At 60.3% G+C, this 461,373-nt stretch carries 407 protein-coding genes, 25 pseudogenes and 1 riboswitch (2 of these 433 running past the window's edge); of the genes and pseudogenes, 162 read left to right on the top strand and 270 right to left on the bottom strand.

The features are described from left to right. Window positions 1-680, bottom strand: the 5' portion of a protein-coding gene (locus B0G76_RS24750; RefSeq protein ID WP_120294855.1) for an AraC family transcriptional regulator. The gene continues 73 nt to the left of window position 1, outside the view; 680 of the gene's 753 nt are visible here — the first part of the coding sequence; it begins with the start codon at window positions 678-680; its stop codon lies off the left edge, out of view. 148 nt (window positions 681-828) lie between these two features. Here B0G76_RS24750 and B0G76_RS24745 point away from each other — a divergent pair, with 148 nt between their 5' ends. Next, a complete protein-coding gene (locus tag B0G76_RS24745; RefSeq protein WP_120294854.1) occupies window positions 829-1,743 on the top strand; it encodes a glutaminase in 915 nt (304 codons plus the stop codon). A gap of 162 nt (window positions 1,744-1,905) precedes the next feature. Here the strand turns inward: B0G76_RS24745 and B0G76_RS24740 are convergent, their stop codons facing one another. After that, window positions 1,906-2,676 carry an alpha/beta hydrolase gene (locus B0G76_RS24740; protein WP_120296771.1) on the bottom strand — a complete coding sequence of 257 codons (771 nt, stop codon included), beginning with the start codon at window positions 2,674-2,676 and terminating at the stop codon, window positions 1,906-1,908. A gap of 88 nt (window positions 2,677-2,764) precedes the next feature. On the opposite strand from B0G76_RS24740, the gene B0G76_RS24735 reads away from it, so the two are divergent. Then, window positions 2,765-3,226 (top strand): helix-turn-helix domain-containing protein, encoded by a 462-nt coding sequence (locus tag B0G76_RS24735; RefSeq protein ID WP_259460486.1) that lies wholly within the window; start codon window positions 2,765-2,767, stop codon window positions 3,224-3,226. Then, the gene (locus B0G76_RS43340; RefSeq protein WP_220700746.1) at window positions 3,223-3,738 is read left to right on the top strand and encodes a transposase; all 516 of its coding nucleotides are present in this window, start codon (window positions 3,223-3,225) and stop codon (window positions 3,736-3,738) included. Before B0G76_RS24735 ends, B0G76_RS43340 begins: the two co-directional genes overlap by 4 nt. Here the strand turns inward: B0G76_RS43340 and ltrA are convergent. Further along, window positions 3,723-5,042: a group II intron reverse transcriptase/maturase gene (gene ltrA, locus B0G76_RS24725; protein ID WP_220700747.1), complete on the bottom strand. Its 1,320-nt coding sequence runs from the start codon at window positions 5,040-5,042 to the stop codon at window positions 3,723-3,725. The two genes, B0G76_RS43340 and ltrA, sit on opposite strands and share 16 nt — an antisense overlap. A gap of 542 nt (window positions 5,043-5,584) precedes the next feature. Between ltrA and B0G76_RS24720 the strand changes: the two genes are divergently transcribed. Both B0G76_RS24720 and B0G76_RS24715 read left to right on the top strand, forming a co-directional pair. Then, the gene (locus B0G76_RS24720) at window positions 5,585-5,785 is read left to right on the top strand and encodes a hypothetical protein (RefSeq protein ID WP_120292536.1); all 201 of its coding nucleotides are present in this window, start codon (window positions 5,585-5,587) and stop codon (window positions 5,783-5,785) included. A 156-nt stretch (window positions 5,786-5,941) separates the two neighbouring features. Further along, window positions 5,942-6,544 carry a TetR/AcrR family transcriptional regulator gene (locus B0G76_RS24715; RefSeq protein WP_120296769.1) on the top strand — a complete coding sequence of 201 codons (603 nt, stop codon included), beginning with the start codon at window positions 5,942-5,944 and terminating at the stop codon, window positions 6,542-6,544. On the opposite strand, the gene B0G76_RS24710 is transcribed toward B0G76_RS24715, so the two are convergent. Next, complete coding sequence (locus B0G76_RS24710; protein ID WP_310793963.1) at window positions 6,489-6,863, bottom strand: Sir2 family NAD-dependent protein deacetylase; 375 nt, start codon at window positions 6,861-6,863, stop codon at window positions 6,489-6,491. The two genes, B0G76_RS24715 and B0G76_RS24710, sit on opposite strands and share 56 nt — an antisense overlap. A gap of 839 nt (window positions 6,864-7,702) precedes the next feature. On the opposite strand from B0G76_RS24710, the gene B0G76_RS44910 reads away from it, so the two are divergent. The 3 genes and pseudogenes from B0G76_RS44910 to B0G76_RS24695 all read left to right on the top strand — a co-directional run. Next, a complete protein-coding gene (locus B0G76_RS44910; protein WP_409076727.1) occupies window positions 7,703-8,725 on the top strand; it encodes a PadR family transcriptional regulator in 1,023 nt (340 codons plus the stop codon). An 82-nt stretch (window positions 8,726-8,807) separates the two neighbouring features. Then, window positions 8,808-9,635, top strand: coding sequence for a siderophore-interacting protein (locus B0G76_RS24700; RefSeq protein WP_120294853.1), 828 nt, complete (start codon window positions 8,808-8,810; stop codon window positions 9,633-9,635). A 196-nt stretch (window positions 9,636-9,831) separates the two neighbouring features. Further along, window positions 9,832-9,966, top strand: a pseudogene (locus B0G76_RS24695) (MFS transporter); the annotation flags it as partial. 557 nt (window positions 9,967-10,523) lie between these two features. On the opposite strand, the gene B0G76_RS24690 reads toward B0G76_RS24695, so the two are convergent. The 8 genes and pseudogenes from B0G76_RS24690 to B0G76_RS24660 form a co-directional block, all read right to left on the bottom strand. Next, complete coding sequence (locus B0G76_RS24690; protein WP_120294852.1) at window positions 10,524-11,804, bottom strand: TniQ family protein; 1,281 nt, start codon at window positions 11,802-11,804, stop codon at window positions 10,524-10,526. 434 nt (window positions 11,805-12,238) lie between these two features. Continuing rightward, window positions 12,239-12,952 (bottom strand): hypothetical protein, encoded by a 714-nt coding sequence (locus B0G76_RS44050; protein WP_259460711.1) that lies wholly within the window; start codon window positions 12,950-12,952, stop codon window positions 12,239-12,241. A gap of 174 nt (window positions 12,953-13,126) precedes the next feature. Beyond that, window positions 13,127-13,585, bottom strand: a pseudogene (locus B0G76_RS44905) (TniQ family protein); the annotation flags it as partial. Continuing rightward, the gene (locus B0G76_RS24680) at window positions 13,560-14,666 is read right to left on the bottom strand and encodes a hypothetical protein (protein WP_120294850.1); all 1,107 of its coding nucleotides are present in this window, start codon (window positions 14,664-14,666) and stop codon (window positions 13,560-13,562) included. The pseudogene B0G76_RS44905 and the gene B0G76_RS24680, both read right to left, overlap by 26 nt. A 26-nt stretch (window positions 14,667-14,692) precedes the next feature. Then, window positions 14,693-17,437, bottom strand: coding sequence for a Mu transposase C-terminal domain-containing protein (locus B0G76_RS24675; RefSeq protein ID WP_120294849.1), 2,745 nt, complete (start codon window positions 17,435-17,437; stop codon window positions 14,693-14,695). Window positions 17,438-19,069: 1,632 nt separating this feature from the next. Then, the gene (locus tag B0G76_RS24670; RefSeq protein ID WP_120294848.1) at window positions 19,070-20,038 is read right to left on the bottom strand and encodes an acyltransferase; all 969 of its coding nucleotides are present in this window, start codon (window positions 20,036-20,038) and stop codon (window positions 19,070-19,072) included. Beyond that, window positions 20,035-20,817, bottom strand: a complete 783-nt coding sequence (bla, locus tag B0G76_RS24665) for a class A beta-lactamase (protein ID WP_259460710.1) — start codon at window positions 20,815-20,817, stop codon at window positions 20,035-20,037. The genes B0G76_RS24670 and bla overlap by 4 nt, the downstream gene beginning before the upstream one ends. Before the next feature lie 138 nt (window positions 20,818-20,955). Next, window positions 20,956-21,510: a hypothetical protein gene (locus B0G76_RS24660; RefSeq protein WP_183082137.1), complete on the bottom strand. Its 555-nt coding sequence runs from the start codon at window positions 21,508-21,510 to the stop codon at window positions 20,956-20,958. Between B0G76_RS24660 and B0G76_RS43335 the strand changes: the two genes are divergently transcribed. From B0G76_RS43335 to B0G76_RS44045, 3 genes are all read left to right on the top strand, one after another. After that, window positions 21,400-21,747 carry a DUF6119 family protein gene (locus tag B0G76_RS43335; RefSeq protein ID WP_220700774.1) on the top strand — a complete coding sequence of 116 codons (348 nt, stop codon included), beginning with the start codon at window positions 21,400-21,402 and terminating at the stop codon, window positions 21,745-21,747. The two genes, B0G76_RS24660 and B0G76_RS43335, sit on opposite strands and share 111 nt — an antisense overlap. A 134-nt stretch (window positions 21,748-21,881) precedes the next feature. Then, window positions 21,882-23,120 carry an IS4 family transposase gene (locus tag B0G76_RS24650; protein WP_310793959.1) on the top strand — a complete coding sequence of 413 codons (1,239 nt, stop codon included), beginning with the start codon at window positions 21,882-21,884 and terminating at the stop codon, window positions 23,118-23,120. 521 nt (window positions 23,121-23,641) lie between these two features. Continuing rightward, on the top strand, window positions 23,642-24,088 hold the full coding sequence (locus tag B0G76_RS44045; RefSeq protein WP_259460709.1) for a hypothetical protein: 447 nt from the start codon (window positions 23,642-23,644) through the stop codon (window positions 24,086-24,088). Between the two features lie 290 nt (window positions 24,089-24,378). Here B0G76_RS44045 and B0G76_RS24640 read toward each other — a convergent pair whose 3' ends face one another. Then, window positions 24,379-25,575, bottom strand: a complete 1,197-nt coding sequence (locus B0G76_RS24640; RefSeq protein WP_120290812.1) for an IS4 family transposase — start codon at window positions 25,573-25,575, stop codon at window positions 24,379-24,381. A gap of 380 nt (window positions 25,576-25,955) precedes the next feature. Beyond that, window positions 25,956-27,110 carry a site-specific integrase gene (locus tag B0G76_RS24635; RefSeq protein WP_120294845.1) on the bottom strand — a complete coding sequence of 385 codons (1,155 nt, stop codon included), beginning with the start codon at window positions 27,108-27,110 and terminating at the stop codon, window positions 25,956-25,958. Between the two features lie 179 nt (window positions 27,111-27,289). Here B0G76_RS24635 and B0G76_RS24630 point away from each other — a divergent pair, with 179 nt between their 5' ends. After that, window positions 27,290-28,243 carry a DNA-binding protein gene (locus B0G76_RS24630; RefSeq protein WP_120294844.1) on the top strand — a complete coding sequence of 318 codons (954 nt, stop codon included), beginning with the start codon at window positions 27,290-27,292 and terminating at the stop codon, window positions 28,241-28,243. Window positions 28,244-28,949: 706 nt separating this feature from the next. Here B0G76_RS24630 and B0G76_RS24625 read toward each other — a convergent pair. The 10 genes from B0G76_RS24625 to B0G76_RS24575 form a co-directional block, all read right to left on the bottom strand. Further along, the gene (locus B0G76_RS24625; protein ID WP_120294843.1) at window positions 28,950-30,089 is read right to left on the bottom strand and encodes a porin; all 1,140 of its coding nucleotides are present in this window, start codon (window positions 30,087-30,089) and stop codon (window positions 28,950-28,952) included. Between the two features lie 378 nt (window positions 30,090-30,467). Beyond that, the gene (gene fdhA / locus B0G76_RS24615; protein WP_120294841.1) at window positions 30,468-31,673 is read right to left on the bottom strand and encodes a formaldehyde dehydrogenase, glutathione-independent; all 1,206 of its coding nucleotides are present in this window, start codon (window positions 31,671-31,673) and stop codon (window positions 30,468-30,470) included. Window positions 31,674-32,187: 514 nt separating this feature from the next. After that, window positions 32,188-32,820 (bottom strand): glutathione S-transferase family protein, encoded by a 633-nt coding sequence (locus tag B0G76_RS24610; RefSeq protein ID WP_120294840.1) that lies wholly within the window; start codon window positions 32,818-32,820, stop codon window positions 32,188-32,190. 176 nt (window positions 32,821-32,996) lie between these two features. Further along, window positions 32,997-33,314 (bottom strand): 2Fe-2S iron-sulfur cluster-binding protein, encoded by a 318-nt coding sequence (locus B0G76_RS24605; protein ID WP_120294839.1) that lies wholly within the window; start codon window positions 33,312-33,314, stop codon window positions 32,997-32,999. A 187-nt stretch (window positions 33,315-33,501) separates the two neighbouring features. Continuing rightward, on the bottom strand, window positions 33,502-34,566 hold the full coding sequence (locus tag B0G76_RS24600) for an aromatic ring-hydroxylating dioxygenase subunit alpha (RefSeq protein ID WP_120294838.1): 1,065 nt from the start codon (window positions 34,564-34,566) through the stop codon (window positions 33,502-33,504). 242 nt (window positions 34,567-34,808) lie between these two features. Then, complete coding sequence (locus tag B0G76_RS24595) at window positions 34,809-36,035, bottom strand: NAD(P)/FAD-dependent oxidoreductase (protein ID WP_120296764.1); 1,227 nt, start codon at window positions 36,033-36,035, stop codon at window positions 34,809-34,811. A 132-nt stretch (window positions 36,036-36,167) separates the two neighbouring features. Next, on the bottom strand, window positions 36,168-37,223 hold the full coding sequence (locus B0G76_RS24590) for an aromatic ring-hydroxylating dioxygenase subunit alpha (RefSeq protein WP_183082135.1): 1,056 nt from the start codon (window positions 37,221-37,223) through the stop codon (window positions 36,168-36,170). Window positions 37,224-37,348: 125 nt separating this feature from the next. Beyond that, window positions 37,349-37,861, bottom strand: coding sequence for a MarR family winged helix-turn-helix transcriptional regulator (locus B0G76_RS24585; RefSeq protein WP_183082134.1), 513 nt, complete (start codon window positions 37,859-37,861; stop codon window positions 37,349-37,351). Window positions 37,862-38,076: 215 nt separating this feature from the next. Further along, the gene (locus tag B0G76_RS24580) at window positions 38,077-39,306 is read right to left on the bottom strand and encodes a flavin-dependent oxidoreductase (protein WP_120296762.1); all 1,230 of its coding nucleotides are present in this window, start codon (window positions 39,304-39,306) and stop codon (window positions 38,077-38,079) included. A 38-nt stretch (window positions 39,307-39,344) separates the two neighbouring features. Then, entirely contained in the window at window positions 39,345-40,394 is a 1,050-nt protein-coding gene (locus B0G76_RS24575; RefSeq protein ID WP_120294835.1) for a cupin domain-containing protein, read from the bottom strand. Window positions 40,395-40,824: 430 nt separating this feature from the next. On the opposite strand from B0G76_RS24575, the gene B0G76_RS24570 reads away from it, so the two are divergent. Continuing rightward, entirely contained in the window at window positions 40,825-41,733 is a 909-nt protein-coding gene (locus B0G76_RS24570; protein ID WP_120294834.1) for a fumarylacetoacetate hydrolase family protein, read from the top strand. Between the two features lie 538 nt (window positions 41,734-42,271). On the opposite strand, the gene B0G76_RS24565 is transcribed toward B0G76_RS24570, so the two are convergent. Next, window positions 42,272-42,904, bottom strand: a complete 633-nt coding sequence (locus B0G76_RS24565) for a Crp/Fnr family transcriptional regulator (protein WP_120294833.1) — start codon at window positions 42,902-42,904, stop codon at window positions 42,272-42,274. Window positions 42,905-43,144: 240 nt separating this feature from the next. On the opposite strand from B0G76_RS24565, the gene B0G76_RS24560 reads away from it, so the two are divergent. The 10 genes and pseudogenes from B0G76_RS24560 (at window position 43,145) to B0G76_RS24510 (ending at window position 53,669) form a co-directional block, all read left to right on the top strand. Beyond that, window positions 43,145-44,869 (top strand): amidohydrolase family protein, encoded by a 1,725-nt coding sequence (locus B0G76_RS24560; RefSeq protein WP_259460708.1) that lies wholly within the window; start codon window positions 43,145-43,147, stop codon window positions 44,867-44,869. Between the two features lie 73 nt (window positions 44,870-44,942). After that, a pseudogene (locus tag B0G76_RS24550) lies at window positions 44,943-46,288 on the top strand (MFS transporter). 21 nt (window positions 46,289-46,309) lie between these two features. Continuing rightward, complete coding sequence (locus B0G76_RS24545; RefSeq protein ID WP_120294829.1) at window positions 46,310-47,119, top strand: SDR family NAD(P)-dependent oxidoreductase; 810 nt, start codon at window positions 46,310-46,312, stop codon at window positions 47,117-47,119. Window positions 47,120-47,193: 74 nt separating this feature from the next. Beyond that, a complete protein-coding gene (locus B0G76_RS24540) occupies window positions 47,194-47,886 on the top strand; it encodes an SDR family NAD(P)-dependent oxidoreductase (RefSeq protein WP_120294828.1) in 693 nt (230 codons plus the stop codon). Window positions 47,887-47,937: 51 nt separating this feature from the next. Further along, entirely contained in the window at window positions 47,938-48,960 is a 1,023-nt protein-coding gene (locus B0G76_RS24535) for an amidohydrolase family protein (RefSeq protein WP_120294827.1), read from the top strand. Continuing rightward, window positions 48,957-49,229 carry a NifU family protein gene (locus tag B0G76_RS24530; protein WP_120294826.1) on the top strand — a complete coding sequence of 91 codons (273 nt, stop codon included), beginning with the start codon at window positions 48,957-48,959 and terminating at the stop codon, window positions 49,227-49,229. Before B0G76_RS24535 ends, B0G76_RS24530 begins: the two co-directional genes overlap by 4 nt. Before the next feature lie 127 nt (window positions 49,230-49,356). Further along, complete coding sequence (locus tag B0G76_RS24525) at window positions 49,357-50,646, top strand: MFS transporter (RefSeq protein ID WP_120294825.1); 1,290 nt, start codon at window positions 49,357-49,359, stop codon at window positions 50,644-50,646. A gap of 196 nt (window positions 50,647-50,842) precedes the next feature. Continuing rightward, window positions 50,843-51,970: a porin gene (locus tag B0G76_RS24520; protein WP_120294824.1), complete on the top strand. Its 1,128-nt coding sequence runs from the start codon at window positions 50,843-50,845 to the stop codon at window positions 51,968-51,970. A 74-nt stretch (window positions 51,971-52,044) separates the two neighbouring features. Further along, window positions 52,045-52,677 carry a GTP cyclohydrolase I FolE gene (gene folE / locus B0G76_RS24515; protein WP_120294823.1) on the top strand — a complete coding sequence of 211 codons (633 nt, stop codon included), beginning with the start codon at window positions 52,045-52,047 and terminating at the stop codon, window positions 52,675-52,677. Window positions 52,678-52,760: 83 nt separating this feature from the next. Further along, window positions 52,761-53,669, top strand: a complete 909-nt coding sequence (locus B0G76_RS24510; protein WP_120294822.1) for a LysR family transcriptional regulator — start codon at window positions 52,761-52,763, stop codon at window positions 53,667-53,669. A gap of 42 nt (window positions 53,670-53,711) precedes the next feature. On the opposite strand, the pseudogene B0G76_RS24500 reads toward B0G76_RS24510, so the two are convergent. From B0G76_RS24500 to B0G76_RS24435, 14 genes and pseudogenes are all read right to left on the bottom strand, one after another. Beyond that, window positions 53,712-55,194 (bottom strand): annotated as a pseudogene (locus tag B0G76_RS24500) (NAD-dependent succinate-semialdehyde dehydrogenase). A gap of 39 nt (window positions 55,195-55,233) precedes the next feature. Then, complete coding sequence (locus B0G76_RS24495) at window positions 55,234-55,977, bottom strand: SDR family oxidoreductase (protein ID WP_120294820.1); 744 nt, start codon at window positions 55,975-55,977, stop codon at window positions 55,234-55,236. 68 nt (window positions 55,978-56,045) lie between these two features. Further along, on the bottom strand, window positions 56,046-56,861 hold the full coding sequence (locus B0G76_RS24490; protein ID WP_120294819.1) for an aldolase/citrate lyase family protein: 816 nt from the start codon (window positions 56,859-56,861) through the stop codon (window positions 56,046-56,048). A 10-nt stretch (window positions 56,862-56,871) separates the two neighbouring features. Further along, window positions 56,872-57,676, bottom strand: a pseudogene (hpaH, locus tag B0G76_RS24485) (2-oxo-hept-4-ene-1,7-dioate hydratase). 64 nt (window positions 57,677-57,740) lie between these two features. Continuing rightward, on the bottom strand, window positions 57,741-58,844 hold the full coding sequence (locus tag B0G76_RS24480) for a hypothetical protein (protein ID WP_259460707.1): 1,104 nt from the start codon (window positions 58,842-58,844) through the stop codon (window positions 57,741-57,743). A 46-nt stretch (window positions 58,845-58,890) separates the two neighbouring features. Next, entirely contained in the window at window positions 58,891-59,895 is a 1,005-nt protein-coding gene (locus B0G76_RS24475; protein WP_120294817.1) for an ornithine cyclodeaminase family protein, read from the bottom strand. Between the two features lie 79 nt (window positions 59,896-59,974). Then, on the bottom strand, window positions 59,975-60,397 hold the full coding sequence (locus B0G76_RS44900) for a nuclear transport factor 2 family protein (protein WP_120294816.1): 423 nt from the start codon (window positions 60,395-60,397) through the stop codon (window positions 59,975-59,977). After that, window positions 60,394-61,221 (bottom strand): fumarylacetoacetate hydrolase family protein, encoded by an 828-nt coding sequence (locus B0G76_RS24465; protein WP_120294815.1) that lies wholly within the window; start codon window positions 61,219-61,221, stop codon window positions 60,394-60,396. The genes B0G76_RS44900 and B0G76_RS24465 overlap by 4 nt, the downstream gene beginning before the upstream one ends. A 1,378-nt stretch (window positions 61,222-62,599) precedes the next feature. Continuing rightward, complete coding sequence (locus B0G76_RS24460) at window positions 62,600-63,613, bottom strand: IS110 family transposase (RefSeq protein WP_120294814.1); 1,014 nt, start codon at window positions 63,611-63,613, stop codon at window positions 62,600-62,602. Between the two features lie 420 nt (window positions 63,614-64,033). Beyond that, window positions 64,034-65,218, bottom strand: a complete 1,185-nt coding sequence (locus B0G76_RS24455; RefSeq protein ID WP_120294813.1) for an OmpP1/FadL family transporter — start codon at window positions 65,216-65,218, stop codon at window positions 64,034-64,036. Window positions 65,219-65,562: 344 nt separating this feature from the next. Beyond that, a complete protein-coding gene (mdeB, locus tag B0G76_RS24450) occupies window positions 65,563-68,223 on the bottom strand; it encodes an alpha-ketoglutarate dehydrogenase (RefSeq protein WP_120294812.1) in 2,661 nt (886 codons plus the stop codon). A 99-nt stretch (window positions 68,224-68,322) separates the two neighbouring features. Further along, on the bottom strand, window positions 68,323-69,249 hold the full coding sequence (locus B0G76_RS24445; protein ID WP_120294811.1) for a fumarylacetoacetate hydrolase family protein: 927 nt from the start codon (window positions 69,247-69,249) through the stop codon (window positions 68,323-68,325). Further along, window positions 69,246-69,782 carry a VOC family protein gene (locus B0G76_RS24440; protein ID WP_259460706.1) on the bottom strand — a complete coding sequence of 179 codons (537 nt, stop codon included), beginning with the start codon at window positions 69,780-69,782 and terminating at the stop codon, window positions 69,246-69,248. The genes B0G76_RS24445 and B0G76_RS24440 overlap by 4 nt, the downstream gene beginning before the upstream one ends. Further along, entirely contained in the window at window positions 69,779-70,843 is a 1,065-nt protein-coding gene (locus B0G76_RS24435) for a CDP-6-deoxy-delta-3,4-glucoseen reductase (RefSeq protein WP_120294810.1), read from the bottom strand. Before B0G76_RS24435 ends, B0G76_RS24440 begins: the two co-directional genes overlap by 4 nt. Before the next feature lie 109 nt (window positions 70,844-70,952). Here B0G76_RS24435 and B0G76_RS24430 point away from each other — a divergent pair, with 109 nt between their 5' ends. Beyond that, window positions 70,953-72,026 carry a LysR family transcriptional regulator gene (locus B0G76_RS24430; protein WP_147394078.1) on the top strand — a complete coding sequence of 358 codons (1,074 nt, stop codon included), beginning with the start codon at window positions 70,953-70,955 and terminating at the stop codon, window positions 72,024-72,026. Between the two features lie 189 nt (window positions 72,027-72,215). Here the strand turns inward: B0G76_RS24430 and dmpG are convergent, their stop codons facing one another. Genes dmpG through B0G76_RS24390 form a run of 8 tightly spaced genes read right to left on the bottom strand, consistent with a single transcriptional unit; the run spans window position 72,216 to window position 79,008 of the window. Next, window positions 72,216-73,247, bottom strand: a complete 1,032-nt coding sequence (dmpG, locus tag B0G76_RS24425) for a 4-hydroxy-2-oxovalerate aldolase (protein ID WP_120294808.1) — start codon at window positions 73,245-73,247, stop codon at window positions 72,216-72,218. Beyond that, window positions 73,244-74,185 (bottom strand): acetaldehyde dehydrogenase (acetylating), encoded by a 942-nt coding sequence (locus B0G76_RS24420; RefSeq protein WP_120294807.1) that lies wholly within the window; start codon window positions 74,183-74,185, stop codon window positions 73,244-73,246. Before B0G76_RS24420 ends, dmpG begins: the two co-directional genes overlap by 4 nt. Further along, entirely contained in the window at window positions 74,178-74,384 is a 207-nt protein-coding gene (locus tag B0G76_RS24415; RefSeq protein WP_120294806.1) for a 2-hydroxymuconate tautomerase, read from the bottom strand. Before B0G76_RS24415 ends, B0G76_RS24420 begins: the two co-directional genes overlap by 8 nt. An 8-nt stretch (window positions 74,385-74,392) precedes the next feature. Beyond that, window positions 74,393-75,166 (bottom strand): 2-keto-4-pentenoate hydratase, encoded by a 774-nt coding sequence (locus tag B0G76_RS24410; RefSeq protein ID WP_120294805.1) that lies wholly within the window; start codon window positions 75,164-75,166, stop codon window positions 74,393-74,395. Further along, on the bottom strand, window positions 75,163-75,957 hold the full coding sequence (locus B0G76_RS24405; RefSeq protein ID WP_120294804.1) for a 2-keto-4-pentenoate hydratase: 795 nt from the start codon (window positions 75,955-75,957) through the stop codon (window positions 75,163-75,165). The genes B0G76_RS24410 and B0G76_RS24405 overlap by 4 nt, the downstream gene beginning before the upstream one ends. Then, window positions 75,954-77,423, bottom strand: a complete 1,470-nt coding sequence (locus tag B0G76_RS24400) for a 2-hydroxymuconic semialdehyde dehydrogenase (RefSeq protein WP_120294803.1) — start codon at window positions 77,421-77,423, stop codon at window positions 75,954-75,956. The genes B0G76_RS24405 and B0G76_RS24400 overlap by 4 nt, the downstream gene beginning before the upstream one ends. A gap of 5 nt (window positions 77,424-77,428) precedes the next feature. Beyond that, complete coding sequence (locus B0G76_RS24395) at window positions 77,429-78,124, bottom strand: class II aldolase/adducin family protein (RefSeq protein ID WP_220700773.1); 696 nt, start codon at window positions 78,122-78,124, stop codon at window positions 77,429-77,431. Further along, complete coding sequence (locus tag B0G76_RS24390; RefSeq protein WP_120294801.1) at window positions 78,118-79,008, bottom strand: VOC family protein; 891 nt, start codon at window positions 79,006-79,008, stop codon at window positions 78,118-78,120. Before B0G76_RS24390 ends, B0G76_RS24395 begins: the two co-directional genes overlap by 7 nt. A gap of 83 nt (window positions 79,009-79,091) precedes the next feature. Here B0G76_RS24390 and B0G76_RS24385 point away from each other — a divergent pair, with 83 nt between their 5' ends. Further along, window positions 79,092-80,042, top strand: a complete 951-nt coding sequence (locus tag B0G76_RS24385) for a LysR family transcriptional regulator (protein ID WP_120294800.1) — start codon at window positions 79,092-79,094, stop codon at window positions 80,040-80,042. A gap of 253 nt (window positions 80,043-80,295) precedes the next feature. On the opposite strand, the gene B0G76_RS24380 is transcribed toward B0G76_RS24385, so the two are convergent. The 11 genes from B0G76_RS24380 to B0G76_RS24330 form a co-directional block, all read right to left on the bottom strand. After that, entirely contained in the window at window positions 80,296-81,000 is a 705-nt protein-coding gene (locus B0G76_RS24380; RefSeq protein WP_120294799.1) for an SDR family NAD(P)-dependent oxidoreductase, read from the bottom strand. 141 nt (window positions 81,001-81,141) lie between these two features. Then, on the bottom strand, window positions 81,142-81,576 hold the full coding sequence (locus B0G76_RS24375) for a LysR family transcriptional regulator (RefSeq protein WP_120294798.1): 435 nt from the start codon (window positions 81,574-81,576) through the stop codon (window positions 81,142-81,144). A 72-nt stretch (window positions 81,577-81,648) separates the two neighbouring features. Then, the gene (locus tag B0G76_RS24370) at window positions 81,649-82,527 is read right to left on the bottom strand and encodes an SDR family oxidoreductase (protein ID WP_183082133.1); all 879 of its coding nucleotides are present in this window, start codon (window positions 82,525-82,527) and stop codon (window positions 81,649-81,651) included. A gap of 100 nt (window positions 82,528-82,627) precedes the next feature. Continuing rightward, window positions 82,628-83,704 (bottom strand): alkene reductase, encoded by a 1,077-nt coding sequence (locus B0G76_RS24365; protein ID WP_120296756.1) that lies wholly within the window; start codon window positions 83,702-83,704, stop codon window positions 82,628-82,630. A 75-nt stretch (window positions 83,705-83,779) separates the two neighbouring features. After that, the gene (locus B0G76_RS24360; RefSeq protein WP_259460705.1) at window positions 83,780-84,442 is read right to left on the bottom strand and encodes a TetR/AcrR family transcriptional regulator; all 663 of its coding nucleotides are present in this window, start codon (window positions 84,440-84,442) and stop codon (window positions 83,780-83,782) included. 430 nt (window positions 84,443-84,872) lie between these two features. Beyond that, window positions 84,873-85,637, bottom strand: a complete 765-nt coding sequence (locus B0G76_RS24355) for an SDR family NAD(P)-dependent oxidoreductase (RefSeq protein ID WP_120294796.1) — start codon at window positions 85,635-85,637, stop codon at window positions 84,873-84,875. Between the two features lie 48 nt (window positions 85,638-85,685). Further along, window positions 85,686-86,405 carry a GntR family transcriptional regulator gene (locus tag B0G76_RS24350; protein ID WP_120294795.1) on the bottom strand — a complete coding sequence of 240 codons (720 nt, stop codon included), beginning with the start codon at window positions 86,403-86,405 and terminating at the stop codon, window positions 85,686-85,688. A 43-nt stretch (window positions 86,406-86,448) separates the two neighbouring features. Beyond that, entirely contained in the window at window positions 86,449-87,453 is a 1,005-nt protein-coding gene (locus B0G76_RS24345) for a zinc-binding dehydrogenase (protein ID WP_120294794.1), read from the bottom strand. Between the two features lie 22 nt (window positions 87,454-87,475). After that, entirely contained in the window at window positions 87,476-88,411 is a 936-nt protein-coding gene (locus tag B0G76_RS24340) for a fumarylacetoacetate hydrolase family protein (protein WP_120294793.1), read from the bottom strand. Window positions 88,412-88,433: 22 nt separating this feature from the next. After that, window positions 88,434-88,895, bottom strand: coding sequence for an SRPBCC family protein (locus B0G76_RS24335; protein ID WP_120294792.1), 462 nt, complete (start codon window positions 88,893-88,895; stop codon window positions 88,434-88,436). A 30-nt stretch (window positions 88,896-88,925) separates the two neighbouring features. After that, complete coding sequence (locus tag B0G76_RS24330) at window positions 88,926-89,180, bottom strand: tautomerase family protein (RefSeq protein ID WP_120294791.1); 255 nt, start codon at window positions 89,178-89,180, stop codon at window positions 88,926-88,928. A gap of 256 nt (window positions 89,181-89,436) precedes the next feature. On the opposite strand from B0G76_RS24330, the gene B0G76_RS24325 reads away from it, so the two are divergent. The 7 genes and pseudogenes from B0G76_RS24325 to B0G76_RS44895 form a co-directional block, all read left to right on the top strand. After that, window positions 89,437-90,840: an MFS transporter gene (locus tag B0G76_RS24325; RefSeq protein ID WP_120294790.1), complete on the top strand. Its 1,404-nt coding sequence runs from the start codon at window positions 89,437-89,439 to the stop codon at window positions 90,838-90,840. Window positions 90,841-90,890: 50 nt separating this feature from the next. Further along, window positions 90,891-91,709: an SDR family NAD(P)-dependent oxidoreductase gene (locus B0G76_RS24320; RefSeq protein ID WP_120294789.1), complete on the top strand. Its 819-nt coding sequence runs from the start codon at window positions 90,891-90,893 to the stop codon at window positions 91,707-91,709. 20 nt (window positions 91,710-91,729) lie between these two features. Then, complete coding sequence (locus B0G76_RS24315; RefSeq protein ID WP_120294788.1) at window positions 91,730-92,674, top strand: VOC family protein; 945 nt, start codon at window positions 91,730-91,732, stop codon at window positions 92,672-92,674. Window positions 92,675-92,884: 210 nt separating this feature from the next. Beyond that, a complete protein-coding gene (locus B0G76_RS24310) occupies window positions 92,885-93,898 on the top strand; it encodes a porin (protein WP_120294787.1) in 1,014 nt (337 codons plus the stop codon). 110 nt (window positions 93,899-94,008) lie between these two features. After that, entirely contained in the window at window positions 94,009-95,076 is a 1,068-nt protein-coding gene (locus tag B0G76_RS24305) for an amidohydrolase family protein (protein ID WP_120294786.1), read from the top strand. 46 nt (window positions 95,077-95,122) lie between these two features. Next, window positions 95,123-95,596 carry an MFS transporter gene (locus B0G76_RS24300; protein WP_183082132.1) on the top strand — a complete coding sequence of 158 codons (474 nt, stop codon included), beginning with the start codon at window positions 95,123-95,125 and terminating at the stop codon, window positions 95,594-95,596. A gap of 162 nt (window positions 95,597-95,758) precedes the next feature. After that, window positions 95,759-95,848, top strand: a pseudogene (locus B0G76_RS44895) (hypothetical protein); the annotation flags it as partial. Between the two features lie 33 nt (window positions 95,849-95,881). On the opposite strand, the pseudogene B0G76_RS44035 reads toward B0G76_RS44895, so the two are convergent. The 3 genes and pseudogenes from B0G76_RS44035 to B0G76_RS24275 form a co-directional block, all read right to left on the bottom strand. Then, window positions 95,882-95,983: pseudogene (locus B0G76_RS44035) on the bottom strand (aldehyde dehydrogenase family protein); the annotation flags it as partial. A 54-nt stretch (window positions 95,984-96,037) separates the two neighbouring features. Next, the gene (locus B0G76_RS24285) at window positions 96,038-96,934 is read right to left on the bottom strand and encodes a LysR substrate-binding domain-containing protein (RefSeq protein ID WP_120294784.1); all 897 of its coding nucleotides are present in this window, start codon (window positions 96,932-96,934) and stop codon (window positions 96,038-96,040) included. A gap of 324 nt (window positions 96,935-97,258) precedes the next feature. Further along, window positions 97,259-98,512, bottom strand: a complete 1,254-nt coding sequence (locus tag B0G76_RS24275) for a citrate synthase (protein ID WP_183082131.1) — start codon at window positions 98,510-98,512, stop codon at window positions 97,259-97,261. A 217-nt stretch (window positions 98,513-98,729) separates the two neighbouring features. Between B0G76_RS24275 and B0G76_RS24270 the strand changes: the two genes are divergently transcribed. The 12 genes from B0G76_RS24270 (at window position 98,730) to B0G76_RS24220 (ending at window position 110,612) form a co-directional block, all read left to right on the top strand. After that, window positions 98,730-99,848 carry a cupin domain-containing protein gene (locus B0G76_RS24270; RefSeq protein WP_120294783.1) on the top strand — a complete coding sequence of 373 codons (1,119 nt, stop codon included), beginning with the start codon at window positions 98,730-98,732 and terminating at the stop codon, window positions 99,846-99,848. A gap of 11 nt (window positions 99,849-99,859) precedes the next feature. Beyond that, the gene (gene dapA, locus B0G76_RS24265; RefSeq protein WP_120294782.1) at window positions 99,860-100,753 is read left to right on the top strand and encodes a 4-hydroxy-tetrahydrodipicolinate synthase; all 894 of its coding nucleotides are present in this window, start codon (window positions 99,860-99,862) and stop codon (window positions 100,751-100,753) included. An 18-nt stretch (window positions 100,754-100,771) separates the two neighbouring features. Continuing rightward, window positions 100,772-102,250 carry an NAD-dependent succinate-semialdehyde dehydrogenase gene (locus B0G76_RS24260; protein WP_120294781.1) on the top strand — a complete coding sequence of 493 codons (1,479 nt, stop codon included), beginning with the start codon at window positions 100,772-100,774 and terminating at the stop codon, window positions 102,248-102,250. Window positions 102,251-102,276: 26 nt separating this feature from the next. Beyond that, window positions 102,277-102,612 (top strand): hypothetical protein, encoded by a 336-nt coding sequence (locus B0G76_RS44030; protein WP_259460704.1) that lies wholly within the window; start codon window positions 102,277-102,279, stop codon window positions 102,610-102,612. Next, the gene (locus B0G76_RS44025) at window positions 102,609-102,824 is read left to right on the top strand and encodes a hypothetical protein (RefSeq protein WP_259460703.1); all 216 of its coding nucleotides are present in this window, start codon (window positions 102,609-102,611) and stop codon (window positions 102,822-102,824) included. Before B0G76_RS44030 ends, B0G76_RS44025 begins: the two co-directional genes overlap by 4 nt. A gap of 7 nt (window positions 102,825-102,831) precedes the next feature. Then, entirely contained in the window at window positions 102,832-103,335 is a 504-nt protein-coding gene (locus tag B0G76_RS44020) for a hypothetical protein (RefSeq protein WP_259460702.1), read from the top strand. A gap of 10 nt (window positions 103,336-103,345) precedes the next feature. Then, entirely contained in the window at window positions 103,346-103,813 is a 468-nt protein-coding gene (locus B0G76_RS44015) for a hypothetical protein (RefSeq protein ID WP_259460701.1), read from the top strand. Between the two features lie 125 nt (window positions 103,814-103,938). After that, window positions 103,939-105,360 carry an MFS transporter gene (locus B0G76_RS24245; protein WP_259460700.1) on the top strand — a complete coding sequence of 474 codons (1,422 nt, stop codon included), beginning with the start codon at window positions 103,939-103,941 and terminating at the stop codon, window positions 105,358-105,360. Between the two features lie 817 nt (window positions 105,361-106,177). Continuing rightward, window positions 106,178-107,038, top strand: coding sequence for a carboxylating nicotinate-nucleotide diphosphorylase (nadC, locus tag B0G76_RS24235; protein ID WP_120296747.1), 861 nt, complete (start codon window positions 106,178-106,180; stop codon window positions 107,036-107,038). A 316-nt stretch (window positions 107,039-107,354) separates the two neighbouring features. Continuing rightward, window positions 107,355-108,233 (top strand): site-specific integrase, encoded by an 879-nt coding sequence (locus B0G76_RS24230; RefSeq protein ID WP_120294780.1) that lies wholly within the window; start codon window positions 107,355-107,357, stop codon window positions 108,231-108,233. Between the two features lie 8 nt (window positions 108,234-108,241). Continuing rightward, window positions 108,242-109,393 carry an IS91 family transposase gene (locus tag B0G76_RS24225; protein ID WP_120294779.1) on the top strand — a complete coding sequence of 384 codons (1,152 nt, stop codon included), beginning with the start codon at window positions 108,242-108,244 and terminating at the stop codon, window positions 109,391-109,393. A 452-nt stretch (window positions 109,394-109,845) separates the two neighbouring features. After that, window positions 109,846-110,612, top strand: a protein-coding gene (locus B0G76_RS24220) for an IS5 family transposase (protein ID WP_120294731.1) whose coding sequence is annotated in 2 segments (ribosomal slippage) — window positions 109,846-110,176 and window positions 110,176-110,612 — 768 coding nt in all. Because the reading frame shifts where the segments join, the coding sequence is not laid out codon by codon here. Window positions 110,613-111,036: 424 nt separating this feature from the next. On the opposite strand, the gene B0G76_RS24215 is transcribed toward B0G76_RS24220, so the two are convergent. The 8 genes from B0G76_RS24215 to B0G76_RS24180 form a co-directional block, all read right to left on the bottom strand. After that, window positions 111,037-112,371 (bottom strand): MFS transporter, encoded by a 1,335-nt coding sequence (locus B0G76_RS24215; RefSeq protein ID WP_120294778.1) that lies wholly within the window; start codon window positions 112,369-112,371, stop codon window positions 111,037-111,039. 139 nt (window positions 112,372-112,510) lie between these two features. Beyond that, window positions 112,511-113,689 (bottom strand): porin, encoded by a 1,179-nt coding sequence (locus B0G76_RS24210; RefSeq protein ID WP_120294777.1) that lies wholly within the window; start codon window positions 113,687-113,689, stop codon window positions 112,511-112,513. 184 nt (window positions 113,690-113,873) lie between these two features. After that, window positions 113,874-115,058, bottom strand: a complete 1,185-nt coding sequence (locus B0G76_RS24205) for an OmpP1/FadL family transporter (RefSeq protein ID WP_120294776.1) — start codon at window positions 115,056-115,058, stop codon at window positions 113,874-113,876. 239 nt (window positions 115,059-115,297) lie between these two features. After that, window positions 115,298-116,074: an SDR family NAD(P)-dependent oxidoreductase gene (locus tag B0G76_RS24200; protein WP_120296745.1), complete on the bottom strand. Its 777-nt coding sequence runs from the start codon at window positions 116,072-116,074 to the stop codon at window positions 115,298-115,300. Window positions 116,075-116,118: 44 nt separating this feature from the next. Beyond that, window positions 116,119-116,886, bottom strand: coding sequence for an SDR family NAD(P)-dependent oxidoreductase (locus B0G76_RS24195; protein WP_120294775.1), 768 nt, complete (start codon window positions 116,884-116,886; stop codon window positions 116,119-116,121). A 20-nt stretch (window positions 116,887-116,906) separates the two neighbouring features. Further along, a complete protein-coding gene (locus B0G76_RS24190) occupies window positions 116,907-117,284 on the bottom strand; it encodes a nuclear transport factor 2 family protein (protein WP_120294774.1) in 378 nt (125 codons plus the stop codon). 81 nt (window positions 117,285-117,365) lie between these two features. Continuing rightward, entirely contained in the window at window positions 117,366-118,316 is a 951-nt protein-coding gene (locus tag B0G76_RS24185; protein ID WP_120294773.1) for a 3-keto-5-aminohexanoate cleavage protein, read from the bottom strand. Window positions 118,317-118,451: 135 nt separating this feature from the next. Continuing rightward, complete coding sequence (locus B0G76_RS24180) at window positions 118,452-119,495, bottom strand: homogentisate 1,2-dioxygenase (protein ID WP_120294772.1); 1,044 nt, start codon at window positions 119,493-119,495, stop codon at window positions 118,452-118,454. A 918-nt stretch (window positions 119,496-120,413) separates the two neighbouring features. Here B0G76_RS24180 and B0G76_RS24175 point away from each other — a divergent pair. Next, window positions 120,414-121,292, top strand: a complete 879-nt coding sequence (locus tag B0G76_RS24175; protein ID WP_120294771.1) for an IclR family transcriptional regulator — start codon at window positions 120,414-120,416, stop codon at window positions 121,290-121,292. 461 nt (window positions 121,293-121,753) lie between these two features. Here B0G76_RS24175 and B0G76_RS24170 read toward each other — a convergent pair whose 3' ends face one another. The 5 genes from B0G76_RS24170 to B0G76_RS24150 all read right to left on the bottom strand — a co-directional run bounded on the left by B0G76_RS24170 (window position 121,754) and on the right by B0G76_RS24150 (window position 128,595). Continuing rightward, entirely contained in the window at window positions 121,754-123,334 is a 1,581-nt protein-coding gene (locus tag B0G76_RS24170) for a methyl-accepting chemotaxis protein (protein WP_120294770.1), read from the bottom strand. A gap of 352 nt (window positions 123,335-123,686) precedes the next feature. Further along, on the bottom strand, window positions 123,687-124,823 hold the full coding sequence (locus B0G76_RS24165; protein ID WP_120294769.1) for a porin: 1,137 nt from the start codon (window positions 124,821-124,823) through the stop codon (window positions 123,687-123,689). A 334-nt stretch (window positions 124,824-125,157) separates the two neighbouring features. Then, window positions 125,158-126,021 (bottom strand): fumarylacetoacetate hydrolase family protein, encoded by an 864-nt coding sequence (locus B0G76_RS24160; RefSeq protein WP_120294768.1) that lies wholly within the window; start codon window positions 126,019-126,021, stop codon window positions 125,158-125,160. After that, the gene (locus tag B0G76_RS24155) at window positions 126,018-126,980 is read right to left on the bottom strand and encodes a VOC family protein (RefSeq protein ID WP_120294767.1); all 963 of its coding nucleotides are present in this window, start codon (window positions 126,978-126,980) and stop codon (window positions 126,018-126,020) included. The genes B0G76_RS24160 and B0G76_RS24155 overlap by 4 nt, the downstream gene beginning before the upstream one ends. A gap of 22 nt (window positions 126,981-127,002) precedes the next feature. Next, on the bottom strand, window positions 127,003-128,595 hold the full coding sequence (locus B0G76_RS24150) for an FAD-dependent monooxygenase (RefSeq protein ID WP_259460699.1): 1,593 nt from the start codon (window positions 128,593-128,595) through the stop codon (window positions 127,003-127,005). Window positions 128,596-128,765: 170 nt separating this feature from the next. Here B0G76_RS24150 and B0G76_RS44005 point away from each other — a divergent pair. Further along, window positions 128,766-129,305: pseudogene (locus B0G76_RS44005) on the top strand (DDE-type integrase/transposase/recombinase); the annotation flags it as partial. A gap of 39 nt (window positions 129,306-129,344) precedes the next feature. On the opposite strand, the gene B0G76_RS24135 reads toward B0G76_RS44005, so the two are convergent. From B0G76_RS24135 to B0G76_RS24105, 7 genes are all read right to left on the bottom strand, one after another. Beyond that, window positions 129,345-131,759: a glycoside hydrolase family 3 N-terminal domain-containing protein gene (locus B0G76_RS24135; RefSeq protein ID WP_120294763.1), complete on the bottom strand. Its 2,415-nt coding sequence runs from the start codon at window positions 131,757-131,759 to the stop codon at window positions 129,345-129,347. A 195-nt stretch (window positions 131,760-131,954) separates the two neighbouring features. Then, on the bottom strand, window positions 131,955-132,839 hold the full coding sequence (locus B0G76_RS24130; RefSeq protein WP_120294762.1) for an SMP-30/gluconolactonase/LRE family protein: 885 nt from the start codon (window positions 132,837-132,839) through the stop codon (window positions 131,955-131,957). Next, the gene (locus B0G76_RS24125; protein ID WP_120294761.1) at window positions 132,836-133,603 is read right to left on the bottom strand and encodes an SDR family NAD(P)-dependent oxidoreductase; all 768 of its coding nucleotides are present in this window, start codon (window positions 133,601-133,603) and stop codon (window positions 132,836-132,838) included. The genes B0G76_RS24130 and B0G76_RS24125 overlap by 4 nt, the downstream gene beginning before the upstream one ends. Before the next feature lie 59 nt (window positions 133,604-133,662). Further along, window positions 133,663-134,832, bottom strand: a complete 1,170-nt coding sequence (locus B0G76_RS24120) for an ABC transporter ATP-binding protein (RefSeq protein ID WP_120294760.1) — start codon at window positions 134,830-134,832, stop codon at window positions 133,663-133,665. 128 nt (window positions 134,833-134,960) lie between these two features. Then, window positions 134,961-135,806 carry a carbohydrate ABC transporter permease gene (locus B0G76_RS24115; RefSeq protein ID WP_120294759.1) on the bottom strand — a complete coding sequence of 282 codons (846 nt, stop codon included), beginning with the start codon at window positions 135,804-135,806 and terminating at the stop codon, window positions 134,961-134,963. A 1-nt stretch (window position 135,807) separates the two neighbouring features. Further along, the gene (locus B0G76_RS24110) at window positions 135,808-136,725 is read right to left on the bottom strand and encodes a carbohydrate ABC transporter permease (RefSeq protein ID WP_120294758.1); all 918 of its coding nucleotides are present in this window, start codon (window positions 136,723-136,725) and stop codon (window positions 135,808-135,810) included. A 43-nt stretch (window positions 136,726-136,768) separates the two neighbouring features. Beyond that, window positions 136,769-138,073: an extracellular solute-binding protein gene (locus tag B0G76_RS24105; RefSeq protein WP_120294757.1), complete on the bottom strand. Its 1,305-nt coding sequence runs from the start codon at window positions 138,071-138,073 to the stop codon at window positions 136,769-136,771. Window positions 138,074-138,400: 327 nt separating this feature from the next. Here B0G76_RS24105 and B0G76_RS24100 point away from each other — a divergent pair, with 327 nt between their 5' ends. Beyond that, window positions 138,401-139,519, top strand: coding sequence for a LacI family DNA-binding transcriptional regulator (locus B0G76_RS24100; protein ID WP_120294756.1), 1,119 nt, complete (start codon window positions 138,401-138,403; stop codon window positions 139,517-139,519). A gap of 335 nt (window positions 139,520-139,854) precedes the next feature. On the opposite strand, the gene B0G76_RS24095 is transcribed toward B0G76_RS24100, so the two are convergent. From B0G76_RS24095 to B0G76_RS24000, 20 genes are all read right to left on the bottom strand, one after another. Next, window positions 139,855-141,033: a fumarylacetoacetate hydrolase family protein gene (locus tag B0G76_RS24095; protein WP_120294755.1), complete on the bottom strand. Its 1,179-nt coding sequence runs from the start codon at window positions 141,031-141,033 to the stop codon at window positions 139,855-139,857. A 70-nt stretch (window positions 141,034-141,103) separates the two neighbouring features. Beyond that, a complete protein-coding gene (locus B0G76_RS24090; RefSeq protein ID WP_120294754.1) occupies window positions 141,104-142,888 on the bottom strand; it encodes an IlvD/Edd family dehydratase in 1,785 nt (594 codons plus the stop codon). A 126-nt stretch (window positions 142,889-143,014) separates the two neighbouring features. Then, window positions 143,015-143,431, bottom strand: coding sequence for a type II toxin-antitoxin system VapC family toxin (locus B0G76_RS24085; protein WP_120294753.1), 417 nt, complete (start codon window positions 143,429-143,431; stop codon window positions 143,015-143,017). Window positions 143,432-144,594: 1,163 nt separating this feature from the next. After that, the gene (locus tag B0G76_RS24080) at window positions 144,595-145,590 is read right to left on the bottom strand and encodes an amidohydrolase family protein (RefSeq protein WP_183082129.1); all 996 of its coding nucleotides are present in this window, start codon (window positions 145,588-145,590) and stop codon (window positions 144,595-144,597) included. 26 nt (window positions 145,591-145,616) lie between these two features. Next, window positions 145,617-146,009, bottom strand: a complete 393-nt coding sequence (locus tag B0G76_RS24075; RefSeq protein ID WP_120296743.1) for a YciI family protein — start codon at window positions 146,007-146,009, stop codon at window positions 145,617-145,619. Window positions 146,010-146,040: 31 nt separating this feature from the next. Next, the gene (locus B0G76_RS24070; RefSeq protein WP_120294751.1) at window positions 146,041-147,285 is read right to left on the bottom strand and encodes a VOC family protein; all 1,245 of its coding nucleotides are present in this window, start codon (window positions 147,283-147,285) and stop codon (window positions 146,041-146,043) included. A gap of 44 nt (window positions 147,286-147,329) precedes the next feature. Continuing rightward, the gene (locus tag B0G76_RS24065) at window positions 147,330-148,088 is read right to left on the bottom strand and encodes an SDR family NAD(P)-dependent oxidoreductase (RefSeq protein WP_120294750.1); all 759 of its coding nucleotides are present in this window, start codon (window positions 148,086-148,088) and stop codon (window positions 147,330-147,332) included. Window positions 148,089-148,190: 102 nt separating this feature from the next. Beyond that, a complete protein-coding gene (locus tag B0G76_RS24060) occupies window positions 148,191-149,735 on the bottom strand; it encodes a bifunctional 3-(3-hydroxy-phenyl)propionate/3-hydroxycinnamic acid hydroxylase (protein ID WP_183082128.1) in 1,545 nt (514 codons plus the stop codon). A gap of 111 nt (window positions 149,736-149,846) precedes the next feature. After that, on the bottom strand, window positions 149,847-150,761 hold the full coding sequence (locus B0G76_RS24055; RefSeq protein ID WP_120294748.1) for a fumarylacetoacetate hydrolase family protein: 915 nt from the start codon (window positions 150,759-150,761) through the stop codon (window positions 149,847-149,849). Between the two features lie 163 nt (window positions 150,762-150,924). After that, window positions 150,925-152,199: an MFS transporter gene (locus tag B0G76_RS24050; RefSeq protein WP_147394077.1), complete on the bottom strand. Its 1,275-nt coding sequence runs from the start codon at window positions 152,197-152,199 to the stop codon at window positions 150,925-150,927. A 555-nt stretch (window positions 152,200-152,754) separates the two neighbouring features. Then, the gene (locus tag B0G76_RS24045; RefSeq protein ID WP_120294746.1) at window positions 152,755-153,654 is read right to left on the bottom strand and encodes a LysR family transcriptional regulator; all 900 of its coding nucleotides are present in this window, start codon (window positions 153,652-153,654) and stop codon (window positions 152,755-152,757) included. A gap of 419 nt (window positions 153,655-154,073) precedes the next feature. After that, window positions 154,074-156,248 carry a hypothetical protein gene (locus B0G76_RS24040; protein ID WP_183082127.1) on the bottom strand — a complete coding sequence of 725 codons (2,175 nt, stop codon included), beginning with the start codon at window positions 156,246-156,248 and terminating at the stop codon, window positions 154,074-154,076. Window positions 156,249-156,518: 270 nt separating this feature from the next. Further along, window positions 156,519-157,082 (bottom strand): hypothetical protein, encoded by a 564-nt coding sequence (locus tag B0G76_RS24035; RefSeq protein ID WP_120294745.1) that lies wholly within the window; start codon window positions 157,080-157,082, stop codon window positions 156,519-156,521. Continuing rightward, window positions 157,079-158,020, bottom strand: a complete 942-nt coding sequence (locus tag B0G76_RS24030; protein ID WP_120294744.1) for a VOC family protein — start codon at window positions 158,018-158,020, stop codon at window positions 157,079-157,081. Before B0G76_RS24030 ends, B0G76_RS24035 begins: the two co-directional genes overlap by 4 nt. 60 nt (window positions 158,021-158,080) lie before the next feature. After that, a complete protein-coding gene (locus B0G76_RS24025; protein ID WP_120294743.1) occupies window positions 158,081-158,923 on the bottom strand; it encodes a fumarylacetoacetate hydrolase family protein in 843 nt (280 codons plus the stop codon). Window positions 158,924-158,963: 40 nt separating this feature from the next. Then, complete coding sequence (locus B0G76_RS24020) at window positions 158,964-159,938, bottom strand: alpha/beta hydrolase (RefSeq protein WP_259460698.1); 975 nt, start codon at window positions 159,936-159,938, stop codon at window positions 158,964-158,966. Window positions 159,939-159,949: 11 nt separating this feature from the next. Then, complete coding sequence (locus B0G76_RS24015; protein ID WP_120294741.1) at window positions 159,950-161,287, bottom strand: amidohydrolase family protein; 1,338 nt, start codon at window positions 161,285-161,287, stop codon at window positions 159,950-159,952. Between the two features lie 4 nt (window positions 161,288-161,291). Next, window positions 161,292-162,791 carry an FAD-dependent monooxygenase gene (locus B0G76_RS24010; protein WP_120294740.1) on the bottom strand — a complete coding sequence of 500 codons (1,500 nt, stop codon included), beginning with the start codon at window positions 162,789-162,791 and terminating at the stop codon, window positions 161,292-161,294. Between the two features lie 114 nt (window positions 162,792-162,905). Further along, window positions 162,906-163,976: a porin gene (locus B0G76_RS24005; RefSeq protein WP_259460697.1), complete on the bottom strand. Its 1,071-nt coding sequence runs from the start codon at window positions 163,974-163,976 to the stop codon at window positions 162,906-162,908. A gap of 134 nt (window positions 163,977-164,110) precedes the next feature. Then, the gene (locus tag B0G76_RS24000; protein ID WP_259460696.1) at window positions 164,111-165,457 is read right to left on the bottom strand and encodes an MFS transporter; all 1,347 of its coding nucleotides are present in this window, start codon (window positions 165,455-165,457) and stop codon (window positions 164,111-164,113) included. Between the two features lie 130 nt (window positions 165,458-165,587). Here B0G76_RS24000 and B0G76_RS23995 point away from each other — a divergent pair, with 130 nt between their 5' ends. After that, complete coding sequence (locus tag B0G76_RS23995) at window positions 165,588-166,499, top strand: LysR family transcriptional regulator (RefSeq protein WP_120294737.1); 912 nt, start codon at window positions 165,588-165,590, stop codon at window positions 166,497-166,499. Between the two features lie 452 nt (window positions 166,500-166,951). Here B0G76_RS23995 and B0G76_RS44000 read toward each other — a convergent pair whose 3' ends face one another. Beyond that, window positions 166,952-167,488, bottom strand: coding sequence for a transposase (locus tag B0G76_RS44000; protein ID WP_259460866.1), 537 nt, complete (start codon window positions 167,486-167,488; stop codon window positions 166,952-166,954). 168 nt (window positions 167,489-167,656) lie between these two features. Then, window positions 167,657-167,801: pseudogene (locus B0G76_RS44890) on the bottom strand (porin); the annotation flags it as partial. Window positions 167,802-168,193: 392 nt separating this feature from the next. Between B0G76_RS44890 and B0G76_RS23980 the strand changes: the two are divergent. Then, window positions 168,194-169,405, top strand: a complete 1,212-nt coding sequence (locus B0G76_RS23980) for a citrate/2-methylcitrate synthase (protein ID WP_120296740.1) — start codon at window positions 168,194-168,196, stop codon at window positions 169,403-169,405. Window positions 169,406-169,458: 53 nt separating this feature from the next. Here the strand turns inward: B0G76_RS23980 and B0G76_RS23975 are convergent, their stop codons facing one another. The 8 genes and pseudogenes from B0G76_RS23975 to B0G76_RS23940 all read right to left on the bottom strand — a co-directional run. Then, on the bottom strand, window positions 169,459-170,361 hold the full coding sequence (locus tag B0G76_RS23975) for an alpha/beta hydrolase (RefSeq protein ID WP_120294736.1): 903 nt from the start codon (window positions 170,359-170,361) through the stop codon (window positions 169,459-169,461). Window positions 170,362-170,454: 93 nt separating this feature from the next. Then, window positions 170,455-171,192: an SDR family NAD(P)-dependent oxidoreductase gene (locus B0G76_RS23970; RefSeq protein ID WP_259460865.1), complete on the bottom strand. Its 738-nt coding sequence runs from the start codon at window positions 171,190-171,192 to the stop codon at window positions 170,455-170,457. 123 nt (window positions 171,193-171,315) lie between these two features. Then, window positions 171,316-172,452, bottom strand: coding sequence for a Rieske 2Fe-2S domain-containing protein (locus B0G76_RS23965; protein WP_183082125.1), 1,137 nt, complete (start codon window positions 172,450-172,452; stop codon window positions 171,316-171,318). Next, window positions 172,439-174,217: a thiamine pyrophosphate-binding protein gene (locus B0G76_RS23960; protein ID WP_259460695.1), complete on the bottom strand. Its 1,779-nt coding sequence runs from the start codon at window positions 174,215-174,217 to the stop codon at window positions 172,439-172,441. Before B0G76_RS23960 ends, B0G76_RS23965 begins: the two co-directional genes overlap by 14 nt. An 18-nt stretch (window positions 174,218-174,235) precedes the next feature. Beyond that, window positions 174,236-175,726 carry an aldehyde dehydrogenase family protein gene (locus tag B0G76_RS23955; RefSeq protein WP_120294733.1) on the bottom strand — a complete coding sequence of 497 codons (1,491 nt, stop codon included), beginning with the start codon at window positions 175,724-175,726 and terminating at the stop codon, window positions 174,236-174,238. Window positions 175,727-176,342: 616 nt separating this feature from the next. Further along, complete coding sequence (locus tag B0G76_RS44600) at window positions 176,343-176,660, bottom strand: PDDEXK nuclease domain-containing protein (RefSeq protein WP_120294732.1); 318 nt, start codon at window positions 176,658-176,660, stop codon at window positions 176,343-176,345. Window positions 176,661-176,670: 10 nt separating this feature from the next. Continuing rightward, a pseudogene (locus B0G76_RS23945) lies at window positions 176,671-177,437 on the bottom strand (IS5 family transposase). A gap of 57 nt (window positions 177,438-177,494) precedes the next feature. Continuing rightward, window positions 177,495-177,998: pseudogene (locus tag B0G76_RS23940) on the bottom strand (PDDEXK nuclease domain-containing protein); the annotation flags it as partial. A 310-nt stretch (window positions 177,999-178,308) separates the two neighbouring features. Here B0G76_RS23940 and B0G76_RS43985 point away from each other — a divergent pair. Both B0G76_RS43985 and B0G76_RS23930 read left to right on the top strand, forming a co-directional pair. Further along, on the top strand, window positions 178,309-179,688 hold the full coding sequence (locus tag B0G76_RS43985) for a hypothetical protein (protein ID WP_259460694.1): 1,380 nt from the start codon (window positions 178,309-178,311) through the stop codon (window positions 179,686-179,688). A 34-nt stretch (window positions 179,689-179,722) separates the two neighbouring features. Further along, entirely contained in the window at window positions 179,723-180,928 is a 1,206-nt protein-coding gene (locus tag B0G76_RS23930) for a hypothetical protein (RefSeq protein WP_120294730.1), read from the top strand. Between the two features lie 51 nt (window positions 180,929-180,979). Here B0G76_RS23930 and B0G76_RS23925 read toward each other — a convergent pair whose 3' ends face one another. From B0G76_RS23925 to B0G76_RS23880, 10 genes are all read right to left on the bottom strand, one after another. Then, window positions 180,980-181,264, bottom strand: coding sequence for an HU family DNA-binding protein (locus B0G76_RS23925; RefSeq protein WP_120294729.1), 285 nt, complete (start codon window positions 181,262-181,264; stop codon window positions 180,980-180,982). Between the two features lie 291 nt (window positions 181,265-181,555). Further along, a complete protein-coding gene (locus B0G76_RS23920; RefSeq protein WP_259460693.1) occupies window positions 181,556-181,792 on the bottom strand; it encodes a type II toxin-antitoxin system CcdA family antitoxin in 237 nt (78 codons plus the stop codon). 622 nt (window positions 181,793-182,414) lie between these two features. Further along, entirely contained in the window at window positions 182,415-182,558 is a 144-nt protein-coding gene (locus B0G76_RS43980; RefSeq protein WP_259460864.1) for a DUF2442 domain-containing protein, read from the bottom strand. A gap of 12 nt (window positions 182,559-182,570) precedes the next feature. Then, window positions 182,571-182,882: a hypothetical protein gene (locus tag B0G76_RS43975; RefSeq protein ID WP_259460692.1), complete on the bottom strand. Its 312-nt coding sequence runs from the start codon at window positions 182,880-182,882 to the stop codon at window positions 182,571-182,573. Between the two features lie 52 nt (window positions 182,883-182,934). Continuing rightward, on the bottom strand, window positions 182,935-183,459 hold the full coding sequence (locus tag B0G76_RS23905) for a hypothetical protein (protein WP_147394076.1): 525 nt from the start codon (window positions 183,457-183,459) through the stop codon (window positions 182,935-182,937). Between the two features lie 258 nt (window positions 183,460-183,717). Further along, complete coding sequence (locus tag B0G76_RS23900; RefSeq protein ID WP_120294725.1) at window positions 183,718-184,161, bottom strand: hypothetical protein; 444 nt, start codon at window positions 184,159-184,161, stop codon at window positions 183,718-183,720. Between the two features lie 26 nt (window positions 184,162-184,187). Next, the gene (locus B0G76_RS23895) at window positions 184,188-184,607 is read right to left on the bottom strand and encodes a hypothetical protein (protein ID WP_120294724.1); all 420 of its coding nucleotides are present in this window, start codon (window positions 184,605-184,607) and stop codon (window positions 184,188-184,190) included. A 267-nt stretch (window positions 184,608-184,874) separates the two neighbouring features. Further along, entirely contained in the window at window positions 184,875-185,537 is a 663-nt protein-coding gene (locus B0G76_RS23890; protein WP_120294723.1) for a type IV toxin-antitoxin system AbiEi family antitoxin domain-containing protein, read from the bottom strand. 250 nt (window positions 185,538-185,787) lie between these two features. After that, the gene (locus B0G76_RS23885; RefSeq protein ID WP_120294722.1) at window positions 185,788-185,979 is read right to left on the bottom strand and encodes a hypothetical protein; all 192 of its coding nucleotides are present in this window, start codon (window positions 185,977-185,979) and stop codon (window positions 185,788-185,790) included. A 501-nt stretch (window positions 185,980-186,480) separates the two neighbouring features. Then, window positions 186,481-186,948: a hypothetical protein gene (locus B0G76_RS23880; RefSeq protein ID WP_120294721.1), complete on the bottom strand. Its 468-nt coding sequence runs from the start codon at window positions 186,946-186,948 to the stop codon at window positions 186,481-186,483. Window positions 186,949-187,099: 151 nt separating this feature from the next. On the opposite strand from B0G76_RS23880, the gene B0G76_RS23875 reads away from it, so the two are divergent. After that, the gene (locus B0G76_RS23875; protein WP_183082124.1) at window positions 187,100-187,477 is read left to right on the top strand and encodes a helix-turn-helix domain-containing protein; all 378 of its coding nucleotides are present in this window, start codon (window positions 187,100-187,102) and stop codon (window positions 187,475-187,477) included. A gap of 946 nt (window positions 187,478-188,423) precedes the next feature. Then, window positions 188,424-189,551 (top strand): annotated as a pseudogene (locus B0G76_RS23870) (MFS transporter); the annotation flags it as partial. A 303-nt stretch (window positions 189,552-189,854) separates the two neighbouring features. Here B0G76_RS23870 and B0G76_RS23865 read toward each other — a convergent pair. From B0G76_RS23865 to B0G76_RS23840, 6 genes are all read right to left on the bottom strand, one after another. Beyond that, window positions 189,855-190,994 carry an enoyl-CoA hydratase/isomerase family protein gene (locus tag B0G76_RS23865; RefSeq protein WP_120294718.1) on the bottom strand — a complete coding sequence of 380 codons (1,140 nt, stop codon included), beginning with the start codon at window positions 190,992-190,994 and terminating at the stop codon, window positions 189,855-189,857. Continuing rightward, window positions 190,991-191,791, bottom strand: coding sequence for an enoyl-CoA hydratase (locus tag B0G76_RS23860; RefSeq protein ID WP_120294717.1), 801 nt, complete (start codon window positions 191,789-191,791; stop codon window positions 190,991-190,993). The genes B0G76_RS23865 and B0G76_RS23860 overlap by 4 nt, the downstream gene beginning before the upstream one ends. Beyond that, a complete protein-coding gene (gene mmsB / locus B0G76_RS23855) occupies window positions 191,791-192,684 on the bottom strand; it encodes a 3-hydroxyisobutyrate dehydrogenase (RefSeq protein ID WP_120294716.1) in 894 nt (297 codons plus the stop codon). Before mmsB ends, B0G76_RS23860 begins: the two co-directional genes overlap by 1 nt. Window positions 192,685-192,711: 27 nt before the next feature. Continuing rightward, window positions 192,712-194,229, bottom strand: a complete 1,518-nt coding sequence (locus tag B0G76_RS23850; protein ID WP_120294715.1) for a CoA-acylating methylmalonate-semialdehyde dehydrogenase — start codon at window positions 194,227-194,229, stop codon at window positions 192,712-192,714. 59 nt (window positions 194,230-194,288) lie between these two features. After that, window positions 194,289-195,980 (bottom strand): AMP-binding protein, encoded by a 1,692-nt coding sequence (locus tag B0G76_RS23845; protein ID WP_120294714.1) that lies wholly within the window; start codon window positions 195,978-195,980, stop codon window positions 194,289-194,291. Between the two features lie 96 nt (window positions 195,981-196,076). Beyond that, window positions 196,077-197,210, bottom strand: a complete 1,134-nt coding sequence (locus B0G76_RS23840; RefSeq protein ID WP_120294713.1) for an acyl-CoA dehydrogenase — start codon at window positions 197,208-197,210, stop codon at window positions 196,077-196,079. 230 nt (window positions 197,211-197,440) lie between these two features. On the opposite strand from B0G76_RS23840, the gene B0G76_RS23835 reads away from it, so the two are divergent. Continuing rightward, on the top strand, window positions 197,441-198,496 hold the full coding sequence (locus tag B0G76_RS23835) for an AraC family transcriptional regulator (RefSeq protein WP_120296734.1): 1,056 nt from the start codon (window positions 197,441-197,443) through the stop codon (window positions 198,494-198,496). Between the two features lie 187 nt (window positions 198,497-198,683). On the opposite strand, the pseudogene B0G76_RS23830 reads toward B0G76_RS23835, so the two are convergent. Beyond that, window positions 198,684-199,881 (bottom strand): annotated as a pseudogene (locus B0G76_RS23830) (IS4 family transposase). A 158-nt stretch (window positions 199,882-200,039) separates the two neighbouring features. Between B0G76_RS23830 and B0G76_RS23825 the strand changes: the two are divergent. From B0G76_RS23825 to B0G76_RS23805, 5 genes are all read left to right on the top strand, one after another. Further along, complete coding sequence (locus tag B0G76_RS23825; RefSeq protein ID WP_120294712.1) at window positions 200,040-201,686, top strand: nodulation protein NfeD; 1,647 nt, start codon at window positions 200,040-200,042, stop codon at window positions 201,684-201,686. After that, window positions 201,683-202,456, top strand: a complete 774-nt coding sequence (locus tag B0G76_RS23820) for a slipin family protein (RefSeq protein WP_120294711.1) — start codon at window positions 201,683-201,685, stop codon at window positions 202,454-202,456. The genes B0G76_RS23825 and B0G76_RS23820 overlap by 4 nt, the downstream gene beginning before the upstream one ends. 142 nt (window positions 202,457-202,598) lie before the next feature. Beyond that, complete coding sequence (locus B0G76_RS23815) at window positions 202,599-202,856, top strand: DUF4148 domain-containing protein (RefSeq protein ID WP_120294710.1); 258 nt, start codon at window positions 202,599-202,601, stop codon at window positions 202,854-202,856. Window positions 202,857-203,262: 406 nt separating this feature from the next. After that, entirely contained in the window at window positions 203,263-204,564 is a 1,302-nt protein-coding gene (locus B0G76_RS23810; RefSeq protein WP_120294709.1) for an NCS2 family permease, read from the top strand. Window positions 204,565-204,712: 148 nt separating this feature from the next. Further along, a complete protein-coding gene (locus B0G76_RS23805; RefSeq protein WP_120294708.1) occupies window positions 204,713-205,243 on the top strand; it encodes a cytochrome b in 531 nt (176 codons plus the stop codon). A gap of 84 nt (window positions 205,244-205,327) precedes the next feature. On the opposite strand, the gene B0G76_RS23800 is transcribed toward B0G76_RS23805, so the two are convergent. Beyond that, window positions 205,328-205,618 carry a DUF1488 domain-containing protein gene (locus tag B0G76_RS23800; RefSeq protein WP_120294707.1) on the bottom strand — a complete coding sequence of 97 codons (291 nt, stop codon included), beginning with the start codon at window positions 205,616-205,618 and terminating at the stop codon, window positions 205,328-205,330. 417 nt (window positions 205,619-206,035) lie between these two features. Here B0G76_RS23800 and B0G76_RS23795 point away from each other — a divergent pair, with 417 nt between their 5' ends. Together B0G76_RS23795 and B0G76_RS23790 are read left to right on the top strand one after the other, a co-directional pair. Continuing rightward, window positions 206,036-208,036 (top strand): sigma-54-dependent Fis family transcriptional regulator, encoded by a 2,001-nt coding sequence (locus tag B0G76_RS23795; RefSeq protein WP_120294706.1) that lies wholly within the window; start codon window positions 206,036-206,038, stop codon window positions 208,034-208,036. 93 nt (window positions 208,037-208,129) lie between these two features. After that, entirely contained in the window at window positions 208,130-208,450 is a 321-nt protein-coding gene (locus B0G76_RS23790) for a 2Fe-2S iron-sulfur cluster-binding protein (RefSeq protein ID WP_120294705.1), read from the top strand. Window positions 208,451-208,473: 23 nt separating this feature from the next. Here B0G76_RS23790 and B0G76_RS23785 read toward each other — a convergent pair whose 3' ends face one another. The 5 genes from B0G76_RS23785 to B0G76_RS23765 all read right to left on the bottom strand — a co-directional run bounded on the left by B0G76_RS23785 (window position 208,474) and on the right by B0G76_RS23765 (window position 212,545). Then, complete coding sequence (locus B0G76_RS23785) at window positions 208,474-208,668, bottom strand: YqaE/Pmp3 family membrane protein (RefSeq protein ID WP_042325076.1); 195 nt, start codon at window positions 208,666-208,668, stop codon at window positions 208,474-208,476. 80 nt (window positions 208,669-208,748) lie between these two features. Beyond that, window positions 208,749-208,943 carry a DUF1653 domain-containing protein gene (locus tag B0G76_RS23780; protein ID WP_120294704.1) on the bottom strand — a complete coding sequence of 65 codons (195 nt, stop codon included), beginning with the start codon at window positions 208,941-208,943 and terminating at the stop codon, window positions 208,749-208,751. A 204-nt stretch (window positions 208,944-209,147) separates the two neighbouring features. Beyond that, on the bottom strand, window positions 209,148-210,494 hold the full coding sequence (locus B0G76_RS23775; RefSeq protein WP_120296732.1) for a glutamine synthetase family protein: 1,347 nt from the start codon (window positions 210,492-210,494) through the stop codon (window positions 209,148-209,150). A gap of 188 nt (window positions 210,495-210,682) precedes the next feature. Beyond that, the gene (locus B0G76_RS23770; protein WP_120294703.1) at window positions 210,683-211,240 is read right to left on the bottom strand and encodes a helix-turn-helix domain-containing protein; all 558 of its coding nucleotides are present in this window, start codon (window positions 211,238-211,240) and stop codon (window positions 210,683-210,685) included. 15 nt (window positions 211,241-211,255) lie between these two features. After that, the gene (locus B0G76_RS23765; RefSeq protein WP_120294702.1) at window positions 211,256-212,545 is read right to left on the bottom strand and encodes an FAD-binding oxidoreductase; all 1,290 of its coding nucleotides are present in this window, start codon (window positions 212,543-212,545) and stop codon (window positions 211,256-211,258) included. A gap of 241 nt (window positions 212,546-212,786) precedes the next feature. Between B0G76_RS23765 and B0G76_RS23760 the strand changes: the two genes are divergently transcribed. The 3 genes from B0G76_RS23760 to B0G76_RS23750 all read left to right on the top strand — a co-directional run bounded on the left by B0G76_RS23760 (window position 212,787) and on the right by B0G76_RS23750 (window position 214,865). Then, window positions 212,787-213,224, top strand: a complete 438-nt coding sequence (locus tag B0G76_RS23760; RefSeq protein WP_120294701.1) for a YciI family protein — start codon at window positions 212,787-212,789, stop codon at window positions 213,222-213,224. A 195-nt stretch (window positions 213,225-213,419) separates the two neighbouring features. Next, window positions 213,420-213,824 (top strand): OsmC family protein, encoded by a 405-nt coding sequence (locus B0G76_RS23755; protein ID WP_120296731.1) that lies wholly within the window; start codon window positions 213,420-213,422, stop codon window positions 213,822-213,824. 246 nt (window positions 213,825-214,070) lie between these two features. Then, window positions 214,071-214,865: an SDR family oxidoreductase gene (locus B0G76_RS23750; RefSeq protein WP_120294700.1), complete on the top strand. Its 795-nt coding sequence runs from the start codon at window positions 214,071-214,073 to the stop codon at window positions 214,863-214,865. 100 nt (window positions 214,866-214,965) lie between these two features. On the opposite strand, the gene B0G76_RS23745 is transcribed toward B0G76_RS23750, so the two are convergent. Further along, on the bottom strand, window positions 214,966-215,610 hold the full coding sequence (locus tag B0G76_RS23745) for a transcriptional regulator (RefSeq protein ID WP_120294699.1): 645 nt from the start codon (window positions 215,608-215,610) through the stop codon (window positions 214,966-214,968). A 359-nt stretch (window positions 215,611-215,969) separates the two neighbouring features. Here B0G76_RS23745 and B0G76_RS23740 point away from each other — a divergent pair, with 359 nt between their 5' ends. The 3 genes from B0G76_RS23740 (at window position 215,970) to infA (ending at window position 217,429) form a co-directional block, all read left to right on the top strand. After that, window positions 215,970-216,188 carry a hypothetical protein gene (locus B0G76_RS23740; RefSeq protein WP_120296729.1) on the top strand — a complete coding sequence of 73 codons (219 nt, stop codon included), beginning with the start codon at window positions 215,970-215,972 and terminating at the stop codon, window positions 216,186-216,188. Window positions 216,189-216,738: 550 nt separating this feature from the next. After that, window positions 216,739-217,020 (top strand): hypothetical protein, encoded by a 282-nt coding sequence (locus B0G76_RS23735; RefSeq protein WP_120294698.1) that lies wholly within the window; start codon window positions 216,739-216,741, stop codon window positions 217,018-217,020. A gap of 130 nt (window positions 217,021-217,150) precedes the next feature. Further along, complete coding sequence (infA, locus tag B0G76_RS23730; protein ID WP_120294697.1) at window positions 217,151-217,429, top strand: translation initiation factor IF-1; 279 nt, start codon at window positions 217,151-217,153, stop codon at window positions 217,427-217,429. A 174-nt stretch (window positions 217,430-217,603) separates the two neighbouring features. On the opposite strand, the gene B0G76_RS23725 is transcribed toward infA, so the two are convergent. Beyond that, window positions 217,604-218,347, bottom strand: a complete 744-nt coding sequence (locus B0G76_RS23725; protein ID WP_259460863.1) for a GntR family transcriptional regulator — start codon at window positions 218,345-218,347, stop codon at window positions 217,604-217,606. 285 nt (window positions 218,348-218,632) lie between these two features. Here B0G76_RS23725 and B0G76_RS23720 point away from each other — a divergent pair, with 285 nt between their 5' ends. From B0G76_RS23720 to B0G76_RS23710, 3 genes are all read left to right on the top strand, one after another. Continuing rightward, window positions 218,633-219,871, top strand: coding sequence for a cyanate transporter (locus tag B0G76_RS23720; protein WP_120294696.1), 1,239 nt, complete (start codon window positions 218,633-218,635; stop codon window positions 219,869-219,871). Window positions 219,872-220,065: 194 nt separating this feature from the next. Further along, entirely contained in the window at window positions 220,066-220,641 is a 576-nt protein-coding gene (locus B0G76_RS23715; protein WP_120294695.1) for an ANTAR domain-containing response regulator, read from the top strand. A gap of 10 nt (window positions 220,642-220,651) precedes the next feature. Beyond that, window positions 220,652-221,803, top strand: a complete 1,152-nt coding sequence (locus B0G76_RS23710; RefSeq protein WP_120294694.1) for a CmpA/NrtA family ABC transporter substrate-binding protein — start codon at window positions 220,652-220,654, stop codon at window positions 221,801-221,803. Window positions 221,804-221,847: 44 nt separating this feature from the next. Here B0G76_RS23710 and B0G76_RS23705 read toward each other — a convergent pair whose 3' ends face one another. Then, on the bottom strand, window positions 221,848-223,266 hold the full coding sequence (locus tag B0G76_RS23705; protein ID WP_120294693.1) for a sensor histidine kinase: 1,419 nt from the start codon (window positions 223,264-223,266) through the stop codon (window positions 221,848-221,850). Continuing rightward, window positions 223,263-223,958, bottom strand: a complete 696-nt coding sequence (locus B0G76_RS23700) for a response regulator (protein WP_120294692.1) — start codon at window positions 223,956-223,958, stop codon at window positions 223,263-223,265. The genes B0G76_RS23705 and B0G76_RS23700 overlap by 4 nt, the downstream gene beginning before the upstream one ends. Window positions 223,959-224,073: 115 nt before the next feature. Between B0G76_RS23700 and B0G76_RS23695 the strand changes: the two genes are divergently transcribed. From B0G76_RS23695 to B0G76_RS42980, 5 genes and pseudogenes are all read left to right on the top strand, one after another. After that, window positions 224,074-225,162: an ABC transporter substrate-binding protein gene (locus tag B0G76_RS23695; protein WP_120294691.1), complete on the top strand. Its 1,089-nt coding sequence runs from the start codon at window positions 224,074-224,076 to the stop codon at window positions 225,160-225,162. Between the two features lie 99 nt (window positions 225,163-225,261). Next, the gene (locus B0G76_RS23690) at window positions 225,262-227,031 is read left to right on the top strand and encodes an iron ABC transporter permease (RefSeq protein ID WP_120294690.1); all 1,770 of its coding nucleotides are present in this window, start codon (window positions 225,262-225,264) and stop codon (window positions 227,029-227,031) included. Next, a pseudogene (locus B0G76_RS23685) lies at window positions 227,024-228,092 on the top strand (ABC transporter ATP-binding protein). The gene B0G76_RS23690 and the pseudogene B0G76_RS23685 overlap by 8 nt, the downstream one beginning before the upstream one ends. Before the next feature lie 87 nt (window positions 228,093-228,179). Next, window positions 228,180-229,256: a porin gene (locus B0G76_RS23680; RefSeq protein ID WP_120296725.1), complete on the top strand. Its 1,077-nt coding sequence runs from the start codon at window positions 228,180-228,182 to the stop codon at window positions 229,254-229,256. A gap of 200 nt (window positions 229,257-229,456) precedes the next feature. Continuing rightward, on the top strand, window positions 229,457-229,600 hold the full coding sequence (locus tag B0G76_RS42980) for a hypothetical protein (protein WP_183082123.1): 144 nt from the start codon (window positions 229,457-229,459) through the stop codon (window positions 229,598-229,600). 38 nt (window positions 229,601-229,638) lie between these two features. Here B0G76_RS42980 and B0G76_RS23675 read toward each other — a convergent pair whose 3' ends face one another. Then, window positions 229,639-230,091, bottom strand: coding sequence for a DUF1269 domain-containing protein (locus B0G76_RS23675; RefSeq protein ID WP_120294689.1), 453 nt, complete (start codon window positions 230,089-230,091; stop codon window positions 229,639-229,641). A gap of 639 nt (window positions 230,092-230,730) precedes the next feature. On the opposite strand from B0G76_RS23675, the gene B0G76_RS23670 reads away from it, so the two are divergent. Then, window positions 230,731-231,786 carry a Dyp-type peroxidase gene (locus tag B0G76_RS23670; protein ID WP_120294688.1) on the top strand — a complete coding sequence of 352 codons (1,056 nt, stop codon included), beginning with the start codon at window positions 230,731-230,733 and terminating at the stop codon, window positions 231,784-231,786. After that, on the top strand, window positions 231,779-232,582 hold the full coding sequence (locus B0G76_RS23665) for a family 1 encapsulin nanocompartment shell protein (protein ID WP_120294687.1): 804 nt from the start codon (window positions 231,779-231,781) through the stop codon (window positions 232,580-232,582). The genes B0G76_RS23670 and B0G76_RS23665 overlap by 8 nt, the downstream gene beginning before the upstream one ends. Window positions 232,583-232,607: 25 nt before the next feature. Here B0G76_RS23665 and B0G76_RS23660 read toward each other — a convergent pair whose 3' ends face one another. Next, complete coding sequence (locus tag B0G76_RS23660; protein WP_120296723.1) at window positions 232,608-233,597, bottom strand: LysR family transcriptional regulator; 990 nt, start codon at window positions 233,595-233,597, stop codon at window positions 232,608-232,610. 285 nt (window positions 233,598-233,882) lie between these two features. Between B0G76_RS23660 and B0G76_RS23655 the strand changes: the two genes are divergently transcribed. Further along, the gene (locus tag B0G76_RS23655; protein WP_120294686.1) at window positions 233,883-235,310 is read left to right on the top strand and encodes a PLP-dependent aminotransferase family protein; all 1,428 of its coding nucleotides are present in this window, start codon (window positions 233,883-233,885) and stop codon (window positions 235,308-235,310) included. Between the two features lie 78 nt (window positions 235,311-235,388). On the opposite strand, the gene B0G76_RS23650 is transcribed toward B0G76_RS23655, so the two are convergent. The 4 genes from B0G76_RS23650 to B0G76_RS23635 form a co-directional block, all read right to left on the bottom strand. Continuing rightward, window positions 235,389-235,646: a MoaD/ThiS family protein gene (locus B0G76_RS23650; RefSeq protein ID WP_120294685.1), complete on the bottom strand. Its 258-nt coding sequence runs from the start codon at window positions 235,644-235,646 to the stop codon at window positions 235,389-235,391. A 42-nt stretch (window positions 235,647-235,688) separates the two neighbouring features. After that, on the bottom strand, window positions 235,689-236,240 hold the full coding sequence (locus B0G76_RS23645) for a molybdenum cofactor biosynthesis protein MoaE (protein WP_120294684.1): 552 nt from the start codon (window positions 236,238-236,240) through the stop codon (window positions 235,689-235,691). A 45-nt stretch (window positions 236,241-236,285) separates the two neighbouring features. Continuing rightward, window positions 236,286-237,389 carry a GTP 3',8-cyclase MoaA gene (moaA, locus tag B0G76_RS23640; RefSeq protein WP_120294683.1) on the bottom strand — a complete coding sequence of 368 codons (1,104 nt, stop codon included), beginning with the start codon at window positions 237,387-237,389 and terminating at the stop codon, window positions 236,286-236,288. 249 nt (window positions 237,390-237,638) lie between these two features. Next, window positions 237,639-238,550: a bestrophin family protein gene (locus B0G76_RS23635; protein WP_120294682.1), complete on the bottom strand. Its 912-nt coding sequence runs from the start codon at window positions 238,548-238,550 to the stop codon at window positions 237,639-237,641. 113 nt (window positions 238,551-238,663) lie between these two features. Between B0G76_RS23635 and B0G76_RS23630 the strand changes: the two genes are divergently transcribed. Beyond that, the gene (locus B0G76_RS23630; RefSeq protein WP_120294681.1) at window positions 238,664-239,797 is read left to right on the top strand and encodes an RNA-guided endonuclease TnpB family protein; all 1,134 of its coding nucleotides are present in this window, start codon (window positions 238,664-238,666) and stop codon (window positions 239,795-239,797) included. A gap of 100 nt (window positions 239,798-239,897) precedes the next feature. Here B0G76_RS23630 and cydB read toward each other — a convergent pair whose 3' ends face one another. The 5 genes from cydB to B0G76_RS23605 all read right to left on the bottom strand — a co-directional run bounded on the left by cydB (window position 239,898) and on the right by B0G76_RS23605 (window position 248,639). Next, window positions 239,898-240,905 carry a cytochrome d ubiquinol oxidase subunit II gene (gene cydB, locus B0G76_RS23625; RefSeq protein ID WP_120294680.1) on the bottom strand — a complete coding sequence of 336 codons (1,008 nt, stop codon included), beginning with the start codon at window positions 240,903-240,905 and terminating at the stop codon, window positions 239,898-239,900. Between the two features lie 4 nt (window positions 240,906-240,909). Beyond that, complete coding sequence (locus B0G76_RS23620) at window positions 240,910-242,298, bottom strand: cytochrome ubiquinol oxidase subunit I (protein WP_120294679.1); 1,389 nt, start codon at window positions 242,296-242,298, stop codon at window positions 240,910-240,912. 262 nt (window positions 242,299-242,560) lie between these two features. Continuing rightward, window positions 242,561-244,843 (bottom strand): FdhF/YdeP family oxidoreductase, encoded by a 2,283-nt coding sequence (locus tag B0G76_RS23615; RefSeq protein ID WP_120294678.1) that lies wholly within the window; start codon window positions 244,841-244,843, stop codon window positions 242,561-242,563. A 201-nt stretch (window positions 244,844-245,044) separates the two neighbouring features. Beyond that, window positions 245,045-247,840 carry an ATP-dependent Clp protease ATP-binding subunit gene (locus B0G76_RS23610; RefSeq protein WP_120294677.1) on the bottom strand — a complete coding sequence of 932 codons (2,796 nt, stop codon included), beginning with the start codon at window positions 247,838-247,840 and terminating at the stop codon, window positions 245,045-245,047. Window positions 247,841-248,258: 418 nt separating this feature from the next. Then, window positions 248,259-248,639 carry a TraR/DksA C4-type zinc finger protein gene (locus B0G76_RS23605; protein WP_120296721.1) on the bottom strand — a complete coding sequence of 127 codons (381 nt, stop codon included), beginning with the start codon at window positions 248,637-248,639 and terminating at the stop codon, window positions 248,259-248,261. A gap of 257 nt (window positions 248,640-248,896) precedes the next feature. On the opposite strand from B0G76_RS23605, the pseudogene B0G76_RS23600 reads away from it, so the two are divergent. Next, window positions 248,897-249,097, top strand: a pseudogene (locus B0G76_RS23600) (molybdopterin-binding protein); the annotation flags it as partial. Between the two features lie 70 nt (window positions 249,098-249,167). Here the strand turns inward: B0G76_RS23600 and B0G76_RS23595 are convergent. The 4 genes from B0G76_RS23595 to B0G76_RS23580 all read right to left on the bottom strand — a co-directional run bounded on the left by B0G76_RS23595 (window position 249,168) and on the right by B0G76_RS23580 (window position 250,762). Then, window positions 249,168-249,365, bottom strand: coding sequence for a hypothetical protein (locus tag B0G76_RS23595; RefSeq protein ID WP_120294675.1), 198 nt, complete (start codon window positions 249,363-249,365; stop codon window positions 249,168-249,170). Between the two features lie 29 nt (window positions 249,366-249,394). Beyond that, window positions 249,395-249,646 carry a hypothetical protein gene (locus B0G76_RS23590; protein WP_120294674.1) on the bottom strand — a complete coding sequence of 84 codons (252 nt, stop codon included), beginning with the start codon at window positions 249,644-249,646 and terminating at the stop codon, window positions 249,395-249,397. Between the two features lie 106 nt (window positions 249,647-249,752). Beyond that, complete coding sequence (locus B0G76_RS23585) at window positions 249,753-250,304, bottom strand: IS630 family transposase (RefSeq protein ID WP_120289909.1); 552 nt, start codon at window positions 250,302-250,304, stop codon at window positions 249,753-249,755. Further along, the gene (locus tag B0G76_RS23580) at window positions 250,301-250,762 is read right to left on the bottom strand and encodes a helix-turn-helix domain-containing protein (protein WP_259460486.1); all 462 of its coding nucleotides are present in this window, start codon (window positions 250,760-250,762) and stop codon (window positions 250,301-250,303) included. The genes B0G76_RS23585 and B0G76_RS23580 overlap by 4 nt, the downstream gene beginning before the upstream one ends. Before the next feature lie 217 nt (window positions 250,763-250,979). Here B0G76_RS23580 and B0G76_RS23575 point away from each other — a divergent pair, with 217 nt between their 5' ends. Then, window positions 250,980-251,294 (top strand): DUF6566 family protein, encoded by a 315-nt coding sequence (locus tag B0G76_RS23575; RefSeq protein WP_120294673.1) that lies wholly within the window; start codon window positions 250,980-250,982, stop codon window positions 251,292-251,294. A 119-nt stretch (window positions 251,295-251,413) separates the two neighbouring features. On the opposite strand, the gene B0G76_RS23570 is transcribed toward B0G76_RS23575, so the two are convergent. From B0G76_RS23570 to rhaM, 7 genes are all read right to left on the bottom strand, one after another. Beyond that, window positions 251,414-251,773 (bottom strand): host attachment protein, encoded by a 360-nt coding sequence (locus B0G76_RS23570; protein WP_259460689.1) that lies wholly within the window; start codon window positions 251,771-251,773, stop codon window positions 251,414-251,416. A gap of 256 nt (window positions 251,774-252,029) precedes the next feature. Further along, entirely contained in the window at window positions 252,030-253,037 is a 1,008-nt protein-coding gene (rhaS, locus tag B0G76_RS23565) for a rhamnose ABC transporter substrate-binding protein (protein WP_120294672.1), read from the bottom strand. Window positions 253,038-253,135: 98 nt separating this feature from the next. After that, window positions 253,136-254,161: an ABC transporter permease gene (locus tag B0G76_RS23560; RefSeq protein ID WP_120294671.1), complete on the bottom strand. Its 1,026-nt coding sequence runs from the start codon at window positions 254,159-254,161 to the stop codon at window positions 253,136-253,138. Then, window positions 254,154-255,212, bottom strand: coding sequence for an ABC transporter permease (locus B0G76_RS23555; protein WP_120294670.1), 1,059 nt, complete (start codon window positions 255,210-255,212; stop codon window positions 254,154-254,156). Before B0G76_RS23555 ends, B0G76_RS23560 begins: the two co-directional genes overlap by 8 nt. Then, complete coding sequence (locus B0G76_RS23550) at window positions 255,209-256,765, bottom strand: sugar ABC transporter ATP-binding protein (RefSeq protein WP_120294669.1); 1,557 nt, start codon at window positions 256,763-256,765, stop codon at window positions 255,209-255,211. Before B0G76_RS23550 ends, B0G76_RS23555 begins: the two co-directional genes overlap by 4 nt. 49 nt (window positions 256,766-256,814) lie before the next feature. Beyond that, the gene (locus tag B0G76_RS23545; protein WP_120294668.1) at window positions 256,815-257,708 is read right to left on the bottom strand and encodes an amidohydrolase; all 894 of its coding nucleotides are present in this window, start codon (window positions 257,706-257,708) and stop codon (window positions 256,815-256,817) included. 47 nt (window positions 257,709-257,755) lie between these two features. Continuing rightward, on the bottom strand, window positions 257,756-258,079 hold the full coding sequence (gene rhaM, locus B0G76_RS23540) for an L-rhamnose mutarotase (protein ID WP_120294667.1): 324 nt from the start codon (window positions 258,077-258,079) through the stop codon (window positions 257,756-257,758). 139 nt (window positions 258,080-258,218) lie between these two features. On the opposite strand from rhaM, the gene B0G76_RS23535 reads away from it, so the two are divergent. Next, window positions 258,219-259,217: a LysR family transcriptional regulator gene (locus B0G76_RS23535; RefSeq protein WP_120294666.1), complete on the top strand. Its 999-nt coding sequence runs from the start codon at window positions 258,219-258,221 to the stop codon at window positions 259,215-259,217. 15 nt (window positions 259,218-259,232) lie between these two features. On the opposite strand, the gene B0G76_RS23530 is transcribed toward B0G76_RS23535, so the two are convergent. The 9 genes from B0G76_RS23530 to B0G76_RS23490 all read right to left on the bottom strand — a co-directional run bounded on the left by B0G76_RS23530 (window position 259,233) and on the right by B0G76_RS23490 (window position 269,187). After that, window positions 259,233-260,015: an SDR family NAD(P)-dependent oxidoreductase gene (locus B0G76_RS23530; protein ID WP_120294665.1), complete on the bottom strand. Its 783-nt coding sequence runs from the start codon at window positions 260,013-260,015 to the stop codon at window positions 259,233-259,235. Window positions 260,016-260,047: 32 nt separating this feature from the next. Then, complete coding sequence (gene rhmD, locus B0G76_RS23525; protein WP_120296717.1) at window positions 260,048-261,226, bottom strand: L-rhamnonate dehydratase; 1,179 nt, start codon at window positions 261,224-261,226, stop codon at window positions 260,048-260,050. 130 nt (window positions 261,227-261,356) lie between these two features. Continuing rightward, entirely contained in the window at window positions 261,357-262,109 is a 753-nt protein-coding gene (locus tag B0G76_RS23520; protein WP_120294664.1) for an SDR family NAD(P)-dependent oxidoreductase, read from the bottom strand. A gap of 188 nt (window positions 262,110-262,297) precedes the next feature. Further along, window positions 262,298-263,575: a patatin-like phospholipase family protein gene (locus tag B0G76_RS23515; protein ID WP_120294663.1), complete on the bottom strand. Its 1,278-nt coding sequence runs from the start codon at window positions 263,573-263,575 to the stop codon at window positions 262,298-262,300. Window positions 263,576-263,585: 10 nt separating this feature from the next. Further along, the gene (locus tag B0G76_RS23510) at window positions 263,586-264,368 is read right to left on the bottom strand and encodes a 3-hydroxybutyrate dehydrogenase (RefSeq protein ID WP_120294662.1); all 783 of its coding nucleotides are present in this window, start codon (window positions 264,366-264,368) and stop codon (window positions 263,586-263,588) included. Window positions 264,369-264,386: 18 nt separating this feature from the next. Beyond that, complete coding sequence (locus B0G76_RS23505) at window positions 264,387-265,166, bottom strand: acetoacetate decarboxylase (protein ID WP_120294661.1); 780 nt, start codon at window positions 265,164-265,166, stop codon at window positions 264,387-264,389. Window positions 265,167-265,428: 262 nt separating this feature from the next. After that, on the bottom strand, window positions 265,429-266,124 hold the full coding sequence (gene phoU, locus B0G76_RS23500; protein ID WP_120294660.1) for a phosphate signaling complex protein PhoU: 696 nt from the start codon (window positions 266,122-266,124) through the stop codon (window positions 265,429-265,431). Window positions 266,125-266,634: 510 nt separating this feature from the next. Next, window positions 266,635-267,546 (bottom strand): CHAD domain-containing protein, encoded by a 912-nt coding sequence (locus B0G76_RS23495; RefSeq protein ID WP_120294659.1) that lies wholly within the window; start codon window positions 267,544-267,546, stop codon window positions 266,635-266,637. A gap of 318 nt (window positions 267,547-267,864) precedes the next feature. Beyond that, window positions 267,865-269,187: a TIGR00366 family protein gene (locus B0G76_RS23490; RefSeq protein ID WP_120294658.1), complete on the bottom strand. Its 1,323-nt coding sequence runs from the start codon at window positions 269,185-269,187 to the stop codon at window positions 267,865-267,867. 297 nt (window positions 269,188-269,484) lie between these two features. Here B0G76_RS23490 and B0G76_RS23485 point away from each other — a divergent pair, with 297 nt between their 5' ends. Beyond that, the gene (locus tag B0G76_RS23485) at window positions 269,485-270,039 is read left to right on the top strand and encodes a fasciclin domain-containing protein (protein ID WP_120294657.1); all 555 of its coding nucleotides are present in this window, start codon (window positions 269,485-269,487) and stop codon (window positions 270,037-270,039) included. Window positions 270,040-270,273: 234 nt separating this feature from the next. Continuing rightward, window positions 270,274-270,561: a hypothetical protein gene (locus tag B0G76_RS23480; RefSeq protein WP_259460688.1), complete on the top strand. Its 288-nt coding sequence runs from the start codon at window positions 270,274-270,276 to the stop codon at window positions 270,559-270,561. Window positions 270,562-270,964: 403 nt separating this feature from the next. Here B0G76_RS23480 and B0G76_RS23475 read toward each other — a convergent pair whose 3' ends face one another. From B0G76_RS23475 to B0G76_RS23460, 4 genes and pseudogenes are all read right to left on the bottom strand, one after another. Then, entirely contained in the window at window positions 270,965-274,201 is a 3,237-nt protein-coding gene (locus tag B0G76_RS23475) for an EAL domain-containing protein (RefSeq protein WP_120294656.1), read from the bottom strand. A 93-nt stretch (window positions 274,202-274,294) separates the two neighbouring features. Further along, window positions 274,295-274,579, bottom strand: coding sequence for a hypothetical protein (locus B0G76_RS23470; protein WP_120294655.1), 285 nt, complete (start codon window positions 274,577-274,579; stop codon window positions 274,295-274,297). Between the two features lie 140 nt (window positions 274,580-274,719). Continuing rightward, window positions 274,720-275,968 (bottom strand): annotated as a pseudogene (locus B0G76_RS23465) (MFS transporter). A 318-nt stretch (window positions 275,969-276,286) separates the two neighbouring features. After that, a complete protein-coding gene (locus tag B0G76_RS23460; protein WP_120296716.1) occupies window positions 276,287-276,586 on the bottom strand; it encodes a hypothetical protein in 300 nt (99 codons plus the stop codon). A 775-nt stretch (window positions 276,587-277,361) separates the two neighbouring features. Between B0G76_RS23460 and B0G76_RS23455 the strand changes: the two genes are divergently transcribed. Beyond that, on the top strand, window positions 277,362-277,688 hold the full coding sequence (locus B0G76_RS23455; protein ID WP_120294654.1) for an H-NS family nucleoid-associated regulatory protein: 327 nt from the start codon (window positions 277,362-277,364) through the stop codon (window positions 277,686-277,688). On the opposite strand, the gene B0G76_RS23450 is transcribed toward B0G76_RS23455, so the two are convergent. The 3 genes from B0G76_RS23450 to B0G76_RS23440 all read right to left on the bottom strand — a co-directional run bounded on the left by B0G76_RS23450 (window position 277,685) and on the right by B0G76_RS23440 (window position 279,500). Continuing rightward, window positions 277,685-278,167 carry an arsenate reductase ArsC gene (locus B0G76_RS23450; RefSeq protein ID WP_120296714.1) on the bottom strand — a complete coding sequence of 161 codons (483 nt, stop codon included), beginning with the start codon at window positions 278,165-278,167 and terminating at the stop codon, window positions 277,685-277,687. The two genes, B0G76_RS23455 and B0G76_RS23450, sit on opposite strands and share 4 nt — an antisense overlap. Window positions 278,168-278,439: 272 nt before the next feature. Then, window positions 278,440-278,640 (bottom strand): hypothetical protein, encoded by a 201-nt coding sequence (locus tag B0G76_RS23445; RefSeq protein ID WP_120294653.1) that lies wholly within the window; start codon window positions 278,638-278,640, stop codon window positions 278,440-278,442. A gap of 152 nt (window positions 278,641-278,792) precedes the next feature. Then, a complete protein-coding gene (locus B0G76_RS23440) occupies window positions 278,793-279,500 on the bottom strand; it encodes a J domain-containing protein (protein ID WP_120296712.1) in 708 nt (235 codons plus the stop codon). Window positions 279,501-279,983: 483 nt separating this feature from the next. Here B0G76_RS23440 and B0G76_RS23435 point away from each other — a divergent pair, with 483 nt between their 5' ends. The 6 genes and pseudogenes from B0G76_RS23435 to B0G76_RS23410 all read left to right on the top strand — a co-directional run. Beyond that, window positions 279,984-280,643 carry an NADPH-dependent FMN reductase gene (locus B0G76_RS23435; RefSeq protein ID WP_120294652.1) on the top strand — a complete coding sequence of 220 codons (660 nt, stop codon included), beginning with the start codon at window positions 279,984-279,986 and terminating at the stop codon, window positions 280,641-280,643. A gap of 386 nt (window positions 280,644-281,029) precedes the next feature. Beyond that, window positions 281,030-281,245 carry an HlyU family transcriptional regulator gene (locus B0G76_RS23430; RefSeq protein ID WP_120294651.1) on the top strand — a complete coding sequence of 72 codons (216 nt, stop codon included), beginning with the start codon at window positions 281,030-281,032 and terminating at the stop codon, window positions 281,243-281,245. A 106-nt stretch (window positions 281,246-281,351) separates the two neighbouring features. After that, entirely contained in the window at window positions 281,352-282,548 is a 1,197-nt protein-coding gene (locus B0G76_RS23425) for an IS4 family transposase (protein WP_120289567.1), read from the top strand. 252 nt (window positions 282,549-282,800) lie between these two features. Beyond that, complete coding sequence (iaaH, locus tag B0G76_RS23420) at window positions 282,801-284,255, top strand: indoleacetamide hydrolase (RefSeq protein WP_120294650.1); 1,455 nt, start codon at window positions 282,801-282,803, stop codon at window positions 284,253-284,255. A 74-nt stretch (window positions 284,256-284,329) separates the two neighbouring features. Next, the gene (locus B0G76_RS23415; RefSeq protein ID WP_183082122.1) at window positions 284,330-285,106 is read left to right on the top strand and encodes a CDP-diacylglycerol diphosphatase; all 777 of its coding nucleotides are present in this window, start codon (window positions 284,330-284,332) and stop codon (window positions 285,104-285,106) included. Window positions 285,107-285,219: 113 nt separating this feature from the next. Then, window positions 285,220-286,178, top strand: a pseudogene (locus B0G76_RS23410) (fatty acid desaturase); the annotation flags it as partial. A 45-nt stretch (window positions 286,179-286,223) separates the two neighbouring features. Here the strand turns inward: B0G76_RS23410 and B0G76_RS23405 are convergent. Together B0G76_RS23405 and bamE are read right to left on the bottom strand one after the other, a co-directional pair. Beyond that, window positions 286,224-287,447: a sensor histidine kinase gene (locus B0G76_RS23405; protein ID WP_120294648.1), complete on the bottom strand. Its 1,224-nt coding sequence runs from the start codon at window positions 287,445-287,447 to the stop codon at window positions 286,224-286,226. Window positions 287,448-287,924: 477 nt separating this feature from the next. After that, the gene (gene bamE, locus B0G76_RS23395) at window positions 287,925-288,299 is read right to left on the bottom strand and encodes an outer membrane protein assembly factor BamE (RefSeq protein WP_183082121.1); all 375 of its coding nucleotides are present in this window, start codon (window positions 288,297-288,299) and stop codon (window positions 287,925-287,927) included. 372 nt (window positions 288,300-288,671) lie between these two features. Here bamE and B0G76_RS23390 point away from each other — a divergent pair, with 372 nt between their 5' ends. The 3 genes from B0G76_RS23390 to B0G76_RS23380 all read left to right on the top strand — a co-directional run bounded on the left by B0G76_RS23390 (window position 288,672) and on the right by B0G76_RS23380 (window position 290,693). Further along, on the top strand, window positions 288,672-289,262 hold the full coding sequence (locus tag B0G76_RS23390; protein ID WP_120294645.1) for a TetR/AcrR family transcriptional regulator: 591 nt from the start codon (window positions 288,672-288,674) through the stop codon (window positions 289,260-289,262). A 341-nt stretch (window positions 289,263-289,603) separates the two neighbouring features. Beyond that, complete coding sequence (locus B0G76_RS23385) at window positions 289,604-289,882, top strand: DUF1488 family protein (RefSeq protein WP_120296710.1); 279 nt, start codon at window positions 289,604-289,606, stop codon at window positions 289,880-289,882. A 19-nt stretch (window positions 289,883-289,901) separates the two neighbouring features. Then, window positions 289,902-290,693, top strand: coding sequence for a phosphate/phosphite/phosphonate ABC transporter substrate-binding protein (locus B0G76_RS23380; protein WP_120294644.1), 792 nt, complete (start codon window positions 289,902-289,904; stop codon window positions 290,691-290,693). 32 nt (window positions 290,694-290,725) lie between these two features. Here the strand turns inward: B0G76_RS23380 and B0G76_RS23375 are convergent, their stop codons facing one another. From B0G76_RS23375 to B0G76_RS23360, 4 genes are all read right to left on the bottom strand, one after another. Next, window positions 290,726-292,753 carry an acetyl/propionyl/methylcrotonyl-CoA carboxylase subunit alpha gene (locus tag B0G76_RS23375; protein WP_120294643.1) on the bottom strand — a complete coding sequence of 676 codons (2,028 nt, stop codon included), beginning with the start codon at window positions 292,751-292,753 and terminating at the stop codon, window positions 290,726-290,728. Between the two features lie 97 nt (window positions 292,754-292,850). Then, window positions 292,851-293,636 (bottom strand): enoyl-CoA hydratase/isomerase family protein, encoded by a 786-nt coding sequence (locus B0G76_RS23370; RefSeq protein WP_120294642.1) that lies wholly within the window; start codon window positions 293,634-293,636, stop codon window positions 292,851-292,853. Between the two features lie 31 nt (window positions 293,637-293,667). Then, the gene (locus tag B0G76_RS23365) at window positions 293,668-295,275 is read right to left on the bottom strand and encodes a carboxyl transferase domain-containing protein (protein ID WP_120294641.1); all 1,608 of its coding nucleotides are present in this window, start codon (window positions 295,273-295,275) and stop codon (window positions 293,668-293,670) included. Window positions 295,276-295,286: 11 nt separating this feature from the next. Continuing rightward, window positions 295,287-296,468 (bottom strand): isovaleryl-CoA dehydrogenase, encoded by a 1,182-nt coding sequence (locus B0G76_RS23360; RefSeq protein ID WP_120294640.1) that lies wholly within the window; start codon window positions 296,466-296,468, stop codon window positions 295,287-295,289. Between the two features lie 277 nt (window positions 296,469-296,745). On the opposite strand from B0G76_RS23360, the gene B0G76_RS23355 reads away from it, so the two are divergent. The 3 genes from B0G76_RS23355 (at window position 296,746) to B0G76_RS23345 (ending at window position 300,431) form a co-directional block, all read left to right on the top strand. Next, a complete protein-coding gene (locus tag B0G76_RS23355; protein ID WP_120296708.1) occupies window positions 296,746-297,486 on the top strand; it encodes a TetR/AcrR family transcriptional regulator in 741 nt (246 codons plus the stop codon). Between the two features lie 892 nt (window positions 297,487-298,378). Next, window positions 298,379-299,185: a DUF72 domain-containing protein gene (locus B0G76_RS23350; RefSeq protein ID WP_120294639.1), complete on the top strand. Its 807-nt coding sequence runs from the start codon at window positions 298,379-298,381 to the stop codon at window positions 299,183-299,185. 127 nt (window positions 299,186-299,312) lie between these two features. Further along, window positions 299,313-300,431 carry a 3-deoxy-7-phosphoheptulonate synthase gene (locus B0G76_RS23345; RefSeq protein ID WP_120294638.1) on the top strand — a complete coding sequence of 373 codons (1,119 nt, stop codon included), beginning with the start codon at window positions 299,313-299,315 and terminating at the stop codon, window positions 300,429-300,431. A gap of 287 nt (window positions 300,432-300,718) precedes the next feature. Here B0G76_RS23345 and B0G76_RS23340 read toward each other — a convergent pair whose 3' ends face one another. After that, complete coding sequence (locus B0G76_RS23340) at window positions 300,719-300,997, bottom strand: HU family DNA-binding protein (RefSeq protein ID WP_006049832.1); 279 nt, start codon at window positions 300,995-300,997, stop codon at window positions 300,719-300,721. Window positions 300,998-301,244: 247 nt separating this feature from the next. On the opposite strand from B0G76_RS23340, the gene B0G76_RS42520 reads away from it, so the two are divergent. After that, complete coding sequence (locus B0G76_RS42520) at window positions 301,245-301,430, top strand: hypothetical protein (protein WP_147394075.1); 186 nt, start codon at window positions 301,245-301,247, stop codon at window positions 301,428-301,430. A 251-nt stretch (window positions 301,431-301,681) separates the two neighbouring features. Further along, window positions 301,682-302,332, top strand: a pseudogene (locus B0G76_RS23335) (GGDEF-domain containing protein); the annotation flags it as partial. An 8-nt stretch (window positions 302,333-302,340) separates the two neighbouring features. Here B0G76_RS23335 and B0G76_RS23330 read toward each other — a convergent pair. Both B0G76_RS23330 and B0G76_RS23325 read right to left on the bottom strand, forming a co-directional pair. Beyond that, window positions 302,341-303,153 carry an IS5 family transposase gene (locus tag B0G76_RS23330; RefSeq protein ID WP_120294637.1) on the bottom strand — a complete coding sequence of 271 codons (813 nt, stop codon included), beginning with the start codon at window positions 303,151-303,153 and terminating at the stop codon, window positions 302,341-302,343. Window positions 303,154-303,196: 43 nt separating this feature from the next. Further along, window positions 303,197-303,925: a DUF899 family protein gene (locus B0G76_RS23325; protein WP_120294636.1), complete on the bottom strand. Its 729-nt coding sequence runs from the start codon at window positions 303,923-303,925 to the stop codon at window positions 303,197-303,199. 319 nt (window positions 303,926-304,244) lie between these two features. Between B0G76_RS23325 and B0G76_RS23320 the strand changes: the two genes are divergently transcribed. Then, on the top strand, window positions 304,245-305,192 hold the full coding sequence (locus B0G76_RS23320) for a LysR substrate-binding domain-containing protein (RefSeq protein WP_120294635.1): 948 nt from the start codon (window positions 304,245-304,247) through the stop codon (window positions 305,190-305,192). Between the two features lie 109 nt (window positions 305,193-305,301). Further along, the gene (locus B0G76_RS23315; protein WP_120296706.1) at window positions 305,302-306,552 is read left to right on the top strand and encodes an MFS transporter; all 1,251 of its coding nucleotides are present in this window, start codon (window positions 305,302-305,304) and stop codon (window positions 306,550-306,552) included. Between the two features lies 1 nt (window position 306,553). On the opposite strand, the gene B0G76_RS23310 is transcribed toward B0G76_RS23315, so the two are convergent. Then, window positions 306,554-307,159, bottom strand: coding sequence for a peroxidase-related enzyme (locus B0G76_RS23310; RefSeq protein ID WP_120294634.1), 606 nt, complete (start codon window positions 307,157-307,159; stop codon window positions 306,554-306,556). 154 nt (window positions 307,160-307,313) lie between these two features. Here B0G76_RS23310 and B0G76_RS23305 point away from each other — a divergent pair, with 154 nt between their 5' ends. From B0G76_RS23305 to B0G76_RS23295, 3 genes are all read left to right on the top strand, one after another. Next, window positions 307,314-308,240, top strand: coding sequence for a LysR family transcriptional regulator (locus B0G76_RS23305; RefSeq protein WP_120294633.1), 927 nt, complete (start codon window positions 307,314-307,316; stop codon window positions 308,238-308,240). Between the two features lie 106 nt (window positions 308,241-308,346). After that, the gene (locus B0G76_RS23300) at window positions 308,347-308,880 is read left to right on the top strand and encodes a MarR family winged helix-turn-helix transcriptional regulator (protein ID WP_120294632.1); all 534 of its coding nucleotides are present in this window, start codon (window positions 308,347-308,349) and stop codon (window positions 308,878-308,880) included. After that, the gene (locus tag B0G76_RS23295; protein ID WP_120294631.1) at window positions 308,877-310,085 is read left to right on the top strand and encodes an MFS transporter; all 1,209 of its coding nucleotides are present in this window, start codon (window positions 308,877-308,879) and stop codon (window positions 310,083-310,085) included. Before B0G76_RS23300 ends, B0G76_RS23295 begins: the two co-directional genes overlap by 4 nt. Before the next feature lie 60 nt (window positions 310,086-310,145). Here B0G76_RS23295 and speB read toward each other — a convergent pair whose 3' ends face one another. From speB to B0G76_RS23280, 3 genes are all read right to left on the bottom strand, one after another. Continuing rightward, on the bottom strand, window positions 310,146-311,108 hold the full coding sequence (gene speB, locus B0G76_RS23290; RefSeq protein WP_120294630.1) for an agmatinase: 963 nt from the start codon (window positions 311,106-311,108) through the stop codon (window positions 310,146-310,148). Between the two features lie 136 nt (window positions 311,109-311,244). Continuing rightward, window positions 311,245-312,738, bottom strand: coding sequence for an aldehyde dehydrogenase (locus B0G76_RS23285; RefSeq protein WP_120294629.1), 1,494 nt, complete (start codon window positions 312,736-312,738; stop codon window positions 311,245-311,247). Between the two features lie 89 nt (window positions 312,739-312,827). Next, window positions 312,828-313,379, bottom strand: a complete 552-nt coding sequence (locus B0G76_RS23280; protein WP_120294628.1) for a cupin domain-containing protein — start codon at window positions 313,377-313,379, stop codon at window positions 312,828-312,830. Window positions 313,380-313,814: 435 nt separating this feature from the next. On the opposite strand from B0G76_RS23280, the gene B0G76_RS23275 reads away from it, so the two are divergent. From B0G76_RS23275 to B0G76_RS23225, 11 genes are all read left to right on the top strand, one after another. Next, on the top strand, window positions 313,815-314,018 hold the full coding sequence (locus tag B0G76_RS23275) for a hypothetical protein (protein ID WP_035516723.1): 204 nt from the start codon (window positions 313,815-313,817) through the stop codon (window positions 314,016-314,018). Window positions 314,019-314,322: 304 nt separating this feature from the next. After that, window positions 314,323-315,117, top strand: coding sequence for a gamma-glutamyl-gamma-aminobutyrate hydrolase family protein (locus tag B0G76_RS23270; RefSeq protein WP_120294627.1), 795 nt, complete (start codon window positions 314,323-314,325; stop codon window positions 315,115-315,117). 32 nt (window positions 315,118-315,149) lie between these two features. Next, complete coding sequence (locus B0G76_RS23265) at window positions 315,150-316,484, top strand: glutamine synthetase family protein (RefSeq protein WP_120294626.1); 1,335 nt, start codon at window positions 315,150-315,152, stop codon at window positions 316,482-316,484. A gap of 61 nt (window positions 316,485-316,545) precedes the next feature. Continuing rightward, entirely contained in the window at window positions 316,546-317,991 is a 1,446-nt protein-coding gene (locus B0G76_RS23260; RefSeq protein ID WP_120294625.1) for an aspartate aminotransferase family protein, read from the top strand. A 73-nt stretch (window positions 317,992-318,064) separates the two neighbouring features. Continuing rightward, a complete protein-coding gene (locus B0G76_RS23255) occupies window positions 318,065-319,186 on the top strand; it encodes a polyamine ABC transporter substrate-binding protein (RefSeq protein ID WP_120294624.1) in 1,122 nt (373 codons plus the stop codon). A 210-nt stretch (window positions 319,187-319,396) separates the two neighbouring features. Beyond that, entirely contained in the window at window positions 319,397-320,560 is a 1,164-nt protein-coding gene (locus tag B0G76_RS23250) for an ABC transporter ATP-binding protein (RefSeq protein ID WP_409076726.1), read from the top strand. Next, window positions 320,557-321,531 carry an ABC transporter permease subunit gene (locus tag B0G76_RS23245; RefSeq protein ID WP_120294622.1) on the top strand — a complete coding sequence of 325 codons (975 nt, stop codon included), beginning with the start codon at window positions 320,557-320,559 and terminating at the stop codon, window positions 321,529-321,531. Before B0G76_RS23250 ends, B0G76_RS23245 begins: the two co-directional genes overlap by 4 nt. Next, window positions 321,528-322,439 carry an ABC transporter permease subunit gene (locus tag B0G76_RS23240; RefSeq protein WP_120294621.1) on the top strand — a complete coding sequence of 304 codons (912 nt, stop codon included), beginning with the start codon at window positions 321,528-321,530 and terminating at the stop codon, window positions 322,437-322,439. The genes B0G76_RS23245 and B0G76_RS23240 overlap by 4 nt, the downstream gene beginning before the upstream one ends. Window positions 322,440-322,477: 38 nt before the next feature. Continuing rightward, entirely contained in the window at window positions 322,478-324,061 is a 1,584-nt protein-coding gene (locus B0G76_RS23235; RefSeq protein WP_120294620.1) for a DUF3138 family protein, read from the top strand. A 73-nt stretch (window positions 324,062-324,134) separates the two neighbouring features. Then, window positions 324,135-325,427 carry an FAD-binding oxidoreductase gene (locus tag B0G76_RS23230; RefSeq protein ID WP_120294619.1) on the top strand — a complete coding sequence of 431 codons (1,293 nt, stop codon included), beginning with the start codon at window positions 324,135-324,137 and terminating at the stop codon, window positions 325,425-325,427. Next, window positions 325,427-326,749, top strand: a complete 1,323-nt coding sequence (locus B0G76_RS23225) for an FAD-binding oxidoreductase (protein ID WP_120294618.1) — start codon at window positions 325,427-325,429, stop codon at window positions 326,747-326,749. Before B0G76_RS23230 ends, B0G76_RS23225 begins: the two co-directional genes overlap by 1 nt. A 637-nt stretch (window positions 326,750-327,386) precedes the next feature. On the opposite strand, the pseudogene B0G76_RS23215 reads toward B0G76_RS23225, so the two are convergent. The 5 genes and pseudogenes from B0G76_RS23215 to B0G76_RS23195 all read right to left on the bottom strand — a co-directional run. Next, window positions 327,387-327,947, bottom strand: a pseudogene (locus B0G76_RS23215) (IS630 family transposase); the annotation flags it as partial. Window positions 327,948-327,994: 47 nt separating this feature from the next. Further along, window positions 327,995-328,972 (bottom strand): transposase, encoded by a 978-nt coding sequence (locus B0G76_RS23210; RefSeq protein WP_183082120.1) that lies wholly within the window; start codon window positions 328,970-328,972, stop codon window positions 327,995-327,997. Continuing rightward, window positions 328,947-329,309: a transposase gene (locus B0G76_RS23205; protein WP_183082119.1), complete on the bottom strand. Its 363-nt coding sequence runs from the start codon at window positions 329,307-329,309 to the stop codon at window positions 328,947-328,949. Before B0G76_RS23205 ends, B0G76_RS23210 begins: the two co-directional genes overlap by 26 nt. Window positions 329,310-329,542: 233 nt before the next feature. Further along, window positions 329,543-330,016, bottom strand: a complete 474-nt coding sequence (locus B0G76_RS23200; protein WP_120294614.1) for a helix-turn-helix domain-containing protein — start codon at window positions 330,014-330,016, stop codon at window positions 329,543-329,545. 14 nt (window positions 330,017-330,030) lie between these two features. Further along, the gene (locus B0G76_RS23195) at window positions 330,031-330,465 is read right to left on the bottom strand and encodes a hypothetical protein (RefSeq protein WP_147394074.1); all 435 of its coding nucleotides are present in this window, start codon (window positions 330,463-330,465) and stop codon (window positions 330,031-330,033) included. A 288-nt stretch (window positions 330,466-330,753) separates the two neighbouring features. Here B0G76_RS23195 and B0G76_RS23190 point away from each other — a divergent pair, with 288 nt between their 5' ends. Beyond that, window positions 330,754-331,764 (top strand): DUF2891 domain-containing protein, encoded by a 1,011-nt coding sequence (locus B0G76_RS23190; protein ID WP_120294612.1) that lies wholly within the window; start codon window positions 330,754-330,756, stop codon window positions 331,762-331,764. 108 nt (window positions 331,765-331,872) lie between these two features. Here B0G76_RS23190 and B0G76_RS23185 read toward each other — a convergent pair whose 3' ends face one another. Continuing rightward, the gene (locus B0G76_RS23185; protein ID WP_120294611.1) at window positions 331,873-332,298 is read right to left on the bottom strand and encodes a PRC-barrel domain-containing protein; all 426 of its coding nucleotides are present in this window, start codon (window positions 332,296-332,298) and stop codon (window positions 331,873-331,875) included. 171 nt (window positions 332,299-332,469) lie between these two features. Between B0G76_RS23185 and B0G76_RS23180 the strand changes: the two genes are divergently transcribed. The 5 genes from B0G76_RS23180 (at window position 332,470) to B0G76_RS23160 (ending at window position 339,802) form a co-directional block, all read left to right on the top strand. Then, on the top strand, window positions 332,470-334,854 hold the full coding sequence (locus B0G76_RS23180; RefSeq protein WP_120294610.1) for a DNA polymerase II: 2,385 nt from the start codon (window positions 332,470-332,472) through the stop codon (window positions 334,852-334,854). Window positions 334,855-335,100: 246 nt separating this feature from the next. After that, a complete protein-coding gene (locus B0G76_RS23175; RefSeq protein WP_259460686.1) occupies window positions 335,101-336,711 on the top strand; it encodes an MFS transporter in 1,611 nt (536 codons plus the stop codon). 64 nt (window positions 336,712-336,775) lie between these two features. Continuing rightward, window positions 336,776-337,891, top strand: a complete 1,116-nt coding sequence (locus B0G76_RS23170) for an HlyD family secretion protein (RefSeq protein ID WP_120294609.1) — start codon at window positions 336,776-336,778, stop codon at window positions 337,889-337,891. Next, a complete protein-coding gene (locus B0G76_RS23165) occupies window positions 337,876-339,414 on the top strand; it encodes an efflux transporter outer membrane subunit (RefSeq protein WP_120294608.1) in 1,539 nt (512 codons plus the stop codon). Before B0G76_RS23170 ends, B0G76_RS23165 begins: the two co-directional genes overlap by 16 nt. A gap of 184 nt (window positions 339,415-339,598) precedes the next feature. Next, window positions 339,599-339,802, top strand: a complete 204-nt coding sequence (locus B0G76_RS23160) for a hypothetical protein (protein ID WP_120294607.1) — start codon at window positions 339,599-339,601, stop codon at window positions 339,800-339,802. A gap of 22 nt (window positions 339,803-339,824) precedes the next feature. On the opposite strand, the gene B0G76_RS23155 is transcribed toward B0G76_RS23160, so the two are convergent. After that, the gene (locus B0G76_RS23155; protein WP_120294606.1) at window positions 339,825-340,613 is read right to left on the bottom strand and encodes an alpha/beta fold hydrolase; all 789 of its coding nucleotides are present in this window, start codon (window positions 340,611-340,613) and stop codon (window positions 339,825-339,827) included. 315 nt (window positions 340,614-340,928) lie between these two features. Between B0G76_RS23155 and B0G76_RS23150 the strand changes: the two genes are divergently transcribed. Then, a complete protein-coding gene (locus tag B0G76_RS23150; protein WP_183082117.1) occupies window positions 340,929-341,795 on the top strand; it encodes an AraC family transcriptional regulator in 867 nt (288 codons plus the stop codon). 64 nt (window positions 341,796-341,859) lie between these two features. On the opposite strand, the gene B0G76_RS23145 is transcribed toward B0G76_RS23150, so the two are convergent. The 11 genes from B0G76_RS23145 to B0G76_RS23095 all read right to left on the bottom strand — a co-directional run bounded on the left by B0G76_RS23145 (window position 341,860) and on the right by B0G76_RS23095 (window position 354,221). Continuing rightward, window positions 341,860-342,819 carry a fumarylacetoacetate hydrolase family protein gene (locus B0G76_RS23145; protein ID WP_120294604.1) on the bottom strand — a complete coding sequence of 320 codons (960 nt, stop codon included), beginning with the start codon at window positions 342,817-342,819 and terminating at the stop codon, window positions 341,860-341,862. Between the two features lie 49 nt (window positions 342,820-342,868). Next, complete coding sequence (locus tag B0G76_RS23140; protein ID WP_147394073.1) at window positions 342,869-344,158, bottom strand: MFS transporter; 1,290 nt, start codon at window positions 344,156-344,158, stop codon at window positions 342,869-342,871. Between the two features lie 101 nt (window positions 344,159-344,259). Beyond that, entirely contained in the window at window positions 344,260-345,462 is a 1,203-nt protein-coding gene (locus tag B0G76_RS23135; RefSeq protein ID WP_120294602.1) for an acetamidase/formamidase family protein, read from the bottom strand. A gap of 39 nt (window positions 345,463-345,501) precedes the next feature. Then, window positions 345,502-346,026, bottom strand: a complete 525-nt coding sequence (locus B0G76_RS23130) for a heme-binding protein (protein WP_259460685.1) — start codon at window positions 346,024-346,026, stop codon at window positions 345,502-345,504. Between the two features lie 212 nt (window positions 346,027-346,238). Continuing rightward, on the bottom strand, window positions 346,239-346,571 hold the full coding sequence (locus B0G76_RS23125; RefSeq protein ID WP_120294601.1) for a hypothetical protein: 333 nt from the start codon (window positions 346,569-346,571) through the stop codon (window positions 346,239-346,241). Between the two features lie 178 nt (window positions 346,572-346,749). Then, the gene (locus B0G76_RS23120; RefSeq protein ID WP_120294600.1) at window positions 346,750-347,880 is read right to left on the bottom strand and encodes a YncE family protein; all 1,131 of its coding nucleotides are present in this window, start codon (window positions 347,878-347,880) and stop codon (window positions 346,750-346,752) included. A 108-nt stretch (window positions 347,881-347,988) separates the two neighbouring features. Beyond that, window positions 347,989-349,107 carry a porin gene (locus B0G76_RS23115; protein ID WP_120294599.1) on the bottom strand — a complete coding sequence of 373 codons (1,119 nt, stop codon included), beginning with the start codon at window positions 349,105-349,107 and terminating at the stop codon, window positions 347,989-347,991. Window positions 349,108-349,636: 529 nt separating this feature from the next. Next, complete coding sequence (locus B0G76_RS23110; protein ID WP_120294598.1) at window positions 349,637-350,644, bottom strand: ABC transporter permease; 1,008 nt, start codon at window positions 350,642-350,644, stop codon at window positions 349,637-349,639. Then, window positions 350,641-351,564, bottom strand: coding sequence for an ABC transporter permease (locus B0G76_RS23105; protein WP_259460684.1), 924 nt, complete (start codon window positions 351,562-351,564; stop codon window positions 350,641-350,643). The genes B0G76_RS23110 and B0G76_RS23105 overlap by 4 nt, the downstream gene beginning before the upstream one ends. A 51-nt stretch (window positions 351,565-351,615) precedes the next feature. Then, window positions 351,616-353,127, bottom strand: coding sequence for a sugar ABC transporter ATP-binding protein (locus tag B0G76_RS23100; RefSeq protein WP_120294596.1), 1,512 nt, complete (start codon window positions 353,125-353,127; stop codon window positions 351,616-351,618). Window positions 353,128-353,222: 95 nt separating this feature from the next. Next, window positions 353,223-354,221, bottom strand: a complete 999-nt coding sequence (locus B0G76_RS23095) for a sugar ABC transporter substrate-binding protein (protein ID WP_259460683.1) — start codon at window positions 354,219-354,221, stop codon at window positions 353,223-353,225. A 327-nt stretch (window positions 354,222-354,548) separates the two neighbouring features. On the opposite strand from B0G76_RS23095, the gene B0G76_RS23090 reads away from it, so the two are divergent. Then, entirely contained in the window at window positions 354,549-355,637 is a 1,089-nt protein-coding gene (locus B0G76_RS23090; RefSeq protein ID WP_120294595.1) for a LacI family DNA-binding transcriptional regulator, read from the top strand. An 18-nt stretch (window positions 355,638-355,655) separates the two neighbouring features. On the opposite strand, the gene B0G76_RS23085 is transcribed toward B0G76_RS23090, so the two are convergent. From B0G76_RS23085 to B0G76_RS23050, 8 genes and pseudogenes are all read right to left on the bottom strand, one after another. Continuing rightward, on the bottom strand, window positions 355,656-356,423 hold the full coding sequence (locus B0G76_RS23085; protein WP_120294594.1) for an AraC family transcriptional regulator: 768 nt from the start codon (window positions 356,421-356,423) through the stop codon (window positions 355,656-355,658). A 60-nt stretch (window positions 356,424-356,483) separates the two neighbouring features. After that, entirely contained in the window at window positions 356,484-356,834 is a 351-nt protein-coding gene (locus B0G76_RS23080; protein WP_120294593.1) for a cupin domain-containing protein, read from the bottom strand. Beyond that, window positions 356,831-357,808 (bottom strand): zinc-binding alcohol dehydrogenase family protein, encoded by a 978-nt coding sequence (locus B0G76_RS23075; protein ID WP_120294592.1) that lies wholly within the window; start codon window positions 357,806-357,808, stop codon window positions 356,831-356,833. Before B0G76_RS23075 ends, B0G76_RS23080 begins: the two co-directional genes overlap by 4 nt. Window positions 357,809-357,957: 149 nt before the next feature. Beyond that, the gene (locus B0G76_RS23070) at window positions 357,958-358,359 is read right to left on the bottom strand and encodes a gamma carbonic anhydrase family protein (RefSeq protein WP_220700772.1); all 402 of its coding nucleotides are present in this window, start codon (window positions 358,357-358,359) and stop codon (window positions 357,958-357,960) included. Then, a complete protein-coding gene (locus B0G76_RS23065; RefSeq protein WP_120294591.1) occupies window positions 358,356-359,237 on the bottom strand; it encodes a 3-keto-5-aminohexanoate cleavage protein in 882 nt (293 codons plus the stop codon). The genes B0G76_RS23070 and B0G76_RS23065 overlap by 4 nt, the downstream gene beginning before the upstream one ends. Before the next feature lie 17 nt (window positions 359,238-359,254). Beyond that, window positions 359,255-360,005: pseudogene (locus B0G76_RS23060) on the bottom strand (SDR family NAD(P)-dependent oxidoreductase). Window positions 360,006-360,019: 14 nt separating this feature from the next. Continuing rightward, complete coding sequence (locus tag B0G76_RS23055) at window positions 360,020-360,862, bottom strand: dioxygenase (protein ID WP_120296700.1); 843 nt, start codon at window positions 360,860-360,862, stop codon at window positions 360,020-360,022. Between the two features lie 235 nt (window positions 360,863-361,097). After that, window positions 361,098-361,364, bottom strand: a complete 267-nt coding sequence (locus tag B0G76_RS23050) for a Rieske (2Fe-2S) protein (RefSeq protein WP_120294590.1) — start codon at window positions 361,362-361,364, stop codon at window positions 361,098-361,100. 249 nt (window positions 361,365-361,613) lie between these two features. Between B0G76_RS23050 and B0G76_RS23045 the strand changes: the two genes are divergently transcribed. From B0G76_RS23045 to B0G76_RS23030, 4 genes are all read left to right on the top strand, one after another. Continuing rightward, window positions 361,614-362,345 (top strand): gluconate 2-dehydrogenase subunit 3 family protein, encoded by a 732-nt coding sequence (locus B0G76_RS23045; RefSeq protein WP_120294589.1) that lies wholly within the window; start codon window positions 361,614-361,616, stop codon window positions 362,343-362,345. Then, a complete protein-coding gene (locus B0G76_RS23040) occupies window positions 362,345-364,123 on the top strand; it encodes a GMC family oxidoreductase (RefSeq protein WP_120294588.1) in 1,779 nt (592 codons plus the stop codon). Before B0G76_RS23045 ends, B0G76_RS23040 begins: the two co-directional genes overlap by 1 nt. Then, window positions 364,120-365,514, top strand: coding sequence for a cytochrome c (locus B0G76_RS23035; RefSeq protein WP_120294587.1), 1,395 nt, complete (start codon window positions 364,120-364,122; stop codon window positions 365,512-365,514). The genes B0G76_RS23040 and B0G76_RS23035 overlap by 4 nt, the downstream gene beginning before the upstream one ends. Window positions 365,515-365,693: 179 nt before the next feature. Further along, window positions 365,694-366,887, top strand: coding sequence for a porin (locus B0G76_RS23030; RefSeq protein WP_120294586.1), 1,194 nt, complete (start codon window positions 365,694-365,696; stop codon window positions 366,885-366,887). A 16-nt stretch (window positions 366,888-366,903) separates the two neighbouring features. Here B0G76_RS23030 and B0G76_RS23025 read toward each other — a convergent pair whose 3' ends face one another. The 7 genes and pseudogenes from B0G76_RS23025 to B0G76_RS22995 all read right to left on the bottom strand — a co-directional run bounded on the left by B0G76_RS23025 (window position 366,904) and on the right by B0G76_RS22995 (window position 373,240). Next, window positions 366,904-367,761 (bottom strand): helix-turn-helix domain-containing protein, encoded by an 858-nt coding sequence (locus B0G76_RS23025; protein ID WP_120294585.1) that lies wholly within the window; start codon window positions 367,759-367,761, stop codon window positions 366,904-366,906. A gap of 142 nt (window positions 367,762-367,903) precedes the next feature. Next, a complete protein-coding gene (locus B0G76_RS23020) occupies window positions 367,904-368,452 on the bottom strand; it encodes a carboxymuconolactone decarboxylase family protein (protein WP_120294584.1) in 549 nt (182 codons plus the stop codon). A gap of 196 nt (window positions 368,453-368,648) precedes the next feature. Continuing rightward, window positions 368,649-369,869 (bottom strand): annotated as a pseudogene (locus B0G76_RS23015) (porin). A gap of 80 nt (window positions 369,870-369,949) precedes the next feature. Then, window positions 369,950-370,492, bottom strand: a complete 543-nt coding sequence (locus tag B0G76_RS23010; RefSeq protein ID WP_120294583.1) for a hypothetical protein — start codon at window positions 370,490-370,492, stop codon at window positions 369,950-369,952. A gap of 85 nt (window positions 370,493-370,577) precedes the next feature. Continuing rightward, window positions 370,578-371,928: pseudogene (locus B0G76_RS23005) on the bottom strand (MFS transporter). Window positions 371,929-372,128: 200 nt separating this feature from the next. Further along, on the bottom strand, window positions 372,129-372,398 hold the full coding sequence (locus B0G76_RS23000) for a protocatechuate 3,4-dioxygenase (protein WP_259460682.1): 270 nt from the start codon (window positions 372,396-372,398) through the stop codon (window positions 372,129-372,131). Beyond that, window positions 372,395-373,240 carry a gallate dioxygenase gene (locus B0G76_RS22995; protein WP_120296698.1) on the bottom strand — a complete coding sequence of 282 codons (846 nt, stop codon included), beginning with the start codon at window positions 373,238-373,240 and terminating at the stop codon, window positions 372,395-372,397. The genes B0G76_RS23000 and B0G76_RS22995 overlap by 4 nt, the downstream gene beginning before the upstream one ends. A gap of 467 nt (window positions 373,241-373,707) precedes the next feature. On the opposite strand from B0G76_RS22995, the gene B0G76_RS22990 reads away from it, so the two are divergent. Together B0G76_RS22990 and B0G76_RS22985 are read left to right on the top strand one after the other, a co-directional pair. After that, on the top strand, window positions 373,708-374,955 hold the full coding sequence (locus B0G76_RS22990) for a LysR family transcriptional regulator (protein ID WP_120294582.1): 1,248 nt from the start codon (window positions 373,708-373,710) through the stop codon (window positions 374,953-374,955). Window positions 374,956-375,135: 180 nt separating this feature from the next. Then, window positions 375,136-375,441: a hypothetical protein gene (locus B0G76_RS22985; protein ID WP_120296696.1), complete on the top strand. Its 306-nt coding sequence runs from the start codon at window positions 375,136-375,138 to the stop codon at window positions 375,439-375,441. Window positions 375,442-375,723: 282 nt separating this feature from the next. Here the strand turns inward: B0G76_RS22985 and B0G76_RS22980 are convergent, their stop codons facing one another. The 10 genes from B0G76_RS22980 to B0G76_RS22935 form a co-directional block, all read right to left on the bottom strand. Further along, window positions 375,724-377,370: a methyl-accepting chemotaxis protein gene (locus tag B0G76_RS22980; RefSeq protein WP_120294581.1), complete on the bottom strand. Its 1,647-nt coding sequence runs from the start codon at window positions 377,368-377,370 to the stop codon at window positions 375,724-375,726. Between the two features lie 109 nt (window positions 377,371-377,479). Beyond that, on the bottom strand, window positions 377,480-378,607 hold the full coding sequence (locus B0G76_RS22975) for a porin (protein ID WP_120294580.1): 1,128 nt from the start codon (window positions 378,605-378,607) through the stop codon (window positions 377,480-377,482). Between the two features lie 318 nt (window positions 378,608-378,925). Next, on the bottom strand, window positions 378,926-379,939 hold the full coding sequence (locus B0G76_RS22970; RefSeq protein ID WP_120294579.1) for an ABC transporter substrate-binding protein: 1,014 nt from the start codon (window positions 379,937-379,939) through the stop codon (window positions 378,926-378,928). Window positions 379,940-380,356: 417 nt separating this feature from the next. Beyond that, a complete protein-coding gene (locus B0G76_RS42975) occupies window positions 380,357-380,515 on the bottom strand; it encodes a hypothetical protein (protein ID WP_183082116.1) in 159 nt (52 codons plus the stop codon). A gap of 28 nt (window positions 380,516-380,543) precedes the next feature. After that, a complete protein-coding gene (gene phbB / locus B0G76_RS22960) occupies window positions 380,544-381,287 on the bottom strand; it encodes an acetoacetyl-CoA reductase (RefSeq protein ID WP_120294577.1) in 744 nt (247 codons plus the stop codon). A 154-nt stretch (window positions 381,288-381,441) separates the two neighbouring features. Continuing rightward, window positions 381,442-382,011 (bottom strand): TIGR01841 family phasin, encoded by a 570-nt coding sequence (phaP, locus tag B0G76_RS22955; RefSeq protein ID WP_120296695.1) that lies wholly within the window; start codon window positions 382,009-382,011, stop codon window positions 381,442-381,444. Between the two features lie 199 nt (window positions 382,012-382,210). Next, a complete protein-coding gene (locus B0G76_RS22950) occupies window positions 382,211-382,408 on the bottom strand; it encodes a hypothetical protein (protein WP_120294576.1) in 198 nt (65 codons plus the stop codon). A gap of 527 nt (window positions 382,409-382,935) precedes the next feature. After that, on the bottom strand, window positions 382,936-384,060 hold the full coding sequence (locus tag B0G76_RS22945; protein ID WP_120294575.1) for a 4-oxalomesaconate tautomerase: 1,125 nt from the start codon (window positions 384,058-384,060) through the stop codon (window positions 382,936-382,938). 15 nt (window positions 384,061-384,075) lie between these two features. Continuing rightward, entirely contained in the window at window positions 384,076-384,771 is a 696-nt protein-coding gene (locus B0G76_RS22940; protein ID WP_120294574.1) for a 4-carboxy-4-hydroxy-2-oxoadipate aldolase/oxaloacetate decarboxylase, read from the bottom strand. Continuing rightward, window positions 384,768-385,511: a PIG-L deacetylase family protein gene (locus tag B0G76_RS22935; protein WP_120294573.1), complete on the bottom strand. Its 744-nt coding sequence runs from the start codon at window positions 385,509-385,511 to the stop codon at window positions 384,768-384,770. The genes B0G76_RS22940 and B0G76_RS22935 overlap by 4 nt, the downstream gene beginning before the upstream one ends. Window positions 385,512-385,708: 197 nt before the next feature. On the opposite strand from B0G76_RS22935, the gene B0G76_RS22930 reads away from it, so the two are divergent. Beyond that, window positions 385,709-386,305, top strand: coding sequence for a molybdopterin-dependent oxidoreductase (locus B0G76_RS22930; RefSeq protein ID WP_120294572.1), 597 nt, complete (start codon window positions 385,709-385,711; stop codon window positions 386,303-386,305). A 41-nt stretch (window positions 386,306-386,346) separates the two neighbouring features. Here the strand turns inward: B0G76_RS22930 and B0G76_RS22925 are convergent, their stop codons facing one another. The 3 genes from B0G76_RS22925 to B0G76_RS22915 all read right to left on the bottom strand — a co-directional run bounded on the left by B0G76_RS22925 (window position 386,347) and on the right by B0G76_RS22915 (window position 389,991). Beyond that, the gene (locus B0G76_RS22925) at window positions 386,347-387,453 is read right to left on the bottom strand and encodes a porin (protein WP_120294571.1); all 1,107 of its coding nucleotides are present in this window, start codon (window positions 387,451-387,453) and stop codon (window positions 386,347-386,349) included. A 64-nt stretch (window positions 387,454-387,517) separates the two neighbouring features. Beyond that, on the bottom strand, window positions 387,518-388,846 hold the full coding sequence (locus tag B0G76_RS22920; RefSeq protein WP_120294570.1) for a uracil-xanthine permease family protein: 1,329 nt from the start codon (window positions 388,844-388,846) through the stop codon (window positions 387,518-387,520). 29 nt (window positions 388,847-388,875) lie between these two features. Beyond that, window positions 388,876-389,991 (bottom strand): aryl-sulfate sulfotransferase, encoded by a 1,116-nt coding sequence (locus B0G76_RS22915; RefSeq protein WP_120294569.1) that lies wholly within the window; start codon window positions 389,989-389,991, stop codon window positions 388,876-388,878. A 104-nt stretch (window positions 389,992-390,095) separates the two neighbouring features. On the opposite strand from B0G76_RS22915, the gene B0G76_RS22910 reads away from it, so the two are divergent. Continuing rightward, window positions 390,096-391,052 carry a LysR family transcriptional regulator gene (locus B0G76_RS22910; RefSeq protein ID WP_120294568.1) on the top strand — a complete coding sequence of 319 codons (957 nt, stop codon included), beginning with the start codon at window positions 390,096-390,098 and terminating at the stop codon, window positions 391,050-391,052. Between the two features lie 13 nt (window positions 391,053-391,065). Here B0G76_RS22910 and B0G76_RS22905 read toward each other — a convergent pair whose 3' ends face one another. After that, entirely contained in the window at window positions 391,066-393,255 is a 2,190-nt protein-coding gene (locus B0G76_RS22905; protein WP_120294567.1) for a tetratricopeptide repeat protein, read from the bottom strand. Between the two features lie 180 nt (window positions 393,256-393,435). On the opposite strand from B0G76_RS22905, the gene B0G76_RS22900 reads away from it, so the two are divergent. The 6 genes and pseudogenes from B0G76_RS22900 (at window position 393,436) to B0G76_RS22875 (ending at window position 400,541) form a co-directional block, all read left to right on the top strand. Beyond that, the gene (locus B0G76_RS22900) at window positions 393,436-393,837 is read left to right on the top strand and encodes a DUF2946 domain-containing protein (protein ID WP_120294566.1); all 402 of its coding nucleotides are present in this window, start codon (window positions 393,436-393,438) and stop codon (window positions 393,835-393,837) included. Window positions 393,838-393,920: 83 nt separating this feature from the next. After that, window positions 393,921-396,298: pseudogene (locus B0G76_RS22895) on the top strand (TonB-dependent receptor). 96 nt (window positions 396,299-396,394) lie between these two features. Beyond that, window positions 396,395-397,936, top strand: coding sequence for a PepSY domain-containing protein (locus tag B0G76_RS22890; protein WP_120294565.1), 1,542 nt, complete (start codon window positions 396,395-396,397; stop codon window positions 397,934-397,936). 75 nt (window positions 397,937-398,011) lie between these two features. Next, on the top strand, window positions 398,012-398,461 hold the full coding sequence (locus tag B0G76_RS22885) for a copper chaperone PCu(A)C (protein ID WP_120294564.1): 450 nt from the start codon (window positions 398,012-398,014) through the stop codon (window positions 398,459-398,461). Window positions 398,462-398,472: 11 nt separating this feature from the next. Further along, entirely contained in the window at window positions 398,473-399,366 is an 894-nt protein-coding gene (locus B0G76_RS22880; RefSeq protein WP_259460681.1) for a DeoR/GlpR family DNA-binding transcription regulator, read from the top strand. Next, a complete protein-coding gene (locus tag B0G76_RS22875; protein WP_120294563.1) occupies window positions 399,363-400,541 on the top strand; it encodes an MFS transporter in 1,179 nt (392 codons plus the stop codon). Before B0G76_RS22880 ends, B0G76_RS22875 begins: the two co-directional genes overlap by 4 nt. Before the next feature lie 126 nt (window positions 400,542-400,667). On the opposite strand, the pseudogene B0G76_RS43965 reads toward B0G76_RS22875, so the two are convergent. The 11 genes and pseudogenes from B0G76_RS43965 to B0G76_RS22820 all read right to left on the bottom strand — a co-directional run. Next, a pseudogene (locus B0G76_RS43965) lies at window positions 400,668-401,054 on the bottom strand (sterol desaturase family protein); the annotation flags it as partial. Between the two features lie 24 nt (window positions 401,055-401,078). After that, entirely contained in the window at window positions 401,079-401,357 is a 279-nt protein-coding gene (locus B0G76_RS43960; protein WP_259460680.1) for a hypothetical protein, read from the bottom strand. Between the two features lie 279 nt (window positions 401,358-401,636). Beyond that, window positions 401,637-402,335 carry an OmpA family protein gene (locus tag B0G76_RS22860; RefSeq protein WP_120294561.1) on the bottom strand — a complete coding sequence of 233 codons (699 nt, stop codon included), beginning with the start codon at window positions 402,333-402,335 and terminating at the stop codon, window positions 401,637-401,639. Between the two features lie 108 nt (window positions 402,336-402,443). Next, window positions 402,444-403,217 carry a flagellar motor protein gene (locus tag B0G76_RS22855; protein ID WP_120294560.1) on the bottom strand — a complete coding sequence of 258 codons (774 nt, stop codon included), beginning with the start codon at window positions 403,215-403,217 and terminating at the stop codon, window positions 402,444-402,446. Between the two features lie 71 nt (window positions 403,218-403,288). After that, the gene (locus tag B0G76_RS22850) at window positions 403,289-404,533 is read right to left on the bottom strand and encodes a Crp/Fnr family transcriptional regulator (RefSeq protein WP_120294559.1); all 1,245 of its coding nucleotides are present in this window, start codon (window positions 404,531-404,533) and stop codon (window positions 403,289-403,291) included. A gap of 212 nt (window positions 404,534-404,745) precedes the next feature. Continuing rightward, on the bottom strand, window positions 404,746-404,949 hold the full coding sequence (locus B0G76_RS22845; RefSeq protein ID WP_120294558.1) for a hypothetical protein: 204 nt from the start codon (window positions 404,947-404,949) through the stop codon (window positions 404,746-404,748). Between the two features lie 253 nt (window positions 404,950-405,202). After that, window positions 405,203-406,243 carry a nucleoside hydrolase gene (locus B0G76_RS22840; protein WP_259460679.1) on the bottom strand — a complete coding sequence of 347 codons (1,041 nt, stop codon included), beginning with the start codon at window positions 406,241-406,243 and terminating at the stop codon, window positions 405,203-405,205. Window positions 406,244-406,439: 196 nt separating this feature from the next. Then, on the bottom strand, window positions 406,440-407,372 hold the full coding sequence (rbsK, locus tag B0G76_RS22835) for a ribokinase (RefSeq protein ID WP_409076725.1): 933 nt from the start codon (window positions 407,370-407,372) through the stop codon (window positions 406,440-406,442). Between the two features lie 46 nt (window positions 407,373-407,418). Continuing rightward, window positions 407,419-408,420 carry an ABC transporter permease gene (locus B0G76_RS22830; protein ID WP_120294556.1) on the bottom strand — a complete coding sequence of 334 codons (1,002 nt, stop codon included), beginning with the start codon at window positions 408,418-408,420 and terminating at the stop codon, window positions 407,419-407,421. 18 nt (window positions 408,421-408,438) lie between these two features. After that, window positions 408,439-410,049 carry a sugar ABC transporter ATP-binding protein gene (locus B0G76_RS22825; RefSeq protein WP_120294555.1) on the bottom strand — a complete coding sequence of 537 codons (1,611 nt, stop codon included), beginning with the start codon at window positions 410,047-410,049 and terminating at the stop codon, window positions 408,439-408,441. A gap of 82 nt (window positions 410,050-410,131) precedes the next feature. Then, complete coding sequence (locus B0G76_RS22820) at window positions 410,132-411,097, bottom strand: sugar ABC transporter substrate-binding protein (protein WP_120294554.1); 966 nt, start codon at window positions 411,095-411,097, stop codon at window positions 410,132-410,134. 209 nt (window positions 411,098-411,306) lie between these two features. On the opposite strand from B0G76_RS22820, the gene B0G76_RS22815 reads away from it, so the two are divergent. After that, a complete protein-coding gene (locus B0G76_RS22815) occupies window positions 411,307-412,179 on the top strand; it encodes a LysR family transcriptional regulator (RefSeq protein WP_120294553.1) in 873 nt (290 codons plus the stop codon). A 37-nt stretch (window positions 412,180-412,216) separates the two neighbouring features. Here B0G76_RS22815 and B0G76_RS22810 read toward each other — a convergent pair whose 3' ends face one another. Together B0G76_RS22810 and B0G76_RS22805 are read right to left on the bottom strand one after the other, a co-directional pair. Further along, window positions 412,217-412,588, bottom strand: coding sequence for a type II toxin-antitoxin system VapC family toxin (locus B0G76_RS22810; protein ID WP_120294552.1), 372 nt, complete (start codon window positions 412,586-412,588; stop codon window positions 412,217-412,219). Continuing rightward, complete coding sequence (locus B0G76_RS22805) at window positions 412,585-412,782, bottom strand: type II toxin-antitoxin system VapB family antitoxin (RefSeq protein WP_120294551.1); 198 nt, start codon at window positions 412,780-412,782, stop codon at window positions 412,585-412,587. The genes B0G76_RS22810 and B0G76_RS22805 overlap by 4 nt, the downstream gene beginning before the upstream one ends. 215 nt (window positions 412,783-412,997) lie before the next feature. Here B0G76_RS22805 and B0G76_RS22800 point away from each other — a divergent pair, with 215 nt between their 5' ends. The 4 genes from B0G76_RS22800 to B0G76_RS43955 all read left to right on the top strand — a co-directional run bounded on the left by B0G76_RS22800 (window position 412,998) and on the right by B0G76_RS43955 (window position 417,146). Beyond that, window positions 412,998-415,343 carry a TonB-dependent receptor gene (locus B0G76_RS22800; protein WP_120294550.1) on the top strand — a complete coding sequence of 782 codons (2,346 nt, stop codon included), beginning with the start codon at window positions 412,998-413,000 and terminating at the stop codon, window positions 415,341-415,343. Window positions 415,344-415,370: 27 nt separating this feature from the next. Next, window positions 415,371-416,030, top strand: a complete 660-nt coding sequence (locus B0G76_RS22795; protein ID WP_120294549.1) for a MotA/TolQ/ExbB proton channel family protein — start codon at window positions 415,371-415,373, stop codon at window positions 416,028-416,030. Next, complete coding sequence (locus tag B0G76_RS22790) at window positions 416,027-416,425, top strand: biopolymer transporter ExbD (RefSeq protein ID WP_120294548.1); 399 nt, start codon at window positions 416,027-416,029, stop codon at window positions 416,423-416,425. Before B0G76_RS22795 ends, B0G76_RS22790 begins: the two co-directional genes overlap by 4 nt. Before the next feature lie 307 nt (window positions 416,426-416,732). Continuing rightward, a complete protein-coding gene (locus B0G76_RS43955) occupies window positions 416,733-417,146 on the top strand; it encodes an energy transducer TonB (RefSeq protein ID WP_259460678.1) in 414 nt (137 codons plus the stop codon). A 75-nt stretch (window positions 417,147-417,221) separates the two neighbouring features. On the opposite strand, the gene B0G76_RS22780 is transcribed toward B0G76_RS43955, so the two are convergent. From B0G76_RS22780 to B0G76_RS22760, 5 genes are all read right to left on the bottom strand, one after another. Next, the gene (locus B0G76_RS22780; RefSeq protein ID WP_120294546.1) at window positions 417,222-418,073 is read right to left on the bottom strand and encodes a carbohydrate ABC transporter permease; all 852 of its coding nucleotides are present in this window, start codon (window positions 418,071-418,073) and stop codon (window positions 417,222-417,224) included. A 10-nt stretch (window positions 418,074-418,083) separates the two neighbouring features. Beyond that, window positions 418,084-419,082, bottom strand: coding sequence for a carbohydrate ABC transporter permease (locus tag B0G76_RS22775; RefSeq protein ID WP_120294545.1), 999 nt, complete (start codon window positions 419,080-419,082; stop codon window positions 418,084-418,086). Between the two features lie 105 nt (window positions 419,083-419,187). Next, window positions 419,188-420,447 (bottom strand): ABC transporter substrate-binding protein, encoded by a 1,260-nt coding sequence (locus B0G76_RS22770; RefSeq protein WP_120294544.1) that lies wholly within the window; start codon window positions 420,445-420,447, stop codon window positions 419,188-419,190. A 74-nt stretch (window positions 420,448-420,521) separates the two neighbouring features. Beyond that, the gene (locus B0G76_RS22765; protein ID WP_120294543.1) at window positions 420,522-422,525 is read right to left on the bottom strand and encodes a beta-galactosidase; all 2,004 of its coding nucleotides are present in this window, start codon (window positions 422,523-422,525) and stop codon (window positions 420,522-420,524) included. An 11-nt stretch (window positions 422,526-422,536) separates the two neighbouring features. After that, entirely contained in the window at window positions 422,537-423,694 is a 1,158-nt protein-coding gene (locus B0G76_RS22760; protein WP_120294542.1) for an ABC transporter ATP-binding protein, read from the bottom strand. A gap of 192 nt (window positions 423,695-423,886) precedes the next feature. On the opposite strand from B0G76_RS22760, the gene B0G76_RS22755 reads away from it, so the two are divergent. The 6 genes from B0G76_RS22755 to B0G76_RS22725 all read left to right on the top strand — a co-directional run bounded on the left by B0G76_RS22755 (window position 423,887) and on the right by B0G76_RS22725 (window position 430,606). Next, window positions 423,887-424,921 (top strand): LacI family DNA-binding transcriptional regulator, encoded by a 1,035-nt coding sequence (locus B0G76_RS22755; protein WP_120294541.1) that lies wholly within the window; start codon window positions 423,887-423,889, stop codon window positions 424,919-424,921. A 277-nt stretch (window positions 424,922-425,198) separates the two neighbouring features. Further along, complete coding sequence (locus tag B0G76_RS22745; protein WP_120294539.1) at window positions 425,199-425,969, top strand: flagellar brake protein; 771 nt, start codon at window positions 425,199-425,201, stop codon at window positions 425,967-425,969. A 481-nt stretch (window positions 425,970-426,450) separates the two neighbouring features. After that, the gene (locus B0G76_RS22740; protein WP_120294538.1) at window positions 426,451-427,455 is read left to right on the top strand and encodes a sugar ABC transporter substrate-binding protein; all 1,005 of its coding nucleotides are present in this window, start codon (window positions 426,451-426,453) and stop codon (window positions 427,453-427,455) included. 90 nt (window positions 427,456-427,545) lie between these two features. Beyond that, window positions 427,546-428,532, top strand: a complete 987-nt coding sequence (locus B0G76_RS22735) for an ABC transporter permease (RefSeq protein WP_120294537.1) — start codon at window positions 427,546-427,548, stop codon at window positions 428,530-428,532. Window positions 428,533-428,551: 19 nt separating this feature from the next. After that, window positions 428,552-429,349 carry an ATP-binding cassette domain-containing protein gene (locus tag B0G76_RS22730; protein WP_120294536.1) on the top strand — a complete coding sequence of 266 codons (798 nt, stop codon included), beginning with the start codon at window positions 428,552-428,554 and terminating at the stop codon, window positions 429,347-429,349. A 30-nt stretch (window positions 429,350-429,379) separates the two neighbouring features. Beyond that, window positions 429,380-430,606 (top strand): ROK family transcriptional regulator, encoded by a 1,227-nt coding sequence (locus B0G76_RS22725; RefSeq protein ID WP_120294535.1) that lies wholly within the window; start codon window positions 429,380-429,382, stop codon window positions 430,604-430,606. 133 nt (window positions 430,607-430,739) lie between these two features. Here the strand turns inward: B0G76_RS22725 and B0G76_RS22720 are convergent, their stop codons facing one another. Both B0G76_RS22720 and B0G76_RS22715 read right to left on the bottom strand, forming a co-directional pair. After that, window positions 430,740-433,820 carry a transglycosylase domain-containing protein gene (locus B0G76_RS22720; protein ID WP_120294534.1) on the bottom strand — a complete coding sequence of 1,027 codons (3,081 nt, stop codon included), beginning with the start codon at window positions 433,818-433,820 and terminating at the stop codon, window positions 430,740-430,742. Window positions 433,821-434,015: 195 nt separating this feature from the next. Further along, window positions 434,016-434,999: a LysR family transcriptional regulator gene (locus B0G76_RS22715; protein ID WP_120294533.1), complete on the bottom strand. Its 984-nt coding sequence runs from the start codon at window positions 434,997-434,999 to the stop codon at window positions 434,016-434,018. 199 nt (window positions 435,000-435,198) lie between these two features. Here B0G76_RS22715 and B0G76_RS22710 point away from each other — a divergent pair, with 199 nt between their 5' ends. The 6 genes from B0G76_RS22710 to B0G76_RS22685 all read left to right on the top strand — a co-directional run bounded on the left by B0G76_RS22710 (window position 435,199) and on the right by B0G76_RS22685 (window position 440,940). Then, window positions 435,199-436,134, top strand: a complete 936-nt coding sequence (locus B0G76_RS22710; RefSeq protein WP_120294532.1) for a dihydrodipicolinate synthase family protein — start codon at window positions 435,199-435,201, stop codon at window positions 436,132-436,134. Between the two features lie 32 nt (window positions 436,135-436,166). Next, on the top strand, window positions 436,167-436,736 hold the full coding sequence (locus B0G76_RS22705) for an RNA polymerase sigma factor (protein ID WP_120294531.1): 570 nt from the start codon (window positions 436,167-436,169) through the stop codon (window positions 436,734-436,736). Next, the gene (locus tag B0G76_RS22700) at window positions 436,736-437,530 is read left to right on the top strand and encodes an anti-sigma factor domain-containing protein (RefSeq protein WP_120294530.1); all 795 of its coding nucleotides are present in this window, start codon (window positions 436,736-436,738) and stop codon (window positions 437,528-437,530) included. Before B0G76_RS22705 ends, B0G76_RS22700 begins: the two co-directional genes overlap by 1 nt. Before the next feature lie 21 nt (window positions 437,531-437,551). Then, entirely contained in the window at window positions 437,552-438,910 is a 1,359-nt protein-coding gene (locus B0G76_RS22695) for an FAD-binding oxidoreductase (protein WP_120294529.1), read from the top strand. A gap of 106 nt (window positions 438,911-439,016) precedes the next feature. Then, entirely contained in the window at window positions 439,017-439,712 is a 696-nt protein-coding gene (locus tag B0G76_RS22690; protein ID WP_120294528.1) for a TetR family transcriptional regulator, read from the top strand. Between the two features lie 127 nt (window positions 439,713-439,839). Beyond that, window positions 439,840-440,940, top strand: a complete 1,101-nt coding sequence (locus B0G76_RS22685; protein WP_120294527.1) for an IS5 family transposase — start codon at window positions 439,840-439,842, stop codon at window positions 440,938-440,940. 206 nt (window positions 440,941-441,146) lie between these two features. Here B0G76_RS22685 and B0G76_RS22680 read toward each other — a convergent pair whose 3' ends face one another. The 3 genes from B0G76_RS22680 to aroQ form a co-directional block, all read right to left on the bottom strand. Beyond that, a complete protein-coding gene (locus B0G76_RS22680; protein ID WP_120294526.1) occupies window positions 441,147-442,535 on the bottom strand; it encodes an MFS transporter in 1,389 nt (462 codons plus the stop codon). Window positions 442,536-442,607: 72 nt separating this feature from the next. Beyond that, the gene (locus tag B0G76_RS22675) at window positions 442,608-443,510 is read right to left on the bottom strand and encodes a shikimate dehydrogenase (RefSeq protein ID WP_120294525.1); all 903 of its coding nucleotides are present in this window, start codon (window positions 443,508-443,510) and stop codon (window positions 442,608-442,610) included. After that, entirely contained in the window at window positions 443,507-443,962 is a 456-nt protein-coding gene (gene aroQ, locus B0G76_RS22670) for a type II 3-dehydroquinate dehydratase (RefSeq protein WP_120294524.1), read from the bottom strand. The genes B0G76_RS22675 and aroQ overlap by 4 nt, the downstream gene beginning before the upstream one ends. 320 nt (window positions 443,963-444,282) lie before the next feature. Between aroQ and B0G76_RS22665 the strand changes: the two genes are divergently transcribed. The 3 genes from B0G76_RS22665 (at window position 444,283) to B0G76_RS22655 (ending at window position 447,129) form a co-directional block, all read left to right on the top strand. Next, window positions 444,283-446,166 (top strand): bifunctional sugar phosphate isomerase/epimerase/4-hydroxyphenylpyruvate dioxygenase family protein, encoded by a 1,884-nt coding sequence (locus B0G76_RS22665; protein WP_120294523.1) that lies wholly within the window; start codon window positions 444,283-444,285, stop codon window positions 446,164-446,166. Window positions 446,167-446,379: 213 nt separating this feature from the next. Beyond that, window positions 446,380-446,712: a hypothetical protein gene (locus B0G76_RS22660; RefSeq protein ID WP_120294522.1), complete on the top strand. Its 333-nt coding sequence runs from the start codon at window positions 446,380-446,382 to the stop codon at window positions 446,710-446,712. Between the two features lie 156 nt (window positions 446,713-446,868). Beyond that, window positions 446,869-447,129 (top strand): hypothetical protein, encoded by a 261-nt coding sequence (locus B0G76_RS22655; protein ID WP_120294521.1) that lies wholly within the window; start codon window positions 446,869-446,871, stop codon window positions 447,127-447,129. A 19-nt stretch (window positions 447,130-447,148) separates the two neighbouring features. Here B0G76_RS22655 and B0G76_RS22650 read toward each other — a convergent pair whose 3' ends face one another. From B0G76_RS22650 to B0G76_RS22625, 6 genes are all read right to left on the bottom strand, one after another. Further along, a complete protein-coding gene (locus B0G76_RS22650; protein ID WP_120294520.1) occupies window positions 447,149-447,478 on the bottom strand; it encodes a hypothetical protein in 330 nt (109 codons plus the stop codon). A 12-nt stretch (window positions 447,479-447,490) separates the two neighbouring features. Further along, the gene (locus tag B0G76_RS22645) at window positions 447,491-448,258 is read right to left on the bottom strand and encodes an AraC family transcriptional regulator (protein WP_120294519.1); all 768 of its coding nucleotides are present in this window, start codon (window positions 448,256-448,258) and stop codon (window positions 447,491-447,493) included. A gap of 220 nt (window positions 448,259-448,478) precedes the next feature. Then, window positions 448,479-449,837 (bottom strand): FAD-dependent oxidoreductase, encoded by a 1,359-nt coding sequence (locus B0G76_RS22640; protein WP_120294518.1) that lies wholly within the window; start codon window positions 449,835-449,837, stop codon window positions 448,479-448,481. After that, entirely contained in the window at window positions 449,834-450,142 is a 309-nt protein-coding gene (locus B0G76_RS22635) for a (2Fe-2S)-binding protein (protein WP_120294517.1), read from the bottom strand. Before B0G76_RS22635 ends, B0G76_RS22640 begins: the two co-directional genes overlap by 4 nt. After that, on the bottom strand, window positions 450,135-451,262 hold the full coding sequence (locus B0G76_RS22630) for an FAD-binding oxidoreductase (RefSeq protein ID WP_120294516.1): 1,128 nt from the start codon (window positions 451,260-451,262) through the stop codon (window positions 450,135-450,137). Before B0G76_RS22630 ends, B0G76_RS22635 begins: the two co-directional genes overlap by 8 nt. Beyond that, window positions 451,259-452,215: a 4-hydroxyproline epimerase gene (locus B0G76_RS22625; RefSeq protein ID WP_120296691.1), complete on the bottom strand. Its 957-nt coding sequence runs from the start codon at window positions 452,213-452,215 to the stop codon at window positions 451,259-451,261. Before B0G76_RS22625 ends, B0G76_RS22630 begins: the two co-directional genes overlap by 4 nt. A 347-nt stretch (window positions 452,216-452,562) precedes the next feature. Between B0G76_RS22625 and B0G76_RS22620 the strand changes: the two genes are divergently transcribed. Beyond that, on the top strand, window positions 452,563-453,468 hold the full coding sequence (locus B0G76_RS22620; RefSeq protein WP_120294515.1) for a dihydrodipicolinate synthase family protein: 906 nt from the start codon (window positions 452,563-452,565) through the stop codon (window positions 453,466-453,468). A gap of 12 nt (window positions 453,469-453,480) precedes the next feature. Here the strand turns inward: B0G76_RS22620 and B0G76_RS22615 are convergent. Further along, window positions 453,481-453,792, bottom strand: a pseudogene (locus B0G76_RS22615) (helix-turn-helix domain-containing protein); the annotation flags it as partial. Between the two features lie 315 nt (window positions 453,793-454,107). On the opposite strand from B0G76_RS22615, the gene B0G76_RS22610 reads away from it, so the two are divergent. Continuing rightward, the gene (locus B0G76_RS22610) at window positions 454,108-454,437 is read left to right on the top strand and encodes a hypothetical protein (RefSeq protein ID WP_120294514.1); all 330 of its coding nucleotides are present in this window, start codon (window positions 454,108-454,110) and stop codon (window positions 454,435-454,437) included. A 522-nt stretch (window positions 454,438-454,959) separates the two neighbouring features. Here the strand turns inward: B0G76_RS22610 and B0G76_RS22605 are convergent. Further along, the gene (locus B0G76_RS22605) at window positions 454,960-455,511 is read right to left on the bottom strand and encodes a helix-turn-helix transcriptional regulator (RefSeq protein ID WP_220700771.1); all 552 of its coding nucleotides are present in this window, start codon (window positions 455,509-455,511) and stop codon (window positions 454,960-454,962) included. On the opposite strand from B0G76_RS22605, the gene B0G76_RS22600 reads away from it, so the two are divergent. Continuing rightward, complete coding sequence (locus tag B0G76_RS22600) at window positions 455,510-456,634, top strand: MFS transporter (RefSeq protein WP_220700770.1); 1,125 nt, start codon at window positions 455,510-455,512, stop codon at window positions 456,632-456,634. The genes B0G76_RS22605 and B0G76_RS22600 overlap by 2 nt on opposite strands. A 185-nt stretch (window positions 456,635-456,819) precedes the next feature. On the opposite strand, the gene B0G76_RS22595 is transcribed toward B0G76_RS22600, so the two are convergent. After that, window positions 456,820-457,773: a LysR family transcriptional regulator gene (locus tag B0G76_RS22595; RefSeq protein ID WP_120294511.1), complete on the bottom strand. Its 954-nt coding sequence runs from the start codon at window positions 457,771-457,773 to the stop codon at window positions 456,820-456,822. Between the two features lie 103 nt (window positions 457,774-457,876). Between B0G76_RS22595 and B0G76_RS22590 the strand changes: the two genes are divergently transcribed. Continuing rightward, window positions 457,877-458,251, top strand: coding sequence for a nuclear transport factor 2 family protein (locus B0G76_RS22590; protein WP_120294510.1), 375 nt, complete (start codon window positions 457,877-457,879; stop codon window positions 458,249-458,251). A gap of 291 nt (window positions 458,252-458,542) precedes the next feature. Here the strand turns inward: B0G76_RS22590 and B0G76_RS22585 are convergent, their stop codons facing one another. Then, window positions 458,543-459,394, bottom strand: coding sequence for a tetrahydrofolate dehydrogenase/cyclohydrolase catalytic domain-containing protein (locus tag B0G76_RS22585; protein ID WP_120294509.1), 852 nt, complete (start codon window positions 459,392-459,394; stop codon window positions 458,543-458,545). Between the two features lie 155 nt (window positions 459,395-459,549). Continuing rightward, window positions 459,550-459,633: riboswitch (ZMP/ZTP riboswitch) on the bottom strand. Between the two features lie 365 nt (window positions 459,634-459,998). After that, window positions 459,999-460,952, bottom strand: a complete 954-nt coding sequence (locus B0G76_RS22580) for a LysR substrate-binding domain-containing protein (protein ID WP_120294508.1) — start codon at window positions 460,950-460,952, stop codon at window positions 459,999-460,001. A 165-nt stretch (window positions 460,953-461,117) separates the two neighbouring features. Here B0G76_RS22580 and B0G76_RS22575 point away from each other — a divergent pair, with 165 nt between their 5' ends. Further along, window positions 461,118-461,373, top strand: partial view of a M20 aminoacylase family protein gene (locus B0G76_RS22575; protein ID WP_120294507.1) — the 5' portion only. It continues 914 nt past the right edge of the window; the window shows 256 of its 1,170 coding nt (coding positions 1-256); its start codon is at window positions 461,118-461,120; its stop codon lies beyond the right edge, outside the window.

The raw sequence follows: 461,373 nt of genomic DNA, 5'->3' as shown, positions 1-461,373 counted from the left end.
TAGCCGACTTCGAGCGCCACGTGCGTGACGCTCGCCCCGGCGCCGAGGCGCTCCAGTGCAACCAGCAGCCGCAGCTGCTGCCGCCACTGGCCGAAGGTCTGCCCGGTCTCCTTGACGAAAAGGCGCGCCGCCGTGCGCGCGGTCACGCCCGCGGCCTGAGCCAGATCGTCGAGCACAGCCGGTTCCGCCGGATTGGCGTTCAACGCGTCAGCGATCCGCTGAATTCGCGGATCGCGCGGCCAGTGCAGCGCGAGAGGCACGGTGGGTAATCCAGACAGGCGGTCCAGCAAGACTTGCAGAAGGCGCTCAGCGGGCGGGTCGAACGGTTTGTCGAGCGGCAGTTCGGCTGCGGCACTCAGCAACGCTTCCGCCAGACGGTCGAGCGCCAGCGCGACGCTTTGCGAAGGCAGCGGCGCAGTATCTGCATCGGCATACAGCGAATGGAATCGCACCGGCTCGGCGGCCGACAGGTAATGCTGCACGTTCGCCATCAGCCAGAGCGCGTGACCCGGCGGCACGACCCATCGCCCGGTTTCGGTGCGCACGGTCAACACGCCGGCGCTCACGTGGATCAAGCGCGCGCGGCGATAGGCGCGCCACGGCTCGTCCAATGCGTCGTAACGCTCGTCGACCGCGAATACCGGACGCGCGACATTGTCCGGATCGAAGGCTTGCGTCATGAATGTCCGTTTTGCCCGGTTGTTGTAAGAAACATCGCAAGATTAGCATAGCCTTGGCGAGACGCTGTTCGAGCCGGGCAGGTCTTGTTGTACGAACAATTTGCGCCAGGTTGCCAGTAGAATCGCGGCTTCAAACGGTCCGAGCCCAATGAACTACGCATCCATCCTCGAACAGATTCATCGCGATCTTCAGCCTTATCTGGGCACCGGCAAGGTCGCCGATTACATTCCTGAACTCGCGAATGTGCCCGCCGACAGTTTCGGCATGGCGATCGTCACGGCCTCCGGCGAAGTGTTCCGCACCGGCGCCGCCGACACGCGCTTTTCCATCCAGAGTATTTCCAAGCTGTTCGCCTGCACCATGGCGTTCCGGCTACTCGGCGACGAACTCTGGCAGCGCGTGGGACGCGAGCCGTCCGGCAACGCCTTCAATTCGCTGGTCCAGCTCGAAGCCGAACAGGGCAAGCCGCGCAATCCGTTCATCAACGCGGGCGCGCTCGTCGTCACCGACGTGTTGTGCCGCCGTTTCGTGCAGGCCGAAACAGCGCTGGTCGAGTTCATGCGGCGGCTCACAGGCGAAATCAGCATCGACTACGATTCGCGCGTTGCGCAGTCGGAGTTGCAGCACGCTCACCGCAACCGTGCGATGGCGCATTTCATGGCGAGCTTCGGCAACATGGAGATGCCGCCGGAAGTGGTGGTCGACGCGTATTGCCGGCAGTGCGCGATTTCAATGAGCTGCGTCGAGCTGGCGAAGGCGGCGCTGTTTCTGACCAATCATGGGGTGGTGCCCGCCACCGGCGAGCGGATTCTCGACACGAGCTCCGCCAAGCGGCTTTCCGCGCTGATGCTGACCTGCGGCACCTATGACGCGGCGGGCGATTTCGTCTACCGGGTCGGCCTGCCGGCGAAGAGCGGCGTGGGTGGCGGCATTGTCGCGGTGCTGCCGGGCGAGATGGCGGTGTGCGTGTGGTCGCCGGGGCTCGATAGCAATGGCAATTCGCTGGCGGGGGTGAAGGCATTGGAATGGCTGACCACACTTACCGGGCAGTCGATTTTTTAATACCGCCGATGCGGGTAACTGACTGGTCCGACTGGATATCGACGGAAGTCAGTGGGTGTCGTGCCCCGCAGGCGCATGGTTTGCGATGACAACGTTCACCGTGAGACCGCCGCGAACGCCGCCTGACAATCACCACGATCTCAGACGGCGTATCGCGTTCAATCATTCCTTGCTGGACTTTGCTGCGGCTTGCTCGATCAGCTTCGCCACTTCGGCCGGATGCGAAATATAGGCCACGTGACTCGAGTTGATCTCGACGGTCGTGCTCCCGGCGCGCTTCGTCATGAAGCGTTCGAGATCGGGATTGATTGCGCGGTCTGCCGTCGCCACGACTGCCCAACTCGGCTTCGTTTTCCATGCCGGGTTTGTGATCGGCACGCCAAACGACTGGGCAGCCGGCATCACCTGCGAGATCGCCATGAACTTTGCTTCGGCGGCGGGTACGTCGGCGGCAAAATCCGTATGGAACTGGGCCTGGTCGAGATACAGGTAGCCGTCTGCGGTTGCCTTGATCGCCTTGGTCGCGGGCGGCATTTTTTTTGTCAGATCCATCGGGCTTTCGCCGGCATCGGGCTGAAACGCAGCCACATAAACCAGGCCAGCCACCTTCGCGTCGTTGCCGGCCTCGGTCACCACCGCGCCACCGTAGCTGTGGCCGACGAGGATGCTCGGACCGTCCTGCGCATCGACCACTCGCGTGGTCGCCTTCACGTCATCTTCGAACGAAGTTTCCGGCTCTTGCACGACGGAGACCTTGTAGCCGTCGCGCGTCAGGATTTTCGACACCGCCTGCCAGCCCGAGCCGTCGGCGAAAAAGCCATGCACCAGGACGATGTTTTTGACGGGTGCAGCAACCGCTGCGTGTGATCCCAAGGCCGCGGCGGAGAGAGCGAGTGCGGCGGCGACACGGCTTACGTATGAGGAAGTCTTCATTTTCATGCTCCAAAAAGTCAGGTAAGTGTTGCTGGTAAACGCGTTTGAATTTTGTTAACTTCGGCGAACCCATTGCGCCGGAGTCCAGATGAAGTGTGTTGTAGAGCTGAGCGAAGCCGAGGAAAAGACCTTGCAACAGATGTCGTTGAACCACCAGCATCGCGACATGCGCATCCGGGCCGCGGGCGTGATGATGCTCGGCCGCAAGATCAAACTGACTGAAGTGGCTGCGCAGCTCAGCGTGAGCGGGCAGTCGGTCTACAACTGGGCGCGCGCGTGGCGGGAATCCGGCATATGTGGGCTGCTGGTCGGTCATAAAGGCGGACGTCCCCGTTCGTTGTCTGAAGCCATGATCGCCACCGCCATCGAGGCGGCCAGCGCCGAATTGATGACGCTCAGACAGATTGCGCAGCGCGTTGAAGAAGCTCATGGTGTGCCGTTTCCCTGCCGCCTGGATACCTTGTCGACTGCGCTCAAACGAGCGGGGTTTTCCTACAAGCGTGGTCGCTATTCGCTCAAAAAAAGCGTAACCCCGAGGAGTTCGCCGTGAAGGCCTCCACCCTCGCGAAGCTACAGCAGGCCGCACTCGACGGTGCGTGCCAGCTGTTCTACTTCGATCAATCGGGGTTCAGTGCTTCGCCCCCGGTGCAGCGCGGCTGGTCGCCCATCGGCGAACCGCATCGTGTGTTCCCGCAACCGCACTGCAAACGCTCCGTCCTTGGTGCACTGGATTTCGGCGCCAACCTGCTGACGTATCACACCAGCAAGACCACGATCAAACGCCCCGATGTCGTGCAATTCCTTGAGCAGATCGCGCGGAAAAGCACGCCCGGTCTGACGACCGTAGTGGTGCTCGACAACGCCTCGATCCATCACAACATCGATCAGGAAACAATCGACCGATGGTTTCTCGAACATCGCATGGTGCTGTTCTATCTGCCGCCCTACAGCCTCCGAGTAGACGGGGACGTTACCGCCCCCATCCCTCACAGATCCGGACGAGCCCAATTAAGGCATCCGGTTCTTCATTGCACAGATTCGCTCACTTATTTATGGGTATAGCAGTGCACAATTCGAGCGGGTGGCAAGGGAAACCTCGTGAGTATCTCTTTGAATGCGGCCCATGGAATGGTGCTTTTGGACGATCTGCTCGATAGCCACTTGCGCCAACAGTGGGCGGCGAAATATCTTAGCCTCCCGATGCGCTTGGCGTTACCGCTGATGCCAAAGTAGGCGTAATGCCCCTTGAGCATCCTGCCGAGCTTCTGATGCTGATCCCTGATCGGCCAGTGCCGCATGGCGCGACACTGCTGGTTGATCTCCTTCAGGGCGCGAGCCAAGCGATCCTTGGCCGTCAGTTGCCCTGGCATCGGCCCTCCCTTCCTCGATTTCACCCAGACATGCGTGAACCCGAGGAAGTTAAAACTCGTCGCTAGCGCCTTATCGTCCTCTTCCTTCGCAGACTTCGGCCTGTAGCGGAAATCGACCATGGCGGTCTTGTCCGGGTGAAGCTCCAGCCCGTATTTCCCAAGCCGCTTACCCAGCACCTCCAGCACTCGCTGCGCGTCATCCTTATATGCAAATAGCATGACAAAGTCATCCGCGAAACGCACCAGCGTGCTCGGCCCTCTCAAGCGTGGCTGCACCTCATTGCTGAACCATTCGTCGAGCACATAGTGCAGGAATACATTGGATAACAATGGGGAAGCAACACCGCCTTGAGGCGCGCCCGTTTCGGAAAAGGACAACTGTCCACCTTCCATTACACCCGCCTTCAACCACTTATCGATCAGCCTTCTGACTATCCCGTCAGTGACCCGTCGGGCTAAAAACTCCCTCAGTTTTGCGTGCGAGATGCTGTCGAAGAATTTCCGAACATCCACATCTAACACCCATCGCCCACCATTCTTGGTGATCCCGCTTCTGATCGCTTGCAGCGCGTCGTGCGCGCTGCGTCCACGGCGGTAGCCGAAGGAACTGTCGCTAAAGTCGATCTCATAGACCGGCTCCATCAGCAGAACGATGGCACGCTGTGCCACCTTGTCCTCAAAAGAAGGAATTCCAAGACCGCGTTGACCGCTGCCATCTGCCTTGTCGATGTAATGACGGCGAACCGGCGGCGCACGGTAGCTGCCCGATTTGAGCCGGTCGATCAGGCTGGTCAGATTCTGCTCCAGATTGGCAGCGTAATCTTCTCCGGTCTGACCGTCGACTCCCACCGCGCCATCCTTGCGCGTGCAGTCGTATGCATACCTGACCCATTCATAGTCGATGTGATGGGCCAAGGTGGTCAATGTCATCGCCGGGTTGTTTCTCGCCAGCTCGGCTATTCGTTCCTGTTTCGTTGACACGCTTTCAGGCTTCAATGTTCCTCCGTGTTTCTCATGAACGATTCTGTACAACGACGCCTCCCTTTCCTCGACCGGGTCCGCCCGAGCGGCGTTCCCCGGCGTCATCAGTACTATGAAGGCGCTAAGACTTCCTGTGCCGAATACGAGGTCGCTTATGGATTCGCTTGCTCGCTCCAATCCTTCCTCTCCTCGTTTTGCTCCTTGCGGCGGAGAGCCCCGCAAGGTGTGGCCCGGTTTATATCGCCCCGTGCCTCAGGGCCCTACAAGATCGGTCGAACACAGGACCTCCCAGGTTCCTGGGGAATCCATCCTCGCACCTTTGCCCTGCTCTCGGACCCCGGTCGGTCTGGCGAGCCTCACCATTACGGCTCGCACAGTGCTGTCCCCAGTGTTCGGAAAGTGAAGACACCAACAGTTGATTATCTCGAGGCTCAATCACATGGCTTCGGTACCTGCTGCCTACGCTTCAAGTAGTGCGTCACCGCACTCGCATGCAAGGCTCGCTTCCGGCTGGTGGCTAGCCTTTACCGGGAGGGAGTCGAACCCTCTGGATTCCAATGACTGGTTTCCGCAATACACACTTCCTCCAATCCCAGGCTTCGCCTGGCGCTACCGAACTGAATCTCATCGAAATCCTCTGGAAGCACGCCAAGTATCACTGGCGCGGCTTCGTCACCTGGACCAAGGAAACCATCGATGCCGAGGTCAAAAAACTGCTCGACGGATTCGGCTCAGATTTTCAAATCAGATTTTCGTGAACACTTAACTAGAGAAGTCGACACAGAGTAATTCCCTCGTCGATGCAGCCATCCTACTAGTAGGATGGCTAAAACGCAAGAAAATCTTCAAGGCTGGAATTCGGTAGCCGCTCCGCGTAGACTGCCGAGTATTCAACCGACTAGATGGTAGGCAAAATGACAGCAACTGGGGACGTTACCGCGAACAGGATCATTGAAGCGGGACGGCAACTTCTCATACGTCGCGGCTATAGCGGGTTTAGCTATGCCGACGTCGCCGACGCAATCAATATTCGTAAGGCGAGCATTCATCACCACTTTCCCTCGAAAACAGATCTCGTGATCGCGGTGTTGAAAGAGTGGCGGGCAGTGTTTGACGACGACATGGCGGCACTTCAGGCCAGCGGTGCCGACCCTCTTGCGCAGTTGCGTGCCTACATCGGCCATTGGGAACGCTGCATTGCGGACGATAGTGCTCCGTTCTGCGTTGCCGGCATGCTCGGTGTTGAACTCCCGTCGCTGCCCGAGGAAGTGGCGAACGAGGTGAAACCGTTTTTCGATAACCTCACTGCGTGGCTTGAGCAGGTGCTCGAGTCAGGCGTGAAAAACGACCTTATCAAACTGGGTTCGTCGGTTCAAACCGAGGCGGCCACGCTCGTGTCAGTAGTCTACGGTGCAATGCTCGCGGCGCGGGCTTATGGCAACGTCGCGCTATTTAAGGACGTCACCGAAGCCGCAGTCGAAAGACTCGTGAATGCGGACAGGTTGGCAGGGTATTGAGCAAGCGGCAATCCGCTTCGTCTATGACAGGTTCAAAAGTATCCGAAGACCATATCGCGTCAGTACACACTTCCGAGCACTGCAGCATGTGGATAGAGCCATGGCATTCCGCGACGACATCGTCGCGGAACCCTGCTTTTTGAAACTGACCATCAACATTGCTCGTGAAAACGGCTGCGCCACGCGGCATGTTTTCCGCCCAGCGAAGAAGTACCTGAAAGTCGTTGTGGGGTACGGTGCGCCGATAGAGTTGAAGCCGGTGACCATAGAAGCCCCACGATAGAGTCGGGGATTTGACGAGTGTGCGTGGATTCGCCATATCCTGGAAGGTCAGTTGATGCATTCGCAACGCCGGATAAGACCGCTAAAACCCTTCTGCTCCTCGAAAGTCCGGCAGACCCGAGTCCACTCCCATACCCGCACCCGCAGTGATGAGCAAACCGTCCGCCTCGCGGATCCACGAAACCGCACGCTTCAATTTCTCGACTTCGTCCATGAATCAGCTCTTCTACGATTGAACCATTGCTTCGCGGTGGTCGGAATTTACCCATGCATGTGCGCTCCGGGGGCAACAATGATCCGGTGCGGTTATCGCTTGAGCAAGCGTATCAAATTTGCCGCCCGCCCGTAAAAGGCTAGATTGTGTTGGAAAAGTCTTGTTTTGGCTCGAAGCGCTGGAGTTAGCAGCACGTTTTCGAGTTGTGGCGATCAGCGAAGCGGCAAACTTGAACGAGGCAAACATCCTTAGCCCACAGGAGTCATCCTTCCGCCCTGAAATCTCCGACTAACTGACGGCGCTTTAATGCGCGATCTATTGCAAAGCGCCGGAGTACCCGTTCGCACACTTCTGACTGAGTTCCCACCCGATTGGAACAATCCGCGGCACGAGAACACGTTCGCACTTTGCGATCATGGTACAGCCTTGTGCACTGGCAACTCGCGTCTTCGCAGGACGCAATGCAGGCCAATCCCCCCCTTAAAAATTGTGCGTCGCACAACGAAAATTCGTGTTGCCGCAGACTTTGTTGTCTCTGAACGCCCCTTTTCCGCTTCCCGCAGACTTTGATGTCTGCCCATAGATACAAAAATAAGTTTGACAAACTATCTTTAGATATATATCTTACAACACATCTTAAGATATAAATGGGAGTACCCAAGATGCGTCATCACCATCGTTTTTCCCGTTCGCGTGGCGCGGACGAAGGTTTTTTCGCAGGGCAAGATCGCCCGTCGTTGCATGCGCTTTGGCATGTGTTCGCCCGTCATTACGAGCTCCGCGGCGAGCGCGGCGGTGAAGGTTTTGAACGCCGTCATGGTGGACGCGGCGATTGGCACGAGTTTCATGACAACGAGCGTGGCCGTGACGGGCGACACGAGTTCCGAGGCCACGAGCGCGGCAACGATGGCGGCCGGCACGAATTCCAAGACGACGAACGCGGGCATGGCGGTCGCGACGACCGCGACGGCTTCGGTCACGGCCACCTCTTCGGCCATCACGGCCACGACCGCTTCTCGCTTCACGCACTGTGGCACGCCATCGGCCGCCATGATGACCATCGCGGCGGTGGCCGTAGCGGGCGCTTCGGCGGTGGCGGCCCGAGCGGCTTCGGTGGCGACGGCGACGGTTTTCCGCGCGGCCGCAAATTCAGCTCCGACGATCTGCAATTGCTGCTGCTCTCGATGATCGACACACAGCCGAGCCACGGTTACGAGCTGATCAAAGCGCTCGAGACGCGTTCGAACGGTTTCTACAGCCCGAGTCCGGGGATGATCTATCCGGCGCTCACGTATCTGGAAGAACTCGGCTACGTGACCGTGCAACTCGAAGGCAATCGCAAGCGTTACGAACTGTCGGAAACGGGTCGCGAGTACCTGGCCGCAAACCGCGACCGCGTCGAATTGATGCTCGCAAAAATGGCGCATATCGCCCGCAAGATGGATTCCGTGCGCCGCGCGTTTGCGGGTGAAGAGCCGGCCGACATCAGCGAAGGCGGCTGGCTGCCCGAGCTGAACGAAGCACGCCGCGCGCTGAAGCATGCGCTCCTGCGCCGTGACAACGCGCCGGCGGCCGAACAACGCCGCATCGCCGCGATCCTGATGCGCGCGGCGAACGAAATCGAAGGCAAAGGCAATCCCGGCAGCGATCAAGGCGGTGATCGAGGCAGCAAGCCGGCCGCTTGAGATCGCGCTATCCGACACTCGCATGCGAAGGTGGCCGTGAGCCCCTTCGCGTGCCCATCAAACCAACAGGAGTGGCGCCCTTATGCTGACAAATGACAACCGGGCCGATCTGACGGTCTATCGCGTACGGCATCCGCTGAAGTTCCGTCTGTTGCAGGTCAAAGCGGTGCGCTCGCTAACCCCGCATCTGATTCGCGTCACTTTCACGGGCGGGGATCTGCACGACTTCGTCTCCGCTTCGTTCGACGATCACATCAAGGTGTTCTTCCCCGAACCCGGCGCCGACAAACCCGTGCTGCCGGAAGCCGGCCCCGACGGTCCCGTGTTTCCCGCCGGCCAGCCGCGGCCGATTGCCCGCGATTTCACGCCACGCCGCTTCGACGCTGAAGCGCGTGAACTGGACATCGAGTTCGCCATGCACGAGGCCGGCCCGGCTGCAATGTGGGCTGCACAAGCCAAGGTGGGCCAGTATCTCGGCATTGGCGGCCCGCGCGGCTCGCTGGTGATACCGACTGGCTTCGACTGGCATCTGCTGATCGGCGACGACACCGCGCTGCCGGCCATTGCTCGCCGCCTCGAAGAGTTGCCTGCGGGCACACGCGTCGCGGCGGTGATCGAGGTGGCCAATCCGTCGGCACAGATCGAATTCGCGACGCAGGCCGAACTGCATGTCGTCTGGCGCCATCGCAACGAATCGGACTATCGCGGCGAGGCCTTGCTGCAAGCGGTACGCGAAATCTACTTGCCCGAAGACGGTGAAGGCTACGTATGGGCCGCCGGCGAATCCGCGACGATGCGTGCGGTGCGCTACCACCTGTGCACGGAACGTGGCGTCGATAAGTCGCGCATTCGCGCGGCCAGCTACTGGAAACAGGGTGCCGAAGCGGTACACGAATCGCTCGACGATTGAGCGTCTGCAGCGTATGCGCAAGGAACTGCGTGCGTCGGGCGAGCGGCGTGAGCCGTGTGAGCTACAGGGGCTGCATGAGCCGCGCGAAATGCTGAGGCCATGCGGGAATGCGTGAACCGCGTTGGCCAGATGAGCCCTGCCAGATGCGTGAGCCACTACAAGCGCCGTGCTTCAAACAACAACAAGGAATTAACCGATGTATTCAATTAGCACAAAGCACGAGCGTCGTTTGCTATGGCTGCTTGCGCTGACGCAGTTCACCATCATCATGGACTTCATGGTGATGATGCCGCTCGGCCCGCAGATCATGCACGCATTCAGCATTACACCTGGTACGGGAACCATAAAACTTTAACTTTGAAGTTAACTGCTTCCTTTTTGCGGTCAAAACACGTAGCCGGGCCCGAGTTGCACCAGTGAGGTGCGTCAAGCATTACCAAAATTTTTCATTAAACTTTCACTAATGCGGAGCTTTGTCGCTTCGTGTGAAGGCAATGCGTTTAAGTTTTTCCTGAGGGGAGCCGCCTCGTTGTACTCTAACGACGAGATCACACACGATGGCCGCGCTCAATGGACCCACCCGCATCTGTCTGGGTCCGTCATCGAGAACAACCTTCGGGCCACATCATCTGATCGCTGGCCTAAGGAGCCAGATGCAGCGCGATCAGGAGCGAACCGCTTGGGGCCGGCAGTTTCGGACCTGCGGCGAGACAGCGAACGCGGTTATCAAGCGGGATATCAAAGGCATCAGCCACCCGGATCTGTCGACGAAGTGGCAGCCACGCAGCGCACGTTTCAACGCGCTTATCGTTTCTCGCCGCTCTCCCCATCCACCTGATTCAACTCTGTCCTTCTGTCGTCGGCGTCTATCCGTCCTCGGGCTTGCCCCTATTCATCAATGGCTTGCGGCAACATTGCGACTTGCCGCACGGCGTCCTTGATTATTGAACGCTTCCAATCAGTCGAAAATCGCCCAACGCCTCCACATTCCACGTCGACTTGCCTTCGGCCGGGAGTGATACCACGTGCCGCACATGCCGTGATGAATGCGATAACCTTGGCCTGGTATCTTGCTTTCTCCGCCCGAGCCTCCCCACGCACGAATTCTGCATGCATCTGCGCAAGACGTGATGCCAACTCGCGCTCGCGTCTCCACACCGTTATCGCTGTTATATTCAGGCTTGCCGCTACAGCACCGACCGACTGCCTTCCACCATCTGCGAGTGCGTTGTTGAGGCGTATCACAAGATCGGCTCGCAACTGTGACCGACGCGACACTGATCGCTGAATCTCAAAACTCGGCTTTCGCCTCGCACCGCCCTCCAGATCAAACTTGTTAGTGACGAAGATCTGCTCCATGGTCGCGCCTGTCGCATAACTTGCGCGAACGAACAGATGCAATGGGGCGGGAAACGTACCGGCGGAAAAATGCACGACCTGTGAAGGCAAGATTCCCAATGCGCGCCCCATCTGCGCAGACGATCCATAAAAGAAGACATCACGTAGCGCGCGCACTGCCACTTCCGAGGGGATTAGATCGATGTCGTCTCTGACGTTGGACAGCGACAGCGCCTCTTCAACGGTGCGCGAAACGAAGATGTCCAGCGCACCGATAGACGTTGACTCGTCCTGAATCAGTCTCCCCAGCCACTTCCCGCATCCGCGACAGCAACCTACTCGTGTAAAGGCGCCGAATGATGGTTGCCGACCCCGCCCACAATGCGGACATTGAACCTCGAGATGTACGCAGTGATGGGGGCAAACGACTACATCCGCGACACGCCACACAAGGGGTTCATAGACTGTCTTTCCGTGACGTAAGAAATCGTCTAGACAGATAGGGCACCATGCACGGTGTGTTCTGACCAGGGCTCGCGGTGCGAGCGTCTGACGCCACGGCAACAGCGTCGCACGCCGCAAATCTGAGCGATTCAAGAGCGAGTTCATCGCTTTCGCCCAGGCCGCTGCGGCCTGTAGCATCCCGTCCACGGTTCCGTTCACCGGGATACCCTGCCCATCAGGCATCGGGCGTCCCTCGTAGATGCGCGGCGCAATAAGTTCGCGATAAAAATCGCGAAATGGAACCGACAGACGCTCCGCGCACCTCAGGGCCAGGCTACTGAGCTGCTCTCCTCGCCCCCCAGCCCCAGTTGCAAGTTCGATGTCCATGCCGCCCTCTTAATACACTGATGTTGCCCGCCGTGATATTAATCATGGTAGGCATCGGGAAACGATGTCCGGATGTTTCGCCCAGAAACGAATAGTTCTACGACTTGTAGCCCTGGAAGACAAGCCCCTTCAATCCTCGTTGAACACTGTTGTGGTCAGCCTCTGCGAAGGCACTCGGTGTCACCTCGCTATCAAGCAGACGTGGAAGATCTGCAATCCTTACAAGCGCCCATGTAGGATTAATATCAAGATCTCTGGTTTCCTTGTAGCATAAATAAATCATGAGCGTAGACATGGAACAATTCAGGGTCACTGCCAACCACCTGGATGCCGTCGAAATGGAAGCGTTGCGCGCATAAAAGACCAAAATCTCATGGGCTCAAAACGCAGACCTTCCTATTTAATGCGTGCTCATGCAGTCAGCGGACACTTGATTACGAACCATCCCGGATAAAATTCGGATTTCGAGAGCCTTGGCGTGTCAGATGGGTCTTCCCTTCAGCCCGTTTCCACTCTTCATCGAGCAAGTCTTTGACGCATTCTCGATCGAGGTGTCTGGTGTCGACCCCAGACATTTTGGCTATTTTCTCGAACGACGGATACACCCCGTCTGCGATTAGCGTCCTGAACGCATCACGCATTTTCATTAACATATCCTGTTTGTGGGCTGCTGCTTTTTCTAGTCTGAAAATTTTTCCTCTCTGGGCGATTCGGGCGACGGAATCCGGAAAATGCCTATGTGCTGAAGTTTCGTCTATCTTAACCAGCTTGCAGGCTTTTTCCACGTTGGTGCATGCGGGGTCCATAGCAAGCTTTTCAAACTTGCGCCCAATTGACTTCCAGTTTCGTCGTGGATTTCGCGGCGACACATCTATTCTCGCACTGGAGTCACTGCTACTCCTCCAAGACTCAACCTGACCAAGAATCACTCGATGAAGCGGTTGACGCGAGACAGCAGCCACCGTTGCCAGAACAGAGAGTTGAGGCAACGACGGTACGCGCCTGTAGGCCAAGACTGTTATAGGCGAAATGTCAAACTTCGAGATCAACAGGTCACGCACCGCACTTACCGTCACCAACTTCCGCAAGGTTGAGTGCCCGTCATGCCCGTCGCTCTCGAACTCGGCAGTCAGTGCCAGCAAATTCATGATCGCCCGTGACACCTTGACCTCGCACGGGTCAGCACTCGGGAGGCTACGGGCGGCTTCCCTAGTTCCGAGCCACGCGCCGCACCGGTTACAACACCCCACTCGAGCAAAAGACCCAAGTACCCGTTGTCGCAGCGCTCTGCACATGTAGCAAACTTCAACCAGGTCGACCCGGTGTACCGGACACACCTTGACGGCGTATAGACGCCATAAGAGAGGCTCGTACACACATGGCCCAGACAGCATTGAAAAGAGACACATGGGACACCAGGCCCGGTATCGACGCAGCAGGCGCCTCTCAGACAAAAGCCCAGCAAACGGAAGAAGCGTGCACGCCTCAATGCGACCTGAGGCGGCCAGACTTCTCAGCGGATCGAGATACAGTTTTGCGATGGCGCCTGATCCATCGATTCCGGGAAAACCACTCTGATGCAAGCGTTGTGCGGTGACTCTAGGCGCCGAGTTGGGTGGTACTGGCCGCCCGTCAAACCCCCATCTCATCAGTTCTGAGAAACCGACCGACACGCGCTCAGCCGCACGCTTCCAGAGCGACGACGATGCCTCAACGAGACCGGTGCCAACGCTTAACGGTTCGACCAGGTCCAACTTACTCGTAGGGATGGTTGGGTGCATTGGTATTTTTTGTCGCTCCAACCCGGCTATCCCTTTTGCCTTTTCGAGATCCCGGTACCTTTTTGGTGATGGCCGCCTCCGCCGCAGCAACAATGGGCCTGCCGGTCATATGTCGCTCCGCCGCGAGATCGGCTTCCGCGGCTTGCGAGAAGGAGTCGAGATGTTGCTTATACAGTGGCCAATCCAGCTCGCCATTTCCTCCGTGCTGGCTTAGCGCATCAGTCGTGAGTCGAACTGCCAAGCCACATCGACCGTCCACCCCTCGACGAATTTCCGCTGAGTGTGCCGAGAGACTTCTCGGTTTGCAGTACCTGGGACCAAGCCGCTTTTCCATTTCTTCGATGAAGACCTTGAAGCTTGCTTCGTCATTCTGACTATCCCCGTAGGGATCTTGCATCAAAACCTTGGTGCGCACTTTCAACTGCGTGTCATGCTCGACGATATGCCGGATGGCGGACGTTCCACCAATCACGAGTGGCTGCCTTGTCTGAGCGACAATGTACTTCAGCGCGTGAATGGCGCGATCAACTTGAAGCTGCGACAGCGTCACGGGGATCGTATTGCCCTCGTCGACGATGGTGACAAGCTGCTCCAGCTGAACGTTCTTGATGAAACTTTTCCACAGCGCCTCCTCCGCTGCTGCGCTTGAAGGGTTGGCAGGGACGCGCCGCGGTGCGCCCTCGGTAATATCGCCATACACGATCTTCTTCGATGGCAGGATCTCATTGCTTGACGCATACGCTTCGGTGATTGCTGCAGTCCAGTTGAACCGGCCTCGCGCGTCGGGAGGAGGCACTGAAAATCTGAAACACCCTCTTCGCTTTCCCGCCTGCTGCGCCAGTGCATCGGTCATCCCAGCTATCGATTCAAACAAGGTTGTTTTTCCGACGCGGGCTGGGCCGATGACGACAATCAGCAGATCGCGTGATCGTCCCGAGATAGCGTTCATGATAATTTGCTGGCTCAACACAAATCGGGTGTGCAGACAGACCCACGCGTTAAGGTCGTCGATTGCTTCGATTACATGCGCAGGCGTAAGGTTTAACTGCTGCACCATCGCTCCATAATCGATTTTTGCCATGAGATTCCTCCTTGTGGCGGTTAACGCTAGAAAGATAGCCTGGACGGACGTACTTTGATTTCCCAGTCCTCATCGTTTTTTCCCCCGTCAAGCACATCAGTATGAGAGTCGCCAGTGGCGGCATTGACAACTTCGGCGTCGACCGCTTCGCCCTCTGCCTGCGAGGCTGCCCCTCCAGCTATAGCAGCTTCGGTGCTCACAACCCGTTCGGCGGTGCACGGCGGTTTTGCGCACTCCTGGGCGACTGTGTCGGCGGTTACGCCTGCCATCGCATCCGCTCCGACAGTGGGCGGCGCATTGAAGTAACTGCTAGAACCTGGCTCAGTCTTAAGGAGAGACGGTGCGCGGTTCATCAGGCTGTCCATCTGCCGGGCAAGGTAATCGCAGCGCGCAGGATCGCGCTCCAGTTCCAGAAGTTTTTCTGCGAGCGCTCTCGCGATGAAGGCTGGGTCCCGGACGCCTCGCAGTCTCCCGAGCTTGAGTTCAGCGAGCACACCAAGCAGCTCACGCCGCGAATAAAGGGCAAAAAAATCGGTAAAGATACTTTTCGCATCTATCCAACCGATCTCCTTGCTTACATAAATGTAGACAAGACCGGGATGGATGAGATCGGGTGAAACATGCACGGTCTGGCCTCGGAATCGCTTCAGGTCTTCCGAGAAATAAGCCAGGTTATTCACCACCACATAACCTTCGTCCCGAACGGTCCGCCGTCCCTCATTCGAGGCACGTGGCATGCAAAGGCGTCGGAATGCCAATGTAAGTTCAATGGATTTTCGGTGTTCGGTACCAACTTCCGTTGCGATGCGTGCTTCGTAGTCTCTGATGGATTCGTCTCCTGTTTTCGCAGATCCCACTTCCATCTCCACCTCATCGAATACACCTTTGAGGTAAGCATTCAGTTGCGTGAGAGTCATCAGTTCCGGATTGCGCGCAATAAAGGTCCTGGAATAGTCATACAGGCTCTTCACCGCAACTGTGTTGCCCGCCAACATCTGCAATACCTGAACCGTGATCTTATGGTTGGCAGCCTCGACCGGGGCACCATATCTGGGATGATAAGCAGGGCGCCATAAAAGATGTGACTCGGCCTCCTGCAGGATTCGGTGCATAACGATGGAATCAAACTCGGGCGCATTGTCGACCACGATGAATCGCGGCAAGCACCCGTGCCTGTCGATACATTCGAACAAAACCGTTGCGACCGCTGCAGCACTCGGCGCTCCAAACGAAATGGTCCACGCTAGCTTCCTGCCAGTCGCTGCGTCGATCATCACCGAGAGCCACACCTGACACTTGAAACGCCGACCATTGGCCGAATTCTCGATTTTTATTCCCAGAGGCGTGTGGTCAATGTGCGCGAGAAAGAGCGGCACCCCGGCCTGATAAAGGCGATTTGCCGCACCGGGCCGAGTGAATCCCGCAACGGCATAACGCGCTGCACTACCGTCCCGAAATTGGACGAAGATGCTCCGGTCGTATTCCTTGTCTCGCGTTTTTGCAGTCCTCTCTGAAAAGAAAGGGAGACCAAGACGGAGCGCCAACGTGCTGAACATTCCGTGCGTGGCGCGAATACTCCATCGTTTCTTTAGGCGGTATTTCAGGAATACGTGATCCCAAAGCCGCTCGCTCTGTGGAAACCTCTTGATCCTACTACCGCGCTCGTGCCATAGGGGAATCAGTCCATATATTGCATTGCCGTACAGCACCCTGCCCGATTCCGCCTTTGACCGCCAGAGCGCTTTCGTTGAGGAGGGAATAGGTTTGCCCTCCCTCGCCGGGCCGCTTCCTGGCCACCAGTATGAGATCGGCTCAGAAAGGGTGGTCATCTTGTGCCGGGCATGGTCGTACGCTTCGGGCGACACCAATTGAATGAAATCTGGCTCGTGGTTGGATGTCGTGTCGGCTGATCGCTCTTTGCCCGCCGTATCGAGCGATAGAAAGCCGTCGCTCGCCGCCTTGGCCGCCTTGACGACGTCATACGCGGTGGCGTCCCTGTACACTGCAGACGAGCGCATGTCAGTCACGTCCTGCGACTGCAGCGGGAAGAACACGCGACGGGTAACGATCAGATAGTTTAGGTCGTCCGGGTAGATCAGTTGCCGCTCGATCAGTTCGCGCCGAGTGACGTATCCCCTGTCCTTTACCATCGCCACGACCACCGCACACGCTGCGGCATCCCGAATCTTGTAGTCAGGCTGACGGTAGGGGCTGAGCAACCCCATGTTCAACAAATACCATGGACCAAAATGTTTCTCCGTCACTATCTCGTAACGCAGGCCGTATTGCGACAAGCGGTCGATCACGGCAGGACATGTCCAATGTCCCTCATCCACCTCCTCATAAAGCGTATTGCCGCTCATTGCGCTTTTTTTCATCATCGAGGTCGAGAAGACATCGATGAATCCGCACCATTGGTCTGTTATCTTCAATAAAAATGGCCTGATGACGTCGACCTGTATGCGGGTACCGTGGCTGACCCCGTAACGAATACCACCAAATTCCGTTGGCCAACTATAGTATTCGAGACATGCCGCCTGCGGATCGTCTAGCTCGTGTAACAACGCTGACTGCAGTGTGACATCGTTGAGCCGGACCGCAAAACCCATCAGGGGACTGATGTGTTCGCCCCGCATGCGCCCGGCGCGCACTCGTGGCTTTGGCTCCAGGGGCTCCCCCTCCCGGATCGAGTGCACGAGATCAATTCCCCGCTTAGTCACGCATTGGCGCTTGAGCAACGCGTCGAGCATGTCAGCGCTGATTCGTTCCACGATGCGACACTCCGACGACTTCCGTTAGACTTGAATGGTTAAAACAGTGGCGCTTGATCATCACAAGATCGTCCAGAAGCACGTAAGGGCGGCTCGCAAGTTCGCAGCCCTCGCGTACGCCGCGACATTCGGCCTGACTCCACACCGCGGCAAGCCGTGGAGCGACTGCAACGCACATGCTCACTGGTAATTCAAGAACACAAAATCGCGCGCACTGCGAAGAGAATCTCGATCGACGAGGCGGCAACCACCTTTTTCTGATAGCACCGCGGTGTTTTCCATGCCGTCCATCCTTGGGATAATGCCTCGTGACTTACCGCGCACGGCGCATGACGTCGTGTCACCGACTGTCTGTTCGTGAGCGATGCGCTGGCCACACGAAGACGGAGGCACGCTCTATCCGGTAGGGATGATTACAGCATCGCTGAGCGCACCGATCAGGGTGTACTAGCTGCACATTAGCCGCTGACGGAGAACAGTCAAGCCACGCCAATTATCTGTGCAGCCCAAAACATGCCTCATGCGGTTCCTTGCCCACGCCCTTTCGATAACAAGGATCGATAAAAATATTTGATACGAAATTCGCCGCATTATATTTATTAGGTGTTCAAACTAATTTCCACCACTATGGAGGGCCCTGCTCAGTCTTTTTGTCAAATACGACCAACCGCATTTTCGATACCGCGTGTATGAATGATGGCGATCGCGCGTCGTGTAGGAAAATTTCTTTTAGGGACAGAGAGTGAAAAAAATTTTTAAAATGATTACTGAGTTGACTTGGCAGAGTACTATCATGGGGTCGGAGTGCACAACGCTCTGGCTTGGCGGGACGTAACCGCCGCTTGTTTGCACGCTATGACCTTACCCCGGCACTATCCTCTTCAATTGCCACTCGCATGGTGCAAACCTCGATGGAGAGCGAAGCCTAGTGCACCGTCACCGGGAAGCCGAAATTGTAATCGTCATCCAGCCGTTCGAGCGTCGGCTCAAGGACCGCGCCCTCCCCTGAGGTGAGATCAGGATGCCAAACGTCCATCGCTAAGGAGACGATGGAAGCTGCAGCCGTCGGCCTGCAGGCTGGCGAGCGTGACGGAGCCCTCTAGGCTCAAGCCTCACTCCTATTTCGATCTGGCGGCCATCCCGCCCTCCTACGAATAGCCGACGCTTTCCCTAGTCCGCAATCAGCGCAATGGGAAGTATGTCGAGGCGTTCCAAGAGTGCGGCGGAGACAATATATGTGCTCTCGATGAGTTTCCACACCAACCACACACTTTGAATGCGGTTGCACGCTGAGCACACACTTTTACGCAGGCTTGAATTTCGCACACGCCCAGCACGCACTTTGTCTCCGGAGCTACGCCCGTATGGGGATGCCGGGCCCGTAGTGCTTCCAAGCTTAACCGTGAATCCGGGTGTCGCAATGGACCAGATGTCGAATGCGTAGCGCCCTCGGAAACGCTGCCGTACACGAATTGACGCCCACCGGGTAGCGCATTTCCCGCCATGCTTCCAACGGGATGCGAGTTCCTGCCCAGCGCTACGATCGTGATTCGGTCTGTGCGATGAACCGTCGCGCCAAGCCGATCGACCTGCCTGCCCGAGCTCGACCTGTTTGCTCCATCGTGTAATTTGCTAGCCCCTCCGGAGGATGTGGTTGACGGAAACCATGTAACCTTCGGAAGATAGGCGTGCGAACGCCTCAAGAACCGCGGACCCATGCGTGCGTGGGTTCGCGGTTCCGTCCGTGCGACGTGCGGCCAGCATAAAAGCCGCAGTGCCGAAGGCAATTGCAGTAACGCCGAACACGTTGCTTGCTCCGATCGGCCAGGATAGGTAAACGAACGTCATGCCCGCCGCCGCCAGCCACGTCAACATGGTCTGCGCACGACCACGCCACACGACTCGCCTCGTGAGCTGCGCCGTATAGCAGCCGATGGCGATTGCGTCGAAGCAGGCGAAATACGCGTATAGGTACCCTCCATCGTCGCCTTGGTGAAAGTAACGATAGACAGGCCCGAGGACGATGCACGCGAGCCAGACAGCAACGAGCCGCACTTCCCGGCGAAACGCGAGGCAAAGCAGTGGAAATGAGAGGTAAAACATCTCCTCCACGGAAAGCGACCACAGCACGCCGAGCGCATAGTTTGTCCATCCGTGAGAACCGACGAGCACGTTCATCCAGAACGTCAACGAGGCCAGATTGACAAGCCAGAACGAAACCGGTGTGCCGGTCGGCGAATGATTCTGGAAAATGGCGATGCCGGCTCCTGCCAGCGCATTGACGACGGCCAACAACAGCAACAGGCACGGAACAATGCGCGCGATACGCAAGCCGTAAAACGCCCTGACATCGACCAGGCCGAGTTCAGACCAGCGACGCATTGCGTTCGCTGTGATCAGATAACCCGAGATCACGAAAAACATCGCGACTCCGTAGTTGCCGTTTCGCGCAACGGCCCGAACCGCCTCCCATCCGAATACGCGTGACAGAAAAGTGTCGTCGAGCCGATAGGCGATATTGAAGTGGTGAAACAGCACGAGCAGGATCGAGATGCCCCGGAGGTAATCGATCTTCCCGTTTCGCGTACCAGTGCAGTTCATGCTGCGTTAGTGGCCCACTGCAAGAGCGCCGCGCCCGCTTCGCGCAAAACGGCCTCGCGCGCGTCCATGCTGACGCCCGGCGCATCGTAGTAGACCGCGACGAGCAACGGCGCTTGCCCCGGCGGGCGCACGAGCGCATAGTCGTTGGTCTCCCTCTCGACGCTGGTTCCGGGCCGGTCGGCGGCTTGCCAACCGGCAGGCAACACGGCGCGAATCCGGTTGAGACCCGGCCTACAGTCGGTCATGCCACGTTCGAGTTGCACGCGCGAACTGGCACTCAACACATCACCGAGAAGAAGACGCTGCGCCGTGGTGGCGATAGCCCTCGGCGTAGTCGTGTCGAGCTCGCCGTCATAACGGTTCGAGTCGGGTTCGTCGCGGTCCGAGCGCGTAACGGTATCGCCAAGTCCGCGAGCGAAGCGGGTCAACGCCGCAGAGCCGCCGGCGCTGCGCATCAGCAGGATCGCGGCCGTGTTGTCGCTCTCCACCAGAACCGCCCTGCAGAGCGCGTCGATCGACATCGCACCGCGCGCGACGTTGGCCTTGGTCACAGGCGACGTGAAAATGAGGTCCTTTTCCGTGTAGTGGACGAGGCGATCGAGCTGCTCTGAGCCGCTATCGACTCGCGCCAGTATCTGCGCCGCGAGCATTCCCTTGAACGTGCTGCACATCAGGAAGCGTTCGTCGGCGCGATGGCTAAGCGTGCGTCCCGAGCCGGTATCGATGGCGAACACGCCGAGGCGGCCGCCATTCCTGTGCTCAATATCGGCGAGCGGCAATTCGGCTGCATGCAGCGCGGGAAAGACGCATGCCAGCGAGCAGCGGCAAACCAATCAACAGCTTTCGGCGCGTGATCGAGTGCCTCACGATGAAGTCCAGTTAGTCAGTGTGGAGAAAAACAATGAGCGCGGCGGACGTCACGCCAGCTCGCGGGCAAGCAGGAGACGACGGATGTTGATTGCGTCGCGCGCGGGGAACGCGGCTGGCCCGGCGTCCAGGAACACCATCGTCACGCTGTCCCGAGCCGGGCGCAGCCGCATGGTCAGGCAACGTCCGGCAGCGTCGGTGAAACCGGTTTTTGACAAGGCGATGTCCCAGCCCTTTTGCCCGACGAGCGGATTCGTGTTCTGGTATTCGACGAGCTTGCCGTCGATCGGCACAACGCTGCGAGGGTCGGTCGTGGCGCGCGCGATGGCCGGATAGCGAGCCGCCGCGCTCACCATGACCGAAACGTCCATTGTTGTCGACCGATTGAGCCGCGAAAGACCGGTTGGCTCGTCGATCGTCGTGTGCCTGAGGCGCAGTGCGACGATCTTGGCGTGCATCACGGCCTGGAACGCCGCGAAGCCGCCGGGGTACTGATGCGCCAGCGCATACGCGGCGCTGTCATTCGATGGCATCAGCGCGAGTTGCAACACCGCGTGGAGCGGCAGGCGCGTGCCGACCGGCAATCCTGTGAGGCTGGGTCGCAATGCTTCGTCGTCGCTGCCGTCTATGCCATCGCCACAGGCAAAGACATCCCTGTCGAGCTGCCGTTCTTTTCAAAGATCACCTTGAAAAATGCCTTGCTCTCCCTGCAGACGCTCGGGTTCAGGGTTGCCATCGCCCGAATCGAAGTTGACCCTGTCTTGCTCAACACGAAGAAATTCAAGACGGTTCGACCTCGACGCAGGCGTGGGTCGCCAGCGTCAGCCATGGCTCTGGTTTGATTGCGCGCCGCTCGCTAGCGTGGTCCCCTGCGACCCAATGCTCTCAACTTAAGCCTCGAAGGGCTTGTAAACGAGGCATGGCTCCGGTAAACTCGATCGCATAACTCACTGATAAATCAACGATATGAACTCAAATACCAGCGTCCTCAAGGCTTCTGGCTGAGTTCTCCGAATTCCTGTTCGATCCGGCGCTCGCCGATCGCGTGCGTCGTTCTCCCACCGCCTTTACCCGCAATCGCACACTGACCTTGCCGCGCATGGCCGCGCTGATGATGTCGGGCATGTGCGCCAGTGTGCAGGCCGAACTTGACGCGCTATTCGGCGCACTGGGAAGCCGCGGCGGGCGCACCCGCGCTGTCAGCGCACAGGCCTTCAGCAAGGCGCGACGGGGCGTGTCTGCCGAACTGTTCGAGCTGGCCCGCGCCCGCCTGATCTCGCTGGCCCAACCCCATATCGATTCGATGCGCTGGCACGGCCTGAGGCTGGTCGCCGCTGATGGCAGCCGCCTGCGTGTGGGCACGCGTCGCGGCCATGAACTGCGCGCCGATCACTACGCGTTTGCGCTATTCCTGCCGGGTTCCGAACTGACCCTGCACGCTGCACTTCATCCCGCCGACGGCGGCGAGCGGCAGATGCTGTTCGAAGCCCTCGATGTGCTGCAACCGCATACCGACCTGCTGCTGCTCGATCGCGGCTATATCGGCAACGCGATGGTGGCCGCGCTCGCACAGCGCGAAATCCCGTTCTGCATGCGCGTCGATGCGCGTAACTGGAAATGCGTCAGCGCCTTTGCCCGCAGCGGTAAAGCCGAGCGTGTGGTGACACTGGACGCGCCCGGCGAACTGGATGCCCGCGACTATGAACTGGCGCGTACGCCCACCACTGTTCGCCTGATCCGCGACGTCACGCCGGGCGGTCGCGTGCGGGTGCTGATGACCTCGCTGCTCGATGGCGGGCGTTATCCGGCGGCATCGTTCGGCGCGCTCTATCACCAGCGCTGGCGGGTCGAGGAAGCGTTCAAACGACTCAAGCACCGGCTGCGGCTGGAAGCCGTCACAGGCCTCGATTACCTGGCGTTACAGCAGGACTTCGGCGCAAAAATCCTCGCCGACAACCTGTTCACCCTGCTCAGCGATCTCGATGCGCCGCACGACGACAGACATGCCAGCCGTCCTAACCGGGTGTATGCACTGGGCGCACTCAAGCCCATCCTCGGCGCGTGTCTTCTGCGCATCCAGCGCTGCCTGGACGGCCTCGCCGGTGTGCTGGAAATGATCCGCCAGACCCGATGCCGGATACAGCCCTCACGCTCCTATCCAAGACCACCCCGAAAAGCCAAGCCCCACTTCCATCTCGCGTACAAACTTGCTTGATGCAGCGGAGCTTAAGTTGAGAGCATTGCCCTGCGACCCGCCACTCGGCGCGGGTCGACTAGCTGACGCATACATGTCCATGACCAGCCGGGTTCATTGGCCGGCGTCGTACGCCCATGCACTCGCGGCCCTGCCGCGGGAAGCGCTCGACCCGCTTGCGGCCTGGCGGCAATGGCCAAGGTCTCCCTGAGCGAGCCCAGCGCCGACGATCCTAATGCTGAGCTCGATCCAACCGTCGCAAAGTCCCGGCGCGAATCAACTCATGCTCCTCGTCGACCACAGCAGCGGTCGGCGTTATCCCTCCTTGCTCACAGTCTGAAACAAAGCGAGCGATCCCAGAATCGTCATTTGCACATAGACCTTGTATAGCCCTTTCCCTTTGCGGTGTCGCCATTTGACTCTCGTTCGCTCTCTTGTTGCCGTTCGCGAGATTATCCACTGACGCCTTATTTATCCCTTTAATTGCGTTTACAGCGAACGACAGATTGTCTTGATACAAGCGCATGATTCCGAGGCACGCTATGGCCCAAACCGTCGACGCCCCTACGGGTTCGCTCTCCCAACCAATTTCCCAAGTTAATTCTCAAATTGTCATGGCAGATTTATATTGTGACTATTTACTCAAATCGCATACTTTGACCAAGATTTACCAATTGATCAAACTAAATACGGAAGGCGCGATTGCTTTTGAACGCCGCGAATGGGAGTATAGCCGCTCGACAATAGAGTCGAAAATCAAAGAGACCATTGTTATGCCGAATGTATATGTGGAACCACTGCCCAAAGGCCGAGAAGGGCCGATCCAAGGATATGCTCTCGAATATGAGGGTGACCGTCCCGTGACCAGCACCACCTACAAGACGCAACAGGAAGCGATCGACGCGGCGAAGCGGCTCGGCCACAAGCCCCTCGTCGCTCATGTGCGCACGACAAACAAGGGCAAACCCGACCAATGGCGGCACGCCTAATCTGCGTCAAGCCCACTCCCAATGCCAGCCAGAGCGGCGCTTTTTCAGTGCTCTGGCTTCCCATGCAACTGCGGCGCCGGACAACCGAACCTCTCCGCAATGGCCTGGCGACTTCTATTGAGCGGAGGCACCATTCGCGCCACCGCTCTCGCCTCAATGCATTCCTGGGTTTGGCGACGCATGAAGTCTGCGTCGCGTTCGACCGTTATCCTTTCTGATAATAGCCGGTGATTGCACTGGGGTTGCCTGGTCCAATGCGGGGCAATGCTCTCAACTTAAGCTCCGCTGCATCAAGCAAGTTTGTACGCGAGATGGAAGTGGGGCTTGGCTTTTCGGGGTGGTCTTGGATAGGAGCGTGAGGGCTGTATCCGGCATCGGGTCTGGCGGATCATTTCCAGCACACCGGCGAGGCCGTCCAGGCAGCGCTGGATGCGCAGAAGACACGCGCCGAGGATGGGCTTGAGTGCGCCCAGTGCATACACCCGGTTAGGACGGCTGGCATGTCTGTCGTCGTGCGGCGCATCGAGATCGCTGAGCAGGGTGAACAGGTTGTCGGCGAGGATTTTTGCGCCGAAGTCCTGCTGTAACGCCAGGTAATCGAGGCCTGTGACGGCTTCCAGCCGCAGCCGGTGCTTGAGTCGTTTGAACGCTTCCTCGACCCGCCAGCGCTGGTGATAGAGCGCGCCGAACGATGCCGCCGGATAACGCCCGCCATCGAGCAGCGAGGTCATCAGCACCCGCACGCGACCGCCCGGCGTGACGTCGCGGATCAGGCGAACAGTGGTGGGCGTACGCGCCAGTTCATAGTCGCGGGCATCCAGTTCGCCGGGCGCGTCCAGTGTCACCACACGCTCGGCTTTACCGCTGCGGGCAAAGGCGCTGACGCATTTCCAGTTACGCGCATCGACGCGCATGCAGAACGGGATTTCGCGCTGTGCGAGCGCGGCCACCATCGCGTTGCCGATATAGCCGCGATCGAGCAGCAGCAGGTCGGTATGCGGTTGCAGCACATCGAGGGCTTCGAACAGCATCTGCCGCTCGCCGCCGTCGGCGGGATGAAGTGCAGCGTGCAGGGTCAGTTCGGAACCCGGCAGGAATAGCGCAAACGCGTAGTGATCGGCGCGCAGTTCATGGCCGCGACGCGTGCCCACACGCAGGCGGCTGCCATCAGCGGCGACCAGCCTCAGGCCGTGCCAGCGCATCGAATCGATATGGGGTTGGGCCAGCGAGATCAGGCGGGCGCGGGCCAGCTCGAACAGTTCGGCAGACACGCCCCGTCGCGCCTTGCTGAAGGCCTGTGCGCTGACAGCGCGGGTGCGCCCGCCGCGGCTTCCCAGTGCGCCGAATAGCGCGTCAAGTTCGGCCTGCACACTGGCGCACATGCCCGACATCATCAGCGCGGCCATGCGCGGCAAGGTCAGTGTGCGATTGCGGGTAAAGGCGGTGGGAGAACGACGCACGCGATCGGCGAGCGCCGGATCGAACAGGAATTCGGAGAACTCAGCCAGAAGCCTTGAGGACGCTGGTATTTGAGTTCATATCGTTGATTTATCAGTGAGTTATGCGATCGAGTTTACCGGAGCCATGCCTCGTTTACAAGCCCTTCGAGGCTTAAGTTGAGAGCATTGCATTGCGGGGGGCGTTAGGCGGGGACAAGTATTCGCGCTGGTCGCACACCTTGAATGCAGCCGACGCTGCAGCATCTCATTGAATATGCGATTTATATGAGACTGCGGAACATCGTCGACTTTCGCCCCGGACTTGTCGAAACAGAGATTGGCGCTCTCGTCCGCCATGTTGCCCCCGATTTCTTATGGTTTTAAATAGCGAAGCGATTCGCTCACATTATGTTTATGTGTTGCAGGGATCAGTTCTGCTCGGGTTCGCGCACGGTATCGGTGTGCCGCCGGTCATCTTCGGCGTGCAGATAGATGCCGGTTGTCTGGATCGACGCATGACGCATGTTCTTCTGGATGAAGCGCAGGTCCGTGCCTGCATCGGCCTGATGCGAAGCTGCACTGTGACGAAGCCAGTGCGTCGATGCACGTCGCAGCGTTTCAGCGCCGGCTACGTCGTCCGTTTCGAGCATATCGGCCGCGCGTCGAAACACTTCCTTGATGATCAGGTAGACCGCCGCCGGCGTCAGATGTCTGCACGGGTCACCCGCGACACTCATCACCGCGGCCGCCGTCTCATTCCCCGACGGCATCGGTGCCAATCCATGAAAAACCCGGTACCGCGCGAGGTCCGCCATCAGCGCGGCGCTCACCGGCACCTCCCCTTCGGTGCCGCCCTTCCCGACCACGTGCAGCCACCATTTGCTCCGGCGCTGATAGAAGTCTGCGGCTTTCGCATTTGCCGCTTCCGAGACCCGCAGCCCCGTGTGGTACAGCAGGCGGATGAGCCATCGGCTGCGCTCATAGTGCTGGTGATCGCGGGTCGTGATCCGCGGCCATTGCTCGACGCTGGCGAGCACGTGGTCCCACAGCGCGTGATCCAGATACCTCTCGACCCGCCGCGTGCGCCTCGCCGCTGCACCCGTCCGGCGGCGCAACGCGAGCGGATTGCCGGCCAGATAGCCGGCACTGACCAGATAAGACAGCAGACCCGACACGATCCCAAGCGCCTGATGCTGGCTGCGCTCGGACAAGGGCCCGTCGAACAGTCGTCGCGTGCCCCCGCGCCGCGGCCGGGTCGGATCGGCCCAGCTGCCGGTCGGCGCCGCGAGAAACTGCTCATAGAGCAGAAAGTCCTCGCGCGTCAGGCTCGAGAGTGGCTTGCCCAGCGCCTGGGTGGCCCACAGCAGCAGGCGCACCGCTTCCTTGCGATAGCTGCGCAATGTGTGCGGCGAACCCGCATATTCCGCGAGCCACAGGCGCACGGCCTCGACGTCGCTGTCAGCGGCGATCTGCCGATGCCCGCCGCGTGCGCGGTTGATACCGTCGCGCCCATCGAGGGCCGCCGGCAGCGCAATCGGCAGGACTGGCTCTCGCGACTCCGGGGTGGTGGCTGGCAGATTCATGGTGAGACGCGTTTTCGAATGGAGTTTTCGCAGCGTACACGATCAGCACTTGCGATTATGGGCGTTATCAGAAATTTTCGCGCATTATCGTTACAGTTATAATGTTATACGGCGATATACGATTATAATTTTCTCGCGAAACTCCCTCCTCCACGACTTTTCACGGTGAAACTCCGCCTATGAGCCGTATCAGTGATACCCGCATCCGCACCCGCGAAGCCGCCGCGCGACTCGTCACCTCCGGCCGGCTCGCGCATGAACTCACCGTCGACCTGATCTACGCGGAAATCCGCCAGGGCAGCCGCACCACCATCAATGACGAACTGAAACTGTGGAAGGACGAGCAGGCGCGCAACGACGCGCTCGCGGCAGTGCTGCCGCCGGCGGTCGCCAAGGCGATGCTGTCGGTGTGGGCGCTTGCGGTCGGGCACGGCGAACAGGTCTTTGCGCAACGTGGCGACGAACTTGAAGCGGAAGCAGCGGCAGCCATCACACGCGCCGGGGCACTCGAGACCGCCCATGCAGAACTTCAGGCCGAAGTTCGCACCGTTCGCGCCCAGCTTGACGACCAGCAGGCACGACTTGCTACGGCTCTGACAGAGCAGGCGCAGGCCCATGCCGGGCGTGATGCTGCTCTCGTGCAGGCCGAAGCTGCCGTGGCCGAACGGGACGCCATCCGCGCGCGATCGGAGCAGGCGCTGCGGGACCTGCAATCGGCGCATGCCCTCGAACTCGAAGCTTTGCGGACCACCCAGGCCGGGCATGAAGCGGCCTTGCGGGTGGAGGTCGACCAGGCGACGGCCCGGCTCGAGGGCGTCCAGAAACGCGTCATGCTGCAGACCGAGGTGGCACGTGACGCGCAGCGCCGGGCCGAGGCTGCGCTCTCCGAGATCCGGAAGCGCAATGAGCAGCTTGTCGGCGACGTCGAGCGGATATCGGCGGACGCCGCCGAACAAAGGCGCCTTGCCGAGCGGTATGAGAAGCTGCACGATCGCGTCACGCAGGAAGCCCGCGACCTGCGGTGCGAGCGTGATGGTCTGGCTCAGCAGGTTGCGTTGTTACAAGGGCAATTGACGGCCTGTGAAAAATCCCCGTCGGCCCGTCGAACCAAAGTTTCGCGTCCGCAAACCTGATCACGCGCGGGTCCGCGCCGCGCCACATGCCGCCACACCGCCCTGCCCGCTGAGAACATTAAAATATCCCGGCAAAGCAGTCATCAGGTCCTGTGCTTGTTTCCTGTTGCACCGAAGCAAATGTGATAGGGCGGCTGCGACCAAAGAAGGCGCCAAACGATATCCGATGCTGGCCGGCATGTGATGAAGGACGGCTGCGTGAGGCAAGCCTAGAACTCGCATGGAGATCACTTGCGGCCATCAAGGACATGAAGGTTGGCCAGATCTCCCTGCTCGACTCTCTGCATCCCCGCTGCCCACTCGTTTCTTAAAAAAACTGGACGGTCTGAATGCAATTTACCCGCTGTCATATGTGCGAAGCCGAGGGCACAACGACGGAGCATGTGCCTCCGCGTGCGCTATTTCCGGAGGCGAAAGATGTGCAGGGGGAAAACTATAGGATAGCCAACCCATATGCCCACTGCTGTCGTGATCGTGACGAGCGGCGCGATACGCACGTCGACCCGTAAAGGGGTGAGACAGGCGACATTGATTCCTGTCACGCTCCGCCAGGCATCAGACGTACGAACCTCGAAGGTCACGCGCAAAACATAAGTGTCCCAGGAACCCGTACATGTCCACCGGAAACGGCTGCTTCGACGACAAGTATCGGATGACGTGCAAGGTGGCGGTCATGCAACTGCGGCACTTCGCACGTCGAATTCCGTTAAAACATGTTGCGAATTCCAACCATGATACCGGTTTGATTCGCCCCGACTGGAGGCGTGGCGAGCCCTCCGGCACCAAGCGAGTATCGCGCGACGCGGCTGTTCGCCAAAAAGCCCAATTGGCCGTATACGGCTGTCGTCTTTGAAAGGAAGTACATTCCCCGAACTGAGGCTGTTGTAGCACGAGTATCGTGCTCCGCATTAACGATACGATAGACTCCACCGTCTATGAGGAACGCGGGGGTGATGCGATACGAGACCTCGAGATAAAACAGGTTGGAACGCAAGGTCGGCATGTCAAGACCGTCTGTACTGACACGGCGATTCACGTAGCCTGCCGCCAGGCGCACAACATCGAACACTTTTGCATACCCATTCGCGATCAACCTCGCGTCCCGGTCACCGCTGGTGGCGTTCTGGATCGCTGGTACCCCGTCAAGAAAACTTGCAGTAGCGCCTGGTCCGCCATGCTGCTCTTCATACGCCATGCCTACGCCAAAATTTGGTGCATCGTATTTCAGCATCACAGACCAGTCCTTGCATGCCCGATAGTCCCCCGGCAGGCTGCCTGCACAGATGCCCTGCCCGGGGCTATTACCTGTGCCAGTTGAGTCACGGCCAAATGAGTATGAACCGAACGCAGTCAGGCCAGCAAACGTGCCCCGATACACAACCGAGTTATCCGCCCGCGCATTTGACGTGTACGCATCTAACGTCCCTATCCCGTTGTACAGAGACGGCCCGATGAGTGAGTTCTCTAGCAGCACAAGATATGTCGCCGTGTATTGCCGACCAAAGGAAAGCATTCCGACCGGTCCACCGACTCCGACCCAGGCCTGTCGCCCGAACAGCCGACCGCCTTGGCCGAGATCTCCTCCCCGGAGATTAAAGCCGTTCTCCAGTTGAAACTGAGCGCGGTAGCCTCCACCAAGATCCTCGGTCCCCTTGAACCCAATACGAGAAGGCAGTGAACCCGTAATCGCAGGCATCCGCACCAGGCTATCACCCGCCGCATTTGCGTGCGTAACAAATTCGACTCCCGTATCGACGATACCGTATAACGTGACGCTATTCTGTGCGCGCGCGGTAGCGCAGGCGATACCTGCCGCACACAGCACGACAACTGATATCAATTTCATCGACGTCTCCTTTAATATATAAGTATTATTTTTAATAGATCAAATAAACTGAACTCCTATCCTCCTGCATGAGACCGAGAATCTGAGCGCCGTGATTCTCAGACTGCCTGGGAACACCCGCCACCATCAGAACAGCTGCGGCGCAACTATTGCCCAAAGGAAGAAGTGCCCCGAGAAAAGTGCCCCACCAGATATCCGGAAAGGTCATTTCCATTGGGTCGCATAGGGTCGTTGCCGTAGAGCGAATCCGCCGCAGCAATGTGCATGGAATCGCGTTTGACAGTTCGTCTCCAGTCCAGCTTTCTCCAGAAGCCGGTATCAATCAGACCCCACGACCACTGTGGGCTGGCAATTTATGAATTGATCACGGCAGGGCGATCAATGGCCTACGCCACGTAAAAGACCGTGCGGGTCGATGACGAATTTCTTCGGAACACCAGAATCGAATTCCGCGTATCCCCGAGGTGCGTCATCGAGTGAGATGACTTCAACGCCCACAACATCGGCAATCTTGATGCGGTCCCAGAGAATCGCCTGCATCAGTGCACGGTTGTACCTCATCACCGGCGTCTGACCGGTAAAAAAACTGTGCGACTTTGCCCAACCGAGGCCGAACCGGATGCTGAGCGATCCATGCCTGGCTGCCGGGTCTGCCGCCCCTGGATCTTCTGTGACATACAAACCCGGAATACCGATTCTGCCAGCAGGGCGCGTAATTTCCATCAACGAATTTAATACGGTTGCCGGTGCTTCGTGTTGAGCTCCCTGGTGACCGTGGCCACGAGCTTCGAAGCCTACGGCGTCAATTGCGCAATCTACCTCTGGTCTACCGAGAATCAATGCAACCTGATCAGCCAGACTGTCGTCAGTCGAGAGGTCGACAGTATGAAAGCCGTGTTTTCGAGCATGTGCAAGGCGTACAGGATTCACGTCGCCCACAATCACCACAGCGGCACCAAGGAGTAGTGCCGAGCTGGCAGCCGCGAGCCCCACCGGGCCTGCGCCAGCAACATAGACGGTGCAACCAGGACCGACGCCAGCCGTGAGCGCACCGTGATAACCTGTTGGCAAAATATCGGAGAGGCAGGTCAGATCGCGGATTTTCTCCATCGCCTGCGCCTTGTCCGGAAAACGCAGCAGGTTAAAGTCCGCATACGGGACCATCACGTATTCAGCCTGCCCCCCAACCCATCCGCCCATATCTACATATCCGTAGGCCCCGCCTGCACGCGACGGATTGGCGGTAAGGCACACCCCGGTGTCCTGCTCCTTGCAGGCTCTGCATCGGCCGCATGCAACGTTGAAGGGTACCGAAACGAGGTCCCCTCTCTTTATCGTTTCGACGTCCCGCCCTAACTCAATTACCTCCCCGGTAATTTCATGGCCAAGAATGAGTCCCTCCGGTGCCGTAGTGCGTCCACGTACCATGTGCTGGTCCGAACCGCAAATATTGGTTGAGACGACCCTGAGAATTACGCCGTGGTCGATACGTCTGCCACGGGGATCCTCGAGCTTCGGATACGAAATCGACTGGACCTCAACGAGTCCCTGCCGAACATAAGCAACCCCTCGATTCGATGACACGATCGTTCCCTCCTGTTAGAGACTGCAACGCGACATACGGGCATAGATCCTTCATGCTGTCTTGACAGCGGCAAAGCTACTGCGCTCAAAACCGGTGCTTGGTGTGCGGTTCCGGTTTGCATCAGAAAGGGGCGTACATAAATGGGCGCCGCGTTAAACAGCCAACCATCGGCTCACGCCCAGATCTTTTCGAGCAATCGTTATCTTTGATACTGCCCATAAGGTTATCGGACGACCCTTCCACTTCATCTTCGCTTCCTCTACTGACATTCATGTATGAATTTTGCATACCTAATTATAGCAATTTATCTATTTTCAATATCGCAAAGAAAAATACGCTTTCCAAAACGATTTAGCGCAAACAGAACCTTACGCCGCGATACTGCGGCGCCCTCTTGCTGCTCGACGGTGATCGACTACTTTTTTTGCTCTCCGAAAATCGGCGTTGTTTTCAATCTCCCGCAAACTGGCGAGATGAGGTTTCGGCGCCTTCCCACCGATGTCGGAGGATCGATTACGTACCCGTGGCAAATGCACCTACTCCACGTTTACATCCAGGCCTTGCATCCATGACATTTCCCCAGTGTTGGAGGTTGTCTAATTCAGGGTATCTATTCAATAGTGCACGGGCGCTATTGAAAATCGGATAAAGCGCCAGATCTGCGATCGATAGCTCACCGCACAAGAACCCAGATACTGCCAATTGTCGGTCTATGTCCCTGAAGACCCTCAGGACGCGCTGCTCATAGAAGCCTGTTATCGACGGAGCCTTCTCCGGGATCAGATGCGTAACCGCGTAAAGCGTCGAGTGCGCCATTGCAACATCGGTCCCGACGAAGAAAAGCCATTCAAGCACTATGTCTCGCGCCTCCTTCTCCGCAGGGATAAACGCACCACACTTGTCGGCAAGATACGCACCGATGGACCAACTCTGCCACAGCACTCGCGGCGTCTTGGCCGCCCCAAGATCGACAAGCACGGGCACACGAGCTCGCGGATTCAGAGCCAAAAGTTCTGGCGTCGATGCGCCTCCCTCCAACAAGTTGATAACTCTTAACTCGTACGGAACCGCCATCTCTTCCATAAACACCACCGCCCGATGTCCGTTTGGCGAGTCCGCAGCGTAGAGAATCATTTTTCTGTCCATACGTAGTCCTACGTAAACAATAGCATTTCGAAATACAGTGGACGTTCAGCGCCATCGACCACTGATGACGAAGATCGATCCCGACAGAACCGCACAACATCAGTTTCGACCACGTGCGTCGGATTGCCCACATTCACCTGTCGCAGGGATCGACAAGCCTTCGCTCGAAACTTAACTCAATCGTCCGCCACAATCTTGACTGTCAGACCATTCAGCTCACTGCTGAACGGGATCTGGCAGGCCAAGCGGGAAGTGCTCTCGCGGCGATTGGAACCGTCGAGTAAATCGTCCTCAATGTCACCCAGCGGCGGAAGTACTTCGAGGTATTCGCGATCTATGTAGACATGGCATGTGCCGCATGAGCAGCAGCCACCGCACAACGCCAGTAACTCGTCGATCCCATTGTTACGGATAATCTCCATTACCGACAGGCCTTCCTCTGCCTCAATAGTGCGCCTTATACCTTCCCTGTTAATGACCGATAGCTTCGGCATGAAACGATACCCGTTGTGTGACGAGCCGTGCGATGAGCACGGCTACGCTTATCTTCAAAAAAATCGGCAAAGGAAAGCCTGTTTAACGGGCAGCCTTGGACGACCGGTCACCCATACAGCGCTGCGCAGGTTGCTTCGCACTGCCAACATCTACGCCAGGCGGAATGTTCAGAACAAGATTCATACCTTACGCGTTCACCGGCGGTTTGTTTTCCTCAGCGATCGCCCGGTCGATCAGCATGCGAGACCGTACCCCACCCGCGTCAATATTCAGCTTTAACAGCTTGCGATCGGGATAACGGACAACATTTCTCTGCTGCTGCTCAAGCACTTCGACGTCTTCGCCGAAGATCGTCGCCTGTCGATCCCGTATGGAAGTTGTGAGCTCATCATCGTCCAGGCAGAATGACCGCGCGAACCCCCAGAAATACCAATTGCTGGTCTCGGTCTCTGGCGTGATGAAGTCAACGACAATACTCGAAACCTTCACCGAAGAGTCCGCGTTGTAACCACCATGCCCAGCCAGTGCCATCCCGACCTCCAGAATCACATGGCTGGGTAGGGAAAAGTGGCAAATCTGCCATCTGTCGACCAACTGATCGTCCGGCAGGCCATGTTGACGCATAAGCGACTGCCACAGAGGCGGAGCCGGTACGTTTCCCATGAGGCGAGTGGTGACGACCTCATCGCCTACCATTTCGGTCTTGCATGGCGTCTCGTCGATCTCCTTCTGCCCGATGCTCGTGCGGTGCACATAGGTCTCGTGAGTGAGATCCATGAGATTGTCGACCAGGAGACGATAGTCGCATTGCACATGAAAGAGCCCTCCGGCATAACGCCACTCCGGGCTGTCGGCCCATTCCAACCGGGGCAGCAGTTCGGGCGACGCCTGTGAAGCGTCACCCGGCCAAAGCCAGATAAATCCGTGGCGCTCAATCACGGGGAAAGATCGAACCTGCGGAAAGCCGCCAACCCGCTGCCCCGGCATGCACGCGACTTTGCCTGTGCAGCCAACCGCAAGCCCATGATAGCCGCAGACAAGCGTATCGCCGCGCACGAATCCCAACGAAAGTGCTGCACCGCGATGCGGACAGAAATCGTCGAGGGCCGCTACCTCTCCCGCGTCGTTGCGAAACAGCACGATCTGTTGACCGCAGATCTGTCGACCTAGTGGCTTGCCGCTGACCTCATCCGCAGTCGCGGCAACGTACCATGTGTTCGTTGGCCAAAGAGATGTTGCAGGTAGGTTCATGATTGATCGTCTCCGATTGAGAGTACGTGCCCATAGCGGACGCCGTACGAGAAAACTAAACGTTTTTTCTGTCAAGGCGGCTCAACTGCACATGAATACACTAATTCAATCGTTCCATATGCCAACCAGCCAAGACATACGCGACTTACAGGGCACTCCAATGAACATCGACAGGGCTCCGGAATGTGCCTCATCGATTGCTCATTTCCGGCCATGGCACATTTATCCGAGCGGCTCGCCGTTCACACTGTACTGGTAAGAGGTATCGTGACATCAGCCAGTTGCAACGGATCGATCTTCGCCCGCCCGGCCACTAGCGCCTTGCCCCGCACATAATCCTTGGCAGCATTCACGCAATCGAGCGCGATTACGCTGCCCTCCTTAAGATAAATAATTGAAAAGCTGCGGCTAAGGATGTCGCCACGTACGACTGTTGCGTCGTGCCCAATTGACAGACCGACAGTCTGCAATTTCAAATCGTATTGACTGGACCAGAACCATGGCACCGAATCATACGGTCGCGGATCGCCCGTGATGGCGTACGCCACAACGGTGGCAAGATCGTTCGCGTTCTGCACGGATTCCAGTCTGATCGGTGATCCGTGCGCATACTTATTTATATGAAGGGCACAGTCTCCGACTACATAGATATCTGGCAATGACGTGCGTCCATGTTCATCGATCGGCACACCGTTGGCGGAGCCTAGACCCGCCTCTCGCAACGGCTCAACTGACGGCGTAATCCCAATTCCCACGATCACCATGTCGGCTGGGACCACTTCTCCGCCAGCCAGCCTCACGCCATTGGCCCGGCCCTCTTGCCCCTCTATGCATTCGACGACGGTATTCAGCCGTATATCGACACCATGGGCGCGATGCTGGGCTTCATAAAATCGGGACAACTGCTCGCCTGCCACCCGCGCGAGCACACGTTCCATTGCTTCGAGGACCGTGACGCGCTTGCCCATTCGAGTGAGCACAGCAGCCGCCTCCAGTCCGATGTATCCGCCGCCGATAACCGTAACGCTTCGCGCCACCGTCAACTCTGAGATCATTCGGTCTACATCAGCGCGAGTACGCACAGAATGAACGCCGGAAAGATGATGGCCAGAACAGCCTAGCCGCCGCGCGCGCCCTCCCGCTGCCCATATAAGGCGGCCATATCCGACCGTCTCACCGTCTTCTGTTACGACCCAGTGCGCCTCCGGATTAACCGATACCACCCTTCTGGATGCCAGCATCGTTACGCCCTTCTCCTCCCAGAACGGGGCTGGCCGAATAAGCAGGCGGTCAAACTGCTTCTCGCTGGCAAGATATTCCTTGGATAGCGGAGGGCGTTCATAGGGGAGTTCCGCCTCCTCCCCGATTATGGCAATGGTTCCCTCAAACTTCCGCTGCCTGAGCGAGATTGCAGCCTGCGCACCACTATGTCCGGCGCCGACAATCAGTACGTCGTATCGGTTAATCACAATGATCCTTCCATCCTGCATTGCACGTGAACAACTACCGAGAGACTGCAGCCCGGCACGGGCCAATCACATCCTGTCGCGCAGCGCCTCGGTGTCTGCCCGGGGCCGCCCCGAAGGGCAAGCCAACGGATGTTACGCACCGGTTGCAAGTACCGACCGCTCCATCCTTACCCCGCTTTCGTTTTTTAGCATCGTGTCCAGCCTCCGTCGTACACGGACCGCAGCGTGGTCAATCTTCAGTGACAGAGGTCGCAACTCGAACAATTCGCGATTGTCCATTCGGTCCTGAATAGCTGCAATCATCGATCCATCCTCGCTCGCGAAGATATGGTCACGAATGCGCCCATACTCTTTGTTGAATGCATCATCCTCCATGCGGAAGTTGCGCATGGTGGAATAGAAGTAATGACTCGTACTTCGGGTTTCGGGCGTCATGATGTGGGCGCCGACCGTCTTGGAAAAGTCCCTTTCAGCAGAACCGACCTGACCAAAGGCGCTCGTCAACTTCATTGTGCCCGGTGGATGCCACGTCACTTCGGTAAAGCGGTCAAGCATGGCGTCAGCAGGAAAAGAGCCCAGGCGGATGTGAAACGGCGAGGCTGGAACACCGCTATTGCTCCATCGCACAGTGAGGCCATCTTTGTCCTCGTGCACCTCCTGTCGCGTACCGACGATGGATCCCCCTCCGAGCGTGTTCGCATGGAGAAAATCTACGTGGCTCAGATCAAGAATGTTGTCTACACAGAGTCGATAATCCCCTTTACATTGAAGATAACCAAAGCTGATGGCCGTCGGAATTTCTATATCCTGGAAAGAAAAATCCGGAACGCTATCGATATCCGCCAAAGTCGGATCACTCAGCCAGACCCACATAGCCCGGTAACGCTCGACGACCGGGAACGACTGTACCTTCATAGCGCGAGTTATCGGCCCATGCGGATTGCGCACACATGCCCCGGAACCATCGAAAGTTAGTCCGTGATAGCCACATTCAATCACGCCGTCCTGTAGCTTTCCACAACTCAACGGAGCGAAGCGGTGCGGACACATGTCTAATACCGCGTGGACTGCCTCTCCGCTCCGAAAGAACAGGATTGGCAGATCACAGATTCGACGAACCAACTTCGCACCGTCTTCGAGTTCATTCGACCACGCAGCCATATACCAGCAATTTTCCACGAACCTCATCTCTGCCTCCATTTTGTTTTTTAGCCAACCCCATCTGTACGCAGTTCCCTCCCGGCGCGACGCGACGTCTCCCGCCTCTCGTTCTTCAGAGACGGCGCAGCGGCTAAGGGCTGTCCGTTTCCGGTCTATTCACTCTCACGACCGTCCAGCGGAGTCACGTTTTCGTCAACCAGGTTGGCCTCGACCTTTCTGAGTAATGTCAGCAGAAAGTAGATCTCCGCTTTCGACAAACCGCGCGTCGCCCTTTGAACGACTGCTCGCGCTTCTGGAAGCAGCACCTGCTTGAGTTGCTGGCCGCGTGCCGTCAGCTTGAGACGGTTTTTCCTGAGATCGTGCGATGCACGTTCTCTCAAGAGAAGACCATCCCTGACCATTCGATCGATGGTGCTCGTGACGGTCGCCTCCTCAATCGCCATGAGCCGACTGAGATCCCTCTGGGTAAGCGTCTCGTCCGCCCAAAGGAACAACAGAAAGGGCCATTGACCGATCGGTACATTGTGCCGGCGAAGCTTGTCGGCGAGCGCGCGGTCGAAGAGACGCGCCGTCACCACCGCCACGTGGGCAACGCTTTCTCCAATGACGAACGTCGCCGGTTCGACGCCCTCCGCATGAGAAACTTTGGGCGAGGTGAGAACCACGTTCACTTCCTCCCCGATGGCGCAAGACGTCGACCGGCCCACCGAATCAGATTGAGCCGAATCGCGTGGCATATCCTTCGTTGATACTCTCTTCATTTCCGCCTTTACTAAATGACTCAATTAGCACGAGAACAACCAGATTAACTCTCCCGACATGCAAACACCAAGCAAGTGGCGTCACCAAGATGGCCGGAACGATCAGGGCCGACCCTAGCTCACTGCGGGAGCCGCTCCCGCTCGAAGCCTGCCACTCGCTTATAACGGCTTTGCCATTCGTCAAGTTCACCGCGCGATATGACATCGCTGATCTGCTCAAACGGCTGGCCACCTGTCCGCTCCTCAACGATGCGGAGAATTTCGTCAGGAGAGCGATTCCTGTTCGTCAGAACGATGTCGGCGGTCGCCGGCAATCTGGTCGCTTCGTATTCTTTTAACGCTATCAACGGCTCTTTCGTGGCAAGAAGTTCTGCGAGCAGCCGGGCATCAAGGATGGCCTGTGCAGCGCCGTTCGAACCACGTGGCAACATCGGATGTGCGGCGTCTCCGAGCAACGTAACTCGGCCCCGCGTCCAGAACGGCAGGGGATTTCGGTCCACCATTGGGTACTGCAAAACTTCATCAGTCGCACGGAGCATTGAGGCGATGTCAAGCCATTCGAAGCGCCAATCGACAAACGGCTCAATGCATGCTTCGATGCTGACCTGCCGGTTCCAGTCACGCACACCGTCGTTAGGCTTCTTGACCTCGATTACCCAATTGATTAATTGTTTTCCTTCCGCATCTATGGAATTCCGAATCGGGTAAACAACAAGCTTTCCAGTGTCATATGTCCCGACGTAGGCCATGGTGGCCCCATCCAGAAACGGCTTCCACCGTGTGACACCGCGAAAGCAGGTTGTGCCGTGATCAATCGGAGCGGAATCGTCGGGATGGAATTGCTTGCGGACAACAGAATGGATGCCGTCACAGGCGATGACAACCGAGCCCTCTTCCGACGGTAGAGCTGCGCCCGATGGGTCAGCAAAATTCACCCTGACACGTTCAGGGTCCTGCTCGACCGAACGACATACCCGTCCGAGGCGCACTGCTTCGTCCCCGAGTCTTTCCCGCGCCGCGGACAGCAGGACTTCGTGCAAGTCGGCCCGGTGAATCGAGATCTGTGGGACGTCATAGCCCGCAAAGCGTCCTCGGGGCTCGCCGTCAACGAACTGACCATGGTGCGTATAGAAGTGGACTTCACTCGTCTCAACGCCCCTTTCAAGCAGACGGTCGAGCAGTTCCAACTCACTAAATGCTGTTGTCGCGTGGGGCAACAGATTGAGGCCGGCCCCTAATGGCCTGATTGCCGGCGCCGCCTCAAAAACTTCGCACGAGATTTTCGCCTTGTGCAGGAAGAGCGCCAGCGTAAGCCCTCCGATTCCTGCCCCAACGATCACTACCTTCATTCGATTGCTCCTTTTTATTGACTTCTTGCCAGGGTCGGTCACCCGTCAACTGCGTCCGTGGCTGTTTCCTCACGTAAAAGCTCAAGTCGTCGATAGAGCTCGCGGTCGGTCATCGTGAAGATGTGCGCCCGGTCCGTTTCCGCCCGGTGACTCGCCCACGTCCAGTGGGGAATCGTGAAGATGTCATTCTTCTTCCATGAGAACGTCGAGTCCCCAATTTGTGAAGCCCCCTCGCCGTCAAGCACGACACAGATCGCATTGTTGGTGCTCCGCCGCCGCAGTGTCTGCCTCCCGGCGGATAGCCGGAGCATAAAGCAGTCAATTGTCGGCATAACCGCCTGCCCCGTCTGCGGATGCACGTACCGCATAAGGACATGTCCGTCCGCCGAAGGCTCTAGCCGATCCAGCATCGCCGCAGTCGCCTTCCACGGGTAATGGATCCGCGGCGAATGAGGAACAACGGGCATCGTCTGGTCCGAACCGACAAGGCCGTGATCGACCCATCGCCAGCGCTCCGCGAGACGAGAAGCAAATCCGAGAAAGTCCTGCGGCGCGTGAGGCTCCAGGAAGCCTGCATCGAGGGCGTAGCGCACAAACGGCACGTCGAGGCCATCAAACCAGATAACCCGCTTCGACGTCGTATTGTCGTGAGCGTGCCACGTCCAGTTCGGCGTCAGTATCAGGTCTCCATGACTCATTTCAAACTGCTCGCCATCGACGGACGTATAACCCCCATCCGCATCAAGGATCATGCGGATCGCCGACATCGTATGCCGATGCTCATCGGCCTTCTCACCCGGATTGAGGATCTGGATCGCACCGATCAAATTACGCGTCGTCTGAATTTGCGGCGCAAAAGCCGGATTCGCGAGAACAAGAACTCGCCTTTCAGCGTCCTCCATACTGACATCCTCAGCTGCCCTCGCAATCGCCTCCTGAAGTTCACTCCATCTCCAGGTCACTGCCTGCTCCGCGCTGTCGGGCTGACGCGAACCTAGCTCGCGGTAATGCACCCACAACGGCTTGACTCTCGCCTGCGACATCGCCCGTTCGAGACCGTACGACGTATTTTCATTCACCGAGACCATGCGCACTTCCTCCTTGCATATAAACTTAGCAAGTTAAGTTAATTACGGTAAATTAGGGTGAACCCCACCTCCGAATATCTCGCCACATCTTTAGGCAGAAAATTCGGGTTTACACCGTAGAAACACGGTATTTTTGGAAATAATCAGGAAACACACCTTTACTCGACCGGAGCACGACGGGGTGTCATTGACATCCATCTTGAGCTATATTACCTTAGCAACCTAAGTTATAGCTTGGGCGAGCAAGGGTTCTTTCGGTAGCGTGAGCTCCGTCCAGCACAAAGCGAAATCGCTCTTTCGGCCTTGGCCTCGTCTCCGTCCAGTCGTATGCCCGCTTGCTTCGCTCGGGTCTTGCTTGATAGATACGAGATAACCTTTCGCCTTCGGGCCGCGATCAGGGAAGTAAGAGTTTTTTGAAAGAGGTGTGCACATGCGTCTATGTCGTTTTGGAAACAACCGTGTTGGGCTGATTCGGGGCGACCACGTATTCGACGTCACCAAAGTGCTTGAGCGGTTACCGAGCCATCGCTATCCACTTCCGACTCATGACCCGTTCATCGAACAACTCGCCGAATTGTGGCCTCATATGGAGCGGGAAGCGCGAAATCTTGATGGCATTCCTCTCGCCGAGATACGGACAGCGAGTCCGGTTGCGAACCCGTCAAAGATAGTCGCGGCTCCGGTCAACTACAGGGCACACGTCAAAGAGGCCCTCGAAGATCCCGGCATTCATCACAATAATCAGATTGGTGCCATCGAAGAAGTGGGGCTATTCCTCAAGGCGACCAGTTCGTTGATTGGCGCGTCGGACGCAATCAGAATCCGGCATCCGCAGCGGCGGACTGATCATGAGATTGAATTGGGGGTTGTGATAGGCACAATTGCCGACCGAGTCTCGCGAGAGCACGCCATCGGGCATGTCGCCGGATATTGCATTGGACTGGATATCACCGTTCGTGGGCCAGAAGAACGAAGTCTGCGAAAGTCCATCGACACGTATACGGTGCTCGGTCCGTGCCTGGTAACTGCGGACGAGCTGACCGACCCGTCCGCGTTGGAATTGGAGCTTTATGTGAATGGTCAGCTTCGACAGAAAGCGAACACAAGCGATCTCATTCTCGATGTGCCGGCGCTCATTGCGTTCGCATCAAGCTTCTACACCCTACTACCGGGAGACGTCCTGCTCACCGGAACTCCTGCCGGAGTCGGCCCAATCAAGGCCGGTGATGTTCTCCGGTCAGTCATACCGGGAATTGGCGAGATGGTCACGCGAGTCGAAGGGGCTGGGCCGGACCATGGTTCGAAACAACTTTCTGAGACTGTGGGCACGACCCGCTAGAAGAGCACTACGTGGGTTCAACCTGAGAATCACCGATTTCCGTGTCGTCGCGAAGCGCACCGTTAGCGGCAAGTTTTTTGCTTTTACCGTTGCATGTCCACGCTATAACGCATGACATCCATGAGTGGTGGACTTGATCAGCATTGCCTTTATGCGATTTCAGCGAGACGCATCGGACCGTGGCGCGTCTGACGCTATTGCCGTTGACGGTGTATGCGCGAGTTGTAGAGACCACGTGATATGTCGGATGACACTGCCCTCGCCTTCTGCCCCCGTAACCTTCGAAGATCACGACGAGCCCATGACCCGCGCCTCCCCCCTTGATGGGCGCCCTTTGGCGATTTCGAGTCTTCGTGACAGGCGTCGATGAGCTGTTCGCGGCAAACGGGCGCAAAAGGGGCCGCGATTGACAGTTTGCGCAGCGCCCGGCCGCATCCTTCACGATGTCCACGCGTTCGCCGCGTCCTTTTCCACCTGCCGTCATTAGGCACGCGTTATGAACGCGCTGTGCGAAGATAAGTGGACGTCATCACCTGCGCTACGCCCCTTTGGCTACGAATTCTATCTGACCTCGATTGAGACGGACCACTCCTGCCTCCTGCAGACGGCTAAGCGCATTGGTGACGGAGACTCGGGTGCGCCCTGTCGCGTCGGCCAGATCCTGGTGAGTCATCCTCACGACATGGGCACCGGTTTCATCGCTTGCGTTTGACAGCGCTTCGAGCAGGTCAGCGAGCTGACAAACCGTGTCTTTGAACGTCGCATATTCGAGTTGCTCAATCGCGATCGTAAACTTCCGGTGCGCGATCTGGAGAGCGCTCATCATGAGCCGCGGATTGTTTGTGAGCGCCTCCCGGAAATTCCGGTGAGGGACCTTCACGACTTCGCACTGCCCGGTAGCGAATACGCCCAACCCCGCACAAATCTCGTCGCGGTTACCAAAAACCATTGAGTCGCCAAACACACAGCCCGAGGAGGCGTAATAGAGAAGCCTCTCGCTACCCTTGGTGCTCAATAGCGACACCCGCACTGTACCGGACCGTACGATCAATACATACTCTTGCGTCGCTGACGGATCGCAAAGGAGCTTTCCCTCCTCGTAGGCATGGCCACGGTAGTCGTGAAAATGCTCGACGAGTTCTTTGCGGTCGACGCGAAGGAACGGCTTCATGTTATGTCTCCCAGCTCCGTCAGGAAAGTAGCCTGGCAGCCCACCTGCCAACTGTCACTAATTTTCTGGTGGATCGCCCAATCCTAGCGCCAATCAGCCAGAAGAGAAACCAACGTTTACACGGGGGCAAACTCCGACGCATCTGTCAAGTCGTTTACCGACGCGCCTCGACCTCGTTCAGTAATCTGTACTCCATCAGAGGTCCAGCTCATTGGAGAGAACATGAAGAGCGCTTTCGATTTGGTCATTCGCGGCGGCACCGTCGTCGATGGCAGTGGTGAAGAACTGTTTGAAGCCGACGTTGCCATTTCTGACGGCCGGATCGTCGAGGTTGGGAAGGTTACCGGGCGAGGCCGCGACGAGTTTGACGCCAGAAACAAGCTGGTGACCCCGGGTTTCGTCGACATCCATACACATTACGACGGGCAGATAACATGGACCGATTCCTTGACCCCATCGTCTCTCCACGGCACGACTACCGTCGTCATGGGTAACTGCGGCGTCGGCTTCGCACCGTGCCGCCCGGACCATCATGACTTGCTCATCGAGGTCATGGAAGGGGTCGAAGACATCCCGGGTATCGTCATGGCTGAGGGTGTACCCTGGAAATGGGAACGCTTCCCGGAATACCTGAATTTCCTCGCGGGAAAGAAGTCGGACGTCGATTTCGCGACGCAAGTGCCCCACGGTCCGGTTCGCGTTTATGTGATGGGTAGCCGCGGCGCAGCCCGTGAACCTGCAACACTCCAAGACATGCAGGCGATGACCAAGATCGTGAAGGAAGCGGTAGAAGCCGGCGCGCTCGGATTTTCAACCGCCCGAACGATGATTCACCGCCTGCGTGACGGCAGGCTCGCGCCGACGATCACGGCCGGCGAGGAAGAATTGCACGCGATCGCCATGGGCCTGAAAGAAATTGGTAAAGGCCATTTGCAGATGGTCGACGACTTTGCTGATACGACCGCCGACGCGTCGACCGAGTTCGAAATGTGGCGTCGTATCGTGACTGCCTCGGGACGCCCCTTGTCCTTCAATCTCGTGCAATCGCATTCGGCGCCGGATCGCTGGAAGCACATCCTGTCGAAAGTCCGCGGAGCTAACGAGGCGGGTCTTTCGATCAAGGCCCAGGTGTCGTGCCGTCCGATCGGCATCTTCCTCGGACTTGACATGTCCTCGCATCCGTTCATGAATTCGCCGAGCTACCAGGCTATTGCGCATTTGCCGCTGGCTGCACGCGTCGCTGAAATGCGCCGCCCGGAGGTGCGAGCGAGGCTTCTCTCGGAGAAGCCGGAAGGGATGAGCGCCGAATGGCAAGGTTTGTTCTGCAATGCCGCCGAAATGGTCGAATTCGCCGCCCCACTCGACTATTTCCCGGCCGCCCAGGAGAAGCTAACGGTCCGTGCAGCCGCGATGGGCATCACGTCTCTCGAGCTTGCCTACGACATCCTGCTCAAAAACGACGGTCAGGGCATGCTGCATCATGCTGTCGTCAACTACGCAACGAACGACAACACCGTCGCCCGAGCGATGATGGCGCACCCGGATACTCTGATCGGCTTGGGCGACGGCGGCGCGCACCTCGGTATGATCTGCGACGCGAGCATCCCGACGCACCTGCTCGAATACTGGACACGCGATCTGCCGGCGGACCAACGGATCGAACTGCCGTGGGCTATCTCTGCGCTCACGCGAAGAAACGCAGAGTTTATTGGCTTGCGCGATCGTGGGCTCGTTGCCGCAGGCATGAAGGCAGATCTTAACGTCCTCGACTACGACGCCTTGCATTTGTACCCGCCTCAAATCGTTGCCGATCTGCCGGCCGGCGGAAAGCGCCTGACCCAGAGCGCGGATGGATATTCCGCGACGATCCTCAGCGGTGTCACCACTCAGGTGAACGGCGTGTCGACGGGCGCTCTCCCCGGTGGTCTAATCCGCGGAGAACGGCTGGACCCTCGCACGCGCTGAGTCGTCGCACCGAGCATGGAAAAGTCGGAACTCGCGTCGCCACAAGGCGGCGCGACTTAAAATTAAAGGAGACATGATGCAAGCGCCCGGTACGCTCAGCGAGTTCGCATCCAACTCGCTCGATCCCGTCATCTACGCAAAGATATTGCGACGGCTATTGCCCCTGATGATGGTGATGTTCTTTGTCAATACGCTCGATCGCGTCAACGTTGCGTTCGCAGCCCTGCAAATGAACATGGACCTCGGATTTAGTCCCCTTGTCTATGGTTGGGGCGCCGGCATCTTCTTTCTCGGGTACTTCCTTTTTGAGGTCCCAAGTAACTTGATCATGACCAAAGTGGGGCCGCGACTCTGGATCGCGAGGATCATGATCACCTGGGGGATTCTCTCCTGTGCGACCGCGTTCGTAAAAAGCGCTCATAGCTTCTACATCCTTCGCTTTTTGCTGGGCATCGCGGAAGCAGGTTTCACCCCGGGATGACCTTCTACCTCAGCCTCTGGTTACCCAAGCGGTACGTTGCTCGAACCTGCGGAATCTTCTTTATTGCCGTCCCTCTCACGACCGTGATCGGTGCCCCACTGTCCACCTCCATTCTCCAGCTTGGCGGAGCAGCCGGACTGCGCGGATGGCAATGGCTGTTCCTGATTGAAGGGGTACCAGCGATTTTACTCGCCGTCGCTGCACTATTTTATCTTACGGACCGGCCGAAAGACGCGGCGTGGCTATCCGAGGCGCAACGAAACTCGCTAACGCGCATCCTCGGCGGTGAGCACGCCTCGATCGAGCGTCATACCAACCGCCACACGATCGGGCAGGCGCTGTGCAACCCGCGTGTCCTGCAACTCTGCGTAGTTTACTTCTGCATCGTGGTCGGCTTGTACGGCGTCGGATTCTGGATTCCGCAGATCGTGCGACAGACCGGTCTTACGACGATGCAGACTGGTTACGTCGCAGCCATACCTTATGTTTTCGCTTCGCTGGGCTGCAGCTTGTGGGGACGTCATTCCGATCTGAAAGGCGAGCGCCGTTGGCACCTGATCGGCGCGGCCACACTTGCTGCGGTCGGATTGGCGGCGAGCGGGACGGTCGGTCAACCCGTCGTGGCAATAGCAGCGCTCTGCGTCGCAGCCGCCGGCATTTATGCTGTGCTCCCGGTCTTCTGGTCTTTCCCGCTTTCCATCCTCACCGGCAGCGGGGCGGCTGCGGGCATTGCGCTTATTAACTCAGTGGGGAACCTTGGTGGCTTCGTGGGCCCCTATGCCGTAGGGTGGCTCAAACAGGCAACAGGTGGCTTCGAGGTGCCGCTGTTGTTCCTATCCGGCAGCATGCTGATTGGAGCGCTCATCGTTTTCGCCTGTGTTCGTGACCCGCTGCGCCACAAGGACTCGGATGCACAAAGGAACGTCGCGACCAATTAAAGATACCAGTGAGGCATACAGATGGATTCGAATCTGAAAGGGAAGGTGGCAATCGTAACTGGCGCGGGTTCAATTGGACCGGGCTGGGGAAACGGGCGCGCCGTGGCGGTTGCCATGGCTCGCGCGGGTGCTCTGGTATTGGCGTGTGATCGAAGCAGCGAGGCCGTTACCGAGACAGTGGATTTCATCCGCACGGAGGGCGGTACCGCAGAGCTATTCGTCGGCGACGTTTCGAGCAATCAGGACATGCTGGCGATGACCGAACTATGCGTAGCCCGCTTTGGCGGGATTGATATTCTTCACAACAACGTTGGAATACACGCTGTCGGCGGCCCCGTCGAAACTAGCGAAGAAGAATGGGACCGCATCATGGCAGTTAACGTGAAAAGCATGTTCCTGACATGCAAGCACGTACTTCCGGTACTCGAGTCCCGCAGCGGTGGGAGCATCATCAACGTCGGATCAGTAACCGCTCAGCGGTACATGGGCATTCCGACCATTGCCTACACCACCAGCAAGGGTGCGATCGTGTCCTTTACCAAAGCGGTTGCTGCGCAATATGGCGATCGAAACATCCGGGCGAACGTGATTGTCCCAGGCATCATCGACACCCCCGTAATGCGCAGTGGAGACATGGCATTTGCTGGCTCCCTCGGTTCCGGAGACCGCGCCCGAGCCGAAGAGAATCGCAGACAAGGGGTACCGCTCCGCCGCTTCGGGCAAGCATGGGACGTAGCCAGTGCGGCAGTTTTTCTGGCATCCGACGCCGCGGCCTATATCACGGGAACGGAGCTCGCCGTCGACGGTGGACTCTCATGTCGCGCATTTTGATTCGTCACTCGCCGACCATATCCGTCGTGTGCTTGTTCGTGCGTTAGATGCATTGATTCAACATTTTTTGAGCCATGTCAAATTCAACCTTATTGAACGGTCTGCGTGTTGCGGTAACGGGAGCCGGTGGCACCGTTGGACAGGCAGTTGCTCGCGAAGCGCTACAGATGGGTGCCTCCGTCGCACTGATCGACATGAAGGTGCCGGAAGCACTGCGAGACCTCTCGGGCGCGAAGTATTACACCGCAGACCTTACGGACGAACGGGAGATAAGGCAATGCTTCGAGGAAGTCGGCCAGATCGACGCTTTGTTGAACATCGCCGGCGGCTTTGCGATGGGGCGCCCCGTCCACGAGACTAGCGACGCGGACTGGGACCAGATGTTCGACATCAACGTCAAAACGCTGCTTCACTGCGTCCGACAAGCTGTGCCGGGGATGATCTCAAGAGGAAACGGCCGGATCGTCAATATCGCGGCCGTGAGCGCGCGGCGCGGGCAACCTCTTATGGCGCCCTACTCGGCGTCGAAGTCTACAATCATTCGCCTCACTGAGAGCATGGCAATGGAACTTCGCGAGAAGGGAATTAACGTCAACTGTGTGCTACCGAGCATCGTCGACACGCCCGCGAATCGACATGCGATGCCGGATGTCGACCACAGCAAATGGGTTTCACCGGTAGATTTGGCTCATGTCGTGTGCTTCCTTGCGTCCGATCATGCAAGGGCAATCCACGGTGCGAGTTTGCCAGTAACGCATCTGTCTTGATGAACCACGTCTAACTTGCCCTCCACTCACTAAGGAAAGAGGTCGACCACTATGATCAACGACATGTTTGTTTTCGACTGCGTCATCCACCTTTATGACCTGACGCATCAAAATACCCGGACCGATCGCCCTGACGCAAAAGTATCGCGCGCGCAAATGCTCTCGAGCGGCATGGCGCTTACCCCGCCGCAGCGCGCCGGATTTGAGTTCGAAAAACGCTGGGGCGTTGAGGACATGCACGACCTGGTCTTCGTTCAGTCGCCTACCGATATGGCGATGGCTCAGGCGGTGCCGATCTTCGACTGGTACAAGGATGGATTCGCACCCGTTGAGGCCCAGTACGCGATGGCAAAGGCGTATCCCGATCGCGTTCTGTTTTGCGGTGGCGTTGACCCGAAGTATAAGGGCTTGAACTACGCGTTTGAGCAGCTGGAATACCAGGTCAAGGAGCTGGGTGCTCGTTCTATCAAGTTCTACAACGGGCACATCAAAGGTGCCTGGCGATGCGATGACGAGGACGTAGCTTATCCGCTCTTCGAGCGGTGTCAGAAGCTCGGCATCGACGTTATTCAATTTCACAAGGGTGTTCCGTTTGGCCTGCAGAATGTCGAGCAACTGTCGCCGACCGATCTCCAGGGGCCGGCGAGAGACTTTCCCGAGATGGAGTTCATCATTCATCATTTGGCGGTTCCCTACTTCGACGAGGCCGTTTCGATCGCAAGCCGTTTCCCGAATGTCCACCTCGCTCTATCGGGTACGCTGTCCGCGGCGCTATTCGCTCCGCGTATTGTTCAGAAGCAAATTGGCGAGCTGTTGCAGGTCGTCGGGTCCGACAAACTCCTCTGGGGGTCAGAAGCGGCTCTTATCGGCACACCCGCGCCTTATTTGAAGGCGTTTATGGACCTGGAGATCCCTGAGGATCTTCGCAGTGGATATGGATATCCCCAAATCACGATGCAAGACAAAGAGAAGATTTTGGGACTTAATTTTGCGAAGCTGATGCGCATCGATCTTGAGGAGAAGCGACGCACGCTGGGCCTCCATTCATCGACCATCCGGGGAGAAGCAGCATGAACATTCACGCTATCCGCTCTGAGATTGAGCATCTCGATATGTTGCTGCACGGCCACGCAGGCGGCCTTGAGCTTGTCGACGCAGACGACAGTGGGACAGTTGTCGTCAGGTTCACCGGCATGTGTACTGGCTGCCTTCTGCGACCGATGACCTCAGCCGCAACAGTACAGCCCGCCCTCCTCCGGCTGGAAGGCGTAACAGAAGTGAAAATCGAGGGAAGCCGGATATCCGATGAGGCTGCAAGGCGCATCGCACGTGCGCTGTCCTGAGCATCCTACGGTCTCCTTGATTCGTTCGGTGCATGTCGTATCTGCAGAAGTTTCACTGTAAATCGATGCCGACATTGGATAGATTGAATTAAATGATCAACCGTTCGAGTCAAGGATACTTTAAAAAATGGAGAATCAGTATTTCCCGGAGCTGGAGGTCCCTGCTTTGGCTGAGAGCGCCGTGCGAGGCGCCTCCTACTGGCGCAGCCTTATCATTCTTGCCGCCGCAACATTAGGGTTGGCCGGTGGCTACACAGCGCTTTTTGCCGGCACTTCTGGCGTTTTTCTTTTGCCCATCGCGTCATCGCTCGGCTCGGGTCGTGCAATCGCGTCGAGCTGTGTCGCGCTCTCCTCGCTAGGCATAGCGATGAGTTCGCCGTTTGCAGGGCATCTGATTCATCGTTATGGCTTTAACAAGGTCATCGGCGGCTCGATCGTTCTGTTCGTACTCTCCCTGCTTTCCCTTGCAGTTGGGCCACTAATTGCTGGAGCCGTGGGTTTGAAGGTCTTTGCTCTCGGTCTCCTCGGTGTTGCGACTACCCCGGTGGGCTACTTGCCCATTCTCGCGCGTTCGTTTGAACGAAGGCTTGGCCTCGCCTTCGGTATTGCGTCATTTGGCGCCGGAGTTGGCGCGGCCGGGGCTCCGCTGTTGGCACGCTGGGCAATCGGCCAGTACGGCTGGCAACACGCCTACGCGATACTGGCTATCGTCGCGGCAATCCTCGGTGGCATATCGATCTTGTTCCTGTCCCAAGTGGACGTTTCTGTTCATTCGGCTTCCGCTGCACAAGGCCCGACTATCGCTGGCGTGTCTCCCGACGGCTTTGGCATGACGCTCGCCGAAGCCTTCCGGACGCCTCAGTTCTGGATTATCAGTATCAGCATTGCCGCGGTCGCTGCCGTCGGCCTCGGGAGCATGGTGCATATTCCCGCGCTGCTGGTAGACAGGGGCGCTACTGCGAGCAAGGCCGCCGCCGGCAGCGCCTTCGCAGCAACAGGTCTCACGATCGGCCGGTTCATGGCTGGGCTGCTGCTCGACCTGACACCTGCCCGGATACTTTCCACCTGCGTGTTTTTCCTTGGCGCAGTGGGAGCCGCGATTCTCGCAGCTTCTACGCAATCTACATCGTTTCCGACACTTGCGATTGCGGCCGGTCTAACCGGGATGCTGGTCGGTGCCGAGGGTGACCTCATGCCCTATCTCGTCAAACGATATTTTGGGCTGAAGTCATTCGGCATTGTTTATGGCTTCATGATTTCGCTCTTTTGTATCGGCACGCTTGCCGGCCCTATTCTCTTCGGTGTCGGATATGACAAATTTCATGGATACACTGTGGTCATGATCTCTGCGTCTGTCCTGAGCGTAACGAGCGGGCTCGCAATTTTCCTGATTGGCCCGTACCGCTATAAATCCTAGGCACGCACTCCAGTCAGCTCAACCGCGCCCGATTTAAAGGACACCAACTAGACCGTCGCAAGCATCTGGAATCTGACGTTAGAGCAACCAGCGTCGTTTTTTCGATGATATTTGAATATTAAAGATACCTAAATAATAAGAAGCCATAGGCCATATCACAGGTGTTCGGAGATCACAACAATACAAGGAGACGTCTATGAAAAAGCAACGAATCTATCTCGCAGCCCTCTTTCTGTTCTCGGGAGCTGCGAGCGCACAAAGCAGCGTCACGCTGTACGGAAGCGTCGACGCCGGTATAAACTACATCAGCAATATCAAGGGTCACTCAAGCTGGACAATGACCAGCGGCGTGTCGCAAGGTAATCGATGGGGATTCCGCGGAGTTGAAGACTTGGGCGGTGGCCTGAAAACGATCTTTGTACTGGAAAACGGCTTCTCCCTGACGAACGGGTCTCTATCGCAAGGTGGCCGTCTATTCGGACGCCAAGCTTGGGTGGCGCTAAGCAGCGATAAGGCGGGCACGCTCTCGCTGGGTCGACAGTATGATATGGTCGTCGATTTCGTGCAGCCGTTGACAGGCTTGATTTACACGGGCTACACGCACCCGTTTGATAACGACAATCTGCAGAACGCTTTCCGAATCAACAACTCCATCAAGTACACAAGCATCAGCTACGGCGGCTTCAAGTTCGGCGGCTTGTACGGATTCAGCAACACGGCGGGAGGATTCAGCGATAACCGCGCATGGAGCTTAGGCGGATCCTATCAGAACGGCCCGATATCCCTCGGTGTCGGGTACCTCCACCTGAATAATCCGAACGACAACACGAGTGGTGCCGTCTCGGGCGACTACATCAATGTCACGACGACGGGGGCTTTGGGCGCCGAGGGACTCAAAACGGCCGTCGCGCGTGAGGATGTCGTGGCAGCCGCCGCTGCTTATAAGTTTGACGCTCTCCGTGCAGCTTTGGTCTACAGCCATTCAAAGTTTCAGTCGGCGACCGACCGACTCTCCTTCGACAACTACGAAGCCAACCTGGTCTACCGGGCAACGCCAGCACTCTGGGTGGTCGGCGAATATAGTTACACGGACGGCAAACTCGCGTCGACTGGCGCCGCGCCGAAGTACCATCAAATTCAACTGAATGTGGACTACTTAATGTCCAAGCGCACTGACGTATACCTGACCACAGTCTATCAAAGAGCCGTCGGAGATGCGTCCGCCGCCGCAATTGCCCCGGATACTTTTGGCGCTGCTCCCCCCGATGCATCGAGCAGCAAGAACCAGTTGCTCGTTCGCGTCGGCCTTCGCAACAAGTTCTGACGCCCGCAATTTAAACAACGGTCTGACGGTCCCTCGATAGGGTACCGTTGGGCGCTAGTCGACTGGAAAACATCATGAACATCAGATGTCTAGATCCCGCCGCAATGGATTTTTCGAAACCCTCCCAACGGGACGCCGAGGAGGCCGTGCGGACGCTAATCCGCTGGGCAGGCGATGATCCATCCAGAGAGGGGCTGCTGGATACACCTGCGAGGGTGATCCGTGCCTATCGCGAGTTCTTTTCCGGTTACGAATCCGACCCGGTGCAGATTCTTGCCACGACGTTCTCAGAGGTGGATGGTTACGACGAAATGGTCGTGTTGAAGGACATCCGATTCGAAAGCTATTGCGAGCATCATATGGTGCCGATCATCGGGCGCGCCCATGTTGCCTACCTTCCCTCGCGACGGGTCGTCGGGATCTCCAAGCTCGCCCGTCTTGTAGACGCGTATGCAAAGCGACTTCAGATCCAGGAAAAGCTGACGGTCCAGATCGCGGATGCGCTCGAAAGCGTCCTGCAACCGCTCGGGGTCGCCGTGGTGCTCGAAGCTGCCCATCAATGCATGAGCACACGAGGCGTACATAAGCCCGGCGCCGCCCTAGTCACAAGTCGCATGCGAGGGGTTTTTCGTGATGACCCGTCGACGCGGAGAGAGTTTCTTTCGATCATTGGCCACAGTGCGGTCGCTGCGCTGCCGAATGCGTAAGCCTTCCGCTAGATCTGGTATCGTCGCATCCTGTCGGCGCCAGCAAGCTACCCGCCGCCAAAATTCCCCTCCCCGGAAGCGACATGGACCTGAACCGCCTGGATCTCAATCTGCTGAAGATTTTCGATGCAGTCTATCGACTCCGGAATCTTGCTGAAGTGTCGAAAGAAGTCCACCTAAGCCAGCCGGCGGTTAGTCATGCGTTGGCACGCCTCAGGGAGGCGCTCGGCGACCGCCTTTTCATTCGTACACCTGGTGGGCTTGAGCCGACAGCGCGGTGCGACCGCCTGGCTCAACCGGTCCGGACAGCGCTTGAGACGATCAGCGATTCGCTCATCGATTCCAGCGACTTCAAGCCCGAAAATTGCACAAGGGAATTCAGGCTGCTTCTTTCCGATGTCGGGGAGATATTGTTCGTCCCTTCCTTATTGAGCTACCTCCACACTACCGCTCCTCAAGTCAAGCTCGGGATCTTTCAGGCACCGCGTGCCAGTTACGATCGGATGCTGCTCGATCGCGAAGTCGATCTCGTGGTTGGACATCTGAACATGTCCAGACAATCCATCCGAGAGGAGCCGGTTTTTCGTGATCATTGCGTGGTCATGCGACGGAAAATTGCCAGCACGGTACAACCCCCAGGTCTCACGCTGGAAGAATTTGAGGAGAGCTCACACGTCGCAATCAATCCGCTCGACGACCCAGTCGAAAACGCGTTCGAGGATCTGAAGATCAGGCGTAACATCGTGCTACGGATGCCAAATTATTTTGCGCTTCCCAAGGTACTTGGTTTGTCTGATGTGCTCGTCACGGTCCCGTCACGGATCGCTCGGAACTTCCAGACGGACACGCCAATCGATGTATTTGACGTTCCCTTCCCTTCGCCGTTTTTTGACGTAAAAATGTACTGGCACACACGGCATGATTCAGATCCCGCCCACGTTTGGCTCCGCGAGACGTTTCTGATGCTGTTCCCCCACGAAAACACGAGATAGAAACATCGCCGGCCGTGGAAAACGACGGCCGGCTACCCAGACTCAGAACGTCCCGGAGAGGACGCCCGCCTTGATTTCAAGGTAATCCTCAATTCCGTTACTTCGACCCCTCTCGTCCGAGTCCCGATTGCTTTACACCACCAAAAGGCACAACCTCAGACGAGATGGCGCCCGTATTGATGCCAACCATACCGGTCTCAAGCGCCTCAAACACCCGGATGATGTGGTCAATTCCCGTTGCAAAGAAATAGCTCGCAAGGCCGAACTCCGTGCCGTTCGCCAGGGCGATTGCTTCTTCCGTCCTGAATTGGACGATCGGTGCGATGGGCCCGAAAGCCTCTTCCAGGAAGAGCCGCATGTCAGGCGTCACGTTACGAACGACCGTGGGACTGAAGAAATTTCCGTCGCGCTGGCTCCGCGTTCCCCCAACCGTGATCTTTCCTCCGAGCGCCACGGCGTCATGTAGCAAATCTTCGAGGTGCGTGATCGCCGCGTTATTAATCAGCGGGCCCTGATCGACGTCCGGCTCGGTGCCTATCCCCACGCGCAGTTTTGAGACCGCTTGCTCGAACTGACAGCAGAACGATTCGTACACCGCTTCCTGAACGAGAATGCGGTTGGTGCAGACGCACGTCTGCCCCGAATTGCGGAACTTCGAGAAGATGGCGGCGGCAACTGCTTTCGGGACGTCCGTATCGTCAAAGACGATGAATGGCGCGTTGCCGCCCAACTCCATCGAGAACTTCTTGATCGTCCCGGCCGAGCTGGCGATGAGCTCCCGTCCCACCTCCTTGGAACCGGTAAAGGTGAGCTTGCGTACCTGCGGGTTCGGCACAACTCATTACCGATGATGCTCGCGCTACCCTTCACAACATTTAGCACACCGGGCGGAATCCCCGGCTCCTCGGCAAGTGCAGCAAGCGCAAGCACCATGAACGGGGTTGCGCTAGCGGGTTTGAGCACGACGGTGCATCCTGCAGTGAGTGCAGGGCCCACCTTTCGCGTAATCATCGCGGCCGGAAAGTTCCACGGCGTGATCGCTGCGCACACTCCGACCGGTTGCTTTACGACAAGAATCCGGTTCCCATTTGTGGGAGCAGGAAGTACGTCTCCATTTATCCGCTTTGCCTCTTCCGCAAACCATTCAATAAACGAAGCGGCGTACCGAATTTCACCGCGGGCTTCAGTCAGGGCCTTCCCCTGCTCGGTCGTCAGGATCAGGGCGAGATCTTCCAGGTTGGCGAGAATTGCCCCATGCCAAGCGCGTAAAAAGCCGCGCGCGATCACGCGCTGATACCTGTCGCCAGGTCGAGAAAGCATCGGCCGCGTTGGCTACTACGCGCCGTACGGCCTGAGAGTCAAGTTGAGGCACCCGGTCGGCAACGTTGCCAGTGGCGGGATTGCGCACGACAATCGCGGCCTCGCCGGCTACGGTGACCCACGTTCCATTGACATAGTTGCTCTCGCGGAGCAATTCGGGCCGGGTCAGAGCTTCCGAAAGCGGACTTTGTACAGTAATTTCCATCCAGACGATTCCCTCGGTCAATCGCAGGTTTTATGGGTGCTACAGACCGCCACGAACGTCCATCAAACATCCGGTGACATACGACGCTGCCGGCGAGGCGAGCCAAACCACGGACTCAGCCACTTCGTCTGCGGTGCCCATGCGTCCCATCGGAATCGTGCTCGCGAAGCGCTCCAGAGCTTCCGGTGTGCGTTGCTGGTGCAATTCGGTGTCAATGATGCCGGGCCGAACCGCGTTGACGCGCACTCCCTCGCGAGCCACCTCCTTGGATAGTCCGATGGTCATCGTATCTAGTGCCCCCTTCGAAGAGGCATAATGAATCCATGTGTTCGGGGAGCCGAGGACCGAAGCGCCTGAGGAAATATTGATGATCACACCGCCCTTCCCTCCGCGAGCGGTAGACATGCGCTTCACCGCTTCCCGCGCAGCCACGAATGCGCCGACGACATTCACCCGGAACACCTCCGACAGATTCCCGGCCTTCAGGTCGGCTAGACGCGAAACACCGCCCGTTACGCCGGCATTGTTAACGAGAACGGCCATCTGCCCGAGCTCGTCGATCTGCTCGAGGGCGCGCAAAAGCGAGGCCTCGTCGCCGACGTCGGCTTGAAGGGCCCAGGCCTGTCCGCCGTGAGCGTGAATCTCGTGCACGAGCCGATGGGCCGCGTCGGCGTTTTCCCTGTACATGATGACGACCGGATACGTCTTTGCGGCGAGCCGGGCGACAGCTGCGCCGATTCCGCGACTGCCCCCCGTTACCACAAAAAGATTTTCGTGTCTCATTCTTATCTCCGTTTGGAATAGATAGTGTCAAGCGTGGCTCGCCAGTCCGTCAGGTAGAGCCCTTTGCCTCAATACGCGCTACCGCTTGAGACGGGTATCTCCCCGCCCTTCGCGCCCGGCGTCTTGTAGCTGCCGGCCAAAGCCGTGGCCGCTCGTATGAGAAGCGTTGTATCGACTCCGCCCGCGACGAACTGGGCGCCAGCATCGAGATAGGTCTGCCCGGCCTGGCGATCGGAGACGAGGACACCTGCGGCTTTGCCAGCATCGCGGACCAACTTGATTCCATCGATGATGCGATGATGTACAGCCTCGTGATTGGCCTGGCCACGATGACCCATCGACGCGGATAGATCTGCCGGTCCAAAGAAAACGCCGTCTACGCCCTCGACTGCTGCAATATCCTCGAGGTAGCGCATTGCTTCCAGCGTCTCTGCCTGCACGAGGAGGCACATTTCGTCATTTGCACCGTCGACGTAGTTCTGGACCTGATTCCAGCGCGAAGCGCGTGCCAAAGCGGCGCCCATCCCGCGAATCCCCTCGGGTGGATAGCGCATCGCCCTCACCATCATTCGCGCCTGCTCTACCGTATCGATCATCGGGATCAAGAGCGTCTGGGCGCCCACATCAAGGTATTGCTTGACGAGGGCGACACCAGCTTGCACTGGCCGCACGATCGCTTGTGGGCGGTACGGCGCCACTGCGCGCAACTGGTCCAACGTAGTACGCACATCATTTGGGGCGTGCTCGCAGTCAAACAGTAGCCAGTCGAACCCGCAACCCGCAAGCAACTCGGTCGTGTTCGCGTCGACTAGACCCACCCATAATCCGATTTGCGTTTGACCCGCGCGCAGGGCGTCACGAAAGGTGTTCCCCGCATTCTTCATGTGACTCTCCTCACGCGAAGCGGAACGAAATCGAACCGAGCGGCCACGTAATCGAGGTGGAGCGCGTCGCCTGCTCCTGCGTGAGCCGGCCTTGTGAACGAGCCGGCAAGCACGATATCACCCGCGTTGATCTGCTCGTCGTAGCGAGCGATCTTGTTGGCGAGCCACGCGACACCGTTGCCCGGATGATTCAGGACGCCAGCTGCCAGGCCTGTCTCCTCAATCACCCCGTTCCGATGCAGGATCGCACCGATCCAACGCAGATCTACATCCATTGGCTTGACGGGCCGACCACCAAGTACGACACCGGCGTTCGCAGCGAAATCGCTGATCGTGTCGCCCACCTTTCGCATCAGCCGCGTCTCGCTGTCATACTGCTCAATTCGGGCATCGATGATCTCGACCGCGGGTACGACGTACGCCGTGGATGAAAGCACATCGAACAGGGTAATGCCCGGGCCTTTCAGGGGACGTTCAAGAACGAACGCGAGCTCAACTTCAACACGCGGAGCAATGAAACGATCAAATGGAATATCTCCGCCCGCTTCGAAGAACATGTCGTCCATTAAGGGGGCGAAGTCTGGCTCGGTAATCTGGCTAGCCTGCTGCATTGCCCGGGACGTGAGGCCGATCTTTCGCCCCTTTATGCTACGTCCATCCGCGATCTCGAGTGCCACCCATTCACGCTGGATCGCGTACCCATCGTCGATGGTAAATTCGGGATACTGTTTCGTGAAATGCGGCACTTGCACCCGTCGCTTTCTCGCATCGTAAAGCTGCCGGGCTAGCATCTTGATAGTGTCTTGCGGAAGCATGAACTCATCCTTGTTGGGGGCCTCGTCGTTGTCCTGCGCACGTGAGATGACCCCATTCCACGGTTTAACCTGCAATCCGCGGCCCGACGTAACCCTTCTGCCCCGTTTCTGAGCCGAGATTGAGAATCGGTCCGTCCATGCGCTCCTGCCAGATCAGGGATTCCATGCCAATATGCAGCGGATGGTCCTGAATGGTCAGAATGAAGGTTGGCTCCTCGTCGTAATAGTGTGCGTGTTCCGACCAGGACGGACCCGAGAGAAGCAGATCACCAGCCTTCCACGGAATCTCGACGCCGTCCACGATGCTCTTCCCGTGTCCGGTGAAGTGGTAATTGATTGCAACCGAGCTGTGTTTGTGGCCGCGGCCGATCTTTCGCGCAGGTTTGCCGGCGGGATGCGAAAACATGGTCGCAAAAAACGAGTGTGTCGTGCCGTTGCGTCGCTCCGTCGCGGGGTTATACAAGAGGATGATGTTGCGCTTGCCGTCGCCCTCCTGCCGCGTAAGCATTTCGACCACGTTTTCCCACGGCCAAACGAGCGGACGGTTCTCCACAACCTCAATGTCCGTCAAATATTCATAGCCGCGCAGGCGGGCGCCATCCTCGGAAATGACCACATCCGGAGCATTTTTCCGGTTATACCCGTCGTCCAGGCCTCGCGAAGAGGCCTGAATATCGCGTTCGGCAACGTCCTGTTCGTAGTTGATCCAGTGGACAGCGAGCTTCCTCAGGAGAGGGGCGTTCGAATAGGTGATTCGCACCCAGAGTTCATTCCCCGTATTCCGATGATAGTACGCCTGCATCGACGGAATCGAGAGGACACCCCATTTGCTCAGTTCCTTTTCCTGCTGACCGACACTAACAACGCCCGAACCGCGGATGCAGAATTCGACCTGGTTTGAATTGCGCATCAACGCGCGCGTCACTTCGCCCGGCTTCATGACACTGATCGTGACATCGACCCCCGGCGCGAAGCCCATGGAGCCGTCTGTGCAGGATGGATGCACGATCAGGGTGGCGCGCCGGCCGTCCTCCGGGAGCGGCATGGATGCCAGCCGTTCGATCTCCCGGTCAATGACTTCTCGGGGTACGAGTACAGGTGACCACGGCTTGATCGGTGTCGGCGCGGCGGCATTGCCGTCAAGCATGGTAAAGGTATTCTCGCTCATGTCTTGCTCCTGTTATGTGACTTGACTCACGGACAGCGGTGCGCCGTCACGCTTTTGACCAACGAATCGGTGCCGGCGCCGTAAGCGGCAGGCGGAGTTCTGAGCCGTGTCCTGTAGATGCACGTTCGTATGCCAAATTGGCAATCGCGAGATCGGAAATCCCCATGCCCATCGCTTTAAACAGCGTGATGTCGCCTTGCGAGGATCGCTGCAGACCTCGCTTGATTACTTCCGGCAGCGATTGAACGGTGCCACTCCAGCGGTCCTCCTCGCTCCCAAAGTGGTCCATGAACTCCCGTGACGCCTTCCGCGTGTTTGCCAGATCGTCAACGACGATGGAACCGGCGCGATCGAACACGTCGGGGAAAAACTCCGCGTTGACTGGCAAGATGGCACCAACTGCATTCAGGTGCGTATTCGGTGAGAGGAGGCGTGCCGAGAAGAACGGCTGGGTTGCGCGCGTAACGAGCGTCACAATCTCCGCCCGGTCGACCGCCTCCTCAAGCGTCGCGGCTTCAACTACCTCAGCTGTACCAATGCAGGCAGCGACCTTTTCGGCAAAAACATGCCGCCGCTCCTCAGTCCGACTCCAAACACGTATTCGCTTAAGCGGCCGGACAGCGTTTACAGCAAAGATCTGGGCGAGCGCCTGCTTTCCTGATCCGATAATGGCCATATCGCTCGCATGTTTACTCGCGACCCAACGCGTGCCAACCGCGGTCATCGCGGACGTGCGGATTTGACCAAGAGTGTTCGCTTCCATCATCGCCAGCAGGTGGCCATTCTCGGTGCTGAACAGCGAGAACACCGCTTTCCCCCCGTTCTTTGTGTGGGCCCAGCTCTTGAATCCACAGACCCCGACACGTAGCGACGCTGATCCCAGTGAATGCATCGCGCCGCCATTGCCAATGTCACCCAGAGCTTTGGGCACATTTGACGCCACACCGTTGGCGATCTCGCCCAAGCTGCTCTCAAGAGCATCGATAGCGTCATCGAGCGGAACAAGTCGCGAGACATCAGCTTCTGTCAACCACAATGCATCTGCATTCATTTTGTACTCCTGATATGCATGGTTTTACCAATTTCAGATAGTTTTCTCAGGCGCGAGATTTCTTGGGGCTCCGTGACGCCTATGCGAAAGGCAGATGGCGAGAACTAGACTTACGCTCAATTAGCCAACGGCTTCCATCGAATACCAGTGAATCAGTGCATCGGCGAACCGCTGATGGGACGATTGGCGCGCTCCGGACAGACATGTCCTTTTTCGCCTCATAGACGGTCAGATAAAAGTGTACGGTGGCTCTGTTCGATTGGGTAAGCTCGACAAGCGGGTTGCATACGGCGTGAAACGTCCGACGATCAGCCGGTCGGTTTGCGAGCGCATTAGCAATCGCAGCGCGCCCCTCGAGCATTTCTCCGTTGCGGTCCCACACGCCATGTGCAGGGAAGAGTTCGACAATCTGGTCATGTGTACGATCGTCAAGGCAATGAAAGAACTCGTACACAGTTTTGATACAATGAATTTGCGCAATTACGGTGTCGCTCTCAGTCATTTCCCCCTCCTGTTTTCATTAATAACGTAATTTATGAGCGTTCCGATCGAATCGATTTCGACCTCGAACGTGTCACCTTCTTTAAGGTAGCGCGGCGGGGTGCGCGTCATGCCGATGCCATCAGGTGTCCCCGTCGCAATGACATCGCCCGGATACAACGTTGTGAACGAGCTAATGTACTCGATGAGATGAGACACTGAAAAGATCAAATCATCAGTTCCTGTGCGCTGAACCTCGTCTCCGTTCAGCCTTCCGATCAGCGTCAGTCTGCTTGGGTCGGGAATCTCGTCCGCAGTTACGATCCACGGGCCAATCGCGCCTGACCGGTCGAAATTCTTTCCAGGTGTCGCCTGCGTGTTGTGCTTCTGGAAGTCCCGGGCGGAGTTCTCAGCCATGCAGGTATAGCCTGCTACGTAGTCAAGCGCCTCACTGTTGGCAACGTATCTGGCTTCCTTGCCGATTACGACGGCCAATTCCGCTTCGTAATCGAAGCTATCGGTGACCCGTGGCCGGATGACATTCTCGGCGTTACCGACAAACGAATCGGGGAACCGCAAGAAGATCGACGGATGCGTGGGTAGGTCGCGCTTCATCTCTTGCAGATGTCCGCGATAGTTCAATCCAGCGCAAATGATCTTGGCGTCGCGGCGCACGGGGGCCACCAGCTTGACCGTAGAAAGCGCGACAGCATCGTCCACCCGCAGGTTGCGCGCGTTCTCAATGGCGACGTGGAAACTGTCGTCGCCGGGAATCGGCACAACCAGATCCGCGTCGACCACGCCCCATCGTTCGTGGCCAGAATGTTCGAAACGGACAATTTTCATGTTTGTCTTCCGTGTTGAAAAGATTGCACAGAAACCCTCCCGGTGCCGCGGCAGCTTCCGAGTAATAGGCGCTTATCCGCGGTTCGGGTGCGCCGTCATCCGACGCGGTGGAACCCGCTCCAAAGAAGCGGGGCGCTCCGGCAAGATCATGACCCGAGAGTAGGTGTGGCGTCTGTCAAACGTGATACCGAGCAGAAGCGATGGGGTCACGTCCAAACGACTCTGCGCAGCAGCGCCCCGTTGACGCGCGTCAACTCAAATCCACGGAGCACGCAGGGTTTGAAGACGCTCTGCTCCATCCCCAATAAGAAAGCGGTCAGCGGAAAGGCGCGTGGTCGTGCGGTTGCCTCATTGCATGTCCAACTTACCCAGTTCGGCGCACAAACGATACTGAAGTATCTGCATATTGGACATGCACCGGTAGAATGGAGCCTGCAGGGTTCTCACTGGGGCGCAGGCAACGTTTGACGCCAGCGTCGCTGGTATTTCCGTGATTTCCATGCAGGTTACGACTGAGGTGTCCGCTGATTGGCCAGGAGCGCATGCCTTGCGTTTATTTCGTGCCGCACTGGCTCGACCTCGGGGACTTTGCGCGCGAGGAAGCACTGTATGACAGCACGCCGCCGGAGTGGCGTACCCGCCGTGCGGGTATCAGGTCGACCAGGTAGTGCGAGCCAAGCGTAGTCTTAGCTTGAATCGATGGTCAATTCCAACGACAACGCCCGTCTGATTTTTACGAGCTACCACCCCGTACCGAATCCGGCGAGGCCAACATCTGATTCGTTGTCTTTTGCATAGCCTACGTCCGAATAAAGTCTGGTTCTCTTCGACAACAGGTAGGCTGCCGTTACTCCGAACTCAAGAGGAGTGTTGCTCGGCAGATGCAATATCTGTTTGGTACGTCGCGACGGAAATTCAGAATTCCGGTGCAACGTTGTATCGGAGTCTTCCATAAGGCACTGTCACCCATTGAAAGGCCGTTGGAAAGCGGTACAGCACTACCCGCAAGGCGCGGCCTTGCGTTGTTGCAAAGCGGGTCGCTGGCCCCGTGCGAAGCGAAATGTCGCGGCGCACCCGGTATTTCGTTCATCTGGTTGCGGAACTGATCCGCACCAGTCACCCATCGGGTTCAAGGCGAGTGCCGGTGTTCTGGCCTTCGCCCCTGGCTCACGTGGAGCCCCAGAAAACCGTCGGTACCAGGCCAATGTCCAAGGGGTGAGACAACAATGGTTACCCGTGTGGGTACCAGGCTTGCTCGGGCTCTTGGTCTGGGCGTCTCAGTCGTTACGCTGCATCGGGAATGGCCGGGGGGGTGTCCCAATCAACTTGCTGGTTTGATGCCAACAATGCCGCCGGGCTCGTCCCCCCCCCGCCAAGGTCAGCCGAAACATCGGTTGAGGTCAAAGGGTTTGCCCTCCCTCATCATGTAATAAGCGGCACGCGCGAGCTTGTGTGCGAGTGCCTTCATAGCCACGACGGGCAGGCGCTTTGACTTTTTGCGGTCATAGAAACGTCTGGCCTGTGGACAGCAGCGCAACGCTCCAGCGGCGGCCTCGACGAATGCCCAGGCAAGGTAACGGTTGCCATTGCGTGCATTGCCTTCGCCCTTTTTCTTGCCGTTGGAGATGCGCTTGCTGTCCACGCAGCGGCAATAGAAGCTGAAATGGCCAACGCTAGCGAAGCGTGCGATGGTGCCGGTTTCGAGCATGATGGTAGCCGCAAGGATGTTGCCGATTCTGGGCGCACTCTTGAGGACGTCGAACTGTGGGCGCAGCTTGACTTCCTTGTGGAGAATGGTCTCAAGCGCCTGAATCTCTGTGCACAGCGTATGGAGCACGGCAAGGTTAGCCATCAGCGCGCGCTCGACGTGCCGCGGCAACGCGAGTGCTCGCACCGCTGCGTCGTCGAGAAGTTGCACGTGTTCTCCATTGATGCGTAGATTGAACTGCCTGGCGAGCAGGCTTTCGATACTCAGGATGTTCAGGGTATGTTGCTGGACAAGCTGCATGCGCTTGCGCGCCAGGTCGCGTAACGCGCGTTCGTGAGACGGATAAATGTAGCCTTCGGGCAGCAATCCAAGCCAAAAAATGTGGGCAAGGAATACGGCGTCGTGTTCGTCACCTGAGTACTTCAGGCCCTCGTACTGCTTGATCGCTGCAGTATTGGCCAGATGTACGGCAAAACCGTCGGCCATCAGTCCGTCGACAAGCCAGTACCAGTTGAACGTTGATTCCACGACCACTCCCCGCAGTTCATCCCGATAGGGCTCCAGCGCGGCCACTATGAGTTGTAGATCATTGGCAAGCCGCCTGCAGTACAGCACCCGGTCCCGGTCGTCAATCACGGCGACTACGGCGTTGTTCGAGTGCAGATCGATGCCGCTATACTTCATTTCAGCCTCCTGAAAGGGTCGGTTGAGGGCTGCATCTCAACTCTAGACCCTGGCCGCCCCCTTTTCTTGGGCGGCCAGGAGGCCTTTCAATGATTATCAACTTGCAGGATTTAAGGAACTGCGGCGCATAAATCATTCGACGCAGTTTGGGTGATATTGATAGCTTCGCGGCATGCGAAGACCCGGGCCGTGAGGTGTTTGCGATAGAGAGAAGCGCGCAGCAGATCTCGTTTCAGTGCGCAGTGCTGCCGGATCGAACCGAAGCCCGACAGGCGAAAAAGGCTAGTCTCGCTCGACGAGCGGCGGCTGCTCTCTTCGCAAGCAGCCGCCGTCGGGAATCACCAACGATAGGAAGATATGGGGATTGATTAGGTAGGCGAAACTTGCGTCATACGCCGCGCCGTCATACTAGATCCGAGGTCAGAATTTCTTCGTATAGGTGAGTGCAACGAAGTTGTTCTGCCCGTACGGGTTGGTCCCCGCGCTGACGCCCGTTCCGTTCACCTGCACGCGCGGCGACACCGCATACGCGAACGACAGCTCCGTCTGTTTGTCGATCCGGTACGTCGCGCCGAGCGTGTAGGTGCGCCTGAGCGTCGTCGGCACGAGAAACGTAAATGCGGTATTGCCCGGCGTCACGAGCTGGTTGGTGATTTCGAAGCCGCCCCGGACCGTAAGCCGGTCGCTCACGTCGTATTGCACCCCAAAGCGGTAAGCGTTGATGTTGGCGAAGCCGAACCCGGAACCGTCGATGCTGCCAAGCGGCGCGCCGAAGTTGACCGGATTGCCAAGCACATGCGTCTTGCCATAGTTGAACCGCAGCCAGTCGAAGCCGACCAGCCACTTCGGAGTCGGCCGGAAAGCGATGCCGACGCCGTACTGTTCCGGCTCTTCGAATCGTCCTCCATCCGCGAAGATGTCGTCGTATTTGTGCCAGGGCGTGTACTGAACCTTCGACGCATAGAACGCGCCCATCGACAGCTGCGAAGTAAACTGGCTCATCCAGCCGATCTTGAAGCCATAGCCCGGCGTCCAGTCACGCCCCTGATTCGGCAGTCCCGTTTGGCCCTGAATGCCTTCGACATCGATGGTCGACAGCGCTCCGACGAAGGACAGCGCAAGTGCATGGTTCTTCTCAGCCCCGAAGCGGTACGCAATGGTGGGCGCAACGTGCACAAAAACACCTTGCGAATACGTATTCGAATTTCCCGGAACGCCTCCATAGGGCGCCCTGTAACTCATTGACGCACCAGACGCCCACGACGCCACGCCAAACACGAGCGAAGGCGAGAGCGACTTCACATAGCCGAACTCGGGCATCGGCGTGATGCCTGTCTTCGCGTTGTAGGAGACGCCGTTGTCCTGAGCCCCGCCGTGGATGAAGAACAGGCCGCCACCGATATCCAGGCGGTCGCCTGAAAACGCGATGCCTGCGGGGTTCTCTGCCGGCGCAAGCGCCGACTCGCCGGTTGCGATGCCGACTCCGCCCATCCCTTGCTCACGTGTGCCGTAGCCGGTTGCGTAAATGCCGGTACTGGCAAAGCTATGCGCGCTCACGCAGAGCCATCCGACACATGTCAGCGCCACCAAGCTGCCTGTTCTCATTTCGTCTCCATTCCACGATTTGTTGTATTGAAAAAGTCCGGTGCGCCGTCCTGCACGGTGAAGCAATCAGATCGCCCCGCATACCTGTCACTCGCCTGCCAATGACCACATCACTGAGGCAGGCGGTGCGCCCGCACAGGGACGTGCCAGCTGCGTTCAGTCTGGAGGCCATGCCCGCTGTTGTTCGCTTGCAGCCGCCATCAGCACTCAAGCGTCGTGGCGGCCATCATGTCCCGGTGGATTCGGTGTCCGTCGGCGTATCCGAACGTCAGGAGGCGGGACGATGGCGTCGTCTTCCGTGCGGGCAATCCCGTCGCCCGGGCGACGCTGACATCGCCGACGCGTCACACCACCCATGAAGCGGGCGCGTCGTCTGCGAGCTGGTAGCGCTCAATGGCCGACGCAGCGGCGTCGCGCGGTATCACACCATCGCGCACGAGCGCCGACAACGCGGCGAGCGCAATGTGGTACCTGTCCACTTCGAAGAAGCGGCGGAGTTGTCCGCGCGTGCCGCTGCGTCCAAACCCGTCAGTCCCGAGCGCGGTAAAGCGACCCGTCACGTAGGGCGCGATTAGTTGCGCATAAGCGCGCACGTAATCGCTCGCGGCGACGACTGGCTCCGTGCCCGCAAGGCTGCGCTCGACGTGGCTGGTTCGGCTGCTCACCAACAGATGCAGACGGTTCCAGCGCTCGACGTCCCTCGCCTCGCGTGCCAGCTCACTGAAGCTGGTAACGCTCCAGATTTCGCTAGACACGCCCCAGTCTTTCGCGAGCAATTCGCTCGCTGCGATCACCTCGCGCAAGATGGCGCCTGAGCCAAGCAGCCGAACCTTGCCTCTCGCGCCCTCGACATCGTGAGACGCAAGGCGGTACATCCCTTTGATCACATCGTCCTCGACGCCAGCGGGCAGCGACGGCTGTGCATAGTTCTCGTTCGTCACCGTCAGGTAGTAAAAGATGTCTTCCTGCTGTTCGAGCATCTGGCGCGCGCCGTGATCGACGATCACAGCGAGTTCGCAGGCGAAAGCGGGGTCGTACGCGCGGCAGTTCGGAACAGTCGCGGCCATAACATGGCTCGTACCATCCTGATGCTGAAGACCCTCGCCGCTAAGTGTGGTGCGGCCCGCCGTCGCGCCGATGAGAAAGCCGCGCGCCCGCTGATCGGCTGCGGCCCAGATCAGGTCGCCGACCCGCTGGAATCCGAACATCGAGTAATAGATGTAGAAGGGCAGCATCGGCATCGCGTGCACGCTATAGGCTGTGGCCGCAGCTGTCCATGACGAGACGGCGCCTGCCTCCGTGATGCCCTCCTCTAGCAGCTGGCCGTTCTTCGATTCGCGGTAACACAGCATCGAGCCGGCGTCCTCCGGTTCATAGAGCTGGCCAGAAGGTGAATAGATCCCGACTTGCCTGAACAGGTTCGCCATTCCGAACGTGCGGGCCTCGTCGGCAACGATCGGCACGATACGCGGGCCGAGCGTTGGGTCCTTGATCAGCTGGCTGAAGAGACGCACCACGGCCATCGTCGTCGACATTTCCTTGTCCGCAGCCTGCAGAGCGAACTGCGCGTAGTCCGCAATGGGTGGCACGTCAAGACGTTGAGCCCTGCGGCGGCGGGCGGGGAGATAGCCGCCCAGCGCCTCGCGACGTGCCGTCAGATATCGGACCTCGGCGCTTTCGGCGCCCGGGTGATAGAAATTCAGCGACTCCAGATCATCATCGCTTAGAGGCAGACCGAAGCGCTCACGGAACGCTTTGAGCGTCTCAACGTCCAGCTTTTTGGTCTGGTGAGCCGTCATGCGCGACTCGCCCGCACCGCCCATGCCAAAACCCTTCTTCGTCTTGGCGAGAATAACCGTGGGCTGTCCCTTGTGCGCTTTCGCAGCAGCGAAAGCCGTGTACAGCTTTCGCATGTCGTGGCCACCGCGCTTGAGGGCGTCGATCTGCGCATCTGACATGTGCGAGACCAGCATCGCCAGTTCGGGATCGTCCTGGAAGAAATGGGCCAGGTTGTATGCGCCGTCCTTCGCGCCCAGTGTCTGGTACTTACCGTCGACGGTTGCACCAAGGCGCCGCAGCAACGCATTGGTCACGTCACGCGCGAACAGGCCGTCCCACTCTGAACCCCACAGCACCTTGATCACATTCCAACCGGCGCCCGCGAACAGCGCCTCCAGCTCCTGAACAATCTGCCCATTGCCGCGCACGGGGCCGTCCAGACGTTGGAGGTTGCAGTTGATGACGAACGTGACATTGTCGAGCTTTTCGCGCGAGGCCAGCGTCAGCGCCGCGATCGACTCCGGCTCGTCCATCTCACCGTCTCCGAACACGCCCCATACGTGGCGGTCCGCCGTTTGCGCGAGGCCCCGACCTTCGAGATAGCGCATGAAACGTGCTTGGTAGATGGCGCTGATCGGGCCGATTCCCATTGACCCGGTGGGGAACTGCCAGAAGTCGGGCATTAGCCAGGGATGCGGGTATGAGCAAAGACCGTTGCCACCGATTTCCTGGCGAAAGTCGGACAGATGTTCTTCGGTCAGTCGTCCCTCCAGAAAGGCGCGGGCGTACACTCCCGGCGCCGAATGCGGCTGGAAGTAGACGAGGTCTCCGCCGTGTCGCTCACTGGTGGCATGGAAGAAGTGGTTGAAGCCGGTTTCAAAGATCTCAGCGGCCGATGCAAAACTGGCAATATGCCCGCCCAGCTCACCATAGGCACGATTGGCCCGAACGACCATGGCAAGCGCGTTCCACCGCATGATCGAGGTGATGCGCTCTTCGAGCTCGATGTTGCCCGGATAGGGACCTTGACGATCTAGACCGACTGTGTTGCGATACTCTGTGACCGGCTGTGACCGCGTCGCGATGCCAAGTTGCCGCGCGAGACCGCGGAGCCTTTGCAACAGGAATGAGCCGCGATCGCTGCCGCAACAGTCAACAACTGCCTGCAGCGCTTCGAGCCACTCGCGTGTTTCTTGCGGGTCGTTATCGTGAACTTCATCTGACATAATACGTAATCCTATTTACATTCATTTGCACAGAATCTCTGGAGCAGCCGCGTGTCGCGGCAATGCCATCCGTCAAAAGGGAAAGCTATGTGGGTGCGTTTATTCGCGCCCGACAGAGGCCTGAATCACCACTTCCATGTGGCCTATCGCTTCTGCCTCCACGACAACCCTGTCGCCCGCCGACAACGATTCGCCGTTCGCCGCGCCGACGCCCGCAGGAGAGCCAGTGAACATGATGTCGCCCGGCTCGATGCAAATGGCCCTGCTGATGCCGGCAATCTGTTCGGCAAACGAATAGATCATGTCCGCGGTACATCCCCGCTGTTTCTGCACGCCATTGACCGAGAGCCGAAAGTCTAAGCGCTCGCCGTCGACGAACTCCTTCGGTACGATGACAGGCCCTATCGGCGTGCCCTTGTCCTGGCACTTGCCGAGCGAGAAGTCGAAATTGAACGGAAGATGGGGAGCGACGAACTGGTCGCGGGCAGTGAAGTCGATGCCCAGCGTGTATCCGGCGATGTGGTCAAGCGCCGCTTCAGGACTGATGTTGCGTCCGCCGCGGCCAAACACCACCACCAGTTCCGCTTCCCAGTCGAAGTTGCTGCAGCCCGCAGGAATATGGACTGAATGTCCCGGTCCCGTGAGGGCCGTCGTGGCCGGTTTCATGAAAAAGAACGGCGCGCGGCCTTCCACTTTTTCGATAACTACCTGCATCTCCGCAAGGTGGTCGGCATAATTTGCCCCCACGCAGAACACCTTGCGCGGGTATTGGAGCGGGAGCACGATATGCGCATCATGCTCGTCAATGGCAAGGTCCGACAGCCTGCCGGTGTCGGCAGCGTCAGCCACGCGCATAACCGCATCGCGGTTCTCGTGCCAGAGGCCGAATATGTCGCTCAGCTGGTTCGGGAGGTCCCCGAGGCCGAGCCGCTTTGCAGCGAGCGGTAAGCTCCAGAACGTGCTCCCGATCCTGAGTGCTGCGCTGACGCGGCCACCATCTGAAATTGATGCCAATGCAAACGTCATTTCTCACCCCTCACCGCTGGCTCAGACGAGCCTGTAATCGCCTTGCCATCCGGCGTAAAGCGGTCTCCAAAATCGAACATGTCGTCATTCTGGAAGCCCGGGTAGTACTGGATTTCCCACCAGCTGCCGTTGACGTCCACCATGTAAAAGGAGTAAACGCCGTGGCGCCGCTCGGGGGTTTGAACTTCCTGGATGCCGTAGACATCCTTCAGCCGGAGCGCCGCCGCGTACGCTGCATCTACTTCGGCTTCCGATATAACGTCGAGGCCCCAATGATTGTGCATGTTGCAAGGCGGACATCCAGCGCCGACCAGGACGCAGACGACGTGGAACTTCAACCCGCAACGGAAGACCATCGACGTGATGCCGTGCTGCACGCATTCCAGGCCGAGGAACTCCTCGTAAAACTTGCGCGACTGGGCAAGATCACGGCAAGGCAGTGTGCCGTGCGACATGACGTAAGGTTTGACGACGGATGTGCTGTTCGCGGGCACGATGACTGCATCGTCGGTTAGTTCGAGAATGTGGCTCATGAAAGGGGCTCCACCAGAGGTTGGATTGCAGTGCGCCTGTCGGATGCTGGCAGAAACTCGTCGGCAAAGAAGTCTTGTGGGGCGAGGTTCCGGGATGTGACAAAGTCGCTCCTGGCAGCTTCGACTAGTCCCGGGGCTCCGCAGACGTATACTTCGCGCCCCGAGAGATCCGCGTGATCGTCCAGCACTGCCTGATGAACATAGCCAGTACGTCCTGCCCAACCACACCCAGGCGTGGGATCGGAAATGACGGGCACGAATGTAAAGTCGGGGTAGTGCTCGGTCCATTCGTTGACAACTTCAAGCATGTACAACCCCTCGCGCGTGCGAGCACCCCAGTAGAAGTGAATGGGCCGCTTTTCGTGGATGTGCCGCGCGAACGCATTGAGCAGCATCGATTTGATCGGGGCGAAACCCGTGCCGCCCGCAATGAAAATCATTGGTTTGTCGCTGTCACGGACGAAGAACGTTCCGAGCGGACCTTCGAGTGTCAGGAGATCGCGCACTTTCATCGCGGAAAAAACACGATCCGTGAAGAGTCCACCGGGCATACGACGCAGATGGAACTCCAGCTCCGTGACGCCTTCCGCGCGCGGTGCACTCGCGATCGAATAGGTTCTGCGCTCGCCGTCCGTCAACAGAATGTCCACGTATTGGCCAGCTGCGAACAGGAAATTCTCGTTCATCGGCAGGCGCACGCGCAGTACCACAACGTCGGAGGCGAGCCGTTCGAGTTTGGTGACGCGGCTCGGCATCACCCGTGGGCGGTTCCCCGCAAGTCCGCTCAGCTCATGCGCTTCGATTACGACGTCCGAGCTTGCGCGCGCCTGGCAAATCAGCGCATAGCCTTCCCGTCGCTCGCTGTCCGGTAGATAAGCCTGCAATACGTCGCCATGATCGATCTCGCCCTGGACCACCTTGCATTTGCAAGTCCGGCATACACCGGCCCGGCAACTGTATGCGAGCGAATAGCCGGCGGCGAGGCCTGCCGATAGAATGCTGACACCTTCCTCCGCAGAGTAGGCGTGACCGCTCGGCCGCAGTGTCACTTTAAAAGTCATAAACGTCTCCCCCATATAGGACTTTTTACCTTCCTGATCCGATCATGGGTGTAATCGGCAGGCGGTGACTACATGCAACAGAGTACGAACACCCGCCTTCGCGGTCGAATTGGAAATCGAAATTGCGCGTATTTCCAGTATCAATGACACGCGGAGAAGGCTGGGACTTCTACCGATCGACTGGACAGGCAGCGGTACCTACCATTACATCCCGAAGCGGCGTTGTCCTGAACTGCCGCGTGCAAAGCAAATGAACCCAAACCGTATTGATCTCAACCTGTTGAAGGTGTTCGATGCGATCCTGCGGACGCGCAGCGTAACCGTTGCCGCTTTGAACCTGGGGCTGACCCAGTCGACGGTGAGCAACGCGCTGAACCGCCTGCGCGATGCGATGGGTGACCCACTCTTCGTACGGACATCCGAAGGGATGATGCCCACCACGTGGGCTGAAGAAATCGCCGGGCCAATCCGTGAGAGTCTTGCGCAAATTCGCGCGACGCTAGAGCACAAGCTCGGCTTCGATCCAGCGCACGCGGAGCGTACATTCACGCTGTTCATGACCGACGTCGGCCAGTTCGTGCTGCTGCCACGTCTGCTGCGTCTCATCGCGCAGGAGTCGCCACTGGTCCAGATCCATACGGATCAGGTGCCGCCATTCCGGCTGCGCGAGTCCGCAATGGAGAATGGCGATGTGGACCTCGCGGTAGGCTACTTCCATGAATTCGAAGGCCCGTTTCATCGCCAGCGACTGTTCACGGAGACGTTTGTCTGTGTGTCCCGTGCCGGCCATCCCCGGGTCGCAGGCAAGCTGTCGATGGAGCAGTTTCTAAAAGAGCGGCATCTCGTCTACCTTCCGCCGGGAAGCGGACATGCATCCATGGAGGCATTGATCGATGCTGTGTTTCAGGAACATGGCGTGCAACGCGCGACCATGGCGCGCGTTGCACATTGCCTCGGGTTGTGGACGTTGATTGCAGATAGTGACTACCTGGCGGTGCTGCCACGGCGTCTTGCGAGCGCTTTCGCTGCAATGGCGCCATTGCAGATACTCGAGGTTCCGATACCACTACCCTCATTTGAGATCACCCAGCACTGGCACGAGAGATTTCATCATCACCCGGGAAATCGGTGGCTGCGCAACCGGATCGCCTCGCTGTTCGGAGCGCAGGAGAGCGAAGCATAGAAGTTCACGCGAACACGGCACAGGCCTCCCGCCCCGCGTACCCACGGCGGGTGCTGCGCCCTACGGCCGTTTGTCGCTGCGCGAACCAGGCCGCGGTGCGCTCTTCCCGGCGACAGTTTAGCGAGCACCGGCATGGCGCAATGGAGGCGCCGCCTGACTACGCGCGCATTCTTGCCGAATCCCAATCAGTCACGCTCCGTTAGCCCCTCCGCTGTTTTCACGGCGAAGCAGGTCCAATGCGACGTCGACGATCATGTCTTCCTGGCCGCCTACCATCTTGCGGCGCCCAAGTTCGACAAGAATGTCGACGGTCTTCAGGCCATATTTCGCGGCGGCGGTTTCCGCATGCCGCAGGAAGCTCGAATACACGCCCGCGTAGCCCAAGGCCAGCGTCTCACGGTCCACGCGAACCGGTCGGTCCTGTAGCGGTCGCACGATGTCATCGGCAGCGTCCATCAGCCCATACAGGTCGGTGCCGTGCTGCCAGCCGAGCCGATCGGCAGCCGCCACGAACACTTCGAGCGGCGCGTTGCCCGCGCCGGCGCCCATCCCTGCGAGGCTTGCATCGACCCGATCGCAGCCCTCCTCCACTGCTACGATCGAATTCGCGACGCCGAGGCTCAGGTTATGGTGGGCGTGAATCCCGGTCTCAGTTTCAGGCTTCAGGATGTTCTTGAACGCGCGAAAGCGCTCGCGCACGTCCTCCATACCAAGCGCGCCACCCGAGTCCACCACGTAGCAGCAGGTTGCGCCATAGCTCTCCATCAGCTTCGCCTGCTCTGCGAGTTTCTCCGGCGTCGCCATGTGGCTCATCATCAGAAAACCCACCGCTTCCATACCCAGCGTGCGCGCGTATTCGATATGCTGAAGGCTGATGTCAGCCTCCGTGCAATGTGTCGCCACGCGCACGACGCGCGCACCCGCATCATAGGCCGCCTTCAGATCATGCACGGTGCCGATGCCTGGAAGTAGCAGCGTCGCTATCGTTGCCCGCTTAACGACGCTGGCCGCCGCCTCGATCCATTCAACATCCGTATGGGCGCCGAAACCATAGTTGAAGCTGCCACCCTGCAGGCCGTCACCATGCGCGACCTCAATCGAATGCACACCGGCCTCGTCCAGTGCTCGCGCAATGCGCTTCACCTGGTCCGTGGTGTAACGATGGCGAACGGCGTGGCTGCCGTCGCGCAGGGTGACATCGGAAACGTAGATTTTCTTCATGCCTTGACTCGCTCCTGCAGGGTTTGCGCCATGCGTTCAGCGATGGCTAGCGCCGCGCTGGTCATGATGTCCAGATTGCCGGCGTAGGCCGGCAGATAATGCGCGGCTCCTTCGACTTCGAGAAAGACCGTCGTCTTCAATCCGGAGAACCTGCCGACGCCGGCTATGGCAAGGTCGCTCACAGGGTCGAACTGCACCGCCTGTTTGAGCCTGTAGCCCGGCACGTATCGCTGAACCGCACTGACCATCTCCTCGACGCTCGCTACGATTGACGCTTCGTCAGCCGCGTCGCTGAGCGTGTAGACGGTGTCGCGCATGATGAGTGGCGGCTCGGCGGGATTGAGGACGATGATTGCCTTGCCCTTTGCGGCTCCGCCCACACTCTGGATGGCTTGCGCCGTCGTTTCGGTAAACTCGTCGATGTTAGCGCGCGTACCCGGACCCGCGCTTTTGCTTGAGATGCTCGCGACGATCTCTGCATAGCGCACTTTAGCGACGTGACTCACGGCGGCCACAATCGGAATCGTCGCCTGGCCTCCGCACGTGACCATATTCACGTTGAGTGCTTCGAGATGCGTACCGCCGTTAACCACCGGCACGCAGTACGGACCGATCGCCGCGGGTGTCAGGTCGATGCAGCGTATGGCTGGCTTCGCCGCACGAAGCGCCGCATCGTTGCTGACGTGCGCCGCTGCTGAGGTGGCGTCGAACACGATATCAATCTCGTCGAAACCCGGTAGCCGCATCAGCCCGGCGACGCCCTCGTGCGTCGTCGCTACGCCGAGGCGTGCCGCCCGTGCGAGACCATCGGAGGCCTGATCGATGCCCACCATCGCGCCCATTTCGACGCGGCGGCCGTGGCGCAAGATCTTGATCATCAGATCGGTGCCGATGTTGCCACTGCCAATGATGGCCGCCTTAAGTTTTTTCTCAGCCATGACTTCCTCCCGACGACGGACCACCCTTCGGAACCCCGGCCACACCCCAATGCGCAGCCGGAACTTCGTGAAGCACCACGCGAACCGATTCGCGCGGCGCGCCGATAGTTTTGATGGTTGCCTCCGTGAGTTCGCGAATCAACTCGACCTTTGCGTCGTGGCCGCGTCCCTCGATCATTGTGACTTGAATGAATGGCATGATCGGCCTCACTCGCCAGTGTTGAATTCGACTCGCCCAAGGCCCTGCATCTCGAGCAATACATGCTGGCCGGGCACGATGGTTTCGGCTGCCGTCGCGCCACCCGCCATCACAAGCCAGCCGGATTGCAGTGGCTCGCCGGCACTCGCGGAAAGCCGCACGGCGGCCGCCAGCGAGCGAAGCGGGTGTCCAAGGATGCCCGCAGTACTACCCGTCTGGCGCGCGACACCGTCGATACTCATTACAAGGCCGAGATTACTGAAGTCCTGTCGCGGATCTTGCCAGGGGCCAATCACGTACCCCGACGATGACGCGTTATCGGCAATCACGTCGCTCAAGGAGAAACGGAAGTTGTCGAAGCGCGAGTCGATGATTTCGAGCGCGGGCGCGATCGCTTCGACCGCCTCCAGCGCTTCCGGCAGGCTGACGTGTCCCTCGAGCGGCCGACGCAGTAAAAAAACGAGCTCGGGCTCGACGCGCGGGTGCACGAAGCGGCCGAGCGAAATGCACGCGCCGTCCGCCTCCGCCATCGCATCGGTAAGGCGGCCCCATATCATGTCGTGCACGTCCATCTGGACCATCTTTGCCCGGCTGGTGAAGCCCATCTTGACGCCGGTGCGCCGCTCGCCGCGTTGGACCCGTCGTGCAATCGAGGCCGACTGGACCGCGTAGGCATCGGGACCGCCCAGTTCCTCGGCTTCGGCAAACTGTGCGACCGGTCGCGCAAGCCGAGCCGCGTCATCGATGCGCTGGGCAAGTAGCGCGATTCGCTCTTGATTCATTGCTTCTGCTCCTCGAATACTGCACGTACGGAACCGAGACCCTGCAGGCGGGCCTCGAAAATGTCGCCCGGATGCGCCGCGACCATCGGGCCAAGCGCTCCGGTCAACACTATGTCACCCGCTGCGAGCCCTCGCCCCAACGCTGCCATGCGGTTGGCAAGCCACAAGGCGGCGTTGAGCGGGTTGCCCAGGCAGGCTGCACCGGCTCCGAGTGAGACCTGCTCCCCCCGGCGTTCCATGACCATCCCTAGCAGCCGCAGATCGAGCCGTGCGAGCGGCACCGGCGTGTTACCCAGCACGAACGCGCTGCTAGACGCGTTGTCGGCAACCGTGTCGACGAAGCCGATGCTCCAGTTCTGGACGCGGCTGCCCACGATCTCGACGGCGGGCAGCGCGAACGCTACGGCGCGAATGAGCTGTGCCATTGTGATTCCGGGCTCGGGAAGATCGCGATCCATGACCAGCGCGACCTCTGCCTCGACCTTCGGCTGCATCAGCGTGGACCAGACTACCTGCTCGCCGTCGGCCACCGCCATGTCCGCGAACAGCATGCCGTAATCGGGCTGATCCACACCAAGCTGCTGCTGCACGGTGCGCGCGGTCAGCCCGATCTTGCGGCCGACAAGCTTGCCGCCCTCGGCCAGCCTGCGCCGCGTGTTGTATTCCTGGACCGCATACGCGTCCGTGGCACTCATGTCCGTAAACCGATCCCGCAGCGGTGCTATGGCCTTGCCGCTCCCCGCTGCGTCCCACAGCAAATCGGCAGCGACCTCGATATCGTCGTCGTTCATTGCTCCGCTCCATTGAGCTTGATGCAGACATTGGAAAGCTCGGTATAGAACTCGAGCGAGTGCACACCGCCCTCGCGGCCGATACCTGAGGCCTTCGATCCCCCAAACGCCGTGCGCAGATCTCGCAGAAACCAGGTGTTCACCCAGACGATGCCCACCTGCAGCGCCGCGGCGAAGCTGTGCACCCGGTCAATATTTTGTGTATAGACGGACGCCGCGAGCCCGTAGCGCGAATCGTTCGCCATTTGTAGTGCCTCTGCCTCTTTATCGAACGGAATCACGACACAGCATGGTCCGAAGATTTCTTCGCTCGCCACGCGCGAGCCATGTGGCAGCCCTGTCCAAATGGTCGGCTCAATCCATGCGCCGCCCTGCAACGCGGCGCCCGTTTCCGGCACCCCGCCTCCGCAAACCACTGTCGCGCCCTCTTCGCGCGCGAGCCCGTAATAATTCAAGACCTTGCGCTGATGCTCGTGGGAGATCAGTGGGCCGAAGTTCGTCTCCCTGTCGCCTGGCCGGCCCGGCTTCAGACGCGAAGCAGCTTCAGCAAGACGCTGGACAACTTCGTCGAACACCCCGCGCTGAACGTAGACGCGTTCGGTGCCGAGGCAGACCTGACCCGTGTTTTCGAAGACCGAGCGTGTGAGGCCTGCGATCGTCACATCCAGATCGGCGTCGGCAAACACCACGGCGGCGTTCTTGCCGCCCAGCTCCATCGATACCGGCTTAATGCCAGCGCCAGCCGCCTTGATGATTGCCGCGCCGGTGCGCGTCTCACCCGTGAACGTGATCGCGTCGATGTCGGGATGCGTGCTTAGGAATTCGCCGGCCGATTCGGGTCCCAAGCCATGTACGACGTTGTAGACGCCGTGCGGCACCCCCACGCTGTTCATGACTTCACCAAGCAGCGCCGCCGTCGCGGGCGTTTCCTCCGACGGTTTGACGACCACCGTATTGCCGCACGCGAGCGCCGGGCCAACTTTCCATGTCATCAGCAGCAGTGGCAGGTTCCATGGGCAAATCACGGCGATCACACCTTTCGGTCGGCGCAGCGCGTAGTTAAGCGCCGGCTTGCCATCGGGCGCGTGGGTCGTGAACGCCTCAGTGGGCACGTCGCGCACGGCGTCTGCAAACACACGAAAGTTCGCTGCGCCGCGCGGAATGTCGAGGTGCGCCGCCAGCGATCGCGGCTTGCCGGTGTCGGCCACCTCGGCGGAAATGAAGTCCTCCGCCCGACGGTCGATCTCAGCCGCCACCGCGTAGAGCAGGTCACAGCGCTGCGCGAGCTTCAGCGAAGCCCAGGGTCCCGCGAGCGCCGCGCGTGCTGCGCGCACCGCGTCATCCACATCCTCGCGCGCCGCCTCGCTGACGCGGGCCACCAGCGAGCCATCCACCGGGTTGATGTCATCGAAGGTGCGTCCACCGCGCCCTTCGCGGTACTGGCCATTAATGAAGTTCAAAATCATTTTCGTCAGTCCTGAATATCGAGTTCGGGGTCCCCTGCGCTCAGGTAGTCCCACATGCGTTCGAAAATGCCCCCCGCTTCGGTCGCCCGCATCGCACATTCGGCCTCATCCAGCACAACCGAACAGTCTTCCAGGCCAGCAGCAAGTATTTTGAGTTCGAGACGCGCCGCGTCCTCGAGATACCAGGTCAGCGCCACCACTTTGGCGAGAGAGTCGCCCGCCACCACGACGCCGTTGCCTCGCATCACTACAGCATCGCGGTCGTCCAGCGCGTCAATCACTCCAGCGGCACGTTCATCGTCACGCACGAGCTGCGGATCGTCCCAGAGTGCCGTGCCTCGACCGAAGTACGCACCCATGCCGTGACGCGGACGGGGCGTGCGCCGGGCCGTACCGAGCGCCATCAGCGCCGGCGGCATGCTGCGCGCCACGGCTTGCACCTGCGGGCGGCGGCGATAGATCTGCTGGTGCAGCCGCACCTCGCCGAGCACGCCCGTGGGCAGCGGTCCGTCGACCGGAACGACCACGCCCGGCTCGCCAGCTTTGATGAGACCCATCGGCCGAGCAGCACAGACAAGGAAATGAGCATCGTCGAGCCGCGTACTGCAGTGTCCATACGCGTGGGCTAGCCCGTGACGCGCCAAGGCACGCGCGGCAATGCGAAGCTGCCGCCCCATGGCCGGGGAAACTTTCGTCACCATACTGCCTCCGACTTCTGCGCCGCCGCGCGGAACTCAGCAATGTCTGGCACGGCGCCCCATGCGCAGAACGATTCGCGGGCGGGCGCGAATTGCCGAGGCTTGTAGGTAGCCTCCTCTTCCGGCCTGATGCTGCGCACGCCAGTTGAAAACTCGTAGATCATGCCGTCCGGTCCCCGAAAATAGAGGAATACCGCACCTGACGTGGGATGGCGCCCCGGGCCGAAGGCGATGGGAACGCCCTTTTCACGAAGCAGATACCACGAGCGCATAACATCGTCGATGCTTTCCACCTGGTGGTTGATGTGCTGCACGCCTGCGCGGGCCGTTGGAAAGAGCGCAATCTTGTGGTGAATCTCGTCGATGCGTAGAAGCGGCGCATCGCCGATCCAGTCGCTCACGCGCGCGCCCAGCAGCCCTGTCCAGAAGCGCTCATCACGCTGCGGATCGGTCGTGCAGAGACCGACGTGGCTGAACCCGGTAACGCCGGCATCGCGCGACGGAAAGTAGCGGCGGCCGCTGCGATACGCACTGAACGCCAGTTCGATCCTGTTGCCGGTGGGATCGTCAAAGCGGATGAATGACTTCACGCGGCGCTGTTCGCACTCGCCTAACGACCCGGCTCGCACGTCAAAACCTGCGTCGGACAGCTCGGCTGCGGCGCACTCCAGATCGCCAGCCGTGCGTACCTCGAAGCCGACTGTATGATCCGCGGGGTCTCCGTCCACATAGACGAGAGTGTGGTCCCGGTCGTCGCTGCGGAAGTAACTCGCTGCGTTTTCCTCGCGCACGCGTTCTAGGCCAAGTACATCGCTAGCGAAACGGTCCGCTGTCGCGCGGTCACGCGTGCCGAGCCGAACATATGAGATATCGAAGAGGTTGGTCACGATGAATCGCCGCCCATTGGTGTGTGACGACTAATATAGGCATACCCGTGACATCTCTGAAATGAATTAACAGGATTTATGATATGCATACCAATCATGTCAGACCGGTGCGCACCGTGCGCCCGCTTAGTCGGCAACTCGACCTGAACCTGCTCGATCTCTTCGAAACGATCTATCGCACGCGAAATCTCACGCAGAGCGGCTCGCAGCTCGGCCTCACGCAACCCGCGGTGAGTCGCGGCCTCGCGAGATTGCGGGAAATGTATGGTGATGCGCTGTTCGTGCGCCAGCAGCGCGGCGTGTCGCCGACACCGTTTGCGGACTCGCTCGTGGGACAGATTGCGCAGGCGCTGGAAATCGTGCGCGCCACGATTCGCCGCCCGACTTTCGCGCCGGAGCACGAGACGCGCACTTTCCGCGTGGCGATGAGCGATATTGGCGAGCGGCTGTTTCTTCCGCGCCTGATGACGTGCGTGACGCGCCACGCGCCGCGGGTTGTCGTGGAAGTGGTCTCACCGGCTGAAGGAGAACTGCGCGACGGCCTCGCTTCAGGCCAGATCGATCTGGCGGTAGGGTATCTCGGCAACCTGAGCAAACAGATGCATCAGCGGCGGCTCTTCACAGAACGTTTTGTCTACGTGGCCAGACGTGATCATCCGCAGATCACGGCTCCGCTGCGGCGCGAGCAACTACGTGAACTCTCGCATGTGGTTGCGGGCCCGACCGGCATGCTTCATGCCGCAGCGGTGGAAAAAGTATTGTCGAGCCCACGCGTGCGGGCATGCGTCGCATTGCGCGTGCACAGTTTTCTCGGCGTTGGGCCGGTCGTCGCAAGTACGGATCTGGTGTCCGCGGTCCCGAGCAACCTGGCTGCCACGGTGGCCGAGCACATGGGGCTGCAACTGCTCGAGCCGCCGGTCAGGTTCCCCACCTTCGAAGTCGCCCTCATCTGGCACCAGCGCTTCCATGGCGATCCAGGCAACGAATGGCTCCGCGCGATGTTCGCCTCGTTGTTCGGCGGTTCGGCGTTCTGATTGGGCGGTGCGGCACCGCTTGCCCGCTCTGCACGACCGCCGCGCTCGACCGAACGCGGCAGTACTCACAAACTTCGTCCGCGCCTAAAGTGAAAAGGGCCACGCGATACGCCTCCAGTCGTTCGGCTCATGCCGGGCGCGCTAGATTCCTGCGGTGCATTGTGTTCCAGTGGCGCCTGAGGAAGTCAATGAGTTCGCAGAGGGTCTCAGACATGATATGCAATCCTTGTCAGCCTACTTGCCTGACTGTGTCTCAGACTGCCTTCCGGCGCAGCTGACCTGCACGCACCACCTGTCCCGCGAACGGAGCGGCTTCTGGTGAGGCCAATATAACGGCAAGCCGTCCCACTTCGTCAGCTGTAATCCACTGCGCCTTCGGATGCTCCCTCGACCGCGTCGCGACAATACTGTCGACAAGCAGAGTCAGTGACCGCGCACCCGAGGTCGCGAGCTCCTGATCCAGAACGCGCATAAGCATGGCCTGTGCAGCTGCGGTAATCGACACCGGCCCGTAGTCAGGCACTGGTTGTTCTGCGGCGCCGCCATTGATCAATAGATAGACGCCACGAGTTGTGGCCACAAGAGGCGCCAACGCCTGCGCTGTACGCATGTGACTCGTCAGACCGTCTTCCAAGACCCGGTTCCAGACTTCAGCGGAGGCGTCGAGCAAACGGCCGGTGTGCGACCAGCCTCCAAGCGCTGCAACGACCACTTCGATTCCGCCGTGCCGCGCGGCAGCATTGGTGGCAAATTCCCTCGCAGCGGCAGGATCGGACAAGTCCGTCTCGACAAGATCAAGTCCATCCCCAACTGCCGCGTGCAGCGCTTCCAGACGCTTCGCGCTTCGCGACGGGATCACAACAGCGTAACCCGCCTTTCTGAATGCTCTCACAATGCCTTCACCCACGGCACCTGCCCCGCCGGCGACAATTACAGCTCTTTCTTTCTCAGCGCCCATGACGTACTCCCATTTTGAGCAGATTAATCTTCGAACCGATTCCCAGGCTGGTGCAAATAGCGTGCCGCGCTGATGTTTCCGAAGACAAAAAGTCCGTTTGTTTCCAGGTCGGTATCTACCGGTACCAGGCAGAGAAGTTGATCAACGACGACCAGGCACGCGAGCAACAGACTCGTCGGGACATCGGATGCTCAGCATATCGAGCACACCCTGCGCTCTTCGTACTGCCGAATGAACCTGCATACAACATTCGAAAACCTGGAGCCCAGCGGTTGTCGCCTTTATCCGCCGGGTCGTCCTTTCGAGCAACGCTACGCCGGACTGCGCTTCCATGCTTGCTACAACCCGGCTCAACGTCGACTTGCTTACTCCAATCTCTTCGGCAGCGCGGGTAAAGCTTCCGTTGCGCACTACGCTGGCGAAGTAGAGAAAATGACTCGGTTCGGTATCAGCGTTGTCAATAATTGAGGACATTTTCTTCACTTCGATTCTGTTCTGCGGGTCGGTCAGCCATAACGATCCGACACGGCGTTCTGGCGAGAAGAGCGAAATGAGAGCGTCCGATCGTGCATCCATGCGCGACGGATTATCCGCTCAAAGGCAAGCGTCGCTTTGAACTCTGTTCGGCACACATCAATCGACCGGCTATCAAGCCACCCGTACTCCGCCAAACGCGTCGGCAAAGTCTCGTGCGAATTCTGCGACGGTGCGCGCGGGTGCGCCTGTTACCCTCGAAATATCATCTGTCACGACGTCACCCCAGTTCCCGCTGTAGGCCACAAAATAATCGTGCAAAACGTTAAGCGTGAAGTCGTCAAAGCCCATTTCGGCCATGTTCCGGAGCGCCGCGTCAAGTGGCACGTCCTGATAGCGAACCGGCTTTGCTAGCACACTGGCAAGCGCGGACGCCGTCTCATCCATCGAAATCGACGCCGGCCCAGTCAACGTGTAGCTGACGTTTTCATGGCCGTCTGACATAAGCACCCGCGCGGCAAAGCTGGCAATGTCACGCGTATCGATCATCCCCATACGCCCGTTTCCCATTGGAAGCGGCAAGATGCCGTGTTCCGCCACGCTCCTCGCCGCCATCAAGAGATTTTGCATGAAGAAGTGCGGCTTCAGAATCGTGTAACTCAAACCGGAGGCGATGAGCTCGGCGTCGGACAGTGCGTGCAGACGTCCATTGATCGTAGGCGCGTCGTGTGCGGCGCCGAAGGCTGACAAACGGACAATGCGCCGCACACCAGCCTGGCGCGCTGCCCACAGCGCGTTCGACCCTTGCACAGGCGCTCGCGGACCCGGCGGCGTCAGCATGAACGCGGTGTCCACACCGGCGAACACCGCGTCCAGCGTTTGCGGCTTTTCAAAGTCGCCCACGACGATGTCGATGCCAGATCGCGCGAGCGAATCGCCCTTTTCCGGGTTACGTACCAGCGCGCGAACTTTTGCATTCGCGGCTACAAGCCCTTTGATAACTTCGGCCGAAATGGCGCTCGTTGCGCCGGTGACGAGAATCGTGCGTGACATGTTCCCTATCCTCATTTGCATGGTTTCGCGACTAGCGTGGTCAGCCACCCGACCCGACTATTCGACGCGGATGGCGTTTTCGCTTTCGACGCGCTGTCTATCAGGCAGCGTTTATCGCGGGGTAGTCGGTGAAGCCCCGTTCTTCCCCTTGATAAAAAGTCGTTCGGTCGGCATCGTTGAGGGGCGATCCGGCGCGGAAGCGATTCACCAGATCCGGATTAGCGAGGAAGAGAGTGCCGAACGAAACGAGGTCCGTATCCCCCGCATCGACTGCCGATTCAGCCCGTCCGGCATCGTATCCACCATTCGCAATGTATGTGCCGTTAAAGCGCTGCCGCAGGGCCTTAAAGTCGAACTCCCCTTCGCCGAGTTGCATCACGTGCAGATACGCGAGCCCATATTGACCAAGCAGCTCTGCAGCGTACCCGAACGTCGCTGCAGGATCGCTGTCGCTCATCGAGAAACCGTTGAAGATAGGCGACAGACGAACGCCCACGCGATCGGCGCCAAACACCGGCACGACGGCTTCCACGACTTCCTTCAGGAAGCGCGCGCGATTCTGAATCGAGCCACCATAGGCGTCCGTACGCACGTTTGTACCGTCGCGCAGGAACTGGTCGATCAGGTAACCGTTCGCTGCGTGAATCTCGACGCCGTCGAAGCCAGCAAGTTTCGCGTTTTCCGCCGCTTTGCGGAAGTCGGCCACGACGCCGGCGATTTCCTCCAGCTCAAGTGCACGCGGTGTCACGAGCGACATAAGCCCTTCGCCCGTGAAGATTTCGCCATCGGCCCGAAGTGCGGACGGCGCGACCGGCAACGCTTCGTTCCGCTGCACTGACGGGTGAGACAGCCGGCCGACGTGCCAGATCTGCAGGAAGATGCGACCGCCTTCTGCGTGCACTGCATCAGTCACCTGCCTCCAGCCCGCGATCTGCGCGGCGGAGTGTATGCCCGGTGTGCGCGGATAGCCCTTACCCTGCGGCGAAATCTGGGAAGCCTCAGTGATGATCAGGCCGGCACTTGCGCGCTGCTGGTAGTACTGCGCGATCAGCGGCGTCGGCGCGTCGCCATCGCCGGCGCGACTGCGCGTCAGCGGCGCCATCACCATCCGGTTGCGCAGCTTGTATGCGCCGAGTTGCACGGGCGAAAGCAGTTGACCAAGCGATTTTGCAGTCATGTTCATCTTCCTTTTTTGTAACGGACCATACGGTCCAAAATAGTCCAAATAAATCCCACCTGGGGTGGGAACCGTTTATTGCAACGCCTGCAGCATCACTCCAAGCGCATCGTCAAGCCGGCCGACGTCCGCCTTCGAGCGGGCCATAATCTGCAAGCCCTGGTGGGTGACGGTGAGAAAGCGCGCCAGTTTTCGCGCAGATTTATCGCGGGGGATCGAACCGTCTGCCTTGCCGCGCTCAATAGCATGCGCGAGCGCATCTTCTATTCCGAGGAAATCCCGGGCAATAAGTTGCTGTACTTCCTCGTCATGCGGCCCAAATTCGACGGCCTCGTTACAACTCATGCAGCCAAATGGCCGATCGACGAGGCGCGCGTGTTCAACCACCATCTCGAAGAAAGCCTGAATCGATGCGAATGCAGTCGGTTTGCTCTTCAGATAACCGTCGAGCATCCGCATTCTCTCCAGCCGGTAAACCTCGAACGCTGCCAGGAACAACTCACGCTTGCTTCCGAACGTGTCATAAAGACTGCTCTTGCTCAGACCGGTAGCCTTCAGCAGGTCGGTGAGTGACGTCGCCTCGAAACCCTGGCTCCAGAACACCTGCATTGCCTGCAGCAACGCTTCCCTTTCATCAAATTCACGCGGCCTTGCCATCTCTTGTCCCTTGACGTTTCCGATATGGTAGCCGTTTCGGACCCATCGGTCCAGAACGATTTTTGCAACAGTGCGTGTCATCAGGCGAACCGATGGATTTAGCGCAAGACTGCGCGGCCTATGCGTTTCGCCCGCAGCCTAAGCACGAAGCCCATCGTGCGCTGTTCTACGACGTGTGCCGTCCAACCGATTGGGCGACTCGCACCAGATAGTTGGCCTCGCGCGATTCACGCGTGCAATTCTCCATTCGAGATCTTCGCCGCCACGCTCGCCTCAGCAAGCCAACCTTGCGATTCTAAAATTAGACTCCGTGTTGCACTTCAGTCTGAACCACCCTTCTCGTATTTGCTGGCGAGCGAACTCTTGGTCGACGACAAGTGTAGTTTTGCGCTTTCGGACGCCGGCCCTTATGAAAATCTCTCTACCCCTTAAAACGTCTGGAGGCCTCCCCATCGCTTCGCTGCGAGATTGCCTCAGGAAGTGGTTGCAGGTTTTCCTACCGCGACGATTTCTACCATGCGGTCGTCCCACCATCGACTGCGAAATCCGCACCGGTGACCCATTTTGCCTCGTTGCTAGCGAGGTATAATGCGCAGTAAGCGACATCCTCCGGCGTGCCTACCTGGCCATTTAACATGAGCTTCCGCTTCATCGGCGCAAACCAATCCGGATCGTCGATACGCCTCGCTGTCGCGCCCGTACGCACAAGCCCTGGGGAGATGCTGTTCGCTCGAATGCCGTACTTGCCGCCTTCGGCAGCCAGTTGGCGAGTCATTGCAATTACGCCACCTTTACCGGCGGAGTGTGCGATGGCAGGCAACACCTCATATGCCATCTTTCCCGAGACCGACCCGCAATTTATGATCGACCCACCACGCTGCCTGAGGTACGGCCACGCTGCTTTACATAGGTTGAAAACGATGTCCAATTCGCCCCTCATCGTCGCTCTCCACATTTCGATCGACATGTCCTCGATCGGTGCGAAGTGAACGCTGGCGGCATTGTTGTAGAGTACGTCTACCTGGCCGTAACTCCTGTATGCAAGATCAATAAGAGCGAGAGCTTCATCAGGCTCCGATGGATTGCAAGGTTGCAAGCTCACCGCGCTACCACCGGACGCGATAATCTCGGCCACCGTTGTGCGAGAATTCTCTTCGTTCAGGTCGCACCCCACAACCTGTGCTCCTTCGGCAGCAAATAGAAGCGCCGCTGCACGCCCCATTCCGCTGCCGATTCCCGTTACCACAGCAACCTTTTCGTTCAATCGGTTCGGCATTAGATGCCTCATCAGTGTTAGTCAGGTCTTGTCAAGTACACACTCGGACTATTTCGAATCTTGTTCCGTTACCAGCATCACGTTTCGGGCGGTCTGCGAAATGTGATCGCGCAATATTGCACAGGCTAGATCTGCTTTCCTCTCAACCGCGGCATCCATCATTCGACGGTGCTCATCCTGCGAATTTCTGGGTTCATTCCGATTCATCGCCGAAAAGCGGCGATAGCGCTCCGACTGGTCGAAGAGATTCGAGCACGAAAGGAGTAGCCTTGGCGATCCGGCAGCCGAGAGCAACGTCATGTGGAAGCCCTTATGTCGCTCGGTCCATTCATCATCGAGGCGGTTCTGCCCGCCGTCGGTACGCTTTTCCAGGCGCTCGAGCTGATGATAAGCGGCGATGACTCTGCCTTCCCACGCGTCGTCGCCTTGTGCAATCGACCGAGTAAGAGCTTCTGCCTCGACCAGCAACCTGAAGTTGGTCAAGTCTGCGAGATCATGGGGAGACATTGGCGCAACACGAAAGCCGCGATTATCGTCTGCCGTCACCAATCCTTCAGCCACGAGCCGATTCAGAGCTTCGCGTAAAGGACTGCTTGAAAATGCATGTTGCTGCTGGAGCACTTCCATGCGCAACTTCGTACCTGGCGCAATTTCGCCGCGCAAGATACGACGTCTAATCGTATTGAAGGCTTGCTCTGACAAGGGCCGACTTTTGCCATTCGCGTCGTCATCGGACCGTGAAACGACTAGTGTTTCATGCGACTTCATGATGGTTTTCGATTAAGAAGGTGACGAATCAAGAACGGCAGACCTAGGGCAGCAGCAGGATCTTGCCGGACACTCGGCCGCTTTCCAACGAATCGTGGGCATCGGCGGCCGATCCTAAGGGCATCGAAACGGCAATCTCAGCCCGCAGTAGCCCGTCAGTACCAAGGCGAAGGACTTGTTCGACGTCAGCCGCTGTTTGTCCTGTGGAACCATACAACGTGAGCTGCCGTTGGTAGAGCGTTGTCACGTTAAGCGGCACGATGCCGCCCCCGTGCGATCCTGCGGTTACGAGCCGCCCGCCGCGCGCAAGGCTGGCGACTGCCTTGGGAAACAGTTCAGCGTCTCCTATGTTCTCGAACACAACGTCTACCCCGCGCCCCTCCGTCAACTTCATCACTTCCTGCTGGAGGTCTTGCGCTCGATAGTCGATACCGTGATCAGCTCCCAGTGCGATCGCGCGTTCGATGCGGGCGCGCGCGCCCGCGCCAGCAATGACCGTTGCCCCCAGCCATTTGGCGATTTGAACGCCGACGGCTCCGAGACCACCCGTCGCCCCCATTACGAGCACTGTTTCGCCGGGGCGAACCGCGGCCTTGCTCTTCAGCAGATGCAGCGCCAACGGCGCATGTCGGCCAATGACAGCAGCGTCCTCGAAGCTAAGACCCTCGGGAACTAGGTGAGTCGCGACAGCTGGAACGCAGACATATTGTGCATACCCACCCCACACGGACACGCCGAGCAAGACAGGCGGCTGATTAGCCGATGCCGGCCTCAGAATGGGCGACGTGACTACGCGATCGCCGATCTTGCGATCAGAAACGGCATCGCCGACAGCCGCTACCGTGCCAACCGGGTCCGCTCCGAGTACGTGCGGGAGATTGACCGGCCGGCCGTAGCGACCGGCTCTGACAGCGAGGTCTAAAGTCCGGTTAACTGTGACCGCATGTACCTTGATCAGGACCTCATCGGCCTGCGGGGTCGGGTCACGGACGTCCGTCAGTGCCAAAACATCCGGGCCACCAAACCTTTCCATCAGAACAGCTTTCATGTCATCGCTTCCAGAATTAGCGTCAGGCAATAAGTACCCGAACTTCCCCAAGCCCAGCAACCTTCGCAGAGACAATATCGGCCGCCCGCAAAAACTCTCCCCGACTGCTTCCGACCCCCGCCGGCGTTCCCGTCAGGATGATGTCTCCGGGCCACAACGTAATACGCTCGGATATATCTCTGATTTGCTCAGCCAGCGAAAAAATCATGTGACTTGTGTTCGAGCGCTGCTTGGTGTCACCGTTTACGGAGAGGCTAAGATCGAGATTCTGCGGATCGGGAACATTGTCGGCGGGGACAAGCCACGGCCCGATTGGGCACGCACCGTCAAAACTTTTGTGCGAGAGCCAGTCCATCCTGAATGGTGAACGCTCAGGCACATCTTGCCGCCTGCTCAAGTCTCGGGCCGAAAAGTCGATTGCGATGGTATAAGCGGCGACGTGATCTAACGCCGTCTCGATAGCAAGGTCTTTCCCTTTAACACCGATCACCGCCGCAAGCTCGACTTCCCAATCTAGCGCCGAAGAGGCCGCCGGCACGCGCACGGTTGATCCCGTTCCGGTCATGGAATGCGAGCTCTTCAAAAAATGCCATGACCTTGCCCCTTTTTGATTCACCGAGGCGTTGCCTTGGGCCGCAGCCATTTCCGCTTCGTGGTCGGAGTAATTGGCGCCGGCGCAATACAAGCTTCCCGAGTTCGCCAGCGGTGCCAATAGCTTCACCTGCCCGACCAACACTGTCGGGTTGTGCGTGATCGGATTGAACTTCTTGATCCAGCCACTGAAAGCGGGCCAGTCCGTCAGCACCATCGCCATGTCGACGTATCTGGCTTCACCACTTGTTTCCGCGAGGTCGTACACGCGGTCATCGAGAAGAAGTCCCGTTCGTGCACCTCGCTCCGACTCGTAACGAATTAGCACGGGACGGCTTGGCAGGCTACCGAATAAATTTTCCTTCATGGCGGCTTGTATCCGTAAATGCTCAAAGCTCGCCAGCGGTAACGCGGCGACGCACTTCCATGATCGTGGCCGCAACAGCCGAAATATAACTGTCGCGCACCTCCTCGCCTCGTTGCCTTTCTTCGTCTGAGCCTGCAGCGACGCCGGGAAATGCGAGAGCGAAGGTAAATGTGAGGATCAAGCCTCGATCCGAATCGCTGAGCACGTTTGAGATCCAACCGTGATCCGGGTCGTCGATACGCTCAAAGAGTACTTGCACTTCAGGCGTAAAAGAGATGCGCTCCCGAATCGACGTGCCGCGCAAGCTGATCTGGCGCAAAAGTCCTTGCTCGTACCGCTCGATCACCTTGCACTCGTCCATGGCAGAGACAAACGGAACAGCATTTTCCGCTTTTTGAACAAGTCCGGCCCACATTTGCGTCCGGCTAACGTTAACCGGTTCATCCGCGGGGTTAACATCGAAACTGACTGAAATCGCGTACATAAATTGCCTCCATATCCTCGAGTGAGGTGGTCAGGTCAGTAGGTCGTTGCCGATATTCGCCTTTGCCGCGCGCGCCTTTCGCCGCGCCTCGACCTCGGCAAGCGTCAAGGCATTTCCTCCGTAAGACCAGAGGCCGTCGGCCACTTCGTTGATGACAACAATGGTGGCTGGTCGAATTCCTTCGCCGCCCTGCCGAACAACGGCTTCCGTAATGTCCTTCATCAATTCGTTTTGCTGTTGTCGCGTGAATGCACCTGCTAGGTGCTGGACGGTAATGACCGGCATGATGTCTCCTCCTCTATTAGGGCTTCATAACCAATTATGCACGAATGCCGATTTCCTGCAAAGTTATCGATGACTGACGCGGCCAACTCGGGTCTAGGAACCGACTAGGTACAATCCCTCCGCGGCCTATTTGTGTCTATTTTTCAATAACTTAGGCTTCGCCGTCTCGGACCGGATGAAAAATGTTCTTTGCAGATAATGTGTTTTTGTGCAAACTAGTTCGAAACCACTGCAATCTCCGATAAGGAGGAGACCCATGTCCCGTCAACAGGAAGTCGCACCGCCTTTCTCGCGCGCCTTGAGCCCCGCTCCGACCGACGATGATTCCAGCGGCTTGAAAAAGCCCATCGCCGACACGTCTAGCTCGGCAAGGTATCCACCGGTTGTGCGCGGCTACATGACGTTGACCATACTCATCGTCGCGTACGTTATTTCCCTGGTCGACAGGCAGGTCCTCTCGCTGATGGTGGGTCCCATTCGAGCGGCGCTCGGCATCGACGATATCCAGGTTGGACTGCTCCAGGGGTTCTCTTTCGCGCTGTTCTACTGTGTTCTTGGAATCCCGCTGGGCAGACTGGCTGACCGTGGTAACCGGCGTCTAATCATCGCCTTTGGAATGACGTTCTGGAGTGCGGCGACGATTGCGTGCGCCTTTGCCGACAGCTTTGCGACATTGTTTGTCGCGCGCATGTGCGTCGGCGTTGGCGAAGCGGCGCTGGCCCCGGCCGCTTACTCTTTGCTCGCCGACACTTTTGCGCCCAAGCGCCTGGTGCGCGCGAATGCCTTGTTCTCGATGGGCGCAATGCTCGGTGGCGGCTTTGCGCTGGTAGTGGGAGGAATGACCCTCGACTATGCGACAAGGGTTGCTCACCATGTACTGGGCGGAACGTTTCAGCCGTGGCAGCTTGTATTTATCTCCCTTGGAATGCCTGGCATGATTTTGACGGCTGTCTTGCTCGCGGCAGTCAAGGAACCAAAGCGTCTCGACGATCAGCCGTTGCCGAGCATGCGTGAAGCTTGCAAACATCTGTGGCAGCTGCGTTCACACCTCGTTCCTCTCTACGTATGCTCCACGCTTCTCGCGGCCGTACTGTTCGCTAACCTTGGGTGGTTACCGACGTACTTCATGAGGACCTATCAGACTACGCCCAGCTACACAGGCTTGGCCTTGGGCATTGCGCTGATGGCAGGTTGCGTCGTCGGGTCCACGATTGGACCATCGCTCACCGCACAGTTGTTCCGGAGAGGTTATCGAGACGCCCACATGCGCACGGTATTGATTGCCTCTATCGCGATTCTTCCTACGGTGCTTGGCACACTATTCCACAATCAGAAGGTGACCCTCATTGCGGCCTGTTTGTATTTTCTAGTCCAAAATTCCTACTTCGGTGCGGTCACGGCATCGATGCAGGCCGTTATTCCGAATCGTCTGCGCGCAATGAATTCTGGCCTTCTGTTTTTGATCATGAATCTCGTCGGACTCGGCGGCGGCACCGTGATCGTTGCATGGACCGCGTCTCATGTCTTTGCCAACGCGTCGAACTCCATTGGACAGGCGATTACGTCGGTCAGTCTCGTAGCAGCGACCGGTTCGGCGATTGTCGCTGCACTGACGATGAAACGCTACCGACACCACGCTTCCGAGAACTCAAAGGCTTAAGGGCAAAGTTTCGAATCATCGTCTTCAGATATTGATTATCGGATTGCAAAATGACCAACTACACTTCAAACCAAAGTCAGGCACCCTTCGACTTCGGCCGGCTCGCGCCTTCGCGGGGATTCAGACTCGTCGTTGTCGGTAGTCATGGCGGCATCGGAAGAGCGCTTTGTCAGGCGGCGCTTTCCATCGAGGTGGAGGTTATTGCCCTCGATACAGCATCGGCGATCGACAAAGCCGGGCCCATGGAGGGACTGCACTCAATCGCAGTAGATGTGACCGACAACGATTCTATCGACGCTGCATTCAGTGCAATACAGGAACGATGGGGCTCCATTGATGGGCTCGCGTTCGTTTCCGGGATCGGCGCGCGCCCAACACCTGCAACAGAGCACACCGTTGAGCAGTGGGATCGAACGATGGACGTGAATTTGCGCGGCGCATTTTTAACTATGACTCGCGCTCGTCCCCTCTTGCTTGAGCATAGCTCAGTGGTGATAGTGTCTTCAGGGCTTGCGCAGCAAGCGGACCCTGGATTTCTTGCGTACAGCGCGTCAAAAGCAGGGCTGGTAGCGCTGGCGAAGACGCTTGCCAAAGAATGGGCGCCGATACGAGTCAACACCCTGTCACCTGGTCTCGTGAACACCCCATTCCTTGCCGGTGGTTCTGGGCAAGCGACGGAACGCGTAGGGTCCTCTCTTGAAGATTGGTTCGGGGTTGAGCGCGCACGAGCGATTATTGAAACGATTCCGTTGCGCAGAATCGCCGAACCGGAAGACATTGTCGCACCGATGTTGTTTCTGCTTGGCCCAGCATCGAGATTTGTGACTGGCCACACATTCCATGTAAACGGCGGCCGTCTAATGGCCTAGTAACTGTCCAGAGAAATACTATGAGCACGATAAAATGCAACGAACTTGTCTACATTCGTCGACAAGTTCCCGACCTCGCGAAAGCAAAGAGCTTCCTCACCGACTTTGGTCTGATTTCAGTCGCTGAGACTGCAGATGCAATCTACTTCCGGGGCACAGACGCGGCCCCTCATTGCTACATCATTCATGAGGGCCCGCTCTCCCTCCTTGGCTTCGCTTTTCAAGCGAAGAACGAAAGTGATCTCCATGTGCTTGCAGCTGCAACGGGACGTCAAGTCGAGCAAATTGACGAACCGGGCGGCGGCATGCGTCTGAGACTGCAGGAGCCCAACGGCTATGCCGTTGATGTGGTGTACGGAATCGAGGCGCGCGAGCCGATTAACATCGAACGGCAGGCGGTTAATACAGGTCGTCGCCCTCTCGCCCGGGCAGGAACAGTGTTGCGGCTGCCGCAAGGGCAGCCAACTCCAGTCAAGCGGATTGCCCACGTCGTGCTTGGGACGCCAATCGTTTCCGAGACTGCGGAGTGGTTCGCACAGACACTTGGCTTTGTCGCCTCCGATGAAGTCTTCGGTCATGGCGGTTCAGAACACATCGCGTCCTTCCTTCGAGTCGACAAAGGCGATGATTACGTGGACCATCATGCATTCCTTCCGATGCGCTCGGCGACGGCGGGATTGCACCACGTCTCTTTCGAAGCTCAAGACATCGACGCTGTCATGGCGGACCACCACTTTCTGAAATCACGCGGCTATGACCAGCTTTGGGGTGTCGGTCGACATCTGCTAGGAAGCCAACTTTTCGACTACTGGAATGATCCGTTCGGACACGCTCACGAGCACTGGGCGGACTCCGATCGGTTGAACGCAAGCGCGCCCATAGGGGTCTGGGACGTTAAAGAAGGCCTCACCAATCAGTGGGGCGATCCTCCGTCAGACCGTTTTCGAAACAATGTGAAACCGTAATCCCACAGCACCTCGACGCCGACCTGGCGCTCTGTCGCACTTTTTCTTCGATAGTGTTCGTTCAGCAAGCCGATCTAACGCGGCGGCTACGGCACATGTCGAACAGCGCGGAGCGCCAGGTCGAGGCGAGATTTGCCGCCCGACAACAAATAAGAATTCAAGGAGACAACAAACGTGAAGCTTCGGTATCCTATATTATGGACGTCACTGATGGTTCTTTCGTTGAGTGCCCACGCTTCTGGAGGAGTGACCCTTTATGGAATTTTGGATAACAGCGTCGAGGTCGCTAACGTAGGGAGCGGGACAGCTGTTCGTATGGATTCGGGAGAGGTGCTCGGATCACGATTCGGCTTTCTAGGCACTGAGGACATCGGAGGAGGTTATTCCATTAAATTCACGCTTGAGCAGGGATTTTTGGTAAACAACGGTGCAGTTAGTACACCCAGCCTTTCATTTAGTCGTCAGGCTTGGGTTGGTGTGGCCGGTCCGTGGGGGGAACTGCGGTTCGGACGTCAGAACTCCCCTGTCTACATCCCCGTTTCTGGTCTTCTGGACGCATTCGGTGGAGCGACAATCGGGTCTGCGCTAATCAGCTTCCTCAGTATCGTTCCGAGAGTGAACAATGCAATCTCGTATCACACACCCAACATCGCGGGCCTGACTGCTCAATTTATGGTGGGACTGAGAGACACAACGACGGCCCCGCAAAACGGTATAGCGAACTACCACGTGGGAATCGAATACGCGAATGGCCCGGTGGGGGCGACCTTCGGTTACCAGAGCGTCAATGATCCCGTGGGAATCAGCTATCCGTCCGCTCCGCCTGGAAGCACTCTGAAGGCACTATATGCGGGAGTGTCGTACAGCTTTGGGCCGGTGACCGCTTTTATTGGCTATAACAACAACCGGCAGACCGAAACGCCGCTCAATCGAGATGTGTATGTCGCATCGCTACGTTACACGATCAGCCCAGACATGACCGCCGCCATCGGGATAGGACACGCACGGGACAAGTCGTCTCTTGATAACAACGCAAATCAGATCGGTGTTAGTTACAACTATTTTTTGTCTAAACGAACCACTCTGTATGCCGCGGCGGCATGGATCGACAATCAGAACAAGGCAACTTTTGCTATGAACGGCGCGACGACCGCAGGTATTCCGGTGGCCTATCCTGGTGCGACAGCAAAGGGCATGCAGATTGGCCTCGTCCACAGGTTCTAATGCGAGCAAGGCGGTAGCATTGAAGTGACTGACGGACGCCGGAACTTACAGCGTGCTGTTTGGATGCACTGGCTTCCACAATTCTTAACCAGCAAGAGAGGAATGGGCTCATGGATCAAAGCCAAACTACGACAGCCCCGCGCCCGGGCAAGGTCGCCTATAAGCGCATTGCCACTGAAGAAGCGTTCGCGCCAGCGGAAATGCTTCAGATTTGGCGCAAGATTCTTGAGGGCGCGGACCCCGATCCCGGCTTCGTCAGCCTGATCGGCTTCTATATGAGCAGCAAGAGCGCCCGGGCGCGGCACATTATCGAATGCCTCACTGACCTCGGCGAGCAACGACTGCATCATATGGACGAAGCGGGGATCGACCGGCAGGTGATCGCACTGACGTCGCCCGGCGTGCAGGTCATGGACGGGGAATCGGCCGTTGCGTTCGCCAAGGTCGCCAACGATGAGTTGGCGGAAGCAGTTCGCAAGCACCCGACGCGTTTCACGGGAATGGTTGCTGTAGCGCCGCAAGACCCAGAAGCGGCAGCGAAGGAGATTGAGCGGGGCGTGCAAAAGCTGGGGCTTAACGGTGTCATCATCAATTCGCACACGCATGGTGAATATCTTTCGGATCCGAAGTTTTGGGCCATTTTTGAAGCCGCCGAGGCGAACGACACGCCGATCTACCTGCACCCGAACACGCCACCGCGCAACATGATTCAGCCGTTCCTCGAGTGCGGCCTCGACGGCGCAATCTTCGGCTTCGGCGTCGAGACCGGACTGCACGCGCTGCGAATCATTACGGCGGGCGTGTTCGACCACTTCCCGAAGTTACGGATCATTCTCGGCCACATGGGCGAAGCGCTGCCGTTCTGGGCTTATCGTCTCGACTACATGCACCGCGCGACCGTGAAGTCGGAGCGTTACGCCTGCATGAAGCCGATTCAGAAGAAGCCGAGCGACTATCTGCGCGAGAATTTTTACATCACCAACAGCGGCGTAGCGGACGAAGCCGCCATCAAGTACACGCAAGGCATGATGGGAGCCGATCGCGTCATGTATGCGATGGACTATCCGTATCAACACGCGATCGAGGAGGTCGGCATTCTCGACAACATGTCGTCCACGCCGGAAGACAAGAAGCGCTTCTACCAGACCAACGCGGAAGTCGCGTTCGGCCTGAAGTGACTGCGAGGCTTGAACGGTGACGGCAGGATTGCAGCAGGAGACTCTCGTGGGCGGAGCGCATACGGCAATCGCCAACATCGCCATTCCGCTCAGCTCACGGTATCTGAGCAGCGCACCGTCGCTGGCCATATGGGTAGTCAACGCCTATCAGTTGGCGATGGCCGTCGCCATGCTGCCGCTCGTCGCTCTCGGAGAGCGGTTCGGCTACCGGCGCGTGTATCGAGGCGGTGTCTTGTTGTTAAAATTTGCCTCGCTATTCTGCGCGCTGTCGCCGTCGATAGGCACGTTGGTCGCGTCGCGGATGCTGCAGGGTTTGCGGCGCACGCGTCGCCACGCTCGAGCCCGCGCTGTTCCGCTCGATCCTGCCGCAGTCAAAGGTCGCACGCGGCATCGCGCTACTCGCGCTGACGGCCGCGTTGTCGGCATCGTTCGGGCAGAGTCTCGCGGCTTCCGTCCTGCGCGTGGCCGACTGACACTGGCTGGTCGGCAACAACGTGCCAGTCGGCGTATGCGGTGCTGATCGCCGCCGGCGTCACGCTGCTGCGCGGGAAGGGAGTCGCGCGACCGTTCGATCGCTGGAGCGCCGTGTTGCGCGGTAATCGGCTCGGCAAGGCCAGGCCCCGATTCGCGAGACACAGCCTCATGATGTGAGCTGATTCGTGAGCCAGGAGGGTATGCCGATATGTTGGACAGCACAACGAAGGATGCTCGCCCCAAGCAGGGGTATCGTGTATATCCGCGAGAATTCAAGCAGCAAATCGTCAAGGAAACGCTGGAACCCGGTGCATCGGTCTCGATCGTGGCACACCACTCCATACTCGAGTCGTTTGGCGACGCGCCAGATTCGGCCGATGTTCCGGCTATAGAACTAAGCTGCGAGTCCAAAGACCGTATCGTTGGCGAGTCGGAATTTGCGCTCGACAGCGACACCGACAAGAGAACCCGACCGCGAATCGCCATCTCATGCGATCCGCGTCTCTTCCACCGCAAGTTCTGCGAGCAACCAAGCCCGAAACGCACCCACTCGCGCAAATGCTTCCTCTCCTTCGGGATAGAGGAGATAGTACGAGCCCTTTCCTCGAGCCACTTCAGGCAGAGCCTGCACTAGTCGACCTGCCGATAACTCCGCCCGCACCATCGCCGGGTCCACGACCGCCACTCGGAGGCTTTCACAGGCGGCTTGAATCACCACGATCCGCGAGGCGAGAACCAACTGACGTTCGCCCGCTGGCGCTGGACTATCCGCGGCTTCCGCCCACAGCGCCCAATCTTCTGGGCGAGACCTGGCGGAGAGCAGCGTATGATGCGCCAGGTCAGCGACACCCACTAGCGGCGCTTTAGCCGTACGCGTCGTTGGGGAGCATGCAGTGATTAACTTTTCGGCACGAAGGAAATCGCAACGCAACCCCGGCCAATCACCGTCACCGTATGCGATCGCGCAGTCAAGCGCGTCTCGCACGAAATCGACCGCTGAGATTGACACGCGAATCTCGACGTTCGAGAACTGCTCTTGGACCGCAGCGAGCCGCGGCAACAACCAGTGCATAGCAAATGTCGGCAGCGAATTGACGATGAGCGGAGCAGATGCGCCGCGCACTGCGACGCGTTGCCATGCCGTCCAGAGTTGCCGAAGACATCGATCTACTTCTCCATGTAACTCGCGGCCAGCATCGGTGAACGCGAGCCCGCGGCCCGTGCGTATGAACAGACGCACGCCGAGCCGCTCTTCAAGGATGCCAAGTTGATACGATAGCGTCGATGGACTTAGGTTCAGTTCGCGTGCCGCGTGCACAGGATTTAGGTGATGACCGATGACCTGAAAGCTGCGCAGATGGTTGAAAGAGGGGAGCGCTTGCATCTTGGACAGATGACGACTGACACCCCTGATTCACAAGCTGCCATCGCCAGGCGACGGCGGAATTCTGGACTATGGTTCGGGCGGCCTTTACGGCTGCAAGGCCTCTGAGTTGGCTCTGACAAAATGGTGTCCACCACTTCGAAAATGATGGACATCACTTTGATGTCGATTCTTGCGTCCGTCTACGACGGCATCGCGAGCCGCCTACCGTTGACAAACGCCGCCATCCCCTTCTCGTAATTTGTTCGATGTGGCAGCCGTTTCGGACCTCTCGGTCCACAATAGTTTTTGCAACAGTGCGTGTCACCGGGGCAACCGATAAGTTCAGCGCAAGGCAGCGCTACCTATGTATTTCGCGCGCGGCCTGAGCAAGAAGCCCATCGTGCGCTGCTCCAACACGTGCGCCACCCAGCCGCTCGTGCGGCTTAGTACCCAGATCGCCGTTGCAGACCCGTCGGGCATCCCCAACGCCCGGGCAAGCGTGACCAGCGCTATTGCGACGCCCGGATGCGCCTGCTGCTGTGCGCGAAGTTCGGCGAGAAACGCGAGAGTATTACGGGTGCCGCTTTCCAGTCTCGGGAGTGCCTGGACCAGGTCCAGTATGACGTCCGCCCGGGGGTCACCTCCGGGATACATTGGATGATTGAAACCGAACAGGCTTGCGCCGTACTCCTTGACGAGGCTCTTGCGCTGTGCCAGGTCCTTGGCCGACGTCGTCTGAAGCAATGCGGACTCCACCTTGTGGGTGGCCGTGCCTGTTGAGAATCCGAGATGCGAGCCTATTGCTGCTGCAACGCAGTTGAAGAGGTCAGCGTTGGTCGATGCAGCAATGCGCGCGGCGAATGTCGCCGGCGCCAGTTCGTTATCGGCGAGTACGACCATCGCTCCATTTAATGCGCGCAGAGCCTCCGGCGAGACATCAACGCCGCTGACGCGCAGAATAAACGCCGGAAGCGACTCGAATGCCTGGCGCGCTGCGAAGCGGCGCGACGTCTGCAGGAAACCCAGGCAGCCAGCCATCGTTTGCATCAGGAGCCTTGCGGCCGGCACGGATGCGCCGTCCGCGATTTCCGCCGGTCCCCTGCCGCGCATACCCAACGCGAATGTCACCATGCCGAGCAGATTGCCAATATCGGTGGCCACTTGCGACGCCTGGTAATGATCAATCAGCTGCTTCACATCTTCCGGCGTGTCGATGGCCGGCCAGGCCGCGAAATTGTCTTGCCACATTCCTGTCATCAGCAATTGCGCGACCGATTCGAACGACACTCCCGCGCGTGCCATTTCGACGGCCGGGCGGGTCCGGTAGGACGGGCCCGCCTCGGCAATCTGTGTGATTGCAGAGGCCACTACCGGCGCACCCCAGTGCATCGTGGATTCCGCCGCGGCGATCTGCGGCGGTCGCCCACGTTTGCGGCTGCGAACACGATCTACGTCGGTCCGGAAATACAGGCTCTTGCGACCGTCCGGGTGCGGAGCCGTCTTGATCAAGCCCCGGCTCACGTACGCGTAGAGCGTGCCCGCCTTGATGTTGAGCAATTCGAGCACTTCGCTTCGAGTCAATAAATCCTTGGCCATGGGACGACGCATTCCTTTGACAAAGTAGATTTAATCAATTGTACATCGAGCGCCGGAACACCCATTAGACAAGGCCCAGCGGCAAGCTAACGCCTTTATATTGATTTGAATTATCAATCTTGATCGAATTCTTAATGAAGTCTATTGTTTTCGGATGGCAACGGTTGCGCAGCGACGTGACCGAAGCACAAATCCATTACCGAAAACGGAGGCAGTCATGCATGAGCTGAAGCACGCGTTCGAACGGCGCGAGGCGTCGTTTGTCGATCAGACAACAACACGTCCGCGGGACAATCACTACTGGGATCCTGTGGTCATCACGCGCGAGGAAATCGACGGCGAAGTGGCTCGCCTCGCGGGCCTGCCGGCCCCGGCCGACGGACGCCGGCAATCGCTGATCGTGCATCCCTCAGCGCGTAAGGACGCACCGGGGCTCGCGCCCGGCATCCAGGTCATGCTGCAGGTGCTGTTGCCGGGCGAAGCCACGCAACCCATGCGCCATAACGCGACTGAGGTCAACTTCTGCATTCGCGGTGCGGGTCGCACGATCGTTGCCGGTCGCTCTATTGCATTCCGTCAATACGACGTATGGAACCATCCGTCATTCGTCGCCTATCAGCACATCAATGACTCGGACGACATCCAGGTCCGGCTGGTGTACTCGAACATCCCGCTGCTTCAGCACATGGAAATCTATGTGCCGGATTTCGATGTTGCGCTTGACGTCGAGAGCGGTCCTGCGATTACCCACTCTGATGACGATCCTCGGCGCAAGAATCCCTATGGCACGTTCCCGATCGGCACCGAGGGCGGCCTGCTCATGCCGTATGAGACGTTGATCAACCCGACCGTTGTCGAGTCGAAGCCGCTCCATTTCCCGTGGGAAAACGTAAAGGCAGAACTCGACAAACTCGCCGCACTTGGCAGCGAGTACGTGGGCCGACGTCTCTACATGATGTACAACCCGACGACGGGGCGCACGAACGGCATCACGCCGAACTTCTTTGCAACCATGACAATCCGTCCGCCAAAGATCGTCGATCGTCCGCACCGCCACGTATCGGCCGCAATCAACTACTACTTTTCCGGCTCGGGCCACAGCATGGTCGCTGGCAACCGTTACGACTGGAAAGCGGGCGACCTGATGTTGTCGGCACCCGGCTGGGCTGTGCACAACCATGCATCGCACGACGAGCCCGTGTATGAACTGACGATTCAGGATCAGCCACTGAACATCTACATGGAATCGCTCCTCTGGCAGGAGAGCTTGAAGGAAGCGCCGGCGCTGCTGGGCACCCAGACGGGCTTCCAGACCAATCGCAAGAGCGCAACCTGAGGACTCGATCGATGACCAAACTTTCTTCATTGCGGGGTTCAATGACCCCGATCGTCACGCCGTTCCGGAACGGCGAGGTCGACTACGACACCTACGCGCGGCTCGTGGACTGGCAGATCGCCAACGGCGGTCACGGCGTGCTCGTCAACGGCACTACTGCAGAACCCAGCACGCTGACGACTGCTGAACGCAATCGCCTTGTCGACGTGGCGATCGAGGCTGCGGCCGGTCGCGTGCCGGTGATCGCGGCGACCGGTTCCCAATCGCTAGCGGAAACGCTTGAGCTGACTTCCCATGCGGACAAAGCAGGCGTCGACGGGCTGCTGGTTGTCACGCCGTACTACATCAAGCCGCCACAACGCGGCCTCGTCGAGTATTACGCAGAAGTTGGCCAACGCACAGAACGGCCGCTAATGATCTATCACATCCCGGGGCGCGCGGCCGTGAACGTGGATCTCGCGACCGTCAAGGCAATCCGGGAGCGCGTGCCGAACCTCATCGGCATGAAACACGCCGTCAACGATATGGGTTTCGTCACGCACATGCTTGACACGTTCGGGCCCGACTGGCGTGTGTTTGTAGGCCTCGAGGAACTGAGCTTCCCGATGCTCGCGGTCGGTGCATGCGGATTGATGAATGCGGTCGGCAATCTCGCACCCCGCAAGGTCGCCGACCTCTTCGAGGCCGTCGACCAGGGCGATCTTGCGGCAGGGCGAAAGCTGCACTTCGATCTGTTTGAACTGAATCTGTCAGTGTTCTTCGACACCAATCCGATTCCGATCAAGTACATGATGAAGCGGCTGGGCCTGCTGCCGGTCAACGAGCATCGGCTGCCCATGGTCCCTGCGACTCCCGAACTCGAAAAACGCCTCGACCACGTGCTCGAACGCGCAGGTCTCATCTGAGGACGAGGAGCCATAAACATGCCAACACATAAGCTGGCGACGCCCGTCCTCGCTCGTCCCGATCTGCTGCGTCAGGCTGCATACGTGGGCGGCACGTGGATCGAGGCCGGCGACGGGGCAGCGCTTGACGTGCGCAATCCGGCTTCGGGAGCAATCGTCGGACGCGTCCCTGACCTTAAGGTCGAAGTGGTGCGCAGCGCGATTGAGCAGGCAGCGACAGCGCTGAAATCCTGGAAGCGGACCACTGCGAAGCATCGATCGCAATTGCTGCGTACGTGGCACGACAGGGTGGTTGCGCATATCGAGGACATTGCACTGATTCTGACGTCCGAACAGGGCAAGACGCTCGCTGAGGCGCGCGGAGAGATTCGCTACGCCGCATCCTTCATCGAATGGTTCGCTGAGGAGGCGAAACGGATCAACGGCGATGTGATCCCCGCCCCTGCCGACGGCCATCGCATTATCGTCGTCAAGCAGCCCGTTGGCGTCTGTGCGGCCATCACGCCATGGAATTTTCCGGCGGCGATGATTACCCGCAAGATCGGACCGGCGCTTGCGGCGGGCTGCACGGTGGTTCTGAAGCCAGCGAGCGCCACCCCGTTCACCGCGCTGGCGCTCGCCGTGCTCGCCGAGGAAGCCGGCATTCCCGCAGGCGTCATCAACGTTGTCACGGGCAGCGCCCGCCCCATCGGCGATGAACTTTGTCGTAACCCGATCGTGCGCAAGCTCACGTTCACCGGCTCGACAGAAGTCGGTCGTGAACTGATGGCGAAATCGTCGGAAACGGTCAAGAAGGTTTCAATGGAACTGGGCGGCAACGCACCGTTCATCGTATTCGACGACGCTGACATCCCGAAGGCTGTCGCGGGCGCGATCTTCTCGAAATTCCGCAATGCCGGACAGACCTGCGTCTGTACCAACCGGATTCTGGTTCAGGAGGGCGTGTACGACACGTTCTGCACGGAATTCGAGCGTGCAGTGGCGCGGCTACGTGTAGGCCCGGGAACGGCAGAAGGCGTCGATCAAGGCCCGCTCATCAATAGCGATGCTATTGCCCATCTCCGCGCCTTGCTCGAAGACGCTATTGCGCGGGATGCGACAGTGACGGTCGGCGGCAACCCGCATCCGCTCGGAGGTAATTTCTTCGAACCGACGGTTGTGCGCGACGTGACTCCCGATATGCGGCTCTTTCGCGAGGAAGCGTTTGGTCCCGTGGCGCCGATCGTGCGATTCGTCACGGAAGAAGAAGGCATTGCGCTTGCCAACGATACGGAATACGGCCTCGCGGCTTACTTCTTCGCGTCCCGCATGGACAGGATTGTTCGCGTGTTCGAGGCGCTCGAAGCCGGCATGGTCGGCATCAACACCGGCGCGATCTCATCGGAAGTCGTTCCGTTCGGCGGAGTCAAGGCGTCCGGCGTCGGACGCGAAGGCTCTGTGTACGGAGTCGACGACTACCTCGAAATCAAGGCCGGCGTGCTCGCCGGTGCGTTCTGACGCGCGCCCGTCAAAAGGAGACAACGATGAGTAACCGTATCCCCCGGCTCGAGATGGAGTCGCTGCCCCCCGACCTCGCAGCCTATCTTGGGCCGCGCGTGAAACGGCTCGGGTATCTGGGCGAACTCTTCAAGTGCGCAGGTAATGCGCCCGACGTGATCCTGCAATTCATGCATTTCACCGACGCATTGAAGAAGGCGCTCCCGGACCGGCTGACCGAACTCGGTGCACTGACAGTGGCGAGCTACATGGAGAACCGCTATGAACGCCATCAGCACGAACGTCTGAGTGTGAAGCTGGGCTTTCCCGCGAATGGATCGCGGAAGTCAACAGGCTCGATCCGGCGTCGGCCGAAGCGTTGACGGATGTCGAAAAGGCGGCGCAGGTCTACGCGCTTGCGGCGCTCCAGAAGCGTGGAATCGGCGTTGAGGACGAGTTTGAGGCATTCGCCAGTCTCGTTCCGCCATCCGAAGCAATGGCCTTCGCAATGTTGATTGGGCGTTACGTCACTCACGCGATCGTGGTCAACAGTCTCCGACTGGCGCCGCCGGTCCCGTCAATCTTCGAGGAGTAACAGCGAGATGACTTCACCGATCTGGATCTCCGAACAGAATGTCGTCGCATTGATGAGCCTTTCTGACGCAATCGGCGCGCTCGAGCGAGGCCTGGCTCAGCAGGCGGCGGGCGATGCGCGCAACATGGTGAAAACGCATGTAGCCTGGGGCGAGAATAACCTGCACGCCATTGGCGCCACGTATCCGAAGACCGGCATCGTCGGAACCAAGACATGGGCGCACACTACCGGCGGAACATGCCCCTTGCTGATTCTGTTCGATGCTGCGACGGGACAGTTGAAAGCGATCATCGAGGCGTTCGCGCTCGGGCAGATGCGCACCGGCGGGATATCCGGCGTCGCGTCGCGGTGGCTTGCACAGCCGGATGCCGACGTGATGGCGCTGATTGGTACGGGCAAGCAGGCCCTGTCGCAACTCGCCGCAGTGGCCGCTGTACGACCGCTGCGCCTCGTGCGGGTTTTCAGCCCAACGCCCGAGAAGCGGCAGGCGTTTTATCGCCCGAGCGCGTGAGACGTTTCAAATGGAAATCGTCGAAGCCAGCTCCGTGGAAGAGGCTGTTTCCGACGCGCCCATCATCACCACGGTGACGCGCGCGAAACAGCCATTCCTGTCTGCGTCGAGCATAGCCCGGGGCGCCCACATCAACGCGGTAGGGGCGATTACCGAGGAGCGTGTCGAACTCGAAATGAATGTGTTCGCCCGCTGCACGCGCGCCGTCGTTGACGACCTGCCCGCGGCGCAACGCCTTTCGACCGAGCTCATTCGGGCCTATGGCGAATCCCGTCGCTGGGCCGACGTCAACTCGCTGTGTGATGTCATCGCCGGAAAGAGCGGCCGCACCGCTGACGACGACATCACTATCTTCAAGGCAATGGGGATGGGGGTGTCGGACCTGGCGCTTGGCGTCGAAATTCTGGAGCGTGCAACGCGTGCCGGACTCGGCGCCCCGCTTCCCCTTCCAACGCGCGAAGCGCCGCGGCTCGCGTAATTTGCGTTCGGCGTCGCCATTCCGGGTTCGTCTGGCATGACGGCGCCTCGGACCGCGCGGCGCATCCACCGCGCTGGGCGCTCATAAAACTACCGCTGCTGTCCATAATACGTGGGAGACAAAGAATGAAGGCCAGGCTGAATGACACAATGGTTCTCGCGTCATTACCCGACGTGGACCTTGAGCCGCCCCGTGCAAGCGCGGGATGGAACTCGTCGGGACGCCTTGACGTAAGGCAGGAGATCGACAACGCCCCCCTCCGGCCCTTCCACATCCGGTTGGGCCTGTTGATATCGCTGATACTTCTGGCTGATGGCTACGACCTGTACAACGCAGCCTACATCGTCCATTCGGTCGCCGGGCTATGGCGCCTTTCACCGGGTGAAATCGGTGTACTTCTCTCCAGCGGCCTGGCAGGCTTCGCAGCAGGATCGACCGTTTCCGGACTGTTAGGCGATCGCCTTGGCCGCAGGAAGGTGCTTCTTCTCGGATGCTGGGCATCCGGCATCATGAGCCTCACGATCGCCGTCGCAGCGCATGACTTCTTCTCATATGTCGCGCTGCGTGTGGTCATGGGCCTTGCACTCGGCCTGCTCATGCCGATCGCCGTCACCTATATCAATGAAATTGCGCCGGCGCGTGTGTCGAACGTTTTCACTGCGTGGTTCTTTTCGCTTGGCTGGCTCGCAGGCGCGTCATCGGCCGGCATTGTCGCGGCATGGCTCACACCCCATTTCGGCTGGCAGAGCTTGTACTACGCTGGCGCAGCGCTGCTCTCGCTTACGGTGCTCGTCCATTGGCTTCCAGAGTCGCCCCACTACCTCGCGAGCCGCGCCCGCTGGTCGGAACTGAGAGTGTTGCTCGGAAAGATCCGTCCTGATCGTGCGCAGCGCTACGAGTCGGCACAGCTGTACGTGCCGCCCAGGATCGAGCACCGCGGTTCCGCGCGCGTGCTTTTCTCAAGCGATTACTGGGTCCGGACTGTCAGTTGCTGTTGCGCGGGCGCACTCAGCCTGTTTTCGGCATACGGCCTCTCCGGCTGGCTCCCGACCATCATGCTCAAGCGTGGCGAAAACCTGTCGGCAAGCTTTGCTTACGGCTCCCTGCTCGCCGCAATGGCTGTTTTCGGCGGCCTCCTGGCGGGCTTCGCGGCAGACCGGTCAGGCGATCGCCGACGCGTCGTCGCCATAAGCTTCGTACTTGGCGCCGCAGCCATATGGGTGTTAGCGCGATCTCATAATCACAACACGACCATCATTGCGGTCGCCGCGGCGGGGGCGTTCGTAGTTGGATCCCAGATAGTTCTCAACAATCTGGTTGCAGCAATGTATCCCACGGAAATCCGGGGGACAGGTGTCGGTATTTTTCTCGGATTGTCGCGGGTGGGGGCGATGTTAGGACCTTTACTTGCGGGCCTTATCCAGCAATGGTCAGGCACATACGATGCCATGTTCATCGCCATCGGGGCCGCCTTGTTGCTTACTGCTGCGCTCGTATACGGTGCAATGCCTTCCAGCGAAAGTGTGACACCTGCGCTGGATACCTGACAGTCGTTCCAACGGCAGAATTGAATCACCGCCTATTTCGGAAGGCGCTAAGCGCAATGGAGCACCGCTCTGTTCTCCCTCCAATGGCGGCCTCGTGTTTTCAGGGGCTCGGAATGAAATTGAGTCACCTCTGACATCAGACTCGTTATTCGAACGTTGATGTCGCTGGCTGCATCAGTGCTGGAAAGTTGAAGGAGAAGTCGATGGGTACGATAGACAGACCTTTGCGCTCACTGGTCAAAAAGTGGCTTGGGCCGACTCCGGCGATGCCGGCCCGAGTCACCCAGTTTGGTCGAATGCCTTCCAATCGGGGACGCTATATCTGCGTGGAAGCATTGCGACCATCAGGCGCTTTGACAATCTACTTCTTCCTCCACGATGACGGTACGTGGCGTGTGTTCCCGCCCGATATCGAACGTCCGGCGATGAACGCTTCGTGGTGTGCTGCGGCGTGATTGCAGCGTCCGTGCACGGGGATGTTGGATCTTGGCTGCCCGCTGGCAATGTCTGACCAGGGAAATTTCAAAGGCGTCTGCGTTCGAGCAAATTTCCATTACGCCTGCGACCACGGTAACCGGGCCTTTCGTGGAGGAAATGCCCCAGGTACTCCCCGACTCGCCTGGTGACAGCTATTGGCTGTACGGGATCCCTACCGTCGCCGCACGGTGAAAACATCTGAATGCCAGCACGACAGTCAGGGCCTGTCTGGCGGTATGGTGCCGTTGCACGAGATTCCTCGCCTGTCGACCTACGTGTCCTACAACATTTAAAAATAGCGTGCGTGCCGGGCACCGACGGCGCACCGTTTGGAGAAAAGATGCTCGAGTGCAACGAGACTCTGCAGCAGGCGCTAGAGCGCAACGTCGAAGATGCGCTGCGCGAGGATATCGGACGTGGGGACTGGACCGCGCGACTCGTGCCGCCCAAGAAACGCGTACAAGCCTTTGTCACGGCCAAAGAAGACGCAGTGGTTGCCGGCCAGTCCTGGTTCGCAGCTTGTGTGGCAAGGCTGGACACCGACGCGCAAATTCAATGGCTTGTTCACGAAGGCGTACCAGTTAAAGCTAACTCGGTCGTGTGTCGCATCAGCGGCGACGCAAGAGCCCTATTGTCTGCAGAGCGATCAGCACTGAACTTCCTGCAAATGCTATCCGGCGTAGCCACCGTGACACGTCGCTACGTCGACGAAATTTCGGGTGTTTCGCCCAATTCCAAAGGATGTGCGATTCTCGATACAAGGAAGACGCTGCCAGGACTTCGACAAGCGCAGAAGTATGCCGTGCGCGTCGGAGGCGGATTAAACCATCGCATGGCGCTGTGGGACGGCATCTTGATCAAAGAGAATCACATCGCTGCTGCAGGCGGGGTGCGCCGGGCGCTCGAGCAAGCAAAGAGTCTGGGAGGGAACATCAGCATCGAGATCGAAGTGGAAAACCTCGTCGAGCTCCAGGAGGCGCTGGACGCAGGGGCAGAATGCATCCTCCTGGATGACTTCAGCCTCGACGACATGTCACACGCCTTCATCGTGAACGGCGGTCGCGCGGTTCTGGAGGTGTCCGGCGGCGTTGACCTGGATTCCCTGCGCGCAATCGCCGCTACAGGCGTGGATCGTATTTCGAGTGGTGCGCTTACCAAGCATGTTCGCGCTATCGACTTGTCGATGCGGATTCACGCCTGATGCCGAATGAACATCATCGATCTGAGACAGCACAGGTTTTCAGCCGGAGCTGAAAAGCGAATGCGATTGAGCAACGACCGCATCCTCACGGCCGCGCTTACTTCATCCGTAGCTTCGGATTAATGGGGCTGTTTACATTTAAAGATATGTACTAAACCGCTGACGCGGTAGTGGGAGGGAAGCGAAGGTCAGTGCCTGCCGTTCGGTCAGGACGGTGGTCAGATGCCGAACCACGGGGAAGGGACGAGCAGGCGGCCAGGAGCAGCATGGAGGTGCCCGACCGGGCATGCCATCCACTGTTTCCCGGAGGTCCGCCATGACACTGCTCCGCCAACGCATGCTGCACGACATGCAGATCCGCAACCTCGCCGACAACACCCAGAGGTCCTATCTGCTGCAGGTTTCCAGTTTCGCCCGGCATTTCCAGCGCTCGCCAGAATTGCTCGGCCCCGAAGAGATCCGGGCGTGGCTCATCCATCTTCGCGAGGAGCGCAAGCTGGCCCCCGGCAGCCTCGGTCCAACGATCGGCGCACTGCGCTTCCTCTACCGCGTGACGCTCAGGCGACCCTGGAGCGACGAGGACTTTCCGTTGCCCAAGAAGCCGTTCAGACTGCCAGTCGTCCTGAGCCTGGAGGAGATCACCGCCTTCTTCGAGTCGGTCGCCAGTTTCAAGCAGCGCACCATCCTGATGACCGCGTACGCCGCCGGGCTGCGGGTGTCGGAAGTCGTGCATCTGAAGGTCACCGACATCGACAGCCAGCGCATGGTCATCCGCGTGAACCAGGGCAAGAATCGTAAGGATCGCTATGTAATGCTCTCGCCACGACTGCTCGCGATCCTCCGATTGTACTGGCAAGACGCTCACCCCCGGGAGTGGCTCTTTCCGGGCGACATCCCGGGCCTGCCCATCACCCGGTTTGCCGTAGCACGGGCGTGCAACCTCGCACGGCAGCGCAGCGGCATCCAGAAACCCATCACCCCGCATTCGCTGAGGCACGCGTTCGCCACGCATCTGCTGGAAACCGGTACTGATGTGCGCAGGATCCAGCTGCTGATGGGCCATCGCAGCCTTTCTACTACGGCCAGGTACTTGAAAGTGGCAACCAGCACCATCTGTGAAACCTCCAGCCCCTTTGATCTGCTGCCGCACGTTGAGCCCGTGGCGCCTCCGCCGAGTCCGCCCGACTATTTCTGAACACCGTCATGCGTGCGCCACTCGAGGTGGCGGACATCTTCCGCCGCTGCGGCCCGAAGTACCGGCAGAGCCACGCCGACGGGCTCAGTCGTGCCCAGCGCCGGGCGATGAGCGCGATCGAGCTGTGCCGCACTGCGGCGCTTGGCGGCCATGTCGAACAGTGCGACGCCTGCGGTCACCAGCGCATCACCTACAACTCGTGCCGGCATCGCGCCTGCCCGAAGTGCCAGTCGCTCGCCCGCGCGCAATGGCTCGAACACCGGCAGGCTGAACTGCTGCCTGAGGTCGAGTACTTCCATGTGGTCTTCACGTTGCCCGAGCCCATCGCGGCGCTCGCCTTCCAGAACAGGCGGGTGGTCTACGACATCCTGTTCCGCACCAGCGCCGAAACCCTGCGCACCATCGCCGCCGACCCCACACACCTGGGCGCCGAGATCGGCTTCATCACGGTCCTGCATACCTGGGGGCAGAACCTCCAGCACCATCCCCACGTGCACTGCGTGGTACCGGGCGGCGGCATCGCGCCGGACGGCGAACACTGGATCGCCTGTCGCCCCGGTTTCTTCCTGCCCGTGCGGGTGCTCTCACGGCTGTTCCGGCGTCTGTTTCTCGAACAGCTGCGCCATGCCTTCGACACCGGCGCACTGCATTTCTACGGCAAGCTCGAAGCGCTTGCCAACCCCCAGGCGTTCTGCGCCTTTCTCGCGCCGGCCGCACAGGCCGAGTGGGTCGTCTATGCGAAGCCTCCGTTCGGCGACGCCCGGCACGTGCTCGACTACCTGGGGCGCTATACCCATCGCGTGGCCATCTCGAACCACCGGCTGGTCAGCTTCGACGATGACCAGGTCACCTTCCGGTGGAAAGACTATAAACACCCCGCTGCAACGAAGACCATGACCCTCGAGGCCGACGAATTCATCCGCCGCTTCCTGCTGCATGTGCTGCCGAGCGGCTTTCAGCACATCCGCAGCTACGGCCTGCTGGCCAATCGCCACCGGGCGGCGCGCCTGGCCACCTGCCGCCGGCTGCTCGGCGTCGAGGCGCCCGCGCACGAAATACCCGACCCGATGGAAGACTACCGCGACCGCTACCAGGGACTCACCGGCAAGTCCCTGCGCGATTGCCCCGTCTGCGGCAGGGGCCACATGGTGTGCATCTAAACCTTCCTGCCCGGTGCACTGCCCCGTGCGCCGCCAACCGCTCACCATGTTCACTGATCTGCGTTCGCACCACAACCAATCACGTTTCCATGCATTCCTGATGGCAACGCGCCCGGCCTTGCGTCATCGACTCTTTGCCGTAGGGGAACGCCCGTCATCTGCATCCCTGACCTCGCCAACTCAACGCTGGCACCACCCTCACGCCCTCATCCACTCCACTTCATCCTTGCCCGGCGCCCGGTCAACGCGGGTGGCACGCATTGAATGACCCCGGTGGCCATTCAATGCCCATAGCGGCGACCGCCTGCGGAGCGGTTCAGCACAAACGGTTTTTTAGTTACCGATCGCGGCCTGACTTCATCGGATCTTGCTCACAGGTACGTAGCCGCGATCGCCAACCAAAAAACCCTCTGCCTTGTGTTTACATCTTGTCTTTTGCACGACGAGGCGGGATGGCACGAACGTTACTGAGCGATGAAGTATGGAACAAGGTCCGAGACATCTTGCCGGGCAAGGAAAGCGACCGGGGTCGGACGGCATCGAACAATCGCTGGTTTCTCGAAGCGGTGCTGTGGATTGCCCGCACCGGCAGTCCATGGCGCGATCTTCCCGCGGAGTTCGGCCGATGGCATACGGTATATATCCGTTTCTCGCGCTGGCGAAGCAAGGGCGTATGGCAGCGGGTTGTGAATGCACTGGCAGACCAGCCGGAAATCGAGCACGTCCTGATCGATTCAACGATCGTGCGCGCGCACCAGCATTCGGCCGGGGCCTTAAAAAAAGTGGGCCACAAGCGCTGGGGCGTTCCCGTGGCGGATTGAGTACCAAGCTGCATCTGGCCGTGGACTCGACAGGTCGTGCGTTGCGACTGATCATCACTGAAGGACAGGTTGCCGATATCTCCTGTGCCACAGAACTGGTGGAGCATCTGCGCACCGGGGCAGTCGTCGCAGACAAGGGCTACGATTCGGATGCCTTCGTGAATCACATTCGAGCCGCGCGGGCGAAGGCCGTCATCCCGCCGCGCTCGAATCGCAAGGCAAAGCGCCGCTACAGTCGAGCGTTGTACCGCACACGCAACCTCGTCGAGCGTTTCTTCAACCGTATCAAGCATTTTCGCCGTGTCTCCACTCGGTATGACAAGCTCGCCGACAGCTATCTCGTGTTCGCGTCCCTTGCATGCTCGTTTGGACCACTCGTAAATGTGAACACGGCCTAATACAACCGGATGGGGCGTCGGCCTCCCTGGCGTCACTCCCCTTGCCCCACGATTTCGCAATGTTCCCGACTATGCCTGGATCGCTGATCGAGCGGTGCTGGTAACGCGCCGATTCCGACGAAGCATGGTCACTGGCGCGATACATCGTGGGAGATAAGGGCACTGGACGGACAATAGATCGGGACGCGATCGCAGGTGTCCCGTTCCCCTCAGCGGCAACGCGAAATCTGTTCGTCCTTACAGTGCGGAATCGAGCCCCGCGCTGCCAGTGCGCCCGCGAGCAATCTCCTTACGGCCCCGTTCTTCGACGACCGTTTCGAGCGGTTAACGCAATCTCCAGCCGGTTCGAGGATGGCAGCATCTGACCAGCACCGCGGCAAATGACGCCCGCCGCCGATCGCCCGCGTTCATCGCGGGACTCGACTCATTTGCCCAGTACGGGCGTCGCCACTGGATGCCGTGCCCTGTTTAATGCCAGCAAGGCAACTGCCGCAATCACCGCAGGCACGGCCATCAGTGAAAATATTGTCGAGGTGGGCAGATGCAAGGTCAACATAATGCCCCCCGCTATCGATCCGATGAATGCGCCCACCCGGCCAAACGCAGACGCCCAACTGACTCCCGTGGCTCTCGTTGGCGTTGGATAACACGACGCGACCAGAGACGGAATGATGCTCTGCGCTCCGCCCACTGACAGTCCGAAGCAGACGATTAGCGCAGTCAGTGTCGTCGGGTCCGCGGACATCCCGACCAGCCATACGAAGACTGCACCGGCCGCGTAGGCCAGGCCCAGCACCACTTCCCCCCGAAACTTGTCCATCGCAAAGCCGAGTATCAGCATGCCAACCGCGCCCGCAAGTAGGAAGATCGACGAGACAGTGGCTGCATGTCGCGTGGTCATCCCTGTCGTGCTGAGGATAAGCGGTAGCCAGCTGCTCATCAGGTAAAACAGGAAGAGACTGCAACAGTACGTGGCCCAGATCAGCACCGTCGTCGCAAACAGGTTCTGCCGGAACAGCGCCAGAACCGACACACGATTACCGCCTGATTCTTCGACGTCACGGTGAATCAGCTTGCCGGCGAAGTCTGGCACGATCCGCTCAACGACCCGGCGGATCCGTGACTCATCAGCGCCTCTAACGACGAGGTAGCGCAACGACTCTGGAAGAAACGCAATCAGCAATACACACAGCAGCAGGGGTAGCACGGCACCGAATATCATCACACCGCGCCAGCCCAGATGCGAAATAAGATGCGCGGCAACCTGGCCTGACGCAGCCCCGCCCAGAGTGAAGCCGATGCCCGCCCACGCCATCATTCGCGCACGCATGTTGGTCGGCGCGAACTCGGCCAGATGCGTCAGCGCAATCGGCATTGCGCCACCGAGCCCGATTCCCGTCAGAAATCGAAGTGCGACCATCGCCCTGACGCTATCGACGAGCGCGGCGCCGAGCGTCGTAAGGCCAAAAAATGCGACGGCGGCGACAATTACCGGCTTGCGACCACGGCGGTCCGCCAGAGGACCGCAGATCAAGCCACCGACCAGCAGGCCCGCCATCCCGAAACCAAATATAGGTGCAAGGTCGGCGGGGGACAATCCCCATTCCGCCTTGATAGCCGGGGCAAGAAAACCAATCACGGTCGCGTCGAAGCCATCGACGAGACAGAACGCGAAAATCAGCGCCACAACCGTCCACTGCAGACGGCAACCTTTCTGCGCGTCCAGGAAATCCCGGACGTCAATATGTTCCTGATTCATCACTCCTCCAATTCCTCATCATTTGAATCGGCAACGTGACGCGATGACGCGGCACGTTGCCGCCGCCAGATCGTCGAACCAACGAAGAGGCGGCCATTACCCCCTCTCTCCGCATGTGCCTGCCCGGGTCGCGGTCGTCCTAGAATCGATGGCGGATGCCGATCTGGGCAGCGGCCTGGTGATTCGACGAAGACGGTGAGACGAACGCCAGTGCCGCGACCGCCGGTTTGCCAGTCGAGTCCTGTCCGTTTGCAGACTGCATCGCCAAAACTGCATAAAGCGTCGTGCGTTTGGACAGATAGTAGTTGACGCCGAGATCCAGCTGCCGGTACCGCGCGCCAGTAATGCTGCCCGCGGCGCCCACCGCCGTGTAGTGGAAGGCGATTCCTGTCACAAGGAACGGGGTGACATACACAAAGTATCGCGCTTCGGCATTCTGTACCTTCGCAGTCCCGTTGAGCGCTGGTGTGCCTGCCACGGCAAATGTCCCCAGCCCGTCGAAACGGGTATAGGTGTAGGACGCGCCGAACGTGCTGGAGCCGATCGTATAGTTCACGCCAGCTGCTAACGTTTCCTGCCGATTCGCCGACGCAAAGCCGCTAATGACCGGCGACGAACTCATACCATTCGTAAAGGTGTTGGCGGTACCGGATACTGCGGCACCTCCATAGGAGGCTGTGTTCGGACTATTCACATTGAAATAGCCAACGCCCGCAGTTAACGAACCATTCGAGTAATCCGCGCCTGCAGTCCAGATGCTCGACCGCGAGAGTTCCCCCGGAACTCCGCCAAAGCTATAGGCACTGCCGAATGAAAGGCCGCCGAACGACGGGCTGGAATACTTGACGGAGTTGTCCATGCGCCGGCTGTTGCACAGATTGTCAACATCGCCCGGACTACAAGCAAATGCTCCACCCCATATTTCCGCGGTCATGCCAGTAACAGCAAGATGGTCGACGACCATGTCGTATTGCCGGCCAAACGTCAGTTTCCCGTACGAGTTGGAAAGTCCAACGTAGGCCTGACGCCCAAACTGTCGACCGCCTTGCAGCGCGGCTCCGGTGGACCCGTCGAAGCCGTTCTCAAGAACGAAGATCGCCTGCGCCCCTCCGCCAAGATCTTCGGCACCTCGCAAGCCCCATCGCGAGCCTGACAGCCAGCCGCCCGACGATTGATAAACGTGCGCGCCGTGCACATTCGTCGCCGCCAGCACACCCTGGTCAAATACGCCGTACAGCGTGACCGAACTCTGCGCGTGCGCAACGCCAACGCACCCTCCAACGCAGACCGCTATAAGCCACCTTTCGCCGACTTTCATCTCCGCTCCTTTTTCGCACCGGCATCGGACGTCGTAGTTACGGCATCGTCGCCAGGCTCGTATGATTTCACCGCTCCAACAAACTCACTTCGACTGCGCGACGACGTTTCGAGAATACGTTTTCCTGTTCGCGCCCTAGTCCCGATTCGCGTCAGGCACTCGCCTATTCAGGCTTCGTCCAAGGTCAGAATTTCTTCGTATAGGTGAGTGCAACGAAGTTGTTCTGCGCATACGGATTGGTCCCTGTGCTTTGCGCGGTCCCATTGACCTGCACGCGCGGGGATATCGCATAAGCAAACGACAGTTCCGATTGCTTGCCGATCCGATACGTAGCGCCGACCGTGTAGGTGCGCCTGAGCGTCGTAGGGGCTAGAAACGTGAATCCCGTACTGTCCGGCGTCACGATCTGGTCGGTCATTTCGAGGCCGCCTCGCACCGTGATCCGGTCGGTCAACTCGTATTGCACGCCAAAGCGGTAAGCATTGGTGTTAGCGAATCCGAATCCGCAACCATTGATGTCTCCGAGCGGCACGCTAAAATTCACCGGGTTGCCAAGCACATGTGTCTTGGCATAGTTGAAACGGATCCAGTCGAATCCAAGCAGCCACTTGGGAGTGGGTCGGAAAGCGATGCCGACGCCATACTGTTCCGGCTCTTCGAATCGTCCTCCATCCGCAAAGATGTGGTCGTATTTATGCCAGGGCATGTACTGAACCTTTGACGCATAGAACGCGCCGATCGACAGCTGGGAGGTGAACTGGCTCATCCAGCCGATCTTGAACCCGTAACCGGGCGTCCAGTTTCGCCCCTGATTCGGCAGACCCGTTTGGCCCTGAATGCCTTCGACATCGATAGTCGACAGCGCTCCGACGAAGGACAGCGCAAGTGCATGGTTCTTCTCAGCCCCGAAGCGGTACGCAATAGTGGGCGCGATGTGCACAAAAACACCTTGCGAATACGTATTCGAATTTCCGGGGATACCCCCATAGGGCGCCCTGTAACTCATTGACGCACCAGACGCCCACGACGCCACGCCGAACACGAGCGAAGGTGAGAGCGACTTCACATAGCCGAACTCGGGCATCGGCGTGATGCCTGTCTTCGCGTTGTAGGAGACGCCGTTGTCCTGAGCCCCGCCGTGGATGAAGAACAGGCCGCCACCAATATCCAGGCGGTCACCTGAAAACGCGATGCCTGCGGGGTTCTCTGCCGGTGCAAGCGCCGACTCGCCGGTTGCGATGCCGACGCCGCCCATCCCTTGCTCACGTGTGCCGTAGCCGGTTGCGTAAATGCCGGTACTTGCGAAACACACGTTCGCCATGCCGGCCGAAATCATCAAGGCTAGCGAAATGATCCTGCGCTGTTCCATCCTGTCTCCGTTTCCCTGTTATCGGTTCAATTCACCGCGCGCTGAAACACTGCGCGGCAATCGCCCTGTTTTTTATATCGGCATTGAATTCATCCAATGCCTTACTTTTATTGTTATGGATACCTAATAATTAAATTATGAATATCGGGATCGATTTGCCATATGAATCAGCAGCGCGGTTTCTGTGAACGGCGTCCTTTTTTAGTTCCGTCTTATCGATGTCCGCGCTCCCCGAGTCGTCACCAGGCGGTCGTCCCTCCGTCAACGCGAAGATCGGTTCCTGTAATGAACGAACTCTCGTCCGAAGCAAGGAACAAAGCGGCGGCTGCAACCTCCTCCGGTTGACCCATCCTTCCCAGCATGATCTTGCCGATCATTGCTTCCGACCAGGCGCGATCGGAAAGTAGCTGACGGGTCTGGTTCGTTTCGATCAGTCCCGGGGAAATTGAGTTCGCACGCAGTCCGTGCTTTCTTCCTTCGAGGGCAAGCTGGCGGGTCATCGCGACTACCGCCCCCTTTGCGGCCGCGTGCCCGAGCGCTGGCAACGCCGCGTAGGTTTGCCAGGCCGAACACGATGCCGTGCTGATGATTGAGCCGGAACTTCGGAGGAGATCCGGCCACGCCGCGCGCGTCAACTGGAAAACAAGGTGCAGTTCATTATCAATCGTCTTGTACCAGTCATCGTCACTGATTTCGGTGATCGGGGCAAACCAGGCCATCGCGGCGTTATTGAACAGGACGTCGAGCTGCCCGTAGGCCGTGACCGCAAGGTCAACAAGTTTTTTACAATCCTCCTTTCGAGTGAGGTCACATGGCTGCATCGATACCATGTCACCACCGGCAGCACGCACGAGATCGACCGTCTGTTGCGCGGAAGATTCACATACGTCACACCCGACGACACGGGCACCCTCTCGCGCAAACATCAGCGCAGCAGCTCTGCCCATGCTCCCGCCCGTGCCCGTTATGATGCAGACCTTCCCAGCAAGCCTTCCCTTCCCGCCTGTCTCATTCATATTCATCTCCCTTCAGTTTCGGTGGCGCGGACATCTAACCAGAGCTACATAGCGAGGTAGCCGCCATCGACGGCCAGTTCGGCCCCGGTGACGAACGAGGAGGCGTCAGAAAGCAACCACACGGCGGCGGACGCGATTTCTTCTGGCGAGCCAAGTCGACCCAATGCATGACGTGCTTCCAGCCGCGGCAACAATTCGGCGAACTGCGGTTGTGCGGCCAACGATTCGACCATTGGCGTTCGGGTGATGCCCGGAAGGACAGCGTTGACGCGAATGCCCTGTGCGCCATAGTCGACGGCAGCGCCCTTCGTCATCGCGAGCACCCCGCCCTTGGAGGCGCAGTATTCAGCCGCGCGCGGTACGGCGACGCGGCCGAGCGAAGAGGAGACATTGACGATTGAACCCTTGCCGGACCGCAGCATCGCGCGGATTTCATGCTTCATGCAAAAGAACACACCGTCGTAATTGACGCTCTGGATGCAGTGCCATTGTTCGGCGGTTAGTTCGTGCAACAGCAGATTGGTCTGCGAAAGACCTGCATTGTTAAAGGCGCCGTCGAGACGGCCGAACGCTTGCAGAGTGTCTCGCACGAGGGACTCGACCTGTTCCTCCTTCGAGACATCCGTACGGATGAAAATCGCCTCTCCGCGCCGATCGGATATGACCGAGACCGTGTCCCGCCCCGCTTCGAGATTCACGTCGGCAACGACGACTCGGGCTCCTGCCGCCGCGCACGCGAGCGCCGTCGCGCGCCCTATCCCAGTGCCTCCGCCGGTTACGACGATGGATTTACCTTCCAGCTCATTTAGCATTCCGGGTCTCCTTGGAGTCGTCACGTAAAGAGCGACGACACGTCGACATAAATGAGGTACTCACTGATCTCGCGTTGGCGCATGCGCCACGTTGTCATCGCCGGGACCGTAAGAGTGGTGCCATCCTTGCGCGTGTAGGTCACCTGCATGCGAGATACGATCACGTCGTCGCACTGCCATACTTCGAGCAATGTGTGTTTGATCCGGGCAATCAACGCCATGAAAGACTTGACAGATGCTGCTGCGGCCACGCGGCCGATCACGGGTGCTGCATTCGCGTAGACGAACACGCAATCTTCGGCGAGGAACGCAGCAAACCGCTCTTCGTCCATCGAATCGCAGGCTTCATAAACCGAAGCAGCGAATTCGAACGGTGACAACGTCACTTCTGTGGCCATGGGTGTCTCCTTTTGACCTTGTATAATTTTCAGTTCTGGTGCAGATGCAAGGCGCCGGGGACGCGCCTTGCACACGTGCTATCAGCGAGCAGGCTTGCCAATCAGTGCGCGGTATTCGTTCGCGGTGGCCGGGGTACGCCCCAGCAACCCGGCAATATCCTTCGCCATGTTGAACATCTCGAGGTTGTCCTTGAGACGGGCATCACTGTTCGGGTGCTTCCACGGCGTATCTTCTGTGCCGACGCGCACGTGCAGTCCCATCATCGTTGCGAGCGTGGTCATGTACAGGCTGGCGCGACCGGCAGCGCACACCGTAATCACAGACGTTGGGTCGATCTGGCGGATCTGATCCACCATCAGGAACATGTGGCGCGTCATGTCCTGAGCATTGCTCACCCATGTGCCGGAGACGAGCGTGCGGCCAACATTGAAAGGCAGCCCATAAAGGATCAGCCAGTTGTACGGCTTCTGGAGGATGCCGGTATCGATGAAGCGCCGTTTCGCAAGTTCGATTTCGCCGGAGCTATGAACGGCGAGTTCCGGCTTGACACCGACCTCCTCGAGCGCTTGCACAGCAGGAACGGCAAACGCTTCCGGATGTCCTGGGGCGCACGGCGCCACTTCCGCGAGCCCCTCGCGCGCGGGGCTTACGCACACGTCGAAGCTCGTGCCGTTAAGCACGTTGAGGTTCGATACGAAGTCGTTTCCGAAACGCGCGCGCAACGGCTCGAGAACAGCCGAATATGCCTCGACGGGTGGCAGATCGCGATCGAGACGGCGCCCCTTGTCGTCGGTTACCCAGGTGAAGTCAATATGGATTCCGCATGCCCCGCCTTCGATGACTCGCGAGGCCTCGTCAACATAGTTCTGGATCGACGTTGGCTTGCCATCATCGAAGCGCCCGGCGACCGCAACGTTGATTGCGATCTTCGGTGAAACGTCCCATTTCGGTTGGGTGTCCGCGTCGGCGACAAACTGGTAGTTTTCCATCTCACGCTTGGCGGCTTCCCACAGAGGAAGTTTTTCAATCATGGTAATACTCCTTTTCAAGTTAAAATCCAGCATCTAGGACTACTAATTTCATCCAGGCTTTCATCGTTAAGCCGTTCAACGGCGAATGAATTTAATCCGGTACTGTCAGCACGACGGCTCGCGTCGCGCACGACCTCATTTGCGCAGGCTTGGATGCGGGCCGTATTGACCGGTTTCCATCAACTCAGAAGTAGCGATGGCCTCAGGCGTCCAGCGCAGCGTCGCTCGCGTTTCTATCAGCCAGGCGAGGTAGCCTTCCGGTACATTTTCAGACGGACCGTGATGGACAACCCCCTTCGGCACCCACGTGAGCGTTCCGGCTTCGGTACAGCCTCCCCACGCCCCGGGGCCGCGCACATAGCAGACCATTTCGTCGAAATCAGCGTTGATATGGACCGGGGGCCGATTTGTGATGCGTGCGCTGAGGTTGAACATCAGAAGTTCACCGTTTGTCGACGACAGGAAAGGACTCGGCGGCCCGCCGTCCGGCAGATAGGTCAAAACCTGGATCTTCGTCAGGTTGAGCTTCCAGACAGGCGCGTTTCCCGCCATTCGACCGCTGACTGCGAGCGGGTCGTGCGGCATCAGGTACACTGTCTGTTCGTCGTCCGCTGTCTTGAGGATCAACCGCGTAGGTCCGCCCGCGGGGATGTCGGCGTTGATCTCGGCATACTTGACGTCGCGCGCGAAGTTGATCATGCCGAACGGTGCAGGTGGGGTCAGGCTGATGGCCGACGGACTTTCAATAATCACGCTGCGCATTGACTCCCCGACAGGCCCGAACCGGTAGGCAACGGCTCGTGGAATGCAGACAAAATCGCCCTCTTCCGCCGTCAGGCTGCCGACATCTGTGTCGAACCTGACTGTTCCCGTCTGGACAAAATGGATCTCATCGGCCTCGGCGTTGCGCACCACAAACGGCATCGGTTTGCGACGCCCGGATACCAGGACACGCACACCAAGTTTCGAGCTCGCCACGACAGAAGGCAGTGCATCAACATCATCGTTATCGCGCGGAGTCATCCGGTTTAGCACTGAGCGGCGCGGCGCATGCTTACCCTCCACTGACAGATAATCCGGGCCATAAGTGGGACGTGTCACGACCGATAGCGGCCCGCCGAAACCTTCGCGCGTCCAGAGTTGTGCGGCGGGTTTGCCGACTTTTGTTTCGTCCGTCATTTAATTATCTCCTTGGTTCGTCGACTCGCAAGTTCGTTGCTCACGTGACGGTTCATTTAATCAGCGCATCGATTCCGCGCGTCCAAGGACGCATGCCGCACCAGATCGCCTGTTCGAAGATGCGTTTCGCCCGTGTTGATAACATCTCGGGGCCACACTGCTGTGCCGCTTTGAAGGGGTACTCGTTGCGTCGTCACAATTAGCTGTGCGCGGCGCGGTGAACGACGCAGGACGCACGCCCGCCCGCGCGGACATACCAACCGCGTGGCTCATTAAGTCGGTGCTGGACAATTTACCAACGCTGATTGCTGCGGCATACGAGGGGCCGCTTGCCCGCGCCGGTAATTGAGCCGTGATTTTCCGGGAATGGGAACGGCATCGGGCCGCGCCAGATTCAACGGCGCCCGCATCAAGTGCATTGAGACGCTGCGCCTGAACGGACACAGGGACCGCCATAGCACCTTCTGCCCGGATTCCGGGCAAGGTTGCTTCCGATAGATGAAGGCCGCGGTCCGCAAGGTGCCGCCGGCTTTGTCTCCTACACATCTTCGCCTCCTGATCAGGCGCGTTGCTTGTATGTCATGTGCGCCAGTGTGGCATCGACCGTGAATGGTCACATTTCCACATCTCAGAAACTATTTTCTGCAAGAAGACAAAAAACGTCAAGCACTTTCAGAAATCATTTCTTCTCTGAAGAAACAGCTCCTGGCCATTACGAAACGAAAACGGCTGGGTCGCCCGGGCGAAGATGGTAGCGCCCCACCTCGCGAGCGGCTTCAATAATTTCTTATCCATTTGATTTATCTATATTTTTTAGGCAAAACCGGAGGTGACTGAGATGGCCGTTGACGAAGTTTCGCGCGGAGCGTATATCATCTCTGGAACTAACTTCGGCTTACATGCACGGGTACCAACTATATGTCTGACTTCCAAAGTACAACGCGCAAAATTGACCGGGTTTCTGCCACACAGAAACTTGTTGAGGAGCAACAGGTTGCCGATACAGATTCGACAGACGAATCAGCAACATCGCAGTCGCCAGCGCCTCGCTACATGCTGGAATCGGTCAACAATGTGCTTCGGCTTCTTCTTATGTTTCGCCGCACTAGCCAGATTCGCCTTTCGGACGCGAAAGAGGAGCTCGGCGTTGGCCATTCCACCGTCCATCGCCTGTTGGCGATGCTCGTCTATCACGGTTTCGTAACGCAAGACCCTGTGTCGCGAATCTACAAACCTGGCAACGCGCTTGTCGAAGTTGGTTTGGCGGCCGTTCAACGAATGGACATCCGGACAATTGCCCGCCCGGTTCTCGAAGAGTTGGCCGCTGAGACTGGAGAGACCGTTCAGTTGGCTATTTTCGAGGACGGTAACGTTCGCTATATCGACGCCATCGAAAGCAGCCAGGCGCTGCGAGTGTCCGTGCCAGTGGGGAAAGTGTTCGCTGCTTACGCCTCCAGCGCAGGCAAAGCCATATTGGCCGAACTGCCGATTGAATCCGTGCGCGCCATGTACCCTCGCGGTCCGCTTCAATCGTTCACCAGCAATACAATCACCCAGTGGCTGGCGCTGGAGGAAGAACTCGACGAAGTTCGCAAGCGAGGTTACGCGACCAACTTCGAGGAAAGCCAGTCGGGCGTGTGCTCAGTGGCCACCGCAATTCGTCATCCGACTCGCGGACTCGTTGCGGCGCTGGGTATTTCAACGCCAGTGACGCGGATGAACCCGAAACAGGTTCGGCGCCTGTCCGAATTGGTGATCGACGGGGCGGAACGCGTTGCGTCCAGTCTTGTGAAATAACGATGCAGACAATGCTGTTGACTAAGCCGCCCCGCAAAGGACCCCGCGCATATGTAGTGGCGTAAGCATTCGATCTAATCTTCGCGGATTATGTTGATGTGTGCGAGGATCGACCGCTAGCGAACGAGATCGAAGCGCTAGGGAGTATGTATAGAGCGACGTTTCAAGGTAACCGTTCGTCGGTCCGGCTCACAGAGTGATCAGCGATGCGTTCGATGAGGGTGCCTTTCGATGAGCAGGAAGTTGCCAACGTATTTTGCGAACTGAATCACCAATCATCGAGTATCCCCTAGCGATAGCAAGGCAACGACTTCCCTAATCAAAGCTGCCTGACGGGTCTGAAGCCGATCGTCCGCTCGCGGAATCCAACATCGTTGGGTAACCTGGCGGGTTTGGCCGCGCACAGCCGTCTAAGAACTGTGCGTGCAAGTTTCTCCGCATTGTATGTGTTTGCCGCGCGGTCAATGTTCCGGCGTCCGCGACGCCACCGCCTCCTCACCAGCTAGCTTGAATACTGATACAGCTACGCCGAGCCGCGTCGCCTGCTCCGTGAGAGACTCGGCTGCTGCGGCGGCCTGTTCAACGAGGGCAGCATTCTGCTGCGTAACCTCGTCCATCTCGCCAACGGCCTGATTGACCTGCTCGATGCCCCGGCTCTGCTCCTCGGAAGCCGCAGAAATTTCGCCGACAATGTCGGAAACCTGCCTGATCGCTTGCCTCACTTCGCTTATCGTGGCACCGACCTCGATAGCCTGTTTCGCGCCGTCCCGAATCATCGTTACGGACGAGCCAATCAATGCCTTAATCTCCCTCGCGGCGGCCGCAGAACGCTGAGCGAGGCTGCGGACCTCGCTTGCCACCACGGCGAAACCACGCCCTTGCTCACCCGCGCGGGCCGCCTCGACAGCGGCATTCAGCGCGAGGATGTTGGTCTGAAACGCAATGCCTTCGATGACGCTTGTGATTTCGGAAATCTTGCTCGAACCACTACTGATTTTTTCGATCGTTCCGACCATGCTCTGCACCGATTCATTGCCAACGTCTGCAATATCGGAGGCGCGTGTCGCCAGCCCATTGGCGTGTCGTGCATTTTCGGCGTTCCGCTTTACTGTCTCGGTCAATTGTGTCATGGTCGCCGCAGTCTCTTCGAGCGAGGCGGCCTGCTCCTCCGTGCGGGCAGACAGATCGGTATTGCCGATGGCGATCTCGCGCGACGCCAGCCTGACTGATTCGGTGCTCGCCTTTATTCCTCGAACGGTGTCGCCAAGTTGCCGGTCCATCTTCTTCAACGCTTCCAGCAACCGCCCAAACTCGTCGCGCGATACGATGTCGATCCGATGCTCCAATTCACCGTCGGCGATGTCGCTTGCAATGCCAAGAGCCTTATTAAGCGGATTCGAAATTGCCTGCAGTAGATACATCGACGCCCCAATTGCCACAACGACGCCCAGACAGACCAGCGCGATGGCGATCGCGAGAATCGTTCTGAACGTCGCTCCGCTTGCATCTGCAAACTGCCTTGCCCGAACAAGGTTAAAGGCGGCATCCTCCCCCAGCGCGTCATTCAAGGGTCCGGCAATTGGTCCCAGCCTGTTCACAATTGGGACGGCAGCATCGTAGTTACCCGCATCCATCGCCGCCAACGCTTCGTCCAGTGCCGCCCTGAACTGCGGCTGAATATTCTTGACCCTCGCTGCGATTTCGTTTTCCTTGTCGCTGGAAATTCCGCCGGAGTAGTAGTCATTCCATGCCTTGTCGATGCGCGCCAGATCCGCACGGATTGCTTCGATGCCTGCCTTCGTCTGATGGAGATCACGGAAGACCTGAATCCGCCGGATCTGGAGGCCCAGATCCAGCTGGGCGACGCGCACTTCTGCAAGATCAGCAATGTGAACCGTGTTGCCTGAATACGACTCGCTCATGTTCGAATTCAGTCTCGCAAGCCCAAATATGCCGAAAAGACCGATCCCGGCCATCAGGGTCACGCAAATGCCGAACGCAAGAATGATCTTGAATTTGATGCTCTGTGCAAAGCCGTTCACGTTTGCCCCTTGCGATTCAGATGTATGTGGAAGCGTATTCGGAACTCGGCGCTTAAGACTTCGCTGAAGGTTTGGCTCATATGAAGTTAAGTGCGGCCGCCTTGGGCGAGCCAGAGCAGTGACGGTGAGGCGTTCACCGATAAGCGCTCGGACAGCGAAAGGACCTTCACCTGCATCGCTGCCCCCGCGCTGCGTCCCACATTGATCGAACGCTGACCTTTTAACGAGCCACAACGTCAAAGAAACGCGCGAATAGCGGCTTCATGCGACGGCCATGATTGTTGGAACACGACGGCGGCGTGGCTTGGAGACTGGCCCAGAGCCGGCTACCGCCGACGTGTTCACGACAACTTCAAAATGAATGTCGGAGGCCAATCATTGCACCAACCTGATTCATGCCCTTGGCTGGCGTAGAGAGGCCGCCTCCGCTAACGGAGTAGGCAGCGTTTTTGCTGTTCTGCAGAAATGCCGTCTGTGCGTAGATCGCCGTGCGGACTGACAGCAAGTACGTCATGCGTATCATCTCCGTTGTCGCTCTTGTGTCCTGCTGGGTGTTGACAATACGCTGCACCAATCCATCTACAAACAGCGCCGGCGAGAGCTGATAGGCAGCTTCGAGCGCGACCTGGTCGGAGGACACACGCTGCGCCGCCACGACGCGCCGGGCAATCCATAATGCACCAAGCGACAGATTCCCTAGACGCGCGTAACCATCGAAAATCAGTCGCCCATCGTAGTCGCTGCTCTTGACTAACGGGACCGCCGGAAGGCCATTAAAAACCGCGACCGATGAAGCAGGCCCACCATATTGGCGGTCATACGTCGCCCCCACGTTCCACGTACCCTTATCGTACTTCGCCATAACGGACCATTCGCGACATGCGCTGGCATCGCCTGGAATACTTCCTGCGCAGGAAGCTTGGCCCGGCGTGTTGGATGCGGTGCCAGGAGATGCGTCGCGACCAAAAGAATAGGTACCTCCGAAATTGAACGCGCCGAATTTGCCTCGATATGCGACCGTATTATCACTGCGTAAATTGGCGAGCCAGGCGTCTAACGTTCCGATCCCGTAGATGTCCGTTCCGATCAGATCTGCCGGAATGTTCCCCCAAAAAGACATGGAGTACTGTCGGCCCAACGTCAATGTTCCCCAAGGAGCGTCAATGCCAACGTAGGCCTGCCGGCCAAACAGTCGACCGCCCTGGTTGGAGACTCCAGTGGGAAGCGCAAATCCGCTCTCCAACGTAAAAATAGCGCTGTAGCCTGCACCCAGAGGCTCGTTCCCCTTCAGGCCCCAGCGAGAGGGGAGTTCCCCTGTCGTCCCCGGCATACGTATGACCGACCGACCGCTCGAATTTGCATGGTTCACGTATTCGATTCCGGTATCGACGATCCCATAGAGCGTAACGCTCTGGGCGTGTGATGCCGTGGCGAACAGCGTCGCACATACTGCAAAACCGAGCAAAGTGCTGTATTTGATGTTGTCCATACCTGTCTCCTGTTTTCGTTTATTTGATTTCCGTTGGTTGGCCGACATGCGCCTTCGTCGCGCATGCGAATCAAGGCCACCAAGAAGCCCTCGCCACTTAACATCCTTACTACCAGACGACGTTTGCGGAAGCTCTGACCACTTCAATCGTCCGCACTCCTTCGACCTCACAAATAATCGTGAGGAATGCTATTAGATACCAAGCGCGGATGACCAGGCTATCGATCGAATGGCCTGCCCATCCGGGCATTTAGATCTGATTGGTCAATCACGGCCACGTTTGGGTTCTCCCAAGCTGCAGTTGTCCTTTCGGGGCATGGCGCGCAATGATGATCTAGGAAACGTGCTCATCAATGACCGGATTTCTCAGAACGCCAATGCCTTCGACCTCGACCTCGCAAACATCGCCATCCTTCATCCAGACCTGCGGCGTGCGCGCGAGGCCAACTCCCGACGGGGTGCCGGTGATGATGATGTCTCCCGGCTGCAGCAGCATTGCATCGGAGCAGGCCGCCACCAACGTGGCGACGTCGAAGATCATGTCAGCAGTGTTCGCGCTTTGCAGCGTGTCCCCGTTCAGTCGGCACCTGAGTTCCAGGCCGTTGGCACCGGGCGGCAGCTCGTCGGCGGTGACGAACTCGGGGCCGAACGAACCGGAGTCGTCAAAATTCTTTCCCAGCATCCACTGGTTGGTACGGAGCTGGTAATCGCGCACCGAGCCGTCGTTAAACAGCGAGTAGCCGGCCACGTGCTCCAGGGCGCGCTCCTTCGGGATGTAGCGGCCGGGCTTGCCGATCACCGCGACGAACTCAGCTTCATAGTCGAACTGGACTGACACATGGGGGCGTACAAGCGGCTTGCCGTGAGCGACCCACGACGATGGGTAGCGTTGGAATACCACCGGATGTTTGGGCGGCTCAAAGTTACTTTCTGCCGCATGATCCTTGTAGTTCAGGCCGATAGCGAATGCCTTTGCCGGGTTGAGCACCGGCGGCAGGTACTCCAACCCCGTCAGTGGCCGTCGCTCGGTGGCACGCGAGGCAAGTTCTCGCACTGCCTGCAGACCGGCCTCGCCCTGACGGAGCAGTATGTCCAAACTTTGCGGCCCCCCGAGTGCGGTGAGGTCGACAAGGGTGTCCCCCTCGCGAAGGCCGAGTGCCGGTTGTCCCTGGTCGTTTCTGAAAGCAATGAATCTCATGTGGCGTCTCCGTTAGTCGTCTCATAATTGGTGATGAAGTCATCCGGCAGTGCGGGGCCCCAGACATAAAGCGAGTCGTGAGGCGGATGGTCGGTGGCCGGCCAGTCGACGTCGTGAGGAATGAAGTCGATGTCGAACGAATACTCAGCGTAGCTACCCCAGGGGTCTCGCACGTAGTGGAAGTAGTTGGAGCCAAGCACATGACGACCCAAGCCCCACCCGCGGTCATAGCCCGCAACACGCATCTGCTCAGCGCCCGACCCGACATCGTCAATGCTGCCTACGTCCCAGCTAGAGTGGTGCAGCCCCGGCGCACGCGATTTCGCGAAGGCGACCAGGTGGTGATCGCTGCCATGCACGCCGTGCAGGAAGGCGATGACGTCCCCGGAATGGTCCGACAGGCGCATCCCGAGCACGTGGGTGGAAAAGGTGACCATGCGCTTCACGTCAGGCGTGAAGAACAGAACATGCGACATCGCGCGCGGGCGCACCTGGGAAACCAGGCTGCGCGCCGGTGCGGCACCGCGACCGCTGGGCACTTCGACGCGTGGCGTATGGCGGCATTTCACACTCGGCGAGACCTTGGGCGCAACCACAATCTGCACTGGCGTGCCGTCTGGATTGCGCATCCACAAGCCGGTACCATCGGACAGCGGGTGCGGCGGACAGGCAATTCCGCGGTGCTCGATTCGCTCGCGGAAGATACCCAGGTTGTCGGCATCGATACCGTAGCTCACATACTCGAGCTTCTTGACTGCGCCACTCGCATGCACCGAACCCCAGACGTGCGGATGCCCGAAGGCGTGGAGATCGAGACGCTCGCCTCGGCGATGCACGTCAAGCCCGAAAGTCCGGTAGAAGTGCTCCGCCTCGTCAAGATCAGGCACCGAGAACACGAACCGGTTCACCGAGTGCACGCCTACTGCACCGGTACGGCGAAGGCTGCGAGGATCGGTCATGGAATCTTTCCTTTTCGCTTTCTCAATGCGACTGGCCAGTAAGCTGACGCAACAGCGTTGCGCCGTCGGCGGGCCAGACATCACTGCGCCAGGCCACATGCTGGTCCGGGCGGATCAAGGTGAAGGCGCAGGGATACATCGCTGCGACACCTCCCTCTTCAGGGCGAATGACCGTCAACGGGATCCCGCACGCCTGAGCCTGCCGCATCGCTTCGGCGAGCACCGGCGCAGCCACCTCGCGCGAGGCGAGCAGTGTCAGACCGGCACCGAAGCAGTCGTATAACGAACGGCCATCGTGCAACCAGGCGTGTGGCGCGAGATGTCCCGGTCGTGAGGTCGGTACGTAGTTCACAAAGTCGCGCACTGGAGGTGGTGTGCCGTCGGGCACGATGACCGGCGACTCCTCGTAGCGGTAGCCAAGGACCACGCCAAGGGTGGCAAACTCACGCAGTTTCGCGGCACGGATGCGCTCGCCTACTTCCCGCCGCAGGCGCGCCCCTTCGGCACTGTCGTCGTCGAGCCCGACTGTCGCGAGCTGGTTGCCGAGCGTCGCGTGGTTAGCCACCGCCTCGTCGAGAACGTATTCGTGCACCGGACGGCGTTCCGTCTCGTAACTTTCGAGCAGGCGCTCTCCGCCCCAGCCCTGCAGTACCGCGGCGAGTTTCCAGCCGAGATCCACCCCGTCGGCGATCCCCATGTTCATACCGTAGCCGCCGAACGGCGGGTGCAGGTGGCAGGCGTCCCCTGCGAGAAAAACGCGACCCCTCCTGTAGCGGTCCGCGATGAGCCGACTGGCCACCCATTCGTCCGTGCTAAGCACCTCGTAAGGCAGGTCGATGCCAGTGGCGCGGGCAATAAGTGCACGGGCATCCAGGTCCTCGGGCCGCATCGATGCTGGCACCTTGGTCGGCATGAAGAACCACCTGTCGTCACTGTCCATTGGACCAATCAGACTCGGCGCGTCGTCGTTGACCTGCCAGTACATGATGGCTGGCCCATGGCGATGCGCTTGCGCAAGGCCTGGCGCGCGGAAGACGATGTTGTAGTTGCGCGAGAGTCCATACTCGCCCTCCATGCGCGCGCCGATAGCGTCGCGCACGGTGCTGCGTGCTCCGTCAGCACCAACGAGGTAGTCGACCCGCAACTTTTCGCGCGTGTCCCGGTGGTTGATCTCCGCCAGAACGCCATCACCGTCCTGTTCGAACCCGACGAGCTCACAGTTGAAGCGCAGGGTGACACCCGGCAGCGACTGGGCATGCTCGCGCAACACTCGCTCCAGCGTGTACTGTGGAACCCATTGGGCATGTTCCGAGTACAGGGGGTTACGTCCGGGCATACAGTAATTGGCGTTCTCGAAGCGCGCTAGCTCGTGGCCCGCCAGCCGGGTGCAGAACACCACGTTCGACGGGTAATCGACTCCGAGCGGCGAAGCAGCTCGCAGCTGGTCTGCGATTCCCCAGCGACGCAAATGCTCGCGTGTTCTGACATTGGTCGTCTTGGCGCGTGCCGCATGTCCGCCGCGCTCGTTGCGCTCGATCACCAAGCAAGGAACCGAGCGTTGACCGAGCTCTATAGCAAGTGCCAGGCCGACCGGCCCAGCGCCAACGATCAACACGCGAGGTTCCCGCGGATGCGGCTCGCTAGCATTCATAACTCTGTCTCCAAGTGTCGTTGGAGACGAATGTAAGACAGCATGCCGCGATGTCGGAAGATGGCAGAATCGATCGATTGATCGCGGATAAGCATCACCCCGGACGATCGCCAGAGAGAAGCTCTACACGTAGGACTGTGCACCGGTTGCCATCGAGTTTCTGCCGGTGCGTTGAAAAGGCGTTCGGCCGCTGCAAGCGCCGGGCCGCCAAGAGCTGGCGGATGGCCGCAACGTATGCGAAGGTCCATGGCACATGAAAGTACCTCACCGGCTTGTCGACAAGGCCGGCGGCACGGTCGACTTCCTGCTGCGAGTCAAGCGGGACGAGGAAGCGGCCCGACGGCACATCGAGAATGGCATCGACCAGAATGGCGCGCCCGACCCCGTAACCATCGACAAGAAGGGTGCCAATCTGGCCGCCGCACTCCATGAACCCCGAGGTTGAGATGCCCACCGAGACCCGGCAGGCCAAGTATCTCAACAAGATCGTAGAACGAAACCATCGGGCGATCAAGCACCGTACCCGATCCATGCCGGGATTCAAGGATTCTCGTTGTGCGCGCGTCTTGTTGAGCCGCATTGAACTGATGCATACGATCGCCAAGATGCAGATGAAAGGCGCAGGCAAACTCAAGCCATCGATCGCCCGGAAATTCTACTGTCTGGCAATGTAAGCAGTCCTGATAATATAGCTACTGTTCATCAAAATCGCTTTACCGCGACAGAACTGCGAATTTCGTCTCACTTAGCATGCGCCACTGGGAAGGCAGGACCACTGGACCGTCTCCAACGACGGTTACTGTTGCGCCCAGATGCATATCGCGACTTGAACTACCTATCATGACATCAAAGTCGCCCGGTTCAACAATGCGGTCCCCATGGGCATCAGTGAAATTCAACATATCGACAGGAATAGCAACTGTTACTTTGCCCACCTCGCCGGAATCCAAAGTTGCCCGCGCAAATCCCTTCAGCTCCCGAACTGGGCGAACGGTCGAAGCGAGACGGTCACGGACATAGACCTGAACGACTTCGGTGCCTGTCCGAGCGCCGACATTTTCAATTACGAACTGTAACTCGAGTGTTCCGTCATCGATTGATACTTCATCTTGCTTGAATTCGAGGTCGCGGTATTCGAACCGTGTATAGCTCAATCCAAATCCAAATGGATAGCGCGAGCCAAAGTGAAATGCAACCGGCGTCCCGGCGCTCTTTAGCTTATGGTTGTAGAAGTACGGAACAGCGCCCGCACTTTTTGGGACCGACAGCGGCAAGCGTCCGGAAAAACCCGCCGTCCCTGTCAGAAGATTAGCCAACGCGTCGGCACCTCTTTCGCCCGGTGCGAACGCCATTACCTCCGCCGCAATTCTGTCTTCGAGACCGCCAAGGTTATAAGGTCGACCGCCCGTCAGCACAACCACCGTCGGCGTGCCAGTTGCGACGACCGCTTCAAGGAGGGCCTGCTGCACGCCCGGCAGATCGAGACTGTCGGTATCGGATCCCTCACCCACCGTGCCGGACTGGAACAGGCCAGCGAGATCACCCACAAAAACAACCGCAACGTCTGCGTCCCTTGCCGCACTGACCGCGTCAACAATCTGTCCTTTGTCCGTACTAACCAGCGACGTCCGGTCTTCCTTAATCGCGGCGTCCATGTCCACATCGCCGGGGTACACCGGCGCACCTTGGCTCCGTTCCGTGATGACATCGCAGCCTTTTGCGTAGGCGACACGTGCGTCACCGAACCGGGCTCGCAGCGCCTGGAGCGGAGTCGCTATGTGAGCGCCGGTCTGCTCCCCCGCATTGATCAGGTGGACCGGGAAACTGTAGCCCGCCAGCAACGCAAGCGGGTCGTCCGCCGTGGGGCCGATGACGGCCAGCTTCCCGGTTTTCTCGATGTCCAACGGTAAGGTTCCGTCGTTGCACAGGAGGACGGCCGACTCCACCGCGACCTGATAAGCCACTTGGTTCGCCGGTTCGCCTCGAAGTTCAACCTTTTCGGGGTCGGCATAGGGACGCTCAAAAAGGCCAAGGCTGAACTTGGTCGCCAGCACCCGGGAGACAATCGGATCGATGACCTCTTCGGTAATCTGCCCTCGCTCTATCGCCTCCCTCAAATGCAAGGCGCACTCGTGGCCCGGCAACTCGATATCAAGTCCTGCCTTAAATGACATTGCGGCAGCCGAGGCTGCGTCCCGAGCCACTCCATGATGCGTGTAAAGTAGGTTGACACCCGCATAGTCCGCAACAACCAGACCGTCGAATCCCCACTTCTCGCGCAAAATTCCCGTCAACAGGGTTTGGTCTGCATGACAGGGGACGCCATCGATATCGTGATAAGCAGGCATAACCGAACCTGCATTTGCGAGTTTCACTGCCATCTCGAACGGCAAAAGGAAAATGTCATTGAATTCGCGGGGCCCGACATGGACGGGCGCGTGGTTCCGTCCGCCTTCGCTCGCGGAATGCCCTGCGAAATGCTTGAGTGTTGCGAGTAAATCACGTTGCTCGCCCTGAATGCCCTTGACATATCGATATCCCATCACGCCTACGAGATAAGGATCTTCGCCTAAGGTCTCTTCCGTGCGACCCCACCGAGGGTCGCGAGACACATCAAGAACAGGAGCAAGCCCTTGATGACAGCCGATCGAGCGCGCCTGCTGACCAATTACCTCGCCTACCTGCTCTACGAGTTCGGGATTCCACGTCGCGGCATAGTTCAGCGGAGCGGGAAAGAGTGTTGCATCCTTGATCATCAAGCCAACAAGACACTCTTCATGAGACATCACGGGAATCCCCAGCCGGGTTTCCTCCATCATTTGACGTTGCAGCTCATTAAGTGCGCGAACACCTTCCTTAGGATCAACCGTGTGAGTCCCAAGCGGTCGGGTAATTTGCCCCAAGCCGTGCTTCAACAGCGCGTCGACGGAGATATTGGTCGTGCGCTGTGCAAAGTCTGCGACTCGCCATTGGTGATTTCCGTCCGAAGACAGTTTGAGCCAAGCGGCGTGCAACTGTGCAATCTTCTCGTCTAACGTCATCCGTCCGAGCAAATCAGTGACACGATCTTGAATTGCGGCATCCCGGTTGCGATAAAGGGGTGTCTCGGCAGCGTTATTCGTAGCCATAAAGTGCGTCCTTTAATCAGATATTTTTGCAGACAAGCAGACTGGTAAGTCTGGAATTTTCCGGTTCAACGTTTGAACCCCAAGCGATAGTCATTTCGCGACATTAATTTAATCAATTATCCTAAATGCTTGTGTTTTTCATGTTCCAACGAAAACGACCCTTTTAACCGGACCGATTGATCAATAATCTTCGTTTTATCGTTTCAGACCTCGGGTGCACCTCACCTGTGCCTGCCCAGGTACCTCGGTGTGAAAGGAAAACAGGCCACCTGCAAGCGGCTGTTGCCATATCTCCTCAGGCGACAGCCCCTTGCGCGCAGTCGTAACGTAGGCGGTGCGGAGATCGTCTCCGCCGAACGCGAGTTTCGTGATGTTCGAGCAAGGGAAGCAGACCCGTTCTACAAGCTTTCCATCCGGCGCATAGCGCTCGATCCGTCCGCCCCCAAAAAGCGCAACCCAGACGAAGCCTTCGGCATCAACCGCCATCCCGTCAGGATATCCAGTGCCGGAAATGGCCGCAAAGACGCGCCTCTGCGATAGCTCTCCAAGCTCGTTGACGTTGAATGCATACAGCAATTTTCCGAGCGTGTCCGTGTGATATAGCGTCCGGTTATCCGGGCTCGTCGCCGGACCGTTCGTAATGACGTACCCGGCGTCACGAATCGTCACATCGCCGCAGTCGTCGAGTCGATAGAGCGCGCCTGTCGGTCTCTTCTCCGAATCATCCATAGACCCAAACCACAGATGGCCATCGAAATCGACAAAGCCATCATTGAGGCGATTACCCGGTAGATCCGCCTCAACACTTGTCAGCTTTGAAAACGTGCCATCCTCGCCATCAAACCGATACAGACCATCCCGCAAGCCGCATATAAATGCATTATCGGATAACGGTAGGACGAATCCCGGCTCCGATGGAGTCTGCCAACTTTTCCTTTCACCTGTTTCCACAGATAATCGATGCAGATGGCGGCCCATGATGTCGACGAAATAAACGGCTCGTTCGTTGAACTGCCAAACCGGACCTTCGCCAAGGTCCGCTTCAACCTGCCACACGCAAATTGGAGATTGAGTGTTCATGCGCCGTACCATCCGGCATCCACGAAATACTCCCGCCCCGAGCAACGCGCGCCATCGTCCGACGCCAGGAACAGCGCCATCCGCGCCACATGTTCTGGCTCGATGCGCTCAGGCAGACACTGGCCCTCGATCAGCCTCGTTTCACTCTCTTCGGTCTGCCACAATTTCATCTGCCGGGCAGTTCGAACCGCACCGGGTACGATACAGTTAACCCTGATGCCACAGGACCCCAAGTCACGCGCAAGGCCACGCGTCAACCCTTCAATCCCTGCTTTTGCGGTCATATAAATGGCGAGATCCGGCAACGCAAGATGCCATGAGATAGATCCGAGATTCAGAATGACACCGTGCCCATTCGTTCGCATGCTTTGCGCAGCTTTCTGCGCGCAGAAGAAATGGTGCCGCAAGTTGACAGCGATCCGGTCGTCCCAATAGTCTGGCGAAACTGTATCGAGATCATGCCTATCATCGTTGGCTGCGTTATTGACAAGTATCTCAATCGGGCCGGCCTTATCCGTTATGGCTGAAAACACCTCGGTGATTGCGTCCACGTTCCGAAGGTCACATCGCTGGAAGTGCGGTGGATGATACGCGTTGCAAAGGGAATTCTGGAGAGCAAGCGAATCCGCCTCGGCGACGTCGAGAAAGTACACTTGCGCGCCCTGACCAGCGAACGCCTCGACCATGGCGGCGCCAATACCTGTACCGCCTCCAGTAATGACCACGGTCTTGTCTTTCAGGCTTGGATAAATTGCGTACGACATAAAAATTCCAGTTGATACAGTCACGGGACACAGATCGTATTGGCAAACCCTGTCTGACCTTAGGCCAGGCGAACAGCACCAGTCGAGGCGCCTGTGGTCTCAAGGCGGTTCAGCGCCATATCCTGGTCGTCGAAAACATGGCACACGTCCGGAGAAGCATGGAGCGGAATCCGTTCATCAACAGAAACGCCACCCTCCCCGGCGAGTTTCGCGATAATCATCGAGTCCGCGCCCTTCTCGCCGATCGCGACGTGAACGTAGCTATGCTCGCCCAATCGCTCAACGAGGCGAACTGTTCCGTGGACTGATTGCTGCTTGCCCGCCTGAGTATCAAGATGAAGATGTTCGGGGCGGACGCCCATCGTCACATTCATGCCCAGACGTGCTTTGCTACCGTCGACTGCCGCATGAACAACATCACCCGTGATCAGACGGACGGCAACACCAACGTTCGTAATCGCCAAAACGGTGCCGGGAAGAAAATTCATCTTCGGCGATCCGATAAACCCTGCTACGAACCGGCTTTTTGGTCGGTGATACAGGTCGAGCGGAGCTCCGATTTGCGCAACACTTCCATGTCGCTCCATGTCAGAACCGGCGTGCAACAGAACAACCTTGTCCGCGAGCGCCATTGCCTCGATCTGATCGTGTGTCACGTAAATTGCGCTTGCGCTGTTGAATTCCCTATGCAGTCGGGCAATTTCAGTGCGAGTTTGAACCCGAAGCGATGCATCGAGGTTTGACAACGGCTCGTCAAAAAGGAAAACGCCGGGTTCCCGTACAATCGCCCGTCCAATTGCGACCCGTTGGCGCTGGCCACCGGACAATGCAGCGGGTCGCCGGTCAAGGTATTTCTCCAACTGCAAAGCCTGCGCTGCCTGGCGAACTTTCCGGTCGATCGTTGCCTTATCAAGTTTCGCCTGGCGCAATCCGAATGCCATGTTTTCATACACATTCATGTGCGGATAGAGCGCGTAATTCTGGAAAACCATCGCTACGCGACGCTGGGACGGATGTACGTGGTTCATCATCTTCCCGTCGATGCACAGCTCACCCGCAGTGATCTCCTCCAGCCCTGCGACCATGCGCAACAAGGTTGACTTTCCACACCCCGATGGTCCGAGAAATACGCAAAACTCGTTTGCGCCAATCTCGAGATTCACGTCACGAATCACCGGGGGATTGCCTTCGTAGGCTTTCTGAACTGCCGAAAGGGTAATGCTTGCCATGACTCACTCGCTCGCCGAAGATGGCAGTCGATATGCCACTCGTCACAAAAACACGTTGACCGGATGATCAGCAAAACGTTGCCCGAGGACGGGTTATGCTCTGCCTACCTGAAATGCCGCTGTCGCCTCTATCCTTTCAATGATCCCGCCATCATTCCCCTTATGATCCGTTCCTGGCCAAAGGCGTACACGAGAATCAAAGGCAGCGAGGTGAGCGTCACGACCGAAAGCATCGCTGGAATATTCGACGAATACTGTCCCTGAAAGTCCCACAGCGCCAAAGGCAAAGTTCTATGCTCCGGCGTTGAAGTCAAAACATAGGCAAAGATAAATTCGTTCCAGAGCGCAATACCGTTATAGATCGCGACAGTCGCAAGACCCGGCGTCGACAGAGGAAAGTAGATCCGCCAGAAAATCTTGAAAGGTCCACAACCATCGAGTTGCGCCGCCTCCTCCAACTCGCGCGGAATCTGGCGCATGAACTCGGTGAGGATGAAAATAGACATAGGCAGACCCAATGCCACGTACGGACCAATAAGCGCAAACTTTGTGTCATAGAGTCCAATGTTGCGGATCAGCAGGTAGATGGGAACCAGCGTTGCATGCAATGGGACAATCATGCCGGCCACCACAAGTCCGAAAAGCAGCTTGTTCAGGCGAAAAGGCAATCGCGCGAATACATAAGCCGCCATTGCGCTAAACAGTACGATGAGCGTGACCGAGACCCCGACAACGAAGACGCTGTTTCCAAGGTATGTGAAGAACGAACCTTGAAGAACTGCGAGGTAGTTCACAAAGTCCAGGTGAGACGGCAAAGCCCATACAGATCCCGAATAGGTTTCTTCCTGTGTCTTGAAACTGGTCGCCAGAACGAAGAGAAAAGGCAAGGTCGTCACCGCAAGCCAGACAAGCCCCAGCAAAAAAATACCGGGACGAAACTGCTTGCCAACGCCTCGGGTTGCAGACCGAGTCATGTCAGACCTCCGTTGCGAACCGGTTGGTTAGGCGCATCGCTGCAGCGGCAACCACTGCGACAATGATGAACATTGCGGAAGCAATAGCACTACCGTAGCCAAGCTGGAAAGAGCTGAACACGGTGCGATACATGTATGTCGCCATCAATTCGGACGAACTCTCCGGTCCACCACCCGTCATGACGTAAATCAGGTCGAAATAGCGCAGTGAACCGATAATTGCCAGCAGCGCACCTGTCCGGACCGTCCCTTGAAGATGGGGAAGCTTGATCCGCCAGAAAATCGTCCACTCCGATGCACCATCGAGACAAGCCGCTTCTCCGTGCTCAGCGGGAAAGGACGACAGCCCTGCCAGGAAAAGAATCATGTAGAACGGAATATTTTGCCAGCAGATGACCGCAATCGTTGAAGCAAGGGCATAGTGCGTATCACCAAGCCAATCCTTCGCCAGCACGTCCAGACCGAATGCGTGTAGCGCTGCATTCAACGGACCAAAGTTCGGGTCATAGACGTTCTTGAACAGCACTCCGATCGCCACACTCGACATCAGAAGTGGCAGGAAATACAGGATCTTCAGCGTCCGGGAGCCGCGCCCCGCCTTGTCGAGCAGGACGGCAAGGGCAAGTGCAATAGGCAACTGTACGAGGATCGAAAAAATTCCAAGAAGCAGATTGTTACCCAGCGCCTTCCAGAAAATGTCGTCGTGGACAAGACGCACCCAATTCTGGAGTGCGACGAAGCGCGCGTTGTTTCCCAAACCACTCCAGTCGAGCGTCGATAACTGAAAACTCGACAATAACGGGTAAATCAGAAAAACAGACAGCAAGACGACCGACGGCGCAAGAAGAACCGCGATGACAAGCCATCTTGACTGCAGTCGTTGAGCCCTTACCGGCGCAAGCGGGATTGCAATGTTCACAACTGTCTCCTGGCCCGCCGTATCATCGGGCAATCATTTTCGTTTACTGGCCGGCATTGGCCTTGGCGGCTGCTTCCATCTGCTGCGCGGCCTCTTCCGGGCTCAGCGACAGTCCGAACAACGCCTGCGAAGTATCTTTGTGCAACTCCCCAAGCCTGGGCGGAAGCTCCTGGTCGTACCACAGTTGTACGTTCGGTGCCTGCGCAACCAACTCCTGCAACCTCTTGAGGAACGGGTCCGTCACCGGAATATTCTTGACAGGAGGGATACGTGCATCTGCAACCCGAGCCTGCATCGACCCGTCGTCGGTGATCGTCTTGATCAGCTTGAAAGCGGCGTCGCGCTCTGTGCACTGCACCGAAATACTGGTGAAACTGTCGCCAACTGTGCCGACCACATCGCGCGGATCCCCTTTGCCGCCAGGAATGCTAGGGAACGGGAAAAAATCGAGCTTTTTGTAGAAGGCAGGGTTTTCCTTCTGAATGGTCGATGCCTCCCAGCCCCCCATCAACTCCATTGCTGCACGACCCGAGTAAAGCAGGCGCCGCGATGCGCCAATGTCATAGTCGAGCCCGTTATAACCCTGCGCGAATGCGCCAGCCTTGACCAGTTGCTGGATGTATTTGCCCGCCGCCACGAAAACGGGATCGGCGAAGCTGCCTCCCGGCTGGCGATCGGCTGCTTTGCGGAATACATCCGGTCCACCGAGGCGATCGACGAGATACATGTAGTACATCGACCCCGTCCACTTGTTCTTGTTAGCGAGCGAGAATGGCGCGACGCCGTGAGACTGGAGCGTTTTGACCACACTCATCAGATCACCCCACGTCGCAGGCGGCGTAAGGTTGTACTGCTTGAACAGGTCCCTGTTGTAGAAGACAACGGCCGCCGAAACATTCTCAGTCGGAATTCCGTAGATCTTGTTGTCGTATGTAACGGCGCGCCAAGACGTCGGCAGGAACCGGTCGCGGTACACGGGATCCTTCTGGAGATACGGAGTAAGGTCGACAACCTGCCCTGCCTTTACGTATTCGCGCAACGGTCCACCACCCCACGTGTCGAACAGGCAAGGCGGTTGTCCGGCGCCGAATGCCACCTTCAGTTTGGCCTTGTACGCATCGTTGAGCACATGTGAATCTTCGACCTTGTAGCCTGGATTCTGCTTTTCGAAGCGGTCAGCAGCCTCCCGCACGATCTTGGGCCCATTCCCATCGGTCTGATGGTCCCACGAGGTAATCGTCTTCGAGGTTTGAGCATTTCCGGTCGCAGCCCATGCCGCTGTTACAGAACATAGCAATGCCGCGGTGCCGTGGACTGCCGCGTGTTTGCGGCGGGAAAACCACTTCATTTTCGTCTCCTCATTTGAGGTTTGCTTAGTCTTATTAACGTTATCGCTAACGTTAATTCATGCTAGTCGGACGAAGACCGGGACGCCATGGGGGTTTACCCATGATTCCGGGACGGGTTGGTCGCCGGAGGGACGCCGTCCCGCCCTGGCAGCCATAAGCCGCAACGCCCTCCGTTTCATTTCGCCGGCCGACCGAACAGCTACTGGTAGAATGTTCAAGGTACAAACTTGTGCTAGCGATAACGTCTTGCTACCGTTGCGAGCATGTCCTTTGCGCAACGGGGCACGCATCAAGGCAAGAGCGCGTTTTCCGGATCTCATTCGGCTATGAACAAGCAAAATCCCACCCTCGCGGATGTCGCAAAGATCGCGGGGATATCGCAGATGACGGCATCCCGTGCGCTCAATGACCGCCCGGGCGTTTCGCGTCAGACGCGCGACGAGGTATTGAGGATTGCCGTCGACATCGGCTATGTTGTGAATCGCAGCGCGCAGAAGCTTTCAGGCGGACGCAACGGTATTATCGGGATCATCACGCCAATGCTAGACAATCAGTTTGCGAGCGAACTGATACTTGGCGTCGGCCGGGCCGCCCGTGCGGTTCGCTACGAAACGCTGGTCTACACAATCTTTGATGAGGACAGGGATACCCATCGAAGCCTGATTAACCTTCTTCAGCAATTCGCGGATGGCGTCGTCGCCATTCTCCCGAGAGAATCCATATATTTCGACGCATTGGCGGCAGCTCACGTCCCTGTCGTACTTATCGATCAACGTGGTTCGTTGACAACCTTCCCATCAGTTTCCGTCGACAACTACGGAGGTGCTCGCCTCGCCGTCGAGCACCTCGCCGAGTTGGGGCATCGACGTATTGCTTTCATATCGGGCGACGAAACCATAGAAGGCGTAAGGGACCGTCGCAGAGCCTACGACGACGCAATCGACCAACTCGGAATACCCCGTGACTCTGCCCTTGTTACCACGGGTGACCTCTCCCAGATGAAAGCCTTTGAAGCGGCGTCGGGCCTGCTCAAACTGGCGGACCCACCAACCGCGATCTTCGCCGCGAATGACCTTAGCGCGTTTGGCGTTATCGCAGCCGTGCGCGAGTCAGGTCTGCGTGTACCTGACGATATCTCCGTCATCGGATTCGATGACATTCCCATGGCGGCACAGGTTCACCCAGCCCTTACGACGATCCGGCAGCCATTCCAGCAAATGGCGCGAGCAGCCGTCAATACGCTTCTTGCCAGCATCGATGGCGCTGAAGCGGCCGCCGCCCGAATTACCCTTCCTGCCGAACTCGTGGTTCGCGACTCAACAGGGCGGGTGCCTGATTCGCGAAGTAAGGGTGCAACCCGTCGAGGAAAGATACCGCGCGAGGTCCGACCAAAGCGTAGTCAGCCCTCTATTGTTCCGCCGCAGCACCGAACAGAAGTTGAATGAATATCCCCATTGCGAACGCACACAAGCGTGGTAGCCGGCTGCCGCATCCGGCTTAATTGATCACTCTCAACACCCACAAAGAAGCCATACAAGGCTCTCATCGGCAGTAGCTTGAGTCACTTTTCCCGCGAAGACGGTGACGACGGAAGTGCGCCGCTTATTTGAACGAGGTCGTGGAGACATCTGCGGAAAAACTGGACTCGGTATCGTTCGCCACAGTCCACTTCACGCGCAATCGCGAAGTAGCGCTCGTCTTCCCGAAGCTCATTTCCATCGACCACCGGCTCAATAACGTCGAGTGTTGTTTTCCGATGAAGTAGTGTGCAAGGCATCATCTAAAACACACCACGCGCCCGAAGGTTCTGGTAGAGGGCGCGCACGCCAAACTTCCACGGTGCGATGTCCGTGCTCAGTTGTACTGTGTTAATCAATGCCCCCAGTTGCGGGGTCGAAATTGTCACTCGGTCGCCTAGGTGATGGGTGAAACCACCGCCCGCGGTATCACGATCCATGATTGGCGAGAACATGGTGCCAAGAAAAAGCATGAACCCATCCGGATATTGGTGATGGCGCCCCCAGGTCTGGGCGACAAGATCGAGTGGATCACGGCTGATTTCCCGCATGTGACTCACACCTTCGAGCAGAAAACCGTCATCCGGTCCTTCGACGCGCAGCGAGACGCTGGCGGCACGGACCGCATCGATACCGAACGAGTTATCAAGCAGACGTACGAAAGGACCGATTGCGCACGAACCGTTGTTATCTTTACATTTTCCGAGCAGAAGCGCCGAACGTCCTTCAATATCGCGCAAATTCACATCATTGCCGAGCGTCGCGCCGACCACTTCTCCACGACTGTTCACTGCGAGCACGATTTCCGGTTCCGGATTGTTCCAGCTCGACGACGGAAGTAGCCCCACATCTGCGCCAAACCCCACAGCTGACATTGGTTGTGACTTTGAGAAAACCTCAGCATCCGGCCCGATACCGACTTCCATGTACTGTGACCACGCGCCGCGCCGCCCGAGTTCGGCTTTGAGTTTCATCGCTGCTTCCGAGCCCGGCTTGATTTTCGACAGATCACTGCCAATCGTGAAGGCAATGGACTCACGCACTTCCTTTGCTTTCGCCGGGTCACCGCCAGCCTGCTCTTCAATAACGCGCTCGACAAGGCTCACCGCGAACGTCACACCGCATGCCTTGATAGGCTGAAGATCGCAAGGTGCGAGCAACTGCACTATTGGAACCTCTGGTCCCGGCTGGTTTAAAGCTAGCAGCGAATCAACGGGCCCAAGCGATTCTCCGTCCACGGTGCTTACAAAGTGAACGATGTTCTCACGCTCGAAAAGGTCAGCTGTAGTCGGTGCACTGGCTGTAATGTCGAAGACTTCGCCAGCACGCACAATTACCACGCACGGCCCTTCGCGGTCTCCAGTCCTACGCCACACGCGACCCACAAGGAGCGCTCGTTCGACGTCTTGAGGCAGAAAGCCCGGTTGAGATGATGCGCCCATGGAAGATATTCCCGTAATTGTTGATCCAATCGAGCCGGTTTTTGCACACAGAACGGGCTCATCTCTGCTTTCAGTGTGAGTGTCGAGGATTGCCGCGCTCGGCAATCACCTTCAGATACAACGTCGCGGGTTCGAGGCAGCCACCCGTCGAAAGCTGGCCGACAGTCTGGCGATACAGTTCTTGCCACGGCGTCTGCGCACCTGGAATCTCGAACTTCATGCTGTCGCGACGGCGCTCGAGTTCTTCCTCGTCGACGAGCAGTTTCACGCTGCGTGCGTTGAGATCGACACGAATGCGGTCGTTCGTGCGCAACAGCGCCAGGCCGCCGCCGACGGCCGCCTCCGGCGACATGTTGAGGATAGACGGACTCGCTGACGTGCCGCTCTGGCGTCCATCGCCCATGCACGGCAGTGACGTGATTCCCTTGCGCACGAGTTCCGAAGGCGGCGCCATGTTGACCACTTCCGCACTGCCCGGATAACCGACCGTTCCCGCACCGCGAATGACGAGCATGCAGCGATCGTCGATTTCAAGCACCGGGTCGTTGATGCGCGCGTGATAGTCCTCGGGACCATCGAACACGACCGCGCGCGTCTCGAACGTATTCTCCTTACCCGGCTCGCTCAGATACGTTTGTCGGAACGCGTCATCCACCACTGACATCTTCATGATCGCACTGTCGAAGAAGTTGCCCGACAACACGATAAAACCCGCGCCATGCTTGAGCGGTTCGGCCATCGTGCGAATGACGTCGCAATCCGCAACGGGTGCAGTCGCAACAACGTCGCCTACCGTGCGGCCCGAAACCGTGATGCACGATTCGTGAACAAGTCCCGCCTGCGCCAGTTCGCGCAGCACAGCAGGTACGCCGCCCGCGCGATGAAAACTCTCGCCGAGATATTCGCCTGCAGGCATGCAGTTGACGAGCAACGGCACCTGCTCACCGACGCACTGCCAGTCCTCGAGACTCAGCTCCACACCCATGTGCCGCGCAATCGCGATCAGATGCGGTGGACAGTTGCTCGATGCGCCGAGCGCGGATGCGACCACGATTGCGTTCTCGAAGGCCTCTTTCGTCATGATGCGCGACGGCTTCAGATCTTCACGCACCATTTCGACGATGCGCTTACCTGTCGCATACGCCATCTGGCCGCGCTCGCGATAAGCAGCGGGAATGCTCGCGCATCCGGGCAACGACATGCCGAGTGCTTCCGCGAGGCTATTCATCGATAGCGCCGTACCCATCGTATTGCAATGGCCGATGGAGGGCGACGACGCCGCCGTCAGTTCCATGAAACCTTCGTAGTCGATTTCCCCCGTTGCGAGCAGATTGCGCGCGTGCCAGATGACCGTACCTGAACCGACGCGCTTGCCCTGGTACCAGCCGTCGAGCATCGGGCCACCCGATAGCACAATGGCCGGCATGTCGATGGTGGCGGCCGCCATCAGGCATGCGGGCGTGGTCTTGTCGCAGCCCGTGGTGAGCACCACGCCATCGAGCGGAAAGCCATGCAGGATTTCGACAAGGCCAAGATACGCGAGGTTGCGATCGAGCGCGGCCGTCGGACGGCGGCTCTGCTCGGCGAGGGGATGCAAGGGGAACTCCATTGGAATGCCGCCCGCGTCGCGGATGCCCGCCTTCGTGCGCGCAGCCAGCTCGATATGATGGCGGTTACAGGGCGCGAGATCGCTACCCGTCTGCGCAATGCCGATGACCGGCCTGCCGGACTGCAGCTCTTCGCGCGTGAGGCCGTAGTTCATGAAGCGCTCGACATAGAGCGCAGTCATATCCGCGTGCGAAGGATCGTCGAACCATTCCTGGCTGCGAAGGCGACGTGCGGTCGATGGGAACATGTGCTGTACTCCGTTGGTATATATTTAAACGGCGTGTTACCTGTGACCGTTCGATTCGGCCAACGGCCCATCGCCCGAGTCGAACAGCCGGTGCGATTGGCAACAGTGTCGAGATATCCGTGCTTTTCATGCGCCACTCAGCCGACTCGATCCTGCGACACACGTCAATTGCAATCTCCATAGCAATCGCTCTATGTCCCACGTTTCGACCTGCGTGAGTTTGCGAACCCGCAGGTCCAGCGTGGCAAGTGGAACACCCAACGTGCCGTGGGCTGCACTGAGCCGCTGGGCAACCCGCAAAACAGGGGGCATCGACGCTGCGAGCATAACGATTGCCGTGACCACAGGAACCATCCATACGTCTTCGATCGAAAGCGCGAGCCGTCCGATTTCGGCAAACTGCGCGACCTCGAGGACGCTAATGGACGAGATGGGCACCTCACCTCCGTCAAGCGTGTCCGCGATTTCCATGCGAGTCGCATCGCTTAGCTCAGTGCAATCACCTGGCCAGTAGATTGCGCCGTAGGTATCCAACGTGATCATTGGTGAACTCCTTCCGAGTCAGCGACCTGCTCACCAATGCCGTTCAAATCATAGTGAACTATCGAGGCGCGCAATGACTCCAGCGGGTTTGTACCTCGCGGAGGATGTGGTCGCATCTCGATCGTGTGGTGCCCTCGATCCGTCACCACAAGGCTCTTGATACTTTTTCCATCGAGATGTCACCTCCCTCCGGATTCGCCCAACTGCCTTCCACTTATGCCAAGGCTTTTGTGCTTGCAGAGTTAAAGTAACGTTATCGATAACGTCCGTAACGGCACGTTAGCACGCAGAGAGGCCTCGTTCAAGTAAGTGGAAGTGCGGGTATTCCCGAGTAAGAGCGCCTTTCGGCCAAAAAGCGCTTCAACAAGACGCCGCTGCGCCGGGTTGAGAGACCGTAACGCCAGCGGCCAAGCGTCCGAAAAGCACCGATATGTCGTGGTGGAGGACGTTCACACCTGCGTGCTCCGCCGATAAACGACGGAAAGATCTGCGAACAAGAGCCAATCAACGCTTGGCTGCCCGTCCGCTCATCAATCAAAACAGCGTCATGATGCCGGTGAACAGACCCGCCTGACTGTGACCATAGATCGGGTTGCCGTTCGACACTGCCTCGGTGGCGGAGTGAAAGTTGTTGTTACCGTAAGCGCCGTGGGTCAGACCATCGTTCGACGTTGAACTGTCACGTCCGTATACAGCCTCGTTATAGAGAAAAGGTCCGCCGCACTGAGATGTTGCTCCCCGATGCAAACGATGGCGTGGCGCGCCGTTCGCGCGCAGCGTCTGTCAGTCGGAGACGGAAATGGACGGACGCCTTTCGGGCCGGCAGACACGCAGTGCGGTTCACTACACCGGACCAGTGCCTGGCGATGCGAACAGCGTGTTCAGCGAACCACCGAAGACCAGAAGTGGAAAAGTGGAGGCGGACCGGTTGCACGGCCAAGGGCGCGCAGCAGTTTGCGGTGCCAGGTCAGCGCCGCGCGCCCTCGTTCTACCGATGGCGGCGCTCCGGGCGCTCGGCAGCCGCTCCCGCCTCTATGAGCTTCACTTCGCTAGTTCTTTCCGCTGAGATCAAGGCTTGTCGCATCGGCACACGCCAGGCGAGTGCCTGCCGCTTCGAGCCTTGGTTCTGCCAGACCACACGGCGTGTGGCGCAGCCAACGTCTTCAGCTACCGGTACTCAGCCGGCGCGCTGCCTTCGGCAACAATCTGAGTGCGTTACCAGACGCGATGGCCATCTTTTCATCGGCGGTAAAAATATGCGTGTCCCGCAGCGCCTGAAGGGCGGGCGCAATGCTGCTCGTGGCCATCATAGGAAAGTCAAACCCAAACATCAATCGAGCCGATCCGACCAGTTCACAAAGCGCCTGAAGCTGCACATGCGAAGTTGAGGCCGTCAGGTCGAAATCGAAGGAGGAGAGGTCGTGAAGGATCTCGTCCCGGCTGAGAGACTCGCCCCCATACAACGTCGCCCTCGCGGGACCGAGCAGGCCCATCCGGTGGGCCAGATAAGGAGTGACCCCGCCGCCATGCGCGCAGACGATGCGGATGTTTGGAAATCGTCGCCGCGCTCCCGTGAAGACCAGGTTTGCTACCGCGCGAGTCGTGTCAAACATAAACTCGAGGATCGCTGGATGGACGACTGAGTGGAGCGCGTCCTGGCCAGGGGGAGCCGAGGGATGGACGAAAAGTACCGCGCCGCGGCGATCAAGCTCAGCGAACCAGTCGTCGTAGCGTGCTTCGCCCAGATAGTAGCCCTGCATCTGGGGGGTACAGGAGATGCCATCCAGCCCGAGCACATCGAGCGCATAGACGCTCTCCGCCGCCAGTGCGTCGGGATCGCCCAGCGGCAATGAGGCGAACGCACCGAACCGTGTCGGCTGGCGCGACACGATCTCGGCCAAGGCCTCGTTCATGCCCCGCACGAGACTCGCCGCCTCCGCGCTCGGGATACCCTCAGCGGCGGAAGGCCACGAAAGAACGCTCATGGTGATGCCATGAGCGTCCATCACGGCAAGGTGAGCCGCTTCGCTCCAGGGCGGCGCGGGCCTACCCAGTATCTCCGGCGTGTCGTCCCCCCGACCCTGCGCCCGCGCCGCGGCTTTGCGCCAGATCGGCAGCAGCGCATGGGAATGTACGTCGACAATGTTGCTGCTCGTCATCGCGCTCTCAAGCTTTGCATCCGCGCTCATATCACACCCACGGACCGGTCGGACAATCGAACAGAAAACGACATGGCACCGGCCGCCACGTCCCATCGGTGAATCGTCGCGGTCGCGCCGGCGGCCACAAATGGGTCGCTTGCAACAATGCGTTCTGCTTCCTGGAAGCTTCCGGCGCGCAGAACGGTCATGCCATCCACCGGCCTGTTGCCTCCATCGAATCGAAGACCCGTAAAAGCGATGACACCCCCCGCCTCCTGCTCTTTCAGCCACGTAAGATGGCTAAATAGCCTCACTGGATCAGGGTCAAGCGCGCTGGTATCCAGCGTCACTACGTACATTGTCATGCGGTTGAAACTCTTCTTAAGGGTTTCGAGCGCATCGTCTTCAGCAGAGTATGGAGTTGCGGAATGCGTCATCAACGCCCCCTCTCAGTTAAAAGTCGGTTTCTCAAAGCATGGGGCCAAAGAAAGGCTCGCCCAGAAAAGTCGAGCCAACTGGTTCAATACTCTCTGGCCACGTCTGAACGTCCCTGTTGGGAAGCAAGCTTGGCTCGCGGACGCGACCGTCCCAGCCTACCTGGTCCATTTCGCTATACAGTTCCACGAGATGGTTGTCGGGATCCTCAAAGAAAACCGAGTACCGCAGGCCTGGCGAAATCTCGGACGGCAGATCGACGCGACGAGCCCCGGCCGCGGTCAGCCAGGCCGCCGCCGCCCGGAGCTGCGCGTAGGAGCCTACTCGGACGCCGAACGAAAGCGTCGTCGAGTCAGCACGAACGCCTAGCCTCTCGCGCAGTGCGATGTCGAAAAGCGCAATCGAGTGATGCTCGCCTCCCGCTCGGAGGAACGTGGCCCGGCACCCTTCCACCGACCGTTCTTCGGTCACGCTTAGTCCCAGTCGTTCACGATAGAAGCGACTCGCCACCTCGACGTCGCCGACAAAAAGCTTGAGCGGCCCGATCGCCGTCACCACAAAAGGCCTCGGCAGTAGAATTCCCTGGACCTCATATTTCGCTACGTCGACACCGCGGTCAACGTAGCCATCAGCAGGGCTTATCTTCTTGTCCAGCGCTGCGATGACTTCTTCCTGCTCGCAGATCTGCGGAAGCGGTGGCACCTCGCGAAAGCCCCGGTCGTACATCGAACGCGGCTTACTGTAGCCGTCCCAGCCAATCTGTTCGATGCCGTAATAGACTTCGACAATGTGGCCGTCCGGGTCGAATCCATAGGTGTGCCAGTTCGAACCAGGCGTGTCGCGGCCGCTCCGCAGGCGAGGGACATCCTTGTCCTCAAAGTACCGGGCAGCGTCCACCACCTCCTCGAGGCTGTTCACCTGCCAGGTGATCTGGTTCACCAGCACCTCGGGGAATGGATTGTTCGGCCTGCGCGCGTCCATGGCGCGTTTGTCAAACAGCACAAACGAATGGTGATCTCCACTGTGGCGCATAAAATAGCCAGAGTGTTCGCCCAAAGCTGCTTTGACAGCCACGTCATCAATCATCGGCCTGAAGTCGATGGGGTCGGAAATTCTAAAGCCGAGAACGTCCCGATAAAATTTCAGACACGCCTGGAGGTCGCGGACGTTGTAGCCGAAGTGCCCAAGCCGGCGGATCTGGAACGGACGAGGGAGCTTGACGCCGCCCACCGAATACGTGCGCTGCGGCTGCTGAATGGTTGAAGCAGAGGGTTTCATTATGACAGCCCGTAAACGTTAATGATAAAGGTCGTCACCGTCCACTAGCCGCCCATACCGCCGTCGACCATGAGCGCGGAGCCCGTAGTGAAGGAGCTATCGTCCGATGCGAGATAAAGGACAGATTTGGCAATCTCCTCGGGTTCTGCATGCCGGCCCAAGGGAATCAGGCTGTTCATGAAAGCTGTGCGATCCTGTCCCGTCCTGGCCGTCCACCGCTCTTCGGCTGCCTTCATGAACGGGTTGTTCACTGGCCCGGGATTGATTGTGTTCACGCGAATACCCCGGGAGGCCACCTCTTTCGCCAGGCATCGCGCGAGACCGACGAGCGCATGCTTCGCGGTGGAATAGGCGCAGTTGTTCACTGCGCCTTTCACGCCGACAATGCTCGAGGTGATGATGATGCTTCCACCTTCGCGCATCGCCGGGACGGTGTACTTGCATGCGAGGAAGCTGCCCCGGACATGGACCTTCATAACACTGTCAAAGTCGTCCTCGGGATATGCGGTAAGAGGCAGCACGGGGCCGTCATTTCCCGCGTTGCTGAAAAGCACGTCGATGCCACCGAAACGGTCCACGGTGGCGGCCACGTAGCGCTGAACGTCCGTTACGTCACTTACATCGGCAGCGACTGTCAGTGTGCGCGACGGGTCGAGAGTCTCTACAGCTTCGCGCAAACGATCCTCAGAAAGGTCGACGAGCACGATGTTCGCTCCCTCGCTTTGAAGCAAACGGGCAGAGGCCAGACCGAGGCTGCCAGCGCCGCCTGTGATGATGCATACCTTGTTAGAAAGACGGTTCATTTTGTCATGTCTCCATTTACCGCTCGTGACGAGCGCAGCAAGTTCATAAAATCTGTTTGTGTTACGTGCTAGTTCAATCCGCTCCCTTACGGGTCGTCCGACTCACGATTGCGCGACATGGATCGTCGACAGATAAGGTTGCAGAATTTCGCCGGCCTCGGCCTCCCCGGCATGGTCGAACACGCAGCGGTCGGGCCGCACAACGACAATATCGGCGCCGACCGTATCGAACCAGGCCACCACAGCCTCGGCTTTTTCAAGGTGCAACGACCCGGGGGCCCGGGCGGAGGGACTCACGCTCAGCCAGCAAACCGAATTATCGGTAGCCAGGCGCTCGGCAATTGACGGCTCCAGGTCACAGCGTGTTATGACGGCAGAACGGATTCCAATGACATCGTCCAGTCGCATCGACCGGCCTTCGAATGAAACGAACGGCTGCGGAAAGGCCGTGCCTGCGGCCTTGCCGCGACCGATGAACCCTGCGGCCACGGGCGGCATCAGCTTGTCTGTTTCGGTCCGGTCCAAAGGGCCAGCAGAGCGCATTGCGAGATCGCGCGCGGTCGCGTCGGTGCGGTCACGTATGCCCATGCCGCGGCCTACTTCGATCGCTCTTTGGATGATGGTGCGGACATGTGGCTTGCGCTCTGCCTCGTAACTCTCGAGCAGTGCGGGGGCGGCGCCCCGAATCTCCGCTGCAATCTTCCATACGAGGTTCGAAACGTCACGAACGCCATGGCCCATCCCCTGCCCAAGGAAAGGCGGCGTTCTGTGAGCCGCGTCGCCAGCCAGAAAGATTCGGCCCGAGCGCCAAGTTTCAGCGATCATCGCATTAAACGTGTAGGCCGCGTGCCTGATGATTTCGACCCGATCGGGGTCGGTCCACCGCGCAAGGGTTCGCGCGACGTTTTCCCTCGTGTTCGCGGCCTGTGGGTCTTCATCGGGACCGAGTTGCCATTCGAATCGTCGGTGCAGGCCAGGTCCGGGGACATATACTGCGGGCTGGTCCGGGTCGGAATAGATGACGGTCCTATCTGGTGGCAGAGGACTGCCTTCGTCGAAGAACACGTCAACAACGATCCAGTTTTCGGCGACGCCGAGGTTCTCCATCTCAATCTGAAGCGATGAGCGCGCGAAGCTACGGGCGCCGTCGCACGCAAGCACGTACCTGGCGGAAATTTCGACGTCGCCGCTGGCGCCTGAAACGTTCAGAGTAACGCCCGACGGATTCTGCACCATGCCTACGACTTCGCAGGCATGCCGCACATCGATTCCCTGGCGCTCGACGAGGTTGTCTCTCAGCGTCGCTTCGAGCAGCGGCTGGTAAAAGGAATACTGTTTGCACCATCCCGTGCTGTCGTCTTCCAAGAAGTGCAACCTTTTGGTGGGCTCTCCGTCCGCGCCGTAAATCGTCGTGCCCCGCTGTGTGCCGATCTGTGGCTGCAGCATGTTTGCAAGTCCCACGCCCTGAAAGACGCGCAGTACGTCTCCATTGAAGTGGATCGCACGTGGAAGGGGAAACGGGCGGGCCTCCTTTTCGACCACCACGGCGGTCAGACCATGCGCCATCGCCAGATTGGCAGCGGTAAGGCCGACGGGGCCAGCACCGATGATAGCGATGTCGTAGCTGGCGGAATGATTTCCAAACATTGGCGCTCCTTGGCCATTACATACAAATTGCACACACTCCCGTCCCTCGCGCATCTGTTCATTCCTGCGGCGCAGCGCTGTGAGGGGGACCGCAACACACCTATTTAGCCCCTACACGATCTTCGTCGTCAGTTGACCGATTTTCTCGATCCACACCGTTACCGTATCGCCGTGCTTCATGAACTCACCGGTTTCCGCTCCAGCACCCGCTGGAGTACCCGTAAATATGATGTCGCCAGGGTTTAACGTGATCTGCTCAGACAGGTAAGCGATCTGCTCCTGAACACTGAAGATCATTTTCGACGTGTTGGAGTCCTGCTTAAGTTCGCCGTTGACCCAGGTCTTCAGATCTAATTTGAGTGGATCGCCGACATCTTCCGCCGGAACAATCCAAGGTCCGATGGGAGCCGAATCCTCAAAGCTTTTAGCGTCGAGCCAACTGAAGCTGAACGGGAGAGACGATGGGATTTCTGGGCGCCGGGCCAGGTCGCGTGCAGTAAGATCATTGCCAACCATATAGCCGGCAACGTAAGACAGCGCTTCGTCAACCTTCACGTGTCGCGCGGGTTTGCCAATTACGGCCACCAGTTCGACCTCCCAGTCCACGTCGCGCGACGGTGCCCGCACTTCGGCACCCGGACCGACGCAGCACCGCGAGGCTTTGAGGAAGTGGAATGGCTTGCTTCCGACACTTTTCGGGTTCGGAAAGCGCTCCAGTCCCAGCTTGGCTGCCATTCGCGAGACGTGATCGGTGTAATTTGCGCCGGCACAAAACACGGCAGGCGGGTAAAGAATTGGAGCTAGTAGTTGAACACCTTCGAGCGCGCTGCTCGGATGGCTTTCGCGCCTCGCCACTGCCTCACGTAGAGCCGGCAGGACGTTCTCCCAGTTGCGCAGAAGTTCCAGGACAGTCGGGCAACCATGATCCCAAAGTAGGTCTGCTGCGTCGTACACGCGGTCGGCCGCGACGATCCCGGCTCGCGGTCCGCCGCTGGTGCTGTAGGTTACTAACCGGAAGCTCTCCATTCTCTTCAAACCTCATCCAAATGATCGTCCATTGTGACCGCCTCGACAGGGAACGCATGGCTTGCACTGTCGCCAGAATGCACGCGTCGTCCCGCCGCTTCTTTCCTACCCGCTATGGAAACCCGTAGCGGTGTATCAAAACCATCCGCGACTGTTTCTCGTATCAAGCATGTGGTTGTGGTTGATCGGAGCGGTCCGAACGCATCGGGCCGGCTTGTCTCACGGCATGGCGACGCGCGGGATACTCGTACGGGCCGAGGCGTGAGACCAAGGCCGCCGCCAAAACCAATAGCCCAATGTAAATGGCAAATGCGAAGCCGTAGCTGTGAGTTTTGTCGAAAACGATGCCGCTTATAAATGGCCCGACGCCAAATCCTGCAGAGAATGCCGCGAAGATCAATCCGTAGATTTCGCCAAAGTGTTTCAGGCCAAAATAACGACCGACAAAGTACGCCAGCAGGTCGACTTCGCCCCCAATCGCTATCCCGCAGAGAATGGCACCGACAAAAGGAATGAAGCCCATGACCCCACTTGCAATTAATGCAATTCCGCAGGCAGGGGCGAGAAAGAAAAATACAGCGAGCTTCACACCAGATACGCGATCGAGCAGCCAGCCGGAAACCAGGCGACTAATCAGCGCCGACAAGCCGATTAGGGCAATAGCCGAGGCCGCGTCCGCAGCTGGCATTCCCCGGTCCGTTAGCAGTGCAACCAGGTGGCTTACACATCCGTTGATGGCGACAATTGCGAAGAAAAAAGCGAGAGTCATGGCCCAGAACCGCCACGTCTTGAATGCGGCCCTTGCTTCCACCCCCGGAATCGTAACCGCGGCTTTCGAGTCCTGGTCAGTGTTGACCTCGGAAGGCTCTTTCATACAGACCGCAATGGGAATAAATGCAGCGCAAAGAACAATGGCTGCCAATATCAGGAATGCATGGCGCCAGCCTTGGGTCGCAATTAAAAAACCCGCAAGTTTTGGCACGATGGCAATGCCGAGTCCAATGCCTGCGATAGACAAGCCCAGTGCCAACCCACGTCGTTCATCGAACCATAGACTGATACCCCGCGCGTATGGAATTGGGGTCATCGCGACGCCTGAAAATCCCAGCAGCACGAAGAGCGCCATTATCAAAACAGATGAAGGAACAAGCATTGAAAAAGATGCTATCACCGCCGCGAACAATGCCGCCATGGGAAGAAGCACTTTCCGCGACCCCCACCGATCAAGAGCGATCCCGATGAAAGGGCTCCCAGCAGCGTTTACCAGGGAAGCCGTCAATATGCCCGCCGAGATAATCGATCGCCCGATACCCAGCTCGACACTTATTGGTTTCAGGAAAACTCCGAGTACATAGCCAATTGTCCCCATTCCCAGAAACAAACTGCAGAACGAGGCAACTACTATTAACCATGGATTGAATTTGCTAGTTTTAAACACACTGTCTCCGTTCTCTTAATTGTGGTCAATTGATAAGAACCCCGAGCATCCGGCGCGTGTCTTTCAGATGACATCATGCGTCCATGCTAGGAATCCCAGCCCGATTCTGGAAGATGGCGAAATCGCTTGAGCGATCCCGAAAATTGATCACCCCTTGGATCAGGCTTACTGCAGATGTGCACCGCGACAGTGCGCCCGGCGGCCCGTCATCGGGACATATTCCGCCAGCGATCAAATGCAATATTTCACGTGACTCCTCGGGCCGAGGTCGACCTCAGGTAAATCTAGTGTCGAACTAGGTAATTACTTAAACCAAATGGAGCAGTACATTGTGGGTTTGCGTTGCAGCCCTCCCTGCAATCTGGGCCGAACGGGCAAGAACTGACAGCCTGCGAATGAAATCCCTCCGACATTGAACGCCGTCATGAAACGATCGACGCGAGCGTGGTGGTATAGGTTCGTCAGCGATCTCTTCGTGCCGCTTGGCAGAGCTCGCTCAAGCGATCGGCGTGAGTAAGCCACGTTCAGCGACCGGCGACCCGCACACCGGGCAGACTATTGCGTTGCGAGATGATGTGCCGCCCTCTGGATCAGGTCGCAAAGATGGGAGGCGGCCGGTGTCAGCGGCAAGCCATGCCGGTAGACAAGGCATATGGGTGGAGCCGGCAGAACCTCACTAACGGGGATGACCTGCAGGACGTCCTTCCACAGCGTCGCATTGGGCCACTGTATCGGAAGCATCATAAGAAGCTCGGAACTGGCCATCGCAACCAGGAAGGTCAGCGCCGAGTGAGCCTGCATTACGAGACGGGGCGCAGGCAGTCCGTGTTCGGCAAAGAGAGGGCCGAGCTCCTCCTCCGCCTTGTGAGTAATCGAGGTCGTTATCCACTCTGCGTCGACGAGGTTGCGCAGCGTCCCCGCATTGGCCAGCGGGTGCCCCTTGCGTCCCACAATGACGCGAATGTTATCGAACAGCTTGACTACTGCCAGCTCACCGGAGACGTCCTTCGGGACTGGGCCCACATAAAAATCGACGGTGCCGTCTCGCAGGCGCAGCTCGATGCCAGGAAAAACCGAGTCGATGACGTTCAGTTTCACGCCCGGAAATCGCCGGCGAAACGGCCGCAGTGAGTCGGGTAGCAAAGCCAGATGAGGAACGCTAGAGCAAGCCAGCGTCACGTGACCGTGCGTTTCTCCACGCATCTGGTCAAGCTCCTCTTTTGCCCGCTGCAGTTCAGTACGCACTGCACTCGCGCGGCGCAAGAACGTTTCGCCCATGGACGTGAGGCGCACACCGGCGGCGCTGCGCTCAAATAACACGACGCCAAGTTCCCGTTCGAGCTCACGGATGCTTCGACTTATAGCGGGCTGTCCGGTACCAAGGTGACGGGCTGCTGCCCGAAGGCTGCCGCGATCGGCGACGGCCAGGAATTCATGGAGCGACTGAAGTTTCATAGCAAAGCAATGTAGGGCGTCAACTACCGTGGGAGTCCTGACAGAACAATTACGGTCGCGCATAAGATATTGGTGATGCAAATTTAGCATCAGTCGATGCCTAACTATAACCCTCCTGCATCGGGATTACTTCCGTAGTATCCCTACGCCTCGGACGACGAGGTGCGGCCCTGAACGGCCAGACGTACATAGGCGATCCCAAGCGGCGAGGATCACGGAAGTCCCCGCGCAAACGACGCCACTCGGCTAAGCCGATGAAAGTCGGAAGAACGTTACTCTGCCCCGACGCTAGGCGGACTCACTTGGGCGCTTGCCGCCCACGCTTCTCAAAACTGTATAAAACGCGGAGCTCGTGAGCCGCGACCCCATCGGCTGCCCGAACGGCGGGGTCGTTCAAGGCAGCCGAAACCAGTTCTTCCTCAGTTGGTGTTGCCCAGATAAAAGACAGCGGAGGTCTTAGGCTGCAGCGTTACGGTTGCACCCATGCTTATTCCCGATACCAGGTCGACGCCCCCAGTGAATCCCTGCGGCGCACGCATCGTGTAAGTCTGCGTCGGATGCGCATTGATGGCGATGAGCCAGTGCCCATACCTGAGTGTGTAACCGGTACCGCGGCCACCGTCGAAGTTGTTAGGCGGCACTTTCGCAAGCTCCGGTCGCATTGCGGCGGGCAGCACATCTCCAATGTTTGCGAGCACGGGATTGTCTGGCGGCTGCCTGCCGTGCGGCGGTGTGTTGTCAACCGATCCGTTGCGCGTTACGGTGTACCCAGCCGGCGTATATCGCAGGTCATCGAGGCTCACCTCCGCGAGACGCGCGTTCTGTGGAGTGGTCACGAAAATCTTGGCGAGATTGTTGATGGCGTCCGAGCACGTCCAGTCCAAAACAGCCCACAAGCGCTCTTCACCATGCTTTGCCGCGACCACCATGTTTTCTTCGTCGGTCCACGCGAAATCGGGCTGTCCAGATGTCATCGGAAGCACGATGCCCGTTGTCGGTTGCGCTCTGAAAGCCGCGTACGCATCCGGGAACTGCACGATGTCACTGCCACCTCCCCCAACCGTCAGTTGGCCAAGCAGTTGGCCTTCGCCAAATGCCTGCTGCGCATATCCCATCAGGTCGTTACCGATCACCGCAGCACCGGCCGCGCCTACGAGCACCGGATCGCCGAGATGGCCCAGATACGCCACATGCCAGTTTAGCTCCCAGTCGTTACGACAGCCGATCGGCTCAGCGACGTAGGACACGAGGTTGCCATTCGAATCAACGGCGGGATAGCGAAGCGCCGCGCGAGCGCGCAACATCTTGATGCCCTGCGCTTTCAGCTGGTCGTCGCCAATAACCTGTCCGAGATAGAATGCGGCGCCGCCCTGTTCACCATAATCACCGCCGACGAGACAGGTTTCTTTCGTCGTTCCGCGGCTGGTGACCTGATACCAGTTAGGACCGTTAGGCGACGTACCGCGTACCGGGACCGGTCCTTCGCCGGGTTGGTCGCTGCCCAGCCAGGGGCTGATGCCGAAACCCTCGTACAGGTACCGGCGTGCTTCCTGTTCGAGAAGAGCCTGGGACGAGTCGACCAGCAAAAGGCCAGCATTCGCCAGATAGATGCTGGTTGTGGTGTAGATCTCCTGATTGGCAAATACCAGACGGTGGAACCGGCCGTAATCGACGCTGGCGCGCAGCGCGTTCGCCCACGCCGTCTGGCGCGTAGTTGTCCCAATACTCCCGCCATAGTTCACGGTCTGGGCCATCAGATCGCGCACCTGCGGCCACAAGAGCCGGATCGCGTTGCCGGATTTACCAAAATAGCCACCCCAGCTGTCGTTGCCATGCGACCCGATGTAAGTGGTCGGCGCGGCAGCGTAGGCCGATACCAAGGCGTCCATGCCCGCGACGACCTGATTTACCGCCGCCTGATTCCTGTAAGCGGTCGTCCAGGTCACCGAGTAGGCTCGCGCGAGATAATCGAGATCGTTTGGCGTCAGCGACGACGGGGACGTCGACATCTTCGAGGTCAGTTGCTTGTTGACGTTCGCCTTGAAGCCCGACAGCCAGTTGGCCTCGTCCGTTGACGAGGTCGTCTTCGTGGTCGCCGCCGGCGCTGAACCCTGAACTTCGGAGGATACATCCAGATATCCGGTGGTATGCATGTAGGCACTGTAAATACCCACTGTCGCCGCATCCATTCGCTTCTGGTATGTGTCGTAGTTGACAGGGCCGTAATACGCAATGAAGCCGACCGAGCGCACCTTTATCGTGACGTGATTCTGCCCCGTGGTGAGTTTGAGCGGAATGCGGACTGTGCGGTAAATGAAGCGATCCGGGTACCAGCCATTGTTGTTCGACAGCATCTCCTCGTCGTGAGTCATGCGACGGCCGCCGACCTCATAGCCATTGACGTTCAGAATCAGCCACGACTGCGAGGTCTCCGAACCCCACATCTTGATCGTGAAATAGTTCTGTCGGACCGGATCGACGGCCATGGTGAACGTCATCTCGCCGCCGTAATAGTCCGGGTTCGGCGTGCGGGGCAGCAGTCGCCGTGCTTTCTGGCCGAGGCCCCCCGCGATCACATCACTTGGAGCACCCACCGAAGGGTTGGTGGGAATCGGTGAAACGTTTGCCTGAATAGGAAAAAAACCCGTAGTCAAGGCATGCGCGGACTCGGCCGCAGGATCGCCGAAACTCAATGTATCAATCACGGGGGTTGTCGCACGCGCGGCCCCCATGAGGCATCCCCATGTCGCAATGGCTGAGATGCCAACGACTGCGAGCTTTCGCAAAATATTCTTCACTAGTCCTGGTCTCATAAGCTCACCAAAAATGTACTGGTTATGTAACCGATCGTTGCTTCGGACAATCTAGCGCGATCGGAAAAATACTGCGATCGTGAAACCGGTTTTACGTACGAGATTGGTCATGTCGTTTCCGTGAAAGGCATGCGTCGTAGTTCTTTGCGCAATGCTGAAATTTAACGGCCACGTCCCGTACAGGATAAGTGTGTATACGGCCGCGCGATTTGGTTTCTGCAGAGAGATTAGGGTAGGGATTTTCTGAAAATTCTGTGGGCGAATGCTGTGCAAACCGGTTTCGCTTTCAGACATCGAACGAATTGCAGTGCACCCGACACGATCACTGATAAAGAGACTTCGAATCGCCACGCCGGTCACGTCTACGGTACCGAGGCAAGTCTTGAGGCTTGGCGAACTGGTAGTAGAAGTCGCGACGTAATTGACCAGGAGCGTCATACGGTTATTGCCCTTATGGTTCAGACTTTGGCTTGCCTGCACAGACATTTTGGCGAGGCGCAAGCGCATATAGCGCGTGCGGAGCCGCTCGGAGAACAGCCGCAGTGCAGTACGGTAACCGCATTGCGGAGCGAGAAGGCGCTGAGCGGCAATGTTGCCGTCCTCGAAAGCTGTCACGTTTCCGTGTTGTGAACGAAATTCGCGGGCACGTCCGGTCCCCACAAGTACAGCGAATCTTCTGGATCAAAGTCGCCAGCGGGCCACTCGTGTCCAGCCGAGACAAAATCGATGTCCGCCGAGTACTCGCAAAACGAACCCCAAGGGTCCTGAACATAGTGGAAGTAATTCGAGCCAAGCACATGCCGCCCGGCCCCCCACCCTTTGGAGAAGCCAGCCGCCGCCATTTGTGCCGCCCCCTGGCCGACGACGTTGACGTTATCGACATCCCACGACGAATGGTGCCAGCCGCGCGCATGGCTTTTGGCGAACGCCACCAGATGATGATCGCAGCCGTGCGGGGCATGAGTGAATGCGATCAGATCCCGCGATTTATCCGACAGACGCAGACCGAGCGCCCGCTCATAGAAATCGACCGCGCGCAGCACGTCCGGCGTGAAGAGCAGAACATGAGAAAGCCGGCGCGGTTTGACAGGTTGTACGGCGGAACGTGTGCAGGCCCCTCGCACATCCGCCATAGCGCCAGTGTTCACGCTGATCGTCTTGCTGCCCGGACTCGTTTTGGGGCCAACCGCGACCTGTATCAGGTTGCCGTCCGGGTCGTGAAACCAGAAGCCAGTGCCTTCGTTACCGTTTGCCGAAGCGACGAATATTGCACCCGCCGCCGCGGCCTGCTTACGCAGCACAGGCAAATCCCGCGCATAGCAATTGAAGCTTAAATAGGCTAACGACTTCCTGTCGGCCGAAAAAATGCGCGCCCAACGATGCCCGTCCGCACTCCGAAGTTCGAGTGCTTGCGTACCCGCCCCCACGGTCGTGACGTCAAGACCGAAGGCATTGAAGAATCGCTCCGCTTCAACGAGCGAGGGCACATTTAGCGCGAAGTGGTCGATCGAATGCACGCCCGCGCGGGAGGCCGCCACGGCAGATCTGGTCATGACAATCTCCTGGAATCGGATTCGCCTGCGCCCGCGCCTGCGATCCATTGATGTGGTCCTTCAGGCCACTTTCTCGTCTGCGATCTCGTTGTACAGCGTGCCGATGCCTTCAACGCTGATTTCGCAGACGTCTCCGTGTTTCATCAGCAGTCTCGGCGTGCGCGCCCAACCGATACCCGACGGTGTACCCGTCACGATCACGTCTCCCGCTTCGAGTGTAATAGCCTCGCTCAGGATGCAAATGAGCGTGGCGACGTCGAACACCATGTCGTCGGTGCTGGCCGACTGGACGACTTCGCCGTTCAGACGCGTCTCGAGCCGCAGCCCCTTCGCGCCGGCAGGCAGTTCGTCTGCCGTGACCAGATCCGGACCGAAGGCGCCTGTTCCGTCGAAGTTCTTGCCCACCGTCCATTGCGGAGACTTGAACTGGTACTCGCGCACCGAGCCATCATTAAAGAGCGTGTAGCCCGCCACGCAGGACAACGCATCGTCCCTGCTGATATACCGGCCGCCCTTGCCGATCACCGCAGCGATCTCGCCCTCGAAGTCGAGCGAATCGGATGCGCTCGGCCGGATCATCGGCTGCCGATGGGCAATGAGACTTGTATGAAGGCGGAAGAAGATCGTCGGGTAGTCAGGTTGCTCGTATTTGCTCTCCCTGGTGTGATCCGCATAGTTCAGGCCGATGCAAATGATCTTGGGTGGACGGGTAAGCGGCGGCAGAAAAGTCACGTCGTCTGCGCTCACGACTTCCGCACTCGCCCGGTCGCGCCCATAGGTAGCGAGGTCGACACCGCGTGCGAGCAGAGACTCGAGCGAATCTTCCCCAATCACACGAATGTCTTTGCCCTCGCGTACTCCAAGCAATGATTTCCCATCCTTAACAAAGGACACATACCGCATAACGATCTCCAGTACATTGAAATGAAAAGGCGTGTGCCTGTCACTGAGCGACAGGCAACGCGTATTGCTCAAGCCACGCGGCAAAGGCGTGGCAAATCTCGTCACTCGCGCGGCGCGCCGCCGCCGAAGTGTCGAAGAATGCGAAGAATGGATGGAACATGTCTTCGAATCGATGCGCCTGTACCGGAACGCCCGCAGCGCGAAGACGTTCCGCGTAGACGAGACCTTCTTCAAGAAGCGGGTCCTGTCCGGCAACGGCGATCAACGCGGGCGGCAAGCCCGTGAAATCCGCAGCGTGCAGGGGTGATGGCGGAAACATTGCGGCCTGCGCCAAGTTAGCCCCCATATAAAGCCGCGAAATATCGCGCAAGTCCGACGGCGACAGCATCGGGAAGTCGCTCCGTTTCGCTTCGATCAGGGAGATGTCGCGGGCCAGATCGACACCCGGCACCACGAGCAGTTGTGCCGCGAGGCGGACTCCCCGGTCGCGCAGCGTCAGGGCCGTGGAAGCAGCCAGGTTGCCGCCGGCGCTCTCCCCCGCCACCGCAACACGCGACGCGTCGCCCCCCAAGGCCGCGACGTTACGGATAGCCCATAACGTGGCCGTCAACGCGTCATCGTGCGCAGCAGGAAATGGATGTTCCGGGGCCAGCCGGTACTCGACAGATACGACCACCGCGTTCATGTCCCGACATAGCTTGCGTGCAACGTCGTCCATCAGTTCGACGCTGCCGAGCACGAATCCGCCACCGTGGAAGAACACCATCGTCGCCAACCCGGGCCGCGCATCTTGCGGCCGATAGATGCGCACCGGTACGTGGGCGCCGCCAAACTCCGCGAGTGCATCTTCGAGCGCACCGACGACGGGCAACTGGAAACGTTCGCGCGACGCCATGATGGCGCGCCGCATTCGCTCGCGGGCCTGCTCAGGCGTGCCGGAAAATGGTGGCGGCGCATTGGCGGCACGCATCGCGGACACAACAGCGGCCAGTTCAGGATCGAGCGGCAGAGGCATGTCGACGTCCCTCATTGCAAGCCGAGAATGTATTGCTGGGAGGCAAACGCGCGTTGCCGCAGTGCATCGAGGTCGGCATCCAGCATGTGGCCATGCCGCTTCACAGGCCGCCCTGCGACAAAAACCGTGTCCACGTTGCCCGGGTGGGCAGCCAGCACAACAGCGCCCACCGCGTCGGAGACCGGTGTGAGATTGAGGTCGTCGCCGCGAATCATGATGATGTCGGCCTGTTTGCCCGGCGTGAGCGAACCGACCTTGTGATCGAGACCGTTCGCGCGCGCCCCCGCGACCGTGGCGAATTCGAGCACGTCACGCATCGAAAGCGTGGCCGGCGCGTTCGCCACGCTCGAATGGTTGCCGCCCATCCACGAACGGTAATAGGCGAACGCATGCCGCATCTGCGTGAACATATCGCCTGAGCATTTGGTTTCGGTGTCGCCGCTCAGACTGGGCCGGATGCCAACCGCCAGCAGTCGATCGAGCGGAATGTCGCCGATGCCTTGCGCGTTCAGTTCGCAGTGCACACCGAGCGATGCGCTGACCCCCGCGTCGGCCATCATCGCGATCTCGTCCGCACCGCAAAAGCAGCAATGCACGAACGTCAGGTCGTCGCTCAGTACGCCGGCGTCATGCATCTGTGCAATGGCCCGCACGGACGCATTGCGTGCATAGGCGCCCATGTGGATGGACGAACGGATGTCGAGTTCGCGGGCGAGTTGCAGATCGGCAAACCAGACGTCGCGCTGCGCCATTTCAGGGCCGCGCGCCGCCATCGCCAGCGTGAGAAGTTGATCGTCGGACGAGAAGAACCGTTCGCGCAAACGACGAATGTCATCGGGGTGGCCGCGCTGGCTGTCGAACATCCACGACGCGCCGTCCACCAGCGGCCAACCGTGCGCAAACACACCGCGAATGTTTGCATCCCGCAAGCCCAGAACAGCGGCGTCCGCATGGTCCGGCGTGTTCTGCACGTGCGACCAGTCGAGCATCGTGGTGATACCGCCATCCAGCGCGGAAACGGCGCCGAGCATCGTCCCGATGTAGACATCCTCCGGCCGGAACGCGGCGCCTTTCGCGCCCAGCATTTCGGCGAAGTAAATCTGCGGATCGATATCCGCATAGCGATGGCGCACGCAGGTTTGCCACGTGTGCCGATGCGTGTCGACAAATCCAGGCAGCACGATCATGCCGCGCGCGTCGACGTGCTCTGCATCAGGGGCGTCGATATGGGACTCGACGGCAATGATGTCGGTCCCCTCGACGAGGATGTCACCTTTACGCAGGTCGCCGATTGCCGGGTCCATGCTCAGGATCCAGCCACCCGTCAGCAAAGTTCGTTGTTCGTTCATGATGTCACCGTTTCAGCCATTTGCCGATTTGCGCTGCGGCTTCGTGAGCACACCTCACCTCGGTGCTGGCCCACGCTACGTATCCATCCGGACGCACCAGCAGCGCCTTCACGCCGTCCATCGAGGCGGGAATGTGCGCGGCGCGCGCCTGCACCACGGTGACCGGCAGGCCGGACACATCGAGTGCTTTGAACTGACGGCTGAATCCCTCGAGATCCAGCAGCACGAAGTGCCGGCTGCGCAGGGTCTCCGTCACCGCGACGGAACGTCCGTCAAGCAACACGAGATCGAAGTCGGGACAACGCAGGCCCGTTAGCGGATGGCTATCCGTGTCGCGCGGATACGGCGCTTCCAGACCGCACAGCTCCAGCACCAGTTTGCGTTGCACATCCGGCAACGGAACAATGTGCTCCTGCATGCGGCGCTTGAGGGCCACCGCCTCCGGTTCGAAATTGAACTGCAACGCACACTGCGCCTTCACGCTGTCGAGCAGCGCATGCATGACGGGAATACGTTCCGTGTCGTACGTGTCGAGCGTGGCCGCATCAGCCACGCCGTTGATGACGTTGGCGAGTTTCCAGCCGAGATTGAAAGCGTCCTGCAGGCAGAAATTCATGCCTACGCCGCTTGCCGGGTAGTGGATACGCGCGGATTCACCAACCAGGAAGGTGCGCCCCTGCCGCAAGCTCGGCACCGCACGCATCTGATCGTCGAATCGCGATGCCCAGCGATATTTCTCGATGCCGTAATCCGTACCGTGCACATCGCGAATGCACTGCAACGCTTCTTCGAGCGTGACGGGTTCGTCTTTCGGCGCATGACGGCGGTCACGGTGCACGATATTGAATCGGGTAATGCCCTCGCCGAACGTGTAGCCGCGTACCCAGCCCATTTCGTTGTCGACATTGATCCGTCCACCAGGCCACGGCGCCTTCAGTTCAGCATCGAGCACAATGCCGCGAAACGTGCCGGAACGCCCCTCGAACGGCAGGCCGACTTTCGACCGGACCGTACTGCGGCCGCCATCGGCGCCGATCAGGTACTGCGCGCGCAGCGTCGAGATGACACCGGAGGCATCGGCCACATCGACCTCGACACCATCAGCCTGCTGGCGGACGTCCCGCGCTTCAGCGCCGCGCTGCACATGCACACCGCACTCCACCGCCCAGTCCCACAGGACTTCCTCGGTCAGGTTCTGCGGCAGCCCCAATGTGAAACCAAAACGCGTTTCCAGATACTTCCATTCGATCGGATGGAAACCTGCCCAGATGTGGGATGGACGGAACGGGTAGTCGGCGATCTTGCGCGTTTTCTCGATGAATCTGTCCGCAATGCCACGCGCGTCGAACAACTCCAGCACGCGTGGCAGGATCGTGCCGGCGCGTGACTGGACACCTTCCGTGCGCCGCTCGAGCACCAGCGTTTTAACGCCTGTTCCCGCCAGTTCCGCCGCGACAGTAAGGCCCGACGGACCGCCGCCGACCACTATGACATCCCACTGCATCGTATTTCTCCGTCTACTTTATGGATTCGGATCCTGCACCGCGATCCTGTAACGCCGGGTCCGACCGGGCCCGTGTGGCGGCGACGCCAGACGCGCCCATCGGCCGTCCTCTACTTAAAAAAGATGCGTCATCCCAACTTCCATCTCCAGTTGTCGTGACGTTGACGCTGGCGCCTGATTCCGAAGCACCGCCAGTTGCCCGCTACCTGCTATTTGCAACACGCTGAGCAGGTAGAGGCTCGTGCGCTTCGAAAGCGCGTAGTCGAGGTGCGCGTGAAGCTGATTCCATTTGTAGGTATCCAGCTTCGTGTATGAATAGCCGCCACCGATGCGCATTTGCGTCGTGATGTACTTGTAGGCGCCCACATCGATGGTCTGCGCCGTTTCCGATTGGCCGGCGGCCGTCAGCCGCGTATAGCTGTAGTTACCCATCACACGCACGGTGTCGCCGGCGTAGGCCACGCCGAGTGTGGTCGTGTTCTGGTTCTGGCTAACGGTCCGCGAAGGACTGGCGCCGAAATTGATGCCGTACAACTCGCTCACACCTAACCGCGTGTATGGCGCATACGGCACACCGTCTACGGATTCCCACACCAGCACCGACTGGAACGGGCCGCTTGTGAAGCTGGCCTCCGCGCCAACCGTACGACCCGTGTTGGTCGCCGACCCCTGCTCGCCGAACCCATACTGGGCGCCAAACTGAAGCGCGCCGCCGAAGACAGGCGACTTGTACTTGATCAGGTTGTTGAGCGAATTACCGACGGTCCGGTCCAGGTTACCAGGATGAGTCGCCAGGAAAGAGGTGAAGCGTTCAGACGTGAAGGGAACAAGATCAGCAAGAAGGTCGTACATGGACCCCAGCGTGAGCGTCCCCACTCTGCTGGATTTCAGACCAAGGTAGCTTTCGAAAGGCGAGCTCGTGCCATTGTTAATAAAAGCATACTGACTGAGCCGAAAGAACGCGGATGTATCCGTGTCCAGTTCTTCTCTGCCCGATATTGCCCAGAACGGCACCGCATGGGAACCGGTCATCTGATACAGACTGCTGCCCTTCCCCGCGTTATTGCTGTACGAAATGCCGGTTCCGAGCAGCCCCGAAAGGGTTACGCTCGATTGGGCATAAGCACTGCCTGAAATAGCCATATAAATCGTTATACTAATTAATAATTTTGTTTTCATTTCCATGTCTCCTGACCTCCTCCACAAACCCTGTTCAGATACGACCGCTATAACTGCGATTCGCAGCACGAACAGGGATCACACCGATCGCTATATCCGGTCGCGATCGTCGGCAAGCCTTTCGGCCTACGGTTCTATTTTCATCGCACGTCGCCAATGTGAACGCCTAGCGCGACGGGACCCACTACGCCGCCCTGTCGAAGAAACGTGCGGTAGAGAACGATAGCGGCCCAAAGCGCGACCGCGCCCGCAGCGGCGAATACCGAAGCCATCGCACGGGGCAATGCATCGGGGCTTCCTCCAAAACCATGCTGGCTGACCAATGCAATCAACGTGGGAGAGCCACCTTGTCCGATCAGCCCGTTGAGAACGAGGACGATCGCCATGACAGCGCCCACTATCGACGCAGGCGCCACTTTCGTCACGACTGTCGACGTGACTGCCATGAACGTCCACGAGAACAGCACCACCATGGCGTCGACGGCCCAGAATGCGCTCACCGATCCGATCAGACACATCGCGACGGTCAGCGCCGTCACGGCAATCGTCACGAGCACACCGACCAGTGCAACGCCCGCGAGGCTCCTGCCTCCCTTCCGATCCATCGCCATGCCGGCGAACCACAGACCGAGCGGCCCCATCGTCAGCAGCAGGCCACCCTGCATCAGGCCGATTTCCCGCAGACCAAGATGGAAGCGGCGCGCGGTCATGGTCGGCATCCAGCTCCCAAGGCCGAAAGTAATCATCGCGTGGGAGACGGCGAACAAGGTCAGCGGCAGAAATATCGCCCGATTCGCGACAAGATAGCGGCCGACGCCCGCCAGACTCCGACTCGCATCCGCGGATGCTTCTTCTTGCCGGCCCGGCTCCTTCGCAAGAAAAATGAGCAGACTCATGGGCAGCCCGACGATGCCGATCAGGAACAACGTAACCTGCCACGGCGAAACCATGCCGATGAAGGGAATCGAGCGGATACCGGCGGACTGGATTGCACCCAGCAACGGGCCACCCAGTACGAGCGACAACCCGGTTCCGAGCATCAGCGACATTGTGTACACGGACAATGCACGCGCCCGGCGTTGTTCGTCGACCCCGTCGCGAATCAACGAGTAGGACGAAGGTGGAATCAACGCTTCCGCGCCGCCCACGACGATTCGCGCCACCAGGAGCGCCACGAACGCCGACGCGACTGCGTTGGAAGCCACGGCAAGCGACCAGATCGCCACGCCCACGGCAATCACAACGCGCCGGTTGAACCGGTCCGCCAGCCAGCCGGCGGGCAGCCCAACCACAATATTGGCAACCGCAAATGCCGCGCCGATCAGAAGACTGATCTGGACGTCGCTCGCCCCGAAGTCCCGTTGAATCGGCCCTACCATCAGCACGAGAATGTTCTTGTCGATCTGGGCCAGCATGCTCACCACAGTCAGGCAGGCAACCAGCCCCCACTGCCGCAGGATTGACTGGCGATTACGGCGGTCCTCCATATTCTCTGTCTCCGAAGGTTTTGTGCGCGCCACAGAGGGCCGCTATTTGCAGCAAGTATAGATTTCGCGAGACATTTACAAAATTTATTGTTTAAATGCAGAGCATCTATCCTGTAAATGTCATACGACGATGCGTTTTAACAAACTCGATCTCAACCAACTGGTCGTGCTCGACGCGATCCTGTCCACCCGCAGCGTTGGCCGCGCGGCCGAACGGCTGTTTCTCAGCCAGCCCGCCACGAGCTGCTCCCTCGCCCGCCTGCGCGAGTACTTCGAAGATGAGCTGCTGGTGCCGGTGGGCAAGACACAGGTCCTGACACCGCTAGCCACGGAACTCGTCAAACCTGTCAGAGACGTTCTGCTGCAAATTCAGACCATCACACGCGCCAGACCGACGTTCGATCCGGCCACCTCGACGCGGCGCTTCACGATAGAGTCGTCCGACTACGTGATCAGCGTGTTTCTTTCCGAAGTCGTAAGAAGAGCGGCCAGGCTTGCGCCATTGATGCAGTTCGACCTGAGGGCGCTCAGCCCACAGTCGCCGGAGCATCTGGAAGGCGGTGAGGTGGAGCTGCTCATTGCGCCCGAGTTCAACACGGTTGCTGGGCACCCTGCCGAGAAATTGTTTGAAGACACGTTTACGTGCCTGGTGTGCGCAGACCACCCGGTCAAAGGTAATACGATTACCACCGATCAGTATTTTGAATCGGCGCATGTCGGTGTCGAATGGGGCGGCGGCAGGCGCGTGACCCTGGACGCGCAGATGATCTCCACCGGCAAACAGGTTCGCCGCCAGGATGTCATTTCGCCGACTTTCACCCTGGTCCCGGAACTGCTCCTCGGTACGTCGAGAATCGCCACGCTGCCCACGCGGCTAGCCCTTCAGATGGCACAGCGGTTTCCACTGCGGGTCCTGCAATGTCCGATCAAAATCCCGAAGTTCGTGGAGAAGGTGCAGTGGCACAAATATCAGGAACGAGATCCAGCGATCTCCTGGTTACGCACCCTGCTGAGGGAAACCGCACTTGGTCTGGCGTATTAGGGCCGCACCATTTCAATGGCGATGACTGCATTGGTGCCATTGAATTTAATGGCCGAGACACAGGGTCGACCGATCAAACCGCTCACACAACGGATTCACCTGCGCAACGACCGCAATCGCGCCGGCACCTAGAACGGACCAGCAACTCGCAAGCTCCGGCCGCTTCGCCTAAGCCACGCCTTCACCAATCTTCGGCTCCTCGAACTCCCATCCAATCTGTGCCTGTCACAACGCTCACGGCTCAAATGGCGACGGAGGAACTCGGTGGTCCGCACCGGCGACGCGGGATCGGCTTACGCCTGCATCAGCTCGTCCTGGTCAGCAAACCGCGTAGCGGCCACGAACAATGGGCCATTGCGAATGCGTACGCCTACGCAAGCATATGCGCCAAGATTGAGCACATGCTCCAGTGAGAATATCGGCTCTTTTGAAAACGGAGTGGGTAACGGGACTCATCGGGCATGCTCGTTAAAGCGCGATAAGTCGAGTTTCCCGGCGATGAGGAACAGGACAGTCCGCATGGTTTCGAAGCGAGCGTACCCGCGTGCTTTGCGTTTGGCGGCCTGAAACAGGCCGTTGATGGCTTCGATGAAGCCGTTGGAGTGGCGCGTCTGAGTCCAGGCAACAATGCCCTCGAAGTGTCGGCGAATCAGTCGCGCGGCGTCCTTCATCGGTTCGACCTTACGAAACTCAATCCAGTCCATCTGCATCTGATGTCCCGGCTCCGTGTCGAATCTGACCACCGGGTCGGGGCGTGCAGCGGATCGAAGCTTCTGCAGATACTCCTGCACCCGGCGTAAGCCGCCCGTGTAGCCGCGCTGCTCAATCTCCCGCTTGAGCACCGTCGCCGGAATCCAGTCCGGCTTCGCTGCTTCGACGCGGCCCTGCAGATAGGCCTTGAAGGGTGCAAGCTTGCCGACGACTGGTTGACGGGCCTTACGCTGCGGCGGACCCGATTCCAGATACTTCCTGACTGTGTTGACTGCCATGCCGGTCTCGACAGCAATGTCCCGGAGGCTGTTTCCCTGGCGACGCAGAATCTCGATTTCCATGTACTCCTCGTAGCTGATCACGGGCCGCCCAAAAGGAGCAACCCTACAACGAGGCGTATCAATTCCTAACTGCGTTGCTGTATCAATTTACAACTGCGCGCGACACTGCCGCCCGAACTCACTGCCGCCTTGCAATGCCAACCCGGTAGAGCCGTCAAATCCCTCTTCCAGAACGAAGATGGTCTTCAGCCGTCCCCCCAAGATCCTCAGATCCTTTCATGCCCCATCGGGACCCGGACAGCCAGCCACTCGAAGATTGATAGACGTGTCCTCCGGCAGCATTGGTCACAGCGATCAGGCCTTGATCAGATACGCCATACAGGTGCACGAAGCACCACAGCAGGCTAGCAATGGAAATTCTGTTCACTCTCTTCATGTTGTCTACTTATTTCGTTATCCTATTTTGTATGAACGATCATCGCGATCTAACTTTGTTCCCTGCTCCTCTGAATGACAGTTGCGCGCATTACTCCCGGACCGGTATCGTTTGACCTCCCAAAGGTAGCGAGGTGCGCACGCTTGTTCCAACAATGACGGTGTACACTTCTCGTGACGGGCGTTCAATCTTGATTTTCGAATCAATCAATCGGTCGCATGCCTATGACAGACCCATCTCACGACCTTATCGACGCGAAGGACGCAATGGCCGCCCTCGGCGTGAAGGCACAAACGCTTTATGCCTATGTAAGTCGCGGACTGATCCGCACCGTCAACCCGGATAAACGAAAAGCCAGTCTTTACTACCGAGAAGACATCGAGGCGTTACAGATGCGAGGTCGATCCAGGCGGGCACTCGACTATGCCTCGCAGCGCGCACTCCGGACTGGTGGCGGTGCAGTCATGCAGTCCGCGATTACGGATCTCACCCCCGAAGGCCCCCGGTATCGGGGGCAATCCGCGGCCCAGCTCGCCCGCTCCGGGCGGTCCTTTGAACAGTGCGTAGAGCTCTTGTGGAGCGGCCTCCTCCCGCAGATACCACCGCAGTGGGCGCCGCCTCAAGTCGATCCACGCTTTCTCGAGTTCGCGCGTCTTCTGTGTCCTATCGCCGCTATCAATAACCCCCGCAGGTTGTTTTCCCTTCTTGTCGAGGCACGGGCCGCATCGCTCGGCTATGACCCGGAGATGGCCGCCGGCGCACCAACGCTGGCTGCACGCAGTGTCGTGCAGACCATGGTCGGCACCACTGGGATGCTAAGAGACAGACCAGCCTACTGCGCGATGAAGACCGGCGAGTCGATCGCCCAGTGGGTAGTGCGAGCCCTGGGTGGTGCTAAAGGGGAAGAGGCGACGCGTGCGGTCGACGCAGCGCTCGTGCTCTGTGCAGACCACGAACTGGCGCCGTCGACTTTCGTTGCTCGCATTGCGGCGTCCGCCGGTGCTGACATCCATTCATGCGTTAGCGCAGCGCTGGGCTCGTTCGAAGGCATCCAGACAGGCATGGGATGCGATATCGCCGAAGACCTTCTGCGACGGGCGACGTCGCCGAAAGAGTACCTGGCGCGTATGAGACGCGCGGCAAAGAACAAGGAACCGATGGCCGGATTTAATCATGCGGTTTACCCATCGGGAGATCCGCGAGGCGAGTTCTTGCTGCAACTATGTGAGGAGGTTCGTAAAGCTGATCCGGAGGCGGTTCGCGCGTTACGCTGTGTACGGGCCGCGCAAGATGAACTGGGTGCGACACCTAGCCTGGGGATTGGCCTATCTGTCCTGTCGATCACACTCGGCCATCCCCCTCGCTCGCCCGGTGCAATCATGGCCTTGGCCCGAAGCGCGGGCTGGATCGCACACGCCTACGAGCAGCGAATGGCGGGATTCCTCGTTCGGCCGCACGCAAAATACGTCGGGCTCTAAGCGCGAGGCTTCACGTTTCGGCGCCTCGCCAATCGAATCCGACTGCGCACGGCCTACAACACTGAGTTCACGAACGCGGCCATGTGCATACCGAGAAGATCGTGCACCGGCAGGTTGACATTGAACACACACGAGAAGTGGTTATGTCCGGACAAGAAGGCGTATCGCACGGGGAAATCCGCCGAAGCGCAATGCATTCGGATAGCTACGCTTTCCCCCTGCTCCTGAAACAGCGTCGGTTCAAATTGGTTAATGGTAACCAGCAACGGGATGCTCAGTGCGGCGAGCCGGTGCGACGACGACATCTCGGCGTATTCCGCTTTGTCCGTGCCGAAATATGCGGTCGGAACACGCCCCACTCTGGACAGCGCTTCGACATCGTATAGACCGGAGCACAACACTGCCGCGGCAACCTTCTCTCTTGCCGGCCCGAGCCGATCAAGCCGCGCGAGACACGTCGCCACATGAGATGCGCCCGCAGAATGGCCGACCACGATTAGCCGATCCAGTTTCCCGCCACAGGGCAGCGCGTTTCCAGCCAGCCAGTCAATGAGGCTCCCGACGTCGTCACCGCCTGCTGGCCATTTGTGTTCCGGAGCTAGTCGGTAGTTCATCGTGACGCCGATGAAGTCATTCCGTACAGCCCACCATCCGACATTGTCGTAAATCCGCTCTGGGACAATCTCTTTGTCGCCCCTGACAAAGCCCCCACCATGCACGAAGATGATGATCGGTCGAGCTTGGCCATCCGGTTCGGCAGGCGAAAAAATGTTACAAACGTGCCGTTGGTCAGGACCGTACCGCGCGTTACGCGTAACCCGACCTGGACCGGATCGATGAAATGGCCTGTAGAGTTCCAGGGTCTCAGCCATGACTTCAGGATTCACGTCGGCGCCCACGCTCCGAAGGTCGCGAATCAGCGAAGCCGTGTAGAGATTGTCGTTCAGTAGTTCCATATCTTGAACACCCGCAAGAACAGTGGCCTGGCGCGGCGCTGAAACGGAGCGCCCATCGCCAGGTTTGAAGTCGAACCGCTAAACGATCTTTAGTCAGGGCATTACACGCCCGCCGCTAACCTGGATCGTCTGACCGGTGATGTAACGGGCGCCAGGACTCGCCATAAACAGACATACCGCTGCTACGTCTTCGGGCGTGCACAGGCGCTTGAGTGGTGTTATTTCGGTCAACGCCTCCGTATCAAGCCAGCTCGTGTCCCCGTCTTCGCCGCCATGGCCGGTCCCTCCCGCAAGGAACGGCGTCAGCATGCCGCTCGGCGCAACACAGTTGGCTCGAATGGCCGGAGCGTTTTCAAGGGCGAGACCCTTGATCATGTTTGCGACCCCGGCTTTGGCCGCTCCATACGGACCGAAACCCTCTGGGGGCAAAGTTCCGTGCAACGACCCGATTGCCGTGATACTGGCATTTCGGCCTTTCTTCAAGAGCGGCAAAGCGTTCGTACAGATGAGTGCCATTTGCAGCAGGTTCAATGACAGGAAGCGACTCCAGTCCGCCCCGGAAAACGTCTCGAAGCGCCGCGGCGGCGAGACACCAACCCCGACGGTGTTGACGAGAGCGTCAATGCCTTCCCAACGCTCGCCGAGCCGCCCATAGGCTCCTTTCACCTGATCCTCGTCAGTCACGTCTACCTCGAACTTGAGCACTGCCGGTGGCAGGTCGTGGCGCTTGAGCGAGGCCGGCAAGTCGAACACTGCCACCTCAAGACCGTTCATCAGCGCCGCATTCACCAGAGCTTGCCCAATTCCGCCGCAGCCGCCTATTACAAGCATGCGCGCACCAGACGGTGGCGCAAGGCGGGTAAAGTCGATTGGGGTTGAGGCTTCTTGCATCGTCATAGATAAACTCCAATTGAACTGATTCTTTTGTGATTCACTGGCATTTCTCCGGCGCGCCTAGACCCCTGCCGTAATCCGGCTCTTAGGTGCGTAGCTCCAAACATGAGGCGCCGTTCCATTGCTGATCAATTCGAGATCGGCAAGCCAACGTTTACGGACCGAGATGATCCCCACATCGGCCCGGCCGAGGTGCTCCTTCGCGCGATCAGGCGCGACGCCCTGTCCTTCGAGAGCGACGTGATCTTCGAGAATGATGTCGTAGTACGGATCATGTTCACCCATTTGAGCCTTCGCCTCCTCCAGGGTGAGCGCGCCTCGGAGCACCTCTTCCGCCAGATCATCGACAGGCGGCACCGGTAGCGACCGCACATGGCGGCGTCTTTCGAGATACTGCTGCCTTGCATCACCCTCCACATGAACGTGCGTCAGCGCAAAGGAATAGTGGCTACCGTCATCAATCGGCACGCGCCACACCCAGTAGTCGATCCATTCTCCTTCGACCTGTTCTTCGCCGAATGGTGTCTTGACGCGCAGGATATTCGGGGCGAGCCATTCGGAAATCCGGATTTCGCCGTTATGCCTGTCTTCGAATAACACTACGCCCTCAGGGATCTCTTCCACGCTCAGATCCGGAATATCGAGGATCTTGTGGAACACCTGCTTATGTGTGTAGGAAACATGTATCGCATCGAGCGCATTGTCGACACCGGAAAAAAAGTTGCAGCGGCGCGTGTAGACGTAGGTCTCAACCAGTGCGTTTGCGTCCAGTTCAGTAAATGTCGGGAAGGGAGGCGGCTCCCCGTCGCCGAGAAAGGCAAAAACGAGGCCGTGAAAGACTCGCACTGGCCAGCTGCGCAATTTCACCTTGCTGCAGAACAGCCGGTTACCCTCTCCCGGCTGCTCGACACATTGGCCGGTCTCGTCGTAACGCCATCCATGATATCGGCACCGGATAGTCTCGCCCTCAACCCAACCCGCTGACAGTTGCGTTCCGCGATGCGCGCAACGCTGGGCGATCAGGTAGGCGCTGCCGCTTTCTCCACGGTAGATCGTATAGTCGTCACCCATGATCCGCAGCGGCTTTGCCTGCCCCGCCTTGAGGTCTTCCAGCAAGGAAACGGGTTGCCAGAACATCCGCATGTACCGCCCTCCGAGGGTGTCTCTGCCCGTCGAAATAAGGTTATCCAAGTTCATGATTTGTCTCCATTTTTCCACGGGTAAGCCCGTTGGCCATTGTTTTCGCATACTCGCGGGCCACATACGCATCGATCACCACGACGTGTCCTGCTCGCACGCCACTGGCTCCTGCGTCCAGTGCCGACCACAACTCGTCGACCGACTTTACGGGGCCGATACCCTGCGCCCCGAGCGACCTCGCCAGCATGGTTATGTCGGCGCCCTCAATACGCTGCCCGATTCCCTTGTTCTCCACCGGTCGATCACGCTGTAGCGCTACACGCTCCTGGTGCACTTCGTCATTGAAGAACGACCGGTTGTTGGCCACCACAATCAGCAGCGGTACTGCGTAGTTCACCGCCGTCCACAGCGCTGTTGCCCCCATCAGATAGTCGCCATCTCCGAGCACCGCTACGGGTAGTCTGTCACTTCCCTTCAGCGCAAGCGCCGCTCCGACCGCCATGCCAGGCCCAGAGCCAACGCCACCTCCGCCGTCATAACCGAGATAGTCAAGAGGATGCCCGATCGGATGAGCTCCCCCGGGCCACCCCAAATTCGTACGGATCAGACAGGTCGGCGCCTCCCGTTGCAAAAAGACGCTGGTTGCAGAAGAGAAGTCGGCTAAAGACATGCCGTCAATTCCCGGGGCCCCAGATCGCCGCAGGCCCCTCGAATCATTCTGGCGAGATTGCGGTGCCAGCAAAGGCGCGCTCGTTGAGCGCAGTTCGTCAAGCAGTTGTCCGGCGAACTCGTCCGGGTCGCACAATAGATACGTATCCGCCGGCGCAACCGCCTGCTGCTCGCCGCCCACGCCGTTGTGCAGGGTCTCATCCAGTGAAACATGCATCAGATGCGCCGGGCATTCGCCGTCACCGAATGCCTCGCGAAGCGTTCCGGCGAGATCGATCCAGTCGAGACTCAGTATCAGATCAGCGGCACGCAAGGCCGCGATGCCATCACTGTCCAGAAAATAACCGGGTTGCGCAGCATGCAACGGGTGCCACGTCGGAAACGCGGCTGCCAGCTTGAAATCCGTCAGCACTTTGGCGCCGGCATGTTCAGCAAGCCGTACGCGTCGCGCCCAGTCTCCCTCGTCGCGCGAGCCCCGGCCTACGAGAACGAGGGGATTCGCGGCAGTGCGCAGTTTCTCCGCGGCGGCCTTGACGTCGTGCGGCCTTGCCGCCGGCCGGTTCGGTACGCGATAGCGAGCAAGCCGTGGCAGCGGTGGCGCAGACTGAACCTCGGCCTCCTGGAGCTCGCTATCGAAGCAAACATAGGTCGGCCCTCGCGGCCCGGTACAGGCAATCCGGTGCGCGCGCATCATGGCGTCCCGGGCGGCCTCCAGCGACGTCGGCTCGCCGTCCCACTTAACGAAAGCCCGAATCATCGCGGCCTGGTCCTTGGTCGTATGCAGCCAGTCGATCCACGGACGCCGCTTCGCCGCATCGACCGGGCCGGTGGCGCCGAACACCATGACCGGGACACGATCGCAGTATGCGTCGAAGATCCCCATTGACGCGTGCATCAAGCCGACGTTGGCATGCACGAAGGCGCCCATTGGCCGCTCGGTGACCTTCGCATATCCATGCGAGATCGCGATTGCATGCTCTTCGTGCAAAACAGTGAGTATTTTCGGACCATCGTCGCCGAGATAATTGACGAGACTATCGTGAATACCCCGGTAGCTCGACCCGGGATTGAGCGCGATGAACTCGAGACCAATGTGCTTCATCAGTCCTGCGATGTAATCGCTGCCCCACGTACGGGTCGTTTGACTGTTCATTAGCATCGTCATTAACTATCACCGAAAAGTAATATTGACGTTCTTGACCTGCGTGAAAGCCAGCAACTCCTCCTTGCATTCCTCACGGCCCATTCCGGAATGCTTGTAGCCGCCGAACGGCGCGCCGATGAAATGAGTCGAAGAATTGTTGATCCAGACATACCCCGCTTCCACCCGGGCCGCCGCCGCGTGCGCCACCTGAAGGCGGTTAGTCCAGATCGATGCAGTGAGCCCGTATTCCACGCTGTTGACCGCCGCGAACAGTTCCTCTTCGTCGGACCACCGCAAGACCGAGAGCACAGGGCCGAAAACCTCTTCCCGGGCAATTCTCATCGCTGGCAAGACGTCCGCGAGGATCGTTGGTTCGAGGTAAAACCCTTTCGCAAGTTGCGGATCGCGCGGGCGGCCTCCGCCGAACACTACGCGCGCGCCCTCCTGCACCGCCCCGGCGATATACATCATGGCCTTGTCGAGTTGCTGACCCGAGATGACTGCGCCCATCGTCGTGCGCAGATCCGTCGGCAGTCCCGGATAGTGCGCTGCCCCTGTCAGCTCGACGATGCGATCAAGCACCACGTCATGGATAGACTCGTGAAGGAAGAGTCGGCTGGTCGATCCGCAGGACTGGCCGCACCACGTAAAGTTCATCCCCCGAACGGCGCTCGCCGCTGCCGCTTCGAAGTCCGCGTCGGGGTAAACGATCATCGCATTCTTGCCGCCCAGTTCGAGCAATACCGGTTTCAGTCCTTCGGCAGCAGTACGCATGACGGACTTGCCCGCCGCGACGCTTCCGATCAACGCGATCGCGGCAACGTCGCTGTGCGCTGCCAGGTATGCACCGGTATCGCGATCTCCCGTCACGCAATTGAGCACACCGGTAGGGAAGACATCTTCGAGCAACTCGAACAGCCGAAGCGTCGACAAAGGCGCCTGCTCGGGCGGCTTCACGATGACGGTGTTGCCTGCGGCGAGCGGCGCGGCAATCTTGCCTGCGGCGAACATGAACGGATGATTGAATGGCGTGATTCTCGCCACCACACCGAGCGGCTCGCGCAACGTGTAATCGAGCGAGCCGTTCTCGGTAGGGATCGTTTCGCCTTTCAGTTCGAGCACGAGGCCGGCGAAATACTCCAGTTGCGTGGCGGCGACGTGAGCGTCGTCCATCATCTGGCGCACCGGATTGCCGCAGTCCGCTGCGTCGATAAGCGCCAGCTCTCTGGCGTTGGCCCGAATGATCTCTGCAACGCGACGCAGCTTCGCCGCGCGCTCGAGCGGAGGCGTAGCACGCCAGGCCGGGAACGCGCGAAGCGCCGATGCGACAGCGCGGTCGATGTCCCGTTCACTCGCCACAGACCACGTGCCCAGATCCTCCCCGCTTCCCGGGCTGTAGCTGCGCTCGCTTCTCCCCGACCCTGCCTGCCACGCCCCGTCGTAATAGAGGCCCCGTTGCTGGGGTAGATTCGTGGCCACCAGGGCGGACAGATCATGTTCGATCGGCGCGGTAGACATATTGAATTCCTTTGACGACATAGTTTGACCGTGTAAGTTATCGACTCATCTTCCGCTCCCCAAAGGGAGTCAAGGATGGAATGAAGATAAGCCGCTGGTCGTCAGGATTCAATCTTGATTCGGAAATCAACTAATTAGCGGTTTTTCCCTAGAGGGTGCGTCGGCACCGTTTTTTCCGGCGGCCCAGGGAACGGTGCGCTCATCAGCGGTGACCGTTGAGAAAGTCGAACCAGTCGTGCACGTATGCGCAACCGTGATCGGGAATGCCCGAATCCGCGACCGCTTCCGGTCGAAGAGTGTCCTCGTTGGCTGATGGAAGGCTAACGCAGGCGATCGCCAGGCCGGTCACGACCGCAGACAAACCGACAAGTCCAGGCTGCGGTCCGCCAGACCGAACTGACCGAACCGAACGCACTAACATACGCTGCCCGTTCAGTCATTGATAAACCTATTCTGGAAACTCGCCGGTCCGCTCGTCTGCCGATACAGCTTCACGCGTGCGCAACGCTCTCTTTGAACGGATCTCTCACCTGCCGCACCCCGGCGAGTCCAAGATCGCTGACGTAACGTCGCACGTCGTCACGACTGACGCACGGTACGCGCCGCGGCAGGTCGATCAGAGCCGATAACTGAGCAAAACGCTGCTCGAATGCAAATGTATCGAAGCGGTTCCGCATTGCGGTGTCGAGTGGCGTCCGCAAACCGGTCCACTGACACCAGCCGGTGCATCGCTGAACGGCGCCAGCGAGCACGCTTCCAACTCTCGCCGAGCACTGGCCAATTCCTCGGCCAACAGGTTTTCATCGGGCAAGACGGTCTGATATTCGGCGGCCAGTACCTTATTGGATAATCCTTCCAACGCGTAACGCGCCACCGCCGCGTTGGTGCGGACACACAGGATCAAGCCCACCGATGAATTCTCACCGGGCAGCATCCAGTGCTCACTAGGCCGTGTTCACATTTACGAGTGGTCCAAACGAGCATGCAAGGGACGCGAACACGAGATAGCTGTCGGCGAGCTTGTCATACCGAGTGGAGACACGGCGAAAATGCTTGATACGGTTGAAGAAACGCTCGACGAGGTTGCGTGTGCGGTACAACGCTCGACTGTAGCGGCGCTTTGCCTTGCGATTCGAGCGCGGCGGGATGACGGCCTTCGCCCGCGCGGCTCGAATGTGATTCACGAAGGCATCCGAATCGTAGCCCTTGTCTGCGACGACTGCCCCGGTGCGCAGATGCTCCACCAGTTCTGTGGCACAGGAGATATCGGCAACCTGTCCTTCAGTGATGATCAGTCGCAACGCACGACCTGTCGAGTCCACGGCCAGATGCAGCTTGGTACTCAATCCGCCACGGGAACGCCCCAGCGCTTGTGGCCCACTTTTTTTAAGGCCCCGGCCGAATGCTGGTGCGCGCGCACGATCGTTGAATCGATCAGGACGTGCTCGATTTCCGGCTGGTCTGCCAGTGCATTCACAACCCGCTGCCATACGCCCTTGCTTCGCCAGCGCGAGAAACGGATATATACCGTATGCCATCGGCCGAACTCCGCGGGAAGATCGCGCCATGGACTGCCGGTGCGGGCAATCCACAGCACCGCTTCGAGAAACCAGCGATTGTTCGATGCCGTCCGACCCCGGTCGCTTTCCTTGCCCGGCAAGATGTCTCGGACCTTGTTCCATACTTCATCGCTCAGTAACGTTCGTGCCATCCCGCCTCGTCGTGCAAAAGACAAGATGTAAACACAAATCTTTAAATGTAAACAGCCCCTAGCATATTTGCAGTACATGTGCATTTCCCGACATTGGCGTGATTAGTTCCGTGAGCGTCAGGTCGATGATGACCAGGTAGCGAAGACGCCGGTGGAAGAACAGCAGATCGACGCGGGACCAGCTCTCGCCGATGCGAAGGCGACGCTACGCCCAACGAAAGCGAAGTCGCCACCGAGGTCCAGCAAAAAGTCCACCAACCTGTGGATCAGCGCGTCCTCGAGGTGTGATTCGGAATACTCGTCTTTAAGATTGAGGAATTCGAGAACGTAGGGGGGCCTGATCGCCTCGTCTTGGGTAACCAGATCATTGGCTTGCGGGCGGCTGCCTTTTTCCAGCATCGCGCTCTTGTTCTTGGAAAGCAGGGCACGGGTGTAGAACTGAGTGGCTATTTAGCGATCGAGCCGACGTACGCACCAGCCTCCGCGTAGGGTCTCGCCTTCGTAGAACTCGCGCTCTTCCACCGAACGGGTGCGACTTACCAAAAGAACGTAGTGCGACCATGAGAACATGTTGCGACCATGACATTGGGAACGCCGTAGCCAAAACTACTCAAGGCTTAACGTCCGAGCCGGCGTCTCGGGTTTTTTCAGACACGACCGTGGGTGGCAACTTCCGAGACAGCGTCTCGGAAATCCGGCCTGGCGGGTAGCGTTGCGTGCGCACCATCTCCTGACGTGTACCGGTGGCGATTTCGTAGAACGACCCCAAGTCTGTGCGCAGCGCCAAGTCGTGACAGTTGACCGACCGATGCCTTACCCTAAAGTTCGAGCATCACATGGTTCGCAAATACTTATTGATCACGCAGGGCTCTTGAACGTCGGTCTTTGTATCCGACATATCTCCGCGTTGCGGCCTCACCGGCGCCGCTCTCTGGCGGTGTGCAGAAGCCTCACGTGCCGCCGGGCGACCGGCGATGACGAACGGTGCATCGCCGACGATCAGGAGGTCAGCGATCCTGATCGCGGCAGGTTGATCAGGCGGCGTCGCTGCGACGCCGATGTGAAAGGGCTGCTCACCCTGGAAGCGGTCGTGACACAAAGCGAAACTGCGGGACCCAGAGGGTCGAATAGCAACACCGGCGTCTGGCCATCCACCCACCGTCTCGATGCCGAGGACCGACCGAAGGCGAAGGCGATGCGCGTACCGACCGATCGGAGCACTGACGCGCTGCCGCGACCCGATGGCACTCGTGGTTGGGAGGCCAGCGGCCGGCGCGCTGTCATCGCGTCGATCCCTGAAGACAGGCACCCGTTGAGGCGCGTCGTAAAGTGGGCTAACCTCATGAATCCCGGCGACCAGATCTTCCGACTTCGACCCATGCAACTCGATATTTTTGACGACAGCCGTGATGTGATGCTGCGCAATGATGTCCTGTCGGCATTGCAGCGCCACGATGCACTCGCCGCCCGCCCAGCGCTGCAGATCCTCAAACGCGAATATCCTGACGACGAAGCCTTGGTGGCACTCGACACGCTCGTGACTGCCCTCGAAGAACGTTGCGGCACATCGTTCGCGAATCACGACACTGCACTCGGCGAACGGGAAACAGTACTGGCCCGTCTCCGGCCAGCGGCGATCCGCGTGATGGGCGAGCGGACTGCCCTTATGTGGCTCGCGCCGTTCTGGGACGAGCTCGCACAGCGCGCCGCCAGTCTGTCATTCCGTGCAGCCCAACCCAACGCCCATGCCGCCCCGCTCTATCTTCAAGCGGGCAACTGGAAAGCGGCTGAATCTGCCGTCACGCGCATCGAATCCTGGCGACGTATTCCGGCGCCGCTGATGTGGATGGCCGAATGCCGGTACCGGCTCGATGGTCTTGAGGCCGCGTTGCCGCTCCTTGCCGAACTCGCATGGCTTTCTCCCAGCCGGTTCGATGACCTGCTTCGGCAGCTCGAAGACAATTCGCTGAACGCGCTGCGCCGGGCATTCGATGCTTCGTTTGAAGGAACGGGCGATATCACAGATCTCGCCTGGTTTCCGGCCTGGGCGCTGATCCAGAAAACCGGACTGGCACCGCTGCTGAAGCAGACAGACCCCTCACGTGACACCGGGCCTGAGCGCGCAGCAAGACTGGTGCTGCGACTGCTCATGCTCGAGCGCGAAGGCCGTCACCACGAACTGATGGACAGCCGCCGCGATCTGCGTGACCTTCACGAGGCACTCTACCGGCAGTACATGAAGACGCGCTGAACGTTGATGAACGCCGACAAACGGAATATCACACTTGAACTCACACCGATGGACCTTCGCTGCCCGTTTTCGGCGTAACGCCTTCGGCTGGAAATCCGCACTGCCCATCCAGCGCCTGAAGGAAGCGCTCGCCGAGATCCGGCAAATGGCACGCTCCGATGCGGTTCTTGCCGCCGAAGGCGCCGTGCTCCTGCTCGAAAGACTTTCTCCGGCACTGGAGCAGGTCGATAGTTCGTCAGGCGCGATAGGCACCGCGGTCAGCCGGACCATCGACGCACTCGTTCCCATAATTGCCCGTGCACAAGTTGATGCGGTGACCAGACAGGCATGGCTGGAACGGCTCTTCGAAGCGCTGCAGGAAGATCAGATGCCGTACATCGAACGCGTTGCCGACACATGGGGCGAACTTTGCGCGACGCCCGGGATTGCATCCGTCTGGGCGGACAGGCTGCTGCCCATCACCGCACATGTGATTGGCCCCGATGGACAAGGTGGATTTTTTGTCGGGACGACCGCATGCATGAGTGCCCTGCATGCGGCATTGCGCTTCGAAGAACTGCTCGCACTCGTGGACTCGGCGCGTATGAGGTCGTGGGGATACCGGCAATGGGGCGTCAAGGCACTGGTCGCGCTCGGCCGGCCCGCAGACGCGCTGCGTTACGCGGAGCAATCGCGCGATACATACACGCCGGAAAGTGCGATCGCCCTCGCCTGCGAGACAATCCTGCTCACTTCCGGCATGAAGGATGAGGCCTATCGCCGGTATGCAATCGCGGCCAACCGCGGAGGAACGTACCTCGCGACTTTTCGTGCGATCACGAAGAAATATCCGGAACGCTCGTCGGCGGCAATCCTGCAGGATCTCGTCGCAAGCGAACCCGGTGCGGAAGGCAAATGGTTTGCCGCCGCGAAGGATGCGGGACTCTTCGATCTCGCAGCCGCGCTCATCCAGACCAGCCCGGCCGATCCGCGCACGCTGATAAGGGCTGCACAGGAGTTCGCGCAGCGGCAACCGGCGTTCGCCATGACCTGCGGCATGGCCGCACTCCACTGGATCGACGCCGGCGCCGGTTACGAGATCACGGTCACAGATGTGCTCGATGCCCATGCGGCACTCACCGATGCTGCGTTAGTGAACGGCATTTCCCGCGACGCGCTCAACACGCGACTCCGGGAACGGTTCGGGCAACACACCGGTTCCGCGTTCGTCGCCAGGGTGTTGGCACCGTATGTCCGGTAACGGCGCCGCGGTGCAAGTCCCGACGAGGTAACCGGTGATGGGATGCGTGACCTAACGCTTGCCAGCGTTGACCGCGTCCTTGAACGCCTTCCCGGCAGTGAATTTGACCGTCTTGGCCGCCGCGATCTGGATCTCTTCACCCGTCGACGGATTGCGGCCCGTGCGGGCAGCTCGGGTGCCCTGGCTGAACGAACCAAAGCCGATCAGCTGCACGCTGTCGCCCTTCGTGACGGCCTGCGTGATGGCGCCGATCACCGCATCGATCGCTTCGCCGGTGACGCCCTTGCCTGCACCCGTAGACGCCGCGACGGCATCGATCAGTTCCTGCTTGTTCATCAGACATTCTCCTATGAAGTTCAAGTAAATTTAACCTTCCCGCCAACGTGACACAGGAAGCGCACAGCACGACCGCATACCCTAACCTGGCCGGCGTGCCGCGCACAAGTGCCGACGTTCGATAATCATCGGGCGATCGCCAGAAGCACGCACTTCTTTCCTGTGTCGCGCCGGAGCAGGGTCATTGCCATTGTCGTCCGGCGCAAAGTACAGGCGTGCGACCGCCGCAGCGGGGTGAGATTCCTACGCGTGTAGCCGCGCCTGCGGGTGAGGATTGGAACTGGTTGGCCATCAGAACATCCTGAACTCGTCGAGAGGCAGACCATTCTTCTCGATGTAGTCGTTGTAGCACGCGATCGCTTCGGCGTTCTCCTTCTGCCAACGAGCAGCCCGCTCATCTGCGCCAGTGGCGTTGACATCCGACGGGCCGCCTTCCTGCCCAGGCGCTGTCATGGGATTGTCTCCATCATTTTCGCGTCCGCGAAAATCATCCGGCCGTAAAGCCTTGATTGTTGCCGTCGTGCTCACGTGTCACTCGCTGTTTTCGCGTCCGCGAGAATCTCACGGGCGATGACTTTTCGGCATATCGAGCCGGAACGTGGTCGAGCGCCGGGCGCTCATCGTTTGGCGAGCGCCGCAAGGACTTTCGCATGCGTGGCCATGACGCGCCGAGCCGCCGCCATCCATACGCGACGTCGCTCCGACCCGTTCAGGTCGATTTTGGCGGGCCTAACCGGCAGTCGCGGCGAAATCAGCCGGACGCCATACCTTTTCTCGATTTCCGCCGCTACCAGCCTGGGCATTTCCATTGTGCTCTCCTCGACCATCTTCCAAAAAACCTGCCGGCCACACAGAGCCGGCCGGAGCCAGAGCATCCTGGCCAATCAGTGACAGCTCTTGAGCCGCCACAGCGCGAGCATCGCGACGGGCCAGACACGCGGGTCGTTCATGGGCACGTCCTTCGTTCCGCTGTGCCCGACGGCGTCGGCGTCGCCCGGGGCAGGCGCCGCAACGCGTCCGCCAGAGATATCGCCCCACGCCCCCCGGAATTTGGCTGTTTCCGTTAAATTAGACGCAAACACTTGGAGATGCCTTGCTGGCACGCCGTGCAACTGCCGTGCCTCTCTGCATCCAGAAAGCGCGCGATGCATTACCCTGCGAGGCGCGACCGACGAGTCGTGTCGCCACGACCGGCCAACAGCCCTTCAATGGAAATATCCTCGTCGATGGCGTCCCAGTGCAGGCCATAGCGGCCAATATCGCAAGCGGCTCGCTGCTCGGGTGTGGCGAGCAGCAGGCGAGGGAATCAGGCCCGCGGCGCGCCGAGTGTGCGACCGTCGTCGACCTGTTCGACCCACATGGTGCTGTCATCGAAACGGACTTCCCTAGCTGAGATGCTCATTCCCGGCCTTCCCGGTTTCGTTACCCGGGTCCAACTGGCCGTTTCGCGACAGCGGTCCTGTATGAACGTCGCCTCGTACTGCTCGATCAACCGCACGAGCGCCGCCAGCCGGTCGCCGTCCGGCGAGCCGCGCGCCGGATCGAGGTCAATCAGCATCGAAACGGTTCTAAGCGCCTGGCGATACTCATCGTCGCTTTCGATGCCATGCCCGGCCATGGTTCCCTCCGGGGAAAATACTGCCACTGTACTGTCCTGCGGCGGTCGCGATTTACGGGAGGTCCGGCACCCGCCCGTCGAACCAGTCGGACCAGTCCCAGGCACAAATGCAGTCGCCGCAGCCATCCGGGTCGAACAATGGCAGGCCCCACATCCGCCACCACTCCCTCAATTCGTCCTGTAAGGACTGGGGCACGTCGGCGATCCGCACGGCGTACGGCTCACCTGCGTTCTCAACAACAGGCACGACTCGCTGCAGAACCTGACGGTCGTCCCGGGTCAGAGGGGTGTGCAGGCCCAGCGCGAACCGCAGCCGCCGTCGTTCCCATTCCGGCTGCAGGAACCGGTAAGCCCCGAGAGCGTCAGCGCTGCAGCCGCGCTTCGCCACCATCGTCCGTTGGGCGCCAGCGGGGAGATCCAGAACATGCTGCACCTCGTAGCGTTCCACTTCGCTCGCCAGCGCCAGCAGTTGGTCGTCCTCCAGCGTGCCGGGCGCCGGGGCAGGTCGGACCAGATCGAGGAGCGTCTGCCGGGCTTTACGATATTCCAGGCCATTCTGGATGAGTTGCACGGTCACGATGGTTCGCTCCGGAAATTTCTGCCAGTGGACCGGCCAGCGGGCCGTCTGGTGTTCATTACCATCTCTTCTGGGCGAGGTTCGCACGATCGAGTCAGCCCAGTTCAACGGCCCGCAAAGCGAAATCCGCGTCGTAATCGGTCGTAGCTCACCTGCAATTTTTTCGCGCGCGCGAAAACATTCACGGGCAATGACTTCTCTTACCGAACAGAGAAGGTGTTGCCGTGAGAGCTCGCATCGGCCCGGCCGGTCGCCGATTCACCAGGACGTCTCGGGATCGCCCAGAAATTCCTCTCTTGCAACCTTGATCACGCGAATCGGGGCGTTCGCAAATACGTCCGCCGGCGTCTGCCCATCGAGCAGTGCATGCGACGAATAGAGCCAGAAAGCACGTCGCCAGCCTCCGCGATCGTCCTTGTTCGCTGGCAGGACGGCGAGGAGTTCAGCAACGTCCTTCCGGAGGGTGCCCGAGCGATTAAACTGGAAGTCCGGATAGATGAACCGATGCTGGGGCGCAGACCAGACACCGAGAAGAGCGCCTGTCGCTCGTGCCTGGATCGCGTACGCCGTATCCTCCTGTTCAGGCGAAAGGCCCGCCAGTTCGGCAACACGACGAGCGTCGGGCCATCCTTTTCCAAGCAGCTCGTCGCGGAACCCGATCGCCACCGTCGTGGCCGGGTCATGCTCAGGATGGTCTGTCATGGAGCAATTCCGAAGGATCTTGACTTTCAGATCCCCAGCCGGGGACCGCGGCCTTGTTGGCGAATGACAAAAGTTTCAGCCTTGTTTCCGGGCCAGCGCGGCTGATCTTCGCGCGCCCACCAATCTCCTTCTACCCCAGACAACGGTAGCCGACCTGGCAGCTCCAACAAGTCGCTCTCCCCTTGCACGTTCCGATCTGCCACGTAGACATGCACCTCGCGCGGCTGCTCATTGAATGAGACGAAAACAAGCGGCACATCATCTACCCGAAGATACATCGCATCGCTATCCCGGTCGCGGAAAACAAGGTTGGCGCCCTTCCTTCCTACCGTCTCTGCGACGACGTTCGCAATCGCTTTCAACGATACCCGCAAAACAACAGCGGGCTCCATTTTGCCGGGCGCGGCGAGTTCCTCAGGACGAATCAGCCTATATGGATGGCCCATGGCGCGACTCCGACCACGTCAAGTGGAACGATCACAACATCATCGCCTGACGGCAAGGTAACAGCAGCCGTACCGAGGGTGCCGTCAGGTCGGACCAGACACGCTCACTTATGGTAAGCGTTCGATCGAACCGCTCACGCCACTGTCTGTAGTGATCCCAAAAGCCCGCAAATCAGGTTGACGCTCAAACGATCGTACGAGCCCATCGCGGGAATTTCCCAGTGTGCCTCGGGACACGATCACCGCTGCCATCACACCACGGTCTGCTCAGACGCGCAACTGCTGAGCCCAACTCATGCCTTCATCTTCTGCGAGAAATTTCAGCCCCCATACTACATCTCTTCGGAGACAGCAATCGACCAGATCCTGCAGGATGTTCAGCCGAATATTCCTCAGGCTCCCAATGAGAGCTCTCACGTCTTCTATCAAGACCAAATCCAGCGAGACGCTCACGTATTCGAGAATTGCGCGTTCCGGAACCGAAACAAGCACTTGTGGATGGCGCCACGCAAGCGGCTTCAATCCGTAGCTTTCGTCCATCCGCGTATCGAACAGAGGGTGGGAATAGTAGAAACACACAAGCCGCTCCACCGCCCAGGAAGGAATGCTGCAATATCCGCGACCCCACAAATCAATCCGGTCGCGAAAGCGCAGATGATGCATCATTCGGTGCCATTCCAGCGCTGTCCTTCCTCCCACGTGGAGATTCGAAGTGTATGCCTGCAAATAAGCAATTGTTCCGTCAATGCCTGGCTGGTCTCCACGTAGCAGATAAGCGTCCTCGGACAGCTGTCGCAGCCACCCTTGTTTTACGAGTTCGCCAACCTGCCGTGCGTCAATTTCAAGCTCCGCGAAGTAGCGTAAGCCCAGCGGCTGCGACCGCGGCGCGAAGTCCATGAGGAACTGCACGATTTCTGTTGCGTTCAGCATGTTGGATCCTCTGTTGGTTACCCTTGATGCCACGCGATGCACTGGACGGTGCCTGACCATCCCCGAACATTGCGCCGCGCCGCCGGTCGTACAGATGCTGCTCGGGTACCCTCCATTTCAGACGGCTGCATCGTATGCGAGATATGGATATCTCCAAGGCGTGACGTTTTGTGGCGCGGAGCTTTGCGTTGCCTCAGGCAGCTTCGTCGCAGAGCGGATTCGATCAGAAGCAGTTGATGGTCCATCGTTTTCACGGTGAAAAGTTTCGGCACACGAGCTGTTTCGCCCAATCCAAATCTTCATCTTCCCCGATAAACTTGAGCGCCCGGACAACATCGCGCCACGGGCAGTGATTAACCAGTTTTTGCTGCACGTCGAGGCGGACGTCTCGCAGCATGCGCACGGGATTGACGTTGTCCTCGCGCAGCCTTTCGTCGTGCACAAGACCGGCCGGATATAACAGGATGGCGCGCTCTGTGACTGCCGCCGGCTCGCACTACGAGCGTGCAAGGCTGGAATCGCAAACTTCGCCGGCAAGGCATCGTCGCATAGCCGGTCGCGCTCGCATGTGAGCAACAGCACCTCTTTCGCCTACGAAGGAAACCCGAAGGGCACGGCGCCCACAAATTGATCCGGAGACGTGCGTACAGGTAAAAAATAGCGTACGCCTTGCATGTCCGCTGCGGCCTTGCCGCTCACATGAAGGCCGGGAACGCGTCGGACTAAAAAAGGCAACGGCACCCTCGATAGCTGGCGAAGCACCTCTGAGCAGGTAGGCGTCGTCAGAAAGTTGCCGCAGCCAGCCACCCCGTTACGAGATCCGACGCTTCGACCGACGTCACGCCGTACTCGGCAAGGAGGCCCACATCGAGCGGCTCTCCGCGTGGCGCGAAATCCATCGGAAGGTGGACCAACCTGGTGATGTCCCTGATGTCGGATTCGACTACCGTGCGTCCACAACCGGTTCATTGCAATCCTGTGCGTCCAGGTTGAGTGCAAGCTGCAACGAGGCGTCGTTGGAAAGACAATGCTGCAGCCGGGAGCAGGGATGCAGATTGCCCTCTTCCGTCCTGTACCAGTAGTCATATGCCGGCGCGATAACTTGCTGCTGGGTCAGCAAGCCTGTCACGCGCCGCATTCGCGCAGATGGCCGGTCATCGGCGGGCGCATCCATCACGTACACGGAGAAGGTCCCTGGCGTCAGTTCACTCGCGATATCGAGAAGCGCCACCGGGTCGACGACCAGCAACCCGTCGGGCAGCGCGTCGGTCCGGTCAGGCTGGGGCGCGGGGAAAACCCAAAAACAGATCGTGTCGCCTGTCCATCCCACACACCTCCAAGGCTGGAACGGCTTCGCGATGGCGCGCCGGAACGCACTCGACTCGGCCCAGTTTGCATCTGTGAACAACATATCTCTCCCTTACGGTGACTTTGGAAAGCAAAATACACGACAAGACGACAATTAATGTTGTCTACCAATATAAAGTGATGTTATCAGATCGGCGCATTGAAGAGACTATTCCATGTTGGATGACAACATGAAATGGTGACTTTTGACTGCCGTGAACGAGCAGAAAAGTGCAAAGCATCTGGGGCGCGCATTGGCAGCGGCCCGAGCCGATGCAGAACTGACGCAGGAGCAGGTGGCCGAGCATCTCGGCGTTTTTGTCGAAACGGTAAGTCGCTTTGAGCGCGGCGCGCATTGGCCGACCATCCCGCGTCTACTGGAGCTAGCGGACCTCTACAAGATTCCGGTCTCGACGCTCCTCAGGCGCGCGTCCGACCGGCCAACAGATGTCAGCCTGGAGATCGCGGAGCAGCTCGCGCGGCTCGGCAGCGACGATCGCGCGTGGGTGGGAACGCTGGTCAAGGATCTATGCAGCCGGTTGCCACCCGCACACGAACACAGAACGGGCAACAAAGGCCCTGCACGTCGGTAGCGCGACTTTGGTCGTTCACTCCGCAGTGCGCGACCGGTGAGGTCCTCCGGGATCGCGACGGCACGCGCGAAACCCGCATTCTCCAGATTTGCACTGCTTGCCATTAAGGCGCGGGTCGTAGGTCGTCCTTGCTCGCGGCATACCCGTTCCCAAGCTGCGAAACGACCCGAGTTTCTTGTGTTAGAGATTTCGCCCCTGCCATCAAGCCAGGAAGCGGCACCAAAGCGGATTTGCGGTTATTCCTAGTTCCGTTGCCTGTCGCCGACAAGCGGATCGGCAACCCTCCAACTACCGCTTTCACTGTGCCGGGCGTTCCCGCAATAAGCTGGACCGTGTGGCTTTCTCACGCATAGTCAAGGCTAAAGGCACGACCCAGTTGGTCAGATGTCGACTTGCCTCAGCGACTCACGACAGGCGATCGCTCGCTTCCGATATTTTCGCGTGGCTTCGATCTCTCCAAGCATCTCACCAAGCTTTGTCTGTTCGCGCCTTGCATCGCCGCAGCCGCACTGAAGGCCAATCACCGCTCTAAACCTCTCTAAAAATTGTGCATCGCACAACGAAAATTGGCGTTGCCGCAGACTTTATTGTCTCTGAACGGCCAATTTCTGCTTCCCGCAGACTTTGTTGTCTCCCGATATATCGATGGCGATGTATAAGGTGATCAACTGTATGAAGATATCTTTAGATATATCTAAAATTACAAATCCGCATATCAAAATGATCAAAATAGCCGAACCGTCAGCGTGCCCGGCCCCCTTTCATCCACGAAGTGGGGGTGCAAAAACGTACCAGCCTCCCAGCCAAAGTACGTAAACTACCTTTCACCAAGAATACAGACTTATTTGCTTCCTGACCTTCGTTTTCAACGCAATGTTGGGCTTAAAAAAAGGAAGAATCGGCACTTATCTCCTTCCCAAGTTAAAGATTAATGGTTCCCCGACCAACACCGGCCGCATTTGCGACGGCGGTGTCTGCGTATTCATGGTGTTCGGGGCTGTCGGGATTGTTCGCGGCCACCTATATCGACCGCTTCGACCGGCGTCGTTTGTTGCTGACCGTTTATGCGCTGTTCGCGCTGTCGAACCTTGCATGCGCATTGTCGAGCAGCTTTCCTCTTCTGCTTGTCGCGCGCGCTTTTGCGGGCATTACGGGGGGCGTATTGGGGTCCGTGATCATGGCGATCGTCGGCGACGTGATTCCGGTGCAACGCCGCGGCGCCGCGACTGGCACGATCATGACTGCCTTTTCATTGGCCGCGATTGCCGGCGTGCCGGCTGGCGTGATGTTGGGCGCGCACTTCACCTGGGCCGCGCCGTTCTATTTGCTGGTGGTGCTGTCGCTGTTGATCTGGGTGGTTGGCTGGCGGTTGGTCCCGTCGCTTGCCGAGCATTTGAGCCGCCGCCAGCCATCGCTTGGCGAGGTATTGCCTGATTTGTGGCGCTTGTTGAGCAACCCTCGGCATATGAATGCGTTTGCGCTGACGTTCATGATGATGATCGCGCATATGGTGGTGATTCCGTTTATCTCACCGGTATTGGTTGCCAATCACGGCGTGGCTCCCGCGCAGTTGTCGTGGCTGTATATGGCGGGTGGCGCGGCAACGTTCTTCACATCGCGCCGGGTTGGCCGACTTGCAGATCGATTCGGCACGCGACGCGTATTCCGGATTGCGGTGATCCTTTCGTTTTTGCCCGTTCTGTTCGTGACGCATCTGCCGGACTTGCCGTTCTATGCGCTGGTGATGTTCTTCCCATTTTTCATGGTGTTGATGTCGGGACGAATGATACCTATGCAGGCACTCCTAACGACCGTCCCGGAACCTGCGCGCCGGGGCGCCTTCCTAAGCGCCAACAGTGCCCTACAGGCAGTCGGCACGGGATGTGGCGCATGGATTGGCGGCTTGATGCTGAGCAACTCACCGACCGGCCAGATCACGGGGTACGGAACCGTGGGATGGCTCGGCGTCGCGGTTGCGCTAATCGGGGTATTTTGGGTTTCCCGAGTGCACGGCGCGCAAACGGCAAAACCATCGACAGGCATACTGAGAGGCGACACAGTAGGAGAAGGCTAACGAGCAAGCCTCCCCGCAGAAGCACCCGTCGGCGCGCGCAGCGCCGCCGGAAGTATGACGGCCTTGTCACCAGGGCTGAATGTGCGAGAACACAGATTCCAGATGCACCACTACCGCGGCTGCGCGGGGGCCCCGCTTATGAGCTGGCGGTGTGAGCCGCTTTCTTTTGCCTACTTTTCTTTGCGGCGGCCCCAGGCAAAGAAAAGTAGGTGCCGCCCCGCACAGGGGCGACGCTAATAGACCACTAACAAATCAAGGAAAGGCCAACCCAATAGGAAAACAGAAGAACAACCACCAACCACATCACGCCCCCAACCCACCCAGCGGATGCGTCTCCCTCTTCCACGGCGAAGTCAAAAAGTACCGAACCCGTTCCGCCCGAACCTCGGCGATAGTCGCCGGCGCCCATCGACTCTTGCGATCCTTATCGATCAACTGCGCCCGCACACCTTCACAAAAATCCCCCTCCTCGACAACCCGCTTAACAATACCAAGCTCCATCCGAAAGCACTCAGCCAGGCTCATCTGCCGCCCACGCAACAAAGCCTCACGCGTGACATACAGCATCGTAGGCGAATGCCCAACCATCGCATCATAAGCAGACTGCAACCACTGCCTCACCTCACGCGGCGGCTCGCGCTGCAGATCATGACGCAACGTTGCAACAATCCGCTCAACGCTAGAACGCCGATCAAAATGCCTCAGAATCAACTGAGTAAAAGGCCCCAAAGCAGCATGCGGAATGATATTGCACGGCGGCTCGAACACAGCCCTCAATGCAACCATCAAATCCCCCGCATGCAACATCCTCTGCAGTCGCTCTTCAAACGTCCCAAGCCACTCCGCCGGCACGCACAAATCCGCCAGTTGCAAACGCACCGCATCCGCACCTGATAAAGTCACGCCGGTAAGCCCAACATACAGTTCGACCTCCGCCGGCATCACGCTCAGAAAGCGCGTCGCACCGACATCGGGCAGAAATCCGATACGCGTCTCCGGCATCGCGATCTTGCTGCGCTCCGTGACGATACGCAGCCGCGCCGCCTGCCCGAGCCCCATGCCGCCGCCCATCGAAATACCGTCGAGCAAGGCGACCACCGGTTTCGGAAACGTGTGCAGCGCATAGTCGAGCCGGTACTCATCGACGAAAAACGCGAGCCACCGGCTATCGCCATTCTTCGCGAGCCGATGCACCTCGCGCACGTCGCCGCCGCCGCAAAAACCCTTGGCGCCCGCGCCTTTCAGCACGAGAGCAACGATGCCGTCGTCGGTACGACAATGCTCGACCAGCACGGCAAGCTCGCGCACCATCGCGTGCGACAGTGCATTGAGCGCGGCAGGCCGGTTCAGCGTGATGATCGCCACACGGTTGACCACGCGAAACAGAATCTCGCGCTCCGCTTCGACGCCCGTATCGAGCGCGACGCTCTGCACGGCGATCATCGATCGGTCTCCTGCCCAGCCTGCGTCACCTGCCACCGTGGCGCACGTTTCTCGAGAAACGCATTGACGCCTTCACGCTGATCGGCGCCGTCGAACAGATCGACAAAGCGTTCCCGCTCCACCGCCAAAGCCGCCGCGCGCGGCACGCCGTTACGGCCCTGATGAATCAGCGTTTTGCTGAAGCCGACCGCTTGCGGGCTAAGGCTCGCAACACGCGCCGCCATGGTCAACGCGGCCTCGCGCGCGGCGCCCTTTTCCACCACTTCCTCGACCAGACCTATACGCAATGCGGTCGCTGCATCGACGCGTTCGCCGGTCAGGATCATCCTCTTGGCCCAGCCTTCGCCGACCAGCCACGGCAGCGTCTGCGTGCCGCAACCGCATGGCAGCAAGCCCACCGCCGTTTCGGGCAGCGCCATCAACGCGTGTTGCTCCGCGATGCGGATATCGCAGGCCAGCGCGCATTCGAGTCCACCGCCCATCGCGTAACCGTTGATCGCGGCAATCACCACCGGCCGTGCGTTCTGCAAGGTCTCGAACGCCGCGCCAAAGCGCGTCGCCGCCGTGCGCGCGACCTCGCGATTGCCGTCAGCGAACGTATTCAGGTCGGCACCCGCGCTGAAGAACTTGGGGCCGTCACCCGTAATCACGATGGCCCGCACGCGCGCTTCGCCGTTCAGACGCTCGACGGTCTGCTGCAACAGCAGCAAGCCCTCTGGCGTGAACGCGTTCGCGGGCGGCCGTTTAAGCGTCAGCAGCGCAACGGCGCCGTCGTGTGCGTAGTCGAGTTCGATCATCACGCATCCCCATCTTTACGGTACAGCTTGATCACCGCCGAGAAGTCCAGACGTCCCGCGCCCTTCGTGCTCATCGTCTGATAAAGCTGCTGAGCCAAAGCGCCGAGATACACCGGTTGACGCGCGAATTTCGCGGCGTCGGTGGCGAGGCCCAGGTCCTTCAACATCAGATCGGTGCCGAAGCCGCCGGTATAGCCGCGCGTGGACGGCGCGGTTTCGATCACGCCGGGCATCGGGTTATATGTATCCGAACTCCAGCAGCGGCCCGTCGAGGTATTGATGATGGCGCCCAGCACTTTTGCGTCGATGCCGAGCGCTTCGCCCAGCGACATCGCCTCGGCCACGCCTGCCATCGTGATGCCGAGCACGAGGTTGTTGCAGATCTTCGCGACCTGGCCGGTGCCGGTCTCGCCGCAATGCACGATGTTCTTGCCCATCGCCGACAACACCGGCTTCACCTGTTCATACACGCTCGCACTGCCGCCGACCATAAAGGTCAGCTTGCCCGCCGCCGCGCCGCTGGTGCCGCCCGAGACGGGGGCGTCGACAAAGGTATTGCCGCGTTGCTCGGCAAGTTCGGCAAACGCCTTCACGCTGGCCGGGTCGATGGTGCTCGAATCGATGATGGTCACGCCTTCCGTGATGCCCGCGAACACGCCGTCATCTGCTGACAGCACACTGCGCACGTGCGCGGCCGCGGGCAGCATGGTGATCACACATTCGACGTCGGTCACCGCCGCTTTCGGGGACCCTGCCGCGTTGGCGCCCGCCTTGACGAGCGCCTGCACCGCTTCTGCGTTGAGGTCGAATACATTGACCGCGTGACCCGCCTTGAGCAGGTTGAGCGCCATCGGCGCGCCCATGTTGCCAAGTCCGATAAAGCCTATTCTCATGATGCCGTCTCCAATAGACCCGAGGGCTCAGCGCAGGCTGATGGTCGTGTTGACGCCGTAGTTGACGGTGTCGTCGTCGAACCAGCGGGCGGTGACGGTTTTGGTCTGCGTGTAGAACTGCACGACCTGCTTGCCGTACGGGCCGAGGTCGCCGAGTTTCGAGCCGCGCGAGCCGGTAAAGCTGAAGAACGGCACGGGCACCGGAATCGGAATGTTGATGCCGACCTGGCCGATATCGATCTCGCTCTGGAATTTGCGCGCCGCCGCGCCGCTTTGCGTGAAGAGACCCACGCCGTTGCCGAACGGATTGCGGTTGACGAGCGCGATCGCATCATCCAGCGTGGCGGCATTCAGCACCACCAGCACCGGGCCGAAGATTTCATGGCGATAAATTTCCATCTCCGTGGTGACATCGGTGAAGACCGTCGGGCCGATGAAGTTGCCTAGCTCGTAGCCCGGCACCGTCACGCCGCGGCCGTCGAGCGCCAGCGTCGCGCCCTCTTTCACACCCGTTTCGATCAGGCCGAGAATGCGCTGCTTCGCGGCGCGCGAGACCACCGGGCCGATATCCGTATTCGGCTCGTTACCTGCGTTGACCTTCAACGTCTTCGCCTTCGCGACCAGATCGGGCAGCCACTGCTGCGCCGCGCCGACCAGCACGACCACCGAGGTCGCCATGCAACGCTGCCCCGCCGCGCCGAAACCGGCGCCGGCCAGCGCATTCAGTGTCTGCTCGCGGTTCGCATCGGGCAGCACCACGGCGTGATTCTTGGCGCCCATCATCGATTGCACGCGCTTGCCGTGTTCGCTGCCGAGGCGATAAACATGCGTGCCGACGGCCGTCGACCCGACGAAGGAAATCGCTTTTACGAGATCGTGCGTGCAGAGCGCGTCGACCACATCCTTGCCGCCGTGCACGACATTCAGCACGCCCTTCGGCACACCGGCTTCAAGCGCCAGTTCGACAAGTTGCATGGTCGATAACGGATCCTGCTCGGACGGCTTCAGCACGAACGTATTGCCGCAGACGATCGCCATCGGGAACATCCACAACGGGATCATCGCGGGGAAATTGAACGGCGTGATGCCGGCGCAGACGCCGATCGGCTGACGCAACGTGTAGGTGTCCACACCGCCCGCCACGTTCTCGGCAAACTCGCCCTGCTGCAAGGTGCCGATCGAGCAGGCGTGCTCAACCACTTCAAGCCCACGGAAAATATCGCCTTCGGCATCGGGAATCGTCTTGCCCTGCTCGGCGCTCAAGGTCCTGGCGATGCGCGGCGAATGCTCGCGAATCAGCGCCTGGAATTTCAGCATGATGCGCATGCGCGCGCCGACCGGCGTGTCCTTCCACGTCTTGAACGCGGCATGCGCCGAGCGAATCGCTTCGTTCACCTCATCGGCGGTGGCGAACGGCACGCGGGCGAGTACCTCTTGCGTGGCCGGATTGACGATGTCGCGCCATTCGGTGGTTTTGGATTCGACGAACTCGCCGTTGATCAGCAGTTTGACGGTGGCGGGATGGCTCGAAGCAATTGCGCTCATGCTGGAACTCCTGTGCAGTAGCCGCGTATCGGCTGGGCAGTGACTGGGAATAAAAAGTATCAACGCAGATCCGGGAAGTCCTCTTCCCAATACTCACCGGGCAGGCGCGCGGGTTCGGCCTCGCGCTCCATTTCGCGGCGACGCAATTCGACACGGCGGATCTTGCCGGAGATGGTTTTCGGTAATTCACTGAATTGCAGGCGGCGAATGCGCTTGTACGGTGCGAGCTTTTCACGCGAAAACGCGAAGACCGCACGCGCGAGTTCGGGGCCGGCTTCGTAGCCCTGACGCACGGTGACGAATGCTTTCGGCACCGACAAACGCATCGCGTCCGCGCTCGGCACCACCGCTGCCTCGCCGATCGCTTCGTGTTCGATCAGCACGCTTTCGAGCTCGAACGGACTGAGCCGGTAATCGGACGATTTGAAAACATCGTCGGCGCGGCCGACGTAGACGTAGTAACCATCGTCGCGGCGCAGCGCGACGTCGGAGGTATGATAGAAACCGTTGCGCATGGCTTGCGTGGTGGCATTGGCGTTGTTCGCGTAGCCGGTCATCAAACCGAGCGGACGTTCGGCCAACGGCAGCGAGATTTCGCCTTCGCTAACGGGGTGATCGTCGGCATCGAGGAGTTCGATCTTGTAGCCCGGCAGAGGGCGGCCCATCGAACCCGGCACCACTGGTTGCCCTGGCGAATTGCCGATCTGGCAGGTGGTTTCGGTCTGGCCGAAACCGTCGCGAATCGTAATCCCCCACGCATGCTTGACGCGTTCGATAACTTCCGGATTCAACGGCTCGCCCGCGCCGACGATCTCGCGCAGCTTCACCGGATAGTCGGCGAGATGCTCCTGCACCAGCATGCGCCAGACCGTAGGCGGGGCGCACAGCGTGGTGATGTTGAAACGCACCAGCACGTCGAGCGTGTCTTTGGGCACAAAGCGCGGAAAGTTGAAAACGAATACACAGGCCTGCGCATTCCACGGCGCGTAAAAGCAGCTCCATGCATGCTTGGCCCAACCCGGCGAGCTGATGTTCCAATGGATGTCGTTGGGCTGCAAGCCGATCCAGTACATCGTCGACAGATGGCCGACCGGGTAACTCAGGTGCGTGTGCTCGACCAGCTTCGGCTTCGAAGTCGTGCCCGACGTGAAGTACAGCAGCAGCGGATCGGTGGCGTGCGTGACGCCTTCCGGCGTGAATTGCGGCGATGCGTCATAGGCGGCGGCAAGATCGATCCAGCCGTCGCGCGGCGTGCCGACCGAGATGCGGGTGAGTGGCACCTCGAGTGCATCGAACTTGGCCAGTTCCGCGCTATTGACCACCACGAACTGCGCGCCGCCGATCTGCACACGATCGCGCACGTCGTCGGCGGAAAGCTGGGTGGTGGCCGGCAGCACGATCGCACCGAGCTTCATCGCCGCGAGCATCACGTCCCACAGTTCGACGCGGTTCGGCAGCATCAGCAGCAATCGGTCGCCGCGCCCCACGCCGAGACCGCGCAGGAAATTCGCCATGCGCGACGAACGCTCCGACATTTGCGCGTAGGAGAAGCGCAAGCCGTCGCCTGCCGGATCGTCTACGATCCACAGCGCCGGGTTGTCGTTGTTTCGCGCGATTACGTCGAAGTAGTCGAGCGCCCAGTTGAACTCGCCTGGCGTCGGCCACACGAATTCGCGGTAGGCGCGGTCGTAGTCGGTTCGATGGCGCAATAACAGGTCGCGCGCTTCGAGAAAGCCCTTCGCTGCAGTCATCGTCGTCTCCAAGTGGCGCGGTACGCGCTCTGTTTTTTGCCTCTGTTTTGCATTACCGGCAGGCTATTTTGCGCTCAAACGCCGCCTAATTTGCGTTTAAACATGGCGTGCGATAACCATCCGCTGTACCTCGCTGGTTCCTTCGTAAATCTGCGTGATGCGGGCGTCGCGATAGTGCCGTTCCACCGCGTAGTCCTCGAGATAACCATAGCCCCCGTGAATCTGGATCGCATTCGAGCAAATTTCCTCGGCAAGTTCCGACGCAAACAGCTTGGCTTGCGAGGCTTCGGACAAACACGGCTTGCCCGCCGAGCGCAGCCGCGCCGCGTGATGCACGAGCAGGCGCGCCGCGTTCAGGCGGGTCGCCATGTCGGCGAGCATGTTGGCGATGGTCTGGTGATCCTTCAGCGCCTTGCCGAACTGGATGCGTTCGTTCGCATAGAGGCGCGCGGCATCGAAGGCGGCTCGCGCGATGCCGACCGCCTGCGCGGCAATACCGATGCGGCCGCCCTCGAGATTCGACAACGCGATGCGCAGGCCTTCGCCCGGTTCGCCGAGCAGATTGGCTTCGGGCACGGCGCAATCGTCGAATGAGATGGGACAGGTGTCCGATGCGCGAATGCCGAGCTTGTGCTCAGGTCTACCGACGTTGAAGCCCGCCGTGTCGGTCGGCACGATGAAGGCCGACAGGCCACGTTTGCCGCGGTCAGGATCGGTAACGGCGAACACGATCGCGATGTTGGCGCGCGCGCCGTTGGTCACGAACTGCTTGTTGCCGTTGAGAATCCATTTGCCGTCTCGCAGCACGGCGCGGGTGCGCAGATTGTTCGCCTCGGAGCCGGCTTGCGGCTCGGTCAGACAGAACGCGCCGATGCGACGGCCTGTGGCGAGATCTTGCAGATAACGATCCTTTTGCGCGTCCGTGCCGAAGTTCAGAATCGGCCCGCAGCCGACCGAGTTGTGCACGCTCATCACCGTGGCGCAGGCGGCGCAGCCCGCGGCGATCTCTTCGAGGGCGAGCGCATAGGCGACGTAGTCTGTATAGGAGCCGCCCCACTCGGACGGCACGATCATGCCGAGAAAACCCAGCTCGCCCATTTGCGTCACGACTTCCGCCGGCAGCTTCGCGTCGCGATCCCACTGGCCGGCGTGCGGCGCGAGGCGCTCCGTGGCGAAGTCGCGGGCGGCGTCGCGGATCATCCGCTGTTCGTCGGTGTAGAAGCTGTCCATGGCTCAATCCTGTTATGTGCATCGAGTCGCGGCGGCGAGGCGATCCGCGATCGGTTCAGGCCAAGTGTAGGGAAGCCGCTGGACAGGTTCGATGCTCAGCCCGATCATTCTGACTGAGCGCATTTGCCATACCGGTATCATGCAAAGCCGATTCAGGCCGCATTTTCAAAGGCTTAGTGATTCGCCAGAAGGAAAATGTTGAGCGCATTTGCCAGACATCCATGAAAAACATGAAGACCTTCAAGAACCCCAGGAACGATAGAGGCACGATTTCCGTCAGCATGGTCGAGGAAACCCTGGCGTTGGCGCGGGCACGCGGATTCGACGCGCTGCCGCTCGCCGAGGCTGCCGGCATTGCGGCAACCATGCTGGCGTCGCCGAAAAGCCGGGTTTCGTCGGCGCAGTACGGCGCGTTGTGGGCCGGCATCGCCCGCGCGCTGGACGACGAGTTCTTCGGTCAGGACTCGCACCGTATGAAAAGCGGCAGCTTCATTGCGATGACGCGGACAGCGCTGACCGCGCGTAATGGCGCGCAAGCGCTCGCGCGGGCGGTCGGCTTCATGCGGCTCGTGCTGGACGATCTTGGCGCGCAGATCGAGACGGATGCGCAGCGCGTGCGGCTGCGGTACATCGGACGCGAAGGGGCGAAGCTGCCCGCCATGTTCGCTTACGCGACCTACTTTATCCTCGTCTACGGCCTGTTGTGCTGGTTGGTCGGGCGGCGCATTCCCCTGCTCGAAGCGCGCTTTCGCTGCGCTGAGCCGCCTGCTGCGCATGAATACCGCCTGATGTTCTGCGACGACATGGCGTTCGATCAGGCCGAGTCCTATGTGGATCTCTCGCCGGCGTTTCTCGACCTGCCGGTGGTCCAGACCACCCAGTCGGTGAAGCCGTTCCTGCGCGATGCGCCCGGCAGCTTCATCGTCAAATACCGCAATCCTGGCTCGCTCGCCGCACGGGTGCGCAAGATGCTGCGCGCGCTGCCGATGGCCGGCTGGCCCGCCGCCGACCAGATGGCGCTGCGTCTGCACGTCGCCGAAGCGACGATGCGGCGGCGTTTGAAACACGAAGGCTATACGTACCAGTCGATCAAGGACGATTTGCGGCGCGACATTGCCATCGGCGAGCTGCAGGGCACCGATCGCACGATCGCCGACATCGCCAACGCCGTGGGTTTCGCCGAGCCGAGCGCGTTTCATCGCGCGTTTCGCAAGTGGACCGGCATGCGGCCGAGCGATTACCGGCCGGCCCATGCGGATTTCACGCATCGCGCGGAATCGGACTAAGCTCAATACTGTTCACTTGATGACCGCTTTCGGTGAAATTCGCTGATTCAGCGGCTCCGATCGTCGGCGTATCCGGAAGTTCGACATCTTTCGCTTCACGCCGCGGGGATTACGCTTGCCGCGGCTTTGCACGGCACGCCCACTGGCGATTTCCCGCAGTAAGCTGAGCCTCCAACTTTGCCACTGCTCAGGGGGGAACGGCCGCCGCCTCGGGCAGGCGTCGGTTCAACACGCGTACGGCATGAACGAACGATAAGTCTTCCGGGTGCTGCCCGCTGTCCTGGGCAGCCTCATACATCAGTCGACGGATCGCCGCGTGGGTAAGCATTAACGCATAGAACTCCTGACGGACCAGATCAGGCGTCTTGCTACGCAGCACCTTCTTGCCGTCGCACAGATGTGTCTTGATCTCGTCAAACATCTCTTCTATTTTCCAGCGCCGGTGGTACAGCGCCGCGAGTTCTATGGCAGGCGCCACCGCTGCGTCCAGCAGATTGGTGATCAGGCGATACTGCGGCTCGGCATCAGGCACACCTTCCAGGCGATACTCGATGACCCGCACCTGCATGCCGTTGCGCTGGTGTCGCCTGTCGGTGTCACTGGCATAGACAGTGCTCAGGTACGAACCATCTGCCAGCGGCACTTCGCACGGCAGCCGCAAATTCGACTTCACGCGCCACAGCAGCTTCGCTCCGGTGGCCACCGCGTCGCGCCACATGTCATAGCCATAGAACAGGCGATCGGCCAGCACCAGCATGTCGTCCGAGAATGCCGGAAACAGCTGGCGTGTGAGCGCCTGTTCGCTGTGCTCGCATACCCCGCCCATCTGGACCTCACACAGCGCGTGCGTCGCACATTCGGCCAGCGCTACGAAGCGAATCTGCGGATACGCGGCCTCACCGCGCCCTCCCTGCGCATATCCGAACGCTTGCGCATTGGCCTTCTCATCGGGCACATCCAGCGTGGAGCCGTCCACGCTCATGACCCGATAGCCCGCATAGTCGCCGCCTGCGGTTCGTGGGTGTTTGCGCCGCCTGCCGGGCGAACAGCTCGCGCATCACCTGCCATCCCAGGCGTGCGCGACCCTGCGAGATCGCCGCCTTGCTGACCTGCGCGTCGCGTACCTGGTCGCCGTAGATGCGCCGCAGTCCCTCGATCACCAGACGAAACACTTCCTCATAGGCCACGCGCGGATACAGGCACATCGCCATCACGAAATACACCAGCACTTCACGCGGCATGTCGCGGCGCACGCGCGTCTGCACGCCGCACTTCGTGAGCGCCTCCTTGACCTGTCCCAGGGAGCAGTTCAGCGCCAGATACCCCACCGCCAGATAGTCCGCGAGCCGCGCCCCGCCTGGCAGCGTTGCTTCCGTTCTTGCCATCCTTCAAGCTCTTCTTGTTGGTTCAGAGGCTTGAAAGTTAACACAAATTTGAGCTTGTTAACAGTATTGGGACTAAGCTGTAAGGAGCAGGCCAGCCTTTTTGGGGTATCGGCCCGCGCCGGCCGATACCCGTCGGCAGGGCGCGGCAGCCGTCAGCGATGAGTCCGTATCCGCGTCTCCCGTTCCGGCAGTCTGGTCCGCGCCCTGCGCCTATCCGTGGCCCAGGCGTGGGCCGGTTGATGCGCGGCATGACCGCGTTCGGCGTACTTTTGGCATTTGGATTCGCGTTGTGCGAAAACGCGCCATCGCTTCAGGCCGCCGAAGCCGCCGTCACACCGAACAGCGTGATCGTGATCCCGGTGAACGGCGCGATCGGTCCGGCCAGCGCCGACTTCATTGTGCGCAGCCTGCAGCGCGCCGCCGACGACCGCGCGCAACTCGCCGTGCTGCAACTCGATACGCCCGGCGGACTGGATCCGTCGATGCGGCAGATCATCAAGGCGATTCTCGGCTCACCGGTGCCGGTCGCCACCTATATCGCCCCGAGTGGCGCGCGCGCGGCGAGCGCCGGCACCTATATCGTCTACGCCAGCCATATTGCCGCGATGGCGCCAGGCACCAATCTCGGCGCGGCGACGCCGATTCAGATGGGCATCGGCGGTGCGGAGCCGCCTGCGGGCGGCGGCGGTATGCCGGGCCTGCCGGGCGGTGGAGGTGGCGCTGGCGCCGGCAGTCGCGCGGGCGCACAAAAGAACGGCCCCGGCGCACCTGCCTCAGCCGGTTCGGCGAACCCGGCGAACGCAGCCGACGCATCGAACCCAGCCAGCGCTGCCCTTCCGCTCGACACCCAATCCACAGAAATGCGCAAGCAGGTCCACGACGCAGCTGCCTATATCCGCGGCCTCGCGCAAATGCGTGGGCGCAACGCCGACTGGGCCGAGCGCGCTGTGCGCGAAGCCGTCAGCCTGTCGGCCGGCGAAGCGCTCGCGCAGCACGTGGTCGATCTGAATGCGCGCGACATTCCCGATCTGCTGCGCCAGGTGGACGGCCGCACGATCGCCACGAGCCGCGGCGACGTCAAACTCCACACCGCCAACGCAGCGGTCGTCACGCTGGAAGCCGACTGGCGCAGCCAGTTCCTCGCGGTCATCACCGATCCGAACGTCGCGCTCATGCTGCTGATGATCGGCATGTACGGCCTCTTCTTCGAATTCGCCAATCCGGGCTTCGTGCTGCCCGGCGTAGTCGGCGCCATCAGTCTGCTGATGGGACTCTTCGCGATGCAGATGCTGCCGGTCAATTACGTCGGGCTCGGTCTGATCTTTCTCGGCACCGCCTTCCTGATCGGCGAGGCGTTTCTGCCGACTTTCGGCACGCTCGGCTTCGGCGGGGTGGTCGCGTTCGTGATCGGCGCGCTGATGCTGATCGATACCGACGTGCCCGGCTACGGCATTCCGCTGCCCCTGATCGCGGCCGTGGTGGTGTTCAGCGTCGTGTTTGTGTTCGGCGTATCGAGGCTCGTCTTGCGGTCGCGGCGCCGGCCCGTGGTGACCGGTTCGGAAGCGCTGATCGGCAGTCTCGGGGTCGTGCTCGATGATGGCCTGTTGCCGGAGGGCGGCCCGTTGCCTGGGGACGCAGCCGCGGGCGGCATGCTGGCCGGCTGGGCGCAGGTGCATGGTGAACGCTGGCGGGTGTCCAGCACGGCCCCGGTCGCGGCCGGTCACGCGGTGCGCGTTACCGCGCGGCGCGGACTGACGCTGACCGTGGTGCCCGCGGAAGCACTACAACAAGGAGAACGCTCATGATCGGATTCACATTCGGCTTCAGCAGCATTCTGATTCTGCTGGTGGCCGCACTGATTGCTTCGTCGATACGGATTTTTCGCGAGTACGAACGCGGTGTGGTGTTCATGCTCGGGCGCTTCTGGAAGGTCAAGGGGCCTGGGTTGGTCCTGATCATCCCGATCGTGCAGCAGGTGGTACGCATGGATCTGCGCACCGTCGTGTTCGACGTCCCGCCGCAGGACGTGATTACACGCGACAACGTGTCGGTCAAGGTGAACGCGGTGGTGTATTTCCGCGTGGTCGATCCGGAGAAAGCGGTGATCCAGGTGGCGCGCTATTTCGAGGCAACCAGCCAGCTCTCGCAAACCACCCTGCGCGCGGTACTCGGCAAGCATGAACTCGACGACCTGCTGGCCGCTCGCGAGCAACTGAACGCCGATATCCAGAAAGTGCTCGATGCGCAGACCGACGCGTGGGGCATCAAGGTGGCGATCGTCGAGATCAAACACGTGGACATCAACGAAACGATGATCCGCGCGATCGCCCGCCAGGCCGAAGCCGAGCGCGAACGGCGCGCCAAGGTGATTCACGCGGAAGGCGAATTGCAGGCTTCGCAGCATCTGCTGGAAGCGGCCCAGACGCTCGCGAAGCAACCGCAAGCCATGCAGTTGCGTTACCTGCAAACCCTCACGACGATCGCCGCCGACAAGAATTCGACGATCGTGTTTCCGTTGCCGATCGATCTGCTGAGCGCGGTATTGGACCGCTTCAGCAAGCCGTCGGCCTCCTGAAGAACCGGGGGACGCGCCGCTTCACATTGGCCCGCCTTGGATCACGGGGTGAAACGGTGCATTGCCAGCAATCGACTTAATCGGCACGCATATGAAAACTAGAATGTGACGGTCGTTTTCAACCGCTCCATAGGAGCTAGTCATGAAAATCGTTTCTTTAGTTGGACTCGGCGCGCTATTGGCCGCCGTGAGTATGAGCACCGCGTTCGCGCAGACCTCGCGTCCTTATGACCCCTCGGCGCCGAAAACGCGTGCTCAGGTGAAGGCCGATCTGGCCGAATGGCGCGCCGCCGGCTACGATCCGCTCGACTGGATCGACTATCCGGACAACGCGCTGCGCGCAGGACGCATTGTTGCCGCACGGCGTGCCCAGCAAGCAAGCGGGAGCATGCCGCAGTAATCAGCGCCTCGCCCTCGCCTTGAGACGGCAGGCCGGGACGCCCGCGATTACCCCGATCGCAGACGACGCCGGCCTTGCATGTCTTACCGTCCATTCCCGCCTCTCCCGAAAGAAAGCCCCTTCCCCGCCGCAACATCGCAAATGCGCTTGCCGCGCCACCCCGCGCGCTGGCAAGGTATCATCTCGCCCCTTCGGCCACGCCCGCAGCCACACAATCTGGTTCGCCGCCGTCAATCGTGATTACAATCCGCCGGTAGGCTGGGCTGCCCGATACATCGAACATCGAACATCGGGCATTGGCGCCGTACCGGACGGCATGGCCGCCTGCTTATCTGCTGCGCATGGCCTGTATCAACCACAAGAAACGCTTTTCCAACAACGAGATGAACAACGAGAGACCCGCCTCATGGACTCGATAAAACGATACTTCGGCTTCGAAGCCGCCGGCACCGACCTGCGTACCGAAGTGCTCGCCGGGCTGACCACCTTCCTGACGATGGCCTACATCATCTTCGTCAATCCGGCGATTCTCGGCGACGCCGGTATGCCGAAAGACGCCGTGTTCGTCGCGACCTGCATCGTGGCCGCGCTGGCCTCGCTGATCATGGGTCTCTACGCGAACTATCCGATCGCGCTCGCCCCCGGCATGGGGTTGAACGCGTACTTCGCGTACACCGTCGTGAAGGGCATGGGCTTCACGTGGCAAGCCGCGCTCGGCGCGGTGTTCATCTCCGGCTGCCTGTTCCTGATCGTCACGCTGTTTCGCGTGCGCGAAGTGATCGTCAACGGGATTCCGCATTCGATCCGTATCGCCATCACCGGCGGCATCGGCCTGTTTCTCGCAATCATTTCGCTGAAGTCGGCCGGCATCGTGGTCGGCAATCCGGCCACGCTCGTCACGCTCGGCGACCTGCACAACCCGCATGTAATCCTCGCGGTGATCGGCTTCTTCGCAATCGTCACGCTCGACTATCTGCGGGTGCGCGGTTCGATCCTGATCGGCATTGTCGGCGTGACGGTGCTGAGCTTTTTCTTCGGTGGCAATCAGTTCCACGGCATCGTCTCCGCGCCGCCGTCGATTTCGCCCACGCTGTTCCAGCTCGACATTCGCGGCGCGCTCTCGGGCGGCGTGCTGAACGTGATCCTCGTGTTTTTCCTCGTCGAACTGTTCGATGCAACCGGCACACTGATGGGCGTGGCCAATCGCGCCGGGCTGCTGGTCGAAGGCAAGATGTTCCGGTTGAACCGTGCCCTGCTCGCCGACAGCACGGCGATTCTGGCCGGCTCGATGCTCGGCACCTCGTCGACCACGGCGTATATCGAAAGCGCGTCGGGCGTGCAGGCCGGCGGCCGCACGGGTATGACGGCGCTCACCGTCGCCGTGCTGTTCCTCGCGGCGCTGTTTTTCGCGCCGCTGGCGGCCGTGGTGCCCGGCTACGCGACGGCGCCGGCTCTCCTGTACGTGTCGTGCCTGATGCTGCGCGAAATGCTCGACCTGCCGTGGGACGACGCCACCGAAGTCGTGCCGGCCGCGCTCACCGCGCTGCTGATGCCGTTCACCTACTCGATCGCCAATGGCGTCGCATTCGGTTTCATCTCGTACGCCGGCCTGAAACTGCTGACCGGCCAGGCGCGCAAAGTGAAACTGGTGGTGTGGATCATCGCGGCGATTTTCCTGTTCCGGTATTTCTACCTCGGCAGCGAATAAGCTGGAAGCACCGCGCGGCGGCGCGGTGTTTGGCCACGGTTCGGTCTGGATCAACAATCGTTTTATTGAAGGTACCCGTTCTGCTCGGGCACCCTTTATCATCCGATGATTGATAAAAACCAACCAGCTGGTCACGGGAGTTTCTTGCATGTCCTACCGCCGCGCCTCAGACCGTTATACGTCGCCCGCCATCTTCTTCCACTGGGCGATCTTTCTGCTGATCGCGCTCGCTTATCTGGCAATCGAAATCCGCGGGCCGAAAGGGTCTGACAGCCGGGCGTTCTGGAGCAGCGTGCATTTTTGCGCCGGCACCTTGGTGCTGGGATTGGCGGTCCTGCGCGTGGTATGGCGGCTATGGGCCGGCGCGCCCGCGGAAGCCGAAGGCAACCGGCTGCTCGCGTTTCTGGCGCGCGCCGCTCATCTCGCCCTCTATGTCTTCATCTTCGCGCAGCCGCTGCTCGGCATCCTGATGATCAATACCGGTGGGCATCCCGTCACGCTGGCCTGGATCAACATCAATTACACGTTGGTTGGCGCGGATCCAATTGCGCGGCCATTACTCAAGACAGCGCATGAATGGCTCGGCAATGCGTTTTACTGGGTGATCGGCATGCACGCGCTTGCGGCAATCGCGCATCACGTGGTGTTGAAGGATCGGACGTTGCGGCGAATGGTTTGATCAGTTTCGTTTTTTTGGCGCATGAGGCGCTGGCGCTTGCGCGCGCAGCGTCATGAAACAACCCACCGTGCGGCGCAAGTTCGCTCAGTTGCGCCAGTTCGCTTCGTAGAAACGCACGTAGCCGCTCCGCAGTACCAGACATTGCGCCCGCGTTTCGGATAGCAGACGCCGCGTGGCGGCTTCGATCCGGGCCCGGTGCGCGTCGAATGCGTCGACCATGTCTTCCAGGCGTGGCGAGGCGGCGCCGAAATGATCTTCCAGCGCCTCAGCCGTGATCATGCACTCCACCCTTTCCCCATCCACCATCGCCGGGAACGCCAAGGTAAGTTCGCGACCTGAATATTCAGGAGTTTCGTTCGGGAATAGGATCTGCATGGGATTCACCTGAAAGGTTGGGTGCTGCGCATGAGTCGATTGGTACTGCGCACGCTGGTTGAGTCTGGTCGCTCCGGCAGCGCTTTTTCCTCCTTGTCGAATGCTGATGGCGCGGGTCCGTCACTTCACAGTTGCGAATACGCCATACTTCGCGACCCGCGAGGTGATTGGATTCACTGTAGACGAGTTCGGCCGCTGCGCAAGTTTTCCTTTTTGTTTGTTCTATTTTGGTGCCTGACGGGGCATTTTGACGTGCCGATTCCCTACCGCGCGACCCGATTTTTCCCTCCCGCGCCGCCTTCGCCCAGTTGCTGTTTCGTCCTGTAATATCGGTGTTCGGCCGCGGATGCGTATGTTGCACTGCGGAACGCAGCGGCGGGCAACGCACCTGCCGGGTCCGATCACCGGAGACATGCTTTGAACCATCGTGCTGCCACGCCGCCCGCCATCGGTCGACCAGATGTCATCGCGCAAGCGCATGCCCGCTCGCTCGAAGTCGGCCTGCGTGCGTCGGAAACGCCGGACTTTCATCCGCTGTGCCGCCCCGCGCTACGCGAACTTGTCGATCGCAATCAGTCGCTCTATACGCACGCGCTTCCCGTGATGGAGACGTTGCACGCGCAGATCGTCGACACGCAGAGCATGGTGCTGCTCACCGACAATCACGGTGTGATTCTCCACAGTCTCGGCGATAGCGACTTCGTTGAAAAAGCCAATCGCGTCGCCTTGTGTCCGGGCGTGTCGTGGGCCGAAGCGGATCGCGGCACGAACGCGATCGGCACCGCCCTGATCGACGCGCAGCCGACCGTCGTGCATGCCGGCGAGCACTTCCTGCACGCGAACCGGATTCTCACCTGTTCGTGCGCGCCGATCGCGGATCCGTTCGGGCGCACCATCGGCGCGCTCGATGTCAGCGGCGACACGCGCGGCTTCCACAAGCACACGCTGGCGCTCGTGCGGATGTCGGCGCAGATGATCGAAAATCATCTGTTCTCCAATCAATTCGTCGACGCCATCCGCGTCCACTTTCACGCACGCTCGGAATTCATCGGCACGCTCTACGAAGGGCTCGCCGCGCTCGCGCCGGACGGCACGTTCCTGTCCGCGAACCGCAGCGCGCTGTTTCAATTCGGGCAGCCGCTCGCCGACCTGCAAAGACAAACCATCGACGCGTTGTTCGGCATCGCGCTCGCCCGACTGCTGCAACAGATCGCCCGCGCGCCAGGCGAAAACGTCGTGCTGACGTTGCCGAGCGGCGTGCGCGTGGTCGCCCGCGGTGAATTTGCGGCGCCGCGCTATGTGGCTTCGGCAGATGTGCTATCCGACGCGCCGCGTGCGACCACTTCCAGCGGCGCGCGTGCTGCGGCCCGGCCCTGCGAGGCGGCGCCACCCACGCCACTCGCCACACTCGAAACGCTCGATACAGGCGACGCGCAAGTCTCCGCCATCCTGCGCAGAGTCGCCAAGCTGCGCGGACGCGATATCCCCATTCTGGTCCTCGGCAAAACCGGCACCGGCAAGGAATGGCTCGCCCGCGCGATCCATCACGATTCGCCGCGGCGCGGCGCGCCTTTCATCGCGCTGAATTGCGCATCGTTGCCCGATACGCTGATCGAGGCGGAATTGTTCGGCTACGAGGACGGTGCGTTCACCGGCGCAAAAAAACGCGGGAGCGTCGGCAAGGTCGTCCAGGCCGACGGCGGCACGCTTTTTCTCGATGAAATCGGCGACATGCCGCTCGCCCAGCAGGTGCGCCTGATGCGCGTGCTGCAGGAGCGTACTGTCGTGCCGCTCGGCGGCACACGGGCGATTCCGGTCGATCTGCGCATCGTCTGCGCGACCCACCGCAATCTGCGCGCGATGATCGAAGCCGGCACCTTCCGCGAAGACCTGTATTACCGGATCAACGGCCTTGTCGTTACCTTGCCGGCGCTGCGCGAGCGTAGCGATCTGGCAGCGCTCGTCGAGCGCATGCTGGCATTACAGCCGGATGGCGAGCGTTTGCCACGCCGCGTGTCCGATGAGGTGCTGGAACGGTTTGCACAATGCCGCTGGCCCGGCAATCTGCGGCAACTGGCTAACGTGCTGCGTACCGCAAGCATCATGGCCGAAGGCGCGGAACAGATCGAACTCGAGGATTTGCCGGATGATTTTCTGCAGGATTGCGAGGATGCGCCGGCCGACGTGAGCGTCCAACCGCCCGTGACCTTTTCTAGCGACAGTAATGGCGGTGACGGGCGCGACGCGCCGGCTGCGCCGGTGAATGCGTCGCCCGCCCGGATGGAAGATTGGCAGGCTACGTTAATCGCGCAGACGCTCGCGCGACTCGACGGCAATGTGTCGGCCGCGGCACGCGAGTTGGGGCTTGCGCGCAATACGGTGTATCGGTATTTGCGGCGTGAGAGCACGACGCATTGAAACGGCGGCGCCGAGGCATGGGCGTTCGGTGGCGTGCTGTGAACGCCCCGGTCAGCGTGTAAAGTGTGGCGCAATCCGTCACCGATTCACACGATGTCCGACCCTACCCGCCCGCCTCTCGTTCGCGTCGAGCCGCTCGGCCAAAGCTTCGAAGCGCCCGATTCGCTCACGATCCTCGAAGCCGCCGGCTTTGCGAATCTGCGCCTGCCGCGCTCGTGCCGTAACGGTACGTGCCGGACGTGCATATGCAAAATGACGGCAGGACGCGTGCGCTACACGATCGAATGGCCGGGTTTGAGCCGCAAAGAAAAAACGGAGGGCTACATTCTGCCGTGCGTGGCAATCGCGGAAACCGACGTGGTGATCGAAGCGCCAGATGCCGTTGAATTACAGCCGCGCCAAGGCAGCACTTAGCGCCGCCGCCATCGCATTCAGCCTTAGCGCCCGTTGCCCATCGCACGGGCGATTTTCTTGTCAGTGTTGTACTGGCTCAACGCGTACACCGACCAGATCGCGGCCGGAATCCAGCCGATCAGCGTGATCTGCAAGATCAGGCAGATGATGCCGGCAAACGGTCGGCCGATCGTGAAGAACTGAAACCACGGCAGAAGGATGGCAAGCAATAGACGCATTCAGATTTCCTGTTTGTATTGAACTGGCAGTACACGCTCTTCGGGTGCGATCGCGCTTGCGATCGCTTGAACGAGCCCGCCTAGTTGATCGGCGCGAAGCGCGGCACCTTGGTGCCGTCGATTTCAACCAGCTCGAAGAATACCGAAGCCGGACGCGTCCAGATCGTACCATTGCCAGCTTTGTAGACGATCATTGTGACCGACGGATCGGACTCCAGTGTGGCCTCGCAAACCAGCTCGTAAATGCCGCCTTTGTAGTGTCGATAACGCACCATTCAACTGCTCCTCTCCGGATCAACGGATTCTTTATAATCGGCCCGACGTGCTCCGAAACAGAGCACATGGTCTTGTTGCGACCGTCATTTTAAACCCGTACCGGCGCGTGAAAGATCGCTGAAGCAGGCTGATGCGGTCGTCACCAACAGTCGCGATGCATGGCTGCATGAATGACGGAACTGAGCGATAAACCGCGCCGGCGTTCAAAGAAACCAGCGGTATTCCCGCGCGTTCACCTCGTTCATGAACTCCAGATGGTCCTGCCGTTTGTTCTTGCAGTAGACCATGACGAACTCTTCGCCCATTCCCTCGCACACCACCGGATGATTCTGCATAGCAGCGACGGCCGTGAGCATGTCTTTCGGAAAATCGATGCCGCTCCCGCGATCCTCATTGAGCGGCGCGATGGGCTCGCGGCCTGCGTCCAGCCCGTGTTCCATGCTGGTGAGGATGGCGGCCAGCACAAGGTAAGGGTTCGCATCCGCGCCCGCCACGCGATGTTCGATGCGCAGGTTGCGATCATCCGATTCGGGAATGCGGATGCAGGCGTCGCGGTCTTCGAAGCCCCAACTGCCGCGGCTGGCAGCATTCGCTTTCCAGCCATAGCGGCGAAAAGCGTTGTGATTGGCCGCGAAGACCGGCATGCAATGCGGCAGCATCGCGAGGCACCCGGCCACGGCGTGACGCAATGGCCGCTGGCCGTCTGCAGCCAGCAAGTTGTTGCCGGCCTCATCGTAGAGACTCACGTGCACATGCATGCCGCTGCCCGGCGCATGCAGATAAGGCTTGCTCATGAAGCTGGCGCGGTACCCGTGTTTCATCGCCACGCCGCGCGTGCTTCGGCAGAACAACGCGGCCCAGTCCGCAGCACGCAGGCCATCGTCATTGTGGCCAAAGTTGATCTCGAACTGCCCCGGTCCCAGTTCAGCCGTGATCACGGTGGCTTCCACGCCCTGCTCGCGGGTGACTTCGACCATCTCGTCGAGTACGCCGGAGAACCGTGACAGTCGCTCGATATGCATGTTCGGCTGGTCGTCCCTGTCGTCGCAGAACGGGTCGCGTGGGAACTGCGGCAGACCGTCCGCGAGCCGGGCGTCGAACAGATAAAACTCCAGTTCGAAGGCCACTACCGGGCGGATGCCGCGACGTTCGAAGCGTTTCAGCACGCGCGCCAGGACCTCGCGCGGTTCGAATTCGATGGGCGCCTCCGTGCCGTCCGAACTGATCAACATCTGCCCCAACAGCTGGCCTTCCCATCGAACAGGTTTGAGGGTGCCCGCAATCAGACGGCGCACCGCGTCCGGATCGCCGTCGTTGAAGCAATAGTCGCCGATCGGGTACAAGCCGCCCTGCACACCCAGCAGGATGCAGTTCTGCGGCAATTTCAGAAGGCTGCCGGCTGCGACTTTCTCGAGCATGTCCACGGGGTATCGCTTGCCGTAGAAGTGCCCGGGGATATCGAGACAAATGAGGTCGACGTAGCGCACCTCCGGATAGGCCGCGCGGAAGGCCCGCACTTCGCTAAGCAGATCGGCGCCGGGGGAGGTCATGGTGTTGTCCTTCTCACGCAAAAGGTGATGATTGAAATTAAGTTCAAAGTGCCCGCAAGCTTAGGCAGGCAAACTCAGGCAGGCCAGTCGACTGCATAACGGGACGTCGCGTTCACGAGACAATTGATTAGCCATCCGAATTTTTGCCCAAAGCAGCGTCCCCGCTGCGTTCAGACTCGGCCGGAATGCTAGGTGAACACCCAAAGCACCCGTGTCGGCTCGTCGGAGAGATTGGCGTAGCGGAACCGGGCATGCGCCGGTACCTGGAAGCCGTCGTTCGGGCCAAGCGTCACCGGCTGCGCCTCGTCGTCGAGCCAGATGGTCAACTCGCCTTCGAGGACGAAGCCACCTTGCTCGTCGCTGTCGTTCAAAGGTCGATCACCGCTGCTGGCGCCGGGGGCCAGGTGGCTTTCCAGCATCGAGAATCCCGCCGACATGTTCGGCGACACCAGCACGTCGGTCACGCCCTCCGCGTAATAGAGGGTGCGGCGTTCATCCGGCCGGGTCACCCAAGGCAGCGCACGCGGCTTGCTCAGATTATAAAAATAGGTGGTGGGTACGCCCAGCGCCTCGCCGATGGCGGTCAGGTCGCCCACGGTCGGACGCGAAAGACCGCGCTCGATCTGGGAGAGGAATCCCACCGAGCGGCCGATCTTTTCCGCCAATGCGCCCAACGTCACTTTCTTATGCTTGCGCAGGTCCCGAATCAGTATCGCGAGGCCTTCAATTTCTTCCTGCTTGTTCATCTTCCGCCTCTTCCTTCAGACTCTGTCGCGCAGACGATACCAGGTCTTGCCCATGACCTCCAGCGGCGCTGCCATCAGCGCTCCGCCGGGAAAACGTGGGTTGTCGATGGACTGATACAGATCCAGCAATTCGTCGTCACCGAGGATCGCGTCGGCGACCGCGCGGGCTGCGGTGAGCGTGGGAAGCACGCCATGCCCCGAAAATCCTTGCAGCCAGTAGCGCTCGCCATCCCGGCCAATGTCCGGCGTGCGTTTCATGCTGATATCGATATGCCCGCCCCAGGCAAACTCCAGTTCCACCCCGCGCAATTGCGGGAACGCCCGTTCCAGGTAGGGCCGGGTGGCGGCCACAATATCTTTTGGAATGCCGCCCGCGTACGTGCAGCCGCCGCCGAATAGCAGGCGGTTGTCAGGACTGAGGCGAAAGTAGTCGGGAACGAACTGATTGTCGATCACACAGCTGTTGCGTGGCAGCAGCGAACGAGCCACGTCCGGCTGCAGCGGCGACGTGGCTACCTGATACGTGCCGACCGGCAGCATGCGCCTCGAAAGTGTGCGATCGAGGCGGTCGATATACGCGTTGCAGGCGAGCACCAGCGTGTCCGCGCGCACGTCGCCTTTGTCGGTACGCGCGACATAACCGCTTGGCGTGTCGCGGTAGTCCAGCACCCGGCTCTGCTCGAAGATGCGTCCACCGGCCTGCTCGATCGCCGCCGCGAGGCCTTGGGCCAGCTTCAGCGGATTCAGATGCCCCGCCTCGGGATCGTAGAGCGCCGCATGGTAACGCTCGCTCGCAATCCACTCGGGCATCTCCTCGCGAGGAATGAACCGCATCCGGTCGTAACCCCACTTCTCCACGGCCTGCCGCTGAGCCTCCTGCAGCAGCGCAACGCGGCGCGGCAGCACTGCCGCCCACAGACTGCCGGCACGATAGTCAGCATCGAAGCCATGCCGCTCTGGCAGCTCACGGATCTCCTCAGCGGCCCAGCGCATGCTGTCCCATAGCCGGCGGGTACGTTCCAATCCCAGCGCAGCCTCCAGCGGCGGCATATCGCAGGACCAGCCGAGCAGCGCCTGGCCGCCATTACGCCCGGACGCTGCCCAGGCCACCCGGCTCGCCTCGAGCAAGGTGACGCGCTTGCCCGCGAGCGCGAGGCGCAACGCCGTGTGCAAACCGCTGAAACCTGCACCGACGATTAACACCTCGGTGTCCAGGTGATCCTCCAGAACCGGACGCAGTGGAATCGGACCAGGATAGGTGCGCGCGTAGTAACTCGCGACGTGCTCGGCGGATTGATGGAACATCGGCACTGCTCCGTGAAAAATTCACAAATTAATTTCATGAAAAAATAACACTTATTTTTCATGAAGGCAAGCAGGGTGAACGGCACCTCGTCGCGTCGAGTGCTACATGAGGGAAACGAAGCGTGCCGTACGATGTCGATTTCGGATACGCCGGTTCGTCGTAGCAGTAAGAGCCACCCGTCGATCCCGATTAAACATCGAGGCCACGTGGTTCCGACAACTCACTCAAGGAGAAGTAGCAATGCGCGTCATGGTGATGGTGAAGGCAACGAGTCAGTCAGAGGCCGGCAAGATGCCGAGCACGGAACTGCTTACCGCAATGGGCAAGTTCAATGAAGAACTCGTCAAGGCAGGCGTGATGCTCGCGGGCGAAGGCTTGCATCCGAGTGCCAAGGGCAAACGGGTGCGCTTCTCGGGCAGCCAGCGAACCGTGATCGATGGACCATTCACGGAGACCAAGGAGCTCGTCGCGGGCTACTGGCTGTGGCAGGTCAAGTCGATGGAAGAAGCGGTCGAATGGGTGAAGCGCTGCCCCAATCCGATGGAAGTCGACTCCGACATCGAAATTCGCCCGCTCTTCTCCGCCGAAGATTTCGGCGAGGAACTGACTCCTGAACTGCGGGCTCAGGAAGAACGCCTGCGCGCTCTGACCGAAGGCGGTGCGAACAAGCCGAGCTGATGTGTTGTCGTCGATCTGCTCGAAGCGCGTAGACGGGGGGTCTATGACACCGGTAGATGGCGCGAGGTATCCTCACATGGAACGATGAGGCGCACACGCGGCAACAGCCACGTCATGCAGCCTCCCGGACCCACCCATGCCCGGGTTGGACCCGCAAAACAACGTCACGCCCTCGTGACACCAGTGAGGACCATGATGACTCTCGCGATCGCTACCGCCATCTCAGACGCAGATTCGCCGAACTATCTCGTTCAGATCGACGCGGGCACGCACAGCCTGCTCGGTGACGAAGGGCCGCGCGAAGGCGGGCAGGACAGCGGCCCCGCCCCCTTCGAATTCGTGCTCTCGGGTCTCGCGGCATGCACCGCTGCCACGCTCAGAATGTACATGCAGAAGAAAGCATGGCCGGGCGAACGGATCAAGGTCGCTACGGAATTGCACATCGAGCGCGACGGCGGTCAATACATTCGGCGCACCGTATCTGTCGAAGGCCCTCTCGGCGATAGCCAGCGGACCCGCCTTGCCGAAATCTGCGAGAAAACGCCGGTCACCCTGTTCATCAAACGGGGAACGCGGATCGACACCGCAATGCAGTGGTGAGACAGAAAGTCTCGTTACGTCGGTATTGAGTGGGCGCTACGCGCGGTCGCGCGGCGGCCCTCGATATTTCCATTTCTTTTGAAAATGATTCAAAAGACACCCCAATTATCAAATCACGCTCCACCTCGCACAATGCGGCACGCCTGAAGGAAGTCCGGTGTTCGCATCAAGTCATGCGTATCACCGGCAACCTCAGATGGCGCACGCAACGCTAGTGCAGGTTCACCCCGCAGCAAGGAGCAGAAAATGCTTGTTTATCGCGGCTCGACCGCCCTGATTACCGGCGCCTCCAAAGGACTCGGCAAGGTCTTTGCGGAGACACTGGCCGCGCGCGGCATGAACCTTGTGTTAGTCGCCCGCTCGGGTGACACCTTGCAGGCCCTGGCGGAAGGGCTTTCGTCACGATACGGCGTAGAGGCCGTGGCGCTCAATACCGATTTGAGCCGCCCTGACGCCGCGCTCCAGATTGGCGCGGAACTCGAGCGCCGCGGCGTTCAGGTAGATCTGCTAATCAACAATGCGGGTTTGGGTCTGACTGGCAGCTTTCTCTCGCACGACCCAGCGAAAGAACAGTCGCAGATTCAGGTCAACGTTCAGGCGCTCGTCGCGCTCAGTCATCAGTTTGGCAGCGAGATGGCGAAACGCGGCAGAGGCGGCATCATCAACCTCGCGTCCAACGCGAGCTTTCAGCCTCTCCCGCATATGGCCACGTACGCAGCGACCAAGGCTTTCGTGCTGCTCTTCAGTGAGGCGCTGCAATTTGAACTGGTCGGCACGGGCGTTCACGTGATGGCCGCTTGTCCGGGCCCCACGGCAACGAGTTTCTTCGACGGTGTGTCGACCAATGTGTCGCCGCGCGACATGGACAGCTCTGAGTCGGTTGTTCAGGAAACCCTCAAAGCCTTCGACAAAAGAAAAGCAGTCGCCTATCCCGGGCGGAGCAGCGTGCGAGCCGCGACCTGGCTGTCACGGTGGCTTCCTCGCGGGCTCGTGGTTCGCCTCGCTGCCATGGCGAGCGGCAAAATGGGACTGCATAGCTGAACGCGGCGATTCAGCCCGCAGCCCGGCCTCATTTTCGCGGGCGCATCGGCTCAGTGCCTGGACCCGCGGCGGGCAGCACTGAGCCGCGATCTGAAAACCGTCAGCCGCCCTCTTTCATCTGCTTGAGAATCTTGTAGACGGTGGCGCGCCCCATCGTCAGCACGGCGGCCACGTAGTTCGCGGAACTGCGTCCGCGAAACGCGCCTTGCGCATGCAGCGCCTCGACGATTTCCCGCTTGTGTTCGCGCGTGAGCGCATTGATGCCGATTTGCCGCTCACGCAGCCAGGTGTGCAGAAACGTGTTGATGCGGTCCTGCCAGTCGTCGCGGAACAGTTCCTCCGCGGGCGCGTCCGTCAGATTGCCGCCCTTGATGAACAGATCGAGCGTGGAGCGCACATCTTCGAACACCGCGATGTTGAAGTTGACGCAGAGCATGCCGGCAGGCTTGCCGTCGTCGTCGAACAGGATGTTGCTCACGCAGCGCATGCGACGGCCGTCCCAATTCAGCTTCTCGTACGGCCCGATCGTCCGGCCGCGTGCCGCGTAGTGGATTTCATCGAGCACCGAAGGGCCGCCGACTTCAAGCTTCGACAGGTTATTCACGAGATACGCGATGGTCTGATCGCGCAGGTCGTGAATCACGACTTCGGCACACGGATAGAACAGCGCCGCAATGCCGTCCGCGATGGGAGCGTAGCGGTCCAGCAGCAGGTCTTTCACAGGAGAGACGGTTGTCTTGCGCATCAAGAAATCGCAGTGTTCGAGGGATGCGGCGCCGCTTTCGCCCAGATGAGCCGATAGGGGCGCCGAGGTTATGGGGGCAAGCGAGGTAAGCACAACCATGCCGGGCAGCCAGGCCCTGCAACTCGCCATTGTAACGACCCCAATGGTCAGCGGTGAGCCCGACGGCATAACGACAGCATGACGACAGCGCAGCGGCCATTTTATTGCGGGGCCGCATCGCGCCCCGGGCTTTAATGGGCGCTCGATCGCATGCGGCCCAGGCGTTCCAGTTGTTGCATCCGCACCGAACGATTTTTGTCCGCGTGGCAGGCGTATTTTTTTCGTGCGATAAAAGAATCGACACTTTCACGGAGCAACAGATGGCCACGCTCGAAGCGTTTCGCGCCGTGCTGGATGACGACGGCACGCCGGAAATCATTCGCAATCACATCATCGATTCGTTGCAATACACGCTGCGCAATCACGGGCAAATTTTTACGTCGAAGGAGGTCGAATGGCTGGCCGGCTGGGACGATGCGCGCATCCCGCTCGCGGCTACACGCGAGTTGCAGAAGCGCGTCGCCGAGACCACCCGCTGACGCCCCGCCGTCACCTTCGCCTTCGGCGTCACTGCGCCATCTCACGCACGGCGTGCCGGTCACACCCCGGCGCGCCGTTCGCGGCAATTTTTTCTTGCCCACCCCCCCGCCGGCTGGGCGGTTTGCCCGCGCGCGGAAGTTTTTGCTATCCAATTAGCCCCATTTAGTGCATCATATTGGAATAGCTGTATTCCGCTTCCGCAACACCGGCATCAAGCACAGTATCAATCGGCGTCTCCGCACCACCCCCGACTGTTCGACCGCTGCCTGCCGGCGATCCCGTCACTCCGGCAATGCGCCGCCTGCATTCGCCGTCGCGAGTTGTGCAGCTGAGTTGTTCAGCTTTTACGCGCCCGATGTCCGCGCGACATCAGCGCGTTTCTTCTCCATCGAATCCGCGATTTTGCGGGGCCGCGCTCATGCCCTTGCCATCGGGCCTGTGCCAACCTTTTTCCATGGCGGCGCGCCCTCAGGTGCTGCGCTGCCCGGCCTGTCGTGCCGCGCGTAACACGCGTGACACGGGGACCACGTAATACAGGACACGTGCTTCATGAATTCAGTTGTCAAGACGTACAAGGGTTACGAAATTCACCCGCTCGTCTATCCGCGCCGCCCGACGGACGGTCAGACGGGCCGCAATCCGGACGCAGGCTACGACGCGTCGGTACGCATTTGCCGCGTGGGCGCCAATCCGGCAGCCGACGGGCGTGTGTTCCGTCTGCAGTATCTGTTTCCGTTCGACGGCACGGGCAAGGCGCGCATTGCGTGCATGGCCCACGCCGAGCAATTGATCGACGGCCGTGTAGACGGCCAGTCCGTCGCCGATCTTTGAGCGGTACTATCGGCGAATCCGCTGGTGCCGCAGCAGCTGGCCTGAAAGCCAACTGTCAACCGTATCAGATGTTGCGCCGGGCTTAGTTGCACGGCCAACACCCACTTATCCCATCGACCAGGAGTTATGCATGGCGAAAGAAGAACTGCTTGAACTTGACGGTATCGTCGACGAAGTACTTCCGGATAGCCGTTACCGCGTGACGCTCGACAACGGCGTCGTGGTTGGCGCTTACGCGTCCGGACGCATGCGCAAGAACCATATCCGTATTCTCGCGGGCGACCGCGTCACGCTGGAACTGTCGGTTTACGATCTGACCAAAGGCCGGATCAACTTCCGTCACAAAGACGAGCGCGCTACCGGTGGTGGTGGTGGCGGCGCACGCAATTCGCAATTCCGTCGCCGTTAAGGCTGGCGGCACGCTGACCGCTTCTTGACGGTCATTGCGTGGCCCATTGCGGTTCGTTTTTCTTGTTGTTCGCGAAGCCTTCCACGCGCCTTCTCCGGCTTGACTCGACGACTCGAGCCTGAGCGGCGCGCTGCGGCGTCGCACGAATTGCCCCTCCCGAGTTGCCCTCCCGCTCTACATCCCGAACACCGCACCGAGATCCTCTCCGGCGGCGCTTTTCCGCACCTGCTCGACCACCCGCTCCTCCAGCTCCGACAGATGCTCGCGCATCGCCGCCAGGGCCGCATGCAGCTCTCCCGCATCGAGCGCTTCGATAATCTGCATGTGCTCGTCCGCGGAGCAGGTCGATCCCTTCGACGGGTCGAATAACGCCTTGTACAACTCGGTCTTCGCGACAAGTTGCCCAACCAGGCCGAGTAATTCCGTACCGCCCGCCAGCTCCGTCAACAACACATGAAACTGGCCCGCGAGCCGCACGGAATCTTCTACTGCGCCGGTGCGTGACGCCTTCTCCTCACTGCGCACATGGGCGCGCAGGCGGCGCTTGTGAGCCGCACTCAAACTCCCGCACAAAGCCGCGACAATGCCCGCCTCGACAATCTGCCGGGCGCGATACACCTGACGAATGTCCTCTTCCGATGGCGACGGCACGAACGCGCCGCGATTTGCCTCGAGCACCAGCTTGCCCTCGAACCCCAGCCGCGCGAGCACCTTGCGCAACGCGCCGCGCGTGCAGCCGAATGCGGCCGCGAGATCGCGTTCGACCAGTTGCGCGCCCGGCCGCAGACGGCCTCGCAACAATGCCGCAGTAATCGACGCGTAAATGCGCTCCTCGACGCTGATCGCGTCGTCTTCGGGCGCGCTGCGGATGGGTAGGTCGGCGTCGGCGGACGGCGTACGCGAGGAACGTGAGGCCATGAGTTCAGTGATGGAAATGAAGCGATATCGCCCGGCATTGTAACGACGCGCGCTGGTGGACGCCATCCGCCGGTACTCCTTCTTATACCGGGCATCATTAAAATAGTTAACCATTTTTAGTTATTATGGTTGACCAAAATAGTCTCGTACGGTCTTTTCCACCCTGTTCGAGGCTCGTTAGCCGTCTTGCTATCGGTCGCGCAGCATCGTCTTCCCCTTCGTAACTGCTCGCAACCGCTCGCATCCGTTCGCAAGGCGTCGCCCACTCTCGCCTCCAGGTTTATTGTGAATTCACCCTCCAGCGCCAATCCGATTCAAACCCACGCCAACAACGCATCCCACGCGCTCACGTGGCGGGACGCGCTATGGCTGGGCGCGATTGTCGTGATCGGCGTCAATCTGCGGCCCTTGCTGACGTCGATCAGTCCATTGATGACCACGATCCGCGCGGCAACGGGGCTAAGCTTTTCCGGCGCCTCGTTCCTCACCAGCCTGCCGGTCGTCGCGATGGGCATCGGCGCATTCGGCGCCGGTGCGCTGACCCGGCTGATCGGTGAAACGCGCGGCGTTGCACTCGGTTTGCTGGCGATCGCGCTTGCTTGCGGCGCACGCTGGTCGACCACCAGCGGCGCCGCGCTCCTTGCGACGGCGGCGCTCGCCGGCGTCGGCGTCGCGGCAATCCAGGCCCTGCTGCCCGCGGTCATGAAGCAGCGCTTTCCTGCACGCGTGCCGTTGGCGATGGGCGTTTTCTCGGCATCGATCATGGGTGGCGGCGGCTTCGGCGCGAGTGTGAGCCCGTGGGTCAGCAGCACGATGGGGTCGTGGCATGCGGGCCTCGCCGTGTGGGCGATTCCTGCTTTTGTCGCCCTGCTGTGCTGGCTGGGCTTGAATCGCGGACCTTCGAACGGCGCCACGGTACACGCGGCTCCAGTGGACGCGGTGGCTTTATCGCTTTGGCGCAAGCGGCGCGCGTGGACGCTTGGGTTGTACTTCGGGATCGTCAACGGGGGATATACGAGTCTCGTTGCCTGGTTGCCCGCTTTCTATCAGCAGCATGGCCTGAGCGTGGCGAAAAGTGGTTCGCTGCTTGCCGGGATGACCGTTTTTCAAGCCACGGCGGCTCTGCTTTTGCCGCTTGCCGCTGCGCGGTTTCGTGATCGGAGGCCGTGGTTGATTCTTGGCTTGTCCGCGCAATTGGCCGGCTTGCTCGGATTGACTGTCTGCCCCGATGCTGCGCCGTTGCTATGGGTGGGCATCGCCGGCGCCGGGCTCGGCGGGACTTTTTCATTGACCCTCGTTACCGCGATGGATCACGCCGCGCACCACAGCGTTGCTGGCAAGCTCGTCGCGTTTACTCAAGGTGTCGGGTTCGTTGTGGCAGCTATTGCACCCATTATTGCCGGGGTTGTTCGGGGTTGGAGCGGCAGCTTCGCGGCCGCCTGGATCATGCTGGCTGCAAGCGTTGCCGCCATGATCGTAGTCAGTTTTGTGTTTTCACCCCGGAGTTATGGGGAATGGATTTGAATGGATGGCGCCGCGCGCTGCCTGAATGGCGCCACGCGCCGCTTCGGTGCATGTCGCCCGCATGCCCCGCGCCGGTGCGGGCACCGTTGCCTGACCCGTTCGCAAGCTCGTGATTGCGCTCGTTTTATCGCAGCGCTCGTCGTCTGGCATACCTGTTGCTTTAATGGTATCCAGCCGTCGCTCAATCACACTCCATGCTGCGTGTTCTCCTCGTCACCGATACCGATAAGCCCATTGGCGATCTGCGCGATGCCCTCGCGCGGCTCGGCTACGAGATGCTGGCCGGCACCGCGACGCCGCAAGCGCTGCACAGCGTGGTTCGGAGCGAACGGCCGGACGTCATCATCATCGATACGGAATCGCCGTCGCGCGACACGCTCGAACAACTCGCGGTCATGAACGCCACCGCGCCGCGTCCGGTGTTGATGTTCAGTCACGACGCAAACCAGCAATTGATCCGCGACGCGGTCGGCGCAGGCGTCACGGCCTACCTCGTCGAGGGTCTCGCCACGGAACGGCTCGCACCGATTCTCGAAGTTGCGCTCGCACGGTTTGCGCAGGAGTCGCAGTTGCGCGAACGCCTCGCGCAAGTCGAGACCGAACTCACCGAACGCAAGCTGATCGATCGCGCCAAGCGCCTGCTGATGGATCAACAGAAGATCACCGAACACACTGCGTACGCCATCCTGCGCAAGCGCGCCATGAACCAGGGCATCAAACTCGCCGACGTCGCGCGCGCCATCATCGCGTCGGCGGATTCGCTCAAATGAAGCGCCGCTCATGAACTCTTCCGCCCCGCTCGCCCCAACGTCCGCGTCCGCGCCGCTCGAGAAAACCCATCTTCGGCTCGGTTTCGTCGCACTGTCCGATGCCGCGCCGCTCGTCGCCGCCAAGCTGCTCGAATTCGGCCACGCCCATGGATTGACGCTGGAGTTGTGCCGGCAGCCGTCATGGGCCGCCGTGCGCGACAAACTGCTGTCGGGCGATCTGGACGCGGCGCATGTGCTCTACGGTCTCGTCTACGGCGTGCAACTCGGCCTGGGCGGTCCGCAATCGGATATGGCCGTGCTGATGGTGCTCAATCGCAACGGCCAGGCGTTCACGCTGTCAAACCGTCTCGCCGATGCTCTCGCCGAACACGGCACCTTGCCCAATGCGTTGGCGACGCTCGGCCGTAAGCCGGTGTTCGCGCAGACTTTCCCCACCGGCACTCACGCGATGTGGCTGTCCTACTGGCTCGCGTCGCAAGGTGTGCATCCGTTGCGCGATATCGAGAGTGTCGTGATTCCGCCGCCGCAAATGGTCGCCGCGCTCTCCGAAGACAAGCTCGACGGCCTCTGCGTCGGCGAACCGTGGAACGCGATGGCGGAAGCGAACGGCGTCGGCAGAACGATCGCTTTTACGAGCGAGGTGTGGCCCGATCATCCCGAGAAAGTGCTGGCCTGCCGGCGCGATTTTGTCAGTGCGAATCCGAATGCCGCGCGCGCCCTCGTGCAGACGATGCTCGAAGCGTGCCGTTGGCTCGATGGCGCGGGACATCGCGAAGAGATTGCTCGCTGGCTCGCGCGACCCGAATTCATTGGTATCGATGAAGCCCTGATCGCCGCGCGATTCGGCAACGACATCGCCGCCTCGGCGCCGGGTGGACTACCCGTGCGCTTCTTCGACAACGGAACGGTGAACTACCCGCGCGCCGCCGACGGCGCCTGGTTCCTCACGCAGTTCGAACGCTGGGGCATGATCGACGCACGCGCGGACTACGCGGAAATCGCGGCGCGAATCAATCAGACGCAGTTGTATCGCGAGGCCGCCGCACGCGTCGGCGTTGCGGTACCGGGCGATGAACATTCTCAAGTGCTAATCGACGGTAAGGTGTGGGGTCACGACACGGTATCCGAGGCTTACGCGCGGAGCTTTACTATTCGTGCGTAGCGTTGCGGCTGCAGCATGAGCGCGGTGTGATTGCTGCGTGGAGGTCACGCGGCTTTCAACGGCGGAAACAGTACGCTGACCACAAGACCACCGCCCGGCGCATCGCTCAACGCAATCAACGCGCCATGAACACGCGCGATTTCCCGCACGATCGACAAACCCAGCCCGCTCCCCTCCACCGCCTGTGTCGCTTCGCTGCGATAGAAACGCTCGAACACGGCGTCGCGTTCACCTGCGGTTATCCCCGGCCCGTTGTCGATCACCTGCAGCAGCGCTTGCTCGCCTTCGCATGCAACGCGTACGGTAATCACCGCCCCATCGCCAGAATAACGAATGGCGTTGTCGATCAGATTGCCGACCAGTTCCGCGAGCAGATCGGTCTGGCCCGTCACGTCGATGCGCACATCCTGTTCAAAACCGAGATCGATACCTCGCGAGCGCGCTACCGGCGACCAGTCGAGCGTCACGCTGCGCGCCACTTTGTGCAGCGGCACGGCGGCATGCCTGATCGTGTAACCGCTGTCCGCATCGAGCCGCGAGAGCGACAGCAATTGCTGCACGATACGCACCGCCTGCTGCACCGCGCGGTTCAACCGCCGCAAATGCACGCCTTGCCGGCGATTACCATTCGAGGCCTCCTCACCACCGTCGATATCGCGCAGCGCGAGTTCAGACTCCGCCTGAATGACGGCAAGCGGTGTCTTCAACTGATGCGCGGCGTCGTTAAAAAATCGCCGGCGCGACGACTGCATCAACTGCGTGCGGCCGATGTACTGATTGATCGAATCCACCAGCGGCGCGACTTCGCTCGGCAGGCCGACCGTATCGAGCGGCGTCGGATCGTCTTCGGCGCGTGCAGCGACCTTGGCCGACAAGCGGTTCAGCGGCCGCAAGCCGCGCGCAACGCCCAGCCACACAATGCCGAGCGCGAGCACCACCAGCAGGCATTCCTGCTGCAACGAGCCGGTCAGAATCTCGCGCGCCAACGCCTGGCGCTGCTCGATCGTTTCGCCGACCCGCACCAGCACCACGCGCGTCTGCGCCGACGGCACGTCATGGACCGGCAATCGCAGCATGGCGATGCGTAACGGCCGCTCGCGAAACACGTCGTCGTAAAACTGCACGCTGTAGGGCTCCGCAAGCGCCTCCGTGCCTGACGGTAGATCCGGATAGCCGGTCACCACCCGGCCACCCTCCTCGCGAATCTGGTAGTAGATGTTGCCGCCGCCGTTCGATTCGAACATCTCCAGCGCCAGATACGGCAGATCGACTTCGATCTGACCATCGCGCAAATGGATGCCGTCGCGTATCGAGCGCAGCGAAAACTCCAGCGTGCGATCGAAAGCCGCGTGCGCCGCGTTCATAGCGCGTTGATACGTAAGCCAGGCGTCGAAGGCGAGCAGCAGAAGCAGCGGCAACAACAACCAGAGCGCGACGCGCACGCGCAGATTCGGCCGAGTCATGCGCCTTTCGCTTCCAGCAGATAGCCGAGCCCGCGCAGCGTCACGATGCCGACGGAACTGCGCTCAAGCTTCTTGCGCAAGCGGTGCACGTAGATTTCGATGGCATCGGCATTCACCGATTCGTCGAGCCCAAAAATTTTCTCCGAGAGCGTGTCCTTGTTGATCGCGCGGCCGTTGCGCAGGATCAGCACCTCGAGCACCGACCGCTCGCGCGGGGTCAAGGCAAGCGGCTCGCCGTCGAGCGTGAAGCCGCGGTCGACGCTGTCGTAAAGCAGCCTGCCGCACTGCGCGTGTAGCGGCTCCTGGCCATGACTGCGGCGCAGCAGAGCCCGCGCACGCGCTTCGAGTTCGGTGAGCGCAAAGGGCTTGGCAAGGTAATCGTCGGCGCCGAGATCGAGGCCGCGCACGCGCTCTTCCACAGAACCATGCGCGGTCAGCATCAATACCGGCACCGCGTTGCGGCGCGCGCGCAGACGGCGCAAAACTTCAAGGCCGTCGAGTTTCGGCAAACCGATGTCGAGAATCACCATTGCGTAGTCTTGCGTCCTCAGAACGTAGTCGGCGGATTCGCCGTCATGCATGCAATCGACAGTGAGTTTCGCGCTGGTCAGCACGTCGGTTAGCGAGCGGGAAAGGATTGGATTGTCTTCGACGAGCAGCACACGCATAAACAGAATCCCAGGGAAATCCATGAGGCGAATTCGACCATTGTGACGCATTTCTTTCGAAAATTGAAAGCATTCAGAAAGTACGCGTCTCTTACTATTCACCTACACAAAACAACCACAATGTTTTCTGGAGGAAGACGTGCAAATCTCTTTGAAGTATCTCGCCGTAGCCGTTGCATTCGCCGCAAACTCAGCATGGGCGGCCTTCCCGTCCGGTTATCCGAGCGACTATCAGGCCACTGTCGACGGGGCAAAGAGGGAAGGCAAACTGATCGTTTATTCGGTCACGGACACCGCCCTCGTGCGTCCGCTCATCAAGGATTTTGAAAGCCTGTACGGCATCAAGGTCGAGTACAACGACATGAACAGCACCGAGCTGTACAACCGCTTCATCAGCGAAAACGCGGCCAGCAGCACGAGCGCGGACGTGCTGTGGAGCTCGGCGATGGACTTGCAGGTCAAGCTCGTGAACGACGGCCTGATGGCCACTTACGAATCGCCCGAGTCGAAGCAGTTGCCGCAATGGGCGCAGTATCAGAAGCAGGCGTACGGCACCACCTACGAGCCGCTTGCGATTGTCTACAACAAGCGTCTCCTAGCCGCAGGCGAAGTGCCGCAAACGCGCGCGGACCTGATCAAACTGCTGCAAACCAGGGCCGAACAGTTCAAAGGCAAGGTGACGACGTACGACATCGAAAAATCCGGCGTCGGCTTCAACTATCTGACGCAAGACGTGCGCGTCAATCCGCAGGTCACGTGGGACCTCGTGAAAGCCATGGGCGCAACCGGCCCGAAACTGCAATCGAGTACCGGCGCGATGATGGAGCGCATTTCGTCGGGTGAAAACCTGATCGGCTACAACATTCTCGGTTCGTACGCGCTCAGCAAAGCGAAGAAAGACCCATCGATCGGTTACGTCTATCCGAAGGACTACACGCTGGTGGTGAGCCGCCTCGTGACGATTTCGAAGAAGGCGCAAAGCCCGAACGCCGCGAAGCTGTGGGTCGATTACCTGCTGTCGCAACGCGGTCAGACCTTGCTCGCGAACCAGGCCAGCCTGTTCTCGATTCGCGCGGACGTCGACGGTGAAACGTCGATGGCGGGTCTCACGAAACAGCTCGGCGATTCGCTCAAGCCGATCCCGATCGGCGCCGGTCTGCTGGTCTATCTCGACCAGTCCAAGCGGCTTGAATTCCTCAAGCAATGGCAACAGTCGATCAAGCGCTAAGCCTCGACTGACCTGACGGCGTCTGCGCTGAAACGCGCGGACGTCACGCCTTTCCTCATTACCTGTCGATATGCGGCTTCACGCTGCAGGGGGACACTCATGCTTTCCACTAGCGCAACCGGACACCGCGATGCACCACCACGCGCGGCCGGCGGCGGCACGATAGGCGCGCTGCCGCGCGGCGGTCTGCAGCCGTTTGCGGGGCTGCTGCGCTGGCTCGTCGTCGCGGTGCTGACCGTCGCGGTGGCGCTGCCGCTCGGTTTCATTCTTTTCCAGAGCGTGTTGAACGCGCCGTTTTTCGACGCGAAGCGCACGCTGGGACTGGCGGGCTTCGAATTCATTTTCAGCGACCCCGATTTCTGGTCCGCGCTGAAGAACTCTTTCATCATCGCGGGCGGGATGCTGTTCATCTCGATCCCGCTCGGCGGCATTCTCGCGTTCCTGATGGTGCGCACTGACATGCCCGGCCGCCGCTGGCTCGAACCCCTGCTGCTCACTCCCGTATTCGTTTCACCGATGGTGCTCGCGTTCGGCTACGTAGTCGCAGCCGGCCCGGTCGGCTTCTACTCGGTCTGGTGGAAGACCCTGTTCGGCGCCGCCGAAGCGCCATGGAGCGTGTACTCGATTCTCGCGATCACGATCATCGTCGGACTCACGCATGTGCCGCACGTCTACCTGTATTCGTCGGCGGCGCTGCGCAATCTCGGCTCCGATGTCGAGGAAGCGGCCCGCGTTGCCGGTGCGCGGCCGTTCCGTGTCGCCCTCGATGTCAGCCTGCCGATGACGCTGCCCGCCCTGCTGTTCGCGGGCGTACTGGTGTTCTTCCTCGGCTTCGAGGTGTTCGGCCTGCCACTCGTGCTCGGCGACCCTGAAGGTCACCTCGTGCTGGCGACGTATTTGTACAAGCTCACCAACAAGCTCGGCGTGCCTTCGTATCACCTGATGGCCGCGGTCGCCGTGTGCATCGTCGCGATCACGTTCCCGCTGGTGCTGCTGCAACGACGCTTGCTGAAGAGCGCGAACCGCTTCGTCACGGTCAAGGGTAAAGCGGGACGTCAGACCGTGTTGCCGCTCGGCGCATGGCGCCGGGTGGCGCTCGCGATCGTCGCGTTGTGGCTGCTGCTCACGGTGTTCGTGCCGCTCTCCGGCATCACGCTGCGCGCGTTCGTCACGAACTGGGGCGAAGGCGTGAATCTGGCCGACGTGCTGACGCTCGCCAATTTCACCGAACTCTTCGAGCAGGACAACCTGGTCCGCGCGATTCTCAACACGCTCGGCATTGGCGTGATTGGCGGAGCGCTTGCCGTGGGCTTCTATTCGCTGGTCGCATTTGCGGGCCATCGCCGCAACGACTGGGCGACGCGTCTGCTCGACTACCTCGTGCTGCTGCCGCGTGCGGTGCCTGGGTTGCTCGCCGGTCTTGCCTTCCTGTGGATCTTTCTCTTCGTGCCCGGCCTGAAGGAACTGAAGAACTCCATGTGGAGCATCTGGATCGCCTACACGGTCGTGTGGCTCGCGTACGGCATGCGCCTGATTCAAAGCGCGCTGCTGCAAGTCGGGCCGGAACTCGAAGAAGCGGGACGCAGCGTAGGCGGCACGCGGGCGCGCGTCAGTCTCGACGTCACGCTGCCGCTCGTGCGCTTCGGCCTGCTCGCGGCGTGGCTCCTGATTTTCATGATCTTCGAGCGCGAATACTCGACCGCGGTCTATCTGCTCTCACCCGGCACGGAAGTGATCGGCGCGCTGCTGGTGTCGCTGTGGGCGACCGGCGCGGTCGATCAGGTCGCGGCGCTTTCTGTCATCAACATCGCAATGGTCGGCGTCGGACTTGGCGTCGCCCTGCGCTTCGGAGTGAAATTGCATGGATAAGCTCTCGGTCGACAATCTGTTTCTCAGCTATGGCGACAACCCGATCCTGAAGGGCGTGTCGTTCGAACTGAACCCCGGCGAAGTGGTGTGCCTACTGGGCGCGTCGGGCAGCGGCAAAACCACGTTGCTGCGCGCGGTCGCGGGACTCGAACAACCTGCCTCGGGCCGTATCGAACTGGACGGCAAGGTGTTCTTCGACGGCGCGGCCCACGTCGATCTGCCGGTCGAGCAACGTTCGCTCGGCCTCGTGTTTCAGTCGTATGCGCTGTGGCCGCATCGCACGGTGGCGGACAACGTCGGCTATGGATTGAAGTTGCGGCGCGTGTCGAGTGCGGAGCAAAAAAAAACGCGTGCAGTCTGCGCTCGATCAACTCGGCCTTGGCCATCTTGCCGCGCGTTATCCGTATCAGCTTTCCGGCGGCCAGCAGCAGCGTGTGGCGATTGCGCGGGCGCTGGTCTACAACCCGCCCGTCATTCTGCTCGACGAACCGCTGTCGAATCTCGACGCCAAGCTGCGTGAAGAAGCGCGTGCCTGGTTGCGCGAACTGATCGTTTCGCTGGGCCTCTCCGCGTTGTGCGTGACACACGACCAGACCGAAGCAATGGCGATGTCCGACCGCATCCTGCTATTGCGCAACGGCCGCATCGAACAGGAAGGTACGCCCGCCGAACTGTATGGCGCGCCCCGCTCGCTCTATACCGCGGAATTTATGGGCAGCAATAACCGGATCGACGCGCGCGTTACCGCGGTCGACGGCGAACGCGTGACGCTGGCCGGCGACGGCTGGCAATTGCAAGCCCAGGCGCGCGAAGCGCTCACCACCGGGCAACAGGCGCAGGCCGTGATTCGCCTCGAACGCGTACAGGTCGCCGAGGGGCCGGGCGCGAACCGCCTCGAGGCCGACCTGATTACCTCGATGTATCTCGGCGATCGCTGGGAGTACCTGTTTCATTGCGGCGATCTGCGCCTGCGTGCCTTCGGCCACGTGCCGCGCGCGGCCGGACGTCACTGGATCGAATTCCCCGCCAACGACTGCTGGGCGTTCGCACAGGCGAGCTAAGGCGCATTGAAGCGTGTTGATGCGTGTCGAAGCGAGCAGCACCACATTCCCATCCGAAGTGAAAAAACCAACCACAGGAGACTGTTGATGAAGTGGAGTATGACGAAGGCGACCCTCGGCGTGACGTGCGCCAGCCTCGCCGGATTGGCAACAACAGCGCATGCGCAATCGAGCGTGACCTTGTACGGGATCGTCGACGCAGGCGTCGAATACGTGAACCACGCGAGCAAAGACGGTGGCGCTGCGCGGCTCGTCTCGGGCGGCAAGAACACCTCGCGCTGGGGCCTGCGCGGCGTCGAGGACCTCGGCGGCGGGTTGAAGGCCGTCTTCCAGTTGGAGAGCGGCATCAACATCGCAAACGGCCAGTTCGACGACGGCCCCGGCGCGATCTTCGATCGCCGTGCCACGATCGGCCTGAAAAACCGCTTCGGGCAGATCACGCTTGGCCGTAATTTCACGACCACCTATGACTACATGCTGCAGTTCGACCCGATGGGTTACGCGCCAAACTACTCATGGGCGACGTCATCCACCGCGACGGGGGGACGTAAGGACGGTTTGTTCTCGCGCTCGGCCAACGCCGTGCGCTACGACGGCACCTACTCCGGCTTCAAGTTCGGCGCCATGTACGGCTTCGGCAACGTGCCTGGCAGCATGAAATCCAGCTCCAAGTACGACTTCGGTCTGGGCTACGAGACCGGTCCGTTCGCTGTAGTCGCCACTTTCGACCGGCAGAACGGTGCCAACGACAGCGTGACGCCCGCGGATACCACCAACTACATTCAAGGCATTCACGCAGGCTTGAGCTATGACTTCGGTTCGGTGAAGGCGATGGCCGGGTACCGCAACTATCGGCGCACTTTTCACACCGCCACGCCCACGTTGCGCAGCGACATGTACTGGCTCGGCGGTCAATACGACGTGACGCCGTTTATCTCGCTGTTTGCCGCGGTCTACCATCAGGACATCAAAGACGCGAGCGACGCCGATCCGACGCTGTTCTCGCTACGTGCGCAGTACGCGCTGTCAAAGCGAACGGTGCTGTATATGTCGGGGGGTTACGCGATGGCCAAGCATGACAAGGCGGTCAGCCTGTCGCGTGATCTGATCGGCGCGGCGGATACGCAAGCAGGTGTAACAGCGGGGATTCAACACCGGTTCTGAAGCGTCTGGAACGGATAACGCATCTCAAGCGCTGAAGCATCTGAAGCACCTAAAGCATCCAAAGCAGAGCGAGGCGCGGTGACGACCGATTCTTCACCGCGCCTCGCTCGTTTGCTTTTAGATAGATCCAGGTGACCCATTCGCCTAGAATGAACCAGACACACGGGACAACCGCCTCACTCACCGGGAGGAAAAATGCCATGTCACCAACAAGCCGCGATACCCGTAAGACGTTTCGCCACGGCCTGCTCTGGTTCGTTGCATTGTGGCTGCTCGGCGTCGGCGGAACGGCACTCCTCGTGCTGCCGTTTCATCTTCTGGTTACTGCAGCCATGCACCACTAGCAGTGACACTTCCCGGCACCTGTGCGTTCTGGCGCTGATCAGGCAAGCGGTTTGCGAAAAACGCTCCCGCCATAACCGAGCACGATATTGTCGACTTCAAACGGCGACGCCTCCTGTGCCTCGAGGATGAACGCAACGTGGTTGGGCGTCAGTTTGCTGGATATCGACGCGACCAGGTCGTCATCGAGCGCGTCTTTGATTGCATGCTCAGCCAGTCCTCCGCTCGCCCCGATCGTGAAGCCGAGTAGCGCCCCTACCGGTCCGCCGAGCATGCCGATCAACCCGCCCGTTAGCGCGCCGATCGCTGTCCCCCAAAACGGCCGGGTTTGCTTATTGAGCAGGATCAGCTTACCTGTGGCGTCCTTTTGAACCAGCACGCCGCTCTCAACCTTGAAACCAAGGTCCTTTTCCTCGAAATTCCTGAAATTGCGACCCGCTCGTTCGGCGACGTCAACGCTGTCGAAAACCGCGACGATCAACTGTTGTGCCATTTGATAGCTCCTCGTATCCCTCGTATCGTTAACGCTCTCTATCAAAGATAGTGATTTCCGCGGCGCCTGCTATTTGTTTATTTCCGATGCATGGTATCGGGCAGATTCACAGCACCCAACCGCCATGCGCATTGCGAATTAATCGGCGCCGACTTTCTTGCTGTGATCCTGTCGCGATGTCGCAGCGATAGCAAGGCCTGAATAAAAAGCCGCAGGACCCGATATGAAGTATCGAAGGAAAGGCATAGATTTGCGACAAAATAATGTCGAACGTTATCGGCACACAATCCCGCCTGACGTGACTTGACACGCCGCCGGCAGAGGAGCATTCAAGACGCAATTCGCGTTCCCGATCTGGTTTAGCGATGCCGCATTTGAACTCACTCAATGCCTTTGCACTGTTTCCATAAAGTGCCCGGCCGGTATAACATCTCCGGACGCATAGCGAGCATCAACCCTGTCTCCTGCACCGCTTGGTGACAATGCAATGCTTCACGGGTGTCTGCGGTGCCCAGAGCAGCAAACGTGCCTCATTCATCCGCACGAAAAATTTGCGCGCGCCTTGGACAGGTGCTCACGCAGGCGGAAAACATTCGCTCCATTCCCGGAATCACTAACGGTTCATCACTATTCAATCCGATGCCCAAAGACATTCCAGAACCGCAAGCCGTTTGTAATGACATCACACGTCGCGCGATTTTCATCGTCGCGACCTTCGTGGGCGGCCAGGACCCCGCTGACCAGGTACGCGCGTGGTGCGGGGACGTTGCCGCCCTGGTGCGCTCGGTCGGCAAACGCGTCCCGTCCGCCAATCTGTCGTGCGTTGTCGGCTTCGGCGCCGACGTGTGGGACACACTGTTCGGCGCCCCGTGCCCGGCGAACCTGCACCCGTTTCGCGAATTCGGCACAGGCGAACGCCGCGCCGTGAGCACGCCGGGCGATATCCTGCTGCACATCCGCGCGGATCAGATGGACCTCTGCTTCGAGCTCGCCACGCAGCTGACAAGACGGCTCGGCGATGCGGTCTCGGTGGTGGACGAAGTACACGGTTTTCGCAACTTCGATCTGCGTAGCATGGTGGGCTTCGTCGACGGCACCGAGAATCCGGCCGGTCGCAAGGCGATCGATTCCACCCTCATCGGTGACGAAGAGCCGGAGTTCGAGGCCGGCAGCTATGTCATCGTGCAGAAGTACCTGCACGACATGACCGGCTGGAACGCGCTTTCCGTCGAGACTCAGGAGCGCATTATCGGTCGCACGAAACTGGCCGACATCGAACTCGACGCAGCGGTCAAACCGTCGTGTTCGCATAGCTCCCTCACAACGATCACCGAGAACGGCGAGGAAGTGAAAATCCTCCGCGACAACATGCCCTTCGGCCGCCCCGGCATGGGCGAGTTCGGCACCTACTTCATCGGTTATGCCCGTTCCCCCGAACCGATCGAGCTGATGATGGAAAACATGTTCGTCGGACGGCCGCCGGGCAATTACGACCGGCTACTCGACTACAGCCGCGCCGTCACGGGCGGCCTCTTCTTTGTTCCGTCGGCCACCTTGCTCGATGCGCTCGCGGATCGCGATCCGCAAGCTGCCGCCGCAGTCGACCAACAGCCTGAATCGTCTTCGTCCGCCGAGCCGCGTCACGACGGCTCGCTGAATATTGGCTCTCTCAAGGGAATCTCTCAACATGAATAACCTGCATCGCGAGCTTGCCCCCGTCTCTCATGCCGCCTGGTCGCAGATCGAAGACGAAGTGGCACGCACCTTCAAGCGCAGCGTCGCCGGCCGCCGTGTGGTTGACGTCAAAGGTCCTGGCGGAACGGAACTATCCGGCGTGGGCACCGGGCACCAGATCGCGATCGCGGCGCCGCAGCAAGGCGTTGTGGCAAAGCTGTCCGAGGTCAAGAGCCTCGTCGAATTGACCGTGCCGTTCGAGCTGAAGCGCGAGGCGATCGACAGCGTCTTGCGCGGCGCAAAAGATGCGGACTGGCAGCCTGCAAAAGAAGCGGCAAAAGAACTCGCCTATGCCGAAGATCGCACGATCTTCGATGGATACAAGGCTGCGGGTATCGGCGGCATTCGCGAAGGTTCGTCGAATCCGCCGTTCGCGCTGCCGGCCGACATCAGCGATTATCCGAACACGATCAGCAACGCGCTCGAACAGCTGCGGCTTGCCGGCGTTGACGGGCCCTATTCCGTGCTGCTTGGCGCCGACGCATACACGGCACTCGGCGAGGCACGCAATCAAGGTTATCCGGTTATCGACCACATCAAGCGGATCGTGAATGGCGACATCATCTGGGCGCCCGCGCTCGCGGGCGGCAGCGTGGTCTCCATGCGCGGCGGCGACTTCGAGCTACACCTTGGTGAAGAGCTGTCGATCGGTTATGCGAGCCATACCGATACGGTAGTGCGCCTGTATCTGCGCGAGACGCTGACCTTCCTGATGCTGACGAGCGAAGCGTCGGTATCGTTGACGCAAGCGGAATAAACGCGCCCCGACCGTCGTTGCGAGCTCAGGCTTGCAGTGACGGTTTTAGCAGCGCGGACACCTCATCGTCGGGAAGGACTTCAAAGCGATCTGTTGCTTCGCCGCAGTCGACGTGCACTCTTTCCAGGATTTCCGACGTGCACTTTCTTAACATCGCCACCATCATGCGCACCCGGGGCGGCACCGGACGTTGCGCCTGGATCAGCACGTTCAGATCGAAGGGCAGCACCTCGAACTCCGGCAGGATGCGGACCAGCTTGCCCTCCACGAGCGCATCGACGCACGCCGGTTCTTCCAGCACGCCGATGCCCGCACCCGAGAGAATCATTTCATACATGGGCCGCCAATGACTCGTCCTGATTGCAGTACGGATCGGCGTGCTCTCCACGACTTTCGCTATGTGCTTGAGCGGCAACTGGTCCGTGCCGAACATGCCTTGAAGCCGGATAAACGGGTGTTTCACCAGATCGGACGGCTCAGTAATCGGCCCGTGCTGGCTCAGATAACCGGGCGCCGCAACCAGCAAGCGTCCCACCTGACCGAGCTGGCGGGCAATGAACGCGCCCTCGCCCAGTTGCCCAAGACGAAACGAAATGTCTACGCCTTCCGTCACCAGGTCGACGATCCTGTCGTTCAGAACCAGCTCCAGATCCAGTTGCGGATAGGTTGCGCGCACCAGCGTCAACGCCTCCGGCACGATCGTCTCGCCAAAGCAATGAGGTGCCGCGATGCGAACCGTGCCCCTGAGTTCCTGCCCGTCGTTCGACACTTCAGAAACCGCCTGTTCCACGGCGTGCAAAATCCGCTTACTGCGCTCGTAGAAGGTGACGCCTTCCGGCGTGCAATTGAAAGCGCGTGCGCTACGGAACAGCAGCCGGCAGCCCAGGTACTTCTCAAGCCGCTCGATGCGCTCGCTCACGGCCGGCTGCCCGATATTGAGGTCCCTTGCCGCGCCCGAGATGCTCTCTCGCTCAACCACCCTGACGTAAATCCGCATGGCTTCTAGCAGATTCATAGTGTCCATCCTCCCTTTAACCCGATGCCGCAGAATTCGAATCAATCCATGCGCACTGAAAGACCCCGGCGTGGCGACCTGTCAATGTGCATTCCATGGAGAACAGATTAAGGCCGGGACATCGGTCGCAGAGTGCACACATTGGGCCGGCTCGCGTCAGTACAGTTCTGCTACGATTTCGGCACCAGGGCGGCCGCACGGCGCCCGAACGCGTGCAACGGGCGCGTGCAAGCCGGTGAGAGACCGGTACACCTCGCCGCAGCGAAACGCTAAGGGAATCGTCCGATGAATCTCTATGAGAAGCTTGCAGACGATATCGAGAAACTGATCCGGCAAGGCGTGTACGGTCACGGCGAACGCCTTCCGTCCGTACGGCAAACCAGTCAGCAGCACCGGCTTAGCGTGACGACCGTTATCCGCGCCTATTTGCTGCTTGAAAGCCGTGGCTTGCTCACGGCCAGGCCCCAGTCGGGCTATTTCGTCAACTTCCGCGGCGACGGGGGCGAACGGAAGACGCTCGAACTCCGGCCATCGAAACCGATTCCGATTTCGTCGCCGGTTGACGTCAGCCGTCTGGTGCTTTCCACCTTGCGCTCGATCGGTGTGGACGACGCCGTGCCGCTCGGCTCGCCCTATCCCGATCCCGGTCTGTTTCCGTTCGACAGGCTCAACCGCTACGCGTACGACGCGGGACGGGGCAAAACCCGATGGGGCGTGACGGATGCGCTGCCGCCCGGCAATGCGGCACTCGTGCGCCAGATCGCGCGCCGCTACCTCGAGAACGGCATGGCCGTCGATCCGAACGAGATCATCATCACGGTCGGCGCAACGGAGGCAATCAACCTGTGCCTTCAGGCGGTCGCGCAGCCGGGCGACGTGATCGCTGTCGAGTCACCCACGTTCTACGCGATGCTCCACGCGATCGAACGCATGGGCATGAAAGCGATCGAGGTGTCGACGCATCCGGAACACGGTATCGATATCGAGGCGCTTGCCGAGATTGTGGAGTCGCAGACCATCACAGCCTGCATGGTCATGCCGAACTTCCAGAATCCGCTGGGATTTCTGATGCCTGACGAACGCAAGCGTGAACTCGTGGAATTTCTGACGAAGCGGGACATTCCCGTCATCGAGAACGGTGTCTACAACGAGCTTCACTATGACAGCACGCACCCGAGCACGTTGAAGTCCTTCGACACAAAGGGGCTCGTGCTTCACTGCGGCTCTTTCTCGAAGACGCTCACGGCAGCCTACCGGATTGGTTGGGCGCTGCCGGGCCGCTATCGCGATCAGGTCGAGAAACTGAAGTTCCTGAACACGCTGACGTCGCCGTCGATTCCGCAAATGGCGATTGCGGAATTCCTCGAGCGCGATGGTTATGAGCATCATCTGCGAAGGGTTCGGAGAGCGTACGCGCAGCAGGCCAATCTGATGAAGGCGACCGTCTCGCGTTTCTTTCCTGAAGGCACGCGCATGTCCAATCCGGCGGGCGGCTACGTGCTGTGGATCGAACTGCCGCCGAAGGTCGACGCCATGCGGCTCTACAACCTCGCGCTCGACCAGGGTATCACCATCGGACCAGGCTATATGTTTTCGGTCTCGGAGACGACCTATCGGAACTTCATCCGCCTCAATTACAGCAGCCCCTGGTCGAGCGAAATCGACCAGGCGGTGATTACCGTGGGCAAGCTCGTCGCGATGTGCGCCCGTTAGCGGCACGCCGGCCGCTGCCTGAGCGCGTGCCGCACGGGTGCCCCCCCGTGCGGCTCGATCTGACGCTTCAGGGAGACCTCAGCCCCCCGTGACAGGCGGAAAGAACGCGATTTCGCTGTCCTCGCGCACGACAAATGTGTCGGCGACCATCTCGTGGTTGACGGCGGTACGGAGCGGCCGGCCTGCGCGCAGTGCCTCGGCCATCCGCTCGTCTCTCGATGCGAGCCTGAGCCGCAGACCTTCAACGGGCAACTCAGGCGCATCAATGTGCACGATCTCCTGCGAAATGCCGAGTTGTTCACGAACGCTAGCGAAATATCTGATGGTGAGTTTCATTCGTCTGTTCCTGTTGCCGGCACAATGTGCGCGAATGGCGCATCACCCCCACCGCAGCATCGACCGTTCGTCGCCTGCCTTGGCCTCGACCCATCTAAGCGCGCCGTCGCGTCGGATTTCCTTCTTCCAGAGCGGCGCATGGGCCTTCAGGAAGTCCATCAGGAATTCGCACGCGTCGAACGCCGCCCCACGATGCGGCGCGGCGACCACGACGAGTACCACTGCGTCGCCGAGCGCCACACGGCCAACCCGATGCACGATCTTCACCGCTTCCAGACGCCATCGTGCGATCGCCTCTTCGACGATGCTGCTGAACGACTGCTCGGTCATCCCCGGGTAGTGCTCAAGCTCGAGTGCAACGACGTCGTCGAAATCACCGCTGTGACGCACCACGCCGAGGAAGTTCACGATCGCCCCCACGTTGGGATTGCGCGTGATCGGCATGATCTCCGACTGGATATCGATCGGCTGCTGCTGGACACGTACTTCAAAGCCCGCCGCGATGCTGGCGTCAAGAATCGCCGGATCGCTCGCACGCTCGTCAGCGTGCGGTACTTCAGGACGGGCAGGATCACTGGACGACGGTATGGTCATGGCAGCACTCCGGTCTGTGTCTGCTTCGCAAGGACAAGCCAGTCATCAACCGCCGACCAGCGACATACGGACTGTGGGATAGGCTCTTCCCGATCCCGGCCTGCGCGGCGTTGAGCGAAGCTCGGAGTAGCGGTCATCGCGTTGGATCCAGCGGCTGCGGACAACCCCTGCCAGTTGCTCGACTGAGGCGGTGTCAGTGAGCCAGGGGCTGAGGTCCGTGCCTTGTGTGGCGAAAAGGCACGAATAAAGCTGCCCGTCGGCGGATACGCGGGCGCGCGAACACGATCCGCAGAAGGGTTGCGATACGCTCGCGATGAATCCGACTTCGCCTGTGCCGTCGGCATGGCGATAGTTGACGGCCGTGCCCGTCCGTTCACGAACAACAGCAGGCACCAGAGGGAACGCCGATTCGACGATGTCGCGCGTCTCGCGAGCCGTGATCACCTTCGTATTCGACCATCCGGCCGCGCCGCCAACGTCCATATACTCGATGAAGCGCACGGCCACGCCGGTGCCCTTGAACAGCCGCACGAGCGGCAGAATCTGGCTGTCGTTGACGCCTCGCTCGATCACGCTATTGACCTTGATCGGCGCGAGTCCCACCGCACGCGCGGTCTCGATCCCGTCCAGTATCCGCGAAACGGGCATGTCGACGTCACTCATCCGGCGAAACACAGCGTCATCTACTGCATCAAGGCTGACTGTCACGCGGCCGAGACCCGCGTCGCGCAGCGAGCGTGCTTTCGCCGCGAGCAAGGAGCCGTTTGTGGTCAGCGCAAGCTCCATCGGTTTGCCGCTTTCGGTCGTCAGTTTCGCGAGTTGTTCGATCAGGGATTCGAGCCCGCGCCGCAGGAGCGGTTCGCCGCCGGTGATGCGTATCTTCTCCACCCCGAGCAGCGCGAACGCTTTCGCGAGCTTCAGGATCTGTTCGAACGACAGGCGCTCCGAAGATGGCAGGAACCGATAGTCTGCGCCGAAGGTGTCCCGCGGCATGCAGTACGTACAGCGAAAATTGCATTGATCGATGACGGACAGACGTAAATCCCGGAGTGGACGATTGAGCGTGTCGAGCGTGGTCGCGACACCGCCGGCGGATACGTTATGGCGGGATGCCGTATCGGCGGGTGTGGGCTGGTCGATGATGTTCACGATCTATCCGAAGGTGGGCAGCGTGCGGCGGCAAACGGAGCAAGGGAGCAACGGCAGTCGAACTTTCTGGCCGGACAAGCGGCCCGCCATTGCATGACCTTCTGGCAGGATAGTGCGTCGGCCCTGCTTGGGGGACGCACAGTCTGTGTCGAATGCCAGGAGTACAGTTTGCGCGCCATATCGGGTGTCACAGCGAGGCAGACGCGCATACCGCCGGGCAGACTGACCCGATACGTCGAAAAACGCCCTCTAGGTCAGCTGGTACGAGCGCACCGGTACGACCTCGCCGGGAAGTTCACAGCCACACAGTTCGAGAATCGATCGTTCAATGTTGCGGGTCATGGCGTCAAGCGCCAGCGCATTCGGCGCGAGGCTGAACGGCTCGGCGACTTCGCTGGCAATCGCTTCGAGCGCAATCAGCGTATAAGAAATGAAAACACAAAGAAGCGGCGTAAAGAATTCCGTTGAATCGACAAGACCGAACGGCAGCAACACGCAATAGGCATAGACGGTGCGGTGCAGCAACACACTGTAGGCAAACGGAATGGGCGTGGATGCGATCCGCTCACATCCGCCTACAGTCCTTCCCAACTCGTTGATCTGCGCGTCGACCATCCAGAGCTTCGTATCCGACATCAAGCCCCGAACGTGCAGATCGGCGAAGTCACGACGAACGTCATTGAGCAACGCCGTTGGTTTGTAGCAGGTGTGCTGCAATGCCTCGGCTTGCGTACGTCCGAGAAAGCGCAGAAGATCAGGCGTCGGGTCGGTCCCGCGCAACTGGTGCTTCAGCGCACACACGGTCGCAATCAGGGTATGAGCCATTTGAACGTTGTGATCGCCCCGTGGCGCGTAACACAGCATCTGCGACGTCAGTGCGCGCGCCGAGATCAGGATGCTGCCCCAGAGATGGCGCGCCTCATTGAACCGCTCGTAACTTGCGTTATTGCGGAACGCAAGGAAGATCGCGAGCGCGAGGCCGAACAATGTGAACGGCGCGGTGTTCAGTGGGATCTTCTCGCCGAAAATGCGCCCTTGCGTCAGGACAGCAACACTGCTGACAATCGCCATGAAAACCAGCTGCGGAATGATTGACTGCAATACGGAACCGTTCCAGATAAACAGCAGCCGGAACCAGTTTTCCCCTGGTCTTACTATCATCAGTGTCTCCGAGAAACCTCGGCCTTCAGGCCGGAGAGGTAAGAAGACGGTTTTGACGTTGGTTCCGTTCTCCGCTTGACAGCCTCAAACATATCAATGGTATGGTCTGAAAAATGGAAATTAAGCGTGCATACCGATTCCGGTTCTACCCAACGCCCGCGCAGGAAGTGATTCTTGCGCGGACATTTGGATGCGCCCGCTTCGCCTATAACCACATGCTCCGGCAACGCACAGAGGCGTGGACTGAGCGGCGGAAACGCATGGGTTATCACGAGACCTCCGCTGCGTTGACGGCGCTTAAAAAGACCGAAGAGCACGCCTGGCTGAACGAAGTAAGTTCGGTTCCCGTCCAGCAGGCGCTTCGGCATCTGCAAACTGCGTTCGTCAACTTTTTCGCCGGGCGGGCGAAGTACCCGAGTTTCAGGCGCAAGGATGGCTCGCAATCGGCCGAATACACCGCGAGTGCTTTCAGGTGGGACGGCGCGGTGCTCAGGCTGGCGAAGATGGCTGGGCCGCTCGCGATCCGCTGGTCACGCGCGATCCCCAAAGGCGCGAAGGTAACGACAGTCACCGTGTCGAAGGATACGGCGGCCCGATACCACGTCTCGATGCTCTGCGACGATGTGGTGAGCGCGCGCCCGGTCGCCGCGGGAAAGATCGGCATCGACCTGGGGCTGACCCATTTCGCCATTTTTTCGAACGGCGAGAAGATTGCCGCGCCGAATGTGTTCCGCAGGAACGAGGCGAAGCTCGCAAGGTTGTCGCGGCGTCTCGCGAAGAAGCAGAAGAGCTCTGCCAATCGCAGGAAGGCAAGGCTCAAGGTCGCACGCATGCATGCCAGGACGGCAGACTGCTGCAGGGACTTCCTGCACAAACTTTCGACCCGGTTGATCAACGAGAACCAGGTGATCGCCGTCGAAAACCTGTCCGTTCGGAACATGCAGAAGAATCGTCGCCTGTCCAAGTCGATCAGCGATGCGGGCTGGTCCGAGTTCAGGCGGCAACTGGAGTACAAGGCGCAGTGGTATGGGCGCACGCTGATAGGTATCGACCGCTGGTATCCATCCAGCAGGCGATGCAGTGACTGCGGGCATACCATCGCCAGAATGTCGCTGAAAGTCCGTGCATGGACATGCCTGGAATGCGGGGCAATCCACGATCGCGACGTCAACGCTGCGCGTAATGTTCTGGCCGCCGGGCTGGCGGTGTCAGCCCATGGAGAAAGCGTAAGTCCCATGTCTCTTTAGATGATGTTGGGTTGCATTCCTTGAAGTGGGAACCCCCTTCCTTCAGGTAGGGGAGAATGTCAAGATGTGCTCTTCTAGTGGTCTGAAATTGCCGTCGCCCTCAGTGGTAGCCGGCATCCCCTTCCCGCACTTTGCCCCGGAAAACGCGATACTGCATGGCGTTGTAGACAAGGATGACCGGCAGCACGATCACGGTGCCGACCAGCGTGAACAACTGGCTCGAGTGGCTCGAAGAAGCCTCCCAGATCGTCAGGGACGGTGGAACAATGTTCGGCCAGATGCTGATGAGCAAGCCGCTATAGCCGAGAAAGCACAGCGCGAGCGTGAGAAGGAACGGGATCGCTTCGTGCTTCAGTCGAAGCGAACGGAACACGCCCCATACACAGGCGACGACAAGAATCGGCACCGGCAGAAACCAGCCGAGATTGCCGCTTCCGAACCAGCGAAACGCTACCGCCGGCAAGCCGATCACGGTCCAGAGACTCACGATGACCATCACCCCGAGCAGGATGCTCACCAGCGGGCGCATCACCTCGCGTACCTTGCGCTGCAGTTCACCATCGGTCTTCAGGATGAGCCAGCCGCAGCCGAGCGTCGCATACGTGAAGAGCACCCCGATTCCGCAGAACAGGCTGAACGGCGAGAGCCAATCGAACGGGCCGCCGGCGAAACGGCCATCGACGATCTTGATGCCTTGCAGCAGCGAGCCCAGCACGATGCCCTGGCAGACCCCCGCGAGCGCGGAGCCGCCGATGAAGGCAAGGTCCCACGCGTGCTGGGTCCTGACGGCTTTGGCCCGTAATTCGAAGGCGGCCCCGCGGAAGATCAGGCCCACGACCATCAGGATCAACGGCAGATAGTTCGCCGGCAGCAGCGTGGAATAGACCACGGGGAACGCCCCGTAAAGCCCGGCACCGCCGAGCACGAGGAAGGTTTCGTTACCGTCCCAGACCGGTGCGATGGTGTTGAGCATCACTTGCCGGTCGCCTTTCTCCTCGAAGAACGGAAACAGCAGGCCGATGCCGAGATCGAATCCGTCCAGCATCACGTAGATGAAAACGCCAAGTCCGATGATCGCGGCCCACACGACAGGGAGATCGATTTGCATAGTGTCACTCTCCTTCCAGTGCGTCGAGCGGGCGATTAGTCAGCACCGGATACCTGCGCGACTTGCCGCGGTCGATATGCTCCTCGGGTCCGCGCTTCATCATTTTCATCATGTAGTAGAACCCCATGCCGAACACCAGGAAATACACCAGTACAAAGATCAGCAGCGAAACGCCGACTTGCTGCGAGCTGACCGGCGAGACGGAGTCCACTGTTCGGAAGACACCGTAGACCGTCCACGGTTGGCGGCCGACCTCCGTCGTTATCCACCCGGCCAATAGCGCCACAATTCCAGAAGGCCCCATGCACAGCACGAGGATCTGGAACCAGCGCGTCTCGTAGAGACGGCCGCGCAGTCTGAGCAGTAAGCCGAGCAGCGCCGTCAATAGCATCAACATGCCCAGACCCGCCATGATCCGGAAGGTCCAGAATATGATCGGCGAGTACGGACGGTCCTGCGGCGCAAACTCCTTCAGCCCGCGGATCTCTCCGTTCCAGCTATGGGTCAGGATAAGACTGCCCAGGTGCGGTATCTGGATCGCGTAGCGCGTCACTTCCGCATCCATGTCAGGCAGGCCGACCAGATTGAGCGCCGTCCCACCTTTTTCGGTTTCCCACAGCCCTTCGATCGCAGCGATCTTGGCCGGTTGATATTCGCGTGTGTTGAGGCCGTGCGCATCGCCAACAACAATCTGTATCGGTGCCAGGAAAAGCAGGATCCACAGCGCCATGGAAAAACTACGCGTGACAGGTTTGTCGCGCCGCCCATGCAGTAGATGCCACGCGCCGCAGGCGGCGACGATGAAGCCCGCGACAATGAACGCCGCGACGGTCATATGCGCAAGGCGAAACGGGAACGACGGGTTGAAAATCACTTTCATCCAGTCGACCGGAACGATCCGGCCGTTCTCGATGGCGAACCCCTGCGGCGTCTGCATGAAGCTATTCGACGCGAGAATCCAGAACGTGGAAATGAGCGTGCCCACCGCCACCATGAGCGTGGAGAAGAAGTGCGCGCGTGGACTGACGCGTTGCCAGCCGAACAGCATGACGCCGAGAAAGCCGGCCTCGAGAAAGAACGCCGTCAGCACTTCATAGGTCAGCAGCGGTCCCGTGATGTTGCCGGCAAAGCTGGAAAATCCACTCCAGTTGGTACCGAATTCGTAGGCCATCACCACACCCGAGACCACCCCCATACCGAAGCCGACCGCGAATATCTTGGACCAGAACAGAAACATGTCCTTGTAGGCAACGTCGCCGGTCAGCAACCAGCGCCATTCGAGCACGGCGAGGAAACTGGCCATGCCGATGCTGATCGCGGGAAAAATAATATGAAACGAAACCGTGAACGCAAACTGCAACCTGGCAAGGTGGAATGCATCGAAGATTTCCATGATTGATCAATGGCTCCAGGTCATAACGGCAATTGCGTAAAAACGGGCGCCATGTGGCGACGGAACGGCTTCGCGGCTCATCGAGCGCGATAACACAACGTCTGCTGACTAATAGATCGAACAGAAATCGCACGCAGGTCAGGCAATGCGGATACGCGACTCCCCCCGGATATCCCTGCCCAACCAGCGTTCGCGCCCAGTATCCTGCAGGGAGGTCAACGGGACGCGCTCGTCCGGTTGACCTCCCCGTCACCGCTTAGCGTCAAGCTTCCGCCGAGCGCACAACATGAACAGGAACCGACTTGTACGAAGGCGTGCCGCTCTCCTTGTCAATGAAGTCGAGTGGCACCAGCACGTTGGCTTCCGGATAATAGGCCGCCACCGAACCCGGCGCGATGTTGTAGGCGATTGCCGTGATCTTCTTCAGGCGAAGCTGCCTGCCCGCCGAAATGGTTTCAATGTCGACCAGATCGCCGTGTTCGAGTCCACGATCGGCAAGATCGTCTTCGTTCATAAACAGCACGTCACGCCGGCCGAACACGCCTCGGTAACGATCGTCGAGCGCATAGATCGTGGTGTTGTACTGGTCGTGGCTGCGGATCGTGATAAGACGCAGCACATTTTCAGCGCCGAGGACGTCCGCATCTTCCTTCACGCCGCCGTACACCGAGAACATCGCTTTGCCAGACGGTGTGGGCCACACGCGTTCGGTCGGGGGAAGCGGCATACGGAATCCCCCCGGCACTCTGATTCGTTCATTGAATGCCTCGAATCCGGGCACGGTTTGTTCGATCAGGTCACGGATCCTGTCGTAGTCGGCAACCAGGTCCGACCATGCCACCTTGCTGTTCGGCAATGTTGCCGTTGCGATACCGGCGACGATCGCCGGTTCGGATTTCAAGTATTCGGACGCGGGTGTCAGCTTGCCCGACGAAGCGTGGACCATCGACATGGAGTCCTCGACCGTAATGGATTGCCGGCCGGTCGCCTGGATATCCAGTTCCGTGCGGCCCACAACCGGCAGCACGTACGTTTCCTTTGCCACGAGCAGGTGCGAACGATTGAGCTTGGTACCGAGATGGACGCTCAGATCGAGCTTGCCCATCGCAGGAAAAGACTGCTCGGAATCGGGTAACGCAACCGCGAAGTTTCCGCCGAGGCAAATCAGCGCCTTGGCAGTGCCGGCGATCATTGCCTGCATCGCCTGAACGGCATCGTGCCCGTGCGCCGCCGGCGGCGTGAACCCGAACACATCTTCGATCTGCTTGAGGAAGGTCGCGGACGGTTTTTCGGTGATGCCGACCGTGCGGTTCCCCTGCACGTTGGAATGCCCGCGCAAAGGACAGATGCCCGCGCCGGGTTTGCCGATGTTGCCGCGCAATAACAACAAATCGGCAATCAGACGGACGTTGGCGGTGCCTTTGTTATGCTGGGTGACGCCCATTCCGTAGGTGACGATCGTCGCATTCGATTTTGCGTAGGCAACGGCAACTTCATCGAGATCTTCACGGGTGAGTCCGCCGGCCTTTTCGATATCCTCCCATGACGTCGCTTCCAGATCGGCGGCAAACGCGTCGAAACCCTGGGTATGCGTCGCGATGAACGCATGGTCCAGGACGGTGTTGCCCTGCTCCGCGTCCATCTGCAGGAGCGCTTTCATGATGCCCTTGAGCGCGGCCGCGTCTCCGCCCGCGTCGAGCTGAAAATAGGTCGACGCGATCCGGGTCGATCCGAAGGTCGCCATTTCAATGACGCTCTGCGGATCGGCAAAGCGCTCAAGCGCGCGCTCGCGCAGCGGATTGAACACGATGATCGGAACGTTGCGCCGCGAGCACTCGTGGAGCGTCCCCATCATCCGGGGGTGATTGGTCCCCGGATTGTGGCCGATCGAGAGGATGAGTTCGGTCTTATCGAAATCATCCAGCGATACCGTGCCTTTGCCGATCCCGATCGACTGGGGCAACCCAACGCTGGTCGGCTCGTGACACATGTTCGAACAATCAGGGAAATTGTTCGTCCCATACTCTCGTGCGAGCAATTGAAAGAGGTAGGCGGCCTCGTTCGACGCCCTGCCTGACGTATAGAACTCGGCTTCGTCGGCAGAAGACAGTCCTCGAAGCACTTCACCGATGCGAGCGAATGCGTTCTCCCACTCGACAGCCAGGAACTTGTCCGTAGCGCGGTCATAAACGAGGGGGTGCGTCAACCGGCCGAGATCCTCCAGTTCGAAATCCGTGCGTTGCAGCAGCGATGACACCGTGTTGTTTGCGAAAAACTCCGGCGTCACCCGCTTGGTTGTCGCCTCCCATGTGACCGCTTTGGCGCCGTTTTCGCAGAACTGGAAGGTCGACTTGTGCTCCTTGTCCGGCCAGGCACAACCCGGACAATCGAAGCCGTCCGGCTGATTGGTCCGCATCAACGTAATCGGCGCCTCAATGCTTTCCATCTGGGTTCGGACGGCTTGCGCTGTCGCTCGAAGCGCCCCCCATCCGCCAGCGGGTGCGTCATACGGCCGGATTCCCGGAACTTCGCGTCGCGTGCTCATATGAGACTCCATGAACTGACTTAGGATACCTTACGGCTTTCTTATGTTGGATTACGCCGTGTCACGGCACAGGCTTGGATACGGGTTCAGTCTAGTTGGGTTGATGCGTCGCAAACGGTACAGATCGACCGGTGACGGGAGAGCACAGTACAGATACCGTGATACCGCCGCCGGTCACGACCAGGCTGGGAGCCGCAGACATCACGCCTTCGAGGCGGCGCTATCGGTTGGCTCGGGGCTGCTGACCTCTTTAGACGACTTTTTCTTCGCGCGTCCGTTAGCCCCCTTCCCGCCCGTCGCCTTAGGTGCAGGAGGAGGTGCCTCGCTCTTGCTGAACTTCACTTCGCCGCTTTCCTTGTCATAACTGACCTCGACGCTATCGCCCGACTTCAGGGCGTCGCCGAGAATCTGCTTCGCAAGCCGCGTTTCCAGTTCCTGGCGAATCTGGCGCTTCAACTCGCGTGCACCGAACTCCGGCCGATAGCCGGCCTCGGCGAGATGATCGATAACCGATTCGTCTATCTTGAGGGTAATGTCCTGCGCGGCGGCGGTGCGCACGACCCGTTCGAGCTGGATCTGCACGATCGAGCGGATGTTGTCGCGCGAAAGCCCATGGAAGACGATGATCTCGTCGATCCGGTTCAGGAATTCGGGGCGGAAATGCCCCTTGAGCACGCCCATCAATTCCTCGCGGATCGCTTTCTCGTTCAGGCGATCCGCCTCGGGTTTCTCGAGGTTGTCCATGATGATCGATGCGCCGAGGTTGCTCGTCGCAATGATGATCGTGTTACTGAAGTCCACCACACGGCCCTTGCCGTCGGTCAGCCGCCCGTCGTCGAACACTTGCAGCAGCACGTTGTTCACGTCGGGGTGCGCCTTCTCGATCTCGTCAAGCAGGATCACGCTGTAAGGGCGCCGCCGGACGCGCTCGGTCAGTTGTCCGCCTTCGTCATAACCGACGTAGCCCGGAGGAGCGCCGATCAGCCGTGCGACCGCGTGACGCTCCATGTACTCGGACATGTCGATCCGGATCACCGCCTGCTCGTCGCCGAACACCGTTTCTGCCAGCGCCTTCGCCAGTTCGGTCTTGCCGACACCCGTCGGTCCCAGGAACAGGAACGTCGCAATAGGCCGGTTCGTCTGGCCGAGTCCCGCACGTGACAGGCGCACGGCATCGCTTACGGCCACCACCGCGTCGTCCTGGCCGATCACGCGCTCGCGCAGCTTCTTCTCCATATCCAGAAGCTTCTGGCGCTCCTCCTGCGTGAGCTCCGTGACCGGAATGCCGGTGAGACGCGACACCACTTCGGCGATTGACTGCACGGTCACTTCGAGCGTTTCCGAGCCGGTCTTGCGCTGCCACGTCTCCATCTGCTCGTCGAGTTTCTCCTGCTTTTCGCCAATCCGCGCCTCAAAAGCTTTCGCCTCATCGAAGCGCTTGCGCGAGGACGCATAATCCTGCTCGCGCTTAAGTTGGACCATCTCGGCTTCGAGCTCCTGCATGGCCGCCGGACGCGAGGTCGCGCCGATGCGCACGCGTGCCGCCGCCTGGTCGATCAGGTCGATGGCCTTGTCGGGCAAAAAGCGCGACGTAATGTAGCGATCCGACAGTTCGGCGGCGGCAACGAACGCATCGTCGGCAAAGGTCACCTGGTGGTGCGCTTCGAGCTTGTCGCGAAGGCCACGCAGGATGACGATGGTCTGCTCGACCGTCGGTTCCGGCACCAACACCGGTTGGAAGCGCCGCTCGAGCGCGGCATCCTTTTCGATGTACTTCTGATATTCGTTGAGCGTCGTCGCGCCGATCAGACTGAGCTCGCCACGCGCAAGCGCGGGCTTGAGCACGTTCGCGATATCGAGGCCGCCTTCACCACCGCCTTGTCCCGCGCCCACGATCGTGTGCAGTTCGTCGATAAAGAGGATCAGTTCATCCTTTTTGGCCGTGACTTCATCGATCAACTGTTTGGCCCGTTCTTCGAATTCGCCGCGATACTTCGCACCGGCCACCATCGAGTTGATGTTCACCTCGACGAGCCGCTTGCCGCGCAGCACTTCAGGCACGTCGCCGTTGATGATGCGCTGGGCCAGCCCTTCGACGATCGCGGTCTTGCCGACACCCGGCTCGCCGATCAGGACGGGATTGTTCTTCTTGCGCCGCGCGAGCACCTCGATCGTGCTCTCGATTTCCTGCGCACGACCCAACACCGGGTCAAGCTTGCCCTCACGCGCCATGGCCGTGAGGTCGCGTCCGAACTTGTCGAGGTTGGGCGTGCCGGTTGGCGTGTCGACACGGCCGTCCTCCGCGCCTTTACCCACGACTTTCACGACCTTCTGACGCAATGCTTCCGGCGTCACACCATATTTCTTCAGCAGCGTGCCCGCAATGCTGTCCGGCACCGCCGCAAGCCCGATCAGCAGATGCTCCGGGCCAACATAAGAGTGCCCCAGATCGCGCGACGCCTGGAACGCATATTGGAACGCCTTTTTCAAACGAGGTGAGACGGTCATCTTGTCGATCGGCGCGTCGGGATCGGCGGTTCCCTTTTGCGCATGCTGATCGATATATCCCTTGATGTCCTGCGGTGAGAGCTTGAGCTCCTTGAGCAGCGCCGCGCACACGTCGGTGTCCGCGAGCACGTACAGCAGGTGTTCGGTGTCGAGTTCACTGCGGCCAAGCTCATGGGCCTTTTCCGCGGCGCGCTGCAACAACTCGAGCGTCTGCTCACTGAAAGCATCGGTCGCATCGACCGATTCACGTGGCACCTCGGCGGCGAATCCGGCATCTTCGTCCTCGGCCCCATCCCCCATGCCGCCGAAGAAGCGCGACAGGCCGCTTCCTCCGAGCAGTGAATCGAAGGGGTTGAGCATGCTTTGGTGCCGCATCAATTGCCGGTAGTCGTAGTCGCAGATCGAGATGGATTTCCGCTCGCCGTTTTGCACAACGGTTACGCGGGCGACAGCGGGACGGGCGTTACAGATTTCGCAGAGGGCGGGCATCGAAAGTCACCTTTTTCGGTTAAAACATGCGGCCAGTTCAAAGGTTATAGGACGCGTCCAAGTGAATTGCGAACACTCCGGACCCGCCGTCCACGATCCGTTTTTATTGTTCATTAAGCGGAGAACCGCGATAGCGATGGCGCATCGAACGCGGCATGTTGCGAGGTTCGCGACCCCGTCCGTTTTCGACGAGCGTTGTCTGAAGAACGCGAAGTGTTTACAACGCCGATTTCAGTATGATTAGCATAACGAAGCCCTGAATCCGCACTTGGATTCTAAGAGTGGCTCGTGGATAAGGGAATATTGGTTTTCCGATGATAGGCATTGGTGGCCTCTGCCCGAGGCGTCTCAGCCCAACGATCCGATTCTTTGGCATGCGAGCCGCCCAGCGATATCGCGCGCTGGGCGTTGGAAGCCATCATTTGCCGGCCTCGCGGCGACTCTGCTCTTCAACGGTCAGGATCGCCTCGGGGGTCGCTTCGAGCCGGGCTTTCGGTATCGGTTCACCACTTTCATCGGAGAGGCCGTAGGTGCCTTCGTCGATCTTCTGCAGCGCCCGCCCGATATCGCCAATGCGCTGGTAATTCACGTCGTGCAGCGCCTGGTTGACCTCATTCTGTGCCATGCCTTGCGCCGCGTCCTCGACCTCTTCGGCCTCATTGCCATGCTCCTCCTGGGCCGTCCGCTCGTCCGCGATCGTATTCTCCTCTCCGCCCAGGAGTTGCTGGCGCAATGCCAAAAGGCGCCTGCGCTGCAGCGCAATGAAATCGTCACTCAAATTGACTGGCTGCTCCGGCATGATTCTCTCCCTCGCCATGGCCGACATGCGATTCGCGCCGAATGACGATCATGCAACGGCGCGCTTTCATCCAGCCTAAGGCTAGGATAGTACTAATTTGTAGAGTTCAAAGCGCCGTCTCGACCGATACAAGGAATCCCCGGTTGAGCGACTTGTGGATTCCCGAATCGGCACTACACTGATTTGCATCGTTCAGCCAACCCAACTTCCCTGCTGATTGGGCCATAACGTGTCCAGCGGAGATCGATATGCTCACCAGCGCTCGTAACCATTTCGTCGGGCAGATCGCCGAAATAAAAACTGGCGCTGTCAGCGACGAAATCACCCTTCGAACGCGGGGCGGCCTGGATATCGTCGCCATCGTAACCAACGATAGCGTTGAGCGCCTCGGGCTCGCGGCCGGAAAATCCGCCACCGCAATTTTCAAAGCCTCGGGCGTGATCGTTGGGGTCGAATGACAGCAGTGGATCGAAGCACGGCCACTTCGGAACGGCGCGCACGGGTCGCCGCAGCATCACCCGTCATCCATCACCCACCCAGCTCCTGAAATGCGTGGCCATTGGCCTCGAGCCCCTTCAGGATGTCGGGTGTCAGCTCGCTTTGCCACACGTGTCCGTCGAATTGCCACTGACTTGTGTCAACGAGGTCGGGGAGGCCTGCACCCTTCTCCACGTAGAGCCCGAGTGTCGGTTTCTTCAGGTTGATGTAGAAATCGAATTCCTGCATGGCAACACCTCATCCGAGAGACAGGAGAATCAACTATCGTCGACGTTGTCCGCGTAGTGGTCGATAGCGACCTTACACTCGTCCACAACAACTTGAACGAAAGCGGGTTCATTTCTTTCAACCCACCGTTCCACATGGATAAAGCGTGCCGTTCCGAGATCGGCGATGCGCTCCGGATCCGCGGTAGTGACATCGACCGTGACCATCCCCCGGTTCCCCTGCAGCGGTGCGATCGTTGAGGCGACCAGAAACCGCCGATATGAAAGGTCATTCTGTGCCATGGAACCTCCCCTCAACTGAAACGTTCGTGACTCACAATTGCTTTGTAGTCGAAGTCTATGAGCAAGTCATGTACATGTGAACATGGATTTCTCCGATGCTAAGTGTTCACGAAAATCTGATTTGAAAATCTGAGCCGAATCCGTCGAGCAGTTTTTTGACCTCGGCATCGATGGTTTCCTTGGTCCAGGTGACGAAGCCGCGCCAGTGATACTTGGCGTGCTTCCAGAGGATTTCGATGAGATTCAGTTCGGGGCTGTAGGGCGGCAGATAGAACAGCACCATGCGATGTTCGAGAAACCATCGGTCGATTGTTTCCTGATCGATGTTGTGATGGATCGAGGCGTTGTCGAGCACCACTACGGTCGTCAGACCGGGCGTGCTTTTCCGCGCGATCTGCTCAAGGAATTGCACGACATCGGGGCGTTTGATCGTGGTCTTGCTGGTGTGATACGTCAGCAGGTTGGCGCCGAAATCCAGTGCACCAAGGACGGAGCGTTTGCAGTGCGGTTGCGGGAACACACGATGCGGTTCGCCGATGGGCGACCAGCCGCGCTGCACCGGGGGCGAAGCACTGAACCCCGATTGATCAAAGTAGAACAGCTGGCACGCACCGTCGAGTGCGGCCTGCTGTAGCTTCGCGAGGGTGGAGGCCTTCACGGCGAACTCCTCGGGGTTACGCTTTTTTTGAGCGAATAGCGACCACGCTTGTAGGAAAACCCCGCTCGTTTGAGCGCAGTCGACAAGGTATCCAGGCGGCAGGGAAACGGCACACCATGAGCTTCTTCAACGCGCTGCGCAATCTGTCTGAGCGTCATCAATTCGGCGCTGGCCGCCTCGATGGCGGTGGCGATCATGGCTTCAGACAACGAACGGGGACGTCCGCCTTTATGACCGACCAGCAGCCCACATATGCCGGATTCCCGCCACGCGCGCGCCCAGTTGTAGACCGACTGCCCGCTCACGCTGAGCTGCGCAGCCACTTCAGTCAGTTTGATCTTGCGGCCGAGCATCATCACGCCCGCGGCCCGGATGCGCATGTCGCGATGCTGGTGGTTCAACGACATCTGTTGCAAGGTCTTTTCCTCGGCTTCGCTCAGCTCTACAACACACTTCATCTGGACTCCGGCGCAATGGGTTCGCCGAAGTTAACAAAATTCAAACGCGTTTACCAGCAACACTTAGATATTGGTGAAATACGTCTACCGGTTTGTCATTCAACGGCAATATCCACGTGTCGGACTGCCGGGGTTACGGCATGATGGTGCTGGAGAGAAGCGCGCACGCTGCATCGCGGGCGGATATCAATCGTTGAACGCTGCAAAGGAGCGAACGATGCCAGCACGCACTGTTTCTTACGGCGAATTCGAGATCGCTGTGCGCCCTGAGCGTAACCCGCTCGGCGCCTGGATCGCCAGTGTGAGTGTGAGTCACGGCGCCCGAACAGTCATCGATATTCGCCCCAAAACCGTTCAACCCGAGTGGCTAACCGAAGAAGAGGCAATCAGAGACGGGCTCGAATGGGGGCACCGGTTCATCGCTCGTGAGTTCAACACGCCGCAGGGTCGTTCCTGGGTCGCCGAGCGGTCGCATGCGGAACGCTGGTTCCGTGATGCCGAGGAATCAGGTGGCTCGGAAACCAGCGCGTAAGTCGCGCATACGCCGCGCGTGGGTCACGCATTAGTGCGCGTAAGCCCTGCGAGGCCATGACCCGTGGCAAGTTCGAATTCACTATATGAATGCACTATTATGACACCCAAGGCGGCCAATCAGCGTCGCCGCAGGCGCGCCTCAATGTCCCGGGTATCGAGTGACGACAGATCCTCGCTAACCTGCTCGAATATCATTCGGCGGGTTTCCTCGCTGAGATCGGCTTTGACCATGCCGAGAAATTTTGGCTCGATGGCGAGTCTCAGCCGATTGTAGAGTTGATGGAGCCGACCAACCTCCAGATACTCGGCAACGCGCTTTGCGAATTTCTCACGGTCCTTTTCCGTCAGCATCGTGCCGGTATATTCCGTGTTGGTGAGCTCTTCTTTTTCTTGCAGGTCGAGCGTCAGCCCCGGCATCTGGAAAACACGCGCGCGACCCCCGTCAGCCACAACCAGCCAGGTCACTTCGATCATCATGCACCTCCAGGCAGGGATTTGTCCGAACGGCTCTCACTCAAGATAGCAGTTCCGGCCCGCGACGCCCACGGTCGATTTACCGGTTCAAAGTATAGGTCTTAAAGTTTGCGCCGAAGGCTCCTGCATACGTCCGCATCGGCTTCCGGCTTGATCGCCCGGCACGCATATCCCGTACCAAACTGAGTGCCATATTGAGTACGGCGGCTGCTAGTTGCCTGCCGCCGCGCACCTTGCGCGACGGCGCCGGGCTCGCGGATTAGAAATTGAAGTTATCGATATTGCTCGCGTCGAACGTCGTCGGCGGTCCGAGAATGATTTCCCCTTGCGGTCCAATCGTGCGCTTGCCAAGCTTGCCGGCATCAAAGGATTCGCCCTCCTTGCCGGCGATCGTCCCCGAAGACAGCGCTGCCGCCGCATAGGCGGCCAGATAGCCAAGCTGATTCGGGTCCCACAACTGGAAGGCCTTGACCGTCCCGTTTTTCACGAACGCACGCATCTGATTCGGGGTGCCCAACCCGGTCACCTGCACGCGGCCCTTGCTCGACGACGACGAGATATAACGCGCCGCCGCTGCAATGCCAACCGTAGTGGGCGCGACAATCGCCTTCAGATTCGGATACGCCTGCAGCAAACCCTGCGTTTCGACGAACGACTTCTGGTCGTCATCGTTGCCGTACGCGATCTTCACGAGTTTGATCTTCGAGTACTCGGGCTTCTTCAACTCCTCCTGCATCCACTTGATCCACGTGTTCTGATTGGTCGCGTTAGGCGTGGCCGACAGCACGGCGAACTCGCCCTCGCCGCCCATCAGCTTCGCGACCAGTTGGATCTGGCCTCGACCGATACCCTCCGCGTTCGCCTGGTTGACGAAAAGCTGACGGCCTTCGGGCGCTGTGTCGGAGTCGAAGGTCACGACTTTGATGCCTTGCGACATCGCTTTCTTCAGGTACGGCACGACGGCGTTCGCGTCGTTGGCCGCGATCACGATAGCGTCCTGCCGCTGCGTGATCAACGTGTTGATGTATTGCACCTGGGAAGACGCGCCCGCATCCGACGGCCCCACTACCTTGCCCACGCCGCTGAATTCCTTGATCGCGGCCATGCCGCCGTCGTCGGCAATCACTTCATAAGGGTTGTTGATCTGCTTGGGCACGAAGGCAATCTTCAGACCGCTTTTCAGGCCCGCGGCGGACGCGGCACAACTGAGCGCCACTAGAGCAATGCAGAGTGCAGTTTTTCCGGTGTGACGTAGAGGATTGAACATGAGGTGTCTCCTGCTTTGTTGTTGGACGACATGCTGTCCAGGTTGTCGGTCGGTATTTTGTATTGGGTATTTCTTCTGGAGCCGGTTATAAGAGAACGTTAAGAAGAAGGATAAGAAGAAGCGGACTTCGCGATGAAACGCCAGTCACGCGCCGCACGCCAGCGGGCAACCAGATTGGGAATCAGCACCGATGCCAGCAACAGCACGCCGGTGACGATCGTCAGCGTTTCGCTCGACACATCGTCGAGCGTCAAAGCGTTTTTCAGCACGCCGATAATCAGCAGCGACAACAGAACGCCGAACATCGAGCCACGTCCGCCGAAAATGCTCACGCCGCCGAACAGCACCGCCGCGATCACCGACAATTCGAAACCTTCGCCGTTATCGCCACGCGCACTGGTGAAGCGCAATGTATAGACGATCCCTGCCAGCGCACTCATCGCGCCGGACAATACAAAAAGACGCAGCCTGATCTTCGCGACTTCGATACCCGAGAACGCCGCGGCGGTCGGATTGGCGCCGATTGCGTAAAGGCTGCGGCCGAATGCGGTGGACTGCAGCAGCACGGTAAACAGCACCGCGCCGAGGATCACGATCGCAAACGGCAACGGAATGAATGTGGAGCCGACCGTGTCCATGCCGAACGCCGTATACACCGCCGGAAAATCCGCGACCGCCTGGTCGCCGAGCAACACGTATGCCAGACCGCGAAACAGCGCCAAGGTACCGATCGTGACCGCGAGCGAGGGTAGATTGAGCTTGACGATCACGAGGCCGTTCAGCAAGCCCGCCAGCGCGCCGGCAATCAGGACCAGTACGATCACGACCGGCATCGGCAAGCCCATATGCCACAGCACTCCCATCAGCGCGCTGGACGCACCCAGCACCGATGCCACCGAAAGATCGATTTCAGCGGCGACGATAATCAAGGTCATGGGCAGCGCCATCAACGCGATCTCGGTCAGATCGGCGAGGATATTGCTGACGTTCGAACCGGTGAGAAACACCGGCGACAACCAGCGCCCAAGCGCGAGCGACAAAGCCAGCACGATGACCAGCAACACTTCCCATTGCAACGGCGTTTCGCGTTTGCGCGTGAGCAACGCGGAGTCGGGTTTAGCCATGATCGCGTTTCCTCATCATGCGTTTGGCGACTGAGCGGGCCAGCAAGGTGTCGGCGGTAATCGCGGCGACGATCAGCGCACCCTGAATCGCCTGCTCCCAGAATGGCGAGACGTGCAGCACGACGAGCGCGATGCTGATCACGCCCAGCACAAGCGCGCCGAGCGTCGCGCCGAGGATGGTGCCCACACCGCCGGTGATCGCGACGCTGCCCACCACGGCGGCGGCCACGACCTGCAACTCGATGCCCTTCGCGGTGCTTGCGTCGACCGTGCCAAAGCGCGCGAGCCACAACGCGCCCGCGAAACCGGCAATCGCACCGGACAGCAAAAAACCCGCCATGACGCGATGTTCCACATTCACGCCGGCAAGCCGTGCCGCCTCCGGATTCGAGCCGATCGCGTAGTGCTCGCGTCCGCCGCGAAACTGCTTCAGATAGACAGCCAGACCGGCGAGCACGACGATCGCGATTAACGCAAGCGTCGGTATGCCGAAGAACGTGCCGGTCGCAAGACGGGAAAACGCGTCGGGCAAGCTGGTCGCGTTGATCTGCCCGCCGTGGACCCACGCATAGTCCGCGCCGCGAAAAATGTAGAGCGTGGAGAGTGTCGCCACCAGTGACGGCACGCGCCCCACGGCAACGAGCAACGCGTTGATACTGCCTGCCACCAGACCGATCGCGAGTCCGGCCAGCAGCGCGACGATCACCGGCATTTGCGGAAACGCAACGTACAGACTGCCGACCGCGTAGGCGCTGATGCCGACCGTCGACCCTACCGACAGATCGATATGCCGCATCAGGATGACTACCGTCATGCCGGCTGTCAGCAAGCTGATAATCGACACATTGAGCAACACGTCACGCAGGTTCTGCAGATTCAGGAACTGCGGCTTCGCGAGCCCCGTCCCCACGATCAACAGAATCAGCACGACGAAGAGCGTCGTCTCGCGGCTCTTCGCAATGCCCGCGATGAAGCCGCCTGGCGCGCTGCCGGTGCGTTTGGGGAGCGGCGCCTGAACCGGCGCGGGATGGGTCGTAGAATGGCGCATCATGCGGCGCCCCCGAGCGGGGCTTCTTTGGGAGCGCGCCCCAAGGGTGGGACCGGCTGGCCGAGCGCGGCGCCCATGATGCGCTCTTCGTCAGCTTCGGCGCGCGCTATATCGGCGCTGATACGGCCCTCGTGCATGACCAGAACGCGATCCGCCATGCCAAGTACTTCGGGCAATTCGCTCGAAATCATCAGCACGGCCATGCCGTCGCGCACCAGTTCCGCCAGCGCGCCATAGACCTCGGCTTTGGCGCCAACGTCGATGCCGCGGGTGGGTTCGTCGATGATCAGGACCTTCGGGTGGGTGGCGAGCCACTTGCCCAGCACGACCTTTTGCTGATTGCCGCCGGAGAGCGTGCCGACCGGCGCATTGGGGTCGCCCGCTTTGAGACGCAAGCGCGTGCCCCACTGATTGGCCAGTTGCGTTTCGCTGCGGGTGGAAATCAGGCCATGTTTGACGAGACGTCCGAGCACCGTCATCGAGGCATTGCGCGCAATGCTCAGTTCCAGTGCCAATCCTTGCTGACGACGGTCTTCCGGCACCAGCGCAAGTCCGGCACGCACCGCGGCGGCCGGACTGCCTGCGACGAGGCGCTTGCCGCCAATCGAAATTTCCCCCGAATCGAGGGGATCGATGCCGAAGATCGCGCGCGCCACTTCGCTGCGGCCCGCGCCGACGAGGCCCGCCAGTGCGACGATTTCGCCGGCGTGGACGTCGAACGAAATGTCCTTGAAAACACCCACGCGCGTGAGTCCACGCACGGACAATCGAACTTCGCCCGGTGGCAAATCGGCTTTCGGATAGAACGTCTCCAGATCGCGACCCACCATCTTCGCGACGATGGATTCGGTGGTGAGATCGGCGGTCAGCCCGTCGAATACCTTCGCGCCGTCGCGCATGATCGTGACGCGCTGCGTCAGCGTGAACACTTCATCCAGCCGGTGCGTAATGAAAAGAATCGCCACGTCGCGTTCGCGCAGCTTGCGCACGATCGCAAAGAGCCGCTCCACTTCCGGCAGCGACAAGGCCGCGGTCGGCTCGTCCATGATCAGCACGTTCGCGTTCAACGACAACGCCTTCGCAATTTCTATCACCTGCTGATCGGCAATCGACAAACCACGCACCAGTTGATCCGCACGCAGATCGACCCCGAGCGAGGCCAGCAATCCGTCCACCTCGCGGCGCATGGCGTCGTACTGAATGCGGCCGATCCGGTCGACCGGCTGCCGTCCCATGAAGATGTTTTCCGCGATCGAGAGATCGAAGAATAGCGTCGGCTCCTGATAGATCACCGCGAGGCCCGCGTCGCGCGCTTCTGCAGGCGTTGCGAAGCGGCGTGCCACACCGTCGACCCGCAGCTCGCCGGTATCCGGCTGATGCACGCCCGCGAGAATCTTCACGAGCGTCGATTTTCCCGCGCCGTTTTCGCCGAGCAACGCATGCACTTCGCCCGGCCACAACGCGAGATCGCCGTCGGATAACGCACGGACCCGGCCGAACGATTTGCTCGCGTGCCGGAGTTCCAGCCTGGGCACAGCGGATGGAGAGTGCTGCACAACGTGTCTCCTTCTTTTTTGCTTTCGAGAGTGCTTCCGATGCCAACCGTCAGATACGATAAAAGCGCTCCGCGTTATGGCAAAACAGCGCTTCTTTCTCGGCAACGCTCGCGCCCTCCACGATCGACGCATACGCGTGCCACAAATCCTGGTAAGAGCCAAACAGGCGATCGACCGGAAAATTCGACGCAAACATCGCTCGCTCGACGCCGAACGTATCGATTGTTTCGAGCACGTAAGGACGCAGGCTTTCAACGGTCCATTGATGATCGAACATCGCGAGCCCGCTGATCTTCACCGCGACGTTCCTGCAACCCGCGAGCAGTCGCATGCCGTCGCGCCACGCGCGATAACCGGCGACGCTGTTGCGGTCCACGAACATGCCCGCATGGTTGACGATAAAAATCGTATCGCCGTGCGTGCGCGCCAACTCGGCCGCCGCCTCCATCTGCGACGGATACAGTTGCAGATCGAACGACAGGTCGTAACGGCGCAGCAGGGCAAAATGCTCGCGCCACTGCGGCTCGCGCATGAAATGACGGCCCACATAATCGAACAGCTTGTTCTCGTGCACGTTCAGGATCTGCCTGATGCCACGCGTATTGGCGAACGACGCGTGCGCTTCAAGTATTGAAGGTGCGTTCGCGGCGGACAGATCGACAGCGGCGACAATTGCATTCGGCATACCGCGCGACGCCGGGCGATCCGCAATGGATTGCAGCCAGCGGGTTTCCTCAACCGGATCGGCGGGATCGTGATTCGCTTCCACGTGCACCAGTTTCAGCACCTCGATATCGCCCGCCTCGCCGAGCAAATCGTCGAGCAGATAGTCATGCTTCAACTCGCGCGCGTCACCCACGAACGACACGCCCGGGTTTTCCAGCCACGGATAGCGATACGTCTTCAGATCCCACAGATGGATATGCGAATCGACAACCTGCATGCGACGTCCTCCGCCCAAAGACCCAGGCCCGGGCACAGTCAGTAACGTTAGCTAAGCGAATTCAGATGAAAGACCGGCTCGAGTGGCCGCTCAAGCGGCGTATGGTCAGGGGCCGTCTGCATGATGTCGGCCATGTAATCCCACCATTTGCGCATGACCTCGAGTTGCGGCAACGCGTTCACGGTGTGATTCGTGGTGCGCGTGAGAACGGCGAAAAGATGATGCGAATCCGCGTCGAAGAAAATCCGGTACTCGCGCATGCCGGCGTTGTGCAATGCATCAACCAGTTCGGGCCAGATTTGCGCATGACGTCGTTCGTATTCCTCACGCATGCCGGGGTTGAGCACCATCCGGAAAGCGATTGTTTCCATTGCGGCCTGTCTCCCGTCGTATCCGGGCGCTTTCCCCGAGAAGCGTGGAAGCGTCCGATACGACTATAATTCCTGCGTCGATAGCATCTCAATCCGTTGTTGGGATTGGGCGATCCACAAACCGAATCGCACCGCCATCATGAGCCAACATTCAGCTGCCATCGCACTCGTCAACCGGCTCAAGTTCAAGCACCTCGCGCTGCTCGTCGCACTCGACGACGCGCGCAATCTCCATCAAGCCGCCGAGGCGATCAATGTCGCGCAACCCAGCGCGAGCCGCATGCTCGGCGACATCGAGGAAGCGTTCGGTTTCCTGCTGTTCGAACGCAACGCTCGCGGCATGACGCCCACGCCGCTCGGCGTGGTCACACTGGCCTATGCGCGGCGGGCGCTCGCCGAGTTGACCCGCTTTGCCGAAGACCTCGACGTCAAACGCCGCGGCGGGCATGGACAACTGACCGTCGGCGCCATCATGGGCGCCGCGCCCGATCTGCTGGCCATGGCGGTTGCCGCCCTGAAAACCGAAAGCCCCTTGCTGAACGTGCGTATTCTTGGCGAAACCAGCGACCAGGTCGTGCAATTGCTGCATCGCCGCGAAATCGATCTGGCGCTTGGGCGTCTGACCAGTCCGTTGCAACACAACGATTTCAGTTTCGAGCCGCTCGCACGCGAAACCTTGCTGCTGGTGGTGCGTTCGGTGCATCCACTGGCACAGTGCTCGCGCATCACGTTGCCGGAACTGATCGACTGGCCGTGGGTGGCGCAACCCGTGACCAGTCCGGCGCGCGTGCTGTTCGAGGAAGAACTTGCGCGTGCGGGCCTTGCGACGCCAGTCAATCTGACCGAGTGCGCGTCGATCTTCGCCACGCTGCAATTGCTCGAGAACTACGACGCCGTGGCCATGCTGCCCGAGTCGGTGGTGCGCGATCATGTGCGCGGCAAGCTGCTGGTCGTGCTGCCGCTCGAAATCGGCAAGAGCCTCGCCGGGTTCGGCATTCTCACGCGCAAGGAAGAAGCCCTCGCCGAGCCGGCCCTGCGCTTTATCGACTTGCTGCGTGGTTTCTCGCGCAAACTCGCTCGCGACGATTCCACTTCTGCGGCCACCAAGCCTGCGATCGCATCCACACCGGTCAATTGACATCGGCATCGCGCGTTACTGCAAGTTGACGAAAAGTCCGCCGTCCACCAGCAGCGAGGCGCCTGTTACATAACGCGCGCGGTCGGAAGCCAGGAATACCACGCAATCCGCAACATCTTCCGGGCGACCCAGTCTGCCGAGCGGAATGCGCTTTTCGAAGTAGGCCCGTTTCGCTTCGTCCGCGAGATCTTCCGCGTTCAGGTCGGTCGCGATCGTGCCGGGCATCACCGAATTGCAGCGAATCCCGTACGGCCCCAACGCCACCGCGCATGATTGCATCAGCGAATGCACGCCCGCTTTGGTCGGCGTGTAGTGCGTTTGCATGCCGCCGCCTACCAGCGCGCTGATCGAGCTCGTGGCCACGATCGCGCCGCCCGTGCCCTGCGCTTTCATCTGCTGCGCGGCGGCTTGCGTGACGTAGAACGCACCGTTCAGATTGACGGCCACCGTCGACTCCAATACTTCCGGCGGCATGTCGAGAAATGCGTGAAACGGGCAGATGCCGGCATTGCTCGCGAGCACGTCGACTTTGCCGAAGGCTTCGACGGTCCGGCGAACGAGTTCCTGACCGGTTTCATGCGCGGCTACGTTGCCTTCGATTGCGATCACGCGCCGCCCCAGTGCTTTGATTTCGTCGACCACCTCCGCCACGGCCGAACGGCGCCCATAAGATGCGTCGTTATCGCCCCAGTAGTTGATCGCCACATCCGCGCCTTCGGTTGCGCACGCAACCGCTATCGCGCGGCCAATGCCACGCGAGCCGCCGGTGACGATCACGACCTTGTCCTTGAGCAACACGTCATTCTCCTGTTGGGTGGATCAATGCGCCTTCAACGCGGATAAGGCCGCGCCAGCGCGCAGTCCGGATTGAGCCGCACGCCGAAGCCCGGCGTGTCAGGCACTTTCATCCGTCCGTTCACCGGCACCGGTTCATCGAGCAGCAGCGGCGTAAACATCGGCACCACCTGATCCGCTTTCGGCGCCATCATCAGAAACTCGGCGAACGGCGAGTTGTGCCGCGTGACGACGAAGTGATAGCTATAGACCGACGAACCATGCGGCACCACCATCACATTGTGGGCATCGGCGAGCGCGGAGATCTTGATGAGTTCGGTCATGCCGCCGCACCAGCCCACATCCGGCTGAATCAGATCGCAGCACTGCATTTCCAGCAGCATGCGAAAACCCCAGCGCGTTGCTTCGTGTTCACCGGTCGACACCATCATGCCGCGCGGCACGTTGCGGCGCAGTTCGGCGTAACCCCAGTAGTCGTCCGGCGGCAGGCACTCTTCGAGCCATTTCAAACCGTATTCATGCGCCGCGCGCGCGAGCCGCGTTGCATACGGTACGTCGAGACTCATCCAGCAGTCGTACATGAGCCAGAAGTCGTCGCCTACGCGGCTACGCATCTCGGCGAGCTTGTCCAGATTCTTCCTCAGACCCGCTTCGCCTTCAGCGGGACCATGCTGCAACGGCAATTTCCCGCCGATGAAACCCATCTCCTTCGCGAGGTCCGGACGCGCGCCCGTTGCGTAGAACACGAGTTCGTCGCGCACCGGGCCACCCAATAGTTGGTACACGGGCTCCTTGCGAACCTTCGCGAGCAAATCCCACAACGCGAGATCGACGCCCGAGATCGTATTCAGCACGACGCCTTTGCGACCGTAGTACAGCGTCGAAAAATACATCTGATCCCACATCTTCTCGATGTCGGTAACGAGTTGACCTTCGAGAAAACGCGCGAGATGTTTCTCGACGATGAATGCGCCGATCTCGCCGCCGGTCGTCACGGCAAAGCCAACTGTGCCGTCGCTCGCCTCGATTTCTACCACCAGCGTGCCGAGTACATTGATCCCGAACGACTGACGGCTCTGGCGATACTCCGGATAACGCGCCATGGGCGTAGAAATATGATCGTCGATCCAGTGTCCGTCAGCTTGATCGTGATAATCCGCGCCGCCACCACGGACGATGAAGGCACGCACGTGCCGGATAGTAGGCATGGCCATGAAAGGGGCTCCGTTGTTGGTGCGTCGAACGCGCGGATTCATGTCGTCTCCTTCGCCGTGCACGACGGTCGCGCCTTTTGCACTGCTGCTGCAATGGCTGCGGCTACGGCTTAGGCGACGCTGTGACGACTTAGTAAGTGGCGCGGCCGCCGGACAGGTCGAAAACCGAGCCGGTGCTGAACGCGCAATCTTCGGAAGACAGCCAGAGAATCAGCGACGCCGCTTCTTCCGGCAACAGGAACCGGTTCATTGGGATCTTCGAGAGCATGTAGTCGATATGCTGCTGCGACATCGAATCGAAGATCTCCGTTTTGGCGGCTGCGGGCGTGACCGCATTGACGAGGATGTTCTTCGTCGCGAGTTCTTTGCCGAGGGATTTGGTCAAGCCGATGAGCCCGGCTTTGGAGGCGCTGTAGTGAGAGGCGTTCGGGTTGCCCTCTTTGCCGGCTACCGAGGCGATATTCACGATCCGGCCATAGCCCTGCTTGAGCATCTGCGGCACGACCGCGCGGCAGGTGAGATACGGGCCGACCAGATTCACGTCGATCACGCGGCGCCAGACCTCGGGGTCCAGCTCCCATGTCGTGCCGTTGCCGCCGGTAATGCCGGCGCAGTTGATCAGCACGTCGATCGCGCCATGGGCGGCAACCGTTTGTGCCACCGCCTGAACAACGGAAGCTTCCTGGGTGAGTTCGACCGTGACGGCCGTTACCTTGCCGAGTTCGCTGAGTTCGCGCTCGCTGCGTGCGAGGCGCTCGGCGTCGATGTCCCATAGGGCAACCGACGCACCCGAGTTCAGCGCCCGTTGGGCCACCGCGTAGCCAATGCCGCGCGCGCCGCCGGTGATAACGACGACACGCCCCTCCAGATCGATTCGATTCATCGCTGCGCTCCTGTGGCAAGCCCGGGCGGCTTGCCGTTCAGTTGTTGTATTTCTGCTGTTCGTGCTGCGTCTGCTTTCGTTCAGCCAATATACGAGCGGTGCGATGCGCTAACAATCCGTGTATTGAAGGGGGTGATAACAAAAGTGGATCGGTGAATAGTGGCTTGTGCGCCTGCGCGCTGTTGACGCTAAAGAGAGTCTGACGGCGCGCTCGCTATCGCGTCAACTAACGCCGACGATTCCGGCGCGGACTCAGGTGTATCGGAAACTGGAACTGGAGCAGCCTCATGGCGATGGACGTCATGCGTAACGAAGCCAAGGTCATGGCTTGGAACCTCGAACCAGTCGGGGTGACCAAACGAGCGGCGGATGTCCTCGAGGCCGCTCGCCCAATGTTCGCCCATGGTGTCGTTGCTGAACTCGTAGTCCTTGTAGTGACCTTCAAAAAACTTGTTCTTGTAGATGAGGTGCACGACATTGACCGCGCCGCCGTCTGCGACTTTCTGCGCCTGCCGGACAAGCGGGTGTGTGTGCCGCACATTCTCCGGAATGTGTTCAAGCAGTTCTTTAATCAGGCGAGCATGCTTCTGGCTCTGCGATACGAAGGCCGTGATGGCGCGGGTCCGGCTTGAGTATTGAATGTCCTTGGCCCGCTCCGCGACATCAAGGAAATCGCCTGGCAGTGTTCCCCCTGCGCTCCACAGATCGACCTGGAAAACCAGCGTATCCCTGTGCTGGCATTCCCTGACGATTTCCGTCAGCGGCGTATTGGAGACCAGACCTCCGTCCCAGTAAAATTCTCCGTCGATTTCCACCGCTGGAAAACCTGGCGGCAACGCGCCGGACGCCATAAAGTGCTCCGGCTCAAGACGAATCTGCGTGTTGTCGAAGTACACCAGATTGCCCGTGCGAACATTAACCGCGCCGACAGAGACGCGAACGTCCCCGTCGTTGATACGATCGAAATTGGCGTACTTGAGGAGCGTCGCACGCAACGCCGTCGTATCGTAAAAGCTCACCTCGTTCGGCTGTTTCTTCTCCACGCCTGCCATGGGTAGGGCAAAGCGCGGTGCAAAAAAGCCCTTCTGACCTTCAGTCAAAGCACGAGCGGCCGCCCACATGCTCGACCACTTGCGCCCAACGTTCGGAAACCCGAACGCTACCGGGACCAAAGCGCCAACGTGCCCCAGCAAGTCCGCTGGTTGACAGATGGTGTTCCAGAACCCGCGCAATGCTTCAACGCGATCCTCTGGCGCATTGCCCGCGATGATGGCGGTATTCAGCGCGCCAATCGAGATCCCCGAAATCCAGGTGGGTTCAACGCCCAATTCTGCAAGTCCCTCATAGACGCCGGCCTGATAGGAACCCAACGCGCCACCGCCCTGCAGGACCAAACCGATTTCGTCGTAGGAAGGTAGCTCAAGATGATTCGGTTGCTTCAATTTATTGCGTTGACTGTGGCGCATTGTCGGCTCCTTATTGCATGAACCAGCCGTGGCTGACCACGATCGACTGTCCGGTCAGTGCGGCTGATTCAAACCCTGCCAGGAAGGCCACCGTTCTGGCAACGTCGGCTACGGTGGTGAATTCACCGTCGACAGTTTCCTTTAGCATCACGTCCTTCACGACCTGAGCTTCCGACATACCGAGTGCTTTCGCCTGTTCCGGAATCTGCTTGTCAACCAATGGAGTCCGAACAAAACCCGGACATACGACATTCGCTCTCACGCCGCGCGAACCGCCCTCCTTCGCGACCACGCGAGCAAGACCGAGCAGACCGTGTTTGGCGGTAACGTAAGCCGACTTCAGCTTCGACGCCTCGTGTGAATGAACCGAGCCCATGTAGATGATGGCGCCGCCCTTTCCCGACGCGTACATATGCTTGATGGCCGCCTTCGTGGTTAGAAAGGCGCCGTCCAGGTGAATGGCGAGCATCTTCTTCCAGTCAGAATAGGCGTAGTCCTCAATCGGGTTGACAATCTGAATGCCCGCGTTCGACACCAATACGTCGATACCGCCAAGTAGGGCCACCGCTTCTTCGATACCTGCGTTGACCGCTTCTTCGCTGGTGACATCCATCGACACGGCAAGCGCTCTACCACCCGCGGCGGCGATACTGTCCGCGACCTGCTGCGCGTTTGCCAGATTCAGGTCCGCAATGACGACGGCCGCACCCTCCGAAGCCAGTTCGCGTGCGCATTGTTCACCGATACCGCTTGCTGCGCCCGTCACGAGCGCGACTTTTCCTTGCAACGACATGAGTTGCTCCTTGCTGAGTTATTGGTTCACGGCAAGCTTCAGGGCTTCCGCCGGGGCGAGATAGTCGTAAGCGACTTCGCCCACATCGAGGGTGAGATTTGCAATGACGTGTCGGGCGGCCACTACCCTTTTGACAGGCAGATCGGCGACCGGCGCCAACGCATGTGCATGCAGCTCGAGCGCAGCGGGACCCTCCCACGCACCGAGCACGGAAACGTCGCGCAGGTAGAAGCGTACGAGTTCGCAAATTCGCGGTGAGCCATCCACATGGGGGATCACCTTCAACAGATAATTGGGGGTGTCCGCGAGTTTCTTGCGTTCGGATTCGATATCGAGCGGGCGGTACTTGTAGCCCATCGTGCCAGTCGCGATCCGTTGCGTCCCGTAGTCGAGTGTGCCGAGCAACGTATCTTTTCCGTCCACGGATAAACGGGGTGACGCGAGCTTTTTCGGGAACCCCCAAATCTCCCGGCCACCGGCGATTGGACCTTCGTCGTCGAGATACATCGCGTGCGTATAGCTGGCTTTCCGGCCGGCTTCGTCCAGGACCGAGATAACCTGACCACTCTCTGTGTAGTCGCCAAAGCCTGATGAATCCGGCATCCGGATGAACTCGTAGTGGACCAGACCGTTGTCGACCGTCAGAGGCTCCGGCACGATCGCGCGAACCGCATCGATATCGGTCTCGTACGAAATGATGAAGTATTCGCGGTTGAGGAATCGAAATGGGGGACGCGGATAGGCCGGGTTATGCACCGGCATGGCGAAGGCATTCTTGCGGATTTCATCGAGTGTCACTGCAATTTCTTCCGTTGGATGGCGAAGGCACCATCCTAGAGGCAAGTCGCAGTAGCCTTCAGCGAAACGAACAAGACGGACGATGATTCCGCGACTGGCGTGTCGGGCGTCGAGCGTCCATCCCGCCTGGGTTTGAGCCGCGTTTATGCCGGTCTCGATGCCACATGGTCCAACTTCGCAAAACACTGTTGCAGGACGGATTTCGGCATTGAAGGGAACCCACGCTGAAGATTGGGAGTCACATGCCGGCTATGCGTCGTGATCAGCAACGCTCGATCTGCTCCCGGGGCGCGTGGCGAACGTCGGTACCCTTAACAATGTAGACAACAAGCTCGGCAATGTTGGTAGCGTGGTCGCCGATACGCTCGATGGCCTTCGCTATAGACAGATAGTGAAACCCCATCTGAATCGTCCCTGGATCTGCTGTCATTGAGGCGATGAGCCTGCGCACGAAAGCCCGGAACTCGTTATCGATGGCTTCGTCATCCCGGATAATCTGCGCAGCAGCAACGGTATCCATCCGCGCGAAAGCATCCAGCGCGTGACGAAGAATATCGGCGGCCATTTTGCCGGAGGCCTTGATTTCAGAAATATTGACGGTCCGCGTGCTGGCCTCCATAGCAATGCGGCGTGTTCGCTTCGCAATCTTTCGGGCCTCGTCGCCAGCACGCTCGAGGTTGGTGATGCACTTCGAGGCGGCCATCAGGAGCCGCAGGTCACGAGCAGTGGGCTGCCGACGCACGATGATGTTGCTAACCTCTTCGTCGATTTCTATCTCCATCGCGTTGAGCCGTTGTTCACCTTCGAGAACCTGGTCAACAAGTGTCAAATCGAACGTGTTCAATGCCTCAGTCGCGCATGCAATCTGCGCCTCCACCAAGCCGCCCATTTCGAGCAACCGGGTTAAAAGCAGGTTGAGGTCAAAATCAAACCCGCTGGAAAGATGCTTATCCGACATCTTCACTCCTCTGCCAAACTGGCTTGCGACACAACGCTCGGTGACACGGTGCCTCGATTCGTATGAACAGCGGCGGCTTTCGCATGGCCATTTGCGTGCCCGGGAAAGCGAATAGACTTTTTCATCACCGTTCTGATGCTGATTTCGCTCACGTCCATCTCCCGCCTGATAAACGATATAAACAGTATATACAGTTGTAGCGCATTTTCAGAAAGGCGTTGATGCAACTACCCAACAGATATGACCCGCAAGTTGTCCACATAATCTGTTCGCAAAGCTGTGGACAACTCACGGGAAAGCGGGGCAAGTAGCTGAAACGATTGGATTTGTGCAGTGCGCACCGAGGGCGTGCATTTAACGGGTGGTCACTGACGGACACCGGACTGTGGAGTAAGCGCATCTTTGGTCAAATGCGCGAAATAATCTTTGTAGACCAAACGACGGCAACCGGCTCTGCCTCAGCGATAGTTCGATTCAATTTGCATGCGGGCCGGATTCGCGGCTGAACGGTTACCAGGCCGTGCGCAATGTCTCATGCACGTTGTGCATGTGTTGCGTCTTCTGGTCTTGCAGATACTTAACGGCCGCTCTGACAATCTTTGACTCACCGAGCTGGAACGAATACTCCCGAAGCAACGTTTCGCTCGTGACGAGGTCATTGAGCGTGCCGAGTTCGTCCTGCACCGACCTCAAGCGCTCAATCGTGGTTTGATGACTGCCATCGAGAACCGGCAAAAAGAACTCCAGTAGATATCGCAGCTTCTTCCCTGCGATGCGCACTTCATGAAGCTCAACGTACCCTGAGTCTTTATCCGATGCCGCTCGCTTCACCCGCTTTTTCAACGCGCTCTCGGCTGATGCCACGCGGTCCTTGGCAAACGAGGCAAGCGCAGGCATGGTGGTCCGCGAATCGAGTTGCTGTCGAGCGCCTGTCAACGCGCGCTGAAGGATCTGCTCGACACCGGCATTCCCGATCGCTTTTCGACTGAACGACAAAGCGTCGGCACGATGCTCGTCCACAGACTCGAGAAGCGCGGCAAACGTGTGTTGGATCGACGGGTCAGTTGCAAGCAGGTCGCGCAGAATATCCCAGTCGCGCGTTTTGCCTGCCGCGTTGGCGAGGGATTTGAACTCGCCGCGTTGCAGCGCCGAGTCTTTCCTGTCAAGCAGCGGTTCGTACGCCCACCAGAGCGAACGCAACCGGCGCAGCGCGACGCGAAGCTTGTGCAGTACGTCAGGGTCTGCTTTCAAATGCAATGCGTGGGCACGCCGGGCGGCATCCGCGGAAATTGACGCCGCCAGACATGCAAACCCGTCTGCCGTCGACATGGACAGGCAGATCGAAGCCGCTCTCCCGCTGTCGTCGTCGGCAGTCGAGGTGGACGCTTCTGTTGTTGCCGACACGAGACTATGCGAGTTCATTTCCGGGACGCGCTCCAATACGACAGGATGTGCAGCGGCAGTCAGTGACGAATCGTTGCTCGGCGGGGGAATTCCACAGCGCGCCAGGAATTCGGACGCTATCGGCCTACTCACTCAAATCGTACAACGACAAATTCCCGAAAGCCAATGCCCCCGGCGCTTTCGAAGCTTACGGTTATGATGCTCAGAAAAATTCATCGAGACGTCCCTGCCCTTCACATGTTGACACCTGCCGTGATCAGCACGCCGTCTGCTGCCCGCAGCCAGGCGCTGGCAAGCTCGATTGGCACGAGATCGTCCGCCTCGTTCACCCAGAAATTAGAACAGGTACATTCCGGCCACAAAAATAACGCCCGAGAACAGCAGCGCCGTGACGCAGTAGCCCATGATGTCACGAACGCCTAACCCTGCAATGGCAAGCGCCGGAAGGGCCCAGAACGGTTGCGCCATATTTGTCCAGGCCTCGCCGTAAGCAATCGCCATCGCGGACTTGCCAAGATCCGCGCCAAGCGCTTGCGCGGCCGGCATCACAAACGGACCCTGCACGACCCAATGACCACCACCGGATGGCACGGCAAAGTTGATCAGTGCCGAGCTGAGGAAAGCGAGCAGCGGGAATGTGTGGACGTTGGCGATATCGACAAACCACTTGGTGATGACGCCCGCCAGGCCCGAGTGGTCCATCAGCGCCTGGATTCCGGCATAGAACGGAAACTGAATCATGATGCCGGACGCACCCTTCGCCGCCGCAGCTACGGCGCGCGCATACGCCATGGGCGTCTTGTGAAGAACAATGCCGGCGGCGAGAAACACCAGGTTGACGGTGTCGATATCAAGAACGAACCCTTTATTGATGAACCGGATGACCAGGAAGACGGCGCAGAGTGCTGCCACGAGAATGGCCAGTACACGGCTTTCTTCCATTCGCTCAGCGAATGTCGCGTCGGGAGAAAGTGTGCGCTCTACACTCGGCGGGTCCTGCAATAGGGCCGGGTCTACCGTGACCACGTCTTCGGGTTTCGGCATCATGAGTCTTGCCAGGATTGGCAAAAGAATAATGAGGCCGATGGTGATAAACGCGTTGTAGCCCGTAAAAAGCGTGTGCGAAACCGGAATCAGACCGACGGTCTTCTCCATCGGATTGCCCTTGGTGGCGGCGACGAGCGGCACAGAGCCAGAGAGGCCGCCATGCCACGTCAGGAAACCCATGTAAGCGCTCGCCACGAGCAGCCGATAGTCGGTTCCCTGGACGCGTCGCGCAACCTCTCGTGCAAGCATCGCCCCCAGGACGAGACCGAATCCCCAATTGATCGCGCAGGCAACGGCGCCGACAAACGCCACCAGCATCACCCCTTGACCTGGCGTTCGGGCCGAACTCGCCAGAGCGACGAGCACTCGCTTGACGGGTCCCGAGCTGGCCAGCGCGTGTCCCGTTACAAGAATCATCGCCATCTGCATCGAGAATGCGAGCAGGTTCCAGAATCCGGAGCCCCATAGCATCACGAGATCGGCAGGCGCTTTCGGTGTCAAACCAAGTGCGAGCGCGAAGGTGACACCGGTGAGCAAAATGGCAAAAATCAGGGGGTCTGGCAACACACGATGCACCACCTGAGTGAAAAAAACGGAAATACGCTGAATCAATTGTCTGCTCCTCGTCGCCTGTATGAATTCGGCCAACTGTCCTTGTTATGGGCGGTAAGCCGCGCGCGCCGATTTTTGCATACAACGAAAAATCCTGTGCTGAGGAGGGCCACTGCTGTTTTGCTGTTGCAGTCGTTGGAGCGCGCCCTTGATAGCGTGCAATCCTCCGACGTTCAACAGGGACATATCAGGCTATATCGCCGCGATGCAGTCCGATTTCGAATCCATTCGCACGTATTCCCCGTATATGCGGTCAGAGCCACGCAATGACGCATGGCAACTCAGCGGGAGTACGCAATGAAATACAAGACTATGTTCGTCGCTGTCGCATTGTCGGCAGCAGTTTCAGGCGCCTTTGCCGCCAGCGACACGGTCATGGTCGGCGGTCAGGCCATGTACCCGAGCAAGGACATCGTGGACAACGCCGTCAACTCGGCCGACCACACCACGCTGGTTGCCGCGGTCAAAGCCGCGGGCCTCGTCGATACGTTAAAGGGCCCCGGCCCGTTCACGGTGTTTGCGCCGACGAACGAGGCTTTCGCGGCTTTACCGGCCGGCACGGTCGATACGCTGGTCAAGCCAGAAAACAAGGCCATGCTGACCAGCATCCTGACGTACCACGTCATTCCGGGGCGCTATGACTTCCGCAAGCTCGACCAGGCGATCAAGGCGGGAGGCGGCAAGGCAGAGCTGAAAACAGTCAATGGAGAGCCGCTGACGTTCACTGAGAACGGCCCGCACAACATCGTAGTCATGGATGCCAGTGGCCACACCGCCGACATATCGACCTACGACGTCACTCAGAGCAACGGCGTCATCATGGTAGTCGACAAGGTTCTGATGCCGAAGTAGCGGGGTCAGTGCATCGTCACGGGATTGATTTCAGCGCAGCCCTGTCACTTTCGGTGCCGAGCCACGACTGACACACATGCATCGCACCTGGACGCAGCCCATGGCTGCTCTGTTCAGGTGCGAGCAACTGCTTGCGCGTTGCCGCTGCGCAAAGTGTCAGCCCTTAGCGGCAATTAGCGGCATAAAGGAATTCGGCGCTGCCAAGGCACGAGCCGGCATCACAGGAGAAACACCATGAAAAAGTTGACGATGAAATCTCTGTTCGCGCGTGTCGCTGTCGCGTCGCTCTGTGCGTGCGCCGCGACGTTTGCGCAGGCTGGAGGGAATGGCAACGGTGGAAATGGCAGCGGCGGCGCTCACGGTGCCGCGACCGCGGGGATGACGTACCACGGCGAGCCCGTCTCGAGCCCGTGGAACCGGGCTCCTGGCGACATGAGCAAAAGCGCGGACACCACGAGCGGCATGGACAAGTCCACGATGCACTCCGAAGACAGCAGCATGTCAACCAGGACTGACCAGTAAGACTGTCAGGACTGCCGACACGCGGCCGTTTCCACGTCAGGTCGCTCCCGATCTGCGATGCCGGTACTTCCGCGGTGCTGTAGTTTCAGCGATATCGGCATCTTTCGTCCTGCCGGCGGCGCATCTGACTTTTGTCACTGCGCCGCCCGTTTTGCCCGCGGTTTAATAGCGGTGGTAATAGCCTCCTGCAGGCACAACGATGCAACCGCCCAGCGCGCTTCCAAGACATACCGCCATCAGCGTTAGCGCAAGAATTCTTTTCATAACGTGCCTCACTTGTAAGTTGTGAACGCACTATATTCAGGGAGCAGATTACCGGTGTTTTTGTGTGTAACGAGACGTGTAATTTGAAACACCTGCCTGCCCGGCCGCTGCCTCGGCAATGCTAGAGGCCCCCTGCACCTCACGTGCCCGCAGGAATCCCCTGACCAGTTTCGGCATACCCCGCTTCCGAGCCCGGCAATCGAAGCATGCTTGCAATGGCATCTCCCGAGACAGCGGCGCTGTACAGGAACCCTTGCCCCTCGATACACCCGTGCTCGACCAGAAATCCCCGCTGTACGTCCGTCTCGACGCCCTCCGCAATGACATCGAATTTCAAGGCCTCAGCGATGGCAATGACGGCGAGTGTCAGCGCTTCGTATTCTGTCCCCCGGCCAATTTCATGCACAAAAACCTTGTCGATCTTGATGCGGTCGATACTGAAGCGCTTCAGATAGCTCAAGCTCGAATAGCCTGTTCCGAAATCGTCGATGGCGACTTTTACGCCGAGTTCGCGCAAGTCGTGGAGTACCCGGGCCGCGTCATCGGCGTTGCGCATCAGCGCGCCTTCCGTCACTTCCAGCTCAAGCAATTCGGCCGGACAGCCCGCGTCGTGCAATGCTCCACGCACCACGCTCACAATGTCGGAGCGCTCCAACTGAAGCGGGGAGACGTTCACCGAAACACGAATCGCAGGGAGGCCCTCCTCCCGCCACTTGCTTACCTGCAGACAGGCGGTTCGAAGTACCCATTCGCCGATGCCTTGAATCAGGCCCGTTTCTTCGGCAATCGGAATGAAGACAGCAGGCGACACAGCACCAAGTTCTGCATCGTGCCAACGCAACAATGCTTCAGCGCCGAAGATACGCCCGGTGACCATGTCGATTTGAGGTTGATACGCCACCTGAAGCGCTTTGGCCTTCACTGCCCGCCGCAGCCGGGTTGACAGCTGCAAGCGCTCGGCAGCGGCTCGATTCAGCTCGGGCCGGTAAAACTGATAGCCGTTGCGCCCGTGCGATTTCGCCAGATACATCGCCGCGTCAGCATTGCGAATCAACGTATCGGCATCGGAACCGTCTTGTGGATACGTGGCGACGCCGATGCTGGCCTCGACATACAGCTCCCGCTCGCCGACGTAGAACGGTTCGGTCATCGCGGCAATCACGCGGTCAAGCATGGGTATGAGTTGCTCACCGCCTGAACGCGCGGCAACGATGATGAACTCGTCGCCACCGTAACGCGCCACCAGGTCATTAGAGCGGACCAGTCGCTGCAATCGTCTTGCCACGCTCGCCAGCAGGGTGTCGCCCACGCGATGACCCAGGGAGTCATTGACCTCCTTGAAGCGGTCAAGGTCGAGGAACATGACCGATACCTCGCTGCCGGCCTCCGATGCGCGTCTGATCGCTTCACCCAGTCGTTCATCGAGCAAGGTGCGATTGGGCAGTTCCGTCAGCGCATCGTATCGTGCCTGGTGTTCGAGGCGCGCCTGATATTCCACCAGCGCCGTCACGTCGCTCATGACACCCACATGGTGGGTCACATGCCCTCGCTCATCGCGCACGGGCGCCACCAGCACGTTATTCCAGAAACGCTCACCGTTCTTTCGAAGACAGAGCAGCGTGACATTTGCCTCTGTATTGCAGTCCATGGCATGCCGAACTTCAGCCCATTTTTGGGGTTCACCCGCCAGCCTGAACAAAGAGTCGCAATCCACCCCCGTCACTTCGCCGGATGAATACCCCGTGATGCGCTCGAACGCTGCGTTAGCAAAAATCACGACGTTCAGATCCTGCCGCACCTCGGCAATCACAATCCCATTGATACTCGCGTCTATCGCTCTGCCTTGAAGACGCAACGCCAGTTCGGCTTTGCGCCGGGCCGTGATGTTCTCGTAGGCGATCAGAACACCGACGACCGCTCCGTTCTGGTTTTCCAACGGGAGCTTGGTTTCGGAGATCCACACTTCCGTTCCATCGACGGCGATAGCCGTGCGCTCGAAATGGCGCCGGGTGAGCTCACCCGACATGACTCGCACATCTTCGAGTTGCGACGCGCTGGCATCGTCCCCCCAAAGCAGATCGAAGTCGCTCAACCCGATAAGCGTGTCTCGGGATGGCAAGCCGGCATCGCGCGCATAGATTTCATTGCCGCCAACGTAGCGGTGTCTGGCGTCCTTCCAGGCGATACCTTGGGGAATATGGTCGAGCACGTACTCAAGCGTCTGCTTGGATTCGAACAGTTCGGCTCTCGCGACCATTTCCAGCGTGACGTCCACCATGACGGACATCGTGGCGGCGCGACCTTCAAACGAAACATTCAGGTGGTGAACGTCCATGGACCTTCGCTCGCCCGACCGGGTCTGGTGAACCCAGACGCCGACTGCCTGCGTCTCGCCGGATGTGATCCCTGGCTTTGACTGAAAGACCTCCTTCAGACGGCTAAATTCTTCCGCGGGATGAACATCTTCCAGCGACATCCTGAGCAGTTCGGATTCCTGATAGCCGAAGGTCCGCTGCGCGGCATCATTGACGGCGACAATGCTCAGCGACTGATTGTCGTATATCCATATGGGCAACGGATGCTCATCGAAGAACCGCTGATACCGGGCGCGCGCGCCGTCAGCCAAACGAAGCGCCGCACGGAGCCGCCTGGCTATTCGCGCGTTCCAGCGCATCAGGGTGAGCAGCAGCGCCGCAGCCGTTAAACCGCTCGCGAGCAGCGCAGCGGACACCTTTTTTGCGTCCGACGAAGACCGACCGACAACGGAATCGAGCGTGGCATCGGCTTCCATACGGACACCGACGACGTGTTCGAGAACGCTGTAGAAGTAAGCATCGATCTCGCTCAACGCCGGGTCTCCAATACCCACGCTGCCAGGACGCTGATTGACCCGTTTTGCCAACGCATTGCTGCGTTCGCCGAGCTTTCGCATCATGTCGTCGAGTTCGTTCAGGCGCGAGACGCAATCGCCTCGGCCACGACATTCGACGCGCGCATCCGCCGTCAACTCGAGAAGCGTCGACATCGGAAAGGTGTAGCCGGCGCGCTTGTAAAACGGACGCGTGCTAATCAGCGTGTAGAGTTCGCCATGTTCGTCAAGCATCATCTGCTGGACCTGGTCGAGGTCGTGTTTCAGTCGACCCGATTCCCGCAGCGTGCTGAGTGAATTTTCCTGCTCGGAGGTCTGGCGGTGCGCCAGAAACGTGTTGATGCCAATCGCAAAGAGAATGAAAGCGACTGCAATGGCCACGAAAACTTTGCGGGCGAACTCCCGGTTGAGCGTCAACCCTGCGAGAGCTATCGTTTCACGTTGCCGCGGCGGCCCGCTGTTCGAACGATTGGGGTGCGGCTTTACCATACATGGCCTCATGTCCATCAGACCGTCAAGATAACGGCCCGCAAGAGGAATTTCTTAAGCGTCGCGCGCGTGAATTTACGGGCACGACGACGGAAAAATGGATGTATGGATTCAGGAACGCAGCACGCCCTTCAGGCGCACCAGTTCTGCCGGTCTGGTGTATGACCGGTACAGTTCGCCAACCGTGCCGAATGCCAGGGCTGGTTTGAGCGTCGCGCCGGGAAGCGCGTCTGAAATCCAGTCAAAAGCATTCATTTCACGTTGAGCGGCATGTACCGCGGCGGTGAGTACAGTAAGGGCTTGCTCGGCGGAGTGGCCGCCAAGGTCAACGAAGCAGTTCTCAAAGGGATGCTTCGTTACAGTTTCGACGTGTAACACTGATTTTTGAACGCCCAAATCAACCTCCTACTCGGAATGCACCTCCTGTATATCAACCGATTGTGACAATGCGTCGCTTTATGTGGCCAAAGATGCGACTCGGCTCGAGGGAGCGCTCCGGTTGCGTCGCCCTCCTCGCTGCCATTAGTCAGCTGCCACTAATCAGTACAGGCCGGACACGCCAGCGCTTCCTCGGCCACCGCCTGCTTGCTGCGCCCAAAGCTCGCGAGCGCCGCCAGCCCCAGCAGCGCCAAACCGCTGCCGAAGAGAAAATCGGCGGACATGCCGACATGGTCGACCACCACGCCGCCAATGAGCGATCCCAACGCGATGGCAACCTAAATGATGCTGACAAACAGCGCCGAGCCCGCCTCCGGCGAATCCGGCGTGGCGCGCTGAATCCAGACGCTGAAACACAGCGGCAGCGCGCCGAACGACACACCCCATGCAAGGACGAGCGCGGCGACGCCGATCGGCGATTGTTGCAACAGCGGCATCGCCGAAAGCGCGAGCATCAGCAGAGAAACCATCGCGCCCACGGACAATTTCAGGTTGCGCGTCACCGTCGATGAAACGGCGAAGTTCGAGATGAACCCGATCATGCCGAAGCCGAGCAGCAGCCAGGTAATCGTCGACATCGTGAGATTCGCGTTACGCAGCAGGAACGGGGTGATGTACGTGTACGAGGAGAAATGCGCGCCGAATACGAGCCCCACCATCAGCATGCTTCTACGCGGATGCGGCCGGCGCAGCAGCGCCACGAGATCGCGCAGCCGCAATGCGGCAGACGACGGCAAGGACGGCACGAAGACGAACTGCGCCACGAGCGCGACGGCGACGAGTACGCCGGTTGCCAGGAACGAAGCACGCCACGACGCGAAGCTGGCAATGAATGTGCCGAGCGGCACACCGATCACCGTCGCACAGGTCACGCCGGTCAGGATCGTTGCCATGGCCTTGGCCGAATCCTTCGGCTGCACGAGGCGGCCCGAGGCAGCCGTCGCCAGGGTCCAGAATCCGCCCAACGCCGCACCGAGCAACGCACGTCCGATCAGCATGACCAGAAAATCGGGCGCAAAAGCGGAAATCAGATTGGAGGCCAGCAGCAAGGCCGTGAGCAACAGAAACACGCGCCGGCGATCCATCCGCCCGGCCACAAGCATCAAAACCGGGCGCGGAGATAGCGGCAATCACACCCGGCACGGTGACCATCAATCCTGCGGTGCCAGGCATCACGCCCAGTTCCGCCGCGATGCGCGGCAGCAGCCCAACGGGTAAAAACTCCGTGGTCACGAAGGCAAAAGCACCGATTGCAACGGCCACGACGGCGAGCCACGAGCGCAGGGACGACGAGGCACTATCGTCTGGCGAGGCTATGCTCGCCGACAGATTATCTTCCATTAACATAGTATTGTTTGCGAGTAACTCAACAACGGATGGGATTGGAGCAGCCGCACCGCACTAATCCATTCACAGGCGCCATTCACGGAAGGCAACTCGTGAATAAAAAAAGCAGGCGGTATTGGCCTGCATATGATTGCGATCGGAAAAAAACAGTGGGTGAAACCCTGAATGGAAGACACCTTAACATCGTATTAAATCGCCCGCTGACCACACCGTAGAATTGCAGTTAGGCGTGTGGGTATTCCGGTCAGGGTGCCGTGGCGCGAATGGGTGAGAGGCGGTGTGTGCTGCTTCCCCACCGCCTCGTGAACTGCTGGCCTGCTATTGGCCAAAGTAGATCCTGCATTGCGACCCGGAAGAGCATGGCTGTTGCTCCCGGCCGCCCGCCTGCACAGCGCCTGCGGCCACACCGCCATAGGAGACGTTTTGCACCGGTTGAGCGGAAGGCATCATGCCTTCGCCATACGGCATGTCGGTAATGTCTTGCGCTGATTCGTTTGCGTTTTGCATTAACGCCCGGCTTGACGCAGCGGCGCCCTGCTGGGTATCCAGTGCGCCGGCCGTATTCGGCGCCAGAATCAGCGCGGCGCTTGCCAACGCCATCAGTAAACGTAGTTTCATGTCCAGACTCCTCGAATCCGGCGCAGCAGCGCTCATCCCCTTCAAAAAAGAATTGATCCGCGAAAAAACGTCATGTCACCAAATCGAACTGACGGACGGGCGAATGCCTATGCGGGACTGCTGCGGCGAGTCACCGAATTAAACGAGTAAATAGTTGCCAGACCTGAAACCGATGTCAGGCGTGCATGCGCGCCTAGCCGGAATCGGTCGCCACCAGGCTGGAAACGCGGAGTGTTGCTCCGCTGTTTCGTTATAGGTCGGCCACTCAGGATTTCAAACCCGGCGGTGCACGCTGTGAGCGACGCCGGTTGCCGCCCGGTCGGGGCCATACAACAACAAAATCAGCCCGCGAGGCGCGTGCTTTACCCGAACAGTGCGCTATGATGCTGGCATAACGTATAAAAATCAGCCCCGCGCGAGGCACCGGCGAGAGACGGAGCGTGGGCGTGAGACCGGCGATTCGCCATCAGTGCGTCGTCATCACCGTTTTTTCCATAGCGGCCGTAGGGCTTACCCAGCCCACACCTGCTGAGCGGCGAAGCACTTGAATATTCACTGATTGGCGCGGCCAGCCGTATAGGCGGCCTCACCGGGTATATGCAGTAACGCATTTTATTTTATGAAGCAGCGTTTTTTGACGCTGCCAATGGGATTTCCTTCGATCAAACCCTTTACCGCGGGCTGACCCCATTCACGTGGGCTCAAAGCTTTCGCGGCCTCCCCTTGCAATCTGCAACTGACAGAACGCCAGACGCTTTAGAAGGACGAATATCTTATGGACGAAAGGAAGCGAGATAGCATGATTGCGTATCTCCGCCATCGCATGGAAGAGTTTGGTATCAAACCAGAAGACCTCGCCGCCGTACTGGCAGCCGAACCGAAGGGGCAAAAGACTGCACGCTACCGTAGCGCAACTGGAGATAGCTGGGACGGCCAGGGTGAAATGCCCCAATGGCTTAAACAGGCAATCAGCGCAGGTCAATCAATTGACCACTTCGAATTGTCGGCTACGCCGGCACCCGCCCCGCAGCCGAAAAAACAGGTGGACTGGGTAAACGACCCGTTCGCAGGCAGCCCGCTTGCGCGCCAGAACAACCGCTAGGCCGGCGTCTCCGCGCTCGCGGCAGTTTCCCGCGCCGCCGCGTACTGCGGCGATTCGATGAATGCGCTGACCTGCCGCACGATTTGCCAGAACACCTTTTCAAACGCGCGGACTCGCTCCGGCTCGGACATTCCGTCGGCGAGCGGATCGGCGAAGATCCAGCTACACAATGAAGGCGCTCCGGGAAAGAGCGGCGCATGATGCCCGGCGACGCATTCGTCCATGGCGATGACGAGGTCCATCCGCGGCGCCCATTCGCCCGTGAATTCCAGCCAGCTTTTCGGGCTGAGCACGCCGAGCTCCGATATACCCGGCCGCAATTGCGCGATCGCAATGGGATGAACGCGCCCGGTGGGCTCCGGCCCCGCGCTGAATGCGTCGAACCGGTGTCCAGCCAGTTCGCGCAGTAAAGCTTCCGCAATGATGCTGCGTGCTGAATTCTCGCGACAGAGAAACAGCACTTTGTATTTTCTGGTCACGCTCACCCCGTACACATGTTTTTTTAGCTATCTGTGTCATTCTGCCGGCCCAGTCTTGCGACCTTCGTGACACTACGATGTCTTAATTTGTTGCGCCACGAGAATTTTTACCAGGGCGGTCAAGCCACGGGCATCGCATGTTGTGTTTGCGACGGGGTGCAGCAGCGCAAATTGGAGTCTTTCAATATGCTGTCGAACGCGCGCCGGTCCAGCGGCGGCCTTCGCGGCACGGCCGGTGAAATGCCGCTGCGTTTTCGCATGGCGGCTTCTCCTCAGACGGAAGCCTCGCTGTCGGGCCGTTCGGTCACGATCCGATTCGCCGCGTCGCTTTTGGAGTCGGACGCCGCCGGTGACGTTTCGAACAGCATCGCCGCGGGCTGCGCGTTGATCGCCTTGACGCCGTTCGCGATGCCGGGCGCTGCGACGTATGGGATGAACGCCGCCAATGCGACAACAAAAATAAAGGTAACCATGGCCGTCGTACCTCTCGGAATCTGCAACGTGGAGGTCAAGCGAACATGTCACAGACGTATCTGTGAGTTTAGAAGCGGTTACCCAAACGCCGAAGGCCGCTCTCTATATCAATTCGGTCTAGGTCTCTGGTCTAGCGGCCACAATCGTCTTTTCAAAAGCGCAAGCCGTTCAGGAACTGGAACCAGAGTCCACCCAGTACGCCGGCCGGGTGGGCATCGCTTGCACTTTCTTCGCGCTTGCCGGAGTGGGCGTGGTTAGTCGGCGTGTCGCGATTGGCGGCACCGTCGTTCATGGCGGTCGCCTCCTCCTCGGCTGAAACGTCAGGGATGTCAGGGACGTCCGCCGCTTTTGCTGCCGCCTCGGCAGCGGCCTCCGGCTTTTCCACCTCCGGCGCCTCCTCCGCCTTGCGCCGCGACGCCTGCAGGGCCGACACACTGTCGGCGATCTGCGTGGCCCGCTGTGTCTCGCATCGGCGTCCTAGCAGCACGCCGAATAGCACGTCGCGATTGTGGCCTTCGTCGGCGAAACGCATGGCGAGCGACACCATTTCGGCGTAGGCCGCTTCGTCCGCTGCACGCGTTGCCGCCTCGCGTTCGGCCTGCGCTTTTTGCTGGCGCGCACGCTGTGCTTCCCAGCCGCGCATCTGCTCGCTATAAACCGAGTCGTACACCTTGCGCTGCGCCGCATCGGAGAGGATCGCGTAAGCGTCCTTGATTTCCTGGAAGGTGGCGCGTGCCACGGCTTCGGCGCCGTTGTTGCGATCCGGATGCCATTTCATCGCGGCCTTGCGGTAGGCCCGTTTGATTTCTTCGTCTGTGGCATGCATGTGCACACCGAGCGTGTCATATAGGGTTGCCATTGCGTGTTCGACCTCGCCGGGAATCGCGTCGCGAGTCATCGTAGCATGCGAAAAACGGCTTTATCGTGAAGCGGTGCGCGCTTGTGCCACCTCTATGCCATGTCTATGCCACCGAAAGGCCAGACGAAAAAAAGGCCTCGCCACTGACGTAGCGAGGCCGAGTCCCATGTCAAGGAGATGTCATGGAGGAGACGACTCGATCATAGCCGTGCATCATCGCGCCCCCAAACAATGGATCGCCATATGCTTATCCGGCGCGGCTTCAACTGCTTCGCACAAAGCGGCGTATCGGGTTCGAAACATCCGTCAGACGGCTCACTGAGCCGGCGATAATCCCGGGCGGTTATATCGTTAGAACAAAAAGTCGCTTCGCCCGGGTCGCGGCGGTCATTAAGATGACACTTCAAAGTCCGGTTCGCCCCGGTTCCGCTGCGCGCAGCCCCGCGCCAGCGTTCCGTGAGCCGCTACCGAAGGAGCATTTCGTTGACCAGTTTCGATCATCAGCGCCGGCCGCTTGTCGTTGGCATCGGCGGCACGACACGCGCGGCGTCCTCGACCGAGCGCGCGCTCGGCTTTGCGCTGCGCGGCGCGCAAGCCGCGGGCGCGACTACCCGCCTGTTTGGCGGCACGTTCCTGCATAGCCTGCCCCATTACGCCCCGGAAGACCCTCACCGCACCGACGAACAGCTGGAACTGATTGAAGCCGTGCGCCATGCAGACGCGCTGATCATCGCGACACCCGGCTATCACGGCGGCGTCTCGGGCCTCGTCAAGAACGCGCTGGACACGCTCGAGGAACTGCGCGCCGATGAGCGGCCGTATCTGGATGGCCGCGCGGTCGGCTGTATCGTCACGGCATATGGCTGGCAGGCTGCCGGCTCGGTGCTGACATCGCTGCGCTCGATCGTCCATGCCCTGCGCGGCTGGCCCACGCCGTTCGGCGCCGGGATCAACACGCTGGAAACACGCTTCGACACCGTCGACACCTGTTCCGACGTCAAGGTCGTCGACCAGCTTGCCACGGTCGGCCAGCAGGCCGTGCAATTCGCGCTGGCGTTCAACGCGCATCGCGCGCCGATAGCCGCGCCGCTCGCGCATGCAGTCAAGGAAGCGCAACCCGCCCGCTTGTTGCACGCAGTTTAAGCGCGAGTCGCATGACATCGTGGATCGCGGCTTGCGGTCCACGAACTCTCCGCGAATTCTTCGTGAGTCCTTCGTGAGTCCTTTTTACCGGCTGGTTTGCTCCACCCGCCTCCTCCACCCCCGTTCCAAACCGTGCGCCACATAACAGACGATCCGCCAACAAGGCCGGATAGTGTCTTCACGCTCGGCGACTATCGTCCGATCCGGCCTCCTGAAAACCGATCCCGAAGCTCGCTGATTTGCTTACGAGGAAAGAATGGTTCACCCGCTGCGCGGCGCGGCCTACGCTTGATCCTGCCCGCTCACTCACCGGCTGCCTGACGCACTGGGTTGCGTCCCGCGCCGGCTCTTTAGCAACACACTCGGGCACATTCACTGCCACGACCATGAATTCACACATCCGCTACAAGGGCTACGAAGTTGCGCCGGCCGCGCAACAACTGCCCAACGGTCTGTTCGCCGCCAATCTGACCATCGAGAAAACCACGGCAAACCAGGCTCAGGCCTACTCGTTCGACGCACTCGATTATTTCTTCGATGAAGAACACGCGCTCGCTTATGCGTTCCGATGGGGACGCATGTGGATCGACAGCCACCAGTAACGGCGGCAAACGCATGCCGTCTTGTACCGTTTAGCATCAATACTGTTAACAAGCTCAAATTTGTGTTAACTTTCAAGCCTCTGAACCAACAAGAAGAGCTTGAAGGATGGCAAGAACGGAAGCAACGCTGCCAGGCGGGGCGCGGCTCGCGGACTATCTGGCGGTGGGGTATCTGGCGCTGAACTGCTCCCTGGGACAGGTCAAGGAGGCGCTCACGAAGTGCGGCGTGCAGACGCGCGTGCGCCGCGACATGCCGCGTGAAGTGCTGGTGTATTTCGTGATGGCGATGTGCCTGTATCCGCGCGTGGCCTATGAGGAAGTGTTTCGTCTGGTGATCGAGGGACTGCGGCGCATCTACGGCGACCAGGTACGCGACGCGCAGGTCAGCAAGGCGGCGATCTCGCAGGGTCGCGCACGCCTGGGATGGCAGGTGATGCGCGAGCTGTTCGCCCGGCAGGCGGCGCAACACCCACGAACCGCAGGCGGCGACTATGCGGGCTATCGGGTCATGAGCGTGGACGGCTCCACGCTGGATGTGCCCGATGAGAAGGCCAATGCGCAAGCGTTCGGATATGCGCAGGGAGGGCGCGGTGAGGCCGCGTATCCGCAGATTCGCTTCGTAGCGCTGGCCGAATGTGCGACGCACGCGCTGTGTGAGGTCCAGATGGGCGGGGTATGCGAGCACAGCGAACAGGCGCTCACACGCCAGCTGTTTCCGGCATTCTCGGACGACATGCTGGTGCTGGCCGATCGCCTGTTCTATGGCTATGACATGTGGCGCGACGCGGTGGCCACCGGAGCGAAGCTGCTGTGGCGCGTGAAGTCGAATTTGCGGCTGCCGTGCGAAGTGCCGCTGGCAGATGGTTCGTACCTGAGCACTGTCTATGCCAGTGACACCGACAGGCGACACCAGCGCAACGGCATGCAGGTGCGGGTCATCGAGTATCGCCTGGAAGGTGTGCCTGATGCCGAGCCGCAGTATCGCCTGATCACCAATCTGCTGGACGCAGCGGTGGCGCCTGCCATAGAACTCGCGGCGCTGTACCACCGGCGCTGGAAAATAGAAGAGATGTTTGACGAGATCAAGACACATCTGTGCGACGGCAAGAAGGTGCTGCGTAGCAAGACGCCTGATCTGGTCCGTCAGGAGTTCTATGCGTTAATGCTTACCCACGCGGCGATCCGTCGACTGATGTATGAGGCTGCCCAGGACAGCGGGCAGCACCCGGAAGACTTATCGTTCGTTCATGCCGTACGCGTGTTGAACCGACGCCTGCCCGAGGCGGCGGCCGTTCCCCCCTGAGCAGTGGCAAAGTTGGAGGCTCAGCTTACTGCGGGAAATCGCCAGTGGGCGTGCCGTGCAAAGCCGCGGCAAGCGTAATCCCCGCGGCGTGAAGCGAAAGATGTCGAACTTCCGGATACGCCGACGATCGGAGCCGCTGAATCAGCGAATTTCACCGAAAGCGGTCATCAAGTGAACAGTATTGCGTTTAGCATCGGCCTTTAAACGGCTGTGCCAGAATAGGCGACACTTCAGATCGAGGAGACGCCTGCAATGACATGGACCGTCGATGAACAGTTGGCCCTAACCGCCACGGAAGCGGTCGCCGCGATCCAGTCCGGGCGCCTCAAAGCCGCCGACTATATGGCCACGCTGCTGGCGCGCGCGGCGTCGCTCGCGAGCCTCAATGCGCTCACCACGCTCGACCTCGACGGCGCGCTAGCCGCGGCGCAGCGCATCGACGCGTTGCCACCCGAAGCCAAAGCGCAATTGCCGCTCGCCGGTTTGCCCATCGTCGTGAAAGACAACATCAACACGGCAGGCTTGCAGACCTCGGCGGGCACGCCCGCTCTGGAGGGCTTCGTACCGAAGACCAACGCGCCTTCGGTACAACGGCTTCTCGATGCCGGCGCGATCGTGCTCGGCAAAGCCAACATGCACGAACTCGCGTTCGGCATCACCAGTACGAACTTCGCCACGCATGCCGGACCGGTGCGCAATCCGTACGACCCCACGCTGATCCCCGGCGGCTCGTCTGGCGGCACCGCCGCCGCGATCGCCGCGCGCATCGCGCCCGCAGGTCTCGGCACCGACACCGGCGGCTCGACCCGCATTCCGGCGGCGTTGACAGGCATCGCGGGATTTCGTCCGTCAGTGGGTAACGGCGCCGCCGAGCGGCGCTATCACGACCCGAATGCCGTCGTGCCGATCAGCCATACACGCGATACGGTGGGACCGATGGCGCGCACAGTCGCCGATATTGCTTTGCTCGACGGCGTGATTACCGGAGCGGGAGCGCTGCCCGCGCTCACGTTGAACGGCTTGCGCATCGGCTTGCCCGCGCCGCTCTGGGAAGGGCTCGAAAGCCAGGTGGATGACGTTGCGCAAGCCGCCTTGCGCCGGCTCGCAGGAGCGGGCGTCATCTTCGTGCCTGTTGCGATGAGCGAGCTGGAAACCTTGAACGGCAAGGTAGGCGGCCCGATCGCGATCCATGAGCCGCGCGAGGACGTGCTTGCCTGGCTCATCGCCAACGATGCACCGGTCAGGACCGTGGCTGAAATGGCGGCCCGCATCGCAAGCCCGGACGTGCGCGCGATCTACGACGGTGTGCTCGCCGACGTGCTCGGCGCCCATTACGACGCAGCCCTGCGGCAATGGCGGCCGCGCTTGCAGCAGTATGTCGCCGCGACGTTCGCCGACGAACATCTCGACGCGCTGCTGTTCCCGACCACGCGTCTCGCCGCGGTGCCGATCGACGACCTGAACGGTTCGTCCACTGTCTCGATCGACGGCGCCGCGCCGATCGACACGATGGACGCGTTCCTGCGCAATACCGACCCGGCCAGCACGTCCGGCATTCCAGGCTTGTCGCTGGCGGCCGGGATGACCGCAAGCGGCCTGCCGGTCGGCCTGGAACTGGACGGGCCACTCGGCGAGGACCGACCGCTGCTGGCGATCGGCGTCGCATTCGAGCAATTGCTCGGACTGCTGCCGGCGCCGGTGCTCTGACGGCTTTAAAGAAGAAGATGCCGCCCAAGATGCCGCTTAAAACACCGCTAAATAAAGTATCGATCCGCATGCCGATGAACGCGTCATACCCAGCCCATCTTCGGCAAACGCTTTGGCGAACCGTCGCTGTCGTGGCGGTCGCGCTCGCCGCCACTGCCTGCGCGCGCCTCGCCGCCGTCGATTCGAACGCGCTCTGGAAGATTGTCGATATGCGCTGCGTGCCGTCGCAACAGGCCACCGGCACGCCGGGCCAGTGCACGTTCGTCGATCTCGACAAACGCTATGCAATCCTGAAGGATATTGTCGGCCGCTCACAGCATCTGTTGATTCCGACCGACCGCGTCACCGGTATAGAAAGCCCACTCGTGCTGGCGCCGAATGCACAAAACTACTGGGACGACGCGTGGACGTCGCGGCTTTATGTAGAGAAGTCCGTCAAGCGGGATTTGCCCGACAATCAACTCGGACTCGAGATCAACTCGCAATATCGCCGCACGCAAAACCAGTTGCATATCCATATCGATTGCATGCAGGGTGACGTGAGCGACGCACTCGCGCGTCACGCGAAGGACACGCCCGGCGAGTGGCAATGGGATACGCTCGGCGGCCAGCGCTACCGGATCATGCGCGTCACCTCACTTGGTCAGGCGAACAATCCGTTTCGCATCGTCGCGCGTGATAATACAAACAGCGCAGCGATGGCCATGCAAACCATTCTTGTGACCGGCGCGGGGCCGTCGGCCGAGAAGGACGGCTGGCTCGTCGTGAATAGTGCCCTGGATGCCAACAATGGCAGCGGCTCGGCGGAAGGTTTGCTCGATCATGCTTGCCACGTGGCGGACGGTGGTTGAATGCCCCCCCGCTTTTGCACGTTTGCGCAGATGCATTGCTGAACAAAATGGTTCTAGTCGTGTGTATTGGCTCGTAGGATCGGTCTAAACCTGCAATCCGACCGATCCAGCCGATGGCGATTTACCTCGACGACACGCAACGCAAAGCCCTCGCGCGCCAGGCTGCAAGCTGGACATGGCGCACACAATGGCCGACGTGGCTGCTGATCGTCACGATCTATTGCGGATGGTTCGGCGTAGCGACGCATGCGCACGCGCTCGGCTTGCCACTGACCACCGCGCTGCTGGCGCTGTTGGGCACGTGGTACATGTCGCTGCAACACGAACTGCTGCACGGTCATCCAACGCGCTCGCCGCGCTTTAACGCACTGTTAGGATTCGCGCCGCTCGCGGTGTGGTTTCCGTATGGCGTCTACCGCGATTCTCATCTTCAGCATCACGACGACCCGCATCTGACGCGCCCGGAGCGCGATCCCGAAAGCTATTTCGTGAGTCAGCGTGTGTGGCAACGCGCGGGTTTCGCAATTCGCGCGCTGCTGACCTTCCGCAATACGTTTGTCGGCCGCCTGCTGGTCGGGCCGGCTTTTGCCCTTGCTGCGACGGGCTGCGGATGCGCTCGGCAAAATCAAACGCGGCGATTGGCGCGAACGTGCCGATATGGCTCACGCATCTGGCCGCGCTAGCCACGCTGACGGTGTGGCTTCAATACGCCTGCGGAATCCCGGCGTGGGCCTTTATCGTGGGCGCGGGTTATGGGTCGTTGTCGTTGGGTTCGATCCGCTCGTTTCAGGAACATCGAGCGGCACATGCATCCGCGCATCGCACTGTGATCAATGAGGCCGCGTGGTTCTGGCGGCTGCTGTATTTGAACAATAACTACCATCTCGTTCATCATGACTTGCCGCATGTGCCGTGGTTTGCACTCCGGAAGGTCTATGAAACGTCCCGCCGACAATACATAGAACGCTCAGGAGGCTTTCTCGTGCAAGGTTATAGCGAATGGTTGAGGCTTTTCGCATTCGCTCCGATTGCACGTCCGGTGCATGGCAATCTGTCCGATTTCATTCAAAGCAATCCGCCCGCTCGCCAGGAGCGGGCCGGCCAGTCCACCCTGTCGTCAATAACCCCGGCCGAATGGCACACGCACCTTGATGGCGGTACCGTGGCCCGGCGAGCTAACGACGTCGAGCGCGCCACCCAGCATCAACACACGCTCCCTCATACCCGCCAACCCAAAGGATTTCCTTGGGATCGCCACGGGATCAAATCCGCGGCCGTCATCGCGCACTTCGAGCAGACAATCGTCACCCGCCTCCTTCAGGGTAATAAACACCTGATGGGCATCGGCATGCCGCGTGACATTGGTGAGCGCCTCCTGGACAATCCGGAACAAAGCAATGGCCCGCTCCTCGGCAAGTTCGCGACTTTCTTCCGGCACACTCAGACAACAAGTCGTCTGGCCATTCTGCGAAAATTCGGCAGTCAGCCACTCGAGCGCCGCGGCGATACCCGCGTCGAGCACCGCCGGACGCAGCGAGGTCATGACGTTGCGTAGCACCTGCATCGTCTTGTCGGACAGGAGCAGCAGTTTCTGGACGTGCTCGTCAATATCCGGATTGTCATGGCCAAACCGCACGCGCAGGGTCGAGACACCCATGCGAAGCGCGCTCAGGTGCTGGCCGAGTTCGTCCTTCGCACCCAGTACTTCTCTAGGTTCACCGAGCAGTTGCTCGACCTCGACACCGGTCACGCGCGCGAACTCCGGATTGACATATGTACGGCGGCAGTTCAGGTCGTACCGGACAATGGCATCTGGCGCATTTTCTGCAAGCGTGCGAAAGGCCCGTTCGCTTTCGCGTAACGCTCGTTCAGTCGTTCTCAGTTTCGTGACATCGCGCGCAAGCGCCAGGTTGTATTCCTTATCGCCGTATTCGAAAAAGCTCGCGTTGACCTGAACAGGGAGCAGGCTGCCGTCCTTGCGACGGTGCATGGTCTCGATAACGAGCGAACCCTGCTCTCGCAGTGCCGGCCAGGCCTCACTCCCCCTATCGGCAGTCCAGTCCGGATCGATATCCGACACGCTCATCAGCAACAGTTCCGCGTTGCTGTATCCCAATGTCCGGCACGCTTCTTTATTCACATAGACGAAGCGGCCGGTGTCATCGAGTAGATAGGCGGCTTCCCGCACCCGATTGAGCGCAAAACTGGTCAGGTGGAGGAGTTCGTTACGTTCGGCCACCAGCCGTTCCAGATTCTCGCGATCGCGGCGCAGAGCGGCATTTTCCCCCTCCAACCGTTTGAGAATCGCATCTGTTTCAGCGTCGCGTGCGGATTCGTTCATACGTCGCCCACGAAAAGATTTTCGGCATGGCGCGGAATCGCGCCTTCCGCCCGAATTTCAATGCAAGCAGGCCAAGCCGTTGTTTCGCGAACGTCTTGCCGCCTGGACGGCGCGAGTTCACGTTTGCACGCGCATCGCGCAGAAAACACGTTCGGCAGGTCAGACACTTCAGTATATCGACAAGCCCATTGAAGCGCCTCTGGAAAGCCCCACGGCCCATTGGTGTGAACCATACGGCGGTGCAGGACCCGGTATCCCCTCTAACCCGATCTGACAGGCAGTCGAAGAAGCGAAGTTAGCAAAGCTTTCTGATGGGCAGTGCCGACGCTCTCTGCGATCGAATAAAGCTCGCATTCGTCATACTTAAGGTCGCGGCACGGGCATTATTGGGCACCACCGTTTGTCAGGGCGCGTGCCAGCAAATGCCATGGCTGCCAAGTAGCCCGACGCCATCACCCTCCACCCGTGCGCTGACCGCTAATGGGGTTTCGGCACGCCGAACCGCGAGGAAACGGTATTAGCGGCATTCAGCATGCCGTCCGGTCCGAACTGGAAGCTGATCGCGGTGCTCCTGACGCTAGTGTCACCGACAAACGGACCGATGGCGGGAATCAATGTCACCGCGAGCGGCTGTGGTTGTGCGAACGCGTACACCAGGAAAGTCGATCCATTTTGCAAAGTGGAAGTCGACGATGGCGTGCCCAGTCTGGCAACCACTTGCTGCTGCGTCGTTACCCCGGGCCTGAAATCCGCAATATCCTCGGGTTTAATTTCCTCAACCGTTGAAGCGCAGCCGCCGAGAACGCACGCGAAGACAATCGACAGAATCAACGTGGTTCGCAAGACTTTCATGCCATTTCTCCTTCGTCGAATACCCAGGTCAACTTGATGCACATCACAAGGCTTGTAGGCTCGATGATCGGTGTGTCGTCGCACTCGACGCGTGCCTGGTTGCGTCGCCCGGTAACCAGCCATTTTCACCAGTCGGGCGTGATGCTATCATGACAAACCGCCTGGACGGTTTTATTTTCGATCCATAGCATGAGGAAAATCCTGCGCACCGGCCCTTAACCCGGCAGGGTTTAGCGCAAAGGTAAAAGCCGGCGAACTCTTGATAGAATGGCAGTTCACACAAGGGCGAGATTCGTTAATCTCGCGGTTTTTCGCACGGATCTCACCCAGACTGCGGTTCGTGCGAATGGCCCTCACATCTCATAGGAAGACATGGATAATCCCACCCGTTCGGAACGATCCCGAAACACCGCTATCAAGGCGGCATTCGTAATCCTGACGAGGGATGGTCCGGGTGGACTTACCTTCGACGCTCTGTCTCGCGAAAGCGGAATCAGCAAAGGTGGGCTACTCCATCAATTCCGCACGAAGGGCGATATCCTCAAGGCGCTACTCGCCTACCAGCAAGATCATTACAGGTCGTTCGCCAATAATTTCCTGGCCACCAAGGGCGACTCGCTTCGTGAACCAACGCTTTCGTGCCAGATAGCGATATTCCGCGAATCAATTAATCAATCTCACTCCGTGGCGAGAGCGATTCTGGCCACACTCGTGGAAGATCCAACGCTGCTCAGCGAGATCCGCGATGAAGACGCAGCACAGACACGGAAGATACGGAGCGAGGCCGAGGATCCGGACATGGCGCTCTTACGTCTGATTGCAGCGCAAGGTTTGGCTTACACGACACTCCTGGGGCTTTCTCCAGTGTCAGACAGACAACGAGAGCGGCTATTCAAGTTACTACTGGATGAGGATCGATGGACAAGCGATCGCCCCTCCAAATCTGAACAGTCTGCGGCGTAGATTTTCCCGCTGGTCGGCATCATTCATGAAAGCAGGAGTCCCATGAAACGATTTTTTCAATCAATATCCGTCACCCGACGCGGATGCATCACATCCCTTTTCTGTGCAATTCCGCTCGTCGCTGCTTTGACCTGCGTTTTCATTACCACAGCTGTGTTCTCACATGATGTGCCGAAGCTTGTGAAAGGGTTTCCGTCTGCGGATTATATCGAAGTGAGCAAAACGCCCGTTCAGTGAACGAAAGCAGTAACTCCCATTTCACCTCAAATGCCGGTTTTCCCACATACCGAAAGCTCACGGCCGATTATCCTGATCACTCGGGCAGGTGGCAGGAGATGGCTATGTCGGTATATGTCGATGAAGGATTCAGGCCCTGTGTCACGGAATGCGCAACCGTCGCCTTCCGGGTCTGTTTTGACGAGCGGGTGCAGGTCTTCGAGGTCAGCGCCGAGGCACTGGTGACCTTTTGCGGGGCCGCGAGCAAGCGGCGCACGGATTTGCTCGTTGCGTTCGAAAACTCGCAACTGGAAATATTGAAGGTGGTGGAGTGCAAATGGCCATTCAAGGAGACCGAGCCCGTGCGGTTGGGGCTCGACGAATTCCGAATGGTCAGACATTAGTTATGCCAGAATTGCGTCCATGACCTGGATCGCCGCCCTGCCGATGTACAACGTGACGCCCGCGCTCGCCACTACGTGGCGCGAGTGGCTGGACGACGTATTGCGCATGGTGAAGCCGGCATGCCGCATCGTCGAGCCGGACGAAGAACTGCATGGATTCTGGCGGCGCCCTAACGTACTGCTCTCGCAAACCTGCGGCTATCCGCTGATGCATGGGTTAAACGAGCAGGTTCAGTTGATCGCCACGCCGCGATTCGACGCGCCGGGCTGCGAAGGCACCGATTATTCGAGCGTACTGGTCACGCGGGCGGAGGCGCAGTTCGATTCGCTTGAGGCATGCCGTGGCGCACGTGCCGCCTACAATCAGGACGATTCGAACAGCGGTATGAACGTGTTTCGCCACTCGGTGGCGCCGCTTGCGCGCGACGGGGCGTTTTTCAGCACGGTCCTGCGCACCGGTTCGCATCTTGGATCGTTACGAGCGGTGATCGAGAATCGCGCCGACGTCGCCGCAATCGACTGCGTGACGTTCGCGTTTGTCCGCGATGAGTTGCCGGAACTGGCGCAGCAGGTGCGGCAAATCGGTGTGACGGCAGCGTCGCCTGGATTGCCTTTGATTGCGTCCAACCACGTGCCGTCCGCGACGATCGAGACGCTGCGCGAGGCACTGAACAAAGCGCACCTTGCGCAGCCCGAGCGCGCCAAACGCCTGCGTTTGAAGGGTTTTTCCGCGTTGCCGCTCACGGACTACGAACGGATCGAGCAACTGGAAAACGAAGCGCGCGCCACCGGCTACGGGCGCCTCGCTTAAGCCGCGCCTCGCTTGAAAATCAAGCACGGCGATCAGCCCACATCCAGCACCAGAAGCTGCGCCCCGTCGGTCACCTGGTCGCCCACTGCATACAGCACTTCCGACACCGTGCCTGCGGCCGGGGCGCCGATCGTGTGCTCCATCTTCATCGCTTCCATCACGATCAACGGCGTGCCCTTCTCCACCACCGTGCCCGGTTCGACCAGCACCGCGATTACCTTGCCCGGCATCGGCGCGGTCAAACGGCCTTCGCCGCCTTCAGCATCCGCGGCATGCGCGAGCAGGTTCTGCCACTCGAATGCCAGCGCCTCGCCAAGGCAGAATACGTGGAACGTATCGACGTCGACGAACACACGCCCGGTTACGCGCGCATCGCCGATCGTCGCGCGGTATTCGTGCGCGCCCGTGCCAGCCGACCATGTGAAGCCCTCGCGCACGCCATCGTGTTCGAGCGATTGCGTGGCGCCGTCGCGCGCAAACGTGACTTCGAAAGCCGTGTCGTTCTCGACTTCGCGCCAGCCGAGCGTCTGCGTATAGCCGCTGTTCAGGCGCCAGTGCGATAGCGCATCCCACGGCGACGCGCCATGCGCGGTGCCGCCTTCGCGCGTCAGCAACGCGGCGCAGGCGAGCGCCAGAGCTTCCTTGAAGGGCTTCTTGACGGGCGCGAACAAGGCATCGTGATGACGCTCGATCAAACCGGTGTCGAGATCGCCCGTTGCGAACGGCTCGCTCGTGACGATGCGTTGCAGGAATTCCACGTTGGTGTGCGGACCGACCACCTCGCAGGCGCGCAGCGCACGATTCATGCGCACGAGCGCCTCTTCACGCGTTGCCCCGTGGACGATCAGCTTGGCGATCATCGGATCGTAGAACGGCGTGATGGTGTCGCCTTCGCGCACGCCGCTGTCGATGCGGACCGCTGCCTTGCGGCCCGGTTCACACAGCCCGGCCGCGCCGATGGAGAACTCGACGCCTTCCGGCATGCGCAGATGCTTGAGCGTGCCTGTAGAGGGCAGGAAACCGCGTGCAGGATGCTCGGCGTAGATACGCGCTTCGATCGCATGGCCGTCGATTTTCAGCTCTTGCTGCGTGAGCGGCAGCGGTTCGTCCGCGGCGACACGTAGTTGCCATTCCACCAGGTCCTGCCCCGTCACCATTTCCGTGACCGGATGCTCGACCTGCAGGCGCGTGTTCATCTCCATGAAGTAGAAATCGCCTGTGCCGGTCATGATGAACTCGACCGTGCCCGCCCCAACGTAGTTCACCGCACGCGCGGCGGCCACGGCTGCTTCGCCCATCTCACGTTTGATATCCGCGGACAACCCAGGCGCCGGTGCTTCTTCCAACACCTTCTGGTGACGCCGCTGCACCGAGCAGTCGCGGTCGAACAGATACACCGCGCCGCCATGACGGTCCGCGAATACCTGCACTTCCACGTGACGCGGCCGCGTCAGATATTTTTCGATCAGCACGCGATCGTTGCCGAAGCTGCTGGCCGCTTCGCGTTTGCACGACGCCAACGCCGCCGCGAAGTCTTCCGTGCGCTCAACCACGCGCATGCCTTTGCCGCCTCCCCCCGCGCTCGCCTTCAGCAAGACCGGATAACCGATCGCATCGGCTTCGCGATGCAGCAACTGCGGATCCTGATCGTCGCCGTGATAGCCCGGCACGAGCGGTACGGCGGCCGCATGCATCAGCGCCTTGGCGGCCGCCTTCGAGCCCATTGCAGCGATCGCTTCGACCGGCGGTCCGATGAAGACGATGCCGGCCGCTTCGCAGGCATGCGCGAAGTCTTCGTTTTCTGACAGGAAGCCGTAGCCCGGGTGCACGGCCTGTGCACCGGTTGCGCGGGCGGCTTCGACGATGCGCTCGACGCGCAGATAGCTTTCTGTCGCGGTCGATCCGCCGATATGCACTGCCTCGTCACAGGCGGCCACGTGTTTCGCGTTGGCGTCCGCATCGGAATACACGGCCACGCTCGCAATGCCGAGCCGCTTGCAGGTCGCGGCGACACGGCACGCAATTTCGCCGCGGTTGGCAATCAGGATCTTGTTGAACATGAGATGTCTCGGTGATTGTCCCGAAGTGTCCCGTTAGGGGCTGTGTAATTCTGGTGAAGGCCTGTAGGCGCTTCGGAATTTGATCCTTCGCAATGCTTCAACTGCGCCACGAAGGTGTGCGTTTCTCGAGGAACGATGCGACGCCTTCACGGCCTTCCGCCCCCGCCCGCGTGCGCGCGATGCGTGCCGCCGTGTCTTCAATCAAGGCCTCATTCAACTCGCGGCCGGCGATGTCCTGCACGAGTTGCTTGCAGGCGCGCACCGCTTGCGGGCCGTTTGCGCACAGCGTTTCGGCGATCTGCTGCACGGTGGCGTCGAGTTGCTCCATGCCCACCGCTTCGCTAACCAGGCCCAAGCGGTACGCCGTCGCGCAATCGAACTGCTCGGCGGTCGTGAAGTAACGCCGCGACGCCTGCTCGCCCAACGCGCGGATCACGTACGGCGCGATGGTGGCCGGGATCAGGCCGAGACGCGCTTCCGAGAGGCAAAACCGCGCGCTCTCCACGGCAACGACGATATCGCACGCCGAGATCAAACCCATGCCGCCCGCGTACGCGTCGCCGTTCACGCGCGCGATCACCGGCTTGTTGCAGCGATAGATCGACGCCAGCATGTTCGCGAGCAGCATCGCGTCGGCGCGGTTCTCGTCGTCCGAGTAGCCAGCCATCTTCTTCATCCAGTTCAGGTCGGCGCCTGCACAGAATGCCTTGCCGTTCGCGGCGAGTACCACTGCGCGCACGTCGTCGCGCGCGTTCAGGGCCGTGAAGGCCGCGGTCACTTCGGCGATCATCGTTTCGTTGAACGCGTTGCGCACGTCCGGCCGGTTCAGAGTGACCGTGGCGATCGGCCCGGCGAAAGCGACATTCAGCGTTTCGTATTGCATCGTTGCAGCTCCTGCGCTTCTTAGCGCTCCGTCACATTCTGAACACGCCGAAACGCGTGTCTTCGATCGGCGCGTTCATCGTCGCCGAAAGGCCGAGACCGAGCACGTCGCGCGTTTGCGCCGGGTCGATCACGCCGTCGTCCCACAGACGCGCGCTTGCGTAGTACGGGTGCCCCTGATGCTCGTATTGATCGCGAATCGGCTGCTTGAACGCCTCTTCCTCTTCGGCGCTCCACGAACCGCCCTTGCCTTCGATGCCGTCGCGCTTGACCGTGGCCAGCACCGACGCCGCCTGCTCGCCGCCCATCACCGAAATGCGCGCGTTCGGCCACATCCACAGAAAGCGCGGTGAATACGCGCGGCCGCACATGCCGTAATTGCCCGCGCCGAACGAACCGCCGATGATCACCGTGAACTTCGGCACCTTTGCGGTGGCCACGGCCGTCACCATCTTCGCGCCGTTACGCGCGATGCCTTCGTTTTCGTACTTGCGGCCGACCATGAAGCCCGTGATGTTCTGCAGGAATACCAACGGAATCTTGCGCTGGCAGCACAGCTCGATGAAGTGCGCGCCCTTGAGCGCCGACTCCGAAAACAGAATGCCGTTGTTCGCGATGATGCCGACCGGATGCCCCCAGATATGCGCGAAGCCACACACGAGCGTGGTGCCGTAGCGGGCCTTGAATTCGTCGAAAGCGGAATCGTCGACGATGCGCGCGATCACCTCGCGGATATCGAACGGCTTGCGCGTATCGACGGGAATCACGCCGTACATGCTCTTCACGTCATAGCGCGGCGGCTTCGGCTCCTGCAACGCCACCGGCACCTGTTTCGTGCGATTCAGATTACCGACGATGCTGCGCGCAATCGCCAATGCATGCGCGTCGTTCTGCGCGAGATGATCGACCACGCCCGACAACCGCGTATGCACGTCGCCGCCGCCGAGGTCTTCCGCGCTCACCACTTCGCCGGTTGCGGCTTTGACGAGCGGCGGGCCGCCGAGAAAAATCGTCCCCTGATTCTTGACGATGATCGATTCGTCGCTCATGGCCGGCACATAGGCGCCGCCTGCCGTGCACGAGCCCATCACGACGGCGATTTGCGGAATGCCTGCCGCGGACAGGTTTGCCTGGTTGAAGAAGATGCGGCCGAAGTGATCGCGATCGGGGAACACGTCGTCCTGATTCGGCAGATTCGCACCGCCCGAGTCGACCAGGTAGACACACGGCAAATGGTTTTCGGCGGCGATTTCCTGCGCCCGTACGTGCTTTTTCACGGTGACGGGATAGTACGTGCCGCCTTTGACCGTCGCGTCATTGCAGACGATCACACACTCCTGCCCCGCAATACGGCCAATACCCGTGACGACGCCCGCGCCGGGTGCGTCGTTGTGGTACATGCCATAGGCCGCGAGTTGCGAGAACTCGAGAAAGGGTGTGCCCGGATCGAGCAGTTTCTCGATGCGCTCACGCGGCAGCAGCTTGCCGCGGCCCGTATGTTTGTCGCGCGCCGCTTGCCCACCGCCCAGCGCGAGTTTTTCGATCTTTGCGCGAAGATCGGCGACCAGCGCTTCGAGCGCCGCCGCATTGGTGCGGAAGTCATCCGAGCGCGGATTCAGCTTTGATTCGATGATCGGCATAGAGGTCTCTCTTACGCCGTTTCGGCGAACAGTTCGCGGCCAATCAGCATGCGACGGATTTCGCTCGTGCCCGCACCGATTTCATAGAGCTTCGCATCGCGCCACAGACGGCCGACCGGATACTCGTTGATATAGCCATTGCCGCCGAGAATCTGGATTGCCTCGCCGGCCATCCACGTCGCTTTTTCAGCGGTGTAGAGAATCACGCCCGCGCAGTCCTTACGCACCTGGCGCACGTGATCCTTGCCGAGCGTATCGAGTTGCCGGCCCACTGCGTAGAGATACGCGCGGCACGCTTGCAGTGTGGTGTACAGGTCGGCGACCTTGCCTTGAATCAGCTGGAATTCGCCGATCGGCTGGCCGAACTGCTTGCGATCGTGGATATACGGCACGACTGCGTCCATGACCGCGACCATGATGCCGGTCGGGCCGCCGGCGAGCACGGCGCGTTCGTAATCGAGGCCGCTCATCAGCACCTTCACGCCGCCGTTCAACTGGCCGAGAATGTTTTCTTCCGGCACTTCGACGTCCTGGAACACCAGTTCACCGGTATGTGAGCCGCGCATGCCGAGCTTGTCGAGCTTTTGCGCGACGGAGAAGCCCTTCATGCCCTTCTTGACGATAAACGCGGTAATGCCGCGCGAATTCGCTTCGAGATCGGTTTTTGCATAGACCACGAGCGTGTCGCAATCCGGACCATTGGTGATCCACATTTTCGTGCCGTTCAGCACATAGTGATCGCCCTTTTTGTCCGCGCGCAGTTTCATGCTGACGACATCCGAGCCCGCGTTCGGCTCGCTCATGGCGAGTGCGCCAACGTGTTCACCGGAAACCAGCTTGGGCAGGTATTTTTCCTTTTGCGCCGTGGTGCCGTTGCGATGAATCTGGTTGACGCACAGATTCGAGTGCGCGCCGTACGAGAGACCGACCGATGCCGACGCGCGCGAGATTTCTTCCATCGCGATCATGTGCGCCGTGTAGCCCATATTCGCGCCGCCGTATTCCTCCGAGACCGTCATGCCGAGCACGCCCAGGTCGCCGAATTTGCGCCACAGGTCCATGGGGAACTGATCCGTGCGATCGATTTCCGCGGCACGCGGGGCGATTTCTTTGGCGGCGAATCCGGCGATGCTGTCACGCAGCATTTCGATTTCTTCGCCGAGCGGGAATTGCAAACCGGGCAGGTTGCTCATTGCTGTGTCTCCAGAGTTCGTGGTCGGACGGCCAGCCTAGGTGGGCGCGGCCCGTCTGAGTGCGGCTCAGCGGACGGCGACGGCCTTATGGGCCGCCTTCGCCACCCTGCAGAGGCGCGAAACGTTCAAGGCGCATTTCACGCTAGATTTACGTAAGCGTCAATAGGTATTTTTGAGTTTCACTCAGAAATGGTCAGATGCACCTCTGGCGCCGTCATACCGTGATAATATCGTCGTCATCGGGGCTATCGGCCTCACAAAACTGAACTCAACTCATATGACGGTTGCCTTGAAGGCTGAGTTACCTGCCTCGCGCCGCCAACCGGCTGGGCGCAAGTCGCAGCAGCGCGTGAAGGAAATTTTGCAGGCGGGCCGCGACGTGTTCTCCGAGCGGGGTTACGAGCGCGCGACGACGGCGGAGATTGCGCAGCGCCTGGGCATTTCCGAGGCGACTGTCTTCAGTTATTTCCGCGGCAAGCGCGAGTTATGTGCGCGGGTGATTGGCGACTGGTACGACGAGATCATCGAAGCGATCGAGTCCGGGTTGCCGCGTGATGGCACTGTGCGGCAGCAGTTTGCTTTTATTGTGCGGACGCATTTGCGGCTGATGCTGGTGAATGGCACTGACCTGTGTGCTTTGGTGTTGTCGGAGGGGCGGGCTCGGCATCATGAGTTGAGTGAGGCGCTGACGGAATTGCAGCGGCGGTATACGGCGCCTTTGATGCGGGTGTTGGCGCAGGGTCAGGAGACTGGGCAGATTCGGGCTGATATGCCATTGAGGTTGTTGCGGTCGATGGTGTTTGGGCCGATGGAGCATGTGCTGTGGGATGCCACGTTGGCGAATCGGCATATGGATATTGACGCTACCGCGGATCAGTTGATTGACGTGTTGTGGGCTGCGCTTATGCCGCCTGATTTGGCGGTTAGTGCTTTGCAGCAGTTCAGGGTTGAGGTGGCTGAGGCAAACCGGCGGTTTGAGGAGGCAGCGAGGAATGGGGTTGGGGCGCCTGGCGGCTGATGGTGGTTTTTTTTGGTTTTTTGCCTGTGTGGCGCTTGGTTGTCTGTGGTTTTATGGCGTTGGCCTTTCCTTGATTTTCTAGTGGTTTATTAGCGTTCCCCCTGTGCGGGGGGCACCTACTTTTCTTTGCCTGCCGCAAAGAAAAGTAGGCAAAAGAAATCGGCTCACACCGCTAACTTTTAAGCGGGTCCCCCGCGCAGCCGCGGTAGTGGTGCATCTGGAATCTGTGTTCTCGCACATTCGGCGTAAGTGACAAAGCAGTCATACTTCCGGCGGCGCTGCGCGCGCCGACGCGTTTTTCATAGAACCGCCTGTTCGGTTTTACGCCTGCTTCACTCGACGCCTCGGCTCGTCGCTCATTACCAACGTTTCTCCAGTGCGCCAGCGTTTCATTCGAAGTGCGAATTCATATTTGCACGCGCTGCCGCGACTTGTCGCCGCTCGGGGAGTCGGGCGGCACGTCCCGAAACGCCTCGCCGATGCGAAGCCGACGGCCCCCACCACGCAAAATCGAAGCCCCATGGTTTCCCATGGCAAACCCATCCGCGACGCACGCAGTGCGGAGTGGGAGCTGATGAGCCCTTTGTCACTTACGCCGAATGTGCGGGGGAACGGATTCCAGATGCACCACTACCTCCTCCAAGCCAGGGGACCCACTTATAAGCTAGCGGTGTGAGCCGCTTTCTTTTGCCTTTTCTTTGCGGCAGGCAAAGAAAAGTAGGTGCCCCCCGCACAGGGGGAACGCTAATAGACCACTAAGAAAACAAGGAAAGGCCAAAGATTCCAGATCAAGGAAAGACCAACACCATAAAACCACAGACAAACAAAGCGCCGCGTACGCAAATACGCTAACCTACCCCTCCCAACAAAGCCACCCAACGAGGCCCCCAAAATGCCACCCTCAAAAACCGGCAAAATCCGAATCGGCATAGGCGGTTGGACCTATGCCCCCTGGCGCGGCACCTTCTACCCTTCAGACCTCACGCAAAGCCGTGAACTCGAATACGCGAGCAAAAACCTCACATCGATAGAAATCAACGGCACCTTTTACGGCTTGCAAAAGCCGGCAAGCTACGAAAAGTGGTATCAGGAAACCCCGGAAGATTTCGTCTTCTCGCTAAAAGCCCCCCGCTACGCAACAAACAGAAAAATCCTGGCCGACGCCAACGAAACTATCGAACGCTTCTTCGCCAGCGGCGTGCTGCTACTAAAACAGAAACTCGGCCCAATCAACTGGCAATTCGCAACCACCAAAAAGTTCGACCCGGAAGACTTCGAAGCCTTCCTGAAACTGCTGCCCGCCAGCATAGAAGGCCAAAAACTAAGACACGCAATCGAAGTCCGCAACGACACCTTCAAGACCCCCGAATTCATCGCGCTAGCCAGAAAGTACAAAGTCGCCGTCGTGCTGGCAGCCGACAGCGAATACCCGCAAATCGCCGACATCACCGCGCCGTTCGTCTACGCCCGCATCATGGGCACAAACGACAAACAAGCCAAAGGCTATTCAACCCAGGCCCTCGACACCTGGGTCGACCGCGCCCGCCAACTCGCGGCAGGCACAACGCCGGATGAACTGGAAACCTCGGCCGCAGCCCCCGAAAAAACCACGGCGCGCGACGTCTACCTCTATGTCATCAGCGGCTTCAAGGAACGCAATCCGGCAGCCGCCATGGCCCTGATCAAACGCCTCGAATAACGGTCATCCAGCCCGCTCGCGCGAGTGTCATAATCCCGGCACAGTTAATCGACTGCACCAACGCACCGTAGCCCCCACACATCCAGGCCGCAAGGCCACTTCACCATCCAAGGTCCGGGAGAATATTTTGAGCGCCATCGACAATCCTTTGCACGATCAGGAAGTCGGCTCGGCCGACGCCACCCAGGACACCACGCGCATCGACGACGTTCGTATCGGCGCGGTACGTCCGCTGATTTCCCCCGCCCTGCTGCAGGACGAATTGCCCGTGCCGCCGTCGGTGCAGACGCTCGTCGAGAAAACCCGCGTGGAAATCGCCGACATTCTGCACGGCCGTGACGACCGGCTCGTGATGATCGTCGGCCCGTGTTCCATTCACGATCACGATCAGGCGATCGAGTACGCCCGCAAGCTCAAGGTCGCGGCGCAGACCTACAAGGACGATCTGCTGATCGTCATGCGGGTCTACTTCGAAAAACCGCGCACCACGGTCGGCTGGAAAGGCTATATCAACGACCCGCGTCTCGATGGCAGCTTCCGCATCAACGAGGGGTTGCGCCTCGCACGGCAACTGCTGCTCGACATCAACGGTCTCGGCTTGCCCACAGCCACGGAATTTCTCGACCTGCTCAGTCCGCAATACATCGCGGATCTGATCGCGTGGGGCGCGATCGGCGCGCGCACAACGGAGAGCCAGAGTCACCGGCAGCTTGCATCGGGGCTGAGCTGCCCAATCGGCTTCAAGAACGGCACAGACGGCGGTGTGCAAATCGCCGCGGACGCAATCGTCGCGGCAGGTGCAAGTCACGCGTTCATGGGTATGACCAAGATGGGGATGGCGGCGATCTTCGAGACGCGTGGCAATGACGACGCACACGTCATCTTGCGCGGCGGCAAGAAAGGGCCGAATTACGACAGCGCTTCCGTCGAAGCAACCTGCGCGGCGCTCAAATCGGCAGGCCTGCGCGAGCAGGTCATGGTCGACTGTTCGCATGCGAACTCAGGCAAATCGCATTTGCGTCAACTGGAGGTGGTGCAGGATCTGGCGCAGCAACTCTCGCAGCGCGAGCGCCGCATTATCGGCGTCATGCTCGAAAGTCATCTGGAAGAAGGCCGTCAGGATCTGAAAGCCGGTGTGCCGCTGCGCTACGGCGTATCGATTACAGACGCTTGCGTGAGTTGGGCGCAAACCGAACCGGTACTCGAAACGTTGGCCGAAGCGACCCAAAAACGACGCGCGGGCTGATCTCGCCGACGCGGCCTGCACGATCTCGCCCAACCAACAATCGGAACCAACGGCCGGGAGGCGAGCGTGCATGACGCAAAAGCAAACAACGACGGCACAAACATCGTTACGCACCACCGCGCACCAAGATGCAACAGCGCGCACCAATGTGCACCACACGCGCCGCACCAACCGCCGATCAAACACCCTCACGGGGATTGGGCAGCGCGTGATTCCTCACGCCCGAGGCATCGGGCGACGCGCGCTACAGCAACGCGCGTGGATACTCCGGCGCGAGGCGCGTTGCATTACGACGCGTTGACGGCTTCCTTGAATGCCTTGCCAGCGGTGAACTTCACCGTCTTGGCTGCAGCGATCTGGATTTCAGCACCGGTCGACGGATTGCGACCCACGCGTGCTGCGCGTGCGCCGGTCGAGAAAGAACCGAAACCGACCAGTTGCACCGTATCACCACCCACCACGGCTTTGGTCACCGCTTCGACGATTGCGTCGATAGTTTGGCCGGTGGCCGCTTTGCTTTCGCCCGTCGCTGCGGCGACTGCGTCAATCAGTTCCTGTTTGTTCATAGTACTTCCCGTATGGTAATTCATGGAACCGGCGCCACATCTGTTACGCCGGGACCGACACACTAACGCATAGGCGCATATTCGCGCAAACCTTGGGTGTAAGCCTTGTATCACCCGCCCAGCGGCAATTTGACGATTTTTTGCCCCAAAGTGCTATAAGAATCGCGCGCTTACGTATTTCTCCCGCTTTACGGGTGTCCGCGGCGTATCACAATCCGTTGCAATTTCAGTGCTTTAGCGGTGGCAAATGAACGGCAGCCACGTTTTTTTACTATCTTATGGGGGATTGCAAAAATTCGGCATTCAGCACCGCACCGCGCTCGGTAATAAAAAATCCGGAAGAAATATGACAATCGAAATTCTCCATATTGCAACAAGCGCGATGCTCGCCGCATGCTCTTGCGACACCCAGGCGGCCAGCAATACCGCCTGAATAACGCTGATCGGCACGGCGAATCCGGCCACGCCGCTACGTCCCTACGCCGCCAATCAGCCGATCTCATGCACGCTGGCGCGGCATAAATGACTCATGACCGAATCGACCGCCGGGCGTATTTACCGCCCCCTCAACGCGAGCGCTTGTTAGGCGCGCACTTTTATTTCCACTGAAACCGCCCTCAAGGTCTCGTCGACGCTGCCGATATACAAAGCTGCGTGTGCAGCGCAAACGTTACAAGGACGGGAATGGTTCGGCTAGCCAGATTGAGGGAAGCGCTATCGGTCGCGGAAGACGACCCTGGACTCGTGCGCTCGCAACTTCAGGCATTCGGCCGGCAGATACCGTTGCTCTATTTCATTCTGCTCGTGAACACGTTAGCCGTCGCCGTCACGCACTTCGGATCGGCGCCGGCAGCGTTGTCCGTCTATTTTCCCGGGTCGCTCTGCACGTTGTGCATCATCCGGTGCGTGCGCTGGTGGCGAGTCCGGCATCGGGTTCTGATTCACGAAAAGGCCGTGCCCGAACTGCGCAAGGTGATCTGGCTGACGGGTATTTTCGGCGTTGCCTTCAGCATCTGGTCGCTCCTGCTGTTTCCCTACGGTTCCGCCTATGAGCAAGCCCAGGTCGCGTTTTATATGGCGACGACGCTGGTTGGTTGCGTGTTCTGCCTGATGCATCTGCGGGCCGCCGCTCTGCTCCTGCTCTCGATCGTTATCCTAAGCTTTTCGACATTTCTGGTTTTCACGCGCTCTTCCGTCTTCATCGCGATGGCGATCGACATGACACTGGTCGGCGTCGCGCTCGCCTTCATCATCGAACTGTATTACCGGAATTTCGCGGGTATCGTTCACGCGCAGCGCGAATTGCAGGTAAGCCAGCAGAAAACGCAAATACTTAGACGGTGTTAGGAACTTCGAAGTACTGGGATTGCATGGACAAGCATAAGCATGGCGAAGACGACAAAATGCAAACCTGCGAGTGTTTCGGGCAAGCGTTCGTAGTCGCGAGCGAGGCGTCGAAAGCGGTTGAGCCATCCGAAGCTGCGCTCGACTACCCATCGACGTGGCAACAGCACAAAACCCTTTTTCGCTTCATCGAGCTTGATCACCTGGAGATCAATTCCCTGAGCGCGCGCGGCCTGCGCAGGAGCTTCGCCCGTGTAACCCTGATCGGCAAAGGCCACTTTCACGGTTTCTCCCGTTGCCTGCTGCACCTGGCGCGCCAGCTCTGTCACCTGTGCGCGCTCCTGCTCGTTGGCCGGCGTCACGTGTACGGCGAGCAACTGGCCCAGCGTGTCGACCGCCATATGCACCTTGCTGCCACGCTTGCGCTTGTAGCCGTCATAGCCTGCGCGTGGACCGCTCTCACATGTCGATTGCATCGTACGGCCATCAAGGATCACCGCGCTGGGCTGCCCCCGCCGCCCCTGCGCGACACGGATGATTGAACGAAGATCACTCACCATGCACTCGAAACAGCCGGCCGCCAGCCATCGTTGCGTCTGCTGGTACACGAGTTCCCACGGCGGGAAGTTGGTCGGCAGCATTCGCCACGCAGCCCCAGCGCGAGCCATCCAGCGCAACGCATTGAACATCTCGCGCAACTCGTATTTACGCTGTGGTGCACTCTCATCCATCAACGTCAGATACCCTGCTACGAAGCTCCATTCTCCGTCTGACACGTCTGTCGGGTACACTTTACGTTTCTCTCTTGTCATCCCTCCAGGGTACCAGGTTTTGACCGGAAGTTCCTAACACCGTCTAGCGCGGCGGAGCACCATACTCCAGCTTCGGATACCAGTCGCTGCCGCGACCGCCGGGCGTCATATCGAGAATTGTCCAGATCGGCATCACATCCGGCGCGCCGCGTGGATCCTGCCCCGGGTCCGCGGTCGACGGCCCCATCTCATCGGCCCAGAAGTGCCGCACCGTGCCGCCTGAACGCGTGAACACGTTGAAGGCGGGATGATCGTCGCCGTCGGGATCTTCACCGGCGTAGTCGCGGTTAAAGGTGTTGCCGTTCGACGAATACAGTCGCAGATGCCGCCAGCCGCGCTCTTTCTTGAACGCCACCAGCTTGTCGATCGGCGAGCGTCCGATCACGGCGAAGGCCACACATTGCAAGATGTCGGGCATTTCGCCGTCGTAAGCACTCAGAAGCGAGGTGCACATCGGACAGGGCCGCGCGCGCTGCGGGCCGAACATCCAGTTGTAGGTGACGAGCGTGTCGTGCGCGCCGAACATCTCCGAAAGCGTCACCGTACCCGCTTCGCCCTCGAAGCGATAGTTCTCTGGCACGACGCCGCCGGGCGGCAATGCGCGGCGCTGCACGGCCACGCGTTCGATATGACGGCGCAACTCGATTTCTTCAGCCAGCAGGTCGTTGCGCGCGCGGCGATATGCGGCGCTCTCGTCCGGAAACCGGCGCGGCGAATCGGCGAGCAGCCGGGCCGGTTTCAGCGTTTGTGCGGATGGGTCTACGTCGGTCATCAGCCACCTCCTCTTGCGTAAAAAGGATAAAGGGCACGATAGCGGCACGGCACGGCGCGTGGCAACCGTGAGCGCATTTTTTTCCCCTATATCGCCACGACGAATGGGCCGCCGGCAAATCGACAATGCCCGAGAATTTTTTTGCGGTCCGTCCAGGACGGCATCAAAGCGCCTCCGTTCAACACCCGGACGGAATGCGGACAACCCCGGGCAGCGATCGAAACCCTATTGCAAGGTATCCTTTCGCGAAACAGCATGCGCGCGCCGGCGCGCTATCGCACCGTCACGGCGCCCGCCGCGCCGCCCTTGGGGATGCACCATGCCGCTTCGTCTGCCACCCCTGCCCGCGCTTCGCTTCTTCGAGGCGGCCGGCAGGCACCAGAGTTTCAAGCTTGCCGCCGCTGAACTGAACGTCACGCCAAGCGCGATCAGTCACGGAATCGTTGGCCTCGAACAGTCACTCGGCGTCGAACTGTTCGTGCGCGAGCCGCGTGGAATTTCGCTCACGGCGGCGGGCGCCGACTATCTGTCGTACGTATCCGAAGCATTTTCGCTGATCGCAATCGGCACGCAGCGTCTGCCGAATCACCGCGCGAATCGCCCCATCGCGCTGAGTTGCGCGCCTACGTTAGCCTCGCGCTGGCTGCTGCCGCGCCTCGCCGCTTTTCGCTCGCGCTGGCCCGCGGCGAACGTCACCGTGGATACATCGCATCGTCAGGTCGGCTTTCCCGTCGACGGTTTCGATTTCGCCATTCGCCTGAGCCGCGCCCCGGTAGCGGGGAGCGCCTGGACACGTCTGTTCGGCGAGCGCCTGGTGCCGGTGGGCAGCCCCGCTTACCTGGAGACGCTGCGCGACGAGCACGGCAACATCGATCTGCGTCACGCGACGCTCATTCACGTGAACTCGGCAAGCGAGGACTGGCAGGCATGGCTCGACGGAACCGCCGTCGAGGGTATCGACCTGAACGATGGCTTGCGCGTCGACACGATCCAGCTCGCTTTCGAAGCCGCGAGCATGGGCCTCGGCGTCGCGCTCGGTAGACGGCCGCTGGTGGATCGCGACCTCGCGAGCGGCGCACTCGTCGAAGCCTGTCCACAAACGATCGACTCCTCCACGGCCTATTGGCTGGTGAGCGCGCAGAACGCGGAAAGCGCGGTGCAGCGCCCGGAACTGTTCGACTTCAAACGGTGGCTGCTCGACGAGGCTGAGCCGTTCGACACGCCACCCGATAGCGACGCCGCGGAATCGCACCGCGCCGGGCACTGAGCCGCACATTCAACCTGAACAGGTGAGCTGCGCTCACCTGTCGTCAAAATCTTTTCTTTTGCTGCTTCTGACGCTCGCTGCGACCATGATGTCGAAGGAGATCAGAACCATGTCCACTGCCAATAGCAAACGCTTCGCCCTCCCGATCAATCAGACGACGCTCGTGATCGTCGTCGGCGCGCTGATTCTGAGCGCGGCCATGGGTATCCGGCAAACCTTCGGCCTCTTTATCGGGCCGTTTTCATTCGACCGCGGACTGCCCGTCACGCTGATCGCCTTCGCCATCGCGCTGCACAATCTGGTGTGGGGTTTCGCGCAACCGTTCGCGGGTGCCGCCGCGGACCGTTATGGTTCGGCGCCGGTGGTCGCGTTCGGCGCGACGACTTTCGCTGCCGGCCTGGGCATCGCAGCGGTCGCGCCGTCGGGCGCGATGCTGATCGTCGGTATGGGTTTGCTGGTCGGAATCGGCGTCAGTTGCACGACGTTCGGCGTGGTGTTGCCGGCGGTCGGCCGCATCGCTTCGCCGGAAAAACGCAGCATGGCGATGGGTCTCGTTAGCGCAGGCGGCTCGGCAGGACAGGTGTTGATGATCCCGCTCGTGCAGAGCATCCGGCTCAGCTCGGGCATCGCCACCTCGCTCTTCGCGCTGGCCTTCCTGATGCTGCTGATCGCGCCGCTCGGCATCGTGCTCGATCGGCGTCAACGCGTCGGTACGCGCGTGCAGGAACCGCCCGCTGCGCCGCTTCGCAAAGTACTCGCCCAGGCGGTCCGGCATCGCGGCTATCGCCTCCTGACGCTCGGTTTCTTCACCTGTGGATTTCAACTTGCGTTCATCGCCACCCATCTGCCCGAATATCTCACGCTCTGTCATATGCCGGTCGGACTGGGCGCCACGGCGCTGGCGCTGATCGGCCTGTTCAACATGGCGGGTAGTTGGGCATGCGGCTGGCTCGGCGGCCGGTTCCGGCAGCACCATGTGCTCGGCTGGCTTTACCTGATTCGAAGCGCGACGATCGGCACCTTCTTCGTGCTGCCGAAGACCGCCACCTCGGTCGTCATTTTCGCGGCCGTGATGGGGCTGACCTGGCTCGGGACCGTGCCGCTGACGAGCGGGCTGGTGGCGAAAGTATTCGGCACACGGCATCTCGGCAGCCTCTTTGGCGTCTGCTTCCTGAGCCACCAGATCGGCTCGTTTCTCGGCGCGTGGCTAGGCGGTCTGGTGTTCGACCTGACCGGCTCGTATTCGCTGCTGTGGGAAGCCACGGTTGCCGCCGGACTCGTCGCCGCGATGCTGCACTTTCCGATCGACGACAAGACGGTCAGCGCGCCAGCAATCCGGCCGGAGCCGGCGAGCGCCTGACCTATTTTCGCGGCGTATCCGCCGCCGCTTTCGGCACGCGGCCCATCAGATAGAACTCGTCGTTCGGACGCATTGAAATGATGTTGGCCATCCGGTTCGACAAACCGAAAAATGCCGTGATGGCCGCGATATCCCATACGTCTTCGTCGGAAAACCCATGCTTGCGCAGGGTCTGAAAATCGGCATCGTCGACCGTGCCGGACTCGCGGCAGACCTTCAACGCGAAGTCGAGCATCGCCTTCTGGCGCGCCGTGATATCCGCCTTGCGATGATTGACGGTCACCTGATCCGCCAGCAGCGGCGCCTTCTCGTAGATGCGCAAAATCGCGCCGTGCGCGACCACGCAATACAGGCACTGATTCACCGCACTCGTGGCGACGACGATCATCTCGCGCTCGCCTTTGCTCAAGCCGCCCTCTTTCAGCATCACCACGTCGTGGTACGCAAAAAACGCGCGAAATTCATCCGGCCGATGCGCCAGCGTCAGGAACACGTTCGGGACAAAACCGGCTTTCTCCTGCACTTCGAGGATGCGAGCTTTGATGTCGTCCGGCCATTCGCCTGGTTCGGGCACGGGGTAGCGGCTAATCGGGTGAAGATTTGCCATGCAGGGTCTCCGTTGTATCCGTAGGTGCATGACGATTGTAGCAACCGTGCCGCGGAACTCCTTATGCGCCATGGGGATATCCGGCACCCGCCTTCCAGAAGCACACGTAATGCTGTATTTTCGACGGATCAATTCTCGAAGACCGAGAGGGTCCATGGATCGCCTGGAGGCAATGTCAATTCTGGTGGCCGCAGTGGAGACCGGCAGTTTTTCGGCCGCGAGCCGCAAACTGGGCACGCCGCTCCCAACTGTCAGCCGTAAAGTCGCGGAGCTTGAAGCGCATCTGAACGCGCGGCTGCTGGTCCGCTCCACCCGCAAGCTGACTTTGACCGACGCAGGCGCGGCCTACCTCGCCGCCTGCAAGCAGATCCTCGAACAGGTGACCGAAGCCGAAAACGCGGCCGCAGGCGAGTACAGCACGCCACGCGGTGAAGTCGTCGTCACGGCGCCGATGGTGTTCGGACGCCTTCATCTATTGCCCGTCATCAACGATTTCCTCGCGACGTTCCCGGAAATCGCCGTGCGTCTGGTGCTGGCCGACCGCACGCTGCATCTGCTCGACGAACATATCGACGTCGCGTTGCGCATCGGCAAACTGCCCGACAGCAGCATGGTCGCGACCCAGGTCGGCACGGTGAGCCGGGTGGTCTGCGCCAGTCCGCGTTACCTCGCGCAGGCCGGCAAGCCGGACACACCCGCCGATCTCACCCGCTTCGCTTGCGTAAACTTCGACGTATTGCAGTCTGGGCCAATCTGGACCTTTGCGCCGCGCGGGGCGAAGCAACAGGCCGTGCCGATCCGTCCGCGCCTCTCCGTCAATACCGCGGAAGCCGCCATCGATGCGGCGATCGCAGGCGTAGGCCTCACGCACGTGCTCTCGTACCAGGTCGCGCGGGCCGTCGAAGAAGGCAAGCTGCACCTGGTGCTGCGGGACTTTGAACCCGAACCAATACCGGTCAGCCTGATGCACGCGGGACAAGGGCCATTGCCGCTGAAGACGCGCAGCTTTATCGACTTCGCGGTGCCGCGCTTGCGCGCCACGCTGAGCGGCGACAAGGACAGGCTACGCGCGGGCAACTGACCCCGCTTCCCAAACACACAATGGGGCAGCATTAAAAAACGCTTGCGGATGATTCTCAATGTGTGCAACATGCACATATGCACGTTGCACACATTGAGGTACTCCTATGACGCAGCGCACAGAGAACCTGCTTGGCGTGCTCGCCCTGCTGGTTACGGACGAGATGAACGCGCAGCCCACCGTGGCCGCACTCGCGGGCCCCACTGCCCGCGCCATGCTCAACGCCGTCGGTCAATATCCCGATTCATCCATTGAAGTATTGCGCGACGCGGTCGATCTTTCGCATCCGGCCGCGGTCCGCGCCGTAGCGGGCCTGGTGGACGCGGGTCTCGTCGAAAAGAAATCCGGCAAGGATAAACGTTCCGTCGCGCTTGCCCTGACGGCTTCCGGCAAGCGTGAAGCCAAACGCCTGCAAACCGCACGCGACCGGATACTCCAACGCATCGCCGGACAGCTCGACGAGCGCGAGCGCGAAGTGCTTGAAGGTCTGCTGATCAAGATCCTGTGGCATGAGACGCGCGATCCGGCACACGCCATGCAGCTATGCCGCCTCTGCGACGACGGTCCCTGCCTGAAAGCCGGCTGCCCGGTCGAATGCCGCGAACAGGGTCTGCCAATGCCCGCGCGGAGCAGCACATGAATGCCGCCGCGCCGGTGCGCTGGCCGGCGATCGCCGCGCTGACCACGGTCTCGGCACTCTCGCAGATCGGCCAGTTCGGCATCGGCTTCATGGTGCTGCCGGTGTGGCTGGCCCATCAAGGGCTCGACGCACCTCGTGCCGGCCTCTTCTCCGCGTCGCAATGGACCGGCATGCTGGCCGGCCTCTTGATCGCCCCTTGGCTGGTGGAACGTATCGGAGCAAAACGCACGGTGTCGCTGGGTCTCGCCGCCACGATTGCTGCGTTCGCCACGATGAACGCGCTGTGGTGGCCGTTGTGGCTCGTGCCCGGCCTGTTGACCGGATTCGGCATCGGCTTGCGCTGGATCGCCAATGAAACGTGGCTCTACCGGCTGGTGCCGCCTGAGTCGAGCGGACGTGTAGTGGGGGTGCACGAAGCACTGATTGCCACCGCGGGTGTGATTGGTCCGGCATTGGCGGCATGGTGCGCAGTCGACGGACGCATCACGTTCGCGTCCGGCGCGGCCTTTACGTTTGCCGCGGCCGTTCCGCTGTGGCTGACCGCATCGGATGATGGACGCGCGGCGGTTAAAGCAGCACGACTTGCGCGAAAAACCCGGCTTGAGAAAAGCACGCCGATCGGCCCCCTGGTCAGCCTCGGCGTGGTGGTCGTGGCGGCAGGTGGGATCGGCGACGGCGCGCTCTACGGCCTCTTCCCGTTCTTTGCCGACGCCCACGGCCTCAGTACCACGCAGACGGCCACCCTGCTCACGCTATTCGGGTTGGGCGGCATGGCGCTGCAATATCCGATCGGCTGGTTCGCCGATCGCGCGGGCCTCGCCGCCACGGTGATCGTCTGCGCGGCGCTCAGCACGCTGGCGATCTGCGGTTTCGCGCTGGCCGCGCCCGCCTCGTGGCTCGCCGACGCGAGTGCATTGCTGCTCGGCGGCATGAACAGCGCGTACATCACACTTGGCATGGTCGCAGCGGCATGCAGCGACAAGGCCGCGCTCACGCGCAACATGCGGCTGGTGTCGCTTACCTTCACTGCGAGTTCGATTGTGGGGCCACTCATCGCCGGGTTCGCCATGAAAGCGCGCGGCAGCGATATGCTGATGTGGCAACTTGCGATCATGAGCGGCGCGCTCGTTGCCTACACGCTCGGCTTACGCGAAGGCCGGCGCAATCCAGGCACAGCCCCCGATCGTTCGTCATCGATGGGATGAACCTGACTTGCGCCGGTTGCGTTTCAAGCCGAATGAATGTGCCTAGCGAGGCTGGCGAGCCTAACGTTCGGCCACTTTCCGCTGCCGCCAGAGACACAACAGATCGCACGCGATATGCGCGGCGGCAATTGCCGTGATCTCGCTCTGGTCATAAGCGGGCGCCACTTCCACCACGTCCGCGCCCACCAGATTCAACGCACCGAGCCCGCGCACAATGGCCAGTCCCTGCGCCGACGACAAACCGCCCGCCACGGGCGTACCCGTGCCCGGCGCGAACGCCGGATCGAGGCAGTCGATATCGAAGGTCAGATACGCGGGCCGCTCGCCGACAATCGACGTAATCCGCTCCACCGCCGCGCGCGTGCCATGTTCGTGGACCCACGCAGCGTCGAGGATATTGATCCCCATGAAATCTTCGTTCCACGTGCGGATGCCGACCTGCACCGAGGTCTTCGGATCGATCAAGCCGTCTTTCACCGCCTTGTAGAACATCGAGCCGTGGTTCAGGCTGTCCGGGCTGTCGTCGGCCCAGGTATCGCAGTGGGCGTCGAAATGGATCAGCGAGAGCGGCTTGCCGTACTTCTCCGCATGCGCAATCAGCAGCGGATACGTAATGTAGTGATCGCCGCCGAGCGTCAGCATCTTCGCATCCGAGCGCAGGATCGTGCGCGCATGCTCGACGATCGACTCCTTGATCGTCATGGGGTTGTGCGCGTCGAACCAGCAGTCGCCGTAATCGGTCACCGCGAGGTCGTCGAACGGATTGAAGCCCCACGGATACGGGTGCAACTCCGACAACTGCACGCTCGCCGCGCGCACTGCCGCGGGGCCGAGACGCGCCCCCGAGCGGAACGTGGTGGCCAGATCGAGCGGCACGCCGGAAACCACGACGTCGACGCCGTCGAGTTCGCGGGTGTACTTGCGGCGCATGAACGACAACACACCCGCATAGGTGTTTTCGATCGACGAGCCATAGAGCGACGGACGGCGGATCGCGCCGTCGCCGTAGATGAGTTCAGTCATGGATGACCTGATACCTGATAAACATGCCGGAGCCGCACGCGGGGCTTCCAGGTGATACGTGCGACGTCCGGCCTCGGATTCATTGGGAACGCGACGGCGCCTATACAGCACGCCGCCGCGCTGGCTTGCGAATCCTTTAGCGCAGCCGCACGAGCGTGGACTTCAGCTCGGTGTACTTCTCCAGCGCGTGCAACGACTTGTCGCGGCCGTTGCCCGATTGCTTGTAGCCGCCAAACGGGAAGTTCATATCCCCGCCTTCGTCGTAGCAATTGACCCATACCGTACCGGCGCGCAGCTTGCGCGACACTTCATGCGCGGTGGTCAGGTTCGAGGTCCACAACGCAGCGGCAAGACCGTACTCGCTGTCGTTAGCGATCCTGATCGCTTCTTCAACCGTGTCGAACGTAATCACCGACAACACCGGCCCAAAGATTTCCTCGCGCGCAACCTTCGCACCGGAGGCCGGGATGTCGAAGATGGTCGGCTCGATATAGAAGCCGCCGGTCTCCTGCTTGACGCGCGATCCACCCAGCAGCAGCTTCGCTTCGGCGCGGCCCGCTTCGATATAACCGAGCACGCGCTCGAGTTGCACGTTATCGACGATCGCGCCCATCGAGGTTTTCGGATCGAGCGGGTTGCCCGGCGTATAGCTGCGCGCGGCGGCGATCAGCTTGTCGAGGAATACGTCCTTGATGTCGCGATGCACCAGCAGGCGCGAACCGGCGGTACACATTTCGCCCATGTTGTAGAAGATCGCGCCGGCCGCCGCATTGGCTGCACGGTCGAGGTCGGGGCAATCGGGCATCACGATGTTCGGCGATTTGCCGCCGAGTTCGAGCCAGACGCGCTTCAGATTCGACTGGCCGGCGTACTGCATGATCAGTTTGCCGACGTTGGTGGAGCCGGTGAAGGCGAGACAGTCCACGTCCTGATGCAGCGCCAGCAGCTTGCCCGGTTCGCCCGCGCCCGGCACGACGTTGAACACGCCGGCGGGAATGCCCGCGTCCAGCGCGAGCTGAGCGAGGCGGATCGCGGTGAGCGGCGACTTCTCCGAAGGCTTGAGCACCACGCTGTTACCCGCGGCGAGCGCCGGGCCGAACTTCCACGAGGCCATCAGGATCGGGAAATTCCACGGCACCACCGCGGCGACCACGCCGATCGGCTCGCGCGTGACGAGGCCCACCAGGTGGTGATCGGCCGGCGCGACTTCGCCACCGACCTTGTCGATGGCTTCGGCGAACCACTCGACGCAATACGCCGCGCCCGGCACGTCCACCGTGGTGGTGTCGGCGATCGGCTTGCCTGCGTCCAGCGCTTCGAGCAGCGCGAGTTCGTCCATGTGTTCGCGGATCGACGCGGCCCAACGCAACAGAATCGCCTTGCGCTGGCGAGGATTGAGGCCGGACCACACGCCGGAATCGAACGCGCGGCGTGCGGCTGCCACGGCAGCATCGACATCCGCTGCGCCGCTGTCGGCGACTTTGGCGAGCAGCTTGCCGTCGATCGGGGTCAGGCAGTCGAAGGTGCGGCCGCCCGCGGCATCACGGTACTCGCCGTCGATAAACGCACGGCCTTCGATCGAAAGCGTAGCGGCTTTGTCTTGCCAGAAAGCGAGAGATTTCTTGTCCATCAGGATGCCTCAATGTTATGCGCTCGACGCACGCCGGCATCGACTTCAGGCGGCTTGCAACTGCGTCGCGGCGCGTTGGCGCGGAGTGTTTAGAACGTGGGCGGCGAATTGGCCGACACGATCTCGCAGAGATGCTCCGCGCTGGGATTGCGAAAACGATGCGGTAGACGGCTTTCGAAGTAGTAGCTGTCGCCTGGGTCGAGCAGCCACGTGACGCCGTCCACCGTCAGTTCGATCTGACCGCGGACCACCACGCCGCCCTCGTGCCCCTCGTGCTCCAGCATTTCCGGCCCCGTATCCGACAGCGGCTGATAAACCTCGCGCAGAATACCCATGTTCCGATCTTTCACACTAGAGCCCGCGAGGTAGAACTCGATCGACTCATTGCCGAGATTCGGCATGTCGGCGCGGCGCGACACGACGGAGCGCTCCACCTCCACCTCAAAGGTGAAGAATTCGGCGAGACTCATCGGTATGCATTCGAGCAGCTTCTTCAATGACCCCACCGACGGACTCACACGGTTTTGCTCGATCAACGAAATCGTGCCGTTGGTCACGCCCGCCCGTTTGGCCAGTTCACGCTGGGACAGGCCATTCTTCTTACGGATGTACTGCAGGCGGGTCGCTACTTCTATGGACATCGCTAGGTTCTCTGACATGGAAACGATCGGGGCGCGTGGGCTCGGGCAACATATGCCCGCGAGTGTTGAATATTCTAATCACTTTAATCGTTGCGCCGCTGGGGAAAACCCTGAAAGGATTCCGAAATATGACACGCGCAACGAATGTTCCCACAGGCCGGGATTCTAGCGACACCCCCGGGAAAGCCCTGATAATTCTTTTATAAAAATGATTTGACGGCATTATTGGCTCGTATACGATGGTTCTCAGGCGATCGTCATGCCGACGTCACGGAACACGAACATGTGTTTTTTGATACAGCGAACCCAGTTCGCATCGGTCAGAGTCGATCATCCCAGCGTGATGTTTCTTTAAACGCCCAGTGCGTTTTTCGAGCAAGCGTTCAATACTTTCAACGTCGCTAGTCGAGTGTAATCGTGAGAGTCCGAGGCCCTTTGGTGAGATGGAATCGAAGTCAGGCGAGTTGTCCTCGCGCTGACGGCGCCATCGCCGACGGCAGCAACGGCAGCCTTGCGTTCCGCCGCTTCCTGTCCGTCTTCACGATCCTGTCCCGCCGTTCAGTTCGACGTCACAACTCCATCTCCGCGCGCGCCTTCATTGCCGTGCGCACGGACGAAGTCGCCTCGTTGCTGCCGTAGCGCCTCCCCCCTTTTTGCCGTTCGATTTGTCCGTTTGCGTGAGCGCGCTCTCTCTTGAGCCATGCGTTCGTGCATGTGCGGTGCCGTCTGCCGCCTATGCGCTTCATGCGGATCAGATCAGTTGCGCACCGCAACGGATCAAATCGAACGGCCCATCTGATACCACGCGCGGCGCGTTCAGTTGACGACGGCCGCCTGCACTACCCGGTGGCCTGACGCCTTGCGTCCGGTTGCGGAATCGTGCCGCGCTGTGTTTAACGTTGTTCGTGCCGCGTCCCGCGGGGAACATACACGTCTACCTGTTATGCGAAACAAACCCCTGGTCGGCATCAGCGCCGACAGAACGATGATGGGAGTCCACCCATCGCACGTCACCGGCGAGAAATACATCGCGGCGATCGTGGACGGCTCGCATGCGCTGGCCATGTTGCTGCCGGCGCTCGGCGAGCGTCAGTCCACCGCGGACGTGCTGGACGCCGTCGACGGCTTACTGTTTACCGGCAGCTATTCGAATGTCGAGCCGCACCGCTACGGCGGTCATCCCAGCACGCCGGGCACGCTGCACGACGCCGCACGCGATGCGACGACGCTGCCGCTCCTGAACGCGGCAATCGCCGCGGGCGTGCCGGTGCTGGCGGTATGCCGGGGCTTCCAGGAAATGAACGTGGTGTTCGGCGGGACGTTGCATCAAAGCGTTCACGCGGTGGCCGGCTTGAACGACCATCGCGAGAACAAGGAAGACGACCTCGACGTGCAATACGCACCGTCGCATTCGATCAGGCTGACAGAGGGCGGCTTGTTGCAGCGCCTCGCGGGCGGCACGAATGAAGCGCGTGTGAATTCATTGCACGGTCAGGGCGTCGAGCGGCTGGGCGTGGGACTGGTGGCTGAAGCCATCGCGCCGGACGGATTGATCGAAGCGGTCAGTGTGAAAGATGCGCGTGCCTTCGCGCTGGGTGTGCAGTGGCACCCGGAATGGAAGCATGCCAGCGACGCACTGTCCACCGCGATCTTTCGCGCCTTCGGCAAAGCCTGCCGCGATCGAATGCGCACCAAGGCCGGCTATGGCGCGGCATCCGCCGCCGCCACGCATGCCTGAGCCGGTCGCGCACCAAAACTGAGAGAATAACCATGCATGAAATCGACGACTTCCTGAAGAAGAACCGCGTCACCGAGATCGAAGCGATCATTCCGGATATGGCCGGGATCGCACGCGGCAAGATCATTCCGCGCAGCAAGTTCGAATCCGGCGAGTCCATGCGCTTGCCGCAGGCGGTGATGATCCAGACCGTCACAGGCGACTATCCGGAAGACGGCACGCTCACCGGCGTCACCGATCCGGATATGGTGTGCGTGCCCGACGCCAGCACCATCCGCATGATTCCATGGGCTGTCGATCCGACCGCCCAGGTGATTCACGATTGCGTTCACTTCGACGGCACGCCCGTCGCGATCTCGCCGCGCCGTGTGCTGCGCCGCGTGCTCGAACTCTATAAGGCCAAGGGCTGGAAGCCGGTTATCGCGCCTGAGCTCGAGTTCTATCTGGTCGACATGAACAAGGACCCGGATCTGCCGCTGCAACCGCCCATCGGTCGCACGGGCCGTCCGGAGACTGGACGTCAGGCGTATTCGATCGAAGCGGTCAACGAATTCGATCCGCTGTTCGAAGACATCTATGAATACTGCGAGGTGCAGGAACTGGAAGTCGACACGCTGATTCACGAAGTCGGCGCCGCGCAGATGGAAATCAACTTCATGCACGGCGATCCGCTGAAGCTTGCCGACAGCGTGTTCCTGTTCAAGCGCACGGTGCGTGAAGCCGCGCTGCGTCACAAGATGTACGCGACCTTCATGGCCAAGCCGATGGAAGGCGAACCGGGCTCGGCGATGCACATGCACCAGAGCCTCGTGGACGAAGAAACCGGCCACAACCTGTTCACCGGTGCGGACGGCAAGCCCACGTCGCTCTTCACCGGCTATATCGCCGGTTTGCAGAAATACACGCCGGCGCTGATGCCGATTTTCGCGCCGTACATCAACTCGTATCGCCGCCTGTCGCGCTTCATGGCTGCGCCGATCAACGTGGCATGGGGTTACGACAACCGTACGGTGGGCTTCCGGATTCCGCATTCGGGGCCGGCTGCTCGCCGCATCGAAAACCGCATCCCGGGCGTGGACTGCAATCCGTATCTGGCGATTGCCGCGACACTGGCTGCCGGGTATCTTGGCATGACGCAAAATCTGGAGCCAACCGAGCCGCTGCTCAGCGACGGTTACGAACTGCCCTACCAGTTGCCGCGCAATCTGGAAGAAGGGTTGACACTGATGGGCGCGTGCGAACCGATGGCCGAGATTCTCGGCGAGAAATTCGTCAAGGCGTACCTCGCTCTGAAAGAAACCGAATACGAAGCGTTTTTCCGCGTGATCAGCTCGTGGGAACGCCGGCATTTGCTGCTGCACGTTTAAGACCCGATTCACGGTCTTCATTCATAACGTCGCCCGCAAACGCAAAAAACCTGGAGGCAGTATGAGCTACAGAACAGAAGAAGTCGCTTACGTGCAACCGGCCCTGCAACCCAGCGCCGCCGCAAGCGTACAAGCCACACAACAACGCAGCACCGCCGAATACCGCGCGCTCGACGCGGCCCATCACATCCATCCGTTTTCGGACATGGGCTCGCTCAATCGCGCCGGTAGCCGCGTGATCGTCAAAGCGCAAGGCGTGTACCTGTGGGATTCGGAAGGCAACAAGATCATCGACGGCATGGCCGGTTTGTGGTGCGTGAACGTCGGTTATGGCCGCAAGGAACTGGCCGACGCCGCGTACCGGCAAATGCAGGAATTGCCCTTCTACAATACCTTCTTCAAGACCACGCATCCGCCGGTGATCGAACTGTCGGCCATGCTCGCGGAGCTGGCGCCGGAACCGTTCAATCACTTCTTCTATTGCAACAGCGGTTCGGAAGGCAACGACACCGTGCTGCGCATCGTCCATCAATACTGGGCGACGCAAGGCAAGCACTCGAAGAAGGTCGTCATCTCGCGCAAGAACGGCTATCACGGTTCGACGATCGCCGGCGGCACGCTGGGCGGCATGGGCTACATGCATGACCAGATGCCCTCGAAGGTCGAGAACATCGTTCATATCGACCAGCCGTATTTCTTCGGCGAAGCACAAGGCAATCTGACGCCGGAAGAATTCGCGCTGGCCCGTGCGCAGCAACTCGAAGCGAAGATCCTCGAAATCGGCGCGGACAATGTCGCCGCGTTTATCGGTGAGCCTTTCCAGGGTGCGGGCGGCGTGATCTTCCCGGCCTCGACATACTGGCCGGAAATCCAGCGCATCTGCCGCAAGTACGACATCCTGCTGGTCGCCGACGAAGTGATCGGCGGCTTCGGCCGGACTGGCGAATGGTTCGCGCATCAGCACTTCGGTTTCGAGCCGGATCTGATCACGCTGGCCAAGGGCCTGACGAGCGGCTATGTGCCGATGGGCGCGGTCGGCCTGCATGATCGCGTGGCCAAGGCCATCATCGAGCACGGCGACTTCAATCACGGCCTCACCTACTCCGGCCACCCGGTGGCGGCGGCGGTGGCGCTCGCCAATCTGAAACTTCTGCGCGACGAGAAGATCGTCGAACGCGTCAAGACCGACACGGGTCCGTACTTCCAGAAGAAGTTGCGCGACACGTTTGCCAATCACCCGATCGTCGGTGAAATCGCCGGCGCGGGTCTGGTGGCCGGCCTGCAACTCGCAGAAGACCCGAAAACGCGCAAGCGATTCGCCAATGGCGGTGACGTCGGCACGATCTGCCGCGACTTCTGCTTCAACGGCAACCTCATCATGCGCGCCACCGGCGACCGGATGCTTCTGTCGCCGCCGCTCGTGATCAACAAGCTGGAAATCGACGAAATCGTTTCGAAGGCCAAAAAAGCCATCGACGCGACTGCACAACAACTCGGCATTTCGTAACGGCAGTTCGTTCCGGCATGGGCACACCCACGATTCGCGCTCATGCCGGTTCTTCACATCAAGGGAAAAAACCATGAGCGTTTGTCATCTTCGTCATGCGGTCGCGGGGGCCGCGCTTCTCGCCTTCACGGGTTTTGCGGCGTTGTCGGTTACGCCGGCCCTTGCGGCCGACACGGAACTGAATGTCTACAACTGGTCCGACTATATTGCGAAGGACACGATCCCGAACTTCGAGAAGCAGGACGGCATCAAGGTCAAATACGATAACTACGATAGCGATGATACGTTGCAGGCCAAACTGCTCGCGGGCAGCTCCGGTTACGATATCGTGGTCCCGACGTCGAACTACATGGCCAAGCAGATTCAGGCCGGCGTGTACATGAAGCTCGACAAATCGAAGCTACCGAACCTTGCGAACCTCGACCCTGTGCTGATGAAGATGATTAGCGACGCGGATCCGGGCAATCAGTACGGTGTACCTTGGGCCTACGGTACTGACGGTATTGGCTACAACGTGCAGGCCGTGCAGAAAGCACTCGGTGCGAATGCGCCGGTCGATAGCTGGGCGCTCGTGTTCGACCCGGCCAATCTGTCAAAGCTGAAAGGCTGCGGCGTGTCGTTCCTCGACCAGGCGGTCGACGTGTTCGCCGCCACGCTGCAATACATGCATAAGGACCCGAACAGCACGAACCCTGCCGATTATCAGGCCGCGTTCGAAGTGCTGAAGAAAGTCCGCCCGTATATCACCCAATTCAATTCGTCCGGCTACATCAACGATCTCGCTAACAACGACGTCTGCGTCGCCGTGGCATGGTCCGGCGACGTCGGCATCGCCAGCCGCCGTACCGCTGAAGCCAAGCGTTCGTATCAGGTGAAATTCTCGAACGTCAAGGAAGGCGGTCTGCTGTGGTTCGACGTGATGGTGATCCCGAAAGACGCGCCGCACCCTGAAGCCGCGCTGAAGTGGATCAATTACATCGAAGACCCGAAGGTCAACGCCGCGATCACTAATGAAGTGTTCTACCCGACTGCGAACAAGGCCGCGCGCCAGTTCGTCACGCCGGGCGTCGCACAGGATACGACTGTTTATCCGGGTGACGAAGTATTGAGCAAGATGACGCTCATGAAACCGATGCCCACCGACATTCTGCGCCTTGAAAACCGCCTTTGGGCGCAGCTTAAAACCGGTCATTAATTAATGGCCAATTAATAAGAATCGATTCCGCGCTCAGGGATCGCTCGAACCCTGAGCGCATGAATGGCAGTAACAGTAGTCAGCCTGCGTGCTTTTAAGGTCCACCCGCGCGCAGTCCCGTGTTTTCCGATCGCAGCGCATCTTGCGAGCCGCTTCCCGCGCCTCGTATGGAGACACTTGCGCTCGCGATCCGCAAGGAATGGTTACATCATGAACTCGACGACATCAAAAAGCGTAGCCGGCGCCACCCAGATGGCCCGCCCCGCCCCGACGACAAAATCGAAATCGGACGAATTCGTTCGCATCGAAAATGTCGTGAAAAAATTCGGCGACAGCACCGCTGTCGACAACGTCAGTCTGAACATCGCCAAGAACGAACTGTTCGCACTGCTCGGCAGCTCCGGCTGCGGCAAGTCCACGCTCCTGCGCATGCTCGCAGGGCTCGAGTCGGTCACGTCCGGGCGCATTTTCGTCGACGGCGAAGATCTCGCCGCGATGCCGCCTTACAAGCGGCCAGTCAACATGATGTTCCAGTCGTATGCGCTGTTCCCGCACATGAGCGTCGAAGCGAATATCGCCTTCGGCCTCAAGCAGGAAGGCGCGCCGAAGAACGAAATCAAGGAACGCGTTGCCGACGCGCTCAATCTGGTGCAGATGAGCAAATACGCGCAACGCAAGCCGCATCAGCTGTCCGGTGGACAGCAGCAGCGTGTGGCGCTGGCCCGCTCGCTCGTCAAGCGCCCCAAGCTGCTGCTGCTCGACGAACCGATGTCGGCGCTCGATAAAAAGATCCGCCAGAAAACCCAGCTCGAACTGGTCAACATCATCGAGAAGGTCGACGTGACCTGCGTGATGGTGACGCACGATCAGGAAGAAGCGATGACGATGGCCGGGCGCCTCGCCGTGATGAGCGAAGGCCGCATCGTGCAGATCGGCTCGCCCAGCCAGGTGTACGAGTTTCCGAATAGCCGCTTCTCGGCGGAGTTCATCGGCTCGACCAATCTGTTCGAAGGCACCGTGGTCGCGGATGAACCGGACCACATCTTCGTCGAAAGCGAAGACCTTGAATCGCGCATCTACGTGAGCCACGGCATTACCGGGCCGCTCGGCATGCCGGTAGGCATCTCGGTGCGCCCGGAACGCGTGAAGGTCTCGCTCGAACGGCCGGGCACGCCGCACAACTGGGCGCGCGGCGTGGTCTCGGACGTCGCGTACATGGGCAGTTATTCGCTGTATCACGTGCGCCTGCCGAGCGGCAAGACGGTTGTGTCGAATCTCTCCAGCTCGCACCTGATGAGCGAAGGTGCGCCGTCCTATAACGACGACGTGTTCGTCTACTGGTCGCCGGCTAGCGGCGTGGTGCTGACGCAATGAGCAATCCCACTACCTCCTCCCCTGCGGCGCTCGGCGCGCCGTCCGGCAGCCGGCTGCTCGGCTCCCTGAAAAAACGCCTCGCGATGCTGGTGCCGTCGGGCCGTACGACCGTGATCGGTGTGCCGTTCCTGTGGCTCTTTCTGTTCTTCGCGTTGCCGTTCGTGCTGGTGCTGAAAATCAGCTTCGCCGATCTGCGCCTGGGCATTCCGCCGTACACGGATCTCGTGATGGTCAAGGACGGCATGGTGCACTTCGCCATGCAGCTCAGCCACTACGCGTTCCTGCTGCAGGACGATCTGTACGTGGCGACGTATATCAGCTCGCTGAAGATGGCTGGAATCTCGACCTTCTTCTGTCTGCTGATCGGCTATCCGATTGCGTATTACATCGCCCGCTCGGAGCCCACCAAGCGCAACCTGCTGATGATGGGCGTGATGCTGCCGTTCTGGACGTCGTTCCTGATCCGCGTCTACGCATGGATCGGCATCCTGAAGGACGACGGCCTGCTCAATCACACGCTGATGGCCATCGGCATGATCCATTCACCGTTGCGCCTCTACCACACGGATATTGGCGTCTATATCGGCATGGTTTATTCATACCTGCCGTTCATGGTGATGCCGCTGTACGCGCACCTGGTGAAGATGGATCTGACGCTGCTCGAAGCGGCTTACGACCTTGGCTGCAAACCGTGGACCGCGTTCACGCGCATCACCTTGCCGCTGTCGAAGAACGGGATTATCGCCGGCAGTCTGCTGGTGTTCATTCCGGCGGTCGGCGAGTACGTGATTCCTGAACTGCTGGGCGGCGCCGATACGCTGATGATCGGCCGCGTGATGTGGGATGAATTCTTCAACGATATGGACTGGCCGATGGCATCCGCTGTCACCGTCGCCATGGTGCTACTGCTGCTCGTGCCGATGGCCGTGTTCCAGTACTACCAGGTCAAGGAACTGGAGGGCGCGAAATGATCAAGCCAAATAGAACGCTTTCCAATAGCGTGCTGACGTTCGGGTTTCTGTTTCTGTATATCCCGATCATCAGCCTGGTGGTGTATTCGTTCAACGAGTCGAAGCTCGTCACGGTCTGGTCCGGCTTCTCGCTGAAGTGGTATGGCGCGCTGCTGCAGGACGGCGAACTGCTCAACGCCGCGTGGCTGTCGCTGAAAATCGGTCTGCTGACCGCGTGTGCATCGGTCGTGATCGGTACGTGGGCGGGGTTCGTGCTGGCCCGCTTCGGACGCTTTCGCGGCTTCACGCTGTTCGCCGGCATGATCAACGCACCGCTCGTGATTCCTGAAGTGATTCAGGGCATCTCGCTGCTGCTGCTGTTCGTCGCGCTCGAACAGATGCTCGGCTGGCCGAAGGGCCGTGGCCTCTTCACGATCTGGATCGGTCACGTGATGCTGTGCGTCTCGTACGTGGCGATCATCGTGCAGTCGCGGGTGAAGGAGCTCAACAAGTCGCTCGAAGAAGCCGCGCTCGATCTCGGCGCCACGCCGCTCAAGGTGTTCTTCCTGATCACGCTGCCGCTGATCTCGCAGGCGCTGATGTCCGGCTGGCTGCTGTCGTTCACGCTGTCTTTCGACGACCTCGTGCTCTCCGCGTTCCTGTCGGGCCCGGGCTCCACCACCTTGCCGCTTGTCGTGTTCTCGCGTGTGCGTCTCGGTTTGAATCCGGAAATGAACGCGCTTGCCACGATCTTCATCACCACGGTGACGATCGGCGTGATCGCGGTCAACCGCTGGATGCAGGTGCGTGAGCGCAAGCGCAATCGCGACATGCAGATGGCTTTCGCACTCGCCGAAGCCGCCGACCCCTTGCCGTTAGCACCACAACAAGCCGCCGTACGGAAATCGCTCGATACGGCAAGCGCATAAGAAGTCCTTTTGCAATACGACCAATAAGGAGAATTTGCATGAGAAAGAAGCTCATCTGTCTGTTGGTGGCGGGGAGTCTGCCTGGCATGGCCATGGCAGACGCCACCAGCGACCAGATCAAGGCGCTGCAGGCCCAGCTCAACGCGCTGCAGAAGGAGGTGAAGCAGTTGCGCTCCGAAGTCGCGAGCAAGCCTAAAGCAGCGGCAGCGGCGACCGCAGCCCCTGCCCCGGCGGTGGTGGCCGCGCCGGTGGACGTCTCCTCGCCGGATTACGGCAAGGCGCAAGCCTCGTTGAGCAACGACGACGTCACGGCGATGAAGCAGCAGATCGCCAACCAGCAGTTGAAGGTCGACTCGCTGGAAGACGCGGCGAACACGGGTCCGATCGCGGGTCTGTCGATAACGGGCTATATCGACCCGACCTACATCTATAACCGCGCGCAGAGCAGTTCGTCGTTCCTGTTCGCGAACCACGAAAGCAGCTACAACTACTTCAACAGCACGTTCGGCGATCTGTACCTCGACATCAAGAAGACCTTCGGTGTCGGCCCGATGGCGCCGTCGGCCGAAATCACCCTGATGCCGAACCGCGGCAACGGTATTACGCTGCTGCAGAACTCGCACGGCAACATCGGCAACAACATCCTGAATACCGCGGTCGTCAATGTGCCGGTCACGGCAACCACGACGTTCGTGGCCGGTTTGATTCCGAGCTTCGGCGGCTACGAGGTGCAGCAGTCGAACCAGATGCTCACGCTCACGCACAACCTGCTGTATGACTTCTCGGATCCGGGCAGCTACATCGGCGCGGGCGCGAACTATACGACGGGCAACTGGGCGTGGAAGTTCTTCCTCGGCAACGAGCAGTACCGCACGTACGGCGCGACGACGCAGATCGGCACGAATGCACTGGGCGATCCGATCACGACCAGCAACAAGATCCCGACCTTCACGTCGCGGGTCGACTACACGTGGTCCAGCGCGCTCGATGTGGGCGGTTCGTTCAACATCGGCCGTCAGACGCTGCCGGCTTCGGCGGCAACGGATGCGAACGGTAACCCGCTTCCGATCAAATACGGCGTGGGCGGCAACGCGCCTGGGGCGGGCGGCACGTTCTTCTTCGGCGAAGCCGACCTGACCTACACGCTGGCGGATGTGCAGTACAACGCCGAACTCGACTACGGTCAGCAGCAGAACGCCGCGTTCAACGGCGGCCAGGCGCAGTGGTACGGCCTCTCGCTGCTCGCGCACCGCAAGTTCTCGCTGCCGGTGGTCGGCCGTATGGGCGTGACCGCCCGCTACGACCTGCTGGTTGACAGCAAGAACGGCGGCGGCGGTGGCGGCATTGCGCTGAATTCGAACGGCATGGACACGGCCAACGGCTTCGGTATCGGCGCGGATTGTCTCGCCAATTCGAAGGCGAACGGCGGTGTCGGCTTCGAGTGCAAGGGCGCCACCCGTCAGGACGTTTCGCTCGATCTGCTGTTCTTCCCGACCCAGCAGATCACGGTCAAGGTGGAATATCGCCACGACTGGGCGAACAAACAGGTGTTCCTGAAGAACGACGGCTCGTACGGCAAGTCCAACGACCTGCTCGCGACACAGTTCATTTACTCGTTCTAAAACGACCCGCCTCATCGCGTGGCCCGGCTTGACCGCGGGCCACGCGCCAAGGCCTCTTCTGCATGCTCTGCCTATGCTCCGATTCTCAAACCAGCCTCACGTCGCCTCGTATTACGCAGCAACCGCCAACGACACCACGCGCCATCCCCCGCTCGAAGACACGCTCAATGTCGACGTCTGCGTGATCGGCGCGGGTCTCACCGGCATCTCGACTGCGTTGAATCTCGCCGAACGCGGTCACTCGGTCGCGGTGCTCGAAGCATCGAAAGTCGGATGGGCCGCGAGCGGCCGCAACGGCGGCCAGTTGATCGGCGGTTTTGCCTGCGATATCGACACATTCGCGAAGTTCATGCCCGCGAATGACGTGAAGCGTGTTTGGGACATGGGGCTCGAAACCCTGGATATCGTCAAGGAACGCGTCGCGAAGCACGAGATCGACTGCGACCTGACCATCGGTTACCTGACCGCGGCGAACAAGCCGCGCGATACGGATGCGCTGCAAAAATGGCGCGACGAAGCACAACGGCGCTTCGGCTATAACGGTTTCAGTTATGTCGACGCCGACGGCGTCGGCGACTATGTTCAATCGCAACGCTATCTTGGCGGATTGTTCGATGCCGATAGCGGCCATCTGCATCCTCTGAATTACACGCTCGGTCTCGCGCGCGCGGCACGCGCCGCCGGCGTGCAGATTTTCGAAGACAGCTGCGTCACCGCGCTGCGTCAGGAAAACGGCCGGCATGTGGCCGAAACCGCGCGTGGCAAGGTGAATGCGCAATTCGTCGTGCTCGCCTGCAATACCTATCTCGGCGAACTCGCGCCGGATGTCGCCAGCAAGATCATGCCCGTCGGCACCTACGTGATCGCCACCGAACCGCTCGACCCCTATCGCGCCGAAGCGCTGATGCCGGCGAAAGCGGCCGTGTGCGACAGCCGCTTCGTGCTGGACTATTTCCGCCCGGCTCCCGACAACCGCCTGCTGTGGGGCGGCAAAGTCAGCTATTCGACGTTCGCGCCGCGCAACCTCGGTGAGGCGATGCGCCGCGACATGCTGAAGACCTTCCCGCAACTCGACGACGTCAAAATCGACTATGCGTGGGGCGGTTTCGTCGACATTACAATGAATCGCGCGCCGCATTTCGGGCGCCTGTCGCCTACCGTCTATTTCGCGCAAGGCTTTTCGGGCCACGGCGTGAATACCACGGGGCTTGCCGGCAAACTGATCGCCGAAGCCATCGATGGCCAGGCGTCGCGCTTCGATCTGTTCAGCAAGATTCGTCACCGCGACTTCCCGGGTGGCGCTACATTGCGCACCCCTGCCCTCGTGCTCGCGATGGCCTGGTATCGAATGAAGGACCTGCTTTGATGAATGCTCCGACTCCTGGATTCAATACCCTCGACCGCCGCGCCAATGCGCTGATCGCCAACTCCTACTACGAAGCGAGCGCGGCCCGTCCGCTTGCCGACGATCCGATGCTCGCCGGCACCGTGGAAGCCGACGTGTGCGTGATTGGCGCGGGCTTCTCCGGTTTGTCGGTGGCGCTGGAATGCCGGGCGCGCGGCTTATCGGTCGTGGTACTCGACGCGCACCGTCCGGGGTGGGGCGCGTCGGGCCGCAACGGCGGGCAGACGCTGGTCGGTTTCGCGAAAGACGAGATCATCGAACGTCAGCTCGGTCTCGACGGCGCGCGCGCTACCTGGGCCATGTCGGTGGAAGGGGTCGCTTTGGTGCGCGAGCGCATCGAGCGTTACGGCATCGATTGCGATTTCACCTCCGGCTATCTGACGGTGGCGACCAAACCCAAGCGAGTGCCGGATTTGCGTTCGTGGATGGAGTCGGCCTCGCAACGCTGGGGATATACGAAACTCTCGTGGCTCGATACCGATGAAGTGCGTTCACGCGTCGCGTCGCGACGCTATCTGGCGGGCGTCTACGATCCGTTTTCCGGCCATCTGCATCCGCTCAAATACTGCCTCGGGCTCGCCGATGCGGCGCGTCGCGAAGGCGCCCAACTGTTCGCGCATTCGCCGGTGACTGAAATCGTACGCGGCGCGCGGCCTGCTGTGCGGACCGCTAACGGCGAGGTGCGCTGCCGTTTCGTCGCCGCGTGCGGCAATGCCACGATCGGCGACGTATTGCCTGCGCCGGTGGCCGCACGCATTGCGCCGATTGCGTCGTATATCGTCGCCACGGAGCCGCTCGGCAAAGCACGCGCCGACGCGCTGATTAAAGGGCGCGAGGCGATTTGCGACAACAACTTCTTCCTCGATTACTTCCGTTTGTCGGCGGATCATCGCGTGCTGTTCGGCGGACGCGCGAGTTCGACCGGCGCGTCGCCCGTGCAACTCGGCGAAGAGATTCGCAAGCGCATGATCGGCGTGTTCCCACAACTCGGCGATGTACGAATCGACTATGCGTGGGGTGGTTTCGTCGACGTGACGCGCAATCGCGCGCCCGATTTCGGCTCGATCGATCCGAACTACTTCTACGTGCAGGGGTTTTCGGGGCACGGCGTGGCGCTGACCGGGATTGCCGGGCGCGTGATTGCTAAAGCCATGGCCGGTGAGACGGCGGCCTTCGATATCTTCGCGCAGTTGCGGCATACGCGCTTTCCGGGCGGTCCGGCCTTGCGTGGGCCGGCGCTCGAACTCGGGATGATGTATCACCGGATTCTTGAGTTGTTTTAGTCCGGTGTTCAAACGCTTCATGATGACGCACAAAAAAGTCGGTACTTGCACAAAAAAGGCTGCACCTACACAAAAAAGGCTGCACCTACACAAAAAAGCGTGTGCCTGCACAAAAAAGCATGTACCGACGCCCTCCTTCCGGCTGAGTTCGAGCACCAGATAAGGGAAAACCGGCCCTCTGTCAACGGTCGGTCGGCACCAGCGCGTAACTGACGGGTGAGCGTCGGCACCGCGTCGACTCACCCCATACTCGGTAACCCTGCGTACGGCTCTTGCGCTGCGCAGGTGAAGCACTCCATCCTGCAGCCCATTCGAAGATTTTTCGCTTGAGGCCGTACATATCATTGAAGTCCTCGTCCGCAAACGTCTTCGCGCGAGCGTCCCATTCCGCTAACTCCCTTGGCCATTTCGTCGAAGCCTTTGGATCAACCGTACCAGCGCACACAAAGAATGATTACGTCACGGTCAAAGCGACGGCCGGCGAACAGCACGTCCGGACTTTTCAGCTTGCTCATCGCGGGCCCGCAGATCGGTCAGGCCGACACTCTAACCGATTCGTTGATCGCTATTTGCACCACAGCCTCCCCTTGCAAGGCGGCCGCGGTGAACCAGCGTCGTGCGCCAGATCAATAAGTATTCACGAAAAATCGGTTTGAAAATCTTGACCGTATCTGCTTGGCAGTGCTGTAAGTTCGGTGCCGATGGTTTCGCGTGTCCAGGTGAGGGCTCGACGCCATCGATATTTCAGGTGCCGCCAGACGATCTCGATCATGTTCAGTTCGGGACTGTACGCAGGCAGATAAAACAGGACGGTCTTATGTTCAAGCAGCCAGCGTTGCCGCGTTGCCTCGCTGATAGCGTGATGGATGCTCGCATTGTCCAGCACGATCACGGTGGGCATACTGGCGGCGCGCGCAAGCACGCCGTCGATGAAGTGCTCGACATTCGGGGCTTTGATAGTCCCGCTATGTGCGGCGTGGATCAGCGTGTTTTCGCCGAAGTCCAGCGCGCCGATCACGCTGCGACGGCAATGATGATTTGGTTCGACCTGATGGGGCAAGCCTCGCGGTGACCAGCTACGCTGCACCGGCGGCGATCCATGAAAGCCGGCCTCGTCCAGATACAGCAGTCGCACGACTTTGTCTCGTACAGCCCGCTGGAGCTTCGCGAGCGTGGCCTGCTTCATGGCGAACGCTTCTTCGTTGCGCTCTCCATGAACCCTCCCGCAGTCAGTGGGTTTTTAAGTTAGTCGGAAACGCCGGGGAGCGGCACCAGCTCGCGCCCCAACTCCCTGGCTAAACGTTTGAGGGCCTGTTCCCTGGTTTTGCGGACCTGTTCCTCGTAGCGCGCGAGTCCCTTTTCAACGTAGTCGTCGCCTTTGACCATCACGCGCCAGAACCAGGCGGCGAGCTTGCGCGCCAGCGCCTTGGTCGCGACCAGGCCGCCGCGGCGTGCCGCGAGACGGCGGTAGAAACCACCCAGCGCAATATCCCTGCTGCGTACCAGGCTTTGCGCCATCATGCAGAACAGCCGTCCAGTCCGGTTGCGGGCGCGCCTGACGCCTTTCCTGCGTTTGCCGCTATCGTGGTTGCCCGGTGCCAGTCCGGCCCAGGCGGTGAAGTGTTTTTCAGTGGGCCAGGCGCTCAGGTCGGTACCCACCTCCCCGATGAGTTGCAGCACGCCGTAGGACGACAGCGCGGGCAGCTTCGTCAGATCCCGTCCGCCACACATCTGGGCCAGTATCTCGCGCAGCCTGGCAATTTCCGGGGCGTTGACGCCGGTCCGTCGGGTGGACCTGGGCAGCGGCGGTTGGGTGTCATCGTGCGGCGGCAGCACGGTGGCGATGCGCTCGTCGCAAGCGGCGATGAGTTTCTGGTAGTGGTCCCAGGATTGCAGTGCCTGACCGGGCGCGAAGATGTGCTCGTCGGCCCACGTGCCCCGCAGGGCCTCGATCACGGCCTGTTCCTTCCTGCGCCGGATCTGCACGTCGCACAGTGCCACCAGGGCCTCAGGGGAACGCTCGCCGGCCACGATCGCGCGCGTCACCGCCAGGCCGCTGACGCCGGCCAGGGAGGAGATGACATCATGCAGCTTGATGTTCATGCGCTCGAAGGCCTTCTGCATCAGTTGCACGCAGGTGACGGCGGCCGCCACGTGATCGGCGCGCAGGCGCAGGTAGTCCTGCAGCCGGCGGATGTCAGCCGGTGGCACGAAGCCGTGCATGCAGCAGACCATGCATGTGCAGCGTGGCCCCCCACTGGCTGTCAGTCATGTCGGTCTTCCTGCCTGGCAGGTTGCGCGTCTGCCGGCCATTGACCATGCGCACTTCCAGACCGGCACTTTCCAGTACACCGTACAACGGCAGCCAGTACACGCCGGTCGCTTCCATCGCAACGGAACGTACGCCCTGTGCGAGCAGCCAGTCGCGCAACGCGTGTAACTGCGAGGTCACGGTGCCGAACACTTCCGGCCTGTTGCCGCCCACCGAAACATGCATGTGTTCGCTGCCGACGTCCACGAATGCGGCTAGCGGATCGAGCATGGGGAGTTCTTGTGACATGATGAACCTCCGCATTGGGGCATCACAATGCGCGCGGTAGCCCTGGCCCGGTCACGTCACAGGAAAAACAAATCTCTCCAGCGGGAAGCAGTGCTCACCAGAATGTGCGACTGATCATGACCGCAGCCATGCTTTTTTACAGGCAATCCGACAGTTGTCCGATGCACCAGAGCGCGTCGCAGCTACGCTGCCAGGAACCACTACGCGTTATGTAAGGATAGGCGATAGCCGGTTCATGGTCTGTGTGCGGCTTTCGGCGAAAACTGGCCGCTTTTTTGGAGCGAGAAACGGTTGCGTTTGAACGAGAAGCCGCTGCGCTTGAGCGCCTCGCCGAGCGTTTCGATTTTGCATGGCAGTGGTTCGTTGAGCACGGCTTCGACTCGCTGGGCAATACGTACCAAGGTCAGTGGCTCGGTCCGCGCGATCTCAAGGGCCACCGCGATCTGGGCTTCGGACAGCAGCGGCCGCCGGCCGCCGCAGTGACCGCCCATCAGGCCGCATATGCCACTCTCACGCCACGCGTGAAACCAGTTGTAGACGCTCTGGGCACTCACGCCGAACTGTTCGGCAATCGCCTGCGGCCTGATCCCACGCCCCGGCTTCAGCAGGCCAGCTGCACGCGTGCGCGTATCCCGGTAACGGTGGTTGATCGACAACTGCTGCAATGTCAGTTCCTCGGCTTCGCTCAGTTCTACAACGCACCTCATCCGCTACTCCAGCCTCATGAAGGCGCCAGGTTAGCGGAATTCAAATCGGATGACCAGGAACACTTACCGCTCAGAATCGGGGCATCGGGGGCCTTGTAGCCGTCGCCGATCGCGTACTGTCCGCGCAGCGCGAGGCTCACGTTGCTCCACTTGCCGATCTTCAGGTCGACGGCCGTGCCAAACGCATGCACCCATTTGTTGTCGAACGAAATCAGCGGAATCGGCGTGTATTTCGTGCCATAGCCTTTGTACGGCGCCGACTCGATGCCGGCTCCCACGCCCAGGCCCCAATGCGTTACGTTGGCCGCATTGTTCAGCACGGTGAAGCCTGTATCGTCCGCCGTGGGCGGCTCCGGGCTCTGGCCGTCGGCCCAGGCCACACGCGAAACCATGAAGAACGATGCGATCGCCAACAGAAGCCTGCGCTCACGGTAAAGAGATTTTTTCACGTCGAGTCCTGAGTAGATGGATGAGGCGGCATCGACTCCAAGACTGCTGGACTTACTCGTTACTTACTCAAAGCGGTGGGGACTGGCACGTCCGGGGGCAGCGGGGGTAGCGGCGGCGGGTGAATGCCGCAGCGGCGGAACTGCAGCGGCAGCGCGCGTCGATCTGGTCGCTGGAACGGAAAGACCGGAACGGTGCGATCAAGACGCCATAGCCAACTGCTTTACTATTACCAATCATCAATACCATACTGTCGTACCGTTTCGTATTCCGCTTTTGAGGAGGCGCCAATGACCGTTCAACTCACGCCCGAATTCGCGTCCAGATTCGCCAATCTCGCGCTCGCCCATCTCACGCGCGAGTATCCGAACAAGCTGACCCACTCGCTTGCCGGTCCTCAAGACGTGCAAGGCCCGCGCGCACTGCATCCGATTTTTTACGGCAGCTACGACTGGCATTCATGCGTGCATGGCTACTGGCTGATCCTGCATCTGCTCGACCGCTTTCCCGATCTGCCTGAAGCGGCGCGCATCGTCGCGGTGGTCGACGAGCATTTCACCGCCGCGAATGTGGCCGGCGAGCTTGCGTATCTCGACCTGCCGCACAATCGCGGTTTCGAGCGTCCGTATGGGTGGGCGTGGCTGCTCGCGCTGAGCGCGCAACTCCATTCGCTGAAGCTATCGGAAGCCGCGCGCTGGTCCAGGACTTTTGCACCGCTTACCGAGACCTTTGTCGAACGCTTCGAGGAATTTCTGCCGAAAGCGACCTACCCTTTGCGTGTCGGTACGCACTTCAACATGGCATTCGCGCTTTCACTCACGCTCGATTTCGCACGGCAAACGTCGCGTGAATCGCTTGAAGCGCTGCTGGTGAATACGGCGGAGCGCTGGTTTCTGAACGACGTCGCGTGTCAGGCCTGGGAGCCCGCTGGCGACGAGTTTTTGTCGCCCTCGCTGATGGAAGCGGAATTGATGCGGCGCGTGTTGCCGCCGGCGCAATTCGTCGAATGGTTCAGGCGCTTTTTGCCCGACCTCGGCGCGAAAAAGCCCGCCACGCTGTTCGAACCCGTCACCGTGACCGATCGTACCGACGGCAAGATCGCGCACCTGGACGGCCTGAATCTGAGCCGCGCATGGTGCCAGCGGTCGCTGGCGCGCGCGCTGCCCGTGGGCGACGTGCGCCGCACCGTATTGTGCGACTCGGCCGAGCGTCATCTTCTGAGCGCCCTGCCGCACGTGGCCGGCGACTATATGGGCGAACACTGGCTGGGTACGTTCGCCACGCTCGCGCTGGAAGCGTGAAACGGCTTTAGCAAGCAACCGATTCGCGCCGCAAGCGCCGTGTTTTTTGCCGCGTGATTCAAGCGCCGCCGGCTACAGCCCGGCGCTCGAATCCACCGGCGCCGTGCATTACTGGCCGGTCAGCTTTTTAGGCTTCGGCGGTGCCTGAACCTTGTTGTACTGAAACTCGGGCGTCGCCTTCAAGGCATCTTTGGTCGCGCCAGCCAGATAGAAATTCCCAGAACGAATATCCAGCGCAGCGATCGGCACCGCTACGTCATGCGACGCCACGCCCAGAAATCCACCGGCAGCAACGATCGCTGCGGACAGCGAGCCATCGGGAGCGACCACGAGATCGCGGATCGAACCGATCTTCTCGTTCTGGTCGTTATACACGGCCTTGCCGAGAATGCTCTTCTTCACACTCCAGCCGCTCAGCAGCGCATTCGACTGCTCGACCGTGACGCTCAAGGGTTGCGTGCCGGCAACTTGCGCCTGCGCGCCAAAGCTGGTTGCAGCTACCGCGACCACAACAACAAGTTTGCTCAAAGTCATTCTGTTCACTCCGTTTTTAATAGACTTGACCGGCGCATGGCCTGCGCCGAAGGAATCGCTGCAAAACGATGATACAGACTACGCGGCACGCCTGCATCCAGCCGTGCCACGGCCACAACCGCATAACGGTAAAATCGAGCCAGGCGATAAGGCCCGTTTAGAGGTGGAAGGTTGACTGAGCTTGAGCAGGGTTTCATTCTGACCCGACATTGGCGGGATACACCCGCCGGCACGGAAGTGGATTTCTGGCTGGCAACAGACGGCGGGCCCAGTCACATCCGTCTGCGCCCTCAGCCTTCCGTGGCCTTCATTCCGGCGGAGCACCGGGAGCGCGCGGAAACGATCCTGCGCCGTGAAGCGCCGCTCGATCTGCGCCCGCTCGATCTATGCGATTTCCAGCATCGGACGGTGATGGGGCTTTACTGCCCGCAGTACCGGCAATTGACGGGCTTCGAGAAACGCCTGAAACAAGGCGGCGTCGATGTCTACGAGGCCGATATTTTCCCGCCCGAGCGCTACATGATGGAGCGGTTCATTACCGCCCCGGTGTGGTTCGGCGGCGATCCGCAGCAAGGCGGCCCGCTTCTGAACAGTGAATTGAAGCCGGCGACTCACTACCGGCCGTCGTTGAAGCTGGTGTCACTCGACATCGAAACCAGCGCGCACGCCGAGCTCTATTCCATCGCACTCGAAGGGTGCGGACAGCGTCAGGTCTATATGTTGGGACCGCCGAATGGGGATAGTGGCGATGGCAGCGATGGCGGCGGTATCGACTTCGACCTCGAATACTGCGAAACCCGCGCACAGTTGCTCGAAAAGTTGAACACGTGGCTGGAACGGCACGACCCCGACGCGATCATCGGCTGGAATCTTGTGCAGTTCGATCTGCGCGTGCTGCAGCAGCACGCCGAACAATTGCGCGTGCCGTTGCGACTCGGCCGCGGCGGCGCAGTCATGGAATGGCGCGAGCACGGTCACAAACAGAACCATTTCTTCGCGGGCGCCGCGGGAAGATTGATCATCGACGGTATCGAAGCGTTGCGCTCCGCCACATGGAGTTTCCCTTCGTTCAGCCTCGAGTATGTGGCGCGTTCCGTGTTGGGCGAAGGCAAGTCGATCGACAATCCTTATCAGCGCATGGATGAAATCCAGCGCCGCTTCGACGAGGACAAGCCCGCCCTTGCACGGTACAACCTGAAAGATTGCGAGCTGGTGACGCGCATCTTTGCGAAGACCGAGTTGCTGCCGTTTCTGCTGGAACGCGCGACGGTCACCGGTCTGCCGGCGGACCGGAGCGGCGGATCGGTCGCGGCATTCACGCATCTGTATATGCCGCGGATGCATCGGCAAGGCTATGTAGCACCGAATCTCGGCGACGTAGCCGGCGCGGCGAGCCCCGGTGGTTTCGTGATGGATTCGCGGCCCGGTCTCTACGATTCCGTCCTCGTGCTCGACTACAAGAGCCTGTACCCGTCGATCATCCGTACGTTTCTGATCGACCCGGTGGGTCTCGTAGAAGGCATGCTGAATCCCGGTGACGATCAATCGGTGCCGGGCTTTCTCGGCGCACGCTTCTCGCGCACACATCATTGTTTGCCGTCGATCGTCGGCCAGGTGTGGCAAGGGCGCGAAGCCGCCAAACGCGAGCACAACAAGCCGCTTTCGCAGGCCTTGAAGATCATCATGAACGCCTTCTATGGCGTGCTCGGCTCCACCGGCTGCCGCTTCTTCGACCCGCGTCTCGCGTCGTCGATCACCATACGCGGCCATGAAATCATGCACACCACGCGTGAGCTGATCGTGGCGCAAGGCTACGAAGTCATCTACGGCGACACGGATTCAACGTTCGTATGGCTGAAGCACGCACATAGCGAAGAAGACGCGAGCCGCATCGGCCGTGCGCTCGTCGAGCATATCAACGCGTGGTGGCGGCAGAATCTGCAGGCGCGTTTCGGCCTCGAGAGCGCGCTCGAGTTGCAATTCGAGCGGCACTACAAGCGTTTTTTCATGCCGACGATTCGCGGCGCCGAAGAAGGCAGCAAGAAACGTTATGCCGGGCTGACTGTTTTGCCGGACGGCAGCGAGGATATCGTCTACAAAGGGCTCGAAACCGTGCGGACCGACTGGACGCCGCTCGCCCAGCAGTTCCAGCAGGAACTCTATGGGCGAATCTTCAGGCAACAGCCGTATCAGGACTATGTGCGCGACTACGTGCGCGATACGTTGGCCGGAAAACTGGACGATCAGCTGGTGTACCGCAAGCGGCTGCGCCGCTCGCTCGGCGAGTACGAGCGCAACGTGCCGCCGCACGTGCGCGCGGCACGGGTGGCCGACGAGTTCAACCGGCAACAGGGGCGTCCGTTGCAATACCAGAACGGCGGCTGGATCAGCTATGTCATGACGACCGCCGGACCGGAGCCGCTCGAAACATTGCGCTCGGCAATCGACTACGAACACTATCTGACGCGGCAGTTGCAACCGGTTGCGGACGCGATCCTGCCGCTCTTGCGCGACGACTTTACGACCTTGATGTCGGGTCAGAAACAGCTGTTCTGACGGGTTGGACACACCGCCGGCACCATCGGCAACAACCAGGCCACGCCGACGCTGTAACAGGTTTTAAGCCTCCCTTCAGGACTTTTAAGGTCCACCTGGGTCAACATGCACGGCATCGTGATCTAATTTGTGGTACCGGCATCGCGCCTGTTCACCGAGGAGTCCCCTATGCTGCCCGGCTCGTTTTCGCTCGCCGCCAGCGTGGTCGCGGGATTTCCACCCGTCAAATGCGCATAGGCCGTTGTAATGAGTGACACTGCCCTGCCGACCGCGGTGCCGGCTTCGCCCGCGCCCATGGCGGCTCCCCCCCTGTCGCCCGCGCATACGCGTCTTCTGCTCCTGGGCCTCGGTCTCGCGACCGGCATGGAGTTCTATACGTTCGACAGCATGAACCTCGTGCTGGCCGATCTGACCGGCACGCTCGGCGTGTCGGCGGATGAAGCGAGCTGGCTGCTGACGGTGTATAGCTGCGCGCTGTTCCTCGGCGTGCCGGTCTCGGTCTGGATGGCCGGGCACTATGGTTACAAGCGCTTCCTGATCTCGACCATCGTCGTGTTCGCGATTGCCTCCATGGGTTGCGCGATATCCCCGAATCTCGAATCGATGCTGATCTGGCGCGCCGTCCAGGGACTGGCCGGCGCGGGTCTCGTCGTATGGTGGCGGGCGAGCATCTACGTCCTGATGGCCAAACCACAGCGCAGCCCTTCGTTGATGAAGGCGTCCACGCTGCTCTACCTATCAAGCGCGGCGGGGCTTCTGGTCAGCGGCTATATCACGGACCATTTCAACTGGCGGCTGATCTTTCTGCCGAATCTGTTGTACGCGGCCGGTGCCATATGGCTGCTGGCCCGCTACTTTCCGACGCTTCCGCCCCCTTCCTCCGACCGCGTGATCCGGACCGACTGGCTCGGCATCGTCCTCCTCGCAACGGCGCTGATTTCGCTTCAGATCATCCTCAATCGCGGTGAAATCGACGACTGGTTCGGATCCTTTCATATTCGCGTGCTAGCGTGGACGAGCGGCGCGGCTCTGCTCCTTTTCATTATCTGGCAAGCGACTCCGGCGAATCGATCGCCGCTCCTCTGGCTCGGCCTGCTGCGTGACCGCTACGTGCTCTCGTCCGCGTTGATCGGCGTCTTCACCGGCATGATCCTGTCGGGCAGCCTGTTCGTGCTGCCCGAGTTTCTGCGCAATCTGTCGACCCATACTCATAGTGCGACCCAGACCGGACAGATCATATGCGTCTATGCATTGACGGCCGCGGCCATCCGGCCGCTCATGGTCGGTCTGATCGCGCGAATCGGTCAGCGCAAAACGATCGTGATCGCGCTCGTCACGTTGATCGCGTCGATGGTTCTGTTCAATCGTCTGCTGACGACGGACACACCCGGTTATTACTACATTCTTCCGCTGATTCTTTACGCCTGCTGCCTGTCGCCGTTGCTTCCCGCGGTGGGCAGCGGCACGGTAGCGAGAATCGAACAGAACAAGCTGCTCGACGGCGTTTCGCTTTACATGACCTTCAGGCAGTTCGGCGCGTCGCTCGGGGTCGCGCTGCTGACCATTCTCATCGGGCATCGCGAGACGCTTCATTCATCGCGCCTGTTCGAACACCTGCGCCACGACAATCCGGTCACACGAGACTGGCTCGCGTCGGTGAGCGCAACGCTGGTCACGCGCGGCGGCTATTCTCCTGTCGAGAGCCAACGCGCGGCGGTAAAGATGCTGGCCGAAGCAGGCGCGCACCAGGCCGCCACGCTCGCCTACGCGGACGCTTTCGCCTTCATGGCGGCGGTCGGTGTGATCGCACTGTGCCTCGTCCCCATCATTCCGCCGACCCCGGTAGCCAAAAAATAAGGAGCGCGGCCATGCGAACCCTGTCTCTTCCAAACCCTTTCCACACTCGCAAACGGAGCCAACGATGAGCGACGCGCCACCGGTTCAAAAACCGGCCACCCCGCCGCCCGCCGCTGCTGCGCCTGCGGCGCCGCCGCTGCCTGACAATCGACGCTGGCTGATCCTCGGCCTGCTCGTTCTGATCGTTCTGCTGGCGATCTCGGCGTATTTCCTGGTGCCCGGCCTGTACGAGCAAGAGACCGACGACGCCTATGTCGACGCGCATCTGGTCTCGGTCATTCCGAAGGTGCCGGCTTACGTGCAGACCCTTCATATCAACGACAACAGCAAGGTCACCGCCGGCGAACTCCTTGTCGAACTTGACCCGCGCGACTATGTCGTTCAGGTGGATCTCGCGCGCGCCAATGTCGAGGCGACCATTGGGAAGCTGGAAGAGGCCCGCAATCAGGTCGCGGTGGCCGACGCCAATATCGGCCAGCAAAAGGCGGAGCTTGACGTTGCCCACGCCAATGCGAAACTTGCCGGCGCCAATCTGGCGCGGCTGCAATCCGTCTCCGATGTGCGCGCCGTGTCATCGGAACGCGTCGACGAGGGGAAGGCGGCCGCCGACGGCACGCGTGCTTCCGTAACCGCGGCCCAGGTCAAGGTCGATGCACTACAGGCGCAGGCCACACTTGCACGCGCCCAGGTCAAAACGGCGGAGGCCTCGGTCGCTCAGTCTCAAGCCATGCTCGCGCAAGCAACGCTCAATCTCTCGTACACGAAAATCTACACAACCGAGTCCGGCAGCGTCGCAAACAAGAGCGTCGAAAAGGGTAACTATGTGCAGCCTGGGCAAACGCTGCTGTCGGTCGTCCCGGACAAGCTCTATGTGATCGCGAACTATAAGGAAACGCAATTGACCCACGTTCGGCCCGGCCAGACGGTCAAGGTCTCCGTCGACGCATTTCCGAACTTGCGCCTGCGCGGTCACGTCGACAGCATCCAGCGCGGCACAGGCTCGCACTTCGCACTTCTGCCGCCGGAAAACGCAACGGGCAATTTCGTGAAGGTGGTGCAGCGCGTGCCGGTAAAAATCGAACTCGACAACCCTGGAGAAGCGCTTAAATTGATCTCGCCGGGCATGTCTGTCGAAACGGAAATCTTCGTCAGGGAGCGTCCGGCATGGCTCGGGTTCTGAAACTAGCGGCAGCGCCGCCGGCGAGCCTCCCGCCTTATCCGCGACGCCGTTTCACTTCTGTCGCAGGCCTGGGCGCTATCGTCGCGACATGGGCGGGACTCCTCACGGGTTGTACCGTGGGCCCCGACTACGTGCCGCCGAAGCCCGTCATGCCGGCGGCATTTACGGAGCAAACGGGCTCGGCGGCAAACACGGCAAAAGAAGCGCAAACGTCGCATGACGCCTGGTGGGAAGGCTTCGACGACGCGACGCTCAACGCGCTCATGACCGAAGCGCTGCATGCTGCGCCCGACCTCGCCATTGCCCAGGCCCGCGTACGTGAAGCGCGGGCCTTGCGAGGCATCGCCGGTGCGGAGCAATACCCCACCGCCGACGCAGGCGCCCAATACGATCGGACTCACGGTAGCGCCAATGTGCCGGTCGGCGTGCCGCCTGGCGGCCTCGGTCCAGGCGCTAACGGTAATCTATGGCAGGCCGGTTTCGACGCTTCGTGGGAGATCGACGTATTCGGCGGCAAACGTCGCGGCGTCGAATCAGCCGATGCCTCATATCAAGCCGCCGTGGCGGACCTTGGCGACGTCGAGTTGACCTTGCTCGCCGAGGTGGCGCGCAACTACATCGAGTTACGCGGGGTGCAACGGCAACTCGCGGTCGCACGCAACAATTTGTCCATCCAGCAGGATTCGCTGTCGCTGACGCGATCGCAATTCGACGCGGGCCTCGCGTCGCGTCTCGACGTGCTGCGTGCGCAGGCTCAAGTCTCCGATACTGAAGCCGCCATCCCGACGTTCGAGGCCGATGAACGCGCGTCCATCTATCGCATTGGCGCGCTGATCGGGCATCCGCCGGAAGAATTGCTTGCCCAGCTCGATACGCCGCAAGCGATTCCTTCGGCCGTGGCCGACGTGCCTGTCGGCCTTCCGTCCGACCTCCTGCGCCGCCGTCCGGATATCCGGGCGGCCGACCACCGGATTGCCGCCGCGAATGCCCGCATCGGCGTCGCTCAGGCCGATCTCTATCCGCACTTCTCGCTGACCGGCGTCGCGGGCCTGGAGAGCCTGAACGCATCGACGTTTCTCACCGCGCCGAGCCGCTACTTCTCGATTGGTCCGAACATCAGCTGGCTCATATTCGACGCGGGTAAGGTCCGCTTCGAAATGCGTGCCGAGGAGGCGCGGACCGATCAGGCCGCGGCCGTGTACCAGCGGACGGTTCTGGGGGCGTTGCGCGATGTCGAAACCGCGCTCGTGTCGTATGCGCAGTCACACGTGCGGCGTGATCGGCTGGCTGCCGAGGTCGCCGCCGACCGCGAGGCCGTGACTATCGCGACACGGCTCTATCGGCAGGGTCTCAATGACTTCCTCTCCGTGCTGGACGCCGAACGCTCGCTGTACGCCGCCGACGACAAGCTGGCGCAAAGCGACCGTGATATGGCGCTTGCACTTGTCGCGCTTTACAAGGCGCTGGGTGGAGGCTGGCAGGAGGCAACCGACGCGTCCCATGTCGCCGCCCGGCAACCCTGATGCAGACATGCAACGACGAAATCGTCACCTGACTCGACGAATGGCCAACTTGTTGTCCATAAAACGAATAACCCGATTGCAATCGTTCAGATCGAGCCACGCCCGTGTTTCCACTGCCCCTTGCCGTGAATAGAATTAAAGGGCGTTAAACCGACGCGCTTCACGTCAAGCAGAGAGGTTCATCATGAAAGTCACTGCGTTTTTTGTGGCCGTGGTTTTAAGCACTTCCTTTTTTACGCCGGCCTTTGCCAATGAGCATATGCACGTGAATCACGATCACGAACACACGCGCTATCAACCCGTCCACACGGACCAGAGTGGCGCGGATCAAAATGCACCGGCTCAGGCGTCACAGGACAACAGCCAAACCGTGCAGGGCAGCAAGTAAGACGTGGAGCGCGTGCCTCGTCCTAGCGTGCGTAGCGAAGCAGAAAATCCCGCAACGGCGGATTCACGCTCCCGGCATGCGTTAAATTCGGCGTGTGTCCCGCCCGGTCGACCAGAACCAGATCCTTGCAGTTCGGCAACCGGGCGGCTAGCGCCTCGGCGCAGTCAGGGCTGATGGCGGCGTCGTCGCGTCCATGAAACACGATCGACGTATGCGTGATTTCAGCAAGACGCGGCGTGATGTCGTCCCGTGAAACCAGCGCATTGACCGGATGTTCGAAGTGATCCGCGCCCGCGTTCAGCCATTTGCGAATCCATTCCGACGCCGCGTACTCGGGACCGAACAGAAACACCGACAGATTCTGCGCGACATTCTTCGCGCCATTGCGTGCCCACTCTGCTTTCAGTTCCTCGAAAGACTGCTGGACCGCTTCGGAGTCGATATCGCTTCGCGTCGATATCAGGGCGATCGCCCGAAAGCGATCGGGCTCCAGCAACGCCGCGCGCATCGATATAAATCCGCCTTGGGACATGCCAACAAGTGATGCCGAGGCCACCTCCAGATGGTCGAGCAAGGCAATGAGATCGAGCGCGGAGTCCCAGTAACTAAAGGCCCGCGTCACGGCGCCCGTTGCACCGAAACCTCGCTGATCCCAGACCACGCAACGGAACTCATTGCGGAGTTCCTCGATGTTCGGCTGGAACATGTCGCTGTCCATCAGGAAGCCATGACTGAAGACAACGACAGGCGCCCCGGCAGGGCCGAACTCATCGTATGCAAAGCGTATTCCATCGCGTTCAAAAAACGGCATGCCTATCCCTACTTTCGAATAACACGGTGGATTCAATATAAGCCGCCCGCTGCTGGAACACCTGACCGAAAGCGCCGAATACTTGTCAAATCGTCCTGACTTTCTAAAACGTGTGCATGGAGGTCAAAACAGGTTTCTACCCATTGACTGCACTCCTTACTTTTGATTAAGTGACGTCTATGCGAATTGTTGGTTGACTGGCTTTTCGCAAGATCTCAACGCTTAGTGAAGTGTCTTTTTAAGCGTCTTTTTTTGTGTTCATGGAACCCGGCAAGCGACATGCACCGCCCTGTTCCACGAGGAGACATGTTGGGTATGACGAACGTACCAATTGATGGCGACAAGCCCGTCTGGATTCTGCAAGGAAGTTTCGGGCGGGCAACGGTGAATTTCATTAGCCGTCCGCTTGTCGCTCACGCTCACGCCCAATACCAGTTCCTTTTCAAGCTTGGCGGAAGCAACTGCAACTTCCGCATCGGCGCGGACGATTGCGCGCTGACGGCGGAGCGGGCAATCTGTCTGAACCCGTGGGTCGAGCACTCGAAAAGCAGCAACGAGGACGAACCTTCCCTGATCCTTTCCCTCGTCATCGAAGCGCCCTGGTTGCGCCAGCAATTGAAACTCGCCGAAAGCGGCACCGCGAGTATCTTCCCGAAGGCCGAGGTTGTCGTCACGCCGGACGTGCGGCATCACGTGGATCGTATCGCCGCGGCGATCACGAACCATCTGGTCGCTCAGGACGACAATTGCATGCCCATTCTCGCGGACCTGGTGACCGCACTCGGTCGGGATTTTGCCGATCCCGCATTGACGGCCGGCATCATTCCGTCAGGCAGACCGATTGATTTTCGCATCCGCAAAGCGGTGGATTTCATCAAACACGCTTCGGTAACGAATCCCACCGTTGCCCAGGTGGCCACTCAGGTCGGCCTATCCAGGTCGAGATTCTTTCAGCAATTCCGGCTATGCATGGGCATTTCACCGCAGCACTATATCGACTGGGTTCGCATGTCTCACGCGATCCAGCTGCTAGGCGCCAGCAATAAACCGCTTTCCGATGTAGCCGAAGAGTTGGGGTTCGAAGAACACAGCCACTTCACGCGTTTCTTCGCACAACACATGGGTGTGCCACCCGGTGAGTTTCGCAGGCATTCCGTGACGCTGGATCATCAGCGCGGCTGAACGGCGGTGTGGGGCTCCAAATGATCCCCACACCCTCTAAACGCCAGGATTCCTTTAGCCGGAATCAGGCCGCGGACTTCCGTACTCCGTAACCACTTTCACTGATGGACGCGTCGGCGGCGACCGGATTGCCAAGGACACCCAGCCCATCGATCTCGATCTCGACCCAGTCTCCCGGCCGCATATGCACCAGACCCGGCGTCGGGAAGGGACCGTACTGGCGCGAGAGATCGCGGCCTTCGACATCATCCGGCTGAGGCTTCAACGCACCCGGTGTTCCCATCGCGATCAGGTCGCCGGGCCGCAAGCGATAGCCCTGACTCAGATAGCTGATCACTTGCGCAACGTCCAATAGCATGTCGTCGAGCGGCGCGCTCTGACGAATGATACCGTTGATGCGAGTCGTCACAGTGTGCTTTGCGGGATCGCCAAATTCGTCGCGAGTCATCAGCCACGGCCCATAAGATCCGGATGCTTCGAAATTCTTGCCGAGGCCGAATTGACGATTGTGCATCTGGAACTCGCGAACTGATCCTTCGTTGAGGCAGGTGTAACCCGCCACATGTTCCAGCGCTCGCTCCACCGGAATATAACGCCCAGGCGTGCCGATCACGACGCCTAGTTCGCCCTCATAGTCGAACGCGCGTGCAACGGATTCCGCCGGCGCCAGAATCGGCTCGCCGGCGCCGACGTAGGACGCAGCCGTGCGCATGAAAAGGTGGGGATATTCCTTCGACGTTTGCAGTCCCGTCTCCGCGATATGGCTCTTGAAGTTCAACGCCAGTGCCCACATCGCGTTCGGGCGATCCAGGAAGGGCTTGAGTGTGACGTCGGCAAGAACCCGATCGCCCTGCCGGCCCTCTGCCGCCTGCCGCAGCCGCGTGAGCCCATCCTCCTGCTCCAGAATCGAAATGAGGCTGGATGGAAGGTCTGGGGCAATGTCGGCGACAGCGATGAAATGGGTCGGGCTGGTGACGATACCGAGTGCGGTGCGGCCGCCGTCGGCGTAAGCAATAATCTTCATGATCGAAAGTATCTTTGCGTTGGATTAGAAAAGCTCGACGTGGTGAGACTCAGTGCTCCACCACGGCACGATCGGGAAACTTTTGAGCCACTCTGCGGCCGATCAACGATAGGGCAGCGAGCGCGAAAATCGCCGCACCGGCGGGCACAACGGCGGTGAGGACGATATCGCGTACCGGCCAGCCGAGCGACAGCAAACCACCGCCAATCGCCGGCCCCACAAAGGAACCGACCCGCCCGATCGCATGCCCCCAGCCAACCCCGGTTGCGCGAATTTCCGGCGGATAGAAAGCGACTGCGAGCGCGGTCTGCCCCATGATGCCGTTGACCAGACCGGCGCCGATCACGCCAGTGAGCAGCAGCACAATGCCCGGCGCCACCGCCGCCTGACTAAGGCCGGTAATACTGAGAATCACCAGCAACAGCCCCAGCACCAACGCCGATTTCACCTTGATCCTGCCGGCAAGCGTCATCATCGCGACAGCCCCGGTCATCAGGACGTTGCCGCTCAGGCCGCCGATACTGAAGGCCGCCATGCCGACTGACGCATGGTCCGCCGAAAAGCCGAAATCCACCAGCAGCGTCGGCACCCAGAACAGCAATGCATAGACGTCCATGAAGATCAGGAACGAGAACAGCCACAACAAACACGTGTAGGCGCCCAGACCATTTTCGAACAGCGCCTTGAGCGGGTTTGACGCGCGCACCCCGGCGGTATCGGCTATCGCCGGGGTGCGCGCCGGGAGGATGCGAAAGAACGCGGGAACCAGCAGGAAAGGCAGGAGGCCGCCGGTCACGAAGATGGACTGCCAGCCGAAGTGACTCATCAGCGGGCCGCCCGTGACGCCGCCCGTAACCGCACCAACAGACATGCCGGTCGTAATTAGCAGGGACGCCGCCACCTTATGCTTCGCGCCAATGATGCCGGCCGCCGCCGTAATGGCGATCGGCAACGCCGCGCCCAGGCCGATAGCCGCCGCGAGGCGCATGACGGACAAGCTCGCAATATCGTTCGCATACGACGTCAGCAGCGTGCTTCCGGCAAACAGCACAACGCTGGCGACACCCATGTAACGGTGTCCGAAACGTTGAGCGAGCGGACCCGAGATCATGAAGCCAATCGCCGCGCCAATGTTCGTCGCCACGAAAACGGTGGTGAAGAGCGCCGCCGCCAGGTGCCATTCATGAGCGAGCTTCGGCACGACAAAGGAGATCGACGTCGTGTTGAATCCGTCCATCACGATCACCAGGAAGCACACCAGCAGGGCCAGCAAAGGCCCTGCACGACGTGTTGCAGCCACGCCGTTCTCTATAGACGGCTTCAGGTCTTTCGCATTCATCGAATCATCTCCTTGCAACACGAGCACGGGCACGCGACCCCGCCGAAATGCTGTAGCCAGTCAGCAGGCAACGCCAGTTGAACTGTTGCGCGATCATGGCTTCAGGCCCGAATGGACGTTGCGATACGCTCTTTCAGCGCGGCGGAAAAAATGCGCTTGGGCAGCATGCAATGAATACCCTTGGGCGGAATGGTCGAGTAGACGGTTCCGGTCTGATTGGCGTATTGCGTCACCCGGAAGCTGCCTGCCACGCTATAGATTCCGTAGCAATCTTCCGGTGCAATGCCGGTGGCGGCCGATAGCCAACTGATCATCTGCCGCAGGCAGGCAACCAGTGAATTCTCGAGCGAGTCGGAGAATCCGAAACCGATCCAATGGTCAGGCGTCTCCGCCATCGGCACCTTCAGTGCGGCGCCCTTGTGCAGGATGTACTGGATGCGCATTTCTTCGAAGGCCGTTTCGATCGAGGTCTGATCGACGTTGCCCTCACCCGAAGCCCCCATGGAGCCGCCCGTCCACACTCGTGCGCCGTCGACCTGTACAGGCAGGAAGATCGAGGTGTCCACACCCAGCACCGCGCAGTCGAGATTGCCACCGTAATTGCCGGCCAGATTCGCGCTGACCGGTTTCTCGCCGGCCGGCTGCGCGGCGATATACGCCTGAAACGGCTTCAGCGGAATATTCACGCCCGGCACATACGCGGCAGCGGTCCTGTCCTTGTCGAATTTCAGATAGCGCAGGTAAGGCTTGAAATCGTGCGGCAATGCGCCGACGCCCGGAGGCGCGGAATTCCAGCCCCAGTCGATCGGCCGCATCTTCACCATGCGGCATTCGACCAGATCGCCCGCCTCGGCACCGATGATCGAAACCGGTCCGATCAGCGAGAAGGGACCGTTGGGGTACTTCTTGCGGATCGGCTCGCGCTCCTTGAAGGTCAGCCCATACTTCGCCTCATTGCCCCAATTGGTCCACGTGCCGTCATACCAGACGGTATCGCCCGACTTGATCGTGGCCGCCGTCGGCGCGCCAGGCTCGATCTGCCCGACCTTCACCGTGTCCAGCGATGGCACCAGCCTGATGGTCTGTCCGGTGTGCGAAGCGGCCGCACTCCCCGCCTCCTGCGACGTGCCGCTTTGCGCGCGAACCGCGCCGGAGAAACCAAGAGCACCTGCCGCAAATGCGCCGAAACCAAGCTTCAGGATCGACCGGCGGCAAGCGTCGGTAGCGTCACGTGTCGAGGCAAGCCTGTCGTCCACGGCGCCGGTTGCGGTCACTGCATCGCGCTGTTCTGTTTCGCGTTTCATGAAAATCTTCCCAATTTCGTTTCAATAGAACACGACGTGTCATCGCACCGTCGTTGCACCGATTGCTTCAATTGCACCCTTGACGACCTGATCGTCGATCTCAGAGGGCGCACCACTTGCGCCGACCGCACCTAACAGATGCCCGTCGACAAAGACCGGAAACACACCTCGCGCCGGCAGAAACGGTGCGAAATACCCCACACCCGAAACATTGCTGTACTCCGAAGGATCGTCCTTGAAACGCTGCTCCAGCGTTGCACCGGACTGGCCGCCGAGCGCCACGGAGGCGAAGGCTTTGCCACGGGCGAAATCAACGCTGGCAAAGGGCGCACCGTCCATGCGCACAGCCATGATGAGGTGGCCGCCCGGATCGAGTACCGCGAAACTCATCGCGAGATGGCGGCTCTGCGCGGTTGCCGTTGCGATCTCGACAAGCTTCATGGCCTGCTTGATGCTCAGCGAATAGCTTGCTGGCGGGGCCGCGGCTTGCTGCGCCTGAGTCGTGTCGGCGGCGCAAACGTTGCCCAGAAAAACGAGGCACGCCGAACCGAGGAATGTGGCCAATCCGGCCTTGTTTGACCGGGCGTAACAACGGAATCTCAAGCTAGTCTCCTCTTCATGACACCTCGAGCAGCGCTCGACCGATGAAGCTTATGCTGGGGAGCGCGTGCCGCTCTAACCAGAAAGTTCGCGCGCTTACCAGCCAGTCCGATAATCTTTGATCGGGCATATCGCTGAGGACGCAGCCCCCAGCGCCACCCTTGAAGTCGAGCGTGTTATTGACCCGATCCGGATGCCGGCGCGGCCTGCTTCGATGCCGCGGCCTTGCGCTCCGCGTCCATCAGATTCTGCGGATAGTTATCCTGATTGCCCGACTCCCGATAACCGTTCTTTTCGAGTGCCTTCAACTCGGCGTTCTTCTTTTCCCGGCGGGCTTTGCGCGCGGCCTTACGCTGAGCTTTGGCGATCTGCTTGGGCGTCGAGGCGCTCATGGGTGCGGACGCCTGCTCGCCACTAGCCGGTTGTTGTGCCATTGCCGTGGGCGCCTCGATAAGCACCAGGCCAAGCGCTACGACGAGTGCAGCTGAAACTGCACGAAACTGGACCATGATTGAGTCTCTTTGAAAGTTGAATGGGTGAAGATAGTGGGGCTGCGATGCCGCGAAACCAGGTCGTCCGGCGCACGCTTTTCGCGCCGGACGACTTGCGGGCCGCTTATTGGTTCGCTTATTGGCTGCCTTGATGTGCCGCTTACTGAGTCGCTTACTGAGTCGCTTACTGAGTCGCTTACTGAGTCGCGAATACCGCTACGCCAGCGCCCGCGAACTGCTCCGAGTGGCCCGGGCCATGCGGCACGAAGACACGATGCGACTCACCGTCCACCGCCACCGAGTGCGCGCCCATCGTGGTCGGAACAATCGCGACGATGCTGCGCGTAGCGGCGTCGACAATGCCGAGCGCCGGGTCGAACTTCGCCGTCTTGCTGCCAACCTGCGAGACGTTGTCGGCCGAACGGTGGCCGGCAGCCAGAAAGTAGCGGTTGGAGACCGGGTCGTACACGACTTCGTCCGCGCCGCCGAACGGCAACTCGGCAAGCGTTTTGCCGTTGGTACGGTCGATGATTACCGTGGTCTGCTTGCCACCCTCGTCCGGATCACATCCGATCAGCGCATCGTTGCCCGGGCCCATTGCGAGGCCAGTCGGGCCTTCACAACCCTTCAGGGTAAATACGTTCGCAACGGCAGGCTTGCCTGCGAGAATCGACGCGACCGGAATCACATCGACCTCCCCTTTCGGATTGGCTTTCGTGCCATCGTTGTTCAATACGAAGTTCTTGCCCTTCGGGTCGTATGCGCACGCTTCAAGACCGGTCGAGTCCTTCAACGCGAGTTTGCCGATCACCTCCTGCGTTTCGGTATTGATGAAGGTGGCAAAAGGCGGCTCCTCCGCGCCACTCGAGAACATCACGACATGATGCTCAGGGTCCAGACAGCTCTCGTCGGCGCGGATGCCGGACGAGCTAACCGTAATGGTCTTGACGAGCTTTTTGCTTGCCACGTCGATCACCTTGACCGAGTTGACGTCGCCCACATACACCAGCGAGGTGCCCGGCACCGGCGTGACACCGGACGGTCCCGATTTGTCATGGTTGGGTCCGATACCGGCGAAGTTCGCCGAAATCTGGTCGAGCAACGTGGCCGTTTTCGCGTCGAACACGTCGAGCGTCGCGTTCGCTCCGTCTGCCAGGTAGTACTTGCCATCCGCCGATGCGCTGATATCGAAGCCGAACGGCTTCGCGCTCGTCACCGGAATATTCGCGACCCATTTGGGCGCGGTCTCCGCCGCATCGCTTGCCCACGTATAAGCGCCGACTGCCAACGTACCCGCCAAAGCCAGTCCAAGGTATGTGCGTTTCATGTGTTGACTCCTCCAATCAATCGTTAAAATTTCCAGCCACGGCTGGGACGGGGAGCACTTCCCCAATTCGGTGATCACGACGCAGACAAACCTGCGCCATATAGGTGCTTAGAAAGCGTGATACATGCCGATGCGCACGTCAGCCTGCTGACCTGCCAGCGAGGGCGCGAAGCTTCCGCCGATAACAGCGTCCACACCGGACGATGCCTTCAGGTAGTCCGAGGAGATATAAACCTGGGTACGTTTGGAGAGCGAATAAAGCGCCGCGGCGGTCACCTGGTTCCACGTATGGCCTTCGAAGCCGGTGTGCTGATAGCCCAGAACCAGCTGCGCGGCAGGTGTGACCTGGTAGGTCGCGCCGGTTTCATAGACATGCATGACCGAGGTCTGCGCCTGGTACTTCAGGACCGTGTCGCTGAAGTCGCCGTAGAGCGTGAAGTCTCCAATCGCGTACGAAGCGCCGATCCCGAACGTTCCCAGAGAACTGATCTGGAACTCGGGCATCAGATCGGTCGCGGTGTTGTCCGACACGGTGGCGACAGGCACATTGAAGAACGTGTGGACACCAATTTGCGCATAAGGGTCCAGCGTGGGCTTGGCCTGATACGTGTACGCCAACCCGGCGGTGAAAGGCCCATTGGCGTATTGCAGACCGGCGCTCCAACCGCTTCCGTCATGGAAGCTTCCCGCCGTATTGCTGAATCCGTACATCGCGCCGAACGTGAAGCCGCCCCACACGGGACTCGTGTACTTGATGGAGTTTTTCAGGCGGTCATTGTTGGTGTGGTCGAAGTCGCCCTGATGGATCGCGTAGCCGCTGCCGGCAGCGCCCACGTTGAACTGGCCAAAGAAGTCCGCGCTGAAATCGAACTGATTGCCCATTGTCAACGTACCGTAGTCGGTCTGCAGACCCACCCAGGCTTGCTGGCCAAACAAGGTGTTCGGCTGATTGAGCTGACCGTTGTTCAGGTTGAACAAAGTCGACAACTTGAACACGGTCTTGATGCCACCGCCCAGATCCTCGACGCCCGTCAAAATCCACAGATTCGGAAACAGCACGCCGCTATCGGCCCTGTAATTGTGGTGACCGCCGTCGTTATCGACGAACGTGATGCCGTCATCCAGTTTGCCCGCCATCGTGATGCTACTTTGTGCAAAGCTTGCGCAGCTCAAACCCGCGCTGCACAACCCCACACCAATGACCGCAGCAATCAGCCTTCTTTTCATGTCTTCCTCACTCGCTCTAAGTAATGGATTCACTGCCAGCCGCTTCCAGATTCACAGCTCGCTTTTTTATATTCGTTGTACGAATTTCTCAGGTCTATGCAAACTAAATGCAATCGATTGCATTCTATTGTGCAATCTTCGCGCGCCGAAGAATTTATCGACTCACGTTTTCCCTCGGTATTTCGTTCGATCGGACGAGATGCTTTAATCGATCGATTGCTTAATAGTCCGTATTGATTCCGATGCTTTAAGGCTCACCGCGACAATCGATCGCCACTATTCTTGTGATGTGTTCCCGACCGATCCGGTTAGCAATCGCGTTTGTGTCACCCGGATCGTTATTCAGATAATACGGAACATCGGCCTAAAGACCTTGACCTCGAAGTCTCGCCACTTATCAAAGCGTCCGTTTTCGTGACTAACGCTAACGGTGGCTGGACATAGCGGCACCGGCGGCGAAAAGAACATGCAAGATAAACAACGCAATGAGCGACAAACAACCCCGAGGTCATTTGTCGCCCGGCTAAAGTCAGCCGATCCGCTCTTTTCTACCTCGTCCGAGCACGTCGGCGAGTACGGCAATGAGCAGAACGGCGCCAACGATCAAGGGCTGCCAGTTTGCATTGAGGTTCAGGAGGTTCATGCCGTCGATCACGAGCGCGAGAATGAGGCACCCGGACAGCGTGCCCAGCAAACTCCCCGCGCCGCCGAACAGCGATGTGCCACCGATCAGAATGGCCGCGATCACGGGAAGCAGGAGCGGCTCGCCCATGGCCGAATCTGCCGCATTGACCCGCGCGAGATAGATGAGCGCGGCAAGCCCGGACATCAGGCCACTGATCGTATAGACCGCAATTTTGCGCCGCCGTACCGGTATGCCGGAAAGCCGTGCAACTTCGCTGTTGGCGCCAATCGCATAGATTTCCCGGCCGAAATTAAGTCCTCCCGTGACGATCGTCGCGCCAACCAGCACGACTACCATCATGTAGACGGGCAACGGTATGCCGCCGAGAAAACCTGTGCCCAACGTTCTGAATCCCGCCGGAAACCCGTAGATTTCGTTACCGCCCATGTAATGGAATGCGAGCCCCTGGACGACCCAAAGCATCCCGTAGGTGGCGAGAAACGGCGGCAGCCGCAGCAACGTCACGGCGAGACCATTGAGCAGGCCGATCAGCGTGCTGCAAGAAAGCGCCATGACGGCCGCCAGAACCGGCGACCCGCCTGTCTTCATGACACCTGCCGCCAGACAGGCCGAGAGCGTTAGATTGGCCGCGATCGAGAGATCAAAGCCGCCGGAGAGGATCACCAGTGTGAGCCCGGAGGCAAGCAGGAACATCAGGCTGGCCTGACGCAGAACGTTGAGCAGATTGGGGGTGGCGGAGAACGAAGACGTCGCGAAGGCCAATGCCATTCCGATCAGAACGATCAGCACGGCGCGATAGATCAGCGTGGCCGTTTCCTCGCGAACATGATGACGCACATCCAGCTGGCTGACGCGGGACCATATAAAGCGGGAGTTGTTCGGAATACTCATACTTTCGCTCCATTGACTCTGGACTTGCGCACACTGTCGATAACAACAACGAGAAGCACCAGCATCCCGACGGACACCACCTGAAGAGAAGATTCAATGCCAAGGAGATTCAAGGCATTGCGCAAGACGCCGATCGTCAGAACACCCATGACCGTGCCGAACAACCATCCTTCGCCACGCTCGAACGAGGTGCCGCCGAGCACCACGGCCGCAATCGCATCGAACTCCATGCCGATCGCCGAGGCCGGTTCGGCGGAGTTCATCCGGCCGACCAGCACCAGTGCCGCCAGTCCAACCATCAAGCCACCAAAGACATAGATCGCAATGTGAAAAGCTTTTGCCTTGATACCGGCCAGAAGCAGCGCATCCCGATTGCCGCCGATGGCGAACACATAGGTGCCGAACCGGGTGTGATACAGCAGCAGATGCGTGAGCGCATAGGCAAGCAGCGCGAAGATCACCGGAAACGGAATGCCGAGAAGTGTCCACGCGTAGAGTTGGGCCACACTCGGGTTCGCGACGACAACCGCGTTGCCGTCCGTCAGCACGAGCGCGACACCGTGGGCAATACCGAGCGTGCCGAGTGTGACGACAAAGGGTGGAAGCCCCAGCTTCGCGATGAGTGCGCCGTTGAAAAAGCCGGCCAGCACCCCCACCGCCACTGAGGCACATAACGCCGGTGCGATGCCCCACCCCAAACCCAGAGCCTGAGCGAAAACGACCGCACAGAGACTGAGAAGCGCCCCCACCGAGAGGTCGAGCCCCTCACTCAGAATGACCAGCGTCATCGGCATGGCAATCATGAGCAGGATCGAGACCTGCAGGCCGATGTTGGTGATGTTGCCACCCGAAGCAAATCCTGGCACACCGAGCATCGCCGTCACCACGAGTACCGCACTCGCCGCGATAATCGACGGCACAGGCCGTCGCTTTCGTATCACACTGATTCTTTCAACCGTTGCTTCCATCACTTAACTCCCATGCATCGCCAGGCGAAGAATGTTCTGTTCGCTCAAGTTTTCCCTGGGCAATTCACCCGAAACCACGCCTTCGCGCATCACGTAGGCGCGATCGCAGACGTGAACGATCTCCGTCAACTCAGAACTGATGAGCAGAACGGCGGCACCGTCTTTAATCAGGTTCTCGATCAGGTTGAAAATTTCCGTCTTGGCGCCAATGTCGATGCCACGCGTCGGTTCATCGAATATGAATAGCCGGCAGCCGGCACTGAGCCATTTACCAATCACGATCTTCTGCTGATTGCCGCCGCTCAGGACACGGGCGCACTTATTGGGGTCGCCAGGTGCGATCCGCAAGGAATCGATCAGCGCTTTCGTCGCACTCCTTGCTTTCTCCGTCTGATACCACCCTCTCGGAAAGAGTTTCCACAAGCTGGACGTGAGCAGGTTTTCGTGTACGGAGCGCTTCAGCGCCAGCCCCTCCTGTTTCCGGTTTTCAGGAATCAGGCCTACGCCCATCGCCGCGACTTTGTGCGGACCGCCGGTCACGGCTTCTCCAAAAACGGTGACCTGCCCGGTTTGAATCGGATCCGCGCCGAAGACCGCCCGCACGACCTCCGTGCGCCCCGCGCCGACCAGTCCCGAGAGTCCGACGATCTCGCCGCACCGGACCTGCAGATCGACGCCTCGAACGCCGGTTGTGGTGGTCAGTTGGCGAACGTCGAGCGCGACCTTGCCCGGCTCGCCGAAATATTGGCGCTTGTACACCGTGCCGACCGAGCGGCCAACCATCAACGCGATCAGCTCGTCCGGGGTCGCCGCGGTGGCCAGCATCGACTGCACCAGACGGCCGTCACGCAACACCGTCACACGGTCGCCCAGGTCGAATACCTCTTTCATGCGATGGGAGATATAGACAATCGCCACACCGGACTCGCGCAGTTTTCTGACAACGCTGAACAGCGCCTCGGCTTCGCGATCCGAAATCGCGGCCGTAGGTTCGTCCATGACCACTACGCGGGCATGGTGCGAGAGCGCCTTGGCAATCTCCACCATCTGCTGTTGCGCGACGCCGAGATCAGCAGCGTAAGCATGGGTATCGTAGGCAAGGCCGAGTTCTTCGAGCGCGGCTCGCGCGTCGAGATGCATCTTGCGATGATCGATCAGGCCAAACCGATTACGCGGTTCGCGGCCCAGGTAGATGTTCTGCGCGATCGTCAGATGCGGTACGAGGGAGAACTCCTGAAAGATCACCGCAATGCCGAGCCGTTTGGCGTCGGCAGGCGACTCGATGGTGATCGGCTGGCCGTTGCTGAAGAACTCGCCGGAGTCGGCCCTGTACGCACCGAACAGGACCTTCATCAGGGACGACTTTCCGGCGCCGTTCTCGCCGAGAAGCATATGCACTTCGCCGGCATACAGCTGGAGGTCGACGTCGGTCAGGGCACGCACACCCGGGAAGCTCTTGCAGATCTTGCGCAATTCCAGAAGAGGCACGCCATCGGTCGGAATCGTTGTTTCCATGTTTGCCTTCATTGTGTGACTTGAGCAGCCGTTGGCGGCGCCGGCATCTCGTTCGAGCGATATCCGGCACCGCGGCAGCGCGAACGATTGCCTCGTTAATTACTCACGACGTCGCCCCATTTCGGGCACTGCCGTTTGTCGCCCGGCACTTCAAATGGTGCGTAGTTCGTTTTGTCGATGACAATGCCCTTGATCAGAATGGTCTGCGGAACGGACTCTTTACGCACCGTTCTCACGGCCGCCATCGTGGCAATGCAGCCCATCTTGTAGCCGTTGAATTCGGCGGTCGCGAGCAGCCTGCCGTCCTTGATGGCTTTCACCGACTCCGGCACGCCGCCGATACCCACCACCTTGGTCTGCTTCTGGCCGGCTGCCTCCAAGGCCTCGATCGCGCCCATTGCCATCACGTCCGCCGCCGCGAGCACGCCGTCGATTTTCGGATTCGACTGAATCAGGTTCTCCATCACCTGAAGCGCCTGCAAACGCTGATAGTTCGCAGGCTGGGAAGCGAGCAGCTTAACGTCCGGAAACTCCTCCAGCGCCTTGTGGAAACCGCGCACCCGTTCGTCGCTCGTCGTGGAGCCCTTCACGCCTTCGAGAATGACGACGTTGCCTTTCCCGCCCATGCTCTTCAGCAGATAGCGTCCGACGTCCAGGCCGAGATTGAAATCGTCGGCAACGACGACAGAGGCGAATTTGCCGCCCGCGACGCGGTCGTTGTAGTTGACGATCGGGATGCCGATCGCGTTGACCTTCTCGATCGCCGGAACCACGCCATGAGGATTGACACCCATGAACAGCACGACGTTGGGCTTTCTCACGCTCACGTCTTCGAGCTCACTGAGCTGCTCGCCAAGATCGTTGGGCCGTGTCGGCGCGTAGTGGGTCACCGACACGCCGAGGTCTTTGGCCGCCGCGTCAACGCCGGCGTGGACGAGCGCGAAATGCGGATCGACCTGATTCTTGTAGAAGGCCGCAACGGTCTCGCCTGTTGCAAAAGCGCTCGAGCTTGCCGCGATGCCCAGTGCGAACGCACAGGTGGTGAGAAGGTGTTTTTTTGCCAGTCGGCTGGTCAGTTCTGTGGTCAGTTTCAAGGTCGTCTCCGTTTAACAGTTTTTTGGTGGGCCTGAAGCGAGTGCCCGAATCCGGTACGCCGGCCCGGGTGCGGGAATGCATTCCGGGAAGCATTTCCAATCTTGCGCACCACTCATGCAATCGATTGCTTGAAAGCATCTCGATTATTAAGCCGTTACTGCATCATGCTTGCCGTTCTGGTTCTTTTATCGTGCGACAATCTTTATGCAAACGTATGCATATACTAGCCCGACAGATACCTTTGTCAATTCATTTATGACGCTCCGTGCATAGGGTTTGTACTTGCAACATTGAGAGCAACCCTTTGCACCTATACAATGACTTCCATGGCCAAAACATCAGAATCCCGGGCAACGAACCGCGTCACCATTCGCGAAGTGGCGCTGCATGCGTCTGTCAACGCGTCGACGGTCTCGCGCGCCCTCAATCCCGCAACCCGCCACCTGATCGGCGACGAAGTCGTCCGCCGGGTACTGGCGTCCGCGAAATCGCTTGGCTACCGGCAGAACAAGCTCGCGTCCGCACTTCGCGGAGGTCAGTCGCGGGTGGTCGGGGTGTGCCTGCCCGATATCGAGAACCCGGTATTCCCGCCCATCGTCTGTGGCATCGAAGAAGAACTCGCGGCCGTTGGCTATGGCGTTCTGATCGCCAACACCGTTGGAACCCTGGAAGACCAGGAACGCATGCTCGAACAGATGCTCGAGCGCCAGGTCGACGGTCTGGTCCTCGCCACCGCAGCCCGTCACGACCCGTTAGTACGCCGTTGCATTCTCGACGGCATACCTGTCGTGCTGGTGAATCGCGCTGAGGAAGGCGGACAGGTGCCGGAAGTCATCAACGACGACTTCCTCTCCATGAAGCTTGCCGTCGACCACCTGGTGAAGCTGGGGCACAAGCGAATTGCCCATCTCGCTGGCCCCGAACGCCTGGCAACCGGGCTTTCGCGAATCCAGGGCTTCCAGATGGCGACGCAGCAGCATCGTCTGACCGGAACCGTCATCCTCGAGGCCGCCGAGTTCACGCGTGAAGCGGGCCGCGTGGCCTGCGATCAGTTGCTGAAGGAGCACAAAAGCGTGACCGCGATCATTGCCGCGAATGACCTGATCGCGCTGGGGTGCTACGACGTTTTCGCGGAACAACGTCTCGCCTGCCCTAACGATATTTCGCTCATCGGTCACAACGACATGCCGCTTCTCGACATGCTCCATCCGCCACTCACCACGCTGCGCATCCAGCATCGGGAAATGGGCCGACAGGCCGCAAGACTGCTGCTCGGAATGATCGCGACACCAGGCGCGGCCCCGCACCGCATTACGCTCCCTCCCGAACTGATGGTTCGCGGCTCGACCGCCATGCCGCGTAGCGCGCCGCTGCGAGCGAGATCGTCCAAAGCCGCGTCCGCTTCCGCTGAGTGAGCACAGAAGCGCCAAGGTTCAACCTGAAGCGCTTCGCTCAGGCGGCCTGATGCCCTGCCGCGCGAGCCATTCGCGCGGCGAATGGCCGGTCCGCGATTTAAAGAGCGTTGAAAACGCGCTCGATGTGAAGCCGAGAGCACGGGCCGTCTCCGCCACGGAAATCCCGTGCACCAGTGCACACATCGCCGCGCCGATCTGTACTTCCCGGCGCCATCGGCCGACACTGGCGCCCAGTTCTTCCGTAAAAATCCGGCTCAAGGTACGGCAACTGACGCCCGCCCGGCTTGCCGCATCGTCGAGTGCCACGTCCCGGGTTGGATGAACGAGCAGCGACTCGCATAGCGCCGCGACACGGCTTCCCGGTGACGGCATACGGACAGAAAAATTCCCCGCAATTTCAGGCACTGCACGTAGTTCGTCGGCTAACAGCGCCACGACCGCTGCATATGAGCGCTCGACAATCGATCGTTGCGTCGCCGAGAAAATCGCGATCAATACGTCGGAGCAGTTCAGAACGCGCGCCGCCGGTACGAAATCGGCACTCGGGCCGGTATCGATTCGAAGCGCGCAAAACTCAGCGTCGTAAACCGCCGAGACGCTATGCGCGACAGCCGGCGGAAGCCAGATGCCATGGCCCTGCGTCACGCAGTAAGCGCGCCGCCCCGCCGTGATCCACGCGCCGCCTTCCCGCACATAGAGAAAGAACCCGGCAGCAACGGTTTGGGCATGCCGCTGTTCACCTGCTCCAAGCCGCATATCCGTGGCAACACCGGTGGACTGGATCATGCGCAACCTTTGCGGGCCGCCACGGAAAGCACGCGGGCGGTCATCACTGCCGTCGTCTCATCAGGTGTGCTCGGGCCGCAGAAACGGCATGGCAAGCAGAATCTTCGCCGGCTCGCGGGAACGGTTGTGCAATGCACGCCGTTCGCCCGGCGCAATGTGGCACGAATCGAAGGCCGCGAGAACAGCCTCGCCATCGTCGGTCGTCACAGTGACTTCGCCTTCCAGCACCACATAGTGCTTTTCAACGGGCGACGCACTCGATGTCGTGTAGCCGCCCTGCTCTATTGTCGAAACGCCTAGCCACAGCGACTCTGCCGGTCCGGCTTCATGACCTTGAAGCCGGACGCACCGCATCGAAAAGTGATTGGGCGGGAAATATTCGGGTGCCTCTTCGAAGCGGGTGATGTTCATGGCTTGAGCAGAACCCGGTTAGCCGCCCCGCGGAAAACGGCCTGATAGGCGAGCGCCGCGTCGGAGAGATCGAATACGAAATCGTCGACGATGGGAAACGGCTTTAACGTGCCACGTTCGAAAGCCGGCAACAACGCATCGAGAATGAGCGCGCCTTCCGTGCTGTCGAGTGCGAGCGTGTCGATGCCGACGTAGGTATGCTGCCCCCGATAGAACGTAAAGATGTCAAACGGCACCGGGCGTTCAATCGTGGAGATGAAAATCTGCGTTCCTCGCACCGCCATAGCCTGATTGGCCTTCTCGAAGTACGGACTGCCAACTGTGTTGTACACGATGTCCGCACCATGGCCATTCGTCAATTGACGCACTACCCCGTCGATGTCTTGCGACGAGGCGTCGATCATGGTGACCTCGGCGTTCGCATGGCCGATGTACGGTTGATTCGTGCGCTCGACACCCAACACCTTCGCTCCAGCCCGGGTCGCCAACTGTATCGCGGCCTGCCCCACCTTCCCGTTTGCACCGAGCACGAGGACAACGTCGCCTTGTTCCACGCCGCCCGCCCTTTGCAGCCCTTCAAAAGCGGTAACGAAAGGGACGCCGATCGCACCCGCCTCCTCCATGGTCAGATTTTCTGGCTTGACGCGCACGCTGCCCAAGGGCACCGCGAGATAGCCGGCGTGCGTGCCGTCACGCCGGATACCCAGTTCGCCGCCGCTGCCCCACACTTCCTTGCCGAGCATCTCCTGCGGCCCCTCGACAACGATGCCGGCGTAATCCCGACCCGGCGTGCGCGGCCACACCGCATGCGGCATGAAGCCCAGCACGGCCTTGACGTCGCTCGGATTCACCGCGGCACTCACCACGCGTACGAGGCACTCGGCAAAGTCGACGTCCGGCGCGTCTTGCGCGCCAATATGCAGATCAAGCGAATCGATACCGGCGCTCTTTTCCAATACACGAACTGTTTTCATTTGTTATTTCCTAAAAGGTCAAGATGACAGGCCGAGCCGTTCTGTAACGCTCGGCGAGTGCCACGTAGCGGGCAGCCGAGGCTGCCATTCCCTCGAATTCTTCGTCGTTCAGCGTGCGCAACAGACGCGCCGGGTTCCCCGCCCACAACTCACCGGTACCCCACCACCTTGCGAGGCGTGAGAACCGCCCCCGCGGCCAGCATGCCGCCTGACCTGACGACTGCTCCATCGAGTACGCGTGCGCCGAACCCGACAAACCCCGTATCTTCAATCGTGCAGGCATGCAAAATCGCGCCATGGCCAACCGTCACGTCGTCGCCGATGATCACGGGCAGACCGTTGGTGGTGCCGTGAATGACCGTGCCGTCCTGAATATTCGTGCGCATGCCGATCACAATTTCCCGGACGTCTCCGCGCAGCACGCAGTTGAACCAAACGGACGACTGACCGCCGATGCTCACGTCGCCGACCAGCGTCGTGCCATGGGCGATGTAGACGCTCGGATCCACCTTCGGCACGCCGAATACCGACGCGTCCTGAATAGCGCTCATCGGTTCAAGCCCAGAAGCTCGCGCGCTTCCTGGCTGGTCGCCAATTCACCGCCCAGCGAATACACGATGTCGCGAGCACGCATGACCAGCTCCGCATTGCTTTCGGCGAGCACGCCCTTGGCGATGTAAATGTTGTCTTCAAGTCCGACGCGCACGTGGCCGCCCGCCAACCATGCCTGGGCGGCGATCGGGAATTCGAACCGGCCGACACCGAAGGCCGACCACACGGCCTCACGGGGCAGCAGGTTACGTGCGTAGAGCAGCGTTTCCGGACTGGCCGAGAAACCGTACTTGACGCCCATCACAAGGGTCCAAAGCCCTGGCCCGTCGAGCACGCCGTCTTTGATCAGGTCCAACGCGAGATGCAGATCACCGGAGTCGAAAATCTCAAGCTCGGGCTTGACGCCCGCCTCGCGGATGACGTTGGCCATGCGCGTGACATTCTTAGGTGTATTGATGACAACGTCGCCACCGGAGTTCATCGTGTTCAGGTCGAGACTGCAGATGTCCGGCCTGAGTTCGAGAATATGCTCGACGCGCCTTTCCGGCGGCAGCAAGGTGGTGCCCGGCGCCGCGACTCTGGGGTCCTCGTCGCTGGGAATAAAGCGGCCACCCGGGCCCGTGGTCAGGTTGATGATGAGATCGGCATTCACCGCGCGGATGCGCTCGATGACTTCCCGGTAAAGCGCCACATCCATCGAGGGCCGCCCTGTTTCGGGATCCCGCACGTGGATGTGAACGGCGGCCGCGCCGGCGCGCGCGGCATCGAGCGAAGCGGTCGCGATCTGCGCCGGTGTGATCGGCAGCCCCGGATGCTGTTCCGGTTTGGTGATATTGCCTGTTACAGCGCAGGTGATGATGGTCTTGCGGGAATGCATGTTGAGCCTCGCTGCAACTAGTTCAGGCGACGGCCACCGTCCACGACGATGGTCACCCCAGTGCTGAATGTCAGATGAGTGGCGCACGCCTCGATCGCCGCCGCGATATCGTCCGTCGTTCCAATGCGGCCGAGCGGCGTGGTGGCGGCCACCTTCTCGTTGAAGTCGTCGCCACGGCCGGGAACGAACGAGGTATCGACCACTCCCGGAGACACGTTCAGGACACGAATGCGAGGTGCAAGCGCGCGGCCAAGCGACGCCGCCATCACATCGAGCCCGGCTTTGGCCGCGCAGTAGGCGATGTTGCTGCCCACACCCGTGGTGCCGGAAATCGATGAAACGTTAACGACGAGGCCGTCTCCCGACGCATCGAGCAGTTCGCGAAAAGCGCGGATGGCCGCGAATTGCCCACGCCAGTTGACCTTCAGAATCTCGTCAATCAATTCGTCGGTGAGCGCATTCAGATCGGCATGCTTGACGGGCTGGGTGAAGCCCGCTGTGTTCACAAGAATGTCCGCGCGGCCATACCGGTCGCGCACCCAGCGTTGCCAGCGCGTTCAGGCTCTCGCTCTCGGTAATGGAGGCAAGCGCCGCGCTATGGCCCTCGCCCGGCAAATCGCTGGCCACGCGCTGCGCCCGGGCCAGGTCGCGCTGACCCACCACCACGACGCGGGCGCCGGCTTGCCCAAGACGGTGAGCTGCAGCGGCGCCGATACCGCCGGTTCCGCCCAGGATGACCGCAACCTTCCCTGCAAGTGTGTTGGACACGTGAGACCTCTTCTTTACTTGATGGGGGGAGTTGGGTAGGTCGGCGTTCCTTCGGCAAGAACGAAGTCGTAGTCGAGTGTGTAGTAGAGCCGGTCTACGTCTCGCTCTGGACCCGTGCCGGAATCGTGGCGCTCGAACGTGCCGACGAGGCTGCGGTTGACACCGAACACGACGTCTGAATTCAGATGCTCCGAGTCGTCGGCGAATACTTGCGAGACCAGCGTTGCGTAGCCTTCCGCGATGATGACGAAGTGCAGATGCGCCGGCCGGAACGGGTGGCGATTCTGCTTTTCGAGCAGCACGCCGACCGGCCCGTCGGTGGGCACGGGGTAGCCCGCAGGACGCACGCTCCTGCACGTGAAGCGCCCCTCGCTGTCGGTGTAGAAGTGCCCGCGCAGGTTCATGTCGGGCTGGCTCGAGTCCTGGTTTTCGTACAGGCCGACCGGCGAAGCCTGCCAGACGTCGACCTTGGCGTTGGCAACCGGCTCGCCCTGGGTGTTGAGCACGCGGCCGTTCACGAACAGCGGGGAGCCGGGTGAGTTCGCGCAGGCGATGCATCCACCATTCGCGTACTGCGGCGAGTCGCCCCGGTAGAACGGTCCCAACAGGGCGCCCGGCGTGCGGCCGCTGGCGTCCGAGTTGTTCAGCAACGTAACCAGCGTCGAAAGACCCAGCACGTCGGCGAGCAGGACGACTTCATTGTGCTTGTCGTTGCAAGCCAGGCCGACGGTCCGCACGAAATCCAGGCCCTTTTCGAACTCCTCGTCGGTCAGCTTCACCTGCTTCAGGAAAGCATGACCATGCTCCACTAGCGCGTCGAGAATCTCCTTGAGCCGGGGATTGTCGGTCTCGCTCATTGCCGCCTTGACAACCGCGGTGATCGAAGCGGCGTCGTCGACGGTGTTTTTCAGATAGCTTGAATCTTCCACAGGTCACCTCCATCAATGCAATCGTTTGCATAATAAATTGCAAGTATACCGATGTCAAAGCTTTAAGATGGCATAGTTAACCCTGATTACACGGGCAAATGGAATGGCGATGTGTGCGTTGACCGCGCAACCGATTGCATCCTCACAGCTTCGGCCACGCCGTTCAATCGCTATTGAATATTTTTCGTTGCTCGATGCGAATAACGACCGGCGTGAGCGCCGCGCCCTGACACGGGCCGTCGACGCACTGGCCGTCTTCGAAGCGGAACATCGCGCTGTGATGCGCGCACATCAGCAATTCGGCGTCGTAGGCCCAGAACGTGTTGGGTTCGTAGTTCAGCGCAATCGAAAAATGCGGGCACACATTGCGATAGGCCCAGGCTTCGTCGCCACGGCGTGTCGCCGCAAAAGCTTCCCTTCCAGGACGCATCCATAAACGTCGCTTTTTCGCGTCAGTTTCACACCGCGCTACTCAGGCCGCCCGCAGGCCAGAAAGCCCGAAAAACACCTATGATTTAAAAGCGATTTTTCTCTCAAACCGGCATTTAATCACTTCAGGAAACAGCTTATTGTAAAAAAGTAAAAAGACTTTGGAACCGGTTCCATTTACCATGACGCCGAAATCCGACGACAGCCCGCGGGCGCCCTGGCGCGCTCTCATCTCGCGATAACGAACAACATGGCTCAATCTCCTCTCACCTCTCGCCGCGGCTTCTTACGCACGGCCGTCACGCTGGTTCCCGTCGGGACCCTCGCCGGCTGCGAAGTCAAGCAATCCGCCACCACCGCTCAGGGCTCGAACGGCGCCGCCTCCGCGGGCCAGGCCTCCGGCGCCGACTACAAGCCGCATTTCTTCGACGCAAAGGAATGGGCCTTCGTCCACGCGGCAGTCGATCGTCTGATTCCGGCGGACAGCGAAGGCCCGGGCGCGCTCGAAGCCGGCGTGCCCGAATTCATCGACCGGCAGATGGACACGCCGTACGCGCACGGCGCGCTCTGGTACATGCAGGCACCGTTTACGCAAGGCGTGCCGGAACTCGGTTATCAGTTGAAGCTCGTGCCGCGCGATCTGTACCGGCTCGGCATCGCCGCGGTAAACGCGTACTGCACGAAGACCTACTCGCATCCGTTCGACGCCCTCGACGCGACCACGCGCGACACCGTGCTCGCCGCGCTCGAGACCGGCAAGATCGATCTCGCTGACGTCCCGGCCGCTGTCTTCTTCGGCCAGTTGCTGCAAAACACCCGCGAAGGCTACTTCTGCGACCCGATCCACGGCGGCAATCGCGACATGGGCGGCTGGAAGATGATCGGCTTCCCCGGCGCGCGTGCCGATTTCATGGACTTCGTCAATCAGAACGGCGAGGCCTATCCGTATGGCCCTGTGTCGATTCAAGGAAAGCGCACCTGATGAGCACCCAAACCAAACCGCACGTCGACGCGGTCATCGTCGGCTTCGGCTGGACCGGCGCGATCCTCGCGAAGGAACTCACCGAGGCCGGCCTCAACGTGGTCGCGCTCGAACGCGGCGAGTATCGCGACACCTATCCGGACGGCGCGTATCCGAACACGATCGACGAGCTGACCTACAACGTCCGCAAGAAGCTGTTCCTCGATCTCTCCAAGACCACCGTGTCGATCCGTCATAACGTCGGCGATACGGCGCTGCCCTATCGGCAGCTTGCGGCGTTCCTGCCGGGCGAAGGTGTTGGTGGCGCGGGGCTGCATTGGTCGGGCGTGCATTTCCGCATCACGCCGGAAGAGCTGCGGTTGAAGAGCCACTACGAAGAACGCTACGGCAAGCGCTTCATTCCGGAAGGCATGACGATCCAGGATTACGGCGTCAGTTACGACGAACTCGAACCGCATTTCGACTTCGCCGAGAAAGTGTTCGGCACCTCGGGCCAGGCGTATAAGGTCAACGGCAAGGTGGTGGGCGACGGCAACGTATTCGAAGCGCCGCGCAGCGACAACTTTCCGCTTGCCGCGCAATTGAACACGTACTCGGCCGAGCGCTTCGGCAAGGCGGCGCGCGAGATCGGGCTGCACCCGTACCGCCTGCCTTCCGCGAATACGTCGGGTCCCTACACGAACCCGTACGGCGTGCAGATGGGATCGTGCAACTTCTGCGGATTCTGCAGCGGCTACGCGTGCTACATGTACTCGAAGGCATCGCCGAATCTGAACATCCTGCCAGCGCTGAAGCAGTTGCCGAACTTCGAACTGCGCTCGCGTTGCCACGTGCTGCGCGTCGAACTCGACGACACGAAAAAACGCGCCGAGGGCGTGACGTATGTCGATCCGGCGGGCAACGAAGTGTTTCAGCCCGCCGATCTCGTGATCGTCGCGGCGTTCCAGTATCACAACGTCCATCTGCTTCTGCTGTCGGGCATCGGCAAGCCGTACGACCCGATCTCCGGCGAAGGCGTGGTCGGCCGCAACTTCGCGTATCAGAACCTCTCCACGATCACCGCGTTCTTCGACAAGGACACCTTTACGAATCCGTTCATCGGCGCAGGCGGCAACGGCGTCGCCGTCGACGACTTCAATGCCGACAACTTCGATCACGGTCCACTCGGCTTTGTCGGCGGCTCGCCGTTGTGGGTGAACCAGGCGGGCACCAAACCGATCAGCGGGATCGCGACCCCGCCGGGCACGCCGAACTGGGGGGTGGACTGGAAGAAATCGGTAAAGGACCATTACGCGCACACGATTTCGATGGACGCGCACGGCTCCAACATGTCGTATCGCGACGTGTTTCTCGACCTCGATCCGACCTATCGCGATTCATACGGCCAGCCGCTGTTGCGCATGACCTTCGACTGGAAGGACAACGACATCAAGATGGCGCGCTACGTCACCGGACAGATGCACAAGATTGCGCAGCAGATGGGATCGAAGACCATCAACGTCTATACGCGTGAATTCGGCGCGCACTTCGATTCGCGCCGCTATCAGACGACTCACCTCGTCGGCGGCGCGATCATGGGCACCGATCCGAAAACCAGTGTGCTGAACCGTTATCTGCAAAGCTGGGACGTGCACAACGTGTTCGTCATGGGTGCGTCGGCGTTCCCGCAAGGCATCGGCTACAACCCGACCGGCCTCGTTGCCGCGCTCGCCTATTGGTCGGCGCGCGCGATCCGCACGCAGTATCTGAAGAACCCCGGGCCGCTGGTGAGCGTATGAAGAAGATCGATATCGAACGCCTGGGTCGGGCATTCAAGCGCGTGAGCGCTGCGTCGTTCTGCGCGGTTGCTGCGTTGTCCGCACCGCTCGCCGCGCAAGCGGCGACGCAAACTCAAACTCAAGCACAAACTCAACCTCAATCCGACACGGCCCTGATCGCGCACGGCGAATACCTCGCGCGGACCGGCGATTGCATTGCGTGTCACACGGCGCAATCGGGCAAGCCCTTCGCGGGCGGCCTGAAGTTCGACACGCCGATCGGCGCGATCTACTCGACCAACATCACGCCCGATCGCAACACCGGTATCGGCTCCTGGACCTTCGCGCAGTTCGATCGCGCGGTGCGTGCCGGCGTGCGGCCGAACGGCGACACGCTGTATCCGGCGATGCCGTACCCGTCGTATGCACGCCTGAGCAAAGACGATATGCATGCGCTGTATGCGTACTTCACGCATGGCGTCGCGCCGGTGAACCAGGCGAACCGTCCGGTCGATATCGTCTGGCCGTTGTCGATGCGCTGGCCACTCGGCATCTGGCGTTACCTGTTCGCGCCTGATCCCGTGACGTTCGATGCGAAGCACTATGCCGACCCGGTAGTCGCGCGCGGTGCTTACCTCGTGCAGGGTCTCGGCCACTGCGGCGCCTGCCATACACCGCGTGCGGTGACGATGCAGGAACGCGCGTTGAGCGATCTCGACGGCGCCGAGTTTCTCGCGGGCGGCGCGGCGATCGACGGATGGACCCCGTCGAGCCTGCGCGGCAATTCACGCACCGGCATCGGCTCGTGGAGCGAAGCCGATCTCGTGCAATTCCTGAAGACCGGACGCACGCTGCACACCGCGGCATTCGGCGGCATGACCGACGTCGTGCAGCACAGCATGCAGCACATGAACGATGCCGATCTGAGCGCGATCGCGCGTTACCTGAAGACGCTGCCGTCGACCGATCCGAAGGAAACGCCGTACGTGTACAACGATACGGCGGCTCGCGCGCTGCGAACCGGCGACGCCACCGCCCCCGGCGCTGCCGTGTACCGCGATAATTGCACCGCCTGCCATCGCAGCGACGGCCGTGGCTACACACGCGTTTTCCCGGCACTGGGCGGCAATCCGGTCGTGCAGGGCAAGGACGCAACCTCGCTGATTCATGTGCTGCTGACCGGCAATACGCTGGAAGGCACAAAGACCGCGCCGTCTTCGTTCACGATGCCGGCCTTCGGCTGGCGCCTGAACGATCAGGAAGTCGCCGACGTCACGAACTTCGTGCGCAACAGTTGGGGCAACACCGGTTCGACGGTCAGCGCGACGGATGTCGCCAAGGTCCGCAAGACCGTCACGGTGCGTGCGCCCGAGATGCCGCCCGGCGCGGCACTCACTTCGCTCGGCCACTGACATTACGCCGCCCTTGCAACGCGCTCGCAATCGGAGCGCGCGGCAAGGGGCACGCAAGCCGCTTCCCCCGCTTCACGCAATCGGCTCCTTCGCTCAGGAGCGGATTGCGTGCGCGCGGAAAAAGAGAAATCGCCATGCAGGCGACCTGAGATAGACGATCCAACCAAGCTATAACACCGATGAAAAAGCAATTGATTGCTGCACCCCTCCTGTTGTCTTTCGCGGGGATCGCGTCCGCGCAGAGTTCCGTCATGCTGTACGGCATCGTCGACGCCGGTATCACGTATCGCAGCAACGAGCGCACCGGCTCCCCCGGCGCGTACACAGGACACTCGAACGTCGCGATGACGAGTGGCAACCTCTCCGGCAGCCGCTTTGGCATCAAGGGCCAGGAAGATCTTGGCGGTGGCTGGAACGCCCTGTTCCTGCTTGAAGACGGCTTCGACATCACGAACGGCAAGACGGGCCAGAACGGTGGGTTGTTCGGCCGCCAGGCGTTCGTCGGCGTGGGCAGCCAGCAATACGGCACGATCACGCTCGGCCGCCAGTACACCTCGCTGAACGACTTCGTCGCGCCGGTTGCGCCGGTCGCGATGGTTGGCGGCTATGGCGCGCATCCCGGCGACATCGACGATCTCGATCAGACCGCGCGCGTCAACAACTCGGTCAAGTACACGAGCGCGAACTACTCGGGCTTCACGTTCGGCACGTTATATGATTTCGGTGGTCAGCCAGGCAGCCTGAAGCAGCAGAACACATGGAGCGTGGGCGCGGCATACGGCAACGGCCCGCTGCATGTGGGCGTCGGCTACGAGCGTTCGGACAACAGCAAGAGCGGACCGAAAGACTCGACATACGGCAAATGGAGCGGCACGGACGACGGTCTGTTCAATTCGTCGATCAACGAAGGCTATGCAAGCGCGCAATCGCAACAGATCGTCGCCGCGGGAGCTACGTACAATTTTGGCCCGGCCATCGTCGGCTTGAACTACAGCAACGTGCAATACCGCTCGGGTGCCGATTCATTGTTCAACGGACATGCGACGTTCAACATCGCAGGCGTATTCGGACAGTGGACGATCCGCCCGGCCGTGCAACTGTTCGCAGGGTATAGCTACACGCGCGGCGGCGAAGTGGAAGGCGTGGATGAGCGCGCGCAATATCACAACGTCACGCTCGGCGCGCAGTACAACGTGTCCAAACGCTCCACGGTCTATCTGATGGGCGGCTATCAGCACGCGGCCGGTATGACGCTGGATGCGCTCGGCAATCCGGTCGCGGCGACCGCATCGGTCAGCGACAAGGGCAATAGCCACTCGTCGGACACGCAGTCGCAGGCAATTGTGAGTATTGGCTTGCGGCACCGGTTCTAACGGGTTCGGGCGGCGCTCAGTACTGTTGCGGGACCACGTTGATCATCTCGAGATGACGCGCTTCCGTCTCGTCGTCGGCGGGGAACATGCATTCGATACGCAGTTCCTGCGCGGCGACGGTTCGCGGCGTGCCCACGGTGGCGACCATTGAAAAGTAGTTCAGAACCTTGCCGTCCCTGACGAAGCCGAGCGGTATCACCGGCATGCCCGCAGCAACGGCCCCTGCTCCCGAGGGGCTCTGCGAAGCCTGCAAGTCCGTTTGCACGTCAGGATAGGCGCGCAATGCGGCAAGCAACTCACGCGTCTGATCGTCGACCATGCGACCGACCGACTCCCGATAGACACGCTGAATCAGGCTATTCGCCACCGCTTGCCAATCGGCAACGAAAGGACGCAATCCGTCCGGATCGAAAATCAGATGCAACATATTGCGCGGCCCCTTGCGCGCAGCCATGTCGATAAAGCAATTGAAGAACCGCGGTGCCGATTCGTTGGTCATCAGCACGTTCCAGTAGCGATCCATGACGAGCGCGGGAAACGGCTCGTGCTGCCGCAACATTCGCCCGAGTGCATGGGTCACGCTCTGCATTTCCTGCGCGTTCCAGGCGCTCTCGGCATACATGGGCGCATAGCCCGCTGCCAGTAGCAGTGTGTTGCGTTCGCGCAGAGGAATGTCGAGCGTCTGGGCGATATCCATCAGCATCTGACGGCTCGGCACGCTGCGTCCGCTTTCGATAAAACTGATGTGCCGCTGCGAGACGCCCGCGTTGAACGACAAGTCCAACTGGCTGATACCGCGCATGTCTCTCCAGTGACGCAACAATGCACCGAGATCATTCGGCGGCGTCTTCCTTTCGGGATTCGCAGGATTCATCGGTCTCTTATCCGCAAGTCGATATGGATCGGGTTGGGTGACCGGTGGTGCCGGAGCATCGTGGATGTCCGGCGCCAGCGGGTCGTTCGAATCGTGTCGTTCAGCATACTCCCTGTTGCTGAACGACCCTTCAGGACGAGACCTATGCGGTCCAGGCATACTCCTGGAAACGTGCTTCGAGCGGAGGATTGGTGATGTTGCCGGCGTAGTTCGTGATAGTAGAAGCAGCCAGCACCGTGAGTACTTCGAGCACCTGGTCCTGGCGAAAACCCGCCTCGATAAACTGGTTCACGTCACGGTCATTCAGGTGTCCGCGCTTTTCGATCGCTGTTTTCGTCAAGGTCGAGAGTGCCGCATGCTTGCTATCAGCCGGTGCGCGGCCGTCGCGAATCGCTTCGACATCGGTGTGTGAAAGGCCCTCTTTCAGCGCGAGCGCGGTGTGAAATGCCACGGCCCATGAGCACGCGTTCGTCACTGCGTTGGTCAGCAACAGGGCCTGTATCTGCGCTTCCGTAAATGTGCCCGAATGCACTTTCTGGAAGATGCCGATGAAGCCGCCGATCAGCACCGGCGATTCAGCCATTGCGCCCGCGATGTTCGGGACAAGGCCGAAGTTCTGCTCGAGCTGCCGCAATACCGGCTTCGATTGTTCGGGTGCGGATTCAATCGTATGAATGTGAAACGTCGACATGATATGACCTCGGTCGTATGCGCCGCTCGGAATGAGTTGCGCGATGACCGAAGATTAGGCGTGCGGGCGCGGCTCGCCAATTACCTCCGATGTAATAGGTTCAGGTAGGCGGCACACGGCCATGCAACCGTCCACGGAAAAGAAAAAAGGCCGGGCGTGAACTGCGCCCGGCCTTTCTCACCGCAAAAACAACAAATCAGAACCGGTGAACAATGCCCACACCAACCGCAAACTGACTGCCGGAGGACGACGGCGCACTGTTATAGCCATCGCCGAGTGCCGCCGTGGCATCGATGATCTGCCCGGCCCCGCTGGTTCCCAACGTCTTGCCCTTCGCCTTCTGATAGGCCTCGAGCGCGTACAAACCCGTGCGCTTGGACAGCGAGCAATACTCCGAGAGATTGAACTGGTGGTATTGCGCGTTGTCCTGAATGCCGTTCGCGCGCGTGGCACGGGTATAGCTGTAGCCCGCGCCGAAATCCCACGTAACAGCCGGCTTCCAGTGCAGAACGAGACCACCGGTATTGAAGATCGCGGTGTCGTGGAACTTCGAGCCGCTGCCCGGAATGTACTGAACGTTCGAATAGGTCGCCGTGACATCCCACGCGCTATTGAACGTGTAACCACCGCCCACCGCGAAACGCTGTTATGCCCGCGCGGTCTGAAAGCAGTTTGTCAGCGCGGAAACGCCGATCTGCGAGCCGCCATTCGTGGTGGTCGAATCCGCGCCCCACGCGCCGCCGCCCGCGGTCGAATTGTTGATCCGCGAGAAACCGACCGCGAAGCCCACCGGGCCCATTGCATACTGAACCGCGGTCGACCAGGTGGAGCCCAGGTTCGTGCTGCCCGCCACGCCGCCCAGCGAATACGAGCCGCTCACCGTCAGGCCATACATCTTCGGCGACGTGTACTCCAGCGTGTTGTTCGCACAGTAGATCGTGTCGAGGCCGTCGATATCGCCGGGATGCGCGCCGTAGTAGCCTGTGATCCAGGTGGTCGGGCCATACGGCGAGAGTAGTTGGTAATACGAAGCGTATTGGCGGCCCGCCGTGAACGTACCGTACGCCGGGTTGGTCACGCCGACCCACGCCTGGCGGCCGAACATCGCATTGGTGTATTGCTGGCCACCGTTTGCCGAATTGAAGCCGGACTCGAGCTGAAAGATCGCCTTGGTGTTGCCGCCCAGATCCTCGCCGCCTTTCAGGCCGAAGCGGCTGCCCGCCCATACGCCAGGTGTCATTTTGACCGCCGACTTTCCTCCGCTGGTGGTGCCGAGGGTCGACTGATTGTTCGTATAGGAAATGCCGTTGTCGACGATGCCGTATAACGTGACGCTGCTTTGCGCGAAAGCCGGCATGGAAGCCGCGATCGCCGCCCCGAACAACACAACGTCTACTCGCCTGATACCTTTATTCATTCTGCAGATCTCCAATTCATACGCGTTGTTGAAATTCTTTTCTATCGGCACGGTTGCCCAAGCTTCCTCAAGCCCGGACGCTATTGCCCTCGTGATTGCAGCAGCCGCTTGACCGTCAAGGCCAGGGGGACGGTGAAGAAGATATGGGACATGAAGCCGCCAATGATCACAGCCGGGTCGTAGTAGTTCGGGTGGTTATCGGAGGCGATCATGATCGCCACGTGCATCGCGATCCACGCAACAACCGCGTAAAACAGCGCCACAAAAGTCGCTTCGTATCCGCGCCGCCGAAAGTACGGCCAGATCGCCGCGAACAGCACGCCCCACGCGGAGGCGAAGACAAAGTGAACACCCGTGCCGACGATATAGGCCCCCACGCCGAGCGACTCCTGCACCTCTTTGCCGAACACGAGTCCGGTCGCATTGCGTGGAATGCCCGCCAACGGCATCAGGTGCTGCGCGCCTACCCAGACGAGCGCTTCGTAAATCCAGATGATCACGGCGCCGATCAAGCCGCCGGTCACCCCCGCGCGAATCATCGCCGTGCGGTTGGGCCATTCCGCCACATTCGACGTCACACCCGTAGTTAGCCCACTTCCGCTCACGCTGAAATCTCCACTCATGTCTCTCTCCTTCTACTCGTTCAACTCAGGGATGCCCTACCCGCAACCATCCATGCGCGGAGGCATGAAGCTGCAACGGACACGTTCACGCATCGGCCACCGGACTGGTGATAAAACGCAGCGCAAGGCGATTCATGACGATCGCCGCGGCAGCAATCAGCGCGGGCACCGCGAGCACCGCGAACACGGTTTCGAAACTGAATCCCAGCGAGAGCAATGCACCACCCACAAGCGAGCCGAGAATGCCGCCGAGCCGCCCGAACCCCAGCATCCAGCTCACACCGGTTGCACGGGCACGAGTCGGATAGCAGGTCGGCGCGAGTGCATTGAGACCGGTCTGCGCGCCGCTCATGAAAAAGCCGGCACAGGTGACGAGAACCGGCAACAGGTTCGACTTGAGCGTGCCCATGCCGAGCGCGAAGATAAACACGCCGCCGAGCAGATACGCCGCGCCGATTACCGCATTGCGATCCAACCGGTCCATCGCGAAGCCGACCGCCACGGCGCCCACGGTGCCACCCAATTGGAACATGCCGGTGATCGCGGCAGCACGTTCGACGGGCAAGCCGGCGTCCTTGATCAGCGTGGGCAGCCAGCCGGTCAGCAGATAGATGATTAGCAGGCCCATGAAGTACGTGAGCCACAGCATTAGTGTGCTGAACGCGTAGCCGTCCGCGAACAGCATGCGCACCGGCGCCTTCGCAGCGATCACCGGTTCGGGCGCGGTGAAGCGCACGTCCTGACCGAACACATGTCCGCACACGCGGCCGAGCGTTGCCGCGATGCGCTGCGTCGGCATCTTGCGCACCAGCATCAAGCGCGCGGACTCGGGCAGCAGCCACAGCAGCAATGGAACGCTAAGGATCGGCAAGACGCCGCCGAACATGAACACCGCGCGCCAGCCGAAGTGCGGAATCAGCGAAGCCGCCACGAATCCACCAGCACCGGATCCAAAGTTGAAACCAGTGAACATGATCGTGAGCAGCAGCGAGCGGCTGCGTGACGGTACGTATTCGGAGAGCAGAGTGGTCGAGTTCGGCATCGCGGCGCCCAGACCCAGGCCCGTCAGAAAGCGCAGCGTGACGAGTTGCACGGGGGAGGCAGCGAAGGCGCAAAGCAGGCTGAAGAATCCAAAGCAGAGCACGGAGGCAACCAGTACTTTCTTTCGCCCGATCCGATCGGCAATCGGTCCCGCGGCCAGCGCGCCGATCGCGAGGCCGACCATCGCGGCGCTCATCACCGGACCGAAGGCGGCCCGGCTGACACTCCAGTCATGCATCATGCATGATGACGGGCGCGACAAAACCCATGACGGCTGTATCCAGACCGTCCATCATGACGATCAGAAAACATAGAACCAGGACCAGCCACTGGTACGCCGACACCTTGCGTGCATCGATAAACGCCTTGATGTCGACTGAGTCTGCAGATTTCATGCGTGTCTCCGGAGAAAATAGTGTCCCGCCCCGGCGTTCTGACGAATCCAGGGTCTTCTCGGTATGGAAATGAAAAACCGCTAAAAAGATGCGGCGCAGCGTCGAGTCGCCTTAGACGGCTTCCGGTACCCTGCGCGTCTTCAGAAACGCTTCGAGTGTTTCGCCTCGCATGCTGGCGTGCATGCCGAGGTTCGTGATCTTCACCACGCGTGCAAATTTTCGAGGACGAAGAAACACACGCCATAACGGATCATGCCGATCCAGTCGGTGTTGTCGACGAGCGCGCGTTCTTCCGCCGTCAGGTTGGCCGCGTCGTAGGCAGCGACCCGGTTCTCCAGCCAGAGCGTGCGAGCCGGCGCTTCACGCATCTGCCAGAAAAAGCGGTTCAGACACATCGCCTTGATGCTCTGGCGAATATCGAACGGGTACGTCCCCGTCAATTCCTCGGTACCGATCAGTTGCGGGTTCATTGCGTCACCTCGCCTTCGTAGAGGGTCACGGCCATCGCGGTGCTCGTCGCAAGGTAATAGCTGCGATGTAGTTCACGAACCGTCGACCCCAGCGCGCCGCGCATGGCGAGCCACATGATCGTCTCCACACTCTCCGCGCCGCCGAGGCGCACATAATCGACATGCTTCATTGCGGCGAGACGCTGCGGGTCAAGAACGATCAGATCGAGGAACTCCATGTCCCAATCGGTATTGTTGAAACCGCTTCGCTCCCCGTGGACCTGGTGAGACAGACCGCCCGTGCCGACCACCACCACGTCCAGATCCTGCTCGAACGATTCGATCGCGCGGCGCAGCGCCTGACCCAGGCGATAGCAGCGGTTCGCGGTGGGCAGCGGATATTGCAGCACGTTGACTTCCATCGGCACGAGCGACATCGGCCAGCCGCCGTCATGCGGCAACATCAGCGAGAGCGGCGAATTGCATCCGTGATCGAGTGCCCGGTCCTGGAAGATCGTCAGATCGAACTCGTCGTTGACGCGCTGCTCCGCGATGTGGATCGCGAGATCGGGATGACCGTCAATGTCCGGCAATGGGCGCTTGCCCGCGCCTTCGTCCGCAAATGTATGGTTGCCCGACACCCCTAACGCAAAGGTCGGATAGCAATCGAAGAAGAAGCTGTTGGCATGGTCGTTGTAGAACATCACCATCACGTCCGGCTTACGCTCGGCAAGCCAGTTGGCCACCGGTTCGTAGCCTTTGAAAAGCGGCGCCCACGCGGAGTCGTTCTGCTTGCCCTTGTCGTACGCCATGCCGATAGTGGGCACATGCGACGTGCCGATTCCACCAATGATTCTTGCCATATGCCGTTGTCTTCCGTTGCTTCGTGCCGCGCGCCAGCGCGCGCTGTTCGGATAGGTCGCCGCTACCGGGCGGGCAGCCATTGCAACCATCTTGAGATGCAACAATATGGATCGGGCACGCTCGCCGGAAGTACGGGTAAACCACATTCGTACCGGTTAAATGGCTCGCAAGTGCCCTGGTGTCCCATTGCCGGCGCTCGGATAAACGCGGGAAGCCGCACCGGATATGGGGATGGAGGCAGCCCCAAAGAGCGAGTCGCGTCCCGGCCAGCCCCCCGGGCCATCCAGGTGCAATAAACAAAACAGATGCCCGGGAAACGAAGTCGCAAGCCGCCTGTCAAGCGTGGTACCGGAGGTGATGCGTCGCTATACTTGATGGCCTGGAATGAGTAGAGACCCATGAACGAGATCACCCAGCACACGATCGAGGACGCATTGAACATCCGCCAGCCAGAGCGTCGCCATCCGTGAGCAGCAAAGAACTTCTCAATCTGGCGCAACTGCGCGCCTTTCGACTCGTCGCCGATATGGGCAGCGCAACGCGCGCCGCAGCAGCACTTTTTCGCGCCCAGTCGGCCGTCACCCGTTCGGTGCAGGAACTGGAGTCGGCACTCGGCGAGCCCCTTTTCGATCGCGGCCCCTCGGGCATGCTCCCCACGGCGGTTGGCCGCGCCGTGCTGCAGCGTTGCGAGCGCATCTTCGCCGAGCTGGAAGAACTTGCACAGTGGTGCGCCGCGAGGCAGGCACGCCGACGGCCGGCAGTAGACGGCGCGCTTCCGGCCTATCTGCTCAACACGCGGCGGCTTCAGCTATTCATTGCGTTAGCGCGACATCGGCACAAGCCGAGTGCGGCGAAACCGTTTGGTATCAGTCAGCCGGCCGTGAGTACCGCGATTCGCGTGCTGGAAAGCGGCGCAGGCCTGAGTCTTTTCCACCGAAGCCCCCGCGGAATCCTGCTCACCACGGAAGGCGAAACGTTTCTGCTTCACGTGCGCCGCGCGTTGAACGAACTGCGGCACGTGCCCGACGATATCGCGGCGTTGCACGGCAAGATCCAGGGTTCGGTGACGGTCGGCGCGTTGCCGCTCGGGCGCACGTTGCTCCTGCCAAGAGCGATCGCGCGAATGACCGCGGAGCATCCGGGCGTGCGGGTGGTTACTGACGACAGCGCTTACGAGGTGCTCGTCGCGGGCCAGCGAGCGGGCGATATCGACTTCATTCTCGGCGCGCTGCGCGATAACGACGCGAGTAGCGGCCTGAAGAGCGAGCGCCTGATGTCGGAAGATATGGTGGTGCTGGTGCGCCACGATCATCCGCTCACGCACGCGCGCGATCTGACCATCATGGCCCTGCGCGACGCGCAGTGGGTCTTGCCGCGCAGCAACGCACCGGCGCGCGGCCTGTTCGAAGCGCAATTCAAGCGCCTGAAAGTGAAACCGCCCCTGCCCACGGTCGAGACCGCGGACCTCGCGGTAATTCGGGGACTGCTGCTCGGCACGGACATGGTCGCGGCGCAATCGGGCCAGCAATTGCACTATGAAGTTCAGTCCGGTCAGTTGGCCGTGCTCGACGTGCAGTTGCACAACACCCGTCGCGACATAGGGTTGACCGTGCGTGCAGCCGGCACGCCCTCGCCTGCCGCGCGTGCGTTGATAGATGCGATCCGGCTATCGGTTGTCGATGTGACTCGCACGATCAGCATCGCCACTGGTTAGCCCTTGTTTTGCCGCGGTTTAGCCGCTGCGCGCTTTCCTATCCCGCGCACATAGCACGGCATTTGCCGTATCGCCAGCTTTACCGCGACAAAATCTCTGGAATTCTGAATTACGGAAAGCGCGCAGAATACATTGCTGTTGGCTTGGTCGAATAGGGACGATCAAGACAACGGAAGCGACATGAAAACCCAACCTCTTTTGTTAGCGATATTCGCGGCCGCCGCGTTCTGGAACGTCGATGCCCAGGCCGCACAGCCGGATTACGCCTATTCGACGACCGTGCATCTTTCCGACGGAAAAGCGCTGCAGTGCGCCGTGAACGAGCCCTTGAGCGCCGTGAGCAACGCCAGTACCTCGCTCACCCGCCGCGAAAAAACGGAAGCCGAAGTGTTGGCAACCCGCCGATTGCGTCTAGCCAGCGGCCCCACGTCTGACTATCCGTCCCCGTACACCGCGCCCAACGTCACGTGCGCGGCTGCCGGTTGACGTTGAGTGGCACGGCGGCGATCGGGCGGCTCATTCGGTGCGATGCGGGACGTCGTTCGGGAAAGGATACGGGGCGTGAGGTCCCGGCCATTCCGCTGCCGGCGGACCGCGCAGCGCATCGCAGCCGGCGAGGCCTGCCAACAGGCTGCACGTGAGTAACGCGGCGCAGATGCACCGGAGTACTGCTCGACCGTTCATCGCACACCTCCTCGCATCGGGCGGATACGCTACTTCTTGGACCGCCAATCGGTGTGGCAGGTTGCACCTGGCCCGGCTCGATCGTCACGTAGCCAGCGCGTGGTCAGCGGCGTCGTACACGTGCGGTGCATGATGATTCTGATGCCGTCCGCTGGATTCGTCGGCGGACGGCCGGTCGGTTTCATGCAGCCTGAACACGGCCACCGCATCGACGAGCGTGCGCGCCTGATCTTCCAGCGAAGCCGCAGCGGCCGCCGCTTGCTCGACTAGCGCGGCGTTCTGTTGCGTCGCGTTGTCCATCTGCGTCATCGCGGTATTGATCTGAGCAATACCGCGCGATTGCCCTTCGGAAGCCGCGCTGATCTCGCTGACGATGCCGGTCACGTTGCGGGCTGCCGTGACGATTTCGGCCATCGTCTCGCCGGCGCGAGTTGCGAGTTCGGCGCCGTTTCTCACCTTCGCAACCGAATCGCCAATCAGTTCCCTGATCTCTTTCGCCGCGGCAGCCGAGCGTTGCGCGAGCGCGCGCACTTCGCCCGCGACCACCGCGAATCCGCGTCCTTCCTCGCCGGCACGGGCCGCTTCCACAGCGGCATTCAGGGCGAGTATGTTGGTCTGGAACGCGATGCCTTCGATCGCGCCGATGATATCGACGATCCGCTTCGAACTCGACGACATGTCCGCGATCAGGTCGACAACCTGGCCGACCACGTCGCCGCCGCGCGCAGCGATCTCCGAGGCGTTTTCCGCGAGCGCGCTGGCCTGCTGCGCGTTGACGGCGTTTTGCCGGACCGTCGCCGTCAAATCTTCCATGCTCGAGGCGGTTTCCTCCAGCGTTGCCGCCTGCAGTTCCGTACGCGTCGACAGGTCGGCATTGCCGCTCGCGATCTCGCCTACGCCGTGCGTGATCGCCGCCGTTCCCTGACGCACCTGGCTCACGGCAGCAACGAGCCCCGCCTGCATCCGGCCGAGGGCAGCCATCAACCGTCCCATTTCGTTGGCACCCAGCGTGGCGATCTCACTCGCCAGATCACCGGCGGCAATGCGCTCGAAATGACGAATAGCAGCGTCGATAGGCCGCACGATCGAATTCGTCAAACCGGATCGCGCGAAGAAACCAAGGATCATTGCGGCGGACCCGATCGCACCGAAGAGCCAGAGCAGCCTATGAAAATCCTGTTGCGCCGACGCAAAGCGCGCTTTTTGCTGCTCGGCCTGAAAATCCTCGAGCGCGAGCGCGGCGTTCCGGTAGTCAGCGAACAGCGTGTCAGGCGCCTGTCGTTCTGTAGTCCGGAACGACATGAAATCGTTCTGATCGAGTGCCGCGATTTCTGGGGTCAGCGCCTGTTTCATCAATAGCTCGCGCTTCACGCGCAACGCGTCAGTCAGTTTCTTCTCCAGCTCGTTCGACGGTGGTTGCGCGGCGTAGGCCGCCAGCTCGCGATCACTGGCCGTCTGCTCGGCATGCACTCGCGCGAGCGCCGCATCGGTCGGCTTTCCTTGCGTGACGAGCGTTTCGTACGCACCGAGATCGACCCGCATCTGCTGAAGCGCTTCGCCGCTGGCGCTCAGGTGTCGCAACGCAGTCGTCTCGTCGCTGTACATTCTGTCGAGTGCCGTGTTGGCTGTTTCGAGGCCCCAAATCGACGTGGCGATCACAAGCATCAACGCGGCCGTGTAACCGGCAATCGTGATGGTCAGAGCAGTCCGGATACTGGTATTTCTGAACATGGCTGTCTTCCTCGGCCAGCTGAGCAGAAAAAAAGCGGCGAACGGACAAGTCCGCCGCCGCCAGTAGGAGCAGATCGATGAATAAATCAGCGTGAATCCGATTTCCGCATCAGAAGCGGGTGCGCACGCCCGTGGTCAGTTCGAGCTGGTTGTTCGAGCCGAACGTGGTGCCGACGGTGTAGCCGCCATGCAGCTTCATGTAGTCGCCGGCCAGATACACTTCAGTGCGCTTGGACAGGTGATAGAACGCCGACCAGTACAGCGTTTCCTTGTAGCCGTTATGGAGGCCTGACGTCGGGTCGAAAGCGCCGATGTTCGCGTTCGGGATATCGCCGTCACTGTTGTAAGCGGCATTGTGCACGCGCATTTGCTGATAGCCGAGTTCATAGTCGAATGCACCCTTCGGCGACAGCTTGAGCGACACCGTCCACGCGTTATCCTGACGCTGGCCGAGCGCACCCTGATTGCCTAGGTAACGGAAGTAACCCGCATTGGCACGCAGAATACCGAACGTGTAGTTGCCACCCACCGAGAACGACTGGTTGGTAAAGCCAACGCGATTCGCGTGGCTATAGAAACCCGACATGTTGAACGGGCCGCCGTTGTAGCCGAGCGCTGCCTGGTAGTTGGCATTCGAGCCGAAACTCGTCGAGTTGCCGAATGCGTAGCCTGCGCTCGCGAAAATGCCATTGCTGAACAGCTTCTTCCACGCCACGCCATTGTTATAACGTGTGCCGGTCGCGCTGGCAGCGTAGAAAATCATCTGCTTGAAGTTATTCGAATTGGTCCAGCCACCCTCTTCCGTCGTCAGGCGCGCGGAGCCGTACGGGTCGCCGTAAATCGTCGATGCGTCGCGCGCGATCGTGTTCTGGAAACCAGCCGTGATCTTGCCGAACGTCTCGTTCTCGATACCGACCCATGCGTCACGGTCGAAAATCTGGCCCGGATCTTCCATCTGGCCGTCGCTCACGCGATATTCGCTTTCAAGCCGGAAAATGATCTTCGAACCCGCGCCGATATCTTCAGCGCCCTTCAGGCCCCAGCGGCTGCCGCTGAACCACGGTTCGCCAGCGATACCCATGCCGATCACATGATCGCCGTTCGCGTTCGCGTGTGACTGATAGGTCGGCACGCTCAAATCCATCAGGCCGTAGAGCTGAACACTCGACTGGGCATGCGCGCCGGTTGCTGCGAAAGCGCCTGCCGTAGCGGCCAAAGCCAGATACTTTTTCTTCAAGATCGTCTCCTCAAATTACTACGTTAAAATTTTCGTTCTCGCCGACTGCGGTGACTGCTGTCCGAAGGATCTGGACAACGGCCCCGGGCAATCGATAAACGCAATCCTAGTTTTTTCAACCCTTCACGCAGCTTTCCCGTATTTTTTGTACAACTAAGTGCATCTACTGATGTACATCGAGAATTCGGCGTTCAGGTGTTCAGCGTCGCTAAGCCGTGCGCCCAGCACAAAGCAGTGGCCGGTACCGCGAAGGCGGCACCGGCGGTGCAACGAAATCACACGGCAACAGACAGGCGGCAGCGACCGGCAAGCGGCGGCTTACTTCGAACCGGTGAACTCGTTCGTGTAGGTTTTCGCCAGCTCGATATGCTTGCCTTTAACCGACGGATTGAACGCCGACAGCACCTTCAGCACGGTCTCCGGACCGTCGGCAGGCATCTTGCCGTCCTTCGTGAACATCGGCAGCGACGCTTTCAACGCGCTCACGTAAAGCGGCTTGTCTTTCTGATAGTCGTCAGGCATCTTGGCGGCGATTTCTTCCGCGCTATGCGTGTGGATGAACTGCATCGTGCGGACGAACGCGTGCGCGAGCTTCGCTGCTTCAGCCTTGTGGGTATCGGCCCATGCCGCCTGGACGTAGAGGCTCGACGCCGGGTAAGTGCCGCCCAGCGCCGCCTTCGTGCCTTCAACCGAGCGCATGTCGACGAGCACCTTCGCGTCGCCCGACTTCTGCAATGCCGAGACGGTCGGCTCGGTCGTCATGCCGGCGTCGATGCGGCCTTGCTTGATCGCCGCGATGAAGCTGGCGTCAGCGCCCACCGGCAGCATCGTGTATTCCGTGGACTGGATGCCGTGCTGGCCGGCAAGGTATTGCGTCAGGAAGCTTGTTGACGAACCGAGACCGGTCACGCCAAGCGTCTTGCCCTTCACGTCCGCCATCGATTTGACCGTATCGGCTGCCTTGGTCGACACCATTTCGACCTCGCCCGGCACTTGTCCAAACACGACGATCGCCTTGACGTCCTTACCCTTGGTTTGCAGGTCAATCGTATGGTCGTAGAAACCGACGACGGCCTGAACGGCGCCGGCCAGCAGTTCGTTTTCAGCGTCAACGCCGGCCGGCTGCGACAGCAGTTCGACATCGAGCCCTTCATCCTTGAAATAGCCAAGCTGTTCGGTCAGGCGCGCCGGCAAATAGATCAGCTTCGTGATACCGCCCACCATGATCGTGATCTTCTCGCCCTCGGCGGCTGTCGCGTGTTGCGACGCAAGGCTGAACAGCAGGGTGGAAGCAACGGCGATATGGCGCAACGTGCGAAAGCTTGGGGTCATCGATAGTCTCCGTTATTGTCCGGCGCGGCGGGAATGCCGGCCGTCTGCATCGATGGGGCGATTTTAGGGGGCTGAATCCTTCCCTCGGCTTTCACGGAGACTCAGGTTCCATACGGGATTTCCATGAGGCGAGCACGCCTGACCATGGCCGCCCAGGCTCTTCTCATGTTTGAAAAAGGTGTTTACATGCTGTCTCTTGCGTTGCAAGACAGGACACTGCGAACGTTATTGAGCGACGAGGTAAGGGCAAACCCATGTGGGGCGCACAAAAAAAGCCAAGGCGGTGAAGCCTTGGCTTTGGGGATTCTGCCGGTTTGGAGGCCCAACAGAATCCGAAAGTGGCTGCTGCGCCTGAGAACGCAGCAGCCCGTCACACGATGTCGCGGTTTCGACCCCACCTGAATTGAAGTTTATCGCTCAACGCCGGGCGTTGTTCCAATGCGGCCAATAGTGACGGTGATCCAGTTGTCTAAGCCGCTTTCGACGCATCTGCTCCAGGTAATAATGAGCGACGACAAACACGGGTGCCATCGCCAGCACGAACGAACCCACAACGATTCCGACTGCTTCATTCATCAAAACCTCCATTGCAGAACTAACGGCTTCACTGCAGGTGTTGCCCCCCGTTGATTGCAATGTTGGCTCCGGTGACGAAACCGGCCTCCCGCGAGCACAGGTACAGCACGAGTGCGGCAACTTCGTCAGGCTGTCCGAGCCGGCCGACCGGAATCTGCGGAATGATCTTCGTCTCGCGGATTTCTTCGGGCACCGCCATCACCATCTTCGTCGCGATATAGCCTGGCGAAACCGTGTTGACGGTGACGCCTTTCCTCGCCACCTCAAGCGCCAGCGATTTCGTGAAGCCATGCATGCCGGCTTTCGCCGCCGCATAGTTGGTCTGGCCGAACCCGCCCTTGGAGCCGATGATCGACGACACGTTGATGATGCGGCCCCAGCCGCGCTCCACCATGCTGTCGCACACCGGCTTCGTCATGTTGAACACCGAGTCGAGATTGGTCCGGATGACCGCGTCCCAATTGACCTTGTCGAGTTTCTTGAAGCTGGCGTCACGCGTGATACCGGCGTTGTTGATCAGAATGTCGACCGGTCCGACCTCCGTTCTGATTTGCGCCGCGCATTTTTCGCACGAGTCGTAATCGGCGACGTCGACCGTGTAGGCGAGGAATTGTCGTCCCTGCGCTTCCATCCGCGCGAGCCACTGGTTCGCACCGGTATTGCCCGGCGAACAGGTCACCACGACCGCGTACCCGGCGTCATGCAACTTGACGCTGATCGCTTCGCCAAGTCCACCCGTTCCACCCGTCACCACCGCGATCTGCTTTGCCATCGAATTTTCCTCGTAAAAGCCGGCGCCATGCTCATCTGGAGCAACACTACTTTCAGTCCATGAACTGGAGACTGGAAGGTGAATTATCTATTTGTCAGTAATCCTTCATATATGACAAAGAACTTCACCGCGGGCATTGCTGCCCGCGTGAGTTCTATTGCTTGGCAGCCGTAGTGACGGCAGCCTGCGCGGAGTTGCTTCGCGCGGCCTTGGCCGCTGAGGCGGTGAGCGTATCGAAATTACTCTCGGCAACCTGCACGGCCTGCTGCCCCGTTTTCTGCAGCGTTTCGTACAGGGTCGTGGTGGCGGCAATCGCGGATTTCCACGCAACGATCGCGGCTTCCGACCCTGCGGGAGCACGCTTCGCCGCATCTTCGACGAACGCCTGCACGCGATCGTTATACCGCTCGTACTGCGCCTGTGCGAGTTGCGCGATTTCAGCCTGCGTGGTCGTTGCGATATCGAACACCTGCCGGCTGTATGACAGCGACTTTTCCGCGATCGGTCCGGTAAAACCGGCTTGCAGCGCGAACCATTGCGGCGGTTCCGTTGTGCCGGACACCTTCGAGATGTTCTCCTGCGCCTCGGCCAGCGTGGCCTTGACGACCTGCAGGTTCAGGGCTACCAGTTTTTCGACGCCTTCAAAAACTTTTCCGGCGACCCCGTAGAATGCGTCGAGGTTCGTCTTCGCGGCAGCAGTTTGCTCGGGACTCAGTAGAGCCATTTTCAAATTCCTCAAAATGCGGTCCGACGCGCGAAGCCCCGATTGCACGGGTGTGTTGCGACGGATCGCGATGGTGAATAGATCGAAGTGCAACGACGCTTGCCGTGGGGTGCGGCGGTACTCGTGGGAAAACTGCTGGCGGCAAATGCCGCATTTTCCTTCTGGGCTGTGAAGCGGACACCTGGGACACCGCGGATGCCTAGCGCATCCGGCCAAACGCCTTGAGAACGGAATCTCCGTTGCTTGTGATCTGAGGACGTGAGCGTCCTGACGCGAGATCTTCCAACGATATGAGTTGTCGCTCGAGCAGGGCGTCGAGCTCGGCGCGGCCCAGTTCAATCTGGTCCGGCGCGTCTTTGATGAGCATTAGAGTAGCGAATTCATGGGGACTCAGCATAGCGTCTCCTCGATTAATGTGACTGCACGGGAAGTATTAATTACCCCCTCCAACGTGAATGCCCGGCAAATATTTCTGCCGCCTCCGCAAAGCGATCATTCGAGAAATCGCATCAGGAGGCCCCATCATAACCGCTCAAATTTCGATTGCAATATGCGCGATGCTTTTTATTAAGGCGGCCATTTCGTCTGTCGAATACCCTGCGTCGAACGGCCCTGTGCTGCCGCCCAAACCGGTGTTTCCGCTATCCGCCGAGGCCCTACTGGCATGGCTTTCTAGGTAATCCGGTCGCTGCGCCAAGGATTGAACTGATGAATTAATTAACAACATCCATTCATTCTGATTTCATTGGCTTATTTATCCCTGAATATTGTATTTATAGGCTGGCACTTTTACTGCGGCTGTCATTCATACCTTGAGATTGCGAAACATTTATTACAGCGCGCGTGAATTTTAGAAATTACCAGAATATCAATCTGCGTAAAGAGCTGCGCCCATTTATCGGAGCGAACCCCGCGCGACATCTTTCACGCATCGCCAGACGCAATATGTCCGCGCGGCCACACTGTAGAAGGAATGCCCACTGCCCCATCGAAGAGCCACCTTGCCGTGCGTAACAGCGCGGCGTTCAGCACTTCTGGCCGATCGGGATTTCCGCCGAGCGCGAGTTCAACAGTGAACTCGCCGGTTGGATGTTCGACCGACACACGTTTTTGCGTGCCTTCGGCATCCACATCGGCGAGGCCTTCACAGACCGTGCCGGGCAGCACCGCAGCCGTGGCGACGCTCACCGCGCCGAGTGCGCCAATCGACGCGTGGCAGCGATGCGGAATGAAGCTGCGCGTACTGATCGTGCCGCCATCGCGAGGCTCGGCCACCAGACACATCTTCGGGACTGTGCGCGCGCTCACGTCGCCGAGATTCATCATCGGCCCCACGGTGAGCCGGATTTTTTCGACACGCGCTTTCAGGTCCTCATCCGCGTCGAGTTGCTCGCGCGTTTCGTAGCCGGTGCGCCCAAGATCGCGTGCTCGCATCAGCACGAGGGGCATGCCGTTGTCGATGCACGTCACATCGATGCCGTCGACCGTATCCTTGAGATGCCCCGTGGGCAGCAGCGCGCCACAGGTGGAGCCGGCGGTGTCCCTGAATTCGAGCGGAATTGGAGCGGCCACGCCCGGCACGCCGTCGATGCGGGCATCGCCTTCGTAATTGACCTGGCGTCCCGGCGTGCTCACCGTCGCCACCGCGATCTGCCCGGTGTTGACCATGTGGATCGCGACCCGGGTGGTGCCGTCACGCGCTTCCACGAGACCGCGTTCGATCGCAAACGGTCCGACGCCCGCGAGAATGTTGCCGCAGTTCTGCCCGAGGTCGACCCGCGCTTCGTTCACGACGACTTGTGCAAACAGATAGTCGACGTCGGCATCGTCGCGCATGGAGGGCGAGACGATCGCCACCTTGCTCGTCAACGGATCCGCGCCGCCGATACCGTCGATCTGACGCGGATCGGGCGAGCCCATCACGGCAAGCAGAACACGATCCCGCTCAGCGGGATCGGCCGGCAAATCCGACGCCATAAAATAGGCGCCTTTCGACGTGCCGCCGCGCATCATCATGCACGGAATACGCCTTTGTGTACGGCTCGACATGGCGTCGCCTCTCCGTCAAAGGTCCTCTGCCGAGACGACGTAGCGCAGGCCCTTTTGGGCGAGCTTCTCGCGCATCGCGTAGTAGTCGAGGCCCAGCGTGCCGCCGGCCAGCACCGAACGCGTCTTCTCTTCCTTCGCCATGCGTGCCTGCGAGGCCTGCGCAACGCTCGCCACGGTATCGAACGGAACGACGACCACGCCGTCGTCATCCGCGACGATAACGTCGCCGGGATTCACGATCTGCTGCGCGCACACCACCGGAATATTCACCGAGCCAAGCGTTTCCTTGACCGCGCCTTGCGCGGACACGGCCTTCGACCACACCGGGAATTTCATTTCTCTGAGCGAGACGACGTCACGGCAACCCGCGTCGATGATCAGTCCGCGCACACCGCGCGCGGCCAGCGAGGTGGCGAGCAGGTCGCCGAAATAGCCGTCCTCGCAGGGTGAAGTGGGCGCCACGACGAGAACGTCGCCCTCGCGACATTGCTCGACGGCAACGTGCAGCATCCAGTTGTCCGACGGCGGCACCAGCACGGTAATCGCAGAGCCCGCGATAGCCGGCCCCGAGTAGATCGGCCGTATGTACGAAGCAAGCAGGCCGAGACGGCTCTGCGCCTCGTGAACAATGGCGGCGCCCGCCTGCTGCGGCACGGCCACATCGCGCGGATCGGCGCGGCGGACCGTGGTCACCACAACGCCTCGCTTCATGCCAGATCTCCCGTCACCGCCGGTGTGATGCGCTGATACCCCTCCGCGTACTGGATATCGCGCGTGGCTGTGATACCGATGTTGCGCTTGGCCTGCACGCCGCGCTGCAGGGCGACGCGTGTGTAGTACTCCCACAGATGCTCCTGGCCCGCCATGCATTCGATCGCGCGGCGCTTGGTGTCCCAGACCTCGGTGATATCGAGGAAGGTATTGGGCGTCCATTCGCATTGTTCGGTTTGATGCGGCTCGAACGCATAGACAGGCGGCGCACCGACCACTTTCTGACCCGGATTGTGACCTTCGGCCTGGGCGATGATCCGTGCCTCCTGCGCCACGTGCATGGCGAGCGGATGGTCGAAGTTGTACGGGTCCTTCTGTGAGTGGCTCAATACGAACGCCGGCTGCACATCACGGAATACATCGACGAGGCGCATCAGGGCCTCGTCCGATACTCGCAACGGGTAGTCACCGAGGTCGAAAAATTCGACTTCCGCACCCAGGATATCCGCGGCCCGCACAGCCTCTTCCCTGCGCGCCGCCTTGACCATCTCGATCGTCATTTCGCCCTTGCGCCAGAGCCTGGCCGACTCGCCACGCTCGCCGAACGAAAGGCACACGACCTTCGCACGGTATCCGTTTTTCTTGTGCAGCGCGATTGCGCCACCTGCCCGCCACACAAAATCGGCGCTATGCGCGCTCACCACCAACATCGCCTTGTCTGCCATTTCCAAGCTACCCATATTCACTATGTGATGGGCACCATTGTAGGATTCGAAGGGCGGCCGGAAGCACCTAAAGGAGCGTGTAATACCATCTAATGTTTTTATCGCGAGGTGCCGGATCAGCGCTTGAACCCGGCGATTTTCTGCCAGAATGGAGCCCGCGAAGATTTCGTCGCCCACATCCACACGTCTTACGAATCCGGGAGCAAACGCACATGGATAAGCGTCAATTTCTAGCCAGCGCAGCCGTGCTGGGTGCGACCGCCGCGCCTGCGTTCGCCAGCAAGCATGTGGGCCAGGGAGCTTGCACGGCATCTCCCGTGATTCTGACCATTGCGGGCGCGATCAAACGCAGCAATCGCGGCGCACTCGACCCGGCGTTCGACCAGTTGCTGGCCAAGCACCAGGTGAAATTTTCGCAGGCGTATGGGGTCGATCTGCCGTTGATCGCGAGCATGCCGGCGGTGACAATCAAGCCCACCATCGAATACGACGCCCGGCCGCACACCCTGAGCGGCCCATTGCTCGGCGATGTGCTCGCACACGTCGGTGCGCCGGGCGCGGGAAGCACGCAAATCGTCATGCGCGCGGTTGACGGCTATGCCGTCATGACGACGCTCGACAAAGTTCATGACTACCGCATGATCGTGGCGACGCATATGGACGGCAAGCCGCTGCCTCTCGGCGGCTTGGGACCACTATGGGCGGTCTACGACCCCGACTCTATCCCCGAACTCGCGGGCAAACCGCTGAAGGATCGCTTCGTGCTGTCGCCGTGGGGCCTGTATCAGATGCAGGTGACTGAAGCGTAGTGGCTGCACGTGAGTGGCAACTACACCGCCCCACGCCCGCCTCAGAACAGATGATGGATCCCGCTCAGGAACACAGTCGGCCTTCCGCCCGACGCCGCCCCGATCCCAAGCGTATTCGCGACCGCCCCGCCACCCGCCGTCTCGACCATCAGGTCCGCGTAGACTTGCGTCGCTTTTGACAGCGAATACACGTTCGCCACGGTGAATTGGGTCCAGCGGCGCCCCGCGAGTGTCGCGGTCCACGCCCCCGCCGCGATTTCCTCCGCGGGCGTCAAGCGGACGTTGAGGCCGCCGTCGATCGTGCGAAAGTGCTCGCTGCCGCCGTCCGACTGGATTCGTACATCCGTGGCGAGCGCATGCAGCGTCACACGTTCAAAGCGGTACGACCCGCCGATCCCCATATCGCGCACCTGTTTCGCGTTGAAGGTTGCGCCGGGCGCGAGTGCCTTTCCTTCGAACGACGTCAGGCCGAGTCCGTTGGAAAGCGGCAGCAAACGGTCGTGGTATCCGGAATACACCGCCACCAGTTTGAGCGGCCCATTCGTATAGTTGGCGCCGAAACTGAGGATCCGCCCGTTGGTGTTGCTGGCCGACGCGCCGGGAAATCCATAGAGCGCACCGAAACTCAGCCTGCTGTAGTTGATGCTTTTCCACTTCACCGTGCTCGACAATTGCACCGGCAAGGTGCTGCCAAGGCCATCGAGATTGCCGGGGTGAAACGCGGAGAAGTCGCCGAGCAGTTGACCGGTCGACACCGAGCCGAGCCAATCGAAATTCCAGTCGGTTTGACGGCCGAGCGTCACGGTGCCGAACATTGGGTCGGACAGACCCACGTAGGCCTGGCGATTGAAGAAGGTGCTGCTGCTGGCAGACGCGCCCGTCGTCGTGACAAAGCCGCTTTCGAGCCTGAATACCACCGAGCGGCCCGCGCCGATATCTTCGACGCCCTGAAAACCGAAGCGGTCGGCCTGGAAGGTGCCCTGCTCGGCGATATAAGCGTGGGCGCCGGGCAGGTTGCTCACGTAGCCGAGGCCCGCGTCGATACTGCCGTACAGCGTGACACTGCTCTGGGCGTTGGCCGTCGTAGAAGAGACGAACGCAGCCAGGCACGCGACAACCGTCGCGCGGAAAGCGAATTTGTTTTTCATGGAAAAGAGTTGAAGCGTTCGAGGGAGAACTGCGAAGGCGTGCGTTAAACGTTAAGGCCTGCGATCAAATTGCCTGGACCTTCTCCACGGGTCTGAGGCGCCATGCGCCGAAAACCAGATTGACGACGATTGCGGTGAGCGTCCCCGCCGCCATGCCGTTGCCCAATACGATCTGCAAATAGCCGGGGAACGCGGCATATACATTGGGAACCAGAATCGGCAGCAAGCCCACCACGAGCGCCGCGGCAAGCGTGTATTGATTGCCGCGCGCATGGAGGTCGACCTTGCCGAGCAGGTTGACGCCCATCACGCCGATCATCGCGAATACGATCAGCGCTGTGCCGCCCACCACCGGCGCGGGAATCGCGTAAGCGAAGCGTCCGAGCGGCGCAAACAGTGCGATGAGCATCAGCATCGCGCCGGCCGTCGCGGTGACGTAGCGCGAGCGCACGCCAGTGGTCTGCACCACGCCGATATTCTCCGCGCTCGTGATGATGAGCGAGGTGCCCAGCAGCGAGCCAAGCAGCGACGCCGCCGCATCGCCGCGAATGGTCCGCGGCACGTCGCGGCGCATGTCGATCCTCCTGCCGGTGATCTCACCGACGGCAACCGTCTGACCCGTTGCCTCGGCCATCGAAATGACACTGAAAATCAGCATGGGCAGCGCGGCAAGCACGTCGAAACGAGGCATGCCGAAAGGCAGCAGCGTCGGTAAAGTGAAGAGCGGACCGTCCCACATGCCGCCTGCCGGCATCAGCCCGATTGCCCAGCCCGCACACGTGCCGATCGCGAGGCCGATCAGCACTGCAAGCCGTCCCGCCGTGCCCTTGAACAGGCGGGCCACGGCCAGCGTGGCCACGATCGTGAGCACCGCGAGCCCAAGCGACTGCGGCCGCGCAAAGCCAGGTGTTCCCGGCTGGCCGACAACGATGCCGGCATAGATCTTGATGAGACTCACCGAGACAAGCAGCAGCATCGTGCCCACCACCACACGCGGGAAAAACCGCAGGCAGCGCGCGAATACCGGCAGCACGAGCCAGTAAAACAGGCTGGTGAGGATCGCTGCGCCCGCGGCGGTGCGCAGATCCGTCTGCGTGGCGATGACGGCGAACAGCATGGCGGGCGCGCCGCCCGGCACCATCACGAACGGCAACCGCGAACCGATCGGCGCCGCCCCGAGCGATTGCAGCAGTGTGCCGGCCCCGCAGGCAAAGAACGTCGTGCCGATCAGGTGCACGGTCATGCCCGACGAGAGCGACAACATTCTCGACACCAGAAAAACCGCGGTGACGGGCGAAGCCGCCATCGAGAGGACATGCTGCAGGCCGAACAGCACGAGTTGCCACGCGGGCAAACGCGCATCGACGCTATGGGCGGCTGGTTCCGGACTCACGTTACCCCCGAATGATCACAACACGGCGTTCAGGCGCGCAGCCAAGGCAATTGCTCGCGGCTGTAGCGGAAGGTCTGGAAGACGCTGTTCAACTGGCCGGGGCCGGTTTTGCGCGCCGCTTCGTCCGGGTACTCGGCAAACCAGGGGATCACGTATTCCCAGACCACCTCGCCCGCGGGCGTCACTTCGAAGAGGCGGCCCGTTGCCGACTCGGTGATGTGAGTGTTGCCATTCGCGAGCCGCTGCGCGTTACCCATGAAGGCGCTGTAGAACGCATTCACCATGTCGTCCGCGTACGACCACACGACCTCGTTGTTCGCCGGATCGATCTCCAGCACGCGCGAGAAAGCCACGTGCGCGCCGGCGCGGAAATTGCCGTTGTCGAACGTGAGAATGTTGCCGTTGGCGAGCGCTACGGGTGCGTGCTGGTGCGACACCACGCTCGGCGGAATATGCATCGTGACGCCGCCGGTTTTGCGCTCGACGGCGATGATGCCCGACGTGGTGCGCAGGCTCATCAGCACCTCGCCTTTCGCATTCACGCCGAGCCCGTTCACGAGCGGCCAGTGATACCGGCCAAAGCCGGACGCGATCGGAAAGTCCTTGGGCTTGAGGTGCTCCCACGCCTTCCATTCCCACACCAGTTCGCCCGCGCGGTTCACTTCGCGGATCACGTCGCCATACATGACTTCTTCGGGGCCGTGGGCCGTGCCACCCGGCACGCGTTCGGCAAATCCTGCAGGCACCGGCGCGCACGCGGTGTAAAGCAGATTGCCGTTGGCGAGCCACTGCGCGTCATGATGATGCGCCGGATCTTCGTGGTGCCAGACCACCTCGCCCTCGGGCGTGACTTCCGAGAAATCACCGCCGTGCCACATCGACCACGGCGCGTAACGGTTTTCCGATTTTGCATGGCTGCCGTTGTAGCCGAGATTACCGTTGGGAAGAATCACGGCATGGCGTCCGGCCCGCACCGGCATCTTCCATTCGTGAACGACGGTACCGTCGATATCGATGAGATACACGTGGCCGCCTGCCGTTTGCGGTGCAATCAGCGTATACCCGCCGGCTGAAGCTTTGGGGTCGCAAGCGATGAGGCCGACGCCGCGGCGCCGCTGGGTAATTTGATCGACTGTCGTGGTCACGGTTCGCTCCGTTAAGATGATGAAGCGAAATCTAGGCTATCCGACCCGTCAATAAAATCTGATTATTCCTTACAGCCCGTATGGAAAAACTATACGGTTGATTTATGCGTCCAATATCGCAGACATTCCGCTGTTTCGACGAAGTGGTCAGACGCGGATCGATCCGTAAAGCGGCCGATTCGCTGCACCTGACCGCCGCTGCAGTGCACCAGCAAATCCTCAACCTCGAGGAGCAGGTCGGCTCGCCGCTGTTCGACCGTTTGCCGCGCGGCATGCAACTCACCACCGCCGGAGAGATCATTATTGCTGCGGTGCGGCGCGGTCAGCGCGATTTCGATAACGCGATGACTCAGGTGGAAGACCTGCGTTCGTTGCGCCGCGGGCATATCAACCTGGCGGTGTCGCCGTCGTCGGCCGAGCAGTTGGTGCCCGATGCCATTCAGGCGGCCATGAAAAGCTATCCGGGGGTGACTTACAGCGTGCGCTCGGGCAACGGCGAGAGCATCCTCAAGTGGGTGGAGACGGGTGAAGCCGACATTGGTTATGGCCTGCGCCGCAAGCCGCCGCCTGGCGTCGTGGAAGTACGCGCTTTCTCGCAGCACCTTGGGCTTGTCACGCCGCCCGGGCATCCGCTGACGAAGCTCGGCAAGCGGCCTCGGCTGCGCGACTGTCTCGACTATCCGCTCATCCTCATGACGCCGGATACCGAGTTGCGTGCCATGGTGGACCAGATCGACCACCGGGAGCAGCGCAAGGCGCGTCCGCTGGTGGAGACGAGTTCAGTTTCGATGGTGCGCCGGCTCGTTGCTGACGGTGTCGGTATCGGCTTCCTGATTGCGGAGAACGTGGCGGAAGACGTGACGCAACGCAAGCTTGCATGGACCACGCTCGCCGATGCCGGGGCGAAGTCGTTCAGTTGTCTTTATCAACGCTCGGACCTGACCACGACCGTCGCGATGAGCATGTTTCTGCAGTTCCTCGGTCAGGCGATCGAGGCGACTGAGAGTCAGTTTCACGCTTCAGCGCAATCGGGCCGCAAGCGGAGACAACCGGTCAAGTGAGGCATTCCACCTCTTAGCCCTCTGACGCGGCGCTATATTTGGCGCTGCGAAGTTCGGTGGCACGCTCGACGGAGAATCTCTCCAGACACGCCTGCTTCACGCTCTCCACAGTCACCGACCACCCCTCACCCGCCGCCCGGCGAAACAGCCGCAGCGTATGCGGATACCACGGCGAATCGCTGCGCTCGTGCATCCAGCGCCAGTCGACGTCTTTCTCCGGCAGCATCACCCAGCACGGCTTGCCCAACGACGCGGCCAGATGTGCAATGGACGTATCCACGCAAATCACCAGATCGAGTTGCTCGATGATCGCGGCACTGTCCGCTAAATCGTTCACGGCCGAGCCGAGGTCGAGCAGCGACTGACCGTCGGGCGGATTGCGCGCCTCATCCTCACCCTGGCCTTTTTGCAGACTCACGAAACTCAGGCTCGGCACGCTCCAAAGCGGCGCAAGCGTGGCCAGCGTAGGGATCGACCGGTTCGCGTCGTTATGGTGTTTCGCGTTGCCCTTCCACACCAGCCCGATTTTGCGGCCGTCCGGCAGGGTCTCGAGCGTCGGCCGCCACTTTTCGACGAGCGACGGCTCGGCCGCTAGGCGAACCGCACGCGGAATCGTGTCGACGGTCGTGCGTAAGTGCAACGGCGCGCTCAACAGGCTCGTCCAGCAGTCGTATGTGGATGCGGTCACGCGGGCCAGTGCCGTGTCGTGATCGAGCACGGCATCGACGCCGTCCACTGAAGCCATCACCCGGTGCAAAGCAGGCGCGCACGCAAAGGCGATATGCGCGGCCCCTTGCGCCTTGAGCAAGGCGAAATAGCGGCTGAATTGGACCATATCGCCGAGGCCGTCTTCCTGCCAGACCAGCAAGGATTTGCCGGAGAGCGTGTCGCCTTGCCACTGCGGACAGCCCAGCGTGGCGCGCGTTTTGTGATGCACGAAACCCGGCTGCTCGTAGCGGCATTCGTACAATCGCCAGCCCTCTTCGAACCGGCCCATGCCGAGCACCAGCACGGCCAGACCGAACCTCGCATCGCCGTAATCGGGGCGTAGAGCAAGCGCCCGAAGGTACGCGGCTTCGGCTTCAGGCAACCGCTTGAGCTGCGCCAGCGCGGCACCGACGTTGTAGTAAGCCTCAGCCAGATCGGGACAGAGCGCGAGCGCTTGCGCGAAGGCCTCCACGGCCTCGGGCAAACGGTCGAGCTGACGAAGCACGCAGCCAAGGTTGTTATGCGCGTGGACGATGTCGGGCCGAACGCGAATCGCCTCCCGGTAAGCCGCTTCGGCCTCGGGCAGCCGCTCCAGGCTGGTCAGCGCAAGGCCGAGGTTGTAGTGCGCCTCAGCATAGTCCGGACGATGCGCGATGGCCTCCCGGTAGGCCGCTTCGGCCTCGGGCAGACGCTTGAGATCGGCCAGCACGGCACCGAGATTGAGATGCGCCTCTGCGTAATCCGGGCGGATGGCCAGCGCGAGCCGGCAAGCCAGTTCGGCCTCCGGCAGGCGGAAGGTCGCCTTCAGCACGCCGCCGAGGTTGTTGAGCGCCTCGGGATACTGGGGTTTGATGGTCAGCGCCTGCCGGTACGCGGCGTCCGCGTCGTCGATTCGGCCGAGCTCCATGAGCACGTTGCCCAGGTTGTTGTGCGCCTCGGCATGCTCGGGCAGCCCTTTCAGCGCCTCGCGGTAGGCCGCTTCGGCTTCGTGCAGACGGCGCAGTTCGTGCAGCACGATGGCCCGGTTGTAGTGCGCCTCGGCGTAGTCGGGGCGGATCGCGACCGCCTGACGATACGACGCCTCCGCCTCGTCCCGGTAACCCATTCCGTAGAGCACGGTGCCCAGATTATTGGGTGCGTCGGCCTGGCCGGGCCGCAGCGCGACCAGTTGCCGATAGACCGCCTTGGCCGCCGAGAGGCGCCCGAGCGATTTGAGCAGCATGCCGAGACTGCCGTACACCTCGGAGTAGTCAGGTTTTGCGCGTAGACACAGGCGCCAGTAGTTTTCCGCGTCCGCCAGATTGCCCAAGGCATACGAGCAGGCCCCTGCAATATTCAACGTGTCGGCCCGCGCGTCTTCCGTTATGTCGGCGTGCGGTTCGAGGACCGGCTGCACCAGCGACCAGGCATCGGCGAATTGCCCGGCCGAGCAAAGCGACGCGGCTTGCTGATTGATGTCGGTTATCGAAGATACGCGCGTCTGCGTGAATGTCATGAGTCGAGTCAACAAGGGTCGGCGGCGGAATATGTACCACGCAGCTTACGGGAATCGGGCACGCGGTAACGCCCGGAAATGAGCGGGTTTCGGGCTTCTAATCCAACGCTATAGACGGAATCACACGAGAAAAGAGCGCGCGGCAATGCTAGAATCGCCCGCGTCTTTACATTCATCGACATGACTCTACGCTCCCGCAACCGCATGACCGCATGGCTTGGCCTGATCGCCATGTGGCTCGTCGTGTTCGCGCCGGTCGTGAGTCAGATGCTGGTTTCGAACCGCGCGCACGAGCCCTTCGCCGCGCTCTGTTCGGCGCTGCAGCCGGGCAACCCGAGCCTCGCGAACCAGTCCGCGCAAGCCAGCCCCGAGCCGGTTCATCTCAGCCACGACGACGCCTTCGGCGCATGCGGCTACTGCCACCTGCTCGAACATCACGTCGCCATGCCAAGCGTCGCGACCGCCGAACCGCCGGCCGCGTTCGCGCTTGCCGGCACCGCGCCGCCCGCCCTCTCCACCCGCTTCACGCCGCTCGGCGCGTTCCCGTCCGGACGCCCACGAGACCCGCCCGCCGTTTCCTGATCGCTGTTGTTCCTGATCGCGCATCTTGCCGCACCCGCTGAGGGGGCGCGCGATCGCCTGTTCAATGCATCAAGGAAACGTTCATGCTCAACTTCGCTCTGCGAAGGCTGCCCTTTTGCGCCCGCCGCGGCGCTCGGCGCATTCCATCCGGTCGGCGGTCGCTGCCATATTTTCAGGCGTATTTGCCGGCTTTAGTTCCGGCGTTGGTGCCAGCTTTAATTGTCTCGCCGGCTCACGCCCAGAGCGCGCCCGCCGATGCCACGCTGCCTGCTGTCAGCGTCACCGCCAATGCTGTCGCCGCCCCGCGCGCCGTCGATCCGAACCTGCCGGCCTCGGTCGAGACCGTGACGCGCGCACAGTTCGACAACTGGAACGTCGTCAACACCGAAGACGTGTTGAAGTACATGCCGAACCTCGCCGTGCGCAAGCGTTTTATCGGCGATCTGAATTCGATCATCGCCGTGCGCGGCACCAGCAACACACAAAGCGCGCGCGGTCTCGTCTATGCGGACGGCCTGCTCCTCAGCAATCTGCTCGGCAACAGTTATTCGTTTCCGCCACGCTGGTCGATGGTGTCTCCCGACGAGATCCAGCAGGTCGACGTGATCTATGGGCCGTTTTCCGCGCTCTATCCGGGCAATTCGCTGGGCGCGACAGTGCTCATCAGCACCCGCATGCCGAAGAAATTCGAAGCCAACGCGGACGTTAAGGCCTTTACGCAGCATTTCAGCCTGTTCGGCGTGAATCAGAATTTCAATGGCAGCGAGGCGAGCGCTTCGCTCGGCAACCGGATCGGGAAGTTCTCGTTTTTGCTGGACGTGAACCACCTGGAGAACACGAGCCAGCCGCTGCAATTCGCCACGCTAGCCAAGTCCAGCACGCCCGCGAAAGCCGGCGACACGCCCGTTACCGGCGCCTACTTTTACAACAACCAGACCAATACGCCGACCGCCGTGCTCGGCGTGAACGGCGAAGGGATCGAACACACGGTGCAGGACCAGTTCAAGCTGAAGATGCAGTACGACTTCACGCCGACACTGCAGGGCGCCTTCACGCTCGGCTACTGGCACCAGACCTATAACAGCGCGACGTCGAGTTTCCTGCGTGACGCAAACGGCAACCCCGTATACAGCGGCAAAGTCGCGATCGGCGGCTACGAATACACGATTCCGGCGGCTGCCCTCGCCCCGAGTCTCGGCTACAGCGAGAACTGGCTGTACGGCCTCACGCTGAAAACACGCAACGCCACCGGCTGGAATGGCGAAGCGATCGCTTCGTACTACGACGTCAGCAATAGCGTGGCGCGCACCGCGAATTCAGGTGTGCCGGGCAATGGCCCGGGCACCGTGATCTTCGGCGACGGCACCGGGTGGAAGACGCTTGATCTGCGCACGACGTACACACCCGTCACGCCGCAAGCGGGGTTGACGAACCACGCGCTGAGTTTCGGCTATCACTACGACAACTACTTCCTCGACAACGAGAGTTACAACACGCTGAACTGGCACGACGGCGCGGCCACTTCGTTTGCCAATTCCTTCAAGGGCAAAACGCAGACTCAGGCGCTGTACGCGCAGGATGCGTGGCACTTTCTGCCGCGCTGGAAACTGGTCTACGGCGTGCGGTACGAAGACTGGCAAGCCTACGGCGGTTCGCAGTCGCTGCCCGGCAAGGCCTTTCCGTACAGCGATGCAAATCAGCATCATTTCTCGCCGAAAGCCTCCTTGTCGTTCGATGTCACCGACGACCTGATCTTGCGCGCTTCCATCGCCGCGCCTATCGGTTTCCGACGGCGGGCGAGATGTTCCAGGGGCAAATCAACGGGTCGTCGATCGTCAACAACAATCCGAACCTGAAGCCTGAAGACGATCTCTCGAAAGAGCTGACCGCCGAATGGGCGCACTGGAATGGCGTGTTCCGCTTCTCGCTGTTTCAGGACGACGTGAAGAACACGATCTTCAGCCAGACCGATACAACCGTGATTCCGAACGTGACGAACTTCCAGAACATCGGCAAGGTGCGCTCGCGTGGCGTCGAAACGAGCTATGCCGGACAGGATGTATTCATCCGCGGTCTCGATCTGCTGGCGAGCGTGGCGTACACGCAGTCGAAGATCCTCGCGAATGCGCAGAACCCGGCGACCGTCGGCAAGTACTTCTATCGGATTCCGCTGTGGCGCGCCAATCTCGCCGCCACGTATCACATCGACGAACGCGCGGCGCTCACGCTCGCCGCGCGCTACTCCGGCCGCGAATACAACACGCTCACCAACACCGACACGAATCCCAACGTATTCGGCGGCACCAGTTCGTACACGGTGGCGGACGCGAAGTTCACGTTCAAGCCGACAAAACTGAGTGAAGTCGGGATCGGCGTCGACAACCTCTTCGACGCACGCTATTTCGTCTATCACCCGTATCCGGGCCGCACGTTCTACGTCGAAGCGAAGTTGCGCATGTGAACGCGCGATCGGTATGCGCGTATTGCGCTTGTGTTGTGCTCGCCAGGCGCTCGGTGCGCATACCGATCAACCCACCATTTTCTTCAGGAGGATTGAATGTCCACCACCACCGCTCAACGCACGACTTCGGCAACGAGCGCCCTGAGCGCCGGCTACCGGACGCTCTGGCGCTGGCACTTTTACGCGGGCCTCTTTGTGATGCCATTTCTGGTGGTGCTCGCGATCACCGGCACGCTGTATTGCTTCCAGCCGCAAATCGAGCCGCTGCTTTACCCGCATCGCCTGATCGTCGAACCGCAAGCCACGCCCAGACTGACTGAAGATGCATTGCTTGCCAAAGCTCGCGCGGCGATGCCGGCCGACGCGCGCGCGGTGACGGCGCCCATTGCAAACGCACCGGATCGCAGCACCGAGTTCGTCTTTCGTCTCGCCAATGGCGAAAAGCAGAGTGTCTATCTGAACCCGTACAGTGGCGAAGTATTGGGCACGCTGAGCGTCGAACGCCACTTCATGCAGGTGGACCGCATGCTTCATCGCAAGCTGCTGCTCGGCAAACCCGGCGAGTTGCTGATGGAACTGGCCGCGTGCTGGACACTGGTGATGATCGGCACCGGCATCGCACTCTGGTGGCCGCGCGAGAAAACCACCGCGCGCGCCGCGCTGGTGCCGCGTTTCTCGCTGCAAGGCCGCGCGCTCTGGAAGAACCTGCACGCCGTAATGGGCATCTGGCTTGCGCTCGGCGCGCTCGTATTCGTACTGAGCGGTCTGCCGTGGACGGGTTCATGGGGTAAGCAGTTCAAAGCGCTTGCGAGCGCTGCCAATCTTGACGCGCCGCCGGGATCGTGGGGCGGCCTGCCGTTGCGCTCCACACCGCCTGGCATGAACGCCAGCGAACATGCGGGCACTGCGGAAGCAAGCGCCGAAACGCAATCGGCCCACGAGACCCACACTGCGCACGCGTCAACCCACGAACACGACGAGCATAGCGCCCACGCGGCGAACATGGATTCGATGCCGGGCATGGTGATGGACGACCTGCCGTTGCCGCTCACACCATGGGCCGTCGGCAACACGCCAGTACCGCAATCCGTCGATACACACGCGGCGCAGGCGCTGCCGCTCGGACGCATAGTTGCGCTCCTCGCGTCGCTCGGTGTGCCGAGCGGTTATGACATCGTGCTGCCCGCCTCCGCTACGGGCGTCTACACCGTCTCGTACTTTCCCGCCGACCCGAAAGACGAGCGCACGTTGTACATCGACCAATACAGCGGCGCGGTCCTGAAAGACATTCGTTACGGCGACTACGGCGCGGTGTCGAAGGCCGTGTCGTACGGCACGTCGTTGCATATGGGCCGCTATTTTGGCGTCGCCAATCAGATTCTCTGTGCCGCGATTTCACTTGGGCTTGCGGGGATGGCGGTGACCGGCTGCGTGATGTGGTGGAAGCGGTGGTGGAAGCGGCGCCCGCAGCGCTCGCTCGGCGCACCCTCGCGCGAGCGCGCCGCACCGCCGATGCGCGGCTGGAAAACCGGCCTCGTTCTGCTCGGCATCGTCTTCCCATTGATGGGCGCCACGCTGCTCGTGGTGTGGCTCGCCGATCGCGCGATTTTTGGCCGCGCCACGCGGCAACCTGCTTAGGTGGCCTGCTTAGGTGGCCTGCTTATGCACACCGCTAACCGTTTCACTCCCGCTAACAAAATCAAGGAGCACATCATGAAGACGTCACGCCAACTTCTACTCGCCGCGTTGCTGTGCGGATCATCCATTCAGGCCTTCGCGGGTGCCGCGGCAACCGCAAGCGTAACGGACTGCTGGATCCGCGCCTTGCCGGGCGATCTGCCTTCGGGCGGCTATTTCAAGGCCAGCAACGCGGGCGACCAACCGCTCAATCTCGTCGGTGTCAGCGCCGAGGCTTTCGGCATGGCCATGCTGCATCAGACGCAAAGCCAGGGCAGCACGTCGTCGATGGCGATGGTCGATCAGGTGGCGGTGCCCGCGCACGGCTCGCTTGTCTTTGCACCAGGCAACTATCACGTGATGCTGGAGCACCCGAAACAGCCGCTCAAGATCGGCACGACGATCCCGATGACGTTCTCCTTCAGCGACGGCGAGAAAGTCACCGCGGCTTGCGCGGTGAAAAGCGCCGGCACGATGGCGCACTGAAATCCGGAGTTGTGCCGACGGCCGCACCGCTCGCCGCCCTTGCGCCGTCTGCTCGTTTACGATACATTTTGCTCTGTTATGATCGTTTTGCAATCGAGCAGGGTGAAATCATGCAACGAACGCGACAGGACGCTATGGACGGGCTTCTGCCCGAGGAACGGGAGCGGCTGATTCTGGAACGGCTGCGGACGCAGGGCCGCGTTTTGGCGTCCGAACTCGCGGCCGAGTTTCAGACATCCGAACACACGGTCCGCCGTCACTTGCGCGAGCTGGCCGATCAGGGTCATTGCAAGCGTGTCTACGGCGGCGCCCTGCTGACCTCGCCTTCCGACAACAGCGCGGCGGTCCGGATGCACGAAGGCATGGACCGCAAGGCCCGTCTCGCCGTCGCCGCGGCGTCGATCGTCCGGCCGAAACAGATCATTTTGCTGGACACCGGATCGACCAACGTCGCGATCGCGGCGGCGCTCCCGGACAACGCGGACCTATCCGTCGTAACGAACTCGCCCGAGGCTTGCGCGCGCCTTCTGAACCGGCCGGGGTTCGACATCATCCTCATCGGCGGGCGCATCGCGACGAAGGTGGGCGGCTCGACCGGCGCCACCGCCTTGCTGCAGATCCAGCAGATCAAGGCCGACCTTTGCTTTCTGGGCGCGTGCGCGTTCGATCCGGACGAAGGGGTTGCCGCGTTCGACGCTGAGGATGCCGAACTCAAACGGGCGATGGTCAAAGCAAGCAGCCAGGTTGCGATTGCCATGACATCGGAAAAGCTGATGACCGCAGCGCCGTTTTCCGTTGCGCCGGCTCGCGGCGTGGACTATCTGTTCGTCGAAGCGGATGTGACGGCCAACCGGCGTGCCCAGCTCGAAGCGGTCTGCGACATCGTCATGGTGGCACGCTCATGAAGACACTCGCTGAACCGTTCGCTAAACCAGACACCCAACTCCCCAGGGAACGTGTCGCCACCCTCGGCGTGTTTCTCGCCAACGGATTCGGGATCGGCGCCTGGGCGGTCGAAGTGCCGCGCATCAAGGAAAGTCTACTCCTCAGCGATACATCGTTGGGCATCGCGCTGTTCGCCTTCGCGCTCGGGGCCATCGTCGCGATGCCGCTGGCCGGACAGTTGGCGCCGCGCCTGGGCAGCGGCCGGGCCACCGCGCTGCTCGGCGCGGCGTTTGTCGTGGCGTTGCCGCTCCCCGCCTTCGCACCGAATCTGGTGACGCTGTGCATCGTGCTCTTCGCGCTCGGCGCGGCGAACGGCGCGCTCGACGTCTCGATGAACGGCCACGCGAGCACGATCGAGACGCAATGGAAGTCGCCGATCATGTCGTCGTTTCATGCGGCGTGGAGTGCGGGTGGCCTGCTCGGCGCGGCCACGGGCGCCATGCTCCAGAAAGGCGGCGTCGGCGTGATCGGCGGCCTCGTCCTGCCGGACGCGTTCATCGCCGTCCTCATTCTCGCCGCCGCCGTGCTCGCGTTGCGTGATCTCGGCCCCCGGGCGGCCGCATCCTCCAGTGCATTCGCGTTGCCCAATGCCCGGGTGATGAAACTGGCGCTGCTCGCCTTCCTTTGCATGCTGGTGGAAGGCGCAGTGGCCGACTGGAGCGCGGTGTACTTGCGCTCAGCCTTGAACGAAGAGGCCAGCGTCGCCGCGATCGGTTATTCCGCATTTGCCTTCTCGATGGCCGCCTGCCGGTTCGTCGGCGACGTCTCCGTGCGCCGCTTCGGTTCGAGCAAGGTGATCGGCCTCGGCGGACTTCTGGCGGTGGCCGGGTTTGCGCTGGTGTTGAGCCTGCCGACCGTGTTCACCGCATGCGCGGGTTTCGCCATGGTCGGCGTCGGCCTCGCGAATATCGTCCCGGTCATTTTCAGCGCGGCGGGCCGCTCGACCGTCACGCCGGCTGTCGGTGTGTCAATGGCGGCCACGGCGGGCTATGCCGGCTTCCTGGTCGGGCCGCCGTTGATCGGACTCGGCGCGGGCCTGCTCGGCTTGCGCGTGGCGCTCTGCGTGCTCGTCGTGGCTACGTTGGTGGTCTGCCTGACGGGTGGCAAGGCGGTGCGCGGTGCGAGGCTGGCTTAGAACAGGCCTGGAATGCGAGCGCAGCGGCCAGCTCAGCGCATCGAGCAGCGAGTGCGGTTGTGCGCCGTCCTCCAGCCCCGTGGCCGGCCATTCGTGCTTCGCCGGCACCCATAACGTGCCGAACAGGTGGTCCCACAGCCGCAGCAATTGCGTGAAGTTGTGGTCGAAATGTTCGGTGCGGTTCGAGTGATGCAGGCGGTGGTATTGCGGATTGTTGACCCACATCGTGAAGCGGCCGAGGTCGATTCGCAGGTTCATATGCGCGAAGTAATTGCCGAAGGTGAAAATGATCGCGGTCACGCCGACGATCCACGGCTCGACCTTGAACAATACGCCCACCACCGGATAAAGCAGGCAACCCTTGATCAGTACTTCAAACCAGTGATGCCGGAACGTCACTGTGACATTGAATTCGGCGGCACTATGGTGCAGCGAATGCAGCTTCCACAGCACGGGCCATGCATGCTGCAAGCGATGAAACGCATATTCCAGCAGATCGAACGTTAATAGCACGATCACGATGGAAGCCAACGCGCCCTACCCGTGCGAGGCCAGCACGACCCGGCCGCCGCCGAGCGCATTGACAAGCGCGACGCTGACCACCGCCATCAGCGGCCGCATGGCTTCCGCGAGTGCTAAATACAGCGCCCCGTAGACGACGTTAAAACGCATGCCCGCGCGCGATTGCAATATATCGGCAGGCCGACGCCGCTCCAGCACCGCGCCCACGGTCATCATCACCAGAGCGAGCGCGTAACCGTGCAGCCACTGCCGCGCGTGGTTCAGCAGTTCAGGAAACGGGCTCGACGCAAACATGTGATACCCCAGTGAATACAGCGCGCATAATTGTTCAGTCACTCGACATGACGGTCACGGTCGGCAGCAGTTGACCCACGACCTGGAGTGCAGGCGGGCTGATCAGCACTGCCGGAAATGACGGCAAAACGAAACACATCTGCGAAAGAACCACTTTAACGCGATCTTCGCAGGCCGTTCCGCGCCGCGCAAGCGCCGTTCGATGCGAATATTCCCGCCATAAACGCTTAGCGATCAACATGCGCGCTTTCTTTGTTACGCGCTCAAATGTCGTGCGACTCAGTATTCCACGAGGATCGTGACGCGGCGATTCGCAGCGCGCGCTGCCGCATCGTCGCCGATGATCAGCGGGAAATTGTCCGCCCTGCCGATCGCGGCCATTCTGTGCGGTTCGATTCCCTTGTCCGCAAAGAAACGAACCACAGCGCCTGCTCGCGCCGACGACAACTCCCAGTTGGATTCGTATTTCGCGGTGGATATCGGCACACTGTCAGTGTGTCCTTCGACGAGGATATTGTTCTTCGAACGGTCGTGCAGTACGCCGGCAATCTGATCCAGCACGCCGAACGATTCCGGCAACAAACGCGCGTCGCCCGAATTGAAGAGAATTTTTGCGTTGATGGCGATTTCCACGCCCTGCGAGGCATTCGAAATCGTGATCTGCCGGTTGTCCTGAAGCGGCGCTAGCAAGGAAAGAAGCTGTTGCCTCGCGGCATCGGGCGCGCCAGGCGCATGAGCGCTGCCGGCGGCCGTCTGCGTGTTCGCCTCGCGGTGCTCGAGCGATTTGATTTCGAGTTCACGGTTCTTCGCCAGCTGCAACGCGTAAAGCGCAAGGAACAGCACCATCAGCGTGGTGATGAGGTCTGCATAGGAAATCAGCCAGCGCCCGGACTGCGCCTCGCCGTCGCCGTCCTCGTCGTCATGCCGATAGCCGGTTTTATCTGCCGCAAGGCGCTTGTTACCCGTGGAGGTGCTCATGCTCGAAACGTCGGTTTCCGAGTTGCGTTTGAATGGGCGCCTCGCGCGCCGGCGGCAACCGATCGAGGCCGGCTTCGGGGTCGGCTTCGAGATCGGCTTCGGGATCGATTAGCCCAGCAACTCAGCCGATCTTTCCCGGACGTCACCCGCCAGGCGGGTTTCGATCGTATGGGGCGACTCCTTGCGCGAAATCGCGAGCAGGCCATCGAGGTACAAACGCCTGAAGCGCAATTCGCTATCCACCTGCGCCCTGATCTTTCCGTACAACGGCAGAAAAGCCAGATTCGCCAACGCGAGGCCGTATAGCGTGGCCACAAACGCGACGGCAATACCCTGCCCAAGTTGCGCCGGCTCCAGCATATGGCCAGTGACCTGAATCAGCCCGAGCACCGCTCCCAGAATACCGAACGTCGGCGCATAGCCACCCGCCTGCTGCCATATCCGCGCCGCCGCCATGTGATTCCGCTCATACGCATCCAGCTCACGTTGCAAGGCGTCTTCGAGCACGGCAGTCGATACTCCGTTGGCCAGAAGCTCCAGGCCTCGTTTGGCGAATGGATTGATGCCGCCTGCCCCAACCACCTCGATCGACTCAAACACGAGCATGCCGTTCAGCTTCGCCTGATCGCCCCACTCGAGCAGGACCGACAAACTGTCCCGGTCGACCTGTCGCGCTTTCACAAAGGCGAGCCGCAGTTGCTTCACGCCGTCATAAAACCTGGCCCACGTGTTCTGGATCATCACCGCGCCAAGCGTGCCGCCCAGGACGATGACGAACGCCTCCAGTTGAAACAGCGAGGCAAAGTGACCGCCCTCGAGCGAAAATCCGGCCACGATAGCCGTCACACCGACCAGGGCACCCAATAGCGTCAAAAGATCCATACATCCTCTCGAACGGCTGCGTGAGTCATCGGACCGCACCTGCAAGCGGCCAGTAGTCCGATGGTCAGGTGTCAGGCATCCACATTGGAAAGCGGCGCTGCCGTGGCGGCCGAGGATTTGATCGTGCGCACGGTCTCGATGAATCGCTCCTCGATCTCGGCAATCTCGAGGGGATCGATCTTGATCTCACGACGCATGACCCACGACACCTCCTTCTTTCGCGCCTCGGTCATCACCGAGAACAAGCGATCGGAGACCGGCTCGCCCGTCACGGCAGCGAGCAGTTTCGCGAGGTCATAGGTGTCGAAAGCGCTCACGGCTTCGAACAAGGTTCGCTGGTCGACAAACTCCAGATCGGCCAGAGACTTGATCTCGCTGGTGCCACGCGGATTGCGCCGGGAAAAATACGTGATGCCCTTTTCCTCGACGTAGTTCAACACCCGGGTCTTGCGAAACGCAAAGATGTCTTCCGCAATTTCCGCATTCGAGAGTTTGTTGAGAATCAGATTCTTGTCGACGCCGATCAGGGCTTCCAGGTCGGCCAGCTCGATCAGTTCCAGTTCGCTGTTGATCGACACGTCGAGATCGTGGTCCGCCACCTGCTGCGCCCGTTCCGTGATCCGCACGGGATCGAAGGTCACGAGCTGCCGGCCGGCTGCGCCGTCTTGCGCCGAATAGCGCGCCGACTGGGTGCTCAGACGATCGGAGCGGCCCGGCTCAAGCGTCACGAGGTTGAGTTTTTCCATGCGCTTGAGCATCGCCATGACATGCGGGCGGGAATGACCGGCAATCGCATGGCACTTCTTGATGACTTCGGGCAGAGGCACGGAGAACTCCTCCCCTTGAGCACGGCGCGCGCGTCCGTCCATCCGCTCTGCGCTCTCGGACCCGGCCATTAGCGAAAGAACATGCGCGTACGAGAGAACACTTGGCAGAAAATCAGCATGCGTATTGGTGGCAAGGACATCGTCCTTCTTCTTCACACGTCGGATCAAGGTGCGCACGATATGCCGCAGGAGCGGCGAGACGCGTTCGAGCTCTTCTTCCACGACACTTGCCGCGATCACGGTCAACTGACAGAAGCTCAGGGCCTTCGCGGTGTGCGCCCGCGGTTCGGCCGGCAACAAGGACGCTTCGCCAAAAAATTCGCCCTTTCCTAGCGTGGCGAGGATGACCTTTTTTTCATCGCATTGAGTGGAGATTTCGACTTTGCCGTCTGCAATCACATAGATGACGGCGTCGCCCGCGAAGCCTTCGGCATAGATGACTTCGCCCGGAGCCGCTGCGCGCGACCATGGCGATCGTTGATGATTCAAAATTCATTCCCCCGAAGAGCTATTACCTCGTGCATCCCGCGTCTTCATGAGGCACGGGTATGTGCGATGGTCCTGACTTATTTGATTGGATAACGACATGCAAAACGCAAATCTTTAACCTTCTCAATGGTCAGACCAATAGCTGCAACGGCGCAAACGTTTGGCGAACCATCAGCCTTGACTACTCGCCGGGCACGGTCACCGCAATGCGCTCATCCGCCTGCGCCCGTGCGCAGACGTTCCAGTAATGCGCGGCCCTGGCGGGTGAGTTGCAGCGTCGATCCTTGCGGATCACGCTGCCGTATTTCCACGAGCTCGTAACGGCGTAACGCCAGCACGTCGGGATCGAAAGCTTCCAGCCGCTTGCCCGTGTCGCCAAGCAGCATAAGTGTCGCGAGTTCGTGATGACTGAGCATCCCGCACCTCCATTAATCGAACCATGGGCGAAGGGGATATCCTGGAGGCGCGACACGACAGTTTGGCTACGCTTGTGTTTCAGTGGATTTCCTGCAGCGCTGTAAGCGTCGGCGGCAAACCACTGCCACGCTTAGTGAACGAGGCGGTGTGCGAAGTGCATGAGTAAAGGGGTGCAACATTTTTCGTGCGCCCCGTAATTGGGGTCTGCGTCGGGCGCACGGCAGCGGTGCGCCAACGGCACGACCCGCATCATCAAGGCAACGTGACCGGCACCGGACGCGTCAGCAAATCGACGTAGAGACTAAAGAAACGATTGTTGTCGAACTGCGTGACGTACGTGATCTTTTTAGGTGACGCGCCAGGCGCGGGTTGGTCGGGGTAGACCATCACGTGTCCCTGGTCCCCGCCGCTCGTGGTGTCGATATCCAGGTAGGCGCTTTTCGTTTGCGTGGCGTAGGCCGGATCCATGAAATAGGCGATCGTCAGCGTGTCGAACAGATGCGTGTTGTCGCCGAACGAACCAGCATTGACGATTCCGTATGCTTTGGTGACCGCGGTCTGCTTGCTCGGGTTGTTGACGATCTGATCGAAGATGCTCTGGGTGAGCGGCACGGTATCCGTAACGTCGAGCGGAATGACGGCCTGCGGAATCGTCGTTTGAAGCACTGTACGCACAGCAAGCGGATCGAACCACCAGTTCAGTTCACCCACCGCGTTCGCATTGCCCGGCACTGCCATCGCTCCACCCATGTAGACAATCTGCTTGATCAGCGGCACGATCTCCGGCGCTTTCATGATGGCCGTGGCGAGATTGGTGGGCGGCCCGACCTCGAGAATCGTGACCTGATTCGGATAGCGCTTGATGGTCTGGATCATGAAGTCCGCGGCGCTTTGCGTCTGCAGTTTCGTCGACACCGCAAAGCCATCAGGCGGCGCAACGAGCTGGGACTGCTGGGTCGGTTCCGGCCGCATCCACGCGCCGAAATAGCCTTGCGGATTGGCAGCCTGCTGGGCACGAATACTCGCTACGTCGTATTGCAATGGATAGCCGGCGCCGCCGTAGACACCCACCACGTTTTGCACGCCCATGCGCTCAACGGCCTTCAGCGCATTCGCCTCTTCCTGGAGCAGCCAGTCGTTGCCGGTCACGACGGTCAACCCGAGCAGATTGACCTTGCCCTGCCCCATCAACTGCGTGGTCATGGCGAACAGCTGGCCATCGTCACCCATCGTGTTCAAGTCTGAATCGATGATCACCTTCGGTGCGTTGGCGAGCGGGTCGGTGGTCGTCACGTTGCCTCCACACGCGGAAAGCGCCAACTACATTATCAGGATGCCTACATATTGTGATTTCATGTTTAGTCCGTTTTTTCCAGTAGAGATCGCGATTAAACCAAAGGGACACCATCCGTAGACGGTGCCGGTCATTCAACGTCAAGCTACCCAGAATTGCAGATCGGACTGCCTCATGTCACAACAGGCATCCGTTTCAGACCGCGCTGTCGACTTCCGCGCGAGTCGGGATCGATGGCTGCGCACCGGCGCGCGTGACGGAAATCGACGCCGCGCGTTGCGCGAGGCTGATCGCGCCTTCCAGCGGCTGCCGGGCGGCGAGTTGCGCGGCAAAGACGCCGATAAAGGTGTCGCCGGCCGCCGTCGTATCGACCGCCCGCACCTGCGGCGCGGGAAAATGCGTGCCTTCGCCGCCTTCCGGCAACAGGTAAGCGCCTTGCGCGCCGAGCGTGACGATCACGTTGCGGGCCCCGCCGCGTTGCAATTCCAGCGCCGCCCTGCGTGCGCCGCTTTGCGATTCGACCGGCAGGCCGGCGAGTATCGCGGCTTCGACCTCGTTCGGCACGAGGTAGTCGACCAGCGGCAGCCATTCCGCGGGGAGCGGCCCGGTGGCCGGCGCCGGGTTCAGCACGGTGATCTTGCCCAAGCGCCGGGCGAGCACGAGTGTTGCATGGACGGAATCCCAGGGCGTTTCCAGTTGGCAGACCACCACGTCGCTGGCCTTGATCGCCGCTTCGTGGCGCGCAACGTGCTCAGGCGTGAGTTCGCCGTTACTGCCCGCCACCACCACGATCGTGTTCTGCCCGTCGTCCGACACCGTCACCATTGCAACGCCGGTGGGCTGCGCCGGGTCGGCCTCGATACCGGCGAAGTCGATGCCTTCCGCTTCCAGATCCAGTACCCGCTGGGCGCCGTTCGCATCCTTCCCCACACGCCCGATCATCGCCACGCGTGCGCCGATGCGGGCGGCCGCCACCGCCTGGTTGCCGCCCTTACCGCCGGCGACCTGCGAGAACTCATGTCCTCCGATCGTCTCGCCGGGCCGCGGCAAATGCGGGGCACGGGCGACCAGGTCGGTGTTGATGCTGCCCACCACGAGCACGCGGCCCTGCTTCGCTTCTTTCGACACTTTCACTCTCCTGCGGACCATCCACGAATGGTCGTCAATGGTCAATTTATGCGGCGCGACGCCGGCTTCTATACGTATCCAGCACGACGGCAACGACAATGACGGCCCCCGTGATGATCCGCTTGGTCGGCTCGGTCGCGCCGATCTGGGCGAGACCCGCGGCCAGCACGGAGATAATCAGCACGCCGAAGAACGTGCTGATCACCGAGCCGCGCCCGCCCATCAAACTCGTTCCGCCGATCACGACGGCCGCGATCACCTGCAATTCGATCCCCGAACCGGCATTCGGGTCCGCAGCCTCGAGCCGCGAAATCTGGAACAGGGACGCAAGACCGGCTAACAGGCCCATCATCGCGAAAACGGCAATCTTGTAGGGCCGCGGGTTGACGCCCGCGAGACGCACCGCTTCCTCGTTCGTGCCGATGCCGACCAGATAGCGGCCGAACACCGTGCGGGTCAGCACCAACTGCGCGGCGATCATTACGACGATCGCAATCAGGAACGCGGGAGAAATGCCGAACGCAATCGGGTTGGACAGAAAATCGAACGCATCGCCGATGTAGGCCGTGCGGGAGTTGGTCAACTGATACGCGAGACCGCGGGCCGCCTCGAGCACGCCGAGCGACACAATGAACGAGGGAATGCGCCAGGCGACGGTAATCGCGCCAGTCAGGCAGCCCGTCAACGCCGCGCCCGCCATGCCGAGCAAGGCGGCGGCCAGCGCCGGCCAATGCCACTGCAAGGCCGCGACGCTCGTGAGCGCCGCGCCGAGCGCGAGCACGGAACCAACCGACAGGTCGATCCCGGCGATGATGAGCACGAAGGTCATGCCGACCGACATCACGACGAGATCGGGAATCTGGTTCGCGATCGTGCTGAAGGTGTCGTAGCTCAGAAAGTGCGAACTCAGCAGCGAGAACAGGACGATCATCCCGAGCAACGCGCCGAGCAGGCCGAGGTAGTTCGAGAATCCAAGGCGCGTGCCGATCGGCTTTGCGTCTTTGGGCGGTTCGTTCTGCAACGTAGGCAGGCTGGTTGGTGCGGTCATGCTTCAATACTCCACAGATTATTCGTCGGGCGCCGTTGCGTCGGGCGCCGTCGCGTCGGGTTCGATCGGATCGTGCAGCAACGCGTCGCGTTTCGTGTAACCCGCGAACGCCGCGGCAAGCAACGCGTCCTGGGTCCAGCTTCCGCGCTCGAACATGCCGGTCATCCGGCCTGCCGACATCACCCCGATCCGGTCGCAAATCGACATCAACTCGCGCAGATCGCTCGACACCACCACCAACGCACGGCCTTCCCGTGCAAGCGCGCCCATCAACGCATAGATATCGAACTTCGCACCGACGTCGATGCCGCGTGTGGGCTCGTCGAACAGCAGCACGGTGCAATCGCGCGCAAGCCAGCGCCCGATCACGACCTTCTGCTGGTTGCCGCCGGAGAGCTCGGACACCGGTTGCGACGGCCCCGAACTGCGGATGCTCATCGCGTCGATCTGTTTGCGTGCCAGCGACGCCTCGCGACGGCCGTCCACCACGCCGTTCTTCGACACCGAACGCAGATTGCCGAGCGAGATATTGGCTGCAATGGGCTGCGTCAGCAGAAGACCCTCGCCTTTACGATCTTCCGTAATCAGCGCGAAGCCGCTCTTCACGGCATCCGTGGGCGATGAGACCTTCACGGGTTCGAGCGGGCCACCGTCCCGCGCGATCGACACCGTGCCGGCATCCGCGCGATCGGCCCCGTAGATGAGCCGCATCAATTCCGTGCGGCCCGCGCCGATCAAACCGCTGATGCCGAAAATCTCGCCGGCTTTCACTTCGAAGGAGACATCGCGCACGACCGGTTCGCGGGTCATGCCCGTGACCTTGAGCGCCACGTCGCCGATGCGCCGCTCGCCAAGATCGATCCGCTCGCCGATATCGCGCCCAACCATCAGCGTGACCAGACGGTCGGCCGACAGATTGGCCATTTCGTCGACATGCACGAGCCGCCCGTCGCGCAGCACCGCGGCGCGGCGCGCGATGCGCTTCAACTCTTCCAGTCTGTGCGAGATGTATACCAGCGCCACGCCGCGCGCCTTGAGCCGCTCGACCTGTTCGAACAGCAGGTCGACTTCGCGGGCGGTCAGCATCGCCGTGGGTTCGTCGAGAATCAGCACGCGGCAATCGCCGATCAGATTGCGCGCGATCTCGACCATCTGCTGATGCCCGATGCCCAGCGTGCCCACCAGCGTGTCAGGATCGATCGCGTCGAGCCCGACCTGGGCCATGGCATGCCGGGCGTCCTCGCGCAGTTTTGCGCGGTCGATCCAGCCGAACATGCCGCGCTGCGGCAAGCGGTTCAGGAACAGGTTCTCCGCCACCGAGAGGGTCGGCAGCAGGTTCAACTCCTGCATGACCATGCGCACGCCGAGCGCCTCGGCATCTTTGCGGCTGGCCGGCGTGTAAGCCGCGCCGCCCAGTGTCATCGAGCCGGTAGTCGGCGTAACGAGACCGCCGACAATCTTGGACAAGGTGCTCTTGCCCGCGCCGTTTTCGCCGGTCAGCGCCAGCACCTCGCCCGCGTGCAGTTCAAGCGAGATATCGGCGAGCACGGGCCCGGCGTAGGTCTTGCCGATGCCGTGAACGCTCAACACGGGCGGGGCAACGGCCGGGGATAGGATGGGAGTAGGCATCAGATTGATAAAGCCAGACAAAGATCAGGCGGCGTGACCCGTATGGCGCATATAGCGATACGGGCCACGCGTTAAGCCAGTCTTACTTGGTGACCAGATCGACAGGCGTTTCGACCACGCCCGACAATTCCGACTGCTTCTTGTGCTCGGCGAGTGCCTTCAACGCCGTGTCGATACCGAACACGGCCTGCCTGGCGGCGTACTGATTCGCCGTGGCGAGAACGCGGCCGTCGGCGAGCATCGGCTTGATTGCATTGATGTCGTCGTAGCCCACCACCTGCACCTTGCCGGCCTTGCCTGCCGCGCGCACAGCCGAGACCGCGCCGATTGCCATGTTGTCATTGCCGCACAGCAGCGCCTTGACGTCCGGGTTCGCATTGAGAATCTGGCTCGCCACGGCGTTGCCCTTGTCGATTTCCCACTCGCCCGACTGCAGCGAGACGACCTTCATGCCGCCCGCCGCCATGGCCTGCTTGAAGCCGGCCGAGCGTTGCTGCGCGTTGGTGGTGGTCGAGACGCCTTCGATAATGGCGACGTTGTCGCCCGACTTCAGGTGCTTGGCCAGGTAATCGCCCACCTTCAGTGCACCCTTCGCGTTATCCGGGCCGACGAACGGGATGTTCAGGTCTTTCGACTTGAGCACGTCCGGGTCCAGCTTGTTGTCGATATTGACCACGATAATGCCGGCGTCGACCGCCTTCTTGAGCACCGGCACCAGCGCCTTGGAGTCAGCCGGGGCGATCACGAGGGCGTCGACCTTCGAGACGATCATCTGCTCGACAATGCGAATCTGGTTGGCCGTATCCGTTTCGTCCTTGATGCCGTTCGTGACGAGATCGAATTTCGTGGGGTTCTGCTTCTGATAATCCTTGGCGCCCGTTTCCATGGTCAGGAAGAACTCGTTCGCCAACGACTTCATCACCAGGGCGACTTTCGGCTTGTGAGCCGCCTGAGCGAACGCTGCGGGCACCGGCAGAATCGATACGGCGAGGAAGGCTGCGCTGGCAACGATGGCGCGACGCCGCGCCGGCTGGAAATGACGAATCATTGATGTCTCCTTTTACTTGTTCGCTCGTTCGGTCTACATACTGGTAGCCGTTGAGTCGTGTGATGGGTTGGGTCGCCACACCTGCCGCCGCTACCAGTGAACCCTTTGGGGTTTCCTTGCCAGATGCTGGGAAGAGTATGGCCAGGTCCAATGCTATCCTCGCGATCCACGTTATGCTATGCCCAATTTCAAAATCGGGCGTTTCGAAAATGGAACACGTAGACTGGGACGACCTTCGGATTCTGGTGGAAATCGCGCGCGGGGGGACCATGCGAGCCGCCGCGGCAACATGCGATCTGAGCGCGCCGACGTTGTCGCGCCGTCTGACCGAGCTTGAACGGCGGCTGGGCGAGCCGCTTATCGACCGGGTGCCGTCAGGCTGCACGGTGACGGCATTCGGCGCGCGCGTGCTGGCCTGGGCCGAGCAGATGGAAGACCTCGCCCACCAGATCGAGCGCGCCGCGGACGTGACCTGCGGCGCGGGTGCTCACGGCACGGTGCGGATCAACGCCGTCGAATGGCCGTCTTACATTTTGCTTAAGTTGCTCGGCTCGTTTCAGGAGCGGTTGCCCGGTCTCGCCATCGAAGTGCTGACTTCGCGACGGCCGTATAGCCTTGCCCGCCGCGAAGCGGATATCGCGCTGTGGTCCGAATGCCCCGACGAGGGCGATCTGTATGTCCGTCGAATCGGCAGGATCCGCTTCGGGCTCTTCGGTTCGCGCGACTACTATCTGCGCCACAAGGCAGCGATTACGAGGAAGGAATGGGACAAGCTGTCGTTTGTCGGCTATGACGACCGGCAGCCCGATCACCCGGCCACACAATGGCTGAAGACCCTGCCCGGCGCGCCCGCGCCTTCGCTTCGAAGCAGCTATGGCATGGGCGTATTCGACGGCGTGCTGGGCGGCTCCGGGCTCGGCGTGCTTGCCCAGCTCGCGGGCGACACCACGAGCGATCTCGTCTGCATCGAAAAGCACATCAAGGCGCTCGACCAGGACGTCTGGATGGTGCTGCATCCCGCCCTGCGCGATAGCGAACGCATCCGGACTGTGGCTAACCTCATCGCCGAGATCTTTCGTTAGGCTGGGGACTAGCGCTCGCGATGGTCCGGTGGCTTACCTAGTGCGCGAGCACGGCGCCGAGATTGAGTTCATCGGCAACCTTCTTCAATCGCTTGTCGCGCGTCCAGAGGGTGGTGCCGGGCTGTAGGCGCGCGGACGCCAGAAGCGACGTATCGACATATCCGATTCCACGATTGAACAAACCTTCGCGCTCGATCAGATAAAACGTCTCCTCCGGCGTTGCAACGGGTACGCGCGGCAAATCGAGCAACGCGCCCAGCACGATGTCACGGTCACGCAGACTACCGAGCGAAATCTCGCCTATCACATAGGGATGAGCCAGCACCCGCTGCTCGGCAAGCAGGCTAATCAACATGGAATCAGAGGCGTTGAGGTGGTCAATCCAGACCGACGTGTCGACAAGAATCATTCGACGTCCTGCCGACGGCGCGGCGCCCCCTTGATGCCCGGTTGGCTACCGCCAAGATTTGCAAGTCGATTCGCAGCTTCACGCTGGATCAAGGCTTTTAGCGCTTCGCGCACGAGTGCCGTTTTTTCCTCCACGCCTGTATAGGCTTGAGCCTTGGCGACCAGGTCGTCATCAAGCACGATAGTCGTACGCATGGGAATCTCCGCAAATATAGGCACTGATTATCGCATCATTTGATGCCGAAAATAGTGTATCTCATCGTGAGCGCGCTCGCAGCATCTCCTACCGGGTTGTCATTTTTATCATCAAATGTAATGATATAACATTCCTGGCTGCTAAGCAGCGACCAGGAAGAACGCCCCCAAGACGGAACCGCATCCATCCCGTGGTCAACCCTGAACAAATAAAGATGAAAAACCGCCCGCGCGTCTCCCACGCAGTCCTGCTGCTGTTCGCCATCGCCGCTCATGCCCATGCCGCGCCCAATGAAAGCTCGGTGACGGGCGCCGTCACCGACGCAACGGGCAAGCCCGTCCGCAACGCCACCGTCAGCGTTCAGAACGCAAGCGGTGCCGCTATCGGCGAAGCGAAAACGGACGCAGACGGCCATTTCACGATCGCTCAGGTGAGCCCGGGCACCTACGCGGTTGTCGTCACGGCACCGGGATTCGCGAGCGGCAGCAGCATGGCGACCACGACCGCGGGCGCAGAAAGCACGGTGAGCGTCAAACTCGCTCAAAGCGACACACTCGATGTTCAGGTCAATGCAAAGCGTCTCGATCGAGCCCGCAACGGACTGCTGCCGGAAACCGGCAGCAGCGTGTACCGTTTTAGCCAGGCCGAAATCAATGCGCTGCCCGCGGGGCAAGATACGCCGCTGAACCAGGTGCTGCTTCAGGCGCCCGGCGTGGCAAGCGACTCATTCGGCCAGTTGCACGTGCGCGGCGACCACGCGAATCTGCAATACCGCATCAACGGCGTCATCATTCCCGAGCCGATCAGCGGTTTTGGCCAGACACTCGACACCCGCATCATCGACCAGGTGAGCCTGCTCACCGGCGCACTGCCGGCGCAGTACGGCTACCGCACGGCAGGGGTGGTAGATATCCGCACGAAGGCGGGCGATGCAGGCAACGGTGGCTCCATCGACGTGTTCGGCGGCAGCCATCAAACGATCAAGACCAGCGCGGATGTATTCGGCAATCAGGGGCCGTTCAGCTACTACTTCAGCGGCTCGCTCGGGATGAACAATCTCGGGATCGAGAATCCCACCGCCAGCGCAAATGCGATTCACGATCACACCCGTCAGGGCGATGCGTTCGGCTACATGTCGTACATCATCAACCCGCTGACGCGCGTAAGCGTGATGTTCGGCACGACGAGCAATCAGTTCGAGATTCCCAATACACCCGGCTTGCCCACCAACTTCACGCTCAACGGCAGCAGCACGTTCGACTCGAGCCAGTTGAACGAAACGCAATCGGAGTTGAACAACTTCGCGGTCGTGGCCCTCCAGGGCACCAATGGCGGCGCGCTGGACTATCAGGTTGCCCTCTTTACGCGCTACACGCGGACGCAATTCAATCCCGATCCGGTCGGCGATCTGCTCTTTAACGGCGTAGCCTCGCAGGATTTTCACAGTAACTCGGCCAATGGCGCACAGGTGGACACCACCTGGCGGCTGAACGACAAGCATACGGTCCGCGCGGGGATCTTCTTCCAGCAAGAACACGCGGTGTTCAACGATAGCGTCAACGTATTCGCGACGGACAGCAACGGCAATCAGCTATCCGATCAGCCCTTCAATATTCAGGACTCCAGCAGCAAAACCGGTTATCTGTACAGCGCCTACGTGCAGGACGAGTGGAAACTCACCGACAAGCTCACGCTGAACTATGGCCTTCGCTACGACAAGATGGACGAATACGTGAGCGCAAGCCAGTTGAGCCCTCGCATCGGCCTCGTCTACACACTGACGCCCACCACGACGCTCCATGCCGGTTACGCGCGCTATTTCACGCCGCCCGCGTTCGAGCTGGTGTCCGGGTCGACGATCAGCCGCTTCAATGGCACAACTAACCAGAGTCCGTCGAGCCAGAACGATCAGGTGCAACCGGAACGCAGTCACTATTTCGATCTCGGCGTGACCCAACGCCTCGGTTCGAACGTGACGGTCGGACTCGACGCGTACTACAAGAAATCGACGAACCTGCTCGATGAAGGACAGTTCGGCTCCGCGCTCATCTTCACGCCGTTCAACTATAGAGAGGGGCGCGTGTATGGCGTCGAGTTCACGGCCAACTACAAACAGGACAACGTATCCGCGTACCTGAATCTCGCGTGGAGCCGCGCGCAGGGAACGCAGATCGATTCGGCACAGTTCAATTTCGATCCGGCGGAACTTGCCTATATCAACAATCACTGGGTCTATCTGGATCACGACCAGCGCATTACCGCGTCATTCGGCGGAACCTACGATCTCGGCAAAACGACCTTCACTTTCGATGGTCTCGTGGGAAGCGGTTTGCGTAGCGGCTTTGCGAACACCGATCGGCTGCCGCTCTATGCGCAAGTCAACCTCGGTGTGATACAGCACTTCAATCAGCCCCTCATCGGGAAGTTCGATGCGCGCCTGCTCGTGGTCAACGCGTTCAACCGCGTCTATGAACTGCGCGACGGGTCGGGGATCGGGGTCGGCGCACCGCAATACGGCCCACATTTCGCCGTCTACGCCGGCATCACCAAGAATTTTTAATTCCGTCAGGCTACGAAGAGGTCAGTCATGCAAGATTGGACAAGCGTTCTTGCGGCGGTACGCGTAGGCGGATGGGTCGTCTATCCGTTGACGATACTGGCCATTCTGGCGGTCGCCATCGCCTTTGAGCGGGCCTATGTGTTTCTGCGCTTTGGCCAGATGCCTGGCACATTGCTTGATACGCACAAGATCACACACGAAATCGCAGCGCCCGGATCGGCACTTGACTGGGCCGCCAGGTTAAGGGACGCCTCCAGTCAGAACGCATTCAGACGCATGAGCGCACCGTGGACACCCGATCCCTCTGTGCCGCTGTGGCTGCGCGAAGCAAAGGCGCAATCGGTCGCCTCGCAAATCGAACGCGACATGAGCCGAGGTTTCTGGGTGCTGGAAACCATCGTGACGGCGGCGCCTCTGCTGGGTCTGCTGGGCACTATCGTCGGCATGATGCATTCGTTCCAGCTGTTCGGCGGCGATGGCCTCGTCGACCCGGGCGGTGTAACCGGCGGCGTGGCACAGTCGTTGGTGGCAACCGCGATCGGCCTGGTGGTCGCCTTGTTCGCGCTCTTTGCGTTCAACTATTTCTCCCGCCGGCTTGAGCGGCTCATGGATGAACTCGAGTCGTTTGCGAATGCGCGGCTCAGTGAAATCCGTCTTGCCGATACGTCCGCGGGAGCGCTGCCGTGAAGTTCAGGCGCTCGCGCGCGGCGAAGCGCGGTCGCATCGAAATCATTCCGATGATCGATGTGATGTTCTTTCTGCTGGCAACCTTCATGCTCGCATCGCTCGCAATGCAGCGGCTCGACGCCGTGAAGATCACGCTCCCGGCTGGCCGCGCACAGAAGATGGCGGCCCATGATCCGCTGACCATCTCGGTGGACAGCAGCAATGCGATATTTGTGAACCATCAGTCCGTTCCTCTCGATCAGATCGAACCGATGGTAAAGCGCCTGCTGCAGCCGGACGGCAATGTTGTCATCGCGGCTGACGACGCCGCGGGCCACGGCGTGGTCGTTCAGGCGATGCTGGCCGCGCGCCGTGCGGGCGCTGAGCGGTTTTTGATCGCCGTGCATCGTGAATAGGCGGATGCGCTTCGCGGGCGCTGTGGACGATTCTCCGAGGATACGGATCGCGCTAGCGGTGCTGGTCGCGCTAATCGTTTGGATCGTGTTCCTGTTTCAGTTGGGGCGCTGGTTGGGAACGACGACGGTACATGTAGCTGAAAAGCCACTTGAGATGCGGGTGGTGGAACTCGATCCTCCTCAGACTCCGGTTGCGACGCCTTCTGCGACTCCGGCTACGCAGCACACTCCGCTTGCACCGGTTAGATCACGACAGCCAGCCGATCCACGCACTCACGTCGCAACGCAATCGCACACGACGCCACCTGTGCCATCGAAACCGGATGCGCGATCGATAGAAAGCGTTGCGCCGGCTCAGTCAACGCCTGCGACGCAAGAACCGAAGGCGACAAACGAATCGCCCGCGCACGCCGCTCCACGTTCGGAAGACAGCGCAAACGCCACATCATCCAGCGATGCTGCAGCGCACTCCATCTCCCAACCGTTGCCGGAACTCCCTGACGATTTGCGCGAGCAGGCATATCAAACCGTCGCGACGGCCCGTTTCGCGATCCACGCCGATGGCTCAGTCGACGTCGAACTCATCAAGCCGACGGCCAGCCCGCGGCTCAACCAGATCCTTCTTGAAGCGCTCCGCAAATGGCGTTTCTTTCCTGCGATGCAGGCCGGACATCCAGTGGAAAGCCGGCAGGATATCCGTGTGCATTTCAATGTGGATTAGTGAGCGTTACCCAAACTGCCATCTGCATCAGGACATCAACAGCGATCGGGCGAACGTGTTTCCATAACGTCCGCTTCACCCCTTCGTCGCCCCAAACGTCAAGCCCGCCACAAAATGCTTCTGCATCGCGAAGAACATCGCGACCGAAGGCAACGCGGCAAGAATCGACCCCGCGGACACGAGATTCCACGCCGTCGTCCACTGCCCCTTCAACGCCGCGACACCGACGGTAATCGGCGCGGCGTCGTCACCTTGCGTCAGACACAGCGCCCAGAAATAATCGTTCCACACGAACGTGAACACAAGAATCGCCAGCGCCGCCAACGCCGGGCGGATCAATGGCAACACGATTTTGAAGAACACGGTCCATTCGTTCGCGCCTTCAATCCGCGCCGCCTCAACCAGTTCAAATGGCAACTGCTTGATGAAATTGCGCAGAAACAGCGCGCAGAATCCGGTCTGAAAAGAAACATGGAACAGAATCAGCGCGCTCACCGTATTGAACAGACCGAGTTGCAACGACAGATCCCGCACCGGAATCATCAACACCTGCACCGGGACAAAATTACCCGCAACGAACGTCGCGAACAGCGTCGAATTCCCACGAAACCGGTAGATGGCCAGCGCGAATCCCGCCATTGCCGCAAGCGCAATCGAGCCCACCACGGCCGGCAACGTAATCAGCACGCTGTTCCAGAAGTAATGCAGCATCGGCGAAGTCGTCAATGCCTCGCGATAGTTGTCGAACATCGCGAAGTGCTTCGGCCAGCCCCAATAGTTGCCCTCGCTCAGTTCCTCTGTCGAACGCACCGAGGTCACGAGAACCGCGATCATCGGCAGCAGCCAGATCAGCAGCGCGAGCGGCAACGTCAATTTGTACACACGGCGCGACGCCGGCTTCCATTTGTCGATCGGGATCGGAAACATGACCGGCTCCTTATTGCTCGGTGCGCAGCATGCGGCGCAGGTGATAAACGATGTACACCAGCATGATCGCGAACAGCACCACGGCCACGGCCGCGGAATAGCCGATGCGGTAGTACTTGATTGCCTGGTCGTACATGTAATACGCGAGCACCGTCGAACTCTCGAACGGTCCCCCGCCCGTCATCACCGAAATCAGATCGAAGCTGCGCAGCGCGCCGATCACCGTGACGACGATCGCCATAAACGTGGTCGGCCGCAATTGCGGCAGGATTATGTGCCACAGCATCGACCAGCCACGCGCGCCCTCCATTCGCGCAGCCTCGATCTGTTCGGCGTTCAGCGACGTCAGGCCAGTCAGATAAAGAATCATGCAGTACGCGGTTTGCGGCCACAGTGCGGCAAACACGATCCCGAGGGTGGCGTAATGCGCATCGCCGAGTACCGGCACGCCGTGCCCGAGCAGCATCGCGAGCAAGCCGAAGGTCGGATCGTAGAACCACGAGAAGATCAGGCCGACCACCACGCCCGATAAAACAAACGGCGCGAAAAATAGCGATTTGACGATGCGGATACCGACCACCGCCTGGTTCAGATAGAGCGCGACGGCGAGCCCCATCGGTGGCGCAAGCAGGAACAGCAGCAGCCAGATGAGGTTATTCTTCAGCGCCGTATAGAAGGTCGGCGTATGGAACAACTCGACATAGTTGGCGAGCCCAACGAACGACGGGTCGGTCATCCCATCCCAGTTGAAAAAGCTCAGGCGGATGGTCGAGATGATCGGCCATACGACGTAGATCGCCACCATCACGCAGGCCGGCGCGAGAAACAGAAAGGCGGCTCGCCGCTGCCGGCGCGCGGTTGGGGATGGCGGACGGCGGCGCGCCGCGCGAGACGGCCCGCCGCGCAATGCGCCGCCCGGAGCCGGTACGCCCGATGCCGGTACGCCAGGACTGCCAGATTCTGCAGAACCGCCGACAGTGTGACGGGTGACGGAGTGCGACACGATCATTCTCCTGTCGACCAGAGTTGGCGCTTCAGCGCTTACTCTGGTCCCATGCAAGATAATTGCGGATCCGATGCAACGCGTAGCGGCCCAATCTCGGGCCGCCACCGCTCACTTCTTGTAGATCCGCTTGCGCGTCTGCTCGAGTTGCGCGAGCACGTCGTCGAGCTTCGAGGGATCGGAGACGAATTGCTGCATCCCCTTCATGCCTTCATCGGCCATTTCCTTCGTCATGTCGCGATCATAGAACTGCGCAATGCCGCCCTTCGTATTCGCGAGAATCTGGAAGCCGATCTTCGAGATCGGATCCTCAGGCTCAGGCGACTTGCTGTTCGCCGACAGCGAGCCGAGCCCGGCTGCCAGCTTCGCGCCATTTTCCGGCGTCTGGACGAATGCGAGGAAAGCATGGGCATCCGCCTTGTTCTTCGCCTTCGACGGAATATGCAGCGATTCGACCGGGCCGTCTTCGGCTGTCGGCACGTTCGCGTCGATGATCGGGAACTGGAAGTAACCCATTTCCGGCTTGACGTTCGGCGGGAAACCTCCAGTGATGAAGGTGCCCATCAGCATCATCGCGGCCTTGCCCTGGAACAGAAACGGCTGCACGGCATCCAGATCGTAGGAAAGCGAATTGTCGATGAAATAGCCCGCGTCGATCAGTTGTTTCCACGTCGTGTAGACCTTCTTCACGCGCGGATCGGTGTACGCGATATCGCCCGCCATCAGTTTCTGGTGGAACGCGTTGCCGTTCAGGCGCAGGTCGAGATAGTCGAACCAGCCGGCCAGCGTCCACGAATCGCGGCCTGCCACTGCAATCGGCGTAATGCCTGCCGCTTTCAGCTTCTTGCAGTCGTCGAGAAACTGGTCCCACGTCTTCGGTTCGCCGGTAATGCCGACCTTCTGGAACAGATCCTTGCGATAGAACATGCCCCACGAGTAATACACCGTCGGCGCGGCGTACTGCTTACCTTGATACGACGACGCTTCCTTCGTCGACGCATACATGTCGTTCCAACCGTTCTTCGCCCAGTCGCCGCTCAGATCGTCGAACAGGCCGCGCTGCGCGTAATACGCCATGCGTTCGCCGTCATGCCAGTTGACGATATCGGGCGCGACGGTGGAGAGCCAACCGGGCAACTGGACCTTGTACGCTTCCTCATCGACGAACGACACCTTCACGTCGGTGCCAGGATGCGTTTTCTTGAAGTCGTCGATGATCGACTGCCAGACGGCGCGTTGACTCGCGCCCTTGAACGCGATGTTGACCGCAAGCGTGCCGGCCTGCGCCGTGCTGACCACGGATGTTCCTGCGGCCGCCGCGGCCACCGCTAGCGTTAGCGCCAGCAGAATCTTGCGAGGTTTCAGTGCCATGTTGCTGTCTCCTTTATCCCTTGATTTTGCGTCGTTGTCGTTACTGCATGGAATCTCTCGTTCAGTACTTCAGATCATGTGCCCGTTCGATAGACGGCTACACCACGCGGTGCAATCGTGCGTGAACCGACTACGAAAGCATCGTCGGCGACATGCCCAAGCGTGTGCGTCTGATCGCCGTAGTTGAATACGTAGGTCAACTCACCCCGGCGGCTAAACCGCACGCTGTCGCCGAACTGCATCGTGTCGACGCCCGCTTCCCCCGCGATTTGCGTGAACAGGCGGACGGTGAGCGCATCGTCGAACAGGCTCGCGAGATAATGAAACGCGCCGCTTTTCACGTAGGCAGGATGGCCGTCAGCGAAACGGGCTCGCACGTCGAGGCGAGCGTCCGTGGCATCGCTGTCGCCGTTGCCTTCGATGAAATCGCGCCAGTGGCGCGCAACGCCGTCCTCCACGGTCGCATCCTTGCCACCCACCAGCAGCACGGCTTCGGTCACATTCGGCCGCATCGATTCAACGCGCCACACACGCAGCGGCAGCACCGAAGCAAGCGTGCCCGGCGGCAGGTTCGCCGGAATCTGCACGTCCTGAGTCTTCGACCCTGTGCGCGGACCCATCACGACTTGCGCGCCCGAGCTTGCCAGCCGTGCCGCGAAATCGGCCGGCACGACCGGCAACGGTGGCACGACGATCAGACGATAGCCGTCGAGCGGCGCATCGACCGGCACGATATCGACATCCAGCCCGAGCGCGCGAAGCGCCGAGTAATACTCGAATGCAAAGCGCGGATAGTGAAAATCCGCACCCTGCGGATGAATCTCGAAGAGCCACTTCGCTTCGTAGTCGTAGACGAGCGCGACCTTCGAACGAATCGTGGCATTAGCGTCCGCGTTCGCGGCGAGCACCGCGTGAATCTCGTCGGCAACCTGCGCCGCTTCATTGCCGCCGACGTCGAGCCGGTTATCGGGCGTATTCAGGCCTGCATGCATCTGCTCCTGCGCAAACGGCGCCTGGCGCCAGCGGAAATACGACACGCAACCCGCGCCATGCGCGAACGCCTCCCAACTCCACAGGCGCACCATGCCGGGCAGCGGCGCAGGATTCCACTGCGCCCAGTTCACCGGGCCTGGCTGCTGCTCCATCACCCAGAACGGCAGTTTCGACATGCCGCGGTACACGTCATGATTGAACGACGCAAAGTCGGGATGCCCGCTGCGCAACCAGCGTGCCTTCACGTCCGGTGCAAACCACTGCTCTTCGAGTGCGCCAAGCGGATAGCTGTCCCATGCCGCGACATCGAGATCGGCCGCCACCTTGTAGTGATCGAACTCGGTAAAGAGTTGCATGAAGTTGTGCGCGACCGGCCGCCCCGGCGAATGCGCGCGGATGATCTCGACCTGCATGTGGTTGTAGCGCACCACTTCGTCGGAAGCGAAGCGCCGGTAATCGAGCCGGTGCGACGGATGCGCCTCGGTGATGGTCGCCACCGGCGCGTCGATCTCGTCGAAGCTGCGGTATTCCATGCTCCAGAACACCGTGCCCCACGCGCGATTCAGCGCATCGATGGTTTGATAGCGCGCCTTGAGCCACTCGCGAAAGCGCCCTACTGCCGCCGGCGAATAGCTGACCACTGTGTGATGGCAACCGAATTCGTTATCGGTCTGCCAGTACGCGACGGCCGAATGCTTGCCGTACCGCTCGGCGACCGCGGCGCAGATCCGCTCCGATGCGGCGAAATACGAAGGCGAAGAGAAATCGTAATGACGTCGTGAGCCGAAGGCGCGCGGACGTCCGTCCGCGCCGATCGGCAGAATGTCCGGATGACGGTCGATCAGCCACTTGGGCGGCGTCGCCGTCGGCGTGCACATAACGACTTGCAGACCTGCCGCGCCGAGTACGTCGATCGCGCGATCCAGCCAGCCCCAGTCATATTCGCCAGGTGTTGGCTCGATCCGGCTCCACGCAAATTCCGCAATTCGCACCTGCTCGATGCCGAGTGCTTTCATCCGGCGAGCGTCGTCTTCCCACATCGACTCCGGCCAGTGTTCCGGGTAGTAACAGACTCCAAGGCGCATCCGAATGTCCTCTATGCGTAGTGTTCGACGGATTCGAGCGAAGCGGCGGCAAAGCCGTCTTCGGTAAACAAATGGCAGGCACGACTGGGCACGCGCAAACTCGCGCGGTCGCCGGACACGAGGCGCGTGTCGCCCGGCGCCTTGGCGATCAGCGCAGCGCCGCCGGGTTGATCGAGGTGGACATAGCTGTGCTCGCCGAGTTGTTCGACGAGAGACACCGTGCGGGTTAATACGGCATCGTGTGCATTTTCAGAACCTGCTGCACCGATGAATTCGAGGTGCTCCGGGCGCACGCCGAGCGTGACGGATTGCGACGCCTTGAGCCCTTTGCCGCTGACGGGCACGCGCACGTTTTCATCCGTGTGATCGAGCGTGACGATCACGCCGTGCGGATCGATCGACGCCACCCGCCCCGGCAAAAAGTTCATGCGCGGCGAACCGATGAAACCGGCGACGAAGCGGCTCTTCGGACGGTGATACAACTCGAGCGGCGCGCCGATCTGCGCGATGCTGCCGTAGCGATCGGTATCCTTGCCCGCGTGCAGCAACACGATCTTGTCGGCAAGCGTCATCGCTTCGATCTGGTCGTGCGTGACGTACACCACGCTGGCTTTGGCGAACTGCTTATGCAGCCGTGCGATTTCGATGCGGGTCTGGCCGCGCAGTGTTGCGTCGAGATTGGAAAGGGGTTCGTCGAACAGAAACACGCCCGGCTCGCGCACGATGGCCCTGCCGATCGCCACGCGCTGCCGCTGACCGCCGGACAGCGCCTTCGGCCGGCGCTCAAGCAACGCCTCAAGTTGCAGGATGCGCGCGGCTTCCCGCACTTTGCGGTCGATTTCTTCTTTCGGGGTTTTAGCGAGCTTGAGGCCGAATGCCATGTTCTCGAACACGGTCATGTGCGGAAACAGCGCGTAGCTCTGGAACACCATCGCCACACCGCGCTGCGCCGCCGGCACGTCGTTGACGAGGCGGCCGGCGATCGACAGGTCGCCGTCGGTCACGTCTTCGAGGCCGGCGATCATTCGCAGCAAGGTGGACTTGCCGCAGCCGGATGGACCGAGAAACACGCAGAACTCGTTCTCGCCGATCTCCAGATCGACATCGCGAATCACCAGCGCACCGTCGCCATACGCCTTCTGCACGCCTCTCAACGAAATGCTCGCCATCGCATCGACTCCGTGATTTAATCGGCTCGACGTCGGAGATTAAGCGCTTAATCAGTAGGGCCAAAAAAAATCGACCGCATGCGATCGCCGGGCCTTACCTGTCTCCGATATCGTTTTATCTATGCGGCAAATGGTGCCGCGCCTTTGGCCGCGATGCAAATGTCGAACAGCCATCCCAAATATTGACAAGTCATGCCCACACTCAGCGAAGTTGCGCGTCACGCCGGCGTCACCCCTGCCACGGTATCGAACGTGCTGCGCAATCGTGGCCGGGTCGGCGCAACCACACGGCAACGCGTGCTGGATGCCGTCGACGCGCTCGGCTACCGTCCGCATCTCGCCGCCCGCGCGCTCGCCGAAGGGCGCGCGCCGACATTAGCCTTGATGGTGTCGAGCATTGCCAATCCGTTCTATCCGGAGTTCGCACTCGCTGTCGAACACGCGGCTCGCAGCAGCGGCCACTTCGTGATCATCTGCAATACGAACGAAGATCCGCTGACCGGTCGCGCCTATCTCGACCAGATCGCGGGGACGCTTTCCGAGGGCGTGCTCGTGACGAATGCAAACCTCGATTTCGCGGACCTTCATACGACCGAATCGCGCGGCACGCCCGTGGTGCTGTGCATGTGGGAACGACCCAATGAGCCGCCGGGGCTGCCCTGCGTAGCGGTCGATTTTCGTCTGGCCGGCGAACTGGCCGGCGCGAATCTGCTGGAACTCGGCCATCGGCGGATCGGCGCGATTGTCGGCAGCAAGGCCTCGGGCATTCACGCGGCCCGCTATGAGGGGTTTGTCGATGCGTTGCGTGCGGCCGGCGCGCCGAAAGGCCGGGTCAAGCATGCGCCCGATACGATACAAGGCGGCTACAGTGCGGCGCGCGCACTGCTGGAAGCCGATCCGAAACTCACTGCGATCTTCGCGACCAACGATCTGCCGGCGCTCGGCGCGATGCACGCCGCCGCCGATCTCGGTTTGAACGTGCCGGGCGATCTGTCCGTGATCGGCATTACCGATATTCAACTGGCACGCGAGTCGCGGCCCGCGCTGACAACGGTCGCCGTGCCGACCGTCGAAGTCGCCGGCCTCGCGGTATCGCTGTTGCGCGAGTTGATCGAATCGTCGTATGGGCAGGCAGGCCGCCCGCCCCCGGCCAGCGTGCCGATGCGAATTTCCTCGGCGCCGAAACTGGTGGTGCGCGCCTCGACTGGCGCGCCGCGCCCGAGGTGATGTGGCCGTAACAGCAGCGGGGACGTTACGTAGCGAACCCGGAGTGCGGCCGCCCCGCCTCCTTGACCACCGCCCCGGGCAACCGGCCGGGCCGCCACCCGCAAACGCCCGTATCAAGCGGTTCCGCGGCAGAAACGATCGTTTCAATCAGTCCATCCATGCAGTTGGCACGGTCCCTGCAATAAAGCAGGAAAAGGCCGAGCGCCGGCATAAGTCCCATGCCGCCCGCGCTCTCCCAACCGGCCAGGCCAAGGCCATAACAAGCATGGATACTCAAATGATTGCCGATCTTCTTCTGGACGCCGAGCTCGCCGAACTGCCCCCCCACGCAGACTCGACCTACGCGCAGCACCATCCTTTGCAAGTCGCGGTCTGCCTGCGCAAGCTGATGGCCGGGCAGGACTTCGTGACGGTGGAATTCAACGGCCGTCAGATCGTGACGCAAGTGCTCGATGTCGATTCGCGCAATGCGCGTTTTATCTTCGACGCGGGCAGTACGGAGTTGGACAATTACGCGCTTCCGGCTGCACGCAAGTTGATCTTCCGCAGTTTGCCGGGCGGCATTCGCACTGAGTTCATGACGCTTAACGCGAACACGATCATGTTCGAAGCCCGCCCGGCGTTCGAGGCGTCTTTCCCTTCGCTCCTGTACTACGTTCAACGCCGCGAATTCTTCCGCGTGCAAACGCCCGTGCTGGATCCGTACATCGCTAGCGGGCCGTATGTGGACGGCGAAGGCGGTTCGTTCCGGCTGGAACTGCAGGATCTTTCATTGGGCGGCGTGGCGTTGAAAACCGCCGATGAACGCTTCGGCTCGCTTGAAAGCGGCACCGTATTGCGCGACGTCACGCTGCAACTCGGCAGCTTCGGCACGCTTCGGCTCGATCTGGAAATCGTCGCGTCACGGCAATTGACCACGCCGAAGGGCGACCGGCGCTTTGTGATCGGCTGCAAGTTCGTGAAGACGCCGGGGCCCGCTGAGCGGACTTTGCAGCGTGTCGTCACCCAGCTGGAAACGAAGCGTCAGGCACTCGCGCCGCGCAGGTAAACGCCTTCATCAGGCACGCTCATCGCGATTCTTCCGTCATTGATCGGGTTTGCGGTCATTGCCAGGAGAATCGCCGCGCTCAGCCGCCACTTAAAGACGTCGCGACGGCCGCCCATGCCGTCGCCAAAGATCGCTTAAGACTTCAATTCGCTTACAAGCGAGCCAGGACTTTCCCGAAGTTCCGGCGCTCGATCCTGCATCGCATCATTCCCGCCAAGCCCCACCACGTATGCCTCGCCGCCTTATCGGGTGCCTCCGCACGCAAATTTCCTTTTCGATCGCTTTCTTGACGGGCGTCCACTCACCTGCTGTACTAAATCAACTCAAGTGATTTAAGCGTCCCACTTCGGACCGCCTCGAAATCGCTTCGGGTTCAAAACCCGATTGCAAACAGATGGCAAGCGCGCAGCGTTCGCGTGCGTCATCGCCCGCAGTTCACAACGTCGTTGCCAATAGTTGCCAATAACCGGAGGAGCGTCCCATGAATCTGAATTCCCGCAAGCACCCTGTCGCCAGGAAAATCGTGTCGATATGCGTCGCGGCATCGGCGGTGTGGTGTGCGAGCGCAAGCCAGGCCGCCGACCAGCCCGTCGTCGGCCTCATCACCAAGACGGACACCAATCCGTTCTTCGTGAAGATGAAACAGGGCGCCGAAGCGGCTGCCTCGAAAGACGGCGCCAAGCTGCTCACCGCCGCCGGCAAGTTCGACGGCGACAACGCGAGCCAGGTCACCGCCATTGAAAACATGATGACGGCCGGCGCGAAAGCGATTCTGATCACGCCGAGCGATACCAAGGCGATCGTGCCGAGCATCAAGAAAGCGCGCGCCGCCGGCGTGATGGTGGTCGCGCTCGACACGCCGACCGATCCGCAAGATGCCACGGACGCCCTCTTCGCCACCGACAACTTCAAGGCCGGCGTGCTGATCGGCAAGTACGCGAAAACCGCCATGAACGGCAAGCCCGCAAAGATCGCCACGCTCGACCTGGCACCCGGCGTATCGGTCGGCGTCCTGCGCCATAACGGCTTCCTGGAAGGCTTCGGCGTGAAGGAAGGCGATCCGTCGATCGTCTGCAGCCAGGACACCCGCGGCGATCAGTCGAAGGGTCAGACGGCGATGGAAAATTGCCTGCAGAAATCGCCCGATATCAACGTGGTCTACACGATCAATGAACCGGCGGCGGCGGGTGCATATCGCGCGCTCAAAGCGGCGGGCAAGGATAAGAGCGTGATGATCGTTTCCATCGACGGCGGCTGCGAAGGCGTACGCAATGTGAAGGCGGGCGCGATTGCCGCGACCTCGCAGCAGTATCCGTTGAAGATGGCCGCGCTCGGCGTGACGGCGGGCGTCGATTATGCGAAGACCGGTAAGAAGGTCTCGGGCTATCAGGACACGGGCGTGACGCTGATCACCGACAAGCCGATGTCCGGCGTCGACAGCAAGGATACGAAGTTCGGCCTCGATAACTGCTGGGGCAACAAGTAACACGCGTTGCGTGGCGGCCCACTCTGCTGGGCCGCCGTCGTATTCGCCACGTGGTCTACCCGCCACGCTCATGCATCAAGGACACCTATCATGTCGACCCCTTCCACGCCCGTGGGCCACTCGCGCCCATTCGCCGACCGCTTGCCTTCGCTCGCTGAAGTCGGACCCCTGATCGCCCTGCTGCTGGCCTGCGGCTTCTTCATTTCACAGAGCAGCCGGTTCCTGTCGTTCCAGAACCTCTCGTTGATTTTGCAGCAGACGATGGTGGTTGCCGTCATCGCCATCGGCCAGACGCTGATCGTGCTGACAGGCGGAATCGATCTGTCGTGCGGAATGGTGATGGCGTTCGGCTCGATCATCATGACCAAATTCGCGGTCACGCTCGGCGTGCCGCCCGTACTCGCGATTCTGTGCGGCGTCGCCGCGAGTACCCTGTTCGGCGCGCTCAATGGCGTGCTGATTACGCGCATCAAGTTGCCGGCCTTTATCGTCACGCTCGGTACGCTGAACATCGCGTTCGCGCTCACGCAGATCTATTCGAACGCGGAAAGCGTCTCGAATCTGCCGGACGCAATCATGTTTCTCGGCAACACGTTCAAGCTCGGCCCCGCCGATGTCACCTACGGCACGGTGCTCACACTGCTGATGTACGTGGCGACGTGGTTCGTCTTGCGCGACACGGTACCCGGCCGGCATCTGTATGCGCTCGGCAATAACCCCGAAGCCGCGCGCCTGATGGGCCTCTCGTCGCAGAAGATTTTGCTCACCGTGTATTCGCTGGCCGGCGCGATCTACGGTATCGCCGCGCTGTTGTCGGTGTCGCGCACCGGTGTGGGCGACCCGCAGGCAGGGCAAACCGAGAACCTCGACAGTATAACGGCCGTGGTGTTGGGCGGCACGAGTCTGTTCGGCGGGCGTGGTTCGATTACAGGAACATTGCTTGGCGCGCTGATTGTGGGCGTGTTTCGCAATGGCCTGACGCTGATTGGCGTCTCTTCGGTCTACCAGGTATTGATCACCGGCATGCTCGTGATTCTCGCGGTCGCCGCGGACAAACTTTCCCATCGTCGCGGTTGAACGCTCAAAGGAGCCTGTCATGTCGACACCTACTTCCGCCTCAGCCGTCATGCCTGTTTTGCAGGCACGCGGACTCGTCAAACGCTACGGCAACGTCACCGCGCTCGACGGCTGCGATTTCGAAGTGCTGCCCGGCGAAATTCTTGCTGTGATCGGCGATAACGGCGCGGGCAAGTCGTCGTTGGTCAAGGCGCTTTCGGGCGCCACCGTCCCCGATGAAGGCGAAATCCTGCTCGACGGCAAGCCGGTCAATTTCCGCAGCCCGCTCGATGCACGCGCCCAAGGCATCGAAACCGTGTACCAGGAACTCGCGGTGGCGCCCGCCATGAGCATCGCCGAAAACCTGTTTCTCGCCCGTGAACTCGTCAAACCAGGCTGGCGCGGCTCGATCTTCAAGATGATCGACAAGCGCCGCATGCTCGACGAAGCCACCGCGCACATGAAGGATCTGCAAATCGGCATCCGTTCGATGCGCCAGGCGGTCGAAACCTTATCAGGCGGCCAGCGACAAGGCGTGGCCGTCGCGCGCAGCGCCGCGTTCGCGCGGCATGTGGTGATTCTCGACGAACCCACGGCCGCGCTCGGCGTGAAGGAAGGCAACATGGTGCTGGAGCTGATCCGCCGCGTACGCGAGCGCGGCCTGCCGGTGATCCTGATCAGCCACAACATGCCGCACGTATTCGAAGTCGCGGACCGCATTCATATCCAGCGGCTCGGCCGACGCGCGGCAGTCGTCAACACCAAAGACATCCACATGTCGGAGGCCGTGGCGATCATGACGGGCGCGAAGGAAGCGGACGTCAAGGCGATTGCATGATGCTTGCATCCCGCTGAGGGGCACGCGACCATGGACACTACCGGCACCCGCTCGCCCCTTAAACGCACGGTCGGCTCCAATCAGGTCGGCATGCGGCAGTTCAACGAACGCATCGTCCTGCAGGCGATCCGTTTGCATGGGCCGCTGCCGAAAGCCGATGTTGGCCGCCTCACGCGCCTGTCGATGCAGACGGTGTCGATGATCGTCGACCGTCTGATCGACGACGGCCTGCTCGAGAAGCAGGCACGCGTGCGCGGCCGCATCGGTCAACCCTCCGTGCCGATCGCGTTGCGCGCCGATGGCGCGTACACCATCGGCATCAAGGTGGGGCGCCGCAGTCTCGACGTGCTGGCGATGGATTTCGCGGGCCACGTCGTGTGCCGCGACGTATTCGACTATGCCTATCCCGATCCACGTACGCTATTTCCCGCGCTCGAAAGCAAGCTGGCACGCGTGAATCAGACACTCGGCGCGAAAGCGAACAAAGTGGTTGGCGTGGGCGTGGCGGCGCCGTTGTGGCTCGGCGGCTGGCGCGACTTTCTGGGCGCGCCGCAGGAAGCCCTGGAAGCGTGGCACGAGATCGACTTGCGCGGCCGCATCGCGACGATGACAGGCTTGCCCGTCGAATTCGCCAAAGACACCACCGCTGCCTGCGCGGCCGAACTCGTGATGGGCCAGGGTCGCGGGATTCACAATTTTCTCTACCTGTTCGTCGGCACGTTTATCGGCGGCGGCCTGGTGATCGACGGACGTCTGCATGCCGGACCGCACGACAACGCGGGCGCAGTCGGCTCGATCCCGCTGAAAGACGGCAGTACGCGCAAACCCGCGCGGCAACTGTTGCACGCAGCATCCGGTTTTGTTCTGGAGCGGCTGCTAAGCGATGCGGGGACCCCGCCTGCCGCCGCGCATGACCATCGCGCGTTGTCGCCGGAACTGTGGCGGCTGACCGAGCAATGGCTCGACACCGCGTGCCCGGCGATCGCCAATGCGTTGACCAATGCCGCGGCCTTGCTCGACCTGGAAGCGGTAGTGATCGACGGCGAACTCGACCGGCAACTGGTCCGCGAAATCATCCGCCGAACCGAGCGCGTGCTAGACCGCTTTGAATGGGAAGGCATGGTGCGTCCGCAACTACTGGAAGGCACCATCGGCGCCGATGCGCGCGCAATGGGTGGGGCGATTCTGCCGTTGTACGCGCATTTCGCGCCCGTGCACGAGCTTTTTCTTAAGCCGGCGACAGACGCGGGATATTAGATGCTATGTGGGAGGGCAGTGGCAGTAAGCCCGACTGGAGTAAAACGGGAGTTGCACACTCGTTTTCTCCGAAGGAGCACGCAAATGGATACGCCTGACACAGCCCTCCCACATAGCATCTAGACGGTGCCGCCTATTGCGCGGAGACCTTCGTTATAGAAGCGGTTCTGGCAGGCGGATTTTGCAGCAACGGTTGCAACACCGGTGCGAGCGATTTCAGCAACTGCACCGAAAGCGCACTCGTGAACTCGTAGTGGGACGCATACGGTTCATGCACCCAGGCGGTCAGCGTGCCGTAGAAGCGGTCCCCCATCACAAACACGAAGGTTGCGCTGCGGTTCACCTTGCGCGACTCGATCAGGCGCGCGCCTTTGGCCCACACATTGAAGCGCTGGTCGCCGGTGCCGGTCTTGCCGTAAATCTCGAGTGTCTGACCATCGGGGAACGTCATGCCCTGCGCAAGACGTTTAGCTGTACCGCCTAATACCACGTCACGCAGCAGCATTCTGACCACCCCGGCAATCTCCGGTGACAACTGCTGCTGAGGCGCTACTGCCGCGCGCTGGAAATGCGTTTCGTACGGCGTGTTTTTCGCGAAATCGAGTTGCGTGAGGCTTTCCGTCGGCACCTTGTTGCCGTCGTTGGCAATCACGCCAATCAGTTGCGCGAGCGCAGCCGGCCGGTCGCCGGACGCGCCAATCGCCGCCGCATACGACGGCGTGAGCGTCGCAAACGGATAGCCGAGCGCCTGCCACGATTTGCCGATCGCATCGTATGCGCGCAGTTCGACCATCCGCTTGATGCGGCGATCCTGGGTGGCGTGGTAGCGAGTCTTGAAGAGCCACGAATAGGTCGACAGACGCACGTCACGGCTCGCGTTTTGCATCTGGTCGAGCGTCGCATCGGGATGGCTGCGCAGATAGTTGAGGGTCCACAGTTCCAGCGGATGCACGCTAGAAATGTAGCCGCGATCGTTCAGATTGAAGCGGTCGATCGCATATTTGTCGTACAGGTTCGCCAGATCTTCATCGTCCAGGATCGAGGCAGCCGGTGTGTTCTTCAACGCGGCTCGCATCTTCGCGTTGAACCACGCATTCGATTCATCAGGCGCGACACTGCGCAACACGGTCGCCACCTTGGGCGGCGATTTGCGCACGCCGAGCAGCAGCAGGGCTAGCTGCTGCTCAGACGTTTTGCCGTGGTACTTCGTATAGAAACGATTCATGTACACGCGGCTTTCCTGATCGGCGAAACGCGTGAGATACATCTTGCGGATCGCCGGATCGCCCAACCATTGCGACGACGGCCCGGTAGTTTGCACCATTTCGTAGTGGACGATATCGCGCATCAGCCGCACGAACACCAGATTCACCGAATGCTGGAATGCACGGTGTACCGTCAGAATGCGGCTGTTGTCGTCGGAATCGAAGTTGTTGAAGGTCTGCGCGCCGCCGCCCGTGTAGAACATTTCGCCCGGACTCGCCGAGTATTTGCGTTCCACGGCGGCATCGAGCATGGCTTGCAGCGAGCGGTCCGAGGTGTGCGTCAGATAGTCGAGCGCCCAGCGCGTGAGTTGATCGTTCGGATCGGGCTTCACGGCTTTCAATTCCGCTGTGCTCAGCGGGGCATAACGCGCATGCAGGTCGGAGACGATCTGCAAATACGTCACCACGGTACGCATTTTCGCGGTCGAACCGAGATTCAGACGCGCGCCGGAGTTGATGTCGAAGGGCTGGTTGACGCTATCGGTTTGCACCCGCACGAGATTTGCGCCGTCGCGCCGTTCGAACAGCGTGAAGCTATAGGCGATTCGCGACGGATCGTCGGCGGGTCGCAGCATTTCAAAGCCCACGATCCCGGCGGCTTTCGCGCCGTCGCGCGTTGCGGCGGCGGCGAGGCGTTCACTCACGGCCTGCTGCACGGCGTTGTTGAGCGTGCCTGTCGCCTGCAGGTCGAGCCGGTCGAGTTCATAGAAACTCGGAATGCCGAGCGCGGCCAACAAATGCGAGCGCATCGAGGTCACCGCCTTGCGCGACACGAACGAGTCAGCGTTCTGCGTAGGGTTCGGCGCATGACGCAAATCCACTTGCGCGGACAGCGCGGCATCGCGCAGCGCAACCGTGATGACGCCACCGTTCGCCAGCAAGCGTAAATAACTATCCGTCAGACGTTCGAGTTCGGCATAGCCGTGATGCAGAAAATACGACGGCGCACGCTGCGCGATCATCAGCGAAAGTACCTGGCGAAACGCGACGCCCTGCTCGGCAAGATTCTCTTCTGTCGACGGCGCTTTGAGAATGCGGTTGACGTCGCTGAAATCGCGACCATACCAGGCGGCCAGACCGTCGCCAATCCCGTTGATTTCGCCGATGCCCGGCTGCGCGGCAAGCGGCACGGAGTTGAGATAGTGGACGACGATCTGCTGGCGCGCGGGCATGGTCTGCGGACCATTCAGATAAGCGCGCACCGAGGCCGATGCGATTTGCCGCAATTTCTCCGGCGGCGTTGCCGTGCGCCCGCCCGCCGAGTGACGGAACTTCTCGATCTGCGTAGCGAGTGTGCTGCCGCCAGGCGTCGACTGATGCTTGTTGAACACGCGCGCGCCCTGGTCGACTAACGCGCGGCTAAAGCGCCCCCAGTCGATTGCCGGATTACGGTTTGGCTGATCCGGATCGAGCAGATAGCGGTCTTCGATAAACAGCAGCGAATTGGCGACTAGCGGCGGGATCGAATCGAAGCTGTCATAAACGCGGCCCGGATACTGTGCACCAAAGAGCGGCGTACCGGTTCCGTCGAAGAGTTGCAGCCCTGCCTGATCTTTTTCCGCGTAGGGAATAAATAGACCATCATCGGCGAGCGACAGCATTCGTTCGGAATCGCGCGCCTGTGCGCTGATTTCAAACCCGCGCTGAAGCAATCGCTGCTGGAAAGAAGGCAGCAACGCGTAGCCGAAGCGCGTGTCGTAGGGGCCTTTGTCGGCCTGAGGAAATCGGATCGAATGACTTGGACCATCGTCAACGGCAAAACCCACGTCGCGCGTGAGTTCGGAGAGGTAGCGCGCCTGCAGTCGAGATGTTCCGATCTCGATCTGGATAAAGCGGGCCGCCAGAGCCAGCGCGAGCAGAAATGCCGCTGCCAGCCCCCATTTGAGCCACTTCCTGACGGGCGCCGTGCCTGTCGCGCGAAGTGGTAACCGAACCAGTGGCCGATTCATGACTGCTCTCCCCGAGCGTGCGCCCTGCTCTTGATTCTGGCGCACCTTCAATCAAGTGTAGCTCGGAACATGAGGGTGCAATCGGTTCGGATTTACCCGAGAGTGTCGCCGCCGCAACACCCCATCGCAAGGCATGGCGGAGTGCCGGTTGGCGTGAGATATTGAGCGTCTTTCGGGCGTCGAAAAAGCGCTGTTTCAGGCGGTTTTTTGCTTCCGCGCCCCCTGCTTCTCCCACTGCGCGCCCTGCTGCCTTTCCTTTCCTCCGCGCAATAACCCGATGAATTGCTCAGCGGCCGGCGACAGCACGCCGCCCTTGCGCGTCACAATGCCGAAAGTTTGCGAAGGCGATTTCAGTTTGACCGGCACGAAGCGCAACATTTTCTGCTTCACGAACAACGTTGCAATCGCGATCGGTAAGAGTGTCACAAGGTCGGCACTGCGCTGCAGTAACGCAACTGTCACGAACGTGGAGGCAGTCGAGATCGGGTTGTCTGGCATCTCGAGTCCAGCCAGATCCATCTCCCGCTCAAGCAACGCGTGCAACGGCATATGTGACGGATACATGACCCAGCGGTGGCCAGCCAGATCACGCAGCTTAACTTCCTTCCTGGGCAATGGCGGATGGCCAAAACCCACCACCACGGATAAGGGCTCGTCTGCCAGCGGCTGATAGTGATATTTCGACGGATCGGCGGCGACCGCCGCACGGCCGATCACCAGATCGAGCCGGCCTTCGTCGAGTTGCAGCAACATGCGCGCGCTCGTGTCTTCCATCACTTCGATCGACAAACCCGGCTGCCCCGCATGCAGATCATTCAGCGCCGGCACCACGCACTCGGGAATCGCGCCCATGATCGCCCCGATCGCCAGACGCCCGCCGCGCCCCGAGCGTATCTCAGCCACGTCCCCGCACAACGCGGCAAGGTCCGTTGCGAGGAGCCGCGCGTAGCGGATCACGCAGTGGCCGAGCTGGTTCGGAATCATGCCGCTCTTCGAGCGCTCGAAGAGCGGCGCCTCGAACATCGACTCCAACTCCTGTAGCGCCTTGCTGGCGGCCGATTGCGTCATCGACATCGCACCGGCTGCCTTGTGCAGCGACGTGTGGTCGTCGAGCGCGATCAGCAATTGCAGTTGCTTCATGCGCAGTCTCGACAGCAGGACGTTCAGGGTGTCTTTCATGGCGTGCCGTGGACCCACGGGGTGAGTCGTAAAAGCGATCACAAGATGGAAACTATTCAATATACCCGCCACGCACGCCGCCGTATAGTGAGCGACGGAGACATTCAAACAGCCACGCCTCATCACTTCATCAACCCAACCCCGCACCCCACCCCGGCACCTCAACTCGGCACCTCAACTCGGCACAACGCACATCACCATGACCTCTACCGACAACCCTGCTCCATTGCGCGGCGTGTTCCCCGTCGCGCCGACCATCTTCGACGACGCCGGCCGGCTCGACCTGGAAGGCCAGAAACGCTGCATCGATTTCATGATCGACGCGGGTTCCAACGGCCTGTGTATTCTGGCGAACTTCTCCGAGCAATTCGCGCTGTCCGACGAGGAACGCAACACGCTCATGCACGTCGTGCTCGAACATGTCGCCGGCCGTGTGCCGGTGATCGTCACGACCACGCACTTCAGTTCGCACCTGTGCGCCGAGCGCAGCCGCAGCGCGCAGGCCGCGGGCGCCGCAATGGTGATGATCATGCCGCCGTATCACGGCGCGACGATCCGCATCGGCGAGCGCGGCATCTATGAGTTCTATCGCACGGTATCCGATGCAATCGGGATTCCGATCATGATCCAGGACGCGCCGGTCAGCGGTACGGCCTTGTCCGCGCCGTTTCTCGCGCGCATGGCGCGTGAGCTGCAAAACGTGTCCTACTTCAAGATCGAAGTGCCTCAGGCGGCGAACAAGGTGCGCGAGCTGATCGAATTGGGCGGCGACGCCGTGGTGGGTCCATGGGATGGCGAAGAAGCGATCACGTTGATGGCCGATCTCGATGCGGGCGCAACCGGTTCGATGACCGGCGGCGGTTACCCGGACGGCATCCGGTTAATCGTCGATGCCTACGCGGCCGGCGACACCGATGCAGCCGCCGCCCACTATCAGGCGTGGCTGCCGCTCATCAACTACGAAAACCGCCAGGGCGGCCTCGCGTCGTGCAAGGCGTTGATGAAAGAAGGCGGTGTGATTCGATCTGACGCAGTGCGCCATCCGTTACCGCCCATGCATCCGGCCACGCGCGCCGGATTGCTGAAAGTCGCGCGGAAACTCGATCCGCTGGTGTTGCGATGGGGTGTTGAGTAACATAGGCCCGCAAGCCCACCACACCATTTTCCATGACCGCCGATCCTCGAGAACTGACGCCGGAAACCCTCGCCGAGTTGCTCGAACGCGTGGCCAAACAGGACGCCGCGGCACTGCGCGAGCTATATGTTCTCGCCGCCCCGAAACTGTTTGGTCTCGCGCTCCGTATATTGAGCAGGCACGAGTGGGCCGAAGAGGTCTTGCAGGATAGCTTCGTCAATATCTGGCGCTTCGCCGGCGACTATCGCCGGGCACTATCCGCCCCGATGACGTGGATGTCGGAAATCGTCAGAAACCGTGCTCTCGATCACCTGCGGCGGGTGGACACGCAGGAAACAGAATGGAGCGATGCGTTGGACGATCTCGTGGCAAGCGGCGATCCGGATCCCGAAGCATTGACCGCGGTCAGCCTGCAGGCGCGTCTGCTGGCCGGCTGCATGCAGCAACTGGAACCGGCGCAGCGTCAGGCGGTTGCCCTCGCCTACCTGCGCGATCAAAGCCATAGCGAGATTGCCGAAATGCTGACGGTGCCGCTCGGCACCATCAAATCCTGGATCCGGCGCGGCCTTGCCAAGCTGAAAGCCTGCCTGGGAGGCGAGTGATGAATCTCCATCGCTATCCTCAGCTGGTCGATATGCTGGCCGCCGAGTATGTGCTCGGCACACTGCGCGGTGGCGCGCGGCGCCGCTTCCAACGGTACGCGGACCATGATCCGGCGATCCGTCAGGCTATCGAAGAATGGCAGCGGCGCATCTCGCCCCTGGCCGAACTCGCGGAACCGCGCATGCCGCCGGCCGCCGTGTGGGACGCGATCGAGCGGCGCCTCGGCCTGAGCTCGGTACGCGAGGTGGCACGTGAGGCAGCACGGCCGCGCTCCGTGGTCGAAACACCCGCGCGTCCATCCGGCAACATCTTCGAGAACCTCGCGTTCTGGCGAGGCTGGGCGATCGGCGTGACGGGGTTCGCCGCGGTCGCCGTGGTGGTCGCCGTACGCTCGCTGCTGCCTTCCGGTGCGACACCTGCCTCGGCGCCTACCGTCGCGCAACAGCCGGAAACGGCCGTTTCGCATGTCGCGGTGCTCAATGACAAGGAAACGCATCCGGTGATGCTGGTCGTGTGGGACGAAGCTCACGCCACCATGACGCTGCATCCGCTCGGCAGGGTCGACTTGCCGGCCGGCCGCGCGATGGAGCTATGGGGTATTCCGGCCAATGGCCATCCGGTGTCGCTTGGCATGCTGCCGGATAGCGCCAGCGGCAAGGTCACGGCCGGTCAGCAGAAACCGGAAAACTACGACGCGCTGGCGGTCTCGATCGAGGCGCCGGGCGGCTCGCCCGATCACAATGTGCCTACCGGTCCGGTGGTGTTCAGTGGCAAGCTGCTGCCGGTATCCTGAGTGACCTTTACCGCTAACCCTATGCAAAGCTTTTACGAAGCCACCGTCGACCGCTGGTCCGGGCACTCATCCGGGCACTCGTCCAATTACGCGCCGCTAACCGGCCGGCGCAGCGTCAACGTCTGCATCATGGGCGGCGGCCTCGCGGGTTTGTCCACGGCGTTGGGACTCGCCGAGCGGGGCGTCGCCGACATCGCCGTGCTCGAAGCCGAGCAGGTGGGCTTCGGCGCCTCCGGCCGCAACGGCGGCTTCGTGTTCGGCGGCTACAGCCTCGATTGCGCGGATCTGCTGAAAACCCTTGGGCCGGTTCGGGCGCGCGAACTCTACACGTTGACCACCGACGCCGTCGATCTGATGAGGAAACGTATCCAGCGCTACCGCATCGATTGCGACGTGACCGATGCCGGCGTGATCCTCGCCAACTGGTTCGACGAACCGGCACGGCTCGACAAACAGCGGCGTTTGATGCGGGATTCGTTCGGCGTCGAGTGGGAACCCGTGGCGGCCGCGGAGCTCGCGTCACAACTCAAGACGAGCCGTTATCACGGCGGCCTGTTCGAGCGCAACGCGTTCCACTTTCATCCGCTGAAATATGTGCTCGGCGTCGCCGGCGCTGCGGCCAACGCAGGCGTGCAGATTCACGAGAAGTCGCCCGTGGTGCGCCTGGAGCGCAGCGGCGCCCGGCGCGGCGGCGCCCGTCCCAACGATGCCCAGCATGAAGGCGCCGGTTTCGTGGTGCATACGCCGCACGGCGCGCTTGAAGCCCGCCATGTGGTGATGGCCGGCGGCGGCTATGCGCGCAGCGTCTACGCACCGGTCGAACGCGCGGTCCTGCCGATCGCCACCTACGTGATGGCAACTGAACCGCTCGGCGCACGCCTGAAAGAGGCGATGGACACGCGCGCCGCCGTCTACGACACCCGTTTCGCTTTCGACTACTATCGCCCGCTCCCCGACACGCGCATCCTGTGGGGCGGCCGCATTTCCGTGCGCGACCGTGCCCCCGATATCATCGCGCGGCTTCTACGGCGTGACCTGCTGAAGGTCTACCCGCAACTGCACGACGTGAGCATCGAGTACGCCTGGGGCGGCCTGATGAGCTACGCGCGGCACAAGATGCCGCAAATCGGCCGCAGCACGGACGGCGTCTGGTACGCGACCGGCTTCGGCGGCCACGGCATGGCGCCGACCACCGTCTCCGGCGAATTGCTGGCGGCGGCCATCTCCGGCGAACGGCCGGTACCCGACACGTTCGCGACCTTCGGTCTGACGCCCGCCTATGGCGCGCTCGGTCTCGCAGCCGCTCAACTCACCTACACCGCCATGCAGACGCGCGACGCACTCGCCGCCCGGCGCCCCTCGCCCAGGCCGACGCCGTGACTCGATTGAGTCCGCGACTCAATACGCGGCCGCTTATGCCAGAGACCCGATCCAGAGGCCGATTTCGCCATGCTAGAATGCGCCGTCACTGCCGCTCGAATACACAATGAAAAAGGGAAGTAAGGCCGCCGAGCCTGATACCACCGGCATCGCGTCCAGCGTCCCGCGCCCCGACGCCCGACGCAAGTACGATCCTGAACAGACGAAGCGCAACATCCTCGAAGTCGCGACCCAGGAGTTCTCGGCGATGGGGCTGACTGGCGCGCGCGTCGACGCGATCGCGGAACGCACGAACACCACCAAGCGCATGCTGTACTACTACTTCGGCAGTAAAGAAGGGTTGTACCAGGCCGTGCTGGAAAAAGTGTACGGCGACATTCGCGCGCTCGAACAGGATCTGCACATCAGCGAACTCGATCCGGTCGAGGGCATGCGCGCGCTAGTCGAATTCACGTTCGACTATCACGACCGCCAGCGCGACTTCGTCCGCCTCGTGACGATCGAGAACATTCACGGCGCGAAGTACGTCGAGCAGGTGAAGAGCTTCAAAGGCCGTAACGTCACCGTCATTCATACGATCGAAGACCTGCTCTCACGCGGCATCGCGGCGGGACTGTTCCGCAGCGACGTCGATGCGATCGACCTGCACCTGATGATCAGCTCGCTGTGCTTTCACCGCGTGGGCAATCGCCATACCTTCGGTACGGCGTTCGGCCGCGATCCGTCGCACCCGCGCCTGCGTGCGCGTCATCGCGCCATGATCGTCGACGCCGTGCTGCGTTTCGTGCGCAAGGAAGACTGAAGCAAGCAAGGCACAAACAGAAAAGCGGGACCAGGGCTTAGCAGGATGCGGAAATACCTCGCACTGAAGTCATCGCAGGAGATAGCAAAAGCGTTGATGTAAGAAGCTCACCCGCCCCCAGGAAACCATGCGCGGCACCGACACGTTCACCGAGAGTTTGTTTTCCGTGCGCAAGCTGGACGATTTCGTTCCGACCTTGCATCCGCTGCGCTCGATTCGCGTCATGGCGAACGAGGCGCTGGCGAAGATGGATCGGATGTTTGCCGGGATGTACGAGGCCGACATCAAGGGAGGCCGGCCGAGCATCGCGCCGGAGAAGCTGCTGCGGGCGATGCTGCTGCAGGTGCTGTACAGCATCCGGTCTGAACGTCAGCTCATGGAGCAAACGCAATACAACCTGCTGTTTCGGTGGTTTATTGGTCTGTCGATGGACGATTCAGTCTGGGTGCCGACGGTGTTCACGAAGAATCGCGAGCGTCTTATCCGGCACGATGCGGTGGTCGAATTCTTCAACGAAGTGCTGTCCATCGCGCAGAAGAAGAACTGGTTGTCGGGCGAGCACTTCAGCGTGGACGGCACGCTGATCCAGGCGTGGGCGGGACACAAGAGCTTTGTGCGCAAGGACGGTGACGACCGGGATAACGACGGTGGCAGCGGCGAGGGCGACTTCAGGGGCAGCAAGCGGAGCAACGAAACGCACGAGTCGAAGACCGATCCCGATGCACGGCTTTACCGCAAGGGCAAAACAGCCAGCGAATTGCGTTACATGGGCCACACGCTGACCGACAACCGCCATGGGCTGGTCGTCAACGCCCGCGTCAGTTGTGCTGACGGACATGCCGAACGGGAAGCGGCCAAGGTCATGATCAACGATGCGCGGCAAGCCGCGACCGATGCGGCGGCGCAAATCACGCTGGGCGCGGACAAGGGTTACGACGCAGAGGAATTCATCGAAGCTTGCCAGCAGATGAAGGTCACGCCGCACGTGGCGCAGAACACGTCGGGTCGCCGTTCTGCCGTGCCCGACGAGATTGCGCGCAGCGTGGGCTACGCGATATCGCAGCAAAAGCGCAAGCTGATCGAACAAGGCTTTGGGTGGGCGAAGACCGTGGGGCGCATGCGCCAGGTGATGGTGCGCGGGTTGAAGAAAGTCGACCAGATGTTCGTGTTGAACATGGCCGCCTACAACCTCGTGCGCATGCGTTCGCTAGGACAGGTCCGCCCGTAGTGGCAGCGATTGCGGTAATGAGGCGAAAACAGGCTTCAAATTGTCGAAAAATAAGCTGCATTCACGTTGAAATTTCGCAATGCAGAAAATTGTGCGGCGGTAGCCGCGCAGAGCGATGGACGTTGCTTTTGGAGGGGTGTATTTCCGCAGCCTGTTAGGCCAGGTCCCGCTTTTTTTGGTCAAACCGTTCGATCAACCCATGCGGCTCAATCCACCAGCACGATCCGCTTGATATCGCCGACGATAAAGATGTACGACAGCGCGCCGATCAACGCGATCGCGCCGATGAACACCAGCGCGCCGACAAACGAGCCGGTTGCCGCAACGATGAAGCCCACCACTAGCGGCGTGACGATACCGGCCAGATTGGCGGCAAAGTTGAAGATACCGCCGGTCACGCCGAGCAGGCCGTCAGGCGCAATGTCCGACACCAGCGTCCAGCCCAGCGCCGCCATCCCCTGCGCGAAAAACGCCACCGACAGAATCACGATCACCACCACGTTGCTCTCGACATAGTTGGCGAGAATGATCGTCGATGCGAGCAGCAGGCCGGCAATGATCGGCAGCTTGCGCGCCACGTTCGGTGACTTGCCGCGCCGCAGCAGCCAATCGGAGAAGATGCCGCCGAACATCACGCCGATCGACGCGGCAATGAACGGCATGATCGCGAAAAAACCGATCTTCAGCCACGCCATATGGCGTTCAGTGGCGAGGTAGGTGGGGAACCAGGTGAGGAAGAACACCAGCGTCGAGTTGCCGGCAAACTGGCCGAGGCAGATGCCGGTCAATTGACGATGCTTGAGCAGGCGTCCAATGGTGCGCCATTCGAAGCCGCTCTTTCCCGCAGTGGCTGCTGCAGCCGATGCGGCCGGTGCGGAGGAAACATCGGCGTCCTTCTTCCGGTGCGTCAGACCGCCGCCTGCTTCGATATAGTCGAGCTCCGCCTGATTGATGGACGGATGATCCTGTGGCTCGCGATAGAACATCCACCAGATCACGCCGAACACGAGGCCCACGCCGCCCACCACGTAGAACAGCGAGCGCCAGCCGAACGCGCCCATCAGCATAAACAGGAAAGGGCTGAAAAACGCGAGGCCGATATATTCGCCGACTGTGTAGGTACCGGTCGCCATCGCGCGTTCGCTCTGCGGAAACCAGGTGGCCACCACGCGGCTATTGGTCGGAAAGCACGGCGCTTCCGAGACGCCGAGGCCGAGCCGGAACACGAACAATGCGCCGATGCCATGCACGAGGCCTTGCGCCAGCGTGCACAGCGACCAGAACGTCATCGACAGGAAATACGTGAGCTTGCTGCCGAAGCGGTCGAGAAAGAGGCCGCCCGGAATCTGCGAGACCACATAGCTCCACGAAAACACGGAGAACAGCAGCCCCATGAGCGCGGCGTTGATGCCAAGTTCCTTGGTCAGCTGCGGCGCCGCGATGCCGAGCACCGTGCGGTCCAGATAGTTGATCATCGTGCCGACCGCCAGCAGCGAGAGAATCTGATAGCGGGCTTTCGAGCGGCGCGCGGTGCTCGCCGTGGCAGCCGTTTGGCGAGTTGCCTCGGCGGGTGTGGAATGAATAGGTTGCGGCATGGCGTCTCTGTCTCCTCGGTCGGTTTACGTACCGGATATGTATGGCTCGCGTGTGGTTCGTGTACGGCAGGCCTAGCGTTGCAACAAGGACTGGAAATGCGTGTAAACGCGCTCGGCGTCGGGTTCCAGGCCCGTGAAAATGCGCATCGCGTCGACCGCCTGATACACGGCCATCCCGCCGCCGCTCAACGTGCGGCAGCCGAGCGCCTCCGCGGCCTGCAACAGCGCGGTGCGGATCGGGAAATAGACGATGTCCGCGACCCACAAATCGCGGTGCAGCAATTCGGCCGGCAACGGCAAGCCCGGCAATTTCGCCATGCCCGTGGGTGTCGCGTGAATCAGGCCGTTAGCGGTTGCAAGCGTTTCTGCCAGCGAATTGCCGGCACTCACGGTGGATGCGGGGAAACGCTTCTGCAATTCCGCGGCGAGCGATGCGGCGCGCGCGGCGTCCACGTCGAACAGCGTGAGCGTTTGCGCGCCCATCGTCAGCGCGGCATGCGCAACCGCCGCGCCCGCGCCGCCGGCGCCCAGTTGCACGACGCGTTCCAGTGACACGTCCGGCAAGCCGCGTTGAAACGCACGGGCAAAGCCGGACCAATCGGTGTTGTGGCCGATACGTTTGCCGTCCTTGAACAGAACCGTGTTGACCGCGCCGAGTGCGCGCGCGTCGTCGGACAGTTCGTCGAGCAACGGAATGACGGCCTGCTTGCACGGGTACGTGATGTTCAGCCCGTTGAAGCCCATGTGTTCGGCGGCAACGAGCAAATCGGAGAGTGCGGCGACGTCCAGCTTCAACGCTTCCAGATCGATGCGCCGATACACATAGTGCAGGCCGAGCTTGCTACCCTCTTCCTCATGCATCGCGGGGCTGAGCGATCCGCCAATGCCCGAGCCGATCAAACCGACGAGAAAGGATTGCGCGTTCGTTTGCATGTTCGCTTGTGCGTTCGCTTGTGCATTCGCTTGTACGTTCATTTAGCCGCCCTATTCTTAAGGATGACCGCCATCCGCTCCAGAGCAAGCACATAGCCCTGCGTACCGCAACCGACGATGATCGCCTCGGCCACCGCCGACACGTACGAGTGATGCCGGAACGCTTCGCGGCGATGCACGTTTGAAATATGCACTTCGATGACGGGCTTTTCGATCGCGCTGAGCGCATCGGCAATCGCCACCGAGGTATGCGTGTAAGCCGCCGGATTGATCACGATGCCGTCGACCTTGGTGCGAGCCGCATGCAGCCAGTCGATAAGTTGATGTTCCGCATTCGACTGACAGAAGTCGACCGACAGATCCAGCCGCTCGCCTGCTTCGCGGCACAGTTTCGCCACGTCGTCGAGCGTTTCCGAGCCATAGATAGCCGGCTCACGCGTGCCTAGCAGATTGAGATTCGGTCCGTTAAGGACCAGCACCGATGCAAAACTCATGACCACCTCTCCCGCAAAAGTAAGACATAAAGCGGGCCACAGCACTCGCCTCGGCTCTACAACGTGAATGCAGTGTGCGCGCATTGAGCGCAATCGTCATTCGGGGTTTATACGAATTTGTACCATCTAGTTAGTTTGTATAAACTGTCGAAAATTTGCGTAGTTGCGGGCTCTTCAGACTCGCGTCCAGCGAGTTATCGGTAACTGGCTAGACCATTTTTCGCATTGCAGCATAGCGTGCCGCAACGCATGGGGACGCAGCGCAGGGGCCGCCTGGCACCGTCCAACCAGCCGTTTCATTGTTTTTGCAGGAGCCGTTCATGCAACGTTCGATTGCCACCGTGTCGATCAGCGGAACCCTCGTCGAGAAGCTGACCGCAATTCAGGCGGCGGGCTTCGAAGGCGTCGAAATCTTCGAGAACGACCTGCTTTATTTCGACGGCTCGCCCGCCGACGTGCGGCGCATCGCCGAGGATCTCGGGCTGAAGATCATGCTGCTCCAGCCGTTCCGCGATTTCGACGGGGTGAGCCCGGAGCGCCTCGAGCGCAATTTGGATCGGGCGAGGCGAAAATTCGACGTGATGCACGAATTGGGTACGGACCGGATTCTCGTGTGCAGTAACGTTTCGCCCGACACCATCGGCGACGATTCGCTGATGACCGACCAGCTCGGCGCATTGGCCCGCGCGGCCGAAGCGGCCGGCGTGATCGCCGGCTACGAGGCGCTCGCATGGGGCAAGCACGTGAAGACCTACCGCCATGCGTGGAAGCTCGTCAACGCGGTGAATCATCCGAATCTCGGGCTCGTGCTCGACAGCTTTCACACGCTGTCGCTCAACGATACGGTGGATGCGATCGCCGACATTCCGGGTGAACGCATCGCGTTCGTGCAAATCGCCGATGCGCCGAAACTCGCCATGGACGTGCTCGAATGGAGCCGCCATTACCGCTGCTTCCCGGGTCAGGGCGATTTCGATCTGGCCGGCTTCACCGCGCAGGTCGTGAAAACCGGCTACACCGGGCCGCTTTCGCTCGAAATTTTCAACGACGGTTTCCGCGCCGCACCAACCACGATCACCGCAGCGGACGGCCATCGCTCGCTGCTGTTCCTCGAGGAACAGACTCGCGCGCTGCTGGAATCCAGCCGGCAGCCGGTCGGCGAGCTCTATCAATCGCCCGCCGCGCCCGCGCACGTCGGCTACCAGTTTCTCGAGTTCGCGGTCGACCACACCACCCGCGCGCATCTCGTCGACTGGCTCGGCAAACTGCGCTTTCGCCAGGCCGGCCAGCATCGTTCGAAAGAGGTGACGTTGTTTCAGCACGGTGCGGCGTCGATCGTGCTGAACGCCGAACCGGATTCATTCGCCAACGCCTTCTTCCAGCAGCATGGTTTGTCGCTGTGCGCGTCGGCGTTTCGCGTGGACGACGCCAATCAGGCCTTCGAGCGCGCCGCCGGGTTCGGTTACGCACCGTTCTCCGGGCAGATCGGGCCGAACGAACGCGTGCTGCCCGCCGTGCAGGCGCCCGACGGCAGCCTGAACTATTTCGTCGACGAAACACCGGATCAGCCCACCCTGTTCGAAGCCGATTTTGTGCTCACGGACATCAACGGTCCGGCCGAAGTGGGCCCGCTCACGCGCATCGACCACGTCTGCCTGTCCGTGCCGGCGCCTTCGCTGGATACGTGGGTTCTGTTTCTGCGGACCGCGCTCGGCTTCCAGGCCGAGCCGGGCGTGCTGGTGCCCGACCCTTACGGGCTGGTGCGCAGCCGCGCGCTGCGCAGTCAGGATGGTTCGGTGCGGATCGTATTGAACGCCTCGGTGGACCATCACACGGCGGTGGCCGAGGCCTTGCACACTTACCACGGCTCGGGCCTGAACCACGTCGCGTTCAGCACCAGTGACATTTTCAGCGCGATTCCCGAGTTCATCGCCGACGGCCTGCCGGTGCTGCGCATTCCGCGCAATTACTACGGCGACCTCGCCGCCCGCTATGCGCTGCCGGACGAGACGCTCGAGGCGCTGCGGGCGCACAACATCCTGTATGACCGGGACGAGCGCGGTGGCGAGTTCTTCCACGCTTACACCGAACAACTGGATCAGCGCTTTTTCCTGGAGATTGTCGAACGGCGCGGCGGATACGACGGCTATGGCGCGGCGAATGCGGCGGTGCGGCTCGCGGCACAGGCTCAGCGACGCAAATAGGCGCTCCCGGCCGGCAATGCGGGACGGCAGTGGTTTGCGGCCCGCCGCCTGACGCCTGCGGATTCGGGCAGGTCGGGCACGGCCCATGCTTCATCGGCATGAGTGGGCGCGCCGCCCGATATAATGGCGGTTGATCCGCGGCCCCATGCCGCGCACGTTGCCCCCATGCGGGTGTCGAGCGCACCGTCGGCCGAATGACACGCCAGGAGAGATATGAAGAAGTTTGCCGTAGTCCTGTCAGTTCCCCTCCTTCTCGGCGCTTGCGCGTACTTCCAGAAGAATCCGGATGCCGGCGAGCCCGTCACGGACACCACCACGCAGCGCTCGGTCAACGACGTGGTCGCCTGCCTGACGCAAGTGGCGACCAGCCACAACGCCGCGTTCAAGTCGACCGAAATCCCGCAGGGCCAGATGCTCGACTTCGGCGATTCGAATATCGTCAAGGTGCGCAGCGACAACGGCGCGACAACTTACCGCTTCTACGCCGGCAAGCGCCACGTAGGCAATCTGTGGATTGAATCGGCGAGCAAAACCTGCGCGCCGTAAGGTAAGCAAAGGTAATGGTCGGCCCCGTGTAACGGCCTGCAACATGTTCCAGCGCAATCTTTGTGTCACGGTGTTACATCACAATGGTGTCTTAAGAATCGTTTAAGACTTCGTCCGCATGATCCACCCGACACTATTCCGCACAAGGTGCGCTCCATGAATCAGCCCGACCACAACCCGAACGACACGCCTGCACCGGCGAAGCGGCCCACCATTCTGCGTCGCCTGTTGAGCCATCACGAACTGGCGACGCTGCTGCTGTTGCTGCACGCGCCGATCGACGCGTCCGCGAAACCCGAGATTCCCCAGCTTCACGAAGCCGGCCTGATCGAAACGATCTCCGGCGACGAAGGCACTTCGCATATCCGTCTGACGTCTGAAGGCAACGCAATGTTGCGCGGGCTAGGTGTGAAATAAGGCGAGTTTTACATTTTAATTACGCCTGCCATACGCCGTACCCCGCTTCGCGCAGTCCAATCGCCAATTCCACTTCCATATCCTGTGCGCCGCGGTAAGGCATTGGATTGAAAACTTCATACAGTTCGGGCAAGAGGCGCAAGCCGTAATCGCGCACATAGCGATTTGCTTGGATGCCGGCTTTGTGCCGGTCGAATCTCAGATCCGGGTCCAACCCCGTCATTCCCACGTACACGCATGGCTTGTCGAACCGGTAATCCGGATTCGCGCGGCGAAAGCGCGCCTCGTTCCAGACGGTGTCATCCAGCGCGACGACATAGACGCAGTAGTGATGCCTGCGACGAACCATAGGTGCGGCGGCTTAGCTGCGCGAGGTCCCGTGCAGCAGCATCCGGTACTCGGTCGGCGTGACGCCGACGGTCGCCTTGAACTGGCGCGTAAAGGCGCTGTGGTCGGTGTAGCCGCAGAGCGCGGCGACGTCGGTGACCTTGTCGTGCGAGACCAGTAGCGCCGTGGCGGCGTCCAGCCGCGTTTTCAGCAATACCTGGCGCGGCGTCAAATGGAACACCTTGTGAAAGTAGCGCTCCAGTTGCGCCACCGACATATCCGCCATTGCCGCAAGCTGCTTGAGATTTAACGGCTGCACGTAGTTTTCCTGGATGGACTGCACCACCGCGGCGAGCCGGCCGTAAGCGGGATGATTGCTTTCGTCCGCTTTCAGGTCGCGCGAGATGCCGGCGAGGCCGACCACCTTGCCCGCCGGATCGCGCAAGGGCTGCTTGCAGGTCAGGCACCAGCCCGGTTGGCGGCCGGGATACAGGTGCAGTTCCAGCTGATCGATCATCTGGCTGCCGACGCTGATGATCGCTTTGTCCTGGGCCGTGTAAATGCGGCCGAAGCGGCGCGGGAAGACGTCCTCGGCGGTCTTGCCGAGCAAGGCGGCCTTTTCCTTGAAACCACAGCGCGAAGCCAGGGTGCGATTGACCAGTGCATAGCGAGCATGCGCGTCCTTGACGAAGAACACGACGTCCGGCATCGCGTCGAACACGGGCTCGAGCAAAGTGAAATGCGACAGCATGCCGGACAGCGTTGCGTCGTCCGGTTCGAGCGGATGAGCCAGCGTGTTCATCAAGCGGGTTCCGTGGTTGGGGCGGTTGTTCGGGCTGTTGACTCTGCGTCCGTCGGAGCATTGGCTAAAGCATTTAGCGGTTCGCTTACCGGGTGTGCTCGCGCATTCACCCGTGCGTTCGCCGATGCATTCGTTCGCGCAATTGGACGGTTGGCGTGTGCGATTGATTATAGGGCCGCGCCGCCAACGACAATATCCGGCAAGCGTCAGGATACCGGTGTCATTCAGACGGAGCCTGGTCCGCGCTCGCCGCCATCAATGTGCCGATTTGCGCCGGACTGAACGGTGGCCGTGGAGCGCCGGCTTGCCAACCGAAATACAGCCCGGCCGCGGCGCCGCAGATTCGCCCCTGGCATGCGCCCATCCCGCAGCGAGTGTGCTGCTTGGCCTCGCGCCAATCCGGATAGACGCGCACTTCGCCGAGACTGACGTCTTCGCAACGGCAGAGCAACGTGGCATCGTCCGGTGGCGTGCGCGCGGCGGCTTGCAAAGCGAAGGCCGCTTCGACACGCCTCGCGAAACGCCGCCAACGGGCTCGTTGCGCGTCCAGCGCTTCGCGGTTTGCATAGGTGTCGCTCGCGGAGATACTGCTCGCTGGGGTGCTATTCGCAGAGGTGCCGTTCGAAGATACGCTGCGTGCAACGGCGCCGCTTGCCGCGAGACCCGCGATCTCGCCTTCCACAGCCGCCAACTCTGCACCACCGACACCCGTGCACTCGCCTGCCGCCAGCACACCGTCCACTGAAGTCCGCTGCTCACTGTCGACGACAATCTCACCCGCTTCGCCGATCGCACAGCCGAGCGCTTGCGCAAGCGTGATGTTCGGTACAAGTCCATAGCCGCACGCGATACGGTCGCAATCAAGCGTCACGTCCTGCTGGCCGCGCCGGATCATCACGCGCTCGACGCGGCCCTCGCCAACCACTTGCCGGACGATGCTGCCGGTCAAGTAACGCACGCCTGCGAAGCCCCGCGTCATGGCAACGGCTTGCCGCAACTTCACCGGCTCGCTCAACAGAGAGATGCCGAAGCGGGCAACTTCGAGTGCCGACGCCTGCTCCACTACGGCAACGACTTTCGCACCGGCAGCACGCGCGGTAGCGAGCGCGGCGATCAGCAAAGGACCGCTGCCTGCGATCACGACGCGTTCGCCGCGCACCGGCATCCCGCCTTTGATGAGCGCCTGCAGCGCGCCTGCACCGGTCACGCCCGGCAGCGTCCAGCCAACGAACGGCAATAGCCGCTCGCGTGCACCGGTCGCGAGGATCAATCGATCGTAGCTGATCGACACGCCACCATGCTCAGCCGACTCAAGCAGCAAACCGCGCGAACCCAAAGGCGCGATCACGCGGGTCGACGCAAACAACGCGACATGAGTCTGCATCGATAAAGCGTCGAGCAGCGCGTGTAACCGAGCTTGCGGTAGATGGCCGAGACCTTGCCGCCAGATTTGGCCACCGGCGCGCGGATTGTCGTCGAGCAGCGCGACTGTGGCGCCCTCGCGCGCCGCGGCCTGCGCGGCGTTCAAGCCGGCCGGACCGGCGCCTACTACGACGATGTCGACGTGCTGCTGCTTCATCTCGCGCCCGTGGCGCTGGCGCTGGCGCTGGCGCTGGCGCTGGCGTCTGCAACAGTACACACCATCTGCCCTTCGCGACAGAGCGTCTGGCAAGCCAACACATGCGCCCGGCCGTCGATCGTGACGCGGCACTCCTGGCACACACCCATCCCGCACAGCGCTGCGCGGACCTCGCCGCTAATCGACCTCCGCGTGCCGCTCGCGCCCGCCATGACGAGCGCCGCGGCCACGGTCGTACCTGCTTCGACCGTGACACTTCTACCGTCGATCGCCAAATGGAGGCGTGTTGCATTGGCCTTAGTCATGGACCACCTTTTGCGCAAAACGAACCGGCAAGTACGGCTCGACAGGAATCGGCGCCGCGCTCCCCGTGATCTGCGCCGCGAGCAACTTTGCACTCGCCAGCGAGGTCGTCACGCCAAGACCTTCGTGTCCGACAGCGAGCCACACGCCCGGCGCAAAATCGCCGGCCGGGCCGATCAACGGCAATCCATCAGGCGACGCCGCCCGAAATCCAGTCCACGCGCGAATGCCATTGAGTGTCGGCAGGACGGGTAGATACTGCGCGGCGCGCCGCAGCATCTGAGCGAGCACCGGCATGTCGACGGCGGAATCGGTGGTGTCGAACTGGCGCGACGAGCCGATCAGCAACTGCCCCGTAGGCCGTGGCTGCGCATTGAATGCCACCGAGGTGCCGGCCGCATGATGCGCGCTCTTGATGTAGCCGAGCTCGAGCAGTTGATGTCGAATGAGGTCGGGGTAACGATCGGTGATCAGCAGATGACCTTTCTTCGGCTGCAAGGGCAGCGACCCGAGCAGTTGCCGAGCGCCCAGACCGTTGGCAACGATCACATGCGCGGCGCTGATGCGTTCGCCGTCGGCCAGCGTCACGCCGCCAGCACGGATTGCAGTAACCCGCGCGCCGAGTCGCACGCGGATATTCTCGACTCCTGAAGATTGCGTGATCAGCCACTCCGCGACAGTGGGCGCATACACGATGCTGTCGTGCTCGATCCGCAATCCGCCCGCCATCGACTGCGCGAGCGCTGGTTCACACGACCGCAGTTCGGACGCGTCAAGCAGCTGTGCGGAGACGCCCTGTGCTTCGAACGCGGCATGCATGGCGCGGGCGGCTTGCCATTCCTCATCGTCGGCGGCGACCCATAAAGTCCCGCAGCACGCGAACGCGTCGCGCATACGAAGCTGCGGCGCGAGCGCCAGCCACAAGTCGCGCGAATAGTGGCTCAGTGTGAATTCGGCGGGCGAGTCGTTCATCACGACGATATGGCCCATACCCGCCGCCGTCGCGCCGCCGCCGATGCCCTGTTCGTCGACTACCTCGACCCGCATGCCGAACGCCGCCAACTCTGCCGCGCACGCCGCGCCGACTATGCCGGCCCCGACGATCAACGCATCCGCCGTCATGCCGTGGGGATGCCCCACGCAAACGGGTCGCGCTCGTCGAAACACAAACACCCTTCGGCCATGATGTGCGCGTGGCCGGTGATGGTTGGAATCACCGAGACGCCATCATCGGCGTGACGATAGCTCGCCTCGAATACGCTGCCGATAATGCTCTCCTGGTGCCACACCGCGCCTTCGGCGAGCTTGCCGTCGGCGGCGAGGCAGGCGATTTTCGCGCTCGTGCCAGTACCGCAAGGCGAGCGGTCGTACGCGCTGCCCGGACAGAGGACGAAGCTGCGACTGTCGATGCCGTCGTGCGAGCCGGGTCCAAAGAGCTCAATGTGGTCGATCAAGGCGCCGTCTGCGCCGGTGATGCGCTGCGCGGTCAACGCCTCGCGGATTGCCGCGCTGAACACGGTCAGCTCCGCGATACGCGATGCCTCCAGCGTGTGCCCATGATCGGCGACGAGAAAGAACCAGTTGCCGCCCCATCCGATGTCGCCACTCAACAGGCCGTAGCCCGGCACGTCCACCTGCACGCCTTGCCGGTAACGATAAGCCGGCACGTTGCGCACGGCCACGCTGCCGTCCTCGTTGAGCGTCGCTTCGACGATGCCGACCGGCGTCTCGATCCGATGACGCCCGGGGCCGATCCGCCCCATGTGCGCGAGCGAAACGACGAGGCCGATCGTGCCATGCCCGCACATGCCGAGATACCCCACGTTGTTGAAGAAGATCACGCCGGCCGCGCACCCGGGATCGTCCGGCTCGCACAAGAGCGCGCCGACCACCACATCCGAGCCGCGCGGTTCGGTGACAACGCCCGCGCGCCAGTCGTCGAATTGCGTGCGAAATACGTTCAGACGCTGCGCCAGTGTGCCGCCGCCAAGCGCGGGACCACCCGACACCACCAGGCGGGTCGGTTCACCGCCGGTGTGCGAGTCGATGATGTCTAGGGTTTTCATGATGCACATGGTAGGAATGCCCAGCGTCGGCGTCTTGGTGCGCTTAAGCGTGGATAGTGACGATTTCAGCATAGTATTTGCGCCTGAACGCTCACGTTTCACTCTTTGAGACGAGGCGAAGTCCACACCTGAACAACGCATGGAAAACGGACTTAAGAATGCAGCCAAAGCCCTGTCCATGCGACTTCGGCGCACTCCGCTCGCTGTCCCGAATTAGTCGGCTGGCTCGCTCTTACTGGGCTGACGGGCATAGCCACTATGCCGAAATCGTCATTCGCCACGCGTGAATCACGCAAGACGGCGGCATTTTCCCTGCTTACACTGCGCTTCGACTCAACACACTCAGGAGAGCAGTCGTGGCGCATATCTGGGAAGGCGTATGGCCCGCAGTGACCACCAAGTTTCACGCGGATTTCAGCATAGATCGCGAATGGACCGGCAAGAATATCGAGGCACAGATCGACGCAGGTGTGGACGGCATCATCGTGTGTGGATCGCTCGGCGAAGCGTCGACACTTTCGCTGGATGAAAAGCTGCAAGTACTCGACATTGCCGTCGATGCCTCACGTGGACGTGTACCGGTTTTGCTGACGATCGCTGAGAACAGCACGCTCGACGCATGCCGTCAGGCCGAAGCCGGCAGCCGGCACGGCGCCGCCGGTTTCATGGTGCTGCCCGGGTTGCGCTATCTGTCCGACCGGCGCGAGACGCTGCACCATTTTCGCAGCGTTGCCGATGCAAGCGCGCTGCCGTTGATGATCTATAACAATCCGCTGGCCTATGGCGTCGACATGACGCCCGAGATGTTCGCGGAAATCGCCGACGAAAAGAAGATCGTTGCGATCAAGGAATCATGCGGCGATGTGCGGCGCGTGACCGATCTGATCAACGTGGTCGGCGACCGCTTCGCGATCCTGTGCGGGGTCGACAACCTTGCGATGGAAGCGCTATTGATGGGTGCGCACGGCTGGGTGGCCGGTCTCGTATGCGCGTTTCCGCGCGAGACGGTCGTGATTTACAAGTTATTGAAGGCGGGCCGTCTTGAAGAAGCGCGAGCGATCTATCGCTGGTTCGCGCCCCTGCTCGCGCTCGACGTCTCGTCGAAACTGGTGCAAAACATCAAGCTGGCCGAGACGATTGTCGGGCTGGGCACGGAGCCGGTCCGGCCGCCGCGCCTGCCGTTGGCCGGGGACGAGCGCAAGGCTGTCGAAGCGCTGATCCGCCGGGCGATCGAAATCCGGCCGACGCTGCCGCAGGTTTAAGCTGCGGCACGTTCAGGCTGCCTGCTTCTGCGCATCCGTTTCGGCCTGCCGCAGGTGCAGCAACCGATAGCCGCTCTTGTAAACGGGTTGAAGCCGAAAGTCGTTTTGCGGCTCGATCTCGAGCAGCAGGCGCAGGCGTGACACGTGGCTGTCAATCGTGCGGGTGAACTCGCGGAACTTACGGCCCCAAAGCATCGCGAAGATATGGTCGCGCGACATCACGCGGCCAATATTGGAAAAGAACAGCGACGCCAGCCGGTATTGCGTACCCGATAGCGGGACCGGCTGGCCGCGCAGCATGACAAGCTGGCGATGCGTATCGAAACGTTATGGCCCCCGCATCGCACGATTCTGTCGCAAAAACATAGGTTTACGGCAGTTTGTTGGGGCAAGAACCGAATGTAAAAACAAGCTGACACGTCCTAATAAAATCAATCACTTACGAAGGGTTATGAACAGGGCGCCAAGGGTCGGCAGCTCTCCGTCTCCGTGTAATGAGCGCCGCAAATATAATGCAACCAGCGCGCGTGGAGATCCTCCAAGACGCAAACTCGACCGTGGCCAATCGTGTCACTATCGTGGTCGGCAAAAGCTGCTTCCCTTCTGCTCCCTGCGGGAGGATTACTACGGAGAACGCTGATGAGCAAGAAGTCCCCCGCCGACAATGTCGACGAGCCGACTGCAACCACCGAAGCCACGCTGGTTAGCCTGTCAAAGCAGATCAATGAATTTGTCCGGGAAGGGACACTTGACAGTCGTTTCGCGGCGAAGCTTGCGAAGCGACTGAAAAAGGAAGCCGAAACCATTTCGGAAAGTGGCAAGGGGACGAAGCCGGGTCAGAACAAGTTGCAGAAGGCTTTCGACGCGCTGGATGTATCGCTGCGCGACCACGATGCAAAGTTGCTTGTCGCGGCGAACGCAGCGCTCCGCACATCCGACGACGTAGCCGGTGTCAGAAAATCGCCGTAACGGCAAAGAGACGAGGCAGGTAGGTGAGGTACCGTTGATGCAGCAGCACCCGCGGACCGCCAGATAAAGGTTTGAGCGACGACCTACGCCATCGGCTACGCTCGTCAATTTCCTGCCCGCCCGCTATCGACCCGATAGAGTCACTCTCGGTCCCGCATAACGGACGTTTAAACACGCAACTCTGCTGTGGATTCAGTCACATCTCGTGTGGCTCAGTCTGCGCGATTTGCACCACACGCCGCACAAAAGCTCGCGATAGGCGTGCGAAGCGGTTTGCCGCATGCTGTGCATGCAGGACCGTATAGCTTGATCACATTTGTCGCGGGAAAACTGCACACCGGGTTCGGAGAGAGGGGACGGCGAACGCCGTTTCCTACCCCTATTCTCCGACCCTGAAGAGACGCTCGGACCTCCCAAAAGCGGCTGTTCGAAATGCTAGCTGCCTAGCCAGCTCCGGCTGCGACGATGCGAGCAACGTGCGCGACAAAGCCATCGATCCGCCAATAGACGACACGGGCGGACTCAGCCCTGTCTGTCGTCGGACGGGTCCCATGCGGTCACCAGTTGCAGCAGTCCCGGAAATCGCGAATCAAGATCCTCGGTTCGCACACGGCTGCGTCGCTCGAGCCCATATTGACGCTGACGAATCACACCCGCTTCACGCAGCGCTTTGAAGTGATGGGTCAATGACGATTTCGCACGATTGAAACCGAACCAACTGCACGGGTGGTCGTACGCCTCGGATTCCAGCAACAGCCGGCGGACGATCGTCAGGCGCAACGGGTCGGCCAGTGCACTGAATATCGCGTCCAGACGCAAATCGGACACTGCCGGTTCCGGCAGCGGATCGGGAAGGTTGGCAGGTACTGCAGCGGCCAGGTCATGGTAAGTCGTGCCTTTCATGTTCACGACTTTATCACAGTACGAGTTTTTTCGAACTAAGCTATAGTACGAAAAAACTCGTACAAGGAAGGTTACCGTGATCGACACTGCCGCAGTGCAATCCAGCCGCGCGTCCGCGCACATTTCACCTGACATGTGGTGCGCCGCATGGACGGTCACGTCGGTGTTCATGCTGTCCAATTCCCCAACGCCGCTGTATGTGGTCTGGCAACGCACGCTCGGTTTTTCATCCGGCACCTTGACGGTCATCTTTGCCCTTTACATCCTTGGACTACTGGGCACGCTGTCGGTCGCCGGACAGCTATCGGATCGTTACGGCCGCAAGCCGGTTCTTCTGCCGGGTATCCTTGTGGCGCTGGTCGCATGTGCGTTGTTCGCAAGCGCAACGTCCATTGCAACGCTTGCCGTTGCCCGACTGCTGACGGGTATCGCGGTCGGTGTCATTGTGTCGGCAGGAATGGCGTCCGTGGCGGACCTCGGCGGTGGTGAGCGTCGACGTCAGGCAGCACTGCTCGCATCGGTAGCGATGGTTCTCGGCGCAGGCCTCGGGCCGTTGCTGGCCGGCGGCGCTGCGCAAACAGTCGCGCATCCGGTAGCGCTGGTTTTCGGTATCGAATTTCTCGTGCTGCTGAGTGCTCTCGTCATTGCGTGGCGGTTGCCCCTTGGCAGGCCAGCAAGGGCAACTGGCAATGTCGCGCGTCTGCATTTGCCGTCGGTCCCGGCGATGAATCGACGGCACGTCGCGGCCGGTATCGGCGTTTTCGGGCCTGGCATTACTGCAACATCGTTTGTGCTTGCTTTGGGGCCTTCGTTACTCGCCCGTCTGCTCGAAGTTCGCAGCCCGTTGCTTGCCGGCGGCATGGCGTGCGCGATGTTTCTCGCTGCAACGGGAGTTCAGTTCGCCGTGCGGCGTTGGTCAGTACTTGCGTTGTTCGTGGTAGGTACGACGGCGACCGTCCTGTCGATGTGTGCACTATGTGCCGCGGTGCATATGCTGTCGGCGTCCGTTCTGGTGGCCGCTGCGCTGTTCGCGGGGGTAGCGCAAGGCCTTGGGCAGTTGGGCGGCTTGACGCTCATCGGTCTGCATGTGCCGGACACTCGCAGGGCCGAAGCCATTGCCGTCATGAACATCGGCGGCTATCTGCCGGCGGGGCTGCTGCCCGTCATGACCGGCTACGCGATCGACCTCTTTGGCCTGGCAGCCGGTGCCACTGCATTTGCCATCGCACTGGCGCTAATTGCGCTTGGGGCCGGCTGCATGGTTTTTCGATCGCTGAAACCCGGCGGCGATTGATGGTGGGCGCGCGTCAACATGACCGGCCATGTCGCGCAATACTTGGATAGCGCGACGTTTGTCGCTGTATCGGCGGACAGATGGACTGGCGCGCGAGTAACGATTGCAGCTTTTTTCTCGGCAAGCGAAGTCCAGCCGTCAATCTGCCGATTGACGCCGATCCGGTGTACGTAGCGAACGTCTCATCACGATGCAGGCCCGAGCGACATCGCCTGGCGCCCTCGCGATGAATGCGGCATCATGCTGACGACAAAGTCGATGAACGCTCTCACCTTGGCTGGAACGTGGTTCCGGCTGGGGTAGTAGACGTAAAGAGGAAATGTCTCGTCCGGCCAGTCCGTCAGGACCGGCTCTAGCGTACCAGTACGCAGGTGCGCGTCGATCCCGAGATCGATTACCTGAGCGATCCCGTAGCCTGCAAGACAGGCCCCGAGTTTGGTTCCCGCATCCGTGACTGTCAGGTTCCCGCTAACGGCCACCTTCACCTTCTCATTGCCACGCCAGAACTCCCATTCGAAAGGTCTGCCGGTAGCCGGGTCGATGGCCAGAATGCATTCATGGCCGTCATCGACCAGATCCTTCGGCGACCTCGGTCGACCACGTTGGTCCAGGTAGGACGGCGCGGCCACAGTAAGAATCCGCGGACTGTATAGCCTTCGACAGACCAAGGTTGAAACGGTTGGCGGTCCGAACCGTATAGCGAGATCGAATCCGTCGCTCACCAGGTCTGTGAGGTCGTTGCGGGTCTCCAGCTTCAGTTGAAGAGCGGGGTGATTCTTCAGGAACTGGGCCAACTCCGGAGCCAGCACAAGACGGGCGAACGCAGCATCGCACGCTACACGGAGCGTTCCCTTGACGACTGAAGTTTGATCCGAGGCGCCGACCGTCGCCTCTTCGATCCCCTGAAGTAGCGGCAGCACTTTTGACAATAGCTCATGCCCAGCGTCTGTCACTTCAACGTGTCGGCTGGTGCGATGCACGAGCTTCGCCCGCAGGCGGTCCTCCAATCGTTGAATGGCACGGCTTATCGCAGGCTGCGTCTTGCCAAGACGAGATGCTGCGCGACCAAAGCTCTTGGACTCGGCCAGGGCTGCAAGCGCAATCAAGCCGCTAACTACTCCTCCAGCGATGTCTTCCATGATCTATGTCTTCCTGTAATGGCAGCGATGATCGGTTCGCACTATTCGAGAGCGGGAGGATCGTTCATTGTACGAGTCGTTCAACCACTGAGGAAAGCCCGCAATGACACAGACCCAAGCCGTAGTCGCATTAATTGAGGACTATTTCAATTTGGCTTATGAGCCGAAGAGCCGTGACTTCAATAAAGTTTTCCACCCGAACTGTCTTGTTCAGTGGGTTCACGAAGGCGAGCTGCACATCCTGTCGTCGCCGGAATATGCGGTGCTCATCAACGGGCGGCCGAGTCCTCGATCCACGGGTGCGCCCAGAGATGAGGCGATCCTCTCCATGGAGAACATCTCGGACAGCCTTTCAACGGCAACGGTGAGAGTGCGGATTGGAAATAAGCTGTTCAACGATCACTTCGTCATGCATAAGGTGGAGGGCAGCTGGCTGATTGCAACCAAGGCGTCGGCCGTCATGCGTACGTTCGACTGAAGAGCCGAACTGCAGGCCGTATGGGGGTACCCTTATGCGTCAGTCTCGCGGCTATCGCTATCTCAGGTGACAAAGTAGTCTCCACCACTTGTCTGGTGGGCCTACTTTGTCCACTTTGGCGTCAAAGGTCTAGACGGTGCTCGAGCAACGCTTACGTATCTGGTGGTTGATACCGGCGATCCCTGCGGCATCGCAAAAGTTGAGCACGCTAACAGTGCGTCGCTCGGCAGACCCATTTCGACCCACAACGTCGACCCACAGCGGCCCGTCAACTTTATCGATAGCGAACATTCATTGAATGGCTGCACACGCACGTTCGGCGGCACTGACGGTTTGGGCGATAAGCGTTGAAATAGTCATCGGCCCCACACCTCCGGGAACCGGTGTCACCGCCGCGCATCGGCCCATCAGACCATCGGGATGAATGTCGCCTATACCTCCGGGATGGTAGCCAGCATCGATAACAATTGCTCCGTCGCTGATCCAGTCGCTACGAATGAAGTTCGGCTTCCCTACTGCGCCGACAATGATTTCGGCATGTCGAATTTCCGCTTCAAGATTTAGTGTCTTCGAATGGCATAGCGTGACCGTCGCGTTCGCATTCGATAACATGAGGGCCATCGGTTTCCCAAGAATGGGACTGCGTCCTACGACCACGGCCCGCTTGCCAGATACATCAATCTTGTAATGAGCCAGCAAGCGCATGATTCCGGCGGGCGTTGCCGACCCGAAGGCGGGTTCCCCTAACGCCATCAGGCCAAAACCGTGACTGGTGACGCCATCCACATCCTTGAGGATGGATATTCTGTCGAAGCACAGGCGTTCGTCCACATGCGCAGGCACCGGGTGCTGAAGCAGAATGCCATGCACCGCCAGGTCGGCATTGAGTCCATCAATCGCGGAAAGTACGTCATCCGTCGTTGCGCTCGCAGGCAACTTGATCACAATCGAGTCCATACCGACTCTCCGGCATGCGTCGCCCTTCATGCTGACGTAGGTCGCCGACGAAGGATCATCGCCTACAAGGATCGTGGCAAGTATGGGCGTCTGGCCGCCACTTCTTGCCTTGAGGGCTGCAACGCGTTCCCATAGTTCCCGCTCGTGCAACGCGGCTACAGCTTTACCGTCGAGAAGTGTGCTCATGCGTTTTCCCCTTGCATGACCAATTCTGAACCGGCAAGGCTCAGATACTGAACAGGACAAAGCGGGAGTGCATGGGAGCGCGATTGTTTAAGCGCGAGCCGCATAGGCAGAGAAGGAATTTTGGCAATCATCATGGGCAGTCTCAAAGAAATTAATCAAGATGCCCAGGCGAACGGCATTCGAGCGTCTACGCTTCCCGATGGTGACCCATCTATTGCTCGCCAGTCACGTAGACGCGTTATTTTAATCAGCTTTTTTGCGGCTACGCAAGGCGGGTGAGCGTCTGATCAGTCGTCGAAAGCAAAGACGTGGATTGCCAACGATTCAGGTGTCTGCGGCGACTGACCGTAACTGGCCGGTCTGTGCCTTTTGGCGATTGGCGGCACGCGACCCACTTCGGTCAGACAACCTTCTTCAAACCGGTCAGTCAGCCAAATCCAGATCTTGCAAACGGCGTGCCACTAAGCGGCCGTTGGCGACCTCACCCAATCGGCCAGTTGCGGCCGGTCGACCTCACTCTCGGATAGACATTCGAACGTCAATTCCGCCCCGGGTACCGGACATTCAGGCAAGGACTCGATTCGGCAGGCCAACGGCGTGATGGTCAAAAGAGCAAGGTCAATGTATCAAACAACACAAGATCTTCTTTCTTCGCCGATCTTGCGTGTTGGCGGATCACTTGCAGGAGGCACTCGATGAAACACGAGGCCGCTCCGCTTAACGTGCTGTTGCGTCGGGTGACAATGCCCAGTTGTCTTGGCTCGAATGCTTCTCGCAACGCCACAATTGCCAGGTGCCCTTTGAACGGCGCCGCCGCCGTTAGAATGGTTGGGCACCACGTGCACATATCGGTCCGATCCACCAGAGTCTGCAACGTCCCCAGTGAATGCGCCCGCACAATGCGGCGCGTATCGATTTGCGCGCCATGGCGCGTAAACAGATAATCGATGAGCGCGTCCTGCCCATCGGGCGCGAAATTCAGCGCCCAGTCCTGATCCAGCAGGTCGTGAATCGAACGGCAGTCCTGACGTGGATGTCCCTCGCGGACCATCACCGCCGTCTCGTAGTTCAAAACGGGCTCGCAGGAAAACTCTTGCGTGACCGCCGACGGATGCAACTGCCCGATTACGAAGTCCATATCGCCCGCACGCAAAAGCGGCTGTGCGACTGCCATCAGGCTCTCGAACAGTTCCAGTTGGATATCGGGCATTCGCTTGCGGAACAGCAAGACAGTCTCTGGCAGAAACGTCAGTGTGATCCACGGCGTCACACCGACGCTAAGCCGTCCTTCCGCCCGGCCGCGTAACCTGGCCAGTTCGTTCTGCGCGTGCTCCAACTGATTGAGGACCAGCCGCGCATGCGTCAACAACGCTTTGCCGTACTCGGTGAAGCTGATCCCTTCAGGCGCGCGTATCAGCAACGGCAGTTGCTCGGTGGCTTCGAGTTCGCGCAGCGCGCGCGTGACTGCGGCCTGGGAAATCCCCAATGACCGCGCGGCCGCTCTGATGCTGCCCGTTTCCGCACTTGCGACGAGCGCCTGCAACTGATGAAGCTTCACGAAACCACTCCCGACAACAAATGGTTGTCAGCATAACAAAACTGCTGCTTCCGCCTCGAAATTTCGCTGAATAGCATTCCGACCAGTGTAGACAGCTACGCAGCCAGGACGCCGAATGCGCTCGCGCGACGACGCTGTCTGTTGGCTCCTCAAAGGAATTCATCTATGGTTCAAGACTTCGTTTTGCCCGGCATCGCCGCGATTCGTGAGGAAATGATCGGCCTGCGCCGCCGCATTCATGCGCACCCGGAGTTGGGTCTTCAGGAGGTGGCGACCAGCGAACTCGTCGTCGAATGCCTGAGCAAGTGGGGCTATCGGGTCACACGCGGCGTGGGTAAAACCGGCGTGGTCGGCACCTTAAAGAACGGACCGGGGCCGTCGCTTGGATTGCGCGCCGATATGGACGCACTTCCCATCACGG

The sequence above is a fragment of the Paraburkholderia sp. BL23I1N1 genome (assembly GCF_003610295.1).
Lineage (GTDB): Bacteria > Pseudomonadota > Gammaproteobacteria > Burkholderiales > Burkholderiaceae > Paraburkholderia.
The sequence above is the reverse complement of the archived record's forward strand: the minus strand, read 5'-3'. Positions and strand labels throughout refer to the sequence as shown.

Bases quoted from the DNA above. Each gene is read 5' to 3' on its own strand.
- B0G76_RS22890 (WP_120294565.1), top strand. From the start codon at position 396,395: ATGTCCACCACCACCGCTCAACGCACGACTTCGGCAACGAGCGCCCTG.
- B0G76_RS24525 (WP_120294825.1), top strand. From the start codon at position 49,357: ATGGAGAATCAGTATTTCCCGGAGCTGGAGGTCCCTGCTTTGGCTGAG.
- B0G76_RS24105 (WP_120294757.1), bottom strand. From the start codon at position 138,073: ATGAAGTGGTTTTCCCGCCGCAAACACGCGGCAGTCCACGGCACCGCG.
- dapA (WP_120294782.1), top strand. From the start codon at position 99,860: ATGACCAAACTTTCTTCATTGCGGGGTTCAATGACCCCGATCGTCACG.
- B0G76_RS24510 (WP_120294822.1), top strand. From the start codon at position 52,761: ATGGACCTGAACCGCCTGGATCTCAATCTGCTGAAGATTTTCGATGCA.
- B0G76_RS23370 (WP_120294642.1), bottom strand. From the start codon at position 293,636: ATGCAATACGAAACGCTGAATGTCGCTTTCGCCGGGCCGATCGCCACG.
- B0G76_RS23610 (WP_120294677.1), bottom strand. From the start codon at position 247,840: ATGCCCGCCCTCTGCGAAATCTGTAACGCCCGTCCCGCTGTCGCCCGC.
- B0G76_RS23510 (WP_120294662.1), bottom strand. From the start codon at position 264,368: ATGTCGTTGCAAGGAAAAGTCGCGCTCGTGACGGGCGCAGCAAGCGGT.
- B0G76_RS22900 (WP_120294566.1), top strand. From the start codon at position 393,436: ATGACTCTACGCTCCCGCAACCGCATGACCGCATGGCTTGGCCTGATC.
- B0G76_RS22950 (WP_120294576.1), bottom strand. From the start codon at position 382,408: ATGCTGAGTCCCCATGAATTCGCTACTCTAATGCTCATCAAAGACGCG.
- B0G76_RS23425 (WP_120289567.1), top strand. From the start codon at position 281,352: ATGGCAAGAACGGAAGCAACGCTGCCAGGCGGGGCGCGGCTCGCGGAC.
- B0G76_RS22655 (WP_120294521.1), top strand. From the start codon at position 446,869: ATGAATCAGCCCGACCACAACCCGAACGACACGCCTGCACCGGCGAAG.
- B0G76_RS23270 (WP_120294627.1), top strand. From the start codon at position 314,323: ATGCGAAACAAACCCCTGGTCGGCATCAGCGCCGACAGAACGATGATG.
- B0G76_RS23200 (WP_120294614.1), bottom strand. From the start codon at position 330,016: ATGAGGTGCGTTGTAGAACTGAGCGAAGCCGAGGAACTGACATTGCAG.
- B0G76_RS24490 (WP_120294819.1), bottom strand. From the start codon at position 56,861: ATGAAGAATGCGGGGAACACCTTTCGTGACGCCCTGCGCGCGGGTCAA.
- B0G76_RS23090 (WP_120294595.1), top strand. From the start codon at position 354,549: ATGGCCAAAACATCAGAATCCCGGGCAACGAACCGCGTCACCATTCGC.
- B0G76_RS23265 (WP_120294626.1), top strand. From the start codon at position 315,150: ATGCATGAAATCGACGACTTCCTGAAGAAGAACCGCGTCACCGAGATC.
- B0G76_RS22795 (WP_120294549.1), top strand. From the start codon at position 415,371: ATGCAAGATTGGACAAGCGTTCTTGCGGCGGTACGCGTAGGCGGATGG.
- B0G76_RS23595 (WP_120294675.1), bottom strand. From the start codon at position 249,365: ATGCAGGAATTCGATTTCTACATCAACCTGAAGAAACCGACACTCGGG.
- B0G76_RS24395 (WP_220700773.1), bottom strand. From the start codon at position 78,124: ATGGTGACGAAAGTTTCCCCGGCCATGGGGCGGCAGCTTCGCATTGCC.
- B0G76_RS23100 (WP_120294596.1), bottom strand. From the start codon at position 353,127: ATGGAAACAACGATTCCGACCGATGGCGTGCCTCTTCTGGAATTGCGC.
- bamE (WP_183082121.1), bottom strand. From the start codon at position 288,299: ATGAAAGTCTTGCGAACCACGTTGATTCTGTCGATTGTCTTCGCGTGC.
- B0G76_RS22740 (WP_120294538.1), top strand. From the start codon at position 426,451: ATGAATCTGAATTCCCGCAAGCACCCTGTCGCCAGGAAAATCGTGTCG.
- B0G76_RS24605 (WP_120294839.1), bottom strand. From the start codon at position 33,314: ATGCCGAAGCTATCGGTCATTAACAGGGAAGGTATAAGGCGCACTATT.
- B0G76_RS24000 (WP_259460696.1), bottom strand. From the start codon at position 165,457: ATGGAGGACCGCCGTAATCGCCAGTCAATCCTGCGGCAGTGGGGGCTG.
- B0G76_RS23340 (WP_006049832.1), bottom strand. From the start codon at position 300,997: ATGAACAAACAGGAACTGATTGACGCAGTCGCCGCAGCGACGGGCGAA.
- B0G76_RS43335 (WP_220700774.1), top strand. From the start codon at position 21,400: ATGCGCCAGCGCATACGCGGCGCTGTCATTCGATGGCATCAGCGCGAG.
- B0G76_RS24380 (WP_120294799.1), bottom strand. From the start codon at position 81,000: ATGGGCGCTGAGAAAGAAAGAGCTGTAATTGTCGCCGGCGGGGCAGGT.
- B0G76_RS23405 (WP_120294648.1), bottom strand. From the start codon at position 287,447: ATGAACGAATCCGCACGCGACGCTGAAACAGATGCGATTCTCAAACGG.
- B0G76_RS24285 (WP_120294784.1), bottom strand. From the start codon at position 96,934: ATGCAAGCGCTCCCCTCTTTCAACCATCTGCGCAGCTTTCAGGTCATC.
- B0G76_RS22665 (WP_120294523.1), top strand. From the start codon at position 444,283: ATGCAACGTTCGATTGCCACCGTGTCGATCAGCGGAACCCTCGTCGAG.
- B0G76_RS24005 (WP_259460697.1), bottom strand. From the start codon at position 163,976: ATGGAAATGAAAACAAAATTATTAATTAGTATAACGATTTATATGGCT.
- B0G76_RS23975 (WP_120294736.1), bottom strand. From the start codon at position 170,361: ATGGAACTACTGAACGACAATCTCTACACGGCTTCGCTGATTCGCGAC.
- B0G76_RS23160 (WP_120294607.1), top strand. From the start codon at position 339,599: ATGAAAGTCACTGCGTTTTTTGTGGCCGTGGTTTTAAGCACTTCCTTT.
- aroQ (WP_120294524.1), bottom strand. From the start codon at position 443,962: ATGAGTTTTGCATCGGTGCTGGTCCTTAACGGACCGAATCTCAATCTG.
- B0G76_RS23960 (WP_259460695.1), bottom strand. From the start codon at position 174,217: ATGAACAGTCAAACGACCCGTACGTGGGGCAGCGATTACATCGCAGGA.
- B0G76_RS23040 (WP_120294588.1), top strand. From the start codon at position 362,345: ATGAGCACCCAAACCAAACCGCACGTCGACGCGGTCATCGTCGGCTTC.
- B0G76_RS22935 (WP_120294573.1), bottom strand. From the start codon at position 385,511: ATGGGTAGCTTGGAAATGGCAGACAAGGCGATGTTGGTGGTGAGCGCG.
- B0G76_RS24715 (WP_120296769.1), top strand. From the start codon at position 5,942: ATGACAGCAACTGGGGACGTTACCGCGAACAGGATCATTGAAGCGGGA.
- B0G76_RS44900 (WP_120294816.1), bottom strand. From the start codon at position 60,397: ATGACTGAGAGCGACACCGTAATTGCGCAAATTCATTGTATCAAAACT.
- B0G76_RS23995 (WP_120294737.1), top strand. From the start codon at position 165,588: ATGCGTTTTAACAAACTCGATCTCAACCAACTGGTCGTGCTCGACGCG.
- B0G76_RS23715 (WP_120294695.1), top strand. From the start codon at position 220,066: ATGCTGCGTGTTCTCCTCGTCACCGATACCGATAAGCCCATTGGCGAT.
- B0G76_RS24340 (WP_120294793.1), bottom strand. From the start codon at position 88,411: ATGAAGGAAAATTTATTCGGTAGCCTGCCAAGCCGTCCCGTGCTAATT.
- B0G76_RS24540 (WP_120294828.1), top strand. From the start codon at position 47,194: ATGTCAAATTCAACCTTATTGAACGGTCTGCGTGTTGCGGTAACGGGA.
- B0G76_RS44050 (WP_259460711.1), bottom strand. From the start codon at position 12,952: ATGAATTTGCTGGCACTGACTGCCGAGTTCGAGAGCGACGGGCATGAC.
- B0G76_RS22650 (WP_120294520.1), bottom strand. From the start codon at position 447,478: ATGGTTCGTCGCAGGCATCACTACTGCGTCTATGTCGTCGCGCTGGAT.
- B0G76_RS23325 (WP_120294636.1), bottom strand. From the start codon at position 303,925: ATGACCGACGTAGACCCATCCGCACAAACGCTGAAACCGGCCCGGCTG.
- B0G76_RS23235 (WP_120294620.1), top strand. From the start codon at position 322,478: ATGAGAAAGAAGCTCATCTGTCTGTTGGTGGCGGGGAGTCTGCCTGGC.
- B0G76_RS24530 (WP_120294826.1), top strand. From the start codon at position 48,957: ATGAACATTCACGCTATCCGCTCTGAGATTGAGCATCTCGATATGTTG.
- B0G76_RS23445 (WP_120294653.1), bottom strand. From the start codon at position 278,640: ATGGTTACCTTTATTTTTGTTGTCGCATTGGCGGCGTTCATCCCATAC.
- B0G76_RS22855 (WP_120294560.1), bottom strand. From the start codon at position 403,217: ATGGATCTTTTGACGCTATTGGGTGCCCTGGTCGGTGTGACGGCTATC.
- B0G76_RS23475 (WP_120294656.1), bottom strand. From the start codon at position 274,201: ATGGACATGAGGCCATGTATGGTAAAGCCGCACCCCAATCGTTCGAAC.
- B0G76_RS22820 (WP_120294554.1), bottom strand. From the start codon at position 411,097: ATGATTCGTCATTTCCAGCCGGCGCGGCGTCGCGCCATCGTTGCCAGC.
- B0G76_RS23675 (WP_120294689.1), bottom strand. From the start codon at position 230,091: ATGGCACAACAGTTGATCGTCGCGGTTTTCGACAGCGTTGACGTCGCC.
- B0G76_RS24095 (WP_120294755.1), bottom strand. From the start codon at position 141,033: ATGGGCGCATCATCTCAACCGGGCTTTCTGCCTCAAGACGTCGAACGA.
- B0G76_RS23120 (WP_120294600.1), bottom strand. From the start codon at position 347,880: ATGAAACGCACATACCTTGGACTGGCTTTGGCGGGTACGTTGGCAGTC.
- B0G76_RS22845 (WP_120294558.1), bottom strand. From the start codon at position 404,949: ATGCTCAGTCATCACGAACTCGCGACACTTATGCTGCTTGGCGACACG.
- B0G76_RS22700 (WP_120294530.1), top strand. From the start codon at position 436,736: ATGAATCTCCATCGCTATCCTCAGCTGGTCGATATGCTGGCCGCCGAG.
- B0G76_RS24155 (WP_120294767.1), bottom strand. From the start codon at position 126,980: ATGACCGATCCTCGCAGCCTTCGCCGTACCGGTGCAGTAGGCGTGCAC.
- B0G76_RS23895 (WP_120294724.1), bottom strand. From the start codon at position 184,607: ATGGGCCATCCATATAGGCTGATTCGTCCTGAGGAACTCGCCGCGCCC.
- B0G76_RS22680 (WP_120294526.1), bottom strand. From the start codon at position 442,535: ATGCCGCAACCTATTCATTCCACACCCGCCGAGGCAACTCGCCAAACG.
- B0G76_RS24025 (WP_120294743.1), bottom strand. From the start codon at position 158,923: ATGCGGTATGTGTCCTTTGTTAAGGATGGGAAATCATTGCTTGGAGTA.
- B0G76_RS24495 (WP_120294820.1), bottom strand. From the start codon at position 55,977: ATGAGACACGAAAATCTTTTTGTGGTAACGGGGGGCAGTCGCGGAATC.
- B0G76_RS23725 (WP_259460863.1), bottom strand. From the start codon at position 218,347: ATGGCCTCACGTTCCTCGCGTACGCCGTCCGCCGACGCCGACCTACCC.
- B0G76_RS24385 (WP_120294800.1), top strand. From the start codon at position 79,092: ATGCATACCAATCATGTCAGACCGGTGCGCACCGTGCGCCCGCTTAGT.
- B0G76_RS24195 (WP_120294775.1), bottom strand. From the start codon at position 116,886: ATGCTAAATGAGCTGGAAGGTAAATCCATCGTCGTAACCGGCGGAGGC.
- B0G76_RS22860 (WP_120294561.1), bottom strand. From the start codon at position 402,335: ATGAGCACCTCCACGGGTAACAAGCGCCTTGCGGCAGATAAAACCGGC.
- B0G76_RS24200 (WP_120296745.1), bottom strand. From the start codon at position 116,074: ATGAATGAGACAGGCGGGAAGGGAAGGCTTGCTGGGAAGGTCTGCATC.
- B0G76_RS22875 (WP_120294563.1), top strand. From the start codon at position 399,363: ATGAAGACACTCGCTGAACCGTTCGCTAAACCAGACACCCAACTCCCC.
- B0G76_RS23615 (WP_120294678.1), bottom strand. From the start codon at position 244,843: ATGAGCACGCGACGCGAAGTTCCGGGAATCCGGCCGTATGACGCACCC.
- infA (WP_120294697.1), top strand. From the start codon at position 217,151: ATGGCGAAAGAAGAACTGCTTGAACTTGACGGTATCGTCGACGAAGTA.
- B0G76_RS23815 (WP_120294710.1), top strand. From the start codon at position 202,599: ATGAAAATCGTTTCTTTAGTTGGACTCGGCGCGCTATTGGCCGCCGTG.
- B0G76_RS23845 (WP_120294714.1), bottom strand. From the start codon at position 195,980: ATGACTGCAGCGAAGGGCTTTCTCGAAGCGCGCGACCTGTTATTGCGC.
- B0G76_RS23050 (WP_120294590.1), bottom strand. From the start codon at position 361,364: ATGCGTCCTGGAAGGGAAGCTTTTGCGGCGACACGCCGTGGCGACGAA.
- B0G76_RS23110 (WP_120294598.1), bottom strand. From the start codon at position 350,644: ATGAGTATTCCGAACAACTCCCGCTTTATATGGTCCCGCGTCAGCCAG.
- B0G76_RS44600 (WP_120294732.1), bottom strand. From the start codon at position 176,660: ATGCTGCCCGGTGAGAATTCATCGGTGGGCTTGATCCTGTGTGTCCGC.
- B0G76_RS24740 (WP_120296771.1), bottom strand. From the start codon at position 2,676: ATGAAGACTTCCTCATACGTAAGCCGTGTCGCCGCCGCACTCGCTCTC.
- B0G76_RS23515 (WP_120294663.1), bottom strand. From the start codon at position 263,575: ATGCGCCACAGTCAACGCAATAAATTGAAGCAACCGAATCATCTTGAG.
- B0G76_RS24080 (WP_183082129.1), bottom strand. From the start codon at position 145,590: ATGACGAGCAGCAACATTGTCGACGTACATTCCCATGCGCTGCTGCCG.
- B0G76_RS22780 (WP_120294546.1), bottom strand. From the start codon at position 418,073: ATGTTTCCGATCCCGATCGACAAATGGAAGCCGGCGTCGCGCCGTGTG.
- phbB (WP_120294577.1), bottom strand. From the start codon at position 381,287: ATGGCAAAGCAGATCGCGGTGGTGACGGGTGGAACGGGTGGACTTGGC.
- B0G76_RS23140 (WP_147394073.1), bottom strand. From the start codon at position 344,158: ATGAATGCGAAAGACCTGAAGCCGTCTATAGAGAACGGCGTGGCTGCA.
- B0G76_RS23375 (WP_120294643.1), bottom strand. From the start codon at position 292,753: ATGTTCAACAAGATCCTGATTGCCAACCGCGGCGAAATTGCGTGCCGT.
- B0G76_RS43960 (WP_259460680.1), bottom strand. From the start codon at position 401,357: ATGTTTGCGTCGAGCCCGTTTCCTGAACTGCTGAACCACGCGCGGCAG.
- B0G76_RS24465 (WP_120294815.1), bottom strand. From the start codon at position 61,221: ATGAAAATTGTCCGTTTCGAACATTCTGGCCACGAACGATGGGGCGTG.
- B0G76_RS24415 (WP_120294806.1), bottom strand. From the start codon at position 74,384: ATGCCATTCATTCAAGTCACAATGATCGAGGGACGCGGCCACGACGCA.
- B0G76_RS23250 (WP_409076726.1), top strand. From the start codon at position 319,397: ATGAACTCGACGACATCAAAAAGCGTAGCCGGCGCCACCCAGATGGCC.
- B0G76_RS23630 (WP_120294681.1), top strand. From the start codon at position 238,664: ATGGAAATTAAGCGTGCATACCGATTCCGGTTCTACCCAACGCCCGCG.
- B0G76_RS23310 (WP_120294634.1), bottom strand. From the start codon at position 307,159: ATGGCAAATCTTCACCCGATTAGCCGCTACCCCGTGCCCGAACCAGGC.
- B0G76_RS23170 (WP_120294609.1), top strand. From the start codon at position 336,776: ATGAGCGACGCGCCACCGGTTCAAAAACCGGCCACCCCGCCGCCCGCC.
- B0G76_RS23020 (WP_120294584.1), bottom strand. From the start codon at position 368,452: ATGTCGACGTTTCACATTCATACGATTGAATCCGCACCCGAACAATCG.
- B0G76_RS44030 (WP_259460704.1), top strand. From the start codon at position 102,277: ATGAGTAACCGTATCCCCCGGCTCGAGATGGAGTCGCTGCCCCCCGAC.
- B0G76_RS22775 (WP_120294545.1), bottom strand. From the start codon at position 419,082: ATGATCGTGTCGCACTCCGTCACCCGTCACACTGTCGGCGGTTCTGCA.
- B0G76_RS23315 (WP_120296706.1), top strand. From the start codon at position 305,302: ATGTCCACTGCCAATAGCAAACGCTTCGCCCTCCCGATCAATCAGACG.
- B0G76_RS24125 (WP_120294761.1), bottom strand. From the start codon at position 133,603: ATGTCGTACGCAATTTATCCAAGCCTGAAAGACAAGACCGTGGTCATT.
- B0G76_RS24120 (WP_120294760.1), bottom strand. From the start codon at position 134,832: ATGGCAAGCATTACCCTTTCGGCAGTTCAGAAAGCCTACGAAGGCAAT.
- B0G76_RS44910 (WP_409076727.1), top strand. From the start codon at position 7,703: ATGCGTCATCACCATCGTTTTTCCCGTTCGCGTGGCGCGGACGAAGGT.
- B0G76_RS23635 (WP_120294682.1), bottom strand. From the start codon at position 238,550: ATGATAGTAAGACCAGGGGAAAACTGGTTCCGGCTGCTGTTTATCTGG.
- rhaM (WP_120294667.1), bottom strand. From the start codon at position 258,079: ATGGAAACAATCGCTTTCCGGATGGTGCTCAACCCCGGCATGCGTGAG.
- B0G76_RS23070 (WP_220700772.1), bottom strand. From the start codon at position 358,359: ATGAGCGCTATTCAGGACGCGTCGGTATTCGGCGTGCCGAAGGTGGAT.
- B0G76_RS22925 (WP_120294571.1), bottom strand. From the start codon at position 387,453: ATGAAAAACAAATTCGCTTTCCGCGCGACGGTTGTCGCGTGCCTGGCT.
- B0G76_RS23765 (WP_120294702.1), bottom strand. From the start codon at position 212,545: ATGTTCCATCAATCCGCCGAGCACGTCGCGAGTTACTACGCGCGCACC.
- B0G76_RS24230 (WP_120294780.1), top strand. From the start codon at position 107,355: ATGACACTGCTCCGCCAACGCATGCTGCACGACATGCAGATCCGCAAC.
- B0G76_RS24440 (WP_259460706.1), bottom strand. From the start codon at position 69,782: ATGAGCCACATTCTCGAACTAACCGACGATGCAGTCATCGTGCCCGCG.
- B0G76_RS24745 (WP_120294854.1), top strand. From the start codon at position 829: ATGAACTACGCATCCATCCTCGAACAGATTCATCGCGATCTTCAGCCT.
- B0G76_RS24600 (WP_120294838.1), bottom strand. From the start codon at position 34,566: ATGAACCTACCTGCAACATCTCTTTGGCCAACGAACACATGGTACGTT.
- B0G76_RS24475 (WP_120294817.1), bottom strand. From the start codon at position 59,895: ATGAATGCAGATGCATTGTGGTTGACAGAAGCTGATGTCTCGCGACTT.
- B0G76_RS23880 (WP_120294721.1), bottom strand. From the start codon at position 186,948: ATGTTGTTCACAGATGCAAACTGGGCCGAGTCGAGTGCGTTCCGGCGC.
- B0G76_RS23245 (WP_120294622.1), top strand. From the start codon at position 320,557: ATGAGCAATCCCACTACCTCCTCCCCTGCGGCGCTCGGCGCGCCGTCC.
- mmsB (WP_120294716.1), bottom strand. From the start codon at position 192,684: ATGAGAATAGGCTTTATCGGACTTGGCAACATGGGCGCGCCGATGGCG.
- B0G76_RS22690 (WP_120294528.1), top strand. From the start codon at position 439,017: ATGAAAAAGGGAAGTAAGGCCGCCGAGCCTGATACCACCGGCATCGCG.
- B0G76_RS22755 (WP_120294541.1), top strand. From the start codon at position 423,887: ATGCCCACACTCAGCGAAGTTGCGCGTCACGCCGGCGTCACCCCTGCC.
- B0G76_RS24055 (WP_120294748.1), bottom strand. From the start codon at position 150,761: ATGGAGAGCTTCCGGTTAGTAACCTACAGCACCAGCGGCGGACCGCGA.
- B0G76_RS24565 (WP_120294833.1), bottom strand. From the start codon at position 42,904: ATGAAGCCGTTCCTTCGCGTCGACCGCAAAGAACTCGTCGAGCATTTT.
- B0G76_RS22995 (WP_120296698.1), bottom strand. From the start codon at position 373,240: ATGGCAAGAATCATTGGTGGAATCGGCACGTCGCATGTGCCCACTATC.
- B0G76_RS22600 (WP_220700770.1), top strand. From the start codon at position 455,510: ATGCTGTCCAATTCCCCAACGCCGCTGTATGTGGTCTGGCAACGCACG.
- B0G76_RS24455 (WP_120294813.1), bottom strand. From the start codon at position 65,218: ATGAGAACAGGCAGCTTGGTGGCGCTGACATGTGTCGGATGGCTCTGC.
- B0G76_RS23605 (WP_120296721.1), bottom strand. From the start codon at position 248,639: ATGCCGGAGCAGCCAGTCAATTTGAGTGACGATTTCATTGCGCTGCAG.
- B0G76_RS23520 (WP_120294664.1), bottom strand. From the start codon at position 262,109: ATGAATCGAATCGATCTGGAGGGGCGTGTCGTCGTTATCACCGGCGGC.
- B0G76_RS23085 (WP_120294594.1), bottom strand. From the start codon at position 356,423: ATGATCCAGTCCACCGGTGTTGCCACGGATATGCGGCTTGGAGCAGGT.
- B0G76_RS22685 (WP_120294527.1), top strand. From the start codon at position 439,840: ATGCGCGGCACCGACACGTTCACCGAGAGTTTGTTTTCCGTGCGCAAG.
- B0G76_RS44015 (WP_259460701.1), top strand. From the start codon at position 103,346: ATGGAAATCGTCGAAGCCAGCTCCGTGGAAGAGGCTGTTTCCGACGCG.
- B0G76_RS23365 (WP_120294641.1), bottom strand. From the start codon at position 295,275: ATGCCGATCATCGAATCAAAGCTGAATCCGCGCTCGGATGACTTCCGC.
- B0G76_RS24210 (WP_120294777.1), bottom strand. From the start codon at position 113,689: ATGAAAGTCGGCGAAAGGTGGCTTATAGCGGTCTGCGTTGGAGGGTGC.
- B0G76_RS23700 (WP_120294692.1), bottom strand. From the start codon at position 223,958: ATGGATTTCCCTGGGATTCTGTTTATGCGTGTGCTGCTCGTCGAAGAC.
- B0G76_RS23360 (WP_120294640.1), bottom strand. From the start codon at position 296,468: ATGAGCAACCTGCCCGGTTTGCAATTCCCGCTCGGCGAAGAAATCGAA.
- B0G76_RS23645 (WP_120294684.1), bottom strand. From the start codon at position 236,240: ATGACCATACCGTCGTCCAGTGATCCTGCCCGTCCTGAAGTACCGCAC.
- B0G76_RS22640 (WP_120294518.1), bottom strand. From the start codon at position 449,837: ATGAAGCAGCAGCACGTCGACATCGTCGTAGTAGGCGCCGGTCCGGCC.
- B0G76_RS22720 (WP_120294534.1), bottom strand. From the start codon at position 433,820: ATGAATCGGCCACTGGTTCGGTTACCACTTCGCGCGACAGGCACGGCG.
- B0G76_RS43975 (WP_259460692.1), bottom strand. From the start codon at position 182,882: ATGGCCGGGCATGGCATCGAAAGCGACGATGAGTATCGCCAGGCGCTT.
- B0G76_RS24345 (WP_120294794.1), bottom strand. From the start codon at position 87,453: ATGAAAGCTGTTCTGATGGAAAGGTTTGGTGGCCCGGATGTTTTGGCA.
- B0G76_RS23025 (WP_120294585.1), bottom strand. From the start codon at position 367,761: ATGAATCCTGCGAATCCCGAAAGGAAGACGCCGCCGAATGATCTCGGT.
- B0G76_RS23075 (WP_120294592.1), bottom strand. From the start codon at position 357,808: ATGAAAACAGTTCGTGTATTGGAAAAGAGCGCCGGTATCGATTCGCTT.
- B0G76_RS22905 (WP_120294567.1), bottom strand. From the start codon at position 393,255: ATGACATTCACGCAGACGCGCGTATCTTCGATAACCGACATCAATCAG.
- B0G76_RS24175 (WP_120294771.1), top strand. From the start codon at position 120,414: ATGTCTGACTTCCAAAGTACAACGCGCAAAATTGACCGGGTTTCTGCC.
- B0G76_RS24260 (WP_120294781.1), top strand. From the start codon at position 100,772: ATGCCAACACATAAGCTGGCGACGCCCGTCCTCGCTCGTCCCGATCTG.
- B0G76_RS23295 (WP_120294631.1), top strand. From the start codon at position 308,877: ATGAATGCCGCCGCGCCGGTGCGCTGGCCGGCGATCGCCGCGCTGACC.
- B0G76_RS23790 (WP_120294705.1), top strand. From the start codon at position 208,130: ATGTCCGACCCTACCCGCCCGCCTCTCGTTCGCGTCGAGCCGCTCGGC.
- B0G76_RS23035 (WP_120294587.1), top strand. From the start codon at position 364,120: ATGAAGAAGATCGATATCGAACGCCTGGGTCGGGCATTCAAGCGCGTG.
- B0G76_RS23225 (WP_120294618.1), top strand. From the start codon at position 325,427: ATGAATGCTCCGACTCCTGGATTCAATACCCTCGACCGCCGCGCCAAT.
- B0G76_RS23820 (WP_120294711.1), top strand. From the start codon at position 201,683: ATGATCGGATTCACATTCGGCTTCAGCAGCATTCTGATTCTGCTGGTG.
- B0G76_RS23010 (WP_120294583.1), bottom strand. From the start codon at position 370,492: ATGAGTGGAGATTTCAGCGTGAGCGGAAGTGGGCTAACTACGGGTGTG.
- B0G76_RS24205 (WP_120294776.1), bottom strand. From the start codon at position 115,058: ATGGAACAGCGCAGGATCATTTCGCTAGCCTTGATGATTTCGGCCGGC.
- B0G76_RS23230 (WP_120294619.1), top strand. From the start codon at position 324,135: ATGCTCCGATTCTCAAACCAGCCTCACGTCGCCTCGTATTACGCAGCA.
- B0G76_RS23570 (WP_259460689.1), bottom strand. From the start codon at position 251,773: ATGATGATCGAAGTGACCTGGCTGGTTGTGGCTGACGGGGGTCGCGCG.
- B0G76_RS23785 (WP_042325076.1), bottom strand. From the start codon at position 208,668: ATGCGTCTATTGCTTGCCATCCTTCTGCCGTGGTTTCAGTTCTTCACG.
- B0G76_RS24375 (WP_120294798.1), bottom strand. From the start codon at position 81,576: ATGGATGCACGATCGGACGCTCTCATTTCGCTCTTCTCGCCAGAACGC.
- B0G76_RS22645 (WP_120294519.1), bottom strand. From the start codon at position 448,258: ATGAACACGCTGGCTCATCCGCTCGAACCGGACGACGCAACGCTGTCC.
- B0G76_RS23455 (WP_120294654.1), top strand. From the start codon at position 277,362: ATGGACGAAAGGAAGCGAGATAGCATGATTGCGTATCTCCGCCATCGC.
- B0G76_RS24135 (WP_120294763.1), bottom strand. From the start codon at position 131,759: ATGGCTACGAATAACGCTGCCGAGACACCCCTTTATCGCAACCGGGAT.
- B0G76_RS22985 (WP_120296696.1), top strand. From the start codon at position 375,136: ATGAAAACCCAACCTCTTTTGTTAGCGATATTCGCGGCCGCCGCGTTC.
- B0G76_RS22630 (WP_120294516.1), bottom strand. From the start codon at position 451,262: ATGACGGCGGATGCGTTGATCGTCGGGGCCGGCATAGTCGGCGCGGCG.
- B0G76_RS24305 (WP_120294786.1), top strand. From the start codon at position 94,009: ATGGATCAAAGCCAAACTACGACAGCCCCGCGCCCGGGCAAGGTCGCC.
- B0G76_RS23665 (WP_120294687.1), top strand. From the start codon at position 231,779: ATGAATAACCTGCATCGCGAGCTTGCCCCCGTCTCTCATGCCGCCTGG.
- B0G76_RS23045 (WP_120294589.1), top strand. From the start codon at position 361,614: ATGGCTCAATCTCCTCTCACCTCTCGCCGCGGCTTCTTACGCACGGCC.
- B0G76_RS23890 (WP_120294723.1), bottom strand. From the start codon at position 185,537: ATGCTGAACGCAACAGAAATCGTGCAGTTCCTCATGGACTTCGCGCCG.
- B0G76_RS22605 (WP_220700771.1), bottom strand. From the start codon at position 455,511: ATGAACACCGACGTGACCGTCCATGCGGCGCACCACATGTCAGGTGAA.
- mdeB (WP_120294812.1), bottom strand. From the start codon at position 68,223: ATGTCAGATGAAGTTCACGATAACGACCCGCAAGAAACACGCGAGTGG.
- B0G76_RS24435 (WP_120294810.1), bottom strand. From the start codon at position 70,843: ATGACTTTTAAAGTGACACTGCGGCCGAGCGGTCACGCCTACTCTGCG.
- B0G76_RS22980 (WP_120294581.1), bottom strand. From the start codon at position 377,370: ATGTTCAGAAATACCAGTATCCGGACTGCTCTGACCATCACGATTGCC.
- B0G76_RS22660 (WP_120294522.1), top strand. From the start codon at position 446,380: ATGAAGAAGTTTGCCGTAGTCCTGTCAGTTCCCCTCCTTCTCGGCGCT.
- B0G76_RS22815 (WP_120294553.1), top strand. From the start codon at position 411,307: ATGGAACACGTAGACTGGGACGACCTTCGGATTCTGGTGGAAATCGCG.
- B0G76_RS22730 (WP_120294536.1), top strand. From the start codon at position 428,552: ATGTCGACACCTACTTCCGCCTCAGCCGTCATGCCTGTTTTGCAGGCA.
- B0G76_RS23210 (WP_183082120.1), bottom strand. From the start codon at position 328,972: ATGCACGGCTTCGTGCCACCGGCTGACATCCGCCGGCTGCAGGACTAC.
- B0G76_RS24020 (WP_259460698.1), bottom strand. From the start codon at position 159,938: ATGCCTCTGCCGCTCGATCCTGAACTGGCCGCTGTTGTGTCCGCGATG.
- B0G76_RS23150 (WP_183082117.1), top strand. From the start codon at position 340,929: ATGACGAACGTACCAATTGATGGCGACAAGCCCGTCTGGATTCTGCAA.
- B0G76_RS24085 (WP_120294753.1), bottom strand. From the start codon at position 143,431: ATGATCACGTTGGATACCTACGGCGCAATCTACTGGCCAGGTGATTGC.
- B0G76_RS23415 (WP_183082122.1), top strand. From the start codon at position 284,330: ATGAACGCGTCATACCCAGCCCATCTTCGGCAAACGCTTTGGCGAACC.
- B0G76_RS23650 (WP_120294685.1), bottom strand. From the start codon at position 235,646: ATGAAACTCACCATCAGATATTTCGCTAGCGTTCGTGAACAACTCGGC.
- B0G76_RS23185 (WP_120294611.1), bottom strand. From the start codon at position 332,298: ATGACTTTGAGCAAACTTGTTGTTGTGGTCGCGGTAGCTGCAACCAGC.
- B0G76_RS23580 (WP_259460486.1), bottom strand. From the start codon at position 250,762: ATGAAGTGTGTTGTAGAGCTGAGCGAAGCCGAGGAAAAGACCTTGCAA.
- B0G76_RS24370 (WP_183082133.1), bottom strand. From the start codon at position 82,527: ATGTCACGCACGATTCTCGTCACCGGCGCAACGAGCGCCATTTCGGCC.
- B0G76_RS24545 (WP_120294829.1), top strand. From the start codon at position 46,310: ATGGATTCGAATCTGAAAGGGAAGGTGGCAATCGTAACTGGCGCGGGT.
- B0G76_RS23865 (WP_120294718.1), bottom strand. From the start codon at position 190,994: ATGATCGCCGTGCAGAGCGTCGCGCTCGATACGGGCGTCGAAGCGGAG.
- B0G76_RS24070 (WP_120294751.1), bottom strand. From the start codon at position 147,285: ATGAAACCCTCTGCTTCAACCATTCAGCAGCCGCAGCGCACGTATTCG.
- B0G76_RS23535 (WP_120294666.1), top strand. From the start codon at position 258,219: ATGAGCCAACATTCAGCTGCCATCGCACTCGTCAACCGGCTCAAGTTC.
- B0G76_RS24010 (WP_120294740.1), bottom strand. From the start codon at position 162,791: ATGCAGTGGGATGTCATAGTGGTCGGCGGCGGTCCGTCGGGCCTTACT.
- B0G76_RS24720 (WP_120292536.1), top strand. From the start codon at position 5,585: ATGACTGGTTTCCGCAATACACACTTCCTCCAATCCCAGGCTTCGCCT.
- B0G76_RS23240 (WP_120294621.1), top strand. From the start codon at position 321,528: ATGATCAAGCCAAATAGAACGCTTTCCAATAGCGTGCTGACGTTCGGG.
- B0G76_RS22800 (WP_120294550.1), top strand. From the start codon at position 412,998: ATGAAAAACCGCCCGCGCGTCTCCCACGCAGTCCTGCTGCTGTTCGCC.
- B0G76_RS22710 (WP_120294532.1), top strand. From the start codon at position 435,199: ATGACCTCTACCGACAACCCTGCTCCATTGCGCGGCGTGTTCCCCGTC.
- B0G76_RS22725 (WP_120294535.1), top strand. From the start codon at position 429,380: ATGGACACTACCGGCACCCGCTCGCCCCTTAAACGCACGGTCGGCTCC.
- folE (WP_120294823.1), top strand. From the start codon at position 52,045: ATGAACATCAGATGTCTAGATCCCGCCGCAATGGATTTTTCGAAACCC.
- B0G76_RS23965 (WP_183082125.1), bottom strand. From the start codon at position 172,452: ATGAACTTGGATAACCTTATTTCGACGGGCAGAGACACCCTCGGAGGG.
- B0G76_RS24480 (WP_259460707.1), bottom strand. From the start codon at position 58,844: ATGAGCGAGAATACCTTTACCATGCTTGACGGCAATGCCGCCGCGCCG.
- B0G76_RS23055 (WP_120296700.1), bottom strand. From the start codon at position 360,862: ATGAGCGAGACCGACAATCCCCGGCTCAAGGAGATTCTCGACGCGCTA.
- B0G76_RS24160 (WP_120294768.1), bottom strand. From the start codon at position 126,021: ATGAGATTCATTGCTTTCAGAAACGACCAGGGACAACCGGCACTCGGC.
- B0G76_RS24690 (WP_120294852.1), bottom strand. From the start codon at position 11,804: ATGGACATCGAACTTGCAACTGGGGCTGGGGGGCGAGGAGAGCAGCTC.
- B0G76_RS22930 (WP_120294572.1), top strand. From the start codon at position 385,709: ATGGATAAGCGTCAATTTCTAGCCAGCGCAGCCGTGCTGGGTGCGACC.
- B0G76_RS24115 (WP_120294759.1), bottom strand. From the start codon at position 135,806: ATGACTCGGTCTGCAACCCGAGGCGTTGGCAAGCAGTTTCGTCCCGGT.
- B0G76_RS23000 (WP_259460682.1), bottom strand. From the start codon at position 372,398: ATGAACCCGCAACTGATCGGTACCGAGGAATTGACGGGGACGTACCCG.
- B0G76_RS23745 (WP_120294699.1), bottom strand. From the start codon at position 215,610: ATGCGCAAGACAACCGTCTCTCCTGTGAAAGACCTGCTGCTGGACCGC.
- B0G76_RS24275 (WP_183082131.1), bottom strand. From the start codon at position 98,512: ATGGCCAAGGATTTATTGACTCGAAGCGAAGTGCTCGAATTGCTCAAC.
- B0G76_RS24045 (WP_120294746.1), bottom strand. From the start codon at position 153,654: ATGAAACTTCAGTCGCTCCATGAATTCCTGGCCGTCGCCGATCGCGGC.
- B0G76_RS22715 (WP_120294533.1), bottom strand. From the start codon at position 434,999: ATGAAAGACACCCTGAACGTCCTGCTGTCGAGACTGCGCATGAAGCAA.
- B0G76_RS23670 (WP_120294688.1), top strand. From the start codon at position 230,731: ATGCCCAAAGACATTCCAGAACCGCAAGCCGTTTGTAATGACATCACA.
- speB (WP_120294630.1), bottom strand. From the start codon at position 311,108: ATGACTGAACTCATCTACGGCGACGGCGCGATCCGCCGTCCGTCGCTC.
- B0G76_RS24225 (WP_120294779.1), top strand. From the start codon at position 108,242: ATGCGTGCGCCACTCGAGGTGGCGGACATCTTCCGCCGCTGCGGCCCG.
- B0G76_RS23750 (WP_120294700.1), top strand. From the start codon at position 214,071: ATGCTTGTTTATCGCGGCTCGACCGCCCTGATTACCGGCGCCTCCAAA.
- B0G76_RS23590 (WP_120294674.1), bottom strand. From the start codon at position 249,646: ATGGCACAGAATGACCTTTCATATCGGCGGTTTCTGGTCGCCTCAACG.
- B0G76_RS23850 (WP_120294715.1), bottom strand. From the start codon at position 194,229: ATGAGCGCAATTGCTTCGAGCCATCCCGCCACCGTCAAACTGCTGATC.
- B0G76_RS23260 (WP_120294625.1), top strand. From the start codon at position 316,546: ATGAGCTACAGAACAGAAGAAGTCGCTTACGTGCAACCGGCCCTGCAA.
- B0G76_RS24270 (WP_120294783.1), top strand. From the start codon at position 98,730: ATGCATGAGCTGAAGCACGCGTTCGAACGGCGCGAGGCGTCGTTTGTC.
- B0G76_RS24360 (WP_259460705.1), bottom strand. From the start codon at position 84,442: ATGACACGCACTGTTGCAAAAATCGTTCTGGACCGATGGGTCCGAAAC.
- B0G76_RS23080 (WP_120294593.1), bottom strand. From the start codon at position 356,834: ATGAACATCACCCGCTTCGAAGAGGCACCCGAATATTTCCCGCCCAAT.
- B0G76_RS24570 (WP_120294834.1), top strand. From the start codon at position 40,825: ATGCGTCTATGTCGTTTTGGAAACAACCGTGTTGGGCTGATTCGGGGC.
- B0G76_RS23030 (WP_120294586.1), top strand. From the start codon at position 365,694: ATGAAAAAGCAATTGATTGCTGCACCCCTCCTGTTGTCTTTCGCGGGG.
- B0G76_RS42980 (WP_183082123.1), top strand. From the start codon at position 229,457: ATGTCACCAACAAGCCGCGATACCCGTAAGACGTTTCGCCACGGCCTG.
- iaaH (WP_120294650.1), top strand. From the start codon at position 282,801: ATGACATGGACCGTCGATGAACAGTTGGCCCTAACCGCCACGGAAGCG.
- B0G76_RS23760 (WP_120294701.1), top strand. From the start codon at position 212,787: ATGCGCGTCATGGTGATGGTGAAGGCAACGAGTCAGTCAGAGGCCGGC.
- B0G76_RS24400 (WP_120294803.1), bottom strand. From the start codon at position 77,423: ATGATTTTGAACTTCATTAATGGCCAGTACCGCGAAGGGCGCGGTGGA.
- B0G76_RS22675 (WP_120294525.1), bottom strand. From the start codon at position 443,510: ATGAACGTACAAGCGAATGCACAAGCGAACGCACAAGCGAACATGCAA.
- B0G76_RS23770 (WP_120294703.1), bottom strand. From the start codon at position 211,240: ATGAACAAGCAGGAAGAAATTGAAGGCCTCGCGATACTGATTCGGGAC.
- B0G76_RS23560 (WP_120294671.1), bottom strand. From the start codon at position 254,161: ATGGCTAAACCCGACTCCGCGTTGCTCACGCGCAAACGCGAAACGCCG.
- nadC (WP_120296747.1), top strand. From the start codon at position 106,178: ATGCTCGAGTGCAACGAGACTCTGCAGCAGGCGCTAGAGCGCAACGTC.
- B0G76_RS24350 (WP_120294795.1), bottom strand. From the start codon at position 86,405: ATGAAGTCGCATGAAACACTAGTCGTTTCACGGTCCGATGACGACGCG.
- B0G76_RS24410 (WP_120294805.1), bottom strand. From the start codon at position 75,166: ATGAATCAAGAGCGAATCGCGCTACTTGCCCAGCGCATCGATGACGCG.
- B0G76_RS23710 (WP_120294694.1), top strand. From the start codon at position 220,652: ATGAACTCTTCCGCCCCGCTCGCCCCAACGTCCGCGTCCGCGCCGCTC.
- B0G76_RS24015 (WP_120294741.1), bottom strand. From the start codon at position 161,287: ATGAACGAACAACGAACTTTGCTGACGGGTGGCTGGATCCTGAGCATG.
- B0G76_RS23485 (WP_120294657.1), top strand. From the start codon at position 269,485: ATGAAATACAAGACTATGTTCGTCGCTGTCGCATTGTCGGCAGCAGTT.
- B0G76_RS22810 (WP_120294552.1), bottom strand. From the start codon at position 412,588: ATGATTCTTGTCGACACGTCGGTCTGGATTGACCACCTCAACGCCTCT.
- B0G76_RS24445 (WP_120294811.1), bottom strand. From the start codon at position 69,249: ATGACGTTTGCATTGGCATCAATTTCAGATGGTGGCCGCGTCAGCGCA.
- B0G76_RS24090 (WP_120294754.1), bottom strand. From the start codon at position 142,888: ATGTTCCCATCGACCGCACGTCGCCTTCGCAGCCAGGAATGGTTCGAC.
- B0G76_RS24030 (WP_120294744.1), bottom strand. From the start codon at position 158,020: ATGACCAGATCTGCCGTGGCGGCCTCCCGCGCGGGCGTGCATTCGATC.
- B0G76_RS23925 (WP_120294729.1), bottom strand. From the start codon at position 181,264: ATGAACAAGCAGGAACTGATCGATGCCGTCGCGGCGTCTACGGGTGCA.
- B0G76_RS23860 (WP_120294717.1), bottom strand. From the start codon at position 191,791: ATGATCGAACTCGACTACGCACACGACGGCGCCGTTGCGCTGCTGACG.
- B0G76_RS24310 (WP_120294787.1), top strand. From the start codon at position 92,885: ATGGTTCTTTCGTTGAGTGCCCACGCTTCTGGAGGAGTGACCCTTTAT.
- B0G76_RS23755 (WP_120296731.1), top strand. From the start codon at position 213,420: ATGACTCTCGCGATCGCTACCGCCATCTCAGACGCAGATTCGCCGAAC.
- B0G76_RS22805 (WP_120294551.1), bottom strand. From the start codon at position 412,782: ATGCGTACGACTATCGTGCTTGATGACGACCTGGTCGCCAAGGCTCAA.
- B0G76_RS23190 (WP_120294612.1), top strand. From the start codon at position 330,754: ATGACCGTTCAACTCACGCCCGAATTCGCGTCCAGATTCGCCAATCTC.
- B0G76_RS24420 (WP_120294807.1), bottom strand. From the start codon at position 74,185: ATGGCTGAGAAAAAACTTAAGGCGGCCATCATTGGCAGTGGCAACATC.
- B0G76_RS44000 (WP_259460866.1), bottom strand. From the start codon at position 167,488: ATGGCAGTCAACACAGTCAGGAAGTATCTGGAATCGGGTCCGCCGCAG.
- B0G76_RS23495 (WP_120294659.1), bottom strand. From the start codon at position 267,546: ATGAACTCGCATAGTCTCGTGTCGGCAACAACAGAAGCGTCCACCTCG.
- B0G76_RS22970 (WP_120294579.1), bottom strand. From the start codon at position 379,939: ATGACCCCAAGCTTTCGCACGTTGCGCCATATCGCCGTTGCTTCCACC.
- B0G76_RS23320 (WP_120294635.1), top strand. From the start codon at position 304,245: ATGCCGCTTCGTCTGCCACCCCTGCCCGCGCTTCGCTTCTTCGAGGCG.
- B0G76_RS23285 (WP_120294629.1), bottom strand. From the start codon at position 312,738: ATGGACAAGAAATCTCTCGCTTTCTGGCAAGACAAAGCCGCTACGCTT.
- B0G76_RS24635 (WP_120294845.1), bottom strand. From the start codon at position 27,110: ATGAATCTGCCAGCCACCACCCCGGAGTCGCGAGAGCCAGTCCTGCCG.
- B0G76_RS24165 (WP_120294769.1), bottom strand. From the start codon at position 124,823: ATGGACAACATCAAATACAGCACTTTGCTCGGTTTTGCAGTATGTGCG.
- B0G76_RS23480 (WP_259460688.1), top strand. From the start codon at position 270,274: ATGAAAAAGTTGACGATGAAATCTCTGTTCGCGCGTGTCGCTGTCGCG.
- B0G76_RS23775 (WP_120296732.1), bottom strand. From the start codon at position 210,494: ATGACCTCCCCCGGCGCCGATCTGCTTAGCGAAGTGCGGGCCTTCCGC.
- B0G76_RS23705 (WP_120294693.1), bottom strand. From the start codon at position 223,266: ATGACTCGGCCGAATCTGCGCGTGCGCGTCGCGCTCTGGTTGTTGTTG.
- B0G76_RS23430 (WP_120294651.1), top strand. From the start codon at position 281,030: ATGAATTCACACATCCGCTACAAGGGCTACGAAGTTGCGCCGGCCGCG.
- B0G76_RS24330 (WP_120294791.1), bottom strand. From the start codon at position 89,180: ATGCCGGTCATTACCGTCCAGCACCTAGCAGGTGCATTCACGCGACAA.
- B0G76_RS23175 (WP_259460686.1), top strand. From the start codon at position 335,101: ATGAGTGACACTGCCCTGCCGACCGCGGTGCCGGCTTCGCCCGCGCCC.
- B0G76_RS24680 (WP_120294850.1), bottom strand. From the start codon at position 14,666: ATGGCAAAAATCGATTATGGAGCGATGGTGCAGCAGTTAAACCTTACG.
- B0G76_RS23135 (WP_120294602.1), bottom strand. From the start codon at position 345,462: ATGAAACGCGAAACAGAACAGCGCGATGCAGTGACCGCAACCGGCGCC.
- dmpG (WP_120294808.1), bottom strand. From the start codon at position 73,247: ATGAAGAAAATCTACGTTTCCGATGTCACCCTGCGCGACGGCAGCCAC.
- B0G76_RS24335 (WP_120294792.1), bottom strand. From the start codon at position 88,895: ATGTACGCGATTTCAGTCAGTTTCGATGTTAACCCCGCGGATGAACCG.
- B0G76_RS24190 (WP_120294774.1), bottom strand. From the start codon at position 117,284: ATGGCCACAGAAGTGACGTTGTCACCGTTCGAATTCGCTGCTTCGGTT.
- B0G76_RS24460 (WP_120294814.1), bottom strand. From the start codon at position 63,613: ATGAAGTATAGCGGCATCGATCTGCACTCGAACAACGCCGTAGTCGCC.
- B0G76_RS23800 (WP_120294707.1), bottom strand. From the start codon at position 205,618: ATGCAGATCCTATTCCCGAACGAAACTCCTGAATATTCAGGTCGCGAA.
- B0G76_RS24365 (WP_120296756.1), bottom strand. From the start codon at position 83,704: ATGACTGCAAAATCGCTTGGTCAACTGCTTTCGCCCGTGCAACTCGGC.
- B0G76_RS22595 (WP_120294511.1), bottom strand. From the start codon at position 457,773: ATGGAAGACATCGCTGGAGGAGTAGTTAGCGGCTTGATTGCGCTTGCA.
- B0G76_RS23065 (WP_120294591.1), bottom strand. From the start codon at position 359,237: ATGCATTCCCGCAAGACCATCATCACCTGCGCTGTAACAGGCAATATC.
- B0G76_RS24100 (WP_120294756.1), top strand. From the start codon at position 138,401: ATGAACAAGCAAAATCCCACCCTCGCGGATGTCGCAAAGATCGCGGGG.
- B0G76_RS23115 (WP_120294599.1), bottom strand. From the start codon at position 349,107: ATGAAAAGAAGGCTGATTGCTGCGGTCATTGGTGTGGGGTTGTGCAGC.
- B0G76_RS24215 (WP_120294778.1), bottom strand. From the start codon at position 112,371: ATGAATCAGGAACATATTGACGTCCGGGATTTCCTGGACGCGCAGAAA.
- rhmD (WP_120296717.1), bottom strand. From the start codon at position 261,226: ATGGCCATGCCTACTATCCGGCACGTGCGTGCCTTCATCGTCCGTGGT.
- B0G76_RS44020 (WP_259460702.1), top strand. From the start codon at position 102,832: ATGACTTCACCGATCTGGATCTCCGAACAGAATGTCGTCGCATTGATG.
- B0G76_RS23440 (WP_120296712.1), bottom strand. From the start codon at position 279,500: ATGGCAACCCTATATGACACGCTCGGTGTGCACATGCATGCCACAGAC.
- B0G76_RS23390 (WP_120294645.1), top strand. From the start codon at position 288,672: ATGGATAATCCCACCCGTTCGGAACGATCCCGAAACACCGCTATCAAG.
- B0G76_RS23280 (WP_120294628.1), bottom strand. From the start codon at position 313,379: ATGTCCATAGAAGTAGCGACCCGCCTGCAGTACATCCGTAAGAAGAAT.
- B0G76_RS42975 (WP_183082116.1), bottom strand. From the start codon at position 380,515: ATGAATGAAGCAGTCGGAATCGTTGTGGGTTCGTTCGTGCTGGCGATG.
- B0G76_RS23970 (WP_259460865.1), bottom strand. From the start codon at position 171,192: ATGCTTGTAATAGGCGGCTGCGGCGGAATTGGGCAAGCTCTGGTGAAT.
- B0G76_RS22825 (WP_120294555.1), bottom strand. From the start codon at position 410,049: ATGCCTACTCCCATCCTATCCCCGGCCGTTGCCCCGCCCGTGTTGAGC.
- B0G76_RS23900 (WP_120294725.1), bottom strand. From the start codon at position 184,161: ATGACAGACCATCCTGAGCATGACCCGGCCACGACGGTGGCGATCGGG.
- B0G76_RS23735 (WP_120294698.1), top strand. From the start codon at position 216,739: ATGAATTCAGTTGTCAAGACGTACAAGGGTTACGAAATTCACCCGCTC.
- B0G76_RS42520 (WP_147394075.1), top strand. From the start codon at position 301,245: ATGAACGGCAGCCACGTTTTTTTACTATCTTATGGGGGATTGCAAAAA.
- B0G76_RS23575 (WP_120294673.1), top strand. From the start codon at position 250,980: ATGCCAGCACGCACTGTTTCTTACGGCGAATTCGAGATCGCTGTGCGC.
- B0G76_RS24355 (WP_120294796.1), bottom strand. From the start codon at position 85,637: ATGCCGAACCGATTGAACGAAAAGGTTGCTGTGGTAACGGGAATCGGC.
- B0G76_RS22885 (WP_120294564.1), top strand. From the start codon at position 398,012: ATGAAGACGTCACGCCAACTTCTACTCGCCGCGTTGCTGTGCGGATCA.
- B0G76_RS22625 (WP_120296691.1), bottom strand. From the start codon at position 452,215: ATGTGCATCATGAAAACCCTAGACATCATCGACTCGCACACCGGCGGT.
- cydB (WP_120294680.1), bottom strand. From the start codon at position 240,905: ATGCAAATCGATCTCCCTGTCGTGTGGGCCGCGATCATCGGACTTGGC.
- B0G76_RS22610 (WP_120294514.1), top strand. From the start codon at position 454,108: ATGAGCAAGAAGTCCCCCGCCGACAATGTCGACGAGCCGACTGCAACC.
- B0G76_RS23780 (WP_120294704.1), bottom strand. From the start codon at position 208,943: ATGGTGCGTTATCGACACTACAAAGGCGGCATTTACGAGCTGGTTTGC.
- B0G76_RS23555 (WP_120294670.1), bottom strand. From the start codon at position 255,212: ATGATGCGCCATTCTACGACCCATCCCGCGCCGGTTCAGGCGCCGCTC.
- B0G76_RS23805 (WP_120294708.1), top strand. From the start codon at position 204,713: ATGTCCTACCGCCGCGCCTCAGACCGTTATACGTCGCCCGCCATCTTC.
- B0G76_RS23660 (WP_120296723.1), bottom strand. From the start codon at position 233,597: ATGAATCTGCTAGAAGCCATGCGGATTTACGTCAGGGTGGTTGAGCGA.
- B0G76_RS22760 (WP_120294542.1), bottom strand. From the start codon at position 423,694: ATGGCGAGCATTTCGTTGAGAGGCGTGCAGAAGGCGTATGGCGACGGT.
- B0G76_RS24065 (WP_120294750.1), bottom strand. From the start codon at position 148,088: ATGAACCGTCTTTCTAACAAGGTATGCATCATCACAGGCGGCGCTGGC.
- B0G76_RS24180 (WP_120294772.1), bottom strand. From the start codon at position 119,495: ATGACGGACGAAACAAAAGTCGGCAAACCCGCCGCACAACTCTGGACG.
- B0G76_RS24735 (WP_259460486.1), top strand. From the start codon at position 2,765: ATGAAGTGTGTTGTAGAGCTGAGCGAAGCCGAGGAAAAGACCTTGCAA.
- rhaS (WP_120294672.1), bottom strand. From the start codon at position 253,037: ATGTTCAATCCTCTACGTCACACCGGAAAAACTGCACTCTGCATTGCT.
- B0G76_RS24610 (WP_120294840.1), bottom strand. From the start codon at position 32,820: ATGGACAGAAAAATGATTCTCTACGCTGCGGACTCGCCAAACGGACAT.
- B0G76_RS24315 (WP_120294788.1), top strand. From the start codon at position 91,730: ATGAGCACGATAAAATGCAACGAACTTGTCTACATTCGTCGACAAGTT.
- B0G76_RS22705 (WP_120294531.1), top strand. From the start codon at position 436,167: ATGACCGCCGATCCTCGAGAACTGACGCCGGAAACCCTCGCCGAGTTG.
- B0G76_RS24320 (WP_120294789.1), top strand. From the start codon at position 90,891: ATGACCAACTACACTTCAAACCAAAGTCAGGCACCCTTCGACTTCGGC.
- B0G76_RS22945 (WP_120294575.1), bottom strand. From the start codon at position 384,060: ATGTCGAGCCGTACACAAAGGCGTATTCCGTGCATGATGATGCGCGGC.
- phoU (WP_120294660.1), bottom strand. From the start codon at position 266,124: ATGTCGGATAAGCATCTTTCCAGCGGGTTTGATTTTGACCTCAACCTG.
- B0G76_RS24630 (WP_120294844.1), top strand. From the start codon at position 27,290: ATGAGCCGTATCAGTGATACCCGCATCCGCACCCGCGAAGCCGCCGCG.
- B0G76_RS23255 (WP_120294624.1), top strand. From the start codon at position 318,065: ATGAGCGTTTGTCATCTTCGTCATGCGGTCGCGGGGGCCGCGCTTCTC.
- B0G76_RS23980 (WP_120296740.1), top strand. From the start codon at position 168,194: ATGGCCGCCCTCGGCGTGAAGGCACAAACGCTTTATGCCTATGTAAGT.
- B0G76_RS23655 (WP_120294686.1), top strand. From the start codon at position 233,883: ATGAATCTCTATGAGAAGCTTGCAGACGATATCGAGAAACTGATCCGG.
- B0G76_RS22735 (WP_120294537.1), top strand. From the start codon at position 427,546: ATGTCGACCCCTTCCACGCCCGTGGGCCACTCGCGCCCATTCGCCGAC.
- B0G76_RS22910 (WP_120294568.1), top strand. From the start codon at position 390,096: ATGCGTCCAATATCGCAGACATTCCGCTGTTTCGACGAAGTGGTCAGA.
- B0G76_RS22745 (WP_120294539.1), top strand. From the start codon at position 425,199: ATGATTGCCGATCTTCTTCTGGACGCCGAGCTCGCCGAACTGCCCCCC.
- B0G76_RS23380 (WP_120294644.1), top strand. From the start codon at position 289,902: ATGACCTGGATCGCCGCCCTGCCGATGTACAACGTGACGCCCGCGCTC.
- B0G76_RS23840 (WP_120294713.1), bottom strand. From the start codon at position 197,210: ATGGACAGCTTCTACACCGACGAACAGCGGATGATCCGCGACGCCGCC.
- B0G76_RS24535 (WP_120294827.1), top strand. From the start codon at position 47,938: ATGATCAACGACATGTTTGTTTTCGACTGCGTCATCCACCTTTATGAC.
- B0G76_RS24670 (WP_120294848.1), bottom strand. From the start codon at position 20,038: ATGAACTGCACTGGTACGCGAAACGGGAAGATCGATTACCTCCGGGGC.
- B0G76_RS22830 (WP_120294556.1), bottom strand. From the start codon at position 408,420: ATGACCGCACCAACCAGCCTGCCTACGTTGCAGAACGAACCGCCCAAA.
- B0G76_RS24130 (WP_120294762.1), bottom strand. From the start codon at position 132,839: ATGAACACTCAATCTCCAATTTGCGTGTGGCAGGTTGAAGCGGACCTT.
- B0G76_RS24575 (WP_120294835.1), bottom strand. From the start codon at position 40,394: ATGGTCTCGGTGAATGAAAATACGTCGTACGGTCTCGAACGGGCGATG.
- B0G76_RS23350 (WP_120294639.1), top strand. From the start codon at position 298,379: ATGCCACCCTCAAAAACCGGCAAAATCCGAATCGGCATAGGCGGTTGG.
- B0G76_RS22585 (WP_120294509.1), bottom strand. From the start codon at position 459,394: ATGAGCACACTTCTCGACGGTAAAGCTGTAGCCGCGTTGCACGAGCGG.
- B0G76_RS23810 (WP_120294709.1), top strand. From the start codon at position 203,263: ATGGACTCGATAAAACGATACTTCGGCTTCGAAGCCGCCGGCACCGAC.
- B0G76_RS22695 (WP_120294529.1), top strand. From the start codon at position 437,552: ATGCAAAGCTTTTACGAAGCCACCGTCGACCGCTGGTCCGGGCACTCA.
- B0G76_RS23155 (WP_120294606.1), bottom strand. From the start codon at position 340,613: ATGCCGTTTTTTGAACGCGATGGAATACGCTTTGCATACGATGAGTTC.
- B0G76_RS23545 (WP_120294668.1), bottom strand. From the start codon at position 257,708: ATGCAGGTTGTCGATTCGCATATCCATCTGTGGGATCTGAAGACGTAT.
- B0G76_RS23165 (WP_120294608.1), top strand. From the start codon at position 337,876: ATGGCTCGGGTTCTGAAACTAGCGGCAGCGCCGCCGGCGAGCCTCCCG.
- B0G76_RS23385 (WP_120296710.1), top strand. From the start codon at position 289,604: ATGTCGGTATATGTCGATGAAGGATTCAGGCCCTGTGTCACGGAATGC.
- B0G76_RS22635 (WP_120294517.1), bottom strand. From the start codon at position 450,142: ATGACTAAGGCCAATGCAACACGCCTCCATTTGGCGATCGACGGTAGA.
- phaP (WP_120296695.1), bottom strand. From the start codon at position 382,011: ATGGCTCTACTGAGTCCCGAGCAAACTGCTGCCGCGAAGACGAACCTC.
- B0G76_RS23740 (WP_120296729.1), top strand. From the start codon at position 215,970: ATGGCCACGCTCGAAGCGTTTCGCGCCGTGCTGGATGACGACGGCACG.
- B0G76_RS22940 (WP_120294574.1), bottom strand. From the start codon at position 384,771: ATGAAGCGAGGCGTTGTGGTGACCACGGTCCGCCGCGCCGATCCGCGC.
- B0G76_RS24520 (WP_120294824.1), top strand. From the start codon at position 50,843: ATGAAAAAGCAACGAATCTATCTCGCAGCCCTCTTTCTGTTCTCGGGA.
- B0G76_RS23300 (WP_120294632.1), top strand. From the start codon at position 308,347: ATGACGCAGCGCACAGAGAACCTGCTTGGCGTGCTCGCCCTGCTGGTT.
- B0G76_RS23460 (WP_120296716.1), bottom strand. From the start codon at position 276,586: ATGAAACTACGTTTACTGATGGCGTTGGCAAGCGCCGCGCTGATTCTG.
- B0G76_RS23955 (WP_120294733.1), bottom strand. From the start codon at position 175,726: ATGTCTACCGCGCCGATCGAACATGATCTGTCCGCCCTGGTGGCCACG.
- B0G76_RS23825 (WP_120294712.1), top strand. From the start codon at position 200,040: ATGAGTCCGTATCCGCGTCTCCCGTTCCGGCAGTCTGGTCCGCGCCCT.
- B0G76_RS23835 (WP_120296734.1), top strand. From the start codon at position 197,441: ATGAAGACCTTCAAGAACCCCAGGAACGATAGAGGCACGATTTCCGTC.
- B0G76_RS24405 (WP_120294804.1), bottom strand. From the start codon at position 75,957: ATGAACGACGACGATATCGAGGTCGCTGCCGATTTGCTGTGGGACGCA.
- B0G76_RS24245 (WP_259460700.1), top strand. From the start codon at position 103,939: ATGAAGGCCAGGCTGAATGACACAATGGTTCTCGCGTCATTACCCGAC.
- B0G76_RS24710 (WP_310793963.1), bottom strand. From the start codon at position 6,863: ATGGCGAATCCACGCACACTCGTCAAATCCCCGACTCTATCGTGGGGC.
- B0G76_RS22590 (WP_120294510.1), top strand. From the start codon at position 457,877: ATGACACAGACCCAAGCCGTAGTCGCATTAATTGAGGACTATTTCAAT.
- B0G76_RS22770 (WP_120294544.1), bottom strand. From the start codon at position 420,447: ATGGCACTGAAACCTCGCAAGATTCTGCTGGCGCTAACGCTAGCGGTG.
- B0G76_RS24060 (WP_183082128.1), bottom strand. From the start codon at position 149,735: ATGTTTGGAAATCATTCCGCCAGCTACGACATCGCTATCATCGGTGCT.
- B0G76_RS44045 (WP_259460709.1), top strand. From the start codon at position 23,642: ATGGCCCAAACCGTCGACGCCCCTACGGGTTCGCTCTCCCAACCAATT.
- B0G76_RS22765 (WP_120294543.1), bottom strand. From the start codon at position 422,525: ATGCGCCTTGGAGTCTGTTACTACCCGGAACACTGGCCGGAGTCGATG.
- B0G76_RS23205 (WP_183082119.1), bottom strand. From the start codon at position 329,309: ATGTCACAAGAACTCCCCATGCTCGATCCGCTAGCCGCATTCGTGGAC.
- B0G76_RS23680 (WP_120296725.1), top strand. From the start codon at position 228,180: ATGAAGTGGAGTATGACGAAGGCGACCCTCGGCGTGACGTGCGCCAGC.
- B0G76_RS23330 (WP_120294637.1), bottom strand. From the start codon at position 303,153: ATGACAAGAGAGAAACGTAAAGTGTACCCGACAGACGTGTCAGACGGA.
- B0G76_RS24075 (WP_120296743.1), bottom strand. From the start codon at position 146,009: ATGACGCATTCCGCAACTCCATACTCTGCTGAAGACGATGCGCTCGAA.
- B0G76_RS23145 (WP_120294604.1), bottom strand. From the start codon at position 342,819: ATGAAGATTATTGCTTACGCCGACGGCGGCCGCACCGCACTCGGTATC.
- B0G76_RS24580 (WP_120296762.1), bottom strand. From the start codon at position 39,306: ATGAAGGTAGTGATCGTTGGGGCAGGAATCGGAGGGCTTACGCTGGCG.
- B0G76_RS24185 (WP_120294773.1), bottom strand. From the start codon at position 118,316: ATGATTGAAAAACTTCCTCTGTGGGAAGCCGCCAAGCGTGAGATGGAA.
- B0G76_RS24700 (WP_120294853.1), top strand. From the start codon at position 8,808: ATGCTGACAAATGACAACCGGGCCGATCTGACGGTCTATCGCGTACGG.
- B0G76_RS23620 (WP_120294679.1), bottom strand. From the start codon at position 242,298: ATGGAAATCTTCGATGCATTCCACCTTGCCAGGTTGCAGTTTGCGTTC.
- B0G76_RS24590 (WP_183082135.1), bottom strand. From the start codon at position 37,223: ATGAGGTTCGTGGAAAATTGCTGGTATATGGCTGCGTGGTCGAATGAA.
- B0G76_RS24625 (WP_120294843.1), bottom strand. From the start codon at position 30,089: ATGAAATTGATATCAGTTGTCGTGCTGTGTGCGGCAGGTATCGCCTGC.
- B0G76_RS23355 (WP_120296708.1), top strand. From the start codon at position 296,746: ATGACGGTTGCCTTGAAGGCTGAGTTACCTGCCTCGCGCCGCCAACCG.
- B0G76_RS24325 (WP_120294790.1), top strand. From the start codon at position 89,437: ATGTCCCGTCAACAGGAAGTCGCACCGCCTTTCTCGCGCGCCTTGAGC.
- B0G76_RS23125 (WP_120294601.1), bottom strand. From the start codon at position 346,571: ATGGTCCAGTTTCGTGCAGTTTCAGCTGCACTCGTCGTAGCGCTTGGC.
- B0G76_RS23305 (WP_120294633.1), top strand. From the start codon at position 307,314: ATGGATCGCCTGGAGGCAATGTCAATTCTGGTGGCCGCAGTGGAGACC.
- B0G76_RS23690 (WP_120294690.1), top strand. From the start codon at position 225,262: ATGCTTTCCACTAGCGCAACCGGACACCGCGATGCACCACCACGCGCG.